The sequence below is a fragment of the Cellulomonas sp. FA1 genome (assembly GCF_000986825.1).
Classification (GTDB): Bacteria; Actinomycetota; Actinomycetes; order Actinomycetales; family Cellulomonadaceae; genus Cellulomonas; species Cellulomonas iranensis.
Map to the genome: position 1 here is coordinate 2533839 of NZ_LBMY01000001.1, position 461373 is coordinate 2995211.

Below are 461373 nucleotides of genomic sequence, written 5' to 3' on the forward strand. Positions count from 1 at the left end.
CCGCGCCCGGCCGCCACGTTCGACGTGTCGAGCATCCCCTGGACGTCGTTCACGGGGTTCACGATCACGGCGACGCCGGGCAGGCACCTCGCGCCGATCTTCACGCTGGGCCGGTACGTCGAGCGCGACGGGCGGGTGCTGCTGCCGCTCGCGGTGCAGGTGCACCACGCGGCGGCCGACGGGTTCCACACGGCGCAGCTCGTGGAGGAGCTGCGGGCGCTGCTCGCCGACCCGTCGTGGGTGGCCGGCTGACCGCGACCCCTATCATCGCTCTATGACGATGAATCGCGGGGTGGCCGATCTCGACAACGCCGCGGACGGCACGCCCGCGCGACGCGACCTGCGCCTCCCGCCTCTCGCGGTGGCCGCGCTGGCCGCGGTCGCCCAGGTGATGCTCGCGCACCGCGGGCGTCGCCCCTCGCCGGGCTCGCTCGTCGCCGCGGGCGTCGTCGCCGCGGGTGCCGCGTGGTGCGCGGCCGACCCGGTCCTGCGGTTCCGCCGCTCCCGCACGACCGTCGACCCCACCGCCCCCGCGGCAGCGTCCGCACTCGTGACCGACGGCGCGAACCGGCTGACCCGCAACCCCATGTACGTCGGGATGCTGCTGGGGCTCGTCGCGCACGCGGTCGCGCGGCGCTCGGCCGTCGCCACGCTGCCCGCCGCGGCGTTCGTCGCGGCGCTGCACCCGCAGATCGCCGCCGAGGAGCGCGCGCTCGGGGAGCGGTTCGGCGACGAGTACGCGCGCTACCGCGCGACGACGCCCCGATGGGTGGACGCACGGTCGGCCGGTGCGGCGTGGCGCGCGCTGCGGGCGCACGCGTGAGCCACGGCCGACCCGGCGCGCCCCGCCGGTTCCCGCCCCCGCGGCAGGCGTTTCGCTCGTCGTAACCCGTTGCGATGATCGCAACGGGTTACGTACGGTGAAAGCATGGAGAAGCGCGACGCGATCGACGACATCATCGACATCGTCCTGCCCGTGCCCGCCCGGGCGCCCGCGGACGCCGACGAGCTGACGCGGGCACCGCTGGAGGCCGTGCGCGAGGAGGTGGTGCGGCAGCGCGAGGTCTTCGAGCGGTACCTGCGCGTCGCCGACGGCGACCGGTCGCCCGCGCGCCAGGACGTGCTGCTCGCCGAGATCGAGCGCGCCCGCACCGAGATGCGCGAGGCCGAGGACCGGCTGCGGATGCTCGTCGCGTACGGCCGCGAGTTCGTGGCGCCGCAGCCCTACCCGCTCAAGACCCTCGCGGCGGCCGCCGGCATGTCGATCTCGGGCACGCGCAGCGCCTACACGTCCGACGAGGTCGCCGCCGTCGCCGAGCGCACCGGCCGCGGGCCCGTCAGGAGCACGACGCTCGACGCGTAGCCGGGCCGGACGAGCGGCTGGCGATTCAGCCCCGGCGCCAGCGCCGCCCGAGGGCACGGCGCGACGGCACGGCAGGATGACGACGTGACCGCCGCACCCGCCCCCGACCACGTCGAGCTCAGCACAGACGACCTGCGGGCCGTGGCCCGGTACGCGGCGGACTGCGCGTCGCAGGTGCTGCCCGCGTTCGAGGCCGCCGTCCCCGACGACCCGCGGCCCCGCGAGGCGCTCGCCGCCGCCCGCGCGTTCGCCGACGGCGCCGCGCGCAGCAACCGGCAGCGCACGGCCGCGGTCGCCGCGCACCGGGCCGCCGCCGCGGTCGACGACGAGGTCGCCCGGCTCGGCGCGCTCGCGTGCGGCGACGCGGCGGCGGCCGCCTACCTGCACCCGATCGCGCGCGCGACGCAGGTCGGCCACATCCTGCGCGCGGCGGCGTGCGTGGCGCGCGTCGCGGAGCTCCGTGCCGTCGCCGCCGGTGACGACGCCGGTCGCGTGGCCGACGAGGCCGTCGTGACGCTCGCGGGGCTCGCGGCACCGCCCGTGCCCGCGGTCCTGCGCCGCTACCCGCCCGCACCCGCCGGGCGGCACCGCCTGGCAGAGCTCACGAGCGCGCTCGACGCCGCGGTCCGCGCGCGCGGCTGACGTGCCGGGGCGGCGACGGTCAGGCGAGCACCTTCGCGACGACCGCCGCCACGCGCCGCGCGCGCGTCTCGGCCGCCTTGGCCCCCTCGACGGCCGTGACGTGCGCCTTGCGCGCGCTGGGAGACAACGCGTCGAACGCGGCACGCGCACCGGGTGCGGCGTCGAGCGCCGCGGCGAGGTCGGCCGGCACCTCGACGACCCGCGGGGCGGTGTCGAGCTCGAGCGTGACCTCGATCGGGTCGCCGCCCGCGAGGCCCGTCTCGCGCCGGTGCGCCGCCGAGAACGGGATCAGGTGGCGCCCGCCCATCACGGCGAGCGTCGAGCGGTACGTGTGCCCGTTCACGGTGACGACGACCGGGGCGCGCCTGCCCGCACCGAGGGCCTCGACGACCGCGGGCGGCACCTCGACGCCCGTGTTGTTGCCGACGAGGAGCAGGGTCGTGGCGAACGTCTGCGTGGCCATGCCCGCATCGTCCCGCCCGGCACGGCCGGGCACCACCGGGACGCGGTGCCGGGCGGACGGGACTGCTGGCACCAGCCTGCGCACCGCGTGTCTGCAGCGTGTTCGGTGTTCGGGGAGCCCCGAACACCGAACACCGCGCCGTCCGCGCCGGAGACCGTCCAGCGCCCGCATACCCTGGCCCGCATGGCCACCATCCGGGACGTCGCGGCCGACGCGGGCGTCGCGCCGAGCACGGTGTCGAACGTGCTGTCGGGACGCAAGCGGTTCCCGGACGCGACGGTGGCGCGCGTGCTCGCGAGCGTCGAGCGGCTGGGCTACCGGCCGTCCCCCGCGGCGCGCGCGCTGGCTCTGGGGCGGACCAACGTGCTGGGGCTGCTCGCGTCGTACCGGCCGGGCTCGCGCGAGGCCGACGTCGACGTGTTCATGCGGTTCGTGCGCGCGGCGATGTACACGGCGCAGCCCCGCGGGTACGACGTGCTGCTCATGGGCCGCGGCGACGACGAGCTCGCGGGCGACGTGCTGGCCGACGCGCTCGTCGTCATGGACGTGCGGCTGCACGACGCGCGGCTGCCGGTGCTCGCGGCGCTGCCGCAGCCGGTCGTGCTCGTCGGGTGGCCGGCGCAGACGCACGGCCTGAGCGCGGTCGACCTGGACTTCGCCGACGCCGCGCGCACGATGCTCGGGCACGTCGCGGACCTCGGGCACCGCGAGGTGGCCGTGCTCGCAGGCCCGGAGGACTCCGCCGACCCGGACGCCGACGAGCTGTCGTTCCGGCACCGGTTCCGCACCGGGTTCGCCCGCGCGTGCGACGAGCGGGGCGTGCGCGGCCGGTTCGGCGCGTGCGCGCGCGGCGACGTCGCCGCGTGGCTCGACGCGACGCTGGCGGACCTGCCCGGGCTGACGGCCGTGCTCGTGCTCGACGTCGCGGCGGTCGACGAGCTCGTGACCGAGCTGCACCGGCGCGGCCGCTCGGTGCCGGGCGACGTCTCGCTGGTCGCGCTCTCCCCCGTCGAGCAGCCCGTGGCCGGGCACCCGGACCTCACGCTCGTCGACCTGCCCGGGCGGGCGATGGTCGCGCGGGCGGTCGAGCGCGCGCTCGACGAGCTCGCGGGCGCCGCCGCCGGGGCCGTCGACCTGCTGCCCGCCGTCCTGCACCCGGGTGCCACGACGGCCGCGCCCGGGCGGGGTCTGCGCGACTGACCCCCTCGACCGGGCGGCGGGGCGCACGACGTGCGGCCGACCACCCCGCCCGCCGGCGCGCACGACCACCCGTGACCGGCCCCTCGATCGACCCGTTGCCTCCACACCCGCGAGCGGGTTAGCGTGCTCGGCGTGGTGAACCGGTTCTCCACAGGAGCGGGACCGGACCCACCGACCGCGGGAGACCCACGTGCAGCACTTCCGGACCGACGGCCGTCGGCTCACCTGGACCGGCGACGGCGAGACGCTCGTCGTCGACCCGTGGGGCGCCGACGCCGTGCGCGTGCGCGCGTCCGTCACGGGCGACGTGCTCGACACCGACTGGGCGCTGCTGCCCGCACCCGACGGCCCGCCGCCCGCGATCGAGGTCGACGGCACCACCGCCCGCCTCGTGCAGGGCCGGTTGACCGTCGAGCTCACCGCCGGGCAGCACCGCGACTGGCAGGTCGGCTACCAGGTCGCGTGGTGCCGCGTGCGGTTCCTCGACGCGGACGGCCGCGTGCTGCTCGAGGAGCACGGCACCGGCGGCGCGCTCAAGCTGCGCGCGCGGGACTTCCGCGCGCACGTCGGCGGCGACCACCGGCTCGTCGCGAGCTTCACGTCCGACCCCGACGAGCACCTCGCCGGCATGGGGCTCTACCAGCAGGACCTCATCGACCTCAAGGGCAGCACGTTCGAGCTCGTCCACCGCAACTCGCAGGCGTCCGTGCCGTTCGTGGTCTCCAGCGCGGGGTACGGGATGCTCTGGCACAACCCGGCCGTGGGGCGCGCGACGTTCGGGCGCAACCGCACCGAGTGGGTCGCCGAGAGCACGCGCCAGCTCGACTACTGGGTCACCGCGGGCGGCACCCCCGCGCAGATCGCGTCCGCGTACGCCGACGCGACCGGGCACGCGCCGATGATGCCCGAGCACGCGCTGGGCCTGTGGCAGAGCAAGCTGCGCTACGCGTCGCAGGACGAGCTGCTCGAGGTCGCGCGCGAGCACCACCGCCGCGACCTGCCCGTCGACGTCGTCGTGGCCGACTTCTTCCACTGGCCGCACATGGGCGACGAGCGGTTCGAGGAGGAGTTCTGGCCGGACCCGGCCGCGATGACCGCCGAGCTGCGCGACCTCGGCACGGAGCTCATGGTCTCGGTGTGGCCGCAGGTGTCGGTCGACTCCGAGAACTTCGCCGACCTGTCGCGCGCCAACCACCTGGTACGCGCCGACCGCGGGCTCGAGGTCCAGATGGCGTTCGGCGGGCCCAGCATGTTCGTCGACGTCACCCACCCGGGCGCCCGCGCGGCGCTGTGGGAGCTGTGCCGGCGCAGCTACCACGAGCACGGCGTGCGGATCTTCTGGCTCGACGAGGCCGAGCCCGAGTACGGGCGCTACGACCTCGACAACTACCGGTTCCACGCGGGCCCGGGCGCGCAGGTGAGCAACGTGTACCCGCAGCTGTTCTCGCGCACGTTCCACGACGGGCTGCGCGCCGCGGGCGAGACCGAGGTCGTCAACCTCGTGCGGTGCGCGTGGGCGGGCAGCCAGCGGTACGGCGCGCTCGTGTGGTCGGGCGACATCGCGTGCTCGTGGGAGGCGCTGCGCCGCCAGGTCGTCGCGGGTGTGCACATGGGCGTCGCGGGCATCCCGTGGTTCACCACCGACATCGGCGGGTTCCACGGCGGCGACGTGCGCGACCCCGCGTTCCACGAGCTGCTGGTGCGCTGGTTCCAGATGAGCACGTTCAGCCCCGTGCTGCGCATGCACGGCGACCGGCAGCCCAGCCGTCCCGTCACCGCGGCCGACGGGTCGTCGCGCATGGCGTCCGGCGCCCCCAACGAGCTGTGGAGCTACGGGCCCGACGTCGAGCGCGTGCTCACCGGCTACCTGCGCGTGCGCGAGGCGCTGCGCCCGTACGTGCGCACCCTTATGCGCGCCGCGCACGAGGACGGCCAGCCGCTGCTGCGCGGCCTGTTCCACGAGTTCCCCGACGACCCGCACGCGTGGCAGGTGACCGACCAGTACCTGTTCGGCCCCGACCTGCTCGTCGCGCCCGTCGTGCACCCCGGCGCGACGTCCCGCACCGTGCACCTGCCCGCGGGCGCGTCGTGGACCGACGTCCGCACGGGCGAGGTGCACGCGGGCGGCACGCGGGTGGACGTCGAGGCGCCGCTGGCCGTGCTGCCGCTGTTCGGCCGCGACGGCGCGGGCGCCGAGCTGCGCGACGCGCTGCGCGCGGCGTCCTGACCCCGGGCCCGGGCCACCGCCGCGCCGGACGCCGACCGACCCCTCGGCCGTCGTCCGGCGCGGGCGCCCCGGCGTGGGGGCGCGGCCCGGGTCCGGGCCCTGTGCCGGGTACGGGTCCGGGCGCACGTACGGGCCCGGTCAGCGGGCGTCAGGGAACCGTCAGGACGCAATCCCGGCGCACCCGCCGCGGAGCACGCTCGTCGCGGTGACCACGGCGGTCGCCCCGCCCCCGCGGCGGTGACCACGAGGAGCACCCGTGGCCGACCTCGTCCTGCTCGTCCTCACCGGCGGCCTGTTCGGGCTGCTCGCCGCGCTCGTGCGCGGGCTCGCGCACCGGGTGGACCGGCCGTGAGCGGCGAGACCGTCGCCGCCCTCGTCGTGGCCGTGGGCCTCGCGGCGTACCTGCTGCGCGCGCTGCTGCACCCGGAGCGACGGTGAGCGCCGCGGTCGCGGCCTGGCTGCAGGTCGGTCTGCTGGTCGCGCTGCTCGCGGCCGTGCACGTGCCGCTCGGCGAGCACCTGGCGCGCACGTTCACCTCGCCCCGGCACCTGCGCGTCGAGCGCGCGCTGTACCGGCTGGGCGGCATCGATCCCGACGCCGACCAGCGGTGGTCGGTGTACGCGCGGTCGGTGCTCGCGTTCTCGCTCGTGTCCGTGGTGCTGCTGTACGGGCTGCTGCGCCTGCAGGCGTGGCTGCCGCTCTCGCTGGGTCGCTTCGGGCTCGCCCCGACGACCGCGTGGGACACCGCGGTCTCGTTCGTCACCAACACGAACTGGCAGTCGTACTCGGGCGAGCAGGCCCTCGGGCACCTCGCGCAGGCCGCCGGGCTCACGGTGCAGAACTTCGTGTCCGCGGCCGTCGGCATGGCCGTCGCGGTCGCGCTCGTGCGGGGGTTCGCGCGGTCGGGCACCGACCGGCTCGGGTCGTTCTGGGTGGACCTCGTGCGCGGCACCGTGCGTGTGCTGCTGCCGCTGGCCGCGGTCGCGGCCGTCGCGCTGCTGCTCGGTGGCGTCGTGCAGACGTTCGCGGGCCCGCAGACCGTCACGACGCTCGACGGCGGCACGCAGACCCTCCTCACGGGGCCGGTCGCGTCGCAGGAGGCGATCAAGCTGCTGGGCACCAACGGCGGCGGCTTCTTCAACGCCAACAGCGCGCACCCGTTCGAGAACCCCGCGCCGTGGACCAACCTGCTCGAGGTCTTCCTGCTGCTCGCGGTCCCGTTCAGCCTGCCGCGCGCGTTCGGCCGCATGGTCGGCGACCTGCGCCAGGGCTGGGCGGTGCTCGCGACGACCGGCGGCCTGTGGGCCGCGACCACGGCCGTGCTGACGTGGGCCGAGACCCGTGGCTACGGCGCCGTGCCCGCGCTGGCCGGGGCCGCGCTCGAGGGCAAGGAGGTGCGGTTCGGGCCCGCGGCGTCCGCGCTGTTCGCGGCCTCGACGACCGCGACGTCCACGGGCGCGGTCAACGCGTCGCACGACTCCCTCACCGCGCTGGGCGGCGGGACCGCGCTGCTCAACATGGTGCTGGGCGAGGTCGCCCCGGGCGGCGTCGGGTCGGGGCTCTACGGCATCCTCGTGCTCGCCGTCCTCACGGTGTTCCTCGCGGGGCTCATGGTGGGCCGCACGCCCGAGTACCTCGGCAAGAAGATCGGGCAGCGCGAGGTCACGCTCGTCGCGCTGTCGGTGCTGACCATGCCCGCGCTCGTGCTGGTGGGCGCCGCGCTCACGGCGGGCGTGCCCGCGCGCGTCGCCGCGTCGGTGCAGGACCCGGGTGCGCACGGCCTCACCGAGATCCTCTACGCGTACGCGTCGGCCGCCAACAACAACGGGTCCGCGTTCGCCGGGTTCGGCGCCGCGACCCCCTACCAGGACGTCACGCTCGGGGTCGTCATGCTGCTCGGCCGGTTCGTGCCGGTCGTGCTCGTGCTCGCGCTCGCCGGCACGCTCGCGCGGCAGCGCCGCGTGCCCGTCACCGCGGGCACGCTGCCCACCCACGGCCCGCTGTTCGCGGGCCTGCTCGCGGTCGTGACCGTCGTCGTCACGGCCCTCACGTTCGTCCCGGCGCTCGCGCTGGGCCCCGTCGCGGAGGCACTCCTGTGACCGCCACACCCGCCACACCCGTCAGCACCGACCCCGCCGGCCCCGCCGCACCCGCGGCCGCCCGCACGTCCGCCGCGCGGACCGGCGGCGCGTTCGGCCCGCGCCAGCTGCTCGCGGCGCTCGGCCCGGCCGCGCGCCGCCTCGACCCGCGCCACCAGGTCCGCACGCCCGTGATGTTCGTCGTGTGGGTCGGCGCGCTGGCCTGCACGGTGCTCGCGGTGCTGCACCCGTCGGCGTTCGCGTGGGCCATCGCGGCGTGGCTGTGGGCGACCGTGCTGTTCGCGAACCTCGCCGAGGCCGTCGCCGAGGGCCGCGGCCGCGCGCAGGCCGACTCGCTGCGCCGCACGCGCAGCACGACGGTCGCGCGGCGGCTGCGCGCCGACGGCACCGAGGAGGAGGTCGCGGGCACCGCGCTGGCCGTGGGCGACCTCGTCGTGGTCGAGGCCGGGCAGACGATCCCGGGCGACGGCGACGTGGTCGAGGGCGTCGCGTCGGTCGACGAGTCGGCCGTCACGGGCGAGTCCGCGCCCGTGATCCGCGAGTCCGGCGGCGACCGGTGCGCCGTCACGGGCGGCACGCGCGTGCTGTCCGACCGCGTGGTCGTGCGCATCACCGCCAAGCCCGGCGAGACGTTCCTCGACCGCATGATCGCGCTGGTCGAGGGCTCGGCCCGGCAGAAGACCCCCAACGAGATCGCGCTCGACCTGCTGCTCGCGGCGCTCACGCTCGTGTTCCTGCTGGCCGTCGTCACGCTGCAGCCCCTGGCCGTGTACTCGGGGCAGCCGCAGCCGCTCGTCGTGCTGGTCGCGCTGCTGGTCTGCCTCATCCCGACGACCATCGGCGCGCTGCTGTCGGCCATCGGCATCGCCGGCATGGACCGGCTCGTGCGCCGCAACGTGCTCGCGCTGTCGGGTCGCGCGGTCGAGGCCGCGGGCGACGTCGACGTGCTGCTGCTCGACAAGACGGGCACCATCACGCTCGGCGACCGGCAGGCCGTCGGGTTCGTGCCCGCCGAGGGCGTCACGGTCGAGGACCTCGCGCGCGCCGCGCAGCTGTCCTCGCTCGCCGACGAGACCCCCGAGGGCCGCTCGGTCGTCGTGCTCGCCAAGGACGCGCACGGCCTGCGCGGCACGGCCGTCGGGGGCGCGACGTTCGTGCCGTTCACGGCGCAGACCCGCATGAGCGGGGTCGACCTGCCGGCCGACGGCGCGACGCCCGCGCGGCGGGTCCGCAAGGGCGCCGCGTCGGCCGTGCTCGCGTGGGTGCGCGAGCACGACGGCAGCCCCGCGGCGGACGTCGCGCGCGCGGTCGACGAGATCGCCGGGTCGGGCGGCACGCCGCTCGTCGTCGCCGAGGCCGTGGCCGGTGCCCCCGCGCGGGCGCTCGGGGTCGTCCACCTCAAGGACGTCGTCAAGCCCGGCATGCGCGCACGCTTCGACGAGCTGCGTCGCATGGGCATCCGCACGGTGATGATCACGGGCGACAACGCGCTCACCGCGCGCGCGATCGGCGAGGAGGCCGGCGTCGACGACGTGCTCGCCGAGGCCACACCGGAGGACAAGCTCGCGCTCATCCGCCGCGAGCAGGCCGAGGGGCGGCTCGTCGCGATGACGGGCGACGGCACCAACGACGCGCCCGCGCTCGCGCAGGCCGACGTGGGCGTCGCGATGAACACCGGCACGTCCGCCGCCAAGGAGGCCGGGAACATGGTCGACCTCGACTCGGACCCGACCAAGCTCATCGAGATCGTCGCGATCGGCAAGCAGCTGCTCATCACGCGCGGCGCGCTCACCACGTTCTCGCTGGCCAACGACGTCGCGAAGTACTTCGCGATCCTCCCGGCCATGTTCGCGGGCCTGTACCCGCAGCTCGACGCGCTCAACGTCATGCGGCTGCACTCGCCGCAGTCCGCGGTGCTCTCGGCCGTCGTGTTCAACGCGCTCGTGATCGTCGCGCTCGTGCCCGTCGCGCTGCGCGGCGTGCGGTACCGGCCCGCCGCGGCCGGGGTGCTGCTGCGCCGCAACCTGCTGGTCTACGGCGTCGGCGGCCTCGTCGCGCCGTTCGTGGGCATCAAGCTGATCGACCTCGTCGTCGCGCTGCTGCCCGGGTTCTGAAGGAGACCGACGTGACCGCGTTCGCCCGGCAGGCCCTCGGCGGCCTGCGCCTGCTCCTGGCCCTCACGCTGCTGCTCGGCGTCGCGTACCCGACGGCCGTGTGGGCCGTGGGCCGCGTCGTGCCCGACCGCGCCGACGGGTCGCCCCTGGTCGTCGACGGGCAGGTGCGCGGCTCGCGCCTGGTCGGCCAGGCGTTCGACGGCCCCGGCTGGTTCCTGCCCCGGCCGTCCGCCGCGGGCGACGGGTACGACGCGCTCGCGTCGGGCGCGTCGAACCTCGGCCCGCAGAACCCCGACCTGCTCGCGACGGTCGAGCGGCGACGCGCCGACGTCGCCGCGCGCGAGGGCGTCTCCCCCGCCGCCGTCCCGGCCGACGCGGTGACGGCGTCCGCGTCGGGGCTCGACCCCGACATCAGCCCCGCGTACGCGGCGCTGCAGGTGCCGCGCGTCGCGCGCGAGCGCGGCCTGCCCGAGCCGCAGGTCCGGGGGCTCGTCGCGGACGCGACGTCCGGTCGCGACCTCGGGTTCCTCGGCGAACCGCGCGTCGACGTCGTCACGTTGAACGCCGCGGTCGCCGCCGCGGCGGGATGATCGGTCCCGTGGACGACGTGCGGCGGGGCCGCCTGCGGGTGTACCTGGGCGCGGCCCCCGGGGTGGGCAAGACGTACGCGATGCTCGACGAGGCGCGCCGCCGGGCCGAGCGCGGCACCGACGTGGTCGTCGCGCTCGTCGAGACGCACGGCCGCGCGGGCACCGCGGCGCTGCTCGACGGCCTCGAGGTGGTGCCGCGCCGCACGGTCGAGCACCGCGGCACCACGCTGACCGACCTCGACGTCGACGCCGTGCTCGCGCGGCACCCCGAGATCGCGCTGGTCGACGAGCTCGCTCACACCAACGCGCCCGGCGGTCGGCACGCCAAGCGGTGGGAGGACGTCGAGGACCTGCTCGCCGCGGGCATCGACGTCGTCACGACCGTCAACGTGCAGCACCTGGAGTCGCTCAACGACGTCGCGCGCGCCATCACGGGCGTCCGCCAGCAGGAGACCGTGCCCGACGCGGTCGTGCGTCGGGCCGACCAGATCGAGCTGGTCGACATGAGCCCCGAGGCGCTGCGGCGCCGCCTCGCGCACGGCAACGTCTACGCCGCCGAGACCGTCGACGCCGCGCTCACGCAGTACTTCCGGGTCGGCAACCTCACGGCGCTGCGCGAGCTCGCGCTGCTGTGGACCGCCGACCGCGTCGACGACGCGCTCGAGGCGTACCGGACCGCGCACGGCATCAGCGACCCGTGGCCCGCGCGCGAGCGCGTCGTCGTCGCCGTCACCGGCGGGCCCGAGACCGAGACGCTGCTGCGGCGCGGCGCGCGGATCGCCGCGCAGTCCGCCGGCGGGCAGCTGCTCGCGGTGCACGTGCTGCGCGGCGACGGCCTGCGCGGCGCGCCGCCCGACGCGCTGGCCCGGCAGCGCCTGCTGGTCGAGCAGCTCGGCGGCACGTGGCACACGGTCGTCGCCGACGACGTCGCGGCCGCCGTCCTGGAGGTCGCGCGCGGCGTCAACGCGAGCCGCATCGTGCTCGGCGTGACGCGGCGCTCGCGGCTCGCGCAGGCGCTGTCGCCCGGGGTCGGCACCGAGGTGATCCGCGACGCCGGGGACATCGACGTGCTGGTCGTGACGCACCCGCACGCGGGCGGCCGGCGGTTCCGGCGCCCGCCGCGCCGCGGCACGCTCACGGGCCGGCGCCGCCTGCTCGGCTGGGGGCTGGCGGTCGCCGGGCCGCCCGCGCTCGCGCTCGCGCTCGACGCCGCGACCACGTGGGACACGCTGTCGATCGCGCTCATGCTGTTCCTCGCGCTCACGGTCGGCGTCGCGCTCGTCGCCGGCCTCGTGCCCGCGCTCGTCGCCGCCGCGCTCGGGGGCGCGCTCAGCAACGTGCTGTTCGCGCCGCCGGTCGGCACGTGGAACATCACCGAGCCGCGCAACGCGCTCGCGATCGTCGTGCTCGTGGCCGTCGCCGTCGGCGTGTCGGCGGTCGTCGACCTCGCGGCGCGCCGCACCGCCGAGGCCGCGCGCGCCCGCGCCGAGGCCGACACGCTCGCCGCCACGGCGGCCGCGTCGCTCGGCGGCGAGGACCCCGCGGGCGCGGCGCTCGAGGCGCTGCGCGAGGCGCTGCGGCTGCGGGACGTCGTGGCGCAGCGCCGGGCGGCCCCCGCCGCGCCGTGGGTGGACGTCGCGACCGCGCACGCACCCGCGGCCGGGGCGGCACCGGGTGCGGCTCTCGACGCGGCACCCGGCGCGGTTCCCCGCGACGGGCCCGACGACGGCCCCACCGAGGTCCCCGTGACCGACGCGCTGCGGCTCGTGCTCACCGGCCGCACGCCGCCGCCGCACGAGGTGCGGCTCGCACGCGCCGTCGGGCTGCAGGTCGAGGCCGTGCTCGAGCGCGACGCGCTGCGCGTCGAGGCCGGCACGGCGCGCGCCGAGCGCGAGCGCGGGGCCATGCGCACCGCGCTGCTCGCGGCCGTGTCGCACGACCTGCGCACGCCGCTCGCCGCGATCAAGGCGTCGGTCTCGGCGCTGCGCTCGCTCGGCGACGCGATCCCCGCCGACGAGCGCACGGCGCTGCTGGGCGACGCCGAGCACAACGCCGACCGGCTGCAGCACCTGGTCGACGACCTGCTCGACATGAGCCGCCTCGACGCGGGCGTGGTCGTGCCGCGGCGCGCGCCCGTCGCGCTCGACGAGGTCGTGCCCGCGGCCCTGGCCGGCGTGCCCGAGGGCGCGGTCGACGTCGACGTCCCCGAGGACCTGCCGCTCGTCACGGTCGACGCCGCGCTGCTCGAGCGTGCGCTCGCCAACGTCGTCGAGAACGCCGTGCGCTACGGCGGCGCGCCCGTGCGCGTGAGCGCGGGACAGGTCGACGACGTCGTCGTCGTGCGCGTCGTCGACCACGGCCCCGGCGTGCCCGACGACCGCAAGGCCGCGATGTTCACGGCGTTCCAGCGCCTCGACGACGCACCCCGCGGGCACGGGCTCGGCCTGGGCCTCGCGGTGGCGCGCGGGTTCGTCACGGCCGACGGCGGCACGCTCGACGCCGAGGACACGCCCGGCGGCGGCCTCACCATGGTCCTGACGATCCCGCTGGACGGAGGTGGCGCGTGACCCGTGTGCTCGTCGTCGAGGACGACCCGGCGCTGGCCCGTGCGCTGGGCGTGAGCCTGCGCGTGCACGGGTACGACGTGCACGCCGTCGCGACCGGCACGGCCGCGCTCGACCTGCTCGCGGGCGACCCGCCCGACCTGGTGCTGCTCGACCTGGGGCTGCCGGACGTCGACGGGCTCGACGTGCTGCGCGCGCTGCGCGTGTGGTCCTCGACGCCCGTCGTCGTGCTGTCGGCGCGGCAGACGTCGGACGACAAGGTCGAGGCGCTCGACGCGGGCGCCGACGACTACGTGACCAAGCCGTTCGCGATGGACGAGCTCATGGCGCGGCTGCGGGCCGCCGTGCGCCGCGCCGTGCCGCAGGCCGGACGCCCGCAGGTGCGGACCGCGGCGTTCACGGTCGACCTCGCGGCGCGGCGCGTGCAGCGCCCCGACGGCACCGACGTGCAGGTCACGCCCACCGAGTGGCACCTGCTGGAGATCCTCGCGCGGAACGTCGGCCGCGTGGTCGACCGCGCCGACCTGCTGCGCGAGCTGCGCGGCCCGTACCTCGACACCGAGAGCCACTACCTGCGCGTGTACGTCGCGCAGCTGCGCCGCAAGCTCGAGCCCGACCCCGCGCACCCGCGGCACCTGCTCACCGAACCCGCGCGGGGGTACCGGCTGGCGCCGTGACGCGGGCCCGGTTCCTCGCGCCCCTGCGCGGGGCTCAGAGGCGCGGGGCTCGGGGGCGCGGGCTCAGGGGCGCGCGGGCTCCGGCTCGGGGTCGGTGCGCGCGAGGCGCCGCGCGAGCATCGCGCACACCACGATCTGCAGCTGGTGGAACACGATCACCGGCAGCGCGACGCTCGCCGCGACCGCGGGCGCGAACAGCACGGCCGCCATCGGCAGCCCCGTCGCGGCGGACTTCTTGGACCCGCACATGAGCAGCGCGATCCGGTCGCCGCGGTCGAGGCCCAGCAGGCCGCCGCCGCGCCACGTGATCGTCAGCATCGCCGCGAGCACCACCGCGCACACCACGAGCAGCACCACGAGCGCACCGGCCGTGAGGTGGTCCCACGCGCCCGACGTCTGCGCCTCGCTCACGGCCGTGAACACGACCAGCAGGATCGTCGTGCGGTCGGTGGTGCGCGTGATCTTGCCGTGCCCGCGCAGCCACGCGCCGATCCACGGCTGCGCGACCTGCCCCGCGACGAACGGCAGCAGCAGCTGCAGCAGGATCCCGGTGATCGCTCCGCTGTCGATGCCGGCGCCCGTCGCTCCCATGAGCACGGCCACGAGGACGGGCGTGATGACGACGCCGAGCACGTTGGAGATCGTCGCGCCCGTGATCGCGCCCGCGACGTTGCCGCGCGCGACCGACGTCAGCAGCACCGAGGACTGCACGGTCGACGGCAGCAGCGCCAGGTACAGCACGCCGCGGCGCAGGTCGGGGTCGAGCACCGCGTCCGGCAGCAGCTGCACGAGCAGCCCCAGCACCGGGAACAGCACGTACGTCGCCGCGAGCATCGAGCCCTGCAGGCGGAACCGCTTGAGCCCGTCGACGACCTCGCGCGTGGGCATGCGCGCGCCGTACAGGAAGAACAGCACGACGATCGCGACCGTGCGCACGACGTCGAGCACCTCGCCGACGGCCTCCGGCACGGGCACCAGCAGCCCGAGCACGAGGACGCCGACGATCATCGCCGTCAGCGGGTCGAGCCACCGGAGCCAGGCGGGCGCCTTCATGCGGCGCGAGGGGGACGGCAGGTGCGGGGGCGGGACGTCACGTCGCCATCCTCGCGCACATGGGACGAACCCTGGGCGGGCGTCCACGTCGTGTCGGGACGGCCGGGCCGGGGCGGCGCCCGCGCCGCGGCCGGGGCGTCCCTCACCACCGACGCAGGCACCCGCTCGGACCCCGGTCCGAGGCGCGGCCCCACCACGGGGGGACGCACGCGACGGGACGGACCACCCCCGGGCCGACGCGACGCCGCAGGTCACGCACCTATCGTCGCCCGCATGACCGCACTCGACCGCCGCACGCTCGCCCCGTTCGCCGCCCTGGCCGCCGCCGCCGCGGCGCTGCTGCTCCTGCCGTTCCCGGGCAGCCTGAGCCCGACCCTGTACCGCGCGGTCGCGTCGGTGACGGCCGGCGTGCCGGGCGTCGACCTGGTGTCGCTGGGCGCGCTCGGGCTGCTGGCTACGGGCGTCGCGCTGGCCGTGGGGCACGCGTGGCGCGCGCACCGCGACCGGCTCCCCGTGACGCTCGCGGCGGCGGGCGGCGTGCCCGTCGCGTACGGCACGAGCGAGGGGCTCAAGCTCGTGCTCACGCAGGAGCGCCCGTGCACGCGGTGGCCGTACGCGGCGCACTGCCCGCCGCCCGGGGACTGGTCGCTGCCGTCCAACCACGCGACGGTCGCGTTCGCGGCCGTCGTCGTGCTCGTGGTCGCGACGCGTGCGGCGTGGGTCGCGTGGTCGTCGGTCGGGCTCGCGGCGGTCGCCGCGGCGGGCCGCGTGATGGAGGGCGTGCACTACCCGCACGACGTCGCGCTGGGCGCCGTCGTCGGCGTGGGCGTCACCGCGCTCGTGGCGTGGGCGGCGGCGGTCGTCGTGCGTCGCCACCGCGGCGGGACCCCCGCCACCGCCTGACGCCACGGGCCACCGGACACGGATCACGGACGAGGTGTGCGGCGTTCCGGCCGCAGGGCAGCCGGAACGCCGCACACGCACGTCCGCTCGAGGGCCCCGTCGGCACGCCGCGCCGGCAGAGCGCCCGGCCCGCGGAGCCCACCCCGGTCGCGAGAGCGCGATCCAGTCACCCCAACCCCAGGTCGCGAGAGCGCGATCCAGTCACCCCCAACCCCCGGTCGCGAGAGTGCGATCCAGTCGCCCACAACCCCAGGTCGCGAGAGCGCGATCCAGTCACCTCACCCACGACGCCCAGGTCGCGGGAGGCAGGGACCCGCGGTCCCCGGACGCACGCGCCCTGCCGCCGCGCCGCCCGGGCGCCGAGCATGGAGCGGTCGCACCGCCCGGTGCGGCCACCCACCGCCGGAGGTCACCGTGCCCCTGCTCGCCGCATCCGACGTCCCCGACCTCACCGGGCGGCTCGCCGTCGTCACGGGCGCCAGCGACGGCATCGGCGTGCACGTCGCCGGGCACCTCGCGCGCGCCGGCGCCGACGTCGTGCTCCCGGTGCGCGACCTCGCCAAGGGCCGTGCCGCCGCCGACCGGCTGCGCGCCGAGGTGCCGCACGCGCGCCTCGACGTGCGACACGCCGACCTCGCGGACCTCGCGTCCGTCGCCGCGTTCGCCGCGACGCTGCTGGCCGACGGCCGTCCGGTCGACGTGCTCGTCAACAACGCGGGCGTCATGGAGCCGCCGACACGGCGCACGACCGCCGACGGGTTCGAGCTGCAGCTCGGCGTCAACCACCTCGCGCACGTCGCGCTCACGTCGCACCTGCTGCCGCTGCTCGCCGCCGCGCGCGGCCGCGTGACGACACAGGTCAGCATCGCCGTCGCGCGGGCCGCCGTGCACTGGGACGACCTGGGCTGGGAGCACGGCTACCACCCCGGGCGCGCGTACGGCTCGTCGAAGCTCGCGCTGGGGCTGTTCGCGGTCGAGCTGCAGCGCCGCAGCGTGGCCGGCGGCTGGGGCGTCACGAGCACGCTGTCCCATCCCGGCGTCTCGCCGACCAACCTGCTCGCGGCGCAGCCCGGGTTCGGGCGCGAGCGCGAGCGGCTCGGGCGGCGCGTCATCGCGGGGCTGTCGCGGCGGGGCTGGGTGGTCGGCACGGTCACGTCGGCAGCGCTGCCCGCGGTCCTTGCCGCGACGGCCCCCGACGCGCGCGGCGGGCACCTGTACGGACCGCGCGGGTTCCAGCACCTCGGCGGGCCGCCCGCCGAGCAGCCGCTGTACCGGCCGCTCACCGACCGCGACGACGCGCGCCGCGTCTGGGACGTCTCCCACCGGCTCACCGGCACGCCCCCCACCCCCTGACCCCGGTCGCGAGAGCGCGATCCAGTCACCCCGCCCCACCCCCACCCCGGTCGCGAGAGCGCGATCCAGTCACGCCAGACGGCACCAGAGGGGGATCGCCGATCCCTTCCCGCCGCCTCATCGACCCCGCACGATGGAGGGATGGACCGCGTGGAGCTCGCCGACTTCCTGCGCCGCCGCCGCGAGGCGCTGCAGCCCGAGGACGTCGGCCTGCCCCGCGGCTCGCGCCGCCGCACCACGGGCCTGCGCCGCGAGGAGGTCGCCGCGCTCAGCGACATGTCCGTCGACTACTACGGACGCCTGGAGCAGTCGCGCGGCCCGCAGCCGTCGCCGCAGATGCTCGGGGCGATCGCGCGGGCCCTGCGCCTGACGCTGCCCGAGCGCGACCACCTGTTCCACCTCGCCGGGCAGAACGCACCCGCGCGCTCGACGGGCGGCGACCACGTGTCGCCCGGCGTGATGCGCGTGCTCGACCGCCTCGCCGACACGCCCGCCCAGGTCATGACGGACCTGGGTGAGACGCTCGTGCAGACCGCGGCGGCGCGCGCGCTGTTCGGCGACGAGACGCAGCACCGCGGACCCATGCGCGCGGTCGTGTACCGCTGGTTCGTCGACCCGGCCGCGCGCGAGGTCTACCCGCCCGAGGAGCACCGCGAGGTCGGCCGCACGTTCGTCGCCGACCTGCGCGCGACGCACGCCGCGCAGGGTCCGCGCTCGCGCGCGGCCGCGCTCGTCGACGCGCTCCTCGCGCGCAGCGCCGAGTTCGCCGCGCTGTGGCAGGAGCACGAGGTGCGTTCGACGTCGTGGCGCGAGAAGCGCCTGTGGCACCCCGACCTCGGCGAGCTCGAGCTGCAGTGCCAGATCCTGCACGACCCCGACCAGGGCCAGGTGCTGCTGGTGCTCACCGCGACGCCCGGCACCGCCAGCCACGACAAGCTGCAGCTGCTCGCGGCGCTGGGGCCGCGGGGTGCGGTCGCCGTCGACTGACGTTCGCGTCGGGGCACGTGGTCGCTGGGGTGCGCGACGGCCGTCGGGGCACGTGGTCGCGGGGTGCGCGACGCCCGTCGGGCACGTGGTCGCGGGGTGCGCGACCGCCGTCGGGCCGGCGCGACGGCGCTCGGGAACCCGGCCGGTCGCAGCGGCGCGCGGTGCCCGTCAGGGCAGGTCGGCGGAGCGTCGCGCGGCGGCCGCGTAGCGCGCGGCGAGCGTCGCGCACGCGTCGGCCAGCGCACGCGGCGCGACGTCCTCGACGTCGGTGTCGAACCGGCCGAGCAGTGCCGCGAGCGCGACCCACGACCACGCGCCGAGCGTGACGCGGCAGCGCCCGTCGCCGAGGTCCTCCACCGTCCCGTCGTCGACGAACGGCGCGACGGCGCGCGCGGGCGCACGCAGCACGGCCGTGCCGGTGCAGGGCCAGCCCGCCGCCCCGCGCGGGGCGGCGGGCGTGCGCGCCGGGGACGCCTCGGCCGGGCCGCCCGGACCCGTGGCGTCCGGCGTCGCACCGGGCGCCGTCCCCCGGAACCGGGCGGCGACGAACGCGCGCACGTCGCCGCCGGGCACCGGGCGGGGCGTGAACCGGCCGCCGGTGTGCGCGCGCAGCCGCAGCCGGTCGACGCGGAACAGACGCCAGTCGTCGCGGTCGAGGTCCCACGCGACGAGGTACCAGCGGCCGCGGGTCGCCACCACGTGGTGCGGCTCGACGCGGCGCGGCGGGCCGGACGGCGCGTCCGGGTCGGCGCCGGGCGCGTCGTGGTCGAACCGCACGACCTCGTGACGGCGGACGGCCGCTGTCAGCAGCGTGAGCGCGTCGGTCGTCGACGGTGTCGGGCTCGCGTCGGGCAGCGGCACGAACCGGACGTCGTCGGCGCGGCGCCGCAGCCGCTCGGGCATGACGCGGCGGATCGTGGCGAGCGCGCGCTCGGCGGCGTCGTCGACGTCGGTGCCGAGCAGCGGTGCGGCTTGCAGCGCGACCGCGACGGCCGTGACCTGGTCGTCGTCGAGCAGCAGGGGCGGCAGCTCGGCGCCCGCGTCGAGCCGGTACCCGCCGTCGGTGCCGCGCGTCGCGTCGATCGCGTACCCGAGGTCCCGCAGCCGCTCGACGTCGCGGCGCACGGTGCGCGCGCTGACGTCGAGCCGCTCGGCGAGCAGCGGCCCGGGCCAGTCGCGGCGCGCCTGCAGCAGCGACAGCAGCCGCAGCAGCCGGGCGGTCGTCGCGGCGGGCGTCGTCATGCCCCCAACCTAGGCGGCCATGCGGACAGGACCTGACCGCAAGGCCTGCGAACGTGCCGTCGTCGGACGGACCGGCACCACACCCCCGGGGAGCACGCATGAGCCTCACGACCACGACCCACCTGAACTTCCGCGGCGACGCGCGCGCCGCGCTCGAGCTGTACCGCGACGTGTTCGGCGGCGAGCTGACCGTCGTCACGCACGCGCAGGCGGGCAGCGACACCGAGCCCCACGAGGCCGACCAGGTCAGCTGGGGTCAGGTCCTGTCCCCCGCCGGCTTCCACGTCATGGCGTACGACGTGCCGTCGCGCCTGCCCCACGACCCGGGCACGATCCCGGTGTTCGTGTCGGTGCGCGGCACCGACGCCGACGAGCTGCGCCGCCACTGGGATCTCCTGGCCGACGGCGCGCAGGTCGCGGTGCCGCTCGCGCCGTCGGCGTGGTCGCCGCTGTACGGCATGCTCACCGACCGCTTCGGCGTGACGTGGGTGCTGGACCTCGAGGTCGCCTGGGCGGGCTGAGTCCGGTCGGTCGCGGGCGGGGCCGACCGGTCCCCGCCCGCGGTCGCGGGGGCGGCTCGCGGTCGTCAGGCCGCTCGCCGGTCATCGGGCCGCCCGCCGTCGTCGGGCCGGTTGGCGGTCGTCGGCCCGCCCGTGGTCGTCGGGCCGGGCGGGTCAGACGGCCGACAGCAGGGCCGCGCGCACGTCGGCGAGCGCGGTCGTCTGCGGAGCGAGGTCAGGCGGCGGGGCATCCGCGGGCGCCGCCACGGTGGCCGCCAGGCCGTCGCGCAGCGCGTCGAGCCCGTCGTCGTACCGCGGGACGAGCGCGCTCACCGTCCGGTGCACGCCGCTGAGCCCCACGCCCGTGGCGACCTGCGGGGCGGGCACGCGTCCGGTGTCGATCGCGACGATCGCGGCGTGCGGCGTGCCGACCAGCGCGAGCACGCGCTCGACGTGCGCCGACGCGTCGTGCGCGAACAGCCGCGCGGCGCGGTCGGCGGGCACCTTGAGCGCGAGGAACGCGGCGCCGGCCGCGAGCACGACGACGAGGATCGCGGCCGCTGCGACGACGATCGGCCGGCGGCCGGCCGACGCGGGCGCCGGGGCGGTCTCGAGGGTCACGGGGTCCTCCTGGTGGACGGGGAGGACGACGACGGGCGTGCCGCTGGGCACCCCCCGTCGTCCGCCCGGCCACGGGAGGGTACCCACGGGTACGCACCGTGACGAAAACGCGCGCGCAGGGCACGACCGAGCGCCGCGCCGGAAGCCCAGGCGGCCCGGACGCGTTGCGACCGACGTCGCACCACCGAGCCCGGGAGCCGCCATGAGCACCGACGACACGCCGTTCACCGACGCCGACCTGACCCTGCTGCGCCGCCCGCTGCACGGCTGGTTCACCACCGCCGACGGCGCGACGCCCCCGCAGCCGCGCCCGGTGTGGTTCGAGCTCGCCGACGACGGCACGATCCGGCTGTTCAGCGCCGCGGACGCCCTCAAGGTCCGTCGGCTGCGCCGCGACCCCCGCGCGTCGCTCGTCGTCGCCGCGCCCGTCGAGGAACGTGAGCACTGGGTGGCCGTCACCGGCCACGTCACGATCCACGACGACGACGCGGCCGCGCACGCGCTCGCCGCCCGCCTCGCCCCGCGCTACTGGGACATGACCGACCCCGTGCGCCAGGCCGACCTCGCCGCGCAGGCCGACGAGCGGCAGGTCCTGCTGGTGCTGCACCCGGAGAGGGTGCGGCGGTACGCGTACTGAGGCGGAGCGGCCTCTCGGAAACGAGAACGACAACGCCCTTGTTCTCGGATATTCCAGGATGCGAGAATATCTGCATCTCTGTTCATGGTTCGGAGGGCGGATGAGCACGCACGTCGACCCCCGATCCGGCGTACCCCCGCACGAGTCCGAGACCCTGCGGTGGATCCCCGCCAGCGGACGACGCGCCGAGATCTCTACGTACGAGGCGAGCATCCCGCCGCACATCGCCGACGTCGTCGTCGAGGTCGGCCGGGAGGCGCTGGAGTCGGCGCGCGCGGCAGCCGTGGAGGTGGGCGTCCTCGAGGCCGCGTACGCCGACCAGGTCGCGACGCTCGAACCGTTCCTGCTGCGCACCGAGGCGATCGCCTCCTCGCGCATCGAAGAGGAGTTGACGACCGTCGACCAGCTCGCCCGCGCCCAGTACGGCATCCGCGCCCCGCGCAGCGCGCGCACCGTCAAGGGCGCGATCGACGGCCTGACGCTCCTGATCGACCGCGCGACGGACGGCATCGAGCTCGGCGACGTCCTCGCGGCGCACCGCCCCCTCATGGCCGACGACCCCGAGGAGAAGTGGGACGCGGGCCGGTTGCGATCCGTCCAGAACTGGATCGGCGGCTCGAACCGCTCACCGCGCGGGGCCCTGCACGTCCCGCCGACACCCGCGCGAGTCCCTGACCTGATGGCGGACCTGATCCGCTTCCTGCGCCGCACCGACCTCGACCCCGTGGTGCACGCGGCCGTCGCGCACGCGCAGTTCGAGTCGATCCACCCCTTCACCGACGGCAACGGGCGCGTCGGCCGCACCCTCGTCAACGCGCTGTGGCGCTACCGCGGCATGACGCGGCGCATGGCCGTGCCCGTCGCGTCGGCGATCGTCGCCGAGCGCGACACGTACTTCCGCCTCGTCAACGACTACCGCACCGGCGAGGTCGAGTCGTTCGTCGCGTTCCTCGCCGACGCGACGACGCGCGCCGCGCGCGAGGCCGCCGTCTCCGCCGCGCGGCTCGCCGCCCTGCCCGCGCAGTGGCGCGAGACCGTGCGCGCACGGTCCGACAGTGCCGCCGTGGCGCTCCTCGACGTCCTGCCGCGACACCCGGTCGTCGACGCCTCCGACGTCGCACGGCTCACCGGCGTCTCGACCGCGCGGGCCTACGCGGCGATCGAGCGACTCGAGGACGCGGGCGTGCTGCGACGCATCACGGAGTCGCGACGCGACATGGCGTGGGCCGCGGGTGACGTGCTGGACGAGGCCGACGTGATGGTGGACCGACTGCGGTTCGGTTGAGGCGGGCCGTCACACCGCCGGCCTCGGCACCTCGACCCAGCCCCACCCCAAGCACCGTGATGTCGAGGTACGTGGGTCACCCCGTGCCATCGGGGTCGCGCAGCGCGCGACTCAGTCCGACTCGCACTTCCCCTGCCGCCAGTACCCCATGAACGCGACGGCCTTGCGGTCGACGCCGCAGTCGCGCACGAGGTGGCGGCGCAGGGTCTTGATGACGCCGGCCTCGCCGGCGAGCCACGCGTAGAGGTGCGCCTCGGCGGTCAGCGCGGTGTGGGTCGCGTAGTCGACCGGGACCTCCCACAGCAGGCCCGCGTCGACGTCGACGTCCTCGAGGTCGAGGTCCGGCGCGGGGGCCTGACCGGGCAGCAGGCGCGCGCACGCGGCCTGCACGGCGGGCACCAGCAGGTCGCCGTGCTCGCGGCCGTCGCGGCCCAGCCAGTGCACGCGCACGCCCTCGGGCGCGCCGAGCTCGAGGCGGTCGTCGGACCACGGCATCTCGACGAGGACCTCGCCGACGGCGTCACGCGGGAGCCGCTCGACGATCCCGGCGATCGCGGGCAGCGCGGTCTCGTCGCCCGCGATGAGCAGGCGGTCGGTGCGCGCGGGCGGCACGAAGTCGACGCCGCCGTGCGGGCCCGCGTGGTCGGCGTTGGGGCCCATGACGACCAGCTCGTCGCCGACCTGCGCGGTCGACGCCCAGCGCGACGCGGGACCGGAGTCGCCGTGCAGGACGACGTCGACGTCGAGCTCGCGCGGGTGGGGGCGCACGCCGCGCGCCGTGTACGTGCGCATCGGGTGACGCTGCTCGGCGGGCAGCGCGCGCCACGTGCCGTACCAGTCGCCCGTGCGGCCCAGGTCCATGAGGTCCGCGTACGACGCGCCCGCCATCGGCAGGAAGAACTTGATGCGCTGGTCGAACCCGTTGTCGGCGAACCGGTCGAGGTCGTCACCCGTGAAGGTCACGCGGAGCAGGCTCGGGCACAGGCGTCGGAGCGCCGCGACCCGCACGTGGAACATGCGGAACGGGGTCGCCGGGGCAGTCGTCTCGACGATGGTCGTCGTGGGCGGCTGAGTCACGAGCTCAGCATAAGGTGAGCCTCACCTCACAGCGCAACCCCCGACCGGGTCACTCGCGGACGTCAGCGCAGACGCCCGCCAGCACCTCGTCCTGCGGCGGCACGGCGGGCACCTGGTGCGGCGTCGGGTCCGGCGTCGGCGTGCCGGGGGGCGACGCGTCCGGCGTCGGCCCACCGGGCGAGGTCTTCCCCTCCCCGTCGGGCGTCGCGCTGCCCGTCGACCCACCCGCCGGCTCACCGGTCGGCGCCGGGCCGGCCGTCGGCGCGGGCGGTGCCAGCGCGGCGGGCGGCGTGTCCGACGCGAGCCGCTGCCAGATCTCGTCGGCGGCGGACGTCCACACCACGCGGTTGCGGTCACTCGGCGCCTGCCGCACGGGCACCTCGGTGAAGACGACCCGCGCCCGGTCCATGCCGCGCAGCGAGTACCCGAACGCCGCCAGGCGCACGGGGTCGGCGAGCTGCGGGTCGGCGCTCAGCGCACCGAGCACGGCCCGCGCGACGCCGTAGAGCTCGTCGGCGTCGCCCAGCACGTCCTTGGCGAGCAGCTCGCGCACCGCCGACTGCACGAACGCCTGCTGACGCGCGATGCGCGTGAGGTCCGAGCCCAGCTCGAGCCCCATGCCCGTGCCGTGCCGCGCGCGCAGGAACCCGATGGCCTGCCGGCCGTCGAGCCGCTGCTCGCCCGCCGGCAGGTGCAGGTCGCCGTACCGGGGGCTCTCGTCGACAGGCTCGGGCAGGCACATGCGCACGCCGCCGAGCGCGTCCACGACGTCGATCACGCCCGTCATGCGCACCACCACGTGGTGCGTGACCGTCACGCCCGTCAGCGCCTGCACGGCGTTGATCGTGCACGCCGCGGCGTGGTCGACGTCCTGCTCGGGCCCGGCGCCGATCGAGAACGCCTCGTTGAACATCGTGGTCCGCGGCTTCGAGCGCCCCCCGCCGGGCAGCACGCACTCCGGCAGCTCGACGAGCGAGTCGCGCGGGATCGACACGACCTCGGCCCACGTCCGGTCGCCCGCGACGTGCACGAGCATCGTCGTGTCCGAGCGCATGCCCTCGGCCTCGCCCGCGAGCGCCGCGTTCTCGGCGTCCCGCAGGTCGGTGCCCATGACGAGGACGTTCATCGCGTCGCCCGCGAACGGGTCGCCCGGGGCCGCGGTCGTGGCGTCGGCGCGCGGCGTCGCGAGGACCAGCCCGGAGACGTCGGACACGTCGATCTGCCCGCGCAGGTCGAGGTAGACGGCCGCGGCGCCCGACGCGAGGAGCGTCAGCACGCCGGTGAGCACGAGCACGGGCACGCGCGCGACGGACGGTCGCAGCGTGCGCGCGTGGCGGGGTCCGACGGGGTCCTGGGTCACACCGTCGACGGTAGGAGTGCTGGTCGTGGGCGCGCCGGGGGTCGTGGAGCGGGTCTGTGAAGGTCCCACGGAGAGGTCCTGGACGTCGGCGCCGCGCCGCCCCACGTGGGGCGGCGCGGCGGAGGCGGACGACGTCAGCTCGCGTCGAACGGGAAGTCCTGCGCCGCGACCTGCCGGAGGCGCCCGTCGGCGCCGGCGAGCACGTACACGTCGCCGTCGTCGTCCCACCAGGTCGTCTGCGCGCCGTCGTCCCGTGCCCCGACGAAGCCGCGGACGGCCTCGCCGCGGTAGCGCACGGTGCCGTGGTCGTCGACCGTGAGGTCGGCGCCGAGCCACGGCTGCAGCCCGAGGTCCACGCCGTCGCCGGGCACCAGGGACGTCGCGTTCTCGCTGGACCAGCCCGCGGGCGCGGGGACCGCCGGGTCGTCGACGAGCTCGCACGCGCGGGCGCCGTCCTCCTCGACGACGCTGCCGGGCACGCACCCGGGCGGGGTCGCGGCGCCGCCCGTGCCGGCCCACACCGGCACGCCGACGCCGACCACGAGCGCGGCCCCGAGCGCCAGCACCCCGATCCCGCGCCGTCGCGGTCGGTCCTCGAACAGGGTCGTGATGCGTCGTGCCACGTCGTGTCCTTCCGTGAGTGCGGGGACCAGCAGGCGCCCCGGGGCGGGCGCCGCCGGGTGCGCGTGGAGCAGGGCGCGCGCGTACCGCACGCGTCCCGCCCGGCCGAGGTGCGCCGTCGCGGCGGCGTCGCACGCGACCTCGGAGCTGCGGACGGCGGCGTCGACCGCGCGCCGGACCACCGGGTTCCACCAGTGCACGGCGCGGACGAGCACGAGCGCGACGCGCTGCGCGGGGTCGCGCCGGCGCAGGTGCGCGACCTCGTGCCGCAGCACGAGGGGCGTGTCCGTGTCGATCACGGGCAGCACGACGCGCGGCGAGCGCAGCCCGAGCACGACGGGCGCGGGGACGGGTGCGACGACGACGCGCGGGGTCGGTCCGCCGACGTCCGCGCCGAGCAGGTCGCGCACGAGCGCCGGGTCGACCTCGACGCCCCAGCGCGCGACGTGGGTCCGCATCGCGTGACGGGCGACGACGGCGCGGACCAGCGCGACGACGGCGCCCGCCGCCCACGCGAGGCCGAGGACCGTGAGGGCGGCGCGCGCGGCGCCCGCCGTGCCGACGCGGTCGAGCAGCGTGCCGGCGCCGGGCACCGCCCACCCGATGCCGGGCAGGCCCGGACCCGACGGCGCGAAGGCGGTGGGCGGCGCGCCGGTCGGGACCGCGGCGGTCGGATCGAGCGGGAACGCGGTCGCGGGCACGTGCCGCGCCGGGCGGAACGGCACGAGCCACGCGACCGCGAGCGCGAACCAGGCACCCGCGAGCACGGTCGGCCGCAGCCGTGCGGACCAGCGTCGGTCGGCGAGCAGGGCCGCGGCGGTGAACGCGGTCATGGCGGCGAGCCAGACGGCGAACGCGGTCACGGCCGGTCCGTGCCGCGCTCGCGCGCGTCGAGCCACGCCTCGAGCTCGCGCCGCTCGGCGTCGTCGACGGGCCGGTCGGCGGCGAAGCTCGCGAGCAGGCTGCGCAGGCTGCCGCGGTGGAACCGCTCCATGAAACGGCCGGTCTCGAACGCGAGGTACTCGTCACGGCCGACCTCGGCGACGTAGTGCAGGTCGCGGCCCGTGCGCGTCGAGCGCACGAAGCCCTTGGCCTGGAGGCGGCCGAGCAGGGTCGCGACGGTCTGGATCTTCCACCCGCGCTCGGCGGGCACCGACTCGACCACCGCGCGGGTGGTGAGCGGTCCGGTGGCGGACCACAGGACGTCCATGACGTCGAGCTCGGCGTCGGGCAGGCGTCGCACGGCACTCTCCTTTCGACAACTGTCGTCAACGTACTACAGGTGTCGTAAGAAGAGGTGGCGTACGCCCGCCCGTCGCGCCGTGCACGCCGGCGCGCGGACCCGTCAGAGCGCCGACGTGCCGAACACGAGCCCCAGCGCGTACGTGGCCGCCGCGGCCCCGAACCCGATCGCGAGCTGCCGCAGCGCACGCTTGAGCGGCGACGCCCCCGACAGCAGCCCCACCACGGACCCCGTCCCCAGCAGCGCGACGCCGACCAGCCCGGCCGACCACAGCACAGCCGTGAACCCCTCGGCCCCCAGCAGGTAGGGCACCACGGGGATCAGCGCACCGGACGCGAAGAAGCAGAAGCTCGCGATCGCGGCGCCCCACGCGGTGCCGATCGACTCGTGCTCGTCCCGCTCGGGGACGGGCACGACGGCCTCGTCCGGTGCGAGCGTGGGCGCGTCCGCACCACCGGGCAGCGTCGTCGACGTGCGCAGCAGCGACCCCGTCACGGCGCGCTGCGCCTCCCAGTGCGCGAGCGACGCCAGCACGACGTCGGCCCGCGCCTGCGCCTCGTCGGCCGCCATGCCGCGCGCACGGTAGACCAGCGACAGCTCGTTCGCGTCGACGTCGAGGTGCGTGAGCGCGGCCGCCGCGTCGGCGTCGGGGCGCGAGGCCTCCAGCAGCTCGCGCTGCGACCGGACCGACACGTACTCCCCCGCGCCCATCGACAGCGCACCCGCGAGCAGCCCCGCGAGACCCGTGAGCAGCACGGTGCCGGTCGAGACGCCGCTCGCCCCGATGCCCAGCACGAGCGCGAGGTTCGACACCAGGCCGTCGTTCGCGCCGAACACCGCGGCACGGAACGTGCCGGAGATCTGCTGCCGCCCCCGGATCGCGAGGCCGCGCACGACCTCCTCGTGGATCTGCTCGTCGGCCGCCATGCGGGGCGTCGCCTCGGCGTCCGAGCCGTACGTCGAGCGGGCCTCGGCGCGCTGCGCGAGCGCGAGCACGAACACCGAGCCGAACCGCCGGGCCAGCCACCCGAGCGCGCGCGTGCGCCACGCACCGCGCGCGGGCGGGCCCACCTGGTCGCCCAGCAGCTCGAGCCAGTGCGCCTCGTGACGCCGCTCGGCCTCCGCGAGCGCGAGCAGGATCTCGCGCTCCTCACCGTCGCGACGGCTCGCGAGGTCACGGTAGACGGCGGCCTCGGCGCGCTCGTCGGCGAGGTTGCGGCGCCACCGGCGCAGCTGGGAACGGGACGCGGGCACGGCTACTCCAGGGCAGGACGGGGGGGTGTCCTGCCGACGGTAGGCGAGCGCGCGCGGTTGCGAGGGCGTGCGACGACGCGCGTGGCACACCCGTCACGAGGGGTTTCGGGCGGCCGAAGACGCGTGGTCCGGACGGCCCGAGCGATGTGGCGACCCAACGCGGTGCTGTGCGGGACCAGCTGCGAGCGCCGGCCGAGGGTCGGCCGGCGTCAGCCGCCGATCCGCCCGGCCAGCGTCCCGACGCCGTCACCGGTGAGCCGCGGCAGCACCGCGGCTCGCCCCGCGAGCGCCAGCACGAGGTCGAGCGTCGTGCCCTCGACGCCGAGACCCGCACCCGAGACGAAGCCGCTGTCCGTCGCGACGAGCAGCAGGCCGCGCGCGCGGGACCGGGAGTCGACCGCGAAGTCCTTGCGCACGTAGCCCTCGGCGACGGCGAGCACGGCGTCGGGGTCGGGCGCCGTCGCGATCCCGAGCGGCTCGCGGACGTCGGCGGCGTGCACGACGACCTCGCCGAGCCAGGCCCACAGGTCGCCCGTGGGGGCCACGCGTGCGTCGACGACCGCGCGGAAGGCCGCGAGCGTGGCGGCCGGGGTGGGGCCGCGGTGCTCGGCGAGGCGCCGCGCGTTGTGCACGTCGGGCCGGAACCGCGCCCCGGCGATGCTGCGCAGCCAGGCCCAGCGACCGGTGGTCGCGGCGGCGGTGAGGTGGGCGACGACGTCCTCGACGGTCCAGTCCGCGCACAGGGTCGGGTGCGCCCACTGCGCGTCGGTGAGGCCCGTGAGGTCGTCGGCCAGGCGGGTGCGCTCGGCGTGGATCGCGGCCCAGAGCTGGTCGGGGGTCTGCAGGGTCACGCTGGCTCCTCGGCCTCGGGGTGGGACCGGGACCCGCGGGCACGGTCGGTCGCTTCGATAACCGTAGCGGACGATCCTGTCGTCGTAGTCAGGGGCGTACGCTGGGCCGGTGGCAGGACGACGGACGTACGGCTCCTACAACGACGGCTGCGCGGCCGCGCACGCGCTCGACGTCGTCGGTGACCGGTGGACGATGATCGTGGTCCGCGAGCTGCTGCTCGGACCCAAGCGGTTCACCCAGCTGCAGCGCGACGTCGTCGGCATCGGCCCCTCGGTGCTCGCGCAACGCCTGCACGAGCTCGAGCAGCACGGGGTCCTCACCCGCGAGCACCTGCCCGCCCCCGCCGACGTCGACGTCTACGCGCTCACCGCCTGGGGGCAGCGGCTCGAAGCCGTCAACACCGCGCTCTCGCAGTGGGCCGTCGGGTCGCCGACGCTGCCGTGGGACGCCGACATGAGCCCCGACACGCTCGTGCTCGCGATGCGCGCGCACGCCCGGCCCGGCCCGCGGCCCGCGGTCGTCGAGCTGCGTCTCACCGACTCACGACGCGACGGCGCGGCACCCGTGACCTACAGCGGGCGGGTCGGGACCGCCGGCACGACCGTCGAGCGCGGCTCGGCCGCGGACGTCGCCCCCGACGCGACCGTCGAGGCGCCGACCCGCGCGCTCAAGGCCGTCGTCATCGGCGGTGCCGCCGTCGACACGGTGACCGACGTCCGCGTCCGCGGGTCCGTCGACGCCGTGCGTGCGCTGCTCGACGCGACCGCGCTGCGCCGCTGAGCCCGTCGGCCCACGGGCCCCTCAGCCGGCCGGCGCCGCCTCGCGCAGCCGCTCCAGCAGCGGGCCCGCGGCCTCGTCGAGGAACCGCTGCTGCAGCGCGTCGCCCACCTGCACGAGCGCGACGTCCGTGAAGCCCGCCTCCCAGAACGCGCTGACCGCCTCGACCACGGCGTCGAGGTCCGGTCCGCACGGGATCGCGTCGGCCACGTCCTCGGGGCGCACGAACTGGCTCGCGGCGTCGAACGCCTCGGTCGTCGGCAGGTCGGCGTTGACCTTCCAGCCGCCGCCGAACCACCGGAACTGCTCGTGCGCCCGCGCGACGGCCTCGTCGCGGTCGGGACCCCAGGAGATGGGGATCTGCCCGATCTTGCGGGACGGACCGAGCGCCTCGAGCGCCTCCAGGCCCGCGCGTGCCTCGTCCCAGCGCCGCACCAGGTCGGCGTCCGGCTCGACCGCGACCAGGTGGTCGGCCAGCGACGAGAACCGCTGCACGGACTGCTCGCCCGACACGGCGACCGCGATCGGCACGGGCACCTCGGGGACGTCCCACAGCTTGGCCGAGTCGACCCGGAAGTGCGCACCCTCGTACGTGACGCGGTCGCCCGTGAGCAGCTGGTGGATGATCTCCAGCGCCTCCTCGAGCATGTCGTGCCGCTCGCCGACCGCGGGCCACCGCTCGCCCACCACGTGCTCGTTGAGGTTCTCCCCCGCGCCCACGCCCAGCGTGAACCGGTTCTCGGAGAGCAGCGCGAGCGTCGCGGCCTTCTGCGCGACGACCGCCGGGTGGTACCGGATGGTCGGGCACGTCACGTACGTCATGAGCTCGAGGCGCTCGGTCGCCTGCGCGACCGCACCCAGCACGCCCCACGCGTACGGCGCGTGGCCCTGCTCGTCGAGCCACGGGAAGTAGTGGTCCGACGACACCGCGAAGTCGAAGCCCAGCCGGTCGGCGTGCTGCGCGTAGCGCACGAGCTCGCGCGGGCCGGACTGCTCGGTCATGAGGGTGTACCCGAATCGCGTCACCTCCCGAGGGTGACCCGACCGCGACGATCCGGCATCCCGAACCCCCACTCCCTCCTCCCCCGCGAGAGCGCAATCCAGTCCCCCTCACCTCCCCCGCGAGAGCGCAATCCAGTCCCCCTCACCTCCCCCGCGAGAGCGCAATCCAGTCCCCAGTCCCCTCGGCGAGAGGCCGATCCCGCCTCACCGACCACTCGTGACGGCGATCCACCCCACCGTCGACGACGACGGGCCGGGACCGGATCGACCTCTCACGCGGGGGGTGGGGCGGGGCGCGGCTAGGGTCGGGGACGACGACGAGGAGGTCCGCGTGCCGCAGCCGGTGACGTTCGGGGTGGTGGGGTCCGGGTGGCGGGCCGAGTTCTTCGTGCGCGTGGCGCGCCTGCTGCCGGACCGGTTCCGGTGCGTGGGCGTCGTGACCCGCACCGCCGAGCGCGGCGCGTGGGTCGAGGCCGCGTGGGGCGTGCCGACGGTCCGCACCATCGAGGAGCTCGTGACGGGTGCGCTGCCCGGTGCGGGCGTCGCGCCCGACCGGCCTGAGCTCGTGGTCACCGCGACGCCGTGGCCCGTGACGCCCGACGCGGTGCGCGAGATCGTCGACGCGGCGGTGCCGGTGCTGGCCGAGACGCCGCCCGCGCCCGACGTCGACGGGCTGCGCGCGCTGTGGGCCGACGTCGGACCCACAGGCCTTGTGCAGGTCGCGGAGCACTCGCCGTTCATGCCGTCCCACCAGGCACGACACGCCGTCGTCGCCGCCGGGACCATCGGCGAGCCGACGCAGGTGCAGGTGTCGTCGACGCACCTGTACCACGCGGCCGGGCTCGCGCGGCACCTGCTGGGCGCCGGCCGCGGGCCCGTGACGGTGCGCGCGCTGGCGTTCACGGCGCCGCTGCTCTCGCCGCTGGAGCGCGACGGGTGGACGAGCAAGGTCGACGCCGAGCCGGCGCGGCAGATCCTGGCGACGCTCGACCTGGGCGACGGCCGGTCCGTGCTCTACGACTTCACCGACAACCAGTGGCACAACCCGCTGCGCACCAACAGGATCGTCGTCCGCGGCTCGCACGGCGAGATCGTCGACGACGCCGTGACCCGTCGCGTCGACGAGCGGACCGTGCTGACGTCGCGCATCGAGCGCCGGCAGGCCGGCATCGAGCAGAACCTGGACGGGTTCGACCTCGAGCATCTGTCGATGGACGGCCGCGTGCTGTACCGCAACCCGTTCGTCGGCGCGCGGCTCGCCGACGACGACCTCGCGGTCGCGCACCTGCTCGACGCGTCGGGCGCGTGGCTGCGCGGCGACGGGCCGCCGCCGTACCCGCTCGCCGACGGCTGCCAGGACCACCTGCTCGGGCTCGCGATCGAGGAGTCCGCCCGCACGGGCCGGGAGGTCCGAACGGCCGCGGAGGCATGGGCGGACGCGGTCTGAGACGTGCGCCGGGAGCGACCCCGTCATCCGTCGCGCCGACGCGTGCACGCACGCGACCGATGACGGGGTCGACCTCGACGACACGAGGTCCCGACCGACGACACGAGGTCCCGACCCGACGAGCCCGTCATCCGTCGCGCCGACGGACGCCTGACGACGACCGATGACGGGGTCGAGGTCCGCGACCTGGGACGTGGATCCGACGAGACCGGGCTGAGGTCACGCATCTCGCCGACGGAGGACGTCAGCCCGGTCTCACGAGCGACCCGTCCCGCCCGGCGGACACCCGAGGGTGACACCGTCATCCGTCGCGCTGCCGGCTTCCCCGGCGCGACGGATCACGGTGACGACGGCACGACGACGCGTCCGGGCCGCCATCCGTCGCGTCGACGCGTGCCCGCACGCGACCGATGACCGGGGCCGACGTCCACCCACCGTGACGCCGATCCGACGAGACCGGGCCGGCGTCGCGCATCGAGGCGATGGACGACGCCGGCCCGGCCTCGCGGACCGACCGTCCCGCCCGGCGGGACAGCCGGGCGGGACGGGGGCGGCCGTCAGGCGGCCGCGGCGGTCCAGGCGGCGCGCAGGCCGTCGATGAGGGGGGTCGTCGGGCGGCCGACGAGGCGGCGCAGCGTGCCGTCGGTGTCCGCGAGGGTGCCCGCGGCGATGTTCTGGTCGAGCGCGACGACGAACCCGGCGGTGCCCTCGTCGAGGCCCGCGGCCAGCAGCCCGGCGCGCTGCTCCTCGGGCGTGACGTCGCGGTAGACGACGTCACGGCCGAGCACCTGCGACGCGGCGGCGGCCAGCTCGTCGTGCGTCCACGCGACGTCACCGGCGAGCTCGTACACCTGACCGTCGTGGCCCTCGCCCGTGACGACCGCGACGATCGCGTCCGCGAAGTCCTGGCGCGACGCCGACGCGACACGACCCTGCCCGACCGACCCGACGATCTCACCCGTCGCGGCGGCCTGCTGCAGGCTCTGCACGTAGTTCTCGGTGTACCAGTTGTTGCGCAGGATCGTCGTGACCAGGCCGGACGCGGCGAGCAGCTCCTCGGTGGCCTTGTGCTCGGGCGCGAGCACCAGCTCGGTCGCGTCGGCGTGCGGAGCGGACGTGTAGACCACGCGACGGACGCCCGCGGCGACGGCGGCGTCGGCGACGGCCTGGTGCTGCGGCACGCGGCGCCCGACCTCGCTGCCCGAGACGAGCACGACCGTGTCGGCACCGGCGAAGGCCGCGGCGAGCGTCTCGGGGCGGTCGTAGTCGACCTCGGCGGCGCGCGCCCCGCGGGCGACGAGGTCGGCGACGCGGTCGGTGCCGCGCGCGCCGGCGACGACGTCGGTGACGCCCGCGGCCAGCAGGCCCTCGACGGCGAGACGGCCCAGGTGGCCGGTGGCCCCGGTGACGACGACGGACATGGTGATCCTCCTCGGTGGGTGCGGCCGGACGACCGCGCGGTGATGCGTTCGCCCGGGTCAACGGTGGTGCTCGCCTAGACTTTCCCACGACGCGGTACCCACCTTCCTGTCGGGTACCTACCCGGAGGTGAGCATGCAGGCAGCAGCGCTGGCGACGGCGACCGACGTGACGGCCACCACACCGGTAGCGACGCCGTTGCAGCAGATGCTCGCCGCGGGCCAGCTGCCCGCCGCGTGCCCGAGCCGCGTCGTGCTCGACCACGTGACGTCGAAGTGGGGCGTGCTCGTGCTCGTCGCGCTCTCGGAGCGCACGCTGCGCTGGGGCGAGCTGCGCCGCGTCGTCGAGGGCGTCAGCGAGAAGATGCTCGCGCAGACGCTGCGCACGCTCGAGGCCGACGGCCTGGTCGAGCGCACCGTGACGGCCACCGTGCCGCCGCGCGTCGACTACGCGCTGTCGCCGCTCGGCGTCGACCTCGCGACGCGGCTGCTGCCGCTCATGTCGTGGATCGTCGACCACGCGGACGCGATCGTCGGCGAGCGCACCGCCTGAGGGCCGCCTGCCGCGGGGTCACGACGCCCCGTCGCGGCCCGCCGACGACGCGGCCCCGCGCGCGAGGCCGGACGCCCGGTCCACCGACCGGTCGGACGCGGCCCCGTCCGCGTCGTCGTCCGACGCCCGCTCCCCCAGCCCGCCCGCGAACAGCTGCCACACCGGCCCGGTGACGAACCACAGCACGAGCACGAGCGTCGCCCGTCCGCCCCATCCGAGCAGCACCTCGCGCTGGTCGGGCGCGTTCGCGATGAGCCACAGCACGCCGAGCACGGCCACGGCGACGGTCCACGCGAGCAGCACGCGCAGCCACAGCCGCCACTCGTGCGCGAGACGCGCGCGGCCGCCCGCCGGGGGCTTGGGCGGGCGCGGGCCGTCGAAGAACCGCCAGGCCACCCACGCGTCGACGCGCTGCACGGTGTACTTCCCGAACCCGACCGTGAACCCGAGGTAGAGCGCCGCGAGCCCGTGCGTCCACGTCGGCTCGGACCCGCGCAGCAGGTCGCCGACGGTCGCGACCAGCAGCACCACCTCGATCGCGGGCTCGCACAGCAGCAGCACGGTCGACAGCCGGCGGCGCCGCAGCACGTACCGCGCGACGATCGCCGCCGCGAGGAACACCCAGAACGCGACCTCGCAGGCCACGACGAGCGCGGCGACGGGGTTCTCGCGGATCCACCCGATGACGTCCATGCGAGCACCGTGGCGCGCACCGGCCCGCGCCCGCGTCCGGCGGACGGACCGTCCTGCGCGCGGGCGCTCCTCCGTTCGGACGAGTGCCCACGGCGGCGCGCGTGCTGGGATGGGCGCATGCTCACCGCCCTGCGTGCCCGCCTCGACACCACGTGGTGGCTCGCGCGCGAGAGCCCGCAGGCCGCGCGGTGGGACTCGGTGGCGCTGCTGCTGGGGGGTCTGCTGCTGCTGACGCTGGACGTCCGCATGGTCGGCAGCGACGTGCCGCTGGTCGACGTGCCGGGCGGCCCGCTGCCGTGGCAGGCGGGTCTGCTGGTCGTCGCGACGACCGTGCTGCTCGGCAAGCGGACGCACCCCGTGGCCGCGCTGGTGGGCGTCACGGTGCTCACGCTGGCCGACGCGGCGATGGGCGGCAGCCTCGGCATGTACCTCGTGCTGTTCGACGCGATCTTCACGGTCGCCGTGCGGGCGTCGGGCCGGCCGCGTGCGGCGGTCCTCGGGACGCTGACGGCGCTGGTCGTGGCGACGCCCGTCGGGGCGGTCGTCGCGGGTCTGGGGACCCAGGACGTCGCGCAGCTCACGCTCGTCGCGCTCGCGCTGCTGCTGCCGCCGTGGTGGTGGGGCACGGACGTGCGGCGTTCGCAGGCCCTCGCGGCCGAGCAGGCGCGCCGCGCGGACGCCGAGCGGGCCCGCGCCGACCTGGCCCGTGAGCACGCCGACGACGTCGCGCGCATCGCCGCCCTGGACCGGGTGCGCGCCGTGCAGGACGAGCGCGCGCGCATGGCCCGTGACCTGCACGACGTGGTCGCGGGCCACCTGTCGGCCGTCGCGATCCACACCGGGGCGGCGCTCAACGCCCCGCCGGACACGGACCGCGACCGCGCCGCGCTGACGGCCGCGCGCACGGGTGCGCTCGACGCGCTGACCGAGATGCGCGCGATGATCCTCGTGCTGCGCGAGGGCGCCGCACCCGACGCGACGACGGCGCCCGCCGGGCTCGCGCGGCTGCCCGACCTGGACCTCGACGTGGTCGGCGACGTGCCGGACGGCCTGCCCGCGGCGGTCGACCACGCGGCGTTCCGCATCGCGCAGGAGGCCGCGACGAACGCGCGCAAGCACGGCGCGGGCCGGGCGACGGTGCGCTGCACGCGCGACGGCGGCACGCTCGGGCTCGTCGTCGAGAACGCCCTGCCGGAGCACGCGCCGGCGCCCGCCGACCCCGCGCTGTCGTCGTCGACGGGCCTGCAGACCATGCGCGAGCGCGCCGCCGCGCTCGGCGGGACCCTCACCGCGGGCCCGGCCGACGACGTGTGGCGCGTGCGCGCGACGTTCCCCCTGACCCCCACCCCGGAGGACCCCCGATGACGCCCGTGCGGGTGCTGCTCGCCGACGACCACGCCGCGATCCGCGCGGGTCTGCGCCTCATGCTCGAGCAGTCGGGCGACGTCGAGGTGGTGGGCGAGGCGTCCGACGGCGACGTCGCGGTGCGGCAGGCCCGCGCGCTGCGCCCCGACGTCGTGCTCATGGACGTGCGCATGCCCGGCACGGACGGCATCACGGCGACCGCGGCGATCGTGGGCGAGCGGCTCGCGGACGTGGTCGCGCTGACGACGTTCGACCTCGACGAGTACGTGCTGGGCATGGTGCGTGCCGGTGCGGCCGGGTTCCTGCTGAAGTCCGTCGGCGCGGCCGAGCTGGTCGACGCCGTGCGGCGGGTCGCGGGCGGCGAGGGCGTGCTCGCCCCCGAGGTGACGCGGCGCCTGCTCGACGCGGTCGCGACGCAGCCCGCCGCAGCACCCGAGCCGACGCCCGGCCCGGACGACGCCCGCCTCGCGACCCTCACGGCCCGCGAGCGCGACGTGCTCGACGGCCTCGGCGACGGGCTGTCGAACGCCGAGATCGCCGAGCGGCTCGTCGTGTCGGAGACGACCGTGAAGTCGCACGTCAGCCACGTGCTCGCGAAGCTCGGGGTGCGCACCCGGCTGCAGGCGGGGGTCCTGGCGCGCGGCGCCCGGGGCTGAGGCGTCCCGGCGGGCTCCCCCGGGTCCGGCGCCGACCCGGGCCGGCGCTCGACGAGCGGGTCGCGCGTCCAGCCGGTAGGAAAGGGGCGCATGGTGCGCGTCGGCTTCCACAACTCCCACGAGCAGGTCCATCCCTCCGCGCTGCTGGCGGCGACGCAGCTCGCGGAGCAGCGCGGCTTCGACGCCGCGATGTGCAGCGACCACTGGGCGCCGTGGTCGGCGCACCAGGGGCACTCCGGGTTCGCGTGGACGTGGCTGGGCTCGGCGCTCGCGACGACGCGGCTGCCGTTCGGCGTGGTCAACGCGCCGGGTCAGCGGTACCACCCGGCGATCGTCGCGCAGGCGGCGGCGACGCTCGCGGCGATGTACCCGGGGCGGTTCTGGGTCGCGCTGGGCTCGGGCGAGAACATGAACGAGCACATCACCGGGGACGGCTGGCTGCCCAAGCCGGTGCGCGACGCGCGGCTGGTCGAGTGCGTCGAGGTGATCCGCGCGCTGCTCGACGGCGAGGAGGTCACGCACGACGGTCTCGTGACGGTCGACCGCGCGAAGCTGTGGACGCTGCCGGACGTGAAGCCGCTGCTCGTCGGCCCGGCGGTCAGCGAGGCGACGGCCGCGAACCACGCGCGCTGGGCCGACGGGCTGGTCACCGTGAACCAGCCGCCCGAGACGCTGCGCCGCGTGCTCGGCGCGTACCGCGACGCGGGCGGCCGCGGCGAGGCGTCGCTGCAGGTGCACGTGTCGTTCGCGCCGAGCGAGGACGAGGCTCTGCGCCTCGCGCGGCAGCAGTGGGCGGGCAACGCGATCGGCCCGCCGGTCGCGTGGGACCTCGACACGCCCGAGGCGTTCGACGCGATCGCCGACAAGGTGAGCGACGACGTGCTGCGCACGTCCGTCCTGGTCGAGCACGACCCGCGGCGACTGGCCGACCGGCTCGTCGAGCTCGCCGAGATCGGATTCGACGCGGTCTACCTGCACCAGGTCGCGACCGACGTCGTGCGGTCCGACGAGAAGCACCCCGACGCGACCGAGGTCCGCACGGCGCCGTCGTCGTCGCTCGAGGCGTTCGTCGACATGGCGGCCGAGCACCTGCTGCCCGCGCTGCAGGCGGTGCGCGCGTGAGGATCCGTGACACCGGCGACCTGTGGTGGAAGTCCGCGGTGATCTACTGCCTCGACGTCGAGACCTACATGGACTGGGACGACGACGGCATCGGCGACCTGCCCGGGCTCGTGCAGCGCATCGACCACCTCGCCGAGCTCGGCGTGACGTGCCTGTGGCTCATGCCGTTCTACCCGACGGCGGACCGCGACGACGGCTACGACATCACCGACTACTACGCGGTCGACCCGCGCCTGGGCGACGGCGGCGACCTCGTCGAGCTGATCCGCACCGCGAACGACCGTGGGATCCGTGTCATCGCGGACCTCGTCGTCAACCACACGTCCGACCGGCACCCGTGGTTCCGTGCCGCACGCCGGTCCGAGGACAGCCCGTACCGCGACTGGTACGTGTGGCGCGAGGACCCGCCGCCGGACACGTCCGACGAGGTCGTCTTCCCCGACAAGGAGGACGGCATCTGGACGTACGACGAGCAGGCGGGCGCCTGGTACCGGCACCGGTTCTACCGCCACCAGCCCGACCTCAACACCGCGAACCCGCAGGTGCGGGACGCGATCGCGAAGGTCGTGGGCTACTGGGCGCAGCTGGGGCTGGACGGGTTCCGCGTCGACGCGGTGCCGTTCTTCCTGGCCGACGCGGCGAACGGCCGGGGCGACGACGTCGACCACCCGCACCAGTTCCTGCAGCAGCTGCGCGCGTTCCTCTCGCGGCGCACGGGCGACTCGATCCTCATGGGCGAGGTCAACCTGCCGTACGACCAGCAGCGGCTGTTCTTCGGCGACCACGACGACGACGGCGAGCACGAGGGCGCCGAGCTGAACCTGCAGTTCGACTTCGTGCTCATGCAGCGCATGTACCTCGCGCTGGCGCGGCAGGACGCGCGCGTGCTGGCCGACGTGCTGGAGTCCCGGCCCGTGATCCCGTCGGACGCGCAGTGGGCGACGTTCGTGCGCAACCACGACGAGCTGACGCTCGACCAGCTGAGCGACGCCGAGCGGCAGGAGGTGTTCGACGCGTTCGGCCCCGACGAGGAGGTGCAGCTCTACGGCCGCGGCCTGCGACGCCGCCTGCCGCCGATGGTGCAGGGCGACCCGCGCCGCGTCCGCATGGTCTACAGCCTGCTGTTCACCCTGCCGGGCACGCCCGTGCTGTTCTACGGCGAGGAGATCGGCATGGGCGAGAACCTCGCCGCCAAGGGCCGGCTCGCGGTGCGGACGCCGATGCAGTGGACGTCGGGGAAGAACGGCGGGTTCTCGGACGCCGCGCCGTCGCGCCTGGCCGGGCCCGTGACCGAGGGCGCGTTCGGGCCCGCGCACGTCAACGTGTCGGACCAGCGCCGCGACCCGGACTCGCTGCTGAACTTCGTGCAGAAGCTCGCGCGGCGCTACCGCGAGAGCCCCGAGCTGGGGTGGACGGGTGCGGTCGAGATCCTCGACCAGCCGCACCGCTCGGTGCTCGCGCACCGCTCGACGTGGCAGGACGCGTCGACCGTCGCGCTGCACAACCTCGGCCCCGAGGCCGTGCGCGTGCCGCTGCACCTGCCCGACACCGACGGCACGTGCCGGCTCATCGACCTCCTGGAGGACGACGAGCACGTGCCGGACGACAAGGGCCGCGTCGAGGTCGAGCTCGACGGGTACGGGTGGCGGTGGCTGCGCGTCGTGCACCCGGACTCGCGCCGCCTGCTCTGAGGCGCGAGGCCGGCCCGACGACGCGTGCGGGGGTGCCGCCGGACGACGGCGGCGCCCCCGCACGGCCGACGGCGGTCGCCCGGCTCGGCGAGCCGCGTCAGCGCACGACCGGCAGGCACACGTCCGTGACCCAGTCCGCGGGGTCGGGGCTCTGCTGCGGCCCCACCCGGTAGACGTTGAACATCGGGCCCGTCTCGAGGCCGCGCTCGGCGACGAACGCGCCGAGCGACGCCATGACGTCGCCGACGCCCGCGTAGTCGCCGCGCAGCGTCGCGACCGCCGCCTCGCGCGCCGGCTCGGTGCGGCACGTCAGCGGCGCGACCGGCTCGAACGGCGCGGCGACCTCGATCCACACCTCGACGTCCACGTCGCTCTCGCGGTGGTCGGGGTCGTGGAACGTGGCGCCGGCCGTCGCGTCGGGCGCCGGGACGGCACCGGCGCGCCCGAGCAGGGGCATGAGCTCCTGCCACAGCAGGCCCTCGTCGGAGTAGCCGGGCAGGACCCGGCGCAGGCCCGCCAGGACGGCGGGCGGGAAGGTGGTGAGCGTGACGTCGTGCATGGTGCGTCCTCCCAGTGCGGTGCTGACACGGTCCAGGGCCGTCAGCTGCGACCGCAGGTCGTCCGCGCGGCGTGCGAGCTCCGCACGCTGCGCGGCGACCGCGGCCTCGACCCCGGCGGGATCACCCGTCGACGCCAGGAGGTCCGCGATGGCCTCGACCCCGAACCCCGCGTCGCGCAGCAGCACCGCCAGGTGGGCGTCGGCGATCTGCTCGGCCCGGTACCAGCGGTGCCCCGTGAACGGGTCCACCGCGGCCGGCTCGAGCACGCCGTGCTCCTGGTAGTACCGCAGCATGCGCACGCTGATCCGGGACAGCGTCGAGAACGCGCCGATCCGCAGCAACCTGCCGTCGTGATCCATGTCGTCACCGCACACCCTCACACCGTGGCAGAGGCAAGCGGCCCCGGGCCGGGACCCGGCGACGCGCGTCCGCGGACGCCCGCCGAGGCGGTCCGCGCGCGTCCCGACCCCGTCCGCCGAAACGATTCGTGGATGGACGTCCTGGGCACCTCCCAGGTCCGTCACGTACCGTGCCTGGGTCGTCGCGCACCTCGCGGCGGCACCCCGCAACCCCCGGAGGACCCCTCGTGCGACGCCCCACCACCGCCCGCACAGCGCTGCGCGCCGCCGCCGCGGTGCTGGCGCTCAGCCTCACCCTCGCCGCGTGCAGCGGTGAGGCGGGCGACGACCCGACGACCCCGGCACCCACCGACGCGGCGGCGACCCCCGCCCCCGACGCGACCGCGACCGCCGAGGACGTCGCCGCGCTCGAGGCCGTGGTCGTCGACGGCGCCGTCGGCGCCGAGCCGACCGTCACGCTGCCCAGCACGCCGTTCACGGTGTCCGCGCCGGTCGCCCGCCTGCTCGACGACGGCACCGGCGAGGAGATCGAGGCGGGCGACATGATCGACCTCGACTCGGTGTGGGTGAAGGGCACCGACGGCACGGTCGACTCCTCGACGTGGAAGAACGGCAAGCCCGAGCAGGTCGTCGTGAGCGACGACGCGCTCGTCGCCGTCATCTCCGACCTGCTGGTCGGCAACAAGGTCGGCACGCGCTTCGCCTTCGCCGTGCCCGCGGGCGACACGACCGCGGTCGCGGTCGGCGAGGTCGTCGGCAAGCGCCCCAGCCGAGCGGTGGGCACGCCCGTCGAGCCGGCCGCGGGCCTGCCCGCCATCACGCTCGACGACACCGGCAAGCCGTCCATCGAGCCCGTCGACGGCGACGCGCCCACCGAGCTCGTGGTGCAGCCCCTCATCGAGGGCGACGGCCCCGCGGTCGAGTCCGGCCAGACCATCACCGTGCAGTACAGCGGCTGGCTGTGGGACGGCTCGCCGTTCGACTCGTCGTGGGACCGCGGCGCGCCCGCGTCGTTCGGGATCGGCGTCCAGCAGGTCATCACCGGCTGGGACGAGGGTCTCGTCGGCCAGAAGGTCGGCAGCCAGGTCCTGCTCGTCGTGCCGCCGGACAAGGCGTACGGCGACGTCGAGCGCGACACGATCCCCGCGGGCTCGACGCTCGTGTTCGTCGTGGACATCCTCGCCGCGGGCTGACCCGCAGCACCCGGCACGGGGCCGGGCCGCCGCTCACCACGAGCGGACGGCCCGGCCCCGTCGTCGTGCACCCCGGTCACCGGGACCCACGTCCTGTCGCCGCACGACGGCCGGTCCTACGCTGACGGGACGACAACCTCCAGCGTGGGAGGGTCCTCATGGACCAGGCAACGACGCCCCGATCCCGCACGGTCGCGCTGCTCGGCGCGTCCGGCTCCGGCAAGACGACGCTCACCGAGGCGCTGCTGCACCGCGCCGGCGCGATCCCCCGCGCGGGCCGCGTCGAGGACGGCAGCACGGTGAGCGACCACGAGCCCGAGGAGATCGCCCGCGGCGTGTCGCTGACGCTCGGCGTGGCGCCCCTGCGCTGGCGCGCCGACGACGGCCACGAGTACGACGTGACGCTGCTCGACACGCCCGGGTCCCTCGACTTCGCGGGCGCCGTCGACGCCGCGCTGTCCGTCGCCGACCTCGCGGTGGTCGTGGTCAGCGCCGTCGACGGCGTGCAGGCGGGCACCCACCTGGCGTGGCGCGCGGCCGGCGAGGCCGGTGTGCCGCGCGTCGTCGTCGTGACCAAGGAGGACAAGGCGCGCGCCGACTTCCACCGCGTGCTGGACGACCTGCGCGCCGCGTTCGGCGACGCGCGGCTCGTGCCGCTCGAGCTGCCGTTCGGCGACGAGGCCGGCTTCACGGGCGTCGCGGACGTGCTGAGCGAGGCCGGCCACGCGTACGACCCGGACGGGCGGCACCACGACGAGGCGCTGCCCGCGGACGTCGCGGACGAGGAGCACCGCCTGCACGAGGAGGTCACCGAGGAGATCGTCGCGCACGACGACGACCAGCTCGAGCGCTACCTCGCGGGCGACGAGCCGACGCCCGCCGAGCTCGGGCGCACGCTCGCGCGCGAGGTCTGCGCGGGGCGGGCCGTGCCCGTGCTGGTCGCGTCGGGCACGACGGGCGTCGGCGTGGACCGCCTCGCCGAGCTGCTGTGCGCGCTGTGCCCCGGCCCCGACGCGCGGACCCGCACGGTCCGCGCCGGCGACACCGAGGTGCCCGTCGCGCCCGACCCCGACGGCCCCGCGCTGCTGCACGCGTTCCGCACCGTCGCCGACCCGTTCGTCGGGCAGGTCACGGTGTTCCGGGTGCTGTCCGGCACGGTGCGACCCGGCGACCGGCTGGTCAACACCACGACGCGCGTCGAGGAGCGCGTGCCGGGACTGTTCCGGCTCCGCGGCAAGGAGCACGAGCCCGTCGACGTGGCGGTCGCCGGGCAGGTGGCCGCGGTCGCGAAGCTCACGGGCACCCCCGCGGGGTCGCTGCTGGCCGCCAGGGGCACGCCCGGCACATTCGTCACCGCACCGCCGCCGCGCGCCCGGCACGCCGGGTACGCGCTCGCGCTCGACCCGGTCACGCAGTCCGACGACGACCGCCTGTCCGCCGCCCTCGCCCGGCTCGTGGCCGAGGACCCGACGCTCGCGGTCGACCGGGTCGGCGGCCGCACCGTGCTGCGCGGCCTCGGCGACACGCACCTGGGCGTCGCGCTCGAACGGCTCGCGCGCGTCTTCGGCGTGCACGTGCGCACGTCCGACGTGCCGGTCGGCTACCGCGAGACGATCGCGCACGAGGCCGCCGCCGAGGGGCGCGTCAAGAAGCAGTCGGGCGGGCACGGGCAGTTCGCGGTCGTGCAGCTGCGCGTGCAGCCGCTGCCGCGCGGCGAGGGCTTCGCGTTCGTCGACTCGGTGGTGGGCGGGGCGATCCCCCGCTCGTACCTGCCGGCCGTCGAGCGTGGCGTGCGCGACGCGATGGCCGCGGGCGGCCCGCACGGGTACCCCGTGGTGGACGTGCGCGTCGAGGTCGTCGACGGCAGGGCGCACGCGGTCGACTCGTCGGACATGGCGTTCCGCACCGCGGCGGCCGCGGGGCTGCGGGACGCGCTCGCGGCGGCGGGCACGGTCGTGCTGGAGCCCGTGTGCCGCGTGCGCCTCACCGTGCCGTCCGCCGCGCAGGGCGACGTCATGAGCGACCTGTCCGCGCGGCGCGGGCGCATCACCGACACCGCGTCGCGCGACGACGGGGACGTCGTCGTCGAGGCGACCGTGCCGGAGGCCGAGCTGACCCGCTACGTGCTGGACCTGCGCTCGCTCACGGGCGGGCGCGGGGACGTCACGGTCGAGCCCGACCACTACGCGCCCTGCCCGGAGCACCTGACGCCGGCCTGAGACGGCCGGGCGGGCAGCTACCCGGCTGCGCCGGTCCCTTCAGCACTGCCTCCGAGCCCCATGTCGCTGCGGCCTCACCTCCAAGGACGAGGGGTAGTTCGCGCCTCGCGCGCCTGCCGCTTTAGTGACTGTCCGCCTGCGAGGCCGGACGGAAAAGCGCTAGTGTCACCGCATGCGGACATTGATTGCGCCGACGGGCATTACTGCCATCATCCTCCTAGTGGGTGGCTGCGCAGATGCGACTACCGCACCAGCCGTCTCGCCCTCGAGCCCGACACCTACAGCGTCTAGCTACGTGATCCGGGGCATTATCAGGACACCTAACGTGCCGCAGATCCGCGGCGGATCTCAGATATTCACGTCGAACGAGTGCGTCGTCGCCAGTGGGTTCACAGATTTTCACGTCGGCGCACAGGTAGACGTGCTGGGTGCCGACGAAACTGTGGTGGCGAGCGGTTCAATCAAGGCCGTCAGGGAAGAGAAGGACAGTTGCGTGTTCAGCTTCTCGGTGGACGAGGTGCCGCCAGGAGAGGGTTTCTATCTGATCAAGACTGGCAACACCTTCCGTGGAACGTACACAATCCCGGAGGAGAAAGTCGGTACGTATGTGAATCTGAGCGTGGGTTGACCCTTGTGTCAGGCGAGCGTCCTTGCAGCGCTCGCCAACCCTGCCTCGCGCGACCACCCACTTCCCGTATCGCTCCCCACGAACCGGGCAAGCGGTGATGGGCTCGTACCGGACATCGACGACCTGACGGCGGCCGTGCGCGAGTTCTCCCGCGAGCGCGACTGGGAGCAGTTCCACGACCCGAAGTCGCTCGTGCTCGTGCTGGTCGGCGAGGTCGGCGAGCGAGCCGAGCTGTTCCAGTGAGTGCCCGCCGACGAGGCGGTCGAGCGGTTCTCGGCACCCGCCCGGCGGGCGCGTGCCGGCGAGGAGATGGCGGACGTGCTGGTGTACCTGCTGCGGCTCGCCGACGTCCTGGGAGTCGACCTGGGTGCCGTCACCAGAGCAGAACTCGCCGACTCGCACTGCCGGTTCCCGGCGGCCGACGTCCGCTGCGTCACCCCGACAAGCCCTGACGGCGCGCCGCCCCGGACGCCGGGCGGGCCGGGTGCGGTTCCCTCCATCGCACCCGGCCCGCGCCGGCCCCGCCTCGCCCGCGCCCGTCAGTCGGGCGTGGCGATCGCGTCGAGCACGCGCAGCCGCGCCGCGCGCGTCCCGGGCCAGACCGCCGCCAGCACGCCGACCGCGATCGCGATGCCGAGCATCGCGGCCAGGCCGCCCCACGGGACGACGAGCCGGTCGAGCCCCTCCTCGGCGAAGACCCGGGGCAGCACCGAGGCCAGCCCCACGCCCACGCCGAGCCCGACGACCGTGCCGAACACGGCGGTCAGCACCGACTCGACGGTGACGACGCCCGCGAGCTGCAGCCGGCCCAGGCCGACGGCCCGCAGGAGGCCGATCTCCCGCGTCCGCTCGATCACGGACAGCGCGAGCGTGTTGACGATGCCGAGCACCGCGATGAGCAGCGAGAGCCCGAGCAGCGCGTACAGGATGACCAGGAGCTGGTCGACCTGGCTCGCCATCTGGTCGACGAACTGGTCGCGGTCCTGGACCGAGACCACCACGTACGGCGCGACCGCGTCGGTCACGGCCGAGCGCAGCTCCGCGGCGCTCACGCCCGCCGCGGCGTCGATGAACACCGTGTCGGTGAGCTGCGACGTGGCCGGGGCGAGCTCGTCGAGCACGCCCGGCGTGACGAGCACGCCCGTGCCGAGCACGCGGGTGTCGATGACCGCGCCGACCGTGAGCGTCCGCTCGGCCGTGGCGCTGCGGATCGTGACCTCGTCGCCGACCCGCCAGTCCTTGCCGAGGACCCGCTCGTTGACGACCGCGTGGGTCGCGTCGAGCGTGGCGGGGTCGCCGTCGACGACCTCGACCTTCACGGTGCCGTCGATGAGCCCCTCCGGGCTCGCGAGCACCGCGCCGACGTCCTTCGGCCCCGGGTCGACGCCCGGCTCCGGCGAGACGGCGGCCGTCGTGAACGTGACGGCGGCCGCGCGGCCCGCCTCGGACAGTCCCTGCACGTCGGCGACGGCCCCCGCGGGGATCGTGCCCGTCGCGGAGCGGAGCACCAGGTCGGCGGTCGTGCTGCTCTCGACCGTCGACACGAGCGACGCCTGCGTGGTGGCCGCGATGACGGACACGCCGCCGACCAGGGCCATGCCGATGACGAGCGCGCCCGCGGTGCTCGCGGTGCGGCGCGGGTTGCGCACGACGTTGCCCTGCGCGAGACGGCCGACGGGCGGCAGCCCCTTGACGAACGGCACCGCGAGCACGCGCACCACGGCGCGCGACATCGAGGGCGCCGCGACGAGCACGCCGATCAGCACCACGCCGGCACCCGCACCGAGCAGGCCCTCGGCGGCACCCGACTCGGGTCGCAGCGCCGCGAACAGCACCGCGGCGGCGCCGAGGGCGACGACGACGCCGCCGACCAGGCCCCGCACGCGCAGCGAGCGCTCCGGGACGGTGACCTCGCCGCGCATGGCCTCGACGGGGGCGACGAGCGCGGCACGCCGGCCGGGGATCGCCGCGGCGACCGCGGAGACGACCGCGCCGATGCCGAGGCACACGGCGACCGTGGTCGCGTCGAGCGGGATGCTGCCGACCAGGTCCATGCCCATCTGCTCGAACACGAGCCGCAGCAGCGAGACCAGGCCCAGACCGCCGGCCACGCCGACCGCCGCACCCACCAGGCCCACGAGCACGGCCTGGCCGACGACCACCGCGAACACCTGCGCGGGCGACGCGCCGACGGCACGCAGGAGCGCGAACTCCCGGACCCGCTGCCGCACCGACATCGTGAACGTGTTGGAGATGAGGTACCCGCCGACGAACAGCGAGATCACCGCGAAGATCATGAGGAACGACGTGACGAACCCGAGCATCTGGTCGATGTCGCCCCGCAGGTCGGCCCGCAGCGTCTCGCCCGCGACCGCCTCGGCGCCGTCCGCGTCGGCACCGAGCGTGCCGTCCGCGAGCGCCGCGTCGAGCCGCTCGACGAGCTGCTGCTCGCTCACGCCGTCCTGCGCGTACACCGAGATCGTCGGCACGAGGCCCTCGGGCGCGTAGGCGGCCTCGGCGACGGCCGGGTCGAGGAACACCAGCGTCGCGCCGGCCATGGGCCCGCCGCCGGCGATCTCGCCGACGACCTCGACGTCCCGGACCTCGCCGGACACGACGACGCGCGTGCTGTCGCCGATCGCGAGACCCGACGACTCGAGCGTCACCTGCTCGAGCGCGACCTCGCCCGCGCCGACGGGCGCGCGGCCCGCGACGACCTCGAACGTGGGGTCGTCGGGGTTCGCGGCGATGCCGAGCGACGGCGCCTGCGTGGACTGCACGGCCGTGCCGTCGGCCCCGACGAGGACGATCGGCCCGGACACGTCGGCGCCCGCGAGACGCACGCCGGGGACGTCGGCGACCGCGTCGGCCAGCCCGATCGCGACGGGGGTGCGGACCTCGCCGACCCCGACGCCGCCCGGTGCGGCACCGCTGGGCGCCTCCTGCGCACCGCGCAGGTACGCGTCGGCGGGGGCGGTCGCGTCGACGATGCCGTGGAACGTGTCGGACATCATGGTGCGCAGCGCGAACGTGCCGGCGACGAACGAGACGCCGAGCGCGACCGCGAGGATCGAGAGCGCGAAGCGCACGGCGTGCGCACGGACCCCGCGCAGGGTCACCCGCAGCATCAGCCGGCCTTCACGGGCGCGGCGGGCCGGCGGGTCAGCGCGCCGAGGCGCTCGAGGACCGTGTCGGGCGTGGGCTCGGTGAGCTCGTCGACGATCCGGCCGTCGGCGAGGAACAGCACGCGGTCGGCGTAGGACGCGGCGGTCGCGTCGTGCGTGACCATGACGATGGACTGGCCGAGCTCGTCGACCGAACGGCGCAGGAACGACAGCACCTCGTGCGCGGACGTCGAGTCGAGGTTGCCCGTGGGCTCGTCGGCGAACACGACGGCCGGGCGCGTGACGAGCGCACGTGCGCACGCGACGCGCTGCTGCTGCCCGCCGGACAGCTCGCCCGGCTTGTGGTGCAGGCGGTCCGCGAGGCCGACGGCCTGCACCACCGCGTCGAGGTGCTCGCGGTCGACGGGGCGGCGCGCGATGTCGAGCGGCAGCGTGATGTTCTCGAGCGCCGTGAGCGTCGGCACGAGGTTGAACGCCTGGAAGACGAAGCCGATGCGGTCGCGGCGCAGGCGCGTGAGGTGCCGCTCGGACATCGCCGACACCTCCTCGCCGTCGACGACGACCGAGCCCGCAGTGGGGCGGTCGAGGCCGGCGAGGCAGTGCATGAGCGTGGACTTGCCCGAGCCGGAGGGGCCCATGGTCGCGGTGAGCTTGCCGCGCTCGACGTCGAGGTCGACGCCCGCGAGGGCGTGCACGGCCGTGGGGCCGGAGCCGTAGGTGCGCACGAGACCGCGGGCGGTGGCGATGGGCGCGCTGCTGCGCGCCGAGGTGTCGGTGAGGGTCACACGAGAATCGTCCCGCCGCGGGACCCCCGCGCGACACCGGGTAAACCCCCGGGCCTGACCCTGAACGCCCCCTGGACGCCCTCAGGGTCACCCCCGGGGACGTATGTCCTGGTCAGCGCGTCGCTATGCCGTATTCGTCGGATGACCTCGCGGGTGCGACGGGGACACCCCCCGCACCGGGGTGGGGTGAGCCAGGGGGTCGGTTCCGGGGGTGCACCGGATGTCCCGACGGCGCCCGCGACGGAAGGCTGGAGGCACGGCGCCGCCGCACGGGCGGACCGCAGAGACGGAGGTCCCGGTGTTCGCGCTGCTACGACGTGTGTGCTCGGTCGCGGGGGCGGTCGCCCTGGGGAGCGTCCTCGGCGTCGTGGCGAACCCGGCGCTCGCGTCGCACCTGGGGCTGCCCGTCGTGGAGACGCTGGTCGGCCGGGGCTGACCCCGGCCGGGCGCGCGCACCGCGGCCGGGGCGGCGGGCGCACGCGCGGCGTCACCGCCCGGCTCCTACGCTGGACGCCATGGCCCGCTACCTCGACGTGCACCCGACCGACCCGCAGCCGCGCTCGATCGCGCAGGTCGTCGCGATGCTGCGCGACGACGCGGTGATCGCCTACCCGACCGACTCGATGTACGCGCTCGGCACGCGCATGGACAACCACGACGGCGCCGAGCGCATCCGCCGCATCCGGCACCTCGACGACCGGCACCACTTCACGCTCGTGTGCTCCGACTTCGCGCAGCTCGGGCAGCTCGTGCACCTCGACAACAGCGCGTTCCGCGCCATCAAGGCCGCGACGCCGGGGCCCTACACGTTCATCCTCCTCGCGACGCCCGAGGTGCCGCGCCGGCTCGCGCACCCCAAGAAGCGCTCGGTGGGCGTGCGCATCCCCGACGACCCGGTCGCGTGCGCGATCCTGCGCGAGCTCGGCGAGCCCCTGCTGTCGTCCTCGCTGCTCATGCCCGGCCACGACTGGCCCATGACCGAGGGCTGGCAGATCAAGGAGGAGCTCGACGACCAGCTCGACGCGGTCGTCGACGGCGGCGAGCGCGCCACCGGCCCCACCACGGTCGTCGACTGGACGTCGGGCGCGCCCGAGGTCGTGCGCGAGGGCGCGGGCGACCCGACGCGTTTCTGACGTGGCCGCCCCCGGCACGGGCTCCCCGGTCCCGACCACGCCCGACGACGTCGTGCGGGCCGCCGCCGCCGCGCCCGACCTCGAGACGCTCGCGGCCGTGTCCACGACCTGCCGCGCGTGCCCGCGGCTCGTCGCGTGGCGCGAGGACCAGGCCGCGCACCCGCCCGCGCGCTACCGCGGCCAGACGTACTGGGCGCGGCCCGCGCCCGGGTTCGGCGACCCGGTGGCGCGCGTCGTCGTGGTGGGCCTGGCCCCCGCCGCGCACGGCGCCAACCGCACCGGCCGCATGTTCACCGGCGACCGCTCCGGGGACTTCCTGTTCGCGGCGATGCACCGCGTCGGCATGGCGTCGCAGCCCACGTCCGTCGCCGTCGACGACGGCCTCACGCTCCACGACGTGCGCGTGACGGCCCCGGTGCGCTGCGCACCGCCCGCCAACGCGCCGACGCCCGCCGAGCGCCGCACCTGCGGCCCCTGGCTCGCGCGCGAGCTCGAGCTCGTCGCGCCGCGCGTCGCGGTCGTCCTCGGCGGGTTCGGGTGGCAGGCGCTCCTCACGACCCTCGCCGAGCAGGGCTGGGCGGTCCCGCGGCCGCGCCCCGTGTTCGGGCACGGCGTCGAGGTCACGCTGCACCACGGCACGCAGGACCGCACGCTCACGCTGCTCGGGTGCTACCACGTCAGCCAGCAGAACACCTTCACCGGGCGTCTGACGCCCGCGATGCTCGACGCCGTGCTCGCCCGAGCCCGTGACCTCGCGGCCGCTCAGCCCAGCAGCACGACCAGCACGCCGTAGCCGTTCGCGAGGACGTGCAGCGCGACCAGCAGCCACGGGTTGCGGTACCGGGACCACAGGTAGCCGGCGACGAGCCCGAACCCGAGCCCTTGCACGACGAGCGCGGCGCCGACCTCGACGACCGGCCCCTGGCCCTGGCGCGTGCCCACGTGGAGCAGCGCGAACGCGAGCGTCGCGACCGCGATGCCGCCCCACCGGCCCAGCAGCGCCTCGAGCCGCGTCTGCAGCCACACGCGGTACAGCAGCTCCTCGCCGACGCCCGCCGTGACGGCGGTCGCGACGGCTGCCGTCACGAGCAGGTCGACCGGCACGTCGTCGTAGCGCGGGTGCGCGACCCACGGCGCGGCCTGCGCGAGCGCCGTCCACCCCAGCACGACGACGGCCGGCGCCCACCACCGCCACGCGCCGCGCGGCCACGCGCGCTCGAGGCCGCCGCGGGTGACCGCCACCACGAGCGCGGGCACCGCGACGACCAGCGCGAGCTTGACCAGGTGGTACTCGGGCCGGTCCCCCACCCCGGCGAGCGCGACCGCCACCGGGAACGCAACCGTGCACGCGAGCAGGCCCGCCGTCCCGAGCAGCACGCGCCGCGCGTCGCGCACGACGGGCGAGAGCACGGGGGCGCGGGGCGGCAGCAGACGCACGAGCGCGACCGCGACGAGCGCGGGCAGCAGCACGTGCGCGTACGGGACCGTCGGGGCACCGGCGTCGGCCGACGCCCGCAGCCCCTGCGGCGCGAGCACGAGCAGCGCACCGAGCGCACCGACCGCGAGCGCGGCCACCGCCGCGGCGAGGGCCGCACCGGTGCGCGGGAGCAGGGGCCGCCCGGCCGTGGGCCGGAGGCCGGCGGGGCCGGGGTGGCCGCCGGGGCCGGAACGGCCGGCGGGGACGGGGAGGTCGGCGGGGGTCGCTCGTGTGTCGCGCACGCCGCGACCGTACGGACGTCCGGTCGCGCACCGCCTCGTGCGAACCGACGGTCCTCGCGCACGCGTCTCCTCCGGACGGACGAGCCGCGCACCGGCACCTCCCCCGGCCCCACCGCGCGGGCGGGTCAGGCGGTGGCGCGCGCGAGGGCGTCGGCGACGGGGGTGTCGCCGCCGACGAGCTCCCACTGGTGGCCGGTCGTCGCGTCGTCGACCAGCACGGCCGCGACCACCGCCGCGACGTCGGCGCGCGGCACCTCGCCGCGCGCGGTGCGGTCCGCGATCGTCACGCGCCCGGTGCCCGGGTCGTCGGTCAGCGCACCGGGCCGCAGGATCGTCCACGCGAGGTCCGTGCCACGCAGCGCCGCGTCGGCGTCGCGCTTGGCGGCCACGTACGCGGCCCACACCTCGCCCGCGTCGTCGCCCACGGGCTCGTCGACGCCCATCGCGGACACCTGCACGAAGCGCCGCACGCCCGCGCGGCGCGCGCCCTCCTGGGACTTCAGCGAGCCCTCCAGGTCGACCGTGCGCTTGCGCTCGACCTGCCCGTCGGCACCCGCACCGGCCGCGAACACCACCGCGTCGGCACCGGCCATGACCTGCGCGAACGCGTCGACGTCGGACGCCTCGAGGTCGAGCAGCGCGGGCTGCGTGCCCAGCGCCGCGAGCTCGTCGGCGTGCTCCTGCCGGCGCACGAGCGGCACGACGACGTCGCCGCGCTCGACCAGCAGCGGCGCCAGCAGGCGCGCGATCTTGCCGTGCCCGCCCACCACGACGACGCGCATCAGGACCGCCCGCCGGTCACGAGGATCCGGTCGCCGGTGACGTAGCTGGACTCCTGCGACGCGAGGAAGACGTACGCGGGCGCGAGCTCGGCGGGCTGGCCCGCTCGGCCCAGCGGCGTGTCGGCGCCGAAGTCCTCGACCTTGTCGGCGTTCATCGTCGCGGGGATGAGCGGCGTCCAGATCGGCCCCGGGCACACGGCGTTGACGCGGATCCCGTCCTCGGCGAGCTGCGCCGCGAGGCCTTTCGTGAAGTTGACGATCGCGGCCTTGGTCGACGCGTAGTCGAGCAGGCCCGGGCTCGGGTCGAACGCCTGGATCGAGGACGTGTTGACGATCGTCGCGCCCGCCGACAGGTGCGGCAGCGCGGCCTGCGTGATCCAAAACATCGCGTACACGTTGGTCTTGAGGACGCGGTCGAGCTGCTCCGTCGTGATGTCTGCGAGACCGCCCGTCTGGGCCATCTGGTAGGCCGCGTTGTTCACGAGCACGTCGAGCCCGCCGAGCTCGTCGACGACCCGCCCGGGCAGCGAGCGCGCGAGCTCCTCGTCACGGATGTCGCCGGGCAGCAGCAGCCCGCGGCGGCCCGCCTGCTCGATCCAGCGCAACGTCTCGCGCGCGTCGTCCTCCTCCTCCGGGAGGTAGGAGATCGCGACGTCGGCGCCCTCGCGCGCGAACGCGATCGCGACCGCGCGGCCGATGCCGGAGTCGCCGCCCGTGATCAGCGCGCGCCGGCCCTCGAGGCGCCCGGAGCCGACGTACGACTCCTCGCCGTGGTCGGGCTCCTTCCGCATGTCGTCGGTGTGCCCGGGGTGCGGGATCTGCTCGGCGGTCTGCGTGTCGGGGTCGGGGTGCTGGGTGGTCGGGTCCTGGGGTGTCGTCTGGTCGGCCATGCTCCATCGTCGGCCGGGCGCCGCGACGAGGCATCTCGGGACCGGGATCCGCCGTCCGCGCCGTCGGTCGCGGACCGCGTGGGTGGTGGCCCGTAGCCTGCCGGTGTGATCCTGCTCGACGACGGCACCCTGGCGTACTCGGCGAGCGACCTGACGGCCGCCGCGGCCTGCGAGCACGCGGTCCTGCGCGGGCTCGACGCGCGGCTCGGCCGCGGTCCGGCCGCCGAGCCCGACGCGGACGCGATGCTCGCGCGCGTGTCCCACCTGGGCGACGAGCACGAGCAGCGTGTGCTGCGCGGCCTGCTCGCCCGGTACGGCCGGTGGGAGCCGGGACGCACCGGCGGTCTGGCACAGGTCCCCGCGACGCGCGACCCGGGGTCCCGCGCGCACCTCGCGGCGGCGCACGCCACGACGCTCGACCGGCTCACGACCGCGGACGTCGTGCACCAGGCGGCGTTCTTCGACGGCAGGTTCGTCGGACGTGCCGACTTCGTGGTCCGGCAGGACGACGGCGCGTGGTCGGTGCGCGACGCCAAGCTCGCGCGCAACGCGCAGCCGACCGCGCTGCTGCAGGTGGCCGCGTACGCGGACCAGCTCGCGGCCGCGGGCCTGCCGGTCGCGCGCGACGTCGAGCTCGTGCTGGGCGACGGCGCCGTCACGCGGCACGCGGTCGCGGACCTCGTGCCCGTGTACCGCGAGCGCCGCGCGCGGCTGCAGCACGTGCTCGACGAGCACCTCGCCGAGGGCGGGCCGGCGGCGTGGGGCGACCCGCGGTACGTCGCGTGCGGGCGCTGCTCGCTGTGCGTCGCGGCGCTCGAGGCGCGGCGCGACGTCATGCTCGTGCACGGCGTGTACGAGCGGCAGTCCGCGGCGCTGCGCGCCGCGGGCGTCGACACGGTCGACGCGCTGGCCGCGACGCCCGACGACCTCGACGTCGACGGCCTGCACCCGGACGTGCTCGCGCGCGTGCGGCTGCAGGCGCGGCTGCAGCTCGAGCAGGAGCGGACCAACCCCGACCCGGCGCACCCGACGACCGTGCCGGCCGTGCTCGACCGGCCCGAGAAGGTCGCCGCGCTGCTGCCGCCCGCCGACCCGGGCGACGTGTTCTTCGACTTCGAGGGCGACCCGCTCTGGTACGACCCGGCGCTCGCGGGCGACCCCGACGCGTGGGGCCTGGAGTACCTGTTCGGCCTCGTCGAGGCGCCGCCCGCGCCCGGGGCCGACGCGCCGTTCGTCGCGTTCTGGGCGCACGACCGCGCGGCCGAGCGGGTCGCGCTGCGGGCGTTCCTCGACTACCTGGCCGAGCGCCGCGCGCGGCACCCCGGCCTGCACGTCTACCACTACGCGCCGTACGAGAAGACCGCGCTGCGGCGGCTCGCGGCCCGGCACGGCGAGGGCGAGGCGGAGGTCGACGCGCTGCTGCGCGAGGGCGTGCTCGTCGACCTGTACGCGGCGGTGAAGGCGGGGGTGCGCACGGGTCAACGGTCGTACTCGTTGAAGAAGCTCGAGCCGCTGTACATGGCCACGGGCCGCGGCGACGGCGTGACGACGGCCGCCGACTCGATCGTCGAGTACGCCGAGGCCGTCGCGGCGCGCGACGCGGGCCGCCTCGACGAGTGGTCCGAGCGTGTGCGGGCCATCGAGGTCTACAACCACTACGACTGCGACTCGACGCTCGGCCTGCGCGACTGGCTGCTCGCGCGCCTGGCCGAGGCGGGCGTCGCGCCGTCGCGTGCGGTCGTGCTCGACGAGCAGGCGGCCGCGCGTGCCGCCGAGCTCGCCGCGCCCGACCCGCTCGAGGACGCGCTGCTCGCCGTCGCGGGGCCCGGCCCGGGCGAGGGCGTGGTGCGCACGCCCGCACGGCAGGCCGTCGCGCTCGTCGGCGCCGCGCTGCGCTACCACCAGCGCGAGGACAAGCCGTACTGGTGGGGCCACTTCGACCGGCTGGGCGCGCACCCGAGCGACTGGACCGAGCGGCGCAACGTGCTGCTCGTGGACCGCCCGGGCGCGGTCGAGGTCGTGCAGGACTGGCACCTGCCCGCGGGCAAGAAGGTCGAGCGGCGCGTGCTGCGGATGGTCGGGCGGCTCGAGCCGGGCAGCGACCTGCGGGCCGGCGCGTCGGCCGTCGGGCTGTACGACCCGCCGTTGCCCGACGGGCTCAAGACGACGGTCGACGGGCCGCGCGGCTGGTGCGACCGCATGACCGTGCTCGACGTCGCCGCCGAGGGCGCGGGCGGCCGCGTGAAGGACGTGCTGCTGGTCGAGGAGACGCGCGCCCGCGGGACCGCGCCGTTCACCGAGGTGCCGATGGCGCTCGCGCCGTCCGGGCCGATCGGGACGGCGCCGCTGCGCGAAGCGATCCGCACGCTGGCCGGGCGCGTGGTCGCGACCGCCGGCGCCGGGCCGGCGACGAGCCCGGTCACGGACCGTGCGACGACGACCGACGGGGACCCGCACGACCCCGTGCTCCCCCAGGGCGCCGTCCTCGACCTCGCCGCCCGGCGCCCGCCGCGCACGCGCTCGGGCGCACCGCTGCCAGTCGCGGCCGACGGCGACCTGGTCGCGACCCTGACGCGCGCGGTGCTCGACCTCGACGACTCGTACCTCGCGGTGCAGGGCCCGCCCGGGACGGGCAAGACGTACACGGGTGCGCGCGTGATCGCCGCGCTCGTCGCGCAGGGGTGGCGCGTGGGCGTCGTCGCGCAGTCGCACGCCGTGGTCGAGAACCTGCTGCGCGGCGTCGCCGGTGCGGGTGTGCCGCGCGACGCGATCGCGAAGAAGGCGCCGGGTGCCTCGGACGCGCGCACGGCCGACCCGGACGCGCCGTGGACGTGGGTGCCCGACGCGGGGTTCGGCACGTTCTGGACTGCGCACCCCGGCGGGGCTGCGGGTGCGGGCGCGGTGCTCGGTGGCACGGCGTGGGACCTCGTCAACGCGACGCGGCTGCCGGACGCGCCGCTCGACCTGCTGGTGGTCGACGAGGCCGGGCAGTTCTCGCTCGCGCACACGTTCGCGGTCGCGGGCGCCGCGCGGAACCTGCTGCTGCTGGGCGACCCGCAGCAGCTCCCGCAGGTCAGCCAGGGCACGCACCCCGAACCCGTGGACCGCAGCGCGCTGGGCTGGCTGACCGACGGGCACGACACGCTGCCCGCGTCGCTCGGCTACTTCCTGCCCGTGACGTACCGCCTGCACCCGGCGCTGTGCGAGGCCGTGTCGACGCTGTCCTACGAGGGCCGCCTGCACGCCGCCCCCGCCGCGGCCGAGCGCTCGCTCGACGGCGTCGCGCCCGGCGTGCACGGCGTGCTGGTCGACCACACCGGCAACGCGGTCGCGTCCCCGGAGGAGGCCGACGCCGTGGTCCGGCTGGTCGCCGACCTCGTCGGGCGCACCTGGCGCGACCCGCGCGCCGCGACCCCCGAGCGCCCGCTCGCGCCGGAGGACGTGCTGGTCGTCGCGGCGTACAACGCGCAGGTATGGACGGTGCGGCGTGCGCTCGACGAGGCCGGGTTCACCGGCACGCGCGTCGGCACGGTCGACCGGTTCCAGGGCCAGGAGGCACCCGTCGCGGTCGTGACGACCGCCGCGTCGTCGCCCGCGCAGGTGCCGCGCGGACTCGACTTCCTGCTCGACCGCAACCGGCTCAACGTCGCCGTGTCCCGCGGGCAGTGGGCCGCGTTCGTGGTGCGGTCCACGCACCTCACCGAGACGCTGCCGCGGCGCCCCGAGTCGCTCGAGCGGCTGGGCGCGTTCGTCGGGCTGACGACACGGTCGGTGGTGGCGCTGCCGGAGAGTGCCGCCGTGCCGCTTTGACGTACGAGACGGCCGCACCCGCGGGACGTTCACGTGCAGCCCGACACGTACGCACGAGAGGCCGTTCGAGCAAGCACGAGGCCGGGGCCTCTAGACAGATTCTCCTTGAGCCAACCGGCGCATCTTCGCGCGAGCACGCGTCAGGCGCGTACCGACCGCGGTCGTCGAGCACCCCAGCCGGCTCGCGGTCTCTGCCGCGGTGAGATCCCTCAGAACCGCGAGCTCGACCACGGCCCTCTCCTTGGCCGTCAGCGGCTTCATCCACCGTTCGAGGGACTCCCGGACTCGCACACCGTCTGCAGGGTCGGGAGCCAGACGCGGAGGCTCACGACTGATCGCTCGGAGCCTCGCCCTCAGTCGCTGATCACGCATCACGGCCTCTCGATGGTGCTGCAGCACGCGCTTGGCGATCCCGTAGACCCAGCCTCGTCGTTCGCCCGCGCCAGATGGAGCGACGTCGCGACGTCTCCATACCACGAGGAAGGTCTCGCTCAGCACGTCTGCCACGAACGAGGCACCACCATGCCGCGCGACGTAGTGCGTGAGCTCGGGGTACATCGACCGGAAGAGCGGGGAGATCCAGTCCTCGGAGGCGCGGTCACCTGGCAGCTCCTCGCTGCCAGCCCGCTGCCTGCAAGGAGCCGACTCCTCGCTCGGCGCCGGACGATCGCCGCCGTCGTGCTCCTCCGAGGGACCGAGAACAGCCGACGACAGCGTCATACCCCGATCTCCCCGACGGGAGCCGACGATCACCGTGGCATCGCGTGACGCACGTCACATGATCCTGTGATGCTGTTGTGCGGGGCCTGAGAGATGTCGGGGGCGACGGGCCACGCAAGCCCCGTCGCCGCCCAACCAGAGGAGCATCATGAGCACGACCCCCCGCACGTACCGCCGGCGCCTCAGCAGCGCCGCCATCAGCACCCTGACGCTCGGGGCGATCGCGTTCGGCGGGCTGGCCGCGGCGACGCCCGCGTCAGCAGCGCCGACCTGCAGCGCCGGCTACGTGTGCTTCTGGACGAAGTCGGACGGGGGCGGCGAGAAGAAGTCGTACTCCTCGGCCGCCAACCACAGCCACAAGACCGCTTCCGTCTACTACAACTACAACTACGACGACATCTCGTTCTGGACGGGGCCGAGCGGGACGGGCGACATCATCACGCACTACAAGCTGTCCGAGCGCGGCTTCCGGAACTGGAGCTCGAGCAACTGGGACCGCTGCCGCTCGCACCGCAACTACTACTGACCGACCGCGACGACGCCCACGGCTCGCCGAGTCGTGGGCGTCGTGTCGCAGATCACGTGGATGCCGGTGATCCTTCCGCCGCGAGCGGGAAGGATGGGCGTGAGCAACAGGTCATGGACGACGGGGGCGGGAAGATCGAGCAAGACGAACGTTTCCGGGCGTTCTTCCGGGCACTCGCTCCCGAAGTCCGGCGGTGGGCGGTGCACGCGGTCGGCCCGCACGTCGCGGACGACGTGGTCACCGAGACGTTCCTCGTCGCCTGGCGACGCTGGGACGACCTGCCGGACGACGCCGACCATCGCCGCGCCTGGGTCTTCGTCGTCGCACGTCACAAGGCGGCGCACCTGCGCGACCGCGGCACGCGGGACTCCGCGCTGCGGACACGACTGGCAGCAGCCCCCCAGGACGACACGGGCGACGTGGCCGACGCCGTCACCACCTCGACCCACGCCCGCGACGTCCTGTCCCGGCTCAGACCAGAGGACCGCGAGGTGCTCCTGCTCGTGGGCGTCGACGGGCTCGGCCCCGCCGACGCCGCGGCGGTCCTCGGGTGCAGCGTGACCGCCATGACCACGCGCCTGTCGCGCGCGCGACGCCGGCTGGAGGACCTCATGTCCCGCACGGAGACGACCGACGACGTCCGGAGCACCCCATGACCGACGACGACACCCGCGCGCTGCGCGACCTCGCCGAGCAGCTGGGCCTGCGGCCCACGCCGCCGCCGGCGCGCGACGAGACCCCCGACCCCGACCCCGCGTGGACCGAACGGATGCTCGCGCGGGTCGAGGGCGCCCGCGCGGCGCCCACCCTGCTCACGAGCCGACGGCGACGGCCGCCGGTCCGCGCGTGGGCAGCCGCCGCGTGCGCCGTCCTGGTGCTGGTGGTCGCCGGCGTCGTCGTCGGGCAGCCGTCGGGTGCTGTCGCCGCACCCCCCGTGCTGACGTTCACGGACGTCCCGCCCGACGGGCTCGGGCCGGAGTCCGGCACCCCCGCCCGAGACGCGCTCCTCGCCATCGCCGCGTCCGCACGCCAGCAGGCTCCCGCCGAGCGACCCGCAGGCGCCACGACCCAGCACGTCCGCACCGAGCAGTGGCGCCTCGAGCTGACCGTCGACACCGAGACGACGCGCAGGACCACTCGCCCCACGTCGAACGACGCCTGGCTGCTGCCCGACGGCCGCACGCGCTACCGCGAGGTCGCGACGGCCCCCGCCTTCTCGCCCGCCGGGCAGATCGTCGGCTCCGACCAGAGCGCCGGCGACCTCCTGCGTGACGAGCTCGGGACGTTCGTCGAGGACCCGCTGGGCGCGCAGCACCTGCCCCGCGACCCGCAGCGGCTGGTCGACCTCTGGCTGGCCGACGACCGCTTCCCGTCCGACCCGCTGCCCACCACCGGGACGACGATCATGGTGCACGACATCGAGCACCTCTTCGACACGTGGGTCGTCGACCCGGACGTCGCGGCGACCGTGTGGGAGGCGCTCGCCGGGCTCCCCGGCGTGCGCGACCTCGGTGAGACGAGCGACCGACTGGGTCGAGGCGGGCACGGCTTCGCCGTCTGGGACGAGCACAGCGGCGAGCTCACCGTCCTCGTGGTCGACCCCGTCGACGGCGCGTTGCTCGGCGTCGAGACGGTGCTGTTCGCGTACCCCGGTCTCGACGAGCCACGACCTCTGGACGAGGCAGAGGTCGGGAGCTTCACGGCCTACGTCTCGGCGGAATGGGTCACCGCCCCATGATGTGACCCACGCCACATCGTCGGGCGGTGATGCCGACCGACGGTCCGGGAGGACGGGGTGACGAGGCGCCTCCCGCGCCCCCGGACCCGAGGCGGCGCCCGATGACCCACCACCCCGCACGCACCCGACGACTCGCCCTGGGTGCGACCGCCGCGGTCGCGCTCGTCACGGGCTGCAGCGGCGGCGGCGACCCCGCGCCGACCCCGACGCTCGACCTCACCGACTCCGCGCTCGTCGCGGGCGCGTACGCCAACCCGCTCGACCCGGTGATGTTCCCCGACCCCACCGAGCTCGCCACCATCACCTCCGCCGCCGAGGCCCTGATCACGACCTGCATGGCGGAGCACGGGTTCACCTACCTGCCCGGCGACGCGTTCCCTCGTCGACGCACCGCGGCGGACGCCCAGTACACCTACTCGGTGACCGACCCCGCGGTGGCCGCGGAGTTCGGGTTCCACCCTGCGAGCTGGGTGGAAGAGGTGCGCTCCGCCTCCGGGTCGCGTCCGTCGCCGGTTCCCGGGTACGACGAGGCGCTGTTCGGCCAGAAGGACAAGACAGAGGTCACCGACGACCAGGGCACCGTCATCGCGACGTACGACCCCGACTCCTGCGTCGGCCGCGCGAAGGACTCCGTGACCCCCGACTGGGCGGCCCAGGAACGGACCTTCACCATCGCCGCCGACATCCTCCTCGACGTCGCGGACCGTGTGCAGCAGGACGACGAGGTCACCGCGGCGATGAAGGACTGGAGCACGTGCATGCGGGACCGCGGCTTCACGTACTCGAGCCCCATGGAGGCCAACGGCGACGAGAGGTTCGGCACCGACCTGCCCACCGCGGAGGAGATCCCGGTCGCCGTGGCGTCGGCGCAGTGCCAGCACGACTCCGGGCTCCTGCGGACCTGGTCGCGCGTCCGCGCCACTCTCACGCAGGCCGCGCTCGACGCGCACCCCGGGATCGTGTCCGAATGGCTCAGCATGCAGCGGTCCGCCGTCGACCGCGCCGGCGAGCGGTGACCGTGTCCGCGCGTCGCGCCGTGGCCACGGGCGCCGCGGTCCTGGGCCTCGTCGCGGCGGGCGTCACGGGCGGCTGGCTCCTGCACTCGCCCGACGAGAGGATCGCCGTGACGGTCCCGCCCACCGTCGTGACGGCGGACGTGCGCTCGGCCACCCTGACGACAAGGTACGACGGGGACGGCACCTTCAGCGCCGGTGGCGTGCTCGCGGTGCACGTGGCACCTCCCTCCGGCATGACGGCCGTCGTGACGGCTTCGCCCCGATCGGCCGGGGACGTCGCCGAGTGGTGCTCCCCGGTGGTCGAGGTCAGCGGGCGCCCCGTGCTGGTGCTGCACGGTGAGATCCCGCTCCACCGCGACCTCACGGTCGGCGACGAAGGCGCAGACGTGCGCCGGTTGCAGAGCGCTCTCCGGGACTGCGGGAAGCGGGTCGCCGTCGACGGGGTCTTCGGGCAAGCGACAGCGGCCGCGCTCACGCAGGTGTACCGACGGGCCGGGTACGCGCCCGTGACGGCGGCCTCGAGCGCCCTTCAGCCCACGGACGCCACCGCCGCAGAACCCACCGCTCCCGACGCCGGCGGTGCCGTGTCGACGGTCGATCACGTGCTGCGCGCGAGCGAGGAGGCCGACCCCGACGGCACGGACGCCGCCGAGCCCGGCGCGGTCGACGACCGACCGCAGCCGCTCACCCCGCCGGCACCGGCAGCCGGACCGACGCCCGCGCCGTCGCCCTCACCGTCGCCCGCGCCCGCGCCCGCGCCGACGGTCGTCGCACCGCGCGGCGAGCTGCTCTTCGTGCCGTCCGCGCCACGCCTCGGGTCGGTCGCCGCGCCCGGGCTCCCACCCGCCGACGTCCCCGTCGCGACCCTGACCCTCGCGGGAGACCGCTTCCGCTTCGTCCTGTCCGCGGCGCAACGAGCCGCCGTGTCCGAGGGCACCCCCGTCGTCGTGAGCCGTGACGGCTGGAGCGAGACCACCACGCTCCCGAGCCTGCCGGACCTCCCCACCGTCGACGAGACGGGGGCGCCGACCTACCCGGTGGAGCTGGTCCTCACCACCGAGGTGCCGTCGGCCTCCTACGGGCAGGCAGGGCGCTTCGACATCACCGTCGGCTCCCCCGACCCGTACGAGCTCGTGGTGCCGGTCTCGGCGGTCTACGACACCCCCGACGGGACCGTCGTGCTGCGCGCGAGCGGCGCGGAAGGCGGCACTCCGCCAGCCCCGGAGAGGGTCGAGGTGCGTGTCGTCGCGTCCGCCGAGGGACACGTGGCCCTCGAGGTCGTCTCGGGTTCGCTGCGCGCCGGGGACCAGGTGGTCGTCGGTGAGCGTTGACACGACGACGCCGGTGCTCGAGCTCCGCGACGCGAGACGCACCTTCGGGTCGGGCCCCGCGGCGGTGCACGCCCTGGGCGGCGTCAGCCTCACCCTGCACGCGGGCCGCTCGCTCGCGGTGACCGGGCGGTCCGGCTCGGGCAAGTCGACGCTGCTCAACGTGCTCGGCCTGCTGGAGACGCTGACGGACGGCCAGTACCTCGTGGCGGGCCAGGACGTCCGGACGCTGGGGACCGCGGCCGTGGACGCGCTCCGCGCCCACACGTTCGGCTTCGTCTTCCAGTCCTTCCACCTCGTGCCCTACCTGACGGTCGCCGAGAACGTCGAGCTGGGGCTCACGTACCAGCGGCACGGCGGTCGGGCACGCCGCGCACACATCGCCGAGCTCCTCGAACGCGTCGGGCTGACGCACCGCCGGAGCTCGACGGTCGCGACGCTCTCGGGCGGCGAGAAGCAGCGCGCAGCCGTCGCGCGTGCGCTGGTCCGCCGGCCCGCGGTCCTGCTGGCGGACGAACCGACCGGCAACCTCGACGACGCGTCCGCGGCCGCGGTCCTCGACCTCTTCGACGGCGTCACGGCCGACGGGGTCGCGCTCGTCATGGTCACCCACGACCTGCAGACGGCCGCCCGGGCGGACGAGCGTCTGACGATGCGCGACGGGAGGGCCCTCGCGTGAGACGGGTCGCGACGCGGGCGGACTGGCGGCTCATCGCGGCCCACGCGGTCGCGGCGACGGCCCGCCGCCCGGGCAAGTCCTTGCTGACCGCGGTGGGGGTCGCCCTCGGGATCGCCGTGTTCCTCGTCACGGTCGGCTGGTCCCAGACGGTCGGCTCGCAGATCAACCAGACGTTCGACGCGCTCGCCGCGACCGAGCTGCGCGTCCGGGACACGCAGGCCGACGTGGCCGTCGACGCCGCGATGCCGGCGGACTTCGAGGAGCGCGTCCGACGGATCCACGGCGTGGTGGCTGCAGGACGTCTGTGGGAGGGCGGCACGCTTCCCGTGCGCGCGTCGGAACCGGCGGCACCCGTCTCCCTCCCCGTGCTGGCGGTCGACCCGGGGGTGTTCACGGCTGCCGGGGTCTCGGTGCGCGCCGGGCGCCTCCCGGACGCGGCGACGGTCTCGACCGGCGAGCCCGTGGTCGTGCTCGGGCCGGGTGCTGCGGCCGCGCTGGGCGTCACGGCCGTCCCGCCGGACGTGTCGATCCGCGTCGGCGACACGGACGCGCTGCTCCTCGGCGTCCTCGGCACGCCGGGGACGGCACAGGAGCTCGACCGCGCCGTGCTGGTGACGACGACGTCGCCCGTCGGACCAGGACGGACCGCACTCCCGCCCCGGCAGATGACGGCGCTCGTCCGGACGGAGCTCGGCGCGGCGGGCGTCGTGGCCCGGGCGCTGCCGGTGGCGGTACGACCCGACGCCCCCGGCAGGATCGGCGTCCTCGTGCCGCCCGAGCCGACGTCGCTGCGGTCGGACGTCCAGTCGTCGCTGAACACCCTCGCGCTCGGGGCCGCCGGTCTCTCGCTGCTCATCGGGGCCGTCGGGATCATGAACGCCATGCTGATGTCCGTGGGACAGCGGTCCGGGGAGATCGGGCTGCGGCGGTCGCTGGGCGCGGCCCGCCGGCACGTGGTCGCGCAGTTCCTGCTGGAGGGTGCGTTGCTCGGCGCGGTGGGGGCGCTGGTCGGCACCGTGGCCGGCGAGGCCGCTCTCGTCGGAGTGGCCGTCGCGCACGGCTGGTCACCCGTGCTCGACCGCGCCCTCGTGGTGGTGGCGCCGTGCGCCGGGGTGCTCATCGGCACGCTCGCGTCGGTCCACCCGGCGTTGCGGGCGGCGGCGATCCATCCGGCCGCGGCGCTCCGCACCTGAGCCCTCGGGCGCGCCCGGCGCGTCGCTCCCCGCGCGGGTCGCGCTCCGGCCACGTAGCGTCGAGACGGCCCGCACCCCGCACCCGGAGGTCGCCCGTGCCCGACCGTCAGCCCGACCGCTCGCCCCGCACCGAGACCGCCCCCGAGCCCGCGCCCGCACCCGATCGCGACTCCGACGACGCCGCCGACCAGCCGCTGGTCCTCGTGCTGCACGGCGCGCGCGGGGACCTGTCGCGCCGCATGGTGCTGCCCGCCGTCGCGACCCTCGCGGCCCGCGGCCTGCTCCCCGACCGCTGGGCGCTGGTCGGCACCGGCCGCCGCCCGCTCGACGCGGGCGAGTTCGAGCAGGTGGTCCGTGACGCGCTCGACGAGTTCGGCGACGACGAGGGCCGCGGCGCGCTCGACGACGTCCTCTCGCACACGGCGTACTGCCGAGACGTCAGCCTGGACGACGACGACCCGGGCGAGCTGCCCGACGAGCTCACGCGCCTGCGCCGCGAGCTCACCGGCGAGGACGAGGGCGACGTCACGGTCGTCCACTACCTCGCGGTGCCGCCCGAGTCGTTCGTGCCGCTCACGCAGGCCCTCGCGCGCCACGACCTCACCGACGGCGTGCGCGTGGTCTACGAGAAGCCGTACGGCACGTCGCGCGACGACTTCCACGAGCTCGACGCCGTGGTGCACGAGGCGCTCGACGAGGAGCAGGTGTTCCGCATCGACCACTTCCTCGGCAAGGAGGCGACGCAGAACCTGCACGTGCTGCGGTTCGCGAACGAGCTGTTCGGGGGCGTGTGGGGGCGCGAGCACGTCGCGCAGGTGCAGATCGACGTGCCCGAGACGCTCGACGTCGCCGACCGCGCCGAGTTCTACGACGCGACGGGCGCGGCGCTCGACATGCTCGTGACGCACCTGTTCCAGGTGGCCGCGCAGGTCGCCATGGAGCCGCCCGCGGGCATGTCCGCCGCGGAGCTCGTCACGGCGCGCGAGGCGGTCGTCAGCGCGTTCCGGCCGCTCGACCCGCACGAGGACGTCGTGCTGGGCCAGTTCGAGGGGTACCGCGACCTCGAGGGCGTCGCCGACGACTCCGACGTCGACACGTTCGTCGCCGCGCGCCTGTGGGTCGACACGGACCGCTGGCACGGCGTGCCGTTCCTGCTGCGCACCGGCAAGCGCCTGGCCGCGTCGGCGCAGCAGGTCACGCTCGTGCTGCGCTCGCCGGGGCGGCTGTTCGGGGAGAAGACGGGGCCCAACCGCGTCGAGATCTCGCTGTCCGGCGCGGGCGAGGTGCGCGTCGTCACGACCGTGAAGCGCCCCGGCCCGGCGCTCGACCTCACGACGGGCACGGCGCGGCTGTCGCTCGACCACGTGCCGGGCGACGCGCTCCCGCCGTACGCGAGCCTGCTGCACGACGTCCTCGTCGGGGACCGCACGCTGTTCACCACGCCCGAGGGGCTCGACGCGGCGTGGCGCGCGTTCGCGCCGCTGCAGGACGACCCGCCGCCCGTCGTACCGTACGAGCCGGGGACCTGGGGCCCCGCCGACGCGCGCCGCCTCGCGGGGCCGACCGGCTGGGTGCTGGGCGAGTGACACCGACCGATCAGAGCCGGGAGGCCACCATGGGCGTCGAGGACGAGTTCGAGCGCGTGCGGACCGCGCTGCGCGCGGAGGAGCAGGCGATGGCGCAGGAGTTCGAGCGCATCGACGCGGAGGCGCGCGCGACGGTCGACGCGAGCGTCGAGCACGTGCGCAGCGAGCTCGCGACGCAGGCGGACCGCATCCGCGAGGCGATCGCGCAGCAGCGCGCCGAGCTCGAGGCGCAGGGGTCGCGGCTGGGCGACGACGTCGCGGCGGGCCCGGGTGCACCCACGGCCGAGCAGGTGGGCGACGAGGACGCGGCGCCGGCCGGCGACGAGGGCGTCGCACCGGTGGGCGACGACGACGTGGTGGTCGTCGAGCAGGACGACGCGCAGGTCGAGCACGTCTCCCCCGCGGGCGACGACGCCGGTCCGACCGTCGGGGACGTCGAGCGCGGCGACTGAGCCCCTCGTGCGCGCGCGACCCGCGCCGCGCGTCAGCGCGGGTCGCGCACCACGATCGCGTGCGACAGCTTGTCGGTGAACGTCTGCCGGCGCTCGTCCCACAGCGGCCACAGGTAGCCGAGGTAGAGCGGCAGGGCGTTGACCACCTGCCCGACGTCACGGACGAAGGCCCACCACGCGCCGACGGGCTGCTCCGTGTCCTCGTGCACCAGGCGGACCCCGACGATGCGCTTGCCCCACGACTGCCCCGTGCGGCCCTGCGCGACGACGCGGGACGCGAACCACAGCACCACCGAGAGCCCGATCCCCGCGAGCGCGACGGTGACGCCCGTCGACGTCGGGACGAACGCGAGCCGCCCGAGGTCGTCCACGCCGAGGGTCGCGGTGGTCCGCGCGTAGAAGCGTCCGACGAGCTGCGGCGTCCCCACGATCATCCCGTCGAGGACCGTCGCGAGCACGCGCCACCCCCAGTGGGCGTAGGCGGGCGGCGCCGCCCACGTCCCCCACCCCGCGGGCAGCGCCGCACCGGCCACGGGCGGGCGGAGGAACCCCGTCGGTACGGGGGCGCCGAGGCCCGGCGCACCGGCGAGACCGCCCGGACCGGCCGCAGGCGCGACGGCCGGCGGCGCGGCGGTCCACGCACCGCCGCCGGGCGCCGGTCCCGGACCGGCGAACCGGGGGTCGCCACCGCCCACGACAGGGGTCCGGCCGTCTCCCGTGACGAGGCCGGGGACGTGCGGGGCCGAGGCCGGGGAGCCGAACCGCACCGACCCGCCCGGCGTGCCCCAGCCGGGGTCGAGGGACCCCTGCTCGCGGCGGCTCGGCTCGAGCCCGGCCGGCAGCTCGCCGGGCGACCACGCCGTGGCACCCGCCGGCGCGCCCGCGAGCCCGCCGGTCGGCGCGACGGGGGCCGCGACCGGCGCGGCCGGCGCCGCAGGAGGCACCGGGCGCGTGTGCTCCGTCCACGCCGCACCGTCGAACCAGCGCTCGACGCCCGACGTCACGCCGTCGTCGTACCACCCCGCCGCGGGGCCCCCTGTGGTCGTCGTCACGTCGGACTGCATCGGCACGTGCGCCGCGCGACGTGAGGACCCGACGCGCCGGACGTCCTGCCGCACACCACCCGAAGCCGCGCCGGGACGGACGGACCGGGGCACACTGGACGGCAGGCGTCGGTCCCCACCGACGCCACGGCACGCGAAGGAGCGACCCATGGGTCTGGACGACCTGGTGAACAAGGCGAAGGGTGCGCTGGCCGGGCGCGAGGAGCAGGCCAAGGACGCGCTCGACAAGGCCGCCGAGGCGGTCAAGGCCCGCACCGACGACGGCACGGACCGCAAGGTCGACGAGGTGGTCGACAAGGCCAAGCGGTACCTCGACGAGCAGAAGCGCGGCTGACGCCGCGGCCCGCGTGCGGGCGGGTCAGTCCAGCGACGCGCCCGCACGCTCGGGCAGCGCGAGGGCGCCGAGCGCGGCGACGACGAACACCGCCGCGAACACCGCGAAGAGCAGCCCCGTGCCACCGGCCGCGCGCAGGTGCGGCACGAGCAGCGGCGCGAGGATCGACGCCGTGCGTCCGATCCCGGCGGCCCACCCGGCCCCGGTGGTGCGCACGCGCGTGGGGTACAGCTCGGGTGTCACGGCGTACAGGGCGCCCCACGCACCGAGGTTGAAGAACGACAGCAGCAGGCCCGCGCCGATGATCTGCGCGTCGCCCGACGCGAGCGCGAACAGCCCGGCGGCGAGCGCCGACCCGGCGAGGAACGTCGCGAGCGTGCTGCGCCGGCCCCACCGCTCGACCAGCACGGCCGCGACCGCGTACCCGGGCAGCTGTCCGAGCGTGATGATCAGCGTGTACTCGAACGACCGCACGAGCGTGTGCCCGTCGGCGGCGAGCAGCGACGGCAGCCAGATGAACGCGCCGTAGTAGGAGAAGTTCACGGCGAACCACACGACCCACAGCGCGACGGTGCGGCGTCGCAGGCCCGGCGCGAACAGCGCGCCGAGGCGCGTGCGCCCGGCGGTCGCGGGGCGTCGGCGGCGGGGGCCCCGGGCGCGGGGACGTCGGCGGCGACGACGTCGGCCGCGGGAAGGGCGGAGGGGACGTCGGCAGCGACGGGTGCCACCGCCTCGTCGCGCACCTGCGCGCCCGTGCGACCGTCGTGCCCGACGGCGCGCGAGCCCTCGAAGTCGGCGACGACCCGCTCCGCCTCGGCGTGACGGCCGCGCGACTGCAGGAACCGCACCGACTCCGGCAGGCCGCGCCGCACCACGACCGCGTACAGCGCGGGCAGCGCACCCAGCGCGAGCGCCCACCGCCAGCCGTCGTCGCCCGACGGCACCACGAGGTACCCGACGAGCGCGGCGAGGATCCAGCCGACCGCCCAGAACGACTCGAGCACGACGACCGCGCGCCCGCGGATCCGCGGCGGCGCGAACTCGCTGACCAGTGTCGACGCGACCGGCAGCTCGGCCCCCAGGCCCAGCCCGACCACGAAACGCAGCGCCATGAGCACCGCGACCCCGCCCGCGAGCGCTGACGCCCCCGTCGCGAGGCCGTACACCAGCAGCGTGAGCGCGAAGACCTGACGACGGCCGATCCGGTCGGCCAGCAGCCCGCCGAGCGCCGCACCGACGGCCATGCCGGCGAACCCGGCGGACGCGACCCACCCGAGGCGGCCGTCGGTCGTGCCCCACACCACGCCGAGCTGCGCGATGACGAACGAGATGAGGCCGACGTCCATCGCGTCGAACGTCCAGCCGACGCCCGAGCCGAGCAGCAGTCGCGTGTGCCGGCGCGTGACGGGCAGGCCGTCGAGCCGCTCGGTGAGCGTGGGCGTCGCCGCCGCGCTGGGGGCGGTGTCGGTCACGGGGACCTCCCGGGGTCGGGTGCCGCGCGGGGTCGCGCGACGGCGGGTGCGACCGGTCGGCCGCACGGCGACGACGTCGGCACCGCTGCGCATCGTCGCCCACGACGGGCCGCGGCGCCAGGGCCGGACTGCTTCTCCGCGGGCGGGAGCAGGCCGTCAGGGGCGCGGCGGGAAGATCCCGGCCAGCGCGATCGCGAAGCGCAGCACGGTGTAGGGCGGCATGTTGTCGTGCGGCTGCCCGCCGCCCGCGTCCGCCACCGCCCCGGGGGCGAGCGCGACCAGCGAGGCCGCCGGGCCGTACAGCGCCTCGCTCGCGCGGCCCCGCCGCGACTGCGCCGGGACCGTGCCGGACGGGTTGTCGCTCGTCCCGACGGCGTCGGCCGCGGGCACCCGGTGGGTGTGCGGCGGCAGCTGCGCGGCGGTCAGCGTGACGGTCTCGGAGCCGAGCACCTGCCCGGCGACGACCGGCGTGAGGTCACCGTCGACGCCCGCACCCACCGGGCTGCGGCCACGCAGGTCGGGGAGCATGAAGGTCGTCGAGCCGTTGCCCCCGTACTGCGTGCCGAGCAGCGCGAACAGGGCCTGGTTCTGCTGGACCGGCAGGATCTGTCCCTCGCAGAACGCCCACCCCCGCGGGGCGAAGTTCCCCGCGAAGAGGCGCACCTCACCCACGTACGGCTCGTACACGTCGCCTCCTCAGGGCCGGCTCGGGTACTCGCCGTACGCCGCGATGACGAACGTCATCCCCGCGTACGGCGGCATGTTGATGTGCGGGGCCGACGACCCGGCCGTGTCGGTCGACGCGCCCGCGACCTGCGGCGACGCGGCGTAGCGGGCGTTCGCCGCGGCGGCGTGCAGCGCACCCCCGGGCGAGCCCGTGCTCGCGGGCGACGCGGTGGCGCGCGCGGTGTGCGCGTGCGGCGGCAGCTGGGAGGCCTGCAGCGCGACCCGCTCGGCGCCCCCGACCGATCCCGCGGGGCGCCCGGGTGCCGGGTGCAGCGGGACCCGGCCGCGCAGGTCGGGCACGCCGAACGTCTGCACGCCGTCGCCGCCGTACGTCAAGCCGAGGATCGTGTAGAGCGCCTGGTTGCCGCTGATCGAGTGCTGCGCGCCGTCGCAGGCCAGCCAGCCGGCGGGCACGCGCGTGCCCGCCATGAGCCGGATCTCGCCGATCGTGGTGTCGCCGTCGTCGGCGCCGTCGGCGGGGTACTCCCCCTCGACGCAGACCGCGAGGTGCAGCCCGAGCACGGGCGACCGGTTCTCGTGCGGCTGCCCCTGCCCGACGCCGTCGAGCGCCTGCGCCGCGAGCCACGTGGTGCCGCCGGTGCGGTACGGCGTGGCGTCGGGCGTGACCGCGGGGACGCGGCCGGCGGGCGCGCCGTCGGTGGCCTGCGCCGCCGACCCGCGGACGACGTGCGCGTGCGCGGGCATCTCGGCGGTCGTGAGCGTGACGGTCTCGGTGCCGCCCGTCTCGCCGAGGGTCCGCGGCGTCAGCCCGACGCCCGTGCCGGTGCCCAGCGGCGTGCGGCCGCGCAGGTCGGGCAGGCGGAAGGTCGTCGCGCCGTCACCGCCCCACGTCGTGCCGAGGACGCTGAACAGCGTCGAGAACTGGGCGACCGCGAGCGTCTGGCCGTGGCACGCCAGCCACCCGGCGGGCACGTAGCTGCCGGCGAACATGCGGACCTCGCCGATGAGCCCGGTCACGCGTGGCCCCCCGTGCGGTCGACGACGGCCTCGAGCGTGCGGGGGTCGGCGCCGACGGGGCCGAGGTACACGTGCAGGTCGCCGTCGGGGTGGCGCAGCGTGCGCGTCGCGGCGGGCAGCGGCGCGTCGGCGGTGAGCACGAGCGCGAACCGCTCGGCGGTCGCGGCGCGCCCCGCGAGGCCGTCGACGGCGTCGAGCACGACGCGCGTGCCCGTGCCGGTGTCCACGAACGTGCTCCCGACCAGCGCCGCCAGGGCGGTGGCGTCGAGCGGCAGCCGCGGCCGTGCGAGCTGGACGCCGACGGCGGCCGCGAGGGCCCCGACGGCGACCACGCCGGCACCCGTCGCGAGCACGGCGCGTCGCGTCACGCCCGGGCGCTCGACCGTCCGATCCGTGAGCACGCGCGAACCACCTCCTGAGACCGCGCCGGAGGCGGGCGGTCCCGGTCCGGTCGCCGCGAGCCTAGGAGTTTCACCCGCCCGCAGGGCCTTTCGGCCCGGGTGAAACTCTGTAGCGTGCGCACCATGCCGCCTGGTCAGAGCGCACTTCCACGTCCGGTTGCTGCCGCTCTGGGGCTCTTCGTCGTCTTCGCGCCGACGCTCGCCGCGGCGCCCGCGCAGGCCGCTCCGGTCGCGCTCGCCGTCGACACCACGGTCGACGCGCCGCTCGTCGCCGGGTGCGACGACGGCGCACCCGGCACGTCGCTGCGCGAGGCGCTGTGCGCCGCCGGCGCGCACGACGCGTCGGTCGTCGCCGTGCCGGCCGGCACCTACGCCCTGACGGCCGGCGCGCTCACGGTCGACCCGGGCCGCGCCGCCGACGTGACGTTGCGCGGCGCGGGCGCGGGCACCACGACGATCGACGCCCGGGGCGTGTCGCGCGTGCTGGACGTCGACGCGTCGCTGACCGGCGGCGTCCGGCTGACGGTCGAGGGCGTGACGCTGACGCGCGGCCTCGGCGGCGAGGCGGGCGGCGGCGCCGTGCTGGCGGGCACGGGTGACCCGGGCGCCGCCGACGCGCTCACGCTGCGCGACTGCGCCGTCACGGACAGCGTCAACGCCCCGCAGGGCACGGCCACGCCGGCCGACGTGGGTGGCGCGGTCTCGATGACGGGCGGCGCGCTGCGCGTCGAGCGCTGCACGTTCGACGGCAACGCCGCGGACGGCGCGAGCGGCGGTGCGATCGGGTACACGGGCGTGGGCGGCGGGGACGACGCCGTCGAGATCGTCGACGCGACCTTCACGGGCAACGCCGTGCGCGGCGCGGGCGCCGCGTCCGACGTCGGCGGTGCGGTGGACGTGCGCTGGGGGTCGCCCACCACGACGATCACCGGCTCGCGGTTCGAGGCGAACACGCTCACGACGGGTGTGCGGCCCGCGCGCGGCTCGGCGGTCCGCGTCGCCGCGGGCACGGCCGAGCTCGTCGGCGTCGCCGTCGTGGGCAACACGGCCACGGGTGCCGCGGGGTCGACGGCCGCCGTCGACCTGGCCGGCGGCACCGTGACGGACTCGCGGTTCGCGGGCAACGTCACCGACGCCGCGGGCACGACGAGCCGGGCCGGGCTCGCGGGCGCCACGAGCGCCGTGCGCTCGTGGTGGGGCTGCGTCGACCCCGCGGGAGCGGGCTGCGACGCGGCCGGCGGCGCCACGACGGCCCCGTGGGCGACGGTCGCGACGACGCTCGACCCGACGGCCGCGGACGCCGGCACGACCGTCACCGCGCGGGTCGCGCTCGCGCTGTCCGACGGCACCGCCCCCGGTGCCGCGCTGCTGCGCGCGGTCGCCGGTGCGCCCGTGACCTGGTCGGGCGCGACGTTCGCGCCGGCCGACGCCGCGCTGGGCGCCGACGGCACGGCGTCCGCACGCTTCGTGGCCACCGCGCCGGGCACGGTCACGTCGACGGTCGACGGTGCGGCGACGACCGCCGAGCTGACCGTGACCGCACCGCCCACGATCACGCAGCAGCCGGTCGACGTCACCGCTCTCGAGGGCGGCGACGCGACGTTCGACGCCGCGGCGAGCGGCGCGCCCGCACCGACGCTGCAGTGGCAGCGCCGCGCGGGGACGACGGGCACCTGGGCGGACGTCCCGGGCGCGACCGGCACGACCCTCGTGCTCACCGGCGTGACGCGCGCCGCCGACGGCACGCAGGTCCGCGTCGTGGCGACCGGGTCCGGGCCCGCCGCGACGAGCACCCCCGCGACGCTGACGGTCACGTGGGGGCCCGAGGCCGTGGTCGGCCCGCAGGACGTCGCCGACCTCGCGGGTGCCGACGTGACGTTCACGGCGTCCGCCGAGGGGTCGCCCGCGCCGACGGTGCAGTGGCAGACCTCGTCGGACGGCACGTCCTGGCAGGACGTGCCCGGCGCGACGGACGCCACCTGGACGCGCACGCTCACGCCCGGCGACCAGGGCCTGCGCGTGCGGGCGGCCGTCACGGGGGCGTCGGGCACCACCACGACCGCGCCCGCGCGCGTCACCGTCGAGGCCGCGCCCGCGATCACCGGGCAGCCCGCCGACGCGACCGTCCGCGAGGGCGACCTGCCGCGCTTCGAGGTCGCCGTCACCGGGACCCCGGCACCCGACGTGCGCTGGCAGACCCGCGCCGCGGGCGCCGCGACGTGGTCCGCGGCCGGGGACGGCCCCGAGCTGGTGCTCGACGAGGCGACCGCCGCGGACGACGGCACGCGCGTGCGGGCCGTCGTGACGAACCCGCGCGGCACCGTGACGAGCGCCGAGGCGACGCTGCACGTGCAGCACGGCCCCGGGTTCACGCAGCAGCCGCAGGCGGTGACCGTCGACGCGGGCGACGACGCGACGTTCACGGCGGCGGCCGCCGGGTTCCCGGCGCCGACGCTGCAGTGGCAGACCTCGACCGACGGCACGTCGTGGGCCTCGGCCCCGGGGGCGACCGGCGGCACCTGGACGCGCACCGTGACGGCGGCCGACGACGGCGTGCGGGTGCGTGCGCTCGCGACCGGGTTCGCGGGCACCGTCGCGTCCGACGCGGTGCTGCTCACGGTGCGCCACGCACCGACGGTCACGGACCCGGCACCGCAGACGGTCGACGCGGGCGACGACGCGTCGTTCACCGTGGCCGTCACCGGCAACCCCGCGCCGGGCGTGCGCTGGGAGCGCCGCGCCGCGGGCGCCTCGACCTGGACCACCGCGGGCACCGGGCCCACGCTCGTGCTCCCGGCCACGACCGCGGCCGAGGACGGCACGCGGGTGCGCGCCGTGGTCACCAACGCGCTCGGCACCGTCACGAGCGCCGCCGCGACGCTCGAGGTCCGGTACGCGCCCGCGTTCGCGACGCAGCCGCAGGACGCGACGGGCCTCGCGGGCGACGTCGTGACGTTCACGGCCGCCGCGACGGGCAACCCGGCACCGGACGTCCGCTGGCAGACGTCCACCGACGGCACGGCCTGGGACGACGTCCCCGACGCGACCGGCCCGTCGTACGCGCGGACCCTCACCGACGCCGACCACGGACTGCTCGTGCGCGCCGTGGCGGGCAACGCGCTCGCGACCGTCGGGTCGGACCCCGCCACGGTGGCCGTCGACGCACCGCCCGTCGTGGTGACGCCGCCCGCCGACGTCACGGTCGACGCGGGCACCGAGGCGACCTTCACGGTCACGGTCGCCGGACGCCCGGCGCCGGCCGTCACGTGGCAGTCCTCGAGCGACGGCACGACGTGGGACGACGTCGCCGGTGCGACCGGCACGACGCTCGTCGTCCCCGGTGACCCCGCCGCCGACGGCACCCGCTACCGGGCCGTCGCGACGTCCTCGCGCGGGTCGGTGACCAGCGCCGACGCGGCGCTGCGCGTGCTCGTCGCCCCCACGGTCAGCGACCCGCTCGACGTCGCGACGGCGCCCGGTGCGCAGGTCGCGTTCACGGTCGAGGTGACGGGCCGCCCGGTGCCGGACGTGACGTGGGAGGCGACGTCCGACGGCACGACGTGGGCGGCCGTCGGCACCGGCACGACGCTGCGCCTCACCCCGACGCTCGCCGACGACGGCCTGCGCGTGCGGGCCGTCGCCACCGCGACGCTCGTCGCGGGACCGGTGTCGGTGACGAGCGCCGAGGCCGAGCTCGTCGTCGCGGCGGCACCCGAGGTCGTCGACGGCCCGGGCCCCGTGACGCGGCTGACCACCGGCGTGCCGGCGACGCTCGCGTGGACGGTGCTGGGCGCCGACGCGACCGCGACGTGGGACGTGTCCCGCGACGGCGGGGCGACGTGGCAGCCGGTGCCGCTCTCGTGGGCCACGTCGGCCCGCCCGGCGGGAGGGGCGTCGGCCCGCCCGGCGGGAGGGGCGGCGGCGCGCGCGGCCGGCCCGGCGGTCCGCACCGAGCACGTGCTGACGCTCACGCCGTCGGTCGCCGACGAGGGCACGCTCGGGCGGCTCACCGTGTCCACCGTGGGCGGGACGGCGACCGCGAGCACCGTGCTCGACGTGGTCGGCGTCGACACGCCGGGCGGCGGCACGCCGGACGGCGGCTCGCCGGGTGGTGGCTCGCCGGGTGGTGGCACGCCGGGCACCGGCACGCCGGGGACGGGAGCCGGCACGGCACCCGTCGGAGCCGGACCGGGGACCGCGGGCACGACGCCGACGGCGTCCGGCCTGCCGCGCACGGGGCTCGCGCCGCTCCCGCTCCTCGCGCTCGCGGCGCTCGTCGCGTCCACCGGGGTGGCCGGGGTCGCGGCCGCGACGCGGCGTCGTCGCGACGCCTGACGGGCGCCGCGACGCCCGGGCGCGCGGTGGGCAGCCGCACGCCGGCCGACGTGCGGGCGTGGCGCCCGAGCGGATGTGCGGGTGTGGCGGGCGGCGGACGTGCGGGTGTGGCGGGCGGACGTGCGGGCGCGGCGGGCGGGGTGACGTGGCACCGGACCGCCCGGGTGCGCGCGGTCAGCCCTCGAGCAGCCGCGCGATGACGCGCGCACCGGCCGCGGGGCCCGCGTAGGGCTCGCCGAGCAGGCGGACCCCGAACGGGGCGACGTTGAGGACGGCGACGACGCCGAGCGTCGTGTCGCGGTCGTGCTCGGTGACGCCGGGGACCACGTCGTGGCCCGCGCGGGCCTCGCGTGCGCGGCGCACGTCGGCGACGTGGGACGCCAGCGCGTCGAACGCGCGCGCGTAGACGACCTCGAGCTCCTCGGACGTGCCGGGGTGGCGCATCGCGTACGCGAGCAGCTCGATCGACAGGAGCAGGCGCGGGTCCTGGGCGCTCGCGGCGAGCGCGGCCTCGAGGGCGGCGACGTCGACGCCGTCGGTCGTGACGCCGGGCAGCCGGTGCTCCCCGGCGCTCTCGGCGTCGAGCACGGACCGCGCGACCGCGAGGAACAGGTCGCGCTTGGACCCGAAGTGCGCGTAGACGGCGCCCTTGGTGTACCCGGCCTCGGTCGCGACGTCGTCGACGGAGGCGCCCTCGAAGCCCTTGGCGGAGAAGACCCGCGCGGCCGCGTCGAGGAGGTCGGCACGCGTGCGGTCGACCTTGCTGCGGCGGCGCGCCTCGCCCTTGCCGGACTTCTTGTCCATCGACTCCGAGACGTCCGCGAGCTCGAGCGCGGCCTCGCGCAGCCCCTGCGCGATGACCTCGCCGACCTCGGGGAGGTGCTGGCGGGCCTGCGTGCCGAGCGCGCGCGTGAGCTGCGCGGCGGCGTCGGCGAGGGCGCGGGAGGCGGCCTTGAGGGTGTCCCGGTCGTCGGCCATGGGACCAGGATACGCAACCCGCATACCGCCGGGTTGATACCACTGAGTATTTGCGCGTACCGTGCGGCACGTACTCATCGGTATGTGAACTGGAGGCGGGGATGGACGGGACGGACGTGCTCACCGTCCGCGGGCTGCGCAAGCGGTACCGGGGACGACGCGGCGTGCAGGCCAACGACGGCATCGACCTCGACGTGGCCGCGGGCCAGGTCGTCGGGCTGCTCGGCCACAACGGCGCGGGCAAGACGACGCTCGTGCACCAGGTCGTCGGCCTCGTCCGGCCCGACGCCGGCACCATCACCGTGCAGGGCGTCGACGCCGTCGCGCACCCCGCCCGCGCCCGCCGGCTCGTGTCCATCCAGGCGCAGGCCAACGTGCCCATCAGCGGCCTCACGCCGCGGCGCGCCATCGAGCTCGTCGGTCGCATCCGCGGCGCCGCGCCCGCCGACATCCGCCGCCGCACCACCGACCTGCTCGACGCGCTCGACCTCGGCCCGTGGGCCGACACACCGTCCGAGAAGGTCTCCGGCGGCATCGCCCGCCTCACCGCGTTCGCCATGACCGCCGTCGTGCCCGGCACGCTCGTCGTGCTCGACGAGCCCACCAACGACGTCGACCCCGTGCGCCGCCGCCTGCTCTGGCAGCAGATCCGCGGGCTCGCCGACTCCGGGCACGGCGTCCTGCTCGTCACGCACAACGTGCGCGAGGCCGAGCGCGTCGTCGACCACCTCGCGATCCTCGACGCCGGCACGGTCATCGCCGCCGACACCCCCGCCGGGCTCACGTCACGCCTCAGCGGCGCGCTCACGCTCGAGGTCGACACCGTCCCCGGCGAGCCCGTGCGCTGGCACGCCGCCGCCCGCGACGTCACCGCCGGGCACCTGCGCGCGACCGCCGCCGTGCCCGCCGACGCGGCCGCCGAGGTCGTCCGCTGGGCGCAGGACGAGGTCGAGGCCGGGCGCCTCGAGCGCTACGCCCTCACCCCCGCGTCCCTCGAGGACGTGTACGTGCAGCTCGTCGGCGAGCCCGCCGACGCCACCACGGAGGTGCCCGCCGCATGACCACGCTCACCGCGTCCCCGGCCACCACGTCGTCGCGCCTCGACGCCGTCCGGCAGACCCTGCTGCTCGTGCAGTGGCAGCTGCGCCGGCAGTCGCAGTACCTGCCGCTCATGGTCGTCGTGCAGGTGTTCATGGCCGTCACGACCGTCGTCGGCTACGGCCTGCTCGTCGGCGACCCCGACCCCGCGACGGCGCTGTTCCTCGCGACCGGCGCCCCGACCATCACGCTCATCACCGTCGGCATCGTCATGACGCCGCAGATGGTGTCGCAGGCCCGCACCGAGGGGTCGCTGGACTGGATGCGCACGCTGCCCGTGCCGCGCACCGCGTTCCTCGTGTCCGACCTGCTGGTGTGGACCCTCATCGCGCTGCCCGGCATGGCGCTCGGCATCCTCGCGGGCGTCCTGCGCTTCGACATCCACCTGTCGATCGCCCCGTGGTTCCTGCCCGCGACCGTCCTGGTGTCGCTCACGTCGGCGGCCGTCGGCTACGGCATGGCGACCGTGCTGCCGCCGCAGCTCGCCAACCTGCTCACGCAGGCGCTCGTGTTCATCGTGCTGCTGTTCTCGCCCGTCTCCTATCCCGCCGAGCGCATGCCCGCGTGGCTGCAGAGCGCGCACGAGTGGCTGCCGATCGAGCCCATGGCGCAGCTCGTGCGCGCAGGCCTCGCGCAGGACACGTTCAGCATGCCCACGCGCTCGCTCGTCGTGCTGCTCGCGTGGGGCGTCGGGTCGGTCGCGGCCGCGTCGGTCGCGCTGCGCCGCCGCGCCTGACCCGCCGCACCCCACCCGCCACGCCTGACCCGCCGCTGCCGCGACGGAGCGAGCACCCTGCCCGCGAGCGGCACGCCCGCGGACGCCCAGCACCCCACCCGCCCCTCCGACGTCGACGGACAGCGGTACGGCTCGACGGACACGGGCGTGCACGTGTCCGTCGAGCCGGGAGCCTGTCCGTCGACGCGCCCGCGGCGGGTGGGTGCGCGGGGCCGGGCCGAGCCGCAGGGCGTGCACGCGGCCCCGGGCACCGGCCGGTCAGGCGTTGCCGGGCAGACCCGGGGTGCGGGAGCCGTCCTTCGGCAGCACGGCCTCCTCGATGACCGGCAGGCCGCTGTTGTCGCCGTCCTCACCGGGGGCGGGAGGCGCCTGCGGCGCGGTGGCCTTCACGGGGTCGGGGACCTCGTCGGGGGTCGGGGTCACGGTGTCGTCGGGAACGGACATCTTCGGCCTCCCTGGCTCGTCGTCGAGTGGTCACCGATCGTGGCACGCGCCGCGGGCGCTGTCCTGGCGAGGACGGACGCGGCAGGTCTCCGGGCGCCGAGGCCGGGGCCGGGGCCGGGCCACCGGGTACCAGGCCGGGGCGGGGCCACCGGGCAGGGGGCACTGGCGTCGCGACCGACCTCGGGCCGCGAGGTAGCCCTGCACGAGCGCGCGCGAGGGCCGCCGACGACACTCCCGCCCCACCCGAGCGGGCGACTGCACCGCTGCGCCGGCTCGGGGAACCGAGCGGGTCGAACGGCCGAGGCGCACGGCCTGCCCCGCCTGGGGCAGCATGGACGGGTCGGCGGGTCGAGCGCCCACGCCCGCACGGCGGGGACGCGGGACGCGCCCACACGCCCACACACCCCGGACGCACCCGTCCGGGCCCACCCCCAGGAGGCTCCTCGTGGACACGCTGCTCGACCGCGCCGCGGGCGCCGTGATCGGCTCGGCGGCGGGCGACGCGCTCGGTGCCGGCTACGAGTTCGGCCCACCGCTGCCCGACGACGCCCCCGTGAGCATGGTCGGCGGCGGCACGTTCGCGTGGGCGCCCGGCGAGTGGACGGACGACACGTCGATGGCCGTCCCGGTGCTGCGCGCGCTCGCCGCGGGCGAGCCGCTCGACGACGACCGCACGCTCGACGGCGTCGTCGACGTGTGGTGCGGGTGGGCGGTCGACGCGAAGGACGTCGGGAACCAGACGCGCGCCGTGCTCGGGGGGCTCGCGCCCCGCACGGCCGCCGCGGCGAGGCGCTCGGCGCGCGCGTTCCACGACACGTACGGGCGGTCGGCCGGCAACGGGTCGCTCATGCGCACCGGACCCGTCGCGCTGGCGTACCTGGGTGACGGCCGCGAGGGCGACCTGGCCCGCGCGGCGCGCGCGGTGTCGGATCTCACGCATGCCGAGGACGACGCCGGGGACGCGTGCGTGCTGTGGTCGCTCGCGGTGCGGCACGCGATCCGGACGGGCGTGGCGGACGTCTGCGTCGGGCTGCCGTGGCTGCCCGCGACGCGACGCGACCCGTGGGCGGCGCGGATCGCCGACGCCGAGGTCAGCCGCCCGCGGGACTTCGAGCGCAACGGGTGGGTCGTCGAGGCGCTGCAGGCCGCGTGGTCGGCGATCACGCACGGCACGACGCTGGTCGACGTGCTCGAGCGGGCCGTGCGCGGCGGCCGCGACACCGACACGGTCGCCGCGATCGCGGGCGCGCTGGTCGGCGCACGCGACGGTGCGTCGGCCGTGCCCGCCGCGTGGCGGGACGTGCTGCACGGGTGGCCGGGCCTGGACGCCGCGGCCCTGACCGACCTCGCCGCGCGCGCGGTCCGCCGCTGACCGCGCCCACCGACAACACCCCGCGACGCACACCGCACACTCGCACCGCGCCCGCGGCCGTGGCCGCGACCCGGCAGGACCCTGCGCCCCGAGCGCGGTACTCACCGACCGAGCGCGGTACTCGTTGGTACCGCGCTCGCGACGTGTCTGCCGCGGTCGGCGTGCTCGTGCCGCACTCGGCGGGACATGCCCGCCCGGCCGGCCCAGACGCAGGACGCACCGGATGCGGAGCGCACCGGACGCGGAGCGCACCGAACGCGCCGAGCGCGGTAGACGTGCGCCGAGCGCGGTACTCGTTGGTACCGCGCTCGGCGCGTCTCTACCGCGGTCGGCGAGCGGGTGCCGGTCGGCGTGCGGGTGCCGCGGCCGGCGAGCGGGGTGCCACGGTGGGCTCGCGAGTGCACGTGAGCGCGCGGGTGCCGCGGTCGGCGCGTGGGTGCGCACTCGCGCCCGGCCGTCGTCGCGCACGCGCTCGGGGAGAGACGCGTGCGCGACGACGGGCGGGGGTCAGATCGCGGCGCCCACCAGGAAGCCGCCGTTGATGGCCTCGCCGACCTTCGCGGGGCTCACGCAGTCACCGACCGTGCGCACGGTGCGGCCGGCCGCGGTCAGCTGCTCGGCCAGCGTCGTCGCGGGCCGCACGCCGAACGCGGTGACGACCGTGTCGGCGTCGACCCGCACGTCGCCCTCGGGGCCGCGCGCGACGACGCCCCCCTCGTCGACCGACAGCACGGTGTGACCGGTGAGCGTGCGGACGCCCGCGGCGGCCAGGTCGCGCAGCAGCGTGATGCGGTTGATGACGATGAGGTCGCGCGCGATCTCGTCGGTCATCTCGACGATCGTGACCTCGCGGCCGGCCTGCGCGAGCTCGAGCGCCAGGTCGGCGCCCGAGAGCCCGCCGCCGGCGACGACGACGCGCCGCCCCAGGTCGGCGCCGAGGTGCGCCTCGATGACGCCCACGACGTTCGGGCCGTCGATGCCGGGGATCGTGCCGGGCACGAGCGGCGTGGAGCCGGTGGCGAGCACGATCTCGTCGGCGCCGGCGAGCTCCGGGGAGTCCGCGGTGATCTCGACGCCGAGGTGCACGGTGACGGGCAGGCGCGCGATCTGCCGCTCCCACCAGCCGATCATCGCGTGCAGCTCCTTCTTGAAGTCCGGCGTCGCGGCCGGGCGCAGCACGCCGCCCAGCGCGGCGTCGCGCTCGTAGACGTCGACGCGGTGGCCGCGCTCGGCGGCGACGCGCGCGGCCTCGAGCCCGGCGGGCCCGCCGCCCACGACGACGACGCGCTTGGGGGTCTCGGCGGGCGTGAGCGCGCGCTCGCGCTCGAACCCGACCTGTGCGTTGACCGAGCAGCCGAGGGGCAGCGCGAAGAACGCGTTGCCGACGCACATCGCGTTGCAGCGGATGCAGGGGCGGATGTCCTCGCGGCGGCCGTCGGCGAGCTTGGCGCACCACTGCGGGTCGGCGATGAGGCCGCGACCGACGCCCGCGACGTCGGCGTGGCCGGCGGCGAGCACCTGCTCGGCGGTGTCGGGGTCGAGGTTGCCGCACGCGACGACGGGGATGTCGACGACCTCCTTGAGGGCCTGCGCGGCGGGGACCATGCAGCCGTCGCCCAGGTAGTACGGCGGGAAGACGTAGTCCATGGCCTCGTACGACCCGTCGTCGGCGAGGATGAAGTCGAGGCCGGCCTCCGCGAGCACGACGGCGATGCGCTGCGACTCCTCGCGCGTGCGGCCGCCGGGGAACTTGTGGTCGACCGACAGGCGGAAGCTCACGGGCAGGCCGGGGGCGGCGGCCTTGACGGCCTGGATGATCTCGACCGCGAACCGGCAGCGGTTCTCGACCGAGCCGCCGTACTGGTCGTCGCGGCGGTTCCACGCCGGGGTGAGGAACTGGTCGATGAGGTAGCCGGTGTGGCCGTGGATGTCGAGCGCGTCGATCCCGGCGGCCTTGGCGCGTGCGGCGGCCTCGCCGAAGCGGCGGACGATCGTCGCGATCTCGTCGACCTCGAGCGGGCGGCACAGCACCTCGGGGTGCGCGTAGTGCGGGTTGTCGGACGCCGAGATCGGCAGGCGCTCGGGGTCGACGACGTTGATGTTGCGGCCGAGACCGGCGGTGAGCTGCAGCGACACGCGCCCGCCGACCGCGTGGATCGACTCCGCGAGCGCGGTGAGGCCGGGGAGCGCGTCGTCGGTGTCGACGCGGCACAGGCCGGGGTTGATCTGCTCGTAGTCCTGCGAGACGGCGGAGATGCCGGTCATGACGAGGCCGACGCCGCCGGCGGCGCGCTCGGTGTAGTAGGCGATCTCCCGCTCGGTGAACAGGCCCTCGTGCGTGCCCATCTCGGTGCCCATGGGGAGCATCACGACGTGGTTGGGCAGCTCGAGCGAGCCGAGCGTGAGAGGGGCGAGCAGGTGGGGGTACGAGGACACGGGGGCCTCCTCCGGCGTCGGGGGCGGTTGACGACGTGTCGATCGTCCGTCGGGTTTTCGGGGCGCCTGCGGGACCGTGGTCCTGAGTACCTACTCGGTAGGTGGGTTCGTCCGGGTGCGGGCGGGGTGAAGCGCGGAGCCACCCGCAGGTGGGAGCGCAGCCACGGCCGGCGGCCGACGATCCGACGCGCGCGGGCCTCAACGCGACGCCGTCACGAGCCGATCCCCTCCACGTGACCCCCGACGACCTGCCCCGCTCCCCCACGGGGCGCGTGCCGCAGTGGGTCGTCGACGAGGCCGCGAACCGGCGGGTGCCGCCGCACGCGTGGGCGCCCGCACCGGGCGCGCCGCCGCCGCCCGGCAGGCGCGCGCGCCGACCGCTCGGCCAGCGGATCCTCACGGTCGTGTCGCTCGCGCTGCTCGGGTGGGTCGTCGTCACCGGACCGCTCCCGGCGCTGCTGCGCTCGGCGGACCTCCCCTGGCTCGACGGCGTGGTCGCCGGGCGCGTGCCCGCACCCGCGCCCGACGTCGTCGCGCTCGCCGACGACATGCACCTCACCGCGCACGGCCGCGACCTGCTGTACCGCGCGCAGCCCGAGCTCCTCGACGCCACAGCGTTCGCGGGGCGCTGCGACCGCCCCGACACGACGGCCGCCGAGGGCGGGGCGGTCGGCTGCTACGTCGGCCCCGACGGCGCCGGCCTGCGGCACGCGGACGGGGCGATCGTCGTCTACCGCCCCGCCGACGCGCGCCTGCACGGGTTCGTCGTCACGACCGCGGCGCACGAGCTGCTGCACGCCGCGTGGGACGACCTCGCAGCCGCCGAGCGCACCGAGGTCACGCCCCTGCTCGAGGCCGTCGTCGCGGGCCTCGACCCCGCCGACCCGCTGCACGAGCAGCTCACCGGGTCCGTCGGGTCCTACCCCGAGAGCCGCCCCACCGAGCTGTTCGCGTACGTCGGCACGCAGGTCTGGCGGCCCGGCGGCCTCGGCCCGCGCGTCGAGGAGCTGTACGCGCGGTACGTCGCCGACCGCGAGGCGCTCGTCGCGGTGCACACCGGGTTCCGGGGCATGCTCGACGCCGTCTCGGCCGAGGTCACGGCCGCGCAGGGTGCGCTCGACGCCCGGGGCCTCACCCAGGTCCTCGACCAGAAGCGGTACGACGCCGACGTCGCGGCGCTCGCGAGCTACCGCGCCGCGCTCGAGCAGCAGGAGACGCAGATCGCCGCGATGGCAGCCCGCGAGCGCGACCGGCTGCTGCTGTCGTGGACGTGGCGCGACGGGACCGTGCTGCCGTCGTCGCCCGCCGAGCAGACCCTCGCCCGCGCGCGCGAGCTGCTCGCGCGCGACGAGGCCGAGCTCGCCGCCCGCGCCGAGACGCTCGCGGCGACGGCCGCGGAGATCGCCGCCGAGGAGACGCGGGTCGCCGCGCTGCGCGCCGACGCCGACGCGCTGTGGGCGCAGCTCGACCCCGCGGGCTGACCGCCGCCCCGCCCTCCGAGGTCGTCCGCCGTCCTCCCTGAGACGTACGCGCCGCACCGGCACGGTTCGGCCCCACGGGCGTCCCGGCGCACCACCCGCTCTTCCTACGGTCGGGGCACCCGAACGAGGAGGAGCCATGATCGAGGCCCACCACCTGACCAAGCGGTACGGACCGCGCACCGCCGTGGACGGCATGACGTTCACCGTCCGCCCCGGGCGGGTCACCGGCTTCCTGGGACCCAACGGGGCCGGGAAGTCCACGACCATGCGCATGGTCGTGGGTCTCGACCGCCCCACGAGCGGCCGCGTCACCGTCAACGGCGCGCCGTACGCGCGGCACCGCGCACCGCTGGGCGAGGTCGGCGTGCTGCTCGACGCGAAGGCGGTCCACCCCGGGCGGTCGGCGCGCGCGCACCTGCGGGCGCTCGCCGCGACGCACGGCATCGGCGACGCGCGCGTCGACGAGGTCGTCGAGCTGGCCGGCCTGGGTGCGGTCGCGCACGTGCGCGCCGGGCGGTTCTCGCTCGGCATGGGCCAGCGGCTCGGGATCGCGGCCGCGCTGCTCGGCGACCCCGCGACGCTCGTCCTCGACGAGCCCGTCAACGGCCTCGACCCCGAGGGCGTGCTGTGGGTGCGGACGCTGCTGCGCGCGCTCGCCGCCGAGGGGCGGACCGTGCTGCTGTCGTCGCACCTCATGAGCGAGATGGCCCTCACGGCGGACCACCTGATCGTCGTCGGCCGCGGGCGGGTCGTCGCCGACGCCCCCGTCGCCGACGTCGTCGCGCAGGCCGGCCCCGCGGCGGTGCGTGTGCGCACGCCCGACGCCGCGCGGCTCGCCGCCGCGCTGGTCCGTGACCCCGCGCTGCGCGTCGTCTCGACCGCGACCGACACGCTCGAGATCAGCGGCACCGACGCGCCCGCGCTCGCCGCCGCGGCCGCCGGCATCGGCGTCGTGCTGCACGAGCTCGCGCCCGTGCAGGCGTCCCTCGAGGACGCGTACCTGCAGCTCACCGGCGGCGAGGTCGAGTACCGCGCCGCAGCCCCCGGCACCACCACGACCTCCGGAGCGTCCCGATGACCGCCACCGCCCTCGCCCGCCCGCGCGTGCACCCCGTGACGTTCGCGCGGCTCGTCCGGTCCGAGCACCTCAAGCTGCGGACGCTGCGCTCGACGTGGTGGGCGCTCGCGCTCGCCGTCGCCGTGCTCCCGCTCATGGCGGTGATGCGCACGACGAGCGTCGCGACGATCGCCGACGAGGCCGACCCGGCGTACCTCGTCGGGCCCGTGTACGTGACGTCGGGCGTCATGCTCGCGCAGCTCGTGCTGTGCGGGCTCGCGGTCGTCGCCGTCACCGCCGAGTACCGCACCGGGCAGGTCCGCTCGACCCTCACCGCCGCGCCCACGCGGCTGCCCGTGCTGGGCGCGCAGCTGCTCGTCGTCGTCGTGACCGCGCTGGTCACGGGCGTGGTGGGCGTGCTCGCCGCGTGGGCCGCCGCCGCGCCGCTGCTGGGCGAGGCGCGCATGGGCGTCGACCTCACGCAGCCCGAGCACCTGCGGATCATGGCCGGCGTGCCGCTGTACCTCGCCGCCGTGGCCGCGTTCGCGTACGGCGTCGGGGCCGCGCTCCGGTCGTCGGCGGCGGGCATCGCGAGCGTGCTCGGCCTGGTGTTCGTCGTCGAGCCCGCGTTCGCCTACCTGCCGTCCGAGGCCCTGCAGCGCCTCGGCGCGTACCTGCCGACGGCCGCCGGGAGCCGGCTGCTGACGTCCGACGTGCTCGGCTCGGTGGTCTCCGGGTCGCGCGACACGACGCTCGGGCCGTGGGCCGGGTACGGCGTGCTGCTCGCGTGGGCCGCGCTCGCGGTCGGCGTCGCCGCCGTGCTGCTGCGCCGCCGGGACGTGTGAGCCGGCCGTGGGTGCGACGACGGGCGAGGCCGCGACGGCGGATGTGCCGCGCGGGTTCGCGACGGGCGCCGGGGTTGGGGAGGATGCCGCCGTGACCAGCCCAAGCCCGTCCGCCCTGACGCGGGCCGGCCGTGCGGCGGTGCGCGTGCTTGCGCCCGTCGGGCGGTTCGTGCGCCGGCCGGTCGTCGTCGACACGCTCGTCGTCGGGACGTTCACGGCGTGGTCGCTGCTGCTGGGGCTCGGCGCCGACTCGATGCTCGACCTCTCGACGTACCTCGGGGCGCGCGTCACCGGCATGCAGGTGCTGTCGTTCGTGCTCACGGTCGCGGGCGCCGTCGCGCTGAGCCGGAGGCGCGCGCACCCCGTGCCGGTCGCGGTCGCGGTCGGCACGCTCACGCTCGTGTCGCTGGTGGGCGCGGGCGCGACGCACGGGTTCGAGCTCGCGGTCGCGGCGGCGCTGGGTCAGGTCGCGGCCGTGCGCCCGGCCCGCACCGCGTGGCTCGTCGCGGCGGGCGTCGTGCTGCCCGTCGTCGTCGTGGCCCGGTACGTGCCGCTCGTCGCCGTGGTCGGCACGCGGCTGCTCGGCGGCGACCCCGACGACGCCGCGGGCTCGGTGCCGCCCGGGCTCGCGGACCTCGTGACGCCGTGGTGGGCGGTCACGGCCGTGCCCGTCGTCGTGCTCGCGCTCGTCGCTGTCGCCGCGGGCGCCGCGCTGCGCACGCACCGGCAGCGGGCCGCCGAGGCCGTCGCCGCGCGCGCCCGGGACGCCGCGCAGCGCGCCCGGCTCACGCGCGCCGCCGAGCGCGCCCGCGTCGCGCGCGAGATGCACGACGTCGTCGCGCACTCCCTCACCGTCATGGTCGCGCTCGGCGGGGGCGCCGCCGCCGCGCTCGATCGCTCCCCCGACCGCGCGCGAGCCGCGCTCGACGAGCTCGTCGAGACGGGCCGTACCGCGCTCGACGACGTCCGGCGCATCCTCGACGTGCTGCACGCCGAGGAGGACCCCGTGCCCGGGCAGGTCGTGGGCGCGGCACCGGTCGGGGGCGCCGAACGGGACGACCACGGCCGGGCGGCGGTCGACGGTGACGGCGTCGGCAGGCGCGGCGCGGTCGGCGACGACGGGCGCCTGGGCGCCCAGGCCGGACCCGACGGCGACGGTCGCGCGCCGATGGCGCCGCAGCCGGGCGCGGACGACCTCGCACGCCTCGTCGAGCGGTTCCGCACCGCCGGACTGCCCGTGCGGACCAGCGGGCTCGCGGTCACGGGCCTCGACGCGCTCGGCGCGACACGACAGCTCGCCGTGTACCGCGTCGTGCAGGAGGCGCTCACCAACACGCTGCGGCACGCACCGGGCAGCCCGCGCGTCGAGGTCGACGTGCGGCGCGACGGCGGCACGCTCGTCGTCGTCGTCACCGACGCCGGGCCGGGCGACGGCGCCGCGCCCGCCGCACCGGGCACGCGCCGGGGCGTCGTCGGCATGACGGAACGGGTCGCCGCGTTCGGCGGCACGGTCGAGGCCGGGCCGCACGGCCCGGGGTGGCGGGTGCGCGCGCGCCTGCCGTGGCACGAGGGAGACGCATGATCCGGGTCCTGCTGGTCGACGACCAGCCGCTCATCCGCATGGGCTTCCGCCTGCTCGTCGAGAGCGCGGACGACCTCGAGGTGGTCGGCGAGGCGCAGGACGGGCAGGCGGCCATCGACCAGACGGCCGCGCTGCGCCCCGACGTCGTGCTCATGGACGTCCGCATGCCCGGCGTCAACGGCATCGACGCGACGCGCGCCGTCGTCGCCGCGCACCCCGACGTGCGCGTGCTGGTGCTCACGACGTTCGACCTCGACGAGTACGCGTTCGGCGCGCTGCGCGCCGGGGCCAGCGGGTTCCTGCTGAAGGACGCCGCGCCCGCCGAGCTCGTCACGGCCGTGCGCACCGTCGCGTCGGGCGACGCGGTGGTCTCTCCGCGCGTCACGCGCCGCATGCTCGAGCTGTTCGCGCCGCACCTGCCGGACGACGACCGCGCCACCCCGCAGGGCGACGGCCCGCACCCGCGGCTCGCGGCGCTCACCGCACGCGAGCTCGAGGTGGTCCGGCTCGTGGCCGAGGGGCTGTCGAACGCCGAGATCGGCGACCGGCTGTTCGTCACCGAGGCCACCGTCAAGACGCACATGGGGCGGCTGCTCGCCAAGCTCGGGCTGCGCGACCGCGTGCAGGTCGTCGTGCTCGCGTACGAGACGGGGCTCGTGCGGGCCGGAGGTGGGGGGTAGCACCCAGGCGGCGCTCGTCGCCGCGCGGGTCCCCTCAAGTCGTCGGCCCGCGACGTCGATGCTCCGGCACCGACGACGCCAGGGGGCACCATGTCGCAGCGCTTCAACCCACCGCCCGGGTGGCCCATCCCGCCGAAGGGCTGGCAGCCGCCGGCCGACTGGTCGCCCGACCCGGCGTGGCCCGCCGCGCCCGACGACTGGGAGCTGTGGGTCGACGTCGAGCCGCGCACCGGGGGTCGGAGGTGGCTGACGCCCGCCGTCGGGGCGGGGGCGCTGGTGCTCGGGCTGATCCTCGGCGGCGTGGGCGCGGCGTCGTCCGCGAGCTCGCAGGCGCAGGAGGACCGCGCGGCCATCGCCGCGCTCACCGGCGAGAAGAGCGACCTCACGCAGGACCGCGACGAGCTCGACGCCGACCTCGCCGAGGCCCGCGACGACCTGACGGCCGCCAAGAAGCAGGTCGCCGACGCCGCCGCCCAGGTCGCCGCCCTCGACCAGCGCACCGCCGACCTCGACGCACGCGAGGCCGCGGTGCGATCGGCGTCGTCGCGGTCGTCGTCGGGATCGTCGGGGTCGTCGTCGGGATCGTCAGGCAGGTCCGCGGCCGCGGCGTCGGGCTCGTCGGGGGGCGGGTCGAGCGCTGCGTCGTCCGGGGGCTCGGTGTACTACAAGAACTGCACCGAGGCCCGGGCCGCGGGCGCCGCACCCGTGCGCGTCGGCGACCCCGGGTACGCGTCGCACCTGGACCGCGACAACGACGGCGTGGGCTGCGAGTAGGGGGGTCGTGCGTTCGGCCGACGGCGGGCGACCCGCCTCGTTGCCACGGGGGTGGCCCGGCGAGCCATCCCAGCCCCTCTCCCTGTTGCACGGATATCTGGAAGATATTACGGTGACATCCGCAACCCCACCCTGAGGAGCCGTCGTGGCGACCGCGACATCACCGACCCGTCTGTTCACGCATGAGCGCGATGCCGACCTGGCGCGCGACGTCCTCGGCACCCTGGAGGGCCCCGAGGGCTACCTCTCTGTCGGGCGCGGCGACACCGCGCAACCGCTACCGCGCGACGTCGGCGTCCTGCTGCAGCAGGTGCTGGAGGCCATCGCGTCCGGTGCGACGGTGACTGTGACCGCCACACCGTCGGAGATCACGACGTCCACCGCCGCGGCCATGCTGGGTGTCTCCCGTCCCACGCTCATGAAGATGATCGCCCGGGGTGACGTCGCGGCGCACAAGGTCGGCACGCACACGCGCCTACGCACGGAGGACGTGCTCGCCGCGAGGAGCGCGCGGCGTCGACGCGAGCGAGCGGCGTTCGCCGCCCTGCTGGAGGCCGAGGGCGACGAGGCGTGAGCGGAGCACTCTGAAGAGGAACCTTCACCCAGAGGACCGTCGGGAGTCGTCGCTAGGGTCCAGGGCATGCAGGGGATCGGGACGACGACCGTCTTCGTCGACGCCAACGTGTGGTTCTCCCGCACGCTGCGCGACTGGCTCGGCATGCTCTACACCACACCTGACGACCCCCCGTTCGTGGCGTGCTGGACCGAGGACGTGCTAGCCGAGCTGATCTATCACCTGCGCAGGGCACACCCCCGATGGGACGGCGCGCGGATCACCCGCATCCGCGACCTCCTGGCGGACACGTTCGAGGCGGGCCGCGTCGACGACTTCACGATCGACGCGGGCTACGGCGGGCCCGACCCTTCGGACGCCCATGTCCACGCCGCCGCAGTGGCGTGCCGCGCCGACGTCCTCCTCACCTGCAACACCCGAGACTTCGTGTGGGACGACAGCGCGTCACCGTACGAGGTGATGCACCCCGACGACTTCCTCGTGCTGGTCGACGACAGCTGCCCGTCGCTCGTCGCCACCGTGGCCGCGCAGATGGCTCGGTACTGGTACGACAGGTTCGGCGAGGCTGACGTGCCCGCCCGGTTGCGCTCTGCTCAGTGTCCGCAGTTCGCCGAGCGCGTCAGGCGCCACCTCATCGCGTCGTTCTGACGTCTGAGCCGGCGGCTCGGCGCCTCACACGGACCCCTTGCCCGGGATGCGCCTCCCGGGCGACGGACAACCCGGCGCGTCGCTTGCCGCACGGTCGACGCAGCTGCTGAGCTCCACGCATGAACGTCCGGCAGCGTGGCGCGGCGGCGCCGGCAGCGTGGGGCTGCTTCACGCGGACGTCGGACACGCTGCTCGACCACACGTACGGCGACGTCCTCGGCACGCGGTACGAGTACGACTCGCACGTCGTCAACCACAGGGCGATCAGCCCGGGTGACCTCGTCGTGCTGCGGGACGGGCAGCTGATCCTCGGGCACGGTGTCGTCGAGGACGTCGTGAGCAGCCCCGGCGTCAAGGTCATGCGGCGCTGCCCCTCCTGCGGCTCGGCCAGCACCACCGCCCGCAAGCGCGCGCTGCCCCGCTACCGCTGCAACGACTGCAAGGCGACGTTCGACGAGCCGCGGATGGCACCGTCCGACGTCACGCGGTACACGGCGACGTACGCAGGCACGTGGACCCCGCTCGACTCGCCGCTCCCCGTGCGAGCCCTCGACACGGTCTACGCCGGGGCCGACCGGCAGAACGCGATCCGCCGGCTCGACCGCACACGCGTGCTCGACATGCTCGCGGCCTACGGCGGGCTCGAAGGCGCCCTGGAAGCGGCCGTGCTGCGGTACGGCACGCCCGTGGCCGGTGGCCACGTCGACGCCGTGGTGCGGCGGCGCGTCGGGCAGCAGCAGTTCCGTGAGCGCCTGCTCGACCGTTACGGCGCCACGTGCGCGGTCACGGGCGCCCAGCCGGAGATGGTGCTGGACGCCGCCCACCTGTACCGCTTCGCGGACCGCCCCGAGCACCTGGACGACGGCGGCCTGCTGCTGCGCGCCGACGTGCACCGGCTGTTCGACCGCCTCGTGCTGACGTTCAACCCCAAGACGTGGACCACGCAGGTCGCGCCGCGGCTGCTCGAACGGCACGAGAGCCTGGCCGCGCTCGACGGCCGGCGGATCTCGGTGCACGCGTCGCGCCTGCCGGACGTCGAGCTGATCGAGGAGCATCACCTCGCGGCTCGGGCGCGGTGGAAGGACCTGGCGCGGGTGTGAAAGTGCGCGAAGGGTATTGCCGGGTCGAGCGGTCTGAGCTCATCGACGCGGGCCTCACCCCTGGCGGAGTTGCACTCATGGGCGCAACGACTGGGCGGGCAGTTGCCACGCCGTCTTCCATCCGCCCACGATGGCTGGTCGCCGGAACCGCGCGGCCTTCCGAGAACTCAGCCCGGTCCCGCGACGTCACCGCTTCCACGCCTCAACCGGGTGACAGGGAGTTCGCCCCTGCCCCCAACTCCATCCGTCACTGATGGTCAGCCTCCAGTCGGCAACCCAGGCGACAGCAATGGGAACGCCTGACAGGAGCCAGCGCGCCTAGGCACGTATGCCGCTCATCCGACTACGTCGACGATCGTGCCCCCGCCCCTGACCTTGACCGTGAATCCGATACGACCGCGTGGCGCGGCCAGTTTGGGGAAAGCCAACGAGAAGAGCGTGGCGACGTCGGCGGCAGGTGCCGGGTCAGGGAGGTCCTCGGGAAGCGACTTCCCGGACGGCCCGTCGGCGGCAAACGTGAGCAGCAGTGCACCACGCGTGGGCGTGTGGAGGCGCACTGCGTCCGGGTACCGGGCCGCGAAGTCGGCCATGCGCGGGTCCGGGTGGTCGGCGGGGACCGTGCCACCCGAGATGATCTTCATGGCCTCACGCTGGCGCGGCGAGCTTCCCGAGAACATCCACTCGCGCTCCGGGCGACGGTTGCGTTCGAGGACTGTCAGAGGCGCCGTCCGGTCGCCGATCCGACGACGCACGACGGACTTGCCCTTGAGCCGCGGCACGAGCACAGCCCAGTCCACGAGGGCCCCCTCGGCGTATGCCTGGTCGAGGAAATGCGTGGTCGGCGCGAAGTCGAACTTTGGGTTCCAGCGGAACTGGTCGAGGACCTCACGTACGAGGTCGGCGGCGACGATTCCGTAGTCGGCCTCGTAAAGCCCGAAAGTCCCGGAGAAGAAGGTTCCGGACTGTGTGACGGCATCCAACAGCGGTTGCACGGCACGGAAGTGTGCCGCGTTCACGTGGGAACTGCGCACCGGCTGCTGGAAGAAGTCCTTGACCGTCCCACCCTCCCCCTTCGAGACGAGCACGGCGTTGTACATCTTGTTTGCTCCGGTGGGCTTGAGGCCGGGGAGCGACTGGAACACCATGGGAGGAACCTGAACGGGCGTGACTCGAGGCCTTCCGGTCTCGTCGACGCCCTGGTAGCCCCTCAGTTCCTCCCGGAAGTCCTCCTCGTCTCGGACGACCGCCTCGAAGGCCCGATAGAGATCGACCTTCGTACCCCGTGGGCCGGGGACTGCGCGGCCGACGAACAGGCGCACGAGGTCGCGGTATCCCTGCCGGTATCCGAACCACCGCCCCATCTGCATGAGGGTGTCCGCAGCCTGGGTGCGCCGTGTGTAGTACGAGGTAGTCAACCCCTCGACCGTGAACCCGCGGCTGAGCTTGGCCCCACCCACGAGGATCTTCCAGACGTCACGACGCTGGAAGTCGAGGTCGGGCTGCGCGTAGTCCGCCTCCTTGTTGCCGTTGACCACGGCGATCGGGGAGGCGCCACGCTCGATCCTGTCGATGGCCTGCCCGATGTAGGGACGCAGCGACCCGAAGTCCTCGGGCACCGGTTGGTCGCCCGCGCGTGCACGACTCACCGGGACGAAGTCGTCGCGCCACAGGTCGTGCAGGCGCCTCTGCCCGGCGGGCTGGCTGTAGGCGCCGCGTCTCCATACAGTGTGGATCTCCTCGGCGAGATCGTCGTGCTTGTCGGTCCGGACGGACTCGTGGACGAGCATCGTGTGATGGCGTGTCGGCACACTGCTTCCCTGAGCGGCCCGCCACAGCTTGATGGCACCGGACAGCACGTAGGAGTCGAGTGCGCGCAGCATCTCTGCGTGCCGTTCCGGGTCGTCGTCGGGCGCCGCATACAAGCCACGGACGAACGCTCTCTCGTTCGAGGTCGCGACCGTCCTCTCGTCGTCCTCGGACAGGTCGAGGTCGTGGAAGTCCCTGCCCCCCATGTACGCGCGCGGCGGCTCGAGGCTGACGATGAAGTCCTTCGGGAAGATGTCCTCGGAGTCGTCGGGGTCGACGAAGACGTTGGCGAACGGTGTGGCTGTGTATCCGACGTACTGGGCACGCTTGAGCACGCCGAGCAGCTTCGCGATCTTCTTGTTGATCTCGGAGCGCTCCTTGTCCTCCGCGCTCGGTGTCTTCTGCTTGCGGGTGTTCACGGATGCCTGGTCGGCCTCGTCGTCGATGATGAGGGTCGGGATCTCACCGAGGTCGGCGTGGATACGTCCGAGGTCGTCCAAGAGCTTGTCGAGCACCGACTTGTTCTTCTTCACGACGGCGATCCGCACGTCGGAGCCGAACAGGTTGTCCGGGTGCCACAGGCGCTTCGCCGGGACGGCGAGCTCGTTCCCGACGCGGAAGTCGAGTGCCGAGAGACCGGCCTGCAGACTGCGGTAGTCCCACGTGGAGCGGGTCAGGCGGCGGATCTCGGGCGCCCCGAGGTCCCCCGGCCGGGCCCCGTGACGCAGGAACTTGCCGTCGACCCAGTCGCGGTCGCGCACGCCCGCGTAGTCGACGTCGGCGAGGAGGTGCTCGTCGTCGCGGGGGATCCCTCCGAGGATGTTCTCCTCCCCGACCAGCTCCATGTCGATGCGGCGCTGGGTCTGGCTGCGCAGGATCTCGATCGTCCCGGTGAGGACGATGACGAGGCGGTAGCCAGCGTCGACGGCCTTCGCGATCACCCCGGTGAAGTTGGCGGTCTTGCCCGACTGCACGTGCCCGACGACCAGCCCACGGGACTGGTACGGGGCTTCACGTGTCGGGTCCGCCAGGCGCCCGACGACCTCCCGCGTCGCCGCGTCGAGACGATCGACCGCGAACGCGTCCATCTTCTGCTCGAGCACACCGCGGTAGGCGTCCCAGTAGAACGTCCGCTCGGCCGCCCGGTCGTCGGTGTACCACGGGTCCCAGTCCGCGTCGACGATGACGGTGGTCTGCGACTCGTGCAGCGGGAAGGCGTCGGTGAGACGTGCGGCGGACGTCTCACCGAGGTCGAGCTCACGCAGCACCGTCCGGCGGCGGTCGAGCGTGCCTGGGAGCGTCGGCAACCCGTCGGCATCCGTGGCCCAGGGCGCCGACTCCAGCGCCTCCCAGCGCGCCAGCTGGATGTGGAAGGCCACCCGCACGGGGTCGTTCGGGTCTCCTCCGAGAAGCACGTCGACGAGACCCGGCTCGTCGAGGACGAGCTCGTCCCGGCGCAGCCGGTGGTTCACCTCGTCGAGCAGGGGCTCGGGCGCGAATCCCTGCATGCCCTTGAGCACGCGGGTCACGGCCGCGGCGTACAGGTCAGCCATCGGTGATCTCCTGGCGGGTGAGGAAGGCGGCCAGCGGCTCTCCCGGGTCTCCGGGCGCGCGTGCCGAGAGGTCGAGGCGGTACTGGAGATCGCTGATGAGTTCCAGGTGCGGCACCACGCCGGACAGGCGAGCAGGGGTGATGGCCGGGAAGTCGTCGTCGACCTCGAAGGCCGCGGGCGTGCTCCGCAGGATGTAGCGGTCGGGATAGAGGTCCGCGTCCTCGTCCCGCCAGCCGACGCCGTGCAGGTGGACCGCGAGACTCTCCCTGTGGGTGTGCGGCACACGTCGTCGCAGGTCGGCGACCAGCTCGGGGAGCCCGAGTCCGCGCGCACCTCCCGCGCGCGTCACCTGGATCGACAGGAGCCACAGCGGACGGCCCGGGGTGGCCTCCATCTGGCGCTCGCCGTGGACGACGTGCACACGACGCTCCGCCGACGTCGTCTTGACCTCGACGTCGAAGTCAGGCAGGCCGAGATCGTGCTGCTCGCCGAGGAGCCCGAGCCACCAGTCGATGACATCGGCGCCGTCGCAGGTCGCGAGCAGGTGCCGCACGACGAGCAGCTCGCCCAGCAGCCCGACCTCCTGGTCCGGTGACAACCTGCGCCGCGACGCGAGCACGGCGCGCATCCGCTCCAGCACGGTCTCCACCGCCGTGGCGAACGTCGCCCCGCCGCGGACGGTGGACACGATCGACACGACCATGCCGTAGGCCTCGTGATGGAGGTCGCGTGCGTCGATCTCCAGCTGGTACCACGGCCCGTCCTCGGTCGAGAGGGTCTCGACCGAGACGCGTCGGTAGCCCGCCACCGCCGGTTCGTGGCCGTCCACCGGGGTCATGAGGCGGTAGCGCTGTGCGGCGGGGTCCAACTCCAGCTCGTACCGCGGGGAGCCGGACAGGACGTGCGTGGTCGGCACGCCCGCTGCCATGTATGTCTCGAGCGACTCGGCGGTCAGGTGGGCGACGTCTGCGTGGCCCTCGGTCATCGCTCGTCCTCCTCGTGGCGCTGTGGCAGCGCGTGACGGCCTGTCGACTGCGCGTGGTTCTCCTGCTCGGACCGGATGGCGGCGAGCATAAGCGCGTTGTAGGCGTGGGCGTAGGCCCGTTCCTTGCGTCCGGCGTAGGAGCCGAGCGCGTGCTCCCCGACGAGCAGGTACAGCAGGGTCTTGACGATCGGAGCGTCGTCGGTGCGTCCGCCCGGCCGCCCCCCGAGGACGGACCGGTAACGGGTGTTGAGCCAGAGCGTGCGGGCGTCGACGTCGACCTCGAAGACCTGGTCGTCCATGAGCAGGCGCCACCGGACGCTGACGGCGTCCTGCCCCTCGTGCAGCTCGGCGTTCTCCCCGATCGCGTCGACGAGCGCGTGTGGGAGCCCACGGTCCGGCTCGGGCAGCCGGAGCGGGCGGGGGTTGCGCCGACGTGCCTCACGTGCGCCGGAGCGAGCAGTGTCGAGATAGTCCCGGAACGAACGCCCGTCCGCCGTCCGCGCCGCCTCGAACGCTGCGGTGAGCGCGGCGTCCAGCACCACGCCGGTCTTCTCGGCGTTGATGACGACGTGCGGCTCAAGCGCCGCGTCGATGTCCAGGGCCACCCGTGCCTGTGCCAGATCACGCGAGGCCGCGGTCAGACCGTTCCAGCTGCCCGCCTGCAGGAGCCGGTCGTGGCGGTAGACGTACAGGCCCTGCGTCTGGGTCGTCCCGGCGCCTCCGAGCACCCATCCCGGGTCGTCCGCGCGCGCCGGCCACACGTGGAGGCGCGCCGATGACGAGACGCCCCCCACGTCGAGAAGGAGGTCGTCCGGGTAGTCCGGGGAGCCGGAGGCCCGATACCCGAAGGGGTCGAGAGGCTCGACGGAGCGCTCGACGCCCCCGAAGTCGGGGTAGTCCTCGTCGACGACGTCGATGCCGACCGTGACGTCACCGCGGGCCAGGATCCGGTGCAGCACGAGACCCAGGTGTCGACGGACGCTCTCGACCTGCGACTCGATCCAGTTGCGCTGCTCGTCGACGTCGGGCGACTGCAGGAACGTCCGCACGTCGCGCCACTCGACCACCGCTCCTGTCTCACGGGAGAAAGTGGTGATCGGCTCGTCGTACCGTGCGCGTGCGTCGGCGGCGGAGAACTCCTCCACCATCGGACCCGAGTCGAGGGTGTCACGCGCGAGCCCACGCCCGACGTGCGGCGCGCCCCACCTCCGCGCCCACACGTACATGCGGTCCGCCTGGCTGAGCGACGCGGCCTTGAGGCCGATGCCGAAGTGGCCGAGCTCGCCCCCCTCGTATTCCCGCCGCCGCGCGTACGCCATGGCGTCGTCGACGGCCGCACTGTCCATCCCCTTGCCGTCGTCGATGACGAGCAGCCCTGTGGTGCGCTCCTCGCGTTGCAGGAACCGGACGAGCACGTGCCGGGCCCCGGCGTCGATGCTGTTGTCGACGAGATCGGCGATCGCCGTCGTCAGCGAGTGGTGCCGCCCGATGGCGGACGTGATGGAAGGGTCGGGGTCGACCCGTCGCGTCTGGACGGGCGCCGGACGCGACGATCGCGTCATGCGTCCTCGAACCGTGATCTGCTCGCACCCAGGACGCGACTGTTCTCGGTCACGGTCCGTACGACGTTCGCATCGAAGCCGTCGGACTTCTCGGCCGTCACGTCGAGCGTCACTTCGAGAACGTCCGGCCCGGCTCCGCGCAGCGCCTCGACGACCTCCCGCGCGATCTGCGCCAGCCGCGCCTCGATCGGGGACGTCGGGTCGAGGTCGAAGCGGCCGGTCCAACGGACGTTCGACCTCGCCGGAGGTGTGGGGTCGGGTCCCGGGCGTGGGCCCGGCCCGGGCGCGGGACCAGGTCCGGGTCCAGGCGGGAGGTCGTCGAGCACCGGGGAGGGAGCTTGCCTCTCGCGGATCCTCTGCTCGGTCGCGAGCTCCGGCCGCACGAGCAGCGTGCTGTCGTCGACCGGCCCGAAGTCGAAGTCCTCCAGCGGAACCGCCAGCCCCGTGTAGTCGCCTGTGTTCGCGTCGACGCCGGTCGCGAGTGCGAAGCCCCGCTCGGCCCAGGCGGGGTCGTGCAGCACGTCGAGCAGTGACTCGACGAGCACGCGCCGGTCCCGCAGACGCGCGAGATAGGGGTACCGGGTGAACCAGTCCCACAGCTCTCCCACGGAGACGTGCCCGGTGTTCCAGCGGGCACGAAGGCTCCCCGAGAGCTCGACCTTCAACGCGGCGGGCGCCAGCTGCGTGGCCAACCCACCGGCACTCACGAGCTTGCGACCGGTCCGCACGGCGAGGGATCGATCGGCCCCGTCACACTTGACCTGGGCGATGGTCATCTCGGCGTCGGGGGCGGGTTGCGTCGCGTGCAGGCCCCACATCCAGGTCGCGAACACCTGGTCGTCGATCGTGCGGTTCGTCTCCTCGGTGCGCTTGCGGGCCTGCTGCGCGTTGCTCTGCGTGAGGTCGAGCGAGACGTCCTCCGCGATCGACCGCCACGCGAGGTGCTGCCGCACCGTGCTCTCCAGGTCCCGCCAGCGCGCGTCGTCTGCCGCGAGGACGACGACGGAGTTCTGCCGCAGACGCGACGCCGTCCCGCGCGTCCGGACGAGGTCGAGAGCGAACGCGGCCGCCGGGCTGTCCTTGTCCTTGCCGTTGTGCCGGTGCTCGGGGCGGAGCACGACGAGCCGGGTGCCCGTCTCGTCGGCGACGTCGGCAGAGGTCTCGGGCGCGACGACCACCCCCGCGAAGTCCGGGGCCGGGCCGCTGGAGGCGCGCCGCAGGCGAGCGACGACCTCACCGTGGACCATGTCCAGGGGGAGGTCGCGGGCCCGTTCCGCCGCGAGCCTGTTGAGCGAGGGCTGGGTGTCGTACCAGTACCGCTCGCCGTCCCGGAACAGGTGGCTCGAGGCGTTGACGAGCGCCTCGAGCGCGGTCCCGAGGTTGCCCACGACGTCCCCGGGCATGGCGACACCGAGCGCGACCCGCTTGCGGTCCACGCCCTTGCGAGCGGCCTCGAGCGTCGGTGCGGAGTCGACGAAGAGCGTGCGCGCCACGCGCAGCGTGGTCCCCCGTCGGCCGAGGAGCGGGCGGTCGGCGTCGATGCGACGGGCGACGGCGTTGTCCCCGTCGATGTCGGACTCCACGATCTCGGCCCAGCGCGGGTCGATGTACTGGACGAGCTCTCCTCGCGCGCCGCCGGTGTCGAGTGGGATCGAGCCGGGCATGATGAGCGGCGACGGGTCGTTGCGCTCCCACAGGTGGTGCACCACCGTGCTCATGAGGCGCAGCACGCCGCGGGTGCGCTGGAACTTCTCGAGCGTCGACCAGTCGGTGTAGAGACGGTCGAGCAGCTCGGGGTGGATGGGGTACGCCGCGCGGATGCGCTCCTCGTACGCGCGGTCGGTCACACCCGAGGGCAGTTCCGGGCCGTGCTGGCGGTAGTACTCCACGAACCGGCGCGCGACGGCGTTGATCGTCACCGAGGCGGCGTTGTCGGGGTCGCGGAACAGCCGGCGCCGGACGATCTCGAAGGACTCGTCAGGCGTGGCCGGCTCCCACGCGTGCGCGACGCGACGCACGACGTGGTTGAGGCGGTCGAGCGCGAGCCGACCGTGTGCGCCGCCGACCTCGAGATCGGAGGCGCTCGAGTCCGCCTGGCCGTCGCGGCCGTCGAGGCGGGCGTCGCTGGCCGGGATGGAGACGAGGAGCAGCGTGCCCGGGACGGCTGCGGCCGCCTGAGTGAGTGCCTGAGCGAACGTGAACTGGGTCTCGAACGACCCGCCGACGAGCTCCTCACGGCCGTGCAGCTGCCGGGCGTACGCCACCCACTCGTCGACCAGCACGACGGCGGGCCCGTAGGCGGCGAACAGATCCCGAAGGATGGCACCGGGGCTGGTGCCGGTCCGGTCGGCGTCGGCGACCTTCGCGTACGCCTCGGCGCCACCGAGCTGCCACGCGAGCTCGCCCCAGAGGGTCCGGACCTCGGTCCCATCCGGCTTGCGGGTCGCCTGCCCGGCCGGGATCTCGTTGCCGACGAGCGCGACGCGGCGCACCTTCAGCCCGGTGGGGTCGACACCGCGGACGAGGTCCTGGACGTCCTGGGGGAAGTCCGTGAGCGGCCGCCCCGACATGAGGTGCCAGACGGCGAGCATGGAGTGGGTCTTGCCGCCGCCGAAGCGGTCCTGCAGGTTGATGATCGCGTTGGCGTTGGGGTCGCCGGTGACCCGGGACGCCGCTCGGACGAGGAGGTCGCGCAGTCCACCCGTCAGGTGGGTGCGTCGGAAGAACTCGATCGGGTCGGCGTACTCGGTCTCGAGGTCGTCCGCGCCCGTCGCGACCCGGTACAGGTCGGCGGCGAACTCCGACGCGGCGAACGTGCCGGCACGCACGTCCGGGTGCGGCTCGAGCACCGTCCGCCATGGCGGCAGTTCGGCGTCTGCCGTGTCGGGCGTGGCCGCGGCAGCCTTGACGGTTCGCCTCGTCTCGTTCTCGTATGCGGCGCGCTGGACGTCGAGGCGCAGCGCCTTGACCCGCTCGGCCTCATCGCGGGAACCGACGGCTCGGAGAAGCCGTTCCATCGTGTCGAGCGCCCGGTACGCGTCGTCGGACGTGAAGGCACCGCGATGCGCCCACGTGTCGCGGACGGCCCGCAGCTCTCCGGCGAGATTCTGCTCGGCCCGCGATAGCTCGTCGGAGAAGGGGAACCCGAGCTCGCCCATACGTTCGGTGAGCACACGGAGCTGGTTCTGCGGGTCCGTGGGCGAGTACGTCCTGCCCGCGGCACCGTTGACGGCGTCCTTGGCCGCGAGCAGGGCGGTCCAGTCATGTCCGGCGGGCACGTAGGGCCGGAGGACCCGGGCGACGAACGGCCCGAGCCCCGCTGCGAGCACGTCGAGCCCACGTCCCACCTGGTCGATGTTGCTGACCGCCATCGTCTACCCCCTGTTCCGGCACCGCGACACGGCAGGACGTCGTACGTCCGTCATCCGTCGAGCCCGAGGTCGAAACCGAGCGCGCCCTGGTCACCCTGTGTCTCGGCACGTCGGGCCGCTTCCGTGAGCGCCGACCACTCGGTACCGACCGCATTGAACAGCCCGGCGTCCTCCGGGTGCTTGTGCTGCGCCAGCTCGTACAGCCGATAGGACAACCGCTGGACCGCGTCGGCGTCGATCCCGCCGCGCCGCGTGACCGCGGCGAGCAGCCGAGCGGCTGCCTCGACCCCGGTCGTGGTCAGCGCGCGCGCGAGGTGGCAGGTCACCTCCCACACCGAGATGCGGTCGTCCGCCTCGGGATTCCACGACGCGGGCAGGTCCGCGGGGCGCCGCAGCGCCACCTGACCCTCGCGCGACACCAGGACACCGCCGCGCCCCATGCCCCCGACCGACGTGTTGACCGCCCGCGCGAGGACGTCCGCCTCGCCGTAGGGCCGGCGGGTCCACCCGTACTGCGCGTACCACGCCAGGCAGAACCGGGTATCGGCGTCGAGGTCACCGTCCTGCTCGGCCAGCACCTCGTCCAACGCCTGGTTTATGAGCTGCAGTGCGGTCCGCACGGTCATCACCGAGCCGTCCGCCTCGACGACCCGCGCGTACCGCGAGAACACGGCCATGCCCGGGCCGATCGTCGCCTGCGCCAGGTCGACCGGCGCGATGGCACCTTGCCGCATCTCCTCGAGGGCCGCCGGAAGCTCGGCCTTGAGAGCGGCGAGGAACCCGCGCCGGTTCGTCGTCTCGGCAGTCACGTGGCGCGGCCGTAGTGCGAGGACGATGGACGACGCTAGGGCGTTCGCGCCGACGCTGATCATCCGTCCCGACCGCTCTGAGCGGACAGGCCAGGTCGCTGTGATGGTCCAACCTGATCGAATCATGCCCTCGAGCATCGTCGACCACCCCGTCGACGCGACGCCTTCCGCCTCGAGTTCCTGCTGCTTGAAGGCGTAGTAGACGGTGATCGGGTAGTCGTCCGTCGCATTCTCGCGGGCGCGGGCGAACACCTGACGGAATCCCTCTTCAAAGAACTCTTTCGCACCCTGCTTGCCATTGTGTCGGTGAGGATTCGCGACAAGCTCCTCAGCCTTAGGCACAAGAATCGTGGCGAGCAGATCGGGATAGACCCTTCGCAAGGCTTTCCGTAGCCAGACATAGAAGTAGTCCGACAGGTCCGAATAGCCAATGTTGTCGTAATAGGGCGGATCGGTTGCGATGAGGACACCGGCATAGTCACGTGCGGCAGCGTCGGCTTGCTGAACCACTCCCGCCGCGCCGGACGGAACCATCGCGCAGGCCTTGGCCGCCCATTCAACCTGACCGATAAAACCGCCTGTCGCGGTCCCAAGCGGGGCCGTTTCGCAATAATCCCAGACCATCGGGATTGCCTGCCGCGCAAACACGCCGCGAGCGAACTCGCCAGTCGATGCCCACGACACCATCGACGACGAGAGATTGGTCATGCCAGAAACAGCAAAAGCCAAATAGGTCGCAACGGCGTCTGCGTACGATTCAGAACCCCCGTCGGCGATGACACGAGAGCGCACTTCATCGACCAAGTCGCTGAGGGCACTGAGGGCGGTCAACTGCCGGGGTGTGAAGAGGTCGACCCACTCGTTGAACCCGTATATTCGGATGGTCTGAGGGTTTGCGGGGCTGAGCCCATGTGGCGGCAATGAGCCGACTGGTGTCGAGTCCGGACGCGCAATGTTCGCGGCTTCCCGATGGGTCTCCGTCGGCGCGAGATATACCCTCTGCCGCTGGCCTTCGGCAACGATCGCCATGAGTTCGCTGCCGAGCCGACCTGCGCGACCTTCCGCTCGCACGTAGGTCAGAGGAACCGGCGATGAGCACGCAATACAGATGGCGAAAGTTCGAGATACCGTTCCGTCGTCACTGCCCGAGGGAGCTTTGGTTGGGTCAGTACCGATCTCGAAACGAACCCGACGCCCGCCGGGCGCTGAATCGTCGTCCACAATCGTGGGCACAACATACGCATTCTTGCCGTTTGTCTTGCGGAGCCACCACGAGCGAACCAGTGGCATCGCGATTCCGCACACGGGATTTGGACACCTCGCAGTCCTGGCCCAGATCCAGGCAACAACGTTTGCATTCTGCAGCACGGGCGCCGAATCCGCGCCGTGAGCGGTTGCGCGGACGCTGGCCACCGGATACAGGTGGCCGATGCGCTCCTGCGCACGATCGCGCATCCACGCTCCGTACCGGCGCACGTCCTCGGCGAGGCCGGTAGCGCGGGGCCAGGCGCCGAGTCGCGAGTCGGCGGCGCCGGGGTACACCGGCGGCTGCCCGGCGAACCTCGGTGGGATCTCGATGAGCGCCTTGTTGATCAGCACCGCGACCGGGTTGAGGTCGCTCGCGTGGGCCTCCAGGCCGAGGCGCTGCGCCTCGAGCGGGATGGTGCCGCCGCCGGCGAAGGGGTCGAGGATCGCGGGCGGCTTCCCGTCGGTGGACCTGAGGATCTCCTCGTGCGCCTCGCGCAGCAGCCCTTCGTCGCCGACGTTCTCCCAGACGACGAGCCGTCGGATGATGTCATGCAGCCGCTCCCGCTCGGCCTTCTGCTCCTCCTCGGTCGGGAACCTGTCCGGGAAGGACGAGGGGTCGTCGACGAGCTGCGCGAACAGCACGGCCCGCGCGGCCGCGAGCGGTCGACGCGCCCACCACAGGTGCAGCGTCGACGGGTGCCCGTGGCGGATCGACTTCTCCCGGGCCGACTCGCGGTTGATGTCCTCCAGAGGCAGGGACACCTCGATGAGCTTGCGGCGCTGCGTCACACCCACGTCCTTCCGTCGGCGCCGTCGCCGTCCGAGACGCCGCCCTGCGCCATCGTAGGGCGGCGCACCGAAGACCGGGGCGACATCCGTCCAGGTCAGGGCACTTCACCCGGTGCGCGCCGGGTGAGCCAGACGGCCATCACCTCGTCGGCTGCCGCCGACATGTCCGCATGTTCCCAGAACCGCAGCACCGACCATCCGAGGGAGGCCAGGTGCGCGTCCGTCTCCCGATCGCGAGCGACGTTGCGCTCGAGCTTCGCCCGCCACCACGGCCCGTTCGAGCGCGGGAGGGTCGCGTGCAGCGGGCACGAGTGCCAGAAGCACCCGTCGACGAACACCGCGATCCGCGCGCGCGTCAGCACGACGTCCGCCCGGCGCCGCGACATCCCGGGGAGCGGATGGTCGACCCGATAGCGCAGCCCCCGAGCGTGCAGCGCCCGGCGTAGTGCGAGCTCAGGCGCCGTATCCCGACGGACCTGGCGCGCCATGCGGGCGGAGACGGCGGGCGTCGTCGTGACGGCGACGTGGGGCCCGGGCGTGACCGACTCCACGTGCACCTCCCTCGGTAGAGTCTCACCAAGCGCGTGGCGGTGACCGACATGTCGGCCGGGCCGGCTATCGTCCTCCGATGTGAGCAACGTGCCCTCCGTCGCGCCCGCGCGCCCCCCGCTCGGTGAGGCTCCCGAGGACGGACGGACAGTCCGAGTGCTCGACCTCTTCTCCGGTGCCGGCGGCCTGACCGCTGGACTCGAGCGGACCGGTCGCTTCACCAGTGTGCAGGCCGTCGAGCTCGACCGTGCGGCGGCTGCCACGTACGCGCAGAACCACACGAGCGCGGACGTCTGGGTCGGTCGCATCCAGGACTGGCTGCGCGACGGGACCGTCCCCGAGGTCGACGTGATCGTCGGCGGTCCGCCGTGCCAAGGGTTCTCCACCCTGGGCAAGCAGGACGCCGAGGACGACCGCAACTTCCTGTGGCGCGAGTACGCGAGCACGATCCTGCGTGCACGTCCGAGCTACTTCGTCGTCGAGAACGTGGCCGCGTTCACGCGTTCACCGCAGTACCTGCAGTTCGTCGAGGAGACCGAGCCTGGTGGCCGACTCCACGAGTACACGTTCGAAGCCCGCGTGCTCAACGCGGCCGACTACGGCTCGTTCCAGGCCCGGCGCCGAGCCGTGCTGATCGGGCACCACCGAGACCTGCCCGCTCCCGCATGGCCGGAACCGACACACGCGAAGAGGCACCGGACCGTGCGCGAGGCCCTCAGCGGCATCCCGCACACGTGGTCAGGCATCGACCTCCCCGGCGACACGCACCACTTCGACGGGCACGACCTTCCGGGCGTCTTCCTCACCCGGGACCTGCACCTCGGACGCAACTACTCGCTGCTGTCGCTCGAGCGATTCGCGCACATCCGGGAGGGCCAGAACCGGTTCAGCCTGCCGTACGAGCTGCAAGCGCCGTGCTGGCGCAAGCACACGAGCGGATCGGGTGACGTGATGGGCCGTTTGTACTGGGATCGCCCCTCCGTGACCGTCCGCACCGAGTTCTTCAAGCCGGAGAAGGGTCGCTATCTTCACCCGGAGGCCGACCGCGCGATCACACACTTCGAGGCCGCGCGCCTGCAAGGATTCCCCGACGACTACAAGTGGGTCGGATCGAAGACGGCGATCGCCCGCCAGATCGGCAACGCGGTCCCGCTCGAGCTGGGAGAGGCGATCGGCAAGTCGCTCATTTATTCCCCCTGAGGGCGAAGGAAGCAAGCGTTTCGCGGGTGAGGGCCGCTGACATCCATCAATCGCGCAGATGCCCCGAGGCTCCGGCACATCCGATTTCTGGCACAGCAGCACCTCCCATCAGGAGAATCGCGCCGCCGCGGAACACACTGCAATCTCGAGATCTGTGGCAGATCTTTGTGCGCGGCGGCGTCCATCGCAGGAAGCGCCACTCAGAGAGGGCTTGATTCAAATTGCGAGCGATAAACCTTGGCCGTGCTGGGACTTCTACAGTGAGAGAGTCTCTTCAACGATCTTTATGATCTGCGCTAGAACAGGGGAATCGTTCGGCACCTCGGCAAGCCTTCTTCGCTGCTCGAACAGGACGTCCGAAGCAGGTGGATACTCCTCCTTCTCAAGACCGAGGGAAACCCGGGCGGCGTCGAGCCAGAACTCTTTTGCAGCCTTTGAAGAATCTCGCTTCCGCTCCCCGATCATTTCTAGCAATAGATTCTCCGGGCAGTCGCCGGGCAGATAGCGAAGGTGAGAGAAACACCAGTCGTTCAGTTGTCTTTCACGACGGGAGTGCTTCTCGGCGTTACTGCCCTCGTCGCTGTCGCGGAGGCGGGTCGCGATCCCGATCTTCTTGAGCTGTGCGCTGACGTCGGGCCCCGAGAGTTCGGTGGACCGCAGGATCTCCTTCTGCGGTCTTTGGTCTCCGTCGAGCACGACCATGCAACGTGCGTCCGCTGCCGCCAGCACCGGCACAGTGAACGAAAGAATGCTGCTTGCCCCACCGGGCATAGGGGAAATACTCAGCGAATCAAGCGCATCTGCCCCCTTAGTTCTGGCTGCACGGAGCAGAATTTCCCGAGCCAGTTCATCCTCGACATACACTGCCGCTTTGTCGATATTCGCACCGATTCTGCTGAATGCTTCGCGGTGCGTTGCGCTTTCGCTCACCAACCGCACCTTTCCACTCTCGGCCAGGTCCAGAACCTTGACCGACTGGGAAGGCAACATCGCCACCAGCGCAGGCGAGTGAGTCGACAGTACGACCTGAAGGCCTTTTTGCAGAGCTGTCCGCGCTATATGGTTGAGGAGCGCTTCTTGTGCCCGCGGATGCAATGACGTCTCCGGTTCGTCGAGCAGCACCAGTGAACGCTCGGCCACCTTGGACAACTGGTGAACCAGCACGATCGCTGCAAATTCTCCACTACCCGCAAAAGCCTCAGAGTACCTGAGGCCACGAGCGCGAATTAGCGCAGTCCTCCCCTCGACGTCGAAAAAATCGTGCGCCACGATCTGAATCGACTCATAGTCTCTTCCGAGGATCCTTGACACCGCTTCTAGTTCTCCACTAGAAAGCTCCTCCACAGGCTCGAGGATTCGGTCACGCCCGTAGAACTCATACGACCCGGAACGCTGCGCGATCGCTTCCGCGAGCCTCCTCGATCGCCTGCGAACCAACGCCTTCTTCTTTTCTATTGAGTTCTCGCGGTGCGCATGGTTGAACAAGAAGTGGATGTCGAAGGCCGGAACCGTGTGGCGGAAGTCAAGATAGAGCACTTCCTTGACCACCGGGTTCCACCGAGTTTTGCTTCGATAACCTTCGTCGACCGGATCCACGGTGTCGGGCATCGGGGGCATGCCGTCACTGATTCGCGGGGCGCGAGTTTCAAAGTAGTCGACCCGCCGATCGGTGCGAGCCACGCGGGTCTTAATCACCTCGGCCATGGCGCCGCTCGGCAACGCGTAACTGTGGATGTATCGCGCCGCCTCCAGCTCTACACTGTCCAGCCCAGTCTCAAACCAATGCTGGCCGAGATCCATGCCGCGGGGGCATCCCTGCAGAGCGCGGAGGATGGTCGTTTTGTTGGTGCCGTTAGGACCAACAAGCGCAGTCAGGGGATGATCGAAGTTGATCGTCAGCCCTGGCTCGAGGTTCTTGAGATTTGGAAACCGGACTTGTCGGATAAAGGGCTCACACTCATTGCTCTCGAGTCGACTGGCCAGGCGTTCCATCATGGACTCATGCTGCCAGACCTGAGTCGTGAGGAGTCGGTACGACACTCCCGCCGACTAACCCTCGCCCGGGGCCCAATAAACTGGGGTCAACCGGGGCGTCTACCTCACGAGGACCGTCGGGACCGTTGCAGGAGCAACGGTTGCCGTGGTCATGAGTCCTGCACGAGTTCCCGAGTCTCCCGAGTCAGTTCGAGCGAAACGGTTCACCCCGCCGTGAAGGCCGACGGCCCGGTGCGCGCCCTCAAAGGCAGGGGAGCAACCGGCTACCGGTCATACCCCTTCCCCACCATCCACACGAGGACGTCGAACACCCGCAGCGCCGAGATGTCCGCCCCGATCCCCGCGCGCTCCCGCAACGCCTCGAGCCGACTGTGCATCCGACGGTCGTCGGCCACGAGCCAGGCGTGCAGGGGGCTCCAGTAGCGGCCCTTCACGACCCCGAGCTCCTCGGCCACGACAGAGTCGAGGATCGGCACCAGGTGCGGTCGCTTGCGCGCGAGCAGCTTGGTCACGCTCGTCTCGCCGAGCCCGCGGATCGACAGGAGCTCGCGGTAGAGGGGCCGCACGGTCCACGCGTCACCGACCTCGTCCGCGGTGAGATCCGCGAGCGCGACGTCCCGCGGGATCTCCCGCAGCAGCGCCTCGAGCCGGTCGCGCCGCGTGACGAGCAGGTCGAGCGCGGCGTCGCCACCGATCTCCACCGCGAGCAGCGAGACCGCGACCAGGTCGTCCGCCGTGAAGGTGTCCGCCACCTCCGGGCGGTCGCCGCCACCGCCCAGCCGCTCGAAGTACGCGCCGCTGAACCGACCCTGCGGTCGCGGCGCGAAGTAGGTCTGCAGGAGGCGGACGGCCTCCCCCTCACAGTCGGGCGCGAGCAGGTCGGTCACTCGGTCACTCACACGCACGTGCGCCTCCGGTCTTCTCGACGGGCATGGATCAGTCCTGCCGGAGTGCTACCGGCTCGCTGGTTCCGCCGCCCAGCGCCGCGTACGGCACGAAATCCACCGCCCGCTGCACCCGGTGCCGCAGCAGCGACGGGGCCATGCGGCGCTCGGCGTCGAGCGGGAGCACACGCACGCGCTCGTCGTCGGACCCGAGCGTGAACACGCCGTCGCCGTCGTCCTCGACACCGGAGACCACGCACGCACCGCGCGGCACGTCGACCAGGAGTGATCCGTCCTCGACGAAGTCCTTCACCACTCCGACGAGCACCCGCGCGCCCCGCACGGCGACGAAACCGTCGCGCGCACCGACCGAGCGGAGCGCGGCACGTGCGACGTCGATGCCGCCGACGTCGGACATGCGCGGGATCGCGACGCCCGCGAGCAGCAGCAGCGCACCGTCGTCGAGACGCCAGCGCAGCTCCTGGAGGAGTCGCTCGCGCTGATCGTCACGAAGGCCCAGGAGGTCGGCGGCCTCCGGCACGGGCGGCTCGACGGCGGGGATCGCGGTCGCGACCGCCTCGGCGAGCTGACGCGCGAGCTCGCGCACGGTGCGCTTGGTGCGCGGGTTGAACCCCTTCCCGGGTGCGGCGTCGATGCGTCGGAGCCGCTGCTGCAGCACGGCGATCTGCTCCGCCGCGCGCTGCCGCCACTCGTCGGTGCGCTCGGCGGCGTCGGCGGCGATCTGCGCGGCGTACGCCGGCGACGTCACCGTGACCGCGGACGCACGCAGCAGCTCGTAGCCCAGCCAGCAGTCGGCCGCGGCGTGCAGGTTCACGACGTCACGGGCGATCTGGCCCGCCTCCTGCTGCAGCGCATCCTGCCTGCTGGCGGCCTTGCCGCGCCCGAGCCCGTCGACCCGCTGCGCGAGCAGCCGCACGGTGCTGCGGCAGTACGCCTCGAGCGCGTGCCCGTCGCCGCGCAGCTCGTCGACCATCGTCGGCGGGACGTGACCGAGCTCGAGCGCCCACCGCGACTCGCGGATCACGCGGTCGATGCGCGTCTCGATCTCCGCCGACCGGACTCGCGGGTCTCGCCGAGCAGCACCTCGACGCGGGCGGCGACCTGCTCGACCGCCTGCTGGATGCGGACGAGCTGGAGTTGCACGGCGGCCAGCGCGACGCTTGTGCCCATCGTGGCTGCCATCGTCGCCATCGACGTGCCCGCGCCCACGGCCGTGAAGGCGGCGTTGCCGACGATCTGGCCGTTCTGGCCGACGACCGTCCCGAGGGCCCAGCCGCCGGAGGTCATCAGTCGGGCTCCGGCGTGCAGCTGTGCGAGGGTGTGCGGGGCGAGCTGCACGACCCCGTGCAGCTGCGCGATGCCCTGCACACCGGACCCGACGGCCGAGGCGGCAGCGCCCGTCATGCCCACAGCAGCGAGCCCGTGCCCCGCCTGCTCGGACGCGGATGGCTGCGCCAGCGCCGCCACCACCGCGCGTGCACGCTCGACGTCCGCGGCGAAGACGGCCACGCGTCCCCCGTCGTCGAGTGGGACCAGTGTCACGTCGGACCGCTGCAGATCGTCGCCCACCCGGCGCCTCCCTCGGCGCGACGACCGTTCGGACCGATGGGCCCCGTCAGACGGACGTCGACACGGGGATGGTGCCACGCACGCACCCTCCACGTTCGGGACTTGGGGGTGATCCCGCGGTCACGGCGCAACAGACGCTTCGACGCCCCCTCACCCCATCCCCGCCCGGTCCACCAGCACCGCGAGCTGCACCCGGCTCCCCACACCGACCTTGTCCATCGCCCGGGCGAGGTGCGTCTTCACGGTCGCCTCCGACACGAACACGCGCCGCGCGATCTCGGCGTTCGACAGTCCTTCCGCGACGGCGTGCGCGATCTCGAGCTCGCGCTCGGTGAGCGTCCGCACCTTCTCCTGGGCGTCGCGCCGCCCGGACGCGGCGGGGTCGGCGCTGACCTGCGTCATCACGGTGCGCGCGGCCCGCGCGGAGAGCCAGCCGTCCCCGGCGGCGACGGCTCGGACGGCGGCGACGATGTCCTCGGGTGAGGAGTCCTTGGCGAGGAAGCCCGCGGCGCCGGCGTGCACGGCGTCGAGGATCGCGCTCTCGGTGTCGAACGACGTCATCGCGACGACGCCGGGCGGGTCGGGCAGCGCGGCGAGGGCCGCGGTCGCGCGGATGCCGTCGACGCGCGGCATGCGCAGGTCCATGAGGACGACGTCGGGGTGGTGCGCGTGCACCGCCGTAACGGCCTCGTCACCGTCGGCGGCCTCGGCGACGACCTCGACGTCGTCGGGCCGCAGGATGGTGCGCAGCAGGCGCCGCACCATCGGGTCGTCGTCCACCACGAGCACCCGGATCATGCGGCGACCGTACCGACCCCGGCGGACACCGTGGGCCGGTCCGCGGGAGGGTCAGGCGCCGGCCGCCCACGGCAGGTGCGCCCGCACGACGTACTCGTCGCGCTCGACGCCCGCGGTCAGCCGCCCGCCGAGCGCCTGCGCGCGTTCGCTCATGCCGACGAGCCCCGCACCGGCCGACGGCGGCACGCGCCCCGCGTCGGCGGGTGCCAGCGCGTTGCGCACGGTGACGTCGACGCCGTCGCCGGGCCGTGCCCGCAGGTCCACGTGCACGCGCGCACCGGGCGCGTGCTTCATCGCGTTGGTCAGCGCCTCCTGCACCACGCGGTACACGGCACGGGTCAGCGCGGGTGGCGCGGCGTCACCGCCGTCGACGAACACTGTCGCCCCGATGTCGACACCGGCGCCCCGGGCGTCGTCCAGCAGGATCGGTAGGTCGGCGAGCCGCGGCGCGGGCCCGGCGTACTGCTCGGCGAGCGTGTCCCCGGCGGTGCGCAGGGTCGTGATGAGGGACCGCATCTCCTCGAGCGCGCGGTGCGCCGACGAGCGCATCGACCGGGCGGCCTCGGGCACGTCGGTGCCGGGGTCGTCGGCGGTGACCTCCAACGCAGCGGCGTGCAGCGAGACGAGCGACAGGTGGTGCGCGACGGTGTCGTGCATCTCGCGCGCGATGAGCTCGCGCTCATCCTGCCGCGTGAGCTCGGTGCGCAGGTGGTCGGCCTGCGTGCGCAGCTGCGCCGAGCGTCGCGCCTCGTCGGCCGCGACCTCTCGGGCCGCACGCGCGGCGGCACCGGACCGGCGCACGAGCCCGGCCGCGACCGCGAGCCCGAGCGCGACGACGCCGAACGCGACGTACCCACCCGCCGGCAGGTAGGACCGCCGGCCCGTGGCCTCGTCGACCACGGACCACATGACGTCGGCACCGTCGCGCGCCCAGTCCCGGGCGAGGGACGCCACGACGGCCGCCCCGGTCGCCACCGTGCACCCCGCCGCCGTGCGCGTGCGCTCCGACGCGAGCACCCACGGCAGCGCGAGCAGCGCCGCGCACCCGCTGACGGGCAGCACCACGGCGACCCCCGCGGCCGCGAGGCAGATCGCCACCGCGTGCTGGCGCCGCCACACGAGGGCCACCGCCGCGGCGACGGCCGCCACCATGCCGAGGACGGCCAGCACGAGCCGCAGCCCGGAGACGCCTTGGACGCCACCCGCGAACGCCGCGTCCGCCATCCCGAAGAACAGCGCGACGACCACGGCGACGACCGTCCCCGCGTGCGCGAGCGCAGGCCGCCACCACGGCACCCCACGCGGGGTCGTCCGGGTCACGGGGGCGTCGGCCATGGTCCGGAGCGTAGAGGCCCGCGCCGACGACGACGTCGGCCGAACGGCTCGATGACGCCGCCGCCCGTCGTCCGTCCGGCTGGGCACGTCGAGCCGGTCGGGCGACCCGCGCGCCACCCCCGCCGCCGAAGGATCGGTGCCGACCGACAGCACCCACCCGAGGAGCCCCGTGATGAGCCAGCCCGTCCCCGACCCGAGCCCTGCCCCGCAGCCCCGCCGTTCGTGGTTCGCGCGGCACAAGATCCTGACGACGCTCGGCGCCGTGGTCGTCGTGGTGGCCGTGGCGAGCGCGCTGGGCGGTGGTGGCGACGACGCTCCGCCGGCGTCGCCCGCCGCGTCGGCCCCGGCCGGCGACGGCCCGCCGGCCGAGGAGAGCCCGGCGAGCACCGCCGCCGGCATCGGGACGCCGGTCCGCGACGGCAAGTTCGAGTTCACGGTCACCGGGGTCGAGCCGGGCGTGACGCGCGTCGGCGACGACATGTTCGGCGAGGACGCGCAGGGGCAGTTCCTGCTGGTCCACGTCACCGTGACCAACATCGGGGACGAGGCGCAGTACTTCGACGGCAGCAGTCAGAAGCTCACGGACACGCTGGGCCGCACGCACTCCGCCGACACGGGCGCTGCGATCTACCTGGGCGACGCGCAGTCGTTCCTCAACCAGATCAACCCGGGCAACAGCGTGCAGGGCACGGTCGTGTTCGACGTCCCGACGGACGCCGCTCCCGCGACCGTCGAGCTGCACGACTCGCCGTTCTCGGGCGGTGTCGAGGTCACGCTGGGCTGAGCGGCGACGGGCGGGAGGGCGCGTCGGCCACGGCGCCGCCCTCCCGCCGCTGGTGCGGCGTCACGGCGCAGGCTCGGGCAGTCCCGGCACCACGACGTACCCCTCGCCCACCGTCCCCAGCACGACCATCCGCTCGCGCTGCGTCCCCCACAGCCACGCGAGGTACGCGCACACGATCGCGTCGACCTCGTCCTCGACGCGCTCCAGCACGACTGCCCGCTCGGCCCCGGCGACCTCGTGGCGGATCGCCGCCCACCGTGCGTCGTCGCCGAGCCCGAGCGTGTCGCCCATGACGTCCTCGACGTGGTCGAGCAGCTGCGCCCACGCGGCCTGCCGCACCGCCAGCGGCCGCCCCTGCTTGGCTTTGTACGGCAGCACGCGCGGCAGCCCGAACAGCACGACCATCGCCGGGTGCGGGTACACCTCGATCGCGACGGACACCCCGGGCACGGGCCGGACGTCGGGGTCGACGCACCAGCCGTGCCGCCGCGCGAGCGTCTCGGCGCGCGGCGGGTCCATGTGCGGACGGCCCCGGTTCGACGGGTGCGCACCGGCGTGGAACCTCCCGAAGTGCCGCGTCACCAGCGCCTCCCCCAGCCGCCGCCCCGTGAGGTTCGGCACGACGAGCGGCGCGTCGACCGCGACGACGACATCCCGCGCCGACGTGTGCCGGTCGAGGACCGCGTCGATCTCGTCGTCCGTGCGCACGGACGACGAGTGCACCAGCCGCCCGGCGCCGTCGAGCACCGCGACGCCCGTGCGGGCCGTCCGTCCCCAGGCGAGGTCGAGGCCGATGTACCTGCGCGGCTCGTCGCGCTCGGTTCCTGCGCTGCTCACCGGGCCAGTGAACACCGCCGCGCCGACACGTGGCCCGGTCGGGCGGGGCCGTCCACAGATCGGCTGAACCCTCACCGCCGCACCCTCGCGAACCGGTACCTTCCCGGCATGCGAATTGTCCGGCGACGCGAGACATTGGCGGTTCTGACGCTGGCGACGCTCTTGACCTTGGCTGGCTGTTCGGGCGAGGGCGGGTCAGCCCCTCGCCCGACAGAGCCGGCCGCGACCTCGGCTTCCCCGACTGCGACGACCAGTTCTCCCGCACCGAGCCCGTCGACGTCACCGACCGCTCCATCTGCACCCGAGACGATGTCGGCCGGCGACCTGGATGGCGCGAAAGCTGCCGCCGAGCACTTCATGGCGCTCTACACCTACGCCCGGGTCTCCGGTGACCCCGCGCAGCTCTCTGCGATGTCGGGGACGGAGTGCTCCACGTGCGCCGCCATCGTGGCGCAGGTCGATTCCGCTGGAGCCAACGGGCACTCCGCCACCGGCTACGAGGTCGAGATCCGTGAAGCGATCGCCACCGAACTGGTGGCTGGTGAGACCTACACGGTCGAGATGAAGGCGACAGAGGGACCCGCGACGGTTCACGACCGTTCCGGCAATGTCGTCGCCGAGAGCGAAGAGACTCGACGCGTTCTGAGGATGGGGCTTCGCTGGTCCGGTCGATGGACGGTCGAGGCCCTGAGCGTCGAGGCGGATGCGTGAGAGCTCTGACCGTGCTCGTCTCGACCGCGGCCCTGGTCGCAGTACTTGCGACATCGGCCGCGAGCCAACCTCCCACGCGCGCCGACGACCTCGGTAGCGCCGGCCAGGCAAGCGGAGACGAGTTCAGGCTCTTTGCCGTGCGCGAAGCGGCGCGCGCATCGCAGGCGAACGAAGCGACGTCACCCGAGCAGCGGCTCGTGGACTACCAGCGCGCCCCGAACTGCCAGAACCCTGACGGCACCTGGATCCGCGGCTCGGGCGACGGCACCTGCCCCCACGGCGAGGGCACCCCCAACGCACCCGTCCTGTGCGCCGGCCCCGGCCAAAGCGTCATCTGGCCCATGTGGCGACGCGAACGCACCACCCCCACCGCCGCCTGGGGCCCCTGGACCCGCCTGGACTTCGGCGGCTGCAGCACCGACCTGCTGCCCACCCTCACCGAAGCCGACTTCCGACGCCTGCCCCTGCCCGCCCCGGCCCTCACGCTCCAACCCGACCGCGGCTGGGTCCTGGTCAACATCGAGACGATCGTCACCACCGACCCCGACCCCGTCACCCTGCGCACCGACCTGCTCGGCCACGCCATCACCGTCGAAGCCACCCCCACCACCTGGACCTACGACTTCGGCGACGGCCACACCCTGACCACCACCAGCCCCGGCCACCCCTATCCCCACCACGACGTCTACCACCAGTACGAACACCCCGGCACCGCCACCATCACCCTCACCGCCACCTGGACCGGCCGCTACCTCATCGACGGCACCACCACCTGGCACACCATCAACGGCACCGCCACCACAACCACCACCAGCACCCCCCTCACCATCGAAGAACGCACCTCCCGCCTCGTCGCCACCCACTGCCACACCCGACCGAAGCCCGCCGACTGCTGACGGAGGCACGGATCACACGCATCCGAGTTGTTCACTGTTACAGTGAACAACTATGGAGGCGAGCCAGCGCAGGGCAACCAACGCACTCGCTCGCGCCCTGCGGGATGCTGTGCCGACTAGCCCGGTCACCATCGACGGCACGACGGTCACCCTGGAGCACCACGACGCACAGCACCTCGTTCCGGTGTGGGCCGGCGAGGGCTACCCCGCCGACGTCGCGCTCGCCCTGCGCACCATCGAGGACGCCGTCGATGCGCACGCGACGCCCGTCGTCGTGGCGCGCCGCCTGTCACCCGGCAGCCGTGCGCTGCTCGCCGAACGCGGCGTCAGCTGGGCGGACGAGGCCGGCGGCATCGACCTCACGGCCGGTCCGGTCCTCATCCGCATCCCGAGCCCGCCCGCCCCGCCGCCTGCTGCGCCCGCACGATTCACCGCCGCGGGAGCCGCCGTCGCCGAGCACCTGCTCCAACGCTGCACGACCGGGGAGACGAGAGTGCCCCCGGTCGACGAGCTCGCCGCGACGGTGCACGTGTCGCGCGGGGCCACCTCGCGAGCCCTGGCGTACCTCGACGCCCAGGGCTGGACGACGGCCATCGGCCCCCGCCGCGGCCCGACCGCGGCACGCGAGGTGAGCGAACGCGGCGCGCTCCTCGACGCCTGGGGCACCTGGTACGCGTCGCGCGCCGACGACGCGGTCGGTGCCCACACCCTGGTCCGTGACGCCGAGACCTGGATCACCGACGTCGTCGCCCGCGCCTGGCCGCCGTCGGCGTGGGCCGTCACCGGGCTCGTCGCGCTCGACGCACGCGCACCCCTGGGGACCACGCCGTCGCCCATCGACCTCTACCTGGACGGCCCCGAGTTCGACGGCTCGATCGACACGCTGCTCGCGGCTGCGGGGATGCGCCGCGCCGAGACCGGCGTCCGGGTGCGCGTGATCCGCGCCGACAGGTACACCCTCCCGCTCGCGCGCGCCGCCGCGACCGCCGACCCCTTCCCGGCCGTCGGCGACGTCCGGCTGTACGGGGACCTGCGACGCCGGGGCGGCGTGCGCACCGAGGAGTACGCGACGCACCTTCGTGAGCAGAGGATCGGGTTCTGATGCGCGACCGTCGTACGCGCACCCTCGCGGAGCGCGCGCTCGCCCGCCTCGTCGCGCACGCCGACGGGCACGCCGAGGAGTTCGTCGTCGTCGGCGGCCTGAACCCGGACCTGCTGGCGCCCGTGCCGGATGCACCCCACCAGGGGACGGCCGACATCGACCTCGTGATCGAGATCGGCGTCGTCTACGACCGCGACGAGCTCGACCTCGGGTGGCTCGAGCGTGCGCTCGACGCGGCGGACTTCCGGCCCACCGGCGACGCTCGGGCGTGGCAGTGGGTGACGAGCGTCGACGGGGTGCCCATCCGGATCGACCTGCTCGTGGACGTGCTCGACCACGTCGGGCAGCAGATCGCGGTCCCCGGCTGCGACCGGATGGCGGTCATGAACGTCGCCGGGCCCGGAGCGGCGCTGGGGTCTCGCGTGATGCGTCCGATCCCGCTGACGGACACCGAGTCGCCGACCGTGGACGCGCCGTTCGCCGACCTCGGCGGCTACCTGCTGGCCAAGGCGGCGGCCGTACTGGGCCGACGGCAGGACAGAGATCCGTACGACCTGGCGTTCGTCCTGCTGCACAACACCGCCGGCGGCCCGGTGGCCGGCGCCCGGGCGGCACTGGCCGCGCTGCCCGCCGGGCGCGACCGCGAGTACCTCGCCGGGTTCCGCGCCGCGCTCACCCAGCTGGCCGACCCCACTGGGCGGCCAGCACAGCTGTACGCCGCGCAGCGCCTCCTCGACGGCGACGACCTGCCACGCGACGTGCTCGCGGCGGACGCCGCAGCCGCTGCCGCGCTCGCGCTGGCCACCGTCGACATGCCCTCCTGACCCATGAATCCTCGCCCTCGACCCGGCCCCGGCCCGTCCACAGATCCGCTGAACCCTCCTCGCCGGACCGCCGCGAACCGGTACCTTCCCGGCATGCGGATGCAGGGGCGAGCGATGCGCGCGGTGCTGACGACGGGGCTGGTCGCGCTGGCGGCCGTCGGGTGCACGGGGTCGCCGACACCCGAGCCCACGACGTCTGCGACTCCCGACGGAAGTGCGCCCCCTTCCCCGAGCGCGACGCCGACATCGGACGCGGCGACGCCTCCCGAGCGGCCCGACGCCATGGCGACGGTCGACGCCGACGGCGCAGCGGCTGCAGCGGGCTACGCGATCGAGGTGCTGAACTTTGCGGCGACGACGGGTGATCGTGCGCCGTGGGATGCGATCAGCTCGCCCACATGCCGCATGTGTGCCAAGTTTGCCGAGGACATCGCCGTCTCGGGCCCCGACCCGAACGGCGTGCTGAGCGTCTCGTCAACCCGGGGCTGGGAGATCACACCGGGCTCCCTGTACGGCGCCGAGCTGGCGATTGAGCAGGCACCAGACGACGCGGCTGGTGGCGGTTCCTTCGTCTTCTCCATGGCCCTCGGCCACGACGGCGACTGGAGCGTCGAAGCCATCGACACGAGCGAACGATGACTCGGTCCGTCCGCCGCCACGCTCTTGCGTCCGCCGCCGCCCTGCTTCTCGTCGCCGTTCTGTGCTCTCCGGCAGCGGCACTCGACATTCGCGGCAACTTCAGCGAGAACGGGCAGTTCGCCGAACTGACGCTTCCCGCGACGGAGAGCGCAGCGACGGCGAACCAGGCGATCCCCTTGGAGCAGCGGCTCGTGGACTACCAACGCGCCCCGAACTGTCAGAACCCCGACGGCACCTGGATCCGCGGCTCGGGCGACGGCACCTGCCCCCACGGCGAGGGCACCCCCAACGCACCCGTCCTGTGCGCCGGCCCCGGCCAAAGCGTCATCTGGCCCATGTGGCGACGCGAACGCACCACCCCCACCAGCCCCTGGAGCCCCTGGACCCGCCTGGACTTCGGCGGCTGCAACACCGACCTGCTGCCCACCCTCACCGAAGCCGACTTCCGACGCCTGCCCCTGCCCGCCCCGGCCCTCACGCTCCAACCCGACCGCGGCTGGGTCCTGGTCAACATCGAGACGATCGTCACCACCGACCCCGACCCCGTCACCCTGCGCACCGACCTGCTCGGCCACGCCATCACCGTCGAAGCCACCCCCACCACCTGGACCTACGACTTCGGCGACGGCCACACCCTGACCACCACCAGCCCCGGCCACCCCTATCCCCACCACGACGTCTACCACCAGTACGAACACCCCGGCACCGCCACCATCACCCTCACCGCCACCTGGACCGGCCGCTACCTCATCGACGGCACCACCACCTGGCACACCATCAACGGCACCGCCACCACAACCACCACCAGCACCCCCCTCACCATCGAAGAACGCACCTCCCGCCTCGTCGCCACCCACTGCCACACCCGACCGAAGCCCGCCGACTGCTGAACACCGCCGCCCCGTTGCCGCCCGGTAGGTGCTCGTCCGCGCGGGCACCGCCCACCTCCGCAACGCGTCTCGAGTGCCGCGTACGGCTCCGACACGAACCGAGCGCGCCCGCGTGGCGCCCAGGTGGCGAGCACACCCCTGCCACCTCACGGGCACCGAGCCGTCCACACCTTCGTTGCGCACCACCGCCGCCCACAGATGCGTCGCACCCCGCCCACGGCGCGGCCCGGGACCGCGAGGCTCGGGACCATGCCGACGCCTCCCCACCGCGCCCGGCGGACCGCCACCGCGGCCGCCCTGCTCACCGCACTCACAGCCATGATGCTCGCGTGCACCGGGCCGTCCCCGTCGCCGGCCGGTGCTGCGCCTTCGGCGGCCCCGGTGACCTCGACGACGACGGCCACGACCACCCCGTCGAGGCCCGCCGCGACCCCGACGTCGGTCGCGGTGAGCGAGGAGCCGGACGTGCAGGCGGCCACCGCTGCGGGTGCCGAGTTCTTCGACGTGTTCGCGACGGCCCTCAATGACGGTGACAGCACCGATCTGCGCCGCTGGGCGGCGCCGGGTTGCGCATGGTGCGAGAGCGTCGCGCAGCAGGTCGACGACCTAGCGCTCGCCGACGACTCCACGGGCACAGGCGCTGCCACGGTCGCCCGTCACAGGTTCGACGCCATCACGGCACGGGGCGGGCGTGAAGCGGCCGGGAAGTACGTCGTCGAGGTCGGTGCTGACCACGTCGTGACGACGATCTGGGAAGAGTCACCAGGGGCGCATCAGCTGCACATCGGGGCGCCGGAACGCCTCGTCCTGGCGCTGGCGCTCACGCAGCGCGACGACGGCTGGCAGGTCGACGGGGTGCGTGTCGTCGAGGGCGGCTGAGCCACCAGGACGCGGCGTCGGCGCGCACCCGGCCCTCCAGCTGCTGATCGAACCCCGCAGATCCTGCTCAACCGGACGCCCCGACGCGCCGATGCAGCGGCATGCCTGCCGACCGTGCACCCTCGGACCGGCACCCCGCATTCGCCGACCGCACCCCGCCGACGGCTCGCGATCCACGGGCGACCCCGACACCGCACTCACGCCGCCGCCGACGCTCGGCCAGCCCCACCCGCGCCGTCACCGCCCTCGCAACCATGCTCGTCGTCGCGTGGATCGGGCTCGGACGTCCCACCACCATGGGCGCTCTGGTCGCTGCGCTCCCCGGGCTGCACGGCACGGCCACGGCACCGGCGGCTGCGCCGGTCGACCCGACCGACCTGACGACTCCACCCGTGGACGTCGAGGGCCCGTTCCGCGTGGTCCGCGTCGTCGACGGCGACACGATCGTCGTCGCGCGGCCCGACGTCGACACGCGCGTGCGGCTCATCGGCATCGACACCCCGGAGTCCGTCGCACCCGACCGGCCCGTGGAGTGCTTCGGGCCCGAGGCGTCGGCGCGCACCAGCGAACTGCTGAACGGGCAGACCGTCACGCTGCGCGGCGACCCGACGCAGGACAGGCTCGACCAGTACGACCGCGAGCTCGACTACGTGTGGCTGCCCGACGGTCGACTCCTCAACCACGTGCTGGTCACCGAGGGGTACGCGGTGGAGCGCACCTACGCCGCGCCGTACGCCTATCAGCAGCACCTGCGCGCCGCTCAGCAGCAGGCGCAGGACGCTGGCGCAGGCCTGTGGTCAGCGGCCACCTGCGGCGGCGCCACCGACTGACAGCCCCGGGCCGGCCTCCGCACCGGGCGCGTGCAGCCCCAGCAGCCGGTGCGCCAGCATGGTCGACCCCGCGATCGCCGCGGGCATGGTCGCGACCGCCCCGCCGGGCACGAGGAAACACAGCTGCGTGGCGGCGCCGAACCCGACGGCGACCTTGCGCTGGGCACGCAGCAGCCGGTTGCGCTCGGCGCGCGACAGGCCGCGGGCGACGAGCGCGCGCGACGTGAGCTCGTGGGCCAGCACCCAACCGGTGAGCAGCACGCCGGCGACCCACCCGGTCACCGTGCCGATCACGGGCACCAGGCCGAGGGCGCCGGCCAGCACCGCGACCACGAGCCCCCGCGCCATGAGGGCGAACCCGTCGACGGCGCCCCGCCAGAAGCCCGTGTCACCGTCGGGCACGGCACCCGTCTCGTCGTGCTCGACGGCTCGCCAGATGCGGTCGTAGAACGGCTCACCGACCGTCAGCGTCAACGCCGTGAACGTCACGACCACCAGCACGACGGCGGCGGCGAGCACCACGGCCTGCGCGACGAGCTCGGCCACGCGCTCCCAGAACGGGGTCCAGTCGTCGGCGAACGGGGTCAACCAGTCGCCGACGCGCCCCAGGTTCAGCACGAGCACGCCGATCGCGACGACCATCACGACGCCGACCAGCGCCGCGGGCACGAGCCCGAGCGCCATCGTCGACGTCCGTCGCCGCCAGAACCCCCACCCGCGCAGCAGCAGCCGGGCACCGTCGAGGAAGTCACTCATGGTGGCGGCAGCGTACGACGCCCCGGACGGCGCGGCCCGACAGGGGCGCAACGCGTCGCCCGCCCTCCCACCGGACCCGCCCACGACCCACCGGGTGACCCCGCCCTCGGTCGCACGACGACCGACGCGAGCACCACCGATGACGGGGTCGCCGGACGCGGCACCGCTCGACGCCGTCCCCGTCGCACGCGGGACAGCTCGTCGCCGTCATCCGTCGCACGCGGGACAGCTCGTCGCCGCCATCCGTCGCACGCGGGACCGCTCGTCACCATCATCCGTCGCGAGCCGGACGCCCGAGACCGTCATCCGTCGCGCGAGTGCACCGCGACGAGCGACCGATGACGGGGTCGGTGAGGTCGCTCGTGCGGAGGCCGCGCCGGTGGCTCATCAGCGCAGCCGGCTCCGTCAGGGCGTCGGCTCGTCACCCGTCGGGTCGGACGGGTAGACGCGCCGGGTGCCGGTGTCCTGCGTGTCTCCGGGCTCGGGATCGCCGTCCGGGCCGTGCGCACCGGGCAGCGGCTGGTTCTCGGGGTCGTCCGTCTCGGGACGCTGGCTCGCCGGGTGGACGGTGTCCTCGCTCATGCCCCCACGCTCACGCCGCGGCCGGCGACACGCCAGCCGACGGGACGAACCCGCCGGTGGCGAGCCAGCCCACCGGGTCCGCCCCCGCTGGACACCCGACCGAGAATGCCCACACGGACAATCGCCCAACAAAGCGTCGAACAATGAACACCGTGAAACGCGGGTGAATTCGCACGGAAACGCGCGTCAGCGCTGATGAGCGGAGCATCATGGCCCCACCGGTGCCGCGACGACGCAGCACCGGGGACGCGGCGCCGCGCGTCGCGTCATCCGGCGATCCAGGGGGCGGATCCGCATGACCACATCGACGACCCGACTGCCAGACGACTTCGCACGACCTCGCGGCACGCGACGCGAGGACGACACGCACCTCGGGGGCGACACCCGACCCGACGGGGACGCCCGACCCGCCGGCGACACGTGCCCCCGGGGCGACACCCGACCCGACACCCGGCCCGGAGAGCGCACCCGTCCCGACGACGGCGCACCGCTCGACCCGGGCGTGCGGCGCTGGCTCGAGGACGCGTACGGCGCGGACCTGGGCGTCGTGCGCGTCCACACGGGCGCCCGGGCGGCGCGCGCCGCGACCGCCGCCGGCGGGGCCGCGGCCTCGCGCGGCACCGACGTCTTCCTGCCCGACACGCTCCGGCCGTTCACGCGCGCGTGGGAGCACGTGCTCGCGCACGAGGTCGCGCACACGCTGCAGGACCCGCACCGGCGGCGGGCGCACGACGAGCACGAGGCCGAGACGTGGACGCGGCTCGCGCTCGCGGGCGGCCGGCTGCCGCACGACGCGACGGTGCGCACGCCGACCGGCCCGGGCAGCTCTCCGCACCCCACCCGGCGCCCCGCCCTGCGGGCCTTCAACGCGTGGGAGCACCGCCTGCTGGGCGACCTGGGGACGGACGCCCTGGTGACGGTCGCGACGCGGGGTCCGGGGTGGCGCGAGGTGGTGGAGCGGCAGGTGCGGTACCTGCTGCTGTGGCAGGGCGGCGCGCACACCGCGACGGCGGCGCAGATCGCGGCGGTGGACCCGTCGTTGACGGTGGTGACGCTGCGCAGCGGGCTGCTGGCGACGCTCGGCGAGCTGAACGCGGTGGGCGGGGACTTCGCGGCGGACCCGACGGCGATCGACGGGCTGCCGGACGGCACGACCGGCGGGTTCCTGCAGCAGGTGCGGCAGGAGAGCGTGAACCGCCTGCTGCACCTGCTGGGCGACCGGCACGTGGTGCAGTTCCAGGGGGCGATCGCGCCGTACGCGGGCGACTCGACGCTCGAGCTGCTGAAGGAGTCGCGCGCGATCGACGAGTTCACGGCGGGCCTGGGGGTGGACCACTACTTCGGGCTGCTGGCGCGCAACGCGTGCCACTTCGCGCCGTTCTCGTGGCACCGGTGGCGGGCGTTCCACGCGCAGGCGCGCGACCTCGCGGAGCAGGCGTTCGCGGCGGGCGACCCGGCGCGCAAGCACGACCTGACCGACCGCGCGTGGGTCGCGCAGGCGTACGCGGACCACTTCGTGGAGGACTCGTTCGCGGCCGGCCACCTGACCAACAAGACGTTGATCATGCAGTGGTTCTCGCGGTGGGCGGCGGACCAGATCGTGCTGCCGGTGCCGGACTGGGACATGGTGCGCCGCGTGACGGCGGACCTGCAGCCGGCGCTGCGGGGCGCGGAGCTGTACGACGCGCTGGCGGACCTCACGTCGCACGACCCGCAGACCGTCGAGGAGCAGCTCGACTACCGGGCGCGGGTCGTCGCGAGCCGCGTCGCGCCGGCGGGCGTGCCGGTGGAGGTCGCGTACCGGCAGTACCTGTCGTTCCTCGACGCGGCCGTGGTGCAGCTGTCGTCGAACGTCGTGCACAACCACTACAACGAGGCGTCGTTGACGGTGACGAGCCTGGACGGCGGCCGGTTCCGCGTCTTCGGCGACGAGAAGCTGCTGGACTTCGGCGACGCGGTCGCGCACCCCTCGGCCGCCGTGCACCTGTCGCAGAGCGCGATCCGCGACCTGCTGGAGCGCGGCACCACCACGACCACGCCCGACGACGTGCTGCGCCGCCTGCCCACCGGCGTCGCGACCCCCGCCGGGGACCGCACGCTCGAGGCGTGGCACGACGACGCGCTGCGGCGCACGGTCGAGCGCGACATGTTCGACTCGCTGTGGTCGCGGCTCAAGGAGTTCGTCACGATCGTCAGCCCGCGCATGGGCCTGATCTCGCGCGACCAGCGCACGTCGGGCCTGGTGACGGCCTGGCAGACGAGCCTGCCGGGCAGCGGGTACACCGACGTGCAGCCGCTGTTCGACGGGACGCGCGCGTTCGCGGCGTCGAACGGTCACGTGTACCGGCTGGACCCGGGCGACGGGCACGTGCTCGCGCACAACTCGCTGCCGGGCCGCGGCAACCACGAGACCCGCGTCGCGTCCGACGGGACGCGCGTCTACGCGGGCATCGACGGGTACGTCGTCGCGATGGAGGCCGACGGCCTGCGCACGCAGTGGCAGGCGTCGCTGCCCGGCTCGGGGTACGCCGTCACGAGCGTGATGGTCGCGCAGGACGGCGCGGTGTACGCGGCGTCGAACGGGCACGTGTACCGCCTCGAGCCGGGCACGGGGCACGTGCTGGCCCACAACCCGCTGCCGGGCCGCGGGCGCGAGGAGGTGCGCCTGACGCTCACGCGCGGCACGCTCGCGGCCGGCACCAACGGGTACGTCGTGGGCCTGGCGCCGGGCGACCTGGCGACGCGCTGGCAGACGAGCCTGCCCGGTGCGGGGTGGGACGTCGTCGACGTCGCGGGAGTCGAGGCGGGCGTGCTCGTCGGGTCCAACGGGCATGTGTACGTGCTGGACCCCGGTGACGGGCGCGTGCTGGCACACAACGGGCTGTCGGGCCTGGGCCACCACCGCGTCGACGTCGCGTCGGCCGGGGACGCCGCGTTCGTCGGGACGGCGGGCCGCACGCTCGGGCTCGCGCTGGCGGGCCTCGGGGAGCGGTGGGGCCGCGACCTGTCGATCGCGACGGGCAAGGTCGTGCGGGTGCTCGCGCAGAACGGCTGGTTGTTCGCCGCCGTCAACGGCTACCTCTACCAGCTCGACCCCGCGACCGGTGCCGTGCTGTACACGAACGACCTGGCCGGGCGCGGGTTCCACGACGTGCAGCTCGCGTCCGACGGCGTCACGGTCTACTGCGGCATCGACGGCTACGTCGTCGGGGTGCGCCCCGACCCGCGCTGACGACGACGCGCCGTGGGGCCGGCCCGGGTGGACCGACCCCACGGCGCCGTGCGCGGGTCGCGCGTCAGGCGCGCCGACGACGCGCCAGCAGCGCACCGGCGCCCGCGGCGAGCAGGCCGCCGGCCAGCAGCGCGAGCGCGAGCGCGTCGGCGCCCGTGGTCGCGAGGCCGCCGCGTGCGGCACCCGGCTGCGCGCCACGACCCGCGCCGCCCTCCGCCCCGCCCGACCCGACGCCGCCCGGCCCGACGCCGCCCGGGCCGTGCCGCCGCCCGGCCCGGCCCCCGCACCGGTCGCCGTGAACGTGACCCGCCGGACCTCGGACTCGACGACCGCACCGTGCGCGTCGGTCACCTCGACGTACCAGCCGTGCGTGCCGTCGGCGGGCGTCCACGCGACCTCGACGAGCCTGCCGCCGTCGAGCGCGGTCGGCGCCGCCGACGCGAACGGCGCCACCGCCGTCGCTCCCCCGTCGATCGGCAGCGCACCCGCCCCGGGACCACCGGCCCCGAGATCGGCCACCCGTGCCGCACCGGCCACGGCCGGCACGCTCACGGCCGCCACCTGCGAGGCCGTGGCGAGCTCGACGCCCGTGCGCACCTCGGCGACGAACGCGTCGCCCCGCAGCTCCTTGGTGCGCGGCGTGATCCCCGCGTCGGCGTAGGTGATCGTGAACTCCTGGTGCTCGGGGTCGAGCGTGGGGTCCTCGGAGTCGTACCGGCCCAGCGACGGCGAGTAGGTGCGGACCAGGATGCGCTGCCCGGCGTTGTCGAAGTGCAGCAGCCGCAGGAACCCCTGACCGCCCTCGGGCAGGCCCTGGTAGTCGAACAGCATCTGCGTGACGACGCGCTCGGCGGTGCCGTCCTGGTCGTCGTCGAACCGGTCGATGCGCGTGTACGCGTCGTGGTAATGCCCGCTCATCACCATGCGCACGTTCGGGTTGGTCGCGACGACCTCGTCCTGGATGCGCTGCGGGATCGGCCCGAGCCCGCCCGTGGTGAGCAGGTACTCGTGCAGGTTGACGATCGCGACGCGGTTCGGGTGCTGCGCGAGCACGTCGTTCATCCACGCGATCTCGGCGTCGCCCGGACCCCAGCCCATCGACACGACGACGAAGTCGACACCGCCCGCGCTGAACAGGTCGTAGTGACCGCGGTTGTCCTGGTGGCTGCCGCCGTACCAGGGGTTGCCCGCGAACCGCCGCTCGCCGAAGTACCTCCCGTACGACGTCCAGTCGAGGTCGAAGTTGCCGACGTCGTGGTTGCCCGCGAGCACGCCGTACGGCAGGCCGGCCTCGTCGAGCATGCGGTAGGCCGCGTCCGCGTTCTCCCACTGGTACTGCTGGTCGTGGTTGTCGACGATGTCGCCGGTGTGGAAGAGGTACTGCAGGTTGAGCGCCTCGCGCCGCTCCAGCAGGTACCGGTGGATCGCGAGCTGGTGGTCGTAGAACTGCTCGTTGTAGTACTGCGTGTCGGACTCCCACGCGAGCGTGAAGTCGTACGCGTCGCGCGGGGTGTCGTCGGGGTGCGCGGGCGTCACGGGCGTCGAGCGGTCCGACAGCACCGGCCCGGCCCAGCCCTCGGAGTGCTGCACCAGGAACCGGACGGTCCCGTCGACCACGTGGTGCGCGGCGGCCACGTCGGCGCGCAGCGTGAACGGCGCGTCCGCCGCGGGGTCGCCGACGTGCCGGTCGACCCGCTGCCACGCACCCGCGGCGGTGTCCCACACGTGCAGCGCGACGGTCGCCCCGGGCTCGGCGGCGCCGTCCCAGGTCGCGACGACGCGCGCGTCGTCACCGGTGCCGGCCGGGACGGCGACGTCGAACACCTGGTAGGGGAACGCGTCGTCGCTGCTCACGGTCGTGTCACGGTCGTCGACGGCGGCGAGCGCGACCCGCTGGTCGGCCGTCAGCACGGTCGCGTCGCCGCGGTCGGCGGCGGCCGCGTCGTGCGTGACGCCCTGCGCGGCGGTGACGCCCACGTCGGCCGTCGTGGCGTGCGACGCCGCGAGGAACCGCACCTGCATCGCGTCGCCCGTCGGGTCGGCGACGCGTGCCGTGAGAGGCACGGCCGCCCCCTCGACGCGTGCGCCGTCGGCGGGCGTGACGAGCTCGACCGTCGGCTCCTCGCGCGGCGTGACGAACCGCTCGGTGCGGGTCGTGACGTTGCCCGCCGCGTCGGTCGCGGTGACCGCGAGCTCGTGCTCGCGCGGCGCGAGCCGCAGCGACGACGTGGTGTGCGGGAGCGTGACGGCATCGCCGTCGAGCGTCGCGGTGACCGCCGCGACGGACGACGTCGCGTCGGTGGCCCGCGCGTCGAGCGTGATGGCGCCCTGCAGGCCCGCGGGGCCCGTCGTGTCGGCGTCGAGCAGCACCTCCACGTCGGGCGCGGTGTTGTCGACGACGACGCGCGCGCTCGCCACGTCGGTGCCGTCGGTGCCCGTGACGACGTGCGTGCCGTCGGCGACGGCGGTCGAGTCCCAGTCGTGGCCGACGGCCGCGAACGCGTCGGACGGCAGCGTGAAGACCGCCGGGTAGTCGTCGGTCTTGCCCGCGGAGTCACCCATCGCGACGGGGCCCCCGGCGTACCCGGCGGGCGTCAGCGTGCGACCGTCGGGCAGCACGAGGCGCGGGTTCAGCAGCGTGAAGTCGTCGTTGTTCTCGTCCGCGTCCTGGCACGGCCACGCCTTGGTGCCGGCCGAGACGAGCAGCGTGAGGTCCTCGCCGGGGCGCGTCGCCGACACGGGGACGGTGGCCGTGACGGTGATCGTGTCGCCGTACGTGCCCTCGTCGAAGATCGTCAGGACCGTGCCGTCGTGGCACGCGTCGCCCGTGGGCGACGGCAGGATCACGCCGTTCTGGAAGTAGTCGTCGGTCGCGGTGACCTCGGCCGCGAAGACCGCGGACCGCTCGAGCCGGCGGTACGTGGGCGTCAGCGCGGCGCCGTCGACCGCGAGCGCGAGGTCCGCGTCCGGGTCGTCGGCGGCGACCGCGAGCGTCGTGGTGCCGCGCAGCAGGTCACCGTCCGCGACTCCCAGCCGCACGGGGTCGGTGCTGGCACCCGCGACGGGCAGCGTCACGGGGTCGGTCGTGACGACGTGCGTGCCGTCCGACGCGACGAACCAGTACGTGACGGCGCGCTTGCCGACCAGGTCGACGGCCTTGAGCGTGCTGGCGTAGCGGCCGGCCGCGTCGGGCGTCAGGTCGACGACGCGCGCGACGTCGTCGCGGTCCGTGCGCACGTGCAGCTCGACGCGCCGCACCTGACGGTCGTCGGCGACGTCGGCCGCGAGCACCAGGTCGGTGGTCGGGTCGACGACGTCGGGCGACGCGTCGCTCACGCGCGGGCCCTGCGCGTCGGGCGTCGCGGTGACGAGCGTCGTCGGCAGCTGGTCGGGCTCGACGGTCCCGGGCGTCGCGGCGCGCGCACCGAGCAGCACCTGGCGCGAGAGGTCGGCCGGGTCGGCCCGGTACGCCAGGCCGCGGTCGACGACGACGTCGCGCGCACCGCCCATGTTGTAGTACCCGCGGCTCACCGTGACGCCGGTGCGCGTGACGACCTCGACGCCGCGCGGGCTGCCGTTGGCCATGCCGCCCGACGCGACCTCGAGGATCTGCCCGGCGGGCACGGACGTGCCCCAGAAGCGGTTGAAGTCGGCGCGGGTGAGGCCCTGGTTGCCGGCGTTCTTGACCCAGAGGACGATCGCGCCGCCGGCCGGCACCACGGCGTCGGCCGGGTCGCCGTGCCAGAGCGCGCTGCTCGTCGTCACGTAGCTCTCGTCCGGGTAGAGGTAGCGGATCGTGTAGTCCGCGAACGACACGGGCGCGTCGGTCACGTTGGTGACCTCGACGTACTCGTAGCCGTCGGACCCGCCGACGTTGGTGCTGTCGACCATGAGCTCGGTGAGCTGCAGGTGGCCGACGAGCGAGTCGGCGGGCGGTGCGGCGGCCTCGCCGGGAGCGGCTGTCGGGGTGGTGGTGGGCGTCGCGGTGGGCCCGGCCGTGGGCGACGCGGTGGGCGTGGGGTCGGGCGTGGGGTCGGGCGTGGCGGTGGGGGTCGGCGTGGGTGTCGGGGCACGGTCCTCGAGCTGCTCGGGTGCGACCGTGCCCGGCGTCGGGGGTGCGAGCGTCGCGAGCACGTCCATGGCCCGCGTCGCGGCGTCGACGGGCGTGCGCAGCTGCACGACCTGGTCGGGGCCGACGCCGCCCGTCGGCACGAACGACCAGCCGACCGTGCTGCCGGCCGGGTCGAGCACGCGGATGCCGCGGTTGCCGCCGTTGGCCATGCCGGCCTGACCGGTCAGGGGCACGACCGGGTACCCGTCGCCCGCGCCGCGCGCGGCCCAGAACGCCCGGAAGTCGTTGACGGTGAACCTCGACGTGTCGACGTTGCCGGCCGCGTACTGCAGCCACAGCACGACCGTGCCGCCCGCGGGGACGACCGTGCCGTCGGGCACGGACAGCGCGACGTCGCGCGTGCGGTCCTCGGAGTCGGCGTACGTGTACGCCAGGCCGTACCCGCCCGCACCCAGCGGCACGGGCGCGGCGGTCGGGTTGTGGACCTCGACGTACTCGAAGTCGTCGTAGCCGGTCGTGTCGGGGGCGATCTCGGTGACCACGAGCGGCCACGCGTCGGCCGGGGCGGCGACGGCGCGGGGGGCGGTGGCGAGCGGGGCGACGACGAGCGTGAGACCGACGGCCAGGGCGGCGAGGGAGCCGACGGCGCGTCGCTGGCGGTGCGCGGGCATGGGTGTCCTGTCTGCGGGGGTGGGGACCCGCCGGACGCTAGGCAGCGCCCTCGAACCGCAGGTGAACGCGCGACGACCCCGGGCGGGCGCCCGGGCGACCATCGGCCCGGGTCGCGCCCTGCACGCCCCAGCCCGTCAGGACGCCGCGGCCCCCGCGCGGGCGCGGCGCCGCGCGGTCACGGCGTAGATCCCGACGACGACGGCGACGAGCCCGGCGGTCGCCGCGAGCTGCGCGCGCGCGGCGGCGTCGGTGAGCATCAGCACGACGACGCCCGCGAGCGCGGCGAGCGTCGCCCACGTCAGCCACGGGTACCCCCACATGCGCAGCGGCAGCCCCGCGGGGCCTGCGGCGGCGGCCAGGCGCGGGCGGAGCCGCAGCTGCGACACCACGACGAACACCCACACGACCAGCAGCGACGCGCCGACGGCGTTGAGCAGGATGCCGAGCAGCGCGTCGGGCAGCAGCCAGTTCAGCGCGACGGCGACGAGTCCGAGCGCGACCGACACGAGCACGGCGACCCACGGCACGTCGCGCCGCGACACGCGCCGCAGCACCGCGGGACCGTCGCCGCGGCCCGCGAGCGAGAACGCCATGCGCGACGTCGCGTAGATGTTCGCGTTGAACGCGGACAGCAGCGCGAGCACGACGACGACCTCCATGAGCCGCGCGGCGCCCGGCAGGCCCGCGAGGTCGAGGACGGCGACGAACGGCCCGTCGGCGAGCTGCGGCGAGTCCCACGGCAGCACGAGGACCATGACGGCGACGGAGCCGACGTAGAACGCGAGGATGCGCCACACGATCGACCGCGTGGCGCGTGCGACGGCGCGCTGCGGGTCGGCGGCCTCGGCCGACGCGATGGTGACGATCTCGATGCCGCCGAACGCGAACAGCACGACGAGCAGCCCGGCCGCGACCCCCGCGACGCCGGTGGGCGCGAACCCGCCGTGGCCCAGCAGGTTCGTGGTGCCGACGGGCGACGTGCCGGGCAGCACGCCGAGCACGAGCAGCACCCCGACCACGAGGAACCCGACGATCGCGGCGACCTTGAGCGCGGCGAACCAGAACTCGAACTCGCCGAACTGCCGCACGCCCGCGAGGTTGACCACGGCGAACACGGCGACGACGACGAGCGCGACGCCCCACTGCGGGACGTCGGGGAACCAGCCGGTGACGATGCGTGCGACGCCCGTGATCTCGGCGCCCAGCACCATGACGATCGTGAACCAGTAGACCCACCCGAGCGTGAACCCGGCCCACCGGCCGAGCGCCTGCTCGGCGTACACCGAGAACGAGCCGGACGCGGGCGACGCGGCGGCCATCTCGGCGAGCATCCGCATGATCATGACGACGAGCACGCCCGCGACGGCGTACGACACGAGGACGGCGGGCCCGGCGGTCGCGATGCCGACGCCGCTGCCGAGGAACAGCCCGGCGCCGATGGCCGAGCCGAGGCCCATCATCGTGAGGTGCCGCGTGCGCAGCCCGTGCCCGAGCGCGCGGTCGGCGGCGGCACCGGGGGCGGGGGCGTCCGCTGCGGCGGGTGCGTCCGCGGCGGCGGGGCCGGCGGCTGACGCGGCAGCGGGGTCGGTGCCGGGCACGCCGGTGCTGCCGGACGGGGAGGGGGTCATCGCGCGGGGCCTTCGGTGGTGCGGTCGGTGCGACCGGCCGGCCGCACCGGCGCCCACGGTAGCCCCGCGGTCAGCGCTCCGCGGCGCGCGCGACCGCCCGGGTCGCGGCGGCGAGCGTGCCCGCGAGCACCAGCAGCAGCGCGACGACCAGCAGCGGCCACCACACGGGGCGGGCCTGCGGCGTGAACCACTCGGCGGGCAGGCCGGAGTACCCCGCGTCGAGCGCGCGGTGGGCGGCCAGCAGCGGGGCGGCGGCGTGCACGGCCCACGCGACGAGCACGACACCGGCAGACACGGCCGCCTGCCGCGCCGTCGTGAACGACAACCCGTGGCCCCGCAGGACCGCGCGCGCCACCGGCAGGGCGGTCAGCAGCAGCGCGGCGACGACGAGCCAGGACACCCACACGCCCACGCCGGCGAGCGCGGCCGTGAGGCCGTCGGGACGGTCGAGCCACAGGTCGACGGCATGGGGCCCGACCGGCTGCACGGGCGACGGGAACCCCTGCCGCGCCGGCGTGTCCCACGCGGAGGTCGGCATCGCGCCGGTGGGCCACACGGGCACGGCGACCATCCACCCCGCCGAGGACCGCACGAGCTCCCGGCCACGCATCGCCGCGACGACGACCGCCCCCAGCGCGCCGAACACCGTCCCGACCGCGACCACGGTCTCGACGACGAGGGCGGGCGGACGCCGGGCACCGGTCGGGGCGGGCAGGTCGAGGACGGCCACGGCAGCTCCTGACGTCGGGGGGCGGTAGTGGTGTCATCGTCACCCGGCATCTCCGTCATGACCGACACCCCGGCGCCTCACCCGTCCGGGTCAGGCCGCGCGTCAGCGCAGCGCGGCCGTCGCGGCGTCGAACTGCACCATCGCGGCGTCGGTGAGCGGCTCGGCGAACATCGCGTGGGCCACGTCGGTGCCGACGGTGACGGCCTCGAGGCCGTCGGCGGCGAGCTCGGGGACCACCGCGGCGTCGCGGACGCTCGCGACCAGCACGCCGGTGCCCGTGCCGGCGAGCGCGCGGGCCATGGTGCGCAGGTCGGCGCGGCCGTCGCGGCCGGCCTCGGTCATGCGGCCCAGGTACGGCGCGATGAGGCGCGCGCCGGCGGCGGCGGCCAGCACGGCCTGGTTGGGGTGGTAGACGACCGTGAGCAGCACGGGCACCCCGGCGGCCGACAGGCGCCGCGTCGCGACGAGCCCCGGCCCGGTGGCGGGCACCTTGACGACGAGCCGGTCGGACAGGTCGCGCAGCGCGTGGCCCTCGCGCTCGATCGCGTCGGCGTCGGCGGCCGTGGTCTGCACGAACACCTCGTCGGCCCCGGAGGCCAGCAGCCAGGACACGAGCGAGGGCACCTCGGACAGCCGCACGCCCGCGCGCTGCAGGATCAGCGGGTTGGTGGTGACGCCGCGGAACAGGCCCGTGGCCAGCAGGGGCGCCAGCGCGTCACGGTCGGCGCTGTCGAGGTACAGGTCCACGTCATTCCTCCACGCCCGCGGCGCGGGCGGTCTCGTCGGGCTGGGGCAGGTCGGCGAGCGCGGCGTACCGCGCGCGGACCTGCGGGTCGAGGGGGGTGCCGGGCTCGACGACGTCGACGACGCGGGGCGTCCACGCGTCGCGGACGTCGCGCACGTCGGCGCCCGCGAGCACGGCGGCGGCCTGCGCGGCGGCGCCGCGCGCGGTGGCCTCGGGCGCGTCGCGGGTCTCCACGGGGGTGTCGAGCGCGTCGGCGAGCACCTGCCGGTACGCGCGCGAGCGCGCCCCGCCGCCGGTGACGACGACGGCCCCGTCGGCGGGTGCGCCCGCGGCACGGATCGCGTCGTGCCCGCGCACGAGGCCCAGCACGACGCCCTCGTACGCGGCGAGCGCGAGCTCCTCGCGCGTGGTGTCGGAGCGCAGGCCGCCGAGCAGGCCGCGCGCGTGCGGGCGGCTGGGGCTGCGCTCGCCGTCGAGGTACGCGGCGAGCACGGCGCGGTCGGCGCGGCGCGGGGCCGCGAGCGCGAGGCGCGTGAGCTCGTCGTGGTCGACGCCGAGCAGGCGCGCGACCGTGTCGGTGACCTTGGCGCTGTTGAGCGTGCAGACCAGCGGCAGCCAGCCGCCGGTCGCGTCGGCGACGCCGTCGACCCAGCCGCTCGCGTCGTGCACGGGCTGCGCGGACGTCGTCATGACGACGCCGGACGTGCCGAGGCTGTAGAGCACCTGCCCGGGCCCGAGGCCGATGCCCAGGGCGCCCGCGTGCTGGTCCCCCGCGCCGGCGCCGACGACGACGTCGGGCCGCAGGCCCAGCTCGGCGGCGGCGGGCGTGACCGCCCACCCGGCGGTGTGCGACGGGCCCAGCACCTCGGGCAGCAGGTCGGTCCACGGCAGGCCGGGGCGCACCCAGCGGTCGAGGTGGTCGACGAGGTACCGCCCGGTGTGCGCGGCGTAGTACCCGGTGCCGGACGCCTCCGACCGGTCCGTGACGGCGCGGCCGGTGAGCCGGTACGTCAGCCAGTCGTGCGGCAGCAGCACGTGCGCCGTGCGGTCCAGCAGGTCGGGCTCGTGCGCGGCGACCCACGCGAGCTTGGTGATCGTGAACGCCGCGGTCGGCACCGAGCCCACCGCGGCCGCCCACCCGGGCAGGCCGAGGTCGGCGACCATCGCGTCGGCCTGCGGGCTCGACGTCGTGTCGTTCCACAGCTTGACGGGCCGCAGCACGCGGTCGTCGCGGTCCAGCAGCACGAGGCCGTGGCACTGCGCGGCGACGCTCACCGCGTCGACGTCGGACGCGCGGAGCCCGGCCGCGCCGAGCGCCGCCGCGAGCGCTCCGCCGAAGGCGTGCCACCAGTCGTCGGGGTGCTGCTCGCTGACCGGCGGCGACGTCGGCGGGTGGGCGCTGCGCCCCGCGCCGAGCAGGCGGCCGTCGTCGGCGTCGCGCAGCTCGACCGTGCAGGACTGCGTCGAGGAGTCGACGCCCGCGACGACCCCCATCAGACCCCCTGGACGCCGGGCACGGCGGGCGCGTCGGGCACGTGCTCGAGCTTGCCGACGGCGCCGGCCGGGTGCGTGAACAGCACCTCGTCCCAGCCGTAGCCGCGGCGCTGCATGAGGACGGCCGCGAGCGCGTCGCCCCACGCCGCGACCGCGAGGGTCGAGCCCATGGCGATGACGCCGCCCGGGTCGACCTCGGGGCCCGCGTCGACGACGACCGTGAGGTCCGCGACCTGCGCGAGCGTGGACGTGGGCGTCGCGGTGAGCGCGATCACCGGCACGCCGCGCTGCTGGACGCGCCGGGACAGGTCGTTGAGCTCGTCCGACTCGCCGCCGCGGGAGATCGTGACGAGCAGGTCGCCGTGCACCACGGCACCCATCGTGCCGTGCAGGGCGTCCATGCCCGGCAGGAAGACGGCCGGCGTGCCGCACACCGACAGCAGGTGCGCCATGCGGCGCGCGACCGCGCCGGACGTGCCCGACCCGGTGACGAACACCTTGCCGGTGCAGCCGCCGACGAGGTCGACCGCCGCGACGAAGGTGTCGTCGAGCTGGTCGGCGACCTCGGTGACCCCGCGCCCCTCGCGGCGCACGAGCTCGCGCGCGGCCTCCAGGGTCGTGGCCCGTCCGTCCATGGTGGTGCTCGCTTCCTCGTGGTGCTGGGTGGGGGTCGGGGCCGCGTCGACGGACGCAGCGGCGGGATCGTCAGCGGGGTCGGCGGGCGCGCTCACGCGGCGGCCCACGCGGCCGTGCGCAGCGCGTGCGGCGTGCGGTGGTCGGGCGGCACCTGCTCACCGGTGCTGCGGCCGTGCGACACGACGACGATGTCGTCGGCGACGTCGCAGATCTCCTCCTCCTCGGAGGACACGAGCACGACCGTGAGGCCGCCCTCGTGGGCCAGCGCCCGCACGATGCGGTGGATCTCGGCCTTGACGCCGAGGTCGACGCCCTTGGTGGGCTCGTCGAGCAGCAGGACCCGCGGGTGCTGCGCGATGGCCCGGGCCAGCAGCACCTTCTGCTGGTTGCCGCCCGAGAGGCTGACGACGGGCCCGTGCCGGTCGCCGCGCACGCGCAGCTCGCCGAGCAGCGCGTCGGCCTCGCGCAGCATGCGCGGCTTGTCGAGCAGGCCCGCGCGCCGGTACCGGCGCAGCACGGGCAGCGCGACGTTCATGGGCGAGTCCAGCGCGGGCACGATGCCGTCGGACTTGCGCTCCTCGGTGAGGTAGACGACCCCGGCGCGCTGGGCGCGGGCGGGCGTCGTCGGCCGGTAGGGCCGGCCGTCGAGCGTGACGGCGCCGGACGTGACGGGGGCGAGCCCGACGAGCGCGCGCAGCACCTCGGTGCGTCCGGCGCCGACCAGGCCGTAGAGCCCGAGCACGCGGCCCGGCTCGGCGGTGAGGCTCACGCCGTGCACGCCGGGTGCCACCAGGTCGCGAACCTCGAGCCGGGGCCCGGTCACGCCCTGCGGCACCCAGCGGTGCACGTCGGCCACGACGGGGGCGGCGGCGGCCGCCCCCGTCGTGCCTGCCTCGGCCGGCACGTCACCGTCAGGGGAGCGGCGACGTGCCTCGTCGGCCTCGGCAGCCTCGTCGCCCGCGATCGCGGCGACCACGTCGTGGCGGCTGACCTCGTCGACGCGCGCGTCGATGCGCACGCGTCCGTCGACCAGCGCGACCACGCGGTTGCACACGGCGTACAGCTCGTCGAGCTTGTGGTCGACGAACACGACGCCCATGCCGCCCGCCGCGAGCGAGCGGACCATCTCGAGCAGCCGCTCGACCTGACCGCCCTCGAGGGAGGTGGTGGGCTCGTCGAGCAGCAGGTAGCGGGCCTTGCGGTGGGTGGCGACGGCGATCTCGAGCATCTGCCGGGTCGCCACGGGGTAGTCCCCCAGGCGCCGGTCGACGTCGACGTCGATGCCGAACTGCTCGACGAGCCGCCGCGCGTCGTCCCGCATGGCCTCGCGGCGCAGCAGGCCGGCGCGCGAGCGCTCGGCGCCCAGGTGCACGTTCTGCGCCACCGTGAGGTTGGGCAGCAGCGCGAGCTCCTGGTAGACGGTCGCGATGCCGGCGCCGATCGCCGCGGCGGGCGAGTCGATCGCGCGGTCCGCGCCGTCGACGACGATCCGCCCGTCCTCGGGCGTGGTGGCGCCGGAGATCACGCGCAGCAGCGTGGACTTCCCGGCGCCGTTGTGACCCACGAGCCCGACGACGTCGCCGGGCCGCACGTCGACCGAGACGCCGTGCAGGACCGGCACTCCGGAGTACCGCTTGACGATGCCGCGGACGCCGAGCCCTGCCGTGCCGTGCGTCCCGGTCGACGTGGTGGTCATGTCAGCCGACCTCGCCCGGGCCGGGGGTCTCGCCGACCGTGAACATCTTCAGCGGCTTGAGGATCTCCTTCTCGGGGGTGCCGCCGTCGACCCACGCGCGGATCTGCTCGACGACGTCGGCGCCGTAGACCGCGGGCTCCTGCGCGACGCAGCCGGGGTACTGCTCGGTGAGCGTGGTCTCGGCGGCGCAGAACCCGTAGACCTTGACCTGGCTGTTGGCTCCGAGCGCCTGCAGCGCACCGTAGGACGCGGGGCCGGTCGACGCGAAGATCACGTTGATGTCGGGGTTGCCGGACAGCATCTCGGTGGTGGCGCGCAGCGAGTCGTCGGGCTTGACGTTGCCGTCGACCTTGGCGACGACCTCGGCGTTCGCGTTCGCCTTGATGGCGTCCTCGAAGCCCTGGTCGCGCATCTGCGTGGGCGTCTCGTCGGGCTCGGTGACGAACCCGATCTTCAGCGCCGCGTCGGCGCCGAGGTCCTGGAGCACCTGCTCGGCGGTCTGCCGGCCGCCCGCGACGTTGTCGGCGCCGAGGTACTGCACGATCGACGCGCCCTGCGACTGCAGCGCGTCGGGGTCGATGCCGACGTTGACGGTGAACACGGGCACGCCCGCGTCGTTCGCGGCCTTGACGATCGCGGCGCCCGGCTCGGACTTGACGGCGTTGAGGGCCAGCGCGCAGGGCTTCTTCTGCAGCATGGACTGCGCCTGCGCGAGCTGGTTCGCGTCGTCGTCGTCGGCGATCTGGACCTCGACCTTGAAGCCGTTCTCGGCGCCCGCGTCCTCGAAGCCCTTCTTCATGGCGACGTAGTACGGGTTGGTGAGGTTGGGCAGCGCGACCGCGACGTAGGGGGTGTCGTCGTCGCAGGACGCGGGGCGCGGGATGCCGCCGGCCTCGGCGGACGAGCCGCTCGTGGCGCCGCCGCCGGACGAGCCGCCGCCGGTGCCGGTGTCGACGGCGCCGCACGCGCCGAGCGCGAGGGTGAGGGCGCACAGGCCGGTGGCCAGCGCAGGGATCCGAAGCTTCATCGCTCTCTCTCCTGGGTGTGGTGGGACGGTCGTGCGGCGCGTCGGGGGACGCCGCGTCGCACGGGACGTGGGTACGTGGGGTGTGGGCCGTGGGTGCGGGTGGTGGGGCGGCTCAGCCGGTGCGTGCGCCGTCGGCGGCGCGCGCGGGCTGCGGTGCGTCGCTCGTGGCGACGGGGTCCGCGGGCGGGGTGGGTCCGCCGCGGTGCAGGACGCGTCCGAGCAGGTCGCTGAGGGACGACTGACGGCGGTAGGTGTCGATGGCGACGCCGCCGAGGATGATGAGGCCGATGACCAGGGGCTGCCAGTAGCTCTGCACGCCGACGACGTTCATGCCGTTGGAGACCGTGCCGATGAGCACGGCGCCGAGCAGCGCGCCGGGCAGCGAGCCGATGCCGCCGAAGAGGCTGACGCCGCCGACGACGGCCGCGGCGATCGAGTAGAACAGCTCGTTGCCCGAGCCGGCCGACGGGTAGCCGACCATGAGGCGCGAGGTCACGATGAGGCCGCCCATGCCGGCGCACAGGCCGGACAGCGCGTAGACGAGCATGGTGACGCGGCCGATCGGGATGCCGGACAGGCGCGAGGTCTCGCGGTTGCCGCCGACGGCGTAGATGTGGACGCCCGTGGGGGTGAGCCGCAGCAGGACCGTGAAGACGATCGCGAAGACGACGACGAGCACGACCGGCATGGGCACGCCGAACAGCGAGCCGCGGCCGATGACCGCGAACATCGGGTCGGCGACGTTGACGGAGCTCGCGCCGGTGAGGATGAGCGGGATGCTCGCGGCGACGCCGAAGGCGGCGAACGTGACGATGAACGGCGGCAGCCTGAGGTAGTGGATGAGCGCGCCGTTGACGGTGCCGACGAGCGCGCCGACGGCGAGCGCCGCGAGGGCCGCGACCCACCAGGGTGCGCCGCTGCGCATCGTGAGCGCCGCGATCATGCCGGTGAGCGCGACGTTCGACCCCGTGGACAGGTCGATGCCGCCCGTGAGGAGCACGAACGCCTGGCCCATCGCGAGGAACGCGATGACCGCTCCGTTGAGCAGCAGCAGGTTCGCGTTGTCGAACGTGCGGAACGTCGGGGACATCAGCCCGAAGATCGCCGCCACCAGCACGATGACGGCGAAGATGCCGAGCTCTTCGGGGATCCGGCGTCGTCTCGCCATCGGTCCTGCCTCCTTGCAGATCGCTCATCTGAGCACCGCTCTATGCTCATCTGCCACCGACAGTACGTCCGGTGCCCGGGCTTGTCCACCGGCCCGAAGGTCACGGTTCAGAAACGTTCGAGCGCGCTACAGTGCTCACATGAGCGACACAGACGTGCGCGGCGCCACCGTCGACGACCGCGCCCTGATGGTCCTGGCCGCCCGCCGCTACTACGTCGACGACGCCTCCAAGGTGCAGATCGCCGACGAGCTCGGCGTCTCCCGCTTCAAGGTCGCGCGTCTGCTCGAGCAGGCACGCGCGACCGGCGTCGTCACCATCACGATCCACGCCGACGGCCTGCAGCACCCCGCGCTCGCCGCACGCGTGCGCGACCACCTCGGCCTCACCGACGTCACGGTGGTCGAGGCCGGCGACGACCCCGACGCCGTGCGCCGGCACGTCGGCGAGGCCGCCGCCGAGATCCTCGGGTCCACGCTGCGCGCGGGCGAGGTGCTCGGCCTCGCGTGGGGCCGCACGCTCACCGCCATGAGCGCCGCCATGCCGCCGCTGCCGCGCGTCGACGTCGTGCAGCTCACCGGCGCCATCGGCACCGACCTCGACGAGTCCCCCGTCGAGGTCGTGCGGCGCGTCGCGCTGCGCTCGGGCGGCACCGCGCGCCCGCTGTTCGCGCCGCTCGTCGTCGACGACCCCCGCACCGCGCAGGCCCTGCGCCGCCAGCCCGACGTCGCCGCCGCCCTGCGCATGTACGACGACGTCACCACGGCCGTCGTGTCCGTCGGCTCGTGGGCCCCGCCGGACTCGCAGCTGCTGCGCACCATCGGCGACGACGAGCGCGACGCGCTGCTCGCCGCGGGCGTGCGCGCCGAGGTCGCGTCGCTCCTCGTCTCCGACGACGGCCACCTCGTCGCACCGCACTTCCAGGACCGCTGCCTGACCATCGGGTTCGAGCAGATGCGCGCGATCCCCCGCATCGTCGCCGCCGCGGGCGGCGCGCAGAAGGCCCTCGCGGTCGCCGCGATCGTCCGCGCCGGGCTGTGCACCGAGCTCGTCACCGACCGCGCGCTCGCCGAGGCGCTGCTCGAGCTGCCGTCCCCCGCGACCGACCGCCCGCGCGCGTGAGCCCGGACGGGGCGGGTGCGGGAGCCTTCGACGTCGCCGCCTCGCTGTGGTCGACGCCGCCCGCCGACCTCGACGCCGAGGCCGCGCGCCTGACCGCCGCGGGGCTGCGCCGCTGGCACTGGGACGTCTCCGACGGCGCGTTCGCCGCACCCGGCGGGTTCGACCCCGCGACCGTCGCGCGCCTGACCGCCGCGACCGGCCTGCCGGGCGAGGCGCACCTCATGGTCACCGACCCGCGCCCCGTGCTCGACGCGTGGGCCGACGTGTGCGGCACGGTGATCGTGCACGCCGAGGCCACCGGCTGGCGCGAGGCGGTCGAGCACGTCCGCGCGCGGGGTGCGCGCGCGGGCGTCGCGCTCTCCCCCGGCACGCCGCTCGACGTGCTCGCCGACCTGCCGCCCGACGTCGTCGTGCTGGTCATGGCGATCACGCCCGGGCAGGCGGGCAGCACGTTCCTGCCCGGCACGCCCGCGCGGCTCGACGCGCTCGCCGGCCGGCACGCGGGCCTCGGCGTCGACGGCGGCGTCACGCTCGACCACGCCCGCGAGTGCGCGCGGCACGGCGCCACCTGGGTCGTCTCCGGCTCCGCGCTGTGCACGGCACCCGACCCGGCCGCGTGGCTCGCGCGCGCACGCACGTCCTGACCCGCACACCCGGCCCGCCCTCCCCGGCCCGCCCCGCGCACTCTGGCCCACGCACCCCGGTCCGCGCACTCTGGACCGCGCACGCCCGACGCCACCATCCCGCGACGGACATCGGTACGGCTTGACGGACACGGGCACGCAGCTGTCCGTCGAGCCGGGACGGTGTCCGTCGGCACGGTATCGAGCGGTTCAGGGTGGGATGGGTCCACGGGAGCCGGGGCCACGGAGCCGGTGCAGGCCAGTGCATGCATCGCGGCATCCGTGCATGCAGAATGCTGCGAGAGGACGTAACCTGGCAGCATGAGCGTCTCCCTGACGGTCCGCGACGTGCCCGACGACGTGCGCGACGAGCTCGCCGCGCGGGCGGCACGCAGCGGCCGCTCGCTGCAGGAGTACCTGCGCGCGACCCTCACGGAGCTCGCGTCGCGGCCGTCCGCGGCCGACGCCCTCGCGACCGCGCGAGGCCGCGCCCGCTCCTACCCCGACCTCACCGCGCAGGACGTGCTGGACGACCTCGACGCCGGCCGACGGTGACCGGCCCGCTCGTCGTCGACGCCTCCGCCGTGCTCGCCGTGCTGCTCGACCCGGGCAGGCGTGGCGAGCAGGCCGCCCGGCACGCGCGCGACGCGCGGCTCGTCGCCCCCGACCTCCTGGGGTACGAGGTGCTGAACGTGCTGCGCCGCCGACGCGCCTCGGGCCACCTGACCACCCGCCAGGCCGACCTCGCGGTCTCCACGTGGGACGAGCTGCCCGTCGAGCTGTGGGCCCTAGCCCCTCTCCAGGACCGCGTGTGGCGGCTCGCCCACAACCTGTCGGCGTACGACGCCGCGTACGTCGCGCTCGCCGAGCACCTCGACGCACCGCTGCTCACCGGCGACCACCGCCTGGCAGCCGCACCCGGCGTCGGCTGCACCGTCGTCACGGTCTGAGCGCGGCCGCGGCCCGGGCCTGCACGCCCGCACGCCCGCACGCCCGCACGCCCCGACCGTGACCTCCCGGCAACACGCGTGACACACCGCGCTCGTACCGTCGCGGGACCGGCCGGGCGGGAGCCCGGGACCGGCGCACGGCACGTGCACGCACGGCTCCGTCCGCACCCGTGGACACGGCGGTCCCGACGCGTCACGCTGGGCCCGGACCCGACCCCTCGGGCCGCACCCGCAGGTCGAGTCAGGGCGCACGTCGCGAGGAGGGCCGCATGTTCGAGCACGTCGACCCCTTCATCGGCACGGACGCGACCGACCTGCCCGAGCCGTCGGGCCTCGCGGCGACGTGGTGGTGGCCCAAGCCGCAGGTCGGCAACACGCACCCGGGCGCGACGTACCCGTTCGGCATGGTCTCGGCGTGCGCGTACTCGGGCGCGTACCCCACCGGGTACGGGCGGTACGACCTGTCGACCGAGGGCCGCCCGCCCGTGCTGCACGACCGGCTCGTGGCCAGCGGGTTCACGCACTTCCAGCAGTCCGGCACGGGTGCGATCCGCAAGTACTACAACTACTTCCGCGTGACCCCCATGCTGTCGCCCCTGGACGACCTCGGGCAGGCGTGGGAGATCGTCGACGAGGTCGCGCAGCCCGGGTACTACGCCGCGACGCTCGCGTCGGGCATCCGCGCCGAGATCACGGTCGGCCCCAAGTCGGCCGTGCACCGGTACACGTTCCCCGCGCACCACGACGCGCGCCTCGTCATCGACTTCTCGCTCGGCGGGCTCGACATCCCGTACGGCCGGACCATCCCGCTGCGCGCGCACCTCGGGTCCGTCGCACCCGGGTGCGCCGAGGGCGAGGTCGTCGTCGAGGGGGCGCCCCTCGCGGTGCGGGTCGAGTGCGACGCCCAGCACTGGCGGCAGATGCTCTGGTACGACCGGCGGCTCATGCCCGGCGGCACGCGCCTCGACTTCGACCGCATCCGCCCCACGACGCTGCGCCCGTTCGGTCTCATGTGGGCCGGGCCGACCGAGCCGGGGCAGGTCGTCGAGCTGCGGTTCGGGTTCTCGCTGCGGGGAGTCGAGCAGGCCGCGCGCACGCTCGAGCACGAGTGCGGACCGGGCCCGTCGTCGTTCGAGCGGCGGCGCGCCACCACGCAGGCCGTGTGGCGCGAGCACCTCGGCAAGGTGCAGGTCGACACGCCGTCGTCGGACCGCGCGACCGTGCTCGGCACCGCGCTCTACCACTCGCTGATCAAGCCGTGCCTCGCGGTCGACGAGTCCCCGTTCTGGCCGACGCCCGGCCCGTTCGCGTTCGACCTGTCGACCATGTGGGACATCTACCGCACGCACCTGCCGCTCATGACGACGCTCGCGCCGGACCGCGCGGTCGAGCTCGCGAACGCGCTGCTGCACATCGCCGAGGAGGAGGGCAACCTGCCCATCGGCTACCGCATGGCGCGCGGCGCGGACCGGTTCAGCCGGCAGGGGTCGGCGCTCGCGCACACGTTCCTCGCGGACCTGTGCGCGCTGGGCCTGCCGGGCGTCGACTGGGACTGGGCCCTGGTGCACATGCACGACGACCTGCGCCGCACGTACGGCGAGGAGTTCCTGCTGCACGGGCGCACGCACCCCATCAGCCACACGCTCGACATCGCGTTCGGGTACTGGTGCTCGGCGGTCGTCGCGGGGCGCGTCGGGGACCTCACGCTCGTCGAGCAGTTCGGGCCGCTCGCGGCGCGGTGGGCCAACGCGTTCGACCCGGCGACGGGCCTGCTGCACGACTCGACGTACTACGAGGGCGGGCGGTGGAACTACTCGTTCCGGCTGCTGCACGACATGGCGTCGCGCATCGGGCTCGCGGGCGGCGACGACGCGTTCGTCGCGATGCTCGACCGGTTCTTCGGCTTCGGCGCCGACCCCGTCAAGCAGCCCGGCCTGCTGCCGGACGTCGACGAGATGGCCGCCGGGTACGCGCTCGACCGGTTCGAGGGCCTCAACAACGAGCCCGACATGGAGGCCCCCTGGGCGTACATGTACGCGGGGCGCCCCGACCGCACGGCGCAGGTCGTGCACGACGTCGTGCACCAGCAGTTCGGCACGGGCCGCGGGGGCCTGCCCGGCAACGACGACTCCGGCGGCCTGTCGTCCTGGTACGTGTGGGCGACGCTCGGGCTGTTCCCCGTCGCGGGGCAGAACCTGTTCCTGCTGAACGCGCCCGCGTGGCGCGAGGCCCGGCTCGACGTGGGCGGGCGCGCGCTGACGATCGAGACGACGGGGTTCGTCGAGCCCGAGCCGGGCGGACCCGTGCAGCACGTGCAGTCGGTGCACCTCGACGGCGTGCCGCTCGACCGGCCGTTCCTCACGGGCGGCGAGCTGCACGCGGGCGGTCAGCTGCTGGTCGGCCTGGGCCCGGAGCCGTCGGGCTGGGGCACGCAGCACCGACCACCCAGCGCGCGGGCGCCGCACGTCGACGTCCCGCTCCCCCGCCTGACCCGCCCCTAGACCCCCCTTCCCTGACCGCGCGAGCGCGATCCAGTCACCGCCACCGCCCGCACCCGACCCCCTCGTCACCGCGAGAGTGCGATCCAGTCCCCCCGCTCGCCCCTTCCATCGTGAGAGGGCGATCCAGTCACCACCTGCGACCCGCCCCGAGAGGACGACGCCGATGACCCCCACCGCCGCCGCCCGGCCCGACCGCCGTCTCGTCATCGTCGTGCGCGCCGACCCGGTGATCTGCGGGCACTCGGGCGAGGCGCGCAACCTCGCCGAGGCCGCGCTGCACCGCGGGTTCGACGAGGTCCGCATCGTCACGTGGCCGATCGACCGGCTGCAGGAGGCGGGCCTGCCGCTCAAGCCGCTCGACGGCGTGCTGCCGTACTCGCCGGGGATCGTCGTCGAGCGACCCGCGCCGGTGGGCGACTACAAGGTCCCCGACGGCCGCTACCTCGCGGGCCTCACCGGGCGCCTGGTCGAGCTGTTCACCGACGGCGTGCCGACCGTCGCGATGTCCCTGTACCTGTCCCCGCACGCCACGGCGATCGCCGACGCCGTCACGGTCGCGCGCCGCACGGGTCTGCCCGTCGACGTCGTCACCGTCGCCGAGGCCGTCGGGTCCGACGTCACGAACGTCGTGCGCGCGTGCGTGCAGGAGGACCGGTTCGGCGCCGCTGCGCACGTGCTCACGCAGTACCTGTCGCACGACGTCGTGCTCGCGGTGTCGCAGTACACCAAGGACCTCGTCGTCACCGAGGCCGCCGCGATCGACGCCCGCCACGGCACCCGGTTCGCCGACGAGTGCCGCGAGCGCGTCGCCGTGTCCTACCCCGCGATCGACGTCGGCACGTACCTCGCACGCGACGAGGACGCGACCGACCGCGCGCTCGCCGCCCGCGGCCTGACGCGCGACGGGTACGTGCTGTTCCTGTCCCGGCTGGCGCACGCCAAGGGCGTCGACGACCTCATCGACGGGTACGCCCGCTCGGGCGCACCGGCGTCGGGGCGTCGCCTGGTCGTCGCGGGCAACGGCCCGCAGGCCGACGAGCTGCGCGCGCACGCCGCCGCCACGCCCGTCGCGGACCTCGTCACGTTCCTCGACGACGTGCCCGACGACGAGAAGGGCCACCTCATGGCCGGCTGCACCGCGTTCGTGCTGCCGTCCAAGCCGCGCCCCGAGTTCGTCGAGACGTTCGGCATCGCGCTGGTCGAGAAGATGCTGTCCGGCGGCGGGCCCGTCATCACCACCGACACGGGCGGCATCGGCGAGGCCGTCGGCGACACCGCCACGATCGTGCCCGTCGACGACCCCGACGCGATCGCCCGCGCGCTCGACGGCGTCCTCGCGATGGACCGCGCCGACCGCGCCGCCGCCGCCGAGCGGGCGCGCGAGTACGCGCTGCAGTTCGACCGCGGGGTCGTGCTCGACAAGATCCTCGACCGGGTGGACGCGGTGCGGGTGGTCGCGACGGTGTGAGAGGGAGGGCCGCGCGAGATGGTCGTGGTCGCGTGAGCGGTGGTGGCGGACGTAGGACGTCCGGGCAGGTCAGCGGGCAGCCCGGGAGGAATGCCCCCGGGCGTGCGCAGGGCGGGACGCGCACCTTCGCCCGTGCCGCGACCCCCTACGCTCACGTGCCGTGACGACGCTCCCCGCCCCCGCCGACACCGCGCCCACCGACCCGCTCGCCGACGACGCCCCCCTGCCCGGGGCCTCCGCACGCCAGGCCGTGCGGCGTCTCACGCGCCGGGCGACGGTCTTCACGGGCCGCGCGAGCCGCAGCGAGGCGTGGTGGGTCGTGCTGCTCAACGCCCTCGTGTGGCTGGGCGCGGGTGCGCTCACCGTGGTCGCCGCGCTCATCGGCGACGCGATCCGCCCGTCGCGGCCCAGCGACCTCGGGCTGTCCCCCGGACCCGTGCTCGGCGTGCTGATCGTCCTCGCCCTGCTGACGCTCTACGTGCTCGTCACGCTCGTGCCGCTCCTCGCGGTCTCGGCGCGCCGCCTGCACGACGCGAACCTGCCCGCCTGGTGGCTGCTGCTCGCCGTGGTCCCCGGGCTGGGTGCGCTCGCACTGCTGGTGCTGCTGGCGCTGCCGAGCAACCCGGCGGGGGCGCGGTTCGACCGTGCCGCGGCCGAACCCGCGGCAGCGGTCTCGACCGCCTGACCCGTCCGCTCCTCGCACCCCCGCCCGCCGACGGACACCGTCACGGCACCACGGACAGGCGCGTACACGTGTCCGTCGAGCCGTGAGTCTGTCCGTCGGCGACGGAAACCGTCAGTCGGGCGGAGGTCAGGTGCAGCGAAAGAGACGAATCCGCACGAGCTCGCCCGTCACCGACCGGTGGGCACGCAGCTCTTCGATGCGTACGCCGCGGTGGGCGACAGATGCGGCTCATCCCCGCTCGCGGGGAGACGACCCGCCCAGGTCCAGCGCCAACCCCCAGCCGTGGGGCTCATCCACGCTCGCGGGGAGACGACCACGCGTGCGCGGCCTCCCGCGTCACCCTGCGGGGCTCATCCCCGCTCGCGGGGAGACGACAGTTCGCTGGCTACCAGGTGTCCCCCAGTGGTGGGCTCATCCCCGCTCGCGGGGAGACGACGCGCTGTGCCGCGGCGACCGCGGCCCGATCCTGGGCTCATCCCCGCTCGAGGGGAGACGACACCCTCTCCGTCCGGATCAACGGGCACGTCCCGGGCTCATCCCCGCTCGCGGGGAGACGACGACCGCGACAACGTCAACGCGCTCGTCGACGCGGGCTCATCCCCGCTCGCGGGGAGACGACAGCGGTGGCGTGGTCGTCGGGTACGGCGGAGAGGGCTCATCCCCGCTCGCGGGGAGACGACTACGAGCAGAACCCCGAGGCGGGCGGCCACCAGGGCTCATCCCCGCTCGCGCGGGGGTGAGCCCCGCCCGCCCGATGCTGTCGGCGCCGAGGACGCCACGCGTCCCTTCCCCGCGTGCGGGGGTGAGCCGTAGAGCGAGATGCGACGCGGGTCGGTCGCGGTGTCCCTTCCCCGCGTGCGGGGGTGAGCCGCTGCGCGCCGGCCTCATCGACGAGATGTCCTTGTCCCTTCCCCGCGTGCGGGGGTGAGCCGCCGATCGTGGTGCGCACCGACGGCACCGTGCGGTCCCTTCCCCGCGTGCGGGGGTGAGCCGGACGCGACGTCCTCGCGCTTCACGCCGAGCTGGTCCCTTCCCCGCGTGCGGGGGTGAGCCCCACCTCGTCGTCCCCGTGGGACAGCCCACGAGGTCCCTTCCCCGCGTGCGGGGGTGAGCCGCGCGCCGAGGCCGGCAGTAACGGCCGCCCCTCGTCCCTTCCCCGCGTGCGGGGGTGAGCCCGTGGACACCGGGGCTCGGGCGACGGCCGCGCGGTCCCTTCCCCGCGTGCGGGGGTGAACCGTGGGTCAGGGCAGGCAGCTCGTGGGGGGCGATGTCCCTTCCTCGCGCGCGGGGGTGAGCCACTTGTGATCGCGTGCTTCGGCTGCAGCCGCCGGTCCCCTCTCCGCTGACGGCGTTGGGCACTACCCACCACGACGGACAGCACGACGGCTCCACGGACAGGTGCGTGCGCATGTCCGTGGAGCCGCGGTGCTGTCCGTCGGTGTCGGGGTGGGTGTCAGGAAGGCGAGGCGGCGCGTGCGTCAGGCGTGCGGCGGCGCCACGAACTGCCACCCGCGCTCGCGCATCAGCGGCACGAAGCGTGCGACGGCCGCGACGGTCTGGCTGCGGTCGCCGCCGCCGTCGTGCAGCAGGATGACGCCGCCGGGGGCGACGGCCTCCATGCGGCGCACGAGCTCGTCGACGCCGGGCGGCACCCAGTCCTCGACGGCGGTGTGCCAGCCCATCGAGCGCATGCCGAGACCGGCGGCGACGTCGACGGTCGCGCCCCAGGACCCGAACGGCGCACGCCAGTACGGCACCGGCGCACCGGGCACGGCGTCGCGGATCGCGTCGAGCGTGCGCGTGAGGTCGGCATGCACGACGTCGGGCGACGCGTCGCCGAGGTCGTCGTGCCGCCACGAGTGGTTGCCCAGCACGTGGCCGTCGGCGGCGATGCGTGCCACCAGGTCCGGGTGCTCGACGACGCGTTCGCCGACCAGGAAGAACACCGCCGGCACGTCCTCGCGGGCCAGCAGGTCCAGCAGGTCGGTGGTGTCGGGCGGGTTCGGGCCGTCGTCGAACGTCAGGACGATCGTGCGCTCGTCGCCGCCGACGACCTCGATGACGCCGTCGGACCGGACGCCGTCCGCCGGCTGATCCCCGGCAGGAGCCCCGTCGGCGGGCGGCCCGTCGAACCCCTGACCGTCGGCCGCCGCCCCGGCCATGCGCCCGGCCCCGCTCACAGCACGCGCGCGAGCTGCTCGAGGGCCGCGAGCGGGTCGGGGCCGCTGGGGAACAGCACGCACGTGGTCGCACCTGCCGCGCCGCGCGCCGCGATGCGCTCGCGCACCTGCTCGACCGACCCCGCGAGGGCCAGCTCGCGCACCCACGCGTCGGGCATGCGGGACGCGAACTCCTCGGGCGAGGCGCTGTCGGCGCGCAGGGCCGCGAGCTCGGCGGCGAACGGCTGCTGCGCGAGGTGCGGCGCCCAGTCGGGCTCGCCGATCCACGCGAGCGCGTGCCGGGCGACGTCGAGCGCGCGCGCCTCGTCGTCGTCGACGCACGCCGCGTCGTAGGTGACGACGCGCGGCGGGGTCGGGGCCGCGACGTGCTCGACGGCGGCGCGCACGTACGCGGGCGGGCACGGCTCGGCGAGCACGACGCCCTCGGCGACGCGCCCCGCGGCGGCCAGCGACTTCGGCCCGCGCACCCCGAGGATCACGTCGGGCACGACCTCGGGCAGCGACGACGGGTCGAGCGCGACGCCGTCGAGCACGACGGGCGCGTCCGGCGCGGTGGTCACGGTCTCGCCGCGCAGCAGCGCCCGCAGCGCGCGCGTGTACGCCTCGAGGAACGTCAGGGGGCGGCCGGGCCACGCGCCGACCTGCCGCATCCAGTCGGGCATGCCGTGCCCGACGCCGATCGTCACGCGCCCGGGGAACAGGCGTGCGAGCGTCGCGGCGTCCATCGCGGCGAACCCGACGTTGCGCGCGGCGGCGGGCAGGATGCCGATGCCGACGTGGATGCGCTCGGTCGCGGCGAGCACGGCCGCGGCCTGCGCGGCACCGCCGCGGAAGCCGAGGTCCTCGACGACCCACAGCTCGTCGAAGCCCAGGGCCTCGGCGCGGCGGGCGTGCTCGAGCACGAGGTGGGCGGGCAGGTCACGGGGCAGCAGCACCCCGATGTGCGGCGTCGTCATGGACCCATCCTGGCGCACCGCTGCCGTCGCGCCGACGTCCCACCTGCCGGCCGTCGCGCCGCGCGAGACCGGGCTCTCGTCGTTCACCGTCGCCATGAGCGACCTCGACCCGGTCTCGCGGAGGGCAGGGTCCGGGGTGCGAGACCCGGCCGACGGACGCAGCCCGGACGCACGGACGGCACCTACGGCACGGACGCCCGGACGTCTCGGCCTCGCAGGCACCACCGCCACACAGACAGCCCGGTCGCACAGACAGCCCGGTCGCACGGGCAACCCGGTCGCACGGCCAGCCCGGCTCCGCCGACAGCACCGTCACGCGCCAGCACCGGGGTGCCCGTCGGCGCGAGCGCGGCGAACGGCCCTGACTCGCGGACAGCACCGTCGGCATCTCACCGGGCGGGCGTCGCGCCCCGTGAGACCGGGCTCACGTCGCTCACGGGTGACATGAGCGACCCCAGCCCGGTCTCGCGGGGGCCCGGTCCGGGGCGTGAGACCCGGCCCGGCCGGCAGCCCCGCCCTCAGCCCAGCGCGGCCGACGTCAGCACGACGCGCTCGGCGCCGTCCTGCGTCGCACGGACCTCGAACGACCCGTCGGCGGCGTCGAACGCGAGCGTCGCGCGCTCGTCGCCCGCGGTCCACGCGAACGTGCCGCGCGACCCGTCGACGTCCCACGTGAACTCGCCCGCGAACGCCGCGTGCGAGGAGCGCAGCCGCAGCCCGGCCAGCTGCGCGGCCACGGCGGGGTGCGTGAGCGCCGCCTCGACCTCGGCGGGCGTGTAGTGGTGGCGGTTGACGTCGCGGCCGACGCCCGTGCGGGCCAGCAGGTCCATGTCGTTGACGCCCGCGAGCAGGCCCACGTAGTAGACCTGCGGAATCCCGGGCACGAACAGCTGCAGCAGCCGTGCGAGCACGTAGCGGCGGTCGTCGCGGGCCAGCGCGTCGTAGAACGTGCAGTTGACCTGGTAGAGGTCGAGGTTGGACGCGGCCGCGCCCGTGGCCTGGCGGGACGTGCCGCCGCTGTTGTCGTGGATGCGCTCGACGAGCGCGTCGATCTTCTCGGGCGCGAGCAGGCCCGGCTCGCCGGGGCGCAGGTCGGACGTGCCGACGTCGACGATGCCGATGCCGTCGTGCGTGTCGAGCACCGTCACCGAGTTCGCCGGGCGGATGCGCAGCCAGCCCGCGAGGGGCTCGAGCTCGCCCGTGGTCAGCGCGTGCAGCACGAGCGGCGGCAGCGCGAAGTCGTAGACCAGGTCGACCTTGCGGGCGATGTCGATCTGCTGCGTGTGGTGCCCGTGCACCTCGACCAGCACCTGCGCGCCGCGCGCGTGCGCCTGCTCGACGATCCGCTCGGTGTACGCGTCGGTCGCGGGCGTCATGAAGCAGTCGGTGCCCGCCTCCTTGCCGGTGTACCCGACCGCGTCGAGCCGCAGCATCGACACGCCGCCGGCGGTGAGCGCGTCGACGACCGACGTCAGGTACTCCCACGCCTGCGGCGTGCGCAGGTCGATGTCGACCTGGTCGGGCGTGAACGTGGTCCACACGAGGCGGCGGCGCCCGCCGAGGGTCATGACCGTGAACGGCAGGCCGGGCCGCGGGCGGTAGATGCGCGCGAGGTCCTCCTCGGTGGCGCCCAGCGGGAACACCGACCCCAGCGTGAGGAACATCGGCGCGTGGGGGGACTCCTCGCCGCGCTCGCGCACGTCGACGAACCGCTCGGAGTCGGCCGACACGTGGTTGACGATGACGTCGGCCATGACTGTGCGGCCGTCGGCGAGCGCACGCACGTCGTCCCACGAGCCGAGCCGCGGGTCGACCTGCGTGTGGTCGCGCGGGTCGAACCCGGCGTCCGCACCGTCGTACGGCGGGTAGAACGGCAGCACGTGGACGCCGCCGAACGCGCCCGCGAGCGGGCCGTCGAGCAGCGCGCGCAGGCCGGGCAGGTCGCCGGCGAGCCGGTCGGCGTAGGTGATCAGCTGGGGGCCGTGGTGGGTCACGGTGCGGGCTCCGTCGTCGTCGGTGACCGGGGTCCGGTCGGGTGGGCCGTCGTGCCCGGCCGGGGGACGGCCGGGCACGACGGGGTCAGGTCAGGTCGGGGGCGGTCACGCGCTCGCGCAGGCGGGCCAGCCACCGGGCGCGGGCCAGGCGCGCGTCGCGCGACACGGGCGCGTCGGGCACGAGCCCGTCGAACCCATGGCAGCCGCCGGGCCACACGTGCAGCTCGGCGTCGCCGCCGTCGGCCCACAGCCGCGCGGCGTACGCGACGCACTCGTCGCGGAACGTCTCGGCGGAGCCGACGTCGACGAACGCGGGCGGCAGGCCGCGAAGGTCCGCCGCCCGCGCCGCCGCCGCGTACGCCGGCACGTCCGGGCCGCCGGCCCGGTCGCCGAGGTACGCCGCCCACGCGGTCGCGTTGGCGGTCCGGTCCCAGGAGCCCACGCCGGCCATCTGGTGCCCGGAGGCGGTCTCGTTGCGGTCGTCGAGCATGGGGCAGGCCAGCAGCTGCCCGGCCAGGGCCGGGCCGCCGCGGTCGCGGACCAGCAGCGCGAGGGCCGCCGCGAGGCCGCCGCCGGCGCTGATGCCCTCGACGACGACGCACGCCGGGTCGAGCCCCAGCACGTCGGCGTCGCCGACGAGCCAGGTGAGCGCCGCGTACGCGTCCTCGACGGCCGCGGGGTACGGGTGCTCGGGCGCGAGCCGGTACTCGACGGACGCGACCGCCCAGCCGGGTGCGACCTGCGCGGCCGCGGCCACGTCGTCCGACACCGTGCCCACCACCAGGCCGCCGCCGTGCAGGTGCAGCAGCACGGGCACCGCGTGGTCGACGGGCGGGCGCAGCAGGGCCACGCGCACCGCGCCGCCGTCGGGGCCCGGCGCCTCGTGCCACGTGAGCTCGAGGCCGGCCTCGGCGGCGACGTCGGCGAGCACGGGCGGCTGCGCGCGCTCGCGCAGCGCCGTGATCTCGTCGGGCCGCAGCGTCGTGACCACGTCGGCCGCGCGCGTCGTGAGCGCGTCGGCGATCGCGGGGTCGAACGGCGGCCGTGCGACGGCGACCTGCGTCATCCCTTCAGCGCTCCCTGCATGAGGGCGGACACGAACTGCCGCTGGAACGCGAGGAACACCAGGAGCGTGGGCGTGAGGATCAGCAGGGACCCCGCGCACAGCAGCGGGATGTCGGTGCCCCACTGGCCCTGGAACGCGCCGAGCGCACCGGCCATGGTCCGCTTGGTCGGGTCGTCGACCAGCACGACCGCGAGCAGGAACTGGTTCCACGTCCACAGGAACATGAGGATCCCGAGGGACGACAGCGCGGGCGTCGACAGCGGCAGGTGGATGCGCGCGAAGAGCTTCCACGTGTTGGCGCCGTCGATGCGCGCGGCCTCCGAGAGGTCCTCGGGCATGTTGACGAAGTGCGCGCGCATCCACATGACGGCGAACGGCATGTACAGGCCGATGAGCGGCAGGATGATGGCCCACCGGGTGTTCAGCAGGCCGACGTCGCGCATCTGGTAGTACAGCGGCACGATCACGGCCTGGAACGGCAGCGTCAGGCCGATGACGAACGTCAGGAAGATGACGCGGTGCCCCGGCGGCCGCAGGTGGCCGAGCGAGAACCCGGCGAGCGTCGCGATGAGCAGCGCGACCGGCACGACGCCGACCTCGATGAGCGCGCTCGACCACAGCAGCGCGCCCATGTTGGCGGCCGTGAACGCGTCGACGAAGTTCGACCAGTACGGGGTCTCGGGCAGGGCGAGCCCCGAGGGGTACGTGCCGGGCTTGTGCAGCGCGGTGATGAACAGGCTGACGAACGGCACGATCGTGACGAGCATCAGGATGATGAGCAGGACGCGGCCGAGCCACGTCTCGCGGCGGGAGACGATCACGGGTCAGTCCTCCCGCGTGAGTCGCTGGATGGGCAGGACCACGGCCAGCACGAGGGCCATGAAGACGACGGCGAGCGCCGAGGCCTGGCCGACCTCGCGGCTGAAGAAGCCGAGGTAGTAGATCTCGAGGCCGGGCACGAGCGTGGAGTTCGCCGGGCCGCCCTGCGTCGAGATGTAGACGATGTCGAACGCGGCGAGCGCGGCGATGATCGTGACGGTCACGCACACGCCGATCTCCTGGCGGACGCTCGGCAGCGTGATCGCGAAGAACTCGCGGACCGCGCCGGCGCCGTCGATGCGCGCAGCCTCGTACAGGGACGGGTCGATCTTCGTCATGCCCGCGAGCAGCAGGAGCATGCACAGGCCGAGCGCGACCCACGCGCCGATGACGCCGACGGCGGGGAGCGCGGTGTCGGTGTCGCCGAGCCAGGCGCGCGTCACCGAGCCGAGGCCGATGCCGCGCAGCAGCTCGTTGACCAGGCCGTCGGACGCGAGCAGCCAGGTCCACATGATGCCGGCCGCGACGAGCGGGATGACCTGCGGCAGGAAGAGCACGGTGCGCGACGCGAGGGCGAGCCGGCTCGCCGCGAACTTGCGGATCGTGGCCGCGGTGAGCAGGCCGAGGATCACGGGCACGAAGCTGAAGTAGATGATCAGCTCGAGCGCGTTGAGGATCGAGCCCAGGGTCTCGGAGCTCTGCGTGAGACGGCGGTAGTTGTCGAGCCCGACCCACGTCGAGGCCGTGACGCCGTTCCACTTGTAGAAGGAGTACTGCACCGTCAGCGCGAGGGGGCGCAGCACGAAGGCCGCGTAGAACGCCGCGGCGGGGACCACGAGGCCGAGGGCGACCCAGCCCCGGCGCAGGCGCCGTGCCCGGAGGGCACGGCGCCTGGCCTCGTGGCTGGTCGACGCCGGGGCGGCGACCTCGCGGCGACCGGTGGTGTCGGTCGTCCGCATCTGCATCATCAGCCGCCGATCTCGCTCTCGTAGTCCTTCTGGACGGCCTCGAGCAGGCCCTTGGCGTCCTGCTCACCCGCGACGAGCTTCTGCAGGTTGGGGGTCCAGCTCTTGGCGTAGATGGCGCCGGTGGCGTTCGCGATGAACTCCATCGAGCCGTTGTCCTTGGCGATCGTCGCGCCGGCGGCGAGCGTCTGGGCGGTCACGGAGTCGCCGTCGACCTCGGGCATGAAGGCGTCCGACGGGCCCATGGGGTGCGAGCCGCCGACCTCGACCGCGATGGTGCGGGCCTCGTCGTTGGTCGCGATCCAGTCGAGGAAGAACGCGGCGCACTGCGGGTGCTCGGCCTTGGCGGAGATCCCGTAGGTGAGGGGCGCGGACATCGCGCCGACCTTGCCGCCGGCCTCGGCGGGCGGCACGAGGAAGAAGCCGACCTTGCCGGGCATCTGGGTGTCGAGGTTCCCGGACTCCCAGTCGCCGTTGAAGATGAACAGGCTCTTGCCGTCGATGAAGCGGCTCATCATCATCGAGTAGTCGAGCGAGTTGACGTCGTCGGCGAAGTAGCCGGCCTCGACCCACTTCTGCAGGTGCTCGGCGGCCTTGAGGTTCGACTCGGTGTCGATGCTCGCGCCGGGCTGCTGGAACGTCCAGGCGTTGATCATGCCCGGGTCGCCGTAGGAGGCCATGAGGCCCTGCAGCGGGAACGCGAGTCCGCCGGTGGCGCCGCCGTTGAACTGCGCCATGGGCGTGATGCCGGCGTCCTTGGCCTTCTGCATCCACTCGTCGAGCTCGGCGAGCGTCTCGGGCGGGGTCGTCATCCCGATCTGGGCGGCGAGCTCCTTGTTGTAGAAGACGCCGGTCATCGAGTAGTTGAGGCCCTGGGCGTACAGGGGGCCGTTGCCGCGGCGGCCGTCGGCGTCGACGCGCATCTGCTCGAGCTGCGAGGCGGGCCACTCGTCCCAGCCGAGCGCCGTGGCGGCGTCGTCGAGGTCGTAGAGCAGGCCGTCCTTGGCGAGCTCGGACACCTGCGGCAGGCGCATGAGGTCCGGCGGGTTGTCGGCGAGGACGCGGGGCGCGTTCTGCGTGAGGACGGCGAACTGGTCCTCGCGCACGTCGAACTTCACGTTCGGGTACTGCTTCGAGAACTCGTCGAAGAGCTTGCCCGCGAGGGGGAAGCCGGTCTCGACGTAGGCGCTGAGGGTGACGTCGTCGGTGCCGCACGTCCAGTCGGCCTTGTCGGTGGAGCCGCCCGCGGTGCTGGCGGGCTCGTCGGACGTGCCGCCGCCGGGTGCCGAGCACGCGGTGACGGTGAGGATGCCTGCGAGGCACAGGGACGCAGCGGCGACGGCGCGCCGCGGGTGAGCTGTCGTACGAGACACCGGTGTCTCCTCCTTGAGGGGCCGGGACCCGGGCGGGGGGTCCGTGCTAAATCGGCTTAGCACCACGATGTTCGCTACCGCTCGCCGCCGGTGTCAAGCCGGCGCGGGTCACGGATCGGTCACGCACGGCCGCGGCGCAGGGGACGAGTCGGACAACTGCCCAGGAGACGCCGCCGGGACCGAGGACGGGCCGCGGCGTCGCGCGGCACCCCTAGGATCCTCGGCAGGACCAGGGCCTGGAGGACGACGTGAGCCGCCGACGCGTGACGCTCGCGGACGTCGCACGCACCGCGGGGGTGTCGTCGACGACCGCCTCTCTCGTGCTGTCCGGCCGCGGCTCCGAGCTGCGCATCTCCCCCGCCGTGCAGGACCGCGTGCGCACCGCGTCGAGCGAGCTCGGCTACCGCCCCAACATCGTCTCGATCGGCCTGCGCAAGGGCACGACGCGCACGCTCGGCCTCGTGTCCGACACGGTCGCGACCGGTCAGATGGCCGGCGACATGATCAAGGGCGCCATCGAGGCCGCGCGCGACCTCGGCTTCATGCTGTTCATCGGCGAGACCGAGGGCGACCCCGCGATCGAGAGCGCGCTCATCGACGCGATGCAGGACCGGCAGGTCGACGGCATCATGCTGACCTCGATGTTCACCCGCACCCGGGCCGTGCCCGAGGCGCTCGAGCGCGTGCCCACCGTGCTGCTCAACACGCTGCCCGCGGCCCCCACCCGGGCCCCCGCGGTCGTGCCCGACGAGGTCGCCGCGGGCCGCGCCGCGGCCCGCCTGCTGCTCGACGCCGGCCACCGCGAGATCCACCTCGTCGGCGCCGGACCGGGCCCCGACGACGTGCCGCCCGACACCGTCGCGGGCGTCGAGCGGCTCACCGGCATCCGCGAGGTGCTGTCGGCCGAGGGCCTGGCGCCCGCGTCGGGGCACCTGTGCGACGACTGGGCGCCGCCGCAGGGCTGGGCCGCGACGCACGAGCTGCTGCGCCGCCACCCCCGGCCGCGCGCCGTCATCTGCTTCAACGATCGGCTCGCGTTCGGCACCTACCAGGCGCTGCAGGAGGCCGGCCTGCGGATCCCCGACGACGTGTCGGTCGTGTCGTTCGACAACTACCCCATGGCCGACTGGCTGCGCCCCGGCGTGTCGTCGTTCGCGATCCCGCACGAGCAGCTCGGGCGGCGCGCGGTCGAGCTGCTGATCGCGCGGATCACGGGCGGCGCCCAGGCGTCTGACGACGCCGTCGACGGCGAGGGCACCGTCCACCGGCTCGCGATGCCGCTGCGCGCGCGGGGCTCCGTGGCGCCGGTCTGACGCCACGGAGCCCCGCGGTCACACCCGGGGCTCAGGCCTCCCGCGACGCGCGCACGCGCCGCCGGACGAGGACCGCGCCGAGGCCCGTCGCGGCCAGCGCGAGCGCGAGCAGGGCCGCGAGCGGCGCCGGGCCGGTCACCGCCAGCGCGCCGGACGCGCCCGGCGCGGCCGTGCCGGCCGTGCCGGAGCCGGCCGTGCCGTCGGTGCCACCGGTGCCGCCGTCCGTGCCGCCGTCGGTCCCGCCCGGCGTGCCGGGCTCGGTCGGGACGTCCGGGTCGCGGTCCTGCGCGAGCAGCCACTGCAGCGTCGCCGGGTCCTCGAGGGTCGGCGCCGCGGCGAGGTGGAAGTCCGGCAGCGCGAACGCGTCGTCGCCGTACTCGGTCCACCGCACGAGCTCCGCGACCCGCGCGGCGTCGAGCCCGCGGTCCTCGTACGCCGCGACGAGCGCCTCGTAGGACGCACGGGCGCGCGCGACGGGCAGCAGGTGGTCGTTCGTGCCGTGCGTGATCCACATCGGCACCTCCCCCGCCGCGATGCGCGCGAACTCGTCCTCGTCGCCCGGGAACCCGCCGGTCAGCAGGCCGCCCGCGAACAGGTCGGGCCGCTCCGAGAACATCTCCCACATGAGCTGCGACCCGTACGACACGGACGTCGCGTAGACCCGGTCGCGGTCGACCGCGTGCTGCGCGAGGAACGCCTCGACCAGCTCGACGGTCTGCGCGCCCTCGACCGCCTTGCCGAGCCGCTCGTTCTGCGGCGCGAGCACGATCACGCCCTCGTCCGTCCCGGTCCAGGACTCCTGGTTCCAGGCGACCGCGAGCATGTCGGACGCGAGCTGCACGCCGACGTTCTGGCCGTCGTAGCCCATGCCGTGGCCCGGCAGCGCGACGACGAGCGGGTACGTGCGCGACGGGTCGTAGCCGTCGGGCAGGCGGTACGCGTACCGCACGTCGCCCGTGCTCGACGCGAACGTGTCGAGCACGAACTGGTCGACCTCGCGGTCGATCGAACCGCCCGTGAGCCGGTGCGCCCGCGTCGGGTCGGCCGCCGCGACGAGCGCGCCGTCCGTGCCCGTCACGTCGCCGAGCTGCGTGACCTGCGTGAGCTGGTCGGGGTTGACGCGCACCGAGCACAGGAACGTCGGGCAGCGCGACACGATGACCGTCCAGCCGCCCACCGGGGAGTCCACGAGGTCGAGCACGACGAAGCGGCCCGGGGCCTCGGGCCGGTCGGCGGTCAGCAGCCGCGCGGGGTCGTCGGTGGTCCAGACCGACGCGACCGCGCGGTCCACGAGGTCCGGCAGCGTCTCGATGCCCGCGAACCGGAAGTTGTACCCCGAGTCCTCGACGCGGAAGTCCGCGGGCGTCAGGCCCGACGCGTCGACGTCGGCGCCGTACTCGATCACGACCTGCGTCACCTGCTGGCCGAACGAGCCGACCTCGGTGACCGCGGTGACGCCCAGCACGGGGCTCGGCGCGGGTGCGCGACGCTGCGCCAGCACCCACTGCAGGATCGCCGGGTCGGCGTACGTCGGCATCGTGGCCGCGTGGTGGTCCGGGACGACGAACGCGTCGTCGGCGTACTCGACGTGCCGCACGGTGTCCGCGGCGGTCGCCTCGTCCATGCCCGCGGCGACGTACGCGGCGCGCAGCCGGTCACGGCTCGTGGTCGAGTTCGCGGCCGGGAGCACGGGGTCGCTCGTCGCGTGCGTGAGCTGCACCGGCACGGGCTGCGCGGCGATCGCGGCGGCCTGCTCCTCGGAGACCGGGAAGCCCGAGACGATGAGCGCGGCGTCGAACAGCGTCGGGTCCTGCGCCATGGCCGCCCACGCGAGGGTCGAGCCCCACGAGAACGTCGCGGCGTAGACGCGGTCGGCGTCGACCGCGTGGTCGGCGACGAAGGACCGGACGAGCGCCGTCATGGCGTCCGCCTCGAGCGGGTTGCCGACGCGCTCGTTCTGCGGCGCGAGGACGATGACGTCCTCGTCGACGCCGGTCCACGCGGGCAGGCCCCACGCGGTGACCATGGCGTCCACGGCGAGGTTCACGCGCGGGTTCTCGCCGTCGTAGCCCGAGCCGTAGCCGTGCAGCGCGACGACCAGCGGGTACGTGCGCGCCGGGTCGTAGCCCGCCGGCAGGCGGTACGAGTACGGCAGCGCGTGGCCCTCGTGGTCGTAGACGTCGGACACGTAGCCGTCGACCACCGGGTCGACGGCCGGCGCGGTGACGCGCACGGGCGTCGGGTCAGCCGTGGTGAGCAGCGTGCCGTCGGCGGCGTGCAGGTCGGCGACCTGCGTGACCTGCGTGCGCAGGTCGGTGTTGATCTTCTCGAAGCACAGGCGCGGGCAGGTCGAGCGGATCACGGTGTTGCCGCCGGGGTCCGTCGGGTCGAGCTCGAGGACGACGTAGCGCCCGGGCGTCGACGTGCCCGCGGGCAGCCGGCCGACGGCGTCGTTGGTGTAGGCGCGCGTGATCGTGCGGGGCGCGAGGTCGTCGAGCTCCTCGAGGCCCGCGCTGAAGCGGAAGTCGTACGTGCTGTCCTCGACCACGAACGCGGCGGGCGTGACGTTGGCCGGGTCGACGGCGGCCGCGTACTCGAGAACGACGGCGGCGACCTTCTGACCCGAGGCGTAGACCTCGGTGACGGGCGTGACGGACACGATGCCGTCGGGCGCGGGCTCGGGGGCGGCCGCGGCGGGTGCCGCGGTGGCGAGGGTCGCCGCCGCGAGCGCGGCGAGCGCCGCGAGCGCGGTGGTCCGCCGGCGGTGGTCAGGGGTGCGGCCCCGGCTGAGGGGTCTCCACATGCGATGTCTCCTTCGACACGGTGCGGCGCCCCCCGAGCAGCCCTCGTCGGCTGCTGCCTTCTCGGTCCACGTCGTTGCTAGACCGATTTAGCACCACGCTAGCCAGTGCGCCCGCTGAGGGTCAACTGTGAGCCGGGGCCTCGACGTCAGGCAGCCGCGCGCCGCGCACGCACGCGCAGCACCCACCAGATCGCGCCGCCGAGCGTCATCCCGAACCCGGCCGCCGAGAGCCCGATCACCACGAACACGCCCAGCACGGTCCCCACGACCGACCCGAAGAACGGCCCGAACGGCTTGTCCGCGGCGATCGCGACCCACGCGTCCGACGCGTCCGCGGGCGGCACCGCGACCGTGTACCGCCCCGACTCGGGCGCCGTGAACGCCCCCACCGTCGCGGCCACGCGCCCACCCGCACCGGTCTGCATGCTCACGCCCGGCGACCCGTCGGCCTCGACCACCGCACCCGACGGCGCCATGAGCAGCACGTCCTCCGCGAGCTCGGGGCGCTCGTCGTCGCGCACCGCGTCACGCGGCACCACGAGGTACACCGCGTACCGCTCGCCCGCCGTGAGCACGACCTCCGTCGCACCGGGCGCGTCGGCCGACGCGAGCACCGCCGCCCCCGGCCGACCGTCGTTCGTCAGCACGTCCGAGCGCACCGCGCCGACGAACCCGCCGATCGTCGCCACGAACGCGACCAGCGCGCCCAGCAGCAGCACCACGCCCACGGCCGTGAGCCACACCGGCCCCGTCACCGACGTGCGCCGCGGGCGCGGCGGCGGTCCGGGCCAGGGGCCCGACGCCGGCTGGTCGGGGGCGGGGTACGGTCCGGGCGCGCTGCTCACCCGCCCGACGCTACCGCCGGTGCGTGCACCGCGGCGCGGTCCGACGGTCCCGACGACGCCGCCGTCAGATCGACGCCACCCACAGCCCGTCGCGTGCCCGCGTCATCGCGACGTACAGCTCGCGCAGCCGGAACTCCCGCCGCTCGCGGTCCACGTCGTCCAGGCCGTCGGGCTTGTCGGTGAACCACGACGCGTACGGGTCCACGACCAGCACCTGCTTGAACTCCAGGCCCTTCGCGCGCTTCACGGTGCCGACCTTGACGCGGTTCACGGGCACGCCGTCGTACTGCTCGAGGTTGACCACCGGGACGCCCGCGCGCCGCAGCGCCTCGGTCGCGTCGTCGACGCCGCGCCGCGACAGCGACAGCACGCCCACGTCGCCGAAGCCGGTGCCGACCTCCGCGACGACCTCCTGCACGCGCTGCACCATGCGGCGCTGCCGGTCCGCCTCCCCCGCGCACCGCACGTACAGCGGCTTGGGGCCCGTGCGCGGCACCTGCGCGGGCCGGTCGCCGCGCGCCGTCGCGCCCTCGATGTCCGCGAACTCGTCGTCGCGCACCAGCATCGACGCGAACTGCAGGATCTCCCGCGTGTTGCGGTAGTTGACGTCGAGCACCGTGCCGCGACCCGCGACCGAGATGCCCGCCTCGGCGAGCGTGAACCCGCCCGGGTAGATGGTCTGCTGACCGTCGCCCACGAGCGTCAGCCCGTCGGTCTCGTCCCCCACCAGGCCGTGCAGCATGCGCAGCATCACGCACGTGAGGTCCTGCGCCTCGTCGACGACGACGGCCGTGTACCGCTCGGCGGGCGGGCGACGCCGCAGCTCGGCCTCCGCGAGCGCGATCTGGTCCGCGAAGTCGTGCACGCCGCGGTCGCGCAGCTCGGCGTCGTACGCCTCGTACAGCTGCCAGACGACGCGCCGCTGCTGCAGCCCGAGCCGGTGCCGGCGGCCCAGCCGCGGCAGGTCCGCGTACTGGTCCCAGCGGGTCAGCCCACGGCCCTTGATGACCGAGGCGACCTCCTCGTGCCAGTAGTCCTGCTCGTGGCGGTCGGTGTCGATGATCGACCCGCCCGCGACCCTGCCCCACGCCGCCGTCCACGCCGCCGCGATCTGCTTGCCGTCGATCCGCACGCGCACGCCCGCCTCGTCGAGGATGCGCTTGGCGGTCTCGTGCACGCCCGCGAACTCGACGCGGTCCACCACGTCGGGCGCCAGCCGCGTGAGCATCTGCCGCAGCACGTCGGGCAGCGTCCGGATGTACGTCGTCACCAGGACCTTGCCCTCGCGGGTGCGCGCCAGGTACGCGGCGCGGTGCAGCCCGACGACCGTCTTGCCGGTGCCCGCGGCGCCGCGGATCCGCGCCGGCCCGTTGTACGAGCGGCGCACGACCTTCGCCTGCGCGGGGTGCAGGAACGTCATCCACTCCTCGACGGGCGCCGCGAGCAGCCCCTGCAGCAGGGTGCGGCGGGCCTCCTCGTCGTCGTGCAGCGGCGCCACCCCCGCGGGGCCGCGCGGCGCGGGCACGTCGAAGGGCTCGCCCGCCGCGTCCTCGGGCACGAGCGCGGGGACGACGACGGGCGCGGCGTCCGGCACGCGCGGCGCCGGGAGCACCGGCTCGGGCAGCGTCGTGCTGACGGGGGCGGGCGCACCGACCTGCCCGAACCAGTCGAGGCACCGCGCGAGCACGCGGTCGACCTGCGCGGGTGCGAGCCGCGCACCGCGGCGCGCGACGAGGCCGAGCACGTCGCGCTCGCCGACGACCCGCACGGGCCCGACGCGCTCGTCGACGCCCTGCCGCCCCGCCAGCACCGCGACGGCGTGCACCTCCCCCGGTGCCAGCCCGATCTCGGCCAGCTCGCCCTCGGTGCGGTACGCGAGGTCCGCGAGCGCCATGAGGTCCTCGGTGACGTCCTCCTGCCCGCGCAGGATCCGGTCGCGGTCGATCGTGACGTCCGCCCACGCCTTGGTATCCACGACGAACACGCCGCCGGGGCCGACGACGACCATGTCGACCTGCGCGCGGCGGCTGCCCGGCCAGCGCCGGTCGGCGAGCAGATGGTGGCCCGCGGCCGCGAGCGGTGCGAGCGCACGCGCGGTGCGCTGCTCGGTCGCGGACGCGACGCCGTAGCGCGACGCGGTCGCGCGCGCCTCGACGGCGGCCTTCTCGTGGGCGGCGGCGAGGGCGAGCTGACGCTGCGCCTCGAGCGCCGCGGAGTCCCCTGCGGGCATGGGTCGGTGTCCTCCGGTGTCACCCGACCTATCGGCCGGCCGCGGGCCGACCATGAGCGCCCGACCGGGCGACGTGCACCACGTCAGCGGGGCGGGCGGCCGTCCGGCTCGGGCGGCTCGGGCGCCGTGGGCAGCGCGGTCCCGGGGGGTGCGACGACCTCGGGCACGCCCCGGCGGGGGCGGTCGCCGAGCTGCGGGACGACGCCCAGCGCGGGCACGAGCAGCAGCGCGGGGACGAAGAACGCGGGCCCGAGGCCGAGGAGCTCCGAGAGCAGGCCGATGACGACGGCGCCCACGAGCGCGCCCGCGTAGTTGAACAGGTTGATGCGCGCGACGACCTCGTCGAGCCGGTCCGGCGCGAGCTCGCCGGCCGCGGAGAACGCGAGCGGCACGAGCGTGCCGGCGCCCACCCCCGCGAGCGCGAACCCCGCGACGGCGGCGACGGGGCTCGGCACGAGCGCCACCACGGCGAGCCCGACGGCGGCCACGACGACGGTCGGCATCGCGACCCGCTCGCGCCCGAACCTGCGGACCAGGGGGTCGCCCGCGAGCCGCGTCACGAGCACCGCGCCCTGGTAGGCGGCGTACCCGAGCGGGGCCACCGACGGCGGGGCGTCGAGCCAGTCGTGCAGGTACACGGTGCTCCAGCTCGAGACCGCCGAGTCGACCACGAACGCGACGGCGACCATCGCGCCGAACAGCCAGATGCCGGCGCGCGGCAGCGGCGCACGCGACGGTGCGCCGCTGCCGGACGCGCCTCGGTCCGACGCGCCGCGGTCGGGCGCGACGCGCCCGGCGGTGGTGCGGACCCCCGCGTCGGTGGTCAGCAGCGCGGGGCGCGCGACCAGCGCGACGGCCGCGGCGACGGCGGCGGCGACCAGCAGCGCGACGACCGCACCCGTCGTCGTGCCGAGGCGGGCGAACCCGGACTGCGCGAGCGCCGCCGCGATGGCCGCCGCGGTGAGGCACGCGAACAGCGTCGACATGAGCGGGCGCCCCACGCGCTGCTGGAGCGCGACGCCCTGCATGTTCCCGGACGCGTCGACCATGCCCAGGCCGAGCGCGAACACCACGAACGCACCGACCAGCGGCGTCACCGACGTCGCGGTGGTGACGAGGGCGAGGCCCGCGGCCTGCGCGAGGAGCCCCACGACGACGGCCGCACGCGACGAGCGGCCGCGCGCGATGCGCTCGGCGGTCACCGACCCGGCCGCGGCGAGCAGCGCGCCGAGCAGCAGCACGATCGCGATGGCGCCGTCGTCGATGCCCGTGCGCGCCTTGAGCCCCGGCAGCGCGGTCACCACCGTCGCGTACCCGAAGCCCTGCGCGACGTACGTCGCCGCCACCGCCACGCGCGTACGCGTGCTCGTCCCGTGCGTCATGCGTTGCCCCTCGTCGCGCGTGCTCGACGGCGTGCCCCCTACGGCGTGCCGAGGGCGACCCTACGTCCGGGAGGTGCCCCGCGGGCAGACCTCGAGCCAACTCCGCCGACCCGCCCGACGGGCGGGACAGGGTCCCGCGTCACACCGGAACCGCTCAGGTCCGGCGGCGCGACGGCCGACGTAGAGGGCATGGGTTCGTCGAGGACCGGCGGCGAGCCGGCGCTGCGTGCCGCGCACGCGCAGGTGGCGCGGATCGTGGGCGCCGTGCCGTCGCGCGTCCGCGACGCCGCACCGGCACCCACCGGCACCTCCCCGACGACCGGCGCGTTCCCCACGACCGCGACGCCCACGGCCGCGCTGCGCGCGCTCGAGCCGTACGGCTGGGCGGCGCTGCACGGCGTGCACCACCCGGGCCGCCCGCTGGGGTCGATCGAGCACGTGGTCGTCGGGCCCGGCGGCGTCGTGGTGGTGGACGTGCGGACGTGGCCGGGCCGTCTGCACCTGCACGACGGCGCGCTCCGGCACGACGGCGAGCCCGTGGCCCTCGACCTCGAGCGCGCGCTCGTCGCGGCGGCCGCGGTGACGGCGCTGCTCGCACCCCAGCACCGCTCGGCGGTGCGGGCGGTGGTCTGCGCGCCCGACCGTCACGTGGGGCCGGTCGTCGACGCGTCCGGCGCGACCGTCGTCGGCGTCGACGACCTCGCGGCGCACCTGCGGGCGCTGCCGCCGCGCCTGACGCCCGCCGAGATGGCGGGGCTCCACCAGCTGCTGGACCTGCACCTGGGCGGTGAGCGCTGCCCCGACCAGCTGACGACGTCCGTGCTCGGCACCGACCGGCGGCGGCGTGCGGTGCGCGTGCGGACCGCCGACCACTCGGCGCAGTCGTCGGTGCTGCCGTCGGCTGCGGGGCGCGCCCCGCGGCGACGGACGAGGTCGGCCGCCACGACCCGCGCGGTCGCACGCGCGGCCGCGGTGTGGTGCCTGCCGCTGACCGTCGCGGTCGCCGTCGCGGTGCGGGCGGGTGCGCTGTGACGGGCCGCCCGCCCCGCGGCGGAACCCCGACCCGCTGACCCGCCGCCCTGCCGCGCCGGGCCGGGCCGCCGGACGCCCCGGTGCCCAGGTGCGCGGGCGCCCAGGTGCGCATCGTCCGTGCGTGGCGTTCCGGCCGCTCAGCAGCCGGAACGCCGCACGGGGTCGCCGGGACCGGGGCCGCCGGGGCGGGTGCGACGGGCGGAGCCGCGGGGCCCGTCAGGAACGGACGCGGTCACGCACCCGGCCGGACCGGTCGCCGCGGCGCCGCACGAGGCGGCGCGGGCGCGGCACGACCGTGTCGACGACGGCCGACCCCTCGTGCGGGCCCTCGAGCGCGATCGGCTCGGGGGTCGCCACGACGTCGGACATCGGCCCGATCGGTGCGAGCGCGAGCCGGCGGTGCCACCGCACGTACACGGGCACGAGCACGACCACGGCACCGATCCACGCGAGCGGGTTGCCCCACACGACGCCGTCGAACCCGTACGCCGCACCGAGCACGACGGCCGCACCGACGCGCATGACGAGCTCGATCACGCCGGTGACGGTGGGCACGAACGTGTGGCCGAGGCCCTGCAGGGCGCCGCGCAGCACGAACAGCACGCCGAGCACGGTGTAGAGCGCGCCCGTGACGTGCAGGAAGTGCGCCGCCATCGTCACGACGCGGTCGGCGCCGTCGCCCACGAACAGCTGGACGAGGTGGCTTCCGGCGGTGATGAGCACGGCACCGAGCACGACCGACGCGACGACCGACATCCACGTGGCCTGCACGACGCCGGTGCGGATGCGGTCGGGCCGCCCGCCGCCGAGGTTCTGCGCGACGAACATCGACACCGCGAGGCCGAGCGAGGACAGCAGCGCGACGGCGAGGCCGTCGACGCGCGCGGCCGTGGTGTACGCGGCGACCGCGTCCGGCCCGAGCTCGTTGAGCCGCACCTGCACGGCGAGCGTGCCGATCGCGATGATCGAGGCCTGGAAGCCCATGGGCAGGCCGAGGCGCAGGTGCTGCGCGAGGTCGTCGCGCGTGACGCGCCAGTCCTCGCGGCGCACGTGCAGCACGGGCACGCGGCGCCACACGTAGAGCAGGCAGAGCGCGACGGACGTGCCCTGCGAGACCACCGTCGCGAGCGCCGCGCCGCCGACCCCCGTGCCGAGCCCGGCGACGAGACCGACGACCAGGCCGATGTTGAGCACGCAGCTGATCGTGAGGAAGACGAGCGGCGTGCGGGAGTCGCCGATGGCACGGACGATCGCCGACAGGAAGTTGAAGGACATCATCGTGCTGGCGCCGAGGAAGCTCACGACCGCGAACGTCGTGGCCTGCGGCAGCAGGCTCTCGGGGGTGCGCAGCAGGCGCAGCGCGGGCTCGGCCAGCAGCGGTGCGGCGACGGTCAGCACGAGCGACACGACGGCGGTGAGCACGGCGCCGGACGCGACCGAGCGGCGCACGGCGGCGTGGTCGCCGGCTCCGAACGCCTGCGCGGTGGGGATCGCGAAGCCCGAGGTCATGCCCCAGGCGAACCCGAGCAGCAGGAACAGCAGGCTGCCGGTCGCGCCGACGGCGGCGAGCGCGTCGACGCCGAGCGTGCGGCCGACGACGATCGCGTCGGCGACCTGGTACATCTGCTGGACGACGTTGCCCACGAGGAGCGGGACGGCGAAGAGGGCGATGACGCGCCAGGGGCTGCCGGCGGTCAGGACCTTGGACATGACGGGACTACTTCCGCGCTGGTGGGGACAGGGCCGGCCGCCACCGAGGGCGGCCGTGGAGGGGCGCGGTGGTCGGTCGTGCCGGTCGCGTCAGCACCTCATCGTATCGATACGATCCCGCGTGGCCAGGGGTTAGACGCGCGATGCGGCACCCGTCCGGGCGTCGTCCCCGGCGGCAGGGCAAGCCCGCGTCACGCGCGCACCAACCGCACCCCCGCCACGCGGGGTGCGCACGCCCGGAACGCCCCGAGGCAGCGCTCCCACGGGCCTCCCGACCGCTGCCGACCCGGTCCCGGCCCGCCCTCGGCTTGACCGACGTGATCTGCGTCGCGATGCGCACCGCGCAACGCGACGGCGACCCGACAGGCGCGGTCGGGCGCGCACCGTCCGCGCTCGGCGTCAGGCGAGCACGACCCCGCCCTCGGGCGTGATCGCGTCGGCGTCGGCGTCGTCGAACCAGCGCCCGCGCTCGCCCAGGTACCGGAACCGGACCGTCGTGCCGGTCGGCACCGTCACCGACACGCTGGCGGTGCCGTTGGACCGCCGCCGCAGCGGGTGCGCGCCGGGCGTCCAGTCGTTGAACGTCCCGACCACGCTCACGGGCCCGTCGAGCTCGGCGGCCGGGAGCGCGAACGTCAGCGTGGAGGTGGCGGTACGGGCGGAGCGGGACTTCTTCAGCACGGGCGGGACCACTTTCCCTCGGGCGGCTCGGGCGGCGACGCGGCGCTGCGCACGCGTGCAGCGTGCCGCACGCGTGTGACCGGCACCGCCCCCGCACGTGACCACCGTGTGACGCCCACCCGTCCGCGCCGACCCGACACCCCCGCCGACACCGACACCGCAGGCGCGGGCGGTGCCTGGGTGGGTGGGGCCAGCGGTGCGTGGGCAGGCGGGGACGGCTGGGACGACCCGTGCGGGGCGAGGGGTCAGCGACCGGCGTCGCGGTCGGCCATGCGGGCCAGCATCGCGTTGTACTCGTCGAGCTCGACGTCCCCGTCGCGGTCGACCTTGCGGTCCCGGCGGCGGGCGGTGCGCTCGTCGTCGCGGGTCCACTGCACGGCGACGACGATCGCGAGCACGACCGTCGGGATCTCGCCGATCCCCCACGCGACCGACCCGCCGATCTGCTGGTCGGCGAGCGCGGACGGCCCCCAGGGGCGCCCCATGAGCCCGAACCAGTCGGCGACCAGCAGCGACTCGCCGCTCACGAGCGCGACGCCGAAGAACGCGTGGAACGCCATGGTCGCGAACAGCAGCAGCAGGCGCAGCGGGTACGGCGGGCGCGTCGGGCCGGGGTCGACGCCCGCGAGCGCGTTGACGAACAGGTACCCGGTGACCGAGAAGTGCACGATCATCGCGAGGTGGCCGACGTGGTCGCGCAGCGCCCACCCGAACAGCCCCGAGTAGTAGAAGAGCACCATCGAGCCGGCGAAGTTCACGGCTGCGACGAGCGGGTTCGCCAGGAACCGGCCCCAGCGGGAGTGCACGAGCGTGAGGATCCACTCGCGCGGGCCGCGCGAGTCGTCGCCGCGCAGCGTGGCCGCGCGCGACGGCAGGGCCCGCAGCGCGAGCGTCACGGGTGCCGACAGCGCGACGAACAGCGGGATCACCATGACGAGCACCATGTGCTGGATCATGTGCGCGCTGAACAGCACGTGACCGTAGACGGCGGGCCCGCCCGACGTGGTCCACGCGAACAGCAGCATGCCGAGCACCCAGGACGCGGTGCGCAGCCACGGCCACGCGTCGCCGCGGCGGCGCAGGCGCACGACCCAGCGCAGGTAGACGACGAGGCCCGCGACGGCGGCCGCGGCGGCGAGCACGTCCCACCGCCACAGCGTGAGCCAGTGCAGCCCGGTCGGCGCGGGCGGCAGCGGGTTGCCGGTGAGCTGGTAGGCGGGCGACGGGTCGGGGGGCGGCGCGTCGGGCACGGGCGGCGCGGTGGAGCCGAGCGCGACGGCGACGCCCGACACGGCGCCCATGACGGCGATCTCGACGAGCACGAGTCGCCAGAACAGCGCCGTGCCGGTGCGCCCGGGGGCCGGGTCCGTGCCGCCCGCGAGGCGCGGCACGGTGACCCTGCGGTGCAGCAGCCCGAGCAGCCCGAGCAGCGCGGTGAGCGCGGCCTTGACGACGAGCAGCACGCCGTACGGGCTCGTGAGGTCGTCGAGGCCCTCGAGCCGCACGACGCTGTTGAGGACCCCGGACACCGCGACCGCGGCGAGGCACCAGCCGGCGATGACGGAGTACCGGCCGACGGCGGCGGACGTGTCGGCGCCGAGCCGCCGGACGAGGATCGCGAGCGCCGCGAGCGCGCCGATCCACACGGCGGCGCCCACCAGGTGCAGCACCATCGCCGACACGGCGAGGTCGTGGCTGACGGCGCCGGCGGCGTGCCCGGTCTGCGCGAGCTGCCACAGCGCGACGAGCGACAGCGCGGCGGTCCACGCCGCCCCGGTCGGGGTCGCGACGACGAGCGCGAGCGCGGTCACGACGGCCGCGATGGTCGTGACGGACAGCAGCGTGCGCCCCAGGTCGAGCTGCGTGACGAACAGCGCGATCTCGTCACCGAACGACGGCGCGGTCGGCTGCGTGCCCGCGACCTGCGCGTACGCGAGCACCACGTGCAGGATCGACAGCACGGTCCACACGCCGGCGGCGACGGCCGCGAGCACGAGGCTGCGCGGGTACGCGTCGCCGACCGCGACGGCCGCACCGCCGCGCGGTGCACGGGCCGCGTCGGCGCGCCGCGGCAGCACGCACACCGCGAGCACGAGCGCACCGACCGTGACGGATGCCGCGAGCTCGCCGAGCGTCTCGACGACCGGCAGCCCCCACCGCACGAGCGGCCCGGGGTCGCGCAGGACGACCGCGGCCGCCGCACCCGTGAACGTGAGTCCCACGAGCACCGCGACGACCGCGGTCGCGGTCAGCGCGCCCAGCGCGCCGTACCTCACGACCGTCGGCTGCGCGTCCACCGGGTCAGCGTAGGCGCGTGCGGGCGCGGGGGCGGCGGCCACGGGGTCGTCCGTCGTCAGGCGCCGGCGCCGGGCCCGGTGCCGGTCGTGCCGTCCCGCTGCGTGCGGCCGCGCGCGACGAACGCGACGACCGCGCCACCGCCCACGACGACGACCGCGAGCAGCACCCAGACCCAGGCGGGGACGCCGCCGTCGTCGTCGACGGGCGCGGAGATCGGCGTCGCCTCGACCGTGGGCTCGGCGGTGTCCTGCGTCGTCATGGTCGGCTCGGGCGAGGCCTCGTCGGTGGCGTCGGGCGTCGGCTGGGCGTCGGGCGTCGGCTCGGCGGGCGCGGCGGGCGCACCGGCGGCGTCGGTCGCGGTGAAGGAGAAGGCGCCGATGATGGGGTGGCCGTCGGCGGAGGTCACGCGCCACATCACGGAGTACGCGCCGGCGGGCCGCTCGGCCGCGAGCGGCTGCACGACCGACGTGTCGACGAGCTGCGCGGGCCCCTCGGACACGATCGTGCCGTCGGCCGCCGTCACGACGATCTCGGTGCCCAGCTCGAGCGCCGCCTGGTCGAACGTCAGCGTGATCGCGTCGGGGGCCGTCGCGACGGTCGAGCCGTCGGCGGGGTCGGACGAGCGCAGCGCGTTGTGCGCGGCCGCCGGGCCGGCGGTGGCCAGCGCGAGCAGCCCGGTCACGACGAGCGCGAGTGCGACGCGTGCGCGGCGCAGGGGCGCGGCGGGGACGAGACGGACGGTGGACGGCGTGTGCGGACGCATGACCTTCCCGGGGTCGGTGGGGGTGGCGCGGACGTCCGCCGGTGCGGCGTCCGGGTCCATCATGACGTGACGACGTGGGCCCGGTCCCCGCCGCGGGGGTGTGACGCGCGTCCCGCGTGCAGCAGCAGCGCGCCCGCGAGCAGCGCGGTGGCCGTGCCCGCCGCGAGCCGCAGCGCGAGCGCACGGCCCGGCACGGGTTCGGCGCCGTCCGCCTCGGGACCGGCCGCAGCGCCGTCCGCGCGCCCGTCGGGACCCGCAGCGGCGTCGGCCTCGCGTCCGTCGGGCACCGCGGTGGCCGCACGCTGCCCCTCGCGTGCCGAGGGCGAGCCGGCGGCCTCCCCCGCGACGACGTCGTCGGGCGCGGCGGCGACGGCCTCGGCGACGTGGTGCGGCGCGTGCTCGTCGGCGGGGTCGGCGCCCGCGGCGGCGAGCGTCGTGGCGTCCAGGCCCGCGGTGGCGAGCGCGGCCAGGTCGTACCCCGCGTCGCGGACGGCCGCGAGGTCGACGCCGGCCGCGGCGAGCGCCGTCACGTCGACGGCCGCGACGGACTGCGCCCACGTGCGCGGCTCGTCCGGGACGGCGGGCGCGGCGGCGGGCGGCGGGACGGGCGCCGTGCCGTGGTGCGCGGCGTGACCGGCCGGGCGGGCGGGCGCGCCGGGCGGTGCGGTGAGCGCGACGAGCACGGGGTGCAGCCCCACGGCGAGCAGCGCGCACCCCGCCACGACGACCGCGCGCGCGGCCGCCCGGCGCGGCGACCGGGCGACGAGCACCGCCGGCACGAGCACGAGCGCGGCGACCGCGAGCAGGGCCGCGGCGTCGGGGACGCGGTGGCCGGTCGCGAGCAGGCCGCCGAGCGCACCCGCGAGGACCGCGCCGACCAGCCCGGCACCGACCACGAGCGGGCGTGCGTCGGCCGGTCCGCGCACCCCGCGGTGCGCGGCGTCGGCCCCGCCGTCGGGGACGACGCCCGGCGGCACCGGGGACGTCGACATGTCGTCGACCGTCGCCCGCGCGTCGTCGTCGGGTCCAGGCCGCGAACCGTTTCAGCAGGTCGCGGGCCCGCCGATCCCGTGCGCGGTCCGGGCGTCAGCCCCAGACGAGCGCCTGCGCGGGGTCGGCCAGCACGGCCGCGACGTCGGCGAGCACGCGGCTGCCGAGCTCGCCGTCGACGAGCCGGTGGTCGAAGCTCAGCGCGAGCTGCGTGACGTGCCGCGGCTTGACCTTGCCCTTGTGCACCCACGGCTGCTGCCGGATCGCGCCGAACGCGAGGATCGCGGCCTCGCCCGGGTTGAGGATCGGCGTGCCGGTGTCGATGCCGAACACCCCGACGTTGGTGATGGTGATGGTGCCGTCGGACATGTCGGTGGGCGACGTGCGGCCCGCCCGCGCGGTCGCGGTGAGCTCGCCGAGGCCGCGCGCGAGGCCCAGCAGGTCGAGGCGGTGCGCGTCCTTGATGTTGGGGACGACGAGCCCGCGGGGCGTGGCCGCGGCGATGCCGAGGTTCACGTAGTGCTTGAAGACGATCTCCTGCGCGGCCTCGTCCCACGACGCGTTGATCTCGGGGTGCCGGTCGACCGCGAGCAGCAGCGCCTTCGCGGCGATCAGCAGGGGCGTGACGCGCACGTCGGCGAACTCGCGGTCGCCGCGCAGCCGCTCGACGAGCTTCATGGTGCGCGTGACGTCGACCGTGTGGAACACCGTGACGTGCGGGGCCGTGAACGCGCTGGCGACCATGGCCTCGGCGGTGCGCTTGCGCACGGACTTCACGGGCACGCGGGTCTGGCGGCCGTCGGGCGTGACGGTGCCGGACGCGAGCCACGGGCGGTCGTCGCCGGGGTACGTCGCGAGGTCGCGGCCCTCGGCGCGCACCGAGTGGGCCAGCACGTCCTCGCGCGTGACGATCCCGCCGGGCCCGGTCGCGGCGACGGCGTCGAGGTCGACGCCCATGTCGCGTGCGAGCTTGCGCACGGGCGGCTTGGCGAGCGCCCGCCCGGTGCCGGTGCGTGCGGGCACCGGGGCGGTGGAGGTGGTGGTGGCGGTGGGACGGCCGGGTGCGGCGGACGCGCGGGGTGCCGCGGGGGTCGCCGCACCCGGCCGGGCGCCCGTCGCCGGGGTCACCGGCGCGGGCGCGTTCGTGGGGGTGGTGCCGGCGGGGCCGGCCGGTGCCGAGGTGGTGCGGGGCCGGCGCGCGCTCGTGCCGTCGGCGACGCCGTACCCGACGAGCACGGCACCGGGCTTCTCGCCCGCCTCGGGCTCGGGGCGGGACGCCTCGACCTCGTCGGCGCCGCCGGGCTCGGCGGACGACCGGTCGGGGTGCGGCTGGTGCGCGCGCACGCCGCCCTGCGTCTCGGCACCGTTGGCCGGGGCGCCGGGCGCGGGGGCGCCGTCGGGGTCGGTGTCGACCTCGATGATCGGCGTCCCGACCTCGACGGTCGTGCCCTCGGTGACGAGCAGCCGCGTGACGACGCCCGTCCACGGGCACGGCAGGTCGACCAGCGACTTCGCGGTCTCGATCTCGACGATCGTCTGGTTGACCTCGACGTGGTCGCCGACGGCGACGTGCCAGGCGACGATCTCGGCCTCGGTGAGGCCCTCGCCGGCGTCGGGCAGGGGGAACTGCTGGTACGTGGGCACGCGGGGGCTCCGGGTGGTCAGAAGGCGAGGGTGCGGTCGACGGCGTCGAGCAGCCGGTCGAGGCTCGGCAGGTAGTCGTGCTCGAGCTTGGCGACGGGGTACGGGGTGTGGAACCCGCCGACGCGCAGCACGGGGGCCTGCAGGTGGTAGAAGCACTCCTCGGTGATGCGGGCCGCGACCTCGGCGCCGGACCCGTAGAGCACGGGCGCCTCGTGCACGACGACGCAGCGGCCGGTGCGGCGCACGGACTCGGCGACGGTCGCGGTGTCGAGCGGCGAGATGGTGCGCAGGTCGACGACCTCGAGGCTCGTGCCCTCGGCCGCGGCGGCGTCGGCGGCCTTGAGGGCGGTCGCGACCGTGGGGCCGTAGGCGACGACCGTGACGTCGGTGCCGGGGCGCACGACGCGCGCGTGGTCGAGGTCGGACGTGCCGCCGTGCGGTGCGGGCAGCGGCGCGTCGAGGTCGACGTCGCCCTTCTCCCAGTACCGGCCCTTGGGCTCGAGGAAGATCACGGGGTCCGGCGAGGCGATGGCCTGCTGGATCATCGTGAACGCGTCGGCCGGGGTCGACGGGGACACGACGCGCAGGCCCGCGGTGTGCGCGAACAGCGCCTCGGGCGACTCGCTGTGGTGCTCGACCGCGCCGATGCCGCCGCCGAACGGGATGCGGATGACGACGGGCAGCGTGAGGCGGCCCTGCGAGCGGTAGTGCATCTTGGCGAGCTGCGTCGTGATCTGGTCGAACGCGGGGAACACGAAGCCGTCGAACTGGATCTCGCACACGGGCCGGTAGCCGCGCAGCGCGAGGCCGATCGCGGTGCCGACGATGCCCGACTCGGCCAGGGGCGTGTCGACGACGCGGTCCTCGCCGAACTCGGCGAACAGGCCGTCGGTCACGCGGAACACGCCGCCGAGGCGGCCGATGTCCTCGCCCATGAGCAGCACGCGCGGGTCGTTGGCGAGCGCGCGCCGCATGCCGAGGTTGAGGGCCTTCGCCATCGGCAGCCGCTGCGTGCCCGTCGGGAACGGCGCAGGTGCCGGCGCCGGGGGCAGGTCGGTGGTGCGGTCGGACGTGACGGTCATCGGTGGCCTCCCGTCTGGTGACCCTCGTGGTCGACGAAGGACTGCTCGTACTGCTCGAACCACGCGCGCTCGGCGTCGACGACGGCGTGGGGCGTGGCGTAGACGTGCTCGAACATCGACGGCCCGGAGGGGCGGCCCATGCCGCGCACGGTCGTGCGCAGGTGCTCGCCGAACGCGTCGGCCTCGCTCGCGAGCTGCGCCTGGAACACCTCGGGGAGCTCGCCCGTGCGGTCGAGGTGCGCGCGCAGCCGCTCGATCGGGTCGCGGCGACGCCAGTGCTCCTCCTGCGCCGACGTGCGGTAGCGCGTCGGGTCGTCGGACGTCGTGTGCGCGCCCATGCGGTAGGTGAACGCCTCGACGAACGTGGGGCCGCCGCCGCTGCGTGCGCGCTCGAGCGCCTGCCGCGTCACGGCGTACGTCGCGAGGACGTCGTTGCCGTCGACGCGGACGGCGGGGACGCCGAACCCGGGTGCGCGGTGCGCGATCGGGACGGTGGCCTGGCGCGTGGTCGGCTCGGAGATCGCGAACTGGTTGTTCTGGCAGAACAGCACGACGGGTGCGCGGTTGACCGACGCGAAGACGAGCGCCTCGCTGACGTCGCCCTGCGCGGTCGCGCCGTCGCCGAAGTACGTGACGACCGCGGCGTCGCGCTCGGCGTCGCCGGTGCCGACGAGCCCGTCGCGCTGCACGCCCATCGCGTAGCCGGTCGCGTGCAGCGTGTGCGAGCCGATGACGAGCGTGAACAGGTGGAAGTTGCGCTCGGCCGGGTCCCAGCCGCCGTGGTCGACGCCGCGGAACAGCCGCAGCAGCTGCGTCATCTCCAGGCCGCGGGCCTGCGCGACGCCGTGCTCGCGGTACGACGGGAAGACGTGGTCCTGCGGGCGCAGCGCGTGCCCGGAGCCGACCTGCGCGGCCTCCTGGCCGAGGGACTGCGCGAACAGCGCGAGCTCGCCCTGACGCTGCAGCGCGGTGGCCTCGACGTCGAACCGGCGGGTCAGCACCATGTCGCGGTACATCGCGCGCAGCCGGTCGGCGTCCAGGTCGGCGGCCCACGCGTCGTACTCGGGGTGCTCGACGCGCTCGCCGGCCGGGGTCAGCAGCTGCACGAGCCCGTCGTCGGTGAGCGGGCCGTCGGCCGCGGGTCCGGTCGGGATCACGCGGGTCTCCTTCGCCTCGGGGTCGAACCTACGTCAGCGTAGGCTACGCCTCCGTAGGTTACGAGGGACCGGGACGGACAACGCTCGTCCGACGCCTTTGTCGGAACCCCACACCGGCCCCCGGCCCCGCCGCGCGGCGCCGCTCAGGAGCGCGGGACGCCCCGCTGCGAGCGCAGCAGGTCGTTCTCGCGCAGCACGGGCCAGCGGCTGTACGCGAACACCAGGAACATCACGAGGTTGAGCACGGGCACGAGCCCGACCAGCACCCACCAGCCCGAGTAGCCGGCCTTCTGGATGATGCGGATGTACGCGACAAGGATGACGAGGTAGCAGGCCGCGACGACCGCGAGGCCCACGCCCGTGGCGAGCCACGCGGTCCACTCGGCGTCGGCGCCCCAGCTGGTCCCCTCGACGGTGGGGACGGGTGTCGGGTCGGTGTCCATGGGCCCCATGGTGCCGCTGACCTCGCTGCGGCGCACCACCTCCGACGGGCGATCCCGCCGCGCCGTGCCTCCGGGGCGCACCATGGAGGGACGCACCACCGCACCTCCGCGGCGGGCGGGACGGAGGAGACGCCATGACGACCCCGGGCCTCACGACCTGGACGGACCCGCGCGACGAGACCGAGGTCGTCGTGCAGCTCGCCGACGGGCGCCTCGCGGGGCGGCGCTTCGCGTCGCGCGCCGAGGCCGAGGCGTGGGCGGGCCCGGGCGAGGAGGTCCTCGAGCTGAACCTCGTGTGCGCGTGCGACCGGTGACCCGCGCGGCAGCCGGAGCCACCTGACGTCAGCGCGGGGCGTGCTCCGCCGCGACCTCGAGGAAGATGTCGGTCGCCTCCTTCTCGCCGACGCTCACGCGCACGCCGTCCCCCGCGAACGGGCGGACGAGCACACCGGCCTGCGCGCAGCGCTCCGCGAACGTCACGGACCGGTCGCCGAGGCCGAGCCACACGAAGTTCGCCTGGCTCTCGGGGACGTCCCAGCCCTGCGCGCGCAGCCCGTCGAGCATCCGCTCGCGCTCGGCGACCACGGCCTCGACGCGCGTGAGCAGCTCGCCCTCGGCGCGCAGCGACGCGAGCGCCGCGAGCTGGGCGACGTGCGAGACCCCGAACGGCGTGGACGCGGTGCGGATGCCGGCGGCGATGCGCGGGCGCGCGACCGCGTAGCCGACGCGCAGGCCCGCGAGCCCGTACGCCTTGGAGAACGTGCGCAGCACGACGACGTTGGGGTGCTCGGCGAGCAGCGCGACCGCGTCGGGCGCCTGCGCGTCGCGCACGAACTCGACGTACGCCTCGTCGAGGACCACGAGCACGTCGCCCGGGACGGCGGCGAGGAAGTCGCGCAGCTCGGCGTCCCGCACGGCCGGGCCGGTGGGGTTGTTGGGGGTGCAGACGAGCACGACGCGCGTGCGGCGCGTGACGGCGGCGGCCATCGCGGGCAGGTCGAGCCGGCCGTCGGCGTGCACGGGGACGCGCACCTGCTGCGCGTGCGCGAGCGTCACGGCGATGGGGTACGCCTCGAACGACCGCCACGGCAGCACCACCTCGTCGCCCGCCTCGCACACGGCCGCGAGCACGTGCCCCAGCACGGCCACCGACCCGGTGCCCGCGACGACCTGCTCAGGCGTCACGCCCAGGCGGTGCGCGACGGCCTCGGTGAGCTCGGTCGCGAACATGTCGGGGTAGCGGTTGACGTCGACCGCGCCGTCCGCGATCGCGGCGACCACCGAGGGCAGCGGCGGGTACGGGTTCTCGTTCGACGACAGCTTGAACGCGGCCGCGCCGACGGCGGCGCGAGCGCCCGGGACGTAGGCGGGGACGTCGGCGATGGCACGGCGGAGGGGGACGCGGCTCACGGGGCCATGGTGCCACCGGGCACGCGCGCGGCGGGTCGGCCGACCAGCGTCCCGCGGCGACCGGGACACCGGAGGGTGCCCCCCGGCTTCCAGGGAGGCCTTCAAGCCACGGAGGACGAGAGTCCTGGCAGCACCGAGGAGGTACCCGGGCGATCCTGGGACCAGGCGATCCGGATGGCGCGCGGGGCGAAGCGTGGCCCGGCGACTCGGGTCGGGGCGTGCCAGCGGATCAGTGTGCAGCTGGGGATCCACCGCGAGACGTTCCCGAACTGGGCGACCCAGGCCGGGGTCGACGCCGGCCCGGGCCCGCGACCCACGACGCACGAACCACGTAGCCCCTGAAGGGCGTGGACCGTGTCGCGCCGCGGGTCATCCGAACGCAATGGATCGGCCAGCGGACGACCGCCCGCCCTCGACACCGAGACCTACAGAGACGCCGCAACGTCGTCGAACGGCCCTTCGCCCCGACCAAGCAGTGGCGAGGACTGACAATCCGCTACGCCAAGGTCGCATCACCTACCGCGCCGCCATCGTCCTGGCCGCCTGCGTCACCAGGTCACAGACGCAGGAGATACGTCCTAGGCACGGGCGAGGAAGATCCAGCGCAGTCCGTCGGCTGCAGTGATCGAGCGTTCGGGCCTCACTTCGCCGACCGACCGGACACGCACGTCCTCACCAACCAGCGCCTCGAGTTCGCTGACAATGTCCTCCATGTCAGTCCGGTCGGCTTCGCTGCACTCCGAGAGCTGGAATCGGAGACTCACCTGCGAGCCGGCGACCTGCACGCCCACTGCCAGAGCGTGCACAGGTATCTGGCCGAGCGTTGCCTGTACCGCCTGGGAAACGATGTAGTTCTCCCAGACCGGCGCTTGCGCTGGGTTGGTGGGCGTAGGGAACCTCATGGCGTCCATCCCGGGTTGTAGGGAACCACACTCGGCGAACTGCCGCCCTTGATGAGAAAGCCGCCCCGCACATCAGCGCGCTCACCGCATCGCTCATGACCCGGACACCCGAGCCTACGTCGAGCGACGACGAGCCGAAGGCGGCACCACCAGGTAGATCCGGCGCTGCTTGAAGCGCTACCTCGCCCGCCAGCTCTACCGGATCCTCAACTCCGTCGAGCCCACCATCAGCCCGCCTTGACGAAGGTAGGAGGCTCCCTAGACCCGCAGCAGAGCGTCGCGCACGTACACGCCTGCGCCAACCCGCACGACGAGCTCGCCGCCGAGATCCTGCGAACGGGACCAGACATGAAACTGAACGCAAGCGCCATCCGCGTGGACGGCGATCTTTGACGCAGCCTCTCGCTCAAGCACGAGGCGCTCCTGGTCGCCGTCGACCCATCTGACACTTGCTGAGGCCGCGATCTCGTCCCACGTGAGAGTCACAGCGCCACCGTCAACCGCCCGTGCCGTCAGCGAAACCACCCCGGATTGCTCAGATGGCTCGATCACGAGGCCAAGATCCCTGAGATCCTCCAGGTGAGGCACCTCAAGCCGTGCGCTCATCGCGAACCCCCCATCGGAACAACCGTTGTCAGCCGCAGGCCGGCATCCGTGACGTGCCAGGTCGACTCGAACTTCAGGAACCGTCCCGGCCCGCCGAAGAGAGTCGCGAACCTGGAACGTACCGTAGTCATTGGAGAACGTCCTCGCGATGTTGCTGCGACTCGCAACGACCTCATCGAGCTACCTCGACAGCAAGGACCGGCCGACCGCGTTGTCATGGACTCGATCCGGGCCGGGCGCTGAGCGTTCTGCGCCGACCGAGCCGCACTGTGGGCATTCGACGAGAACGGATCAGCCAACAACCACGACCCCGCACCCGCGACCGACACCTGCGCCAACGGCGCGCCCACACCCTGACGTGCCCTCGACCGAGGGCTCCCGCCGGCACGCGCCGCATTCTACGCCCTCGACCTGGGCAAGTACGGGCATTCGCTGCGCGACCACCAGACACCCGTCGACGTCGACGACCTGCGCACCTGCGCACCTGCGACGAGGAGATCGGTGCAGCCCTCGACATGGTGCGCTCCGAGCTCGGGCCCGTCGCCCGCGTCATGCTCATGGGGCACTCGACCGGGGGCCTAGTGCTGAGTCGGTGGGTCGCCGCCACAAGGTTCTTCGACGGTTTCGCAGGCGAGCGCGGCAAGCGCAGCTGCCGCGGCCCTGCGGATCTCTGCCCAGCCGGGCGACTCCAGATCGGCGAAGGTCCATCCGAGGCGCCAGCTCACCAGCCTCCTATCGAGCTCCCGGCAAGCAAGAGAAAGCCCGGGATAGGCCTCCCCTAGGCGTGGCGCGAGCGGGCGATAGAGGTCGTCGAACTCAAGGGCAAGTTCGTCGACGAGGTCGCCAACCCCTAATTCTGAGAGATGCTCGACCTGCTCAGAAGCGGGCGCCGCCAGACGATGGAGAGACGTCGCGAGCGGCTGCAGCCATGTTTGGCTCTTCATCGAATAGTTCCCCCCAAGTCTCCGTTGGGTCCAACCAGACGCCGGTGGGGGTCGGGCCGTGATGCCCCCACCTGGGTGCCGAAGAATTTGACGAACGGTAGGACTCCCGGCCTCTGAGTACTGACGGAGAACCCAGCCTTGACCCGCGTGAGATCCGCGCCTTGATCGGACCACCGTTCGCGTAACTCGTGCGATCGAGCTCGAGCTAGGGCCCCTCGACGATCACACGCTCCCCGTGGAGCAGGATCCCCATCGCCCGGCCGCCAGCAGTCTCGACTACGACGCGCCGTTCGTCGACCCACACGAACGAGGCGATGACGTCGGACAGCTCGACCCGGCTCGTCTCGATGCCGTTCACCACGCGCCTCACCGAGGTCTCGCAGACCAGCACCCAGCCATCGAGGTCCCTGACAGCCGTCAGTAGGTCCTCGTCGGTGACCACCTCAACGCGCGGCGTACCCGCGCCGACAACGGGAAGCACGATCACCTCACGCGCCGACCACACGTACGCGCCCGTTGCTCCCGCACCGAAGGACAGCGACCTCCAACCAGGTTGGTCAAAGCGCCAAGCGTCGCCACCCTCACCAGTGATCGTTAGCCGGATCGATCGCGGCGGGTCAGCCTCCGCGAACTGAACACCAAAGACGCGGCGCCCCGACACGAGAGTCATCGGTGCACCAAGGCGCGCCATCACGGCGTCGCAGTGACGAGTCGAGCGGTGCCATCGGCATCGACACCCGAGGCAGTCGTGATGGCCCATGTCTGCCCCGATGGACCCGTCATCGGCCCCCGTACCGAGAATTTTGCTCCACCGCCGGTCATCGGCGCCGAACGGGAAGCAGCCTGGAGGTACGTCACGAGATGACTCCTCAATTCAAGATCAAGCCCGGCCGGGTCGAAACCCATCGAACGACGAAAGACGCCAGCCCTACTCGGGCCTTGGAGCAGAATGTCGAATTTCCAGCCGCGATCGCCACCCTCAACCGCATTCGCAACCAACGACTCATGACGAAACCGATCCATTGGCTCAGGCACAGCGTTCCGGCCGCCCTGACCGAGCTGCGGACCCTGGGGCGGACCCTGACGACGCGAGCTGCCGACGCCCTGGCCTACTTCGACCGACCCGGGACATCGAACGGCCCGACGGAGGCCGTCAACCGCGCCACGAACACCTGTGCGACTCCGTCCTCGGCTTCCGCAGCCTAGCCCACTACATCACCCGATCACTCCTGGAATCGGCGACCTCAGGCCGCGGCTACACCCTCATCGTCGATGAGGCGCTTAAGACGCACTCCCAAATCGTCGGCGAGCAGCGCGGACCCAAGCCAGAGGACGTTCGCAATGCGGGTCATGGCGCGTCAGTCTCCCTTCGGAGGTAGACCCATTCCTCGTCGGCGGAGAGCTCCCGCGCGGTCTCCGGTGGGGCAGCGACTGCCGTGAACGAGATGTCCACGGGAGGCGCGAAGTCTGCGATGACGTACGACCCAACCTCAGCAGCAATCATGCGCTCGTCTTCACCGACCGCCTCGAAAATCAATCGGGCCTCGATCAGCGGGTACTGCAGTCGCATCGCGACTCCACGCAGCGACGGTGTCACCATGCCCCACAGCGCTCGCTGCAGCGACAGGAGGACCTCAACACGGAAGGGAAGTGCTCCGATTGTCACTGCGACCTCCCTGGGATGATGTGAACACTTCCATCGCGCAATAGTGCAGGACTCCCACCAATGTCGGGGTACTGCTCGTCCCGTCTCACGAGATCCACGTCCCGATCGTCTCACCGAAGTCGATCCGCTCCCGCGTGCGTGAACGCCCGCGACGACCCCGCCACATACCCTGGTTTCGCGAGTTCCAGACCTCGGGATCCGTTCTCAGCAGGGAGCAACCAGGTTGAGCTGGTTCACGACGAGCCCGAGCTCGCCCTCGTCGTACGCCTCTGCGACGTGCGCGTCGAACGCAGCAGTCGCCCGCCCGGGGTCACCCACCCACACGGCCGCGCCATCGAGCACGTCACCCAGCCCCGCGCTCGACCTCAGCAGAACACGTCTCACACCCGCGTCGAGAAGAGGGTTCAGGAAGTCACGGATTTGACTCTCCCACCACCATGTTCGCAAGGTCCGGGCACCCGTCAGACACGGGAACGAGATGCGCCGCCTCGATGACGAGTTCGCTTGTCACCAGTGGCACTCGAAGTTGCGCTCGGCCGCCAAAACATAGCAAAAGCGACTCTGCATCCTCCCGCACGTCAGTTACCGTCCGGCCGATCAGCAGACAAAGACGGTCTCGTGAACCCTCTGACGGAAACTGAAACCTCATCCCGTCAATCTCGACGGCTGGCTCGGAAAAGACGCGCAGAATCAGACCGTCCAAGTGGACCTCAACATAGTCCCGTACGAACGCGACGCCGCCGACTTCGGCACCCACGAGGATCGCCAACGCCGTCACCATGGGAGGTGAGCCCACGGATTGCTGTTCGAGACCGTTCGTCCTGTCATCGGGTTGATCGTCTGTCCTGTCTGGTCCATGTACACCACGCGCGGTGCGTGGTGTGCTGCCTGACCCACGATCCTGACTCCACTCGCGTTCGGATGCAGTCCAAAGCCCCCGGAACCCCCAATCTGGTGGACGACGAGGCCTCTGTTGAGCGCCCGCCCCACGGCCGCTCCAACCACTCTCATTAACACGCCTGCGAACTATGCCCCTGAACTTCACTCCTGGCCGGAGGCCTCTGCCGCGGAGATCTCGCGGGCGAACACCGCCACGGCAGCCGGGTCCTCATCAATCAGTGCCGAAAAATGCCGGGGGTCCTCAACCAGCTCCCGATACCCCCAGGTCGCGACCACAGGGTCGGCCCACAAATCCCTGCCCGATGCGCGAACGCCTGGTCCCAGCGAAAAATGCCACCCGACGGGGATCGGCGACTCGACCAATTCGAACATCCCGGCAGGGGCAAACCTTGCCGCTCCGAGGTCATCTCGCACCAAGAAGTAGAAAATCGCCTCAGTGATGCCCATACCAGCGACGCCATACCGCTTGCCAGGCGTCAGCGGGTACGCGCTCTCGAATGCCGCCACCCGGCTTTTCTGGTGATCCGCAAGGCGTGCAGGATCGTTCAGTGCACACGTCGCCATTACTGGATGATTGACCTTCCCGGCTGCACTAGAGTGTATGGATTGAACAAGTTCTTGAACTCGAAATCGTCGACGGCGCCGGTAACAGTGTTGCGAACATAGTGGATATCAATCCCATTAACACGCTGCGACATCTTGACCCATCCGCCAGCAACAGGCCATCGCGGATCCCCCATCGGCTCTCTCATGTTGAGCATCGTGCCACCAGGAGCCGAGCGAACCTCGGTCATCGCGAGCTGCTCAGCAAGATCGCCCGGCACTGTGCGACCCGTCGAACCCAGCCCAAGAGGCCGAGGAGCAGACGCCGGAAGCCCCGGTAAAACACCCCCAGCACCGCTTGGGGGTATCCAGGTTGTGTTCGCATTGGTCTTGTTCCACCACCCGTTCCCGTTGTGCGCACCGGAGATCTCCGGGCTCGGGCCCGGACGCGCGCGACCGACCCACGACGCGCCACCGCCAGCGATCGCGACGGTACCAGCGGCACTGAACGTCGCACCCGTGAACGCCCTCGCAGACTCCGCCACACACCCCTGCTGAGCCAGGTCCCAGCCCCGCGCACCACTGTCCAGCACCCCGTACACCGGGTTGAACTGGTTCACGGCCAGGCCCACACCACCCTGGTCGTAGGCCTCACCCACTCCGCTGATCAGATCGATGGTCGCCGCATCAGGGTTCACCACCCACAACCACGCCGCTGATGCCACATCCCCGACCCCCTGCCACGCACCCCCAGCGGCAGCACCCACATCCGACACCCAGTCGGGCCAGTTGCCCGTCACGTCATGCAGCACCAACGGGTTGCCGAACGCGTACCCGTACCCGTTGACCATGCCCATACCCACCGGCACCGCCACCGGATCAGCCGAGGTGAACCTGCCCCACGACGCCACGTAGTCACGCGCACGCATGTCATACGCACCCACCACACCGTCCAGGTACTGCCCCGCGAACCCCACCCCCTGCCCCACCAGAGCACCCGAGGCCGGCACCACCGGCACCCCGAACGCATCGAAGCGCGCCGACCCCGCCACCACCCCCGACCCCGCAGGCACCGACGCCACCACCGACGAGAACGGATCAGCCAACAACCACGACCCCGCACCCGCGACCGACACCTGCGCCAACGGCGCACCCACCCCCGAGAGCACGTCCGGCAACCACGACACCACCGCACCCCCCGGCGCGGACTGCCCCACCCGCACCGGCACACCCGCAACCGTCGAGTCCCACGCCCACGACGCATCCACCACACCGTCGACGCTGCGCGCCACCCGGTTGCCCTCCCCGTCATGCTCGAACCCGACCACCCGGCCGTCCTCCAGCACCACCGACACCAGCTCGCCCGACAGATCCGACACCCACGACCTGTCACCCGCCGCCGACGACGACGACACCAGCGCCCCCTCAGGCGACCACCCGAACGACGCCACCTGCACAGCACCGACCGACTGCGACACCAGCTGATCCGCCTCGTCATAGACAGAGTCGGTCCGCACCACACCCGCCCACTGGCCGAACCCGCTCCGCACCGTTTCCGACGTGCGGTTGCCCATCTGGTCGTAGGAGAACCACGAGCCCGGCACCAGACCCGCGCACCCACCGGACGACCCGATCGCCGGACTGCACTGCGCAGTGAGCCGCCCCACACCGTCGTACTCGTACGCGGTCCTCGTGACGACCCCGTCCGCCTGCTCGGTCACGAGGGTCGGGTTGCCCCGCACGTCGCGCACCAGGTCGTAGCGCAGCGTCGTGGAGGCCCCCACCGCGTGCTTGACGGTGGACACCTGTCCCGCCAGGTCGTACACGACCTGCGTCCCCGACGACGGCGCACCGGTCATGTTCGTCGCGACGCGGTTGCCTGCCGCGTCGTAGGCGTAGCTCACCGGGGTCAGACCACCGGGCCCCTCCGGGACGACCTCGACGAGCTGACCCACCTGGTTGTACGAGTACGAGACGGACTGCCCCGTGGACCACGCAGCGCCCGCCAGACGTCCCGCCGAGGTGTAGGAGTAGGCCGCCGCGACGGCCCCCGGCCCCGTGCGCTCGGCCGACACCGTGCGGCCCAGCTGGTCGTACCCGTACGTCGTCGCGGACGTCACCGTGCCGCCGGCCGTGCGCGACGCGGTCACGAGCCGACCCGCCGCGCTGTACTCGTACCCGAAGGCGGCCGTGCCGTCGGAGAACGACCGCGCCGTGACCCGCCCGGCCTCGTCGTGGTCGAACGTGATCGTGCCGTCGTCCGGGTCCCCGGTGGTCTGCGTGCCCGACGGACGCACGATCGTCGCCACGTTGCCCGCGGCGTCGTAGGTCGTGCGCGTCACGCGCCCCAGCGGGTCCGTCTGCCCGACCACCCGGCCCACGGCGTCGTACGCGTACCCGGTGGAACGGCCCAGCGGGTCGACCCGCTCGGCGACACGCCCGGCGGCGTCGTAGCCGTACGCCGTCTCGGCCCCGTCCGGCGCCGTGACGGACGTCGGGAGCCCGGTCGCGTCGTACGCGGTCGTGGTGGTGCCGCCGGACGTGTCGACCGTCGCGACCGGCCGGCCGGCCGCGTCGTACGTCGTGCTCGACGTGCGACCGAGAGGGTCGGTCGTCGCGACGGGCCGGCCGTCCGCGTCGTACTGCACCGACGTGGTGTACGACGCGGGGCTGGCACCCGGGACGTTGCCCCGGGCCTCGACGGTGGCCGTGCGGCGTCCGTCTGCGTCGTACGTGAACGTCGTCCGGTCCTCCCAGTACCCCGGCACGTAGTGGTCGGACGAGCGGTACCGGCTCTGCTCGACGAGCTGCGCCCCACGGTCCGACGCACGTGCAGCGCAGCACTCGTCCTCGCGCTCGTGGGAGGCGCTGTCGTCGCGGGCGTACCGGGGTGGCGCGACCTGATGACGGCGACCCGCACCCGCGCCGAGGTCATGGCGTCGGCCGAGAACCTGCTGGACTCGGGTCTCGTGCGTGGCTGCCCGGGTCAGGTCACCGTCCGCAGCCCCGCCGTGGCGGCCGTGACCGCGCTCCGTCTCGACCGGCCGCTGCGGGACGTCCGGGTCGGCTCGCGTGCCGACGACGGGGTGCTTCTCCAGCCCTTGACCCTGGCAGCCGCGGAGCTGGCGGGATACGGGCCGCTCACCCCGCTCGCTGCACAGGCCACCTTCCCCGCCGACGCACCACCGCGTCTCCAGGACACGCACTGGGCCGTCTACAGCAGCTGCCGACCATGACTCAGCACACGGGTCGCCGTGCGGTCCGGCTCCGCGGCTGACGGCGACGTCGGGGGCGTCCTGCCGCGCGCGGTCGACCGCGCGGCGACGCCGACGAGGCACCTCGGGGAGACCGCGCGCCGGCGGGCCCTGCAGGCGTCGCGGTCCGCACTTCGGTCGTCACCGTGCACTGCGGGTGTCCCGGCGTCCGACGAGGGCCCTCCTCGACACGCCTGCCCACGACGAGCGCCCCGGTGGCAGGATCTAGTCATGGGATTCGTCGCGCGCGTGCTGGTGAACGGGGTCGCCATCTGGCTGGCGACCGTCCTGCTGTCCGGTCTGGAGATCGTCGGCGGGCAGACCACCGCGGAGAAGGTCGGCATCATCCTGCTGATCGCCCTCGTGTTCGGGCTGGTCAACGCGATCGTCAAGCCGATCGTCGCCGTGCTGTCCATCCCGCTGTACATCCTCACGCTGGGGCTGTTCACGCTGGTGGTGAACGCGCTCATGCTCATGCTGACCGCGTGGATCACGGAGCAGACGTCGTGGGGCCTGCGGATCGACAACTTCGGCACGGCCGTGATCGGGGCGCTCATCGTCTCGGTCGTGAGCTTCGTGCTCTCGGGGCTCACGGGTTCGAAGCGCTGACCTGCGCCGGCCCCGGCCGGCGCAGGAACCCCTCGGGCACCGGGACGATCGGCCGCGCCCCGAACCAGTCCTCGAAGCCCTCGGGGGGCGGGACGCGCCGGTCCGGCGTCGGCGCGGGGGTCGGCGTGGCACCGGGTGCCGGCTCTTCCCGGACGGGTGCCGGCTCGCACACCTCCAGCGGGTCCGTCGTCACGGTGTACTGACGCGTCGTCGCGGCGACGGACCCACCGTCGTCGCCGAGCACGTCGCGCAGCGCGGCGCGGACGGGGTCGTCGGTCGGCAGGTCGCCGATCTCCTCGTCGACCATCGCGGCCGTGCCGACGTAGCCGCTGACCGCGTGCGCCTCGCTGAACGACGGCGCGGGCGGACCGCCCGTGGCGGCGAGGTCCCGCACGACCGACAGCGTGCCCGGGCCGCCGCGCTCGCCGACGATCCCGTCGAGCAGCGTGACCGCGTCCTCGCGGTGCCGGACCGCGACGACCGCGACGCCGGGCGGCGCGACGACCGGCACGTCGGGCGAGCCCGCCGTCACGACGAGCCGGACCGCGTACCTGCTCGCGGCCGCGGCCGCGACGGTCGTCGCGACCATGCCGCCCTGGCTGTGCCCGACGAGCGCGACCGGCTCGTCGGCGCCGATCCCCGCCGCGGCCATCGCGTCGAGCACCGCGCCCGTCATGACGTCGGGGACGCCGCCCTCCAGCGCGAGGTTGGTGCCGTTGTCGGTGGGCACGTCGCTCGCGAGGCCCGCGGCGCGCGTTCCGGGGATCGCAACGACCCACGAGACGGACCCGTCGGGCCTCTCGAGCCGCTGCACGGTGACGGTCGCGAGGGGCGTGCCGGGCTCACCGGTCTCGGTGTCCTCGTCGTAGGTCCGCGCGACCAGGTCGACCATGCCCGCGAGACCGTCGGGCGCCGGGAGGTCCGGCGGGTCCGCGCGCGGCACCAGCCGCACGTCCCGCGAGGGCAGCAGGCCAGCGACGTGCGCCGTGAAGCGCCGCACCGGGTCCAGGTGCCGCGGACCGGCGCCCACGAGCGTGCCGAGTGCGCCACCGAGCAGCTGCAGCACGAGGCCCGCGCGGCCGTCGGCCACGATCCGCTGCGGCGTCCCGGCGAGGCGGGCCGCGAAGTCCACGCGACCCCGCGGCGCGACGGTCCCCCACGGGTCGCGGAGCAGGCTCCGCGCCTCGGCCAGCAGCACGTCGCCGAGCGCGGTGGCGATCGCGACGCCGCCGAGCATGCCCGCGCCCGGCACTCCTGCGGCCGACCCGAACGCCCCGATGAACCCGCGCCAGTGCGCCTGCGCGCCGGTCTCCGCGAGGCTGTACGCGTGCGCGGCGTCGACCGTGCGTGACGCGAGCTCCCGCACGTCGTGCGCGAGCGCGGCCGGCCCGTGCAGGGCACGGCGCAGCGTCGCGAGCGCGTCGTGCAGCGCCTGCACCTCGGGCACCGGGGACGCGAGCACCGGCGACCGGACGACCGTCGCGCCCAGCCGCAGGTCGGCGGCGTGCAGCCCGTCGGCGGCGGCCCGCAGGTCGCGCGCGGACGCCAGGAGCTCGGCGGCGTCGACGAGCACGCGCCCGTCCCGGACGATGATCAGCGACCTGCCCTCGCGCACGGCCCCGCTCACCGCCCGACCAGCGCGCTCGCGAGGCCCGCGGGCCGCCCCGGGACGCACTGCGTCTCGGCACGGCGCGCGACCTCCAGCACCCCGTCCGCGGCGTCGAGGGCCTCGTCGCAGCGTCGCAGCGCCGTGAGGAGGTCGCCGCGGCGGCGGTCCGCCGCGTCCGCGGCCGTGCCCGTCCACGTGACTGCGCGCGAGCGCAGCACGGCTGCCCGCGCGGACGCGACCTGCGCCCTGACGTCCGCGAGCGCGGACCCGATGACCGACGACGACATGCGCAGGACGCTAGGGTCGCGGCCGCGCCGCCAGGCCGGTGCTCGCGGGACCTGGGGAGCGCCGGCCCACGAGTCCGCCTGGGGTCACGTCGCCGCTCCCGCGGGACGACCTCGTCCGGGCGCCGGCCGGCGGGCTACGGCTGCGCGCGCCACCACGGGCGCTCGGGCCGCGCGAGCGCGAGCGACGTGAGCACCAGCACCACCACGAGCCCCGCGACGCGCCACCCGCTGCCGCCGCCCGACCCGGCGACCGCGCCCGCGACCAGCGCGAGCGCCTGCGCACCCGCCTGCGCGGCGAGGGCCGCACGCAGGTCGGTGCGCAGCACCGCGACCTCGACGCGCGTGCGCCACCCCGTGAGCGCGACGACCGGCGCCAGGCGCAGCACCACGTGGACCAGCAGCACGAGACCCGCCAGCACGAGCGGCGGCGCGGGGTCGTGCACCACGAGCCACGCCCCCAGCAGGAGCAGCAGCACGGCGGCCGACGGCAGCCGCGGCACCACGGCGGGCGCGACGCCCACCGCGAGCAGCACGACCAGCCCGCCGGTACCGGGAGAGGGACCGGGCGCGCCCTGCGCGACCAGCACCGCCCCCGCACCCGCGAGCGCGAGCACGAGCCGCAGCGCGGCGGCGGGCACGGTCGACCCCGTGCGCACCTCGACCTCGGGCGGCCCGCCGCGGACGCGCGGCGTGCGCGCGCCGGCGCCGAGCCGGTCCAGCACCCAGGCGCCGACACCCTCGGTGCGCAGCAGCCCGCTCACCCCGGCACCCCCGCACCGGCGCGGCGTTGCCCGCGGCGCGCGAGCACGCGCAGCGCGACGGCCGCGTCGTCGCGCCACGTCACGAGCTCGACGCCCTGGTCCGCGAGCTCAGCCATCCGGTCGGTGCGCGTGAGGGTCGCGATGCGCAGCGCGAGCCGCTCGCGGTCGTACAGACCGGACGTGCGCAGCCGCGGCAGCACGTCGACGCCGACGACGCGGTGCCCGGCGGCCCGCCAGCGGGCCGCGACGCGCGCCGACTCGTCGTCGAGGAACGTCGAGAACACGACGACGAGCGCACCGGACGGCAGCCGCGGCGGGCGCAGCCGCTCGGCGGGCGCCCCCTCGGGCGCGGTGAGCGCGAGCGCGTGGCGGATCCGGTCGAGCTGCCGCCGCCCGCCACCCGGCGCCACGGGCCTGCGGCGCACGCCCAGGTCGTCGAGCCCCACGCGGTCGCCGCGGTCGAGGTAGGCGCGTGCGACGGCCGCGGCGGCCTGCCGCGCGCGGTCGAGGGACGTCGCGTCCTGCGGGTGCGGCGCGAGCGAGCCGCGCCACGTGCGGGGGTCGGGCCCGACGTCGTCGCGCGAGTCGACGACGAGCACGACGACCGCCTCGGCGAGCGCGTGCTCGCGCCGGACGTACAGCTCGCGCAGGTCGGGCGAGCGCCGTGCCGTGACGCGCCAGTCGATGCGGCGCAGCCGGTCGCCGGGCGCCCACGGGTGCACGTCGCGCAGGTCGCCGCCCTCGCCGGGGCGGCGCGACGGGTGCGGTCCCGTGAGGCCGCGCAGGCGCGGCGGCAGCGGCACCTCCAGCAGGGGTGCGGTCGCGGGCAGCACGGTCGTGCGGCGCGTGACGCGTGGGGTCGGCTCGGCGAGCGACGCGCCGTCCGGGCCCGCACCCTGCACGTCGGCCGACGCGACCTCCTGCGGGCCCGTGCGGACCGTGCGGGCGACGACCGGCAGCCGCCGCGTGCCGTCGACGCGCACCAGCACGTCGGCGCCGTCGCGGCCCTCGCGCCCCACCGCGACGGTCGCCCACGGGCCCGGGCCCTCGACGCGCAGCGTCGCGCGCAGCCGGCCCGCCGTGCCGTCGGCGTCGTCGTCGGTCACGCCCGGTCCCTCGAACGTGGCCGTCACGGCGCCCTGAGGGCGGGCCGCGAGCGCCCGCGCCGCGAGCACGAGCGGCGCGACGGCGAGCACCGCGACGTCGGGCCGGGCCAGCAGCACGCCGAGCAGCAGCAGGAGCAGCGCGGCCGCCGACGCGCACGTCGTCGCGAGCGTGGGCGTCCACGGGCCCTGCGGCACGACGACGGGCGCGGCGTCGTCGTCGCGCCAGGTCGGGGGCCGCGCGGGCGGCCGCTCGGGCAGGCTCACGCGCGGCGCGCCGTCGTCGGCCCGGGGACCTGCGCGAGCACCTCCCGCACGACCGCCTCGGGCGCGAGCCCGGCCGCCCACGCCTGCGGCGACAGCGACAGACGGTGCGCGAGCGCGGGCACGGCGACGGCCTTGACGTCCTCGGGGGTCACGTAGTCGCGGCCGTCGAGCACCGCGAGCGCCCGTGCCACCAGCACGAGCGCCTGCGAGCCGCGCGGCGACGCCCCGACCTCGACGGCCGCGTGCGCGCGCGTGCCCGCGGCCAGGTCGACCGCGTAGGCGAGCACGTCGGGGTCGACCGTCACGGCCTCGACGCCCGCCTGCATGGCCAGCAGCGTCGCGACGTCGACCACCTGGCCGACGGGCGCGGCCTCGCGGCGCCGCTCGAGGCGCCGCGCGAGCACGTCGACCTCGGCGTCCCGGTCCGGGTACCCGACGGCCAGGCGCACCATGAACCGGTCGAGCTGCGCCTCGGGCAGGGGGTACGTGCCCTCGTACTCGACGGGGTTGGACGTCGCGACGACGTGGAACGGCGCGGGCAGCGCGTGCGTCGTGCCGTCGACGCTGACCTGCCGCTCGGCCATCGCCTCGAGCAGCGCCGACTGCGTCTTGGGGGCCGTGCGGTTGATCTCGTCGGCCAGCAGCAGGCCCGTGAACACCGGGCCGGGGCGGAACGTGAACTCCGACGTCGCGGGGTCGAACACGCTGGACCCGGTGACGTCGGACGGCAGCAGGTCGGGCGTGCACTGCACGCGGCGGAAGTCCAGGCCGAGCGCGGTGGCCAGGCTGCGGGCCGCGAGGGTCTTGCCGAGGCCAGGGACGTCCTCGAACAGCACGTGCCCGCCCGCGAGCAGCGCCGCGAGCGCGATGCGCAGCGGCTCGGCCATGCCGACGACGGCCGTCGCGACCTCGTCGAGGACGGCGCGGCCGGAACGCGCCACGTCAGGCACGGGCAGCGCGGCGGGGGTCACGGCGGGGGTCTCGGTCATCGTCGGCTCCTCGCGGCGGGCGGGTGGGGGTCGGTGCCGGGCGCGGACGCGCCCGGGGCGGGTGCGCGCTGCGCACCGAGGTCCTCGAGGACCTTCAGGGTGTGGGCCAGGTCGGCCACGGACGGCCGGGGGTGCTGCACCTGCGTGAGCGTGGTGCGGGCCCGCGCACCGATCAGCGCGAGCACGGCGTCGGCGTCGGCCGGGTCGGACAGGTCCAGTCCGTGCCGCGCGAGCCGCCGCGCCCCGGCCTCGCGCAGGCGGCGCAGCGCGCGCTCCCCCGCGCGGCCGTCGCGGCTCTGCATGGTCCACGCGGTCTCGGCGATCTCGCCGCGCGCACCGTCGCTGCGCTGCGCCGTGCCGCGCGCCCCGCGGGGCTCGACGCGGGCGTCGAGCCGCTGCAGCACCGCGACGGCCGCGGCCACCGCGAGCCCGACGACGCCCGCCGGGACCGGGTGCGAGCCGAGCGCCCACGTGAGCAGCGCGACGCCCAGTCCGACGACCGCGGGTCGCAGGATCGCGCCGCGTGCGTCCGCGAGCGCGTCACGGAGGCGGGTGGCTGCGCGGCTCATGTCGACGTCCCGTCGTCGGGCGCGCCGGGGCGCGCGTCACCCGGTGCACCGTCGGCCGACCCGTCGCCGCCGGACCCGCCCGCGCCGCCCGGCCGTCCGGCGCCGTCGCCCCGCAGGACGAGCCCCTGCGCGACCGTCTCGAGCAGGTCCCGTGCGCGTGGCACGTCGTCGGACGTCACGGGGTGCGAGCCGAAGCGCGCCGCGAGGTACAGGCCCAGCAGCGCGCGCGTCGCGGCCGGGTCGGCGCGCGTCGCGCCGAGCACCGCGACCGCGAACTCGCTCGCGGTCTGCGCGCGGTCCCGCTCGACGCCGGTGCGCGCGGCGGCCGTCTCGACCGCGACCCACGCCGCGACCACGGCGTCACCGGGCGGCACGTCCTCCTCGAGCGCACGCGTCGCCGTCGCGACGCCCTCGCGGAGCGCCGCGACGCCCGACTCGGTGAGCTCCCCCGTCTCGCCGTCGCCGAGCGGCTCGTCGTCCTCGTCGTCGCGGCGGTCGAACCGCCAGCCGCGCGCGAGCTGCCGCCCCACCAGCACCAGCACCGTGACCACCGCGAGCAGCGCGACCGCCTGCACGGCGCGCAGCAGCCACGGCAGCCACGCGGGCGGCTCGGGCGTCTCCTGCGTGCCGTCCGCGAGCTCGGGCGCCTCCGTGACCTCGGGCGGCGGGGGCGGCGTGAACGTCGCGACCGGCACGTCCACGCGGCGCGCCTGCAGGTCGAGCGGGCCGGACAGCGCCGCACCCAGCACCCCGACGACCACGAGCAGCGCGGCCAGCGCCGTGACCACGCTCGCGCGGCGGGTGGGCACGGGCAGGACCTCCGGACGACGACGGCGGGGCGGACGTGCCGGTCAGGCTAGCGTCCTGCACCGACGCGGGGGTGGCGCCGCGGCCGGTTGCTAGCCTCGCCCGGTGATGCGGTGGGCCCGGTGAGCGACGTCCTGGACGCGCTGCGTCGTCACCCCGACGTCGAGGCGGAGAACCTGCACGCGGTCGACGCGACCGACCGGCTGCTGCTCGACGAGGCCGCGCCGCTGCTCGTGGGCGCACCCGCCGGGAGCGTCGTGGTGATCGGCGACCGGTACGGCGCGCTGACCCTGGGCGCGGTCGCCCGGCACGGGGTCACCGGCGTGCGCGTGCACCAGGACCGGCTGACGGGTGAGCGTGCGCTGCACGCCAACGCCGAACGCCTGGGGCTGGGCGGCTTCACGTCGCACGGGCTGACGCCGGACCTCGTGGCGGGGGCGCGGGTCGTGCTGCTGCAGCTGCCGCGCGCGCTCGACGCGCTCGACGAAGTCGCCGCGCTCGTCGCCGAGCACGCGGACCCCGACGTCGTGGTCGTGGCGGGCGGGCGCGTCAAGCACATGACGACGGCCATGAACGACGTCCTCGCGCGGCACCTGGGCCGGGTCGAGGCGCGGCTCGCACGGCAGAAGTCCCGCGCGCTCGTCGCGTCGTCGCCGCGCCCCGCCGCCGAGCGGCCCGCGCGCCGCTGGCCCGAGCGCGCCGAGCACCCCGACCTCGGCCTGGTCGTCTGCGCGCACGGGGGCGCGTTCGCGGGCACGGGCGTCGACATCGGCACGCGCGCGCTGCTGCGGCACCTCGACGCGGTGCCGACGACCACCGGGACGGCCGTCGACCTCGGCTGCGGCACGGGCGTGCTGGCCGTCGCGCTCGCCCGCCTGCGCCCCGGGCTCGACGTCGTCGCGACCGACGAGTCCGCGGCTGCCGTCGCATCCGCCCGCGCCACGGTCGACGCGAACGACGTCGCCGACCGCGTGCGGGTCACGCGCGCCGCCGGCGCCGACGACCTGCCCGACGCGAGCGTCGACCTCGTCCTGCTCAACCCGCCGTTCCACGTCGGCGCGACCATCGCCCCGCAGGTCGCCCACGACCTGTTCGCGCAGGCCGCGCGCGTGCTGCGCCCCGGCGGCGAGCTGTGGGCCGTGTGGAACTCCCACCTGCGGTACCGGCCCGTGCTCGAACGTGTCGTCGGGCCGACACGGCAGGTCGGGCGGGACCCGAAGTTCACCGTGACGGCGTCGGTGCGGCGCTGAGGTCAGGTGTCCGCTGCTGTCGACCGACAGCGTCCGGGCGGCAGACGCCCGCGCGCCGACTCTGGGCTCGCACGGGCGAGGCGTTCACCGCGAGGCCTCCTGGCCAGGCGTTATGGGGTGGTCGCGGATTAAGGCCCGCTCGGTCGGTCGCCGCACCAGCCGCCGATGCGCGCTCTCTCGATCCTCGGGAGCCCCTCGATCACGCTGATGTGCTCGAACTGCGCATTGCTGACGATCCGCACGTCCTGCAGCCGCTCCAGACGGCTCAGCGGCCGCAGGTCCACGGGCGCGCCCTGCGGCGCCGAGGGGTCGGGCGACAGCACCAGGATCTCCAACCCGGCAAGACGCTCCAGCCCTGCCAGCGAGCCGAGCGGTGCATCCATCACGACGAGCTCCCGCAGCCGCAGGGGCGGGTCGTCGCACCGGAAGTCGAAGGACGTCGAGACACCTCGTCTCAACTCGAGCCGCAGGTACTCGAGCTCCCGCATACCGGACACGGGGGCCATCGAGGGTTCGGCCACACGGTCGAGGAGGAGGTGACGCAGGCGTGTCATCTGACTCAGGGAGCCCCCGAGCTGGCCGGCACTCGCCGACAGCTCACGCACCTCGGTCAGCGTGGAGACGTCGATCGGCTGCCGCAGGCGCACCCTCGCATCGACATCTAGCCGTTCGACGTGCTCGAGCGCCCCGGCGGGTAGCGGAGGGACGATCCCCCGAGACCACACGAGCAGGACCACGGGCTGCAGATCCTCCAACCAGGCGAGCGAGGGAGCCCGCGGATCCCAGCACCTGCTGGTGATCTCCACCCCCCCGACGCCCTTCTTGCGCAGCGCAGCGATCGTCGACGGCGCCGGAGGCTCGTCAAACTCCACCAAACGCACCTCGCGCCCGCCCGCGATGCGTGCCGTAGAGAGCTTCACCATGTCATCTTCCCCTTGGGCCGATCTCCATGCGTCGGTTGAGAAGTTGCGCCTTGATCGACTTCCCGCGGGACCGGATCACAAAGTCTTCGAGCCGACGCTGGTAGCGCAAAGTCGGCGCACGGAAGGTCTGGATGCATCCGCGAAAAGTCCCACCCCCCTCAATCGCGAGAGTTCATCCCGATAGCAACTGTACGATGCTTGGATAAATCCTCCATCTTCAGTTTCACCCAAGCGGCGGTCTAGGTACGAAGAGCGGTACTCCTCCTGCGCGCCAGTCAGGTACTCTACGTTTCTTTTCACGATGTACAGCTCAGGCGGGTGGAATAAGTCGAAATCCGAAGAAACCGCATCAAGCGAAGGTGCTCGCACGTCGATTCGCGAGCTACTTCTGAGCGTAAAAGCGACTCGAGGAACGCCGCCCCGGGACTCTAAACACAGGGGCCAACACTCAGCGATCACCGACACCCCGAACGAGAGCGAGAAATAGCCCCCTCTGATGGATTGAAGATCTCGTCGAAGTGCGTCGAAGAAAAGCAGCCGGCGCCGCACCACTCCCCTTCGCTTATTTCTACCAACCAGGTCGCGATCGCCTCTTTCACGGCAGCCTCCAACCAAACGACTTCAGCCATATTCTCTGCGCACGCGTGACAATGGCTCGACCATGCTTCCAGGTTCCATCGATGTTGAGTGCAGCAGGTCTGCGCGGCGTTTTGATGTAAGCACGAATCTGCTCACCCTTGACCTTGCCCCTGTCGATTCTGATGATCCCTCTGGGTGCCTTACCTCGCTGGAACGCGGCGTTCATCTGGTTGACAGGGCAAGACGGGCCAGTGTTGTGGACCAGCTGGTCGGCCTGCGCAGGATCAGCCGTGACGTAGTAGGTGTGCTCACCCGCGACGTGCAGGTTGTGGACGGTCTGGTCCTGGAACCACCCCAGGTCCGTGGTATGCACGAGCGTACGCACGGCGCCGTCCGACGCGAGCGTCGTGTCGCCGACGACCAGTTCCCCGGCCGCGACCCACTCGGCGTCGCGCACCCAGTAGGGGTGGTTGTCGGTCGCGACGACAGCCTCGACGTCGCCGTCGAACCGCAGCGCCACGAGGTGCTTGTCCCCCGTCGACGTCAACGGGGTGATGACCACCTCGGCCGACGTCTGACCCGTCTCCGGATCACCTGCCAGGACCATGTCAACGACCTGCAGGTCCTCGATCGGCGTCAACGACCCGTCGGACATCCGTCCCAACGTGCCCGGGACGAACGAGCAGGCACGACCCGCGACCCGCTTGACCGTGGCGACGACCCGGTTCGCTCGCTGTCCCAGCTCGGCCGACACGGACGTCGCCTTGAAGGCGGCCCGGACCCCCCAGGCCCGCACCCACGAGCGAGGCGGCCGCCGTGACGCCCATCTCCAGGGCCTTGCCCTTGTTGCCGTTCGCCGCGTACGCGACCGCCGTTCCACATCGGCGCGGCCATCGCTCCGCAGGTCGCCCACGACCTGTTCGCTCAGGCCGTCCGCGTGCAGCGCCCCGGCGGCCAGCAGCGGGCCGCGTGGAACTCCCACCTGCGCTACCTGCCCCTGCTCGGATGCACCGTCAGGCCGACACGACAGGCCGGGCGGACCCGAAGTTCGACCAACTCGACCCCGGCGATGCTTCTGGCATCACCTCGTCACAGGCAGGGGAGACGCGTCCTAACGGTCGAAGAACCGCCACCTCGTTGCGATGGGCATTCGCCGGAAACGCACCCGACGCATCTTCGAAGAGGGTGCGGCGCATTCCGTAAAACTACTCAACGCCTCCGGAGAGGAGCCTCCGAAGCATGCTCTTTATAGTCGAGGTCAGTGTGTATTCCACACCGTCGACACTCACGATCCTCGTGGGCGCCACTCGCCCCCCGCTCGCCCGTGCGCCGTTGAGCACGTAGGAGACGGCAACTCGGTAATAGGCGCGCAGGATTTCGCGGACATCATCGTCACTCAAGTCCTCCTCGAACTGATTGTGCGAGAAGTTTCCGTCGATCTCAACAAAGAAGAACCTATCACCGGGGGTAACAACTCTCGCAGCGCGCCGAGGCTCGGTCGACGACACCTCAAGGACCACTGCGCCGCGCTCGACGCCTAGCGAGTGCTCGAGCGCCGCTTCCTCGACGGAAACCAGGTGCTCCAGTGTCTCTATTACGTCACTTTGCTTCATTTTTTCCAGCCCCCAAGGCCCCAGTTGCGACCGGTCGGATTCCACGTTACCCCCAGTCGCGTCCGTTCGATATGAATATGCACCGGCTGAATTCGCTGACGCCAGGCCGGCATTTTGTTCCAGTGTCTTCGCTGAGCCCCGAGAGACACTCGAAATGGGCCCCCTTGATACTGGGGCCCTATGCGGACAATGTTATTCTTCTTGATCTTCGCCCATGCCGCAGTGGCTACCTTCTTTACGGCCTCACGAAGCGCGCTCGTTGGCCCGGGTGTGCATGCGGCGTTATGCACAAGATACTCGTCATCCCCGCCGGTAGTCACGAAGTACGTGTGTGCACCGGACGTGTGCAGGTTGAACACGGTCGTGTCCGCCACGTCGCCCAGGTCGTCGACGCGCGCGACGGGGTGGAGACGACCGTCGCGTCCCACCGCCTCGTCACCGACGGCGAGGTCGACGGCGTCGACCCAGCCCTCGCCGTCGACCCAGAACGGGTGGTTCGCCGTCGATAGGACCGCGTCGTCCTGCCCCGCGAAGCCCACCCTGATCAGGTGCTTCACCCCTGCGGACCAGATGGGCGCGATGACGACCTCGTGCGTGACCTCGCCGGTGAGCGGGTCACGGGCCAGGACCTCGTCACCCGTCGTCAACGACTCGATCGGCGCCGTGCTGCCGTCGGCGAGGCGGACCAACGTGCCCGCCACGAAGCTGTTGCACACCTTCGCCGCTGCACCCGCCACCTTGGCCGCGCGCCCCGCCCGGACAGCCGTGGACACCGCCTTGACCGCAGCACCCGCACCCACGAGCGCGGCCGCCGCCGTGACGCCCATCTCCAGGGCCTTGCCCTTGTTGCCGTTCGCCGCGTACGCGACCGCCGACACCGCGGCCGATGCCGCACCGATCGGCCCGGGGATCATCGAGGCGATCTCCCCGACGGCCGCCACGACACCCAGCACCTTGCCCCAGGCGATGGTCCCGCCCAGGTCCGTGCAGTTCACCGGGTCGGCGTTGCAGTAGTCGTACGCGCCGGCCGACCCACCCGGCACCGGGTCGACCTGCAGGAACCGGCCGATCGCCGGGTGGTACAGCCGCACCCCCATCAGCAGCACACCCGCCGGCGTGTCCGCCGACCGCTGCGCCGCGCCCAACCACCCGTACCGCGCCGGCGGTGCGTTCGTGGTGGCCGCGCCGCTCATCGGCACCGGGTTCCCGAACTCGTCGAACGACGACAACCGCAACGCCGACCACGACGCCGCCGACGCACCGTCGTCCACCGGCAGGGTCCCGACCACGTCGCCGTGCAGGTCCACGATCTGCAGCACCCGCCCACCGGCGGCACCGGTCTGCACGGCGACCTGCCCGTCGGCGCCCTCGACCCACCGGGTCACCTCGTCGGGGCGGGTCGCGTCCTCCACGATCCAGCCCGGCTCGTCGCCATCACCGTCGTAGTGCACGACCTGCTCGGTCGAGGCAGCCCACTGGTCGTTCACCCACGCCCACGTGCGCTGCGTCGAGAACCGCTGCAGCGGGTCCAGCGTCCACTGCGCCTTCTCGACGCCCGGCACCTCCTGCGTCGCCACCAGGTCGTTGACGAAGTACCCGGTCGTCGCCACGCCGGCGCCGTCGGCCGTCGGCATCGCGGTGGTCCGGCCGAACGCGTCGTACGCCCACGCCTGACCGTTGCCACCCGACGTCGACACCAGCCGGTCCGCCGAGTCGTACGTCGACGTCGTGGTGGTGGCACCGGTGGCCCCGGGGCAGGCCGCCCCCGCCGCCGCGGTGGCCGTCGAGAACGACGTGCGGTTCGAGTGCGCGTCGTAGCCGTACCGGCGCGACGTGCACGGTGCACCCACCGCGCCGACGTCGTCCACCGACGCCAGGCGCGCGTACCGGTCGTAGCCGTACGTCCGCTCACCCGTGGTCGACGTGTGGCGCACCCACTGGCCCCGGTGGTTCTCGATCACCGAGTCCTGCCAGATCACCGCGCCGTCGGAGTCACGCGTGTACGTCCGGGACACGGGCACCCGCGCCGCGTCGTACCCGAAGGTCATGGTCACGCCGCCCGGCAGCGTCTGGCGTTCCAGCTGGCCGTCCGGCCCCCACGTGGGCACCACGGCACCACCGACCGAGTCGGTGATCCGCGTGACGTACCCGCGCGGGTCGGCCGTCCGGTCGTACTCGTACCCGCGGGTCGTGCCGATCGAGTCGGTGACCTTCACGGGCTGGCCGTACCGGTCGTACTGCGTCGCGGTCCAGCCGCCCTGCGCGTCGGTGTACTTCACGAGCCGTCCGAGCGCGTCGTACTCCTTGGCGACCGCAGCCGTCGGCGTGCCCGCGGCGTCGACCGTCGCCTGGGCCACGACGTCGCCGGTCTGCGCGTCGTACGTCGTGGTCGTCCGGGCCACCGCCGTACCCGCGCCGGCGCCGCCCGAGATCTCGACCGACGTGACCCGGTCGGCCGCGTCGACGACCGTCCGGGTCTGCCGCGTCTGGCCGTTGGCGGCCTCGGTCGTGAGGGTCGCGGTGCCGAAGCGGTTGTACTCGGTGACCCGCTTCTCGGTGAGCTGGCCCGGCATGCGCGTCCCGTCGTGCCCCGTGACGGCACCCGCGTAGCGCGTGACGCACGGCTGCCCCGCCCACTCCGGCCGGTTGCGGCACGCGGCGTCGGCCGCCGAGCCGTCGGCGGTGTACAGCACGGAACGCACCGTGCCGGCGTCGGCTCCGGACGAGCCCGGCTTCGAGGAAGAGAGCACCCGCCCGCGCACGTCGTAGACCGTCGTCGCACGCAGCGGCGCAGGGCCCTCGGCGTCGACCGTGACGCTCGTCGGCTGCTTGTGCACCCAGCCCGACGTCGGCCCCGTGACCGCCGCACCCGGCTCCAGCGGGTCGTACCCGTAGGTGGTCAGGGCGCCGTCGAGGAAGTCCGCCGTGCGCACGTCGGCACCCAGGGCGACCGTGCCCGACCGCTCACGCGTCGTGAGCTGCGACGCGACGACCGTCACGGGGCGACCCTCGTCGTAGCCGTACCTTGTCGCCGCGTGCGCGGTGACCGTCGCGTTCGGGTCGTTGCCGACCGCGAGCCGCTGGGCGGGACCACGGGTCGCGTGCACCGCCAGGTCGTCCGGCGTGTAGTACGTCCGGGAGTCCAGGACCTGCGCGATCGTCGCCGACGACCCCGTGATCCCCCACGAGCCGAGCTGCGACGACTCGGGCAGCTTCCCGAGCGCGATCAGCCGGTTGGTCGCGTCGAGCGTCCTGACCACGCGCCCCTTGCCGTCGTACTCGGTCGTGTCGACGAAGCCCTCGACCGGGGCTCCCGCACCGGCCGGCGAGGCCGTGTTCACCTCGTTGCCCGAGGCGTTGAGGTAGTGCACCGTCGCGGCACGGTAGCCGTCACGCCCCGGGACGGACGCCGTCGCCGTCGTCACCGTCGGCGGCTCCTGCGGCGGGAACACCGCCGTCGCGTCCGTGGGGCCGTCCTGCTGCGCCCACGTCGCCAGCGCGGCCGGCCCCAGGTCGTACGGCCCCCCGGCGCCGCGCGTCAGCGGCACGCCGTAGACCACGGTCGTCGTGTTGTCCGGACCGGCCTCGGTCCGCGACCCCGGCACGAGGCTCTCGCGCGTCGCCGTGAGCAGCCGGCCGCCGCCCGCGTCGACCCAGTCGCCGGCGCCCGTGCGCTGCGCACCGCCCGGGCCGTAGGTGTACCGGTAGGGCTTCTCGCCGGGCGCCCCCACCGAGGCGAGTCGTCCGGTCGCGTCGTACGTGTACGTCGTGACGAGCGCGGGAGCGATGCGCGGGTCGGACACCTGACGCAGCCGCCCCAGCGAGTCGTAGGCGTAGGCGGCGATCGCCGTGCGCGTGCTGGCCTTGCCCGGCTCCGCGGACCAGAGGTACGCCGCACGCACCTGGTTCGCGACGTCGCCGAACGTCGCGCCCACCGCGGTCGTCGCCGTCGCGTACTCCAGCTCCACGACCTTGCAGCCGGCGGCCGGCACGGCGGCCTCGCAGCCCGACACCCCGGGCTCGCGCGGCGCGATGATGCGCTCCAGCCGGCCCGGGCCCGTCGCCGACGTCGCGTAGACGTACCGCGCCTCGGTCTCCGCGACCGCGCTGGACGACTGCGCGATCGCGTAGTCGCCCGACGACCCCGGGCGCGTGAACAGGCTGAACGTCCCGTCGATCTCGGTGAGACGCCAGCCGTTGCCCTCGGGGCGCAGCGTGAGGGTCTCGGCGCCCGGCTCGGGGAACCACTTCTGACCGTCGCCGGACGTGAACCAGATCTCGCCACCACCGGTCAGGTGGACCGCCGCGACGTCGTCGTAGGGGCGCGACACGTGCGTGTACGCCGTGCCGGACCACTCGTCGGCGGTCCCGAGCGCCCACTCCTTGCCGAACGGCGACCACGTCTCCCGGATCGAGACGTCGTCGAAGTAGACCGGCTTGGCCGTCGACGTGAAGCCGTTGTAGAGCCGCGCGAACGCCTCCGTCGCCGTCGGCGGGATCGTGACGTCGACGCTGACCCGCTCCCACTGGTCCCGCTTGGTCGGCATCGGGGTGCGCGCGCCGACGAGCGGCGGGTTGCTGTACGTGCCGTCCGCGTTGCGCCAGAAGACGTTGATGCCCAGGCCACGGGGGTTGTCGGGCGTGAGCCCGGTGGCCGCGGGGACGTACACCCACGTCGAGACGCGGTACGTGCGTCCCGCCTGCAGTCCGAGCTTGTTCGAGGAGAACGGGCCGGTGTCCGCGTACAGGGAGGCGTACGAGTCGGCGTTGCCCTTCGAGGTCACCTTGAACGACGACGTGCCGGCGTGGAACCGCGTCGTGTCGACCGCGACCGCCGCGGTGTGCTGACCGATGTCGGTCACCGCCCGCGCCTCGCGCATCGTCTCCGGGAGCCGGTCGCCGTGCAGCTGCACACCCGCACGGGACTCGCGCGAGGACGCGGTGCGCACCACCGACAGCCCGAACTCGTCGACGTCGGTGACGGACAGCGTGTGGTCGCCCGTGAGCAGGTTGACGCTGCCCGGGCCGACGTCGGCCGACGCCGCACCGTCGGCGTCGGGGTCGACCGTGAGGGTCACCCACTGCGTCTCCTGCGGAGCGGTCCCGGCGGCTGACGCCGACACCAGCGCGCGGACCTGCACCGGCCCGCCCTCGTGCCCCAGCGTCGCGCCGACGTCCCACGTCGTGTACGCGTCACCGGTGGGGAGCACCTGCCACGGCGTGGTCCACACCCGGCCGTCCGACGTGCTGAGGTCACCGACCGGCACCGCGGCGCGCGTCGTCGAGTCCGGGCCCCGGCGCCACTCGTAGCTGACGTAGGCGTAGCCGTCCGCCGCCTGCACGCGGATCGGCACGCGCCGCACGACCCGCGCCCCCTCCTCGGGTGCCACCACCCCGGCCAGCCCGACGTTGAAGGCGTACTTGCGCACCGGGGACGCGTTCCCCGCCCGGTCGACCGCCCTGACCTGCAGGACGTGCCGCCCGGCGGTCGCGGGCGTGACGGTGAGCGACTGGGCGGTGCCCCCGACCGCGGCCACCTTCTGGTTCGGGTCGGGCGCCTTGTCGAGCGCCCACTGGTACTCGACGATCGAGGCGTCGGCCGCGGACGGTGCCAGACGGAACACGCCCGCGGTGCCCGGTGCGCGCCGCCACCTGTTGTCGTCGGGGTAGTCGGTGGAGGTCACGAGCGGCGCGGTGGGTGCCGTCGTGTCCACGCCGAACGTGAACCTGGCGGACGGCGCGCTCTCGTGCTTCCAGTCGCTGCCGCCGACCATGAAGAAGTACGTCTCCTGGTCGACGAGAGTCCCGGCGGGCACGTCCTTGTAGGCCTGCGCGCCCGAGGTCACGAAGCCCGAGTTGCGGCCGTTGCCCCACCCCCACACGTGCGTGCCGGCGCCGCGGAAGAGGTAGAAGTTCGCGTCGACGTTCTCGCCGTCGGGGTCGCTGACCGTCGCGGAGAGCCGCGGGGTGAGCGTGTTCGTCCAGTAGACGCCGTTGTACGCGGTCGCGTTGCGGGGCGACACGTTGAGCCCCGTCGGCACGTTCGGCGTCGAGTTGTACGTGACCCACACCGACGGGATGTACGCACCGTTGTTCGCCTGGTAGACGCGCTTCCAGCCGTAGTTGTCGCGCTCGTTCTCGGCCTTGATGCCGACGTACCCCTCCTGGCCGCCGCCCGCGGCCCAGTCGCGGGCCATCGACGTGATGTCGGCGTTGATCCAGCCGTCGTCGCACGACGCCGAGTAGCCCCGCGTCTCGGACGACGTGGAGTAGTGGCCGCCCCAGCCTGGCTGGTTGTTCCACGTCGACCCCGGGCCCGCCGCGTACGTGGACCACACCTGCCAGTTGCGGGGCTGGCAGGACCACGAGTGGAACGCGAACAGCTCGAGCCGCGCGGCCAGGACGTTCCGTCCCGCGATGTGGCCGGTCGGGAAGTGGATGAACGAGCGGGCGACGTGCGCGCCGCCGTCGTACGTCCCGATCGACATGTCGGCATGGCCCGAGCGGTCGTTCGAGTAGCCGGACAGGACGTACGTGTCGAAGCCCCAGTTGAAGTTCACGTCCGGGTCCACGACGACGGGGAACTGCGTCGCGGGGTCCTGCAGGAAGGCGTCCTGCGGCGCGAGCGCGACCTCGAGCGCACCGTCCGCGGCCGGCTCGACCTCCCGCTCCACCTCGACCGTCCCCGCGGCGGGCGGCTCGACGCCGTCCCCGACGACCGGGACGGACGGCACGTCCGCACCGGGGTCGAGGCGCGCGGTCGACGAGCCGGCCGGCTCGTGGTCGGGCGTCATGACCCACGCCGGCATCGGCGACAGCACGGGCGCGTCCGCCTGCTCCGCCGGCCTGTCCTCCGTCACGGGGTAGGCGCGGTCCTGGTCGGCCTCGGCGTCCCACATCAGCGGCACGGCAGACGTCGCCAGGACGTCCTCGCCGCGGACCACCTGCAGGCCGCCGTCGTCCGCCGCCGTGACCCGCGCGTCCCCGCTCGCCGTGACCGTCAGCGGCAGGTCGGGACGCGTGCCCGGCTCCGGACGCTCGTCGATGACGAAGAACTGCTCGAAGCCCGTGCTGGTGGCCTCGAGGACGAGGTCGACGCCCGGGCGGACGTCGGCGTAGACGGCGCGACGCCCCTGCAGCTCGGGCTCCGGGAGGGGGCCCTCCCAGCGGACCGCCGTGCGGGTCCCCGTCGCGGGGTCCGTCATGGCGACGAGGTCCACGCCGTCGGCGGCGTCGGACGCTCCCGCGAAGGTCAGGTCGCCGCTCTGCGCGACCGGGGCCACGGCACCGTCCTCGCCGCGCTCGAGCGTGAGGTCGACCGCCGCCCAGTCCGCCTCCTGCGTCCCGTCGCCGCCGGTGCGGACCCACACCGGGCCGGAACCGTGGCCCGCGGCTCGCGTGCCGTCCGGGAGCACGAAGACCGAGCCGTACTCGGTGCGCTCGGCGAGGACCTCCACGGGGGCGTCCTCGAGCCGCGCGACCGCCGCGGCGGTGGCGGCGTCCGGGGCGGTCAGCGGCCCCGACGGCTCCGACGCCGCCGCGGGCGCGGGCCCGGGTGACGCCGGCTCCGGCGGCTGCGCCGCGACAGGAGCCGCTCCGGAGACGACGAACACCGCGGCGACGGCGAACGCGGTCGCCGGGACGTGGGCCGTCCAGGACTCGGGCACGCCGAACGAGGCCAGCAGACCGGCCATGCGCACATCTCTTCCACGCACACCGGTCGCCCTCGCCGGGCCCCGGCCCCCGTCGCGAACGCCTCGCGACCAGCCGCGACGTCGCGGCTGGCGGGAACGTAGCGGCACCCCGGGGGACCGCGGGCGGGAACGGGAGGACGACGTCGCGCGCGTCATCCGAACGGCCCAACGCAGCGCGCGGCGCGGGCGGTCGGCGCGGGGCACCGGCGCCTCTGGGACACTGGCGCCATGCCGCTCGACGACGCCCCCGCGCCCCGCGTCCCCCTCGCCGACGTCACGCCGGCCATCGCCCTCGGCCCGCTCGACGGCCGCTACCGGCCGACGGTCGCGCCGCTGGTCGACCACCTGTCGGAGGCCGCGCTGAACCGCGCGCGCGTCGAGGTCGAGGTCGAGTGGGTCATCCACCTGACGTCGCACGCCGTGGTGCCGGGCGCCCCCGAGCTCGCGCCCGACGAGCAGCAGTACCTGCGGGACGTCGTCGCGACGTTCGGCGCCGCGGAGGTCGCCGAGCTCGCGGAGATCGAGCGCACGACGGTCCACGACGTCAAGGCCGTCGAGTACTTCCTCAAGCGGCGGATCGCCGAGGCGCCCGACGCGCTGCGGGCCGACACCGTGCTGCCGCAGGTCAACGAGCTCGTGCACTTCGCGCTGACCAGCGAGGACGTCAACAACCTGTCGTACGCGCTCATGGTGCGCGGCGCGGTGCGCGAGGTCTGGTTCCCGGCCGCGGTCGCGCTGACGGACGAGGTCGCGGCGCTCGCCGTCGAGCACGCCGAGGTGCCGATGCTCGCGCTCACGCACGGCCAGCCGGCGACGCCGACGACGCTCGGCAAGGAGATCGCGGTGCTCGCGCACCGCCTGCGCCGCCAGCTGCGCCGCATCGAGGGCGACGAGTACCTGGGCAAGCTCAACGGCGCGACCGGCACGTACGGCGCGCACCTCGCGGCCGTGCCGGACGCCGACTGGCAGGTCGTGTCGCGCACGTTCGTCGAGCACCTGGGCCTGACGTGGAACCCGCTGACCACGCAGATCGAGTCGCACGACTGGCAGGCCGAGCTGTACTCCGACGTCGCGCGCTTCAACCGGGTGCTGCACAACCTCGCGACCGACGTGTGGACGTACATCAGCCGGGGCGTGTTCACGCAGATCCCCGTCGCGGGGGCCACGGGCTCGTCGACGATGCCGCACAAGGTCAACCCGATCCGGTTCGAGAACGCCGAGGCGAACCTCGAGATCTCGTCGGCGCTGCTCGACACGCTGGCCTCGACGCTCGTCACGAGCCGCCTGCAGCGCGACCTCACGGACTCCACGACGCAGCGCAACATCGGCCCGGCGTTCGGGCACTCGCTGCTCGCGATCGACAACGTGCGCCGCGGCCTGCGGGCGCTCGCGGTGGACCGCGCGCTGCTCGAGCGCGAGCTCGACGCGAACTGGGAGGTGCTGGGCGAGGCCGTGCAGTCGGCCATGCGCGCGGCGTCGGTCGCGGGGGTCCCCGGCATGGAGAACCCGTACGAGCGCCTCAAGGAGCTGACGCGCGGCCACCGCCTCACGGCGCAGGACATGCGGGACTTCGTGGACGGTCTCGGGCTGCCCGCGGACGTCACCGAGCGGCTGCGTGTCATGTCCCCCGCGGCGTACACCGGGATGGCGGCACGACTCGTCGCCCACCTGGGGTAGCCGGGCCGCCCGGTCTGTCCGGTTCGGGGTCGGATCGTCCCTCGTCTGCGTCACCCGTTCGGATCATTTCTCACCTGTCAGTGGGAGCGATCCCCGTCGAGGCGCTTCGACACCTGGACATCCGCCCGGGATGGGCGCCAGAATCGTCGCCGTCGTCGGAATCCTCCCCTTCATCCGATCCGGCAAGGAAGCCCTCCCGTGACTCTCATGCAGAAGGCGATCACCCCGTCGCTGACGCAGGCGCACCTCACGCAGGGCCACGACCGCATCGCCGGTTACGTGGTCCGCGCGGAGGACGTGGCGTTCGCGACGACCCCGGCCCAGCTCTTCGAGGTGCACGGTCTCGGCTACCCCGGGTCGCCGTTCAGCCCGTACGACCGGTCCATCGACATCCTGCGGTTCGAGTCGTCGCCCCAGCTGCAGTACCGCGACGTCCCGGGCTACATCGTCCCGCTGTGGTGGCTGCGCCACTCGCGCATCCCCCCGGGCGCGGAGCTGATCCGCGTCCACGACGACGGCACGTCGACGCTGCTCGCGCGGTACGGCGACGTCGGCACGGGGTGGACCGTCACGCAGCTCGGCGCACCCCGCCCGTCGCTCGCGTCGCTGTCGCGGTGCGTCGGCCCGGTCGCCAAGTGGCACGGCGCGTACCTCGAGGCCGACGTGGTCGACGGCGGGCACACGGTCGTGCTGGCGCTCGCCAACCCGCCGCTCGCCGAGACGGGGTTCCACCAGTCGCCGTCGGGCCGGTGGTACCGCCGGGTCGCGCGCGAGGACGTCACCGAGCTGTTCGAGCTCGACCTGACGGCCCGGTGGAACGGCCTGTCGGTCCGGGTGGTCGACCAGTGGCAGGACGCGCAGCGGTACGTCGTCGCGCGGATCTCGCACCTGGGCGACGACATCGAGCGCGCGGAGCGGCTGCACCTCGAGCGCGTCGAGGCCGGCGTGTACGAGGCGATCGTCTACGCAGCCGAGCTCACCGACATCCAGACCAACCAGGTCGTCCCGCACACGTGGGCACCCGGGCCGGCGGCGCAGCAGCGACACTGGGCTCACTCGTGACCTCGCGAACGCGTGAGAACTGGTCCGCGAAACCCCGGACACGGGGCACCTCGCTCCACTAGCATCCACGACATACCGGCACGAACCCGTGCGGCGCTGTGCCCAGCGCCCCGGTCACGGTCAGCGCGACGCCGCCTGACCCCACAGACCGCACCGGGCCTGGTCCTCCCCCCCGACCAGGCCCGGTGCGCTTTTTGCACGCAGCCGGGCTGGCGCCCGCGGCGCCGCACGACGTCACGCAGCCGCACGACGCGGAACGCGGTGACGCGCGGCACGACCGCACGACGCGCGCGCTGACGCTCGTGCGCGAGCGTCAGCCGCGGGTCGGCACGACCGCGGGGACCTCGATGGCGGCCAGCTCGGCCAGGGCACGCGCGTAACCCGCGGCGTCGCCCGCCCGCGCCGCGGCCCGCGCCGCGACCGTGGGCCCGTGCAGCTGCGCGCGCGCCCGGCGCCGCAGCGAGCGGGCGTGCGCGTCGTCCGGGCTCGCGTCCGGCAGCGCGTCGAGGGCCGCCTCGAGCCCGCCGAGCACGCGCGTGCGCTCCGCGACGACCGCCGGGTCCCACTCGCGGACGCGCCGGTCCGCCTCGAAGTCGTCGGCGGCCCGCTCGACGACGTCGCGCGCGTGCTGCAACGCCGCGTGCTCGGCCGGAGCGTGCTCCGCGACGGACTGCAACGACACCAGCGCGACGCCCGGCAGGGTCCGCACGTCGGGGTCGACGTCGTGCCGCAGCGCCAGGTCGACCACGGTCAGCGGCCGCTGCGCGGTGCGCCGCACCGCGGCGAGCGCCTCGACCCCCAGCACGGCACCCGCCGCGCCCGAGCACGCGACCACCAGGTCCGCCTGCGCGACCTCCGCCAGCAGGTCGGCACCCGCCGGCAGCGCCGTGACGCCGCGCTGCGCCGCGAACTGCCCGGCACGGCCGCTGGGCGAGAACACGCGCACGTCGCGCACGCCGCGCGCCTTGAGCGCCGCGAGGCTCGCGCCCGCGTACGAGCCGGTGCCGATGAGCACGCACCGCACGGCCTGCCAGTCGGCCCCGTCCGGCGCCTCCGCCGTCGCCTCGGGCGTCCCCGACCCGTCCGGGGCGGGCGCGGCCACGGCCTGCGCGGCGACGCGCGGCAGCGTCCGCGCCGCCAGGTCGAGCGCGACACCCACCACGGACCGCCCCGTCGACCCGAGGCCGGTCGCGGCCTCGACCGCGCGCGACGCACGCGACGCCGCCTGGAACAGAGCCTCGAGCGTCGACGTCGTCGTGCCGTCACGACGTGCCGTGGTGAGCGCGCGCCGCACCTGCCCGGCGATCTCCCGCTCCCCCACGACCATCGACTCGAGCCCCGACGCGACCGCGAACAGGTGCTCGCTCGCGTCGCCGCCGACCAGGGGGCGCAGGTGCTCGACCACGGCGTCGGGCGCGTAGCCCGAGCGCGCGGCCACGGCCTGCGCGACGGCGCGGCGGGCGCGCGGCGTGTGCGCGGTGTCGTCGACGTCCAGGTACAGCTCGAACCGGTTGCACGTCGCGAGCACGACGGCACCGGTCACGGCGGGGGTCGCGGCGACCACCTCCCGGCCGACTGCCTGGACGTCGGACTGCAGACGCTCGAGGACGGCGAGGTCGAGGTCGTGGTGGCTCGCGACGAGGGACAGGAGCACCACGGGGCCCGATTCAATCATCCCGGGAAAAGTCCGGCACAATCGACGGCGTGAGTCTTGCCCCACACCATCCCCTCGTCGACGGCCGCACCACGGATTCCGCGCTCGTGCGCGCCTATTCCGGGACGCGTCCGGAACGGCTGCCGGTGTGGTTCATGCGCCAGGCCGGCCGGTCGCTGCCGGAGTACCGCGAGTCCCGCGCGGGCGTCGCGATGCTCGACGCGTGCCTCGACCCGGACCTGGCTGCCGAGATCACGCTGCAGCCCGTGCGCCGCCACGGCGTCGACGCCGCCGTGTTCTTCTCGGACATCGTCGTGCCGCTCAAGCTCGTGGGCGTCGACGTCGAGATCGTGCCCGGCACCGGCCCCGTCATGGGCTCGCCCGTGCGCACGCTCGACGACGTCGAGCGGCTGCGCGACCTGGGCCCGCTCGACGCCGCACGCCTCGCGCCCGTCGCCGAGGGCGTGGCCCGCACGGTCGCGGCGCTCGGCGGCACGCCGCTGGTCGGCTTCGCGGGCGCGCCGTTCACGCTCGCCGCGTACCTCGTCGAGGGTGGTCCGTCGCGCGACCACCTCGCCGCACGGCGCCTCATGCACGCCGACCCCGCGGCCTGGTCGGCGCTCATGGCGTGGGCCGCCGAGATGTCGGGCGCGTTCCTCGAGGCGCAGGTGCTCGCCGGCGCGAGCGCGGGGCAGCTCTTCGACTCGTGGGCCGGCGCGCTGTCGCTCGCGGACTACGCCGCGCACTGCGCGCCCGCGTCGGCGCAGGTGCTGGCGCGGGTCCGCGCCCTGGGCGTGCGCACGGTGCACTTCGGCGTCGCGACGGGCGAGCTGCTGGTCGCGATGCGCGACGCGGGAGCCGACGTCATGGGCGTCGACTACCGCGTGCCGCTCGACGAGGCGTCGCGCCGCCTGGGCGGCGGGACGCCGCTGCAGGGCAACGTCGACCCCGCGCTGCTCGCGGCGCCGTGGGACGTGCTCGAGGCGCACGTGCGCGACGTCGTGCGGCGCGGGCGGTCCGCTCCCGGGCACGTCGTGAACCTGGGGCACGGCGTGCCGCCCGAGACGGACCCGACGGTCCTGACGCGCCTGGTCGAGCTGGTCCACGCGCTGTGACCGACGCCGCCGCCACCGCGCCCGGGGCTGACGCGGCGCCGCCCGAGGCCGGGTCCGCGCCCGCCTGGGAGGCGGTCGTGGTCGGGGCCGGCGTCGCGGGGCTGGTGGCGGCGCGCGAGCTCGTGCACGCGGGCCTGCGCACGCTCGTGATCGACGAGCGGGACGCACCCGGCGGGGTCGTGCGGGCGCACGAGGTCGCGGGGCTGACGCTCGACGCGGGCGCCGAGTCGTACGCGACGCGGAACGGCTCGGTGGCGGCGCTGCTGGCCGGGCTGGGCCTCGCGGACGACGTCGTCGCACCGCAGCCGCGCGGCGCGTGGGTGCACCTGACCAGCGGCGACGGCCCGCTGCCGCGCACGGGGCTGCTCGGCGTCCCCGCGCACCCGTGGGCGCCCGACGTGCGGCGCACGCTCGGCACGCCGGGTGCGCTGCGAGCCCTGCTCGACCTCGTGCTGCCGGCACGCGTGGGGGCGCGCGAGACGACCCTCGGCGGCCTGGTGCGCGCGCGCATGGGTGCCGCGGTGGTCGACCGGCTCGTGCACCCGGTGGTGGGTGGCGTGCACGCGGCCGACCCCGACGACCTCGCGGTCGACACCGCCGCGCCCGGGCTGCGCGAGGCGGCCGCGGCGGAGCGCGGGTCGCTCGCGCGCGGCGTGCGACGGCTGCGCGCGGCCGCCCCGGCGGGCACCGCTGTCGAGGGCGTCGCGGGCGGTCTGCACCGGCTGGTGGACGCGCTCGTCGCGGACGTCACCGCGCACGGCGGCGTGGTCCTGACCCGCACGAGCGCGGCGTCGGTCGAGCGCGCGGAGGACGGCACGCTCGTCGTCGGCACGCAGGACCGGCACAAGCCGCCGCGCCCGGCGCGCGAGCTGCGCACGGCGCGACTGGTGGTCGCCTCGCCGGGTGCGGCACGCCTGCTCGACGGGCTGGACGGCGCGTCCCTGGGCGACGTGCGGCTCGACGCCGGCGCGCCCGTGACGCTCGTGACGCTCGTGCTCGACGCGCCCGTGCTCGACGCGGCGCCGCGCGGCACGGGCGTGCTGGTGGGGCCGGGGGTCGACGACGTCCGCGCGAAGGCGCTCACGCACGCGACGGCCAAGTGGGGCTGGGCCGCGGAGTCGGCGGGCCCGGGTCGGCACGTCGTGCGGCTGTCGTACGGGCGCGCGGCCGGGGCGGGCGCCGACCCCTGCGCCGACCACGACGCGAGCGCCGCCCCGGCGGACCTGCCGACGGGCGACGCGCTGGTCGACCTCGCGCTGCGGGACGCGTCGACCCTGCTGGGCGTGCGTGTCGACCGCGGCGCGCTCGCCGGGTCGGCGGTGGTGCGGTGGACGCAGTCGCTGCCGCGCCCGAGCACCGCGCACCGGGAGGCCGTGGCGGCGGTCCGGGCGGCGGTCGCGGACCTGCCGGGGGTCGCGGTGTGCGGCGCCTGGGCGGCCGGCAACGGCTTGGCGTCGGTCGTGCCGGACGCGCGGGCGGCCGCGCGCTCGCTGGTGGCGGGCGACGCACCCGCCTGACGCCGGGCGGTCGCGGACGCATTTCCGCCAGGGATCTGACGACCTGTCAGAAATACTCACAGGAATGTCGTGCGTCACATTCTGTCGCCGCCCGTCGGGTGGACCTGACGCATTGTCAGAACGATCCGGCAGACACATTTCGCGGCCACCTGGACCTTCGCCCCTGTTTCGACATCCGCGCACCCGCGGACGACACTGGACACATGCCCCAGGACGTCCGGATCGGCACGCGCGCGAGCGCCCTGGCCCTCACGCAGACGGGCCACGTGGCCGACGCGCTCGCCGCGCTCGGCGACCTCGCGGTCGAGACCGTGCGCGTGCGCACCGAGGGCGACCGCACCCGCGCGTCGCTCGCAAGCCTGGGCGGCACGGGCGTGTTCGTGACCGCGCTGCGCGACGCGCTGCTCGACGGCCGCTGCGACGTCGCGGTCCACTCGCTCAAGGACCTGCCGACGGGCCCGGCCGACGGTCTCGTGATCGCCGCGGTGCCCGAGCGCGCCGACGCACGCGACGCGCTGTGCGCGCGCGACGGGCTCACGCTCGCGACGCTGCCCGCCGGTGCCCGCGTCGGCACGGGCTCGCCGCGGCGGGCCGCCCAGCTGCGCGCGCTGCGCCCCGACCTCGACGTCGTCGACATCCGCGGCAACGTCGGCACCCGCCTGGGCCGCGTGCGCGGGCTCGACCCGACCACCGTCGCCACCGGCGACCACGGAGCGGCACCGCACCCGGGCGTCGGCACCGACGCGCCGCGCGGCGACCTCGACGCGGTCGTGCTGGCCGCCGCGGGGCTCGGCCGCCTCGGGCGGCTCGACGCCGTGACCGAGTGGTTCGACCCCGCCGTGCTGGCCCCGGCCCCCGGGCAGGGCGCCCTCGCGGTCGAGGTGCGCATCGCCGACGCGAAGGCGGCCACGCCGCTCGCGGACGCGCTGCGCGCGCTCGACCACGCCCCGACCCGCCGCGCGGTCGTCGCCGAGCGCGCCGTGCTCGCCCGCCTCGAGGCCGGGTGCGCCGCCCCGATCGGCGCGTGGGGGCGGCTCGACGACGCGACGGGCGAGCTCGTGCTCGACGCGGTCGTCGCAGCGGTCGACGGCGCACGCGTGCTGCGGCTGAGCGCCCGGGGTCCGGGCGACGACGACGCCGCGGCCGACCGCCTGGGCCGCCGGCTCGCCGAGGACCTGCTCGACGCGGGCGCGGCCGACCTCGCACCTCTCGGACCGGTGCGATGACGCCCGGCGCCGCCGGACCGTTCGACGGGTCCACGTCCGACGCCGCACCGCGCCACCTCGCGACACCCGACGGGACCACGTCCGACGCCGCCGCGCCCGACAGCACCACGCCCGAGGCCGCGACCCCCGACGGCACGACGTCCGAGCGGCCCGCGAGCGCACGCCCCCCCTCGCCGACGCTCGCGGGGTGGCGCGTGCTGGTGCCGCAGCCTCCGCTCGAGGCGGGCACGGGACCGGGCCGCACGAGCCCGGCGGCGGTCGCCCTGGCGACGGCCGGAGCCGAGCCGCTCGTCGTGCCGCTCGTCCGCACGCTGCCCGTCGACGACCTCACGCCGCTCGACGACGCGCTGCTCGCGCTCGGCGCGGGCTGGTACGGGTGGCTCGCCGTCACGAGCCAGGCGGCGGTCGCCGTGCTCGGCGAGCGCGCCGCGGCGCACGACGACGGTCTGGCGGCGGTCGTCGCACGCGCGGGCGTGCGCGTCGCGGCCGTCGGCCCGGGCACGGCGCGCGCGCTCGAGGCCCTGGGCGTGCCCGTCGACGTCGTCCCGCCCGTGCGCTCGACGGCCGTCGACCTCGTCGCGGCGCTCGTCGCGCTGCCGGACCCGGGCGCCTCCCACGTCGACCCCGCGACCGGTCGCTCGGCCGTCACCGTCGACGCGACCGATGACGGGTTCGCGGCGGTGGGCGACCGGCGGCGCGGGGGGACGGCGGACGCGGGCGACGAGGACCGGGGACCGGCCGGTGGGGCGGACGTGCGCGAGCTGCGCCCGGCCGCGCGGCGGACCGACGACGTCGTGGCCCGGCGCGTGCTGTTCCCCCGCGGCGACCTCGCCGCGCCGACGTTCGCCGACGGGCTCACGGAGGCCGGCTGGCACGTCGACGACCTCGTCGTCTACCGCACGGTGCCCGCCGGCCCGCCCGACGCCACGGTCGCGCGGGCGTGGCGCACCGGCGACGTGCACGCCGCGCTGCTCACGTCGGCCAGCACCGTGCGCGCTCTGCTCGACCACCTCGGGCCCCCGCCGCCCGCGACGCTCGTCGTCGTCATCGGCCCCAGCACCGAGGCCGAGGCCCGGCGCCTGGGGCTGCGCGTCGACGCGGTCGCGGCGCGGCAGACCCTCGCCGGGCTCGTCGCGGCGCTCACCGACGTCGTGACCCGCACCGGCGCGACGCCCGGCTCCCCCGCCCCGTCCGCACCCCCCACCCCCGCGGAGGACCCCGCATGACCACCCCCTCACCCGGCCGGCTGCGCCCGCGCCGCCTGCGCCGCACACCCGCCCTGCGCCGCCTCGCCGCCCAGACGCGCCTGCACCCGGCCGACCTCGTGCTGCCGGTGTTCGTGCGCGAGGGCCTCGACGCGCCCCGCCCGCTCGGCTCGATGCCGGGCGTGCTGCAGCACACGCGCGACTCGCTGCGGCAGGAGGCCGCGCGCGCGGTCGAGGCCGGGCTCGGCGGGATCATGCTGTTCGGCGTGCCGGCGCACCGCGACGCGACGGGCACGCGCGCGACCGACCCCGACGGGATCCTCAACGTCGCGGTGGCCGACGTGGTCGCGGAGGTCGGCGACGACCTCGTGGTGCAGGCCGACCTGTGCCTCGACGAGTTCACCGACCACGGGCACTGCGGCGTCCTGACCCCGAGCGGCGCGGTCGACAACGACGCGACGCTCGAGCGGTACGCGGCGATGGCGGTCGCGCAGGCCGAGGCGGGCGCCCACCTGGTCGGGCTCAGCGGCATGATGGACGGCCAGACGGGTGTCGTCCGGGACGCGCTCGACGCGGCCGGCCACACCGACGTCGCGGTGCTCGCGTACGCCGCGAAGTACGCGTCGGCGTTCTACGGGCCGTTCCGCGAGGCGGTCGAGTCGCAGCTCGACGGCGACCGCCGCAGCTACCAGATGGACCCGGCGAACCGCCGCGAGGCGGCGCGCGAGGTCGCGATCGACGTGGCCGAGGGCGCGGACGTCGTCATGGTGAAGCCCGCGATGTCGTACCTCGACGTGCTGGCCGACGTGGCCGCGACGTCACCGGTGCCCGTGTGGGCGTACCAGGTGTCGGGCGAGTACGCGATGATCGAGGCCGCGGCCGCGCAGGGGTGGATCACCCGCAGGGGTGCCATCACCGAGTCGGTGCTCAGCATCCGCCGCGCGGGCGCCGATGCGATCCTGACCTACTGGGCGACGGAGCTGGCCGGGTGGCTGGCGGAGGAGCGGTGATGACGCAGGTGGACGACGTCGCGGGTGCAGCCGGCCCCGTGGACGGCCCGGCGTGGACGGGCAGCAGCACCGCGGCGTTCGAGCACGCGACGTCCGTCATCCCGGGCGGCGTGAACTCCCCCGTGCGGGCGTACGGCTCGGTGGGCGGCACGCCCCGGTTCCTCGCGTCGGCGGCGGGCGCGCACGTGACCGACGTCGACGGACGCACGTACGTCGACCTCGTCGGGTCGTGGGGCCCGGCGCTGCTGGGCCACGCGCACCCGGAGGTCGTCGACGCCGTGCAGCGCGCGGCCGCGCGGGGCCTGGGCTTCGGCGCGCCGACGACGACCGAGGTCGAGCTGGTCGACGAGGTGCGCGCACGCGTGCCCGCCGCCGAGCGGGTGCGTCTGGTGTCGACGGGCACCGAGGCGACCATGACGGCGCTGCGGCTGGCGCGCGCGTGGACGGGCCGCGACAAGGTCGTGAAGTTCGCGGGCTGCTACCACGGGCACGTCGACGCGCTGCTCGCGCAGGCGGGGTCGGGCGTCGCGACGCTCGCGCTTCCCGGGTCCGCGGGCGTCACGGCGGCCGTCGCGGCCGAGACGATCGTCGTGCCGTACAACGACCTGGACGCGCTGCGCACGGCGTTCGCCGAGCACGGCGGCTCGATCGCCGCGGTCATCACCGAGGCGGCGCCCGCCAACATGGGCGTCGTCCCGCCGCTGCCCGGGTTCAACCGCGAGCTGCGGCGCCTGACGTCGGAGCACGGCGCGCTGCTCGTGCAGGACGAGGTGCTCACGGGCTTCCGCGTGGGCCCGGCCGGGTGGTGGGGCCTCGAGGGCGCCGCCGAGCAGTGGGCGCCCGACCTGCTGACGTTCGGCAAGGTGATCGGCGGCGGGCTGCCCGTCGCCGCGGTCGGCGGGCGCGCCGACGTCATGGACCAGCTCGCGCCGCTCGGGCCCGTGTACCAGGCGGGCACGCTGTCGGGGAACCCGGTCGCGACGGCCGCGGGGCTGGCGACGCTCCGGCTCGCGGACGACGACGTGTACGCGCGCGTCGACGCGGCGGCCGCGCGGCTGCGGCGCGAGGTCTCGGGCGCGCTCGCGCAGGCCGGCGTGCCGCACGCGATCCAGTGGGCGGGCAGCCTGTTCAGCATCGTGTTCGGCGAGCGCGCCGCCGCCGAGGGCGCGCGCGACTACGCGGGCGTGCAGGCGTCCGAGCACTGGCGGTACGCGCCGTTCTTCCACGCGCTGCTCGACGCGGGCGTGCTCGCGCCGCCGTCGGCGTTCGAGGCGTGGTTCCTGTCCGCGGCGCACGACGACGAGGTGCTGGACCGCGTGGTCGAGGCGCTGCCGGGTGCGGCGCGCGCCGCCGCGGAGGCCACGCGTCCCGAGTGACGCGGACGCGGGCGGCCCGGGATCCGGGCCGCCCGCGCGCGGGTGGCAGGGCCGGCCCGGCTCCGGACAGGTGCGCCGGGCCGGCCCTCCACCGTTCGAGGGTGCCGCGTCAGGCGCGCGGCGCGACCGGAGAGGCCGACTCCGCGTCGACGGCCTGCGAGGCGTGCGACGACGTGCCGGGCGCGTCCGCGTCCTCCGCCGGCCCGTGGGCCGTCGTCGCGGCGCCGCGCCCGGCTGCGAGGTCGAGGCGGTAGGCGCGGACCGACCACGTCACGGCCGCGACCCACACGAGCGCGATGGCCGCGAGCACGAGCCCCTCGGTGGGGGTGTCACCGACGCCGACCCAGTCGGAGCGCAGCAGCGTGCGGGTGTTGGTGAGCACGATGACGCCGCCGACCGCCGAGCCGAGCACGCGGCCGGGGACCTTGCGCACGAGCCACGCGGCGAAGGGCGCCGCGATCAGCCCGCCGACGAGCAGCGCGGCGACCCACGTGAAGTCGATGCCCTGCGAGCCGAGCGAGAACAGGAAGCCGAGGCTCGCGGCGAGCGCGACGAGGAACTCGGACGTGTCGATCGAGCCGACGACCTTGCGGGGCTCGAGCCGCCCGGACGCGAGCAGCGCGGGCGTGCCGACGGGGCCCCAGCCGCCACCGCCCGTGGCGTCGACGAACCCGGCGAACACGCCGAGCGGCGCGAGGAACCGCTTGCGAAGCGGCAGGTGCTGGCGGTCGGTGCGCAGGCCCTTGAGCGTGAACCGCACGAGCAGGTAGACGCCGAGCGCGAGCAGCAGCAGGGACATCACGGGCTTGGCGGCGTCGGTCGAGAGGTTCGACAGGAACGTCGCGCCGGCGAACGCGCCGACGGCGCCGGGGACGCCGATGCGCAGGACGACCTTCCAGTCGACGTTGCCGAACCGCCAGTGCGAGACGCCGGACGCGAGCGTCGTGCCGATCTCGGCGAGGTGCACGGTGGCGGAGGCGGCGGCCGGGTTGGTGCCGATCGCGAGCAGGAGCGTCGTCGAGGTGACGCCGTAGGCCATGCCGAGGCTGCCGTCGACGAGCTGTGCGGCGAGGCCGACGAGGGCCAGGAGGATCAAGGAGGGCAAGGGGACCACCTCGGGGCGGCCGGCGGGGAGGCCGGGAGCGGGTGACGCGCACGGGCGGTTGTCCGTACCTCGATGATAATTCCGACCTGGTTAGCGGGATTTCAAGGATCGGTCGCATCCTGAGACGCCGTCTCGTGAGCGGACGGCGCGGCGGCACGGCGCGGGGCGTAGGGTCGTCCGCCGTGACGACCGCGGGAGTGATCAGGGTCAGCGCCGTGGTGCTGCGGGACGCGACGGGCGCGGTGCTGACGGTGCGCAAGCGCGGCACGTCGCGGTTCATGCTCCCCGGGGGCAAGCCCGAGACCGGCGAGACGCCCGCGCAGACCGCGGTGCGCGAGGTGCAGGAGGAGGTCGGCCTCACGCTGCGCGTCGAGACGCTGCGCCCGCTCGGCGTCCTGCGTGCCGCCGCGGCGAACGAGGACGGCTTCGAGGTCGAGGCCGACGTCTTCGAGCACGCGCTCGACGCGCCCGTCGCGGTCGGCGCCGAGATCGCCGAGCTGCGCTGGCTCGACCCCGACGCCCCGCTGCCGCCCGACCTCGCGCCGCTGCTGCGCGACCGGGTGCTGCCCCTGCTGCAGGCCTCGCCCCGACCCTGACGACGTCGGGCGCCCGGCCCGGGGTTGCCGCGCGACCGACGGGGGTCGCCGCGCCACCGTCAGCGGTTGGCCGCGCCTCGTCGGAGGTCGCCGCGCCACCGTGACGGGGCGGGCGCGCCCGTCAGGGGTTGAGCCAGGCGTCCTCGCGCGCGGCCTGCCGGACCACGAGCTCGGGCAGCTCGCGCTGCACGACGTCGGCGAGCGTGACGCCCTCGAGCACGTCGCGCACGGACGCCCGCAGCGCGACCCAGACGTCGAGCAGCGCCGTGGCCGATCCCTCGTAGGTGAGCCCGGGCGGGCGCACGTCGCGCACGGTGACGAGCGGGCCGTCGACGGCCCGGATGACCTCGGCGAGCGTGATCTCGTCGGCGCCGCGCGCGAGCCGGTACCCGCCCGCGCGGCCGCGGACGCTCGTGACGACGCCGGCCCGGCGCAGGTCCCCGAGGATCCGCTCGAGGAAGCTCGTGGGGATGCCCTGCCCCTCGGCGAGCACCTCGCTCGAGACCGAGTCGTCCGCCGGCCTGCTGGCCAGCTCGGCGCACGCCCGCACCGCATAGTCCGCCTTCGCCGAGACACGCATGGGGTCGATCATCCCTGAGCGGGGCGTCCGCCGGGCGCGAACACCCTGGCGCAGATACCCCCCAGGGGTATGATTGACGCATGTCCACCGAGACGGCACCCGTCACGCACGACACCCCCGACGCCGACGCGTCCGCGGTCGCAGCCCCCGCGGACGCCGCCGTGCACGACCACGTGCACGACCACGCGACGCACGGGTACTCGCCCGCCAAGGCCGAGTACCTGCGCCGCCTGCGCCGCATCGAGGGCCAGGTCCGCGGCATCGCCCGGATGGTCGACGAGGACGTCTACTGCATCGACGTCCTCACGCAGGTCGCCGCCGTCACCAAGGCGCTGCAGGCCGTGAGCATCGGCCTCGTCGAGGACCACCTCGGCCACTGCGTCGTCGACGCGGCGCGGCAGTCCCCCGAGGCGGGCGCCGAGAAGGTCCGCGAGGCCTCCGCCGCGATCGCGCGCCTCGTGCGCAGCTGACCCACCCCCGCACCTCGCGGCCGACCCGCCCCGGGTCCCCGCGACACGTCCCGCGGCACGGCTCCCCACCCGGGGCCGCGCCACCCACCCGCCGTCCGCGTCGCCCCGGCCGCCCCCGCCCGCTCGCGCAGGCCCCCGCCGCACCGGACACCCGCACCGAAGGAGCACCACCATGGCCACCACCACGTTCCGCGTCGACGGCATGACCTGCGGCAACTGCGTCAAGCACGTCACCGAGGAGCTCACCGCGCTGCCCGGCGTCACCGACGTCACCGTCGAGCTCGTGACCGGCGGGGCCTCCCCCGTCACCGTCACGTCCGACGCACCGCTCGACGACGCCGCGGTCGCGGCCGCCGTCGAGGAGGCCGGCTACGCCGTCACGCCCGCGCGGTCGCTGCTGTGAGCGCGCCGCGGACCGCCCCCGACGGGGTGGGGGCCGCGGGGATCGACCTCGCGGTCGAGGGCATGACCTGCGCGTCCTGCGTCGCGCGCGTCGAGAAGCGGCTCAACCGCGTGCCCGGCGCGACCGCGACGGTGAACCTCGCGCTCGAGACCGCGCACGTCGAGATCACCCCGACCGACGACGCCCCCGCGCCGACCGTCGACGACCTCGTGGCCGCCGTGCGCGCCGCCGGGTACGACGCGCACCCGGTCCCCGCGCCCGGCGCGGTGCACCACGGCGCCGCGGCGGACCACGCGGCCGCGCACGACGCAGCCGGCGACCACGGCGCGCACGACGAGATCGAGCACGCGCTGTCGGGCATGCAGCACGCCGGCATGGAGCACGACGCCGACGACGACACATCCGCCCCCGTCGACGCGCGCGGCGCCGACCTGCGCCGCCGCCTGCGGGTCGCGGCCGTGCTCACCATCCCCGTGGTCGTGCTGAGCATGGTCCCGGCGACGCAGTTCCGCGGCTGGCAGTGGCTCGTCGCGGCGCTCGCGCTGCCGGTCGCGACGTGGGCGGCGTGGCCGTTCCACCGCGCGGCCGTGCGCGCGGCGCGGCATGGGTCGTCGACCATGGACACGCTCGTGTCGATCGGCGTGGTCGCCGCGACCGCGTGGTCGCTGTGGGCGCTGCTGCTGGGCGGTGCGGGCGAGCTCGGCATGCGCATGACGCCGACGCTTTTCCCGGCCGCGGGTGCGGGCCACGGCACCGCGATGCCCGAGCTGTACTTCGAGGTCGCGGCCGTGGTCGTGACGTTCCTGCTCACCGGCCGGTACGCCGAGCACCGCTCGCGCCGGCGCGCGGGCGACGCGCTGCGCGCGCTGCTGGACCTCGGCGCCAAGGACGTCGCGGTGCTGGTCGACGGGCCCACGGGCCGCGTCGAGCGGCGCGTGCCGGTGGACCGGCTCGCGGTGGGTGACGAGTTCGCGGTGCGCCCGGGCGAGAAGGTCGCGACCGACGGCGTCGTGGTGACAGGGACGAGCGCGGTCGACACGTCGCTGCTCACGGGTGAGCCCGTGCCGGTCGACGTCGGCCCCGGCGACGAGGTCACGGGCGCGACCGTCAACACGTCCGGGCACCTCGTGGTCCGCGCGACGCGCGTCGGCTCCGAGACGCGCCTGGCGCAGATCGGCCGGCTCGTGGCGCGCGCGCAGACCGGCAAGGCGCCCGTGCAGCGGCTCGCCGACCGGATCTCGGCGGTGTTCGTGCCGGTCGTGCTCGTGATCGCTGTCGGCACGCTCATGGTGTGGCTCGCGACCGGCGGCGGCGTGCAGGCCGCGTTCACGGCGGCCGTCGCGGTGCTGATCATCGCGTGCCCGTGCGCGCTGGGGCTCGCGACGCCGACGGCGCTGCTGGTCGGCACCGGGCGTGGTGCGCAGCTCGGGATCCTCATCAAGGGCCCCGAGATCCTCGAGGAGACGCGGCGCGTCGACACGATCGTGCTCGACAAGACCGGCACGGTCACGGCCGGGCGCATGGCCCTGGTCGACGTCGTGCCCGCCGCGGGCGAGGACGCCGACGAGGTGCGGCGCCTGGCCGCCGCGGTCGAGCGGCTCGCCGAGCACCCGATCGCCCGCGCGATCGCGGAGGCCGGACCGGAACTGGATCGCCCTCTCGCGACAGAGCGATCGGGCATCCCCGCCGAGAGCGCAGGACTGGATCACCCTCTCGCGACAAGGCGATCGGGCATCCCCGCCGAGAGCGCAGGACTGGATCACCCTCTCGCGACAGAGCGATCCGGCAACCCCGCCGAGAGCGCCGGACTGGATCGCACTCTCGCGACAGAGCGATCGAGCATCGGGGTCGGGGCGGACGGGGTCGCGGTCGGCGCCGACGAGGTGCGCGAGTTCCGCGCCGACGCGGGCCGCGGCGTGAGCGGCGTGGTGCGCACGGCGCACAGCGGCGTCGCGCTCGCACGGCGCGTGCTCGTGGGCCGGCGCGGCTGGCTCGAGGAGCAGGGCGTGCGCACCGACGACGTCGCGGCGGCGGTCGACGCGGCCGAGGCCGACGGCGCGACCGCGGTGGTCGCGGCGTGGGACGGCCGGGCGCGCGGCGTGCTGGTGCTGCGCGACCCGGTGAAGCCGACGTCGACCGACGCGGTGCGCGAGCTGCGCGCGCTGGGCCTGCGCCCCGTGCTGCTCACGGGCGACAACCGGGGCGCCGCGCTCGCGACGGCCCGCGCGGTCGGGATCGCCGACGCGGACGTCGTCGCCCAGGTCATGCCGGACGAGAAGGTCGCGGCGGTCGAGCGGCTGCAGGCCGGCGGTGCACGTGTCGCGATGGTCGGCGACGGCGTGAACGACGCGGCGGCGCTCGCGACGGCGGACCTGGGGCTGGCCATGGGAACGGGCACGGACGTCGCGATCGAGGCGGCCGACCTCACGCTCGTGCGCGGCGACCTGGCGTCCGCGCCGCAGGCGATCCGGCTGTCGCGGCGCACGCTGCGGGTGATCCGGCAGAACCTGTTCTGGGCGTTCGCGTACAACGTCGCGGCGATCCCGCTCGCGGCGCTCGGCCTGCTCAACCCGATGATCGCGGGTGCCGCGATGGCGTTCTCGTCGGTGCTGGTGGTGTCGAACTCGCTGCGGCTGCGGCGCTTCGCGTGACGTCCGCGGCGTGACGTCCCGCGTGACGGACGCGGCGTGACGGACACGGGCCCCCGGCGGTGGTGACACCGCCGGGGGCCTCGTCCTATCATCGTTCTATGACGATGACATCTGCTGAGGACGATGAGGGCGTCTGGAGCACCGACGCCGGCCTCACCGCCCCGACGGCCGCGCTGTTCCGCGCCCTGGGCGAGCCCGCACGCCTCACGCTGCTGCGCCACCTGTTCACGGGCGAGCACCAGGTCCGCGAGCTCACCGACCACCTCGGACTCGCGCAGAGCACCGTCAGCGCGCACCTCGCGTGCCTGCGCGACTGCGGGCTCGTCACCGTCCGGCAGCGCGGGCGCGCGTCGATCTACGCGATCGCCGACCCCGCGCGCCTCGCCGGGCTGATCGCCGCGGCGGAGTCGCTGCTCGACGCGGGCCCGCACCCCGACGAGTGCGCGCACCTCGCGGGGGCCGACCGGTGAGCCACGGCCACGACCACGCGCACGGCGGCACCGACCACCGCGGGCGCCTCGCCGTCGCGTTCGGCCTCACCGCGACCGTGCTGGTCGCGCAGGCCGTCGGCGCGTACCTCACCGGCAGCCTCGCGCTGCTGGTCGACACCGCGCACATGCTCACCGACACCGCGGGCCTGCTCATGGCGCTCGTCGCGGCGCAGCTCACGCGACGCCCGGCGACCGCGCGACGCACGTGGGGGTACCGCCGCGCCGAGGTGCTCGCGGCGCTCGCGCAGTCGGCGGTGCTGCTCGCGGTCGGCGTGTACGTGCTGGTCGAGGGCGTGCGTCGCCTCACCGCGCCGCCCGAGGTGCCGTCGACCGAGCTCGTGGTGTTCGGCGTGATCGGCCTCGTGGCCAACGTCGTGTCGCTCGCCGTCCTCGCGGGCGGACGCTCGTCGGGCTTCAACATGCGCGCGGCGTTCCTCGAGGTGCTCAACGACGCGCTGGGCTCGGTCGGCGTCATCGTCGCCGCGATCGTCATCGCGACGACGGGCTGGCAGCAGGCCGACGCGGTCGCGGGCCTGCTCATCGGCGTGCTCATCGTGCCGCGCGCCGCGCGGCTGCTGCGCGAGACGGCGTCGGTGCTGCTCGAGTCCACCCCGCCGGGCCTCGACCTCGACGACGTGCGCGCGCACCTGCTGGAGGTCGAGCACGTGCTCGACGTCCACGACCTGCACGCGTCGCTCGTCGCGACGGGCCTGCCGGTGGTCACGGCGCACGTGGTGGTCGACGACTCGTGCTTCGGCGACGGGCACGGCCCACGGATCCTCGACCAGCTGCAGGAGTGCCTGGCGACGCACTTCGAGGTGTCGGTGGCGCACTCGACGTTCCAGATCGAGCCCGCGTCGCACCGGACGCACGAGTTCCTCGGCCACGCCTGACGGCCGGACGGGTGACGGGCGGAGGTCCCGAGCCGGGCACCGTGGCGCACTGCTAAAGTGATATCACTTTGATAGCGCGCCACGGCGCCCGTCCCCCGGAGGTCCCCATGCCCGACACCGCCCCGCCGCAGGAGTCCGTCGGAGGCGACCCCAGCGGCCGCCCCGTCGGCCACGCCGGCGCCCGCGTCGACGTCGCCGAGCGGTCCGCGTGGTCCACCGGCGCCGGCGGGGCCGTCATCGGGCTGCTGTTCGTGCTCGTCGCCGTCGCCGGCGCGATCCTGCTGTTCATGGAGGCCGAGGCGAGCGGCACCGACGCGCTCGGGTTCCTCGGCGTCGTGTGCGTCGGCGCCGCGATCCTGCTGCTCAGCGGGCTGGCGGTCATCAGCCCCGGGCAGACGCGCGTCGTGCAGCTCTTCGGCCGCTACGTCGGCACCGTGCGCCGCACGGGGCTCGTCCTCACCGTGCCGCTCACGACGCGCAAGAACGTCTCGGTGCGCGTGCGCAACTTCGAGACCAACGAGCTCAAGGTCAACGACGCCGACGGCAACCCCATCAACATCGCCGCGATCGTCGTGTGGCAGGTCGCCGACACCGCCACCGCGACCTTCGCGGTCGAGGACTACGCCGACTTCGTGCGCGTGCAGTCCGAGTCGGCGCTGCGCCACGTCGCGATGTCCCACCCGTACGACCACGCCGACGACGGCGAGACCTCGCTGCGCGGCGCGACCGACGTCATCTCCGCCGAGATCGCCGCCGAGGTCGCCGCCCGCGTCGTCATCGCCGGCATCGAGGTCATCGAGGCGCGCATCTCCAACCTCGCGTACGCCCCCGAGATCGCGCAGGCCATGCTGCAGCGTCAGCAGGCCGGCGCGATCATCGCGGCCCGCGAGCGCATCGTCGAGGGCGCGGTGTCGATGGTCGAGGGCGCGCTGGGCCGGCTCGAGGCCGACGGCATCGTGCAGCTCGACGACGAGCGCCGCGCCGCGATGGTGTCGAACCTGCTGGTCGTGCTGTGCGGCGAGTCCCGCGCGACACCCGTCGTGAACGCCGGGAGCCTGTACGCGTGACCGGCGACGAGCGCACGGGCGCGGCGGGCGGGGGCGCGGACGACGCGGCCACGCCCGCCGCGCCCGCACGCGCCCGCCGCGAGCGCAAGCAGGTGCTGCTGCGCCTCGACCCCGCGGTGCACGACGCGGTCGCGCGGTGGGCCGCCGACGACCTGCGCAGCGTCAACGCGCAGATCGACCTGCTGCTGCGCCGTGCCCTCACCGACGCGGGGCGCATGCCCCACGCGGCGTCCGACCCCCCACGCCGCGGCCGCCCGCCCCGTACCCCCTGACCGACACCGGCGGACCGACACCGGCGGACCGACACCGCCGAGTGCGCCACATCGCGACCGAGTGCGGGTGTTGCTTCACCCGCACTCGACGGCGATCTGGCGCACTCGGCGGCGTGGGGCCACGCCGCGGGCGTCAGCGGAAGCGGCGGCCCTCGTCGCGGCGGACCGCGACGACCGCGAGCACCGCGAGCAGCACGGTCCAGCCGAGCAGCACCGGCACCGCGAGCGTGCTCGCCTCGACGCCGGACGTCACCTGCACGACGAGGTCGCGCGCGGCCCGCGACGGCAGCGCCTGCGACAGCGCGTCGAGCCAGCGTGGGAAGACCTCGGGCGGCATGAACAGGCCACCGGCGAACGCGAGCGGGAACAGCGTGCACTGGACCACGGCGAGTGCGGCCTTGCTGGACAGCGCGTACCCGATCGCCATGCCGAGCAGCGTGAACGGCACCGCGACGGCCGCGACCATGACGACCGCGCCGAGCGCCTGCAGCGGCGTGAGCGTCGCAGCCGTGAACACCGCGCCGACGACGACGAGCGGCACGAGCGCGAGGTAGCACCACACGAGCCCGTTGAGCACGCGCCCGGCGAGCCGCGGCCCGGGCCGCGCGGGCAGCGCGCGCACGAACGTGTCGAAGGGCTGCGCACGGTCCTCGGCGACGCCCGTGCCGTGCGTGAACAGGCACGACGACATGACGGCGAACGTCGCGAGCTGTGCGACGGCGGCGGTCGAGATCGCCGGGTCGGACGTGATCGAGTCCTGCGGGATCACGAAGAACAGCAGCGCGAGCGTCGGGAACAGGAGGTTGCCGATGACGGCGATCGGCACGCGCACGGTCTCGAGGAACTGGTACCGCGCGTGCAGCCACGCGAGCGACGCCCACGAGCGCAGCGCGGGCGGGGCGGTGCGGGACGCGACGGGTGCGGTGGTCGTGCTCATCGGGCCACCTCCGTGGCGGTCGGGTCGGTCGCGGCGGCGGACGCCGGGGCGGGGGTCGCGGCGGCAGGCGACGCGCCGTGCTCCGCGGGCGACGTGAGGGACAGGAACGCCTCCTCGAGCGACGCGCCGCGCACCTCGAGGTCCCGGAACGGCACTGCGCGCTCGACGAGGGTGCGCACGCACGCGTCGGCGTCGGCCGCGACGAGGGTCGCGCGCACGCCGCCGCGCGGGTCGGGCGCCTCGGTGACGTCGTGCACGCCGGGCAGCCCGGTGAGCGCGGCTCCGGCCGGTCCGGGCAGCGTGAGGCTGACGCGGCGGACGGAGACGAGGTCGAGCACGCGCGCGAGCGTGTCGTCGGCGACGACCCGCCCTCCGCCGACCACGACGACGCGCTGCGCGAGCGCCTCGATCTCCTCGAGGTAGTGGCTCGTGACGATGACGGTCGCGCCGTCGGCGTGGTAGTCGCGCAGCGCCTGCCACAGCACGTGCCGCGCCTCGACGTCGAGGCCCGTGGTGGGCTCGTCGAGCAGCACGAGCCGCGGTCGGCCGACGAGCGAGAGCCCGACCGCGAGGCGGCGCTTCTGCCCGCCGGACAGCGCACCGGTCTGCCGGTCGGCGAGGTCCTCGAGCGCGAACCGCGCGAGCACCTCCGCGCGGGGCATGGGGTCGGTGAAGTGCCCGGCGACGAAGTCGACGACCTCGCGCACCTTGAGCGTGTCGGGCAGCCCTGTCTCCTGCGGCGTGGTGCCGAGCGACGTGCGGGACGCGGGGTCGCGGGGGTCGCCGCCGAAGAGGCGCACGGTGCCCGCGTCGGGGGTGCGCAGTCCCGCGAGCAGCGAGAGCAGCGTCGTCTTGCCGGCGCCGTTGGGGCCGAGCAGGCCGACGATCTCGCCGTGGTCGACGCGCAGGCTGACGTCGTCGAGCGCCGTCACGTCGCCGAAGCGGCGGGTCACGCGGTCGACGAGGACGGGCGGCGGGGCGGTGTCGGTGGTCATCACTGTGCTCCCTTGAGCAGCTCGGTGAGGGTCTGCGTGTAGCGCTCGAACGCGGTGCGCCCGGCGGGGGTGAGCTCGACGTAGGTGGCGGGCGTGCGCCCGACGTGCGTCTTGGTCTGGGCGACGTACCCGGCGTCCTCGAGGCGCCGCAGGTGCGTGGACAGGTTGCCGGCGGTCATGTCGAGGAGCTTCTGCAGGCGCGGGAAGGCGATGCGGTCGCCGCGGTCGAGCGCCGCGAGGGTCGCGACGACGCGCAGCCGTGAGGCCGAGTGGATGACGGGGTCGAGGTCGGCGTCGGTCACGGGTAGCTCCGGCGACGGACCGCGACGACCGCCGCGCCCAGGAGCATGCCGCCGCCGCCGGCGCCGGCCATCACGAGGTACCCGGCGGGCATCCCGACGACGCTCGCGGCAGCGCCGGTGACGACGAGCCAGGCGCCGAGCGCGTAGAACGGCCCGACGCGCCACAGCGTGCCGCCGGCCATGTAGAGCAGGCCGACGACGAGGCACGCGACGCCGTTGGCGACGACCGCGACGACCTGGGGCGGTGCGCCGGCGTTGACGACGCCGGCGACGATCGCGCTCTGCGCGGCGAAGCCGAGGAACCAGGACCAGCCGTACATGGCGCCGACGGTGCGGCTGGTGCCGCGCACGCCGCGCGAGCGCCGCACGAGGTGGACGACGGTGACGACCATGGCGGTGGCCATGAGGAGGCCGAACACGCCGCCGGCGGGGCCAGACGTGGTGCCGGTGGGCGAGCCGCTCGCGGACCACCACTGGACGAGGTAGCCGACGACCCACGCGGCGCCCCAGACGCCGAAGAGCACGCGCTCGTCGACCTCGGAGTCGCGGACGCGGCGCTCCTGCGCGGCGACGATGTCGAGCCCCGCGCGGGGGTCGAGGGGGGCGTCGTCGTCCGCGGGGACGGGCGGGACGGTCACGGTGGGCTCCGATCAGTTTGCGTTGCAAAGCACTTTGCTCGCACGGACCCACGCACGTCAAGTCGAGCGCGCACCCGGGACCGGGGTGCGCACCACCGTCGAGGCTCGTCACTCCCAGCGGACGCCCAGCGCACCCCCAGACCCGCCCCGTACGCTGCCGTCGTGCACAGCGACGACGAGCGGGCCCCCGACGCGACGCCGACGACATCCCCGGGCACCGCGACCGGCACGCCCACCGGCACCCCGGCGGGCACGACGACCAGCGAGGTCACCGCGCCCCGCACGCAGCCCGGCCCGCACCCCCGCACGGACGTCCGTGCCGGCGCGCCCGCACCCGGCGAGCGCGCCGTCCGCCGCCGCCTGACCGCCGAGATCTGGATCGTCCTGGGCCTGTCGCTGGGCAAGTCCGCCGTCTACGCGGTCGTGTCGCTCGTCGCCAAGCTGACCGCAGGCCCGCCGCTCGCGCAGCAGACCGCGACGCTCAACGCGAGCCAGTCGCCGCGGCCCTACCTCGACCTCACGTACCAGCTGCTGTCCATCGTGTTCGTGCTTGTCCCGGTCGCGCTCGCCCTCTACCTGCTGTCGGCGAACGGCCGGTCCGCGACCCGGCGCATCGGCCTCGACGGGCGTCGTCCGCTGCGCGACCTGGGCATCGGCATGGCGCTGGCCGCCGTCATCGGCATCCCGGGCCTGGGGCTCTACGCGGCCGGACGCGCGCTGGGGGTCACGGTCGACGTGCAGGCGGCGGCCCTGAACGCCGCGTGGTGGACCGTGCCGGTGCTGATCCTGGCCGCGCTGCAGAACGCGCTGCTCGAGGAGGTCATCGTCGTCGGCTACCTCGTGGAGCGGCTGCGCGAGCTGCGCTGGGGCACGCCGGCGATCATCGCGGCGAGCGCGCTGCTGCGCGGGTCGTACCACCTGTACCAGGGGTGGGGGCCGTTCGTCGGCAACGTCGTCATGGGCGTCGTGTTCGCCGAGTACTACCGCCGACGACGCCGCGTCATGCCGCTGGTCGTGGCGCACACCGCGCTCGACGTCGCCGCGTTCGTGGGCTACACGCTGCTGCCCGACTCGTGGCTCGCCGTCGTCGGCGTCGGCTGACGCCCCTGCACGGCGGCCGTCAGGCCGCGGCCGAGTCCCGCCCGAGCTCGCGCACGACCGACCGCACGGCGAACCCGCTGACGACGTTGAGCGCGCCGCCCGCGAACGCGAACAGCCCCAGCACGACGCCGAACAGCGCGAGGGACACCTGCGGCCGGGCGACGAGCAGGACCGCGAACAGCGTGCACACGAGCCCGAACGCGAGCGGCCAGTGCCACCCGGCGTCACGCGCCCGCGAGAGGGCGACGGCCGCGATGATCGAGATCACGCCGAGCACCAGCAGCCAGGCGGCGAGCAGGAAGAACAGCACGCGCGCGGTGGGCCCGGGCCACAGCACCACGACGACGCCGACGGCGAGCCCGGCGAGGCCTTCGACGACCCACCAGGTCCACCCCGGCACGCCGCGGTTCGCGACGCCCTGCACGACCGCGACGACGCCGTCGACGACCGCGAAGATGCCGAACAGCCAGACGATGGCCGCGACCGAGGCGGACGGCTGCGCGAGCAGCAGCAGGCCGAGCAGGAGCAGCAGCACGCCGCGCAGCACCGGCAGCCACCAGAGGGTGCGCAGCGTGCGGGTGACCTCGGCGGTGACGTCGTCGACCATGGTGTCCTCCTCGCGGGGCCCGGCCCCGGGGAGGTGGCGCGACCGGCTCGCGACGGCACCCCTGCGCCGACCGTAGCGCGGCGCGGGCGGAGCGGCGCGGGGAGGGCGGAGCGGCGGGCGGTGCGGCGACGGACGGTGCGCTCAGGCCTCGCGACGGCGCCCGCCGTACTTGCGGTGCACGGCCTGCTTGCTGACGCCGAGCATCGCGGCGATCGCGACCCACGACGCGCCGGCGGTGCGCGCACGGCGGACGGCGACGGCCTCGCGTCGTTCGACCTCGCGGCGCAGGCCGGCCAGCGCGCCGAGCGCACGCAGCGGGTCGTCGTCCTCGGCGTGGCTCACCAGGACGGACATGTCGACCTCCTCGGTCACGGGTCTCCTCCGGGCGGACGGGGCAGCGCTGTCAACACATGTTGACCACCGTCGACCCGGATGTCAACACATGTTGACCCTCCGGGTGGACGCGACGCCGCACGACACCGTCCGCAAGGTGGAGGCCCGGGCCAGGCCCGCTGCCTAGACTCGCCAGCATGCCGAGCACGCCGACGCCCGCACCTGACGGTGCCGTCGGCCCGACCACCCCGGACGCGGCCACCCCGCCGACCACGCCGCCCGCGGACACCACGCCGACGGCGGCCGTCCGCGCCGTGCGCCCCACCGTCGACGTCCAGGACGTCCGGACGCCCCGCGTGCACCACCCGAGCTCGCTGCTCGGCGCCGCGCTCGCGACCGTCGGCGCCGCGCTCGTGGTCGTGCTCTCCACCTACGCCCAGAACACGACGACCGGCGTCGCCGAGGACGTGCGGGGCTTCGCCGACCTGCTGCGCAACGTGCTGTTCGTGCCCGTCAACGTGCTCGTCGGGTTCACGACCGTCGTCGTGCCGATCGCCGTGCTCACCGAGCTCGCGATCCGCCGGCTCGGGCGCCAGCTGCTGCAGTCCGTGCTCGCCGCGGTCGGCGCCATGCTGCTCGTGTCCGCGCTCTACTGGACGTTCCACACGTTCGGCTCGCAGACCCTCGTGCAGGGCCTGTCGGTGCGGCTGCGCGGCGAGTGGACCCTCACGATCCCCGAGTACTCGGCCATGCTCACGGCGCTGCTCACGGTCGCCGGCCCCCGCACGCGGCGCCGCACCGTGCGCTGGTCCTGGAACCTGCTGTGGGTCGCCACCGGCGTCGTGCTCATCACCGCGGGCGCGTCGCTGCCGGGCATCGCGGTCGCGCTCCTCGTGGGCCGCGTCGCCGGTCTCGGCGTGCAGTACCTCGGCGGGGTCGACCCCGAGCGCGCGTACGGCGCCGCCCTGCTGGCCGGCATCCGGCGCGCCGGCGTCGAGCCCGCGACCGTCGTGCGCGTGCCCGACCCCGCGCTCGAGGCCGACCGCGACGACGCCACCGTGGCCGCCGTGGCCGCGCTGCCCCCCGCCACGCCGGCGCGACGCGCGCTCGCCCGCGCGTCGGCGGACCGGCTCTACCACGTCACCACGACCGACGGACGCGACCTCGACCTGCTCGTGTTCGACGGCGACCGCCAGGTGGTCGGCATGCTCACGCGGCTGTGGCGGAGCCTGCGCCTGCGCGGCATCGAGGGCCGGTCGGCGCTCTCCCTGCGGCAGGCCACCGAACGCGCCGCGCTGCTCTCCTACGCCGCGACCGCCGCCGGGGTGCGCACACCTCCGCTGCTCAGCGTGTCCGAGGCCGAGGACTCGATGTTCCTGCTGCAGACGGGCACCGACGACGCCGTCCCGCTGTCCGAGCTCGACGGCGACGACGTCGACGACGACGTGCTGCGCGAGATCTGGGCGCAGCTGCGGCTCGCCCACAAGGCCGGCATCGCGCACCGCGCGCTGACCTCCGAGATCATCCTGGTGCAGCGCACGTCCCACCGCCCGCGCGTGTGGATCACCGCGTGGGAGCAGGGCGACGTCGCCGCCAACGAGCTCGCGCGTCGCCTCGACACCACGCAGCTCGTCGCGCTGCTCGCGCTGCGCGTCGGTGCGACGCGCGCGCTCGCGTCCGCCGCCGCGGCGCTGCCCGCCGCCGAGACCGAGTCGATCGGCCCGCTGCTGCAGACCGTCACGCTGCCGCGCCACACGCGCGAGGAGATGCGCGCGCACAAGGAGGTGCTGGCCGAGCTGCGCTCCGCGCTCGTCGCGCGCCTGCCCGAGGCCGACGTGCAGCCGCAGCAGCTCGTCCGGTTCGGTGCACGCACCATCCTCACGATCCTGCTCACGGTCGTCGCGATCTTCGTCGTCCTCACGACCATCAACATCCGCGACATCGGGCCCGTGCTCGCCGAGAGCGACTGGCGGTTCTCGGTGCTCGCGTTCGCGCTCGGGCTGCTCACGCTCGTCGGCGCCGCGCTCGCGTTCGTCGCGTTCTCACCCGTGAAGCTGTCGGTCTGGCGCGCGACCCTCGTGCAGACCGCCGCGACGTTCGTCGCGCTCGCCGCCCCCGCGGGCATCGGCCCCGCGGCGCTCAACCTGCGCATGCTCACGCGCCGCGGCGTCAGCGGGACCCTCGCGGGAGCGACCGTCGCGCTCGTGCAGGTCAGCCAGTTCATCACGACGCTGCTGCTGCTCCTCGTGCTCACCGTGACGTCGGGCCTGCACTCCCCCACGTCGTTCTCGGTGCCGCCCGCCGCGCTCGTCGCGCTCGGCGTCGTCGCCGCGGGCGTCGGCATCGCGCTGCTCTTCCCCGGCATCCGCACGTGGGTGCAGCGCACCGTCGGCCCGACCGTGCGCCAGACCCTCCCGCGGCTCATCGAGGTGCTCGGCCAGCCGTGGCGGCTCGTGCTCGCGGTCGGCGGCAACGTGCTCATGACCATGGGCTACGTGCTCGCGTTCGACGCGTGCCTCGCGGCGCTCGGCCAGCAGGCGTCGCTCGTGCAGGTCGCGCTCGTGTACCTCACGGGCAACACCGCCGGGTCGATCGTCCCCACGCCCGGCGGCGTCGGCGCGGTCGACTTCGCGCTCCTCACGGGCCTGTCGACCATCGCGAACATCAACCCCGGCGTCGCGACGACCATCGCGCTGCTGTTCCGCGTGCTCACCTACTGGCTGCGCATCCCGCTCGGGTGGATCGCGATGCGACACCTGCAGCGCACCGGCGAGCTCTGAGCCGCGCGGGCGCCGGGCCGACGCCCGGCCCGTCGGTTCGCGCCGGGCGGGGCGACGGGCACGGCACCCGCCACGGACGACGCGACCCCCGCACCGGCGGGGCCGGTACGGGGGTCGCGGTGAGTCGTGCGGCGGCCGGTCAGGCCGCGAGCTCGTCCCGCTGCAGCGGGATGGTCGACACCGTGGCCTGAAGGCGAGCCGCGATGGCGGCCCAGCGGGCGACGGGAAGGGTGCGAGCCTCGTGCGGCTCTGCGGCGGATCCGCGCTGGTCCATGGGAGGAACCTCTCGTTCGGTAGCCCGGCTGACCGCGTGGGTCCCGTGGCTTTGCGTCCCCTCCTCGCGGAGGGTTTGCCGTTTCGCTGACAAGTCCGACATTAGACCGCTCACACGCTCGAGCGGTAGTGATCCCAGTCACGCGTCCAGGAGAACGCCCGATTTCACCCGCGCGGCCGGTATCCCGCCGTGCCGAGGGCCCCGCGGCGGGCCCGGTCGGGGCTACCTGGACGGCCGTCCGGGTGACGTCCCGGCCGACAGCGTCGCCCGTCGCGCCGACACCCCCACGGCCGTCGCAGCCCCCGGTGCGCCCGGACGCACGACGCCCCCGCGCACCGCAGCGGTGCACGGGGGCGTCCCGAACGGGAGCGGCGCGGGACGACCGCGCCGCGCGTGGGTCAGCGGAACGCGTCCTTGACGTCGTCGCCGGCCTGCTTGATGTTCGCCGAGGTCTGCTGACCCTTGCCCTCGGCCTCGAGACGCTCGTCGTCCGTCAGCTTGCCCCAGGCCTCCTTGGCCTTGCCCGAGGCCTCCTCGGCAGCGTGCTTGATCTTGTCGTCGGCACCCATCGCGGTCTCCCTTCGTCGGTACGACGTCGACGCTAAGCGCCGTCGGGCGACCCCGCATCCGCAGCGTCGCCGGGTCCCGCGTCCGGACCGGCGTCGGGCCCCGCGGCCTCGTCCCGCAGCCGCGGCTCGGTGCGCCGACCCGGCGCGAACCCGGCCTTGTCGGCGTAGAACGCGCGGATGACGTCCATGTCCGCCCGCACGTCACCCGTGAGCTCGAGCGTCGGCCCGAGCCCCGTGGTCATGGTCGTGCGGTCGACGTAGCCGAGCGTCACCGGCAGCCCCGTCGCGCGCGCGATGCGGTAGAAGCCCGACTTCCAGCCCGAGCCCGACCGCGTGCCCTCGGGCGTCACGACCAGGTAGAAGCGCTCGCCCGCGCGCATCCGCGCCACGAGGTCGTCGACCAGACCCGCCGGGTCGCGACGGTCCACCGGGATGCCGCCCAGCGCCCGCATCAGCGGCCCCGCGGGACCCCGGAACAGCGTGTGCTTGCCGAGCCACCGGAACGGCAGGCCCGCCTCCCACGCGATCGCGAGCATCAGCACGAAGTCCCAGTTGGACGTGTGCGGCGCCCCGATGAGGATGCCCGACCCGTCGCGCGGCACACGCTCGGTGCGCAACGTCCAGCGGCTCACGCGCCAGAACAGGCCCGCGACGGCCGCGCGCACGCTCACGCGGCCGCACCCGGCGGCAGGTCGAGGTCCCGGCACAGCAGCAGCAGCGTCATGTCGTCCTTCGAGTCCGGGTCCTGGCACTGCGCCATGACGTCGTCGATGTCCACCGGCACGGTCGGGTCCGGCCGGTCGAACGCCGCGACCAGCCGCTCGATGCCGTCCACCAGCGCGGTCGAGCGCGAGTCGACCAGGCCGTCGCTGTACAGCACCAGCCCCCCGCCGGGCTCGACGTGCAGGTGCGCGACCCGCGGGGCGCCCGAGCCGATGCCCACCGGGCGGTCCACCGGCGCGTCCAGCAGCACCGCACCGCCGGCCGCGTCGAGCAGCAGCGGCCGCGGGTGCCCCGCCGCGCCCACGCAGGCCTCGCCCGTCGCGGGATCCACCGTCACGACGACCACCGTCGCCATGTCGTCCGGCATCGTGCGGCGCGCGAGCGCGTCGACGTCCCGCAGCGCGTCCTGCACCTCGGCACCGCGCAGCAGGTACGCGCGCAGCGCGTTGCGCAGCTGCCCCATGGCCGCGGCCGCCCCCAGGCCGTGCCCCACGACGTCACCCACGACCGCGGCGAGCCGGCCGTCGGGCAGCTCGAGCGCGTCGTACCAGTCGCCGCCGACGCGCCCGCCCGCCGCCGGGGCGTACCGCGCGTGCATCTGCCAGCCCGGCACGCGCGGCATGTCCCGCGGCAGCAGCGACAGCTGCACGGCGTGCGCCGCGGCCATCTGCCAGCGGTTCCGCAGGATGATCACCTCGAGCAGCCGGCTGCGCAGGTCGGCCGCGGCGCGCACGTGCGCAGGGGCCCACGGCTCCGACCGGCCGCGCACGACCTCGCGCCAGCGGTCGAACGACTTGCGCGGGCTCAGCCGCACGTGGTCGCCCTCCCGGCGTGCGATCGCCTTGTTCTGCGGGTCGCCGCCCCAGTAGATGTCGCGCACGTGCTCGTGCCGCAGCCACACCACCACCTGCTCGTCCGGCAGGCGCAGCGCCAGCAGCCCCGCGACGTCGGGCAGCACCGCCGCGAGCTCCGGGTCCGAGTCGGCCAGGGCCGTGCGCGTCGTCACCGCGTCCGGGCGCGCGAGCACCCAGGCGCGCAGCGCGTCGACGTCGAGGTCGCGCGCGACGTCGCCCGCCGTCGCCGACTGACCGTCCGCGACGACGACGAGGCCGTGCGCCGGCACGACCGACAGCAGCCCCGGGTCGTCGCCCGTGAGGGCCTGCGCGAGCGCCCGGTCGTGGTCCCGCGCGACCGGCAGCACCTGCGCGATCGCCGCCTGCGCCTCGAGCTCGCGCTCGAGCTCGCGGTCGTGCGCGCGCGCCACGAGACGCAGCGACAGCACCGACCCGAGGAACTCCGCCGCCGCGCGCGTGCCGAACGGCACCGGGTGCGGGCCCGCGTAGTGGTGGCACGCGACGAGGCCCCACAGCCGACCGTCGTGCAGCAGCGAGATCGACATCGACGCGTGCACGCCCATGTTCGTCAGGTACTCCAGGTGCACGGGCGACACGCTGCGCAGCACCGACAGCGTGAGGTCCAGCGGCTCCCCGGAGCCCGCGTCGAACGGCGGCACGATCGGCACCGGCGCGTACGCGACGTCGGGGATCGTGCGGATCCAGTTGGTCTCGTACAGCGCGCGGGCCTGCGGCGGGATGTCCGACGCCGGGTAGTGCAGCCCCAGGAACGCGTTGAGGTCGGCCCGACGCGCCTCGGCGACGACCTCGCCGTTGTGGTCGGCGTCGAAGCGGTACACCATGACGCGGTCGAACCCCGTCAGGGCCCGGACCTCCTGCGCCGCGGCGTCGTACAGGTCCTCGAGCGTCGCGGCGTGGTTGAACCGCTCGAGCGCGCCGCGGACCGCCTGGTACGTGTTCGGGAACGAGAAGGGCCGGGGACCGTCCGCGACCTCGAGCTCCACCGCGAGGAGCGTGCGGCCCCCAGGGTCAGGCGGTGCAGCACCGCGTCCGCCGGGACCGGACCCGCAGGACCCGCGACCCGCACGTGCACGGGGTTGCGCACCCGCAGGTCGTCCCCCGCGGCCAGGTGCGCCGCGAGCACGTCCGCGGCCTCGGCCCCGAGCACGTCGGCCAGCGGCCGGCCCAGCGCCTCCGTCGCCGCAACGCCCGTGAGGTCGACGACGTTCGCGGACACGTGCCGCACCCGCAGGTCCGGCTCCGACACCGCGAGCAGCACGCCGTGCGGCTGCACCGACCCGGGGATGCGGATCGGCTCGTCCGCGCACGTGTCGAGGTCGACGACGGGCAGACCGGTCACCGTGTCGCCGACGTCCCCGAGCGGACCGGGCCCGGTGGGCGGCGCGCCGGCGTGGTCGGTCATGCTCGCTCCGTCCCCACGGCCGCGCGGCGCGCCCGTCCCGTCGCAGAACGGTAATCCATGCCGACGCCGGCGACGCGACGACCCGAGGTGCCTCACGGTCACCAGCCGCACGACCGGCGCGACCGGTGCAGCCCACGCGCGGGACGGCCCTGCACCGGGCCGGGACGGTCAGGCGTCGAACGGCGCGTCGAGCCAGCAGGCCGACGGCGGGACCAGCGTCTCGAGCTCCGCGAACAGGTCGTCCGGCAGCGGGACGGCGGCCGTCGCGAGCGTCTGCGCGACCCGCTCGGGCCGCGACATCCCCACGATCGTCGCGGCGAACCGCTCGTCGCGCAGCGAGAACTGCAGCGCCGCCGTGCCGAGGTCCGTGCCGTGCGCGGCGCACACGTCGCGCATGCGCCCCACCGCCGCCAGCACGGGGCCGGGAGCCGGGCGGTAGCCGTACGTCGTCGGACCGCCGCGCTGGTGCGCCAGGATCCCGCCGCCGTACACGGCCGCGTTGAGCACGCCCATGCCGCGCGACCGCGCCTCCGCGACGAGCGCACCCGCGGACCGGTCCACGAGCGTCCAGCGGTTGTGCACCAGCAGCACGTCGAAGACCCCGAGCGCGAGGTAGCGCGCCATCTCCTGCACGCGCCCGCCCGCGAGCCCGATCGCCCCGACCACCCCCTGCTCGCGCAGCTCGACGAGCGCCTCGACGGCACCGCCCGGGCCCGTCAGGTCGTCGAACTCGTGGAACTCCGGGTCGTGCAGGTGCACGAGCGGCAGGTGGTCCATGCCGAGCCGGGCGCGCGACTCGTCGACCGACCGGCGCACGCGCTCGCCCGAGTAGTCCGCACCGTCGGGGTCGACCTTGGTCGCGACGACCACGCCGTCCGGCACGCCGCCCGCCGCCGTCAGCGCCGCACCCACGCGGCGCTCGCTCTCGCCGCCCGAGTAGCCGTTCGACGTGTCGACGAACCGCACGTCCGAGTGCAGCGCCGCCCGCACGGTGCTGATGCCCCGCTCGGGCGACACCTCCTGCCCGAACAGGTCCGGCATGCTGCCCAGCGGTCCCCCGCCCAGCGCCACCGCGCTGACGGTCAGGCCCGTGCCGGGCAGCGGGCGCATCCACCCCGGAGCACCCGGGACGTGGCGTGCGGTCATCGTGGTCCCTCCCCCGGGCGCCGCCGACCCCGACGGCGCGACGTGCGACAGCGGCCGGCTCAGCCCGCCAGGAACGCGCGCATCAGCGGGCCCGCCGTCGTCGAACCGTAGTCGCCCTCGCCGACGAACACCGCGACCGCGAGGTCACCCTGGACGGCGATCATCCACGCGTGGTTGCGCAGGTCGTCGTCCTGCCCGAACTGCGCCGTGCCCGTCTTGGCGATCACGGGCTCGCCCGGCACGTCCGCCAGGAGCCCCGCGCCGCCCTCCGTGACGACGGCCCGCATCATGTCGCGCAGCGCGGCCGCCTCGTCGGCCGTCAGCGGGGTCGCGTCCGGCAGCTCGGGCGCGTCGGCGGACGCCGTGGTCGCCTCGGGCGACGGCGTCGTCCCCTCCGCGGGCGTCACGAGCCGCGGGACGACCGTGCGTCCCGCGCCCACGGACGCCGCGACCGTCGCCATGCCGAGCGGCGACGCGAGCACCTGGCCCTGGCCGATCACCGACGCCGCGTGCGCGGTGCCGTCCGCCTCGTCGGGGACCGTGCCGAGGAACGCCGGGAAGCCGAGCGCCGCCGCCGGCTCGAGGCCGAGCGACCGCGCGGCCGCCAGCAGGCCTGCCTGGTCCGCGAGGTCCCGCTGGCCGATGAACGCCGTGTTGCACGAGTTCGCGAACGCCGTGCGGAACGGCACGTCACCCGTCGCGGACGCCGGGTAGCCCGGGAAGTTCTGGAACGTGCGGCCGTCCACCGTGACGGTCGGGGGGCACGTCACCGTGGAGTCGGGCGTGAGACCCCCGCGCAGGTACGCGAGCGCGCTGACCACCTTGAACGTCGAGCCCGGCGCGTACTGGCCGACCGTCGCCGTCGACAGGCCCTCGCTGCCCGGACCGCTCGCGGCGGCCAGCACGTCGCCCGTCGACGGCCGCACCGCCACGATCGCCGACGCCGACGCGACGTCCGCGAGCACCGACTCCGCGCGCTGCTGCAGGTCCAGGTCCAGGCTCGTGCGCAGCGGCTCGCCCGCGACCGGGTCGACCTGCAGCAGCACGCGCTGCGCACCCGACTCCTGCGCGACGGCGGCGACCTGCACGCCCGGCGTCCCCCGCAGCTGCGCGTCGTACTGCCGCTGCAGACCCGACAGCCCGACGGTGTCACCCGCGACGACGGCACCGTCGGAGCTCTCGACGATCTCGGCCGTCGCGTCCCCGACCGTGCCGAGGATCGCGCGCGCGAACGTCCGCGTCGGGGCGAGCGGGACCTCGTCGGCGACGACGTTGACGCCCGGCAGCGCCGCGAGCGCCGCGACGTCGTACGACGGGTCGGTGTCCCGCACCACGATCGCCTCGACGAACGCCTTGGGGCCCGCCGACGCGACGCGGGACGCGTACGCGTCGGCATCGATGTCGAGCGCGGCCGCCAGACCGCGTGCGGCGGCGTCGAGCTCGCCCTCCGCGACCCGCGTCTTGTCGACGCCGACGCGGTGGACCGTGCGCGGCTCGACGATCATCGCGTCGCCCTGCCCCAGCACCGGGCCGCGCTCGGCGGCCGTGCGGCGCACGGTCAGGCGCTCGCCGTCGGTGAGGTCGGGTGCGAGGAGCGGCAGCGCCCAGCGCACGCGCCACGGCTGCGCGTCGTCGTCCTCGTCGCGCACGAGCTGCGCGGTCGCGGCGTACGTCCAGTCCTCGTCCGTCCACGGCACGTCCCACGCGACGTCGAGCCGCGCGGTCGCGCTCTGCTCGTCGTCGGCCAGCGTGACGTCGCCGACGTCCACGGTCGCGGTCGCGTCGCCGAGACCCTCGACGACCGCGGCGCGGGTCTCGGCCAGCGCCGCCGGCGCGGGCGCGTCCGCCGCGAGCGGCACGTCGCCGAAGTCGCCCGACGCGAGCGCGGCGGCGAGCGCCTCCGCGGCCGGTCGGGCGTCGGGCGTCCCGGGCGCGCACGCCGCCACCGTCGACGCGAGGAGGGCGACGACCGCCGCACCGCACCACCGCGCCGTCCGCACCCTCGCGGTCCTGGTCCCTGCTCGCACCGTCGTCCGACCTCCCGTCCGTGACCCGCACGCCCCGGCCCGGGGGTTCTCCCGCGCGCCGAGCACGACGCCGTGCCGCGTGCGCAGGGGTCGGACCGAGCCTGGCACCTCCGGGCGCCCGCGACGAGGACTTTCGGAGTGATCTTCACGCCACCTCCTCACGCGGGCGCTCCCGGCCCGACGCCGTGACCTCGCACGACGCGCACGGTCGTCCACCCTGTGACCCTGGGTGTCCACGGGCGGGCCTCCTGTTGCACCTGGACGCACGTCCGGTGAAGCATGCGTGCATGGACGCAGGGGGACGCCCGGAGGGCTCGCGCACGACCGATCCGCCCGACACGGTCGGGCCGCTCCAGGAGCGCCACCGGGAGCAGGCCGCGGCGGTGCTGGCCGCCGCGCTCGCCGACGACCCGGGCTTCACGCACCTGCTGCCGGTGCGCGCCCGCCGCGAGCGCGAGCTGCGCGAGGTGTACCGGCTCACGCTGGCGGACGGGCTGCGGCACGGGCGGGTCCTCACGACCACGCGCGGCGACGAGGTCACGGGCGTGCTCGCGCTCTACGCGCCGGGCGCGTACCCGATGACGGTCGGTCGCTGGGTGCGGCAGGCGGGCCGCGTGCTGCGGATCGCCGCCCACGCGCGCGAGCACTCCCTCGGGATCATCCGGTTCGGGGACCTCACCGCGAAGGGCGTGCGGACCGACGCCTGGTACGTCGAGGCGTTCGGCGTCCGGCCGGACCTGCAGCGCGCCGGCCGTGGGAGCGCGCTCATGCGGACGTTCCTCGCGGACCTCGACGCGGCGGGGCTGCCGTCGTACCTCGAGACGACCAAGGAGGAGAACGTCGGCTACTACGTCGCGCGCGGGTACGTCGACCAGCACGAGCCGGTGCCGCTGGCGCCCGGTGGCCCGTTCATCTACCCGATGAGCCGGCCGGCGCGCCCGACCGGCTGACGCGCGCCGCCCCGCGGAGGGCGTGACGCGTGACGCGTGACGCTCCCTGCTCGCGCCGACCCGCGCGAGGTGCGCGGCGTGCCACGCCCCGCGGCGGTCAGGGCACGGGCGGCCCCTGCCGGATCCGTGCGAGCAGCGCGTCGGGGGTCGCCGTCGCGGGGTCCCACAGCGCGTCGACGAACCACGTGGCGCCGGCCTCGGCGAGCGCGGCGACACGCTCGCGCGCGGCGCCGCGGTCGGCGGGCAGCTCGCCGTGCAGCACCACCTCGTACGGGCCCGCGTCGGCGGGGCGGTGCTCGCGCAGCCACGCGACGACGTCGGCGACGTCCTGCGGGTCGAGCTCGTCCATGGCGCGCTCGCCGCGGTGCTGCACGACGACGCCGTCGAACCGGGCGGCGCGCCGCATCGAGCGCTCGGCGGGGAACGCGCCGACGACCCACAGCGGGATGCGCGCGCGGCCGTCGGGGCGCGTGACGGGCGTCGGCACCAGGCGCATGCCCTGCACGGTCAGGTGGTGCCCGTCGACGTCGAACGGCTGCCCCGCGAACGACCGGTCGAGCACGTCGAGCGCGTCGTCGAACCGTTCGGCACGCTCGCGCAGCGTCGTCGCCTCGCCGCTCACGGCGGCCACCGCACCGTCGGTCGGCACGCCGAACCCGACGGGCAGCACGAGCCGCCCGCCCGACAGGTGGTCGACCGTGACGGCCTGCTTGGCGAAGACCCACGGCCGCCGGCGCGGCAGCGCGAACACCAGCGCGCCGAGCGTCACGCGGTGCGTGCGGACCGCGGCCGCGGCCAGCACCGCCCACGGGTCCCACACCTCCATGCCGTCGAGGTCGACGCCGTCCCACGTGAAGTACCCGTCCCACCCGGCGGCCTCGGCCTCGACCGCCATGTCGACCACCTGCTGTGCCGTGCCGAACGTGCCCACGCACCCGAGCCGCATCGTCCACCCCGTCCGTCCGCGACGGGCACCCGGCCGGCCCGTGCTCGCCGCTCGACGCTAGCTCCCACCACCGACACCCCGGACGGTCGCCGCCCCGCCGCCCCGCGACGAGACGCACCCCCGCCCGCCGGGCCCTGGTCACCGGCGACGCAACCGCGTTGACCACTGGTCACAACGGGCCACTGCCCGGCGACGCCCACCGCCCGAGTCGACCACTGGTCAGATCGGCGATCGCCCGACCGACCACTGGTCACTACGGGCCACCGCCGACCACGCCCCACCACCCGAAACGACCACTGGTCAGATCGGCAACCGCCCGACCGACCACTGGTCACTACGGGCCACCGCCGACCACGCCCCACCACCCGAAACGACCACTGGTCAGATCGGCAACCGCCGACCGACCACTGGTCACAACGGGCCACCGCCGACCACGCCCCACCACCCGAAACGACCACTGGTCAGATCGGCAACCGCCCGACCGACCACTGGTCACAACGGGCCACCGCCGACCACGCCCCACCACCCGAAACGACCACTGGTCAGATCGGCGACCGGCGTACCGGCCACTGGTCAGGGCAGCGGACCGACCTGCCGCGTGGCAGGGCCGAGGTGCCGGCGGTCGCGCGCCCGGCGAGGATGGGGCGATGGACCCGGCGACCGAGACCCGCACGGCACGCCCCCGCACGCCCCGCCCCCGCACCGCCCGGCCCGGCCCGGCGTCGCACCCCGCGGAGTCGCCGTTCGCGCCCCGCCCCCGGAGGACCCGGGCGTGAGCGCACCGACGGACGTCGTGGTGGTCGGCTCGGGGCCCAACGGGCTCGCGGCAGCGGTGACGTGCGCCCGCGCGGGCCTGTCGGTGACCGTGCTGGAGGCGCAGCCGACGGTCGGCGGCGGCGCCCGCACGCTCGACCTGGGCCTGGCCGACGGCGTCGTGCACGACCTGTGCTCGGCGGTGCACCCGATGGCGTGGGCGTCGCCGTTCCTGCGCGCGTTCGACCTGCCCGCGCGGGGCGTCGAGCTGCTCACGCCCGAGGTGTCGTACGCGCAGCCGCTGCCCGGCGGGCGCGCGGGTGTCGCGTTCCACGACCTCGACCGCACGGTCGACGGCCTCGGCGTGGACGGGCCCGCGTGGCGCTCGCTCGTGGGGCGGCTCGCGGAGCACGCGGACGTCGTGGTGTCGCTCGCGATGGGTGACCGGCGCAGCGTGCCGACGGGGCTGCTGCCGCGCGGTGTGCCGACCGCGCTGCGGTACGCGCTGGGCATGGCCGAGCAGGGCACGCCCGCGTGGTCGGCGCGGTTCCGCGGGACCGTGGCGCCCGCGCTGCTCACGGGTGTCGCGGCGCACGCGATCACGCGGCTGCCGTCCGTGCCGGCGGCCGGCGCGGGACTCATGCTCGCGGCGCTCGCGCACGCCGGCCGCGGGTGGCCCCTGCCGCGCGGCGGCTCGGGCGCGATCGTCGCGGCGCTCGTCGCCGACCTCGAGGCGCACGGCGGCTCCGTGGTCACGGACCACCGCGTCGAGAGCCTCGACGACCTGCCGCCCGCGCGGGCCGTGCTGCTCGACACCGACGCACGCCAGGCGCGGCGCATCGCGGGCGACCGGCTGGCGCCGCGCACGCGCCGTGCGCTGGACCGGTTCCGCTTCGGCGCGGGCGTCGCCAAGGTCGACCTCGTGCTGGCGGGCCCCGTGCCGTGGGAGCACCCGGACGTGCGGCGCGCCGGCACGGTGCACCTCGGGGGCACGCGCGCGCAGGTGGCGGCCGCCGAGGCCGCGGTCGCCGCGGGCCGGCACGCGGCGCACCCGACGGTGCTCGTGAGCGAGCCGTCGGTGGTCGACCCGGGCCGCACGGTCGGGGGTCTGCGGCCGCTGTGGGCGTACGCGCACGTCCCGGCGGGCTCGGACGTCGACGTCACGGACGCGGTGGTCGCGCAGGTCGAGCGGTACGCGCCCGGCTTCCGGGACGTCGTGGTGGCGGCGCGCTGCGTGCCGGCCGCCCGGCTGCCGCACCACGACGCGAACTACGTGGGCGGCGACATCTCGGCCGGTGCGATGGACCTGCGGCAGACCCTCGGGCGGCCGACGTTCGCGCTCGACCCGTACCGGCTGGCCGAGGGGGTGTACCTGTGCTCGGCCTCGGCGCCTCCGGGACCGGGGGTGCACGGCATGGGCGGCTGGTTCGCGGCGCGACGGGTTCTGCGGCAGGTCTTCGACGTGCGCGAGCTGCCGTCCCTCGCGCCCGGCCCGGGCGAGCGCCGACGCTGACCGGGCGGGCGCGGTCGCGCGCCACCCGACCGGGTCGACCTGGACGTGCGTCCGACTGGCTGCACGCCGCGCCGCCGCTTCAGTGGTGAGATCGCGCGCGGACGCCTACCGTGGCCGGGTGCCCCGGAGCCGGGGCCGTCGACGCGAACGCGGGAGAGGTCATGGGACGGGGGTGCGCGACATGAGCGACGCGCTCGAGCCGAGCCCGCCGACCCTCGCGCCGAGCCCCGTCGACGCCCCGTCGACCGCGAGCCCCGTGCCCCCGGCAGCGCTCCCACCGGACGACCCGACGACGGCCGGCGAGCGCGGTCACACGCTGCCCGCGGCACGCCCGCACGACGCGTTCGTGCCCGTGCGGCGCTGGGTCGTCGACAGCCCCGCGGGTCTGCGGGCGCTGCGCGCCGAGCTGCGCGAGCAGCTGTCCGCGTCGACGTCGGGCCGCGCCGTCCGGCCGGCCCGCGTCGCGGAGACCGCGGTGCTCGTGACGTCGGAGCTCGCGACGAACGCGCTGACGCACGGCCGCCCGCCCGCGCACGTGCGCCTCGCGCTCGACGGGCACCTGGTGCTCGTCGTGGTCAGCGACGACGACGCCGCGCACGCACCGTTCCTCGCCGAGGGCCGCGCGCCCGGCGAGGGCGGGTTCGGCCTGCAGATCGCGCGACGGCTCGCGCACGAGGTCGGCTGGTGGGTCGACGACGCGGGCAAGCACGTGTGGGCCACGTTCGACGTCGACGCGACGTCCTGACGTCCGGGACGCCCGCCCCGCGGCGCGCGTCGATGCCCGATGATCGGGGCATGACCACGAACGACGGCCGGCTCCGTCTGCGCGGCACGACCCTCGGGTCCGGCGTGCCGAAGGTCTGCGTGCCGGTCGTCGCGGCGACGCCCGGCGCGGCGGTCGCGGACGTGCGCGCGCTGCCCACGGGGGTGGCCGACGTCGTCGAGCTGCGCCTCGACCACCTCGTCGGCGCGGCCGGCGACCCGGCCGTGGCACGCCACGCGGTGCGGGCGGTGCGGGCGGCGCTGCCGCCGGACGTGCCGCTGCTCGCGACGTTCCGCTCGGCGCGCGAGGGCGGCGCGCAGCCGGCCGACGACGACGCGTACGCGGCCGTCGTGCGCGCGGCGCTCGCGGCCGACGGCGCGGACGCGGTGGACGTCGAGCTCGCGGCGCGCGACGCGGCCGCGCTGGTCGCCGACGCGCACGGCGCGGGTCTCGCGGTGGTGGTGTCGCAGCACGACTTCGCGACGACGCCGCCCGCGGACGACCTCGTCGCGACGCTCCGCCGGCAGCGCGACCTGGGCGCGGACGTCTGCAAGGTCGCGGTCACGCCGCACGACGCCGACGACGTGCTGACGCTGCTCACGGCCACGCGCGCGTTCTTCCGGGACACGGACCGACCCGTCGTGACGATCGCGATGGGTGGGCTCGGGGTCGTGACGCGGGTCGCGGGCGAGGTGTTCGGGTCGGCCATGACGTTCGGCACGGTGGGCGCCGCGAGCGCACCCGGGCAGGTGGACGCGGTCCGGCTGCGGGCCGCGATGGGTCTGCTGCACGACGCGCTCTGACGCGCGTGCGCCCCGGCGCGTCGGACGCGTCTCAGGCGGCGGGCGCCGGGCCGTCGTCGAGCTCGGGGTGCAGGATCCCGAAGAACCGCGCCAGGACGGCACCCTCGGGGCGCAGCGACGGGTCCTCGTCGCGGCCGCGGAGCTCGGCGGCGAGCTCGGTGAGCCGCTCGGCGATCGCCTCGAGCTCGTCGGTCGTCGCCCAGAACCGGCTCGTGGCGACCCGGGTCGCGCGCACGCGCTCGGGGGCGGTCGACCGCGGGTCGCCCAGGTACTCGACCGCGCGCGCGGCCTCGCGCTGCACGACGAGCGACGCGACGGTCGCGACGCCGCGCACGGACTCGGCGTCGTCCGGGTCGGGGCGCATGTGGCGCGTGCGGTGCGCGGGGCGCCAGGGCTTCTCGCGGCCGCGCGGCTCGGCGCGCTCGACGTAGCCCGCCTTCTCGAGGCTGCGCAGGTGGAACGAGCAGTTGGCGACGGTCTGGCCGGTGCGCTCGGCGATCTCGCTCGCGGTGGCCTCGCGCAGGTCGTCGAGCAGGTCGAGGATCTCGACGCGCAGCGGGTGCGCGAGCGCGCGCAGCACCGCGGGGTCGGACGTGCGCAGGCCGGCCGACGCCGTGGCGGGTGGGTCGTCGGGCGGGGTGGCGGTCACGGGTGCTCCCTCGGCTCGGTCGGGTGCGGTGGCGACGGGTGTCAGCAGGGGCGGGCGAGGAGCTGCGCCTCGACGAGGAGCCGGTCGCGCCGGTAGCTCTCGACGTCGGTGGCGCGGTCGGCGGGCCCGCGGCGGGGGTCACGCGCGGGACGGGCGGGGCTGCGGTCGGTGCGGTGCACGGGTCCTCCTGGTGTCGGTGGACACCAGGCTACGTGTGCAACATCCGTTGCGCAACGGTTCTTTCGCAAGTGGTGTTGCGTGACGGTCAGGCCTCCGTCGCCCGCCGTCGGTCGGCCACGCGCGCCGCGGCCCGCGCCTTCTCGACGTCGCCCCGCCCGGCCGGGTCGCCGCCGGGCCCCTCCCCCGGGTCGTGCAGCATGTGCGACTGCACGAGCTCGTGCCGCTGCACGTACGTGTTGGCGACCGCCTGGATCGTCGCCGCGATCGGCAGCCCCAGGAACGCGCCCAACGGCCCGAACACCGCCCCGAAGGCCAGCACCACCACGAACGACACCGCCGGGTTCATCTCCAGCGCACGCGCCGACACCTTGGGCGCCAGCCACAGGTTCTCGACCTGCTGGTACCCGATGACGAACGCCAGCACCCCGAGCGCCTGCGGCACGCCCTGCGACGTCAGCGCGACCGCGACCGGCAGCGCACCGCCCAGGTACGTGCCGATCGTCGGCACGAACTGCGACACGATCCCGGTGAACAGCGCGAGCGGCAGCGAGTACGGCGTGCCCAGGACCACGAGGAAGACGAACGTGGCGGCCGTCGCGATCGCCGCGAGCACGATGCGCGTGTTGATGAAGTCCGAGACCTTGACCTGCGTGACCTCCCACAGCCGCAGCACGTCCTGCTGCCGGTTCGGCGTGAGCCAGCGGCAGATCGACGCCCGGAACCGCGGCCCGGCCGCCAGCAGGTAGTACGTCACGAGCAGGATCGTCAGCGACGCGAACACCCCGCCCAGCAGGGTCGAGCCCACCAGCAGCGCACCCGACGCGACCTCGCCGCCCCACTGCTCGGCCGCCTGCTCGACCAGCTGGTCGATGTCCGGCAGCTCCCGGCCGAACCGCTCCGACGCCATCGTCTGCGCCGACGCGTACAGGTCGGGGACGTTGCCGACCAGCTGCACGAGCTGCTGCACGAACAGGTTGCCGAACAGCGCGAACACCACCACGACCAGCACGAGGCCGCCCAGCAGCGCGACGGCCGCCGCGGCGCCCCGCTTCCACCGGTGCCGCACCAGCCACACGACGATCGGCTCGAGCGCGAGCGCGACGAAGAACGCGATCAGCAGGTTCACCAGCAGGCTCTGCAACGAGCCGATCGCGCGCCACGCGAAGATCCCCACGAACACGGCCACGACGCCCATCGCGAGGGCCTGGCCCCACCAGCGGGGCGGGCGGCGCGCGTCGTGCTGCAGCGGGCGCGTGCCCTCGTCGCCCGGCGCCGCGGGCGCGCCGAACACCGGCGCGGGGGCGGCGGCGGGAGCCGCGTCGGACGTCTCCGGCGCGGCGGCGTCCGGGGCGGGCGTGGGGTCGGTCGTCACGGTGCGTCCTTCGCGGTGCGGGGCGGCGGTGGGGCGATCGGACACACACTAGGGCGCGGTGCCCGCATGGCCACCGCGAAAGGGCTGGTCACGGCGGCGCGCCGCCGCCATGATCGGCGCGTGACCCCGGCAGCGCGCGACCCACGCCCCGCCCACGGTCCCGACCGGCGCCCCGACCGGCGCCCCGACCGGCACGGCCAGGTGCGCACGGGACGACCCGCGAGGACCGCCGCGTGAGCGCCGACGTCGGCTCGGCGGTCGGCGCCGGGCTGCTCGCCGGCTGGGGCATCGCGCTGCCCGTCGGCGCCGTCGGCGTGCTGCTCGTCCTGCTGGGCGCGCGTCACGGGCGCCGCGTCGGCTGCGCGGGCGGGCTCGGCGCCGCGGTCGTCGACGGCGTGTACGCGACCCTCGCGGTGCTGCTCGGGTCGGTGCTCGCGCCCGTCCTCGTCCGCGCGGCGGACCCGGTGCGGTGGGTGTCGGCGGCCGTCCTCGTCGTGGTCGCCGTGCTGCTGCTGCGCCCGGCCGCCCGCCCGGCGCCCGTGCCCGCCGTCGCGACGCAGGCCGGCGACGCGGCGCCGGTCGACGTCGCACCCGGGCCCGACGTGCCGCCCGCGTACGCCGCGGTCGGCGACGCACCGGGCGGCATGACGCCGCGGCGCGCGTTCCTGCTGGTCCTCGCCGCGACGGCCGTGAACCCGGCGACGGTCGTGTACTTCGTCGCCCTGACGTCGGGCTCGGCCGCGACGACGCTCACCTCCGCCGGCCCGCGCGTGGCGTTCGTGGTCGCCGCGTTCGCGGCCTCGGCGTCGTGGCAGCTGCTGCTCGGCAGCGCGGGCGCGTGGGCGGGCACGCGCCTCACCGGTCCGCGCGGCCGCCGCTGGACGGCGGTCGTCGGGGCGGTCGTCGTCCTCGCGCTGGCCGTCCGGACGGCGGTGGGCGCGTGACGCGACGTCAGTAGAGCGTGACGCGCACCGCCGTGACCAGCACGCTCGCGGTCACCTCGGTGTTCGGGCCGAGGACCCCGCCCCACGACGTCGTGACGCTCGTCTGCGGGTGGCGGTACCACGCCTGCGCGGTGCGGCTGCCGGTCCGCCACCTGACGCGGCTCGGCCACGAGCCCGTGACGGTGCCCGCCGGCCCGCGGAACCCGTAGTCGGTGAGCGGCGCGCTGCCCGACACGAGGCACGCGTCGCCCGCGCCGCACGCGCCGCTGACCGTGACGAACGGCGTGACCGTGGGCACGACCCGCTCGGTCACCGACACGACGCCGCCCGTGTCGACGTCGACCTCGACGTCCTTGGGCGTGGCGCTCAGCAGGAAGGCCGCGAGGGCCTCGGCGGTCTCGATCGGCTCGGTGGTCGTGACGGTCACGCCGTCCACCTCGGTGGTCACGAGACCGTCGGCCGGCACGGCGCCGGCGGCCGGGACCGGCAGCGCGAGCGCCACCGCCACGACGACGGCACCCAGCACGAGACGACGCATGACGCACCCCTCCGAGGACCCCGACCCCCGGGGCGCCGGGGGTCACCACCACGCTAGGCCGGGTCACGACGCCCGACGCGGCGAAGGTCCGTCGACAGCCCGCGGGACGGGCGGACCCGGGCACGGGGGCGGCGTCAGGCCGGCGGGTGCAGCACGTCCGCGAGGTGCGTGAGGTGCTCGCGGACGGCGACGGCGCCGCGCACCTGGACGTCGGCGAGGTACGCGGTGTGCTCGGCGACGAGCCCGGCGACGTCGTAGCGGGGCCGTGCGTGCAGCAGCAGCAGCGCGACCTCGGCGCCCAGCGACGCGTACGCGTCGGTCAGGCGGGGCGACCCGGCCGCGGCGACGAGCGCGAGGTGCACGGCCGCGTGCGCGCCCTGCACGGCCGCCCAGTCGGCGGGGTCGGTGCCGGCGAGCTCGGCGACGGCCGCGCGTGCCGGCGCCAGCACGTGGTCGGGCCACGGCGCGCGGTGCCGGGCGGCCACCAGGTGCACCGCCTCGCACTCCAGCGCCGCGCGCAGGTGCTGCAACGACCTGACCTCGTCGTCGTCGAGGCGTGCGACGCGCACGCCGCGGTACTCCTGCGCGGTGACGAGCCGCTCGGCGGCGAGCGCCGCGAGCGCGGTGCGCACGGTGTGCCGCGAGACGCCGTGCTCGGCCGCGAGCGCCTCCTCGCGCAGGGGCGCACCGGGGGCGAGCGCGCCGCTGAGCACCTGGGCCCGCAGCGCGGCCGTGAGCGCGCGGGCGGCGGTGGGGCCGGTGGCGGTCGACCGGGTGCGCGGCGTCGCGGCGTCGTGCACGGACGGCCGCGCGGTCACGCGGGCACCTCGACGGGTCGGCGCGCGCGGGCGCCGAGCGCGAGCACGCCGAGCCCCGCGGCGAGCACGACGAGCCCGAGCGCGCCGACGGGCGGGATCCGCTCCCCCAGCACCGCGAGCCCGAGGACGGTGGCGGTGAGCGGTTCGGCGAGCGTGAGCGTCGCGGCGGTGGGGGCGCCGAGCCGCGCGAGCCCGTACCCGAACAGCACGTACGCGAGCGTCGTCGTGACGAGCCCGAGCCACAGCACGGTGGCGACGCCCGCGGGTGACGCGAGGCCGGCGGCGCCGCGCACCGCGAGGACGACGACGGCGGCGGCACCGGCCACGCCGAACAGCACGCCCATGCTCGTGGTGGACGACCAGCCGGCGTCGATCAGCGCGGCGCCCGCGAGCGTGTAGAGCGCGTACGCGGCGCCTGCTCCGAGCGAGGCGAGCACGCCGAGCGCGTCGACCCCGCCGGTCGGCCCGCCGCCGGGAGCGAGGCCGAGCACGGCCACGCCGGTGGTGGCCAGGGCCGTGGCGAGCAGCCAGGAGGTCGGGGGGCGGCGGCGGCGCACGGCCCACGCGAGCAGGCCCGTGACGACGGGCGCGGAGCCGAGCGCGACGACGGTGCCGACGGCGACGCCGTTGCGCGTCGTGCCGGCGAAGAACGCGGGCTGGTAGGCCAGCACGCCGAGCGCGCCGAGGGCGACGGCCCCGGCCGCGCGCCGCCGGCCCCCGGCGCCCGCGGTGCGGGGTGGCCGCCCGCCGCCCGCGGTGCGTGGTGCCGTCGCGCGCGGCGCGGCGCGGCGCGCGACGACGGCCGCGACGGCCGCGAGCGCGAGGCCGCCGACGGCGATGCGGGCGGTGCCGAGCACGAGGGGGTCGGTGGTGGGGCCGAGCGCCTGCGCGGTGCCGGTGGTGCCGAAGCAGACGGCGGCGAGGAGGACGGCGAGGACGGCGCGCACCCGCGGATTGTTACACAATCGCTGGAATGGTGTCGCGGCGACGACGCGGCCCCCGGTAGCGTCGCCGCGCATGACCCCCGACGCACACCTGCGCCAGGTGGCCGACGACGCGATCGCGTCCGCCACGACCGACCCCGACGACGACACCGACGCCCTCGCCGGCGTCGTCGCCCGCGTGACCCGCACCGCCCCGGGCGCACCGCCCGACCCCGCGACGTCCGAGGTGCTGCTCGACGCCGCGTGGGGCGCCGCCGACCGGCGGACCCGCGCACCCCTGACGCCCGCGCACCGCGTGGCCATGGCATCGGGGTCGAAGGGCCTCACCGCGCTCGCGACCCTCGCGCTCGTCGCCGACGGCACGCTGGCCCTCACCACCACCGCGCGGTCGCTGCTCGGCGACGACCTCCCGCTCGTCGCCGACGACGTCACGGTCGAGCACCTGCTCGCCCACCGCTCCGGCATCGGCGACTACCTCGACGACGACGCCGACCTCACCGAGCACCTCATGCCCGTGCCCGTGCACCGGCTCGTCGACCCCGAGGACTACCTGCCGATCCTCGACGGCCACCCGACGCTGTTCCCCGCGGGCAGCGACTTCGCGTACTGCAACGGCGGGTTCGTGCTGCTCGCGCTGCTCGCGCAGCGCGCCTCGGGCGTGCCGTTCCACACGCTCGTGCGCACGCGCGTGCTCGAGCCCGCGGGCACGGCGTCGACCGGCTACCCGCGGTCCGACGCGCTGCCCGCCGACGCGGCGACCGGGTACGTGCTGGTCGACGGCGAGTGGCGCAGCAACGTGCACCACCTGCCCGTCGTGGGCGGCGGCGACGGCGGCGCGTACACCACGACGGCCGACGTCGAGCGGCTGTGGGGCGCGCTGCTGTCCGGGCGGATCGTGCCCGCGGACCTCGTCGCCCGGATGCGGGAGGTGCGCAGCGACACCGAGGACGGCCGCTACGGGCTGGGCCTGTGGCTGCCCGAGCCGGACGGTGCGGTCTCGCTCGAGGGTCAGGACACGGGCGTGTCGTTCTGGTCGCAGCACGACCCGACGACGGGCCTGACGATCACGGTGGCCGGCACGACGGCCGACGCGGCCTGGCCGGTCGCCCGCGCGCTGCGGGAGGCGCTGGACGCCTGACCGTCCGGCCGACGCCGTCCGCGGGTGGAGCGCCCGCGGGATACTCGTGCGACCGCGTCGAGAGGACCCCCATGACCACGCTGCGCTCGATCCTGCTGTTCGTGGCCGCCGCCGGGCTCGAGATCGGCGGGGCGTGGCTCGTGTGGCAGGGGCTGCGCGAGCACAAGGGCTGGGTATGGGTCGGTGCGGGCGTCATCGCTCTGGGGCTGTACGGCGCCGTGGCGACGCTGCAGCCCGACGCGCACTTCGGGCGGATCCTCGCGGCGTACGGCGGCGTGTTCGTGGCCGGGTCGCTCGCGTGGGGCATGGTGGTCGACGGCTTCCGGCCCGACCGGTGGGACGTCGCGGGGGCGCTCGTGTGCCTGGTCGGCGTCGCGCTCATCATGTACGGGCCGCGCGCGGCCGCCTGACCCGGCGCCGGGCGCCCGGCGCGGGGCCGGGCGCCCGGCGCGGGGCCGCCGCCCCGGCACGCGCGCGACCTGCGGCGTCGTGACGTTTGTGCGTGCGGGCGGCCGTGCACCAGGCTGGGCCCGACGGTCCGGGACGCACCGGCCGCGCGACGGCGGGAGCGGACATGGGCAAGCCCAGGCGGGTCGGGATCCTCACCGCGGGCGGCGACAGCCCCGGCCTCAACGCGGCGATCCGCGGGTTCGGCAAGACCGCCATCGCGCACTACGGCATGGAGCTGTTCGGGTTCCGCGACGGCGTCACGGGCCTGGTCGAGAACCGGTACGTCGAGCTCGACGGCAAGGCGCTGTCGGGGATCCTCACGGTCGGCGGCACGATCCTCGGCACGAGCCGCGACAAGGTGCACCGGTACGTCGTGGACGGCGAGCCGCAGGACATGGTGCCGCGCGTCGTCGAGAACTACCGCGCGCTCGGCCTGGACGCGCTCATCATGCTCGGCGGCGGCGGGACCGCGAAGAACGCGATGCGCCTGGTCGACGCGGGGCTCAACGTCGTGCACCTGCCGAAGACGATCGACAACGACATCGCCGAGACCGACACGACGTTCGGGTTCGCGACCGCCACCGAGATCGCCACCGAGGCGGTGGACCGCGTGCACTCGACCGCGCACAGCCACCACCGGATCATCCTCACCGAGATCATGGGGCACCGGGCGGGCTGGCTGACGCTCGCGGCGGGCATCGCGGGCGGCGCCGACATCATCCTCATCCCCGAGATCCCCTACACGATCGAGTCGGTCGCGGAGACGATCAAGCAGCGCACCGCGCGCGGCTCGTCGTTCTCCGTCGTCGCCGTCGCGGAGGGCGCGCGCGACGTCGACGACACCGCCGACTACGAGGCGGCGCAGCTGCTCGTGAAGTCCGCGAAGACCCCCGAGGCGCGGCGCGCCGCGAAGACGCACCTCAAGCACGTCGAGGACGCGCAGCGCGAGCACTCGTTCAAGCTGGCCCGCGAGCTCGAGGCCGCGACGGGCCTGGAGTCGCGCGTGACGATCCTCGGGTACGTGCAGCGCGGCGGGGCGCCGTGCGCCGCCGACCGGCTGCTCGCGACGCGCCTCGGGGCGGCCGCGGCCGACCTGGTGCAGCGCGGCGAGTTCGGCGTCATGGTCGCGGCGCGCGGCGACGAGGCCGTGCCCGTGCCGCTCGCGGACGTCGCGGGCAAGGTCAAGCTCGTGCCCACCGACCACGCGTGGATCGCCGCCGCGCGGCAGGTGGGCACGGGCCTGGGCGACTGAGCGTCAGCCCGCGAGCTCGGCCACGAGCCGCTCGGCCACCGCGCGCGCGGCCGCGACCGCGGACTCGTCCGCGTCGATCGCGGGGAACCCCTGCGGCAGGCCCGCGAGGACCTCGTGCAGCAGCGCGCGCCGCCGGGGTGCGCGCTGCGGCACGGGCAGGGTCTGCAGCGCGGCCGCGAGCCGGTCCAGCAGCGCGGCGGGCAGCAGCGCGTCCCAGCGGTCGCGCTCGGCACCGCGCCCCCACGTGGTCGCCGCGCGCGGCACGTCACGCAGCGCCGCGGTCGCCGCGGCGTCGACCTGCCCGTCGACGACCGCCACGCCGTAGTCGCGGCGCGCGGCCTCGACCGACACGAGCCCCGACACGACGTCCGCCAGCACGGCCGCGACGTCCCGCTCGAACGGGTCGCCGTAGCCGCCCGCGCCGGCCGTGCGCAGCACCACGCGGTCGCCGGGCGCGAGGGGCACCGTGTCGACCACGACGAGCCGCCGCTCGTCGGGGCGCCCGGGGTTCACCAGCAGCTCGGTGGCCGCGCCCGCGCCGCCGCCCGCGTAGCCCCACGGCCGGAACCGCGTGCGCTCCAGGCCGCGCGCCAGGAGCGACCCGTGCTCGAGCGCCTCGATCTCGAGCTCGAGGCCGCAGCCGCCGCGCCACCGCCCGGGACCCGCCGAGTCGGGGCGCACGTGGTAGCGCAGGACGCGCACGCCGACCGTGGCCTCGACCACCTCGACCGGGTTGTTGGCGAGGTTGGAGATGCCGCTGTCGCGCCCGTCGACGCCGTCGGCGCCCGCACGCCCGCCGGTGCCGCCGACCATCGGCTCGACGACCTGCACGGTCCCGCCCGCGGCCGACGCGAACACCACGGGCACGACCAGGCCGCTGGACGCCGCGGGCAGCACGTCGGGTGCGGCCTGCACGAGCGCACCGGACACGACGTCGTTGACGCGGGACACGGTCGCGTGGCGCACGCCCACCGCGGCGGGCTCGCGCGCGTTGAGCAGCGTGCCGTCGGGCGCGTGCAGGTCGACGACGTCCATGAGCCCGCCGTTGAGCGGCACGTCGGGGTCGAGCGTGCCGACGAGGGCGAACACCCGCGTGAGGACCCACGAGTGCGCGCGCCCCTGCGTGACCATGTTGAGCGCGGCCTCGACCTGCGGGTCGGTGCCGGTGAAGTCGAGGTGCACGTGCCCGCCGCGCACGGTCGCCCGGAGCGCGACCCGCAGCGGCAGGTCGCTCACGGCGTCGTTGTCGAGGTAGTCGTCGAAGACGTACTCGCCGTCGGCGAGGCGGGACAGCGCGCGCCGGGCCCGCGCGGCCGTCTGCTCGCGCGCGTGCGCACCGATCTGCGCGAGCCCGTCCCCCGGGTGCGCGGCGACGAGGTCCGCGACGCGCGTGCGGCCGCGGTCGAGCGCCGCGAGCATCGCGTGCAGGTCGCCGTCGTTCTGCTCGGGCGTGCGGGAGTTGGCGCGCAGGAACGCGTCGACGGCGGGCACGACGCGGCCGCCCGCGACGTACTTCACGGGCGGGATGCGCAGCCCCTCGGCGTGCACGGTGTCGTTGCGCACGCTCACCGACGACGGCACGCGCCCCCCGATGTCGGACACGTGGATGAACGTCCAGCCGTACCCGACGACCTCGTCGCCGTCGAAGTACGGCGCGATCGCGTGCACGTCCGGCAGGTGCGTGGACAGCGCCCCCGAGGTGTACGGGTCGTTGGTGAGCACGACGTCGCCGGGCGCGAGACCCTCGCGCTCGGCGACCGTGCGCACCGCGTGGGACACGTCGAGCCCGAGGAACCCGGAGACGCCGATGCCCTGCGGGTAGGCGACGAACCGGCCCGACGTGTCGGCGATCGCGCACGCGAAGTCCGCGGTCTCGCGCACGTACAGGCTGCGGCTCGCGCGCTGCAGCGTGAGCGACATCTCCTCGGTCGCGGCGACCAGACGCGTCTGGCCGAGCTCGCGCTCAAGCACCGTGAGCACTGCGGTCCCCTCCCTGCGTGGTGGCCGTGCGGGTGAGCACGAGGTCGGCGGCGCCGTCCAGCGTGACCGTCCAGCCGGGCGGCACGACGACGCTCGTGTCGCCCTTCTCGACGACCGCCGGGCCGGGCACGGCGTCGGTCGTGCCGTCGGGCGCGGGGGCGAGCACGGCGGCGTCGTGCCAGCGGCCGTCGACCCGCAGCCGCCGGTGCGCGACCGTCCGCAGGCCGTCGCGGCCGCCGGTGCGCACGACCGGCGCCTGCGCGCCGCGCACGGCCACGCGGACGGCCTCGACGACGACCGGCACGCTCGGGTCGGCGAAGCCGTGGTAGCGCGTGTGCGCCTGCGCGAACAGGTCGGCGACGTCCTCGGCGCGCAGCGGCGGGAGCCCGGCGCGCACGTCCGGCGTGCCGACGTGCGCGACGTCGACGGTGAGCGTGGTCGGCTGCGCGTCGTAGCGGGCGTCGACCGCGACCGTGAGCTCGCCCTCCGTGCCGACGCCCTGCTCCTGCAGCCAGTCCACCGCGGTCGCGGCGAGCGCGCGCGCGACCGCGTCGACCTCGCGCGTGCCGGCGTCGTCGGCGCGCGCGTGGACCGAGCGCACGAGGTCGCGCCGCACGGGTGCGAGCGCCGCGCCCAGCGCGCAGAACGTCGCGGCCGCGGCGGGCACGACGACCCGCCGGACCCCGAGCTCGTGCGCGAGCAGCGCGGTGTGCGTGCCGCCCGCACCGCCGAACGCCACGAACGTGAACGCGTCCGGGACCTCGCCGTGGCGCGCGAGCACGGTGCGGACCCGGGTGGACATGCCGGCGGTCGCGGTGCGCAGCACGGCGTCGGTGACGCCCGTCGCGTCGTCCGTGCCGGGGTCCGCGAGCGCGGCGCCGAGCGCGTCGAGCGCAGCGGTCGCGGCGGCCGCGTCGAGCCGCATGCGGCCCTGCAGGAACGCGCCGTCGGCGATCGCGCCGGCGTGCACGTACGCGTCGGTGAGCGCGGGGTGCTGCCCGCCCTGGCCGTACGCGACGGGCCCGGGCACGGCGCCGACGCTGCGGGGGCCGACGCGCAGCGCGACGACCGCGCCCGACCCGTCGGCCCACGCGACGGACCCGCCGCCGGCCCCGATCGCCTCGACGTCGACCACGGGCATCGTGAGCGGGTGGTCGCCGATCGACGTCGTCGTGGTCACCGCGGGGTGCCCGGACCGCACGACGCCGATGTCGCTGCTGGTGCCGCCCATGTCGAGGGTCACGACGTCACGGTCGGGCCACAGCAGCCCGGCGGCCGACACGCCCGCGGCGGGGCCGGACAGCACGGTGGTGACGGGGCGCTCGAGCGCGGCGGCGAGCGACACCGAACCGCCGTTGGACGTCGAGATGAACAGGGGGGCGGTGAGGCCGAGCTGCGCGACCCGGTCGCGCAGCGACGTGAGGTACGCGGTCATGAGCGGCCGGACCTGCGCGTCGAGGACCGCGAGGACCGTGCGCTCGTACTCGCCGGACTCGGGCCACAGCGCGCCCGCGGACGTGACGGGCACCCCGAGGTCGGCGGTGAGCCGCGCGGCGAGGGCGGCCTCGGCGGCGGGTGCCGCGTACCCGCCCACCAGGCAGACCGCGACCGCCGCGGCGGTCGTCGCCGCGAGCGCGTCCCGGGCCGCGGCGTACGCGGGCTCGTCCAGCGTCGCGACCGGGGTGCCGTCGGCGCCGAAGCGCAGGTCGACCTCGACGACGCGGTCGCGCGGCACGAGCGGTGCGGGCGGCGCCGCGTGCAGGTCGAACGAGCGGGGCAGCCGCGCGCGGCCGATCTGCACGAGGTCGCGGTGCCCGCGGGACGTGAGCACCGCGACGCGCGCGCCGCGGCGCTGCAGGATCGCGTTGAGCCCGATGGTCGTGCCGTGGGTGACCGACGCGACGTCCGCGAAGGCCACGCCGCGCTCGGCGAGGCCGCGCAGCCCCTCCTCGACCGCGGCGGCCGGGTCGTGGGGCGTGCTGGCGACCTTGTGCGCGACGAGGCGGGACAGGTCGTGGCCGGTGCGGTGCGTGGGCACGGCGACGAGGTCGGTGAACGTGCCGCCGACGTCGACGCCGACGCGCCACCGGGGTGCTGCGGTCATGGTGGGGTCCTAGAGGAAGCGGGAGATGCGCAGGGTGCGGTCGAGGACCGCGATCACCGCGACGGCGGCGACGAGCATGAGCGTGGAGATCGCGGCGACCGACGGCTCCATCTGCACCTGCACGGCGGAGTAGACGCGCACGGGGACGGTCACGGTGCGGGCGCCGGACACGAACACCGACACCGCGACCTCGCCGAGCGAGATGACGGCGGCGAGGAACGCGCCCGCGACGATCCCGGGCCGCAGCAGCGGCACGGTGACCGTGAGGAACGCGCGCAGCGGGGACGCGCCGAGGTCCTGCGCGGCGCGCACGAGGCGCGCGTCGAGCGCGGCGGCGCTCACGGCCACGACCCGCACGCAGAACGGGAACGTGACGACGACGTGCGCGAGCACGAGCCCCACGGCGGAGCCGACGAGGCCCGCGACCTGCAGCTGGTGCAGCAGCGCGAGCCCGAGCATCACGGACGGCACCATGATCGGCGACACGAACAGCAGCGAGAGCGCACGCCGGCCGCGGAAGTCCCCCCCGCCGACCGCGTACCCGCCGAGGGTCCCCAGCAGCACGACCACGGGCACGACGACGAGCAGGAGCCGCGCCGAGACCGCGAGCGACGACACCCACGCGGGGTTGCCGAGGACCTCGCCGTACCACCGCAGCGAGAAGCCCTCGGGCGGGAACCGGAAACTGTTCTGCGCCGCGAACGAGCTGACGACGACGACCACGAGCGGCAGCAGCAGGAACGCGCACACCAGGGCGACGGGGACCGCGGCCGCGACGCGGCCGGCCGTGCGCCGGTGCGTGCGCGACCGGTCAGCCACGGGTCCCCCGCTCGGCGAGGCGACCGACGGCGGTGACGACCGCGCACACGACGAGCGTCACGAGCAGCAGCACGAAGCTCAGCGCGGCCGCGCGGGGCTGGTTGAACGTCACCATCGCCTCGCTCTGCACGCGCAGGCCCGCGAGCGGCTGGTTCGCCCCGCCGACGAGCAGCGGGGTCACGTAGATCCCCATGGTGAGCGAGAAGACGATGACGGCGCCCGCGACCAGGCCGGGCGCGGACAGCGGCAGCACGACCCGCCGGAAGGTCTGCGCGGCGGACGCGCCGAGGTCGGCCGACGCGCGCAGCACGGCGTCGTCGATGGCCCCGAGCGACGCCGTCAGGGCGATGACCGCGAACGGCAGCAGCACGTGGACGACCGCGAGGAACACGGTCCACGGCGAGCGCAGCAGCGGCAGCGACGCGTCGGTGAGGCCGAGCGCCTGCAGCGTGCGGTTCACGGGCCCCTCGCCGGCCATGACGATGCGCCAGCCGAAGGACCGCACGACCTCGGACGCGAGCAGCGGCGAGAGCGTCACCGTGAACACGAGGGTCTTGCGCCACCCGTGCGCGGCGCGCGCGAGGTACCACGCGACCGGGTACGCCAGGACGAGGCAGGTCACGCTGACGCGCACCGCGAGCGACAGGCTCTCCAGCAGCGAGCGGTACAGGTAGGGCGTGGTGAGCACCTCGCGGTACTGCCGCAGGCTGAACCCGGGCAGCGCGAAGTTGAACGCGTCGGTGGGTCGCAGCGACAGCACCAGGAGGCCCGCGAGCGGCAGCAGGAACGCGACGAGCACGAACACGGTCGGGAGCACGGCGGGCACGACGCCCGGGCGCACGCGGGGCCGCCGCCGTGCGCGGGGCGCCGCCGCGACCGCGCTCACGCGGCGCCGTCCTCGTCGGCGAGCGGCACGACGGCTCCGGGCTCCCAGTGCAGCGCGACCGACGTCCCGACGGGGTGCGGCGCGGTGTCGGCGGGGGGCGAGACCAGCAGCGTCCGCCCGTCCGCCGTGCGCACGCGGTAGTCGTACCGCTCGCCGCCGAAGCCGACGGACACGACCGTGACGACCGAGCCCTCCGGGTCGGTGCCGGTCACGGCCCGCAGCCGCAGCACCTCGGGCCGCAGCGCGACGCGCGCCGGCGCGGGCGCGGCGACGTCGTAGGGGCGCCCCAGCACCCGGGCCTCGCCGCCGGGCCCGGTCCGCACGTCGAGGACGTTCGCCGCGCCCACGAAGTCCGCGACGAACGCGGTGCGCGGGCGCCGGTACAGGTCCTCGGGGGTGCCGACCTGCTCGAGCCGGCCGCCCGCGAGCAGCACGACCCGGTCGGACGTCGCGAGCGCCTCCGACTGGTCGTGCGTGACGAACACCATGGTGGTGCCGACCTGCTGCTGCAGCTCGCGCAGCTCGTGCCGCATGTACCGGCGCAGCTTGGCGTCGAGGTTCGACAGCGGCTCGTCGAGCAGCAGCACGCGCGGGCGGGTGACCAGCGAGCGAGCGATCGCGACGCGCTGCTGCTGCCCGCCGGACAGCTGCCGGGGGTACCGGCCGGCGAAGTCCTCGAGGCCGACGAGCGCGAGCGCCTCGGCGACGCGCGCGTCGCGCTCGGCGCGCGGGGCCTTGCGGGCGCGCAGCCCGTACTCGAGGTTCCGGCGCACGGTCAGGTGCGGGAACAGCGCGTAGCTCTGGAAGACCATGCCGGTCTCGCGGCGGTGCGGCGGGACGTGCGTGACGTCCTCGCCGTCGATGTGCACCGTGCCGGCCATGGGCTCGACGAAGCCCGCGAGCGCGGACAGCAGCGTGGACTTCCCGCACCCGGAGGGTCCGAGCACGGAGACGAACTCGCCCGGCTCGACGGTGAGCTCGTCCAGCGCGAGGACGAGCTCACCGTGGTAGCCGAGCCGCAGGTCACGGACCTCGACGCGTCCCGACGTCATCAGCCGAAGATCTCCTGCCAGCGCGCCTGCAGGTCGGCCAGCTGCGGCGTGATCGCCTCGTAGTCGACCCACACGAAGTCGTCGTACGCGCCGGGGCCGCTGGTGATCTGCTCGGCGAACTTCTCGGGGTAGACGTTGGTGTCGTTCGACGCCGCGTACCAGGTGCCCTCGGAGAAGACCGGCTGGTGCTCGGGCGACGCGAGGTAGTCGAGGAACGCGTACGCGAGGTCCTCGTGCGTGGTGCCCTCGGTGACGAAGAACGAGGTCAGCGCGCCGACCGAGCCCGACGCGGGGTACGCGTAGCCGATGGGCAGGCCCTGGTTCTGCTGGACGAACGCGCGGCCGTCCCAGTGCGCGGAGATCCACGCGTCGCCGTTGGCGAGCGCCGTCTCGACGGACGTGCCGTCCGCCGGGAACGCGGACGCGCAGTCGGCGAGGTCCTGGAGCCGGTCGAACGCGGCGTCGACGTCGGCCGGGTCGGTGAGGGAGCCGCCGGCCTCGTTGACGAGACCGGCGAGGAACTCGACGCCCGTGTTGAAGGTGAGCGGCGAGACGCCGACGTGGCCGCACAGCTCGGGCCGGAACACGTCCGACCAGTCGGTGGGCGGGTCGGTGACGAGGTCGGTGCGGTAGGCCAGGCCGGTCGACCCGACGGTGAGCGGCAGCCCGTACTGCACGTCGCCGACGTTGCTCTGCGCGACGAGCGTCGTGTTGAGGTCGGCCCAGTCGGCGACGCGGTCGGTGTCGAGGGGCTGCACGACGCGCGCGGCGACGGCGCTCGGGATGACGTTCGGCGTGAACGCGACGAGGTCGTAGGCGGGCTCGCCGCCGGACGACGAGCGCAGCGCGGTGAGCCACTCGGCGGGACCGCCGGGGACCAGCTCGACGGTCGCGCCGGTGGCCTCCTCGAACGGCTCGACGAACGCCTTGGTGAACGACTCGCCCCACGAGCCGGCGTACGCGGCGACGGTGAGGGTCTGGCCGGACAGGTCGCCGTCGGCGGTCGCGTCGCCGGACGTGCCGGTGCCGCCGTCGGTCGAGGCGCCGCAGGCGGTGAGGGTGAGGGCGGCGACGGACAGCACGGTGCCGGTGCGCAGCGCGGTGCGGGGGGTGACGCGGACGGTGGTGCGGGGGGACATGGCGCAGTGCTCCTGGGGGTGGGTCGACGGGTCAGCGGGGCGCGACGGACGGACATCGGTCCGTCCAGCGCAGCTGCTCCTCGAGGTCCCGGCCGACCTGCAGCAGCAGGCCGTCGCTGCGCTGGCGCCCGACCAGCTGGACGCCGAGCGGCAGCCCGTCGTCGTCGACGTGCGTCGGCAGCGACAGCGCGGGCGAGCCGATGACGCTGGGCACGGTCGTGAAGGCGAGCGTGCGCTCGTAGACCGTGCAGGTGCGCGACGTCGGGCCCCCGGCGGCGAGGAGCTCGGCGCGGACCTCGCCGACCGCGGGGACGCGCGTCGCGGTCGTGGGGGTCACGAGCAGGTCGAGGTCGTCGAACAGGTCCGCGACGATCTGCCGCGCGAGCTCCTGGAAGCGCAGGACCTCGCGCACGTAGGTGGTCGCGTCGATCCCGGCGGCGTGCGCGAGGTGCCGCTGCACGTGCGCGGGCAGCAGCTCGGGCCGCGGCGGCGGGTCGAGCGCGAGCCACGTCGGGATGATCGTGCGCGGGTAGATGTCCATGACCTCGGCGGTCGCCGCGCTCGGGCGGACGTCGACGACGTCGTGGCCCGCGGCCCGCAGCCGGTCCGCGACGCCGCGCGCGGCCGCGGCGCACGCGGGGTCGACGTCGATCGCGGGGTCGAACGCCTCGGTGAGCAGGCCGACGCGGAGCGCGGGCGTGGGGCGCTCGAGCGCGGCGACGAGGTCGGGCGCGGGCCCGCCGCGCAGCGTCCACGCGTGCCGGTCGTCGCGCGCGAGGTGCGTGTGGACGTAGGCGCTGTCGCGCACGGTCCGCGTGATGGCGCCCTCGACCGCACCGCCGGCCCAGCCCTGCACGCGCGTGGGCAGCAGGCCGCGGGACGGCTTGAGGCCGACGACGCCGCAGAACGCGGCGGGCACGCGGATCGAGCCGCCGCCGTCGCTCGCGAGCGAGACGGGCACGATCCCGGCCGCGACGGACGCCGCGGAGCCGCCGCTGGACCCGCCGGGCGACCGGTCGAGGTCCCACGGGTTGCGGGTCACGCCCCAGCGGTCGCTCTCGCCCGACGTGGTCATGCCGAGCTCGGGCGCGGCGGCGCGCCCGACCTGCACGAGGCCCGCGTCGACGGCGGCGTCGACGAGCAGCGCCGAGCGGGGTGCGGGGTCGTCGTCGTACGCGAGCGACGCACGGCCCTGGGGCTGACCGGCGACGGCGAAGAGGTCCTTGACCGTCATCGGCACGCCCGCGAGCGGGGGGACGTCGCGGCCGTCGGCGACGAGCGCGTCGAGGCGGGCGGCGCGCGCGAGCGCGGCGTCGTCGTCGCGCCAGACGACGCTGCGGACGTCCTGGTCGAGCCGGTCGATCGCGTCGAGCGCGCGCTCGACGACCGCCACGGCGCTCAGGGCGCCCGAGCGCACGCGCTCGGCGATCCCCGTCACCGAGTTATCTAGCGGATGATTTCCCGACACATTTGGTGAAGATAGTGGAGACCTGGTCGGGCGTCCATCGGCCTCGCGCGACTCTCACCTGCTGAGATCGCCCCGGGCCGCAGCGGCACGAGCGCCACGGGGTCGCGAGCCCGTGCGCACGGACGGCCTCGCACGCGGCACCGGGGTACCGCTATGTTCTCGGATGTTATGGCCCAGGGACCGACGCGCCAGGGGGCGCCACGCGAGGACGTCACCGACCTCCTGCTCACCGACGTGCAGGGGCTGCCGCCGCGCGCGCTCACCGAGCTGCTCGTCAGCCGCATCACCGACGGCTCGCTGCCGCCGGGCACCCGGCTGCCCACCATCAAGGACCTCGCCGCCGCGAGCGGCGCGAGCACGTCCTCGATCGCCGCCGTGTGGGCGCGCCTCGTCGAGAAGGGCCTCGTGCGCACGCGCCGCCGCGGCGGCACCGTCGTCGTCGGCGCCGACGCGTGGCCGCAGGCCGCCGCCCCCCGCGAGTTCGACGGCTGGGCGTCCGTCGACCTCACGAGCGCGCACCCCGCCGCCGAGGACCTGCCCGACCTGCGCCGCGCGTTCGAGCTCAGCCTCGCCGAGCCCCGCACCCACTCGCTCGCGCGCGAGCACATCACCGACCTGCTGCGCACCGCCGTCGAGGGCGAGTGGCCGTTCCCCGCGCAGGAGTGGAGCACCGTCTCCGGCTCGGGCGAGGCCGCGCTGCTGACCTGCGAGGCCGCGACCCCGCCCGGCGGGACCGTCGCCGTGCAGGAGCCCACGACCCCGGGCACCGTCGCCAACCTGCGCTCGCTCGGCTACCGCGTCGTGCCCGTGACGTCGGACGAGCGCGGGCCCGAGCCCGGCTCGCTCGCGGCCGCGCTCACCGCCGGCGCGACGACCTTCCTGCTGCAGCCCGAGGGCACGCTCACGGTCGACAGCGTGCTCGACCCGCACCGCGCCGCCGAGCTCGCGGACGTCCTGCGCACCCGGGCGCCGCACGCCTGGGTCGTCGAGGAGGACGTCCTCGGCACGCTGCACCCCGGCGGCACCCACACGCTCGGCACGCTCCTGCCCGACCGGGTCGTCCGGCTCGCGTCGTACTGCCGCGCGTTCGGCCTCGACCTGCGCACCACCGTCGTCGGCGGCGCGCGCGAGCTCGTCGAGCGCACCCGCCTGCTGCGCAGCCACGGGATCCTCGCGCAGAGCCGCATCCTGCAGAACGCGCTCGCGCACATGCTGCTCGACCCCGCCGCGCGCGCGTTCGCCGACGCGGCGGCCCGCGACTACCTCACGACCGCGCAGAACCTCGTCGCCGCGCTCGCGGACCTCGGCACCGACGCCGTCGTGTCCCCCGGCGGCCTGCTGGTCTGGCTGCCCGCGCACGACGAGGCGCAGGCCCTCGCCGAGCTCTCCGGCCACGGCATCACGCTCGTCGCGTCGGGCCGGACGTTCGTCGGCGCACCCGCGCGGCCCCTGCTGCGGGTCGCGAGCCCGCAGCTGCCCGCCGACGCGCACCTCGCCGAGCTCGCGCGGCTGCTGGCCGACGCCGCACGCTCCCAGGTCGCGGCCACGTGACCCCCGCCGAGCGCGTCCGCGCGACCCTCGCGGGCGAGCGCCCCGACCGCCCCGCCGTGACCGTGTGGCGGCACTGGCCCGGCGCCGACCAGGACGCCGCCGCGCACGTCGACGCCGAGGTCCGGCACCGCGACGCGCTGGACCTCGACGTCCTCAAGCTCACGCCGTCCGCGGCCTACCTCGCCGAGGGCTGGGGCGCCCGGACCGTCGACCGCGGGGACCCCCTGGGCGTCCGCGACTACCTGCACCGGCCCGTGAGCGAGCCCGCGCACTGGCACGCGCTGCCCGAGCTCGTGCCGGCCGACGTCGCCAGCCTCGCGCGCGAGATCACGACCGTGCGCCTCGCGCGCGCACGCGTCGGCCCCGACGTGCCCGTGCTCCCGACCGTGTTCAGCCCGCTGTCCGTCGCCCGGTACCTCGCGGGCGAGGACGTGCTGCTGACCCACCTGCGCGACGACCGCGCGGCCGTCGTCGCGGGCCTCGCGACCATCACGCGGACGCTCGTCGCGCTCGTCGAGGCGCTCGTCGACGCCGGGGCCGACGGCGTCTACCTCTCGCTGTTCCCCGCCTCGCACCGCCTGGTCGACGCCGGCACGTACCGCGAGGTCGCGCTCGACGGCGACCGGCAGGTCCTCGAGGCCGCCGCCGCGACCTGGCTGCGCGTCGTGCACTTCCACCTCCCCGAGCCGCTGCTCGAGGTCGCGCCCGCGCTGCCCGCCGAGCTCGTCAGCTGGGAGCACACCGGACCCGGCCCCGCGCTGGCCGAGGGCATGCGCCTGACGGGACGCCCGGTCCTCGGCGGCGTCGACCAGGTCGGCGTGCTGCGCGACGGCACGCCGGCGGACGTCCGCGCGGCCGTCCGCGCGGCGTGGGCGGCGACCGGCGGACGCCTGGTCGTGGCACCGGCCTGCTCGTACCCGCTCGCCGTGCCGCCCGCCCACCTGCGCGCGCTCGTCGAGGAGACCCGGGCCCTCGGGGGCTAGGGTCACGCCACGGGAGGTGGTGTCGTGGGCTGGGTCGAGCACGCGATCTGGTGGCACGTGTACCCGCTGGGTGCGGTCGGGGCGCCGGTGCGCGAACCCGACGTCGCCCCCGAACCGCACCGCCTCGACCGGCTGCTCCCCTGGCTCGACCACGTCGTCGCGCTCGGTGCCAACGGCCTGCTGCTGGGGCCGGTGTTCGCGTCGTCGACGCACGGCTACGACACGACGGACCACTACCGCGTCGACCCGCGTCTGGGCACCGACGAGGACCTCGACCGGCTCGTCGAGCAGGCCCACGCGCGCGGGCTGCGCGTCGTGCTCGACGGCGTGTTCCACCACGTCGGTGCCGAGCACCCGGTCGTCGCGCAGGTTCTCGCCGAGGGCCGCGACGGCCCGCGGGCGGGGTTCCTGCGCGTCGACTGGGACCACCCCGACGGCCCCCGCACGGCGGACTTCGAGGGGCACCGCGCGCTCGTCGCGCTGAACCACGACGACCCGGCGGTGGCCGCGTACGTCTCCGACGTCATGACGCACTGGCTGGACCGCGGCGTGGACGGCTGGCGGCTCGACGCCGCGTACGCGGTGCCGCCCGCGTTCTGGGCGCGCGTGCTGCCGGCGGTGCGCGAGCGGCACCCCGACGCGTGGGTGGTCGGCGAGGTCATCCACGGCGACTACGCGGGGGTCGTGGCGGCGTCCGGCATGGACTCCGTGACGCAGTACGAGCTGTGGAAGGCCGTCTGGAGCAGCCTGCTCGACCGCAACTTCTGGGAGCTCGACCACGCGCTCGGGCGGCACACGACGCTCCTCGAGGCGTTCGTGCCGCAGACGTTCGTCGGCAACCACGACGTCACGCGGATCGCGACGCAGGTCGGCCCCGAGGCGGCCGTGCTCGCGCTCGTCGTGCTCATGACCGTGGGCGGCGTGCCGTCGCTGTACTACGGCGACGAGCTCGGCTGGGCGGGGCTGAAGGAGGAGCGCGAGGGCGGCGACGACGCGATCCGGCCCGCGCTGCCCTCCACGCCCGCCGACGTCGACGCGCACGCCCGCGACGTGCTGGCCGTGCACCGCGAGCTCGTCGCGCTGCGCCGCCGGCACGCGTGGCTGCACACCGCGCGGACCGCGGCCGACGAGCTGTCGAACACGCGGTACCGGTACGCCGCGACGTCGGCCGACGGCGCGCACCGCCTGCACGTCGAGCTCGACGTCACCGACGCGCCGCACGCGACGGTGCGGGACGCCGACGGCACGGTGCTGTTCGCGCGCTGAGCGCGAGCTCCGCCCGGTCGCGCGGCGCACCGACGTCAGACGCGGACGACGACCTTGCCGCGCACGTGCCCGCCGGCCACGAGGTCGTGCGCCGCGGCGGCGTCCGCGAGGTCGAAGACCTGAGCGACGTCGACCTTCACGGCGCCGTCCTCGATGAGCGCGGTGAGCGCGTCCAGGTCGGCCGTGCTGGGCCGCACCCACACGTAGTGGCCGCCGAGCTCGGTGCGCGCGTCGGCCGAGACGATCGACGCGACCGTGCCGCCGTCGGCGAGCACCGCGCGCGTGGTGGCGACGAGGTCGTCGCTGCCGTAGTCGAGCACGACGTCGACGCCCTGCGGCGCGAGCGCGCGCACGCGGTCGACCAGGCCGTCGCCGTACGTCACGGGCTCGGCGCCCAGCGCGCGCAGGTGGTCGTGGTTGCGCTCCGACGCCGTGCCGATGACGCGCACGCCCCGGGCCCGCAGGATCTGCACCGCGAACTGCCCGACCCCGCCGGCCGCCGCGTGCACGAGCGCCGTCTGCCCCGCGACGACGCCGGCGCGCTCGATCGTCTGGAAGGCCGTGAGCCCGGCCAGCGGCACGGCCGACGCCTCCTCGAAGCTCAGCGACGCGGGCTTGCGCGCGAGCGTCCGCACAGGTGCGGCCACGTACTCGGCGAACGTGCCGCCGTGCAGCCAGTCGCGGCGCACGTACCCGTAGACCTCGTCACCCACGGACAGCTCCGGGGTGTCGAGGCCGACGCGCTCGACGACGCCCGCGACGTCCCAGCCCGGCACGGCCGGGAACTGGATGTCCATGATCGGGTCGAGGTACCCCTGGCGGACCTTGAAGTCGACGGGGTTCACGGACGCGGCGCGCACCCGCACGAGCACGCTGTCGGGGCCGACCTTCGGCTCCGGGAGGTCGGTGAGCTGCAGGACGTCGGAGCCGCCGAAGCGGTCGTAGGTGATGGCACGCATACCGAGGGCAACCACACCCCGGGGCCGTCGTGTTCCCGCTCCCCGCGCGCCGTCAGGGCGACGTGGGCCACTCGCGCGCGAGCACCGCGTACCGGTAGGCGTCGTGCCACACGGGCGTGCCGTCGGGCGCCGTGCGGAACGTCGCCGCCTCGACCAGGTGCGCCTCGCGCCGCATGTTGAGGCGCTCCAGCAGCCGCCACGACCTCTCGTTGCGCGGGTCGCAGCCCGCGACGACCCGGTGGGCGCCCGCCGCGAACGTCCGGTCGACGAGCGCGCGCGCCGCCTCGGTCGCGTACCCGCGGCCGCCGTGCGCGGGGTGGAAGACGAAGCCGAGCTCCCACGTGAGCGGCTGTGGGGCCGGAGCGAGGTACACGTGCCCCACGAGCACGTCGCCGTGCCAGACCGCGACGAACCGCGGGTCGTCGGCCCGCTCGGCGGCCTGCCGGTCGCACGCCGCACGGTCCTGCGGGCCGTAGGGCTCGAACCGCACGACGTCGGGGTCGCCGAGGTACGCGTGCAGCGCCGCACCGTCGTCGGGGCGGAAGTCGCGCAGGGTCAGGCGCTCGGTCGTGATCGGGTCCACCCCGGCAGCGTCCCGTCCACCGCACCGGCCGACGCAGGACGTCCGTCCCCACCACCACCCCGCCGCAGCCCCCACCCCGCCCCCGCACCCCCGCACCGCCGACGGACAGCCGCACGGACGACGGACGGCGGCACGCGGGTGTCCGTCGCGCCGTGCCGCTGCCCGTCGAGGAGGGCCGGGCGAGGTGGGGCTCGGCGCGGGGGTCACGCGAGCAGGTCGAGGACGAGGGTCGTCGCGATGGTCGCCATCACCGCAGCGATCACGGCGTCGAGGACGCGCCACGCGGCGGGGCGCGCGAACACGGGGCGCAGCAGCGCGGCGCCGTACCCGAGCGCGGTGAACCAGACGACGCTCCCGACGCACGCACCGGCGGCGAACCACCACCGGGCGTCCCCGTGCCCGGCGGCCACGGACCCGAGCAGCACCACGGTGTCGAGGTACACGTGCGGGTTGAGCCACGTGAGCGCGAGCGTCGTCGCGACGACCGCGCCGAGCCGCACGCGCCCGCCCGGCCGCGCGCCGGTGGCCGCCGTCCCGGTCCCGCCGTCACCACCCCGTTTGCGCGCGACCCGGCCGTCACCGGTCGCGGCCGGGAGCGCCGCGCCCCCGTCGACCGCCGCTTCGGCCGTCGGGTCACCGGCCCCCGCCCCGACGGCGACGAGCGGGGCACCACCGGGTGCCGCACCGGCCGCGACCGGCACCGGCTCGACCACGAGCGTCTCGCCGCCCCGCACCGCGCGCCGGGCCGCGAGCGCGCCGTAGGTGAGCAGCACCCCGGCGCCCAGCACGCTCATGACGACCGTGAGCGTGCGGCTGGCGGCGATGGTGCCGCCGACGCCCGCGGTGCCGACGACGATCAGCACGACGTCCGACGCGGCGCACACCGCGACGACAGCGCCGACGTGCTCGCGGCGCAGCCCCTGGCGCAGCACGTGCGCGTTCTGCGCGCCGATGGCGACGATGAGCGCGAGGCCGAACCCGAGGCCGGCGAGGGCGGACGTCCACATGCAGACGACGCTAGGCACCGCTCGACCACCAGTACAGCGAATGTTCGGCACGGACCATTAGCGTGGCTGCATGGCCGACTGGGACCTGGGGCAGCTGCGCGCGCTCGCCGCCGCGGCGGACCTCGGCACGTTCGACGCCGCCGCCCGCGCGCTGCACGTGACGCCGTCGGCGGTCAGCCAGCGCATCAAGGCGCTCGAGCAGCGGGCCGGCGCGGTGCTGCTGCGCCGCGACCGGCCGGTGCGCCCGACGGCCGCCGGCGAGCCGCTCGTGCGCCTCGCGCGCCAGCTCGACACCCTCACGGCCGACGCGACGCGCCACCTCGCGGGCGACGCGACGGCTCCGCACGTGACGCTCGCCGTCAACGGCGACTCGCTGGCCACGTGGGCGCTGCCCGCGCTCGCGCCGCTGGCCGGGAGCATCGCGCTGCGGCTGGTCCGCGAGGACCAGGAGCGGTCGGCCGACCTGCTGCGCGACGGCTCCGTGATGGGCGCGGTCACGTCGCAGGCCGTCGCGGTGCAGGGGTGCACGGTCGAGCCGCTGGGCGTCATGCGCTACCGGCCGATGGCAGCACCCGCGTTCGTCGACCGCTGGTTCCCCGACGGCCCGCGCGCGGCCGCGCTCGCCGTGGCCCCGGTGGTCGTGTTCGACGCCGCCGACCGCCTGCAGGACCGCTGGCTGCGCCGGCACCGCGTGGACCCCGCGCGCCCGCCGCGCCACCTCGTGCCTGCGTCGGCAGACTTCGCCGCCGCGGTCCGGCTCGGCTTCGGCTGGGGCATGCTCCCGGCGCAGCAGTCCGACGCCGACGAGCGCGCCGGCCGCCTGGTCCCGCTGACCGACGACGCGGTGGACGTGCCGCTGCACTGGCAGCAGTGGTCGCTGCGCACGGCGGCGCTCGACGCCGTCGCGGACGCGCTGCGGGCCGGGGCCCGGACCGCGCTGGCCCCTCCCGGCTGACCGCCCGACCACCCGGCCGCGCATGTCGACGTCCCCCGGCCGTCGACGGGCTCTCGTCGGCGAGGACCCGCTGCAGCCCTGACGCCGCCGCCCGAGCGTCGGTCCGCGGCGGGACGGCGTCGGCGGTACCGTGCCGCGATGACGACCGACGGGACGCCGCCCCGGGGCACGACCGGCCTCGACACCGCCCGGTACCGGTTCACCACCGACCGCGCCGACGTCGACCGGGCCGCGGTGCACCGCTGGCTGTCCGAGCGCTCCTACTGGGCCCGCGGCCGCACCCGCGCGACGCAGGACGCCGCGATCGACGGATCGCTCTGCTTCGGCGTCGTCGAGCAGGCGTCGGGGCAGCAGGTCGCGTTCGCGCGCGTCGTCACGGACGGCGCGACGTTCGCGTGGCTGTGCGACGTGTTCGTCGACGAGGAGCACCGCGGCGGCGGGGTCGGCGTCGCCCTGGTCGCGGGCACCGTCGCGCACCTGGAGGCCCTGGGTCTGCCGCGGGTCGTCCTGGCCACGGCCGACGCGCACCGGCTGTACGAGCGGTTCGGGTTCGCGCCCGTCGAGCCGGGTCGGTACCTCGCGCGGCTGCGCGACCCCGCGGCGCCCACGGCCGCCGGGCCTGGGGGCGCCGCCGGCACCTGAGCGGGACGCGCGTCGGCGGCGTCCGCGCCGAGCCGGGCCCGACGAGCCCGGGTCAGAGCAGGAGGGCACCACCCGCGAGCAGGCCCGGCGCGACCGCGAGCGCACCCATCCGCAAGCCCCGACCGGCCGCGCACGCCGCGACGAACGGGACGCACCGCATCCGCGACGTGCCCGCACACAGCGTGACGGCCAGCAGCGGCGGCAGACCGACGGCACCGCTCAGCACGACGACGAGCGGCGCCGCCGGACGGCCCATCGCCTCGGTCGTCCAGCGGTGCACGGGCCGGGCCCACGCGGCCGTCCGTGCCGCGAGGGGCGCCCACCACCCGCCCGGCGCGCGGACGGGCCCGTGCCCGGTCGCCGCGCGCACCCGGCGCACCCACGCCCACCCCGGCGCCGCGCGGACCGACGCGAGCACGGCCACCTTGCCGAGCGTCTGCCCGACGACGACGGCCGCGGCGACGAGCAGCGCGACGCCCGGCGGCTGCGCGAGAGCGACGCCCACGACGTACGCCTCCGCGGCGAACACCGGCGCGAACGACCCGACCAGACTCATGAGCAGCCCCGTCACGACGAGCCCGACCACGAGCCCCGTCATCAGTCGTCCCGGCGCGCGCCCGGCCGCACCAGCCCCGCCTCGTAGGCCGCGATGACGAGCTGCACGCGGTCGCGGCAGCCGAGCTTGCGCAGCGCCTCCGACACGTGGGACTTCACGGTCGGCTCGGTGATGAACAGCTCGGCACCGACCTCGGCGTTCGACAGCCCGCGCGCGACGGCCGCGACGACCTCGGTCTCGCGCGGCGTCAGCACCGCCAGCGACCGCGCGTCACCGCGCGCGGCGAAGTCCTCGACGAGCCGCCGGGTGACGCTCGCACCGAGCAGCATCGAGCCGTCGGCCACCGCGCGCACGGCCTCGACGAGCCGCGAGGCCGGCACGTCCTTGAGCAGGAACCCCGACGCGCCGGCGCGCAGCGCGTCGAACACGTACTCGTCGAGGTCGAACGTCGTGAGGACGAGCACGCGCGTGCCGGGGTGCGCGGCGGCGATCGCGCGCGTCGCCTCGATGCCGTCCATCACGGGCATGCGCACGTCGACCACCGCGACGTCGGGGCGCTGCGCGGCGACGACGTCGAGCAGCACGGCCCCGTCGCCCGCGTCCCCGACGACGTCCACGTCGGGCGCGGCCGCGAGGATCGCCGCGAAGCCGGCCCGGACCACGGCCTGGTCGTCGGCCACGACCACGCGGATCACGGCGCCACCGCCACGGGCAGGCGGACGTCCACGACGAACCGCGACGCGGTCGCGTCGGCGCGCAGCTCGCCGCCCAGCGCGTCGACGCGTTCGCGCATGCCGACGAGCCCGCGACCGGGGCGCACGGGCTCCGCCGGTCCGGTCAGCGGCTGCGACACGCGCAGTCCCACCTCGCCGGCGCGCTGCACGAGCTCGACGTCGACCGGCGCGCCGGGCGCGTGGCGGCGCGCGTTGGTCAGCGCCTCCTGCAGCGCCCGGAACAGCACGTACCCCGCGGCGTCCGGCACGTGCGACCACTCCCCCACGACCCGCACGTCCTGACCCGCGGCGCGCGCGTCCGCGACCAGCCCGTCGACGTCGTGCGCGGTGGGCTGCGGACGACGCGCGACGGACGCGTCGTCGTCGGTGCGGCGCAGCACGTTGAGGGCCTCGCGCAGCTCGCCGAGCGCCTCGCGCGCGTCGCGCGCGACGTCGGCGAGCACGGCGCGCGCGTCGGCGTCGAGGTCGGGGTACTGGTACGGCGCGCTCTCGGCGCGCACCGCGATGAGCGACACGTGGTGCGCGACGACGTCGTGCAGGTCGCGCGCCATGCGGGCCCGCTCGCGCGCGAGGGCGTCGGTGGTGAGCGCGCGCTCCTCCTGCTGCTGCGCGAGCGCCTCGCGCCGGCGGGTCCGCTGCCGGGCGCCGAACGCGAGCGCGACGAGCACGGCGCCCGTGACCCACACGACGTACAGCGCGAACGTCAGCCACCGGAAGGGCGGGCCGCTCCCGGACGTGACGGCACCGATCGGCGTGAACCCCACGAGGTTGCCGCCGCAGTACACGGCCGCCAGGCCCAGCGCGGCCGCGTACGGCGGCAGCGCCGCGCGCCACGTGCGCAGCGCCGCGACCAGCGCGACGCCGACCAGCGCGAGGTACCAGCCGACCATGAACCACCCGGTCCACGGCAGGAACGCGAACGGTGCGGCGGCCACGACGGTCGCGAGCACGGGCCGCCACACCGCGAGGACCACCGCGGCGACGACCACCACCCCCGCGACGCCGGCGACGGCTCGCGCGTCCGTCCCCGGCGTCAGGTCCACGACCCCCGACCACGAGTACCCCATGATCGGCGTGGCCAGCTGGAAGGCCGCGACCAGCACGGCGAGCACGACGGCGGTGCCGAGGCGTTGCCGGTCCGCGCGCACGCGGGGTGCCGCGGCGGTCGGGGCCGAGGCGAGCTGGGTCGACGGGACGGGCATGCCCCGATCCTCGCGGGCCGCCCACCGGACCTTCCACCGCCCTGGGACGGAGACGACCCGCGACGACCGGTGGAGCGGACGTCCGCCGGGGCTCCACCGGACAGGCTCCGCCCGGCGCCGGTCAGCCCGGCGCACCGCCCGTGGGCAGGAACTCCGGCCGCGGGCCGCCCGCGAAGCACCGGCACGCGCCGTCGGGGTGGTGCAGCGGCGTGCCGGGACGTGCCGCGCAGGGCACCGCGCCCGCGCAGGGCCCGGCCGCACGGTCGTCGGCGGGTCGTGCCGCCCGCGCGACGGCGTGCTCGCCGGTCGGTGCGTGCTGCGTCGTCGTGTCGTCCTGGTCGTCGGGCCGAGGGCCCGCGGCCGGCCGCGCGCCCGTGCGCGGCTCGTCGTCGCGCGGGGCGCGCGGGGTCGGGACCCACGGTCGCAGCGTCGTCGTCATCGTGGTCCTCCCCCCGTCCCGTGGTGACCGCCCGTCGACGCACGGGCGGCGTGGACGCCTGCGACGGTACCCGGCGCTGCGGGCGCTCCCCCGGGACATCGGCACCGTGCGCGGGGATCTGAGCACCACCGGTTCCGTGAGTGAGCACCGAGGGCTAGCGTCCGGAGCACGGGTGGGCACCCGCCCACCGACGGGTCGAGGGGGACGGTCATGGCGCACGGCGACATCACGCACGTCGACATCCCGGTCGCGGACACCGCGGCCGCGACGCGGTTCTACGAGGGGCTGTTCGGCTGGCAGATCCGGGAGATCCCGGGCTTCGAGGGCTACCCGATGTGGTCGGCGCCGAACGGCGTGAGCGGCGGCGGGCTCGCGCCCCGCTCGGAGGGTTTCACGCAGCCGCGCAGCTACGTCGAGGTCGACTCGATCGACGACGCGCTGGCGCGCGTCGCCGACCTGGGCGGTCGGGTGCTGCACGGCAAGGAGCCGATCGACGCGACGAGCTGGTGGGCGGTCGTCGCCGACGCGGACGGCAACCACGTGGGGCTGTTCGAGGGCCGCACGGGCGGCGAGGGCTGAGCATCACGGGCGACGCACCCGGCCGGCCCGCCGCTGCGAGCGCGCCGGCGGGGTGCGGCGGTCAGCCGCGCAGCGGCAGCACGAGCCGCGTGACGTTCGCCGCGGGGTCGCCGCCGGGCTCGGGGTCGGTGACGTACTCCTCCCAGAAGTCGCCGCGCCCGTCGACGCCGAGCGCGACCCGGTCGTCCTCGACGCGCGCCCACGCGTCGGGCAGCGCGTCGTACGGGCCGGTGTGCGTGAGCACGAGCGCGTCACCGCCGGGCAGCTCGACGACCGTCACGTCGCCCGACGTCGCCCCCGGTGCGGCGCCCTCGACCGCGAACCCCGCCGCCAGGTCGACCGTGCCGGTCGGCATGCCGTGGTACCAGCCGACCGCCGGGCCGACGATCGTCCACCCCTCGCGCTCAACGGCCTGCGCGACCTGCCGGTAGGCGGCGTCGTAGAAGGCGGGCAGCCCGGCCGTCGGCACGGTGCCGCGCACGGCGGCGAGCGTGACGGTCGGGAGGGTGGTGCGGGTGCTGTCCATCGGGGCCTCTCCTCGCAGGTCCGGCGCCCGGTGCGGGCGGCGGTGGCGGTACCGACCGTGCGGGGCGCCCGGACTCACCGGCCACCGTCCCAGGGGACCGTCCCGCCGACCGCCGCGCGGGTGTCGTCCGGCGTCCGTACCGTGGGTGCGTGAGTCTCGCCGCCCCCGTCCGCCAGTGGCGCGCCCGCGCCGGCAGCGCGCTGTTCCTGCGCGTCGCCGGGCCGCACGGGCACCGGTCCCGCGAGCGCATCCACCACCGCGAGGGGCCGCGCTGGTTCGGGCCGGACGCGGCGGTGCGCGTCGTGCACGGGGACGCGTCGATGTTCGTCGGCGGGATCCGGTCGCTGCTGCTGCAGTCGCTGCACCCGGCCGCGATGGCGGGCGTCGCGGGGCACTCGGCGTTCCGCGAGGACCCGTGGGGGCGGCTCGCGCAGACCAGCACGTTCCTCGCGACGACCGTGTTCGGCACGGCCGACGACGCGCAGGCCGCGATCGACGCGGTCCGCACCATCCACGCGCGCGTGCGCGGCGTGAGCCCCGAGGGCATCCCGTACGCGGCCGACGACCCGGACCTGCTGCGCTGGGTGCACGTCGCGGAGATCGAGTCGTTCCTCGACGCGCACACCCGGTACGGGCAGCACCCGCTCAGCGCAGCACGGGCGGACGAGTACGTCGCGCAGACCGCACGGATCGGCCGCGCGCTGGGCGCCGTCGACGTGCCGGAGACGGTCGCCGACCTGCGCGCGGCGCTCGAGGGCTACCGGCCCGTGCTGCGCGCGACGCCCGCGGCGCTCGACGCCGCGACGTTCCTGCTGCGCGAGCCGCCCGTGCCGTGGACGCTGCGGCCGGGGTACACGGCCCTCACGGCGGCGGCCGTCGAGTCGCTGCCCGCGTGGGCGGCCGACGGCCTGGGCCTGCGCCGCCGCGGCCGCGTCGGCTCGGCGCTCGCGCGCGGCGGCGGGCACGTCGCGACCCGCACGGTCCGCTGGCTGCTCGCGGGCCAGCCCGAGGGCTGACCGCTCCCGTCCGGCACGAGGCGGTCCTGATGCGAGCGGCGACCGCTCGCTAGCGTGGTCGCCCGTGACCACCGCCCGCGACGCGCTCCTCGTGAGGGTCGCGGCCGCGGTCCCGGACCCGGTCGCGCTCGGCCGGCCGGTGCGGCTCGGGGTCGACGGGATCGACGGCTCGGGCAAGACGACGTTCGCCGACGAGCTCGCCGCCGTGCTGGGGGCCGCGGGCCGTGAGGTCGTGCGGGTGTCGGTCGACGACTTCCACCGGCTGACGGCCGAGCGGTACGCGCGCGGCGTCGCCTCACCCGAGGGCGCGTTCCACGACTCCTACGACGACGCCCGGTTCCGCACCGACGTCCTCGACCCGTTCGGCCCGGGAGGCAGCCGCGCCTACCGCGCCGCGGGCTACGACCGCGCGAGGGACGCCCGGTGGCACGCACCCGTCCGGCACGCCGGCAAGCACGCGGTGCTGCTGGTCGACGGGATCTACCTGCACCGCGACGAGCTCGTCGACGCGTGGGACCTGTCGGTGTACCTGCGCGTCCCCGTGCCCGTCGCGCTCGCACGCATGGCCGTGCGTGACGGGTTCGTGCCCGACCCGGCCGACCCCCGGCACCAGCGGTTCCTGGCGGGTCAGCGGCTCTACCACGCGACCTGCGACCCGCAGCGGCGCGCGACGCTCGTCGTCGACAACGCCGACCTCGCGGCCCCGGTGCTGGTCACCGACCCCACGACGGCGTGAAGGGTTGCTGCCGGGAGACGGCAGCAACCCTTCACGACCCGTGCGTCGACGGTCAGCCCAGCGTCACACGGCGCGCGGCCAACCAGCCCGCGAGGCGGTCCGGGCGGTCGGTGATGATCTCGTCGACCCCCACCTCGACCGCCGCGGCCCAGTGCGCGGGCTCGTCGAGCGTCCACACCGCGACCCGCAGGTCGGCGGCGTGCAGCCGGTCGACCAGGTCGGGGTGCTGCAGCAGCAGCAGCCCGTGCGGGTTGGCCATCGTGACGTCGAGCGCTGCGCACGTGTCGAGCAGGTCGTCGCCGACCTCCGCGAGCAGCAGCCCGCGGCGCAGCCCCGGGTCGGCCACGCGCAGGGCCTCGACCGTGCCGGGCCAGAAGCTCTGCACGACCGTGCGGTCCGCGAGCCCCGCGTCCCGCAGCGGCCCCGTGACGCGGGCCACCTCGTCGGCCGTCCACTCGCCCTTGACCTCGCACAGCAGGTCGAGCGACGGGTGCCGGTCGAGCAGCTCGACCACCTCGGCGAGCAGCGGGACCCGCTGCCCGGCGTACGCGGGTGCGAACCACGCACCGGCGTCGAGCTCACGGACGGCCGCGAGCGGCGTGTCCTTGAGCCAGCCCGTGCCGGAGGTCGTCGCGTCGAGCGTGTCGTCGTGGATCACCACGACGTGCCCGTCGGACGTCAGCTGCACGTCGAGCTCGATCGAGTCGGCGCCCGCGCGGGCGGCCGCCTCGAACGCGGCGAGCGTGTTCTGCGGTGCGACGGCCGAGTTGCCCCGGTGCGCGACGACCCTGGTCACAGGTACGGCTCCACGTTCTCACGGTAGGCGGTGTCGAGCTTGGGCGCGATCGACGACCACGCCTTCTGCGGGTCCTCGCCGCGCAGCACGATCTGCTCGATGCCCTCGGTGAGGACCTGGTCGGCACCCGGCACGAACACCCGGATCCAGTCCTGCGAGCGCGCCTTGTCGGCGAGCTGGTCGACCGCGGTGCGGAACTGCGGCGTGGACGCGTACACGGCCTTCATCGCGTCGGACTCGACCGCCGACGTGCGGACCGGCATGTACCCGGTGTTCTGCGAGAAGTACGCGGTCTGGTCGGTGTCGGTGAGGAACTGCAGGAACATCGCGGCCGCGAGCTGCTGCTCGGGCGACTTCGCCTTCGGGATCGCCAGGCCCGTGCCGCCCGTCGGGGTGCCGCCGCCCTGCGGGCCGTCGGGCAGGTACGCCGTGCCGACGTCGAACGTGGCCGCGTCGAGGATGCCCTTGAGCGAGCCCGTCGACCCGATGGTCGCCGCGACGACGCCGGACGAGAAGTCGACGGCCGAGTCCTCGGAGACCGTCGCGTAGGCCTCGTCGCCGTGGAAGAGGTCCTGGAGGAACGCGCCGCCCGCGACCGCCTCGGGCGTGTCGAGCGTCGTCGTCCACTCGTCGGAGTACTGCCCGCCCTGGCCCCAGATCATGTTCTCGAACCACCACGCGGCCCACGACGGGCCGGTCGACAGGCCGAGCGGCTTCGAGTCCGCCGGCACCTGGCCGGCGAGCTTCGTCGACCACTCCTGCATCTCCGCCCACGTCTCGGGTCCGCGGTCGGGCAGGCCCGCGGCCGCCCACTTCTCCTTGTTGTAGTAGAAGAGCGGCGTCGAGCGCGCGTACGGCGCGGCCCAGTGCTGGCCGTCGTACTCGTAGTCGCCGTACAGCGCGGGCACGAAGTCGTCGGCGTCGGCGTCCAGGTGCTCGAACACGTCGTCGAGCGGCATGATCTGGTCGTTCAGGTGGTACCGGAACCACCAGACGTCGGACGAGATGACGAGGTCCGGCAGCTCGGACGTCTGCGACGCCGCCTGGAACCGCTGCGCGACCTCGTCGTAGTTGGCGCCCGCCGTGACGAGCGTGACCTTGATCTCGGGGTGCTCGGCCTCGAAGCGCTTGATCAGCTCCTCCTCGACCGGCTTCGACGCGCCCGGGTGGTTGCTCCACCACGTGATCTCGGACGCGGGGGTCACGGTCGACCAGTCGACGGCGTCGGTCGCGGCGGGCTCCGCGGCCTGGCCGGTGGCGATCGTCGGGGTGGTGCAGGCCGTCAGGCCCAGGGCGCCGACGGCGGCCAGGGCGAGCGCCGCGAGGCCGCGGCGGGTCGGGGCGGCACGGTGGGACACGGGGTCTCCTCGGTGTCGGGGGCGCACGCCACCGGTCGGTGGGCGTGCCGGGGGCCGGGTCCGCGGGGGCGGGTCCGGTGGTCGGGTGGGTGGTGCGGCGCGGGCGGGCCGCGGCGGTGCGGGTCAGCCGGTGACGGCGCCCGCCGTGAGGCCGGCCACGAGCCGGCGCTGCAGGACGAGGAACACGGCCAGCACGGGCAGCGTCACGACCGTCGTCGCGGCCAGCAGGACCCCCCAGTTCGTCATGCCGTCGACGTTCTGCAGCAGCGTCAGGCCCACGGGCAGGGTCATCTTGCGGGGGTCGTCGACCACGAGGAACGGCCACAGGTAGTCGTTCCACTCGGTGACGACCGCGACGAGCCCCACGGCCGCGACGGTCGGCAGCGACATCGGCACGACGAACCGCCACAGCCGCCGCCAGTGCCCGGCGCCGTCGAGCTGCGCGGCCTCGAGCACCGAGGTCGGCAGCGACAGGAAGTGCTGGCGGAACAGGAACGTGCCGAACGCGCTGGCCAGGCCCGGCACGAGGATCCCCTGGTAGGTGTTGAGCCACCCCAGGCTCGCGACGAACGTGTAGTTGGGGATGATCGTGATCTGCGGCGGGATCATGAGCGCCGCGAGCACGACCACGAACACGGTCCGCCGGAACGGCACGTCGAGGAACACCAGCGCGTACGCGCAGCACAGGCCGAGCACGACCTTGAGGCCAGCGCCCGCGACCGTGAGGCCGACGCTGTTGGCGAAGAGCGTGCCGAGCGGGACGGTCTGCGCGGCCTGCGCGTAGTTGCCCAGGTCGAGGCCCTGCGGGAGCCACTGCAGCGGCACCGCGTACAGCTCGTCGGGGCGCTTGAGGCTCGCGAGCAGCATCCACAGCAGCGGTGCGCCGAGCACGAGGGTCGCGACGACGAGCGTCGTGACGCCGGCCGCGTCGAGCGCGAGCGCGCGGGGCGGACGGCGGCGCCGACGCGCCGCAGGAGCCGGCGCGTCCGGTGCGGCGGGCGGCGGGGACGCCGGGGCGGGGGTGGACGGGCGGGCGACCGCGGGCGCGCTCATGCGTAGTGCACCTTCCGCTCGACGAACCGCAGCTGCACGGCCGTCACGGCCAGCAGCAGCAGGAAGAGGATCGTCGCGCCGGCCGACGCGTAGCCCGCACGGCCGTTGACGAAGCCCTCGACGTAGATCTGGTACATCAGCGTGGTCGTCGAGCCGAGCGGGCCGCCCTGCGTCATCGACCGGATGATGTCGAACGACTGCAGCGACGCGAGCAGCATCGTCACGAGCAGGAAGAACGTGGTGGGCGCGAGCAGCGGCAGCACGATCGAGCGCAGCGTCCGCGCGGGGCTCGCGCCGTCGAGCGCGGCGGCGTCGCGCAGGTCCTGAGGCACGGCCTGCAGGCCCGCGAGGTAGATGAGCGCGACGTACCCGAGGTGCTTCCACAGGTAGACGACCACGACCATGACGAGCGGCCAGGGCTCGGCCGTGTACCACTGCGGCGACGTGGCGCCGAACCAGCCGAGCACGGTGGACATGAGCCCGTAGCGCGGGTCGAAGATGAACAGCCACAGGATGCCGACCGCGTACCCGGACAGCACGTAGGGCGCGAACGCGACCGTGCGGGCCAGGCCGCGGCCGGGCAGGCGGCGGTCGAGCAGCAGCGCGAGCGCGAGGCCGAGGACGAGCGCCCCGCCGACGGTCGTCAGGGTGAACACGGCCGTGGTCGTCAGGACCCGGGCCGTCGAGTCGGCCGTGAACCACTCGACGTAGTTGCCGGGGCCGACGAACCGCGCGACGGGCGACCCGAGGTTCCACTGCATGGTCGACAGGTAGAGGCTCTCGAGCAGCGGCTTGTAGACGAACAGCGCCAGCAGCGCGACGTTCGGGCCCGCGAGCAGCGCGAACCAGCCGAGCGCGCGGCGGCGGCGTGCGCGGGCGGCGGCGCCGGGCCGCGCGGCGGCGGGCCGTGACGGGCGCGCGGCCGGTGGCGCGGCGGACGGGCCCGCGCCGGGCGGCGGGGCGAGGACGGCGGTCATGGTGCTCCGGGCGGTCGGGGCGCGTCCGGGGGGACGTCGGCGCGGCGGCGACGACGGTGGTCCGTCGTCGTCGGCCCCGGGGTGGGGCCGGACCGTGCTCGAAACTAGGCCGCCCGGTCCGGGCGAATCGCCCACGCGCGGCACCGTTGCCGGACCGTTCGGCGAGTGTTCACGCAGGTCACCGCCCCGCCACCCGCCGTCCCCCACCTGCCGCCCGGACGTTCACCCCGCGTCCGCCACCCGTTCCCCACCCACCGCCGCCACCCGCCACGCTCCGGACGCCGAACGCGGACCTCTGCCGGTCATGGAGCTGCAGAACCGGCAGAACTCCGCGTTCAGCGGTGCGCGGTCGACTCCCGGGGGACGCATGCCGAACGCGGACTCCTGCCGGTCGTGGAGCTCGAGAACCGGTGGAAGCCCGCGTTCGGCGGCCTGACGTCCGAGGGGGCGGGTGTCAGGCGAGCGTGAGCGTGAGCGTCACGTAGGAGTGCGCGGGCACCTCGACCTCGAGGCCGCGCGCGTGCGGGCGGGCGCCCTCGAACGCCGTCGGCGCGACCGCGTCGGGCTGGTCGGGCGTGTTGTGCGCGTGCAGCGTCCCCGCGGTGAGCACGCGGCCCGCCACGTCGGTGACCTCACGCCCGCGCAGGTCGAGCACGAGCGTCGTCGGGGTCTCGGCGTCCATGTTCGACAGGGACACGAGCGCCGTGCCGTCCTTGGTCGACGCGGACACCGACAGGGTCGCCAGCGCGGAGCCGTCGACCGTGCGCGTGGGCAGGTCGCCCTTGAACCGGACGTCGAGCGAGCCGGCGTCGTGGTGGCCCGTGTTCATCTCGAACACGTGGTACGTCGGCGTGAGCACGAGCGCGCCCGAGTCGGGGTCGGTGAGGATCATCGCCTGCAGCACGTTGACGGTCTGCGCGATGTTCGCCATCGAGATGCGGCGCGCGTACCGGTGGAACGTGTCGAAGTGCGTCGACGCGACGAGCGCGTCGCGCAGCGTGTTCTGCTGGTACAGGAACCCCGGGTTGGTGCCCTCCTCGACGTTCCACCACGTGCCCCACTCGTCGACGACGAGGCCGATGCGCGCATCGGGGTCGTAGGCGTCCATGACGTTGGCGTGCCCGCGCACGAGCTCCTCGATGCGGCGCGCGCGCTTCATCGTGAGGTACCACTCGTCGGTCGTGAACGACGTCGCGGCGCCCTTGTCGGCCCAGTCGCCGCTCATCGTGTAGTAGTGCATCGACACGTGCTGGAAGAAGCCGCGCGGGTCGCAGCCGCAGCCCAGCTTGGCCGAGACCTTCATGAGCGCCTCGGTCCACGCGTAGTCGTCGGCGTTGGCGCCCGCGGCGATCTTGTCGACCGTGTGGCCGCCGTGGTTGCGGATGTACGTCGCGTACTGGCGCGCGAGGTCGGTGTAGTGCTCGGCGGACATGTTGCCGCCGCAGCCCCACGGCTCGTTGCCGATGCCGAAGAACGGCACCTTCCACGGCTCGTCGCGCCCGTTCGCGCGGCGCAGGGACGACATGGGCGAGTCGTCGCCGCGCGTGAGGTACTCGACCCACTCGCTCATCTCGCGCACGGTGCCCGAGCCGACGTTGCCGTTGACGTACGGCTCGGCGCCGAGCAGCTCGCACAGGTCCATGAACTCGTGGGTGCCGAAGGAGTTGTCCTCGACGACGTCGCCCCAGTGGCTGTTGACCATGCGCGGCCGCTGGTCGCGCGGGCCGATGCCGTCGCGCCAGTGGTAGTCGTCCGCGAAGCACCCGCCGGGCCAGCGCAGGTTGGGGATCGAGATCGCGCGCAGCGCGTCGACGACGTCCGAGCGGATGCCGCGGACGTTCGGGATCGGCGAGTCCTCGCCGACCCAGAAGCCGCCGTAGATGCAGCGGCCCAGGTGCTCGGCGAAGTGGCCGTAGACGTGGCGGCTGATCGTGGCGCCGGGCAGGTCGAGGTCGATGACGGCGGTCAGCTGGTCGGACACGGGGCTCCTCGGGTGGTCGGTGCGGTGCGCCGACGCGCGTGCCGCCCGGCCCTCGGGTCCGGTTTATCGATACACGCCGTCGTGCAGGGTCGAATATGCTCGGTCGCGCGCCGCGAGTCAAGGAGCGGCGCGCCGCCCGACGACGCGAGGAGGGGTCCATGCGACCCGCTGGCGCCCCGACGCTCAAGGACGTCGCGCGCGCCGCCGGCGTCTCGGTCATGACCGTCTCGAACGTCGTCAACGACCGGCCGCGCGTCGGGCCCGAGACCCGCGCCCGCGTGCTCGACGCCATCGCGGACCTCGGCTACGAGGTCAACCTCACCGCGCGTCGCCTGCGCGCCGGCCGCTCCGGCACGGTCGCGTTCGTCGTGCCGCGCGTCGACCACCCGTACTTCGGACAGCTCGGCGCACAGCTCACCACCGCGCTGCGTGCGAGCGACCGGCACCTCGTCATCGAGCAGACCAACGCCAGCAAGGAGGGCGAGCTCGGCGCGCTGTCCCAGGCCCGGCTCCAGATGTACGACGGCGTGCTGCTGTCCGTCGTCGGCCTCGCGCCGGACGACGTCGACCGCCTGCAGACCCAGCTCCCCCTGGTGCTGCTGGGCGAGCGCCCCATGCCACCGCGGTTCGACCACGTCATGCTCGGCAACGTCGACGGCGCACGCCTCGCCACGGCGCACCTGCTCGCGCGCGGTGCGCGGCGCGTCGCGATCGTCGGCGGCACGCTCGACGACGACCCCGGCGTCTCCGGCTCCCGCACCCAGGGCTGGCGCGAGGCCCACGCCGCGGCCGGCGTCCCCGTCGACGAGCGGCTCGTGCTGCCCGCGCCCTGGCTCGAGGCCGCGCAGGGGCGGCAGGCCGTCGACGACGCGCTCGCACGCGGGCTCGACCTCGACGGCGTCTTCGCCGTCACCGACCAGGTCGCGATCGGCGCGATGGCCGCGCTGCAGGACCACGGCCGCACGATCCCCGGCGACGTGCAGGTCGTCGGGTTCGACGCGCTCGCGCTCGGCGAGCACGTGTGGCCCGGGCTGACGACCGTCGACCCGCACCACGAGCTGCTCGTCGAGCACGCCGTGCGCCTGCTCGACCTGCGCACCGCGGGCGAGGACGCGCCGCCCGAGCAGATCGTGCTGCCCGTGAGCCTGCTGGAGCGCGGCACGACCCGCTGACGGACGACGGCCCCGGGTCCGGTGGCCGGACCCGGGGCGCGCGCCGCGCCGTCAGCCGATGCGCACGCGGTTGTTCGTGTACTCCGCGCCGGTCGTGATCCTGGCGAGCAGACCCGCGACCGTGCCGCCGCTCCACATGTACGTCGACCAGGTCTGCTGGCCCGCGCTGTCGACCGCCCGGCCCAACGTCTGGCGGTAGCTCTGGTCGATGACCCGGTTCACGTGCTCAGGCGAGTAGACGACCCCGTGGGCGACGGCCAGCGCCCCGTCGGTCCCCACCCTCCCCGCCCAGGAGCTGAGCTCAGCGGCGCTCGGGCTGCGGCCGAGCAGGTCGCGGAACAGCGCCGTGACGTAGCCCGTCGCCGTCCCGCCGGCACGCGCGTAGTACTCCGCGGACCCGACGATCCCCTTCTCGACCACGAACACGTCGCTGCCCTGGTTGAGCGCGTTCACCCACCCCTGCAGGCCGCTGCTGTCCGCGTTGCGCCCCAGGAAGAGCTGGTACTTCTGGTTCACCACGCGGTTGCGCCACTCCTGCGAGTTCACGATCCCCTCGACCACCTGCTGGAGCGACGCGCCCGACCGCCGCGCCGACGTCCACACGACCAGCTCGCGGTACGACGCCTCGCGCCCGAGCAGGTCCCGGTACAACGACGCGACGAACGCGGGTTCGAAGCCAGGCTGCCCGGGCTTGACGAGGGGCATCGGGGGCGGCGGGGTCCCGGGCTGCGTCACCGGCGGCGGGTCGAGCGTCGGGGTGATCGAGAGCGGGTTCGTGCACGACACCCGGAGCTTCTCGACCGGCAGCGGGCCCGTGTACGTCCGGACCTGGCCCACCGCACCGTGCCACCCGCGCGCGGGGGCGGCGAGGGTCCCGCCCCGGCCGACCTGCAGCGGACCCGCGGCGGTCCACGCCGTCGGAGCCGCGACCGGCGCGGCCGACACCGGACGCGGGGTGAGGGCGTCGTCGGGCGTGCCGTACTCGCACACGGCGAGCTCGAGCGTCCCCGTCCCCGCGTTGCGCATCCCGGTGAGCTGGACCCACGACCCGGGGCGCGCCGGGACGGCGGACCGCACGACGACGGGGCTCGCCGACGCCACGTCGCTCCCGGTCGCCCAGAGCGCCCAGCAGTGCCCACCGGTGCCGGCCGGGCACGCCGCGTCGACGCGGTGGCCGAGCTCGAACCCGCTGGTCTGGGCGCCCGACTGGCTGACGGCCGTGTAGGTGCCGCCGACGTCGTCGAGCCGGACGGTCGCCATCACCGCGTACGAGCCGTCGGACCGCACCACGGGCCCGGCCGTCCGCGCGACGTCGGTGAGGGCGTCGAACTGGAGCGCCCGGTCGTCCGGGTAGTCGTACATCGCACCGAGACCGGCCGTCCGGGTGGTCGACGAGGACACCGCGAGCGGCTGGGCGGCCCCGTTGACGTTCGCCGCCACGGAGCCGGCCGCCTCGTCGAGCTGCCACGCGTCGCTCAGCGCCGGGAACCCGACGGTGAACCGGTACACGCGCGCCGGGCTCACGTTGCCGGCTCGGTCGATCGACTCGACCGTGAGCGTCTGGCTGCCGACCTCGGTGGGCACGAAGCGCACCGTCGCCGCGCCCTCGGGCACGGTGCGCTGCGGCTGGCCGAGGAACGTGTAGCGGTAGTACTCGACGTCGGACGAGCCGCCGTTCGTGAACGTGAAGCGCCCCTCCACGCCGAGTCCGCCTGCCGCGACCGGGCTCTCGGGGTACACGACGAGCCCCGTGCCGGCGACGCCGGTGACGCCCGGGACGACCGGTGCGGTGGTGTCCACCGTCAGCTCGCACGACACGGTCGGCCCGGACCGCTGCCCGTCGTCGCCGCGGATGCTCCACCGGTAGCTGCGACCGTCGGCCAGGACCCCGGCGGGCACCTGCACCGCGTGCTCGGCGCCTGAGCCCTGCCCGGGCAGCACCGCCGGTCCCCAGACCCGACCGCCGGTGCCGAGGTCGATGACCTCGACGTACCCGGCGACGTTGCCGCCGTCGGGGTCGGCCAGCACGGCGCGCAGCGTCGGACGCAGGCTGCGGACGTACGGGCGCCCGGCGCCGACGGTGCAGGTCGTGTCGGGGTCGGTGGTGCGCACGTTCGTCGGAGCGGTCGGCGCGCGGTTGTAGGTGATCGAGAAGGACGCGTCCCAGGCGTACCGCTTCCAGGACGCCATCGAGCCCTCGTCGGCCGCGAGGCCGAACGACGCCAGAGAGGTGTTCGCCGCAGCCACGGCGCGCGCCTGGGCGGTCGCGTCGAACTCGATGCGGCGCGGCTCCCGGCCCGCGCCGCACCCGCTGCGGTGGGTGATCGTCTGCGTCTGGAGAGCGTCCCACTGCGGGCCGCCGGGGTACGGCGTGCTCTGGTCGAAGTCCGCGACGGCGTACAGGGTCACGGGCATGGGCGTGCAGGAGTAGGAGTGCGTGCCCGTCACGGCGAACACGGCGCTCTGCACGTCGTCGGGCTCGAGCGCACCCAGGCCCGCCAGGCCGGCGAACTGGTACAGCACGCGACTCTTGAACGTGTGCGAGCACGTCGTGGTCGCACCCCGGTCGCACAGGCCCACGCCCTCGTCACCGGCGAAGTTGTACGCGTTCCCGATCACCGTGCGCACCGCCGTGCGCTGGTTCAGCGACCCCGACATGCCCGGGTCGATGAACACCGGCCACGTGGTCGCCGGGTCGCTCAGCAGGTCGGCGTCCGGCACCACCGTCACCGCGTCGCCGCGGAGCTCGGACGCCATGACCTCGACGGCGGCGCCCGGGGGCGGTGCCAGCGTCGGGTCGACGTCGTGGGCACCCGCGCCGAACGCGCCCGGCGGCGTCGTCCCACGGGCGGTGCCGTCGGCGTGTCCCGAGTCCCACATCGTCGGTGCGGGACTGGTGAGAACGGCGCCGCCCGCGGCGTCGGCCACCGCGAACCCGCCGTCCTGCTCCTCCAGCCGCACCCCGTCCGACGTGACCACGTCGAACGTCAGCTCCGCCAACGCCGGGTTCGACGCCGCCTGCGGAGACTCCACCCGCAGCACCTGCGAGAACCCCGTCGCGTCCTCGTTCACCGACACGACCAGGTCCACACCCGGCAGCACCGCCGGGTACGTCACCTGAGCACCCTCGACCACCGGCTCGGTCAACTCGAACGGCGCATCGAACACCACCTCGTGCCCGTCACGCTCCACCCGCACCAACGGCATCCCGTCCGACCCGTCCGAGAACACCATCGGCACCACCGGCGACACCACCTGCACACCACCATCGGCGACGACGAGCCCGGGATCCACCGGCTCCCACACACCCGACACATCCGTGCGCACCGCCGCCATCGACGAGTCCAACCGCACCGAACCATCCGGCAGCACGAACGTGCTCGACCACGCCGTACGCGCGTCGAGCACCTCCACCTCGACGTCACACGCACCAGCCAGCACCGCCGCCTCACCCGCAGTGCCCGCCTCACCCACACACACCGGATCGGCGACGACGGCGCCACCCGGGACGGCGCCCGCCGGCACCGCCGGCGCCACCCCCACCACCGCCAGCGCGACCACCAGCATCGCGCCGCGCACTCGAGCACCACGCACCCGTCCGCGCGGAGGTCGCAGCTCCGCCACGCGTGGTTCTCGTCCCGCGCGCACGGCGGTCATCGGACCATCACCTGCTTCCCGGCCATGCCGTCGTTGTTGATGGTCTGCCACGCGCTCGTGCCGCTGTACGACACCTTCCACTCGCCCTGCGGGCTGACGAAGAACACGTCGTCCTTGCCGTCACCGTCCAGGTCCGCGAGCTGGAAGTCCTGCGTGCCGTACGCGCCGCCGCTGTTGTTGACGACCTTCCAGGGGCCACGGCCGCCGTACGACACCCGCCAGGCCCCGTCGCCGCTGTTGGCCCAGAAGATGTCGCCCTTGCCGTCGCCGTCGAGGTCACCGACCTTGACGTTGCCGCCCGCGTTCGCGTCGCCGCCGTACACGACCCACGCACTCGTGCCGCCGTGGGAGACGAGGAACCGGCCGTCGGGGTGGGCGAAGAACACGTCGTCCTTGCCGTCGCCGTTCATGTCGACGAGCTGGAAGGACTCGGTGCCGAAGCCACCGCCGTTGTTGATGACGTTCCAGCCCGTCCTGCCGCCGTACGACACGCGCCACGTGCCCGTGCCGGCATGTGCCCAGAAGACGTCGTCCTTGCCGTCACCGTCGAGGTCGCCGAGCTTGACGTTGCCGGCGGTGTTGGCGTCGGCGCCGTACAGCTGCCAGCCCGTGATGCCGCCGGAGGAGACGAGCCACCGACCGTCGGGGTGGGCGAGGAACACGTCGTCCTTGCCGTCACCGTCGAGGTCCCCGAACCGGTACCAGCTCGCGGGAAGGTTGCCGGGCGCCCCGATGGCCGTCCAGGCGGACCGCCCGTCGTACGACACGCGCCACCTGCCGTCGGCGGGGCTGACCCAGAACACGTCGGCCTTGCCGTTGCCGTCGATGTCGATGCCGCTGGCGTTGCGCGCCTTCGGCGGCGCGGGCGGGGCCGGGTCGAGCACGGGTCGGATCGAGTCGGGGTTGGTGCACGCGACCCGCAGCTGCTCGATGGCGACCACGCCCGTGTACGTCCGGACCTGCGAGACGGCGCCTACCCACGGGTTGCCCGCGGCGCCACCGGCCTTGCCGCGCCCGACCTGGAAGCCACCCGCGGCGAGCCACGACCCACCCGCAGGGACAGCCGCACCCTGCGTGACCTGCAGGGTCCCGATCTCGTCGGTCCCGAGCACGCACACGCTCAGCTGCACCGTCCCGGAGCTCGCGTCGCGGACGCCGGTGAGCTGCACCCACTCCGAGGCCCGGACGGGCACCGACGACACCGCGACGGCACGGGTGGCCGTGCTCGCGTCGGACCGGGGCACGCTGAACGACCAGCACGGCGACGGCGCCTGGCCGCAGCCGGTCGTGGACAGCCCGAGCTCGAACCCGGACACCGCCGACCCGTCCTGGCTCACGGCCGTCGCCGTGGCGCCGACCTCGTCGGCACGGACCATGGCCATGACCGAGTAGGAGCCGTCGGTGCGCACGACTGGGCGCGTCGTCCCGGCGGTGTCACCAGGCGCGTCGAAGACGAGCGCCCTGTCGCCGGGCAGGCCCGCGAGCGACGTGAGCGGACCGTCCTCACGTGCGACCCCGGTCGACACGGCGAGGGGTGCGGCCACGTTCGCGACGTTGGCAGCCGTGGTCCCGGATGCTTCGTCGAGCTGCCACGCGTCGCTGATGCCGGCGAAGGCGACGGTGAACCGGAACGTCGCCGTCGGACCGGTGTTGCCCGCGCGGTCGATCGCCCGGGCGGACAGGGTCTGCGAGCCCACCTGCGTCGGCGTCACGGGCACCTGCGGCGTGTCGGCCGGGGCCGAGCCGGTGGGGCCGCCCGTCAGCCAGTACTCGTAGCGGTCGACGTCGCCCGCGCCGGGCGCACCGAACCGGAACAGACCCGGCTGCCCGGTGCCACCCGCGGTGGTGTCGGCCGCGTACGTCGCCTGCAGGCCCGGGACCGCGGTGATGCTGGGCGCGGGTGGGGGCGTCGTGTCGACCGTGAACTCGCACGACGTGATGGGCCCGGAGCGACCCTGCGGGTCGAGGCCCGCGACGAGCCAGCGGTACTGACCGCCGTCGTGGAGCAGGCCCGCCGGCACCTGGATCGCGTGCTCGGCGCCGCTGCCCTGCGCGGGGACGGGGCCCGGGTCCCACACCACGACGTTGGTGTTGAGGGCGCTGACGATCGCGAAGTCCGCGTGGACGTTGCCGCCGTCGGGGTCGTGGACCACGGCCCGCAGCACCGGGGTGGTGCTGCGGATGTAGGGGCGCCCGGCACCGACGACGCACCCGGTGTCAGGCCCTGTGGTGCGCGCGTTCACGGGCGCCAGGGGTGCGCGGTTGTACGTGATCGAGAAGGACGCGTCCCAGGCGTACCGCTTCCAGGACGCCATCGAGCCTTCGTCGGCCGCGAGGCCGAACGACGCGAGCGAGGTGTTCGCCGCGGCCACGGCGCGCGCCTGGGCGGTCGCGTCGAACTCGATGCGGCGCGGCTCCCGGCCCGCGCCACACCCGCTGCGGTGGGTGATCGTCTGCGTCTGCAGCGGCTGCCAGTACCCGCCGCCCGGGTAGGAGGTGCTCTGGTCGAAGTCCGACACCGCGTAGAGGGTCACCGGCATCGGGGTGCACGAGTAGGAGTGCGTGCCGGTCACCGCGAAGACGGCGCTCTGCACGTCGTCGGGCTCGAGCGCACCCAGGCCCGCCAGGCCGGCGAACTGGTACAGCACGCGGCTCTTGAACGTGTGCGAGCACGTCGTGGTCGCGCCCCGGTCGCACAGGCCCACGCCCTCGTCACCGGCGAAGTTGTACGCGTTGCCGATGACCGTGCGCACCGCCGTGCGCTGGTTCAGCGACCCCGACATGCCCGGGTCGATGAACACCGGCCACGTGGTCGCCGGGTCGCTCAGCAGGTCCGCGTCCGGCGTGATCGTCACGGCGTCGTCGCCGATCTCGGCGTCCATCGCGACGGCCGCCGCACCCGGTGCAGGCGCGAGCGCCGGGTCGACTTCCCGACCCCCGGCGCCCGGGCCGTGGCGCAGGAACGTGCGACCGGTGGCCGACGCCGCGGGCGTGCTCGAGTCCCACATGACCGGCTCCGGGCTGCTGAACACGACCTCGCCCGTGTCGTCGGTGACGGCGAACCCACCCGACGGCTGCGCCTCCAGCTCGACCCCGTCCGACGTGACCACGTCGAACGTCAGCTCCGCCAACGCCGGGTTCGACGCCGCCTGCGGAGACTCCACCCGCAGCACCTGCGAGAACCCCGTCGCGTCCTCGTTCACCGACACGACCAGATCCACACCCGGCAGCACCGCCGGATACGTCACCCGAGCACCCTCCACCACCGGCTCGGTCAACTCGAACGGCGCATCGAACACCACCTCGTGCCCGTCACGCTCCACCCGCACCAACGGCATCCCGTCCGACCCGTCCGAGAACACCATCGGCACCACCGGCGACACCACCTGCAGACCGTCGCCAGTCACCACCAACGACGGATCCACCGGCTCCCACACACCCGACACATCCGTGCGCACCGCCGCCATCGAGGAGTCCAACCGCACCGAACCATCCGGCAGCACGAACGTGCTCGACCACGCCGTGCGCTCCCCCACCACCTCCACCGGCACGTCACACGCCGCCGCCAGCACCGCCGCCTCACCCGCGGTGCCCGCCTCATCCACACACACCGAACCCGTCGACGCGGCCGGCGTCGCCCCCGCGCCGGCGGCACCAGCGGGCGCCGCCAGCGCCACCCCCACCACCGCCAGCGCGACCACCAGCACCGCACCGCACACCCGACAACCAGGAACCTGCACTGCTACCACGCCCCGCCCCTCGTCCCTCATCCACGGCGCCGGCCCTCGCGCGGCTCCCGTCCCTGCTCGCCGTACCACCGCGACGCCCCTGCGGGCGGGCGTCGGCCACGCGGTCCCGACGCCTCGGGGCGGGCGCCCCCGACCCGTGGCCGGGGGCGCCCACCGCTACCGGACGACCACCTGCCGGGGAGCGTTCCCCGCGGTGTTGATGTGGTCCCAGGCGGTGACCCCGCCGTAGGAGACGAGCCAGCGGCCGTCGCTGTAGCCGAGGAACACGTCGTCCTTGCCGTCACCGTTCAGGTCGGCGAGCTGGAACCACTCGGTGCCGAGCGACCCGCCGTTGTTGATGACCTGCCAGGCGCTGGTGCCACCCCACGACACCCGCCAGTTGCCGTCGACGGGGTTCGCCCAGAAGACGTCGGCCTTGCCGTCGCCGTTGAGGTCGCCGAGCTTGACGTTCCGCCCGGCCTCGACAGCGCCTGCGAGCGGCTGGAACAGGGTCTGGCCGCCGTAGGAGACGAGCCACTGGCCGTCGGAGCGGACGTGGAACACGTCGTCCTTGCCGTCGCCGTTGAGGTCGGCGAGCTGGAACATCCCGGTCCCGAGCGCACCGGCGTTGTTGATGATCTGCCACCCGGTGGTGCCGCCCCACGAGACGCGCCAGTTGCCGTCCACGGCCCACGCCCAGAACACGTCGTCCTTGCCGTCGCCGTTCAGGTCGCCCAGGATCACGTCCCCGGCGGCGTTGGGGTCGCCGTTGATCTGCTGCCAGCCCGTGGTTCCGCCGTACGAGACGAGCCACCGGCCGTCGGGGTGAGCGAGGAACACGTCGTCCTTGCCGTCACCGTTCAGGTCACCGAAGCGGTACCAGCTCGCGGGCAGCACACCGGCGCCGTTGATCGCGGTCCAGGCGCTCCGCCCGTCGAAGGACACGCGCCACCTGCCGTCGGTGGGGCTGGCCCAGAAGACGTCGGCCTTGCCGTTGCCATCGATGTCGATGCCGCTGGCCTTGCGCGCCTTCGGCGACACGGGCGGGGCGGGGTCGAGCGACGGGTTGATCGCGCCGGGGTTGCGGCACGAGACGCGCATCTGCTCGATCGAGACGACCCCGGTGTAGGTGCGCACCTGCGAGACCGCACCGGTCCACGGGTTGCCGGCGGCGCCTGCGACCTTGCCGCGGCCGACCTGGAAGCCACCCGACGCGAGCCACGAGGTCCCGGCGGGCACGGCGTCACCCTGGTACGGGACCATCTCGCCGGGCTCGTCGCCGTTGCCCATGACGCACACCGCGAGCTGCACGGTCCCCGCCGAGGCGTTGCGCACGCCGGTGAGCTGGGCCCACTGCCCGGGCACCACCGGGACCGTGGACACCGCGACCGCGCGCGTCGCCGCGCCCCCGTCGCCGGACGGGACCCCGAACGCCCAGCACGGTGACACCCCGGGGGCGCAGCCCGTGCTGGACACGCCCAGCTCGAACCCGGACACGACCGTCCCGTCCTGGCTGACGGCGGTCGCCGTCGGGCCGACCTGGTCGGCACGGACCGTGGCCATCACCGAGTACGAGCCGTCGGTGCGCACCACGGGTGCGGACGTCCCGGCCGTGTCACCGGGCGCGTCGAACACCAGCGCCCGGTCACCCGGGTCGCCACCGAGCTCGGTGACCACGCCGTCGGTGCGCGTGACCCCTGCCGACACCGTCAGCGGGGAGGCCACGTTCGCGACGTTGGCTGCGACGGCACCCGACGCCTCGTCGAGCTGCCACGCGTCGCTGATGCCCGCGAAGGCCACCGTGAACCTGAACGTCTGGACCGGGCTGGTGTTGCCGGCGTGGTCGACGGCCTGGACCGCGAGCGTCTGCGTGCCCACCTGCGTCGGTGTGATCACGATCTGCGGCGTGTCCGCCGGCGCGGACTGGTTGAGCGCCTGGCTGTTGAGCGAGAAGAGGTAGTAGGAGACGTCGGTCGCCCCGGCCGCCGCGAAGCGGAACAGACCGGGTTGGCCGATGCCGCCGCGGACCGCGTTCTCGGCGTACGTCGCCTGTTGGCCGGCCACGGCCGTGACGGTGGGGGTCGGCGGTGGTGTGGTGTCGACCGTGAACTCGCAGGCCACGGTGGGGCCGGAGCGGCCCTGCGGGTCGATGCCGACGACGAGCCAGCGGTACTGGCCGCCGTTGGCGAGGATGCCGGGCGGCACCTGGATCGCGTGCTCGGCGCCGTTGCCCTGCGCGGGCAGCGCGCCCGGGTCCCAGACCACCTGCGCGGGGTTCGCCGCGCTGACGACGGCGAAGTCCGCGTGGACGTTGCCGCCGTCGGGGTCGTGGACCACAGCCCGCAGCACCGGGGTGGTGCTGCGGATGTACGGGCGCCCGGCGCCGACGACGCACCCGGTGTCGGGCACGGTGGTGCGCGCCGAGGACGGCGCGTACGGCGCGCGGTTGTAGGTGACGGAGAACGAGGCGTCCCAGGCGTACCGCTTCCACGAGGCCATCGAGCCCTCGTCGGCGGCGATGCCGAAGGACGCGAGCGAGGTGTTCGCCGCCGCGACGGCGCGGGCCTGCGCGGTCGCGTCGAACTCGATGCGCCGCGGCTGAAGACCTGCGGCGCAACCCTGACGGTGCGCGATGGTCTGGGTCTGCAGCGGCTGCCAGTACCCGCCGCCCGGGTAGGACGTGCTCTGGTCGAAGTCGGACACCGCGTAGAGGGTCACGGGCATGGGGGTGCACGAGTACGAGTGCGTGCCGGTCACGGCGAAGACGGCGCTCTGCACGTCGGCCGGGTCCAGCTCACCCAGGCCGGCGAGCCCGGCGAACTGGTAGAGCAGCCGGCTCTTGAACGTGTGCGAGCACGTGTCGGACGTCGCCTTGTTGCACAGGCCCACGCCCTCGGTGTCCGGGAAGTTGTACGCGTTGCCGATGACCGTGCGCACGGCCGTGCGCTGGTTCAGCGACCCCGACATGCCCGGGTCGATGAACACCGGCCACGTGGTCGCCGGATCGCTCAGCAGGTCCGCGTCCGGCGTGATCGTCACGGCGTCGTCGCCGATCTCGGAGCCCATCGCGACGGCCTCGACGCCCGGCGCGGGCGCGACGCTCGGATCGCCGATCGCACCACCCACCGCGCCCGTGCTCGCCGACGCCCCGCGTGCCGCACGCCCGTCGCCGGGGGTGCTGGAGTCCCACATGACCGGCACCGGACTGGTGAGCACCACCTGCCCGTCACCGTCGGTCACCGCGAACCCACCCGAGGGCTCCGCCCGCAGCTCCACGCCCTCCGACGTGACGACGTCGAACGTCAGCTCCGCCAACGCCGGGTTCGACGCCGCCTGCGCCGACTCCACCCGCAGCACCTGCGAGAACCCCGTCGCGTCCCCGTTCACCGACACGACCAGATCCACACCCGGCAGCACCGCCGGATACGTCACCTGCGCACCCTCGACCACCGGCTCGGTCAACTCGAACGGCGCATCGAACACCACCTCGTGCCCGTCACGCTCCACCCGCGCCAACGGCACCCCGTCCGACCCGTCCGAGAACACCATCGGCACCACCGGCGACGCCACCTGCACACCGTTGTCGGCGACGACGAGCGCGGGATCCACCGGCTCCCACTCACCCGACACATCCGTGCGCACCGCACCGATCGAGGAGTCCAACCGCACCGAACCATCCGGCAACGCAAACGTGCTCGACCACGCCGTGCGCTCGGCCACCACCTCCACCGGCACGTCACACGCAGCGGCCAGCACCGCCGCCTCACCCACCGACGCCGCCCCCGCGGGCGGCGCTATGGGACAAGCGTCGTCCGTTCCAAGAAGAAGCCCCAATGGTTCTGATGCAGCTGGCGCACCCACCCCCATCACAAGGATGACAACTCCGAGGGCACCCGCATGGCCGACAAAGCGCCGATTCCAGACCATCATAGCCCTCCACCTCAGACCTTCCAGAAAGCCTCAGCAAGAATCCGAGTCAAGATTCACACGTCTTTTCAGATCCAAACGAATCAAGGGCGCACCATCGGGCGCAAATACACAATCGTGGGTGCCAGAGTCGCAAAACGACCACGAACTCAAGTCCAGTCGAGACTAAATCTCTCGATACAGCTTCAAACGCTCCCAGTACCCCTTGGCCTCCGCGTTTCTCACAGCTGCAGGATAGTTGGAGTCGAACCACAGAATGGTTGCATGAAGAAACTGCAATATCCGGTCATGCAGTTCGCCCGCCTCGGCTCGTGCGGCATTCTCAACAAACGAGCAAGTGACTTCCAAAGCCCCCCCGGTGCGGTGAAACAGGGCCCATTCGACGCCGTCGGGGTACGACATCATATCCCACTCAGAATCGGCCCTAATTCCTTGCAAAAGGCAATCGAGATTGAGGCTCCACTCGACCAGCCCGCGCCAACCCTTGCGCCACGGGGGTGTGCCGAAGTCAACTTCCCCGATTCTCAGGATGGCAGTCCCCATGAATGCGCCCTGATAGATGTCCGTGTCCCAAGCGGTCGCCAGATCGATTCGATCCTCCTTGCGATATCCAAGCTTAGGGTGCTCTTGAATATTGAATCCTACGAATACGGCGCCTACTTTATGGGCCACATGCTGCCCAGATGCCCACGAGGTGTCATCCACACCATTACCCGCCCCTCACCGTTTGCGCCTGCGCCGGCCCAGTTCAAAATGTGCTGGTGTTCTCCTCCTGCGCTTCGAATGCCCGTCATGTTTGAAGGGTGGAGCCGGTCCAGCAGGCCCGCGAACAGATCATCCGTGGTGAGATCGTCCGCAAATTTCGACCCTACCGACTCTGGATTGACGTGACCCCCTGAGACATGTGCTTCGATTCGCGTCCGAACTTGAGCAAAGTCGACGTCCTCGCCCTGGCAGTTGTGCACCAGCACCGGCGTCTCGCCGACGTAGTACGTGTGCAGGTCGGCGACCTCGAAGTTGTAGGCCGTGAGGTCGGCCGAGTACACGGACGCGGTGGCGATGGTCATCGCGACACCGGCCGCGAGGACCTTCTGGCCCGCCTTCAGGTCCACCGCGTCGACGAACGTGCGCTTGACCGCGTCCCAGATCGGGTGCTTGTCGGTCGCGTCGATCACGGTGCCGTCGGCGAGGGTGAGCTTGACCATCGTGTGGTCGCCCGAGTGCCGGATCAGGTTGACCACGGGGCGGTACCCCGTCAGGCCCGTCTTCGGGTCGGTCGCCATCACCAGGTCGCCCACCTGGACGTCCTTGATCGGTTTCTTGGCCCCGTTCGCCATCAGGACGGGCGTGGACGCGGTGAAACTGTTTCGCAGTGCGCAAGAAGTCGCGGACGAACTGGGCGAGCTCTCGGTGGCTGGCTTAGCCGAGGATGCACCCGACGGCTTTGCCGGGGCGTTCGCGGCCGGCTTCGCCGAGGGCGGCGCCGCGTTGGGCTTGGCCCCGGACGGCTTGAGGTTCGCCGCGCGGTTCGAGATCGCGCTCACGGGCCGGTTGACCGCCCCGCGGATCGCACTGCCCGCCGAGGTCACGGCGCGCTGCACCCCGGGGATCTTCATGACGACCCGGCCCGCGACGCCGCTGACCGCGGCCGTCAGGCCGCCGATCGCGGTGTCTTGCGCCAACGACCGCCACGAGAACTTCTGCGTCTTCTGGACCTTCGTCTTCCACAGGTTCGTGGAGGCGGAGCCCGCGGCACCACCCAGCGCGAGGCACGCGGCGCTGCCCGCGCCGGCGGTCACCGCGAGGCACCCCGCCGTGACGACGGTGCCGACGGCGAACCCGACGATCTCGGCCTGGTACTTCTTGACGAACCCGCCCACGGCGGACGCGCCCTTGCCGACGGCGTTCCTGACGGACTTCCAGGCGCTGCCCCACGAGAGCATGCCCGTCGGGTCCCAGAAGGTCATCGGGTTGTTGTCGGCGTACGTGTAGGCGGCCCACTGCTGGGGCTTGCCCAGGTCCATGACGGGGTCGACCGAGATGAACCGGCCGAGGGCCGCGTCGTAGTACCGCGCGCCGACCTGCGTCAGGCCGGTCGTGTCGGTCGGCTTGTTGAGGAACCCGCGGTCGCCCGGCCAGGCCGCCACGTCACCGCGCGCGTTGCCGTACGGGTCGGTGCGGCGCACCGTCACGGCGTGCGACACGTTCGCGATCGCGAGGCTCGCGGTCTGGTGCGGGTCGCTCACGAGGCTCGTGACGTCCGAGTTGCTCGGCCCGGTGCGCACCGCGACGGTGCTGCCGCCGAACTCGTAGTAGCGCACCGCCGTGACCGTGCCCGTGGACACCGTGAGGTTGAGCTCCTGACCACCCGGCAGGTAGACGGTCGTGACGCCGCCCTGGCGCCGCACCAGCCGGTCGCCCTCGGCGGTGTACACGTACGTGCCGGCCGCGGTCGAGCCGGACTCGCTGACCTGCTTGAGCCGCCCGTCGGCGTCCCACGAGAGGCTCTGCGCGGGCTTGCCCGCACGGTTGCGGGTGATGGTGTTGCCCGCCGCGTCGTAGCCGTACGTGCTGGTCGTCGTGCCGGTGGGGCCCGTCGCGGTGACCGCGGTCACCGCGTGCGGACGCGGCTGGCCCGCCGCCGGGTACGTGTACGCGTACGTCGTGGTGCCCACGGACGTGCGCTGCACCTCGCTCGTGCGGTTGCCCGCGACGTCGAACCCGTACTCGCGCCAGTACGGCGCGGGCCCCCGAGCCCCGCCACGCTCGGGGCCGCCGTGCAGCTCGCGCTGCTCGGGGTCCACGCGTGCGTGAGGCGCTGCAGCCCGTCGTACCGGTAGCACTGCGCGTCGACCGGCTTGCCGGTCGGCCGGTCCACCACCGACGTGGGGTTGCCCGCGGCGTCGTACGAGTACGTGATGTCCTGGTCGTAGCCGGACACGCCCTCGCGCTGCGTCCACGTCTTCGACAGGCGTCGCGTGCCCGTCTCGTACGTGTAGTTGACGAAGTCGACGTACGTGTTGCCCGCGGAGTACCGCAGCAGCTCGCCGTACGCGTCGTACAGCGAACCGGACACGTACGCGCCGTTGAGCCCGCTGCCGGCCATCCACTCGGGGACCGACAGCGCGTCGAAGTACGTCGTGACCTTCTCGGACTTGAGGTTGCCCGCGGCGGGCAGCGTCACCGACGAGCGCTGACCGTCGAGCGCGTACTCGTACGACGTGGTGTACGTGCCGGCGAGCTTGCCCTCGGCGGCCGGGATCGTCACCGACTGCCCGACGGGGCGGTAGGCGTCGTCGTACCCGGTGACCGCGGTCGTGTACGCGGAGCCCGACACGTGCCGGGTCGAGGACGTCAGCTGGCCCTTGGCGAGCGTGTCGTACACCCAGGAGGCCTGCAGCTCACCGGTCGCCGTGCCGAGCCGCTGCTCGAGCGGACGGCCCAGCAGGTCGCGGACCACGACGGACGTGACGCCGCGCGCGTCGGTCGTCGAGACCACCTGGTCGGCCGCGTCGTACGTCGTGCTCGACGCGCCCTTGTCGGGGTCGTTCGTGGCGACCTGCCGGCCGCGCACGTCGTAGGTGTAGGTCCAGCGGTTGCCCGCGCCGTCCGTGACGGCCGTCCGGCGGCCCGCCCGGTCGTACTCGTAGGTCGCGGTCACGTGGTCGCCGGTCGGCGCGTCGCCCGTGTACTGCCACAGCTCCACGAGCTGCCCGCGCGCGTCCGAGATCGACGTCTCCGGCATGCCGCCGGTGGGCGGGTCGACGCTCACGCGGTCGCCGCCGTACGTCGTGGTCGTGCGCCACCGCTCCTGCTCGCCGACGTCGAAGATCTCGGCCGTCGTGCGGCCCGCGCCGTCGTACAGGTACCGGGTGCGCGCCGGCACGGCCGACGTCGCGCGCACCAGCGTCGCGCTCGGTGCACCCGTCGTGAACCACTGCCCGTTCTCGTACGCCACCAGGCCTCGGCTGTCGTAGCCGGTGTCGGTGACCAGGCGCCCCGGGTTGTCGCGGGACGTCGACACCGACTGCGTCTGCCGCGGGCGCAGCATGCCGTCGTACAGCTCGACGGTCTTCTGGTAGTCGCCCTTGGCGGTGAGAGTCTGCGTCGTCACCGAGCTCGGGCCCGTCGCCGAGACGGTGTACGCGAACGTCATGTTCGCGGTCGTCGAGGCCTGCGGGCGACCGGGCAGCCACACCGCGGTGGTCCGCCCCAGCGCGTCGACGGTCGCGCTCGTGACCTTGCCGTTGGCGTCGGTCTGCCGGGTCGGCGTGCCCCACGCGGGGTGCACGACGGTCGTCGTCGTCATCGCCGTGCGCGGCCCCGAGCCGTCCGGGTCCGGCGTGGTCTGCGCGACGCCCGTCACCGGGCCGCCCGTCGCGGGCGTGTACGCGATCGTCGACCGGGCCCCCAGGGCGTCCGTCGTGCTGACGGCGCGGCCGTGCACGTCGTGCGTCGTGGTCTCGTCCGTCGTGTACGTCGGCGTGGAGCCGTTCCAGCCCGACAGGCTCTGCGACGACGTCACCAGGCCGCGGGTCGGCGCGACACCGACCGCCTGGCCGTCGTACGCGACCCGCTTGTCGCTGATGACGTCGGCCGGCCGCGCGGGCGTCGCACCGCACCCGACGCCGACGACCTCGGTGCGCGACGTGGTCGCCACGATGTGCTTCGCGGTGTTCCGCACGTACTCGATGCGGGTGCAGCGGTCGTCCCCCGGGACCGACACGTCGCCCTGGTCGTCGACCTGCGTGGCGACCCCGTACGTCGGGTCGTACGTCGTGACGACGCGCGTCGTGCGGCTGCCGCCCGGCAGCGCGGGTGCGGCCGTGCGCTCCTCGACGGTGCCGACGCCGATGTACGTCGCCCTGCTGCCGTCGGCACCCGTCGCGGTGGGGGCCGACACCCACGGCACGTTGCGCGTGCCCGACAGCTCGGCGCCGCCGGGGCCGTCGAACACGACCTCCTCGCGCACGAACCCGTTGAGCCGGTCGACGTCGGCGATCCCGTCGACGGCCACGCTGCGCGTGCCGCCGCCCGGCAGCCGGTCGCCGTCCATGCCGCGGAAGTAGCGCGTGCGGGTCATGGAGCGCTGCGCGGTGGCCGCACCGGTCGTCACGTCGACGGTCTCGTAGCCGCGGAACTCGTTCCACGTGCGCTCGGACTCGGGGACGAACGGGTTGTCGTCGAACCGCCACGCGGCGTCGCCGTGGTACGTGTACGCCGTCTGCACCGACAGGCTCGCGTCGTCGTTCGGGTTCTCGACGACCGAGCTCACGAGGTACTTGTGGAAGTACTCGACGATCGGGCCGCCCTCACCCACGGGCTGCCAGCGCACGGGGAAGCAGCGGCGGGTGTTCGACTCCGGCGACGCCGGCAGGTTCCCGACGGTGCAGTCCTGCGGCGTGTAGTTCAGCGAGACGCGGGCCCCGGTCTCGGTCTCGATCGCGTTGATGCGGAACCGGTTCATGGGCGGCCCGGCGTCGCCGAGCGTGTCGACGCGGTTCGCCATCTGCGTGCCCGCGAACTTCACGTCGGGGAGCGTGATGGCCGTGCCGACCATGCCCTTGTGCCCGATCCGGTCGAGCCACATCGCCTTGTCGGTCGAGTCGCCCGGGTCGGGGAACGTGTGCGTGAGCGTCCACGAGTCGACCGCCTGGTACGACGTCCCCGAGCGGACCTTGGTCGTGACGCCCGTCAGCCGCTTGCGCGAGAAGAACACGGGCGACGTCACGGACGGGCACGACGTGGTCGACGTGCACACGAGGTCCGCCGGCACGTCGGGCCACGCGCTGGCCTGGGCCGGCGCGATCGCGCCCGGGTCGCACGCCACGCCGGAGGTCGGCAGGCAGCGCTCGGAGACGGTGAAGTCGACGCGCATGGGCGCCGGCGTCGACGCCTCGGTGCCCGCGACCTGGCCGTACTCGATCGACACGGGGTAGCCCCCGCGGACGTACGTCGACACGGCCTCGCCGAGGTTGCGGCCGTAGCCGTTCGTCTCGGTCGCGTACGTCGTGGTCAGCGAGTTGCCGGACGTGTCGACGACGTACTCGAGGTTCCAGCGCCAGGTCTGCATGCACCACGACGCCGCGTAGGTCGGCGAGTAGCACGGGTCACCGGGGTGGTTGCCGTACACGGGCACGGACCACGCCGAGTTGGTCTTCGTGGTGTCGGTCGCCGAGCGCTGCCCGCGACCGAAGACGTACTGGGTGCCGTCGGTCGTCGTGACCTTCCAGTACTCGCCGTCGTTGTCGTCGTTGAAGCCGCCCGTGAGGCGCTCGACGCGCGTGCCGTCGTCCTCCTTGAGGCGCCACGTGCCCGTGGCGGCGTCCTTGACGAGCTCGCTCGAGTGGCCGGAGAGCGACAACGTCGCGTTGTCGCTCATCCAGCACAGGTCGCCGGTCACCCGGTCCTTGTTGTTCGCGGCGCCGCCGCGGTCCTGCGCGCAGGACTGGTAGCGCCGCTCGACGAACCCGGTCGCGAGGTCCCAGCCCTCACCGATCCAGGACGACTGGTTGTTGGTCGAGGCGACCTTGCCGTCGACCGCGCTCGACGAGTACGAGAGCGCGAGCTCGGGCTCCGGGCCGCCCAGCGCCGGCGGGACCCGCAGCGGGTACGCCCAGCTGAACGTGCCGGTCTGCCCGGACACCTGCCACGACGACGACGGCGAGAGGGACGTCGCCTGGAACGACCCGGCGCCGCCCGCGGGGGCGGCGGCGAGGGCCATGACGCGCGCGGAGGACGCGGGGACGACGGCCGTGACGGTGGACGCCGCGAGGTCGTTGCGGGACTCCAGAGGGGTCTGCTCGCGGCACTCGGCGCGGTCGGGCGTGGTGAGCGCGCAGTCGGGCAGGCTCACGACCCGCAGGCGCGACGCCCACGCGCCGCCGTAGGCGCGCGCGAACGTGCCGTAGTCGACCTCGACCTCGAGCGGCGCCTCGGCGAGCGCCGCGGCGGCCTCGGGCGTCGTGCCCGCGTCCGCCGGGGGCGCGTCGGGGGTCGGCGCGTCCGTGGGCGCCGGCGCAGCGGGCGTCGGGTCGGACGTGGGGGTCGGGGTCGTCGTCGGGGCACCCGTGGGGGTGCCGGACGTGGACGGCGCCGGGCTCGGGGTCTCCGCGTCCGGCCGGGGCGAGCTCGTGGGGGCGGCCGCGATCCGGCGGGCCGCGGGGGCGAACGACGCGTTCTCGACGCGCGCCGTGCCCGACGCGGTGCCGGCGGACGGTGCGGCGTCCTGCGACGCGGCGGGCCCGTCCGGTGCCTCGGGGTCGACGGGCGTGCCGACGCGCAGCAGCACCCCCTGGACGCCCGCCGCGGACGCGACGCGCTGGTCGAGGACGTCGACGGCGACCTCGGCCGTCGCGGCGGGGGCCTCGGCGCCCGGGGCGAGCCCCACGCGCACGACGGGCGAGCCCGCGTCGGCGCCCTCGCTGGGCGCGTCGGCCGCGCCCTCGGCGGCGACGGCCTCGGTGCCCGACCACGCGGCGGGCAGCCGCGGCGGCTCGGGGGCGGTGCTGGGCAGGGCGCGCTGCATCGCCCGCAGCGGCGCGCGCACCTCGCGCGCACCGAGCGGACGCGTGGCGTCGTCCCGGTCGGGGGCGATCTTCTCGGCGCGTGCCCGCAGGGTCGTGGCGTCGGGCCGGTCCTCGGCGCGCGCCTCGGGCGGACGGACCGCCAGCCCCAGGGTCAGCAGGAGCGCCAGGACGACGGCTCCCACCACCGAACGCCGTCCGGCCACCTGCATCGACGCGTACGAACGCAGCCCGTCACGGCCCACGTGTGCCCCCTGGTTCAACGGGCTGTGGGTGCCCGACTGCCGCACAACGTAGCGGCACTGTCATGGCCGCGAACAGGACGTGTGACCAGCAAAGATGTGCGGGGGCTGTGATTCACCTGTATGGCCGTACGCGCAGCAGGTCGCCGGTCGCGCGTCAAGGGGCCTCAGGTCCGGGTGCGGCGCCTGCGCGGGACGTGCGTGACGTCGAATCGCTTCACCCGCTGCGGTGCCGCGCCGGGCGGCGTACCAAGGCGGGTGTCCGCCGTCGAAACCGAAGGAGAGCCCGTGCGACCCTCGCGCGCCACCCTGACCGCCACCGCCCTCGCCGCGTGCCTGACGCTGCTGCCCGGTGCCGCGGCCGTCCCGGGCGCGGCACCGCCCACGCCCGCCCTCGCCGACACCGTCCGCACCGCCGGTCGCGTGCTCCCCGTCGGCGGCACGTGGCAGCACGCGTGGCCCGGCGTGTACTTCGAGGGGCGGTTCCGCGGCACGGGCGTCGGCATCGTGCTCGACGACGCGACGGGCGACTACGACGTCCAGGTCGACGGCCGCACGGTCGAGACGCTCGTGGCCCCCGGCGCGACGACGCACGTGGTCGACGGCCTGCCCGCGGGCGAGCACGACGTGCGCGTCGTCAAGCGCAGCGAGGCCCCGTGGGCGACCAGCACGTTCGGCGGGTTCGTGCCGCACGACGGCAGCGTCGTGCTGCCCGCGCCCGCACCGCGCGACCTGCAGATCGAGTACGTCGGCGACTCGTACACCGTGGGGTACGGCAACACGTCGACCAGCCGCACCTGCACGGGCGACCAGGTCACGCGCACGACCGACGCGGACCTCAGCTTCGGCGCCCTGACGGCGCGCGCTCTGGGCGCGGACTACCAGCTCAACGCCTTCTCGGGACGAGGCATGGTGCGCAACTACGCCGGCTCCGACGCGGGCACGAGCTACCGCACGTACTACGACCGCGTGCTGCCGTTCGTCCCCGGCACCGCCGGCGGGCCGGCCGCCGGGTGGGACCCCGACGCGGTCGTCATCGGCCTGGGCATCAACGACTTCTCGACCGCGCTCGGCGCGGGCGAGGCCTGGGCGACGCCCGCCGCGCTGCGCGAGGCGTGGGTCGCGGCGTACCACGGGTTCCTCGACGACCTGCGCGACCGCTACGGCGACGACACCTGGCTCGTCGTCTCCGCGACGTCCGTGCACACCGGCACCGACCTGAAGGACCTCGCGCAGCGCGTCGTCGACGAGCGGCGCGCGGCCGGCGACGACCGCGTCGCGTCCTGGTACTACGGCAGCGAGGGCCTCGACTACGGCGGCTGCGACTGGCACCCGTCGGTGCACGACCACCGGGTGATCGCGGCGCAGCTCACCGACCTGCTCGAGGGCCTGGGGCTCGGCGGCGGGCCGACGCCGTCCCCGACCCCGACGGTCTCCCCCACCCCGACGCCGTCCCCCACCCCGACGCCGACCGTGTCCCCGACGCCCACGCCGAGCCCCACGAGCACGTCCGCGGACGCGTGCCGCGCGACGCTCACGGTCGGCAGCACGTGGCCCGGCGGCTACCAGGCGACGGTCGACGTCACGGCCGGGACGTCACCGCTCACGCGCTGGACGACGACGTTCACGCTTCCGGGTGACGGCGCGATGACGCAGTCGTGGTCGGCAGCGGTCACGACGACGGGCTCGACGGTCACCGCGACGAACGCGGCCTGGAACGGCTCCCTCGCGGCGGGCGCGACGACCGCCTTCGGGTTCATCGGCTCGGGCACGCCACCGACGTCCGGCCCGGTCCCCTGCTCGACGTGACCCGGTCACGACGGGTGTGAGGGGTCGCCGCCGCGGGACGACGGCGACCCCTCACACCCCCGCGCACCCGCGGCGCGGGGGCGGCGGCACGAGGCCGGCAGGTCAGAGCCCGACCGTCACCGCCCCGGTCGACCCGTCGGCGTACGTGACGTCGAGCTCGACGCCCTGCGCGTTGGCGTCCCGCAGCTCGTCGCCCGGGAACCACAGCACGAACCGGCCGTCGCGCACGCTCGCGTCGACGTCCCCGACGCCCGCGGTCCGCAGCCGCACGCCCGTGACCTCGTCACCGACGCTCCCGGCGACGAGCGACAGGTCGCCGGCCGACGTCGAGCCCGTGCCCAGGTCGGTCACGACGACCCCGCGCGCGGACGGCGCCGGGACGGCGGCGACGCCCGCCGAGCCGAACATCGAGTCGAACAGCCCCGCGGACCCGTCGTCGACGCAGAGCCCGCCGAACCCGCCGTCACCCGCGAGCACGACCGTGGTCCAGGTGCCGCGCTGCTCCGCGACCGCGACCGACGCGCCCGCGAGCGCGTCGGCGTCGGCGGGGGCGATCGACCGGGCGAGCGCGTCACGGCACGCCTCTCCGGCGTCGGCGCGCTGCACGACGGTCGCCTCGGTGGGGGTCGCGGTCCACGTCGCGTACGCGGCGTCGCCGCCGCCCACGAGCGACGGCACCACCACGGCGCCCGCGGCGAGGGCGGCCACGGCGCCGGCGGCGAGCGCGAGCCGCCGCGCGCGGGGCCGGGCGGTGCGGACGTCGGGCCGGGCGTCCGGGTCGGTCTGCACGATGCGCTGCATCGCGGCGCGGGCGCGCGGCGAGCGGGGGTCGACGTGCGGGTCGGCGACGTCGAGCGTGCGCAGCAGGGTGTCGGTGTCGGTGCGGTTCACGGTGCGGGGGTCCTCTCGCGCGGCGTCGTCGCGGGCGACGACGCGGGCAGGTGGTCGAGGTGGGCGCGCAGCGCACGGCGCGCGCGGGACAGCCGCAGGCGGTACGCCACGGCCGAGATGCCGAGCACGCGCGCGGCCCGGGGTGCGTCGAGGCCGTCGAGGACGGTCAGCGCGAGCGTCTCCTGGTGCGTCGCGGACAGCCGCTGCCACGCACGCCCCAGGTCGACGCGGTGCGCGACCAGGTCGGCGTCCTCGTCGGTGACGAGCGGCGGCCCGACCTGCGCGACGCGCACGGCGAGCGCGATGCGTCGCTCGTCGCCGCGGCGGTGGTTGAGCATGACGTGGCGGGCGATGCCGAACAGCCACGCGCGGGCGTCATCGGGGTCGGCGGGCAGCTCGTCGAGGCGCCGCCACGCGACGAGGAACGCGTCGGCCGCGACGTCCTCGGCGTGCGTGCCGGCACGGCGCTGCGCGAACCGGACGACGTCGCCGTAGGCGCGTGCGTAGAGGTCGACGAACACGGGGGCTCGGGGGTGGCTCATGCTGCGTTCCTGTCCGGCAGGGGCGCGGGTGTGTCGCCGTGGTTCCAGCATGCCCGGCGCACCGTCACCCACCCGGCTTCACGGCCCCCGCGCGCGGGACCCGCGGTCGGCGCCTAGCGTGACGGGGACCCGTCCTCCCGGCCCCGGAGCGTGCCCCATGAGCCCAGCCCGACGGCACGACGTCGTGGTGGTCGGCGGCGGCAACGCCGGCATCTCGCTGGCCGCGAAGCTGCTGCGCGACGGGTGCCGTGACGTGGCCGTCGTCGAGCCGAAGGCCGTGCACCACTACCGGCCGCTGCTGTCGTACGTCGCGGGCGGCGCCGCGACGCTCGACGACCTCACCCGGCCGCAGGAGCGGGCGATGCCGCGCGGAGTCCACCGCTACGCGGACCGCGCCACGGCCGTCGACGTCGACGCCGCCGAGGTCGTGCTGGCGGGCGGCACGCGGCTCGCGTACCGCGACGTCGCCGTGTGCCCCGGGTCCGAGGTGGACCACGACGCGATGCCCGGGCTGCGGGAGGCGTTCGCGACGCCGCACGCCGCGACGAGCTACCTGGTCGACCATGCGCCGCGCACGTGGCGCATGCTGTCCGGCCTGACCTCGGGGCGGGCCGTGTTCGTCGTGTCCGACCGGCACGTGCCGTGCGCGCCCGTGGGCCTCAAGCCGCTGTTCCTCGCGGCGGACCACTGGCGCCGCACGGGCGTGCTCGACGACGTCGAGATCGACCTGCTGCTCGAGGGCCCGCGGCTCGCGGGCCTCGCGCGAGCCGACCACGAGCTGCGCGCGGCGGCCCGGCGCTACGGCGTACGGGTGCGCACCGGCACCACCGTGACGCGCGTCGACGGCCAGGGGCGCACGCTCGAGGTCGCGTCGCCCGACGGCCCGCGCACGCTCGGCTACGACGCCCTGTACGTCGCGCCGCCGCACCGCGCACCGGCGTGGGTGGCCGCGAGCGGGCTGGCCGGCGCGGGGTCCGACGGGTTCGTCGACGTCGACCCCGAGACGCTGCGGCACCGCGTGCACCCCCGCGTGTGGGCGTTGGGCGACGTCGCGACCGTCGGCACGTCGCCGTCCGGCGGGGCGCTGCGCAAGCAGGTGCCGGTGGTCTCGCACAACATCGCGGCGCAGCGCGCGGGAGCACCGGTCCGCCGGTACGACGGGTACACGGTCGCACCCGTGACGACGTCGCGCACGCGGCTGCTGCTCGCGGAGCACGACCGCGACGGCCGCGCCGAGCCGACCGTGCCGTTCCCCGACCTCACGCGCCCGCGCCGGGCCCTGTACCTGTTCGACCGGCACGTCGAGCCGCTCGTCTACTGGCACCGCCTGCTGCGGGGCAAGGTCTCCTGACGCGCACGTCCCGCACGGGCCCGGACGGCGTGAGGGGGCGTCGCCGACGCGCGGCGACGCCCCCTCACGGACGTGGTGGTGGTGCGGGTCAGGCGAACGCCTCGGGCAGCGCGGCGCGCACCTTGGCCGGCGTGTCCTCCCAGCCCTCGACGGCCACGCACGGGACGCCGGTCGAGATCACGGGGTAGTCGTTGCCACCCTCGTCGAGCCGGTCGCCGAAGAACACGGCCTGCGCCGGCTCGAGACCCAGGCGCGCGAGCAGCCGGTTGACGCCGTACGCCTTGTCGATGCCCTTGCGGGTGATGTCGACGGACGTCGAGCCGCCCGAGCGGACCTCGAGGTCGGGGAGCTGCTCGGCGACGGCCGCCCGCAGCTTCTCCTTCTTGGCGCCGTCGGGGTCCCACGCGGCCTTGGCGTCGACGGGGGCCTCCTGGCCGAGCGCCGAGAACGTCACCTGGCTGCCGCGCAGCTCGATGCGGTCGCCCCAGGTGTGCTCCTCCCACAGGCCGAGCTCGCGCGCGGACTCCTCGACGGCGCGCGCGGCGCGCTGCGACTCGTCGTCGGTCAGCGGCTCGCTGTAGACCTCGGACCACTCGCCGCCGTCGTGCACGAGGTAGCGCGTGCCGCACGTCGGCAGCACGTGCAGCCGCGCGAGGGCCGCGGTGTCGTCGATCGACGACAGCAGCTGGGAGTCGAACTGCTCGAAGCGGCCGCCCGAGATGATGCCGACCTGCGCGACGCGCGTGAGCGCGACGATCATGTCGACGATCTCGGGGTGCACCTTGCTCTTCGACGGCGCGAGGGTGTCGTCGAGGTCGAACAGCGCGAGCTCGTAGGTCATGGCTCCTCCGTGGGGCGGGCGGTGGCACACGCCCCCGGGCCGCGGCGCGGCCGCCCGGGACGGCGCACGGCGCACGCGGTGGACGTGAGGCCGGCGCCGGCCTCGCGACCGCCTACGGTACCCGCTGGCCCTCGACGGCGAGGGCCGCTCGCGGACCGGGAGCGTCAGACCTCGCCCGCCGCCAGCGGCCGGTCCATGCCGACGACGCCCAGCTCGACGCGCGCGATCCCGTCGAGCGGCAGCGCCGACGACGCACCCAGGCCCGACGCCTCGCGCTCACCCGTGCTGGTCCAGGTGGCGACGACGGTCCGCTCGCCGTCGTCGCCGACGAGCACCATCTCGTAGACGCCGACGGGCAGCTCGGCGGCCTCGTACGCGCACGACCAGTCGAGGCGCGTGCCCCAGCCCGCGGGGACGAGCGTGAGGTCGGCCGTGACGCCCGAGCCGGCGACGGGCGTGAGCGCGACCGTGCGCGCGTCGGCGGCGACGGCCGCGGGTCGGGGGGCGGTCGCCGACGTCACGGCCGACCCCGCGACCCCACCCAGCACGACCAGCGCCGCTGCCGCACCCACGAGCGCGAGCCGACGGCGGGCCCGGCGGTGCCGGGCCACGGCCGCGAGGCGCGCGAGCGGCACGACCCGCGCACCGGTGCCGTCGTCGTCCACGGCCGGCGACCCGTCGTCGTCCGTGGCGGACGACGCCTCGGCCCCGGGGACGGCGGGCGCCCCGGCCGGCTCGCCGGGCAGCGCGAGCGCGACGTCCGGCGGCACCATCGCGAGCAGCCCGGGCACGCCGGCGAGCTCGCCGACGGCCGCGCGGCACTGCGCGCACCCGGCGAGGTGCGCCTCGAAGTCGCGCCGCTCCGCGGGCGCGAGGGCGCCCAGCACGTACGCGGCGTCCCACTCCCGGTACGGGTCGGCGGTCATGACGTCACTCCCCTCTCCTGCAGCGCCAGCCGCAGCGCGCGCAGCCCGTAGTGCAGCCGCGACTTCACGGTGCCGGGCGGCACGCCGTGCTCGGCGGCGAGCTCGGCGACCGACCGGCCGCCGTAGTACGCGCCGACGACGACCGCGCGGTGGTCGTCGGACAGCGCACCGAGCGCGTCGGCGACGAGCCACCGGTCGAGCGCCTCCTGCGTGCCGTCGGCCGTCGGGGCGTCCGGCACGGCGTCGGTGGGCAGCTCGCGCCGCCGGGCGGCCGACCGCGCGTCGTCGACCACGAGGTTGCGGGCGACCGTGAACAGCCAGGCCCGCACCGACGGCTCGGGCCGGGTCAGCACGTCGGGGTGCCGCCACGCGCGCAGGAGCGTCTCCTGCACGACGTCCTGCGCGCGCGCGGCGTCGGTGAGGCGCGCGACGTACCGGTGCAGCGCGTCGGCGTGCGCGTCGTGCACGGCGCGCAGCAGCTCGTCGGCGTCCGGCGTCACGTCACCCCTCCCCTCGTCGGTCGTGCCCGCTGACGGGTGGGCCGTCAGGACTGCGCGAGGCGCAGGTCGAACTCCACGGCGCCGGTCTTCTCGACCGTCACGAAGCCCAGGTCGGGCGCCTCGACGCCGAAGTCCGCGAACGTGATCGGCACCGAGCCGACCACCTGCACGGTGTCACCGCTGGCCGCGACCTGCGCGTCGACGGTCACCTGCTTCTTCTCGCCGCGGATCGTGAGGTCGCCCGTGAGCGTCGCGGACGTGACGCCGTCGCCCAGCGCGACCGGCTCGGTGAGCGTGAACGTCGCGGTCGGGAAGGTCCCGGTCTGCAGCGCGGTGTCGCGGAAGTAGGAGTCGCGCGGCGGCTCGTCGGTCGCGATGCTCGCCATGTCGACGTCGACCTCCGCGGCCGTGAGGCTGCCGTCGGCGACCGTGACGGTGCCGGTGACCTTCTCGGTGCGGCCCGTGACGGTGACGTCCTTGCCCTGCAGCACCTCGTCGACCCGGTAGCCCGCGAACGAGCCCGCGCCGACGGTCCACGTGCCGTCCGTCGGGGTCACGGGGTCGGCGGCCGCGCTCGCGGCGATCGTCGGCGCCGCGTCGGCGTTGCCGTTGACCCAGTCCGCGTACAGCGTGGGCCCGACCGCGAGCGCGACGCCCCCGAGCACCACGACCCCGACGCCCACGCCGGCCAGCACCTTCGTCCGCTTCTGCATGTCCCTCGCCTCTCTCGCCCCCGCGGCCCGTCCGGCCCCTCCACCCCTACGACGAGACGGCGGGCCGGTCGGTTCAACGGGTGCGCGAACTCGTCCCGGCGCGAGGCGGTGACGCGGTCAGCCGGCCGACGGCACCGGCCGCTGCATCAGCACGACCGCGAACCCGGGCCGGTCCGTCTCGGCGACGGCCTCGAAGCCCCACGACCGGTAGACGTCGTCGAGGTGCGGGTTGGACGCGCGGTGGTCGAGCCGCAGCCAGGGCACGCCCGCGTCACGCGCTCGGCCGTGCGCCCACTCGACGAGCGCACGCCCCAGCCCGGTGCCGCTCGCGCGCCGCGCGACCATCAGCCCGTGCAGGTACAGCGCGGGCGTGTCGTCCTCACCCCAGAAGTCGGGGTCGGTGTCGAGCACGCGCAGCGTGCCGCGCACGCCGTCGGCGTCGCGCACGACCCACCACTCGCCGCGCGCCACCTGGGCGGCGACGCGGTCGGCGGGCAGCGAGCCGACGGGCCACTGGTCGATGGCGCGGTCCGCCATCCAGTCCTCGAGGGTCCGGCGCAGCGCGTGGATCGCGGGTGCGTCGGCGGGGGCGGCGGGCTCGGGTCGCAGGTCCACGACCTCCGACCCTAAGCCCGTTGCCGCCCGCGCGGCGGTGCGCTCAGCCGCAGGTGTCGCAGACGCCCGTGGCGGGCAGGGTCATGAAGCACGAGGGGCACACGGGGGCGGGCTTCTCCTCCGGCGCGGTCGCGCGGCGGGTCGTCGTCGCGGCGGCGGCGCGCGGTGCGCGGGGAGCCCGCGGGGCCTTGGGGGCGGCGGCCCGGGTCGAGGTGCGCGCCGCGGGGGCGCCGCCCGGCTGGGTCACCTCGAACCCGCGCTTGCGCAGGATCCCCGCCGCGATCGCGAGCGCGCCGGCGATGTCGTCGGCCGTCGCGATGCGCCCGGTCGCGAACCGGTGCGCGACGCCGACGACCGCGGGCAGGTCGTACGAGCGACCCTCGTGCTGGATGCTCCACGCACCCTGCGGGGCGAAGCCGTAGACGGCGAGGAAGGAGTCCTCACCGCGCTGGTCGTACTCCTCGATCGCCTGGAGGACGTGCTGACGGGACAGGGAGGAGAGGGTCGCCACGAGGTCCAAGGGTACGTCGGGCGCCGCACGCCACCCCCGCCCGGGGGCCCGGTGTGACGACCGTCGCGCCCGCGGGCGGCGGGGCTACCACCGTCCGCGGGCGCGGGGACGTCAGATGGTCCGGGGTGCCCGGGCGAGGTTGGCGACGAGCTCGTCGCGGTCCTGCCGCACGACGTACGCGGGCCGGTCGCGCTCGACGCGCCACGACTCGCTCAGCGGCGACACGTCGACCGCGTCGAAGCCGAGCGCGTCGTACAGCGCGACGACGTGCTCGACGGCCTCGGGGTGGTCGCTCGACGTCGCGAGCGCGCGCCGCTGCGGCGACCCGGCGGGGAAGCCGTCGGTCGTGATGTCGGCGGCCATGATGTGGTTGAACGCCTTGACGACCTTCGACGTCGGCAGGTGCTCCTGGAGCATGCCGGACACCGTGGTCTCGCCGCGGTCGAGGGCCTCGATGCGGCCGTCGCGCTCCCAGTAGTAGTTGTTGGTGTCGAGCACGATCTTGCCGGCGAGCGGCTCGACGGGGATCGTCGGGATCGCCTGCAGCGGCACGGTGACGACCGCGACCTCGGCGGCCTCGGCGGCCTCCTGCGCGGTGCCGGCGCGGGCGCGCGGCCCGAGCTCGGCGACGAGCTCCGTGAGGGTCTGCGGCCCCCGGGAGTTCGCGATGACGACGTCGTGACCCTGGCCGATGACGGCGCGGGCGACCTGGCTGCCGATGTGTCCGGCCCCGATGATTCCGTAGGTGGTCATTGACGCCACAACCGACCGGGCGGCGGACGTGTTCCTCCGACCGGATCTACAACGTTGCAGAAGACACCTGACGACGGCTACGGTCGCTGCAGACCTACAACGTTGGAGAAGCCGTGACGCACATCCCGAACCCGATCGTCCTGCAGCGCGCCGACCCGTGCGTCCTGCGCCACGACGGGCAGTACTACTTCACCGGCTCCCACCCCGCCTACGACCGCGTGGTGCTGCGACGCGCCGAGCGGCTGGCGGACCTGCAGGCCGCCGACGAGGTGACGATCTGGGAGCGTCACGCCGACGGGCCGCAGTCGCACCTGATCTGGGCGCCCGAGCTCCACCGCGTCGGCGACGCCTGGTACGTCTACTACGCCGCCGCGCCCGACGCGGGCGTCCGCGCCGACGCCCCCGGCGCCGCCGAGACGTTCAACCACCGCGTCTACGTGCTCGAGAACCGCAGCGCCGACCCGTTCGCGCCCACGTGGGTCGAGCGCGGGCAGGTCGACACCGGCTGGGAGTCGTTCGCGCTCGACGCGACGTCGTTCGTGCTCGACGGCACGCAGTACCTGGTCTGGGCGCAGCAGGACGTCACGATCCGCGGCAACTCCAACCTCTACATCGCCCCCATGGCGAACCCCTGGACGCTCGCCGGCCCGGCCGTGCTGCTCACGCGCCCCGAGCACGACTGGGAGACCGCCGGGTTCTGGGTCAACGAAGGTCCGTCGGTCCTGGTCCGCGAGGGCCGCGTGCTGCTCACGTACTCGGGCGCCGCGACCGGCCCCGAGTACGCGATGGGTCTGCTCACCGCCTCGACCGACGCCGACCTGCTCGACCCCGCGTCGTGGACCAAGAGCCCCGACCCCGTGTTCGTCAGCCACCCCGACCACGGCCAGTACGGCCCCGGCCACAACTCGTTCACGACGACCCCCGACGGCGACGTCGTGCTCGTCTACCACGCCCGCACGTACACCCGGATCGAGGGCGACCCGCTGTGGGACCCCAACCGTCACGCGCGCGCCCAGGTCCTGCCGTTCGACGCCGACGGCACCCCCGTGTGGGGCGTGCCCGTCCCCGACGACCGCCCCGTGCCCACGACGACCGACGTGCTCCCGCCCTCCGGGCTGCCGACGGCCGGCGACGACGCGTCCCCCGCCTCCTCGGTCGACGCGCTCGCGGACGCGAGCGCCTAGGAGCGCGCGGGTCAGGTTCGGGCCACGCGCGTGCTCACGAACACCGTCGTCGTCATGCGTCGAGGGTGGCACGCGGCGTCGCCGGTCGCGCCCCGACCCCACGGACGCACGGACCTGTGAGAGGGTCCCCCTGTGAGCTCCGGGGTGCCCGACGCGCTGCGCGCCTTCCTGTCGCTCTCGTGGCGCTGGCCGCTGCGCACGTGGCTGACGTACGTCGCCCTCACGATCGTCCCCGCGCTGACCCCGTGGCAGTCGACGCCGTCCAGCCCGGGCGTTGCCGACCAGGGATACCTCCTCATGACGCTGGCCGCCTGGCTGGTCGTCATGGTCCCCGCGTTCGTCGTGATCGGACTCGCCTGGGCGGCGGCGGTCTGCCTCGCGCTCCGCGTCTCCCGCGGCGGCAGGCGCGCGAGCGCCGTCACCTCGGGGGTCGTCTGCGTCGCGGTCGTCGTGGTCGGGTCTCTCGTCCTGTCCGACCCGCGGCCCGTGGACCTGGCGGCGTACGCGGCCGCGGGCGTCGTGCTCGGTGCCGCCGCTGCGTGGCTCACGTGGCGCGACACCGCGCGGATCGGACCGGTCGGCGACTGGGTCGACCGGCTGACCGCCGCACGGTCGCGGCGAGAGCCGGCGCCGGACGCGCGGGGCTGAACCCGGTGCACGACGCACGACGACGGCGGGCGCCCTCCCCCGGTCGCCCGCCGTCGTCCGTCGCGCCCCCCGGACGCCCGCCGTCAGGCCGGCGTCACCGACGCGACCGCCCACGCAGGCAGCTCGAGGTCGATGTCGAGCACGCCGTCGGCGTCGACGACCAGCTCGGTGCGCCACAGGTCGTCGGCCACCGCGCGCAGCCGCGCCGTCTGCTCGCGCGTGAGGTTGAGCGGCTCGCCCATCGCGTGCCACGCCTCGGCGACGTTGCCGTGCTCCCAGTCGACGCGCTCGACCGCGTACCGCGCGCCGGGCACCAGGCCGTCGACGGTGTGCCGCACGCGCCGCGCGGGGCCGACCTCGGCGAGCGCACGCGTCTCGGCGTACGAGTCGGCCGAGCCGACGGGACGGCGGCCCATGTCGGCCGGGTAGTTGAACAGCACGGCCGCGACGTCACCGGTCGTCGAGTCCCGCGTGACCACGCCGTGGTCGGTGTCGAGCAGCAGCGTGTCCCCCAGGCGCGCGAGCATCGCGAACGCGTGGAACGTCGGCTTGTGCAGACCCTGCTCGTTGACCAGGCCGAACCCGCCGTGGAACGGCCCGAGGCCCGCGCCGCCCTCCTCGAAGACGTCCGTGAACGTCCAGTACGCGAGCGAGTCCGTGAGGTCCGCGCTGCGCAGGAACGCACGCGTCACGTACGTCGCGGCGAACAGCGTGTCGTGCATGCGGTCCCGGCTCGACGGCGACGTCGACCACTCGGTGATGTGCAGCTCGGCGTCCGGGTACGGGCTCGCGGCGATGATCTTCTGCATCGTCGTGAGGTCGTCGGGCGTCGCGTCGACGTGCCGGCGGATGTGCCGCACCTCGCCGTTCGCGCCGAACGCGAAGTCCGTCGGGTACAGGTGCGTCGTGAGGAAGTCGACCGGCAGGTCGCGCTCGGCGCACCACGCGATGAACTCCTCGATCCACACGGGCTGCCAGTCGAGCGCGTCGACGTCGGCGGCCGCGGCGGTGCCGTGCGTGCGCGTCGGGTCCTCGACCTCGCCCCTGTAGCGGTCGTCGGGGACGAACACGCTGGTCGACGGCCCGCCGACCAGCAGCCGGTCGTCGACCGAGCGCACCGCGCGCACGGTCGCCTCGTACAGCTCGAAGTACTGCGTGCGCGTGCCGGTCCAGAAGTGCGGCACGAGGTTCGGCTCGTTCCACACCTCGAAGCGCCACTGCCGCACCTCGTCGACGCCGTAGCGGTCGACCCAGTGCTGCACGGTCGCGCGCACGAGCTCGGCCCACGCGCCCATGTCGTTGGGCGGGCTGCAGTGCGCCTTCCACCAGAACAGCGTCTCGGTCTGCGTCGCGAGCGCGCGCGGCATGAACCCCAGCTCGACGAACGGCCGCGCGCCGACGTCGAGGATGAAGTCGACGACCTTGTCGACGTAGCTGAACGTGATCACCGGCTCGGGCAGCACGTTGTCGGGGCCGAAGCCGCCGCCGTACGTCGCGCGGTACACGAACATGTCGTCGTGGAAGATGCCGTGGAACCGCACGGTGCGGGCCCCGAGCACCTCGACGGCCTCGCGGAAGTGCGCCTGCCAGTCGGCGCGCAGCGCCTCGTTGGCGCGGCCCGCGCCGAGGCACGCGTTCCACACGTGGCGCAGCGGGCGCTCCTGCGGGGTCGCGCCGTCGACGCGGTGGCGGGCGGGGGTCGGCGTGAGGTCGGTCATGCGGGGATCTCTCCTCGGGCGGGTGGTCCGGCGGGCGGTGCGGGTGGCGCGGGCGCGTCGGCGCCCCGGCGCCGGGCCGTCATCCCTTGACGGCGCCGAGCGCGAGGCCCGACTGCCAGTACCGCTGCAGCGACACGAAGGCGAGGATGAGCGGCACGATCGTCAGCAGCGACGACGTGATGACGAGATTCTGCAGCAGCTCGCCGTTGCCCGCGGTCGACGCGAGCTTGTTCCACTGGTTGATGCCGATGGTCAGCGGGTACCACGCGGGGTCCTTGAGCATGATCAAGGGCAGGAAGTAGTTGTTCCAGATCGACACGACCGAGAACAGCAGCACCGTGACGGTCGCGGGCCCGAGCAGGGGCACGCCGATCCGCCAGAACGTCCGGAACGGCCCGGCGCCGTCGATCTCGGCGGCCTCGAGCAGCCCGCCCGGCACGGCCTCGGCCGCGAACACCCACATGAGGTACAGCCCGAACGGGTTGAGGAACGACGGCAGCAGCACGGCCCACGGCGTGTTGGTCAGCCCGAGCTGCGCGAACAGCAGGAACTGCGGGATCGCGAGCGCGATGCCCGGCACCGAGATCGACCCGAGCACGACGAACAGGAACGCGCGCTTGCCCGTGAACCGCAGCTTGGCCAGCGAGTACCCGCCGAGCGCGGCGAGCGCGGTCGACACCGACGCCCCGACCACCACGTAGAGCAGGGTGTTGAGCAGCCAGCGGACGAAGATCCCGCCGTTGTACGTGAACACCTGCCCGATGTTGTCGAGCAGCGCGAACGAGTGCCCCGGCGCCAGGCCCGGGGTCGTGACGAAGTCCGGCTGGGTCTTGGTCGCGTTGACGACGAGCCAGACGAGCGGGAGCAGGCAGTAGAGCGCGAACAGCGCGGTGACGAGCGTGAGCGTGAGGCTCTTGCGCGGGTTCGCGATGGTGTGCAGCGGCCGGTTGCGGGGCCGCGGCGGTGCGGTCGTGGTCATGGTCATCCCCGGGTCACTGGTCGAGGGCACGCTTCATGCCCCGGATCTGGACGGCGTACGCGATGGCGATCGTGAAGGCCGCCATGACGAGCGCGAGCGCCGCGGCGTAGCCCTGCTGCGAGCCCGTGAACGCGAGGTGGTACGCGTAGAGGTTCGGCGTGTAGTGCGTCGTGATGCCGCTGTTCGCGACGAGCGACGGCAGGATCTGCGGCTCGTTGAAGATCTGGAACGTGCCGATGATCGAGAAGATCACCGTGACGACCAGGGCGCCGCGCATCGCGGGGAGCTTGATCGCCTGGATCACGCGCCACTGGCCGGCGCCGTCGATCGCGGCGGCCTCGTACAGCTCGTGCGGCACGGCGCGCAGCACGCTGTAGAAGATCAGCATGTTGTAGCCCGTGAACGCCCACGTCACCATGACGCCGATCGAGATGAGCGTCGTGCCGGGCTGGAACGGGTTGAGCGACCAGCCGAGCCAGTCGTTGAGGTCCCGCACCAGGCCGTAGCGGATGCCGAGCATGAAGCCCCACATGAGCGTCGCGACGATCGCCGGCACGGCGTACGGCAGGAAGATCGACACGCGCAGCGTGCGCTCGCCGCGCAGCCGCCGCGAGTCCAGCGCGAGGGCGAGCGCCATCGCGAGCGTGAGCATGACCGGCACCTGCACGGCCGTGAACAGCACGACGCGCCCGGCGCCGTCCCAGAACAGCTCGTCGCCCATGAGCTTGGCGTAGTTGCCGAGCCCGGCGAACGTGCGGCCGCCGACCAGGCGGTCCTGGAACAGGCTCAGGTACGCGGCGTACCCGATGGGGACGAGGAAGACGACCGCGAACAGCGCGCCGAACGGCGCGACGAACGCCCAGCCGACCTGCCGTCCGCGGCGGCGCCGGCGTCGCGGGGCGGGCAGGTCCTCCGCCGCGGCGGGCGGGACCTGCGGTGCGCGCACGGTGGCGCTCATGTGCTGCTCCTCCCGGGTGGGCCGGGCGTCGCGGGGACGGGCCCTCGCGACGCCCGACGGCGGCTCAGTCGACCTCGAAGCCCTGCTCGTTGCCGTACTCGACCATCCGCTTCTTCCACGTCTCGAGGACGTCGGCGAGCGTGCCCTGGCCCGAGCTGTACAGCGGCGAGGCGATGTCCTCGTAGATGGACCGCGCCCACTCGAAGAACGGCGGGTACTGCCACCCGGTCGCGGTGGTGGCGGCGACGTCGGCGAGCACCTCGCCGGTGCGCTGCCCGCCGAAGTACGGGTTCTCGGTCGCGCGGAACTCGTCGCTCTCGAGCACGCGCGTGCTGGGCACGAACGCACCGGCCTCGACGCGCGGGTCGAGCCCGTCGCCGTGGGTCACGTACTCGAGGAACGCGTAGGCCGTCGCCTTGTTGCCCGCGGCGTCGGGGATGCCGAACGCGGACCCGCCGTTCTCGGCGCCGACCTGCTGGCCGGCCTCCCACTGCGGCATGGGCGCGACGCGGTAGGCGCCGGCGGCGTCGGGCGCGCGCTCGGGCAGCGTGGAGGTGAGCCAGCCGCCCATGTTCTGCGACGCGAGCGAGCCGTCGTTGAGCGCGCGGTTCCAGTCGTCGGACCACGCGGCGATCTCGGTGTTGACGAGGTCCTCGTCGATCATCTTCTGCCAGAACGCGACGGCCTTGGCGGTGCCCTCGTCGGTGAAGTCGATCGAGACCGTCGTGCCGTCGACCTGGAACGGCCGGCCGCCGGCCTGCCAGATGAGCGACAGCAGGAAGAACAGGTCGTTCGAGTCCTGCGCGATGTAGTGGTCGGGGCCGAGCGCGCGGATCGCCTTCGCGGCCTCGTAGTACTCGTCCCAGGTGGCGGGCGCCTGCGTGATGCCGGCCTGCGCGAAGACGTCCTGGTTCCAGAACATCACGGCGGGGCCGAAGTCGGACGGCAGCGCGTAGACGCCGTCGTCGACGCTCACGTGGTTCCACGCGGAGGCGACGAAGTCGTCCTCGAGCTCGTCGGCGCCGAACGGCGTGAGGTCGGCGAGCTTGCCGGGGATCGCGAAGTACGGGATCGCGAAGTACTCCATCATCACGAGGTCGGGCACGCCCGAGCCCGCCTGGATCGCGTTGTCGAGGGCCTGGTACTGGTCGAACGACGAGCCCGCGTTGACGACGTCGACCTCGACGCCGGGGTGCGCGTCCTCGAAGCCGTCGACCGCGCGCTCGATCGTGCCGTCCCAGCTCCAGACGGTGATCTTGCCGCCGACCTCGCCGTCGGCCGCGTCGTCGGGCGTGCCGCCGCCGGTCGAGCAGGCCGCGAGCGCCGCGGCGGCCACGAGGGCGACGGGCGCGAGCCTCGCCTTGGTGCGGAGCCGCATGGGGTCCTCCTCCACTCTCGTCGTCGAGAGACGTTCGATCGAAACAATTTCGCAAACGTTTTGGTGCGCGGCGACCGTACAGCGGCGTCACGACGCGGGTCAAGGGGAACCCTCGCCGCGTGATGCTCCGGGATTGCGGCGCAGCGGCCACGACCGATAGGGTCGAAACAATTTCGCAGGAGGCGGGCATGGCGGGCAGAGCACCCCGGGGACGCATCACCCTCGACGACGTCGCGGCACGCGCCGGCGTCTCCAAGGGCACCGTCTCCAAGACCCTCAACGGCCGCAGCGACGTCGCCGAGGACACCCGGCGGCGCGTCCAGGAGGCCGTCGCCGCGCTCGGCTACCGGCCCAGCACCGAACCACCCGCCCCCACCCGGTCGGGCTCGCTCGCCGCCGTGCTCGACAACCTCGAGTCGCCCTACATCTCGCACGTCCTGCAGGGCGTGCTCGCCGCCGCCGACGCCGCGGGCACCGACCTGCTCGTGCGCGTCGCGCCCGAGCGCCCGGCCCGCGAGACCCCCGACGTCGCGCGGGCCTGGGTGCGCGCCCAGGTCGCCGCGGGCGTCGTCGGCGTCGTCGGCCTCACGCTCGGCGGCGCGCACGCGCTGCTGGCCGCCGCCGCCGAGGCCGACCTGCCGTTCGTCATGGTCGACCCCGTCGGCGTCCGCGACGACTCGGTCGTGAGCATCGGCGCCACCAACTGGGAGGGCGGCCGCACCGCCACCGCGCACCTGCTGGGCCTCGGGCACCGGCGCATCGCGTGGGTCGGCGGCCCCGCCGCGTCGGCCGCGTCGCGCGAGCGGTTCCACGGCTACGCCGCGGCGCTCGACCAGGCGGGTGTCGAGGTGGACCGCAGCCTCGTGCACGAGGTCCCGTTCACGGTCGACGCCGGGTACCGCTGCGGGCTCGAGCTGCTCGCCGCCGCGCAGCCACCGACGGGGGTCGTGTGCGGCGACGACGAGATCGCGGTCGGCGTGCTCGCCGCCGCCCGCGAGCGCGGCGTGCCCGTGCCCGCGCGGCTCAGCGTCGTCGGGTTCGACGACACCCCGCAGGCCACCTGGACCACCCCGCAGCTCACGACCGTGCACCAGCCGCTCACCGGCATGGGCCGCATGGCCGTCGAGACCGTGCTCGCGCTGGCCGCGGGCACGCAGCCCGCGTCACGTCAGGTGCAGCTCGTCACGACCCTCGTCGAGCGGGGGTCCACCGGCCCCACGGGCGGATGAGCGCGGCCCGACCCCGCGTCAGCGGTGGACGATCGGCTCGTCCGCCGCGAGGTCGACCAGCAGGTTCTCGTCGTCGCCCACCCACAGCCCGCCCAGGCGGTGCAGCTCGAGGTACCAGGGCGACGCGGTGCGGTTGCCCATGCCGAACGGGTCCATGAACGTGCCGCCCAGGTGCGTGAAGGAGAACCGCTCGAAGCAGTCGTCGACCTTGACGTACCCGTCGTCGCCGTCCTCCGGCCAGTCCACGGGCACGCGCCCCGCGTTCGGGTCGTCGCGCTCGACGAGGAACAGGTCGCCGAACAGCCCGAACCGCTCGCGCGCGGGCGGGTCGACGTGCTCGGTCTCGTCCACCACGGGGTTGAGGCGCGGCCGCGCCGTGCGCGGGCCCGTGAGCTCGTCGCGCGTGAGCAGCACGACCGCGTAGAAGCAGCCCGTGTCCTGGTCGCACAGCACGTGCGCGTGCTCGTGCGGCCGCGACCCCGCGACGTCCTGCCAGAACGGGTCGGTGGGCGCCGGGTCCGCGAGCGCCTCCGTGACGAACGCGGGCGCGGGGAGGAACCCCGTCTCGTCGACCCACTCGAACACCGACACGGCCACCAGGTCGGGGCTGCGGCGGCGGTACTCGGGGGGCAGCTCGAGCGTCGCGCAGTGGATCATCGGCTGGCGCGTGCGCGGCGACCGGGGCCACGTGGCGGGGTCGATCGCGGGCCCCTCGGGCCCTGCCCAGCCGGCCGGCACGGGCGCGGGCCCGTCGGGGCGGTGGGCGTGGGCGCGGTCCGCGCCCACGACGACGTCGTACGCACGGGCTCCCTGCACGCCCGCCATGCTGACACGCGCGTCACCTCCCCGCGCGCCGCCGTCACCCGTCGTCGCACGGAACCACCCGCGACTTCACTCGAACGCACGCGTCTCATCCCTGCGACGTACCCCGCGCGTGCATGTCCCGACCACGGGCGGATCCGGCGGCGTCACGGCCGCACCTAGCCTCGACGAGGCGGCGCGGTGCCGTCGTCGACGAGAGGGGGTGGGCGCGGCCGTGTGGTTCGACACGCTGTTCCAGCAGACGCCGAACGCGCCCGCCGGCCTCGCCGTCACGGTGCTGGTCGTCGCGGCGGCGACCCTGCCCCTCGCGCGCCGGCTGCGCGTACCGCCGCTCGACGTGGCGGCCTGGCTCACGGCGCTCGGCGTCGTGCTGTCGCTCACGCTCAGCCCGCGCCCGGCCACGGCCGGCACGGCACCCGTGTGCGCGCTCGACTCGTGGTCGCCGCTCGGCGTGGGCGACCTGCTGGTGTTCGACCAGCGCGCCGCGAACGTGGTCCTGCTCGTGCCGCTCGCGCTGCTGTCGGGCCTCGTGCGGGACCGCCGGCTCGCGCGTGCGGCCCTCCTGACGACCGCGGCGCTGCCGCTGCTGATCGAGGCCGTGCAGTACGCCGCCCCCGCGCTCGGCCGCGTGTGCGACTCCGCCGACCTGGTCGACAACCTCACGGGCGTCGCCGTCGGTGCCGCCGTCGGCCTGCTGGTGCGGGCGGGGCGCGCGTCGGGCCGGTGGGCGACCGCAGCCGCACCCGGGGTCGACGCGTGGCCGGTGGAGCCCGCCGCGCAGCCGTCGCCCGCCGGGCGCTGAGCACCCGCCGCCCGACGTGCCGCGCCGCCGCAGCCGTGCGACGGTGGGCGCGTGAAGCGCATCCTCACCGTCGTCGTCCTGCTCGCCCTCGTCTGGCTCCTGCTGTCGGTCCTCGGGGCCGTCGTCAAGGGCCTGCTCTGGCTCTCGGGCGTCGGGCTCGTGCTGCTCGCGCTCACGGTCGCGTACGGGTGGTGGAAGCTGCGCGGACCGTCGTCGCGCGGCGGGTCGACGGTCTGACCGCGTCAGACCGTCCGAGCCCGCGGCTGCCGGCCCCCGGCGGGGCGGTCAGCCGCCGTACGGCAGCACGGGACGCCCCGGCACGTCGACGCGCACGCGGAACAGCGCGCCGGCCGCGGGCTCGGGGTCGTCCAGGTTCTCGCGCGACGTCGTGACGTACAGGTCGCGCAGGTCGGGGCCGCCGAGCGTGCACGCGGTCGTGAGGCGCACGGGCACCTCGACCTCGGCGAGCACGTCGCCGCGCGGCGAGAAGCACCGGACCAGGCCGTCGCCGTTGAGCGCGACCCAGACGTTGCCGGCGGCGTCGACCGTGAGGCCGTCGGGGCTCGCGTCGCCGTGGTCGACGAACGTGCGCCGGCGCGTCAGGCGCCCGTCGACGACGTCGAACACGTCGGTGCGGCCCGTGGGGGTGTCGTCGTAGTAGGCGAGCGTGCCGTCGGGCGAGACGTCGACGCCGTTGGAGATCGTCACGTCGTCGAGCACGACCTCGACGTCGCCGTCGGGTGCGATCCGGTAGAGCGTCGCACCGCCGGGGGCCGCGTCGTAGGGCATCGAGCCCGCGTACAGCACACCCGCGGCGTCGCAGCCGCCCTCGTTCATGCGCACGCCCGGGTCGGACCACAGCTCCGGCAGCGGCGTCGGCAGCGCGTCGGGGGCGTCGGCCAGGCCGATCCCGCGCGCGAGCCCCACGACGTACCCGCCGCGCGTGCGCGGCCGCACGAACGCGGCGATCTCGCCGACGTGCAGCCGGTCCACCGTGCCGTCGTCGCGCAGCGTCAGCAGGTCGCCCGCGAGCAGGTCGACGAACCGCAGGCCGCCCCAGGTCGGCGACCAGCACGGGCCCTCGCCGTGGTAGGCGACGGCGTCGGTGACCTGCTCGGCTCGCAGCACGGTGCTCCTGGGGTGGGTCGGGCGGGGTGCGGGGTCGGGCGGTGGTGCGTCCCGAGCCTGGTGCCGGCGCGGGCGGCACGCACGCCGGGCCACGCTACCGGGGGCCGTGCGGCCCGCGCCGTGCGCGCCGGCCCGGCGGTCGCGTGCGGCGTTGCGGCCGTCAGGAGGCCGCGACGCCGCACGCCTCCCGGACCGGGCCCGCGTCGACAACTATCGACGGCTCCCGGGGCGGCGTCACCGGTGCGCCACCGGCTGCGCGCCGCGCGCGGGCGCCACGTCGCGCCGTCCGGGCGCCCGGTGGACGCCCCTCCCCCTCGCACGATCGGGCGAAAGTTGCGGATCTGTAGCGTTTATGTTCGTTGACGCCCTTCCTCCCGGGTCGGACAGTGAGTCCCCCTGCCGGCCGGTTCAGTGCTGATCCCGCGGCCGGCCGACCAAGGAGGAACGATGACCAAGCTCCGACGTGGGAGCGGGCGCGGCGCACGTGCTGCCGCCGCCGTCGCCGTCCTGACGCTCGTGGTGACCGGCGTCGCCGCCGGCAGCGCGCAGGCGGCGGGCTCGACGCTCCAGGCGGCCGCCGCCGAGAGCGGGCGCTACTTCGGCACCGCGATCGCGGCGCAACGCCTCAACGACTCGACGTACTCGACCATCGCGAACCGCGAGTTCAACATGATCACCGCCGAGAACGAGATGAAGATGGACGCGACGGAGCCGTCGCAGAACCAGTTCAACTACACGAACGGCGACCGGATCCTCAACTGGGCGCTGCAGAACGGCAAGCAGGTGCGCGGGCACGCGCTCGCGTGGCACTCGCAGCAGCCCGGCTGGATGCAGAACATGTCCGGCACGGCGCTGCGCAACGCGATGCTCAACCACGTCACGCAGGTCGCGACGCACTACAAGGGCAAGATCTACGCGTGGGACGTCGTCAACGAGGCGTTCGCCGACGGCTCGTCGGGCGCGCGCCGCGACTCGAACCTGCAGCGCACCGGCAACGACTGGATCGAGGCCGCGTTCCGCGCCGCACGCGCGGCCGACCCGGGCGCCAAGCTCTGCTACAACGACTACAACACCGACGACTGGACGCACGCCAAGACGCAGGCCGTCTACACCATGGTCCGCGACTTCAAGGCCCGCGGCGTCCCGATCGACTGCGTGGGCTTCCAGTCGCACTTCAACCCGCAGAGCCCCGTGCCGAACAACTACCAGACGACGCTCTCGAGCTTCGCGGCGCTCGGCGTGGACGTGCAGATCACCGAGCTCGACATCGAGGGCTCGGGCTCGGCGCAGGCCGAGAACTACCGCAAGGTCGTGCAGGCGTGCCTCAACGTGTCGCGCTGCACGGGCATCACGGTGTGGGGCGTGCGTGACACCGACTCGTGGCGCGCGAGCGGCACGCCGCTGCTGTTCGACGGCTCGGGCAACAAGAAGGCCGCCTACACGACCACGCTCAACACGCTGAACGCGGGCGGCACGGGCACGCCCACGCCGACCCCCACGCCCACCACGACCCCGACGCCCACCCCGACGCCGACGGTCACCCCCACGCCCACGCCGACCCCGACGCAGAACCCGGGCGGGGCGTGCTCCGCGGCGCTGACCATCGCGAACTCGTGGGGCGGCGGCTACCAGGCCACCGTCACCGTGACGGCCGGGTCCGCGGGCCTCACCGGGTGGCGCGTGACGCTGCCGTCCGGCGTGAGCTCGAACAACGTGTGGAATGGCGTGCTGTCCGGCGGCGTCGTGAGCAACGCGCCGTACAACGGCACGGTCGCCGCGGGCCAGTCGACGACCTTCGGGTTCATCGGCAACGGCAACGCCCCCGCGGCGGGTGCGCTGAGCTGCGCCTGACCGCACCCTCCTGACCGGGCGGGCACGACCCGGCCGGTGACCACGACGGCGTCGCACCCCCGCGGGTGCGGCGCCGTCGTCGTGCCCGCGGGGGCGCGCCTCCACCGTCGTCGGCCCCCGCACCTACGATCGACCGCGTGCCGCTCCGTCCCCCGCTCCCGGCGCGCCACGGCCTGGCCCCCGCGCACCTGTGCACGCCGCCGCCGCGGCGCGGGACGCCCGACGCGTGGCCGACCATGGGCGCGTGGCTGCGCGACCGGCTGCCGGAGCACGTCGACGTCGCGGGCATGCTCGCGGCCGGCGAGTTCGTCGACGCCGACGGGCGCGCGGTCCGCGACGACGAGCCGTTCGTGGCGGCGCGGCACGTGTGGTTCCACCGCGTGCTGCGCGACGAGCCCGTGGTGCCCGGCACGGTCCACGTGGTGCACCGCGACGAGCGGCTCGTGGTCGTCGACAAGCCGCCGTTCCTCGCGTCGATCCCCCGGGGCCGGCACATCGTGCAGAGCGTCGTCGTGCGCCTGCGCGCCGAGCTGGGCCTGCCCGAGCTGTCGCCGCTGCACCGGCTCGACCGCGGGACGTCGGGGCTCCTGCTGCTCGCGACCGAGCAGCGCTGGCGCGCGCCGTACCAGACGGCGTTCGAGCGGCGCGCGGTCGACAAGACGTACCGCGCGCTCGCACCGCTGCGGCCCGACCTCGCGCTGCCCGTCGTCGTGCGGAACCACATCCGCAAGGTGCGGGGCACCGTGCAGGCCGAGGTGGTGCCGGGCGCGCCCGTCAACGCCGAGACGACGGTCGAGCTCGAGCGCGAGCACGACGGCCTCGGGGTCTACCGCCTGCACCCCCGCACGGGCCGCACGCACCAGCTGCGCCTGCACCTGGCCGGGCTCGGGATCCCGATCGTCGGGGACCCCCTGTACCCCGTCGAGCGCGACGTGGACCTCGACGACTTCCGCCACCCGCTGCAGCTGCTGGCCGCCGAGCTCGCGTTCGACGACCCGGTCGACGGGCGGCGGCGCGAGTTCCGCAGCGTGCGCGACGTCCCGCTGACGGGCGACGTGCCGGACACGGACCCCCCGGGCGACGTGACGGCCCGGGCGGCTACTTGACGGGCAGCTCGATCGTCTCGTCGCCCACGTGGATGACGAGCGGCTCGACCGTGCTCGTCTTCGTCCCGAACACCGTGGTGTGCGGCACGAGGTCCATCGTGCAGGGGCGGTCCGGCGGGATCTCGCGCAGGTCGATGCGCACCGCGTTCGGCTCGTCGGGCAGCACGTGCAGGCGCTCCCCCACGGGCGGGCACGTCGAGCTGCCCCACAGCACCACGGCGAAGTTCACGCCGTCCTCCAGGTACGTGGCCGCCGCCTGCCCGGGCTCGACCTCGAGCTCCTGCTCGACGAAGCGCACGTCCTGCACGTCGCCCTGCTCGTTCTCGAGCGCACCCTCGACCTCGCCGGGCTCCTGGTCGCCGTCGTCCTCGAGGCCGCCGGCCGTCGCCTCGCGCGTCTCGAGCACGCGCACCACGGGCACGCCCGCGTAGTCGGTGATCGCGGCGTTCGACGCGCACCCCGTGAGGGCCGCCGCCGCGCCCACCAGCAGCGCCGCCGCACCCACCCCGCGCGCCGTCGCGCGTCCCGTCCGTCGTCGCACCGCGACCACCCCCTGCCGCTCCGCGGCGGTCGCCCCGTGCCGGGCGCGACCCGCCCTCCTGCCCCCGCCAGGCTAGGGCGAGGCGCGTGCCCGGGCGACCCGGCCGCGGCGCCCGCCCGGCCCGCGCGACGCGGTTGCCCGCCCAGGAGGCCCGGGAGAGGGTGAGGTGCATGGATCCCGTGCTCTGGTTCGTCTGGGTCGCCCTGCTCGCCGTCGTCGTCGGGGGCACCGCGACGGTCGTCGACACCGTCCTGAAGCACCGCCGCCGGGTCGCCGAGATCCGGGCGGACGTCGCACGACGGGACGTGCACGACCGGCTCGACGCGGTCGACGCGCGGATCGAGCGGCTCGAGAGGGCGTCGGACGCCGCACCCCGCTGACGTGCGTCGGGGGCCCGGGCGACGGCGCGCGCGTCAGGGCCGGACGGCCACCCGCGCGGGCGGCGCCGGGACGGTGCGGGCCCTGCGGATGACCGTCACGACCCCGGCCACGACCAGCACGAAGCCCCCGAGCTCGAGCGGGGGCGGCAGGCGGCCCTCCCACGCGAACACGTACGCCAGGCCGGCGCAGACCTGCACCACCGCGAGCTGCCCCGCCAGCGAGATCGGCGTCAGGGCCGACGACCGGCTCCACAGCACGGTGCCGAACCACGACACCACCACGCCCAGCAGCAGGCTCGCGAGCACGAGCGGACCCACCTGGTCCGCGGCGTCCACGCGGACCGCACCGCTCGCGAGCACGAGCGGCGTCGCGACGAGCGACAGCCCGAACGTGCAGACGCCCATCATGGTCGACCACGTGGTCGAGGAGACGTGCGGGTGCTCGCGCAGGAACTGGGCGTTGCGCACCGCGTACGACGTCCACAGCGCGAGCGCGCCGACGGCGGCCGCGATCCCCAGCGCCCAGTCGGCGCCCGACCTCCCCTGCACGACGCTCTGCCAGTCGAGCTCGACGACGTACACGAGCGTCAGGCCGCACACGATGAGCGCCAGCGGCAGCACCAGGCGCGCGAACGGCAGCTCACGGCGCACCCAGTTCCCGGTGAGCGCGATCGAGACGGGCAGCAGGCCGATGATGACCGTCGCGATCGGGGCGCCCGCCCACCGGATCGCCTGCACCAGCAGCGCGTAGTACCCCAGGTGCCCGGTCACCGAGAACACCGCCGCGGTGCGCCACGCGTGCGCCCCGACGCCCGCGAGGGCCGTGCGCCACGTCACCGCGAGCAGCACCACCGACACCGCCCCGAAGCACAGGTAGCGCCCCAGGGCGAGCGCCAGCGACGGCACGCCGGGCAGCACGACGGGCACCAGGAACGCGAGCCCCCACACGAGGTTCGCGCCCACGCCGCACAGCACCCCGACCCACGGCCCCGCGGACCTCGTCGTCACGCGTCCCCCTCCGTCGCGCCCGCCGCGCCGTCCGCGCGGCGGCGCCGCACCGCCGTCGCCGCCATGGTCCCGCACCCCCGGTCACGCACGCACGGCCGCCAGCATCGCGGCGCGCAGCACGTCGAGCCCTTCCGCGAGCTCGTCGTCGGTCGTGGTGAGCGCCGGCAGGAGCTTGACGACCTCGTCCCGGGAGCCGGCCGTCTCCACCAGCAGGCCCCGCGCGAACGCCTCGTCCGCGACCGCGCGCGCGAGCCGCGGGTCCGCGAAGCCCACGCCCCACACCAGGCCGCGGCCCCGGACGTCCACGACGTGCGGCGCGTGCTCGCGCGCGAGCGCGCCCAGGTGCTCACGCATCAGCAGCTCGCGCACCCTCGTCTGCTTCTCGAGCATGTCGTCCGCCCAGAACTCCTCGAGCGCGGCCCGGCCCGTGACGAAGGCCGGGTTGTGGCCGCGGAACGTCCCGTTGTGCTCGCCGGGCTGCCAGACGTCGAGCTCCGACCGGAAGAGCGTCAGCGCCATGGGCAGGCCGTAGCCGCTGATGGACTTCGACAGGCACACGATGTCGGGGACGACGCCCGCACCCTCGAAGCTGAAGAACGGACCGGTGCGGCCGCAGCCCATCTGGATGTCGTCCACGATCAGCAGGATCCCGCGGCTGCGGCACAGGTCGGCGAGGTCGGCGAGCCACGTGAAGCGCGCGGGGTTGACACCGCCCTCGCCCTGCACGGTCTCGACGATCACCGCCGCGGGCAGGTCCATCCCGCTGCTGCTGTCGTCGAGCATCGTCCGCAGGAGCGTCAGGCCGCACACCTCGCCGCCCGCGAACCCGTCGTACGGCAGCCGCCACGTCGCGCCCAGCGGCACGCCCGCGCCTGCGCGCTTGCCCGCGTTGCCGGTGACCGCGAGCGCGCCCAGGGACATGCCGTGGAACGCGCCCGTGAACGCGACCACGGTCTGCCGCCCGGTGACCTTGCGCGCGAGCTTGAGCGCCGCCTCGACGCTGTTCGTGCCGGTCGGGCCGGGGAACTGCACGCGGTAGTCGAGGTGCCGGGGCCGCAGCACGCGGGCGTCGAGCTCGGCGAGGAACGCGCTGCGCGCGCTCGTGAACATGTCGAGGCTGTGCGTCACGCCGTCGCCCTCGAGGTAGTCGAGCAGCGCGCGCTTGAGGACCGGGTGGTTGTGCCCGTAGTTCAGGGCGCTCGCACCGGTGAAGAAGTCGAGGTAGGCGCGGCCCCGGTCGTCGTGCAGGCGGCTGCCGCGCCCGCTGACGAAGACGACGGGCCAGCTGCGGCTGTAGGTGCGGACCTCGGACTCGATCGTGCTGGCTGCTGCGCTCACGGTGCTCCCCCTGGATGCTCGGTGCGGTGCGGTGCGGGACGGATGCGGTGCGGTGCGGTGCGGGACGGTCAGACGGCGCGCAGGGCGGGTGCCGCGCACGCGGTGGCGGTGACGAGCAGGACGACGACCGCACCGCCGGCCCAGCGGGCGGCGCGACCGCCGTCGCGGGCCGCCGCGGCGGCGGCGAGCGCGTAGGCCACGGTCGCGGCCGCGGCGGGACCCAGCAGGAGCAGGGGCACGGCCCCGTCACGGTCCCCGAGGACGACGAGCACGCCCGAGAGCGCCGCGACCGCCACCACCAGGCCGCGCGCGGGTCCGCGGCCTGCCGCCGGGACCGCGCGCACGCGCGCCGCGATCGACGCCGCGGTCCGCAGGTTCGTGACGACGTAGGACGTGAGGACGAGCGCCGACGCCGCGGCCACCGCCGCGTGCACCGACGGCAGGTCGGCGCCGGTGCCGGCCAGCGGCCGGGTGCGCCCGACGGCGGCGAGCGCGAGGTACACGGCTCCGACGGCGACCGCGGCCACGACGACGCCCCGCGCCGTGTCGCGGGCCGGGGGTCCGGCCGGTCCTCCCGCGCGCGTCACGCCCTCCCACCCGATCCCGGCGAACAGCAGCGCCGCGCCCGCGAGCCACAGCGCACCCGCCCCGGTGACGCCGTCGGGCGCGAACGCGCCGCCCGCACCGGGGTCGGGCCACCCGATCGCACCCCACGCCGCGGCGAGGGCGCCGGCGACCCACGGGCGGACCCGCAGCAGCGCGAGCGGGACCCGCACGGGGCTCGCCGCGACGGCGGCCGCAGCGGCGAGCAGCGCGAGCGGCGCCACCGCCGGGAACGGACCCGAGCTCACCGGGACGGCGGCACGGACCCCGACGACCGCGAACCACACGATCGCAGCCTGGCCCGCCGCGAAGGCGACCGCGTAGGTGACGTCGACGCACCGGCGGGCGCCCTCCCCCCACGTCGCGCCGACCACCGCGGAGACCGGCAGCGGACGCCGGCCGGTGCGCGCCGCGTGCACGCCGAGCAGCACGCCCACGGTGCCGCCCAGCAGCACGTGGCCCGCCCAGAGCAGCAGGTCGGCACCGCCGGCGAGGGTCGCGACCACCGGCGGCACCACGAGCACGCCCGCCCCGAGGACCCCGCCGACGACGTGCCGGGCGACCGTCCGCACGTCGTCGCCGGACGCACGCGTGCGCGCGGGCGCGCTCTCGTGCGGCGGTGCACCGGGGGCGCCGACGGCGCGACGGGCTCCCACTAGGCCAGCCGCTTCCACAGGTTCTCGGAGATCGCCCTGGCCCGCAGCGACAGCAGGCTGAACGACCCGGCGTCGCCGATGCCGTGCGTGGACTCGCACAGCCCGTTGAGGAACACGGGCGGCGTCGCGGGGTCGGTCGTCCGCACCTCGTAGTGCGGCTCCACCTCGAGGTAGCCGTCCGCGTCGAACCGGAAGGCGTCCGCGACGTCGCGCACCAGGGCGGGCACCCGCTCCTGGTGCGGACCGGGCCCGAGGTCGCGGAACCCGGTCGCCAGGACCACGACGTCGGTCCGCAGCTCCTCGACCTCACCCGTGTTGAGCTCCTCGACGCGGAGCACGACGCCGTCGTCGTGCGCCTCGACCGCACGCACCTGGCGGCTGCCGCGCACGAACACCCGCTGCTCGCCGTCCAGGCGCTGCTCGTGGACGAGCCGGTACAGCTCGCGCAGCACGTCGCCGTCGGCCGACGAGTAGTTCGTCAGGCGCATGAACGCGTCGATCTCACGCTTGCGGGCGCGCGGCGCGCGGTAGTAGTACTCCGTGAACTCCGGGAAGTACCCCTCCTCGCTGAAGGGGCTCGTGTCCTTCTGGCGCAGGGTCAGCGACCGGACGAGCGTGGTGACCTGCGCGTGCGGGTAGCGGCGCGCGACGTCGAGCGTCAGCTCGACCGCGCTCTGGCTGCCGCCCACGACGGTCACCGACCGCGGCGCGGCGGCCGTGCCCCCGTCGGCGACGAGCTCCTCGACCCGGCGCAGCGCCGGCAGGTAGTCGGTCAGGTGGAACACGCGCGGCGACCGCACGCCGTCGAACGGCTCGGGGACGTAGGGCGTGCGACCCGTGCCCACCACGAGGGAGCGCGCGAGCAGCTCGTCGCCGCGCGACGTGGTCACGCGGTAGCACGGCTCACCACCCGGGTCCTGCGCGCGCGCCACCGCGACGACCCGCACGCCGTAGTCGACGGTCGCGGGGACCTGCTCGGCCACCCAGCTCACGTACCGGGCGTACTCCTTGCGCAGCGGGAACTCCTGCGGGACGTTGAGGTGCTCCAGCAGGCGCCCGTTCTCGAACAGGTAGTTGACGAACGTGTACCGGCTGCGCGGGTTGCGCAGCGACACGAGGTCCCGCACGGGGTGGTTCTGGATGTCCGAGCCGTCGAGCATCATGGCCGCCTGCCACGACGGCGAGGGCCGCGCCTCGAGGTAGCGGACGTCGAGGTCGTACGCCTCCTCCTCGAGGGCGACGGCGAGGGCGATGTTGGCAGGGCCGTAGCCGATGCCGATCACGTCGTGAAGGTGAGCCACGGTTCTCCCTGGGTCGAGGTGGTGACGGGTGCCGCGGCCGCCGGGGCGGCCCCTCGGCGGAGCGGTCCGGCGCCGTGCCCGGCGAGCACGGCGTCGGCGATGCGGCGTCCCGCCTCGGGCGCGACCTTGACGCCGCCGCCGTCCCAGCCGCGGACGGCGTGCACGCGTGGCACGCCCGTGGCCGACAGGAGCGCGACCGGTGCGTCGGCGGCGGTGGCCACGACGTAGGCGTCGGCCGACCGCACGGTCGTCGTGACGTGGGCGGTGGGGAGCCAGGGCAGGTGCGCGGTGAGCGCCGCGAACGTGGCGCGCGCGTGGTCGGGATCGGGCGGCGCGTCCACCGCGGAGTCCCACACGACGTGCGGCATCCCGATGAGCGTGCGCCCCGGGCCGTACGGCCGGGCGTAGACGCCGGTCCGCAGGTCGAGCAGCGTCGCGTGGTCGGGCCCCGGCGGCCGGCCGTCGACGACGCTCACCTGGATCGACCGGGCGCGGACGGGCGCGGCCGTGCGGACGCCCTCGACCGACCGCGGCCCCCACGGCCCGACGGCGAGCACGACGTCCCGCGCGAGGACGTGGCCGCCGTCGGTGCGCACGCGCGCACGGTCGCCGACGTCCTCGACGCCGACGACGCGCACGCCCCGACGGACCCGCGCGCCCGCCGCCACCGCGCGGCGCAGCCACAGCGTCGTGACCTCGACGGGGTCCACCCACCCCGCGTCGGGCTCGACGAGCGCGACCCCGCCCGCCAGCCGCAGGCCCGCGACCTCGTCGCGGCCCGACACGACGTGCGCCGCCGCGCCGGACCGCTCCCGCAGCTGCGGCACGGCCGCGCGCAGCGCGCCCTCGTGGGCCGGGTCGACGACGGTCACGGCGCCGACCGGCCGCAGGGGCGACGCGCCGCCCGGCCAGCGCGCGGGGTCGCGGTACGCCGCGAGGCTCGCGGCCGCCAGCTCGGCGGTCGCGGGGTCGGGGTCGTACGCGCGCACCATGCCCCCGGACCTGCCCGTGGCACCGGCCGCGACGACCGTCGAGCGGTCGAGCACCACGACGTCCGCGCCCCGCTCGGCCGCGTGCGCCGCCACCGCCGCGCCGACGATCCCCGCCCCGACGACCACGAGGTCGACGGCGGCGGCCGCCGCGTGCCCGCTCATGCGGGCGAGCCCACGGGCACGGCGTCGGGGACGGGCACGGCGGCGTCGACCACCGGCGCGTCGTCGAGCACCGGGGCGGGCGCGCTGCACCGGGTGCCGGACGGCAGGAAGGTCCAGCCGGTCTCGCGCGTCGGCTCGCCCGCGAGGCCCAGCCAGTCCCACACGCGCTGCGCCGTCACGGGCGCGACGGGCCACGCGAGCGCCGCCACCACCTTCGCCGCGAGGTACTCCAGCGCCAGGCTCGTGCGCGACTCCTCGGCCAGGGCCGCGACGTCGCGCGCGAGGACCTCGGTGGCGCGGAACTCGACGCAGCGCGCGACGACCGACTCCAGCAGCCGGACGTAGCCGCGCGCGCTGAACGACGCGGGCAGCAGCAGGCCGTCGAGCTGCTGCGTCGCGAGGTCGAGGAACCGGTACAGCTCGCGGTGCGCGTCCGTCCACGCCCCCGTGCCGGGGACGACGCCCGACGGGCCGACGTCGGCGAAGCCGCGCAGCCAGTCGCGCAGCGCACGGTGCAGCGGGTCGTCGGCGAGCCGCGCCGCGCGGTCCTCGTCGATCCGCGTGACGCGCCCCTCGGGCGCGTCCCGCAGGAGAGCGACGCGCACCGCGTCGGCCCCGGCGTCGCGCAGCGCGTCGTCCGCCCACACGGCGTGCCCGCGGCTCGTCGAGAACTTCTCGTCGCCGAGGTGCAGGAACTGGTTGGTGACGAACGCGGTCGGCAGGTGGTCGCCCAGACCCGCCGCGAACGCGAGCGCCGGCAGCAGGACCGCGTAGTAGTAGCTGTTGTCGTAGCCGAGCAGCAGCACGCGCTCGGCCTCGCCGCCCGCCTCGACCTCCGAGCGCGCGGCCTCCAGGTACGTCAGGGCGAGGTCGACCCACGGGTCGACGACCTGACCGTCGCCGAGCGGCACGCCCCAGTCGCTCGTGCGCGTCAGCCGGTACGGCTCCAGCCCCTCGTCGAGGAGCCGCTCGACGAGGCGTGCGAGGTCGGGCGACGCGTGCACGGTGCGCAGGTAGCGCCGCAGCTCGTCGCCGTGCGCCGCGAGGTCGATCCACAGCCCGCGCTCGACGCGCGACGTCGCGGGCGCCCCGCACCCGACGCAGCGCACGTCCCGCAGGTCGCGCGCCTCGCCCGGGCGCCCGCACGCCTCGCAGATCTCCCCGTCGCTCGACGCGTCGCAGTGCGCGCAGCGGCCGCGGGCGAACGCCTGGTGCAGCGACGTGCCGCACGCGTCGCACGCGGCGGTGGGCCGCTCCTGGACCGTGACCGACGGCGACGCCGCGACCCGGTCCAGCAGCGCGCGCGTGCGGTCGTGGTGCCCGGGGTCGGTCAGCGGCCGCGTGAGACGGTCGACGCCGACCTCCGCCCGCGCGAGCGTCGCGACGACGGCGTCGCCGGCCTCGCGCGCGACGTCCGCCGGCGCGGCGCCCCGCCGGCGCGCGGCGGTCGCGACGTACGACTGGTGGTCGTCGGTGCCGGTGACGAGACGCGCGTCGCGGCCCTGGCTCCGCAGGGCGCGCACGAGCACGTCGGCACGGACGTACGGTCCCGCGAGGTGCCCCAGGTGGAGCCCGCCGTTGGGCGTGGGCGGCGGGCAGAACACGAGCGTCCGGTCAGCGGCGCGCGTCGCCGGGGGGCGCTGGGCGAGCGCGTCGACCGCGCTCGGGATGTGCTCCCAGTAGACGGAGACGAGGTCGAACGGCTCGTCGCCGTCGTTGCGGATCTCGTGGGCGTGGAACGGCGGGATGAGCACCGTGCCGCCGGGCGCCAGCTCGGTGACCTCGTCCCCCACCAGGACGGTCGCACGCCCCGCGAGCACGAGGAACATCTCCCCGTCCTGGTGCGCGTGCCGCTTGGACACCGTGCGGGGCGGCACGCTGCCGAAGACGGAGCCGAAGGGGACGCCAGGCACGTCCTCGGCCGACAGCAGGGGCTGCAGGTGCATCTCGTAGGACCAGCTCATGGCCGATCGGTCGAACGCGCGGGTGAACACTCGGCTCGCTCCTTGGGAGGTGGGACGGGAGGTGCGGCGTCAGGCGCCGGTGCTGCGGCTCTCGGCGAGGCCGCGGACCCGCACGGGCGTGCCGTCGGCGGCGAACGCGGTGCGCAGCGTGAACGCGGACGGCGTGGGCCCGTGCTCGTGGAGGTGCTCGAGGCGGGCGCACGCGTCGGCCCACGTCGGGATCTCGTCGTCGCCGACCCACCACACGGCGTAGGTCGGCCACTCGGGCTTGAGGAACCACGCGTGCCGCTGCGCGAGGGCGGTGCGGTGCGTGCCGGAGTACACGAACGCGAAGACGGACTCGAGGTCGGTCCACAGCGACAGCGTCGACGCACGGCTGTCGGTGTCGTCGGTGCGCCCCCCGGTGTAGAAGCGCGGCACCTCGAACCGACCCCACTCCCCCCAGTCGCGCGAGAAGTTGGTCAGGTGGCTCTGGTCGGGGCTCTCCTTGGCGCGGGCGACGAAGCCCGGGCTGCCCTCGGCCTGCGCGAACGTCGGCGGCGTCAGGTCGTCGAACCCCTGCACCACGGGGTCGCCGTAGGGCCTCTTCAGGATCGCGAACGTCGTGAAGGCGACACGGGGCATCGGCCTCTCTCCTTCGGCGTCGGGGACGGTGGCAGGTGGTCGGTCCGGGCGTCGGTCCGGGCGTCGGACCTGCGGGGAAACCCCCGCGGGCTCGTCACGCGGGCGTCGCCGCGGGGCGGCGCCGCGCGGACAGCACGGCGCGCATGAACGCGGCCTGGAACTCGGCGGGGGCGGTCATGCGACCCGTGAGCCGCAGGTAGTCGGCGCTCAGGCCCGGGTCGGCGCACACGGTCCCGAAGGTCCGTCGCTCCGACTCCTCGCCCCGGCCGACCAGCGAGTCCGCGCAGATCCCGTCGACGTGCGGCACGATCTGCGCGTCGTGCCGCGACGCGTACAGCGCGAGCCCCGCCGCGACGTCGTCCGGGTCCCACGACCGGCCCGCGAGCGCACTCGCCAGCAGGTCGGCGGACAGCAGGGAGAACCCGCAGCCCGTCCCGCTCATCGCGTCGAGCGACACGACCGCGTCGCCCACGAACGGCACGCCGTCCACGACGGGACGGCGCACCTGGTTGGGGTAGTCGGTGTAGCCCAGCACCGGCGAGTCGAGCGTCGCGTGCGTCATGTCGGGGGCGGCGTCGAGCGCGGCGAAGTACCGCACGAGCTCACCGCCGTGACCGTCCCCGCGCCATCCCTGCACGCGCGACGGGTGCGAGAACAGCACGAGCTCGGTGCGACCGCCGACCAGCGGGTACACGCAGGCGAGGTCGCCGTCCTTCCGGACGAAGACCGACCGGTCCTGGTCGGGCGCCGGGATCCCCCGGAAGTACCCGAACACCGCCGCCCGCTCGTTGGGCCGGACCACCGCGTCGTTGCCGAGCAGGCCGGCGACGCGCGACCGGCGACCGTCCGCCGCCACGACGAGGCGAGCGCGCGCCCGCCGCGGGCCCGCGGCGTCCCGGAGCTCGACCGACCACCCCTCGTCGTCACGCACCAGGCCCTCGAGCGCGGTGCCGTCGAGGAACCGGGCACCGACCTCGTGCGCGCGGCGCCGCAGCGCCGGGTCGAGCACGCGCCGCTCGACGTTCAGCGCGTACGAGTCCGGCCGGGCCGGGTCGTAGCCCGGCCCCGGAGAGTCGACGACGCCGCCGACCGTGACGAAGACCGCCTTCGTCGGCACGGCGTGCGGCCGCCCCCGCAGCTCCGACAGGCCCAGCGTGTCGAGCAGCGGCACGGCGTGCGGCTGCAGGAAGTGCGTGCAGAGCTGCTTGTAGTGGCCGTCGTCGAGCGACCGCTTGTCGACCACGACGACGTCGTGGCCCGCCGCGGCGAGCCGGATCGCGGTCGCGCAGCCGGCGAGGCTCCCGCCCACGACGAGGACGTCGCACACGACGTCCCGCGGGCCGGTCACCGCCCCCACCTCCGGGCACGGCGACGGTGCCCGCACGCACGCGGACCGCTCCGGCGCGGGCGGTCGGCGGGGCTCATCCCTCGCACCCGCACGACGAGGAGTGGCTCGCGTCGACGCGGCACGCGACGGACGAGCCCTCGGTCGGGTGGCCGTCGCGCTTCCACCAGTCGAGACCGCCGATGAGCTCACGGACGCGGAACCCGGCGGTCGAGAGCTTGAGGGCCGCCTTGGTGGACGCGTTGCAGCCGATGCCGTCGCAGTACGCGACGTACAGCGGCTCGCGCGAGAGGTCGGCCAGCGAGTCGGCGGACATCGAGCGGTGCGGGATGCTGACGGCGCCGCGGATGTGCTCGGCCTCGTACGCGGCGGCGCTCCGCCCGTCGACGACGACCACGTCCTGGCCGTCCTCGAGGGCCTGCGCGAGGTCGAAGGAGTCCATCTCGTAGGCGAGCTTGGCGCTGTAGTGCGCCTGCTGGTCGCGCAGCTCGTCGGTCGTCGTGGCGGTGCTGGTGGTCACGGTGTCGTCTCCCTGGTGGAATCGTGCGGCGAGGGCGTAGAGGTCGGCGAGGGTGCTGGGCGTGACGAGCGAGTCGGAGTGCTCGAACATGTCGACCCCGGCGTCGTCGAGCAGGCTGACGATGACGCTGATGGTCAGGAGCGAGTCGAGCCCGAGCTCGCTCAGGGCGGTGCTCTCGGGGACGGCCGCGACGTCGACGGGGCGGCCGAGGGCCGCCTCGAGGTAGCCGGCGACCTTGTCCCTCACGGTGTCGTGCAGTGCGGTGGTCATGTCGTCCTCCCAGGTGTCGTGCCCCCGTCCCCCGCGGGGGTCCGGAGCGTGCGGGTGAGTCCGGTCGCGATCGACCGGACCGCGTCGCGAGCGGCCGGCAGCCGCGGCGCGTAGAGGCAGAAGTCGTGCGGCAGCGCGGGGAACACCTGGTGCTCGACGGCGACGCCGCGCGCGCGCAGCCCGTCGACCCACGCGTGCCCCTCGTCGCGCAGCACGTCGCACCCGGCGGTCACGACCAGCGGCGAGCCCAGCCGCGCGAGGTCGGCGTCGGTGAGGTGCATCGGGTCCAGGTCGCGCTCGGCGAGCGCCGGGCGCAGCAGTCCGCGGAACAGGCGCATCCGGTCGCGGTCGAGGAAGTACCCCTCGCCGAACTCGTCGTACGAGCCGCGCTCGCCGTGCAGGTCGAGCACGGGGTAGAGCAGCCCGACGCGCTCGAAGGCGCCCGGGCACACGCGCAGGGCCAGGTGGAGCCCCAGCAGCCCGCCGACGCTGTCGCCCAGCAGGAGCAGACGACGCGGCGCGAGCGCGTGGCAGCGCTCCCGCACGCGCCGCGCGAGGTCGTCCACCGACTCCCCGACCGCGTGCTCGGGGGCCTTCGCGTAGTCGAAGCACTCGACCGGCGCCCCGACCTCGTCCGCGAGGACCTGCAGGAACGGCGCGAAGACCGCGGTCGAGTAGTAGACCATCCCCCCGCCGTGCAGGTAGACCACCCGCACGTCGTCCCGGGCCCCGGCGGCGCCCGACGGCCGCACGACGAGCGAGCCGGCCGACGTGCGCTCGCCCCGCACCTCGGCGCCCGCCGGTCCCGCGCCGAACCGTGCGACCCACCGCTCGGCCACCCGCCGGTCCTCGACCAGCGGCCGGTCGGGGCGGACGGGGCCGACCATGAGCGCCCGCGCGACCGCGAGGCGGGCGAAGTCGGCGTCGAGCGCCGCCACGGCCCCCTCACGCACGGACCGCTCCGTCCGCCACGGGCGCTGCGTCCGCCGCGCCCAGCAGGAACCGGGTCCGGGCGGTCCCCGCGGCGGCGTCCGCGAGGCGTCGCACGAGGTCCTTCTCGTCGGTCTTGCCGGTCGACGCGACCGCGAGCGACGGCGACCAGCCCAGCAGCGTGGGGCGCATGTACGTGGGCAGCAGCTCGTCGAGGCGCGCCTCGACGACGTCGAGCACGTCCGGGTCGGGCGCCACGACGAGCAGCGCGATGACGTCGTGCCCGTCGCGCGGCACCACGGCGACGGCCGCGCGCTCGACCGCGGGGCAGCTGAGCGCGGTCTCGCGGATCTCGCCGAGGTGGATCCGGCGGCCGGCGAGCTTCACCTCGTCGTCGTCGCGGCCGCGGAACACGAGCTGGCCGTCGTCGTCGTAGCTGCACAGGTCGCCGGTCCGGTAGTAGCGGACGCCGTCGACCACGACCACGCGGCGCGCGGTCTCGTCGGGCTGGTCGACGTACCCGCGCATCACCTGGGGGCCGCCCACCCAGAGCTCCCCGACCTCGCCCGGGCCGACCGGTGCGCCCGCGTCGTCGACGAGCCGGACCTCGACGCCCCTGAGCGGCGCGCCGATCGGGTAGGAGCCCACCCGGTCGGGATCGACGTCGCGGACCTCGTAGGCGAGGCACACGATGGTCGCCTCGGTGGGCCCGTAGACGTTCAGCACGCGCGTGCCGGGCAGGCGCGTCTTCCACAAGTTGATGACCTTCGGGTCGCACACCTCCGCCCCCGTCATGACCATCTCGAGGTCCGGGAACGTCTCGCGCGTCACCTGGCGCCCGTCCTGCGTGATGATCGTGAGCAGGGTCGACACCGCGATGAGGTGCGTGATGCGCTGCCGGCGGATCGCGCCGCGCAGCATCGGACCGGCGGGCACGCCCCGGAACTGGTGGACGTACGCGCCGAGCGAGAGCGGCAGCAGCGTGTCCTCGACGGACACGTCGAAGTGGAACGGCGACAGGCTGAGCACGCGCGACGCCGGCGTGAACCGCAGCACCTCGTTGTGCGCCGCGAAGTACGCCGTGAGGTTCGCGACCGTGACGTCCACGCCCTTGGGCTCGCCGGTCGAGCCCGACGTGAAGATCACGTAGGCGCTGTCGTCGGGCCGGTGGGGCACCGTGCGCCAGGTGCGCGCGGGGCCGTCGAGCAGCGCGTCGAGCGCACGACGACCCGTCCACGGGACGTCGTCGACGAGGGCCGGACGGTCGTCGAGCGCGACGACGGCGCGTGCGGCGAGGCGCGCGAGCATCCGACGCAGCCGCTCGGGCGGTGCCGTGCCGTCCAGCGGCACGTAGACGGCGCCGCACTTCCACGCGGCGACGGCGACCACCGGCACGAGCGCGCTCTTCTCCGTCAGCACCACGACCCGGTCCCCCGCGCGCACACCTCCCGCCGCCCGGCGCCGCGCGAGCGTCTGGGCCCGCTCCTCGAACGCACCGAAGGTGAGGCTCACGGTGCCGTCGTCCACGGCCGTGCGGGTGGGCCAACGCGCCGCCGCCACCCGCACCAGGTCGCCGAGCGGCGGGGCCGTGCACGCGCGGTCGTCCGCGTCCACCGACCACGGGGCCAGCGGCTCCTGCAGCTCGCTCGTCGTCACCGTGCCTCACGCCCCTCGACCTCGTAGGTGAACCGCTGCTTGGCGCGCGACCGGGCGCCGAGGTGCTCGTAGAACCCGATGCCCGTGGCGTTGTCCACCGGCGTCTGCCACTCCAGCCACCCGCACCCCTGCTCGTGCGCGAACGCGACGAGCCGGTCGAAGAACATGCGCCCGAACCCGCGCCCGCGGTGCTCGGCCCGCAGGTACAGGCAGTCCAGGTACGCGAACCGCCGGGCGCTCCACGTGGCGAAGTCGGTCGTCGCCGTCATGAACCCGCACATCCGGTCCCCGTCGAGCGCGGCCCACGCGTGCAGCGCCGGCACGTCCGCGTCCAGCGCGGCCCGCCAGCGGTCCACCTGACCGTCCTCGCGGAACTCGGCCCGCTCGTACGCGGCGTGCTCGCGGCACAGCTCCAGCAGCTCGTCGAGCCGGTCCGTCGGCAGCGGCACGACCGCGAGCGCGCCGCTCACACCCACCCCTCGAACGTCGTCGCGAGGTAGTCGTCGAGCGTCTCGCGGTCCAGCCGGCCCCGCAGCATCACGGTCGTGACCCAGGCGTCCCGCTCGAACGCGACGACCTCGAGCTCCCACACGCACGCGACCAGCTGGCGCTGCTCGAGCGGCACGAGCGTCGTGCGGCCCTCGGCGTCCACCTCGACGCCCCGCACCCAGTGCTTGAGCATGTCGGCGTCGTACCACTGGCTGACCAGCAGGTAGTCCCGCTCCATGCCCGCGTGCAGGATGAGGAAGCCGGCCTCGTGGTCGCCCGGCCCCGCGGGGCCCTCGAGCACCGTGGCCGCCTGCTCCTCGAGCCACGCGGGGCTCGGCAGGCGGTCGCGCTCGGCGGGACGGGCGAACATCGCGTACGCCTTGAGCACGCGTCCGTGGACGCGCACCGGTGGGAGCGTCCGCACGAGGCGCGGCGCGTAGGCGAGCGGGTTCACCGCCGCCTCCGGGCGACGCGGTCGACGCGGTCGTGCGCGGCGGCCCTCACGGTGCGACCGCCTCGACCACGACGGACTCCATCTCGCGCAGCAGCGCCTCGACGCGCGTCTCGGGCACGAGCGCCGTGTCCGCCATGAGGTACAGCACGCACGCGCCGTCCGCGTCGTCGACGCCGACGAAGCACGTGGCGTCCTGCCGGTCCCACGAGCCGACGTGCCGCACGCGCGTGCCGTCGCGCAGCGCCCGGACCGCGTCCACGTCGGGGTACGCGTGGACGTCCACGCCCCAGTCCCGCCCGATCCGCATGTCGTTGAAGAAGCAGCCGAGGTCGAGGTCCGCGTCGCGCGCACGCTCCTGCGCGACGAGCTCGTCCCGCGCGCGCGGGTCGTACTGCGCGTGGCGGTACGCGTTGAGACCCGACGCGAAGGCGCGGCGCGCCGTCGTGGCGAACCCGCCCGGCGCGTCGGCCCCCGAGACGTCGATCGCGAACAGCGCGTTCTCGGCGAGCGGCGCCACGAGGCTGCGGCTGCGCTCGTCGAGGCGGTTGCTGGCGATCAGCTGGAGGACCACGCGGTCCTGCCCGACGAGCCGCCCGAGGACGACCGAGGCCGCCGCGAGCAGGACCGTGCCGGTGCTCACGGCGCAGCGGGTCGAGACGAGGGTCGCCGCGACGGCGAGCGCACGCGACTCGAGCGCGAGGCGGACGAAGCGCCCCGGCGCGGGTGCGGGGTCGGCCGGCGGGAACAACGGACGGGGCGCGGCCGCGAGGGTCCGGCGCCAGTACGCGAGCGCGGCCTCTCCGCGCGCGGCACCGGCCTCGCCGGCCTCGTGCGCGGCCTGGTCGAGGGGCTGCCAGGTCGGTGCGTCGGCGACCTCGCCGGCCAGGAGCCGCCGCAGGTCCTGCGCCACCAGGTCGGCGGCCCACCCGTCGACCGCGAGGTGGGAGGCCGCGACCACGACGTGCGTGGCACGCCCGTGGTCGCGCAGCACCCCCACGCTCAGGGGCAGCTCGACGTCGTGACAGAACGTGTGGCCGGCGAGCTCGGACGCGAACGCGCGGGCGGCGGCCGTGTCGGCCGCACCGTCCGCGTCGGCGACGTGCACCGTGAGCTCGCCCTGCGGGCGGACGTGCTGCGTCCAGCCCTCCGGCGTCTCGTGGAACAGGCTGCGGAGCCCTTCGTGCCGCACGAGCAGGCGCTGGACGGCGCCGAGGACCGTGCCCTCGTCGACCCCGGCGGGGACGTCGACCACCCGCACGAGGTTGAAGTACGAGGCGTCGTCACCGAGCCAGCGGATCGACGAGTAGATGGAGGCCTGGCCCCAGGTCATCGCACCCGTGCGCTCGCCGGCGCCCGTGAACGTGACGCTGCGGGTCGAGCGGCGCTCGGCCGTCGAGGTCAGCTCCATCGTCCACCGCCCGCGGCCTCGTGCGGCCGGGCGCCGGCGTCCGACGCGCCACCTCGGCGCGGGGCACGCGACGCGAACCCCGGGCACGACGAGCATTTCTCTTCTTCACGCACCATCACGCAATTCCCCCTGACACGGCGACCCCCTGTGTCGCAAAAATGACGCTAGCAGGAGCACGATCGCCGTTGTCAACAGTGCTGGCACTCTTCTTTGACACGATTGTTCGGGCGATAAAAATGGCGCGCCGAAGCCCGCCCTCACCGAAGGAAAAGGGCGGGCCCGAGCGTCGCGGGCGGCCGCGAGGCGCCGTCAGCGCGCGTACGCGCGCGCCTGGAGCCCCCACAGGTCCGCGTAGCGCCCGCCCGCGACCAGGAGCTGGCCGTGGGTGCCCTGCTCGACCACCCGACCGCCCTCGAGGACGACGATGTGGTCGGCGAGCTGCACGGTCGACAGCCGGTGCGTGACGAACACGGTGACGCCGCCGACGGTGGCCGCGACCTCGCGGGCCGTCTCCTGGTACGCGTCGACGAGCCGCTGCTCCGCGAGCGCGTCGAGCGCCGACCCGGGCTCGTCCAGGACCAGCAGGAGCGGGTCCGGACGCATGAGCGTCCGCGCGAACCCGACCGCCTGCCACTGCCCGCCGGACAGGTCACGCCCGTCCGCGTAGCCCGTGCCGAGCACGCCGTCGAGCCCGACCTGCTCCCCCAGGCCGTCGGCGCGCGCACGGTCGAGCGCGGCCCCGACCGCCTCGTGCGCGAACCCGGCCGGCAGGTGGCCGATGCCCACGCTCTCGCGCAGCCCGAGCTCGACGCGAGCGAAGTCCTGGTGCAACGCGGCGGTGCGCTCGCGCCAGGCGTCGGGCGCGACCTCCGCGAGGTCGGTGCCGCCCACGAGGATCCGCCCACCGGTGGGCGGGTAGAGGCCCGTCAGCAGCTTGAGCAGCGTGCTCTTGCCCGCACCGTTCTCGCCGACGACGGCGACGGAGGTACCTCCCGGCAGGTCGAGGTCGATGCCGCGCAGGGTGTCCTCGTCGGCACCCGGGTAGCGGAAGCGCAGCCCCTCGAGCCGCAGGCCGCGGTCGGTCGCGGCGGCGGGCGGCAGGCCCGCCGTGGGCAGGGCCTCCGCCGTCTGCTCGGCCTCCAGCGCCGCGAAGCGCCGCAGGCCCGCAGCGGCGCGGTGCACGGTGCCGAGCAGCTCGATGCCCGTCGCCATCTGGGTCGCGAGCTGCGTCGCGAGCACCACCGTCAGCACGACGTCGCCGGCGCTGGCACGCCCCTGCCGCACGAGCTCGAACGCCCACACGACGGCCCCCACGTAGGCGACGCCGAACGCGAGCTGTCCGAGCCCTCGTCGCAGCGCGTACCGCCGGTCCGCACGGGCCATGGCGGACCGGTAGCCGCCGAGCAGGTCCCGCTGCCGCCGCAGCAGGTAGTCGCCACCGCCCGAGAGCCGGATCTCCTTCTGCGACCCGGGGCTCGTGGCCAGTCGGCGCAGGTGCCGCACGCCGCGGGTGGTCGTCGACTGCGCCTCGCGGGTCTCCTGGAACTGCGTCTCCGCGCGCCGCCCCGCGACGACGGGCACCACGGCGGCGGCGATGAGCAGCAGGAACCACGGCGAGAGCGTCACGAGCACCGCGGCGGTCAGCAGCACCTGCACGGCCGTCGCACCGAGCTGCAGGCCCGACTGGACGGTCTCCCGCATCTGCAGCACGTCCTGCCGGAGCAGGTCGACGCGGTCGGCGTGCGCGGGGTCGTCGCTGCGGTCGAGGTGGGCGGATCCGTTGACGAGGCGCACGAGGTCGCGGTTGAGACGCTCCTCGGTGAGCTCCGCGAGCTCGAAGTAGTAGAGGTGCGCGAAGTGCGCGAGCATCAGCTCGCCCGCGAGCGCGACGGCGAGCGTGACACCCCACGCGGTGGCGCTGCGCGGGGCGCCCGCGTCGACGCCGTCGACCACGCCGCCGGCCGCGAGGCCGACGACGGGCGTCGCGACCGCGCCCAGCAGCAGCAGCGTCGCGCCCGTGGCGAAGCGGCGCCGGTCGAGCGCCCACGCGATCGCGAAGAGCCGACGCAGGCAGAACAGCACGTCCCTCACAGCGTGGCCCCCTTGAGGTCGGGGACGTGCGGGGCGCCGTCGTCGGCGAACCGCCGCGCCTGCACGTCGAACATCTGCGCGTACACGCCGCCCGCGGCGACCAGCTCGTCGTGCGTGCCGGCCTCGGTGATGCCGCCGCCGTCGAGGACGACGATGCGGTCCGCGTTGCGGACGGTCGAGAACCGGTGCGAGATGACCAGGCTGGTCACGCCGCGCGTGAGCTCGAGGAACGTGTCGTAGAACTCCGCCTCGCCCCGCGCGTCGAGCTGCGACGTGGGCTCGTCGAGGACGAGCACCGACGCCCCGTGGCGGACGGCGAACAGCGCCCGCGCGAGCGCGATGCGCTGCCACTGCCCGCCGGACAGCTCACGACCGCCCTCGACGGCGCGCGTCAGGGGCGAGTCGAGCCCCAGCGGCAGCTCGTCGAGCAGGCCCCCGAGCCCGACCTGCGCGAGCGCGGCGACGACGCCCTCGTCGTCGTCCCGGTGTGAGATCGCTCCCATCGCGACGTTGTCGCGGAGGTCGAGCTCGTAGCGCAGGAAGTCCTGGAACGTCACGGCGAAGTGCCGCTGCCAGCTGCGCGGCTCGAACGTCGCCAGGTCGACGCCGTCGACCGTGACCGACCCGCCGTCGGGCGCGTAGATCCCGGCGAGGACCTTGACGAGCGTGGACTTCCCGGCGCCGTTGACGCCGATGAGGGCCGTCGAGGTGCCGACGGGGAGGGTGAGGTCGACCCCGTCGAGCACGGGCCGGCCCGGCCGGTAGGAGAACGTGACGCCGGAGAACGTGACGTCGCGCGCGGGGGCGGGCGCCTCGACCCGGTCGGCGGTCGCGCCCGCCTGCTCGCGGATGGTCGCCTCGAGCTCCTGCAGAGCCGTGTACGCGGCCCTCCCGTAGACCAGCTTGATGTCCGACTCGGGGAACATGACGCCGAAGCGGGCGCACAGCACCACGGCCTGGACCGCGACGCTGACCGCCACGAGCCGCGACGCGCCGTCGGTGCCGCCGTCGACGACGAGGAGCAGCGCGACCGCCGAGCCCAGCAGGGCCGCGATCGCGTGCCCGACGAACGGCGCGCCGTACACGCGGCGGCGCCACGTCCACAGCGGCTCCAGCCAGCTCCGGGTCTCCGTCGCGAACCGGTCCTGCAACCAGCCGACGAGCCCCAGGGTGCGGATCTCCTTGGCCGCGCGCGTGCTGGTCGCGAGCTCGCGCACGTACGCGACGCGGCGACGGGCCGGCTGGAAGGACTCCCACAGCGCGCCCCAGCGGTGGAACGCCTCGGCCTGCCCCTGACGGGCGACGAGGGCCGCGACGGCGCCCGCGAGCGCCGCCCAGGGACCCGCCGCCCAGCCGAGCAGCACGACGGCACCACCGAGCTGCACGTAGCGCGCGGTGAGCGCGAGCCCGCCCTCGAGCGCGGTCCCAGGCGTCCAGGTCCACTGCTCGAAGGCCTCGTCGACCTGCGTGAGGCGGTCGGCCACGTCGGGCCGCTCGAGGCCGGCCAGCGTCGCCTCGTCGAGGGTGAAGCGCGTGAGGCGCTCGATGCACGCGGCGTCGACGCGGCGCGCGATCTCGCGCGACAGCACGAGCTGGAGCGGGGCCAGCACCTGCTGCAGCAGGAAGGCGGCGATGGCGACCCAGAGCGCGGGCGGCAGCGCGCCCGAGACGACCTGGGGCAGCGCGAGCGCGGTGCCGACGAGGAAGACCACGGGTGCGACGCCCGCCACGACGTGCACGGCGAGCGTGCCGGCCACGAGCCCGGCGCCGGCGTACGGCACGAGCTCGAGCATCTGACGTGCGGCCGCGCGGCGGCGGTGCACCCGCTCGCGCACCAGATCCGGCAGGCGCCCCGCTCCCCCATGCGTCACGATCGGTGATCCTGGCAGCGTCCACAGGGGCGGCGTCAACCATCTTTCGTCCTCGTCTCGAATGTCGAGCACCGGCGGAAAGACGACCACGGGCCGCGAGTCAAGGCCTGACTCACCCTCGGGCGGTCGTCGTTGACAACCGCGCGCCCCGACCCGTCGCCGTGCGCCGCGCACGACATTCCTGCTCAGGAGCCGATACGACCCTCCCGGCGCACGACGAGCAGCGGCCGCATTTCCTCGCCGCCGCGTCGGGAGTCGCCGCCCTGCGGAGAAAACGGACGCACGTCCAGCGCGCCGCCCGCGTTCCCGGACGACGCCACGCGTGCCGCGTCGTCCCGGTGGGCCCGGCGACCGGACGCCCGTGCCCCGGCGCCCGGCCGCACCGGCGTCAGAACGCCGCGGCCCCGAGGACGAGCACCGTGCCGCACGCGAGCGCGGCCCCGCCGAGCCGCAGCACGCGGAACCACGCCCGGCGGCGGGGCCGCCACCCGGGCACGCTCCCCCACCGCAGCACGGCACCGGCGGCGCCGACGGCCGCGAGCGCGACGGCCGCGACCCACAGCAGCACCGGCACCCCCGCCCAGCCGACGAACGTCCGCGACAGCACGAACAGCGTGAGCAGCCCGACGCTCTCGGCGACCGCACCCGTGCGGTCCTTCAGACGCAGGCGCTCGGGCCCCCAGGCCCGGGCGCCGTACAGCGCGGCGAACGCGACGAGCGCGAGGGCGACGGTCAGGGAGGTCGTGGCGGTCATCGGTCGTATCCGTTCTCGACGAGGCCCACGGCGACGTCGGGCAGCTGGGAGGCGGTGTTCGACAGCACGACGGCACCGCGGCCGCCCGCGCGGTCGAGGGCCAGGTAGGACGCGAAGCCGCCGGTCTGGCCGTTGTGGAGCGTGAGCGTCGGGGCGTCGTCCTGCTCGAGCACGAGCCACGCGTACGCGACGGCACCGAGCTCGCCCTCCAGGTGCGGGTCCATCGCCGCGGCGCCGGGGGCGGTGCCGTCGAGCAGCGCGCGCACGTACCGGGCCATGTCGCCGACCGTCGAGCGGATGCCGCCCGCGGGCGCGAACGCCGCGAGCGACCACGGCTGCTGCGCGACACCGGACGCGGACCACCCGCTGGTCGGGTCGTCGAGGTCGGCGTCCTCCAGCACGACCCGGGTGCGCGTCATGCCCAACGGGTCGAGCATCCGGTCCTGCAGCAGGTCGACGTACGTGGTGCCGGCGACGCGCGCGAGGGCGTGCCCCAGCAGCGACATGCCGAGGTTCGAGTACACGTAGCGCCCGGGCGAGACGAGCTCCTGCCGTCCGGCCATCGCCAGCAGCTCGTCGAGCGACGCCTCGTAGGGGTCGCGGTTGGTCGTGACGGCGACGTACAGCGACGGCAGCATCTCGACGGGCGCACCGGGCAGGCCCGACGTGTGGTTCGACAGCGTCTCGAGGGTCACGCCCCCGGCGGGCGTGCCGGCCAGCTCGGTCAGGACGCCGCCGAGGGTCTGGTCGGGCGTCACCTCGCCGCGCTCGACCGCGACCTGCAGGAGGTTGCCCGTGAACGTCTTGGTGAGCGAGCCGATCTCGAACTCGGTGGTGTCGTCCGCGCCGAAGCCGGTCGTGACGGTGCCGTCGGGGCCGTCCGCGAGGTCGACGTAGGCGAGGGCGACGCGGTCGAGGGCGCCCTGGTCGCGGGCCGTCCGCTCGACCGCGCGCGCCAGTGCGGCGTCGCCGCTCGTGTGCGGCTGCAGGTGCGGGGACGGCGGGAGGGTCGTGAGGCCGACGGTCAGCACGGCGGCCGCCGTCACCGCCGCGACCACCCGCGGGAGCGTCGTGTTCCTGGTCATGCACCCATCCCAGCGGCGGGCGCGCGGCGCCAGAAGTGCCGTGATGTCACCGGCGACCGTGACATCTGTCCCGGTTGCTACGCTCCGCGACGTGAGCCGACCTCGGCCGCCGGGGGCACCGGTGACGCCCGACCTGCGGGCCGTGCGCGGTCTGACGGCCGCGTCGTTGGGCGTCGCCGTCGTGGTCGCGGGGCTCATGCCGCTGCTGCTCGCGGTCGACGCCCCGGTGGACGCCCGCTCGATCACCCTGGTGGTCACGACGGTGCTGTGCCTCGTGCTGGCGTTCGCGGCGATCGGCGGGACGGTCGAGGTCGCGGCGGGCGACGCGCCGTCGCGCACGCTCGTGACGACCGTGGTGCTCACGGTCGTGCTGGCCTGCGCGACGTGGGGCGTCGCGCTCGTCCCGCCGTTCGCGGGGTGGGGGTGGGCGTTCCTCGTCGCGTACGCGGGCGGTGCGGCGGCGTGCGTCGTGCACGGGCGACGTCGGCTCGCCGTGCTGATCGGCACGTGCGTGGTGATCGGTCTCGGCGGGGTGCTGTCGGAGGCCGCGTCGCGGGACGCCCCGGCGGCGGGGCAGGTCGACGGCGCGCTGGGGACCGCGATCGTCGTCAGCGTCGTCGCGCTGTTCGTCGTGATGCCGCTGAGCATCGTGTGGGTCCTGCAGGTCGTCGTCCGGCTCGACGACGCGCGACGCCTCGCCGACGAGCTCGCGGTGGCCCGCGAGCGCCTGCGGTTCGCGACCGACCTGCACGACGTGCAGGGGCACCACCTGCACGTCATCGCGCTCAAGAGCGAGCTGGCCGAGCGGCTGCTCCCCGACCGCCCGGCCGACGCCGCGCGCGAGCTCGCCGACATCCGGGAGGCGGCGCGCACCGCCATCGAGGACACCCGCGCGGTCGTGCACGGGTACCGGACCGTCACCGTCGACGCCGAGGTGCGCAACGCGGCGGCGGTGCTCGGCTCGGCGGGCATCCGCTGCGCGACGCACGTCGACGCACCCGGCCTGCCCGCGGACGTCGGCGGCGTGCTGGCCGTGGCCGTCCGCGAGGCCGCGACCAACGTGCTGCGGCACAGCGCGGCGCACGAGGCCACGATCGTGCTCGTGCAGGACCAGGGCGGCGGGTACCGCCTGACCGTGACCAACGACCGCCCGGACCCCGCGGGCGAGCCCGGCACGGGGCTCGTGGGGCTGCGGGAACGGCTCGCGACGCAGCGCGGCACGGTCGAGACGCACCGCGACGACGACGCGTTCACGCTCGTGGTGACGGTGCCGCCGCGGCCCGTCGGCCGGCCGGCGCGACGCACGGCGGGTGCGTCGTGATCCGCGTCCTGCTCGCCGACGACGAGGAGCTGCTGCGCGGCGCCCTCACGGCGCTGCTGGGGCTCGAGCCGGACATCGAGGTCGTCGCCGACGTCGCCGACGGCGAGGCCGCGCTCGCCGAGGTCGTGGCCCTGGCGCCGGACGTCGCGCTGCTCGACCTCGAGATGCCCGGGCTCGACGGCATCGAGGTCGCGGACCGGCTGCGGCGGCGCGTGGCCACGCCCGTCGTGATCGTGACGCGGCACGCGCGGCCCGGTGCGCTCAGGCGGGCCCTGGCCGCCGGGGTGCGCGGGTTCGTGCCCAAGTCGACGCCGGCCGCGGAGCTCGCGCGCATCATCCGGCTCGTGGCCGCCGGCCAGCGGTACGTCGACGCGCAGCTCGCGGCCGCGGCGCTCACCGAGGCGGAGAGCCCGCTGACGCCTCGCGAGGTCGACGTGCTGCGGCTGATCCGCGCGGGCCTGCCGTCCAAGAAGATCGCGCGCGAGCTGGGACTCGCGCCCGGCACCGTGCGCAACCACACGTCGTCCGCGATCGCGAAGCTGCACGCGGACTCGGGGCACACCGCGGCGGCCGTCGCGTGGGACCGGGGCTGGATCTGACCCGAGGCCCGAGGCCCGACGCCGCGGCGGCCCGCAGGGCCGGGGTGGGACGATCGCGTCATGGCACGCGCAGGCACGCAGGACGTCACCGGGCAGACCCTCGACGGCGGCAACGTCAACGCGGTCGTGCGGGTCGGTGACACCGTCCGACGCTCGGCCGGACCGTGGACGCCGACCGTGCACGCGCTGCTCGCGTGGGTGCGGGCGCACGGCGTCACGTGCGTCCCCGCGCCGCTCGGCGTGGACGACGCGGGCCGCGAGGTCCTGGGCTGGGTGCCCGGCGACGTCGTCGGGTGGCCCGCACCGGCGTGGCTGTGGGACGCCCGCACCCGCGCGCAGGCGGGCGCGACGCTGCGCGCCGTGCACGACGCGACGGTCGGGTTCGACCTCGCGGGCGCCGTCTGGCGCTCCCCCGCGCACACCCCCGCCGAGGTGGTGTGCCTCAACGACGTCGCGCCGTACAACATGGTGTTCGACGGCACCGAGTTGATCGGCCTGATCGACGTCGACATGGCCTCCCCCGGCCCGCGCGCGTGGGACCTCGCGTACCTCGCGTACCGGCTGTGCGGCTGGTGCGAGGACACCCCCGCGCCCGACGACGCCACGCCCGCCGAGCGCCTCACGGACCTGCTCGCCGCCTACGGCACGGACGCCGCCCCGACGGTCGACGCCGTGCTGGGGACGATGGTGGTGCGGCTGCACGACCTCGCGGACTGGACGGACGCGCACGCGCGCGCCACCGGGCGCCCGCAGCTGCTGGAGCACGCCGCGATGTACCGGCGCGACGCGGAGCGGGTGGCGGCGGGTCGCGCGTGACGTGCGACCGGGCGCGGGTGTCGACGGGCGGGGCCAGGTGAGCGAGGCCTGGCAGGTCGCGCTCGGCGTGCTGGCCGGTCTGCTGGTCGCGTGGCTCGCGCTGGTCGTGGCGCTGCTCGTCGGCCGGCCCGGCGGTCGCACGCTCACCGAGGCGCTGCGGCTCCTGCCCGACCTGCTGCGGCTCGTCGCGCGCCTGGCCCGGGACAGGACGCTGCCGCGGTCCCTCCGTGTCCGCCTGGGCCTGCTCGTCGCCTACCTGGCGTTCCCGCTCGACCTCATCCCCGACGTCGTGCCCGTCCTGGGCTACGCCGACGACGTCATCGTCGTCGTGTGGGTCCTGCGCAGCGTGCTGCGCGTGGCCGGCGAGGGCCCGATCCGCGCCCACTGGCCGGGGACGTCCGAGGGCTGCGAGGCGGTGCTCAGGATCGCCCGGTCACGTCGGCGTGGCGACGGGGCGAGCGCGCCGGCCGGCTCGGGCCCCTGACCTCGGAGCCGAGCTGCGCGGCGGTGGCCCCTGGGGACCACCGCCGCGTGCCGGACGTGGGTCGGACTACTGCACCGCCACGAAGGTGTCGTTCGACGCGATGTCGGGCGAGACGGCGAGGACACCGGACTGCCACTCGGCGGGCACCTCGAGCAGCTGGTCCCCCGTCACGGTCCCGCCCCCGTACACCGTCGAGAGCGAGTCGAACGGGTTCTCGGAGATGAACACCGTGGATCCGTCGAGGCCGTCGATCGTCGTGCCGTCCGCCGTGACGAGCTTGACGGTCGCCCAGGACGTGGCGCCCTGGGGGTCGTCACCGTTGTACGTGGCCGTCAGGTTGACCGCGATCAGCGCCGAGCCCGGGGCGGCCGTCTGCCCCAGGGAGTCGGCCTCGACCGGGGTCACCGAGCTGATCGTCACCGTCCAGTCACCACCCGTGACGGCCGAGCCGAGCGGGGCGGGGTTGTCGCGGGACGTCCCGAGCTCGGCGGGCGCAGCCTCGTCCGCGTCGTCGTCGGCGGCGGGGGCGGTGTCGTCCGTCGTCGCCGCAGGAGTCTCGACGGTGGTGCCGGTCGCCTCGTTCAGCGCGTCGTCGACCGCACTGACGAACGCGACGTTGACGACGATCCCGACGACCACGGCGAGCGCCCCGAGCACGAGGCCGGCGATGGCGAGACCCTTCCCCGAGCCCGTCGTCCTGCTCTTCACCAGCCCCACGACCGCCAGGACCGCTCCCACGACGCCCAGGACGATGCCGCCGATGTTGATCACCGGGATGAAGGACCCGAGGAAGCCGAGCAGCGCGACCACGAAGCCGGCGGTCGCGAGGCCGTTCCCTGCCTTGGGGGCGACCGGCTGCGGGCTCGGCGGCGGCGGAGGCGGTGCGTAGGTGTCGGACATGAGGGCTCCCCTGTGCATGCTGGTGTCTGGTGGCCGGAGAGCTCGCTCCCCGAGTGAAGCGGTCGTCGCCCGAGCGGGCGCGACGCCGTCCACCCCGCTGGATCGGACACGCCCGCGCCGGGCTTGAGGGGTCCGAGGTCCCGGGATCGCCCGGGAGGACGGCACACGCCCGGCCGGACCGCCGTCAGCGGGAGCGACGCACGACGAGGGCGACGAGCTCCGGGCTGCAGCCCAGCGCGTCCGCGATCGCGGAGTAGCTCCACCGCGCGGGGTCGTCGGCGCGGAGCTGGAGCACGAGGCGGTCGCGCTCCTGGCGGTACCGCGCGGCGACCTCGTCCGCCTCGGCGGCCTTGCGGTGGAGCTCGCGGGCGCGGGCGGCCCGGGGGTCCGAGGTGCCCCGACGGGGCGTCTGCCGGGGTGCCTCCGCCGGTGCGGGTGCTGGTCGTGCTCCTGGGGACGAGTCGGGTGCCGACCGTGCGCCCGCGGACCGCGCCGGCGCCGGTCGGGCCGGGACGGACCGCGGGGCGGCCCCGTGATCGGGACCGCCCCCGGCCGGCACGTCGGGCCCGCGTGAGCCCCTAGAGGCCACGCGCGAACTCCGTGATCAGCGAGGGCACCGCGCCGTCGAAGCCGACGACGTCCAGCATCCCCGCGTCGGACGGGTCGGCGATCGAGAAGCCCGTCGCCGTCATGCCGACGACCACGAGCCGCGCGTCGATCCCCGACCGCCGCCGGTACTCGGCGAGCGCCTGGTGCGGGTGCACGTCGCCGGCCCAGGTCTCGTTGTCCGTGTAGACCACGAACGTGTCGACCTCGGCGCCCTGCTCGGTCGCCCACACCATCGGCAGCGCGCAGTCCGTGCCGGAGAACGGCATCGCGTCGACCACGCGCAGGGCGTCGTCGAGCCGCTGCCGCGGCGAGATCGCGAGCGGCCGCAGCGCGCTGCCGTGCCACCCGCCGCCCTGGCCCGTCGTGAAGCCGACGGCGGTGGCCGCCGGCTCGGTCGCGAGCTGCACCAGGGCCAGCGCGGCCGACGCCTCGCGTGCCGTGATCGGCATGCCCGAGATCGTGTCGCCCATCGAGCCCGAGACGTCGACCGCGAGCAGCGTGCGCTTCCCGGAGGGCTCGACGGCACCGAACGCCGCGGAGAACGCGGCGTCGAGGGCGTCCGTCACCTTCCGGGTCGGCGTCCACTCGCCCGCACCACGGGCCGACCGACCGGAGGCATACGTCCGCTGCGCCACGAGCACGCTGACCGGGTGGACGCGCGCCGACCGCAGCCGGTCGGGGTCGACCAGCTGGGCGACGACCTCGTCGGTCCGGCCGCCGAGGTCCGGGAGCACGCCGAGCCGCGTGAGCCGGGGCAGCTGACGCATCAGCGCCGTCTGCGGCACGCCGACGTCGAGCAGCGCGTCCCAGACCGCGACCTCGCCCAGCGCCGCGTCGGGGAGCATCTCCCACGACAGCCGGTGCCGCCGGACCAGGTCGACCCACGTCGCGGTGTCCGTGGCGGCCTGCGCCGCCACGAAGCCCTCCACGAGCGTGGGCGTCGCGTCACCGACCGCACCACGGACGATCCAGTCGAACGTCGCCCGCAGCTCCGGCGAGGCCGTCGTCGGGTGCGCCAGGCGCAGCAGGTCACGGTGCGACCAGCCCTCACGCTGGCGGTACTTGACCGCCTGGTACGCGAGCGCGTCGGCGTCCTTGGACGTGTACCAGCCAGCGACCGCGCGGCGCAGACCCCTACCCCAGCCGCGGAACTGCTCGACGTAGCCCGCGAACAGGAACAGGTGCGTCCCGGTCCGGGCCACGGCCGGCAGCGCCGCGAGCGCGAGCGGTGCCGACTCCGGCACCGACGCGGCGTACGCCAGGGCGAACAGCGCGGGGTTCTGGCGCGGGGCGGCGCCACGCACGGACACGTCGACGATGGTGCTGACCAGCGTCTCGGGGTCCTCGTGGGCCATCCGCCCGACGACCTCGGCGTTCTCCCGCGCCAGCTCGCGCGGTGCGGCGTAGTAGGTGCCGCCGTCCACGCCGAGGGTCAGGAAGCGCCGCAGCCGGGCGACGTCGTCGAGCACGAACGCGTAGCCACCGGCGGCGTTCTGCTCCTGGCGGGTGTCGGCGCGCTCGCTCTGCGGCGTGCGCTGCAGCCCGAGCGTGCGCAGCACGTCCATCGGTCATGTCCTCTCGGTCGGTCGCCGAGGCGGTGGCGGGCGTGTCGTGCGCACCGGGTGGATCCCCGGCGAACCGGGGTGCCCCCCTCACGAGGGCGTCCACGGGGAGAGAGAGAACCGATGCGCTCCGGCCCGCCACCGCCCCGACGTGGGTGGAGCGGGCGTGCGGTCGTGGCTCCGGTACGGCGGCTGACGCCGCCGGGCAGCACCCCGAGGGGTCGGGACTCGAACCCGCACTGCCATCACCAGGTAACCGAAGACACCTCGGCCCGCTCCGGGGAGGCTCGGGTGGGCGTGTGATGACGCCGGAGTCCTGCTCTACCGTCTGAGCTACGTCATCAGAGATGACGGCGGGACTCGAACCCGCGACCTGGCCATCCACAGTGGTAACCGACGGTCGCCGGCCCACCCGAGTCTTTCCGTGTGCTGTTGTCGTCGAGGACTGTAGGGGTCTACACACCGGGACCAGAAGGGATTATTCGGGGGCGCCACCCGGCCGGGTGACCGTGCCACGGCGCACCGAGCCCAGGCCGACGTGGGATGGCCGACGGCGCGCCGCCGCCCCGTCGGGGACGGCACGCCGTTCGCTGCTTGGGCCGACGCACCAGGGCGTGTCCACCGACGTCGCTGTCGAGATGCGGGACAGATTCAACGGCTGCAGGCGGGCTACTTTGACCGACCGGCCCGCTGGGCATGGTGTCGTTCAATCCTCGATTACGCCGTCAGGCGTGTGGTTTGGCCGTCGCAGCTGCCGTCTTCGCAGTGCTCGTCCTCGTAGTGTGCGGCGTCTCCCCGCGGACCAGCTGGGACAAGGGAGTGCAGCATGCGTCCTGATCGCGGCGAGGACGATCCCGGCTATGGAGTGCTCCGACTCAGCCCGGTGACGTCCCCGGTGGTGGTGTAGTTCCTCGGACCTGAGCGTCGCGACCTCGACGTAGAAGGCCATCGTGCGATGGTCAGCGAGACCGGACTAGGTAAATCACGGAAGGACACATCGCACGATGGCTATGGATCAGTCTGCCCTGCTCGCGCTGCCCGATGAATTCTACGGCTCTCGCGCGCGAGGTCGGCGTCGACCGCGACTCGCTGGCCCCGACGGGCCCCGGCGGGCTGTGTTCAGCGGCGGATGTACCCTGCCTAAGCCTGACAAAACCCCGGGAGGCCGGTGAGATGAAGGCGCTCCAGGCGAAGTGGAGATATCGCGACGTCCTCCGGCTGCACGAGGAGCTCGAGCCTGCTGGACACGTCCTGCGTGTACAGCAGGCCTACTTCCAGATCGACGACTGACGACGGTTGGCCAGCGCCGGTGTCCAGATCACCCGCCCTCGGGGCGTGCTCAGACCCTCAGCACACCTATGTCCGCAGGGCCCTACCCTCACTGCGGCGCGCGGCCACATGTTCCGCGGTGCTGACGGCATGATCGAGTCATGTCGCGCGTGGAGTGGACCCGGCTCGTCGGCGAGGACGTCGAAGCGGTCGTCTCGACGCTGCTGTGTCTGGAGTACCCCGACGCCGTCCGGATGCGCACGGCTGGAAGCTCTGGCGCCTCGCCGACCAGCGCGTACGCCGGCGAACTGGCGAGCCCGGTGCCTCGCACGAGCGCTTGCAAGTGCATCGAGTTCGCCGACACTTCGCCTCCCGCCCGGCCTCGACGCCACCCCCGCTCGTGCGGCGGGCTACCGGACTGGGCGGCGCTCGGCCTGCGTAGCGACCGTCGCCGTTCGGTCTTTGTCGGTGCCGTGTAGGAGAATCGGCCGGTGTCGAGCGACGACCTGCCACTTACTCACGAGTGGCTGTCGCGCGTCGAGAGTGAGCCCATCCCCGAGGCGTGGGTCCCGGGAGCGACGAAGGGTGAGCGACGAAGCCTTCGAGGGCTAGGGCAGCTCGCGGGAGCCCTGCTCGATGACGAGGACCGGAGCGATCTGCCGTCTGATGTGCAGGAGTGGATGACGGGCAACGATGGCGTGCCCGCCGATGCCGTCGCCGAGCTCAGCGCGGCACTGAAGAAGGAGCCCGACGCGGTTCTTGCCGGGCTCTACGCGGGGCTCGTGCGAAGCAGCAACCGACGGAGACTCGGCACGTTCTTCTCGGCCGAGCGTGAAGTGCACGCGATGCTCGCGCGATGGACTATGACGCAGCCGCCTCCCGCGCACATCGTTGACGTGGGTGCGGGCGTCGGCATCTTCACGGCGGCCGCCGCAAAGCGATGGCAGGGAGCCGCCGTACATGCTGTCGACGTCAACCCCGTGACGCTCGGCCTACTGGCCGTCCGGCTCTCCGCCGGATCCGACGGAGATCACGCGCCAGGAAGCGACCGTGTCCGGCTCATTCGCCAAGACTTCGTGCAGTGGATCGAGCAGGAGTGGCCACAGCTCAGTGGCCCGAAGCTGATCCTTGGGAACCCCCCTTACACCCGCGCCAACCTGCTCACGTCTGCCGAGCGAGACTCACTGCTCGACGCGACCGACGGCATGCTCAATCGACAGGCGAACTTGTCGGCGGTAATGACTGCGGTATCGATCGCGCGGCTCGGGCCTGACGACGGACTCTGTCTGTTGCTTCCCGCGCAATGGCTCGAAGCGCGATACGCCGAGACGCTCCGCGCGCGCCTCTGGGCGATGCGAGAGCGGCGCGTCGAGCTTGGACTCTTCGAGTCAGGACTCTTTCGTGAAGCGCAGGTCGACGCCGTTATGCTCATAGTCGGCCGGGAAGGCCGCCGGCCCGGATTCTTTGTTGGTTCGGAGCCGTTCGAGGACTGGCGTGAGCTAGACCGCTCCGGTGAAGCACCGGAGAATTGGCGTCGAGAGTTGGAGGGACACACCGCCGATCCCGAAGCGAGCGACGATGCCGTCCCGCTCAGCACGCTGGCGACGGTGCGCCGAGGGACGGCCACCGGTGCGAACGACTTCTTCACGCTAGTCGACGAGGACGCGGAGCCGATCAAGAAGCACTGTGTGCGCCTGCTCCGCCATCCAGGCGGTGTAGGCGACGTCCTGGACGAGGCGACTTTCGACGCTTCGCTCAAGGGGAGCCGTCGATGGCTTCTGCTAGCCACCGAGAGCGCCGTCGAGTCCGATCCGGTGCTTCGTGACCTTATCGAGTCCGGGAAGTCGCAGGGCTACGCCGACCGGCTCCTCTGCAGGAGACGCACCGCGGGCTGGTACGACCTGCACCACGATCTCGTGCGCCCCGACGTCATCATCGGCTCGATGTCGAAGGGCTCGTTCGCCGTAATCGAGAACGCGTGCTGTGCGGCGATCACCAACAACATGTACGGACTGACTTGGTACCCGCTGGTCGAGCAGCCGGTCCGAACTCGGGTTCTGAATTGGCTGCGTGCGAGCGGGCAGGCGGCGATCACGGCAGGCGCTCGTCACCAGGGTGACAACCTGCGCAAGATCGAGCCTCGAGCGTTGGCCGCGATCGAAGTGCCCCTCAGCGTGATTAACGGGACAGTCAGACAGGCGGCGGCAGACCCGGCAAGAGCGCGCTGAGCGGAAGTTTCACCGCGCATTCCGTCCATCGACCGTTGTGGTCTTGGGGTAGGTACGGAGCCAAGGTCGCTGCTCGACACCAGCCGAGAAGCGCGAGCTCTCCGCCGACGCCTCCAGTGCAGCCAACGAGCGACCACTGTGTCGAAAGCCGTCGACCCGTGTCGTACTCATGTCGGCTGAGGAAGAACGGAAAGATGCCACCGCCGGTTGACGCCGCCGTCTTGACCTCGAGTAGCCGCGCCTCGGACGCGACCTTGGGTGCCGCAACGTCATAGCCGTACGAGTCGCTGACGAGACTGACGCGCTGGACGTGCACGGCGAGGTCGTGGCGCTGCAGCGCTCGTAGTTCAGCGACGCACGCCTCGACCACAAACTCCTCGCCGCGGGCACCTGACTCCGCCCGCGCGTGAGCGGAAGCTGCGCGGGCGGCCGAGGCGAGCAGACGACGGAGTCCCACCTCAGCTTCAGGATCGGTCAGCGACACGACAGCTCTGAGGGCTGGGACAGGCGTTCCCTCCTGCACGAGTTCTGCCGCAGCCAGCAACGACTCGGCACGACGAAGGTCGTCAAGTGAATGCTCACCCTGCGTAGCCGCCGCAACAAACGCCGCCTCGAGGTCCGATCGGCCGGTGGGGTTCGGATCGAGCAGGCGAGCGACACGCAGCGCGGCACGCACCTGGTGCGCGGTCCAGGGGGTCACGAGCCGCGGTCCGCCTCGGCCCGGCCACCGCTTCGGAGATGATCTAGCACTTCGACCAGGTCGCGGGCGTCGTCAAGGAGGAGCCCTGGGTCCTCGTCGTCCGGCAGCGCCATTTGCGCGAGGCCAGGGTCGGCGAGCATTGCTGCAAGGGCGCGCGTCTTCTCCTCGACTCGTCGACCGACTCGCTCATCGATCGTGCCCCGGCTGACGAGGAGCGTGACCCGGGTCTCGTCGTCTTGCTCCAGGCCCAGCCGATGGATTCGGTCCAGCGACTGGAGGTACTGCCCGGCGTTGAACGTCCGCTCGACGTAGATCGCGTCGTGGCACACCCTGTGCAGGCTGATGCCCTCGGACATCGCTGCCGGGTTGGCGAGCAGAACCATGCACGCAGGGTCGTTCCGGAAGCGCTCAACCTCCCCCTCACGCGTCCTCACGCCCGTCTCAGAGCCGTCAGCACTCGGGATCGCTCCGTAGACGAGCGCCGGCTGCAGCGCGGCCAGTTGCTGCTCCAGGTCGAGCAGGTTGTCGGGGAAGTTCGACCACAGCAGAGTCTTTCGTCCGAGCTCGGCGTTCTGGAGCACGAGTCGGCACGCCGCCGCGATCTTTGCTGGCATCTCGTGCTCTGAGTAAGACTCGACGAGCGCCGCGAGCCGGGACCCGGCGGGAATCGCGATCGCCGGATACGTGTAGGCCCGCGCGCCCTCGCCGGTCGTCCGCAGCAGTCGAGGGCTACTCGCGGCCTGTAGCAGATGCATGGCCACGTCGCCCATGCGGCCGAGTGCCGCAGCGTCGCGAGCATCCAGGTCGAACATCCCTGCGTACCGCCTAAGCATCGCGGCGTAGATGTCAGCTTGGAGCGGTCCCATGTCGACGGGCAGTACGCGAAGCTGAACGGGGGGCAGGTCGAGTTGTGACTTTGTTGTCCGTACGAAGAGCGGATGGATGGCCTCGTTCACCTGCGACATCGCCGTCGAAGTCGGACGGGCGCGGAGGGCGGCCGAGGGGAGTCGACTCGAAGCGCGCTTGTCCGGCCACACGACATCGAGCAGCGCGACCAGGTCCCGCGGATGATTCGGTGCGGGCGTGCCCGTCAAAATATCTCTGCGGGAGGCGAGCGGTGCGAGGTGTCCGATCGCCCGTCCCCACTCACCTGCCGGTCCGCGCTTGGATCGGTGGGCTTCGTCGACGACCAGGTGCACCCTGTCGCGAAGCATGACGGACGTCAGGAGTGGGACGGCCGAGGCGAGGCGTTGGTAGTTGACGAGGATCACGTCTGCGTCCGCCACACGGCCCTGTCGATACCGCGTGACAGTAAGCGGGGGTTCCAGAACGGCGGCCGCGTCCTCTTCCCATGCGTCAAACGCTGAGAGCGGCGCGACGACGATCATCCGACCGACGTCACCACGTGCCCGCAGCAGTGCGTGCAGCGACAGCGTGACCGTCGTCTTGCCGGCGCCTGGCACGGAGAAGTTGGCCCCGTGCCTAAGTGTCAGGAGGCGTGCTAGGTCCCGCAGCTGGAACGGCCGAAGCTTGCGCATGACGTGAGGATCAGCCGTTGCGAGCAGGGCAGGGTCGAGGCTCTCAGGCGCTGCCGTCTCCCCGAACGCCGCCCGGAGGGCCTGCTCGTCTGCGTTGGCTGATCTGAGCAGGTCCTGGACGTCCGCATCGGCCTCGAACGTAAGTCGATGCGCACTGAGAATGCCCTGGAGGACCCGGCGCGATTGGAAGAATGCGTCAGGCAACACTGGCAGCGGATCGCCGTAGGTCGCTCGTTGCTCCGAGAGTCGAGCGGCAATCTCGGACCAAGCTGCTGGCGGGACGCCGACGCCCTCCAGCATGATCCGGACAGGCGAGCGCGCGAGAGTGGCCCTGACCGTCGGCATCGGTCAGCTCACGGCCGCGTCGTCGTCGACACCTGCCGTCGAGAGGATGAGCTCCAACGTCTCTGTCGCCTGCTCGGCGGCGGCGGCGAGCGCCTGGCGATAGGGCTCGAACTCGGCGAGGTCGATCACGTCTTCGAGCGCGTCGAGCGCATCACTCAGGTACTGCTGTGCCTTCGCCAGCGACGCGGTCGGACGATTGAGGGCGTTGGCGTCCGTCTGCCTCCGCTTGAGGGTTGCCAGCGACCCCTTCACTGCGGCCTCCACGGACTCGAGTACGTCGGACGCGGAGAGCGTCGATCCACCCGGAAGCTCAACCGACCCACCGTCGGAGAGCGACGCCGCCAAGGTCACGTTCATCAGCTGCCGAACAGTCTGCTCGTCACCACTTTTCGGATCGCCCAGATCCTCGCCGAGCAAGTCGAGACCTGGCAACGTGTCGGCGCCCTCAGGCGCGGCCAGCTCGACGGTGACGGCCGACGCAAGAGCGGAACCAGCCGCACCGCTCTCGGCCAGGACGCCGACCGCGAGCTCCTCGATCCAGGCTCCCTGCGCAGGCCGCAGCTTATGGACCGAGTCGAGGCCCACTGCCACCGCCGTCAGCCACCGCATGATGTGCGCGTCGCCGGCCCCACGGCCCGACTCGCTGTCGATCCGGTCAACCTCCTTGAGCAGTTCCAGCCAGTTCTGAGTCTGGTCTCGCTCGGAGACGAAGTACGAAAGAGGAAGGGGAGGGCTGGGAAGCATCCGCGTGCGCTCCATGAGCAGCAAGACGCGGCGCAACGCCCTGACGCGCGACGGACCGCCGGTGACCCGCAGACTCTTTGCGATCTGGGCGTCGGACATCTGCGCGCCCTCGTGAAGCTTCTCGATCATCATGAGCTCGCTGACGAGGTTGTACTCGTCCTTGTACTCGCGCTGTTTCTGGAGCACGCTCTCCAGCTGCAACTCCTCGCTCGTCGTGATGTCGACGGGGAGCACCGCCACCTTGATGGTGGTGTGCGCAGGGAGTCGACCTTCATCCACCAACTCACGAAGGAGCACGCAGCGCGTGTTGGCGTTCACCAACTTGCCCTTGCGAGTGATGACGCCGGGGGTGTCCTGCCCTTCGTCGACGAGGCTCTCCTTGAGAGCCTCCACCTGGCGATGCGAGGCCCGGACGAGGTCAGACACGATCGTCTGGGCGCGCCGCGAGAACGGGTCTCGCTCAACGAGCTCACGGTCCGGGTGGTCGGCTAGGCGTGGCGCGATCCGGAAGCTATCCGGGTTGAGAACGGGAACATTAAGCGGAAGCTCGACGACCTCCAGCACCGCACCACCGCGGATCGGTGGGCTGAGTGTTGGCCTCACCCCGGGCGGGCCACCGTGGTAGGCGGTGAGTGCGGCGGTGATCTGCTGCACGCGTGATGCGTCGGTCATGGCTCTTGGACTCCCCTCTCTGCGACCTACCGGAACACTACCGGGGAGCACTGACGCGAGCCCGTAGGTCAGCGGGTTAAGCCGCTGATCGCGAACGGCTTCGGGCTTGGCAGCTGGCGCGCCGGCAGAAGCGGACGACGCACATTCACCCGAACGGGCCTCTCAAGATTCGGGCTGCGAAGCGGCCCCGACGCGCGGTCGTTCCCGAAGTGGATTGCAAAGGACTATAAGCGGCCCCGCGCACCCCGGAGGCGACCGGTCGTCAGGGGCCCCTGGTGTGAACCTTCACGTCGCCCTGGCCGGAGGTCGACAGCACCTCGAACGCCTCGCTCAGCAGTCTGGGCGGGAACGTGACGACGACGGGGTTGTGTCGGACGAACGCCCCGACGACGTCGAGCGCGTCGTCGCGGGTCATCGGGACCTCGTCGGCGGTATCCACGGCTATGCACGCTTCGCGAGCGCGTACATGAGCGCCTGCTGCTGGCCGTCGCGGAGCCTTCTCCGCTCCGCATCCTGTGATGCCGACTACCACCAACACACCGACAGCGAACACCGGCCCCAGACGCATGTCATGCTCTTCCGCTCCGAAATAGTTTCCGAGCGTGCATCGGCATCCAGCGGCCGCCAAGTGAGCGACGGCACCGAGTAAAGCTGACGATGACACCCACCGCAGTCGTCCAGGGTCAGCGGTTCGAGGCAGCGGCTGACGCCGAGGCGGGGGCGCAGTCACGCTGCTACATCAGTCCCACAACGTCCCGACAGTTGGGCTACAAGTTCGCCCTGAGGCACCCACGAAATCGCTCATGGCGGGCGTGGGCGTAGTCAGACTATCGATGCCATTTAGTCAATGAATCCTGCATCTCGAAAGTCGCGGACCTCGGCCTCAGCAGCACCTACATCTGCATGTCCACGAACCGCGAGTAATGCCCCTGGAACGCGACGGTGATGGTGTCGGTGGGGCCGTTACGGTGCTTGGCGACGATGAGGTCAGCTTCCCCCGCTCGCGGTGATTCCTTTTCGTACGCATCCTCACGGTGCAAAAGAATGACCATGTCAGCATCTTGCTCGATGCTGCCACTTTCGCGAAGGTCGCTCATCGCGGGCCGCTTGTCCGTCCGCTGCTCAGGCCCACGGTTCAGCTGCGAGATCGCGATGACGGGGACCTCGAGCTCCTTGGCGAGCAGCTTGAGCGCACGCGAGAACTCCGAGACCTCCTGCTGACGGGACTCGACGCGCTTGCCCGACGTCATGAGCTGGAGGTAGTCGATGACGACGAGCTTGAGGTCGTGGCGCTGCTTGAGACGCCGGCACTTGGCGCGGATCTCCATGAGCGACATGTTCGGCGAGTCGTCGATGAACAGCGGCGCCTCGCTGATGCGGCCCATCGTCGCGGCGATCTTCGCCCAGTCCTCCTCGCCCATCTGCCCGGTGCGCAGCTTCTGCAGGTGCACGCGCGCCTCGGCGGACAGCAGACGCATCGTGATCTCGTTGCGGCTCATCTCGAGCGAGAACACGACGGCGGCCATGTCGTGCTTGATCGCGGCCGACCGGACGATGTCGATGCCGACGGTGGAGTTGTGCGTCGGGATCATCGCCTCGCCGGCGAGGTAGAGGTGAGACGCATGCGAGATCTGGACGCAGCGCACGGGCACCGGCGCGATCGGCTCGACGGAGACGACGAACCTCTGCCGCAGCCGCTCGGTGGACCGGCGCCGCCGCTCCTTGTGGACCAGCTTCTTGCGCTCCAGCGCGAACACGTCGTCATCGGTGGTGAAGGTGATCGTGAAGCAGGTCGACGACGCGGCGGAACGGCCGCGGACCTGCTTCAGCGACCACCCCGTGCGGTACCCGAGCGAGTGCACGAGCTCGCGCACGTCCCGCGCCAGACGCGCGTCGGTGACAGCGAACTGCACGGACCCCGTGGGGTTCACCGTGCCGTCCGTGTCGAGCAGGCCGGCGAGCAGCTCACGACGCTGCGCCTCGCTCGCCCGCAGGTACTCGGCGGGGATGTGCTTGTTCGACAGGACGCCGATCGTGCGCAACCGACCCTGGACGGTCCCCAGCCGGTCGTGGCAGCCCTGGCAGCGCAGCAGCCCACTCGTCGGGACGCCGCAGTCCGGGCACGTCGGTACCGGCACGGGGCCGGAGAGCGTCTTGACCTTGCCGCCGCACGAACGGCCGCAGGTCCGCACCTGCGAGCGCGCCGGGACGAACGTGGTTCCGCAGACCTCGCAGGCCCGCGGCACGACCTCCTGGTGGGGGATCCGCACCGTGTAGAGGTCGGCCTGACCCTCGTGGTGCGCCGCGCGGACCTCGAAGCCGCGCCCTTCGAGCCGCATGGCGATCTCGGGGTCCGCGCTCGTGAATCGGGCGGACGCGCTGTGCCCGTCGCCCAGCCACACGCCCAGCAGGTACGGGTCGACCAGCAGGTCGCGATCCGGCAGGGACAGCGGTGCAGCCGTGGCGACCGAGTGGTTCGCACGGGCGTCGGCCGTGGCGCACCGCACCGTCGCCGCGAGCTCCTCGGTGGTCCGCACGGCACCGTCGGCGCCGATGCGCCGCTCGGCTCTGGTCCGCGTGACCCACTGGTGCTGCGCGTCGGCGACGATCATCGAGCCGTCGTCGAACGTCACGCGGTAGCAGGGCCGGTCGACCATGACGTCGGTCGCGGCGACGACGCGCGTGATCGTCCCGTCGGCGGCGATCAGCTGGTCGCCGACCTGCACCTGGCCCATCGTCGTCCACCCGGTCGGCGTGGGGAGCGGCGTGTCGAGCGCGAGCGCCTTGCCGATGGCCGGACGGGCCGCGATGACGATCATCTGGCCGGGGTGCAGGCCGTTCGTCAGGCGGTCCAGGTCGGAGAACCCGGTCGGTACGCCGATCATGCCCTCGCCGCGGTGCCCCGCGGCCTCGATCTCGTCGACCGTGCCGCCGATGATCTCCGACAGCGGCAGGTAGTCCTCGGACGCGCGACGCTCGGTGACGGCGTAGACCTCGGCCTGCGCGTTGTTGACGAGCTCGTCGACGTCGCCGCCGTCGGTCGCGTACCCGAGCTGCACGATGCGCGTGCCCGCCTCGACGAGCTTGCGCAGGATCGACCGCTCGCGCACGATCCGCGCGTAGAAGCCCGCGTTCGCCGCCGTGGGGACCGACGCGATGAGCGTGTGCAGGTACGCCGCGCCGCCGATGCGCGCGATGTCGCCGCGCTTCGTCAGCTCGTCCGACACCGTGATGGCGTCGGCGGGCTCGCCGCGGCCGTACAGGTCGATGATCGCGTCGTAGATCGCCTCGTGCGCGGGGCGGTAGAAGTCCGTGCCACGCACCTGCTCGATGACGTCGGCGATCGCGTCCTTGCTGATCATCATGCCGCCGAGCACCGACCGCTCGGCGTCGAGGTCCTGCGGCGGCGTGCGGTCGAACCCGCCGCCGCCCCGGTTCCCGCTGTCCGGCGGCGCGCCGTACTCGAGGTCCTCGATGGTCAACCCGTCACCCACTCCAGCTCGCCCGCACCCGACGGACACCTGTCCTACCGGGACCCACCGACAGTCCCCGCGGACGCGCCCCGCACGGCGGGCGACGCAGCCGGTACCGGACCTGTCCTCGCGAGGTTAGGCCCCGGCCGTCGGGGACCCAAACGGGTGTGTGCACAGACCGGTGGACAGCCTGTGGACAGTCCCTTCACGCCTGTGTGCACAGGCTGGGGACACACCTGTGGACAGAGCGGGTGAGAGCTCCGTCCACCCGCCGCGACCGGCGCATACGCTGTGCACGTGCTGTGGAGCGACAACTCTTCGACCCACGTTCACCAGGTGGACGCCTGAGCCGCCCCGTGGACGCCCACGACGACCCCTCGACCCCCGCGCCGCGCCCGCCCGGCGTCGACCGGCAGATCCTCGCGCTCGCCGTCCCCGCCCTCGGCGCCCTCGTCGCGGAGCCGCTGTTCGTGCTCGTCGACTCGGCGATGGTCGGCCACCTCGGCACCGACGCGCTCGCCGGGCTCGCGCTCGCGTCGACCGTCCTCGTGACCGTCATCGGCCTGTGCGTCTTCCTCGCGTACGCCACGACCGCCGCGGTCGCCCGGCGCCTCGGAGCGGGCGACCGGCAGGGTGCGCTGCAGACCGGCGTCGACGGCATGTGGCTCGCGCTCGGCCTCGGGGTCCTGCTCGCCGGGCTCGCGTGGGTCACCGCGCCGTGGGTGCTCGCGGCGCTCGGCGCGCGCGGCGAGGTCGCCGTGCAGGCCGTCACGTACCTGCGGTGGTCCGTCCCCGGCCTGCCGGGCATGCTGCTCGTCCTCGCGGCCACGGGCGCGCTGCGCGGCCTGCAGGACACCCGCACACCCCTCGTCGTCGCCGCGTCCGGCGCCGTCGCCAACGCCGCGCTCAACGCGACGCTCATCTACGGCGCCGGGCTCGGGATCGCCGGGTCGGGCCTCGGCACCGCGATCGCGCAGCTCGGCATGGGCGTGTGGCTCGTCGTCGTCGTGGTGCGCGGCGCGCGCGGCTCCGGGGCACGGCTCACGCCCGCCGCCGGCGGGATCTGGGCCAACGCGCGCGCCGGCGTCCCGCTGCTGGTGCGCACCGCGACGCTGCGTCTCGCCATCCTGCTGACCGTGTGGACCGCCACCGGGCTCGGCGCCGCCGCGCTGGCCGGGCACCAGGTGGTCAACGCCGTGTGGGGCCTGACGGCGTTCGCGCTCGACGCGCTCGCCATCGCCGCGCAGGCGCTCGTGGGGCACGCGCTCGGTGCGCGCGACGTCGCCCGCACGCGCGCCCTGCTGCGGCGCACGCTGCAGTGGGGCGTCGGCGCCGGGGCTGTGCTCGGCGTGCTCGGCGGCGCGCTCGCTCCGCTGTACGTGCGGGTCTTCTCCCCCGACCCCGACGTGCAGCGCGCCGCCGTCGTCGGGCTCGTGGTCGCAGCCGTCGCGCTGCCCATGGCCGGCTGGGTGTTCGTGCTCGACGGCGTGCTCATCGGCGCCGGCGACGGCCCGTTCCTCGCGTGGGCGGGTGTCGCGACGCTCGTCGCCTACGTGCCCGCCGCCCTCGCGGTGCACGCGTGGGCGCCGCCCGGCGCGGCCGGGCTCGCGTGGCTGTGGGTCGCGTTCGCGGTGGTCTTCATGGCCGCCCGCGCGATCAGCACGGGGCTGCGCGCACGCGGCACCCGGTGGATGGTCGTCGGCGCCTGAGCGTCCGCCCCGGGGCGACCTCAGTCGCCTCCGCCACCGCCGTCGCCACCGTCACCGCCGGCCCCCGCGCCCGCATCGCCCGGTCCCCCGTCGTGCGCCGCATCGTGCGCCGCGTCGTCGCCGCTCTCCCGGGTGCCGTCAGCACCTGCCGCGGCGCCGCCGGCGGCGTCCTCACGCTTCTCGTCCCCGCCCGGGGACGAGAACCAGCCCGTCGACATGGCCATGAAGACGATGCCGATCGTGAAGAACGCGATGCCGCCGCCGTCGGAGTCGCCCGCCATCTGCGTGATCCCGAGGACGAAGAACGTCACCCCGATCGCGAGGAACGCCCCGTTCTGCGCGCGCTTCGACGACGTCCCGCCGCCCTTCCGCGGCGTGTCGCTCACCGGTCGTCCTGACCCGTGACGCTCCCCGTGACCTGCACCGCGCGCGAGCGGCGCACGTACGTGCCCAGGTAGCCCGCGGCCACCGCAGTCAGCACGACGCCCACCGCCAGGAACGTGAGCCCGAGCACCGTGCGACCCAGCGCCGTGAACACCGCGCCGAGGGCGAGCAGCGGCGCACCCACCGCGAACATCGTCCCGCCGACGGCGGCCTGCTGCGTCGGGGCCGCCGTGGTCGTGGCCTGCGCGTCCGTGGTGCGCTTCTGCGTGCTCATGTCGTGCCTCCTGGTTCGTCCTGACCTCTGCGACGAGCCTAGGCAGCACGGTGGTCGCGTCCCACCGTCCCGCGACCGATCCTCCCGCTCCGTCCGGAGGCGGAGACGACGGCGCACGCACCGCGGGCCCTGCGCCTGGCGGACGAGGTGCGGGACGAACGGACGCCCCCGGCGCCGACGCCGGACACGACGAGGCCCCGCACCGCCGGAGCGGTACGGGGCCTCGCGAGCTCGCGTGGGAGCAGGTCAGGCGGCGACGACCTTGACGGTCACCTTGGCCGAGACCTCGGGGTGCAGACGAACCTGCACCGCGTACTCGCCGAGCGTCTTGATCGCCTGGGCGACCTCGATCTTGCGCTTGTCGACCGACGGGCCGCCGACGGCCTTGATCGCCTCGGCGATCTCGGCCGTGGTGACGGCACCGAACAGACGGCCCGACTCGCCGGCCTTGGCCGACACCGTGACGGCGTTCGCCTGGAGCGAGTCGCGCACGGCCTTCGCGTCGTCGAGCGTCGCGATCTCGCGCGCCTTGCGGGCACGACGGATCGCCGAGACGTCCTTCTCGGCACCCTTGGTCCACGGCGTGGCCAGGTTGCGCGGGACGAGGTAGTTACGGGCGTACCCGTCCTTCACCTCGACGACGTCGCCGGGGGCACCGAGACCGGTGACCTCGTGGGTCAGGATGATCTTCGCCATGGGTCAGTCCTTTCTCAGCGGGCCGACGACGAGTACGGCAGGAGGGCCATCTCGCGGGCGTTCTTCACCGCACGGGCGATCTGGCGCTGCTCCTGGACGGAGACGCCGGTCACGCGACGCGCGCGGATCTTGCCGCGGTCGGAGATGAACTTGCGGAGCAGAGCCGTGTCCTTGTAGTCGACCGTCTCGATCTTGGCGGCCTTGAGGGGGTTCTGCTTCTTCTTGGGCTTGCGGACGACGGGCTTGGCCATCGTGGTGCTCCTTGTCTGTGGAGCCCCGAGCGTTGCCGTGCTCGGGGATGAGAATCAGGTGTGCGAGGCGCCGATCAGAACGGGGGCTCGTCGGAGTAGCCGCCGCCGGACCCGCCCGCGGGCGTCGCCCACGGGTCGTCGGTCTGGCCGCCGCCACCGGAGGACTGGCCACCGCCGCTGAAGCCGCCGCCACCGCCGTAGCTGCCACCGCCGCCGCCACCGCCGAAGCCGCCACCGCCGGACCGCTGGGTCTTGGTGACCTTCGCGGTCGCGTACCGCAGCGACGGGCCGACCTCGTCGACCTGCAGCTCGTACACGGTGCGCTTCTCGCCCTCGCGGGTCTCGTACGAGCGCTGCACGAGGCGGCCCTGCACGATGACGCGGGTGCCCTTGGTGAGGGACTCGGCGACGGACTCGGCCGCCTCCCGCCAGATCGAGCACCGGAGGAACAGCGTCTCGCCGTCCTTCCACTCGTTGGACTGGCGGTCGAACGTGCGGGGCGTGGACGCGACGGTGAAGTTCGCGACCGCGGCGCCCGACGGGGTGAAGCGCAGCTCCGGGTCCCCGGTCAGGTTCCCGATCACCGTGATGGTGGTCTCGCCGGCCATGACGGCCTCCTCGCTCGTTCGTACGGTTCGGCTGCGGCGTGGTGCCGCGGGTGCTGGCGCCCGACGCTAGCGACGGGCACCCACACGGGCAGGATCACGCCTCGCGGCGCAGGACCTTCGTGCGCAGGACGACCTCGTTGAGGCCGAGCTGACGGTCCAGCTCCTTGGCGGTCGCGGGCTCCGCGGTGAAGTCGACGACGGCGTAGATGCCCTCGGCCTTCTTCTTGATGTCGTACGCGAGGCGACGACGGCCCCAGACGTCCACCTTGTCGACCGTGCCACCGTCGGTCTTGACGACCGACAGGTACTTGTCGAGCGACGGGGCGACGGTGCGCTCCTCGATCTCGGGGTCGAGGATGATCATGATCTCGTACTGACGCAGGCTCATACCCACCTCCTCTGGTCTTCGCGGTCACGGTCGGTCCGTGACAGGAGGGTTCTCGTGCGTCTCGCCGTGACGCACCACCGACGAGGCGTCAGGGGTGCAGGCACGACGAACCGTCCGCGAGGGACGGCGATCGCCCAGACTACCCGCTCACGACCCCGCGACCGAATCCCCCGACCGAGCGGTCGGGCGGTCGGGTCGGCCGCGGCGCGGCGGCGTCAGGGACGTTGCGTGGGCAGCGGCACCGCACCGGCCTGGCCGCCACCGCCCCCGGCACCGCCGCCGTCACCCGGCGGCGGCTCCTCGGTCGGCGCGGGTGGCGGCTGCGTCGGTGCGGGGGTCGGCGACGGGGACGGGGCTCCCGACGACACGATGAGCGTGACGGTGGCGCCCGAGTCGACCGTCGACCCCTCACCGGGTTCGGCGCGGATGACGCGCCCCGCGGGGACGGACGCCGACTGCTCGGAGCGCACGCTCGCCACGAGCCCCGCACCCTGCAGCACGCCCGTGGCGTCGGCCTCGGTGCGACCCACGAGGCCGCCGGGCACCTGCACCTGGGCAGGCTCCTCGGGCTCCTCGGGCGGCGCCTCGGTCGGCTCCTCGGTCGCGGTGGCGGTCGGCGTCGGCCTGCCGCCCACGTTCGCGCGCGGCGGGAAGTTCTCGACCTGGGCGAACCTGGGGTTCGCGAAGACCTTGCCCATGTAGTCGGCCCACAGCACGGCGGGGTACGACGACCCGGTGATCTGGCTGTAGTCGCCCCAGGCCTCGATCGAGTCGAGTCCGCGGCCGTCCTGCGCCTGCTGGGACAGCGCGACCGCCGTCGCGAGCTGCGGGACGTAGCCGATGAACCACGCCGACTTGTTGTCGGTCGAGGTACCCGTCTTGCCCGCGATCGGGCGGCCGAGGCGCGCGATCTGCGCCTTGCCCGAGCCCTGCTCGACGACCTGGGTCATCGCGTAGGTGGCGTCCGCCATGACGTCCGCCGCGAAGACCGGCCGGCCGGCCGTGTCGGGCTGCCAGGCGACGGTCCCGTCGTTGTTCTCGACGACCTGGAGGATGTGCGGCGTCCGCTGCACGCCCTGCGCCGCGAACGTCGCGTACGCGCCCGTCATGTCGAGCGGGTGGACGAGGTCGGAGCCCAGGACGTTCGAGGGCACGCTCGTCAGCGGCGTCGTGATGCCCGCCTCGGTGGCGACGCGCGCGGTGTTCTCGGGGCCGACCTTGATGTTGAGCGCCGCGTACACGGTGTTCACCGAGTCCGCGGTCGCCTTGACCAGGTCGATCTGGCCGAAGCTCTGACCGTTGCCGCGGCCGAAGTTGCGGACGTCCTTGGTACCGCCCTCCCACTCGGGGAAGCGCTGCGGCGAGTTGCCGTCGAACCTCGTCGACAGGCCGATGCCCTCCTGCAGCCCGGCGACCAGCGCGAACGGCTTGAACGTCGACCCGGCCTGGACCTTGTCGAACGTCGCGGTGTTCTTCTGGTCCGCGAGGTAGTCGGGGCCGCCGTAGAGCGCGACGATACCGCCCGTGGCGGGGTCGACCGAGACGACCGAGACACGCAGCCGCTCGTTGGGCACGGCGCCGTCCGAGAGCGCGCCGGAGCGCAGCCCCTCGGCCGACTCGACCGCGGCCTGCTGCACCGACTGGTCGACCGTCGTGACGATCTTCAGGCCCTTGGTGCGCAGCTCGCCCGAGGTCCACAGGTTGGTCGCGAGCAGCTCGTTCTCGACCATCTCGAGCAGGTACCCGTTCGGGCCGCGGTACGTCTCGGACTTGACGTACTCGATCGTCGTCGGGAAGACCTGCGCGGCGCGGTCGCTCGCGCTGAGCCAGCCGGAGTCGACCATCGAGTCGAGGACGATGCCCCAGCGCTGCTGCGACTTCTCCGGGCTCACGGCCGGGTCCCAGTTGTTGGGCGACGGGATCAGCGCCGCGAGCAGGGCCGCCTCGGAGACCGACATCTCGGCCGCGGGCTTGCCGAAGTACGACTTGGACGCCGCCTCGATCCCGTAGGAGTCACGACCGAAGTAGATCGTGTTGAGGTAGCGGCCCATGATCTGTTCCTTGGACTCGCTCTGGGACAGCTTGACGGCGAGGATCGCCTCCTTCGCCTTGCCCCAGTAGTCCTTGGTGGTGTTCTGGTAGTACCGCTCGACGTACTGCTGGGTCAGCGTCGACCCGCCCTGCGTCGGCTTGCCCTGGACGTTGTTGATGAAGGCGCGGGCCATGCCGGTGATCGACACGCCCCGGTTGGTGAAGAACGTCTTGTCCTCGCCGGCCGCGACCGCCTGGCCGACGTACTCGGGCAGCGTCGAGTACTCGACGATCTCGCGCTTCTGCTTCGCGAACGTCCCCATGACCTCGCCCGGCTGACCGGGCTCGGCCCCCGCGAAGTACACGGTGGTGGTCTGGAACTGGACCTCGGCGAGCGCGTCTGGCGGGTTGATGAACGCGAACGCCGCCGCACCGGCACCGAGCAGCAGGAAGATCCCGCCGATGAACGTGCCGAGGACGACCCGCCACGACGGGAGCCAGCGACGCACGCCACGGTGCTCGCGGCGGGGGTAGTTCCAGAACTTCCGCTTCTCCGGCGGGGTCGCCCGGGTCGACGCGCGACGCGTGCCGCGGGGTGCGCGCGTGGGCGCCGCACGGCGTGTGCTGCCTGCCAACGGGGGACCTCTCGTGCCGACGACGGTGCTGGCGGACGCTCCGCCGCGGCCCGCGTGGGGGCGCGTCGGTGGGGGCGCTGCCGACGTCAGTATGGACGACCGACTTGGGCGGTGGCTCGCGCAGGGCGCCCGGGACGTCCCGTTCTGGGCGGGACTTCACACGATCGGCACCCCGTCGCGACGCGATCCGGCGCGGCCGCGCACACGGTGGGGCGGGCGCCCTGTTGTCGTCGGGCACGCGCGCGACATATTCTCCGGATGTATCGAGTTGATACATCGAGATCGGGCGACCGCCCGGTCCCGGTCCCCGACGGCACGAGGAGGCCAGGTGCGCGGACGTTCCGACGTGCTCGAGCCGGCGATCCTCGGGCTGCTCGCCGGGTCGCCCATGCACGGGTACGAGCTGCGCAAGCGCCTCAACCTCGTGCTCGGCTCGTTCCGTGCGCTGTCGTACGGCTCGCTGTACCCGTGCCTCAAGGGGCTCGTGGACCGCGGGCTGATCGCCGGCACGGACTCGCCCGGCGACCGCACGGTCGCCAGCAAGCGCGCACGGATCGTGTACGAGCTGACCGCCGACGGCAAGGAGCACCTGCAGCAGGTGCTCTCGACGTCCGGGCCGGCGGCCTGGGAGGACGAGAACTTCGACGTGCGCTTCGCGTTCTTCGGCCAGACGGACGCCGAGACGCGGCTGCGCATCCTCGAAGGTCGCCGTTCCCGGCTGACCGAGCGGCTCGAGACGTTCCGTCAGTCGTTCGCCCGGACCCGCGAGCGCATGGACGAGTACACGCTCGAGCTCCAGCGCCACGGCCTCGAGCAGGTCGAGCGCGAGGTCCGCTGGCTGGACGACCTCATCGACAACGAGCGCGGCGTCCGTCGCGCTCGCCCCGAGGGCGGTGGCCGACCGGCCGCCGCTGCAGACGACGCCGAGGGCTCATCCGAGGCGCGAATCGAGAAGGAGCGAGGATGACCTCCATCCGCGTCGCCATCGTCGGCGTCGGCAACTGCGCCGCGTCGCTTGTCCAGGGCGTGCACTACTACCGGGACGCCGACCCGGCGGGCAAGGTCCCCGGCCTCATGCACGTCCAGTTCGGCGACTACCACGTGCGCGACCTCGAGTTCGTCGCCGCGTTCGACGTGGACGCCAAGAAGGTCGGCTTCGACCTGTCGGAGGCGATCTTCAACTCCGAGAACAACACCATCAAGATCTCCGACGTCCCGCCGCTGGGCGTCACGGTGCAGCGCGGCCTCACGCTCGACGGCCTGGGCAAGTACTACTCCCAGACCATCGAGGAGTCGGACGCCGAGCCGGTCGACGTCGTGCAGACCCTCAAGGACCAGCAGGTCGACGTGCTCGTCTGCTACCTGCCCGTCGGGTCGGAGGCCGCCGCGAAGTTCTACGCGCAGTGCGCCATCGACGCGGGCGTCGCGTTCGTCAACGCGCTGCCCGTCTTCATCGCGTCGGACCCCGAGTGGGCCGCCAAGTTCGAGGCCGCCGGTGTCCCGATCGTCGGCGACGACATCAAGTCGCAGGTCGGTGCGACCATCACGCACCGCGTGCTCGCGCGCCTCTTCGAGGACCGCGGCGTCATCCTGGACCGCACGTACCAGCTGAACGTCGGCGGCAACATGGACTTCAAGAACATGCTCGAGCGCGAGCGTCTGGAGTCGAAGAAGATCTCGAAGACGCAGGCCGTCACGTCGAACCTCGAGGACGGCCCGCTGTCCGGCAAGAAGGACGACCGCAACGTCCACATCGGCCCGTCGGACTACGTCGCGTGGCTCGACGACCGCAAGTGGGCGTACGTGCGCCTCGAGGGCCGCGCGTTCGGCGAGGTGCCCCTGAACCTCGAGTACAAGCTCGAGGTGTGGGACTCCCCCAACTCGGCGGGCATCATCATCGACGCCGTCCGCGCCGCGAAGATCGCGAAGGACCGCGGCGTCGGCGGCCCGATCCTGTCGGCGTCGACGTACTTCATGAAGTCCCCGCCGGTGCAGATGGAGGACACGAAGGGCCGGGCGCAGCTCGAGGCGTTCATCCGCGGCGAGGTCGAGCGCTGAGCCGGAGCGCAGCGGAGGGTGCCGGCCCGGCGCGCAGCGTCAGGCCGGTGCCCGCAGAGCGCAGGCTCAGCGCGACCACGGGGTCGAGCGCTGAGCCGGAGCGCAGCGGAGGGTGCCGGCCCGGCGCGCGGCGTCAGGCCTGATCCGAGACACGAGGTGTGCGGGTAGCCGTCGTCCAGCGGCGGCGACCCGCACACCTTTGTCGTGTCGTCCACAGACTCGCGCGGGTCGCCGGTGGTGGCACGTGGTCACGTCGCCCTGCGCGATCGCGTCCCCGCTCGCCGCGGCGCTGAGCCGCCGCGGACGGCGTGGTGCACCGCGCAGGTGCGGCGTGACGCGTCGAGCGTGCGGGGTCGCCGTCGCGTGACGACGGCAACCCCGCACGCTCGCGGCAGGCTCAGGGCGCGGCGCGCTCGACGAGGCCGCGCACGCCCGGGTCGGGTGCGCCCTCGACGGCGCGGGCGACGAGCCGCGTCGCCCCGGTGGCCGGGTCGACCGTCCACCACGTGAACCCGCCCGCGGCCTCGTAGCAGAGCCCGTTGGTGCGGAGCAGCACGCCGTCCCCGCCGGGTTCCACGCTGCAGATCTGCTGGTCGGCGCCGACGTCGGCCGCGAGAGGCGACACGGACGCGCCCTCCCACACGTACGCACCGTCGTAGCAGACGTCGAAGCACGCCCCCGAGCCGGAGAGCAGCGGAAGCGACGTCGCGACGAGACCACCCGACGCCAGCGGGTGCCCGATCCAGGGCGCGACACCGTCCCCGGTGAGCTGCTGCAACGGCTGGGGCGCACCTCCGGCGGCGTCGAGGCGCACCACCTGACCCCGACGGTGGTCGAGGTACTGCAGGTCGCGCTCGCCCTCCCCGCCGGGCGGGACGGGGTCGGCGCAGGTCGCGAGGAGCCCGTCGGCGTCGAGCCATCCCGCCACGCTGCACGTCTGCCCCGCGGGGACGTCGAGGTCGACGCCGGCACCGGTCGCCAGGTCGACCACATGCACGGCGGGACCGAAGCCCGGCGCTGCGACGGATCGGCGCCCGTCGGGGCTGAGCCACGCGCTCTGGCCGCTCGATCCCACGGCGACCTCGCGCGCGCGCCCGGTGGGCGGGACGACGTGCAGCGTCGTCGACTCGTCGGACGTCGTCATCCAGACCTCGTCGTCACCGGACGCGCCCACCCACGACGCCTCCGGCGGTACACGGTCGTCGGCCGTGACCCGGCCGGTCAGCAGATCGACCGTGACGACGCGGGAAGGCCCGTCGTCGCCCCAGCGCACGGCCCGCAGCACGCCGGCGTCGGACCAGCGGCTGAGGTGGAGCCCTGCGTCGACGTCGACCAGGTGGTAGAGCTCGCCGGTGGGGGCGCTGAGGGCGAGGGTCGTGGCGTCGGCCCCGTCCGCGGCGGACGGCGCGGCGTAGGCGACGACGAACCATCCCGGTCCGGTGCGGTCGAGGATCCCCTCGGGCGCCTCGTACATGGGAGGCAGTCCGAGCAGCGACACCGGCACGAGCGGTGCCGGTGGGTCGGCCGTCGGTGCGGCGTCCCCGCTCGGCGAGGGCGTCGGCGACGGCGTCGCCGTGGACGTCGGCGTCGGGGTGTGGGCGGGCTGCGGGGCGGGCGCCCGGTGCAGGCCGAACCACCCGGCCACCCCCAGGAGCCCGGCCGCCGCCGCGGCGACCGCGGCGTACGACACGGCGCGTCCGCGCCGGGCGCGCGCCACGCGGGCGTGCAGGTCCGCGAGGGTCGCGGCGTCCGGCCGGGTGCCCTCCTCGTGCTGCTCCTGACGACGCAGCGCGGCGTCGAGCCGCGCGCTCAGGTCACCGCTCACGGCGCACCTCCGGGGTGTCGCGGGTCGAGTCGACGAGCGTGACGGGCAGCCGCTCGCCGCCCGTGGTGGTCGTGCCCAGCGCCGCGTCGAGCGTCGCGACCGCGTCGGACACGTAGCGCTTGACCGCGCCCTCGCTGATGCCGAGCAGGCGGGCGGTGTCCCGCACGGACAGGTCGTCCAGGTGCCGCAGCACGACGCAGGCGCGCTGCTGCGGCGGCAGCGCCGCGAGCGCGGCGGCCACGTCGGCGTCCAGCAGGTCCGACCGCAGCTCGGTGCTGACCGCCTCGCGGCCCGCGAGCCGCGCGACCGCGGCCCGCTCGCGGCCCCGCCGGCGCGCACGGTCCACGAACCGTGACGCGACGGCGCGGCGCACGTACGCCTCGGCCTGCGGCACCGACCCGAACGACGCGCGCGCCGAGAACGTCGAGACCAGCGCGTCGTGCAGGACGTCCTGCGCCTCGTGCCGGTCCCCCGTCAGCACCGTCGCGTACGCGACGAGCCCGCCGTACCGCTCCGCCACGAGCCGGTCGAGCATCGCTGCCCCGTCCCGGCTCACGTCGTCCTCACCATCGTCGCCGCCCTCGCATCGGTCCCGGACCATCCTGTCGCCACCACAACGACGCAGGTCCGCGCCAGGTTGTGCGGCACGTCGGGGGTGACGTGCGTCGGCCCGGCGGGCGCGGTCGGTGGCGGCACGTAGCCTGAGGCGGTGCAGGTGATCTCCGACCTTCGGGCGCTGTGGCCGCTGACCGGCTTCCGGCGCCTGTTCGCCGTGCGGCTGGTGAGCCAGTCGTCCGACGGCATGTTCCAGGTCGGGCTGGCCACGCTGTTCTTCTTCTCGCCCGAGAACGCGTCGACCGCCACGGGTGTCGCCGCCGCGTTCGCGGTGCTCCTGCTGCCGTTCACGATCGTGGGGCCGTGGGCCGGCGTGCTGCTGGACCGGTGGCGCCGCCGCCAGGTGCTGCTGTACGGCAACCTCGTGCGGGTCGCGCTGACCGCGACGATCGCGGTGGTCATGCTCACGCAGGGCGTGGGACCGCTGGTGTACGTGCTCGCGCTCGTGACGCTGTCGGTGAACCGGTTCCTGCTCGCGGCGCTGTCGGCGTCGCTGCCGAAGGTCGTCGACGGGCCCCTGCTGCTCACCGCCAACTCGCTGACGCCGACGCTGGGGGCGGCGTCGGCGGGCGTGGGGGCGCTCGTGGGCTTCGTGCTGGGTCTGCTGCTGCCGGACGGCCGCCTGCGGGACGCGGTCTCGCTGCTCGTGGCGGCCGCGGTGATGGCGTGCGCGTCGGCGCTCGCGGCCCGTCTCGGCCCCGACCAGCTCGGGCCGGACGAGCGCGCCGCCACCTCCGAGATGAAGGCGGCGCTCGCGAGCCTCGCGCACGGCCTGGTGGCGGGCGCGCGGTACCTGGTCGCTCGCCGGACCCCGGGGTACGCGCTCGGCGTCATGGCGCTGCACCGGTTCTGCTACGGCGCGGTCTTCATCGCGAGCATCCTCATCTCGCGCAACCTGCTGTCCGACCCGGCCGACGCCGGCGCAGGCCTGCGCACGTTCGGCACGGTCCTGGCCGCGAGCGCCGTCGGGTTCGCCCTCGCGGTCGTGCTGACGCCGCTGCTGGTCCCCCGCGTGGGCGCGCACGTGTGGATCGTCGCGTGCATGCTGCTCGCCGTGGTCAGCCAGCTCGTGCTCGTCGTGACGGTCGCGCGTGCCGCGGTGCTCGCGACGGCCGTGGCGCTGGGGCTCGCGGCGCAGGGCGCGAAGATCGCGGTCGACACGATCGTGCAGCGCGACACCGCCGACGCGTACCGGGGCCGGGCGTTCTCGCTGTACGACGTCCTGTACAACGCGGCGTTCGTCGGGGCGGCGGCGCTCGCCGCGGTCGCGCTGCCCGACACCGGCTGGTCGCGCGCCGTGTTCGCGGTGATCGCGGGCGTGTACCTGGTGGGGGCGCTCGTGTTCGCCGCGGGCCCGCGCGAGCCCGTGGACGTGCCGGCGGCGCCTGCGACGGTCCGTACGTGAGCGTGCAGACGCCCGGCGCCGACGCGACCGACGACCGCACCGACGGCAGCACGCTCGACGGCGTCGCACGCCCCATCGCGGGCGGCTGGCCGTTGGACGGCGCGCTCGCGCGGCTCGTGCTGGAGGCGGGTCCGCACGCCATGACCGTGTCCGACCCGAACCTGCCCGACGACCCGGTGGTGTGGTGCAACACCGCGTTCACCGCGCTCACAGGGTACGCCGCGGACGAGGTCGTGGGGCGCAACTGCCGGTTCCTGCAGTGCGACACCACGGACCCCGCGGCCGTCGACCGGGTCCGCGCCGCGCTGGCCGCGGGCGAGGACCTGCGCGAGACGCTGCTCAACGCGCGCAAGGACGGGTCGCAGTTCTGGAACCAGCTCGCGGTCGCGCACGTGCGCGACGCGGACGGGCACGTGATGTACCGCGTGGGCGTCCAGGTGGACGTCACCGCCGAGACGGTCGGCGACGCGGCGCGCACGCTCGAGCTGACGCTCATGCACCGCACCGCCGACCGGCTCGAGCTGCTCGCGACGGTCGGCGACGAGCTGTCCCGGCACCTCGACTACGACGCCGCCGTGGCCGCGCTCGCCGACACCGTCGTGCCGCGCATGGCGACGTGGGGCTTCGTCGCGATGGTGTCGGAGGGTGGCCGGTTCGAGCGCGTGCACGTCGCCGCGACCGACCCGGCGCGGCGGGCAGCCGCGCACGCGCTGGGCTCGCAGGGCACGTCGTGGCTGCTGCGCTCGCCGCGCGTCGCGGAGACGCTCGCGGCGGACGCGACGCACGTGCCGGTCACGCTGCCGGTCGACGTCGCGTCCCTGCCGGGCCGCACCACGCCCGACGAGCTGCGGCTGCTGCACGAGCTGGGCCTGGGCAGCGCGATGCTCGTGCCGGTCACGGGGCGCGGGCGCGTCCTGGGGGTGCTGTGCCTCGTGCACGAGGACGTCGACGGGTTCGACCGCGAGGCGGTCGTGACCGCCGCGCACCTGGGCCGCCGCGCGGGCGTGCTGCTGGAGAACGTGCGGCTCTACCTGGCCGAGCGCGACGCGGCCCTCACGCTGCAGCACTCGCTGCTGCCCGTGCTGGGCGACGTGGGCGGGCTCGACGTCGCGGCGTCGTACCTGCCGTCGGGGCGGCGGGCCGAGGTCGGCGGCGACTGGTTCGACGCGTACGTGCTCCCCGACGGCAGCACGAGCCTCACGGTCGGCGACGTCGTGGGCCACGACCTGCGGGCCGCGGCGTCGATGGGGCAGCTGCGCACGCTGCTGCGCACCGCGGTGTGGCGCGGCGACAGCCCGGGTGCGGCGTTGCGCCGGCTCGACGGCCTGGTGGGCGCGCTCGACCTCGGGGACGTCGCGACGTGCGTGCTGCTGCGGTGGCGCCGCACGCGCGACGGCGCCCACGTCACGTGGTCCTCGGCCGGGCACCCGCCGGGCCTGGTGCGGCTGCCGGACGGCACGGTCGAGCGGCTCGACGGTGGCCGACGCACCCCGGTCGGCCTGCCCTCGCCGCAGTCGCGCACCGCGCCCGAGGCGTCGCGCGAGCTGCCCCGCGGGTCCGTCGTGGTGCTCTACTCGGACGGGCTCGTCGAGCGCCGCGACCGTGGGCTGCGCGAGGGCATCGAGGCGCTCGAGGCGCACCTCGCGACCCTGCCGCCGGACGCCGACGCGACCACGGTCCGCGACGCGCTCGTCGCCGACGTGGTCGACGGCGGGCAGGAGGACGACGTGTGCGTGCTGGTGGTGCGGGTCGACTGACCCCCGCGGTGACCCGCGGGCCGCGTCCGGCGCGCGGCCGCCGAGCTCAGGAGGAGCGCTGCTCCCACCACGCGAGCAGCACCTCGCGCGCGCGCTCCTCCCCCAGCGGGCCGTGCTCCAGGCGCTGGTCCAGCAGGTAGCGGTACGCCTCGCCGACGTCGCGGCCGGGGCGGATGCCGAGCACGTCCATGATCTGCGTGCCGTCGAGGTCGGGGCGGATCGCCGCGAGCTCCTCGGCCTCCCGCAGCGTCGCGATCCGGTCCTCCAGCGAGTCGTACGCGGCCTTGAGGCGCGCGGCCTTGCGCTGGTTGCGGGTCGTCGAGTCCGAGCGCGTCAGCCGGTGCAGCCGCTCGAGCAGCGAGCCCGCGTCGGTCACGTAGCGGCGCACCGCGGAGTCGGTCCACTCGCCGTCGCCGTAGCCGTGGAACCGCAGGTGCAGCTCGGTGAGCCGCGCGACGTCCTGCACGGTCTGCTTGTCGAAGCGCAGGGCCTTGAGCCGCTTGGCGGCCATCTTGGCGCCGACGACCTCGTGGTGGTGGAAGCTCACACCCCCGCCGTCCTCGAACCGTCGCGTGCGCGGCTTGCCGATGTCGTGCAGCAGCGCGGCCAGACGCAGCACGAGGTCGGGACCGGGCACGGCGCCGTCCGGCCCGGTCTCGAGCGCGATCGCCTTCTCCAGCACCATGAGCGAGTGCTGGTACACGTCCTTGTGGCGGTGGTGCTCGTCGATCTCGAGGCGCAGCGCCGGGAGTTCGGGCAGCACGTGGTCCGCCAGGCCCGTGTCGACGAGCACCTCGAGGCCCGCACGCGGGTGCGGCGCGAGCAGCAGCTTCGTCAGCTCGTCGCGCACGCGCTCGGCGGACACGATCGAGATGCGGGAGGCCATGTCGACGATCGCCGCGCGCGCGTCGTCGTCGAGCCGGAAGCCGAGCTGCGCGACGAACCGCGCCGCGCGCATCATGCGCAACGGGTCGTCGTCGAACGACCGGCGCGGGTCGATGGGCGTGCGGAGCACGCGACGCGCGAGGTCGCCCAGGCCGTCGAACGGGTCGACGAACTGCAGGTCGGGCACGCGCACGGCCATCGCGTTGACCGTGAAGTCGCGCCGCGACAGGTCGCCCTCGAGGGTGTCGCCGAACGCGACGAGCGGCTTGCGCGACGTCGGGTCGTACGCGTCGGTCCGGTACGTCGTGACCTCGACGACGACGTCCTGCGACCCCGCGCCGTGCCGGCCGGCGAACCGGCGCGCGCCGATCGTGCCGAACTCGCGCCCGATGTCCCAGTGCGCGTCGCCCCACGCCGCGAGGAGCGGCTCCGCCTCGTCCGGCGTCGCGGACGTGGTCAGGTCGAGGTCGTGGCTGGGTCGGCCGAGGAACGCGTCGCGCACGGGGCCGCCGACGAGCGCGAGCTCGTACCCGGCCGCGCGGAACCGCGTCCCCAGGTCGAGCGCGTCGGGCGCCATCGCGGCGAGGGACTCCAGGGCGCGGCGGCGCAGCTGCTGCACGGCGGCGGCGTCGGGCTGGTCGGGGGCGTCGGGCACCGGACAAGCCTGCCAGAGGTCACGCGTGGCACGTCCGCGGGTGTGCTGCGCATGACGTGCCGATGACTCTCACGTGATCTCCACGTGACCGCACGTCGTGACCGTGCGTGGTGCGGTGATGCCGAGTCGTTACAGTGTCGGCATGTCCACCGCCGCCCACCCGCCCCGCCCCGGGCGTGTGCCGGCCCCGCCCGGCGGGCACGCGCTGCGCATCGACCCCGCGCGCACCACGCCCCGTCAGGCGCCCGCGACGCTGCCCGTGGTCGACGAGACGTCCGCCGGCGGGCTCGTCGTCACCCGGCAGGGCGAGCACTACGCCGCGGCGGTGATCGCACGGCGCAACCGCGCCGGGCGCCTCGAGTGGTGCCTGCCCAAGGGGCACCTCGAGGGCGACGAGACGCCCGAGGAGGCAGCGGTCCGCGAGATCGCCGAGGAGACGGGCATCACCGGGCGCGTGCTGCGCCGCCTCGGCGTCATCGACTACTGGTTCTCGGGCGACGAGCACCGCGTGCACAAGGTCGTGCACCACTTCCTGCTCGGGGCGCTGCACGGCGACCTCACGGTCGAGAACGACCCCGACGGGGAGGCCGAGGACGTCGAGTGGGTGCGCGTGGTCGACCTGTCCGGCCGGCTCGCCTACCCGAACGAGCGACGCCTGGCAGGCATGGCCCTCAGCGTCCTCACCGACGGATGAGCGCTGCCCGCCGAGCCGTGCCCACGCTGCTCGCCACGCTCCTGGTGCTGCTCGCGCTCGTGACCCCGGCCGCGGCGTCGGCGACCCCGGCTCCCTCACCGACGACGAGCCGGGGCGCGAGCACCCCCGCCGCCGACCTCGACCCGGTCCGCGTGCAGATCACGCAGGTCACGCCGAACGTGCTGCGCCCCGGCGACGACCTGGTCGTGCAGGCCCGCCTGACCAACACGACCGACGAGGAGATCGCGAACCTCCGTGCGCGTGTGCGCCTCGAACGCATCCGCCCGGGGTCGCGGGCCGACCTCGCGACGTGGCTCGAGCCGAGCACGGCCGACGCCCGCGCCCGCGTCGGCACGGTGGTCGCGACGGTCGCCCTCGAGGAGCCGCTCGCCCCCGGCGCGTCGGCGGACGTCGAGGCCCGGGTGCCCGCGGACGGCGTCGGGCTGCTGGACCGCCCCGACACGTGGGGGCCGCGCGGGCTCGCCGTCGAGGCGACCGGCGGGCGCAGCGCACGGCTCGGCCTGCAGCGCACGTTCGCGCTCTGGGCGACCGAGGGTGACGTCGCCCAGGCGCGGCTGTCGGTGCTCGCACCCGTGGTCGGCCCGGCGCCCGTGCCCGCGGGCGTCGACGTGACGGCGCCGGGGCCCGCCCTCGACGAGCTCGTGCGCAGCGGCGGCAGGCTCGCGGCCGTGCTCGACCTCACGCGCCGCCACCCCGACGTCGCGCTCGCGGTCGACCCGGCGCTGCTCACCGCCGCGCGTGCCGAGTCCGGCCCCGTCGCGACGTGGGCCGACGCGCTCGTGGCCGCGAGCAGCGGCCGCGACGTCGTCGCGCTGCCGTGGTCGGACCCCGACCTCGTCGCCCTCGCGCACGCCGACCAGCCCGACCTGCTGACGGCGGCGGTGGACGCGTCCGCGCGCGCGGCCGCGACGGACGTCACCGACGGCAGCCCGTTCGCCGCGCGCACCGACGTGCTGTGGGCGCCCGGCCCGACCACCGACCGCGCGACCGTCGACCTCGCCGCGGCGGCCGGGGCGTCGACGCTCGTGCTCGCCCCGGGCGACCTCACGACCGACGTCGACGCCGCCGGCGCGCGCACGGTGCTGCCCACCGACGACGGCACCGTCACCGGGCTCGTGCCGGACGCGACGCTCACGACGCTGCTGGTCGACCCGACGTCGCTCGACCCGGCGGCGACCCGCGCGACCGTCGTGCAGCGCGTCCTCGCCGAGCTCGCGGTGCTCGCGCGCGCGTCGACCGACGGGCCGCAGCACGTGCTCGTCGCACTGCCCCGCACGGCGACGCCCGACGTCGCGCTGGTCGACGCCGCGCTGACCGCGGTCCAGGGTGCGCCGTGGTCGCGCTCGGCGCCCCTGACCGCGCTGCTGGGCGCCACCGACGCGGCCGCGCCGCGCGACACGCTCCCGGCGCAGACCGACGTCCCCGCGGCGCTCGCGCCCGCGCAGGTCACGCGGCTGGCCGACGCGCGGTCCGCGACCGTCGCGTTCGCCAGCGTCACCGACGACCCCGCGACGGTCCTGCGCGGCGTCGACGCCGAGGTGCTGGCACCGCTCGCGACCGCGTGGCGCGCCGACCCCGACGCCCGCGCCCGGCTCGTCGACGCGGTCGTGGCGGACGTGGACGCCCGCCGCACCGGCCTCACGCTCGCCCCCACGAGCACGCAGAACCTCATCAGCGCCGACAGCGAGGTCCGGTTCTCGGTCCGCAACGAGCTGCCCGCCGCGGCGTCGGTCCGCGTGCAGGTCACGCCGCGCAAGGCGTGCCTCGACGTCGACCCGAGCGACGTCGTGGTCGTCCCGGCGGGCAGCGACGAGGTCGTGCCCGTCGCCGTGCACGCGATCGCCAACTGCGAGGTCGTCGTCGAGGCCGTGCTCACCGGCGCCGACGGCACCGCCCTGGCCGCACCCGTGACGTTCGTGGTGCGTGCTTCGCCGACCATCGAGTCGGTCGGCACGCTCGTCGTCGGCGCGCTGCTCGCGGTCGGGCTCGTGCTGGGCGTCGTGCGGACCGTCCGCCGCGGCCAGAGCGCGCGGCGCGGCGCGCACCGCGTCGAGGGCGAGGAGGGCACGCGCCCGCTGCCGGTGCTGGGCGGCGCCCCGGAGGAGGACCAGTGACCGCGACGCCCCCGCCCCGCGACCCCGCGACGCCGGGCGACCCGGGGGACGTCCCGGACGAGGCGCTCGCCCGGGACGCCGACGCGACCCCGGGTGACACGACCCCGCCCGGCACGGCACGACCCGAGGCGCGGGCGGGCACCGAGCCGCGCGGGGGCGTGCGCCGCGGCGCCGCGGTCATGGCGAGCGGCACGGCGGCGTCCCGCGCGCTGGGGCTCGTGCGCAACATGGTGCTCGTCGCCGCGATCGGCGCCACCGGGCAGTCCGCCGACGCGTTCGCGGTCGCGAACAAGCTGCCCAACGTGCTGTACATGCTGCTCGCGGGCGGGGTGCTGAACGCCGTCCTCGTGCCGCAGGTCGTGCGCGCCTTCAAGCGGGACGCCGGGCAGGAGTACGTCGACCGCCTCCTCAGCCTGGGCTTCGCCGTGCTGGGTGGCGCCACGGTCGTGCTCACGCTCGCGGCTCCGCTGCTGGCGTGGCTGTACGCGGGACGCGGCACGAGCGGGCAGGTCGAGCTCGCGACGACGTTCGCGTACTGGTGCATCCCGCAGCTCTTCTTCTACGGCGTCTACGCGCTCCTCGGCCAGGTCCTCAACGCGCGCGGCTCGTTCGGTCCCTACATGTGGGCGCCGGTCGCCAACAACGTCGTCTCGATCGCCGGCTTCGGGCTCTTCATCGCGCTCGTCGGACCCGTCGGGGTCCCGCACACGTGGACGGGCGGGCAGGTCGCGCTGATCGCGGGCTCGGCGACGCTCGGCATCGTGGTGCAGGCGCTCGTGCTGGTCCCGGCGATGCGACGCGCAGGGGTCGGGTACCGCTGGCGCTGGGGTCTGCGCGGCTCGGGCCTGGGCCGGGCCGGGAAGGTCGCCACGTGGACCTTCGTCGGCCTGCTGATCGGCCAGATCGGCTACGTCGTCGTCTCCAACGTCGCGGCAGCGGCACCCGCGGCCGCGCACGACCTCCAGGTCGCGGGCAACATGGCGTACGACAACGCCTTCATCATCTTCATGCTGCCGCACTCGCTCGTGACGGTCTCGCTGCTCACGGCGCTGTTCACACGGCTGTCGGCCCGCGCCCACGACGGCGACGTCGCGGGCGTGCGCTCCGACCTGTCGACCGGCCTGCGGGTCGTCGGGATCTTCACGCTGCTCGCCGGGGCCGGGCTGACGGTGCTGGCGCGCCCCGTCGTCCAGGTGATCCTGCCCTCGCAGCCCGAGGCCGCCGTCAGCGCCGTCGCGGGCGTCGTCGTCACCATGGCCCTCGGCCTGCCCGCGTTCGGCGCGTGGTCCATGTGCCAGCGGGTGTACTACGCGTACGAGGACGCCAGGGGCATGGTGCCGGTGCAGCTCGCGATGGCCGCGCTCGTCGTCGCCGGGACGCTGCTCGGCACGGTGGTCCTCCCCCCGTCGTGGTGGGTCGCCGGCGCCGGGCTCGCGATGAGCGCGTCCTACCTGCTCGGCACGGTGCTGGCGCTGCGCGCCCTGCGCCCGCGCCTCGGCGGTGACGTCGACGCCGCACGCGTCGTCCAGACGCACGCCCGCGCCGCGCTGGCGGTGCTCGCGGCGGCCGCCGTGGGCGTCGCCGTGCTGCTCGTCGTGCAGGTCGTCGGCCCGGGCGGCGTCGTCGGCGCCCTGGTGCAGTGCGCGGTCGTCGGGACGGTGATGGTGCTGGTGTACGTCGGCGGGCTGAAGCTGCTGCGCGTGCGCGAGCTGGACCAGCTCGTGGGGCCGCTCGTCCGGCGCCTGCGGGGGCGGCGCTGACGGCGGGCCGTCTAGCATGCTCACGGGACGCGCGACCGCGCGTCCCGCCGACGTACGTCTCGGAGGTGGCACGGTGACGGAGCAGGTCGGGCCGGGCACGGTGCTCGCGGGGCGCTACCGGGTGGTCGACCCGCTGCCGTCGGACCTCGAGGGCGTGTCCGTGTGGCAGGCCACCGACCAGATCCTCGACCGACCCGTCCGTGTCCGCGTCCTGCGCTCGGGCGCTGTCACGCCCGCTCTCGACGCCGCGCGCCGCGCCGCGCTCGTGACGGACGCGCGCCTCGTGCGCGTCCTCGACGTCGGCACCCACGAGGGCGTCGGCTACGTCGTGTCCGAGCAGATCACCGGGGCGTCGCTCGCGCAGCTCGTGGAGCGCGGCGCGCTCACCCCGGACCAGGCGCGTGCCGTCGTCGGCGAGGCCGCCGCCGCGCTCGAGGTCGCGCGGCGTCGCGGTGTGCACCACCTCGCGCTGCGCCCGTCCGTCGTCCACGTGTCCTCCGACGGACGCGTCGTGGTCTCGGGGCTCGCGATCGACGCCGCGCTGCTGGGCATCGCGCCGACCGACGCGCGCGAGACCAGCCGGCGCGACGCCGTCGACCTGGTGCGCCTGCTGTACACGGGCCTCACCGGTCGGTGGCCGGCGGCCGACGACGACGCCGTGTCGCCGCGCGTCCCGGCCGCACCCGTCCTCGACGGGACGGTCGTGCCGCCCGCCGAGCTCGAGGCGGGCGTGCCCAACGACCTCGACACGCTGTGCTCGGTGACCCTCGGCCCGCACGAGGACGGCCCGCACTCGCCGGGCGACCTGGTGCACGAGCTCGAGCCGTGGGGCGAGATCCGCATCGGGCGGTCGGTCGACGACCGCGACGACGCGGGCGCGGGCGGCGCCGTCGCCGCGGCGGCCGCGGCCACCGCGCCCGAGGTGCCCGCCGAGCCGGTGCGCGTGGCACGGCAGTCCGTGCGCTCGGCCTTCGACGAGCTCCCGCAGGGCGTCTCGCGCCCGGGCACGCCCCCGCCGGCGGCGCCGACGCGGTCGAGCGCGATCCCCCCGGCGCGCACGTCCGCGCAGCCGACCGCGGCGGCCGCCGCGGCGCCGACGCTCCCCGCGTCCCTCCCGCCCGTGCACCAGGCCCCCGCGGCCCCCGCGCAGGAACCGGGCTGGGACGGCGGCCTGGGCTTCACCGAGGACCCGTTCGCGTTCGTCGAGGAGGACGAGGCGCCGCGACGCCGGTTCGACCCGACCGCGCTCGTGCTCGTGGTCGTCGGCGTGGCCGTGCTTGTCGGGCTCGTCGTCGCCGCACGCGCGCTGTTCGTCCAGCCGGACCGCGGCGAGGCCGGCGCGGGGACGCAGACCGAGGCGCCGCCCACCCCCGGCGAGGACCCCTCCGACGGCGGGGCCGCCCCGGAGGAGCCGCCCGCGGCCGAGGAGCCCGCCGCCGGCCCGCCGCCCGCGATCGCCGGCATCCGCACGCTCGACCCGACCAACCCCGAGGGCGAGCGCGTCGAGAACACCGAGCGCGCGATCGACGGCGACCCGTCGACGTTCTGGTTCTCCTACACGTACAACCGCCCCGACTTCGGCGGTCTGAAGGAGGGCATCGGCATCGAGGTCCGCCTCGCCGAGGAGACCACCGTCAGCGGCGTGACCCTCGCCGTGAACGGCACCGGCGGCGGCGTGGAGGTCCGGTCGACCACCGGGGACGCCCCCACGCAGGGCGACGTCCTCGCGTCCGGGACGCTCGGCCCCACCACCGACCTGACGTTTGCCGAACCGGTCCGCACGGGCTCGCTCGTGCTGTGGTTCACCGAGCTGCCCACCAACGCGGCCGGCCAGTTCCGCCTCGAGATCACCGAGATCACCGTCTCCTGACCGGGTCCGCGCCCGGGCCGCCCCCGGTGCGGACACGCGGCGCGACGGGAACAACCGCGCCCTACGATCGGTTGCACGAGCCGCCACCAGGGCCGCCCAGCGGCCCCGTCGCCCGCCCGCGACGCCGACCGACACAGCGAGGCACCCCGTGACCGAACCCGCCGCCCAGCCCACCTCCGACGTGCGCGACCTCGTCATCGTGGGGTCCGGCCCGGCCGGGTACACCGCCGCGATCTACGCCGCGCGCGCCGGCCTGGCGCCCGTCGTCGTCGCCGGCTCCGTGACCGCGGGCGGCGCCCTCATGAACACCACCGAGGTCGAGAACTTCCCCGGCTTCCCCGACGGGATCCAGGGCCCCGAGCTCATGGACTCGATGCAGAAGCAGGCCGAGAAGTTCGGCGCCGAGGTGCTGTGGGACGACGCGACGTCGCTCGACCTCACCGGTGACGTGAAGGTCGTGACCACGGGCGGCGGCGAGGTGTTCCGGGCCCGCGCGGTGATCCTCGCGACCGGCTCCGCGTACCGCGAGCTCGGCCTGCCCGACGAGAAGCGGCTGTCCGGCCGCGGCGTGTCGTGGTGCGCGACGTGCGACGGCTTCTTCTTCCGCGACCAGGACATCCTGGTCGTCGGCGGCGGCGACTCCGCGGTCGAGGAGGCGACGTTCCTCACCCGCTTCGGCAAGAGCGTGACGATGGTGCACCGCCGCGACGAGCTGCGGGCGTCGAAGATCATGGCCGACCGCGCGTTCGCGGACCCGAAGATCTCGTTCGCGTGGAACTCCGAGGTCGCCGCGATCCACGGCGACGAGAAGGTCACCGGCGTGACGCTGCGCGACACCGTGACCGGCGAGGAGCGCGAGGTCGGCGCCGGCGGCCTGTTCGTCGCGATCGGCCACGTGCCGCGCACGGACCTGCTGCTCGGCCAGGTCGAGCTCGACGAGAACGGCTACGTGCAGGTCGAGGGCCGGTCGACGCGCACCAACCTCACGGGCGTGTTCGCGTGCGGCGACGTCGTCGACCACACGTACCGGCAGGCCATCACGGCCGCGGGCTCGGGCTGCGCCGCCGCGCTCGACGCGCAGCACTACCTCGCCGGCCTGACGCGCGTCGCGGACCCGATGGTGCCGGGCTCGGCGCTCGTGCCCGAGGACGAGGTCGCGCGATGAGCACGACCGACGTCACCGACCTCACCTTCGAGCAGGAGGTGCTGCGCAGCGACCTGCCCGTCGTCGTCGACTTCTGGGCGACGTGGTGCGGCCCGTGCCGCATGGTGTCCCCCGTGCTCGACGAGCTGTCGGAGGAGTACGCGGGCCGCGTCAAGGTCGTCAAGGTCGACACCGACGCGAACCCCGGGCTGCGTGACGACTACAAGATCCAGTCGATCCCGTACATCGCGTTCTTCGCCGGCGGCGAGCTCAGCCACGCGGTGATCGGCGCCAAGCCGAAGGCGACGCTCAAGCAGTCGTTCGAGGAGCTGCTCGAGGCCGCCACCGAGGCCTGACGACGCGGAGGGACCGGGTCGCCCGCCGGACGGGTGCCCGGGACCTCCGGGCCGGCGTGCCACACTCGGTCGATGACCACCGTGCCCCAGCCCGACCGCAGGACGTCGGGCCACCCCACGTCCGCGGCCGCCGCCGGCACCCGTCTCGACCCCTGGCTCGGCGCGTACGCCGAGCGCACGGGCGGCATGCGGGCCTCCGAGATCCGTGCGCTGTTCTCCGTCGCCAACCGCCCCGAGGTCGTCTCGCTCGCCGGCGGCATGCCCTACCTCGCGCGGCTGCCGCTGGACCAGATCAGCGACATCGCGGCGCGCGTCGTGGCCGAGCGCGGGCTCGTCGCCCTGCAGTACGGCTCCGGCCAGGGCGACGAGACGCTGCGCGAGCAGATCCTCGAGGTCATGCGTCTGCAGGCCATCGAGGCGCACCCCGACGACGTGGTCGTCACGACCGGGTCCCAGCAGGCGCTCGACCTCGTGACCCGCGTGTTCGTCGACCCCGGCGACGTCGTGGTCGCGGAGGCGCCGTCGTACGTCGGCGCGCTCGGCGTCTTCCGCGCCTACCAGGCGGACGTCGTGCACGTGCCGATCGACGAGCACGGCCTGGTGCCCGCGGCGCTCGACGAGACGCTCACAGCGCTCGCCGCGGCCGGACGACGCGTCAAGCTGCTGTACACGGTGCCGAACTTCCACAACCCGGCCGGTGTCTCGATGTCCACCGAGCGACGCCCGCGGGTCCTCGAGATCGCGCGTCGCCACGGCGTCCTGGTGGTCGAGGACGACCCGTACGGCCTGCTCGGGTTCGAGGGCGAGCCGCGCCCGGCACTGCGGTCGCTGGACGACGAGGGCGTGCTGTACCTCGGGTCGTTCTCCAAGACCTTCGCCCCGGGGTACCGGGTCGGGTGGGTGGTCGCACCGCACGCCGTGCGCGAGAAGCTCGTGCTCGCCAGCGAGTCGGCGATCCTCTCCCCGTCCAACGCGTCGCAGCTCACGGTGTCGACCTACCTGTCGACGTGCGACTGGCGGTCGCAGATCAAGGACTACCGCGAGATGTACCGCGAGCGGCGCGACGCGATGGTCGGCGCCCTGGCGGACCTCATGCCCACGGCGTCCTGGACCGTGCCCGAGGGCGGCTTCTACACGTGGGTGCGGCTCCCCGAGGGGCTCGACGCCCGCGAGATGCTGCCGCGCGCGGTCACGGCGCTGGTGGCGTACGTGCCGGGGACGGCGTTCTTCTTCGACGGTCGCGGCGCCGACCACATGCGCCTGTCGTTCTGCTACCCGACGCCCGAGCGGATCCGCGAGGGCGTGCGTCGGCTCGCCGGGGTCGTCACGGCCGAGCGGGACCTGGTCGAGCTGTTCGGGGCGTCCGGGACCGTGCCGCGCGACGCGGTGCAGTCTCCCGGGCCGGACGTCGTCTGACGTGGGCGCCACGGAGGGGCGGACGCCCCCTGACGCCGACGCGCCCACGGTCGCCGTCCTCGCGGGCGGGCTGTCGCACGAGCGCGACGTGTCGCTGCGCTCGGGCCGGCGCGTCGCCGAGGCGCTGCGCTCCACCGGCCTCGAGGTCACGGTGCACGACGTCGACCCCGACCTCGTCCCGGCACTCTCGCAGCTCCGCCCCGACGTGGTGTGGCCGTTGCTGCACGGCGCCGGCGGCGAGGACGGCTCGGTGCGTGACGTCGTCCGGATGCTCGGTCTGCGCGTGCTCGGGTCCGACGCGCGCGCGAGCCGCGTCGCGTGGAGCAAGCCCGTCGCGAAGACCGTGCTCGCACGCGCGGGGGTGGCGACGCCCGAGCACGTCACGCTCCCCCAGTCGCTGTTCCGCGAGCTCGGCGCGGCGCAGGTGCTCGACCTCGTGGTCGGGCAGCTCGGGCTGCCGCTCGTGGTGAAGCCGTCCCGCGGCGGGTCGGCGCTCGGCGTCACGCTGGTGACGACGCGCGACGCCCTGCCGGGGGCCATGGTCGAGTGCTTCTCCTACACGGACACGGCGCTCGTCGAACGGGCCGTCACGGGCACCGAGGTCGCCGTGAGCGTCCTCGACACGGGCGACGGGCCGTTCGCGCTGCCCGCCGTGGAGGTCGTCACGGACGGTCCCTACGACTACGACGCGCGTTACAGCCCGGGGCGCACCGAGTACTTCGCTCCCGCCAGACTCGACGCCGCCACGGCGGCGGACGTCGCGGAGGTCGCCGTGCGGGCGCACCGCGCCCTCGGCCTGCGCGACGTGTCACGGACCGATCTGGTGGTCGACGCGGCCGGCGTGCCGTGGTTCCTCGAGGTCAACGTCGCGCCCGGCATGACCGAGACGTCGCTCCTCCCGCAGGCCGCCGAGGCGGCCGGGCACGACCTGGGACGCCTGTACCGCGCGCTCGTGGACGCCGTCGCACGCCGCTGACCTGCGAAGACGCAAGTCGTACACACGGTTGCCACGTCGATGTACGTTGCCGTCGACGACCGGCACGGGCGCGACCGCACCCGGTGCGCGCAGCCGAGTCGACCCTCTCGTCGCCTCGGCGCTCAGGCGGCGCCGGGTCGACGACGACGGCCGGGCGCCTGACGCCCGTCGAGCACGGTCGGCACCTCGCCGGCACGGGAGCCCGGTCAGGGCCGCAGGACGCCCGGGTCGTCGGGAGCGAGGGCCGTCAGGATGCGGTTGAGGTCCTGCACCGACGCGAACTCGACGGTGAGCTTGCCACGCGACTTGCCGAGGTCGACCTTCACGCGCGTCTCGAAACGGTCCGACAGCCGAGCGGCCAGGTCGTCCAACGCCTCGTTCCGGACGCCGGCACGCGGCCGCGGACGTCGCGTCGGCGCGGTCTCGTCCCCACCCAGCGCGACGATCTCCTCGACCGCGCGCACCGAGAGCCCCTCCGACACGATCCGCTGTGCGAGACGCTCGATGGCCGCACCGTCCGCCAGACCCAGGAGCGCCCGCGCGTGCCCCGCCGACAGGACGCCCGCCGCGACGCGGCGCTGCACCAGCGGCGGCAGCTTCAGCAGCCGCAACGTGTTGGAGATCTGCGGACGCGACCGGTGGATCCGCGTCGCGAGCTCCTCGTGCGTGCAGCCGAAGTCGTCGAGGAGCTGCTGGTAGGCGGCCGCCTCCTCGAGCGGGTTGAGCTGGGCGCGGTGCAGGTTCTCCAGGAGGGCGTCGCGCAGCAGGTCGCCGTCCTCGGTCTCCCGCACGATCGCCGGGATCGTGGTGAGGCCCGCCTCCTGCGTCGCGCGCCAGCGCCGCTCCCCCATGATCAGCTCGTAGCCGTCGCCCACAGCACGCACGACGACCGGCTGCAGGACGCCGATCTCACGGATGGACCCCACGAGCTCGGCCAACGCGTCCTCGTCGAAGACCACGCGCGGCTGTCGAGGGTTGGGCCGGATCGACGTGACGGGGAGCTCCGCGAACCGCGCCCCGGGGACCGGGACCAGGCCGTCCGTGTCGACCGACGCGGTCGCGCCCCCCGCGACGACGTCGGTGGCTGCCGACGCGTCACCCGCATCGACGTGCGCGGCTGCCACCGCGTCGACGGTGTCCGCGGTGGGGGCGCCGGCCGCGGACGTGGACGGGTCCTCGACGGCCGGGTCGACCGTGCTCGCGGCCGACGCGGCCCGCTCGTCCTTGCGCGTGTCGGGGAAGAACACGTCGACGGGACGGTCCCCGGTGCTGCGCGGGGTCTCCAGACCCGTGGGGATCAAGGCCCCTAGTCCGCGGCCGAGGCCGCGACGCTTCTCGCTCACTGGTCCTCCTGGGCGGGCGTGGCCGGCACGGGCACGCCGTCGGTACGGGTGGTGGCCTGCACGGCCCGCTCCGCGAGCTCGCGGGCCGCCTCGAGGTACGCGAGCGCGCCCGACGAGCTGCCGTCGTACGTGATGACGGTCTGGCCGTAGCTCGGCGCCTCGGAGATCCGGACGGACCGCGGCACCGTCGTGCGCAGCGTCTGCTCCGGGAAGTGCGTCCGCACCTCCTCGGCGACCTGCTGCGCGAGGTTGGTGCGCGCGTCGTACATCGTGAGGAGGATCGTCGAGACGGCGAGCCGCGGGTTCAGGTGCGCCTGGATGAGGTCGATGGTCTTGAGCAGCTGCGACAGGCCCTCGAGTGCGTAGTACTCGCACTGGATCGGGATCAGGACCTCGCGTGCCACGACGAACGCGTTGACCGTCAGCAGGCCGAGGCTCGGGGGGCAGTCGACGAAGACGTAGTCGATCCGCTCGTGGCCGTTGTCGGTGCGCCACGTCAGGTAGTTGTCGAGCGCGGTCCGTAGCCGGGTCTCACGGGCCACCATGGAGACGAGCTCGATCTCGGCCCCGGAGAGGTCGATCGTGGCCGGCAGGCACCACAGGCCCGGGACGTCGGGGCTCTGCTGGACCGCCTCGTGCATGGGCGCGCCGTCGACGAGCACCTCGTAGATCGACGGCGTCCCCGCGCGGTGCTCGATGCCGAGCGCGGTCGACGCGTTCCCCTGCGGGTCGTTGTCGAGGACCAGGACCTGCAGGCCCGCCTGCGCGAGCGCGGCCGCGAGGTTGACGGTCGTCGTCGTCTTGCCGACGCCGCCCTTCTGGTTGGCGACCGTGATGACCCGCGTCCGCGGCGGTCGGGGGAACTTCCGTCCACGCAGCTCGATCCTGCGGCGGGCGTCGAGCTGCAGCTCGGCGAGCAGCGGCGTGTCGTCCGACGCGCGCGGCAGGCTGTCGACGATCGCGGCGCGACGGGCCTCCTCCGGGTCGCCCGCGGGGCTCGGCGCACCGGTCGCGCTCTCGGTCCCGGGGGCGGGGTCCTGCTGGTCGTCCACGGGTCCTCTTTCGTCCTCACGCGCCGTACGGGCGGTGTTCGTGCTGGTCAGAGCGGTGTCAGCGAGCGTCGCACGCACCTGGTCGAGCGCACGCGGCTCAGCAGGGCGCTCCCCCGAAGGTGCGGACGACGTGTCACCAGCGCCCTCCGCCACGTCGTCCGACGGGTCGGGGTGCCGCGCACCGCCGTCCGCGTCGTCAGGTGACCCGTCCGGGGTCGTGCCGGCCGGCTCCTCAGTCTCCCACGCGTACACCGCTCCCAGCTGCGTCACCGAGACGGGGCGCGGACGGGCGCCACGACGCGGGCGTGCATCCTCAGTCGTCGCGGCGTCGTCCGGCGCGGTGGGTGCGGGGGCCTCCCCTTCGACCGCCAGGGTCGACGTGGTTCCACGTGAAACGACGTCGTGCGGTGGGACGTGAGTGGCGCCTTCGGGGCCCGGGTCGACGCCCTCGTCCGCGGCCTCGCCGTGCGTCGCGGTCTCCGTCGCGGCACCAGCGCCGTCCTGGACCTCGGCTTGGGTGCTGTCGTCCACGCCCGGAGGCGCTTCCGTGTCGCGGCCGTGCGTGTGGACTCCAGCGGCCGCATCGGTCTCGGTGTCCGGCCCCGCGCTCCAACGGGGCACGCCGCCGGCGGTCGGTGCAGACGTGGTCGACGGTCCGGGCACGTGGTCCCCGTCGGCTCCGCCGTCCTGCTCGGCCTGGGCCTCGTCGACGGCGACGGAGCTCCCGACCGACGGGCCGCGGGAAAGGTCGGCGGTCGCCGGCCACTGCGGGCTCGTCGCCCCGGCCACGGCTCCACGGGACGACCACGCCGGGGTGACCGGCGCCTCGGACGGCGTCGCGCCCGCGGCGGGACGGTGATCGGGAGGGCTTCCGGGCTGCCACTCGTCGGCCGGCGGCACGCCCGGCACGGGGACGTCGGTCGCCGGCGTCGTAGCCGCCGCGCGAGCCGCCGCCGCCTTCTCTTCGCGGCGCTTCTTCCTACCGAACACCTCGCACCCTCCTCACCGCGGTCACGACGCGTGTCGGTTCGGTCCCGGGGATGGTCACGGCCTCGTGCACGCGACCGTCGACCAGCCCGACCGCTCGCATCGCCTTCGCGGCTGCCGCGAGCTCGTCCTCGGCGCGGGCGCCCTTCATCGCGACCACCGTCCCGCCGTCGCGGACGAGCGGGGCGGTCCACCGGTAGAGCTTGTCCAGCGCGGCGACGGCACGCGCGGTCACGGCGTCGGCCTCGATCGCACCGTCGAGCTCCTGCGCCCGCGCACGTCTGACCTCGACGTTCGGGAGCGCGCAGCGCGTGACCACGTCGTTCAGCCACGCGACCCGCCGTTCCATGGGCTCGACGAGCACCACCTCGGCGTCGGGGAGCATGGCCGCCGCGACGATCCCGGGCAGACCGGCCCCGGATCCCACGTCCACGACCACACCGGTCTGCGGGAGGTACGGCACCACGGCTGCCGAGTTGAGCAGGTGCCGCTCCCACAACCGCGGGATCTCTCGTGGGCCGATGAGCCCGCGCAGCTCACCCTCCTCGACCAGGTAGTCCCGGAAGGTGCGGACCGCCACCCACGCGTCGGCGAAGAACTCGGGCAGCCGCGGGTCACCGTCCCACGGGTCAGGCTCGTTCGCTGCGAGATCCGGTGACTGGTCCTGCACCCGGTGGCTCCTGTTCCACGTGAAACGAGCGGTCGACTCGACGGTGGCACGGCCCGTTCGTCGCGCCCCTACGCTACCCCGCCGCATGACGCCGGACCGGGAGGCCCGCGCCTACGGTCGCTTGCGCGATCTCCCGATGCGTGCGCGTGCCCGAGCGACAGCCGGACGCTCGGCATCGCCGTGCCGGACCCTCCGGATGGCGACGGGACACGGCGGCGCACGAGCGACAGGGTGTGCTCGACCGGTACCCGGCAAACCAGCACCGGGCACCAGGCACCCAGCACCCAGCTTGCATGACGTGCCGCATCGGTCGAACGGACGGTGCGAGAACGGCTGGAAGGCTGACGCGGAGGCGGTCCTCGGGGCGGCTGGTGCAGCGATCGGGCTCGCGGCCACGCGGTCGCTCGTGTCGACACCGTCCGATCCTCGCGCGGTGTGCACGATCCGCCGCGGTCGGGTGCCGAAGTGCGCCCCCCGTCCGCGCCCGCTCGGTGGGAAGCTCCTCGGCGCCCCCACCAGGTGCCGCTGACACATTGACGCGCAGCCTGGCGCGGCACGTGCGCGCAGACCCGGACACCTCGCGCTGACCCGCCGCCTCTGGTGGCGGGTCACGCTGAGGTGCCACGCGAACGTGTCCACCGCTCGAGCCCAGCACGAGGCCCATCACGGCAACGGACGCCGGAGCACGCCGGCTGACGATGCGCCGCAGGACGTCGTCCTCGGTCCACCACGCCAGCCGCGGCCTCGCTGCAGAGACGAGCGCGCTCCACCATCGTTCCCCGCGGTGGGCGCGCCCTCGACCGCGCCGGTGCGCTCCTGCGTCGGCAAGGCTCGATTGCCGTCAGCGGAGGCGCTGGTCGACACTGCGGAGATGGGGTCGCGTCGGGCCACTCCTGCACATGTGAGTCACCCAACCATCGACGGCCGTTCCATCGCGCGGCTCACGGGCGCGCTGGGCCACACGTCTGACAACGGCCACTGGGATCCGTGGCCGTCGCACGTCCCACACAAGCTGAACGACCGAGTCCGGGTCGAGCCCCCGCGCCCGCTGCAGTCCGAGTGGACACGGTGAGCAGCTCCCTGCGCTCCGGCTCCACGACGGTCTCTCCGACGCTTCCGCAGACGCTCAGCTGGCGCCACCGCCCCGGCTGCCTTCGAGCCAGCACCTCAAGGTGCAGGCACCCGCCGCGGCGTGCATGCACCGGTGGGCGACTCGTCGTCCAGAGGAGGGCTGTTGACTCCCCCGTCACCCCACAGCGAAGACGGGCATCGCTTTGTCGACCCGACAACGATCTTCCGCCCGCGCTCGCGCTGAACCTTTGCGCTCACGCTCAACCTCTGCGCAAACGCTCACGCTCAACCTCTGCGCAAACGCTCACGCTCACGCGCACGGCGAGGCTCACCACTGGTCGCCGCGCCGGACGGCCTTCCAGTGGACAGGGCGCGTCCGCCGAGCCGGCGTGCCCCTCGTGGGTCGGTCCCCGATCTCGACAGTCCACCTCGGAGGGAGTCCCCCACGTCCGCCGCGCGCACCACGCCACCACAAGCGGCGGGTGCCACACCGGCTGCGTCCTCCTCATGTGGCGCGCCGTAGCGGGTTGCTCCCCAGGCGTCGCATCGAGGACTCCCGCGGGCCCGGGGTCGCGGACGTTCGCGCCGGAGCACTGCGCACCTCACGACCGCCGTTGCCGCGCGAGGCCTGCATCGCCACTCCCCCTGACCTCCCGCACGCCGTCGGGCGGGCGGCCCTCGTTCCCGACAGCCGGGTACTCATGGAACGGTCGATCGCACGCAGCGGTGCCCGACATGAAGGAGCGCCCCGCGCCCTCAGGATCTGTCCGCGCCAAGCAGTCCGCCAGTTCCACGTGAGACGCCGCGTGGCACGCGGTGTTGGCGAAGACCCATCGAGCCACCAAGAGGGCTCCCCTCCATGTCGCGGTTGCACGTCAGACCCCTGACGTGGCATTTCTCCATCTGTTCCACGTGAAACCGTGAGCGGGGTCCTCCCGAGCGGGGTGCCACGTGCAGACGGAACAAGGGCTCTCTGATTCGTCTCCGCGCAGAGACGAGCCTCGCCCCGTGCGGCGTGGTCCGACGCGACGCGACGCCCAGCAGAAGACCGCAGCCGAGCGGGACGTCTCTGCGCGGCCAGCCTTGCGCACGACGGTGCCAGCGCCGCGGCCACTTCGATGTGGGGGCGTCGCGGTGCTCGTGGCGCAGTCGTCGCGTCAGAGCTCACGCCAGAACGATTGCGTCGCAGTACGAGGTGAGCGTCGACGCTCGCGACTCGAGGATCCGGCTCGCACTCAGCTCACCGACCGGTCGAGACCTCGCCGCTCGCCACAGCCTCCCTGCTTGCTCGCGCCCTTCACCGCGCGTGAGGATCCCCGTGAGGGCTCGCGGTCTAGTGTCACCGGCGGGGCCACCTCAGCGGATTCCACGATGGAGCACCCACTTGCGCCTTGGCCGGTAGGTGACGGTCGAGCTGCATACGCCGATGTGGCCGTCCACGTCAGGCAAGAGCTCACCCCTCCCCGTCACGCACCCCGGTCGCGCCGCGCTCCGGGTCACACCAGAAGGAGCCGCGGCGACGCGTGCGTGCCAGCGCGACGTGCCCGCGCCGCTCATCCTTGGCCACCGCCGAACACGGCCAGTCGTGGCCGCCTCGCACCTGACGCTCCTCGCCTGGCGCGGCAGGGTCTCCGGTCACGGCAGAAGGTCTCAACATCTCGCCGGACTGCAAGGACCGAGAAGCGTCCGCCTCCGTTCCACGTGAAACCGGCCGGCGGACGGCGCACACGGCACCCCGTCCTTGCGTCCACCTCGCCGGGCGCTCGGCACGCCGCCAACGGCCGCCGACCGCGCATGGCGATGAGCACCACCTCCTCACGACTCTCCGCGCCGTCCACGCGCGCGGCACCGCGGCGCTCGCGTAGCGTCGGCGAGCTCAGTGCGTCGTCGGCGAGCTCAGCAACCCGTCGGTGAGCTCAGCATCTCGTCGGTGAGCTCAGCATCTCGTCGGTGAGCTCAGGATCTCGGACCGCATCGTCGACGGGGGATGGGTCGAGCGCCGTCGCCCTCACCCGCGAGCCGCAGCCCGGCCAAGCTCACTGACCCACGGCCCCACGCACAGCGGCGCGAGGAATCACCGCCCCGACACCCCCGCCGCGCGACCTCGGCGTTGTGAGCAACACCCACGGATGAACACCGCGCGCGTGCTGTCGTGCGCCTCGCGCCTCAGTTCACCAACCCATGACCGGCGACTGACAGCGCCGCGGCCGACCCCACGGACCACGATGTCTGAGCTCACGACGGTGAGCCCGAGCCGCTGGACCAGCGCGAGCCGCGCGCACTCGTGCGGCAACACCGCACACGGTTCTACCGTCGACCGTCAACCGCCGCCGGCCCCGTTCCACGTGAAACACGCGGGCGCCCCGCGCCGCCGAGGGCGCGCAGCGACCACCGTCCCGCCGCCCGACGCAGCCGACGCAGCCGACGCAGCCGACGCAGCCGACGCAGCCGACGCAGCCGACGCAGCACGTAACCACTCCCCCCGACAGGCCGCGACTCGTCGAGGAGCGGCGCCGCCGCCGGCCGGGCAGGCATCGATCACGCCGTCCGCACGAGACGCGCGACGTCCCACCGCCCCCGTCGACCGATCCGGTCCGGCTCGCCCCTTCATCGGGCCCGCAACCGGCCAGACGGCCACGCCGTGTCAACCGCCCGCGGGCAGCTGACTCGCGCAGCTCGGAACGCCGGGTGCCTTCGAGCAGGGTGCCCGCCATCGTCGCGACGATGCCTGTACCGACGAGCTCTCGGTGGTTCTTCAGCAATCCGCACCAGGCGCACAGCACCCGGCGCGTGCGACTCTCGACCGCCCCCACCGGAAGACACGTCCCCAACAGGTCGGGTCGCGACGCGTCCCGCCGCATTGAGCGCTCAATTCGGGCCTCGGCGGCGCTCCAGGAGCGTCGTTCAGAGCGTTCGACGGCTCGTCAGGCCACCATCCTCCGCTCCGGATCGCCAGGAGGATCGTTCCTGGAGAACTTACGGGGCGCTCAAACGCCCTGTTCCACGTGAAACAGGGCCCGAAAGCGACCCATTGCTCGTCGAACGCGGGACTTCCACCCGCGCGACACACCCATGCCGCCACCTCGCCGACCGACGAACGCCGCCCGACGGGCGCCGCGCAGAGGCGGAGCAGAACGACCTCGACGATCGAGACGCCGGGACGAACGCGCTCAGTACGCACCTTCGACCCGGTGTCCGATCCACGGCGTCGGTCTCCACTCTCACGCCAGCGAGGCAAGCCCCGGACCGCTGCCGTCGCGGTCGGCTCCGGCGTGGCGAGCGTCGACCTGAGCGTGCCGGCGACCTGTGGACAAGACACGTCTCCACTCAGCACCCGACCGCACCCACCACCGACCCGCGGTCACTACCGAGACGAGCGAGGCGCGGCGCGAGCGTCCGGCAGCGCTCCCCGATCCGCAGCACCGAGACGACGCTCGTCGCCAGACACCGACGCACCACCCCACGCGGGTCGCCGCATCCGCCGAGCCGTTCCCCACCATCAGCGGCCGTGCGCACGACCCCGAGCCCGACCTAGCGATAGCTCTCCCCCGAGCGCGTGCACGACTGCGGTCGTCGACGGGTTGCCCGTCTGCCTCTGAGGCCGGGCCGAGCAGCTCGACTCGCCTCGACGGCTCGACCTCCTCCGAGATCGACCACTCGCCGAACCGACCGACGGCCCTCACGCCATCCCTCGGGACGTGCCCGCCCCCCCGATCACCCGGGGCAGTGGCTAGCCGTTCGCCCCCGTGGGCGACACCGCCAGCGCAGGGAGCGCACCGGCACGGTCCACCCGGTCACGCGCGAACCGAGGAAGACCTCACCCTCGCCGGTAGTACCTCTCGACACCCATGGCCCGTCCGCCCCTGAGACCCCCCGCAGGCGCAGCATCACCCGACCACCCAGGGTGCGCCGCAATGATGCCGCAGCACACCGCGACGACGGCGTCGCGCGGAGACCGGCACATTCCGGACACCGCGCCGTTCCTGGAGGCCGATCCTGCGGGCCACGGGCCGCGCCCGCGAGGCGCTCTACGCTCCAAAACGCCAGGAGAATCGTTCCTGGCGAAGCCAAAGGGCCGCCGCGGCCACGTCACGGAGCCCCAGTTCGCCAGGAGCCAATCTCCCGCGCACGATCACGCGCCTCGGACACACCTCCCGACGCCGTCCCCCGGTCCGAGGAATGGTCGACGACCACCGCCGTCGACTCGTGGAGACGACGCAGGGCGGGTAGCTCGCGCCACCCGCCCTGCGTGCACCGTCGTCCCGGGGTCAGCTCACGCCGGCTTGACGACCACCCGGCGGTCCGGCTCGACGCCGACGGAGTCGCTCACGAGGCCGGCCTCGGCCACCGCGTCGTGCACGACCTTCCGCTCGAACGGGTTCATCGCGGAGAGCGTGACCGCCTCGCCGTCTGCCTTGACTTGGTCGATGGCGGTGCGGGCGATCGCGACGAGCTCGGTCCGCCGCTGCGCACGGAACCCGGCGATGTCGAGCATCAGCCGGCTGCGCTCGCCCGTCTTCGTCTGGACGGCGAGGCGCGTGAGCTCCTGCAACGCGTCGAGCACCTCCCCCTCGGCGCCGACGAGACGGCGGAGCGCTGCCGCGTCCGAGCCGTCCTCGGCCACAATCTCCACGGCAGCCCGCCCGTGGTCGACGTCGATGTCGATGTCACCGTCGAGGTCCGCGATGTCGAGGAACTCCTCGAGGTAGTCGGCGGCGATCTCGCCCTCCTCCTCGAGGCGCTTCACGACGTCGGCGTCGGCGGCCGTGTCCGGCTCGGTCGTACCCATGTCTTCTCCGTTCAGAGGTGTCGCACCGTCGTCGGCCCTGCGGGGGCCGTCGTCGCGGTGGTGGTCAGTGGCGGGGGCCGTCGGGCGTCGAGCCGCCGGAGGGCGGACCCTTGCGCTTCTTCTTCGGAGCGGGCGTGGTCGGTTCGCTCGGAGCAGCGGGCGCGTCCTCGACCGTGCCAGCGGCGTCGGATGCGTCGTCCGCGCCGACCCCCGTCTGCTGCGGCCGCACCTTGGCGCGGTCCTTGCGCTTCGGCTGCTGACGCTGACCGCGGGGCTTCTCGTCGATGACGGCGGTCGCGGTCGAGGTCTGCTCGATCGTCTCGCCGCGGGCGGCGGCCTTCCTGGCCTGCCGCTCCTTGAGCGCCTTCTCCGCCTGCGAACCCGGTGCCGGCATGCGGCGGATCGTGTAGAACTGCTGCCCCATCGACCACAGGTTGGTGGTGGTCCAGTAGATGAGGACACCGATCGGGAAGTTCACGCCCGAGACGGCGAAGATGAACGGCAGGACGTACAGCAGGATCTTCTGCTGCTGCGCCATCGGGCCCGTGAGCGCAGCCGGCGGCATGTTCTTCATGGTGAGCTGCCGCTGCGTGGTGAACGTCGTCACCGACATCGCGACGATGAGGACGATGGTGACGACGCGGATGTGCCAGTTGCCGTCCCACTGCATGAAGGTGCCGGACAGCGGTGCGCCCCAGATGGTGGCCTGCTCGGCCTGGCCGGCCAGCTCGCGGGTGAGGGGGCCGATCGACTCGGCGCGCGCGTACGTGCCGGACGCCAGGCTCGGGAGCTCGTAGAGCACCCGGAACAGGGCGAAGAAGATCGGCGACTGCAGGAGGATGGGCAGGCAGGACGCGAACGGGTTCGTGCCGTGCTTGCGGTAGAGCTCCATCATCTCGCGGCTCATCGCCTCGCGGGACGCGGGGTCTGTCTTGCCCTTGTACTTCTTCTGCAGGGCCTGCATCTCGGGCTGCACGAGCTGCATGCCACGGGACGCCTTGATCTGCTTGAAGAAGAGCGGGATCAGCAGGATCCGCATGACGATCACGAGTCCGACGATGGACAGCGCCCAGGCGGCGCCGCTCGCGGGGTCGAGGCCGATCCAGGTCAGCAGGTCGTGGAAGCGGACCATGATCCACGCGACCGCGACCATGAGCGGGAACAGCAGGCCGTCCATCCAAGGCATGAGGCGGTGCTCCTCGAGAGCGTCAGTGAGCGGCGGGGGCCGCGTCGAAGGCGTGGTGGTGCCGCGACGGTGGAACGTCGTCGACCCCACCGGGGTTCCAGGGGTGGCACCGCAGGAGTCGCCGCGCGGCGAGCCACGTGCCGCGGACGGCACCGTGACGCTGCACGGCGATGACCGCGTACTGCGAGCACGACGGGTAGAACCTGCAGGTCGGAGGCGTGATCGGCGAGATCACGCGTTGGTACACCCAGAGCAGGCCGAGAAGTACACGAGCGGGCAGAGAGCTCACCACGGCCCAGACGCGCGTCACGACGTCACCCGGTGCTCGGCGCGCCGCGCCGCGCGCCGCTCGGCGCCGTCGATCGCGCCGTCCAGGTCGCGGCCCAGCTGCGCGGAGGAGGCTCCCGCGGCGTCGGGCTGCGCGCGGACGACGACCCGCGTGCCGCTCCCCCAGCGGCCGAGGCGGCTCGCCAGCAGGGCGCGCAGCCGCCGCCGGACCCGGTTCCGGGTCACGGCGTTCCCCACGGCCTTGGAGACGACGAGACCGACCACCGGCGGGCCGGGGTCGGTCGTCGTCGTGAGGTGCACGACGAGGGTGTCGCGTCCCCCGCGCGCGCCGCGACGCACCGTCTGCTGGAAGTCGGCAGAGCGGCGCATCCGGTGCGCTGCAGGGAGCACCGGGGGTGGCGTCAGGCCGAGAGCTCGGCGCGCCCCTTGCGGCGGCGCGCCGCGAGGATGGCGCGGCCGGCACGCGTGCGCATGCGCAGACGGAAGCCGTGGGTCTTGGCCCGGCGCCGGTTGTTCGGCTGGAAGGTGCGCTTGGTCACGACGTTCTCCACACGTTCTCGTCACGGTCGTACGGAGTCGCACGACCAGGTCCTGGTGCCGTGTCCACCGCTCCAGGGATCGCACGCAAGGACACGTGCGAAGGCGTCAGGGCGCGCCGGACGGAGCCGTCGGAAGGCTGGGCCACGCTACGCCGCGGCAGGCGCGTGGGTCAAATGCGCCAGCGTACGCCGCACGGCGGGTGGCACCCACGGTGGCACCGCGACGCACCGTCGGACGCCTTACCCCAGGTCAGCAGGTTCTCGGTGGACCCGCCGCGGCGTGTCGCGGGTCTCACCCGCCGGTGCGCTTCTGCGGGTGCCGGCCGACCACTAGAGTCGGACATCGTCGTGCCGCCCGGCGCGTGCGCCTCGAGGGTGCGGACGACGCCGTCGCCGGCCCTGTGGACGACGGGCGGGCAGGACCCCCGACGACGGGTCACGGTCCCGCACCGCTGCCACTCACAGGTGTGGACAACTATGTGGACGACGGTCCACCGTGCCAGACTCGCCGGGCCCCGCAGGACCGATCACTGAGGTAGGACGTTGTCACAGGACGAAGAACCGGCCCGCGTGTGGGGACACGTCGTCGCGAGCCTCGAGGCGAGCCCCGACATCACGCCCCGTCAGCTGGCCTTCGTCCGGCTCGCCCACCCGCTGGGCGTGCTCGACGGCACGATGCTCCTCGCCGTCGGCAACGACCTCACCAAGGAGTACCTCGAGACGCGCGTCCGCGCCGAGGTCACGCAGGCGCTCGGCGAGGCGCTCGGCCGTGAGGCGCGGTTCGCCGTGACGGTCGACCCCGAGGTGGCCGGCGACGTCCCGCCCGCGCTGCGCGTGGTGCCCCCGGCGCCCGCCGCGACCGGCGCCCCCGCCTACGACGACGAGCCCGACGCGCGCCCCGACCTCGCCCTGGTGACCGCCCACCCCGCCTTCGGCACCCGCGACGAGCGCGCCGAGAGCGCCGACGACGCGCCGGTCGAGCACGCCGTCCGCGACGAGCCCGCCGACCCCCGTCCCGTGCTGCGCGCGGTCGACGGCACGAGCGTGGTCACGTCCCCGCGGCGCGCGATGTCCGAGCCGGCACGCCTGAACCCGAAGTACCTCTTCGAGACGTTCGTCATCGGGTCGTCCAACCGGTTCGCGCACGCCGCGGCCGTCGCGGTGGCCGAGGCCCCGGCCAAGGCGTACAACCCGCTGTTCATCTACGGCGACTCGGGCCTCGGCAAGACGCACCTGCTGCACGCGATCGGCCACTACGCGCAGAACCTGTACCCGACGGTGCGGGTGCGCTACGTGAACTCCGAGGAGTTCACGAACGACTTCATCAACTCCATCAGCGAGGGCAAGGCGGGCGCGTTCCAGCGTCGGTACCGCGAGGTCGACGTCCTGCTGATCGACGACATCCAGTTCCTGCAGGGCAAGGAACAGACGATGGAGGAGTTCTTCCACACGTTCAACACGCTGCACAACGCGAACAAGCAGGTCGTGATCACGTCCGACCTGCCGCCCAAGCAGCTCAACGGCTTCGAGGACCGGATGCGGTCGCGGTTCGAGTGGGGCCTCATCACGGACGTGCAGCCGCCGGACCTCGAGACCCGGATCGCGATCCTCCGCAAGAAGGCCGCCAGCGAGCGGCTGCAGGCGCCCGACGACGTGCTGGAGTACATCGCGTCGAAGATCTCGACGAACATCCGTGAGCTCGAGGGCGCGCTCATCCGGGTCACGGCGTTCGCGAACCTCAACCGTCAGCAGGTCGACGTGTCGCTCGCGGAGATCGTCCTCAAGGACCTCATCACCGACGACCAGACGCAGGAGATCACCGCCACCACGGTGATCGGGCAGACGGCCGCGTACTTCGGTCTGAGCATCGACGACCTGTGCGGGTCGAGCCGGTCGCGCGTGCTCGTCACGGCGCGTCAGATCGCGATGTACCTGTGCCGCGAGCTGACGGACCTGTCGCTGCCGAAGATCGGGCAGGCGTTCGGCGGTCGGGACCACACGACGGTCATGCACGCGAACCGCAAGATCCGCGAGCTCATGGCCGAGCGGCGGTCGATCTACAACCAGGTCACCGAGCTCACCAACCGGATCAAGCAGCAGCACCGCGGCTGAGCGGCTCCCCGGGACCTCACCCCGAGACGCCGGGATGTCGCGTTGGTCCGTTCCCGTCCACCGGGCGACCCCGGTTGTCCACAGGTTTGCCCACGGGTTGGGGACACGTGTGAAACGGCTCACCCGACGCGAGAAGCCGGACCTCCTGGCGCGGGGCACGGCGCACGCACCGGCGCCGACACCGTGCTGACCTGGGCAGACGCCGCCTCGGCCCGGCAGCACCCGCGCGTCGACGGATGTCGCCGGCGACCGAGGCGCCCCTACGACGGTGAGAGGCCTCTCATACCAAACCGGGGCGAACGCCCCAGGGTTGTCCCCAACCCGGGGGCGAGGGACGCGTAGGACGAATGTTCACACCTGTGCACAGACCTGTGGACGGCGGTGGACGACACGCGCCGGCGATGTGGACGGGACCCGTCCTGTCGGTGGACGGCGGTGGAACGTCCCGCGGGCGTCCACCGCCGTCCACCGACGACCCGACGCCCGACCACACCGCCCCGCACAGCCCGAGACCGGCCGTGACCTGCTCGGCGACCCGTCGTCCACACCACCCACAGCCCCGACGACGACGACGACCCATCTCCCAGGAAGGGATCCACACACCGACGTGTGGGTGCTGCGGCGAGCGGGCGGGGCACGGCCCCGCGATGAGGCCCCGACGGTGTACCGGCCGTCGGAGGTGTCGCGTAGTCTTCGGCTCAGCCCCGCCAACGCCCGGATCGCACGCGTCCACGACGACGCGCGCCCCTTCCCCGGGCAGGACGACGAGAAGGTGATGCATGAGGTTCCGCGTCGATCGTGACGTTCTCGCCGACGCCGTCACGTGGACCGCACGCAGCCTGCCGACCCGGCCGCCCGTGCCCGTCCTCGCGGGCGTCCGCATCGAGGCCGACGCCACGGGCACGATCCAGCTGTCGAGCTTCGACTACGAGGTCTCGGCACGCGCGCAGCTGCCCGCCGACGTGAGCGAGCCCGGGACTGTGCTCGTCTCGGGGCGCCTGCTCGCGGAGATCTCGCGCGCCCTGCCGGCCAAGCCCGTCGACGTCGTGCTGGACGGCACCAAGGTGCAGGTCACGTGCGGTGCGAGCCGCTTCACGCTCCTGACGATGCCGGTCGAGGACTACCCGAACCTCCCCGCGATGCCGCCCGTGACCGGCACGGTCGACGGCGACGAGCTGACCCACGCGGTCGCGCAGGTGTCGGTCGCCGCGAGCCGTGACGACACGCTCCCCCTGCTCACGGGCGTGCGCGTCGAGATCGAGGGCGAGCGCGTCACGCTGCTGGCGACCGACCGCTACCGGCTGGCGCTGCGCGAGATGACGTGGAAGCCCGCGAGCCCCGACGTCGAGGCCGTGGCCCTCGTGCGGGCGCGCACGCTCTCCGACGCGGCGAAGTCGCTCGGCGGCTCGGGCTCCGTCGAGGTGTCGCTGTCGAGCGGCGGCGGCGTCGACCTCATCGGCTTCGAGGCCGGGGGCCGCCAGACCACGAGCCTGCTCGTGGACGGCGACTACCCGCCCGTGCGGCGGCTGTTCCCCGACGAGACGCCGATCCATGCGATCGTCAACCGCCAGGCGCTCGCGGAGGCCGCGAAGCGCGTCGCGCTCGTCGCCGAGCGCAACACCCCGATCCGGCTGACGTTCAGCGAGGGTCAGGTCGTGCTGGACGCGGGTCAGGGCGACGACGCGCAGGCGTCCGAGGCGCTCGAGGCGACGCTCGTCGGCGACGACATCTCGGTCGCGTTCAACCCGCACTTCCTCGCCGACGGGCTCGGTGCGCTCGACACGACGTTCGTGCGGATGTCGTTCACGCACCCGAACAAGCCCGTGGAGTTCACGGGCCAGGAGTCGCTCGAGAGCGACGACCGCAAGGACTACCGCTACCTGCTGGTGCCGATCCGCTTCGCGAGCTGACGCCGCTCGCGCGGACGGGCCGCGGGTGCGGCACAGTGGCCGGGGTGCCACGTCGAGCGACGTGGCCCGCGTCGAGAGGGGCGAGGCATGCACATCGGTCTGGTCGGGCTGGGCAAGATGGGCGCGAACATGCGCGCGCGCATCCGCGAGGCCGGCATCGAGGTCACGGGGTTCGACCGCAACCCCGACGTGACGGACGTCCCGTCGCTCGAGGCCCTTGCCGCGGCGCTGCCCGCGGGCGAGCGCGTCGTGTGGGTGATGGTCCCCTCGGGGCCGATCACCGACGCCGTCATCCAGGACCTCGCGGGCCTGCTCACGGCCGGTGACCTGGTCATCGACGGCGGCAACTCGTACTACCAGGACGACGCGGCGCACGCCGCGACGCTCGCCGAGCACGGCATCGGCTTCATCGACGCGGGCGTCTCGGGCGGCATCTGGGGCCTGGAGAACGGCTACGGGCTCATGGTCGGCGGCGACGCCGCCGACGTCGAGCGTGCGATGCCCGTCTTCGACGCGCTGCGCCCCGAGGGTGAGCGCGGCGACGGCTTCGTGCACGCCGGCCCGGTCGGTGCGGGGCACTACGCGAAGATGGTCCACAACGGCATCGAGTACGGCCTCATGCAGGCGTACGCCGAGGGCTACGAGCTGCTCGCGGCGAAGGACCTCATCACCGACGTCCCCGCGACCATGCGCGCGTGGACCAAGGGCACCGTCGTGCGGTCGTGGCTGCTGGACCTCCTCGTGCAGGCGCTGCACGAGGACCCGCGGTTCGCGGCGATCGACGACTGGGTCGAGGACTCGGGCGAGGGCCGCTGGACCGTCGACGAGGCCATCGACCTGGCGGTGCCGGCCCCGGTCATCGCGGCGTCGCTGTTCGCGCGGTTCTCGTCGCGGCAGGGCGAGTCGCCGGCCATGAAGGCCGTCGCCGCGCTGCGCCAGCAGTTCGGCGGGCACGCGGTGCGCGCGGCCGGCGCGGACACCGTGACGCCGTCGGCACCACCCACGTCGGAGGCCTGACCGGCGTGTACGTCGCGCACCTGTCCCTCACCGACTTCCGGTCGTACCCGCAGGTCGAGCTGCCGCTTGACCCGGGCATCACCGCGCTCGTCGGACCCAACGGGCAGGGCAAGACGAACCTCGTCGAGGCGATCGGGTACGTCGCGACGCTCGGCAGCCACCGCGTCCCCTCGGACGCGGCGCTCGTGCGTGCCGGCACGTCGCGGGCGGTCGTGCGCGCGAAGGTCGTCCGCGAGGAGCGCGCGACGCTCGTCGAGGTCGAGGTCACGCCGGGCAAGGCCAACCGCGCGCGGGTCAACGGCGGCTCGCCGGGCCGCGCGCGGGACGTGCTGGGCATCCTGCGCACGGTGCTGTTCGCCCCCGAGGACCTCGCGCTCGTCAAGGGCGACCCAGACGGCCGCCGACGGTTCCTCGACGAGCTGCTGGTGCAGCTCACGCCGCGCATCGCGGGGGTCCTGGGCGACTACGACCGGGTCCTCAAGCAGCGGTCGGCGCTGCTGAAGTCGGCCGCGGCGGCGTCGCGCGCGCGCACGGGCGCGGACCTGCGCACGCTCGACGTGTGGGACGCGAAGCTCGCGGCGACGGGTGCGCAGGTCGTCGTCGCGCGGCAGGCCCTCGTCGCGGCGCTGCGCCCTCGCGCGGCCGACGCGTACCGGCAGGTCAGCGCGGGACAGGGCGAGCTCGGGATCACGTACCGGGCGTCGCTCGACACGGCCCTGGGCGGAACCGACGACGACCCCGCGCTGCCGGCGGCCGCCGACGCGGCGACCGTCGAGGGGCTGCTGCTCGAGGCGATGGGCCGGTTGCGCACCAAGGAGATCGAGCGGGGCGTGTGCCTGGTCGGCCCGCACCGCGACGACCTGGCGCTCACGCTCGGCGCTCTGCCGGCCAAGGGGTACGCGAGCCACGGCGAGTCGTGGTCGGTCGCGCTCGCGCTGCGCCTCGCGTCGTACGAGCTGCTGACGCACGGCGTCGACGACGCCGGTGCGTGGGCCGCGGACTGGGGCCCGGACGGCGAGCCCGTGCTGATCCTCGACGACGTGTTCGCCGAGCTCGACACGCGTCGGCGCGAGCGGCTGGCCGAGCTGGTCGCGGGTGCGCGGCAGGTGCTGGTGACGGCCGCGGTGCCGCAGGACGTGCCCGAGCCGTTGGCGGGCGCACGCGTGGACGTGCTCGGCGGCGAGGTCGCCCGTGTCCTCTGAGGGCGGCGCGGCTCGCGCGCGCCGCTCCCCCGGGACGAGCGCCGACGACGCCCCGCGTGCCGGGACGTCGCGGTCCCGCGCGGTCGCACGTCCGGCGCGCGGGCCCGCACCGGACGGCGTCGCGCCGGTGGCGGCTGCCGGCGACGACGACGCGCTGCTGCCGGCGCCCACGGCGGTGCCCGACGGCGTGCCCGTGGCCGAGCTCGTCGACCTGACGCCGCCCGAGCAGGTGGCTCGGGCCGCGCTGGCCCGGGCGAAGGCCGCCGCTCGCGCGCGCGGGTTGCGACCGGGCGTGACGCCGTCGCGTCCCGTGAGCAGCGGGTCGGCGCCCGGGCCGCGGGACCCGCAGCCGCTCGCGATCTCGGCGGGGCTGCTGGCGCGGGACCTCGGCTGGGAGCCGGGCCTCGTCGTGGGCGACCTCGTGCACCGGTGGGCGCAGATCGTCGGTCCGCAGGTCGCGGACCACTGCGAGTACGTCTCGTTCGCGGCGGGGCTGCTGACGGTGCGGGCGTCGTCGACCGCGTGGGCCGCGAACCTGCGGCTGCTGGCACCGGCGATGCTCGCGCGGTTCGACGAGGCGCTCGGTCCGGGCGTCGTGGTGCAGGTGGACGTGCTCGGTCCGGTGGGTCACGGGTTCGGGCGGGGTCCGCGGCGGGTCGCCGGGCGCGGTCCGCGTGACACCTACGGCTGACCGCGCGCCGCGGCGACCGTGACACCCCTGGTGCCTCCTGCCCGGGAACGGGCGCCCGGGAGGTAGACTGGACGGGTCAACAGAGCCGCCTGCCTGCCCTCGTGAGACGAGAACTCCGCCGCCGTGGGGTGATCCGGACTCCCGACGGCTCGCAGCCGCTCACGACGCGCCTGGCGCGTACCGAGCTCTCGAGGAGAACCGCTGCCCGTGGCCGACCAGAGCACCCCTCTCGACCCGCAGGACACGAACGACGAGGGGCAGGGCAGCACCCCCGCGCCCGCGCGCCCGAGCGGCGGCGACTACGACGCCAGCGCGATCACCGTCCTCGAGGGCCTCGAGGCCGTCCGCAAGCGCCCCGGCATGTACATCGGCTCGACCGGTGCGCGCGGTCTGCACCACCTCGTGTACGAGGTCGTCGACAACTCGGTCGACGAGGCCCTGGCCGGCTACTGCGACACGATCGAGGTGACGCTGCTCGCCGACGGCGGCGTGCGCGTCACCGACAACGGCCGTGGCATCCCGGTCGCGATCCACCCGACCGAGGGGCGTCCCACGGTCGAGGTCGTCATGACGATCCTGCACGCGGGCGGCAAGTTCGGCGGCAGCGGGTACGCGGTGTCCGGCGGTCTGCACGGCGTCGGCATCTCGGTCGTCAACGCGCTGTCGACGCGCGTGCGCACGGTCGTCAAGCGCGACGGTGCGACGTGGACCATGGACTTCGCCGACGGCGGCAAGCCGGTGGGCGAGCTCCAGCGGGGCGCCGCGACCGACGAGACCGGCACGTCGCAGACGTTCTGGGCCGACCCGTCGATCTTCGAGACCGTCGACTACGACTTCGAGACGCTGCGCGCGCGCTTCCAGCAGATGGCGTTCCTCAACAAGGGCCTGCGCATCACGCTCGTCGACGAGCGCCCCCAGCACACCGACACCGACGACGAGATCGCCGGCGAGAGCTCGCCGGCCGGCGAGGGCGCCGCGCCGCGCACGGTGTCCTACCGCTACGACGGCGGCCTGGTCGACTACGTCAAGCACCTCAACTCGGCCAAGAAGGTCGAGGTCGTCCACCCGGACGTCATCGACTTCGAGGCCGAGGACACGGTCCGCAAGATCTCGGTGGAGATCGCGCTGCAGTGGACCACCGCGTACTCCGAGTCGGTGCACACGTACGCCAACACGATCTCGACGACCGAGGGCGGCACGCACGAGGAGGGCTTCCGCGCGGCGATGACCTCGCTCATCAACCGCTACGCGCGCGAGAAGAACATCCTCAAGGAGAAGGAGGAGAACCTCACGGGCGACGACATCCGCGAGGGGCTCACCGCCGTCATCTCCGTCAAGCTCGGCGAGCCGCAGTTCGAGGGCCAGACCAAGACGAAGCTCGGCAACACCGAGGCCAAGCGGTTCGTGCAGTCGGTCGTCAACGACCAGCTCGGCGCGTGGCTCGACGCGCACCCGTCGGAGGCGAAGGACGTCATCCGCAAGTCGATCCAGGCGGCGGCGGCGCGGCTCGCGGCCCGCAAGGCCCGCGAGGCGACGCGCCGCAAGGGCCTGCTCGACTCGCACTCGATGCCCGGCAAGCTCAAGGACTGCCAGTCCAACCGGCCGGAGGAGTGCGAGGTCTTCATCGTCGAGGGCGACTCGGCCGGCGGCTCGGCGGTGCGCGGCCGCAACCCGCGGACGCAGGCGATCATGCCGATCCGCGGGAAGATCCTCAACGTCGAGCGTGCGCGCCTCGACAAGGCGCTGAGCAACCAGGAGGTGCAGGCGCTCATCACGGCGTTCGGCACCGGCATCGGCGAGGACTTCGACGTCTCGAAGCTGCGGTACCACAAGATCGTGCTCATGGCCGACGCCGACGTCGACGGCCAGCACATCCGCACGCTGCTGCTCACGCTGCTGTTCCGGTACATGCCCGAGCTCATCACGGCCGGGCACGTGTACATGGCGCAGCCGCCGCTGTACCGCATCAAGTGGACCAACGCGGACCACGACTACGTCTACTCGGACCGCGAGCGGGACGCGTTCGTCACCGAGGGCCGCGCGAACGGCAAGCGGCTGCCCAAGGAGAACGCGATCCAGCGGTACAAGGGTCTGGGCGAGATGGACTACTCGGAGCTCTGGGAGACGACCATGTCGCCCGAGCACCGCACGCTGCTGCAGGTGACGCTCGACGAGGCCGCGGCCGCGGACGAGATCTTCTCGGTGCTCATGGGCGAGGACGTCGAGGCGCGACGCTCGTTCATCCAGCGCAACGCCAAGGACGTCCGCTTCCTCGACATCTGACGCGGGCGCCGGTGACCCCGGCCCGCCCGCCCCCGACCTCGCGCCGACGACTGGAGTGACCCGCACGTGACCGAGACCCCCGGCGACATCGAGCACGGCCGCATCGAGCAGGTCGACCTGCAGCTCGAGATGCAGCGCTCGTACCTGGACTACGCGATGGCCGTGATCGTCGGCCGTGCGCTGCCGGACGTGCGTGACGGCCTCAAGCCCGTGCACCGCCGCGTCCTGTACGCGATGTACGACGGCGGCTACCGGCCCGACCGGCAGTTCTCGAAGTGCAGCCGCGTGGTCGGCGACGTCATGGGCAAGTACCACCCGCACGGCGACACGGCGATCTACGACGCGCTGGTCCGCCTCGTGCAGGACTGGTCGATGCGGTACCCGCTGGTCGCGGGCCAGGGCAACTTCGGCTCCCCGGGCGACGACCCGGCCGCAGCGCCGCGGTACACCGAGTGCAAGATGGCGCCGCTGGCCATGGAGATGGTCCGCGACATCGACGAGGACGCGGTCGACTTCCAGGACAACTACGACGGGCACACGCAGGAGCCCACGGTCCTGCCGTCGCGGTTCCCGAACCTGCTGGTCAACGGCTCCGCCGGCATCGCCGTCGGCATGGCGACGAACATCCCGCCGCACAACCTGCGCGAGGTCGCGGCGGGCGTGCAGTGGCACCTGGAGAACCCGGAGGCCACCAAGGAGGAGCTGCTCGAGGCGCTCATGCAGCGCATCAAGGGCCCCGACTTCCCGACCGCCGCGACGATCCTGGGCCGGCGCGGCATCGAGGACGCGTACCGCACGGGCCGCGGCTCGATCACGATGCGCGCGGTCGTCGAGGTCGAGGAGATCCAGGGCCGGCAGTGCCTCGTGGTCACCGAGCTGCCGTACCAGGTGAACCCGGACACGCTCGCGAAGAAGATCGCGGACCTGGTCCGCGAGGGCCGCGTGCAGGGCATCGCCGACATCCGCGACGAGACGTCGGGACGCACGGGCCAGCGCCTGGTGATCGTGCTCAAGCGCGACGCGGTCGCGAAGGTCGTGCTCAACAACCTGTACAAGCACACCCAGCTGCAGGACACGTTCGGCGCGAACATGCTCGCGCTGGTCGATGGCGTGCCGCGCACGCTGAGCCTCGACGCGTTCGTGCGACACTGGACGTCGCACCAGATCGACGTCATCCAGCGCCGCACGCGGTACCGCCTGGCGCAGGCCGAGGCGCGCATCCACATCTACCGCGGGTACCTCAAGGCGCTCGACGCGCTCGACGAGGTCATCGCGCTGATCCGCCGCTCCCCCGACGCCGAGGTCGCGCGCACGGGCCTCATGGAGCTCCTCGGCATCGACGAGGAGCAGGCGCAGGCGATCCTCAACCTGCAGCTGCGCCGCCTGGCCGCGCTGCAGCGCCAGGAGATCCTCGAGGAGCACGCCAAGCTGCAGGCGATCATCACCGAGCTCAACGAGATCCTCGGCTCGCCCGAGCGGCAGCGCACGATCGTGTCGGAGGAGCTCGCGACGATCGTCGACAAGTACGGCGACGAGCGGCGCACGCACATCCTGCCGTTCGACGGCGAGGTCTCGATCGAGGACCTCATCGCCGAGGAGGACGTGGTCGTCACGATCACGCGCGGCGGCTACGCCAAGCGCACGCGCGTCGACGCGTACCGTGCGCAGCGTCGCGGCGGCAAGGGCGTGCGCGGCGCGCAGCTGCGCGAGGACGACATCGTCGACCACTTCTTCGTCACGACGACGCACCACTGGCTGCTGTTCTTCACGAACCTCGGCCGCGTGTACCGCGCGAAGGCGTACGAGCTGCCCGAGGGCGGCCGCGACGCCAAGGGTCAGCACGTCGCGAACCTGCTGGCGTTCCAGCCGGGCGAGAAGATCGCGCAGGTCCTGGACCTGCGCGACTACGAGCAGGCCGAGCACCTGGTGCTCGCGACGCGCCGTGGCCTGGTGAAGAAGACGCGCCTGACGGAGTACGACTCGAACCGCACGGGCGGCGTCATCGCGATCAACCTGCGCGAGGACGACGAGGGCCGGGCCGACGAGCTGGTCTCGGCGCGGCTGGTCGACCCCGACCAGGACGTCATCCTGGTGTCACGGCTCGGCCAGTCGGTGCGCTTCACGGCGTCCGACGAGGCGCTGCGGCCCATGGGTCGTGCGACGAGCGGCGTCACGGGCATGAAGTTCCGCGGCGACGACGACCTGCTCGCGATGGACGTCGTGCGCGAGGACGCGTTCCTGTTCACCGTCACCGAGGGCGGCATCGCCAAGCGCACCGCGCTGACGGTCGAGAACTACCGCCAGCAGGGCCGCGGCGGTCTCGGCATCAAGGTCGCGAACCTGCCCGAGGCGAACGGCGAGCTCGTGGGCGCCCTGGTCACCGACGCCGACGACGAGGTGCTCGTCATCATGGAGCGCGGCAAGATCGTGCGGTCCTCGACCTCCGAGGTCAACGCCACGGGACGCAACACCCAGGGCGTGATCTTCGCCAAGCCGGACGCCGGCGACCGCATCATCGCGGTGGCCCGGAACACCGAGCGTCACCTCGCGGACGATGGCGGTACCGTGGACGAGAACGTCAGCGACACCCACACATCCGACGTACCGGACCCGGAGGGGTCGGTGCCCGACAGCGGTGACCGGCCCTCGGAGGACGCATGAGCGACACGCCCCCCTCGATCCCGCCGCGCAAGCGGCCCACGACGCCCGTGACCGCCGGTGGCGGCCGCCCCTCGGCGTCGGGCGGGGCCCGGTCCGCGCAGCAGGAGAAGGGTGAGGGCGGCGCCACGTCGACCGCCGGGCGCACGTCCGCCGGCACCGCGTCGGGCGGGGCCGCGGCGAAGCCCGCAGAGCGGTCCACGGGCACGAAGGCTCCCGCCCCGGCGTCGGAGAAGGCCACGGGCGCGTCGTCCGAGAAGGTCGCCCGCACCACGTCGTCCGCGAAGGCCCCCGAGGCGCCGGCCGAGAGGGACGTCCCGACCGCGCCCGAGGTGCCTGCACCGCGGACGGACGGCGAGGCCGGAGCCGGTGCCGACCAGCCCTCTCCCCTGGTGACGGCGGTCGACGCGACGACCGTGTGGTTCAAGAAGGCCGCCGGAGCCACGGGTTCCGGGCTCTCCAGGGCGTACGCTCAGCTGACCCGACCCCGCACCGAGGATGCCGACATGACCACGACACCGTCGAAGGCGGGTCCGTCGACCGCTGAGCGCCCCGCGCCGCGGTCCACCGCGCCCGTCACCGGGGCCACCGCCCGTCCGGCGACCGGACGCGTCCCGTCGGTGGGGGGCGGCGGTCCGCGCCGCGTGCGCCTCGCGGTCTCGCGCGTCGACCCGTGGTCGGTCATGAAGCTCGCGTTCCTGCTGTCGGTCGCGGTCGGCATCATGATCGTCGTCGCGGCGGTCGTGGTGTGGTTCACGCTCGACGGGCTGCACGTGTTCGCGACGATCGACGACCTGGTCAAGCAGGTGGTCGGCAGCGGCACGGACCTGACGATCATGGACTACGTGTCGTTCGAGAAGACGGTGTCGGCGGCGACCCTCGTGGCCGTCATCGACGTCTTCCTGCTGACGGCGCTCGCGACGATCGGCGCGTTCCTCTACAACATCGTGGCGGCGCTGGTCGGCGGCGTGCACGTGACCATGACGGACGAGTGACCCGTCCACTCCCCCGACGGGCCGATCGGCTCCCGACCGCCGGTTTGGGCGCGGCGGCCCGCCTGGGGTAGTCTCGACCGTCGCCCCCACCGGTGCGTTTCCCTCGCGGGAACGACGTCGACGGGTGGCGTGACGGGCCTATAGCTCAGACGGTTAGAGCGCTTCCCTGATAAGGAAGAGGTCACAGGTTCAAGTCCTGTTAGGCCCACCCTGCACCGCATGCCGCGCGCCCCGCGGACCGACCGGAAGCACCCGAGACGGGGGACCCGATGAAGAAGCTCCTGCTCCTGGCCGCGGTCGCGGCCGTCGGCTACGTCGCCTGGCAGAAGTACGCGCAGGACCGCGACGAGCGCGACCTGTGGGCCGAGGTCACCGACACCTTCGAGTGACCGGTCGGCTCGACCGGGGGCCATGGCGCAATTGGTAGCGCACCTGCTTTGCAAGCAGGGGGTTAGGGGTTCGAGTCCCCTTGGCTCCACGTACGTCCACGCGAGACGCTCCGCCCGACGGCGGGGCGTCTCGCGTCGTTCCGGGGCGTGCGCGGTCGTCGGGCCGACTTGACCTGGAGTGCGCTCCAGGCAGCAGGGTGCCGGGCATGGAGACGATCACGCTCGGACGGCAGGGGCCGGCGGTGCCCCCGCTCGCGGTGGGCACGCTGCCCTTCGGCACCACCCTCGACACCCCCACCTCGCACCGGATCCTCGACGCGGCGCTGGACGCCGGTGCGACGTTCCTGGACACCGCGAACAACTACGCCTTCTGGGTCGACGGAGCCACGGGTGACGAGTCCGAGAGCACACTGGGCGGGTGGTTCGCCGCCCGGCGGGGTGCCCGCGACCGCGTAACGCTCGCCTCGAAGATCGGCGCTCGCCCGCGCCCGGGCGGCCGGAGCTTCGAGGATGCGCTGGGGCTGGGGGCCGCGGCCGTGCGCGCGCAGGTCGACGCGAGCCTGGCGCGCCTGCGCACCGATCGTCTGGACGTGCTCTACGCGCACGTCGACGACACCTCGGTGCCGCTCGAGGAGACGGTGGGGGCGTTGCAGGCCGAGGTGCGACGCGGGACGGCCCGCGTCATCGGCTGCTCGAACCTGACGGCCCCGCGGCTCGCGGCGGCGCTGGCGGCGGCGGGTGACGGCCCGGCCTACGCGGTGCTCCAGCAGCGCTTCACGTACCTCACGCCGGTGCCGGGCGCGGACCTGCTGCCGCAGGTCGTGCTCGACGACGCCGTCAGGGGCGTCGCCGACGACGCGGACCTCACGCTGATCGGCTACTCGCCGCTGCTCCACGGCGCGTACACGCGACCTGACAAGGAGCTGCCGGAGCCCTACCGGCACCGGGGCACCGCGACGCAGCTCGCGGCGCTGGCCGACGCGGCGGCCGTCACAGGCCTGGACGCGGGGCAGGTGGTGCTCGCGTGGATGACGTCGCTCCCCCGGCCGGTGCTGCCGGTCGTGGGCGTGTCGAGCCCGGAGCAGCTCGCGTCCGCGGTGCACGCCGTGAGCGCGGGTCTGCCCGCGGAGGTGGTGGCGGCGCTGGACGCGGCACGTACGGTGGGCCCGTGAGCGACGGCTACCCGATCGGTGAGGTCGCGCGGCGGCTGGGCCTGAGCGTCGACGCGCTGCGCTACTACGAGCGTGCGGGCGTGCTGCCGCAGGCGGAGCGGGACGCCGGCGGGCGGCGGCGGTACTCCGAGCACGACCTGCACCTGCTGGAGGTGCTGCTGCACCTGCGGGACACCGGGATGCCGCTGGCGGAGATCGCGACGTTCACGCAGCTGGTCGGGCAGGACCCCGCGGGCGTCCCGGAGCGGCTCGCGCTGCTCCGGGCGCACCGGGAGGTCCTGACGGCCCGTATCGCGGCGCTGACGCGGTCGCTGGCCGTGATCGACGGCAAGATCGCGGACTACGACGCGCGGCTCACGGCCGCAGCCGGCGCGACAGCAGGACGCTGAGCGTCGCCAGGGCCCCGGTCGCGACGAACACGGCGACGAGCGCGGTCCGCAGGGCGGGCACCGAGGTGCCGGCGTGCGCGAGGGCGGCGCCGCCCACCCCGGCGACGAGGGCCGTGGCGAGGGTCTGCGCGAGCTGCAGCGAGCTGCTGACGAGGCCCTGCTGCGTGACCGGCGCCTGCCCGAGGGTCTCGGTCGTCGAGGCGTTGAACGCCACGCCCATGCCGAGGCCGGCGACCGCCCACCCGAGCACGGCGCACCACGCGGGAACGGCGTCCGTGAGGATCGTCAGCGCGATCGCGGCCGTGCCGACGAGCAGGACCGCCGACCCGACGGCGACGCCACGTCCGCGCGCGGTCGGACGCGCGACGTCCCAGCGCGCCTGCAGGAACGACCCCGCGACCCAGGTCAGCGCGCCCGCGGACAGCCCGAGGCCGGCCGCCGTCGCGCTCTGCCCGCGCAGCTCCTGCAGGCCGAGGGGCAGGAACGCCTCGCTGCCGAAGTACGCGCCGCTGAGCAGCGCGCGGACGACGATCCCGGCGGCGACGCCGCGCCGTGCGGCGAGCGTGCCGGCGGGCGTCACGCGCCGCAGCGCGGGCACCGCGGCGACGACGCCGACGACCGCGAGCACGACGAGCAGGCGCACGTCCTGCAGCAGCAGCGCGTGCAGCAGCAGCGCCGTGCCGACGGTGAGCTGGACGGAGCTCATGAGGGGGCCGCGCCACCAGGGGACGGCCGCCGGTGCCGGTGCGTCGGCGCCGGTCGCGTGGGGCAGGCGCCGCAGCGCGGGGAGCGTGAGGGCGGCCGCGACGGCGACGACGGGCAGCATCATGCCGAACACCCAGCGCCACCCGACGCCGTCGGCGAGCAGGCCCGCGGCGAAGGGCCCGACGAGCGACGGGACGGTCCACGCCGAGGACAGCAGCGCGAACATCCGCGCGCGCAGGGCCTCCGGGTAGGCCAGGCCGATCACGGTGTACGCCATGGCCATGACCGCGCCGACGCCGAGCCCCTGCAGGACGCGGCCGACGAGGAAGAGCGGCCAGGACCCCGCGACGCCCGCGACGACGCACCCGGCGAGGAAGACGACCATGCCGAGGGTCATCGGACCGGCGGGTCCGCGGCGGTCGGCGGCGCGGCCGGCGAGGACGGTGCCGACGACGTTCGCCAGCATGAGCGCGGACAGCCCCCACCCGTAGGCACCGAGCCCGTCGAGGTCGCGGGCGATCACGGGCAGCACGGTCGCGACGCCGAGCGACTCGAACGCGACCATGCCGACCGACAGCAGCACGCCGAGGGTCAGCGCCCGGTACCGCGGGCCCAGCACGCCGGTCTCGTCGTCGGTGGGCGTCACCGGGTCCCGCTGCACGTCCGTCACTGCGTCCTCCTTTTACGTTCCGTATCAAAACGAAACATATATTAGGATGACACCATGCCCTCGCCGGAGAACACCAGCAGGCCCGCGCCCGCGCGAGGGCGGCCGCGCGACCCGCGGATCGACGCCGCGGTGCAGGCCGCAGCGCTGGAGGTCCTCGAGGAGCGCGGCTACGCCGGCTTCACCCTCGACGAGGTCGCGCACCGCGCGGGCACCAGCACGCCCGCGGTGCGGCGCCGCTGGCGCTCCCGCCAGCACCTCGTGGTCGACACGCTCCTCGACCGCATCGGGCCCGCCCCCACCCCCGACACGGGGTGCACGCACTGCGACCTGATCGCCGGCATCGGCACGCTCAGCCCCGCGTTCGGCGCCGGCCTCGGGCGTCGCGTGCTCCCCGCGCTCGTCGCCGACCTCGCGGACGACCCCGAGCTCGAGGCCGCGTTCTTCGGGCGGCTCTTCCACCCCCGCCGCGCCTCGACGGCCGAGGCGCTGCGCCGCGGCGTCGAGCGCGGCGACATCGTGCCCGACGCCGACGTCGACCTCCTGCTCGACATGCTCGGCGCGACCGCCTACTACCGGCTCCTGTTCGGCCACCTGCCCGTCACGCCGTCGCTCGCCGAGGACGTCGTCCACGTCGTCATGGCCGGGGTCGCCACGGACTCCTGGCGGTCCCGGCACGCGCACGAGCGCTGACCGCGGTCGACGGCGCGACGAAGGACCAGCGCCGACCGCGCCGGGTCGCGGCCGGCCGACCGGGTGGTCCGGCCGTCAGCGGACGGGGAAGGTCGCCCAGATGTTCTTGGTCGAGTCCGTGGTGTACCACCCGACCTCGAGCGACAGCTGCCGCGCGAGGTGCAGCCCGAGCCCGCCCGCGCCCGTGATGCGCGCGCCCGCGTACACGGGGACCGACTCGGGGTCGTGGTCGGCGACGTCGAGCAGCCAGCTGTCGTCACGCCGCGAGAGCTGCACGATCGTCGGCGGCAGCCCGTGCGTGAGCGCGTTCGCCGCGAGCTCGGTCGCGATGAGCACGAGCTTCTTGGGCGTGCCGGCCAGGTCCTGCAGGCCGCCCGCCTCCCCGTCGGCGATCGTGCTGGCGAGCTCGTGCCGCAGGTTGCGCAGCTGAGCGGTCGTCTCGAGGGACCACCGCCGCACGGGCGCGAAGCCCTCCGGGGGGTGGCTCAGCGGCAGCCCCGCATCCGCCTCCGGCACCTCGAACACCGCTCCGCCGTCCGACACACGCCCCTCCTCGACATGGTGAGAGGACGAGCCTCACAGGGCGCGGGCGATCCCGCACCCGGAAGCGCGTCCGGCGCCCGCCGAGATCGTCCGCACCGGGTCGGAGCGGTCCGACGGTCGAGACGCGCGTCACCGCGCGACGTCGCGCCGCCAGCGTGCGTCGTCGCGACACCATCGTCGCCCCGGCGTACAGATCGTGACGTCATCGGTGTACCAGTAGGTCGCGTCGGGGTCCCACCCGGCCAGCACGGTCGCGGTCCCGTCCCCCACGGACAGCGCGCGGCCGGCGGCGGCGGCCCACGCCAGGACCGTGACGTGCACGCCGTCGTACGCGTCGGCGATCGCACGGTGGTCCGGCACGAGCCACCGTCCCGAGCGCCCCGTGGCCTCGTACCAGTCGCGCTGCCGGGACGCCGTCACCTCGAGCGGGTGGTCGGCGACCAGGGCGGCGACGTCCTCCGGCACGGTGAGCTCGAGCACGCGCGCGCCGGCCGGGACGTCGACGGCGTACGCGGTCACCGCGTCCCAGCCGTCCCCGTCCTCGACGAGGTCGAAGCCCGGTGCCGTGCCGTCCGGAAGGCGCCGGGTCGTCCGGGTCAGGCCGGCGAACGCCGGCGTGCTCCACCACGACCCGCTCACCGGCCGGCGACGTCCGCCGGCCGCCCGTTCCTCCGCGACCACCCGCGCACGCCAGGCGTCGAGCGCGTCGAGCACGCCCTCGCCGCGGGCGGGTGCGGCGTCGTCGTACGCCGTGAGGACCTGCGCCGCGGTCGTGCAGGGCTGCGACCACCACGCCGCGGACGGTGCAGCGAGCACAGCGCGGGCGACGGGCTCGAGCGCCGCCACGACGCGGGGGTCGGCCAGCACGGCGTCCTGCTCGTCCGGGGGCTGCCAGTACCGTGCGCCGGCGACGGCGAGGTCGAGAGCGCGTGACACGTCCGCGGGCGTCGGCGCGACGTCGCCCGCGGACCTCAGGGCGTCGACGACGTGGCGCGTCCCGGCGGGATCGGCCGCCGCGGCGCGGACGGCCGCCCGGGCTGCGGGCACGGCGTCGGCCACGACCTCCCAGCACACCGTCCGGCCCCGCGGACCGGCGAGCAGCAGGTCGACGGTCGCGGCGTCAGCCGTGCGCACCCGCGCGCGCCCGGGTCAGGACGTCGACGAGGACGTCGTCGGCGTAGACCGGCTGCGGCTGGTCGGTGACGCGGCCCTCGTCGAGCGTCGACCAGTGCCAGTGCGGGTGCACGGCGGCGGTCGTCGCGTCGTCGTCGAGGCGCAGGTCGAGGACGACCGCGTAGCGGTACCCGAAGCGGCGCTGGATGGCCTGCGCTACGCCCAGGTCGGCCGAGCCGGGCGCGGCGGTCGCGGCGTCCGCGGTGAGCTCCACGAGCAGCAGGTTGTGCTCGGGTCCCAGCCTGCCCCGGTGGTGGACGATCAGGTGCGGCGCGCGGTGCGTCGGACCGTCGAGGCGCACGGACTCCTCGAGGACCATGCCCGACCGGTCGTAGTCCGCGTCGACGTCCCAGGTCTTCTCGATCGTGCCGCGCAGGTTCCACCCGAGGTGGAACGACACGGTGCGTTCGGTGGGGCGGCTCGTGCCGGCGGACGGCGCGAACATCGTCCACTCGTCGACGAGCGTCGCGGTGAGGGCGATCCGCACCCGGGCCTGGAGGTCGGCGAGCTGCATGCGGGGACGGTACCCCCGCGGGGCCGTGGCGCACAGGGACTTCGGTCGACGGATCGTCTTGCGAAGGTGAGGCGATCACCACACGTGGGGCGAGCGACGGCAAAGTGCCCAGCGTGGGGCGTCGCCCGACCGGGGCACCCCCGGCTTCAGGGCGCGAGCCCGAGCTGGTCGAGGACGGGGTCGAGGCCCTCGATCCGGACGTCGAGACGCAAGGCGTCCGGCCGTGCGTCCCACACGTCGCGGTCGAGCGCGAACTGCCGGCTGTCCACGGCGGCGCCGTCGCGGGCCGTCCGGACCACGCCGTTGTCGCGGTAGCCGATCTTGCGGCTCACACCCGTCGACCCCGGGTTGTCGACGAACGCCGAGCTCGTGGCGCGCTCGGCGCCGAGGCCCTCGAACAGCAGGTGCAGGATCAGCAGGCGCATGCGCGTGCCGACGCCGCCGTGCTGGTGCCGCAGGCCCAGCCACGAGCCCGTCTCGGCCGTCCGCGTGATGCGGAAGTCCTTGCCGTACATGCCCTGCAGGCCCAGCGGCTCGCCGTCGCGCAGCACCGCGAGCTCGATCGCCCAGTCGGCCGGCGTCGTCCGCTGCCGCAGGCCCCACTGGTACGTCATGACGCTGCGCGCGACCTGCACGGGCGTGCCGCGCGTCCACGGCACGACGAACGGCATCTCGTCCTCGCGGTGCACGCCCTGCGCCGCCAGGCGCGCGAGGTCGAGCATGGTGCGGTCGTCGGGTGCGCGCAGCTCGAGGTCGTCGGACACCACCCGCAGCCCCGTGAGCGGCCAGATCTCGACGTCGGTGAGGGGAGCGGGGGTGTCGACCATGACCGCAGCGTCCTCGCGCGCGGCGTCGCCGGTCAACCGCGAATCGCCGCGCGCGGGTCGTGCACGGGTCGTGCGCGACGCGGCCGACCAGGGCGCCGCCCGTGCCGGGCGGCGCCCTCGTCCGGCGTCCGGCCACCCCCGTGCCGGACGCCGCACCGGGGGCGGCGGACGCGGACCGCGCGCTCCCCGGGGGGTGGTGCGGTCCCGGTCCGGCGACGACGAGGTCGAACCGGGCCGGGACCCGCTCGTCAGCCCGTCGTGCAGGCCGTGCCGTTGACGGCGAACGCCGTCGGTGCGGGGTTCTGGCCGGTGTGCGAGCCGTTGAAACCGAGGTCGACGGACGCGCCCGGTGCGAGCGTGGCGTTCCACGCCGCACCCGTCGCGGTGACCTTCGTGCCGGTCTGCGACCAGGTCGCGCTCCAGCCCTGCGTGAGCTGCTGGCCCGGAGCCAGGTCGAACGTCAGCGACCAGGTGAGGGGAGCGGCGCCGGTGTTCCGCAGGCGGACCGAGGCCGTGAAGCCCGTGCTCCACGAGCTCGCGGCGTAGGTGACGGCGCACGTCGCAGGACCGGACGTCGGCGTGGGTGTCGGCGTCGCCGTGGGCGTGGGTGTCGGCGTCGGTGTCGGTGTGACGGTGGGCGTCGGGGTCACCGTCGGCGTCGGCGTCGGGGTCGCGGTGGGTGTCGGGGTGGGTGTCGGCGTCGCGGTGGGTGTCGGCGTCGGGCCGCCCGGCTCCGTGCCCCACACCAGCACGCCCTTGTCGTACAGCGTGATCGCGCGCGTCTTCACCGGGTCGCCCGTCGCGGGCAGCCCGACGAACGACGGGTCGTTCGTCGCGTCCCAGCCCGCCGCGCCCGTGACGCGGAACTGGATCTCGCGGCGGTGCTGCGACTGCCCCCCGGGGTGGATGTCCTGGCCCACGCAGCTGAGCTCGGCGTAGTAGAGGGCGCCGCCCGCAGGGACGACCTTCGCGGGCGTCGTGCCGCACTCGCTGTAGTTGGTGGTCACCGCGAGGCTCGAGGCCGGGACGCCGGCGTCGAGCGTGAACCAGTACCTGACCGTGGCGTTCTTCAGGGACCTGGCGGGGAACGCCGAGCGGTTGCGGACGATCGCCTTGACCTCGGTGAACGTGCCGCCGGCCGGCTGGTTGAGCTTGGCCTCGACGAACAGCTCGTCCTGGTCGGGCGTCTCGGCGACCGGGAACCCGGCGAGCGGCGTGCCGCCGTACTGCGCCGTGAGGTAGGCCAGGGCGCTCGTGAAGCCCGCGTTGTAGTCGGTCGCGACCTCGTTGGCGACGTAGTCGTCGCGGCTGTCGGTGTAGGCGTCGTTCGCGGACCCGGGGCCGCCGACGAGCGCGCCGTACAGCACGTGCCGCGTCTCGACCGGCACCTTGCTGGAGTCCTGCCACGACCCGTGCGCGGTGCGGTGGTGCGGGTTCTGCGGCGGGTTGGCGCCGAACCCGACGACGTACGACGACTTGCGCGGGTTGTCGCCGAGCGCGTACCCGATCTGCCGCACGCCGAAGTCGTGGTACCGCGCCTTGCGCGTCGGGTCGGTGAGCCAGTCGCTGTACACGAGCGCGACGAACGACGTGTTGGCGGCGTACCGCAGCGCACCCCACGAGTCGAGCACGGCCAGGCCGCCGGGGGAGTAGGTGATCCGCTCGCCGTTGTAGCCCGACGTCCAGTAGTCGAGCCAGCGGTTCGCGTCGTCGACGTACTTCTGTTTGCCCGTCTCCATCGCGAGCAGCGCGTACGCCGCGTAGGACTTGTCGTCCCAGGCGACCGTCCACTTGTACGACTTGAGGTTCGTCTGGTTCTGGTTGCTGAGCTTGTCGTACTCGGCCTCGGCCTTCGCGAGGTACATCGGGTCACCCGTGGCCTTGTACAACCAGTACGCGCCCCACACCAGCTCGTCCTGGTAGCCCGACCACGACTTGTAGAACGCCTGAGCGTCCGTGACGCAGTCCGAGTAGTTCCCGCGGTAGGTGTCGGCGAACGTGTACAGCTGCTTCGCGTGCGTCAGGAGCGTCGCCGAGTACGCCGGGTCGGCCGTCTTGAAGACGATCGACGCGGACGCCATGGCGGCGGCCGTCTCGCCGGCGGCGTCCGACCCCGGGCACGTCGCGCTGATCTTGTACGCCGGGCGCGGCATCGTCATGACCTCCGCGGGGCCCCACCACTTGTGGTCGTCGTCGCCCTTGCCGACCTGGACGTACAGCTCGTTCGGGGCCGTGTGCGCCTTGACGAGGTAGTCGTTGACCCAGCGCAGGTTGTCGCGCAGCTCGTCGAGCTGGCCGGCCTGCGTGTAGCCCTCGGGGCTCTCGATGGCGCCCCAGGCGAGCATCGTCGCCGAGAACGCCATCGGCAGCCCGAACTTCACGTGGTCGCCCGCGTCGTACCAGCCGCCCGTGAGGTCCTTGCCGACGTCCTTGCCGTCGTCGAGGCCGGAGTCGCCGCGCCAGGACACGGAGAAGTCGTCGGGCAGGTCGCCCGAGCGCTGCGCCTGGTAGAAGAACATCGACTTCTGCAGCGCCTCGGCGTAGTTGTGCGCGGGTGCCGCCTGGGCGGTCTGGAGTGGCACGAGCGTGCCGGCCGCGATCGCGGCCGCGGCGGCGCCCGCCCACAGCGCGCGACGCGGGCGGGGGGAGGTGAGGCGAGACATCGGCGTCCCTTCGCGACGGGGAGGAGCGCGGGTGGAGCGCTCCCACGCCCCGTGACCGGGGTGCGACGGCGTCGTCGCACCGCGGTGGGGGCGTACGGCGATCGTCGTGAGGAGCCTGGCGGGGGTCAACGACCGAACCGTTTAGGGCCTGACGCACCGCGGCCCCGGACCGACGGACGGTCCGGGGCCGCGGGACGGCGTGCGACGTCAGGCGCTGGGGGTGTCGCCCTCGTCCGGCGTCTTCGGCGCCGTGCGTCGCGTCGCCTTGCGCGCGGTCTCCTGCGCGGCGTCCTTCGCCTCCTTGGCCTTCTCGCCGACCTCCTCGGCCGCGTGCGACACGGCCTCGGCGGCCTTGCGGCTCGCCTCGCGGCCCTTCGCGACCGCCGAGCCGGCGGCTTCGCCCACGGCGTCCGCCGCGTCGCCGACGGCGTCCTGCAGGTCGCCCGCGGCCGCGTTGGCACGTGCCTTGAGCGAGTCGCCGCCGAGCGAGTCGGCCGGCTCCCACGGCTCGGCCCACGGGTCCGTCGTCGAGCGCGACCGCAGCCACGCGAACGCCGCGGCGCCCGCACCCGCCACGAGCGCGACGGTCCAGAACACCTTGGCGCCCGAACGGCCCTTCTCGGCCTTGGCCGCCTCCTTGGCCGCCTTCTTCGCGGCCTTCGCGACCTTCTTCGAGTGCTTGCCGGCCTGCGTCGCGGCGACGTCCGCCGCGTGCTCGACCTGAGCCCCCGCGCGCACCGCGGCGTCGTTCACGGCCGCGACGAGCTTCGGGATCAGCTCCTCGACGAGCTTGTCGTGCGCGGTGTCGATCGCCGGCGTCGCCTTCTTGGCGGCCTTCTCGACCTGGGGCGCGGCGGTCTTCACGCTCTCCTTGTAGAGGTGCTCGACGCGCGGCGTCAGCCAGTCCACGAACGCCTCGATGCGCGGGGTCGTCCACTCCTTCGCCTGACCGGCGGCGTCGGACGCCCGGTGGGCCGCGTCCTTCGCTCCGTCGGCGAGCGTCGCGCCGAGGTCGGCCGCGTGCCCCTTGAGTCGTTCGGTGTCGACGTCGATCTTCGGACGATGGGTCATCTGCCACTCCCGGACTGGTCTCGGCTGGTCCCGACGCTGTGACCTCCCACTCTGCCACCGACCGCGCGCGTGCGCCCGGTGCAGCGGGGTGGTTCGCCGGGGGCGAAGTGCGGCGCACGCCCGGGCGCGGCGTCGGCAGCGGGTGCCAGACTGGCCCCATGTTCGCGACCATCCACACGTCCGCCGGTGACATCCGGGTCGAGCTGTACGAGAACCACGCGCCGCGCACCGTCGAGAACTTCGTCGGGCTCGCGACGGGCACGATCGAGTGGACGGACCCGTCCACCGGCGCCCCGCGCACCGACGCGCTCTACGACGGCGTGATCTTCCACCGCGTGATCCCCGACTTCATGATCCAGGGCGGCGACCCGCTCGGCAGCGGCCGCGGCGGCCCCGGTTACCAGTTCGACGACGAGATCCACCCCGAGCTGACGTTCTCGGAGCCCTACCTGCTCGCCATGGCGAACGCGGGCAAGCGCCTCGACCCCGTGACCGGCAAGGTCGGCGGCACCAACGGCTCGCAGTTCTTCATCTCGGTCGCCGCGACCCCGTGGCTCAACGGCAAGCACACGATCTTCGGCAAGGTCGCCGACGACGCGAGCCGCCAGGTCGTCGACGCGATCGCGACGACGCCGACGCGCCCGGGCGACCGCCCCGTGCAGGACGTGACGATCACGTCGATCACGGTGGAGGACTGAGATCAGCGGTCCCCACGTGCCGGGCGGCCCCGTGCCGGGGCCGCCCGCCGTCCCCGGTGACGGCGGCGCCGGGGCCCCCGTGTGCCCCCGCCACCCCGACCGCGTGTCCTACGTGCGGTGCCAGCGCTGCGGCCGGCCCGCGTGCCCCGAGTGCCAGCGTCCCGCGGCCGTCGGCGTGCACTGCGTGGACTGCGTCGCCGAGGCCGCGCGCACGTCGCGCGAGGGCCGCACGGTGTTCGGCGGTCGCGTGCGCGGCGGCCGGCCCGTCGTCACGCTGACGTTCATCGGCCTGTGCGTCGTCTCGTACCTGCTGCAGCTGACCGTGCCCGGCTGGACGATGCGGTGGGTGTTCAGCCCCAGCATCGGCGAGGTCGAGCCGTGGCGCTTCCTCACCGCCGCGTTCCTGCACTCGCAGGGCCAGGTCTTCCACATCCTGTTCAACATGATCGCGCTGTGGATGGTCGGCCCCTACCTCGAGCAGGCGCTGGGCCGCGCCCGCTTCGCGACCCTCTACCTGCTGAGCGCCGTCGGCGGCTCGGTCGGCGCCGTCGTGCTCGCCCCGGTCGTCGGGGGGTGGAACGTGGGCCTGGTGGGCGCGTCGGGCGCGGTGTTCGGGTTGTTCGGCGCCGTGCTGGTCGTCATGCGCCGCCTGGGTCGGGACGCCGGGCCGATCATCGGGATCCTCGTGCTCAACGGGGTCCTCGGCTTCGTGCTGCCCGGGATCGCGTGGCAGGCCCACCTGGGGGGTCTGGTCGTGGGCGCGGCGCTCGGTGCCGCCTTCGCGTACGTCCCGCGCGAGCGGCGCGCGCTGGTCGGGTGGGCCGCCCCCGCGGTCGTCGCGGCGGTCCTGCTCGGGGCGACGCTGGCGGTCTACTCGGCGTACCCGATCTGGGCGCGGCTGTGACCGCCCCCAGGGTTGCTCACAGCTGTGGAATTACACGCGTGTAGTTATCCACAGCTCTGTGCACCGCCTGGGGACGACCAACGGCGGCGGATGTGGACGAGGCTGTGCGCACCGGGGTGCGCACAGCCTCGTCACGTGCGGGGACGCCCTGCGGACGTCGGGGCCGTCAGCGCCAGCGGGAGAACATCCCGAAGCCGACGATGATGATCGCGAACCCGATGCCCAGGTTCCACTGGCCGATCCCCGGCACGGGGTACGCGGCACCCGGCGACAGGTAGGTCACGACCAGCCAGACCAGCCCGAGGATCATGAGGCCCAGCGCGACCGGCAGGAACCACCGGGGCAGCGGCGCGGGGGCCGACGCCTTCGTGGGGGGCGGCGTGTACGCCGCCTTCTTGCGCGACTTCGACTCGGGCACGGGGTGGCTCCTGTCTGCGACGGTGCGGTGAGCAGGCGGCGCGTCGACGCCACGGGCACGGTCGGCGCCCGACGACGGCCGGGTGCCGGGACGTCGTCGACCTGCGGACCGGTGTCGGCATGGCGCCGAACGTGACCTAGCGTAGTGCCGTCGCCCCGCCGCCCGTGCGCGGGGTACGGCGGAGGGAGCCGGGCGTGACGCACGACGCGCACAGCGACGCGCAGGACACCGCGCGCACGATCGCGGCCCCGCCACGCGCCCGCGTCGCCGGGATGCGTCGCGGCGCCGTCGCCGTCGGCCTCGTCCTCGGCCTCTCCGGGCTGCTCTTCACCGTCAACGCGCGTGCCGCCGACGCGGGCGACGGGCGCCACCCGCAGAACCTCGCCGAGCTCACGCAGCAGCAGGCCGCGAACGTGGAGCGGCTGTCGGTCGAGGTCGACACGCTCCGCGCGCAGGTGCAGTCGCTCACGGCCGAGCAGGACGCGCTCGCGGGGCGCCCCGGGGCCCAGCCGCTCCCGGCGCAGCAGGTCGAGGGCGGTTCCGCGCCCGTGACGGGCCGTGGTCTCGTGATCCAGCTCGACGACGCACCGGCCGACACGCGCCGGGACGACGTCCGGGCCGACCTGCTGGTGGTCCACCAGGAGGACATCCAGACCGTCATGAACGCGCTGTGGGCCGGCGGCGCCGAGGCCATGGGCCTCATGGACCAGCGTGTGGTGGCGACGACGGGCGTGCAGTGCCAGGGCAACGTCCTGCGGCTGCACGGGCGCATGTACTCGCCGCCGTTCGTCGTCACCGCCGTGGGCGACCCCGACCGGCTGCGCGCCGCGCTCGAGGACGACCCCGCCGTCCGCACCTACGTCCGGCAGTCCGGCGAGCTCGGGCTCGGCTGGCACGTCGAGAGCAAGGACCGCCTCGAGCTGCCGGCCTACTCCGGTGCGACCGAGCTGAACTGGGCGCAGGTCCCCGACGACGTCGACGTCCTGCCCGGGGACGACACGACGCCCCCCGCGACGGCCCGTGCCGCGCGCACGCCCGGGGACGGTGCCCGGTGACGGCCGCGACGACGCCCGGCCGCGCCGCGGCGCACGCCCGGCCGCCGCGCACGCGTCGCGGTGGCGGCGTGGTGTACGGCGTGATCGGTGTGCTCGGCGAGCTGCTCATCACCGTCGGCGTGCTGCTCCTCGGGTTCCTCGTGTGGCAGCTGTGGTGGACGGACGTCGAGGGTGACGCCGCGCAGGCGCAGATCGTGCGCGACCTCGGGTACGTGGCGCCCACGCCGACGGCCTCGCAGGACGACGGCGTCGCCGACCCCAGCACCGAGGACCCCCCGGTCCTCGCGGAGCCGGAGCACGCCGTCTCGTTCGCCACGCTGACCGTGCCGCGCTGGGAGGGCGAGCCCGCGCGGCCCATCAGCCAGGGCACCGACCGTCCCACCGTGCTCGACGTGCTCGGCATCGGGCACTACGAGGGCACCGCGATGCCCGGCGGCGTCGGCAACTTCGCGCTCGCGGGGCACCGCGTCACGTTCGGCAAGCCGTTCAACCGCATCGAGGAGCTCCAGGTCGGCGACCCGCTCGTGGTCTGGACCCCGGACGCGTGGTACGTGTACCGCGTGACCTCCTCCGAGGTCGTCATGCCCGCCGACGTGCGCGTGATCGAACCCGTGCCCAACGAGCCGGGTGTCGAGCCCACCGAGCGCTACATCACGCTCACGACCTGCCACCCGATGTTCTCCGCGCGCGAGCGGTACATCGTGCACGGCGTGCTCGACTACTGGGCGCCGACGTCGAGCGGCACCCCCGCGGAGCTGCTCGGATGACCCGGGCGCCGGGCGGGCGGCCGCGGACCACCACGGGAGGCTCATGATGTACGGATGGCTCTGGCGGCACCTGCCGGGACCGGCCGTCGTGCGGCTGCTGATCGCCCTGCTGCTCGCGGCAGGCGTGCTGGCCGCGTGCTTCCTGTGGGTCTACCCGGCCGTCGCGCCGTACATGCCCTTCAACGAGACCACGGTGGGTGAGGGATGACGCGGATCCTCGTCGTCGACAACTACGACTCGTTCGTCTACACGATCGTCGGCTACCTCGACCAGCTCGGGGCGACCACCGAGGTCGTGCGGAACGACGCGGTGCCCCCGGCGGCCGAGCGCGCCGGGTACGACGGGGTGCTGGTCTCCCCGGGGCCGGGCGCGCCGTCCGACGCCGGCCAGAGCCTCCAGGTGATCCGCGACTGCGCGACGTCGGGCACCCCCATGCTCGGCGTGTGCCTGGGGCACCAGGCGCTCGGCGAGGTGTTCGGCGGCACGGTCACGCACGCGCCCGAGCTGATGCACGGCAAGACCAGCCCCGTCGAGCACGACGGGCAGGGAGTCCTCGCGGGCCTGCCGTCGCCGTTCACCGCGACGCGCTACCACTCGCTCGCGGTCGTGGACGGCACGTTCTCCGAGGAGCTGGTCGTGACCGCGCGCACCAACGGCATCGTCATGGGGCTCCAGCACCGCGACCTGCCGCTGCACGGCGTGCAGTTCCACCCCGAGTCCGTGCTCACCGAGGGTGGGCACCGCCTGCTCGCGAACTGGCTGCAGGTCTGCGGCTCCGGCGACGCGGTCGAGCGGTCCGCGGGGCTGCACCCGCTCGTGCGGCTCTAGGCAGCGACGGACGACGCCCCCGGCCGGTTCCGGTCGGGGGCGTCGTCGTGCGCGTGCGGCGTCAGTCCGTCGGCGTCGGCGAGGGGGTGGGCTGGTTGCCGCCACCACCACCGCCCTGCTGCGGGCCGCGTGACACCCGGAGCGTCACGCGCTGCTCCTTCGCCACCTCGGTGCCGCCGTTCGGGTCGGAGGACACGACGGTCCCCGCGGGTTCGTCGGACGCGACGTCCTCCCGCGTGACGTTCGTCAGCCCGGCGGCGTTGAGCGCCTGCACCGCGGCGTCGTACGTCATCCCGCGCAGGTTGCTCGGGACGGTCGCGGTCGACGCCGGCACGGCGACCCCCAGGTTCACGACCGTGCCCTGCGGGATGATGTCGCCCTCCGCGCGGGACTGCTGCACGACCGTGCCCTCGGGCTGGTCGGACTCGACCTCGCTGGTGTTGACCCGCAGGCCCAGGTCGCCGAGCGTCTGGGTCGCGACCTCGGCGTTCTGCCCGGTGACGTTCGGGACCACCACGTTGCCCGACGCGAGGTAGAGCACGACGACCGAACCCGACGAGACGGGGGTGTCCGCCGCCGGGTCGGTCTTGGTGACACGGTCCTTCGGCTGCGTCGGCACGTCCTCGCGCTGCCGGGTGGGGTCGACGGTCAGGCCGGCCTTCTCGATCTCGGCGACGGCCTGCGCCTCGGTCATCCCTGACACGTCGGGCACGGTGACCTCGGCCGGTCCGGTGGAGATGTAGACGGTGACCGTCGTCTCCTTGTCGACCTTCGTCTTCGCCGCGGGGTCCGTGCGGGTCGCCTGCCCGGACGGGTACTGGTCGCTGGCCTCCTGCGCCGGCTGCGGCGTGAGGTCGGCGTCGCGGATCGTCTGCAGCGCCTGCTCCTGCGACATGCCGGCGACGTCGGGGACCTCGACCGTGGTCTCCGGGGGCGGCGACGAGTTGGCGATGATCGCCCAGACGATCCCGCCGACCGCGAGCAGCGCGACCGCGGCCAGCACCCAGATCAGCCAGGGACGCTTCTTCTCCTCGTCCTCCTGCCCGTCCTGGTCCTGCGGGGTGGCCACGAGGCCGGTGGGCCCCCAGGGCGCGCCGCCGGTGGCGGGCGGCATGGCCTGCGTCGCCGCGACCGGCGGCGTCATGACCTGCGTGGCGTCGGCCGCCGGGACGGCGGCCATCGCGGCGCCGACGGCGGGTGCGCCGACGTGCCCGCCTCGCAGCACCGCGTCGAGGTCCGCACGGAACTCCGCGGCCGACGAGTAGCGCGCGTCGCGCTCCTTGGCGAGGGCCTTGAGCGTGATGCGGTCGAGCGTCTCGGGGACGTCGCTCGCGATCGAGCTCGGCACGGGCGGGTTCTCCCGCACGTGCTGGTAGGCGACGGCCACGGGCGAGTCGCCGACGAACGGCGGCCGTCCCGTGAGCAGCTCGAACAGCAGGCACCCGGTGGAGTACAGGTCGGAGCGCGCGTCGACCTGCTCGCCGCGCGCCTGCTCGGGCGAGAGGTACTGCGCGGTGCCGATCACGGCCTGCGTCTGCGTCATGGTCGCCGCGGAGTCCGCGACGGCGCGGGCGATGCCGAAGTCCATGACCTTGACGGCACCGGTGGGCGTGATCATGACGTTCGCGGGCTTGATGTCGCGGTGCACGATGCCCGCGTGGTGCGAGTACTCGAGCGCCGACAGCACGCCCGCCGTGATCTCGACGGCCTCGTCGATCGGCACGGCGTGGCCGTCGCGCAGGATGTCGCGGACCGTGTGCCCCTCGACGTACTCCATGACGATGAACGGGACGTGCGCGACCGTGCCGGTGGGCTCGGTGAAGACGTCCTCGCCGGTGTCGTACACCGCGACGATCGCCGGGTGGTTGAGCGCGGCCGCCGACTGCGCCTCCCGCCGGAAGCGGTTCTGGAACGACGGGTCGCGTGCGAGGTCGGAGCGCAGGATCTTGATCGCGACCGTGCGTCCCAGGCGGTTGTCGTGCCCGATGTGCACCTCGGCCATGCCGCCGCGGCCGATGAGCTCACCGACCTCGTACCGGCCGGCAAGGATGCGGGATCCGTCGTCCACCACTAGGCGTCCTTCACTTCCGTCGATCGCGGGTCGTGGGCCGCTGCCCGAGTCCCGTCTGCCGGGCCGGCCGCGCCGTCCCCGTGCTGCACTGCGGCGATCATCCCACCCGGTCCGCCGCCACGAGGGTACTGGTCCGTCGTCGTGGACCAGGCGGGCTCGGCGGGCGCGGCGCCGAGCAGCCGGTCGGCCAGCGCCGCGCCGAGCAGCGCGACCAGCACGAGGACGAGCACGACCAGCGGCAGGCGCAGACGACGCACCCACGCGAGCACGCCGTCGAGCGGACGGGCGGCGGGAGCCTCGTGGCGGCTGCGTCGCCGTCGGTCGTCGGGGCGGCGGCGCGTGCGCCGCGGTCCCGGCGGGACGGTGCGTAGGACGGCGGCGCCGACGACGCGCCGCCCGCATGCGTGCGCTCGGGGGCCGCGGAGGACGACCGTGCGCTCGTGCGGTGCTCGTCGCGGGCGCGCGTCGGCTTGCTGACCAGCACGGCGACGCCCGAGGGCGGCGTGCGGGGCACGAGCTGGTCGAGCAGCGCCGCGAGCTCCTCGCCCGACGCGGGTCGCTCGGACGGCTCCTTCGACAGCAGTCGCAGCACGAGCGCCGCGAGCTTGCGGTCGACGGCCGCGGGCAGCGGCGGCACCGGGTCGTTGACGTGCGCGACCGCGATGTCGACCGCGGTCGGGCCCGTGAAGGGACGCTTGCCCGCCAGCGCCTCGTAGGCGACGACGCCGAGCGAGTACAGGTCGGACAGGGGTGTGGCGGGGCGTCCGACGGCCTGCTCGGGGGACAGGTACTGCGCCGTGCCCATGACCATGCCGGTCGCGGTCATCGTCTTCTGGTTGGAGGCCAGCGAGACGCCGAAGTCGGTGATCTTCACCTTGCCCGAGCGGGCGAGCAGGATGTTGCCGGGCTTCACGTCGCGGTGCACGACGCCCGCGAGGTGAGCGGCGTGCAGCCCGCGGGCGGTCTGCGCCAGCACGGGCAGCAGGCGCTGCGGCGCCAGCACGGGCTCGCGCTCGAGCAGGTCGGACAGCGGCTCGCCGACGACGAGCTCCATCACGAGGTACGCCGAGCCGTCCTGCTCGCCGTAGTCGAACAGCGCCGCGATGTGCGGGTGGTGCAGGGACGCGGAGTTGCGGGCCTCGGTGCGGAAGCGCTCGAGGAACCCGGCGTCGCCGGCGAACTCGGCGCGCAGCACCTTGACGGCGACCGCGCGGGCGAGCGCGTCGTCGTTCGCCTCCCAGACCTCGCCCATGCCGCCGACGGCGATGCGGCGCAGCAGCCGGTAGCGGCCACCGCCGAGCGCGACACCCGGTGCGGTCCTCATGAGCCCAGCACCGCCTCGATGACGGCCTTCGCGACGGGCGCGGCGACGCCGCCGCCGGTCGCCTCGTTGCCGAGCGAACCGCCGTTCTCGACGATCACCGCGACGGCCACGCGGGGCGCGTCGGCGGGGGCGAAGGCCGTGAACCACGCGTGCGGCGGCTGGCCCTCGAGGGTCTGCGCGGTGCCGGTCTTGCCGGCGACCTGCACGCCGGGGATCTGCGCGGCGCGTCCCGTGCCGGAGTCGACGACGCCGACCATCATCCGCGTGAGCTCGTCGGCGGTCCCGGCGGAGACCGCCTGGGAGTACTCCTCGGGCTCGTTCTGCGACACGACCGTGAGGTCGGCCGAGCGGACCGTGTCGACGAGGTACGGCTTCATGAGCCGCCCGTCGTTGGCGATGGCCGACGCGACCATCGCCATCTGCAGCGGCGACGCCTGCACGTCGCGCTGCCCGATGGCCGTCTGCGCGAGGGCCGGCGGGTCGAGGTCGGTGGGGAACACCGAGCGCGTGACCCGCAGCGGCACCTCCAGGTCCGGGTCGTCGAAGCCGAAGCGTGCCGACTGCTCGCGCAGCGCGTCCTCGCCGAGCGTCACGCCGAGCTCGGCGAACGCCGTGTTGCACGAGATCCGCAGCGCGTCCGCGAGCGAGACCTGGTCGCCCCCGCAGCTGCCGCCGCCGAAGTTCGTGATGGCCCGCGACGTCTGCGGCGGCGTGTACTCGACCGGGGACGGCACGGTCGTGTCCGCCGTGTAGGAGCCCGACTCGAGCGCGGCCGCCGCCGTGACCAGCTTGAACGTCGAGCCGGGCGCGTAGCGCTCCTGGGTCGCGTTCGACCGCAGCGGGTTGCCGGGCTCGCCCTCGAGCGCGCGGTACGCGGCGGCCGCCTCGCTCGTGGAGTGCACGGCCAGCGCGTTGGGGTCGAACCCGGGGGTCGAGACGAGCGCGAGGATCCGGCCGGTGGTCGGCTCGATCGCGACGACGGCGCCGTCCTGGTCGCCGAGCGCCGCGCGCGCGGCCTGCTGCGCGGCGGGCAGGATCGTCGTCTCGACCGCGGCGCCCTCGGGACGGCGGCCCGTCAGCAGGTCGCGGATGCGGCTGAAGAACAGCTGGTCGGACCTGCCCGTGAGCTGCGGGTTCTCGGCCTCCTCGAGCTGGGTGCGGCCGTTCGCGATCGAGTAGAAGCCCGTCACCGCCGAGTACAGGTCGCCGTCGGCGTAGGTGCGCTGGTAGCCGAACGGGTCGTCGACGGGCACCGAGGACGCGATCGCGACGCCGCCGGCCACGATCGGGCCGCGCGCGTTGCCGTGCTCGCGGTACAGCCCGCGCACGTTGCGGTTGTCGGTGTTCAGCGACTCCGCCTGGAAGAACTGCACCCAGGTGGCGGCGCCCATGAGCGCCACGAACATGACGAGCGTGAGGGTCGCGAGGCGGCGCAGCGGGGTGTTCACCGCGGGTCACCTCCCAGTCGCTCGGTCGGGTTGTCGTCGGGGTCGGGGCCCTCGTGGGCGTCAGTGGTGCGCCCCGGTCCGGACGTGCGCACCGGGGCGGTGCCGGTCGGTGCGGCGGGCGTCCCGCCGGCGGGCGTCCCGGTGCGCCCCGTGCTGCGCCGACCGCCCACCGGGCGTGCGTCGCCGATCGGCGGGAGCGGCACGCCCACGTCGGGCGTCGCGATCGTCCGCACCGCGGGGACGGGTCGTCGCGCCTCGTCGGAGATGCGCAGCAGCAGCGCCGCGATCATCCAGTTGGCCACGAGCGACGAGCCGCCGTAGGCGAGGAACGGCGTGGTGAGGCCCGTCAGCGGGATCAGACGGGTCACGCCGCCGACGACGACGAAGAGCTGCACCGCGACGACGAACGACAGGCCGCCCGCGAGGAGCTTGCCGAAGCCGTCGCGCACGCCGATCGCGATGCGCAGGCCGCGCTCGACGAGCACGGTGTACAGCAGGAGGATCGCCACGAGCCCGGTGAGCCCGAGCTCCTCGCCGAGCGCCGCGACGATGAAGTCGGAGTACGCGAACGGCACGAGGTCAGGCCGTCCCTGGCCCAGGCCGGTGCCGAACAGCCCGCCGTTGGCCATGCCGAACAGGCCGTACACGAGCTGGCCGGAGCCGCCGTACTGGCGGCTGAACACGTCGTTGTCGAGCGCGTGCAGCCAGACGTCGAAGCGCGCCGCGACGTGGCTGAACGTGGCGGCCGCGACGGCCGCGCCGCCGGCGAACAGCGTGAGGCCGATGACGATCCACGACGTGCGCTCGGTCGCGAGGTACAGCACCGCGACGAACAGGCCGAAGAACAGCAGCGACGTCCCGAGGTCACGCTGCAGCACGAGCACCGCGAGCGAGGCCGCCCACACCACGAGGATCGGCCCGAGGTCCCGCGCACGCGGCAGCTGCAGGCCCAGGACCCGCTTGCCGGCCAGCGCGAGCGTGTCGCGGTGCGTCACGAGGTACCCGGCGAAGAACACCGCGAGGGCGATCTTCGCGAACTCGGCGGGCTGCATGCCGACGGGCCCGACGCGCACCCAGATGCGCGCGCCGTTGATGGTCTGGCCGAGACCGGGCACGAGCGGCAGCAGGATGAGCACGAGACCGACGACCATGGCCGTGTACGTGTAGCGGCGCAGCGTGCGGTGGTCGCGCAGCACCAGCAGCACGACGATCGCGAGCACCACGGAGACGGCGGTCCAGGCGAGCTGCCGGTCGGCGATGTTCGCGTCGGCGCGCCCGCGTGCCGCGTAGGCGATCGAGATGCGGTAGATCATCGCCAGGCCGATGCCGTTGAGGGCGACCACCACGGGCAGGATCACGGGGTCGGCGTAGGGCGCGCGGATGCGCAGCACGACGTGCACGGCGAACGCGAGCACGGTCGTCCCGACCGCGTACGTCATGGCGTGCGGCGGCACGGAGCCGGTCGCGCCGAGACCGGCCAGCACGTAGCCGGCGATGCCGATGACCAGGGCGGGGACGAGCAGGAGCAGCTCGGTCCCGCGACCGGGACGGACCCGGTGGGGCTGGACGCTGGCCATCACAGCGCCGCGGCGGCGGGTCCGGGGCCCGTGGTCGGGGCCGCCGCGGTCGCGTCGCCCGCGGCGTCGTCGTCGTCGGCGGCCGGCTCCGGGTCGGCGGGCGGCGGCACGACCGGCTCGGTCGGCATCGGGTCGAGCGTCGCCCCGGGCGTCGACGACAACGTGGGCGTGGGGACCGGCGTGGGCGTGGGCTCCGCGTCGTCGGCGAGCATCGCGACGAGGCGGCGCGCCTCGTCGAGCGATCCCGCGGAGATCGTCTGCTCGACGCGCTCGCGCAGGTAGGCCGGCAGGTCGTCGACCTGCACGTCCGAGGCCTCGACGAGCTCGGCGAGGTCGACCGGCCCGATGCTCTGCGGGATCCCGCGGTAGACCGCGACCGTGCCCTGCGACTCGGCGACGAAGTACTGCGTCTGCGTCCAGGCGTACCCGCCGACGAGGGCCGCGACGAGCGCGAGACCCGCGACGACCCACGCGACGACCAGGCCGCGGCGGCGCGGCGGCGGTGCGAGCGGCTCGTCGTCGTCCTCGGGCGCGGCCTCGACCGTGGCAGGCAGGGCCGGGCCGTCGTCGCCGTCCGTGCCGTCGTCGGCGGGTGCCGACCGGGCGCTGCGGGACAGCCGTGCGGCGCGTGCCGCGGGCCCGTCCGCGGCGGCTGACGGCCGGTTGCGGCTCACGGCCGCGGCACCGACGACCGCGCTCGCGGTCGACGGCATCGCGCCGTCGGGCAGGTCGTCGAGCTCGACGACGTCCGCGAGCACCACGGTCACGTTGTCGGGCCCGCCGGCGCGCAGCGCGAGCTGCACGAGGCGGTCGGCGCACGCGTCGAGGTCGGGGACGTCCGCGAGCGTCTCGGCGATGGTCTCGGCCGAGACGTAGCCCGACAGGCCGTCGGAGCACAGCAGCCACCGGTCGCCGGGGCGGGCCTCGCGCACGGACAGGTCGGCGGTGACGTCGGCGTCGAAGTCGCCGAGCACGCGCATCACGACCGAGCGCTGCGGGTGGTGCTCGGCCTCCTCGGGCGTGATGCGCCCGGTGTCGACGAGGTGCTGCACGAACGTGTGGTCCGTGGTGACCTGCGTGAGCGTGCCGTCGCGGAACAGGTACCCGCGCGAGTCGCCCAGGTGCACCATCGCGAGCTTGTTGCCGGCCCGCAGGATCGCGGTGACGGTCGTGCCCATGCCGGCGAGGTCGGGCTCGGCGTCGCTGCGCGCGATGATCTCCGACCGTGCGTCGTCGAGCGCGGTCTCGAGCTGGTCGAGCGCGTCGTCGGGGCCGTGGGACTCGCCGTCGAGCGGCGCGAGCGCCGCGACGGCGACGGACGACGCGACGTCACCGCCCGCGTGCCCTCCCATGCCGTCGGCGACCACCAGCAGGTGGGGTCCGGCGTAGGCGGAGTCCTGGTTGTCGGACCGGACGAGGCCGACGTCGGAGCGCGCGGCGTAGCGGAGGGCGACCGTCACGCGGCTACCTCTGGAGCTCGAGCAGGCTCTGGCCGATCCGCACCGCGGTACCGGTGGGGACGGGCGTGGGCTGCTCGACCTTCTGCTCGCCGACGAACGTGCCGTTGGTGGACCCGAGGTCCTCGACGAACCACTGGTCGCCCTGCGGGAAGATCCGCGCGTGGCGGGACGACGAGTAGTCGTCGTCGAGCACGAGCGTGCAGCTGGGGGCGCGGCCGATCACGACGGCCGACGAGCCGAGCGGGAGCGTCGTGCCGCGCAGCGGGCCCTCGGTGACGACGAGCCGCGTCGGGCCGCCGCCGCTGCGGGAGCGCCGCGGTGCGCGGGGGGACTCGCCGGCCGGGGCCGGGGCCTCGGCGGCAGGTGCCGGCTTGGGGGCCGGGCGGCGGCGGTCGATGATGCGCGTGCCGTACAGGTCGCGGCGCAGCACGGTGATCGCGGACAGCACGAGCAGCCAGATCAGCGCGAGGTAGCCCAGCCGCAGCAGGGTGACGGTCAGCTCACTCATGCGGGGGCATCACTCGTCCACGTCGCCGTCGCCGCCGGTCCAGAACAGGATCCGGGTGCGGCCGATGGTCAGGGTGTTGCCGTCGAGCAGCGTCGCGGCGGGCACCTGGTGCCCCTCGACGAACACGCCGTTGGTCGAGCCGAGGTCGCTCGCGACCACGCCGTCCGGCGTCACCCGGATCTCCAGGTGACGGCGCGAGACGCCGGGGTCGTCGACGATGATGTCGGCCTCCGAGCCACGGCCGATGACCGTGACGGGGCCCGTGAGGATGTACCGCTGGCCGTCGATGTCGATGAGCGGGTGCCGCGGGCTGGGGGCTGCCGACGTCGCGGGGGCCACGGCGCCGCGCACGGTCGCGCTGTGGACGGCGAACCGTCCGGCGTCCTGCTCGGTGTCCTCGCTGAACGACACGGTGACGGGGCCGACGAACGCGTAGTGCTGGCTGGCCGCGTGGTCGGTGACGTTGGCGGCGAGCTCCTCGGCCAGCGCCTCGGCGCCCCACGCCTCGACCTGGTCGTAGTCGGCGGTGGACAGCTCGATCGTGAACTCGTTCGGCACCACGGTGCGGTCGCGTCCCACGACGGCGGCGCGGTCGTCGAGCTCGCGGCGCAGGGCGTCGGCCAGCTCGATGGGCTTGACCTCGCTGCGGAAGGCGCGCGCGAACGCGTTGTTGACGACGCGCTCGACGCCGTTCTCGAACTTGTCGAGGAACCCCACGTCCACCTCCCTCCCCGCCGTGCGCGGACCGGGCGGCCCGTGCAGCGTGCTCAGCGGCCCGGCGGGCGTGAAGCCACGACGGTCCGCGTCGATGGTATCCGTGCAGGGCCCTGGACGGGTGCCCGGGGTGCCGGAGGCCTGGTCGCGCCGCCGCGTGTCGGCGCGACGCACCGGGCGACTGGTCGCATATGTGCCTACTTGCGTGCCCGATGGGTCCCTCCGTGACCAGTTCTCTCGCGTGCGCGCGCGAGAGAACTGGGGTGCGTGGGCGCGCGTGAGGTGGCGGGTCCGGGGCCGGTTCGTCGGTGGGGGCTGCTGCGTGCTAGCGTTCTCCAGCGCGCGCGAGTGGCGGAACGGCAGACGCGCTGGCTTCAGGTGCCAGTGTCCGAAAGGGCGTGCGGGTTCAAATCCCGCCTCGCGCACAGAGACAGGACCCCCGGTCGGAGCACATCCGGCCGGGGGTTCTTGCATGTCCGGGCACTCTGCCTTGGTGAGTGCGGTCGTCACCGAGGCGGACGCCGTCCGTGGCGCCCGCGTGCGGTCGGAAGACGCGGCTCAGCTCAGGACGTCCTTGACGCTCAGGTCACCCTTCGCCCCTGGGTACTGGGAGAAGTCGATGGCCCACATCCCGTCGGTGGTGATCGACCATGCCCCGTTGTCCAGCGCCCAGTGCCACCAGCGGACCCGCTCGACCGTCGTCATGGAGGCCGACTCTTCCAGGCCGCCGTCCGGGGTCCACGCCGTCGTGGTGGATGCCGGTGTGCGGCAGTCGAACACCAGCGGGTGCTGGTAGCCGAGGAACGGGACGAACTCTCGGCGGTAGATGATGGCGGCGAGTTCGTCGTCGTCAGCCGCGCCCCAGTCGATGGCGTTCTGCGCGCAGGTGCGGGCGTACTCGAGGGCGTCTCGAAGCGGCGGGAACTCCCGGTACGGAGCCAGCGACTGCGCGCCGGTGTCCTCGCCGTCGTGCCAGGCCCATATCGCGCGGGCGTCCTCAGGGAGGGTCAGGTCGTACTGGGCGCTCAGGGCGTCGATCTGGTCCGGAGACAGCCCGGGGCGGAGCTGGCTGACTCCTCGCGCACCGAGGTCACGCAGGCGCTGCGCCCACTGCTCCAGCACGTGCGTGACCTCGGTTGCCGACATGGTCATCTCCTCACGGGTTGCAGATCTGCAAGGTGGGCACGTGCGTGGTGGCAGGCGGGATGGGGATGGCGTAGAAGGGATCACCGTTCTGCACGCCGCAGCTGCTGAGGAACGAGCTATACCTGACACCCTGCTGTTGGTTCTGTTCGCCGTCGATGACCTTCAGGCTCGGCGCCGGGGTGGCCAGGCCGCCTCCCTGCTCGGTAGCGAAGAACGGGTACTCGTCGCACTGCAGGAGACCGTTGGTTCCTACCGACGCCGCGCACCGGGGGTCTCCGATGTACCAATCCCGCAGGCTGGGGTTCAACGCGCGTGGGCGGTAGTTGAGCTCGACCCAGCCGGGGTTCTGCGCGATCGCCTCGAGGTCGTGGTTGGAGGCCTCGGGGACGTCGGCCTGCCCCGACATGAAGATCGGCTTGCTCTGGCAGTCCTTGTACGGGTTCGTCGAGACGAGCGCGGCGGACAGCACGGCAAGGCACTGCTGGGTTGCGACCCGCGACCACTCCGGCTGCAGGTCGTTCAGCGTCGCGACGCGCTGGACGAGCCGGTCGTACTTCCACACACCGTTCGGCAGGCTCGCCGGCGGTGCCATCGGCCCGGTCGGTCGCGGGTCGGGGCTGTCGACCCAATCCGGGGCTGTCGCCGGAGCCGTGCCGTCACCGAGGGTGTAGACGGCGACAACTGCCAAGACGCCGGGAGTGATCTTCGACATCGCTGCCAGGACCGAGCGCATCGTGGCCCCCGCTGCCTGCGCCGCCGCGAGGCACCCCAGGGTGTGGGGCTTGGTCGTGCTCACGGAGGGTGCGGGGGCCACATTCCCGATGACGCACACCTCGTCGACGGTGACCCCCGCTGCGACGAGCGCGTACGCGAGAGCGTCGAGGTCGACGTTCGCTCCGAGATCGTGGATCGTCAGTCCGGGTTGGCCTACCTGCACCGGGGGTTGCGGGGCGGTTGCGGTGACCGATCCAGGCTGTGCTCCGTTGACCGGGAGAGCCGAGGTGTAGGTGAACTCGGTGCCGCCGGGGCGGACGTCTTGGGCGGTGGCGCGCCAGGAGCTCCCGTCACCTTCGACGTAGATGTTGACGTTGGTGTACGCGCCGACCGACCACCCCCATCCGCTGAGCTCGGACGCGGTCGCCCCGGTGAACTTGTCGTCGCCGTCGAACATCGACCACGACTGCATCGCCGTGACGAGGTTGCGCAGGCTCGACTGCGTGACCGGGTCGTAGATCGACGCAGCGTTGGCCGGCGTGGCGGTCATGCCTGCACCCAGAAGGAGTGCGGCCAGTACGGCGAATCCGGAACGGCGTAGTCGCGTGCGTGGTCGGCCCCCTGACCGAGGGCGTGGATGTGCCGCGACGGAACGCGCCCCCAGAAAGACATCCCGTCGACTTCCCTGCTGATCTTGCCAGGGTTCGGTGAGTCTCCAGAAGAAGATTCACCCTTGTGGATCAACTTTCTTCGGGGGGATCGCCAGAACTTCGACTCGAGCGAGTCGGACTGTGACCGGGGCATCGTCGACATCACGTCCCGGCGAGGCAGTGCTCGAGAAGGAACGTGTCGCGCGCGAGATTTGTCAAGCCAGGGTGACGGAATGCCCCTGGGCGCGCCGCCACGGGATGCACACCCGAGCATCATGTCGTCGGTCACGACTCCTGCCCGAGCGGACGAGGTGCTCACCATCGTCTCGTCGTATCCTGGAGGCTGATCAGGGGCAGTTCGCCGTGTGTGGGGTGGGGCGCACGGGACCCCGACGTCCCCGGAGACTGCCTTGTCGTCCCAGATCGTCGCGCCCTCGAGCGCGCCCACCCGCACGCCCGGCCCCGCGCCGCAGCCCTCGCTGATCGCCGTCGGCGGGCTGCCGTTCCTCGTCACGGCGCTGCTCGGCCGCCTGCCGGCCTCGATGATCCAGCTCGGCCTGCTGATGATCGTCGCGTCGTCCGGCCTCGGTGTCGGCCTCGGTGGTGTCACCGTCGCGGTCGTCGGCGTCGGCACCGCGATCGGGGCGCCGGTCGTCGGGCGGGCCGTCGACCGCTGGGGGCCGCTGCCCGTGGTCGTCGTCGCCACGCTCGTGCAGGTCGGCGCGCTCCTCGGGGTGCTCGCGGCGACCACCGGGTCGACGTGGACGCTGCTGGCGTGCGCGGGAGTCGTCGGTGCGGCGAACCCGCAGGTCGGGTCCGTCGCCCGCTCGCGGTGGTCGCTCGTGGCGCGCCGCAGCGGGCAGGAGCGGGTGCTGGGCCGCGCGATGGGCTACGAGGTCGCGGCCGACGAGATCGGGTTCGTCGTCGGACCCGTCGTCGCGGGGCTGCTCGTCGCGCTGCTCGGGCCCGTGACCGCGCTGTGGGTCCTCGTCGCGGCGGCCGTCGTCGGGCAGGGCGCCTTCGCGGCGTTCCTGCGCACCGAGCGGGACGCCTGGCCGCGGCACGCCACGCGAGTCGTGACCGACCGACCCGCGCGCCTGCCCCTGGGTGCGCTCGTGCTGCCGATGCTCGTCGCCGGCAGCGTCGGCATCGCGTTCGGATCCACGCAGACCGGCCTCACCGCCGTCAACGCCGCCCGCGGCACCGAGGAGCTCACCGGCCTGATCTACGCCTGCTCCGGCGTCGGCAGCGCGATCGCGAGCGTCGTGGTGTCCCGGCTCCGGGGGGCGAGCGTCGCCACGCGCGTCGTCGCCGGCGGCGCCGCGCTGCTCACCGGCGCCGTCGGGCTCACGACCGGCCCCGGCCCGTGGGCCGCCGCGGCCTGCGCGGTTGTGCTCGGCGTCGGCGCGGGCACGCTGCTGGTCAGCGGGTACGCGCGCGCCGAGCAGGTCGCACCCGCCGGGCGCGTCGCGTCGACCATGGCGCTGCTGGCCACGTCGCTCGTGCTCGGGGTCTCGGCCGGTGCGGCGGCCGCCGGCGCGCTCGCGGGCACCCCGGCGCTCGCGTTCTGGCCGACGGTCGCGGCCGGCGTGCTGGGGATCGTCGCGGGAGTCGGCCTGCGTGCTCGACGGCTCGACGTGCCCAAGGTCTGACGTCGAACCGAGCCCGCGGCCCGACGCCGTGCGGCATGCTCGCACCCATGGCGACGACGCGACCCCCGTCCGGCAGGCCCGGTGCAGCGGCACGTTGGCCGGGCGCCGCGACCCTCGTCGTCGCGGTCGGCGTGCTGCTGCTCGGCGGGTGGGCGTGGTTCGCGCTGCACTGGGCGACCCCGACGGAAGACCTGTGCCCCGCGATCTACCCGGCGCCCCCCGGGTGCGAGCCGGAACGCGTCGGCGTGGCGTGGACCTGGAGCGGTGTGATCGTCGCGGGCGTCGTCGTGGCCGCGCTGCTCGCGCGCCGCAGTGCCCGCCCACGGGCCGCGACCGTCGCTGGTGCCGCCGCCGCGCTGCTCACGCTGACGCTCGTCGCCGCCGCGGTGCTGCGCGGGGCACCGGCGTAGCGGGACCGCTCGTCACACGCCCGGCCGTCGGTACCGTCACGACGCCCTGCTCGTCGGCGAACTCGACGCGAGCGCCGACGTCCGCGCCGGCGTGCTGCGGGTCGCGGCGCTGCACCTCGACGTCGACCTCGCCGCGGCCGATCGCGTCGACGTCGAGCGCGAGATCACCGACCTCGCGACGTGGCTCACGCTGGACCTCGTCGACCAGCGGAGACGGGCCGGGAGGTCGCACGTCGCACGCCGACGGCCGCCGGTCCGGGAGGACCGACGGCCGTCGTCACGCCGGGGAGCGCCCCGGGGCGCCCCTCAGGAGCAGGCCGCCCCGTTGACGGTGAAGCCCGTCGGTGCGGCGTTGGTGCCGCTGTACGAGCCGTTGAAGCCCAGGCTCGTCGACCCGCCCGGTGCGAGCGCGCCGTTCCAGGCCGCGTTGGTCGCGGTGACCGTGGCGCCCGTCTGGCTCCAGGTCGCGCTCCAGCCCTGCGTGACCTGCTGGTTGCCGGGGAACGTGAACCCGAGCCGCCACGACGTCCACGGGGTCGAGCCCGTGTTGGTCACGGTCACGGCCGCGGTGAAGCCCGAGCCCCACGAGCTCGCGGAGTAGGTGACCTGGCAGGACGCCGACGGGGTCGGGGTGGGGGTGGGTGTCACAGTCGGCGTCGGCGTGACCGTGGGGGTCGGGGTGGGCGTCGGCGTCGGGGAGACGGTCGGCGTGGGCGTGGGCGTCGGCGTCGGCTCGGGCGTCGTGCCGCCCGCCTGCTCGGCGGCCCAGGTGCTCAGCCACACCAGCGCCGAGTTCCAGTTGATCGCCACCTCGTTCACCGAGTACGCCTCGATGTGGTCGACGTAGCACTTCTGCGGCGCGCAGCCCGCGAGCTGCGCGGCCGCGAGCGGGTCCTGCAGCTCGCTGTTGGGCCCGCCGGCGAGCGACCCCGGGGGAGCCGTGGGCAGCGACGCGTCGGCCTGGTGCGCCCAGAACCGGTGGTGCACGTTGCGCACCGGGTTCTCGCCGTAGCCCGCGATGTACGACTGGTTGAGCGGGTTGCGGCCCTGCAGGTAGTCCAGCGCGCCGTACACGGCGGTGCGGTACTTCGTCTGGCCCGTGAAGTCGTACGCGAGGGCCAGCGCGTTCGCGTTGTTCACGACCTGGCCGTTCGAGCCCCAGTAGTACACGGTGCCCGCGTTGTTGGGCGCGGGGTACGCCTGGTTCGCGAGCCGGCCCAGCGTCGCGTCGGCGAACGAGACGATCGCGGCGCGCGTCGCGGCCACGTCGGCCGCGGGCAGGTCGGTCGGGACGAGCGTGAGCGTCGTGTCGCCCAGCCCGCCGGTCCAGCCCCAGTCGTAGCCGCGCTCCGCGAAGCTCGTGCCCCGGTAGAACGGCGAGCCCGTGACGTCGGCGCGGTACGCGGCCTCGCCCGTGGTCGCGAACAGCTCGGCGGCCGCCCAGTAGAACTCGTCGGTCACCGACGGGTCGCCGTAGGCGCCGCCGCCCGTGCCGTCGGCGTCGGACGCGATGCGGTTCGGGTTCGCCTTGGCCGCGGCGTACGCGGTGCGCGCGGCGGACAGCGCCCGCGCGGAGAACGCCGCGTCGTACGGCGCCCACAGGCGCGACGCCTGCGCCGCGACGGCCGCCATGTTGAGCGTGGCCGCCGTGCTGACGGGCGCGAGGATGCGCCGCTGCGCGTCCTGCGCCGGGATCGTCGGGATGCCCGTCCAGTTCTCGTCGTGCATCTTGTGGTGCACCATGCCGGCGTCGGTGCGGCCCGCGGGGACCTGCATGCGCAGCAGGAACTCGACCTCCCACCGTGCCTCGTCGAGCACGTCCGGGACCCCGTTGGTGCGCTCCGGGATCGCGGCCTTGCCGTCGCCCAGCGCCGCGCGGTCCGCACCCGCGACGTGCAGCGTGCGCTCGTACGTGTTCTGCAGCTGCCACGTCGCGATGCCGCCGTTGACGACGTACTTGCCGTGGTCGCCCGCGTCGTACCAGCCGCCGCGCACGTCCAGGCTGTACCCGCACGACTGCCGGCACGGCACGCTCGTGTCGCCCTGGTTGGGGGCCACGCCCAGGTGCCCGGCGGCGCGTGCGTACGTGCTGCCGACGTACTGCGCCTCGATCGCGATGCCCGAGCGCTGGTGGTAGAAGAACGCGAGCGAGTCGGACCGCAGCTTCCTCACCGGGTCGGCCGAGATGTCGAACGGGTGGCTGGTGGCGCCGCCCGCCGACAGCACGTAGCCGGTGCCGGCGGTGTCGTACGACGAGAAGTCGATGAGGTGCGTGCGGTCGCCCGACAACGCGTCGGCGCCCTTGACCGTCGACGTGCCCTGCGCGACGGTGCGCCCGGACGCGTCCTTCAGGGTCCACGCGACGGGCGTGGTCGACGTGCTCACGAGCGTCGCGACCTTGGCGACGCCGGGCACGTACGCGACCTGGTTGACCTTGACGGGCGTGCCGGGGTCGGGTGCGGCGACGGCCGCGGGGGCGGTGACGCCCGCGACCGTGAGCGCGGTGGCGACCGCGAGGCCCGCGGCCCAGGCGCGGCGCCGCGCGCGCCGTCGGGTGATCGGTGACATGGCTGTCCTCTGGTGGCGACGACGGGTGACGTGCGCGCCGCGGGCCACCCCGACGCTGGGGTCCGGCCGTGGCGGGAGCGCTTCGACCACGGTAGGTGGGGGAGTGCGCCGCGCCCGGGGGTCGGTGGCGTCGGAATCGATTAAGCCGCGCGCAGGTGCCGGGACCGGGTCGCCCCCGCCGCCAGGCGCACCGCCGTCTAGCCTGAGCGCGTCCCTGACCAGCGCCGACGGCGCCGCACCGACCGCGAGGAGACCCCGATGACCCAGGCGCGGGCCCTCGTCGAGGTGGCCGACGGCGTCCACGTCGCGGTGTCGTCCGTCTACGCGACCACCACGACCGTCGTCGAGCGCGACGGCCGCTGCCTGGTCGTCGACCCCGCGGTCACGGCGCGTGAGGTCGTGGCGCTCGACGCCGCGACCCGGCAGCGCGACGCCGACCCCGAGCTCGCCGCGCACCTGGCCGCGCACCCGCAGGACGCTCCGGCCGCGATCACCACGCGCGCACCCGCACCGTTCCCGCGGGCCGACGAGGACGCCGACGGCTGGCACCGCCTGGACTGGGACGGTCCGCACGTGCGGGTCCTCACGCACGACGCCCACAGCGCGGGCCACACCGCGCTCGCGGTCGTCGACGCGGGCGTGCTCGTCGCGGGGGACATGCTCTCCGACGTCGAGGTGCCGCTCGTCGACACCGACCGCGCGGCACCCGTCGAGCACCACCTCGCCGTGCTCGACCGCGTCGAGGCCGGCGTCCGGCGCTACGGCGCGCACCGCGTGGTGCCCGGTCACGGGGGCGTCGGCGGCGCCGGGTCCACGCTCGCGCGCGTCGCGGCGGACCGCGCGTACCTCACCGGGCCCGACGGTCCCCGCGACGACGACCCGCGGCTCGGCCCCGGCACCCCCGCCTGGCTGCGCGCCGCGCACCGGGAGCAGCGGGCCGCGCTCGTCACCTCACGGACGACGGACGGCTGACGGCTCGCACGACGCTCGCCGCGCGCCCCGTGCGCGTGCTCCCTACCCTGGCCGCATGGCGTGCCGCATCAGCGAGCTGGTCCTCGAGGCGTCCGACCACGAGCGTCTCGCGGCGTTCTGGTCCCAGGTCCTCGGCTACGTCGAGCTGGGGCGGGAGGACGACGACAGCATCGAGATCGGGCCGGCGGATGCCGGGTTCGGCGGGCCGCAGCCCACGATCATCGTCAGCCCGGTCGCGCAGCCGCGGCCGGGGAAGCTGCGGCTGCACGTCGACGTGAGCCCCACCGACCGCGACCAGGCCGCCGAGCTCGAGCGGCTGCTCGCGCTCGGTGCCCGACCGGTCGACGTGGGGCAGGGCCCCGACGCGACGTGGCACGTGCTCGCCGACCCCGAGGGCAACGAGTTCTGCCTGCTGCGGCGGCGCCTCGACCCGGTCTGACGGCTACGCGTCCCCGGGCGCGACGGTCCCGTCCGCGAGGACCGACACCTCGTCGTCGTCGACCACGACGAACCCGCCGGTCACCGTGACCTCGACGGGATCACCCGTGGCCGGCCGCACCCGCACGACGCCCGCGGCCAGCACGGCCGCGACGGGCTCGTGCCGCGGCAGGATGCCCAGCGACCCGGACACCGACGGCACGGTGACGCCGCGCGCGTGCCCCGACCAGCGCACGCCGTCCGGCGCGACCACCTGCACGGTGAGCAGGCCCGCGGCGCGGTGCTGCGGGGTCGGGGACGGCGAAGCGGCGACGGACACGGGACTCCTCGGTGCTGCAGGGGGCGGAGCCTTCGGAGTCTGCCCCGCGTCCCGGGCCCCGACCTCGTCCTTCGGTCCCAGACGACGCCTGCCGGGGGGTGGGACGCGTCACGTCACCGCCGGAACAGGCCCGCCCACAGGAAGTCCTCGCCGAACGTGTCACCCGACGTCACCGTGCGCATGCGTCGCAGCTCGACCTCGGTGAGCCCGGCCAGCGAGCTCCGCAGCTCGTCGGCGGTGTACGCGAGCCCGCCGCCGAGGCCGCCCGCGCGGTACAGGTCGAGGTCGTCGGCCTCGGTGCCGCCGCGGCCGTCGTGCCCCGCGGCGAAGCAGGCGACGGCCAGGTGCCCGCCGGGCGCCAGCGTCCGCTCGAGCAGCGCGCGGTACGACACGCGGCGGTGCGGCGGCAGGTGGTGGAAGCAGCCGGAGTCCACCACCAGGTCGTAGGGCCGGTCCGTCCGCCACGTGAGGACGTCGGTGCGCACGAACCGCACGTCGACCCCCGCCGCGGTGGCGCGCTCGCGGCCCCAGGTCACGGCCGTCTCCGACAGGTCGAGCGCGTCGACCGTGCAGCCCTGCTGCGCGAGCCACACCGCGTTGCGGCCCGGTCCGCACCCGAGCTCCAGCACGCGCGTGCCGGGCCCGAGCGGCAGGCGCCCGTCGGCGTGCCACGCGACGAGGGACTCGTCGGGGACCGCCCGGAAGAACGGGACCGGGCGGTGCCGGTCGGCGTAGAACCGGTCCCAGAAGTCGGTGCCGCCGCGCTCGGACCACCGGTCGGCGCGCTCGTCGAACAGCTGGTCGAGCAGCGCGAGGACGTCGTCGACCGTCTGGATCGAGCGGCCGCGGCCGACGGTTCCGGGCATGGCGTGCACCTGCGCTTCCGCGACGACGACGGGGGGTGCGGCGACGCTACCGGTTCGCCCGGAAGGGCCACGGGACCTCGGTCTCGTGACGCGTGACGACCCGCGGTGCGGTGGTGGGCGCCGGCCGGGCCGACACAAAGCGTTCGGGTCCCGACGTGCCCGCCCGGCAGGATGGGGGCATGAGTGCGACCCTGCAGGTCCGTGGCGTCGCCGCGGCGTTCGGCGACCGCGAGCTGTTCTCGGGCCTGGACCTGGTGGTCGCGCCGGGGGACGTCGTGGGGCTCGTCGGGCCCAACGGCGCGGGCAAGACGACGCTGCTGCGGATCCTGGCCGGGCAGCGCGCGCCCGAGGCGGGGTCGGTGCAGCTCTCGCCCGCGACCGCGCAGGTCGGGTACCTCGTGCAGGAGGTCGAGCGGCGCGACGACGAGTCCGTGCGGACGTTCCTCGAGCGGCGCACGGGCGTCGCCGCCGCACAGGCCGCGATGGACGCCGCCGCCGACGCGCTCGCGGCCGACGCGCCCGGTGCGGCCGACGCGTTCACCGACGCGCTCGAGCGCTGGACGTCGCTGGGCGGCGCCGACCTCGACGCGCGGCTCGGTGTCGTCGCCGACGACCTGGGCCTCGCGGTCGACCTCGACCTGCCGATGACCGCGCTGTCCGGCGGGCAGGCCGCGCGCGTCGGCCTCGCGGCGCTGCTGCTGTCGCGGTTCGACCTGTACCTGCTCGACGAGCCGACCAACGACCTCGACGCCGACGGCCTCGACCGGCTGGAGGAGTTCGTGGAGCGCGCGCAGGCGCCGATCGTGGTGGTCAGCCACGACCGCGAGTTCCTGGCCCGCACGGTCACGACGGTCGTCGAGATCGACCGGTCCCTGCAGCGCGTCGCCACCTACGGCGGCTCGTACGACGCGTACCTCGAGGAGCGCTCGACGGCCCGCCGTCACGCGCGCGAGGCGTACGAGGACTACGCCGCGCGGCGCGACCAGCTCGCCGCGCGGGCCCGCACGCAGCGCGCGTGGATGGAGAAGGGCGTGCGCAACGCGCGCCGCAAGGCCACCGACGGCGACAAGCACGTCAAGCACCACCGCGGCGAGGTGGCCGAGAAGCAGGCCGCGAAGGCCCGCCAGACCGACCGCCTGATCGAGCGGCTCGAGGTCGTCGACGAGCCGCGCAAGGAGTGGCAGCTGCGCATGACGATCGCGACGGCTCCGCGCTCGGGCGAGGTCGTCGCCACCGCGCGCGGCGCGGTCGTGCGTCGCGGGGACTTCACGCTCGGGCCGGTCGACCTGCAGCTCGACCGGCAGGACCGCGTCGCCGTGACCGGGCCCAACGGGTCGGGCAAGTCGACGCTGCTCGGCCTGCTGCTGGGGCGGCTGACGCCGGACGAGGGCGCGGCGTCGCTCGGGTCGGGCGTGCTGGTCGGCGAGGTCGACCAGGCCCGCGCGGTGTTCGAGGGCGACGAGCCCGTCGGTGACGCGTTCGCACGCGAGGTCCCCGACTGGCCGACCGCCGACGTGCGCACGCTGCTCGCGAAGTTCGGGCTCACGGGGCACCAGGTGGGGCGGCCCGCGTCGTCGCTGTCGCCGGGCGAGCGCACGCGCGCCGCGCTCGCGCTGCTGCAGGCTCGTGGCGTCAACCTGCTCGTCCTCGACGAGCCGACCAACCACCTGGACCTGCCCGCGATCGAGCAGCTCGAGCAGGCCCTGGAGTCGTTCGACGGCACGGTCCTGCTGGTCACGCACGACCGACGCATGCTCGACACCGTGCGGCTGACCCGCCGCTGGCACGTCGAGGACGGCGTCGTGACCGAGGTCCGGCCGGACTGACCGCGGGCGTCAGGCGGGTGCGCGCACGTCCCCGTCGACGTACTGCCAGCCGTCCGGGCCGCGGCGGAACCGGCTGACCTCGCGCATCGACCCGCGCCCGCCTGGCGAGCGCCAGAACGCCTCGAACTCGACCGTGCCCGTCGTGTCGAAGACGCCGCCGCCGGCGGTCGCGAGCACGTCGAGCCGGTACCAGCGCACGTCGTCGTCGAGGTCGAGGTGCGCCGGGCGCGTGGCCGCGTGCCACGTGCGGCGCAGGTACGCCGCGTCACCGACGGCGAACGCGCTGAACCGCGACCGCATGAGCTGCTCGGCGGTGCCGGCCGTGCGGTCGCCCGCGTGCAGGGGGCCGCAGCACTCGTCGAACGGCAGGCCGCTGGAGCAGGGGCACCGGGTCATCGCCCCAGCATCGCAGGGTGACGCCGTCGCCCGTGGTCCCCGGCCGGACAGCACCGGGGGAACCCAACGGGCGGGTCCGCCCGTTGGGAGGGGCGAGACCGCCGGGAGCACGTCACCGGTGGACCCGCCGAGGACCCAGGGAGCCCCCGCATGAGCCCGACGCCCGCCCGCCTGCTCGCCGCGACCGTGGGGGGTGCCGCGACCACGGCCTACTACGCGACGCCCGACGTGATCCGCTCGCGCACGGCGCGCGGCTGGGCCAAGGCGGCGCTGCTGCTCGTCGCCACGGCGGCCACGCTGCCCGACGCGCGCGCCACGTGGCAGCACAAGCGCACCGCCGAGCCGACGCCGCTCACGTCGCTGACCTGGCAGGACGCCGCCGACGAGGTCGAGGCCCCCGGCGACGACGCGCCCGCCCTGACGTTCCGCTCGCTGCCCGCCAGCAAGCAGGCCGTGATCGCGGGCGTCGGGGCCGCCGTCATGGCGGGCAGCGTGTGGGCGACCGTGGCGACCGAGCGGTGGCTGTACCGCCGCGCCGAGACGCGTCGCGTCGCGGGTGCCCGCTGGGCGCACACCCGCACGGGACTCGTGATGGGCGGGGTCGCGGCCGCGCTCGCGCTGATCCCGGACCCGCCGGAGGGCTCGGACGCGCCGACGGGCGACGCGACCCGCTGACGACCGGGCCGACCCGGCCGCTCGCGCGACGCGTCAGCCGTGCTCGGTCGGCTCCGGGTCGTCGGGCGACGGGGGTGGCGGGACCGGCTCGCGCGGGTCGGGCTCGTCGTTCGTCGGGAGGTCGTCGAAGTTCGGCGCGTCCGGCACGGCGCCGGGGTCGGGGATCGGGCTGCTCATGGCACCTCCAGGTGGGTGCTGCCGACGCTAGCCCGGGCTGCTCGCCGTCGCCGGTCGAGGGCCGCAGACGCCGTCAGACCGTCTCGGGTCGCTTCCTGCGCGCGAACCGCGCAGGCGTTCCGGGCCCGTCCCACACCTGCACGGCACCCCAGACCGACGCCGCGATCGGCACGGCCAGCACGGCACCCGTGATGCCCGCGAGCACGGTGCCCGCGGTCAGCGCGACGAGGATGACCAGGGGGTGCAGCTGCAGCGAGCGGGCCATGACGACGGGCTGCAGCAGGTTGCCCTCGAGCTGGTTGACCGCCACGACCACGGCGACGACGACGAGCGCCTGCACGGGCCCGAGCGCCACGAGCGCGACCAGCGCGGCCAGGGCGCCCGCGAGGGTCGCCCCGACCAGCGGGATGAACGCGAGCAGGAACACGAGCACCGACAGCGGGAGCACGAGCGGCACCCCGACGACCGCGAGGCCGATGCCGATGCCCACGGCGTCGACCGCCGCGACGATCGCGGTGCCGCGCACGTACCCGCCGAGCGTCTGCACGGTCCGGGTGCCGACCCGCCGCCCGCGCTCGTAGCGCTCGCCCTCGAACGGCCGCAGCAGGAACTCCCAGATGCGCGGGCCGTCCTTGAGGAAGAAGAACAGCACGACGACCATGAGGAAGAACCCGGTGACGAAGTTCGCGGTCGCCGACAGCCCGGCCAGGGCGCCCGCGCCGACGGCGTCGGACGCGAGCAGCCCCTGCAGCGCGTCCTGCGCCTCGCGGACCTGCGCGTCGGTGATCTCGAACGGCAGCCCGGACACCAGCGTCTGGAGCTCGGCGACGCCGTCGACCGCGGAGTCGGCGAGCTCGTCCCACTGCGCGACGACCGCGCGGACGACCGCCCACACGACGAGCGTGAGCACGCCGACGAGCGCCAGGAGCGACACCCAGGTCGCGAGCATCGAGGGTGCGCCGCGGCGGCGCAGCCACGACACGAGCGGGCTGATCGCGGCGGCGAGCACGAGCGCGACGAGCACGGGGATGACGATGAGCGTGAGCCGCGTGATCGCGAGGACCGCGACCGCGACGACGGCGACGACCGCGAGCACCTGCAGCGCGCGGGTGCCGGCGCGGCCGAACCCGTCGGCCCACAGCGCGCCGGCGCCGCGGGCCGGTGGCGCCGGGGGAGCCGGTGGCGCTGCCGGGGGTCGGGGGCGGCCGTCTCGCGGCGTCGTCCGAACAGGCCCATGCGCGTCTCCCGTCGTCGCGGTGCCGGGTGGCACGTGCGCTCGAGGCTACGGTCAGCGGGCGCGGGCGGCGCGGCGACCCGCCTGGTCAGGCGGGTGAGAGCGGGCGGTCAGGCCGCGAGGCCCAGGGCGGCGTCGAGCGAGCGGGCTGCCGCGTCGGGGTCGACGCGCACGACGAGCAGCGCGGCGACGACGAGCGCGGTGCACGCCTCGGCGAGGCGTGCACGCTCGTCGTCCGGCAGGGCGGGGTGCGCGGCGTCGACGCCGCGGCCGATGCCGCCGCGCAGCTCGTCGCGGTAGGCGGCGATGGTCGCGCGCACGTCGGCGTCGTGGGCGACGGGCGCGCCGGACGCGTTGAGCAGCAGGCAGCCGTGCGCGGCGGCCGCCGAGCCGGTGGCGGTGAGCGCGTCGCGCAGGCCGCGCAGGTAGCGCGCCAGCGCGTCGGGGGCGACGGGGTCGGCGGTGAGCACGCGCAGGCGGGGGCGCACGACGTCGGCGAGGTAGCTCGCGACGGCGGCGTCGAAGAGGCCGCGCTTGCTGCCGAACGCGTGGTAGATGCTCGACCGGCTCAGGCCGGTCGCGGCCTCGAGCGCGGGCAGCGACGCGTCCTCGTAGCCGTGGGCCCAGAAAACGTCGCGCGCGGCGCGCACCGCGGCGGCGGCGTCGAACGTCGGTGCGCGTCCCATGGCGACCTCCCACTTTCTGTATCGGTCGATCCAGTATAGGTTGTGGAACGTCCGGTACAGAATCGGTCGGCCGTGCCGACCGGAAGGGGAAGGTCGTCATGGTCGTCCTGGGTCTCGTGCTCGCAGGGCTCGCCGCGCTGCTGCACGTCTACATCTTCTGGCTCGAGTCCGTCGCGTGGACCACGCCCCGCGCCCGCGCGACCTTCGGCACCACCGAGGACGAGGCGCGCGCCACCCGCGCGATGGCCTACAACCAGGGCTTCTACAACCTCTTCCTCGCGATCGCCGTCGTCGTCGGCATCGTGCTCATCGCCGCCGGGTCGACGGGCGCGGGCGCCACCGCCGCGCTCGTCGGCACGGGCTCGATGCTCGCCGCCGCGCTCGTGCTGCTGCTCTCCGACCGCACCAAGGCGTCCGCCGCGATCAAGCAGGGCACGGTCCCGCTGCTCGCCGTCGTCGCGCTCGTGATCGGGCTGCTCGCGGGCTGAGGGCTCAGCCCAGCACCCGCAGCGAGCCCGAGGTCTCGCCCTGCTGGTCGTCGACCACGACGACCAGCAGCCCACCCGTCGTGGTGACCCAGCCGTGCTCCGGCAACGGTGACCGCCACCGCTCGTCCCCGTCGGCCACGTCCAGCGCGACGAGCTCCCCGCCGTCGCCGCGATCGTCGAGCCGGACCAGCAGCACGACCCGGCCGTCCGACAACGGGGACGTCGGCACCAGGTCCGGCGGCGAGCGCCACAGCGTCCGCCCCGTCGCGGCGTCGACGGTCACGACGCGGTCGGACGCGAACAGGTGCACACGCCCCCGCAGCACGATCGCCGCGTGCACGTCGCGGTCCAGGTCCGCCGTCCACCGTTCCTCGCCGGACCGCACGTCCCACGCGCGGACGGTGTCGCCGGACGTGAGCACCAGGCCCGGCGCGCTGCCGTCGTCCGCCCACCGAGGGACGCCGCCGCCCTGCACCGTCAGCTCGCGCTCGGCGGTCACCAGCGTGGTGACGCCGTTCACGACCGACACCGCCGCGCGGTTCGCACGGTCCGTCCACCACGAGACGTGGAACGCGCCCGACGCGTCGGGCTCCACGGACGGGCGGTACCGGCGCAGCTCCACGCCGTCGGACGAGACCAGCGTGATCACCTGCCCGTCGTGCACCGCCGCCGTCGACGCGTCGAGCGCCTGGGCGTCCGCGCGGCCGACCAGCGAAGAGATCTCGCCGTCGTCCGCCGGCCCGGGCAGATCGAGCCGCCACCGTGCGGCACCTGTCAACGGGTCGAGCCCCGTGACCCGCACCGCGCTCTCGAGCGGGGTGACCACCACCGCGGTTCCCGCGACCATCGCGAACGCCGTCGGCGCCTCCTCGAGCGCGACGTCCCCGACCACCTCACCCGAGCGGACGTCCACGGTCCACAGGTGCGCCGCCCCGTCCGTCCCGGTGGTCGGCGGACCCGGCTGCCGCCAGCGTCCCGTCCGCAGGCAGCTCAGTCGTCCCGAGCCGTCGGGTGCGGCCTGGCACGTCACGGGCTCGGGCCGCGCCCCGGGCGGGCTGCCACCCGTCCCGCCCGCGAGGACCCGCCGCCAGAGGGTGTCGCCGGTCGCGCTGTCCATGCCCTCCAGCGCCACGCCACCCGGAGCCTCGCGCTCGCTCACGAGCACACGGCCCTCGGGTGTCATGACGTCGACCGACGACCCCGGGTCGGCGCGCTCCCACCGCACCCCCACCCCGGGGTCCAACGGGTCGAGCAGTCCCTCGACGCCCCTGAGGTCGGCGAGCGCCGAGCGCTCCCGGAGGTCGACCACCACCTGCGCAGCGGTGAGCGCGAGCACGACGACGCCGACGACGCCGACGGCCCACCACCGACGGTGTCGCGCGGCCCGCGGAGCGGGCGCGGGCGGGGCGACATCGCCGTCCGGGCGGTCGTCCCCGTCGTCGTGCAGCTCGACGTCCAGCCGTCCCCCGTGGCGCGCACCTCGCGGCGCGTCCGGACCGGTCACCGGGAGCCCGAGCCCAGCACGGTCGCCGGCCCGTCGTCGGGGCCGTCGCCGGCCGTCGCCACCAGCAGGCCCGCCACCGCCGCGACGTCCTGCACGCCCGCGGGCAGCGGTGCGCGCCGCACCACGGCGCCGTCCGAGCGGTCCAGCACGAGCACCTCGCGGCGCCCGTCCGCGAGCGGACGCAGACCCATCGCCACGAGGTGGGCGCCGTCGGTGACGACCGGACCCTCGCGCACCTGGTCGGAACGCCACACGTCGGCGCCCGTGCGGGCGTCGAGCGCGACCATGCCGCCACCCGTCCCCGAGTAGACGCGCCCCCCGAGCACGGTCAGGCCGGAGGCCGCGCCCGAGTCGCGCGACCACAGCTCGTCGCCCGCGGCGTCGAGGGCCGTCAGCTGCGTCCCGTCGGGCAACGTGAGGAGCAGCCCCGGCACGCTGCCGTCGTCGAGAGCCAGCTCGACGACGGCCCCGTCGACCAGCTGCTCGCCGTCGGCGCGGACCACCGTGGTCGGGGTGCTCACGTCCGGTCGCGTGTAGTCGCGCAGCAGGACGGCGTCGTCCCCGTGCGGCAGCGCGAGCACGTTCTCGCCGAACGGCAGCGTGCGGACCGCCGCCCCGGCGTGGTCGAGCACCGTGAGCTGGTCGCCCGCGCCCGCGAGGACGTGGTCGTCCAGGCGCGCGAGGAACGTGCGCGCACCGGCGGTCGAGGACGGCAACGACGCGTCCCACGCCGCGGCGCCGTCGGTCGTGAACGCGTCCACGCGCAGCGCGCCGTCGACGGGCGTGCTCGTGACCACCAGGTCGTCGACCAGCTCGAAGGCGTCGGGAGCGGGGTCCGTGTCGCTCGTGGTGCGCTCGGCCAGGACCGTCCCGTCGTCCGCGTCGAGCACGACCAGGCGCGACCGCGCCGACACCGGCGCGGGGGCGGCGTCCTCGTCGGCGCCGAGCGTCGAGACGGTCTCCACGACCAGGCAGGCGACGACGTCCCCGAGCTCGCAGCGGCCCAGCTGCAGGTCGAGCACAGTGCCGGCCGGTGGCGTCGTCGTCGCGTCGAGCAGCGGTACCTGCCAGCGGACCTCGCCCGTCGTCACGTCGCGCGCGACGGCCGCCGGTCCGCGGGGCCCGGGCTCCGCGGCGACGAGCGCGCCACCCGCCGTGGTGCCCGCCAGGTCGGTCGTCGTGACGCCGTCGGGAAGGGTCCAGAGCGCCTCGGGTGGGCCGTCCAGCAGAGGCACCGCGCCCGGGAGCCGCGCGACCGCGTCGAGACGCGCGCGCTCGCGGGCGTCGACGACGACCTGACCGACGACCGCGCCCGCCACCCCGAGGGTGACGACGAGGGCCAGCACGGCGGCCAGGCGTCGGGGGCGTCGCGGACGCCACCCTCGACCGCTCGCGCCCGTGGTCGTCTGCGCGACCGGGGCCTCGGCCGCGGCCTCGACGACCTCGACGTCCTTCCGTGACGCGTTCCCCATCGCCGCAGGCTAACGAGGCAGCGCCCCGCCGCAGGCGGGTTCGGGGCCCAGGATCAGCCGTCCCCGGCCAGCACGTGGTACGTGGTCGGCCCGTCGTCGGGTGACTCGACCGCGAGCAGGAGCCGCGCCTGCACCATGACCAGATCGGTGCCCACCGGGAGCGGAGCCCGCCACGCGACGGTCCCGTCGTCGCGGCGCAGCGCGACCAGCTCGGGGCCGATGGCGTCGGAGGTCGTGGGATCCGCGAGGCCGAGGAGCAGCCGCCCGTCCGTCACGACGTCCCCCGAGCCCAGCGCGTCCGACCGCCACAGCTCGCGCCCCGTACGGGCGTCGAGCGTGACCAGCAGACCGGGGCCGGCCATGTGCACGCGCCCGTCGAGCACGGTCGTCGAGGTCCGGCTGTCCCGGAACCACGACGCGACGCCGTCGAGGTCCCACGTCCACGACCGCTCGCCGTCGCCGTTCCACGCCTGCAGGGTGCCCGTGTCCACGAGCGTCAGGACAAGGCCCGGCACGCTGCCGTCGTCCGTGGCCGGGACCAGGGTGCCGTCGAGGTCGACGTCGGAGTCGGCGGTGACGAGTCGGACGCCGGAGGGCGTGGGCATCGCGCCCTGGAGCGCGCCCACGTGGGCCTCCCACGACGGGACGATCACCACCCGCCCCGTCGTGGTCTGCTGCGCCGACTCCGTGGGAGCCAGCGGTGCCACTTGGAGGTCCGCGCCGTCGGGCCCGACGACGTGCACCGACTGCGGGGTGAGGAGCGCC

General features: G+C 74.7%; 392 protein-coding genes, 3 tRNA genes, 4 pseudogenes, 1 CRISPR repeat array and 1 riboswitch (2 of these 401 running past the window's edge). Of the genes and pseudogenes, 173 read left to right on the forward strand and 226 right to left on the reverse strand.

Features of this window, described 5'->3' with window-relative positions; all coding sequences use genetic code 11:
• The 4 genes from GY42_RS11415 to GY42_RS11430 form a co-directional block, all read left to right on the forward strand.
• Positions 1-252: the final stretch of a CatA-like O-acetyltransferase gene (locus tag GY42_RS11415; RefSeq protein WP_046529411.1), read on the forward strand. The gene continues 402 nt to the left of window position 1, outside the view; the window shows 252 of its 654 coding nt (coding positions 403-654); its start codon lies beyond the left edge, outside the window; its stop codon occupies positions 250-252.
• 22 nt (positions 253-274) lie between these two features.
• Entirely contained in the window at positions 275-823 is a 549-nt protein-coding gene (locus GY42_RS11420) for a methyltransferase family protein (RefSeq protein ID WP_201775269.1), read from the forward strand.
• A gap of 105 nt (positions 824-928) precedes the next feature.
• Entirely contained in the window at positions 929-1363 is a 435-nt protein-coding gene (locus GY42_RS11425) for a hypothetical protein (RefSeq protein ID WP_046529412.1), read from the forward strand.
• An 84-nt stretch (positions 1364-1447) separates the two neighbouring features.
• On the forward strand, positions 1448-2005 hold the full coding sequence (locus tag GY42_RS11430) for a putative immunity protein (RefSeq protein ID WP_046529413.1): 558 nt from the start codon (positions 1448-1450) through the stop codon (positions 2003-2005).
• Between the two features lie 19 nt (positions 2006-2024).
• Here the strand turns inward: GY42_RS11430 and GY42_RS11435 are convergent, their stop codons facing one another.
• Positions 2025-2468, reverse strand: a complete 444-nt coding sequence (locus tag GY42_RS11435) for a YdeI/OmpD-associated family protein (RefSeq protein ID WP_046529414.1) — start codon at positions 2466-2468, stop codon at positions 2025-2027.
• Between the two features lie 183 nt (positions 2469-2651).
• On the opposite strand from GY42_RS11435, the gene GY42_RS11440 reads away from it, so the two are divergent.
• The 8 genes from GY42_RS11440 to GY42_RS11470 all read left to right on the forward strand — a co-directional run bounded on the left by GY42_RS11440 (position 2652) and on the right by GY42_RS11470 (position 13939).
• Positions 2652-3668 (forward strand): LacI family DNA-binding transcriptional regulator, encoded by a 1017-nt coding sequence (locus GY42_RS11440; RefSeq protein ID WP_046529415.1) that lies wholly within the window; start codon positions 2652-2654, stop codon positions 3666-3668.
• A gap of 190 nt (positions 3669-3858) precedes the next feature.
• Positions 3859-5895 carry a glycoside hydrolase family 31 protein gene (locus tag GY42_RS11445; protein WP_046529416.1) on the forward strand — a complete coding sequence of 679 codons (2037 nt, stop codon included), beginning with the start codon at positions 3859-3861 and terminating at the stop codon, positions 5893-5895.
• A gap of 348 nt (positions 5896-6243) precedes the next feature.
• Positions 6244-6333, forward strand: a complete 90-nt coding sequence (kdpF, locus tag GY42_RS19420) for a K(+)-transporting ATPase subunit F (protein ID WP_160309413.1) — start codon at positions 6244-6246, stop codon at positions 6331-6333.
• Positions 6330-7994: a potassium-transporting ATPase subunit KdpA gene (gene kdpA, locus GY42_RS11450; protein WP_046529417.1), complete on the forward strand. Its 1665-nt coding sequence runs from the start codon at positions 6330-6332 to the stop codon at positions 7992-7994. Before kdpF ends, kdpA begins: the two co-directional genes overlap by 4 nt.
• A complete protein-coding gene (gene kdpB / locus GY42_RS11455) occupies positions 7991-10108 on the forward strand; it encodes a potassium-transporting ATPase subunit KdpB (RefSeq protein WP_046529418.1) in 2118 nt (705 codons plus the stop codon). The genes kdpA and kdpB overlap by 4 nt, the downstream gene beginning before the upstream one ends.
• A gap of 11 nt (positions 10109-10119) precedes the next feature.
• Complete coding sequence (gene kdpC, locus GY42_RS11460; RefSeq protein ID WP_046529419.1) at positions 10120-10698, forward strand: potassium-transporting ATPase subunit KdpC; 579 nt, start codon at positions 10120-10122, stop codon at positions 10696-10698.
• Positions 10699-10706: 8 nt separating this feature from the next.
• Positions 10707-13265, forward strand: coding sequence for a sensor histidine kinase (locus tag GY42_RS11465; protein WP_330217849.1), 2559 nt, complete (start codon positions 10707-10709; stop codon positions 13263-13265).
• Entirely contained in the window at positions 13262-13939 is a 678-nt protein-coding gene (locus tag GY42_RS11470; protein ID WP_046529420.1) for a response regulator, read from the forward strand. Before GY42_RS11465 ends, GY42_RS11470 begins: the two co-directional genes overlap by 4 nt.
• A 63-nt stretch (positions 13940-14002) precedes the next feature.
• On the opposite strand, the gene GY42_RS11475 is transcribed toward GY42_RS11470, so the two are convergent.
• Complete coding sequence (locus tag GY42_RS11475) at positions 14003-14992, reverse strand: bile acid:sodium symporter family protein (protein ID WP_046529421.1); 990 nt, start codon at positions 14990-14992, stop codon at positions 14003-14005.
• Between the two features lie 273 nt (positions 14993-15265).
• Between GY42_RS11475 and GY42_RS11480 the strand changes: the two genes are divergently transcribed.
• The 3 genes from GY42_RS11480 (at position 15266) to GY42_RS11490 (ending at position 18235) form a co-directional block, all read left to right on the forward strand.
• Complete coding sequence (locus GY42_RS11480) at positions 15266-15895, forward strand: phosphatase PAP2 family protein (RefSeq protein ID WP_046529422.1); 630 nt, start codon at positions 15266-15268, stop codon at positions 15893-15895.
• Positions 15896-16309: 414 nt separating this feature from the next.
• Complete coding sequence (locus GY42_RS11485; RefSeq protein WP_152667283.1) at positions 16310-17248, forward strand: SDR family oxidoreductase; 939 nt, start codon at positions 16310-16312, stop codon at positions 17246-17248.
• A gap of 141 nt (positions 17249-17389) precedes the next feature.
• A complete protein-coding gene (locus GY42_RS11490; protein ID WP_046529423.1) occupies positions 17390-18235 on the forward strand; it encodes a helix-turn-helix transcriptional regulator in 846 nt (281 codons plus the stop codon).
• 168 nt (positions 18236-18403) lie between these two features.
• Here GY42_RS11490 and GY42_RS11495 read toward each other — a convergent pair whose 3' ends face one another.
• Positions 18404-19477, reverse strand: a complete 1074-nt coding sequence (locus GY42_RS11495) for a helix-turn-helix transcriptional regulator (protein ID WP_046529424.1) — start codon at positions 19475-19477, stop codon at positions 18404-18406.
• A 98-nt stretch (positions 19478-19575) separates the two neighbouring features.
• On the opposite strand from GY42_RS11495, the gene GY42_RS11500 reads away from it, so the two are divergent.
• On the forward strand, positions 19576-19998 hold the full coding sequence (locus GY42_RS11500; protein WP_046529425.1) for a VOC family protein: 423 nt from the start codon (positions 19576-19578) through the stop codon (positions 19996-19998).
• A 153-nt stretch (positions 19999-20151) separates the two neighbouring features.
• Here GY42_RS11500 and GY42_RS11505 read toward each other — a convergent pair whose 3' ends face one another.
• Complete coding sequence (locus GY42_RS11505; RefSeq protein WP_152667284.1) at positions 20152-20598, reverse strand: hypothetical protein; 447 nt, start codon at positions 20596-20598, stop codon at positions 20152-20154.
• A 202-nt stretch (positions 20599-20800) separates the two neighbouring features.
• On the opposite strand from GY42_RS11505, the gene GY42_RS11510 reads away from it, so the two are divergent.
• A complete protein-coding gene (locus GY42_RS11510; RefSeq protein WP_046529427.1) occupies positions 20801-21235 on the forward strand; it encodes a pyridoxamine 5'-phosphate oxidase family protein in 435 nt (144 codons plus the stop codon).
• A gap of 100 nt (positions 21236-21335) precedes the next feature.
• A complete protein-coding gene (locus GY42_RS11515; RefSeq protein ID WP_052748345.1) occupies positions 21336-22520 on the forward strand; it encodes a Fic family protein in 1185 nt (394 codons plus the stop codon).
• A 111-nt stretch (positions 22521-22631) separates the two neighbouring features.
• Here GY42_RS11515 and GY42_RS11520 read toward each other — a convergent pair whose 3' ends face one another.
• From GY42_RS11520 to GY42_RS11545, 6 genes are all read right to left on the reverse strand, one after another.
• Entirely contained in the window at positions 22632-23597 is a 966-nt protein-coding gene (locus GY42_RS11520; protein WP_082131498.1) for a siderophore-interacting protein, read from the reverse strand.
• 49 nt (positions 23598-23646) lie between these two features.
• Positions 23647-24957, reverse strand: coding sequence for an LCP family protein (locus tag GY42_RS11525; protein ID WP_052748346.1), 1311 nt, complete (start codon positions 24955-24957; stop codon positions 23647-23649).
• 134 nt (positions 24958-25091) lie between these two features.
• Complete coding sequence (locus GY42_RS11530) at positions 25092-26441, reverse strand: M56 family metallopeptidase (protein WP_152667285.1); 1350 nt, start codon at positions 26439-26441, stop codon at positions 25092-25094.
• Positions 26438-26821, reverse strand: a complete 384-nt coding sequence (locus tag GY42_RS11535; RefSeq protein WP_046529430.1) for a BlaI/MecI/CopY family transcriptional regulator — start codon at positions 26819-26821, stop codon at positions 26438-26440. The genes GY42_RS11530 and GY42_RS11535 overlap by 4 nt, the downstream gene beginning before the upstream one ends.
• A 102-nt stretch (positions 26822-26923) precedes the next feature.
• Positions 26924-28075 (reverse strand): VIT1/CCC1 transporter family protein, encoded by a 1152-nt coding sequence (locus tag GY42_RS11540; RefSeq protein WP_046529431.1) that lies wholly within the window; start codon positions 28073-28075, stop codon positions 26924-26926.
• 209 nt (positions 28076-28284) lie between these two features.
• Positions 28285-28926 (reverse strand): maleylpyruvate isomerase family mycothiol-dependent enzyme, encoded by a 642-nt coding sequence (locus GY42_RS11545; RefSeq protein WP_046529432.1) that lies wholly within the window; start codon positions 28924-28926, stop codon positions 28285-28287.
• Positions 28927-29035: 109 nt separating this feature from the next.
• On the opposite strand from GY42_RS11545, the gene GY42_RS11550 reads away from it, so the two are divergent.
• Positions 29036-29707 carry a winged helix-turn-helix transcriptional regulator gene (locus GY42_RS11550; RefSeq protein ID WP_046529433.1) on the forward strand — a complete coding sequence of 224 codons (672 nt, stop codon included), beginning with the start codon at positions 29036-29038 and terminating at the stop codon, positions 29705-29707.
• A gap of 21 nt (positions 29708-29728) precedes the next feature.
• Here the strand turns inward: GY42_RS11550 and GY42_RS11555 are convergent, their stop codons facing one another.
• Positions 29729-30730 (reverse strand): TIGR03557 family F420-dependent LLM class oxidoreductase, encoded by a 1002-nt coding sequence (locus GY42_RS11555; RefSeq protein ID WP_046529434.1) that lies wholly within the window; start codon positions 30728-30730, stop codon positions 29729-29731.
• Positions 30731-31037: 307 nt separating this feature from the next.
• Here GY42_RS11555 and GY42_RS11560 point away from each other — a divergent pair, with 307 nt between their 5' ends.
• Positions 31038-32153, forward strand: coding sequence for a Gfo/Idh/MocA family protein (locus GY42_RS11560; protein ID WP_046529435.1), 1116 nt, complete (start codon positions 31038-31040; stop codon positions 32151-32153).
• 557 nt (positions 32154-32710) lie between these two features.
• Here the strand turns inward: GY42_RS11560 and GY42_RS11565 are convergent.
• Positions 32711-33574, reverse strand: a complete 864-nt coding sequence (locus GY42_RS11565; RefSeq protein WP_046529436.1) for an SDR family oxidoreductase — start codon at positions 33572-33574, stop codon at positions 32711-32713.
• Between the two features lie 205 nt (positions 33575-33779).
• Between GY42_RS11565 and GY42_RS11570 the strand changes: the two genes are divergently transcribed.
• Positions 33780-34124 carry a winged helix-turn-helix transcriptional regulator gene (locus GY42_RS11570; RefSeq protein ID WP_046530895.1) on the forward strand — a complete coding sequence of 115 codons (345 nt, stop codon included), beginning with the start codon at positions 33780-33782 and terminating at the stop codon, positions 34122-34124.
• Positions 34125-34142: 18 nt separating this feature from the next.
• On the opposite strand, the gene GY42_RS11575 is transcribed toward GY42_RS11570, so the two are convergent.
• On the reverse strand, positions 34143-34817 hold the full coding sequence (locus tag GY42_RS11575) for a hypothetical protein (RefSeq protein WP_082131500.1): 675 nt from the start codon (positions 34815-34817) through the stop codon (positions 34143-34145).
• A 117-nt stretch (positions 34818-34934) separates the two neighbouring features.
• Here GY42_RS11575 and GY42_RS11580 point away from each other — a divergent pair, with 117 nt between their 5' ends.
• The 4 genes from GY42_RS11580 (at position 34935) to GY42_RS11595 (ending at position 39651) form a co-directional block, all read left to right on the forward strand.
• Positions 34935-36182: a sensor histidine kinase gene (locus GY42_RS11580; RefSeq protein ID WP_052748347.1), complete on the forward strand. Its 1248-nt coding sequence runs from the start codon at positions 34935-34937 to the stop codon at positions 36180-36182.
• Complete coding sequence (locus tag GY42_RS11585) at positions 36179-36838, forward strand: response regulator (protein ID WP_046529437.1); 660 nt, start codon at positions 36179-36181, stop codon at positions 36836-36838. Before GY42_RS11580 ends, GY42_RS11585 begins: the two co-directional genes overlap by 4 nt.
• Positions 36839-36928: 90 nt before the next feature.
• A complete protein-coding gene (locus GY42_RS11590) occupies positions 36929-37960 on the forward strand; it encodes a TIGR03885 family FMN-dependent LLM class oxidoreductase (protein WP_046529438.1) in 1032 nt (343 codons plus the stop codon).
• Positions 37957-39651: an alpha-amylase family protein gene (locus GY42_RS11595; RefSeq protein WP_046529439.1), complete on the forward strand. Its 1695-nt coding sequence runs from the start codon at positions 37957-37959 to the stop codon at positions 39649-39651. Before GY42_RS11590 ends, GY42_RS11595 begins: the two co-directional genes overlap by 4 nt.
• A gap of 97 nt (positions 39652-39748) precedes the next feature.
• Here the strand turns inward: GY42_RS11595 and GY42_RS11600 are convergent, their stop codons facing one another.
• Positions 39749-40570: a MerR family transcriptional regulator gene (locus tag GY42_RS11600; protein ID WP_082131501.1), complete on the reverse strand. Its 822-nt coding sequence runs from the start codon at positions 40568-40570 to the stop codon at positions 39749-39751.
• 227 nt (positions 40571-40797) lie between these two features.
• Between GY42_RS11600 and GY42_RS11605 the strand changes: the two genes are divergently transcribed.
• The 3 genes from GY42_RS11605 (at position 40798) to GY42_RS19055 (ending at position 44610) form a co-directional block, all read left to right on the forward strand.
• Positions 40798-41763: an FKBP-type peptidyl-prolyl cis-trans isomerase gene (locus GY42_RS11605; protein ID WP_046529440.1), complete on the forward strand. Its 966-nt coding sequence runs from the start codon at positions 40798-40800 to the stop codon at positions 41761-41763.
• A 158-nt stretch (positions 41764-41921) separates the two neighbouring features.
• Positions 41922-43982, forward strand: a complete 2061-nt coding sequence (locus GY42_RS11610) for an elongation factor G (RefSeq protein ID WP_046529441.1) — start codon at positions 41922-41924, stop codon at positions 43980-43982.
• 325 nt (positions 43983-44307) lie between these two features.
• The gene (locus GY42_RS19055) at positions 44308-44610 is read left to right on the forward strand and encodes a hypothetical protein (RefSeq protein ID WP_152667286.1); all 303 of its coding nucleotides are present in this window, start codon (positions 44308-44310) and stop codon (positions 44608-44610) included.
• 539 nt (positions 44611-45149) lie between these two features.
• On the opposite strand, the gene GY42_RS11620 is transcribed toward GY42_RS19055, so the two are convergent.
• On the reverse strand, positions 45150-47738 hold the full coding sequence (locus GY42_RS11620; protein WP_046529442.1) for an ABC transporter permease: 2589 nt from the start codon (positions 47736-47738) through the stop codon (positions 45150-45152).
• Positions 47738-48520, reverse strand: coding sequence for an ABC transporter ATP-binding protein (locus GY42_RS11625; RefSeq protein WP_046529443.1), 783 nt, complete (start codon positions 48518-48520; stop codon positions 47738-47740). The genes GY42_RS11620 and GY42_RS11625 overlap by 1 nt, the downstream gene beginning before the upstream one ends.
• Before the next feature lie 298 nt (positions 48521-48818).
• Here GY42_RS11625 and GY42_RS19425 point away from each other — a divergent pair, with 298 nt between their 5' ends.
• The 3 genes from GY42_RS19425 to GY42_RS11635 all read left to right on the forward strand — a co-directional run bounded on the left by GY42_RS19425 (position 48819) and on the right by GY42_RS11635 (position 50446).
• Positions 48819-48956 carry a DUF4179 domain-containing protein gene (locus GY42_RS19425; RefSeq protein WP_134851446.1) on the forward strand — a complete coding sequence of 46 codons (138 nt, stop codon included), beginning with the start codon at positions 48819-48821 and terminating at the stop codon, positions 48954-48956.
• Between the two features lie 79 nt (positions 48957-49035).
• Positions 49036-49653: an L-threonylcarbamoyladenylate synthase gene (locus GY42_RS11630; RefSeq protein WP_046529444.1), complete on the forward strand. Its 618-nt coding sequence runs from the start codon at positions 49036-49038 to the stop codon at positions 49651-49653.
• 1 nt (position 49654) lies between these two features.
• Positions 49655-50446: a uracil-DNA glycosylase gene (locus GY42_RS11635; RefSeq protein ID WP_082131502.1), complete on the forward strand. Its 792-nt coding sequence runs from the start codon at positions 49655-49657 to the stop codon at positions 50444-50446.
• On the opposite strand, the gene GY42_RS11640 is transcribed toward GY42_RS11635, so the two are convergent.
• The 3 genes from GY42_RS11640 to GY42_RS11650 form a co-directional block, all read right to left on the reverse strand.
• Positions 50416-51372, reverse strand: a complete 957-nt coding sequence (locus tag GY42_RS11640; RefSeq protein ID WP_052748348.1) for a CPBP family intramembrane glutamic endopeptidase — start codon at positions 51370-51372, stop codon at positions 50416-50418. The two genes, GY42_RS11635 and GY42_RS11640, sit on opposite strands and share 31 nt — an antisense overlap.
• A gap of 125 nt (positions 51373-51497) precedes the next feature.
• On the reverse strand, positions 51498-52154 hold the full coding sequence (locus GY42_RS11645; RefSeq protein WP_046529445.1) for an NAD(P)H-binding protein: 657 nt from the start codon (positions 52152-52154) through the stop codon (positions 51498-51500).
• On the reverse strand, positions 52154-53044 hold the full coding sequence (locus tag GY42_RS11650) for an SDR family oxidoreductase (RefSeq protein ID WP_046529446.1): 891 nt from the start codon (positions 53042-53044) through the stop codon (positions 52154-52156). Before GY42_RS11650 ends, GY42_RS11645 begins: the two co-directional genes overlap by 1 nt.
• A gap of 105 nt (positions 53045-53149) precedes the next feature.
• Between GY42_RS11650 and GY42_RS11655 the strand changes: the two genes are divergently transcribed.
• Entirely contained in the window at positions 53150-56854 is a 3705-nt protein-coding gene (locus tag GY42_RS11655; RefSeq protein WP_046529447.1) for a TM0106 family RecB-like putative nuclease, read from the forward strand.
• Positions 56855-56944: 90 nt separating this feature from the next.
• On the opposite strand, the gene GY42_RS11660 is transcribed toward GY42_RS11655, so the two are convergent.
• Positions 56945-57574, reverse strand: coding sequence for an RNA polymerase sigma factor (locus GY42_RS11660; RefSeq protein WP_052748349.1), 630 nt, complete (start codon positions 57572-57574; stop codon positions 56945-56947).
• Between the two features lie 148 nt (positions 57575-57722).
• On the opposite strand from GY42_RS11660, the gene GY42_RS19430 reads away from it, so the two are divergent.
• The 9 genes from GY42_RS19430 to GY42_RS11705 all read left to right on the forward strand — a co-directional run bounded on the left by GY42_RS19430 (position 57723) and on the right by GY42_RS11705 (position 66092).
• Entirely contained in the window at positions 57723-58100 is a 378-nt protein-coding gene (locus GY42_RS19430; RefSeq protein WP_046529448.1) for a hypothetical protein, read from the forward strand.
• A 113-nt stretch (positions 58101-58213) separates the two neighbouring features.
• Complete coding sequence (locus GY42_RS19435; protein ID WP_046529449.1) at positions 58214-58756, forward strand: RNA polymerase sigma factor; 543 nt, start codon at positions 58214-58216, stop codon at positions 58754-58756.
• Positions 58753-59838, forward strand: a complete 1086-nt coding sequence (locus GY42_RS19065) for a CU044_5270 family protein (protein ID WP_046529450.1) — start codon at positions 58753-58755, stop codon at positions 59836-59838. The genes GY42_RS19435 and GY42_RS19065 overlap by 4 nt, the downstream gene beginning before the upstream one ends.
• 101 nt (positions 59839-59939) lie before the next feature.
• Complete coding sequence (locus GY42_RS11680) at positions 59940-60854, forward strand: hypothetical protein (protein ID WP_046529451.1); 915 nt, start codon at positions 59940-59942, stop codon at positions 60852-60854.
• A 2-nt stretch (positions 60855-60856) separates the two neighbouring features.
• On the forward strand, positions 60857-62185 hold the full coding sequence (locus GY42_RS11685; protein ID WP_152667288.1) for a hypothetical protein: 1329 nt from the start codon (positions 60857-60859) through the stop codon (positions 62183-62185).
• A complete protein-coding gene (locus tag GY42_RS11690; protein ID WP_201775271.1) occupies positions 62175-62861 on the forward strand; it encodes an ABC transporter ATP-binding protein in 687 nt (228 codons plus the stop codon). Before GY42_RS11685 ends, GY42_RS11690 begins: the two co-directional genes overlap by 11 nt.
• Positions 62858-64054 carry an ABC transporter permease gene (locus GY42_RS11695; RefSeq protein WP_046529454.1) on the forward strand — a complete coding sequence of 399 codons (1197 nt, stop codon included), beginning with the start codon at positions 62858-62860 and terminating at the stop codon, positions 64052-64054. Before GY42_RS11690 ends, GY42_RS11695 begins: the two co-directional genes overlap by 4 nt.
• A gap of 95 nt (positions 64055-64149) precedes the next feature.
• Positions 64150-65640: a glucose-6-phosphate dehydrogenase gene (locus tag GY42_RS11700; protein ID WP_236686777.1), complete on the forward strand. Its 1491-nt coding sequence runs from the start codon at positions 64150-64152 to the stop codon at positions 65638-65640.
• A 29-nt stretch (positions 65641-65669) separates the two neighbouring features.
• Entirely contained in the window at positions 65670-66092 is a 423-nt protein-coding gene (locus tag GY42_RS11705) for a hypothetical protein (protein ID WP_046529455.1), read from the forward strand.
• A gap of 32 nt (positions 66093-66124) precedes the next feature.
• On the opposite strand, the gene GY42_RS11710 is transcribed toward GY42_RS11705, so the two are convergent.
• Positions 66125-67144 (reverse strand): RDD family protein, encoded by a 1020-nt coding sequence (locus GY42_RS11710; protein WP_160309414.1) that lies wholly within the window; start codon positions 67142-67144, stop codon positions 66125-66127.
• Between the two features lie 160 nt (positions 67145-67304).
• Here GY42_RS11710 and GY42_RS11715 point away from each other — a divergent pair, with 160 nt between their 5' ends.
• A complete protein-coding gene (locus GY42_RS11715) occupies positions 67305-67490 on the forward strand; it encodes an antitoxin (RefSeq protein ID WP_046529457.1) in 186 nt (61 codons plus the stop codon).
• 24 nt (positions 67491-67514) lie between these two features.
• Here GY42_RS11715 and GY42_RS19830 read toward each other — a convergent pair.
• The 4 genes and pseudogenes from GY42_RS19830 to GY42_RS19440 form a co-directional block, all read right to left on the reverse strand.
• Positions 67515-69055, reverse strand: a pseudogene (locus GY42_RS19830) (MFS transporter).
• A gap of 63 nt (positions 69056-69118) precedes the next feature.
• The gene (locus tag GY42_RS11730) at positions 69119-69649 is read right to left on the reverse strand and encodes a phage tail protein (RefSeq protein WP_046529458.1); all 531 of its coding nucleotides are present in this window, start codon (positions 69647-69649) and stop codon (positions 69119-69121) included.
• Between the two features lie 9 nt (positions 69650-69658).
• Positions 69659-70666, reverse strand: coding sequence for a phage tail protein (locus GY42_RS19675; protein ID WP_052748352.1), 1008 nt, complete (start codon positions 70664-70666; stop codon positions 69659-69661).
• The gene (locus GY42_RS19440) at positions 70663-71067 is read right to left on the reverse strand and encodes a DUF6916 family protein (protein WP_046529459.1); all 405 of its coding nucleotides are present in this window, start codon (positions 71065-71067) and stop codon (positions 70663-70665) included. The genes GY42_RS19675 and GY42_RS19440 overlap by 4 nt, the downstream gene beginning before the upstream one ends.
• A gap of 123 nt (positions 71068-71190) precedes the next feature.
• Between GY42_RS19440 and GY42_RS11750 the strand changes: the two genes are divergently transcribed.
• A complete protein-coding gene (locus GY42_RS11750; RefSeq protein WP_052748353.1) occupies positions 71191-75402 on the forward strand; it encodes a beta strand repeat-containing protein in 4212 nt (1403 codons plus the stop codon).
• 174 nt (positions 75403-75576) lie between these two features.
• Here GY42_RS11750 and GY42_RS19680 read toward each other — a convergent pair whose 3' ends face one another.
• A complete protein-coding gene (locus GY42_RS19680) occupies positions 75577-76380 on the reverse strand; it encodes a TetR/AcrR family transcriptional regulator (protein WP_052748354.1) in 804 nt (267 codons plus the stop codon).
• A gap of 101 nt (positions 76381-76481) precedes the next feature.
• On the opposite strand from GY42_RS19680, the gene GY42_RS11760 reads away from it, so the two are divergent.
• Entirely contained in the window at positions 76482-77441 is a 960-nt protein-coding gene (locus GY42_RS11760) for an ABC transporter ATP-binding protein (protein ID WP_046529462.1), read from the forward strand.
• Positions 77438-78214: an ABC transporter permease gene (locus GY42_RS11765; protein WP_046529463.1), complete on the forward strand. Its 777-nt coding sequence runs from the start codon at positions 77438-77440 to the stop codon at positions 78212-78214. Before GY42_RS11760 ends, GY42_RS11765 begins: the two co-directional genes overlap by 4 nt.
• Before the next feature lie 258 nt (positions 78215-78472).
• On the opposite strand, the gene GY42_RS11770 is transcribed toward GY42_RS11765, so the two are convergent.
• On the reverse strand, positions 78473-78658 hold the full coding sequence (locus tag GY42_RS11770; RefSeq protein ID WP_046529464.1) for a hypothetical protein: 186 nt from the start codon (positions 78656-78658) through the stop codon (positions 78473-78475).
• 445 nt (positions 78659-79103) lie between these two features.
• Between GY42_RS11770 and GY42_RS11775 the strand changes: the two genes are divergently transcribed.
• On the forward strand, positions 79104-80030 hold the full coding sequence (locus tag GY42_RS11775; RefSeq protein ID WP_046529465.1) for an ADP-ribosylglycohydrolase family protein: 927 nt from the start codon (positions 79104-79106) through the stop codon (positions 80028-80030).
• A gap of 507 nt (positions 80031-80537) precedes the next feature.
• On the opposite strand, the gene GY42_RS11780 is transcribed toward GY42_RS11775, so the two are convergent.
• Positions 80538-82466, reverse strand: a complete 1929-nt coding sequence (locus GY42_RS11780) for an oxidoreductase (RefSeq protein ID WP_046529466.1) — start codon at positions 82464-82466, stop codon at positions 80538-80540.
• A gap of 233 nt (positions 82467-82699) precedes the next feature.
• On the opposite strand from GY42_RS11780, the gene GY42_RS11785 reads away from it, so the two are divergent.
• The 9 genes from GY42_RS11785 (at position 82700) to GY42_RS11825 (ending at position 91207) form a co-directional block, all read left to right on the forward strand.
• Positions 82700-83947 carry a hypothetical protein gene (locus tag GY42_RS11785; protein WP_046529467.1) on the forward strand — a complete coding sequence of 416 codons (1248 nt, stop codon included), beginning with the start codon at positions 82700-82702 and terminating at the stop codon, positions 83945-83947.
• Between the two features lie 136 nt (positions 83948-84083).
• Complete coding sequence (locus GY42_RS11790; protein WP_046529468.1) at positions 84084-85025, forward strand: ATP-binding cassette domain-containing protein; 942 nt, start codon at positions 84084-84086, stop codon at positions 85023-85025.
• Positions 85022-85849, forward strand: coding sequence for an ABC transporter permease (locus GY42_RS11795; protein ID WP_046529469.1), 828 nt, complete (start codon positions 85022-85024; stop codon positions 85847-85849). Before GY42_RS11790 ends, GY42_RS11795 begins: the two co-directional genes overlap by 4 nt.
• 91 nt (positions 85850-85940) lie before the next feature.
• Entirely contained in the window at positions 85941-87431 is a 1491-nt protein-coding gene (locus tag GY42_RS11800; protein ID WP_152667290.1) for a sensor histidine kinase, read from the forward strand.
• Positions 87428-88111 (forward strand): response regulator, encoded by a 684-nt coding sequence (locus GY42_RS11805; RefSeq protein ID WP_046529470.1) that lies wholly within the window; start codon positions 87428-87430, stop codon positions 88109-88111. Before GY42_RS11800 ends, GY42_RS11805 begins: the two co-directional genes overlap by 4 nt.
• A gap of 90 nt (positions 88112-88201) precedes the next feature.
• Positions 88202-88885, forward strand: coding sequence for an excalibur calcium-binding domain-containing protein (locus tag GY42_RS19835; protein ID WP_236686778.1), 684 nt, complete (start codon positions 88202-88204; stop codon positions 88883-88885).
• Positions 88886-89030: 145 nt separating this feature from the next.
• Positions 89031-89459, forward strand: coding sequence for a helix-turn-helix domain-containing protein (locus GY42_RS19840; RefSeq protein WP_052748356.1), 429 nt, complete (start codon positions 89031-89033; stop codon positions 89457-89459).
• A gap of 66 nt (positions 89460-89525) precedes the next feature.
• Positions 89526-90107 (forward strand): PIN domain-containing protein, encoded by a 582-nt coding sequence (locus tag GY42_RS11820; RefSeq protein WP_046529471.1) that lies wholly within the window; start codon positions 89526-89528, stop codon positions 90105-90107.
• A 119-nt stretch (positions 90108-90226) separates the two neighbouring features.
• The gene (locus GY42_RS11825; RefSeq protein WP_052748357.1) at positions 90227-91207 is read left to right on the forward strand and encodes an HNH endonuclease; all 981 of its coding nucleotides are present in this window, start codon (positions 90227-90229) and stop codon (positions 91205-91207) included.
• A gap of 335 nt (positions 91208-91542) precedes the next feature.
• On the opposite strand, the gene GY42_RS11830 is transcribed toward GY42_RS11825, so the two are convergent.
• The 6 genes from GY42_RS11830 to GY42_RS11855 form a co-directional block, all read right to left on the reverse strand.
• Entirely contained in the window at positions 91543-94566 is a 3024-nt protein-coding gene (locus tag GY42_RS11830; RefSeq protein WP_046529472.1) for a Z1 domain-containing protein, read from the reverse strand.
• On the reverse strand, positions 94559-95551 hold the full coding sequence (locus GY42_RS11835) for a PD-(D/E)XK motif protein (RefSeq protein WP_046529473.1): 993 nt from the start codon (positions 95549-95551) through the stop codon (positions 94559-94561). The genes GY42_RS11830 and GY42_RS11835 overlap by 8 nt, the downstream gene beginning before the upstream one ends.
• The gene (locus GY42_RS11840) at positions 95548-97113 is read right to left on the reverse strand and encodes an ATP-binding protein (RefSeq protein ID WP_046529474.1); all 1566 of its coding nucleotides are present in this window, start codon (positions 97111-97113) and stop codon (positions 95548-95550) included. Before GY42_RS11840 ends, GY42_RS11835 begins: the two co-directional genes overlap by 4 nt.
• Positions 97110-100484 carry a Swt1 family HEPN domain-containing protein gene (locus GY42_RS11845; RefSeq protein ID WP_046529475.1) on the reverse strand — a complete coding sequence of 1125 codons (3375 nt, stop codon included), beginning with the start codon at positions 100482-100484 and terminating at the stop codon, positions 97110-97112. Before GY42_RS11845 ends, GY42_RS11840 begins: the two co-directional genes overlap by 4 nt.
• Positions 100485-100534: 50 nt before the next feature.
• The gene (locus GY42_RS11850; protein ID WP_046529476.1) at positions 100535-103330 is read right to left on the reverse strand and encodes a DUF1156 domain-containing protein; all 2796 of its coding nucleotides are present in this window, start codon (positions 103328-103330) and stop codon (positions 100535-100537) included.
• Between the two features lie 95 nt (positions 103331-103425).
• Entirely contained in the window at positions 103426-103881 is a 456-nt protein-coding gene (locus GY42_RS11855; protein WP_330217850.1) for a very short patch repair endonuclease, read from the reverse strand.
• 154 nt (positions 103882-104035) lie between these two features.
• On the opposite strand from GY42_RS11855, the gene GY42_RS11860 reads away from it, so the two are divergent.
• On the forward strand, positions 104036-105079 hold the full coding sequence (locus GY42_RS11860) for a DNA cytosine methyltransferase (RefSeq protein ID WP_082131508.1): 1044 nt from the start codon (positions 104036-104038) through the stop codon (positions 105077-105079).
• A gap of 255 nt (positions 105080-105334) precedes the next feature.
• Here the strand turns inward: GY42_RS11860 and GY42_RS11865 are convergent, their stop codons facing one another.
• The 6 genes from GY42_RS11865 to GY42_RS11890 all read right to left on the reverse strand — a co-directional run bounded on the left by GY42_RS11865 (position 105335) and on the right by GY42_RS11890 (position 111681).
• Positions 105335-107074 (reverse strand): ATP-dependent nuclease, encoded by a 1740-nt coding sequence (locus GY42_RS11865; protein WP_152667291.1) that lies wholly within the window; start codon positions 107072-107074, stop codon positions 105335-105337.
• Between the two features lie 263 nt (positions 107075-107337).
• Entirely contained in the window at positions 107338-107961 is a 624-nt protein-coding gene (locus GY42_RS11870) for a DUF6308 family protein (RefSeq protein ID WP_082131510.1), read from the reverse strand.
• A 49-nt stretch (positions 107962-108010) separates the two neighbouring features.
• On the reverse strand, positions 108011-109003 hold the full coding sequence (locus tag GY42_RS11875) for a hypothetical protein (RefSeq protein WP_046529479.1): 993 nt from the start codon (positions 109001-109003) through the stop codon (positions 108011-108013).
• Positions 109000-109548 carry a hypothetical protein gene (locus GY42_RS11880; RefSeq protein WP_046529480.1) on the reverse strand — a complete coding sequence of 183 codons (549 nt, stop codon included), beginning with the start codon at positions 109546-109548 and terminating at the stop codon, positions 109000-109002. The genes GY42_RS11875 and GY42_RS11880 overlap by 4 nt, the downstream gene beginning before the upstream one ends.
• A 150-nt stretch (positions 109549-109698) precedes the next feature.
• Entirely contained in the window at positions 109699-110346 is a 648-nt protein-coding gene (locus GY42_RS11885) for a response regulator (protein ID WP_046529481.1), read from the reverse strand.
• A gap of 51 nt (positions 110347-110397) precedes the next feature.
• Entirely contained in the window at positions 110398-111681 is a 1284-nt protein-coding gene (locus tag GY42_RS11890) for a sensor histidine kinase (RefSeq protein ID WP_052748358.1), read from the reverse strand.
• Positions 111682-111853: 172 nt separating this feature from the next.
• Between GY42_RS11890 and GY42_RS11895 the strand changes: the two genes are divergently transcribed.
• On the forward strand, positions 111854-112465 hold the full coding sequence (locus GY42_RS11895) for a DUF4352 domain-containing protein (protein ID WP_046529482.1): 612 nt from the start codon (positions 111854-111856) through the stop codon (positions 112463-112465).
• A 60-nt stretch (positions 112466-112525) separates the two neighbouring features.
• On the opposite strand, the gene GY42_RS11900 is transcribed toward GY42_RS11895, so the two are convergent.
• Positions 112526-113302: a DUF429 domain-containing protein gene (locus tag GY42_RS11900; protein ID WP_046529483.1), complete on the reverse strand. Its 777-nt coding sequence runs from the start codon at positions 113300-113302 to the stop codon at positions 112526-112528.
• 108 nt (positions 113303-113410) lie between these two features.
• On the opposite strand from GY42_RS11900, the gene GY42_RS11905 reads away from it, so the two are divergent.
• From GY42_RS11905 to GY42_RS11945, 8 genes are all read left to right on the forward strand, one after another.
• Complete coding sequence (locus tag GY42_RS11905; protein WP_046529484.1) at positions 113411-114013, forward strand: DUF6318 family protein; 603 nt, start codon at positions 113411-113413, stop codon at positions 114011-114013.
• An 11-nt stretch (positions 114014-114024) separates the two neighbouring features.
• On the forward strand, positions 114025-114909 hold the full coding sequence (locus tag GY42_RS11910) for a PKD domain-containing protein (RefSeq protein WP_236686779.1): 885 nt from the start codon (positions 114025-114027) through the stop codon (positions 114907-114909).
• Between the two features lie 109 nt (positions 114910-115018).
• Positions 115019-116011 (forward strand): hypothetical protein, encoded by a 993-nt coding sequence (locus tag GY42_RS11915; protein WP_152667292.1) that lies wholly within the window; start codon positions 115019-115021, stop codon positions 116009-116011.
• Positions 116011-116835, forward strand: coding sequence for a hypothetical protein (locus GY42_RS11920; RefSeq protein WP_046529486.1), 825 nt, complete (start codon positions 116011-116013; stop codon positions 116833-116835). The genes GY42_RS11915 and GY42_RS11920 overlap by 1 nt, the downstream gene beginning before the upstream one ends.
• Positions 116836-116928: 93 nt before the next feature.
• On the forward strand, positions 116929-117474 hold the full coding sequence (locus tag GY42_RS11925) for a DUF6318 family protein (RefSeq protein ID WP_046529487.1): 546 nt from the start codon (positions 116929-116931) through the stop codon (positions 117472-117474).
• Entirely contained in the window at positions 117471-118364 is an 894-nt protein-coding gene (locus GY42_RS11930) for a hypothetical protein (protein ID WP_152667293.1), read from the forward strand. The genes GY42_RS11925 and GY42_RS11930 overlap by 4 nt, the downstream gene beginning before the upstream one ends.
• 249 nt (positions 118365-118613) lie before the next feature.
• Positions 118614-119243: a hypothetical protein gene (locus GY42_RS11940; RefSeq protein ID WP_152667294.1), complete on the forward strand. Its 630-nt coding sequence runs from the start codon at positions 118614-118616 to the stop codon at positions 119241-119243.
• Between the two features lie 254 nt (positions 119244-119497).
• Positions 119498-120073 carry a thermonuclease family protein gene (locus GY42_RS11945; RefSeq protein ID WP_052748360.1) on the forward strand — a complete coding sequence of 192 codons (576 nt, stop codon included), beginning with the start codon at positions 119498-119500 and terminating at the stop codon, positions 120071-120073.
• Here GY42_RS11945 and GY42_RS11950 read toward each other — a convergent pair.
• Both GY42_RS11950 and GY42_RS19445 read right to left on the reverse strand, forming a co-directional pair.
• Positions 120041-120829, reverse strand: a complete 789-nt coding sequence (locus tag GY42_RS11950; protein WP_046529490.1) for an EI24 domain-containing protein — start codon at positions 120827-120829, stop codon at positions 120041-120043. The two genes, GY42_RS11945 and GY42_RS11950, sit on opposite strands and share 33 nt — an antisense overlap.
• 405 nt (positions 120830-121234) lie before the next feature.
• Positions 121235-121411, reverse strand: coding sequence for a hypothetical protein (locus tag GY42_RS19445; RefSeq protein WP_160309415.1), 177 nt, complete (start codon positions 121409-121411; stop codon positions 121235-121237).
• A gap of 295 nt (positions 121412-121706) precedes the next feature.
• On the opposite strand from GY42_RS19445, the gene GY42_RS20215 reads away from it, so the two are divergent.
• Entirely contained in the window at positions 121707-124643 is a 2937-nt protein-coding gene (locus GY42_RS20215) for an eCIS core domain-containing protein (protein WP_082131513.1), read from the forward strand.
• 909 nt (positions 124644-125552) lie between these two features.
• On the opposite strand, the pseudogene GY42_RS20220 reads toward GY42_RS20215, so the two are convergent.
• The 9 genes and pseudogenes from GY42_RS20220 to GY42_RS12050 all read right to left on the reverse strand — a co-directional run.
• Positions 125553-129488 (reverse strand): annotated as a pseudogene (locus GY42_RS20220) (metallophosphoesterase); the annotation flags it as partial.
• A 33-nt stretch (positions 129489-129521) separates the two neighbouring features.
• Positions 129522-131015: an amino acid permease gene (locus tag GY42_RS12015; RefSeq protein ID WP_082131514.1), complete on the reverse strand. Its 1494-nt coding sequence runs from the start codon at positions 131013-131015 to the stop codon at positions 129522-129524.
• Between the two features lie 70 nt (positions 131016-131085).
• Positions 131086-131745 carry a hypothetical protein gene (locus tag GY42_RS12020; RefSeq protein WP_046529503.1) on the reverse strand — a complete coding sequence of 220 codons (660 nt, stop codon included), beginning with the start codon at positions 131743-131745 and terminating at the stop codon, positions 131086-131088.
• 102 nt (positions 131746-131847) lie between these two features.
• Complete coding sequence (locus tag GY42_RS12025) at positions 131848-132492, reverse strand: transaldolase family protein (RefSeq protein WP_046529504.1); 645 nt, start codon at positions 132490-132492, stop codon at positions 131848-131850.
• A gap of 1 nt (position 132493) precedes the next feature.
• Positions 132494-133984: a xylulokinase gene (gene xylB, locus GY42_RS12030; protein WP_046529505.1), complete on the reverse strand. Its 1491-nt coding sequence runs from the start codon at positions 133982-133984 to the stop codon at positions 132494-132496.
• Positions 133984-134619, reverse strand: coding sequence for a KpsF/GutQ family sugar-phosphate isomerase (locus GY42_RS12035; protein WP_046530918.1), 636 nt, complete (start codon positions 134617-134619; stop codon positions 133984-133986). The genes xylB and GY42_RS12035 overlap by 1 nt, the downstream gene beginning before the upstream one ends.
• Before the next feature lie 92 nt (positions 134620-134711).
• The gene (locus tag GY42_RS12040; RefSeq protein WP_046529506.1) at positions 134712-136316 is read right to left on the reverse strand and encodes a sugar ABC transporter ATP-binding protein; all 1605 of its coding nucleotides are present in this window, start codon (positions 136314-136316) and stop codon (positions 134712-134714) included.
• Between the two features lies 1 nt (position 136317).
• Positions 136318-137343 (reverse strand): substrate-binding domain-containing protein, encoded by a 1026-nt coding sequence (locus GY42_RS12045; RefSeq protein WP_046529507.1) that lies wholly within the window; start codon positions 137341-137343, stop codon positions 136318-136320.
• A gap of 112 nt (positions 137344-137455) precedes the next feature.
• Positions 137456-138511, reverse strand: a complete 1056-nt coding sequence (locus tag GY42_RS12050; RefSeq protein ID WP_082131515.1) for an ABC transporter permease — start codon at positions 138509-138511, stop codon at positions 137456-137458.
• Between the two features lie 139 nt (positions 138512-138650).
• Between GY42_RS12050 and GY42_RS12055 the strand changes: the two genes are divergently transcribed.
• The 7 genes from GY42_RS12055 (at position 138651) to GY42_RS12085 (ending at position 145858) form a co-directional block, all read left to right on the forward strand.
• Positions 138651-139631: a sugar-binding transcriptional regulator gene (locus GY42_RS12055; protein ID WP_046529508.1), complete on the forward strand. Its 981-nt coding sequence runs from the start codon at positions 138651-138653 to the stop codon at positions 139629-139631.
• On the forward strand, positions 139628-140275 hold the full coding sequence (locus GY42_RS12060; protein WP_046529509.1) for a ribulose-phosphate 3-epimerase: 648 nt from the start codon (positions 139628-139630) through the stop codon (positions 140273-140275). Before GY42_RS12055 ends, GY42_RS12060 begins: the two co-directional genes overlap by 4 nt.
• Positions 140276-140575: 300 nt before the next feature.
• The gene (locus GY42_RS12065; protein ID WP_046529510.1) at positions 140576-140809 is read left to right on the forward strand and encodes a FitA-like ribbon-helix-helix domain-containing protein; all 234 of its coding nucleotides are present in this window, start codon (positions 140576-140578) and stop codon (positions 140807-140809) included.
• Positions 140806-141204, forward strand: a complete 399-nt coding sequence (locus tag GY42_RS12070) for a type II toxin-antitoxin system VapC family toxin (RefSeq protein ID WP_046529511.1) — start codon at positions 140806-140808, stop codon at positions 141202-141204. The genes GY42_RS12065 and GY42_RS12070 overlap by 4 nt, the downstream gene beginning before the upstream one ends.
• A gap of 269 nt (positions 141205-141473) precedes the next feature.
• Positions 141474-143705: a glycoside hydrolase domain-containing protein gene (locus GY42_RS12075; protein ID WP_046529512.1), complete on the forward strand. Its 2232-nt coding sequence runs from the start codon at positions 141474-141476 to the stop codon at positions 143703-143705.
• Positions 143706-143868: 163 nt separating this feature from the next.
• Complete coding sequence (locus tag GY42_RS12080; RefSeq protein ID WP_046529513.1) at positions 143869-145173, forward strand: glycosyltransferase; 1305 nt, start codon at positions 143869-143871, stop codon at positions 145171-145173.
• 160 nt (positions 145174-145333) lie between these two features.
• On the forward strand, positions 145334-145858 hold the full coding sequence (locus GY42_RS12085) for a DUF805 domain-containing protein (protein ID WP_046529514.1): 525 nt from the start codon (positions 145334-145336) through the stop codon (positions 145856-145858).
• Positions 145859-146639: 781 nt separating this feature from the next.
• A CRISPR array of direct repeats spans positions 146640-147156; the repeat unit is 29 nt; unit sequence GTCCCTTCCCCGCGTGCGGGGGTGAGCCG.
• Between the two features lie 180 nt (positions 147157-147336).
• Here the strand turns inward: GY42_RS12085 and GY42_RS12090 are convergent.
• The 7 genes from GY42_RS12090 to GY42_RS12120 form a co-directional block, all read right to left on the reverse strand.
• A complete protein-coding gene (locus GY42_RS12090; RefSeq protein WP_236686782.1) occupies positions 147337-148038 on the reverse strand; it encodes a polysaccharide deacetylase family protein in 702 nt (233 codons plus the stop codon).
• On the reverse strand, positions 148035-148994 hold the full coding sequence (locus tag GY42_RS12095; protein ID WP_046530921.1) for an LLM class flavin-dependent oxidoreductase: 960 nt from the start codon (positions 148992-148994) through the stop codon (positions 148035-148037). The genes GY42_RS12090 and GY42_RS12095 overlap by 4 nt, the downstream gene beginning before the upstream one ends.
• A 518-nt stretch (positions 148995-149512) precedes the next feature.
• Entirely contained in the window at positions 149513-150988 is a 1476-nt protein-coding gene (gene gtfA, locus GY42_RS12100) for a sucrose phosphorylase (protein WP_046530922.1), read from the reverse strand.
• Between the two features lie 85 nt (positions 150989-151073).
• Positions 151074-152054: an alpha/beta hydrolase gene (locus GY42_RS12105; RefSeq protein WP_046529515.1), complete on the reverse strand. Its 981-nt coding sequence runs from the start codon at positions 152052-152054 to the stop codon at positions 151074-151076.
• On the reverse strand, positions 152051-152875 hold the full coding sequence (locus tag GY42_RS12110) for a carbohydrate ABC transporter permease (RefSeq protein WP_046529516.1): 825 nt from the start codon (positions 152873-152875) through the stop codon (positions 152051-152053). Before GY42_RS12110 ends, GY42_RS12105 begins: the two co-directional genes overlap by 4 nt.
• A gap of 3 nt (positions 152876-152878) precedes the next feature.
• Entirely contained in the window at positions 152879-153841 is a 963-nt protein-coding gene (locus tag GY42_RS12115; protein ID WP_046529517.1) for a carbohydrate ABC transporter permease, read from the reverse strand.
• Positions 153841-155211: an ABC transporter substrate-binding protein gene (locus GY42_RS12120; protein ID WP_046529518.1), complete on the reverse strand. Its 1371-nt coding sequence runs from the start codon at positions 155209-155211 to the stop codon at positions 153841-153843. Before GY42_RS12120 ends, GY42_RS12115 begins: the two co-directional genes overlap by 1 nt.
• A 248-nt stretch (positions 155212-155459) precedes the next feature.
• Here GY42_RS12120 and GY42_RS12125 point away from each other — a divergent pair, with 248 nt between their 5' ends.
• Entirely contained in the window at positions 155460-156524 is a 1065-nt protein-coding gene (locus GY42_RS12125) for a LacI family DNA-binding transcriptional regulator (RefSeq protein WP_226238201.1), read from the forward strand.
• A 31-nt stretch (positions 156525-156555) separates the two neighbouring features.
• Here the strand turns inward: GY42_RS12125 and GY42_RS18290 are convergent, their stop codons facing one another.
• The 4 genes from GY42_RS18290 to GY42_RS12145 form a co-directional block, all read right to left on the reverse strand.
• A complete protein-coding gene (locus GY42_RS18290) occupies positions 156556-159327 on the reverse strand; it encodes a PHB depolymerase family esterase (protein ID WP_052748363.1) in 2772 nt (923 codons plus the stop codon).
• Between the two features lie 146 nt (positions 159328-159473).
• A complete protein-coding gene (locus tag GY42_RS12135; protein WP_046529520.1) occupies positions 159474-160172 on the reverse strand; it encodes a hypothetical protein in 699 nt (232 codons plus the stop codon).
• Between the two features lie 64 nt (positions 160173-160236).
• Entirely contained in the window at positions 160237-162402 is a 2166-nt protein-coding gene (locus tag GY42_RS12140) for a UvrD-helicase domain-containing protein (protein ID WP_046529521.1), read from the reverse strand.
• A gap of 83 nt (positions 162403-162485) precedes the next feature.
• Positions 162486-163784, reverse strand: a complete 1299-nt coding sequence (locus tag GY42_RS12145) for an MFS transporter (RefSeq protein WP_046529522.1) — start codon at positions 163782-163784, stop codon at positions 162486-162488.
• Positions 163785-163973: 189 nt separating this feature from the next.
• Here GY42_RS12145 and GY42_RS18295 point away from each other — a divergent pair, with 189 nt between their 5' ends.
• On the forward strand, positions 163974-164816 hold the full coding sequence (locus tag GY42_RS18295) for an NERD domain-containing protein (protein WP_052748365.1): 843 nt from the start codon (positions 163974-163976) through the stop codon (positions 164814-164816).
• Positions 164817-165032: 216 nt separating this feature from the next.
• Here the strand turns inward: GY42_RS18295 and GY42_RS12155 are convergent, their stop codons facing one another.
• The 9 genes from GY42_RS12155 to GY42_RS12195 all read right to left on the reverse strand — a co-directional run bounded on the left by GY42_RS12155 (position 165033) and on the right by GY42_RS12195 (position 175584).
• On the reverse strand, positions 165033-166526 hold the full coding sequence (locus tag GY42_RS12155) for an MATE family efflux transporter (protein ID WP_046529523.1): 1494 nt from the start codon (positions 166524-166526) through the stop codon (positions 165033-165035).
• Between the two features lie 399 nt (positions 166527-166925).
• Positions 166926-167207 (reverse strand): isoamylase early set domain-containing protein, encoded by a 282-nt coding sequence (locus GY42_RS12160; RefSeq protein WP_046530925.1) that lies wholly within the window; start codon positions 167205-167207, stop codon positions 166926-166928.
• 245 nt (positions 167208-167452) lie between these two features.
• Positions 167453-169504: a cytochrome c oxidase assembly protein gene (locus GY42_RS12165; RefSeq protein WP_046530926.1), complete on the reverse strand. Its 2052-nt coding sequence runs from the start codon at positions 169502-169504 to the stop codon at positions 167453-167455.
• Positions 169505-169560: 56 nt separating this feature from the next.
• Positions 169561-170331, reverse strand: coding sequence for a copper resistance CopC family protein (locus tag GY42_RS12170; protein WP_082131518.1), 771 nt, complete (start codon positions 170329-170331; stop codon positions 169561-169563).
• A complete protein-coding gene (locus tag GY42_RS12175; RefSeq protein ID WP_046529524.1) occupies positions 170328-171260 on the reverse strand; it encodes a hypothetical protein in 933 nt (310 codons plus the stop codon). Before GY42_RS12175 ends, GY42_RS12170 begins: the two co-directional genes overlap by 4 nt.
• A gap of 94 nt (positions 171261-171354) precedes the next feature.
• Positions 171355-172902 (reverse strand): dihydrolipoamide acetyltransferase family protein, encoded by a 1548-nt coding sequence (locus GY42_RS12180; RefSeq protein WP_046529525.1) that lies wholly within the window; start codon positions 172900-172902, stop codon positions 171355-171357.
• A gap of 17 nt (positions 172903-172919) precedes the next feature.
• Positions 172920-173984, reverse strand: coding sequence for an alpha-ketoacid dehydrogenase subunit beta (locus GY42_RS12185; protein ID WP_046529526.1), 1065 nt, complete (start codon positions 173982-173984; stop codon positions 172920-172922).
• Positions 173981-175141: a pyruvate dehydrogenase (acetyl-transferring) E1 component subunit alpha gene (gene pdhA / locus GY42_RS12190; RefSeq protein WP_046529527.1), complete on the reverse strand. Its 1161-nt coding sequence runs from the start codon at positions 175139-175141 to the stop codon at positions 173981-173983. Before pdhA ends, GY42_RS12185 begins: the two co-directional genes overlap by 4 nt.
• A 143-nt stretch (positions 175142-175284) precedes the next feature.
• On the reverse strand, positions 175285-175584 hold the full coding sequence (locus tag GY42_RS12195; RefSeq protein ID WP_201775274.1) for a hypothetical protein: 300 nt from the start codon (positions 175582-175584) through the stop codon (positions 175285-175287).
• Positions 175585-175718: 134 nt separating this feature from the next.
• Here GY42_RS12195 and GY42_RS12200 point away from each other — a divergent pair, with 134 nt between their 5' ends.
• Positions 175719-175898 (forward strand): hypothetical protein, encoded by a 180-nt coding sequence (locus GY42_RS12200; protein ID WP_046529528.1) that lies wholly within the window; start codon positions 175719-175721, stop codon positions 175896-175898.
• 28 nt (positions 175899-175926) lie between these two features.
• On the opposite strand, the gene hisC is transcribed toward GY42_RS12200, so the two are convergent.
• Both hisC and GY42_RS12210 read right to left on the reverse strand, forming a co-directional pair.
• Positions 175927-176994: a histidinol-phosphate transaminase gene (gene hisC / locus GY42_RS12205; protein WP_046529529.1), complete on the reverse strand. Its 1068-nt coding sequence runs from the start codon at positions 176992-176994 to the stop codon at positions 175927-175929.
• 578 nt (positions 176995-177572) lie between these two features.
• The gene (locus tag GY42_RS12210; protein ID WP_152667298.1) at positions 177573-177896 is read right to left on the reverse strand and encodes a hypothetical protein; all 324 of its coding nucleotides are present in this window, start codon (positions 177894-177896) and stop codon (positions 177573-177575) included.
• Positions 177897-177981: 85 nt separating this feature from the next.
• Between GY42_RS12210 and GY42_RS20225 the strand changes: the two are divergent.
• Positions 177982-178137 (forward strand): annotated as a pseudogene (locus tag GY42_RS20225) (IS110 family transposase); the annotation flags it as partial.
• Between the two features lie 943 nt (positions 178138-179080).
• Here GY42_RS20225 and GY42_RS19105 read toward each other — a convergent pair.
• Positions 179081-179446, reverse strand: a complete 366-nt coding sequence (locus GY42_RS19105; RefSeq protein WP_152667300.1) for a hypothetical protein — start codon at positions 179444-179446, stop codon at positions 179081-179083.
• Between the two features lie 205 nt (positions 179447-179651).
• A complete protein-coding gene (locus tag GY42_RS19110; protein WP_152667301.1) occupies positions 179652-180116 on the reverse strand; it encodes a hypothetical protein in 465 nt (154 codons plus the stop codon).
• Positions 180117-180481: 365 nt separating this feature from the next.
• On the opposite strand from GY42_RS19110, the pseudogene GY42_RS18725 reads away from it, so the two are divergent.
• A pseudogene (locus GY42_RS18725) lies at positions 180482-180722 on the forward strand (transposase); the annotation flags it as partial.
• Positions 180723-180794: 72 nt separating this feature from the next.
• Here GY42_RS18725 and GY42_RS12225 read toward each other — a convergent pair.
• From GY42_RS12225 to GY42_RS18730, 5 genes are all read right to left on the reverse strand, one after another.
• Positions 180795-181112: a hypothetical protein gene (locus GY42_RS12225; RefSeq protein WP_046529533.1), complete on the reverse strand. Its 318-nt coding sequence runs from the start codon at positions 181110-181112 to the stop codon at positions 180795-180797.
• Positions 181113-181316: 204 nt separating this feature from the next.
• The gene (locus GY42_RS19460; protein ID WP_160309416.1) at positions 181317-181454 is read right to left on the reverse strand and encodes a hypothetical protein; all 138 of its coding nucleotides are present in this window, start codon (positions 181452-181454) and stop codon (positions 181317-181319) included.
• 70 nt (positions 181455-181524) lie between these two features.
• The gene (locus GY42_RS12235) at positions 181525-181881 is read right to left on the reverse strand and encodes a hypothetical protein (protein ID WP_152667302.1); all 357 of its coding nucleotides are present in this window, start codon (positions 181879-181881) and stop codon (positions 181525-181527) included.
• 272 nt (positions 181882-182153) lie between these two features.
• The gene (locus GY42_RS12240) at positions 182154-182519 is read right to left on the reverse strand and encodes a hypothetical protein (RefSeq protein WP_046529535.1); all 366 of its coding nucleotides are present in this window, start codon (positions 182517-182519) and stop codon (positions 182154-182156) included.
• Between the two features lie 56 nt (positions 182520-182575).
• Positions 182576-185203, reverse strand: coding sequence for an RHS repeat-associated core domain-containing protein (locus tag GY42_RS18730; RefSeq protein ID WP_152667303.1), 2628 nt, complete (start codon positions 185201-185203; stop codon positions 182576-182578).
• Positions 185204-185458: 255 nt separating this feature from the next.
• Here GY42_RS18730 and GY42_RS19115 point away from each other — a divergent pair, with 255 nt between their 5' ends.
• Both GY42_RS19115 and GY42_RS12265 read left to right on the forward strand, forming a co-directional pair.
• Positions 185459-185791: a hypothetical protein gene (locus GY42_RS19115; RefSeq protein ID WP_152667304.1), complete on the forward strand. Its 333-nt coding sequence runs from the start codon at positions 185459-185461 to the stop codon at positions 185789-185791.
• Positions 185792-186040: 249 nt separating this feature from the next.
• The gene (locus tag GY42_RS12265; protein ID WP_046529540.1) at positions 186041-186418 is read left to right on the forward strand and encodes a phage holin family protein; all 378 of its coding nucleotides are present in this window, start codon (positions 186041-186043) and stop codon (positions 186416-186418) included.
• Here GY42_RS12265 and GY42_RS19465 read toward each other — a convergent pair.
• The 7 genes from GY42_RS19465 to GY42_RS12300 form a co-directional block, all read right to left on the reverse strand.
• A complete protein-coding gene (locus GY42_RS19465) occupies positions 186399-188045 on the reverse strand; it encodes a hypothetical protein (RefSeq protein ID WP_046529541.1) in 1647 nt (548 codons plus the stop codon). The two genes, GY42_RS12265 and GY42_RS19465, sit on opposite strands and share 20 nt — an antisense overlap.
• A complete protein-coding gene (locus GY42_RS12275; protein ID WP_046529542.1) occupies positions 188042-188314 on the reverse strand; it encodes a hypothetical protein in 273 nt (90 codons plus the stop codon). The genes GY42_RS19465 and GY42_RS12275 overlap by 4 nt, the downstream gene beginning before the upstream one ends.
• Before the next feature lie 134 nt (positions 188315-188448).
• A complete protein-coding gene (locus GY42_RS12280; RefSeq protein ID WP_046529543.1) occupies positions 188449-189075 on the reverse strand; it encodes a hypothetical protein in 627 nt (208 codons plus the stop codon).
• On the reverse strand, positions 189072-190445 hold the full coding sequence (locus GY42_RS12285; RefSeq protein WP_052748368.1) for a DUF58 domain-containing protein: 1374 nt from the start codon (positions 190443-190445) through the stop codon (positions 189072-189074). The genes GY42_RS12280 and GY42_RS12285 overlap by 4 nt, the downstream gene beginning before the upstream one ends.
• Complete coding sequence (locus GY42_RS12290; protein WP_046529544.1) at positions 190442-191434, reverse strand: AAA family ATPase; 993 nt, start codon at positions 191432-191434, stop codon at positions 190442-190444. Before GY42_RS12290 ends, GY42_RS12285 begins: the two co-directional genes overlap by 4 nt.
• Positions 191431-192003 carry a hypothetical protein gene (locus tag GY42_RS12295; protein WP_046529545.1) on the reverse strand — a complete coding sequence of 191 codons (573 nt, stop codon included), beginning with the start codon at positions 192001-192003 and terminating at the stop codon, positions 191431-191433. Before GY42_RS12295 ends, GY42_RS12290 begins: the two co-directional genes overlap by 4 nt.
• Positions 192000-192812: a DUF4129 domain-containing protein gene (locus GY42_RS12300; protein ID WP_046529546.1), complete on the reverse strand. Its 813-nt coding sequence runs from the start codon at positions 192810-192812 to the stop codon at positions 192000-192002. Before GY42_RS12300 ends, GY42_RS12295 begins: the two co-directional genes overlap by 4 nt.
• 120 nt (positions 192813-192932) lie before the next feature.
• On the opposite strand from GY42_RS12300, the gene GY42_RS12305 reads away from it, so the two are divergent.
• Positions 192933-194060, forward strand: coding sequence for a class I SAM-dependent methyltransferase (locus GY42_RS12305; protein WP_082131521.1), 1128 nt, complete (start codon positions 192933-192935; stop codon positions 194058-194060).
• A 128-nt stretch (positions 194061-194188) separates the two neighbouring features.
• Here GY42_RS12305 and GY42_RS12310 read toward each other — a convergent pair whose 3' ends face one another.
• On the reverse strand, positions 194189-194983 hold the full coding sequence (locus tag GY42_RS12310) for a hypothetical protein (RefSeq protein ID WP_046529548.1): 795 nt from the start codon (positions 194981-194983) through the stop codon (positions 194189-194191).
• A gap of 595 nt (positions 194984-195578) precedes the next feature.
• Complete coding sequence (locus GY42_RS12315; RefSeq protein WP_152667305.1) at positions 195579-196316, reverse strand: polymorphic toxin-type HINT domain-containing protein; 738 nt, start codon at positions 196314-196316, stop codon at positions 195579-195581.
• A 126-nt stretch (positions 196317-196442) separates the two neighbouring features.
• On the opposite strand from GY42_RS12315, the gene GY42_RS18740 reads away from it, so the two are divergent.
• Positions 196443-196814 carry a hypothetical protein gene (locus tag GY42_RS18740; protein ID WP_082131522.1) on the forward strand — a complete coding sequence of 124 codons (372 nt, stop codon included), beginning with the start codon at positions 196443-196445 and terminating at the stop codon, positions 196812-196814.
• On the opposite strand, the gene GY42_RS19120 is transcribed toward GY42_RS18740, so the two are convergent.
• Both GY42_RS19120 and GY42_RS20040 read right to left on the reverse strand, forming a co-directional pair.
• Positions 196768-197175 carry a hypothetical protein gene (locus GY42_RS19120; RefSeq protein ID WP_046529550.1) on the reverse strand — a complete coding sequence of 136 codons (408 nt, stop codon included), beginning with the start codon at positions 197173-197175 and terminating at the stop codon, positions 196768-196770. The two genes, GY42_RS18740 and GY42_RS19120, sit on opposite strands and share 47 nt — an antisense overlap.
• On the reverse strand, positions 197172-204869 hold the full coding sequence (locus GY42_RS20040) for a DNRLRE domain-containing protein (RefSeq protein WP_052748369.1): 7698 nt from the start codon (positions 204867-204869) through the stop codon (positions 197172-197174). The genes GY42_RS19120 and GY42_RS20040 overlap by 4 nt, the downstream gene beginning before the upstream one ends.
• 228 nt (positions 204870-205097) lie before the next feature.
• Here GY42_RS20040 and purB point away from each other — a divergent pair, with 228 nt between their 5' ends.
• Positions 205098-206546 (forward strand): adenylosuccinate lyase, encoded by a 1449-nt coding sequence (purB, locus tag GY42_RS12330; RefSeq protein ID WP_046529551.1) that lies wholly within the window; start codon positions 205098-205100, stop codon positions 206544-206546.
• Positions 206547-206753: 207 nt separating this feature from the next.
• Entirely contained in the window at positions 206754-207608 is an 855-nt protein-coding gene (locus tag GY42_RS12335; RefSeq protein WP_233421109.1) for a hypothetical protein, read from the forward strand.
• A gap of 313 nt (positions 207609-207921) precedes the next feature.
• Here GY42_RS12335 and GY42_RS12345 read toward each other — a convergent pair whose 3' ends face one another.
• Positions 207922-209265 (reverse strand): glutamyl-tRNA reductase, encoded by a 1344-nt coding sequence (locus GY42_RS12345; protein WP_046529554.1) that lies wholly within the window; start codon positions 209263-209265, stop codon positions 207922-207924.
• A gap of 47 nt (positions 209266-209312) precedes the next feature.
• On the opposite strand from GY42_RS12345, the gene hemE reads away from it, so the two are divergent.
• From hemE to hemL, 6 genes are all read left to right on the forward strand, one after another.
• A complete protein-coding gene (hemE, locus tag GY42_RS12350) occupies positions 209313-210377 on the forward strand; it encodes a uroporphyrinogen decarboxylase (RefSeq protein WP_046529555.1) in 1065 nt (354 codons plus the stop codon).
• Entirely contained in the window at positions 210374-211894 is a 1521-nt protein-coding gene (locus GY42_RS12355; RefSeq protein WP_236686783.1) for a protoporphyrinogen/coproporphyrinogen oxidase, read from the forward strand. Before hemE ends, GY42_RS12355 begins: the two co-directional genes overlap by 4 nt.
• 203 nt (positions 211895-212097) lie before the next feature.
• Complete coding sequence (hemC, locus tag GY42_RS12360) at positions 212098-213120, forward strand: hydroxymethylbilane synthase (protein WP_046529556.1); 1023 nt, start codon at positions 212098-212100, stop codon at positions 213118-213120.
• Positions 213117-214346, forward strand: a complete 1230-nt coding sequence (locus GY42_RS12365) for a uroporphyrinogen-III synthase (protein WP_046529557.1) — start codon at positions 213117-213119, stop codon at positions 214344-214346. The genes hemC and GY42_RS12365 overlap by 4 nt, the downstream gene beginning before the upstream one ends.
• Positions 214343-215335: a porphobilinogen synthase gene (hemB, locus tag GY42_RS12370; protein ID WP_046529558.1), complete on the forward strand. Its 993-nt coding sequence runs from the start codon at positions 214343-214345 to the stop codon at positions 215333-215335. The genes GY42_RS12365 and hemB overlap by 4 nt, the downstream gene beginning before the upstream one ends.
• Entirely contained in the window at positions 215335-216711 is a 1377-nt protein-coding gene (gene hemL, locus GY42_RS12375; protein WP_046529559.1) for a glutamate-1-semialdehyde 2,1-aminomutase, read from the forward strand. Before hemB ends, hemL begins: the two co-directional genes overlap by 1 nt.
• A 109-nt stretch (positions 216712-216820) precedes the next feature.
• Here hemL and GY42_RS12380 read toward each other — a convergent pair whose 3' ends face one another.
• On the reverse strand, positions 216821-217816 hold the full coding sequence (locus GY42_RS12380; RefSeq protein ID WP_046529560.1) for a sulfite exporter TauE/SafE family protein: 996 nt from the start codon (positions 217814-217816) through the stop codon (positions 216821-216823).
• A 182-nt stretch (positions 217817-217998) separates the two neighbouring features.
• Between GY42_RS12380 and GY42_RS12385 the strand changes: the two genes are divergently transcribed.
• On the forward strand, positions 217999-218412 hold the full coding sequence (locus GY42_RS12385) for an NUDIX hydrolase (RefSeq protein WP_046529561.1): 414 nt from the start codon (positions 217999-218001) through the stop codon (positions 218410-218412).
• Positions 218413-218533: 121 nt separating this feature from the next.
• On the opposite strand, the gene GY42_RS12390 is transcribed toward GY42_RS12385, so the two are convergent.
• Positions 218534-218992 (reverse strand): RrF2 family transcriptional regulator, encoded by a 459-nt coding sequence (locus GY42_RS12390; protein WP_046530933.1) that lies wholly within the window; start codon positions 218990-218992, stop codon positions 218534-218536.
• Between the two features lie 80 nt (positions 218993-219072).
• Between GY42_RS12390 and GY42_RS12395 the strand changes: the two genes are divergently transcribed.
• The 7 genes from GY42_RS12395 to GY42_RS12425 all read left to right on the forward strand — a co-directional run bounded on the left by GY42_RS12395 (position 219073) and on the right by GY42_RS12425 (position 225239).
• On the forward strand, positions 219073-219462 hold the full coding sequence (locus GY42_RS12395) for a metal-sensitive transcriptional regulator (RefSeq protein WP_082131523.1): 390 nt from the start codon (positions 219073-219075) through the stop codon (positions 219460-219462).
• A 172-nt stretch (positions 219463-219634) separates the two neighbouring features.
• Positions 219635-219865 (forward strand): heavy-metal-associated domain-containing protein, encoded by a 231-nt coding sequence (locus GY42_RS12400; protein WP_046529562.1) that lies wholly within the window; start codon positions 219635-219637, stop codon positions 219863-219865.
• Between the two features lie 62 nt (positions 219866-219927).
• A complete protein-coding gene (locus GY42_RS12405; RefSeq protein ID WP_082131742.1) occupies positions 219928-222516 on the forward strand; it encodes a heavy metal translocating P-type ATPase in 2589 nt (862 codons plus the stop codon).
• A gap of 98 nt (positions 222517-222614) precedes the next feature.
• The gene (locus GY42_RS12410; RefSeq protein WP_046529564.1) at positions 222615-222986 is read left to right on the forward strand and encodes an ArsR/SmtB family transcription factor; all 372 of its coding nucleotides are present in this window, start codon (positions 222615-222617) and stop codon (positions 222984-222986) included.
• Positions 222983-223900, forward strand: a complete 918-nt coding sequence (locus GY42_RS12415; protein WP_046529565.1) for a cation diffusion facilitator family transporter — start codon at positions 222983-222985, stop codon at positions 223898-223900. The genes GY42_RS12410 and GY42_RS12415 overlap by 4 nt, the downstream gene beginning before the upstream one ends.
• A 107-nt stretch (positions 223901-224007) precedes the next feature.
• Positions 224008-224967 carry an SPFH domain-containing protein gene (locus GY42_RS12420; RefSeq protein ID WP_046529566.1) on the forward strand — a complete coding sequence of 320 codons (960 nt, stop codon included), beginning with the start codon at positions 224008-224010 and terminating at the stop codon, positions 224965-224967.
• The gene (locus GY42_RS12425; RefSeq protein WP_046529567.1) at positions 224964-225239 is read left to right on the forward strand and encodes a hypothetical protein; all 276 of its coding nucleotides are present in this window, start codon (positions 224964-224966) and stop codon (positions 225237-225239) included. Before GY42_RS12420 ends, GY42_RS12425 begins: the two co-directional genes overlap by 4 nt.
• A 133-nt stretch (positions 225240-225372) precedes the next feature.
• On the opposite strand, the gene GY42_RS12430 is transcribed toward GY42_RS12425, so the two are convergent.
• Genes GY42_RS12430 through GY42_RS12445 form a run of 4 tightly spaced genes read right to left on the reverse strand, consistent with a single transcriptional unit; the run spans position 225373 to position 228111 of the window.
• Positions 225373-226176 (reverse strand): ABC transporter permease, encoded by an 804-nt coding sequence (locus tag GY42_RS12430; protein ID WP_046529568.1) that lies wholly within the window; start codon positions 226174-226176, stop codon positions 225373-225375.
• Entirely contained in the window at positions 226173-227171 is a 999-nt protein-coding gene (locus GY42_RS12435) for an ABC transporter ATP-binding protein (RefSeq protein ID WP_046529569.1), read from the reverse strand. Before GY42_RS12435 ends, GY42_RS12430 begins: the two co-directional genes overlap by 4 nt.
• Complete coding sequence (locus GY42_RS12440) at positions 227171-227473, reverse strand: transcriptional regulator (protein ID WP_046529570.1); 303 nt, start codon at positions 227471-227473, stop codon at positions 227171-227173. The genes GY42_RS12435 and GY42_RS12440 overlap by 1 nt, the downstream gene beginning before the upstream one ends.
• Entirely contained in the window at positions 227470-228111 is a 642-nt protein-coding gene (locus GY42_RS12445) for a hypothetical protein (protein ID WP_046529571.1), read from the reverse strand. The genes GY42_RS12440 and GY42_RS12445 overlap by 4 nt, the downstream gene beginning before the upstream one ends.
• A gap of 360 nt (positions 228112-228471) precedes the next feature.
• Between GY42_RS12445 and GY42_RS12450 the strand changes: the two genes are divergently transcribed.
• Positions 228472-229212 carry a CPBP family intramembrane glutamic endopeptidase gene (locus GY42_RS12450; protein WP_046530935.1) on the forward strand — a complete coding sequence of 247 codons (741 nt, stop codon included), beginning with the start codon at positions 228472-228474 and terminating at the stop codon, positions 229210-229212.
• Positions 229213-229231: 19 nt separating this feature from the next.
• Here the strand turns inward: GY42_RS12450 and GY42_RS12455 are convergent, their stop codons facing one another.
• Together GY42_RS12455 and GY42_RS12460 are read right to left on the reverse strand one after the other, a co-directional pair.
• Entirely contained in the window at positions 229232-229819 is a 588-nt protein-coding gene (locus GY42_RS12455; RefSeq protein WP_046529572.1) for an HdeD family acid-resistance protein, read from the reverse strand.
• Between the two features lie 141 nt (positions 229820-229960).
• Entirely contained in the window at positions 229961-230173 is a 213-nt protein-coding gene (locus GY42_RS12460) for a hypothetical protein (protein WP_046530936.1), read from the reverse strand.
• A 176-nt stretch (positions 230174-230349) separates the two neighbouring features.
• Between GY42_RS12460 and GY42_RS12465 the strand changes: the two genes are divergently transcribed.
• Positions 230350-232932, forward strand: a complete 2583-nt coding sequence (locus tag GY42_RS12465) for a lysylphosphatidylglycerol synthase transmembrane domain-containing protein (protein WP_046529573.1) — start codon at positions 230350-230352, stop codon at positions 232930-232932.
• A gap of 289 nt (positions 232933-233221) precedes the next feature.
• A riboswitch (cyclic di-GMP riboswitch) is annotated at positions 233222-233296 on the reverse strand.
• Between the two features lie 308 nt (positions 233297-233604).
• On the opposite strand, the gene GY42_RS12470 is transcribed toward GY42_RS12465, so the two are convergent.
• From GY42_RS12470 to GY42_RS12490, 6 genes are all read right to left on the reverse strand, one after another.
• Positions 233605-233775, reverse strand: a complete 171-nt coding sequence (locus GY42_RS12470; RefSeq protein ID WP_046529574.1) for a CsbD family protein — start codon at positions 233773-233775, stop codon at positions 233605-233607.
• 32 nt (positions 233776-233807) lie between these two features.
• Positions 233808-234446, reverse strand: coding sequence for a 1-acyl-sn-glycerol-3-phosphate acyltransferase (locus GY42_RS12475; RefSeq protein ID WP_046529575.1), 639 nt, complete (start codon positions 234444-234446; stop codon positions 233808-233810).
• Positions 234443-236248 (reverse strand): GAF domain-containing SpoIIE family protein phosphatase, encoded by a 1806-nt coding sequence (locus GY42_RS12480; protein WP_236686876.1) that lies wholly within the window; start codon positions 236246-236248, stop codon positions 234443-234445. Before GY42_RS12480 ends, GY42_RS12475 begins: the two co-directional genes overlap by 4 nt.
• Entirely contained in the window at positions 236212-236775 is a 564-nt protein-coding gene (locus tag GY42_RS19865; protein WP_236686784.1) for a PAS domain-containing protein, read from the reverse strand. The genes GY42_RS12480 and GY42_RS19865 overlap by 37 nt, the downstream gene beginning before the upstream one ends.
• A gap of 168 nt (positions 236776-236943) precedes the next feature.
• Positions 236944-237921 (reverse strand): aldo/keto reductase, encoded by a 978-nt coding sequence (locus GY42_RS12485; protein WP_046529576.1) that lies wholly within the window; start codon positions 237919-237921, stop codon positions 236944-236946.
• 59 nt (positions 237922-237980) lie between these two features.
• Complete coding sequence (locus tag GY42_RS12490) at positions 237981-239921, reverse strand: penicillin-binding transpeptidase domain-containing protein (protein ID WP_046529577.1); 1941 nt, start codon at positions 239919-239921, stop codon at positions 237981-237983.
• Between the two features lie 314 nt (positions 239922-240235).
• Here GY42_RS12490 and GY42_RS12495 point away from each other — a divergent pair, with 314 nt between their 5' ends.
• On the forward strand, positions 240236-240898 hold the full coding sequence (locus GY42_RS12495; protein ID WP_046529578.1) for a GNAT family N-acetyltransferase: 663 nt from the start codon (positions 240236-240238) through the stop codon (positions 240896-240898).
• A 97-nt stretch (positions 240899-240995) separates the two neighbouring features.
• Here the strand turns inward: GY42_RS12495 and GY42_RS12500 are convergent, their stop codons facing one another.
• A complete protein-coding gene (locus GY42_RS12500) occupies positions 240996-241844 on the reverse strand; it encodes an LLM class flavin-dependent oxidoreductase (protein WP_046529579.1) in 849 nt (282 codons plus the stop codon).
• A gap of 772 nt (positions 241845-242616) precedes the next feature.
• On the opposite strand from GY42_RS12500, the gene GY42_RS12505 reads away from it, so the two are divergent.
• From GY42_RS12505 to aroD, 3 genes are all read left to right on the forward strand, one after another.
• On the forward strand, positions 242617-244110 hold the full coding sequence (locus GY42_RS12505) for a phytoene desaturase family protein (protein WP_046529580.1): 1494 nt from the start codon (positions 242617-242619) through the stop codon (positions 244108-244110).
• Positions 244111-244291: 181 nt separating this feature from the next.
• Positions 244292-244855: an ATP-binding protein gene (locus GY42_RS19125; RefSeq protein ID WP_152667307.1), complete on the forward strand. Its 564-nt coding sequence runs from the start codon at positions 244292-244294 to the stop codon at positions 244853-244855.
• 50 nt (positions 244856-244905) lie between these two features.
• Positions 244906-245676, forward strand: a complete 771-nt coding sequence (gene aroD / locus GY42_RS12515) for a type I 3-dehydroquinate dehydratase (RefSeq protein WP_046529581.1) — start codon at positions 244906-244908, stop codon at positions 245674-245676.
• Between the two features lie 31 nt (positions 245677-245707).
• Here the strand turns inward: aroD and GY42_RS18305 are convergent, their stop codons facing one another.
• From GY42_RS18305 to GY42_RS12525, 3 genes are all read right to left on the reverse strand, one after another.
• Positions 245708-246325, reverse strand: a complete 618-nt coding sequence (locus tag GY42_RS18305; protein WP_052748372.1) for an ArsR/SmtB family transcription factor — start codon at positions 246323-246325, stop codon at positions 245708-245710.
• 41 nt (positions 246326-246366) lie between these two features.
• Entirely contained in the window at positions 246367-246504 is a 138-nt protein-coding gene (locus GY42_RS19470; RefSeq protein WP_160309417.1) for a hypothetical protein, read from the reverse strand.
• Between the two features lie 86 nt (positions 246505-246590).
• A complete protein-coding gene (locus tag GY42_RS12525) occupies positions 246591-247877 on the reverse strand; it encodes an AI-2E family transporter (RefSeq protein WP_082131526.1) in 1287 nt (428 codons plus the stop codon).
• Between the two features lie 233 nt (positions 247878-248110).
• Here GY42_RS12525 and GY42_RS12530 point away from each other — a divergent pair, with 233 nt between their 5' ends.
• A complete protein-coding gene (locus GY42_RS12530) occupies positions 248111-248821 on the forward strand; it encodes a LysE family transporter (RefSeq protein ID WP_046529582.1) in 711 nt (236 codons plus the stop codon).
• A 7-nt stretch (positions 248822-248828) separates the two neighbouring features.
• Here GY42_RS12530 and GY42_RS12535 read toward each other — a convergent pair whose 3' ends face one another.
• The 3 genes from GY42_RS12535 to GY42_RS12545 all read right to left on the reverse strand — a co-directional run bounded on the left by GY42_RS12535 (position 248829) and on the right by GY42_RS12545 (position 251124).
• The gene (locus GY42_RS12535; RefSeq protein WP_152667308.1) at positions 248829-249359 is read right to left on the reverse strand and encodes a hypothetical protein; all 531 of its coding nucleotides are present in this window, start codon (positions 249357-249359) and stop codon (positions 248829-248831) included.
• A gap of 134 nt (positions 249360-249493) precedes the next feature.
• Positions 249494-250177: a GntR family transcriptional regulator gene (locus GY42_RS12540; RefSeq protein WP_152667309.1), complete on the reverse strand. Its 684-nt coding sequence runs from the start codon at positions 250175-250177 to the stop codon at positions 249494-249496.
• On the reverse strand, positions 250174-251124 hold the full coding sequence (locus GY42_RS12545) for a DMT family transporter (protein ID WP_046529584.1): 951 nt from the start codon (positions 251122-251124) through the stop codon (positions 250174-250176). The genes GY42_RS12540 and GY42_RS12545 overlap by 4 nt, the downstream gene beginning before the upstream one ends.
• Before the next feature lie 70 nt (positions 251125-251194).
• Here GY42_RS12545 and GY42_RS12550 point away from each other — a divergent pair, with 70 nt between their 5' ends.
• The 3 genes from GY42_RS12550 (at position 251195) to GY42_RS12560 (ending at position 253961) form a co-directional block, all read left to right on the forward strand.
• Positions 251195-252259 carry a serine hydrolase domain-containing protein gene (locus GY42_RS12550; RefSeq protein ID WP_082131528.1) on the forward strand — a complete coding sequence of 355 codons (1065 nt, stop codon included), beginning with the start codon at positions 251195-251197 and terminating at the stop codon, positions 252257-252259.
• Positions 252260-252330: 71 nt separating this feature from the next.
• Positions 252331-252669 carry a YnfA family protein gene (locus tag GY42_RS12555; RefSeq protein ID WP_046529585.1) on the forward strand — a complete coding sequence of 113 codons (339 nt, stop codon included), beginning with the start codon at positions 252331-252333 and terminating at the stop codon, positions 252667-252669.
• Between the two features lie 164 nt (positions 252670-252833).
• The gene (locus GY42_RS12560; protein WP_087510517.1) at positions 252834-253961 is read left to right on the forward strand and encodes a 6-phosphofructokinase; all 1128 of its coding nucleotides are present in this window, start codon (positions 252834-252836) and stop codon (positions 253959-253961) included.
• A 3-nt stretch (positions 253962-253964) separates the two neighbouring features.
• Here GY42_RS12560 and GY42_RS12565 read toward each other — a convergent pair whose 3' ends face one another.
• From GY42_RS12565 to GY42_RS12595, 7 genes are read right to left on the reverse strand one after another with little or no spacing between them, the layout of a single operon-like run.
• Entirely contained in the window at positions 253965-255941 is a 1977-nt protein-coding gene (locus GY42_RS12565) for a hydantoinase B/oxoprolinase family protein (protein WP_046529587.1), read from the reverse strand.
• Entirely contained in the window at positions 255925-258045 is a 2121-nt protein-coding gene (locus tag GY42_RS12570) for a hydantoinase/oxoprolinase family protein (protein ID WP_046529588.1), read from the reverse strand. Before GY42_RS12570 ends, GY42_RS12565 begins: the two co-directional genes overlap by 17 nt.
• A 9-nt stretch (positions 258046-258054) precedes the next feature.
• The gene (locus tag GY42_RS12575; protein ID WP_046529589.1) at positions 258055-258864 is read right to left on the reverse strand and encodes an ABC transporter permease; all 810 of its coding nucleotides are present in this window, start codon (positions 258862-258864) and stop codon (positions 258055-258057) included.
• Positions 258857-259750, reverse strand: coding sequence for an ABC transporter permease (locus tag GY42_RS12580; protein ID WP_201775275.1), 894 nt, complete (start codon positions 259748-259750; stop codon positions 258857-258859). The genes GY42_RS12575 and GY42_RS12580 overlap by 8 nt, the downstream gene beginning before the upstream one ends.
• Positions 259747-260802: an ABC transporter ATP-binding protein gene (locus tag GY42_RS12585; protein WP_046529590.1), complete on the reverse strand. Its 1056-nt coding sequence runs from the start codon at positions 260800-260802 to the stop codon at positions 259747-259749. The genes GY42_RS12580 and GY42_RS12585 overlap by 4 nt, the downstream gene beginning before the upstream one ends.
• Positions 260802-261941, reverse strand: a complete 1140-nt coding sequence (locus GY42_RS12590; RefSeq protein WP_052748373.1) for an ABC transporter substrate-binding protein — start codon at positions 261939-261941, stop codon at positions 260802-260804. Before GY42_RS12590 ends, GY42_RS12585 begins: the two co-directional genes overlap by 1 nt.
• A gap of 31 nt (positions 261942-261972) precedes the next feature.
• Positions 261973-263409 carry an amidase gene (locus GY42_RS12595; RefSeq protein ID WP_046529591.1) on the reverse strand — a complete coding sequence of 479 codons (1437 nt, stop codon included), beginning with the start codon at positions 263407-263409 and terminating at the stop codon, positions 261973-261975.
• 168 nt (positions 263410-263577) lie between these two features.
• Here GY42_RS12595 and GY42_RS12600 point away from each other — a divergent pair, with 168 nt between their 5' ends.
• From GY42_RS12600 to GY42_RS12610, 3 genes are read left to right on the forward strand one after another with little or no spacing between them, the layout of a single operon-like run.
• Positions 263578-264960, forward strand: a complete 1383-nt coding sequence (locus GY42_RS12600; RefSeq protein WP_052748375.1) for an aminotransferase class I/II-fold pyridoxal phosphate-dependent enzyme — start codon at positions 263578-263580, stop codon at positions 264958-264960.
• Positions 264957-265943 carry a uroporphyrinogen decarboxylase family protein gene (locus GY42_RS19130; protein WP_046529592.1) on the forward strand — a complete coding sequence of 329 codons (987 nt, stop codon included), beginning with the start codon at positions 264957-264959 and terminating at the stop codon, positions 265941-265943. The genes GY42_RS12600 and GY42_RS19130 overlap by 4 nt, the downstream gene beginning before the upstream one ends.
• A 24-nt stretch (positions 265944-265967) precedes the next feature.
• The gene (locus GY42_RS12610; RefSeq protein WP_046529593.1) at positions 265968-267209 is read left to right on the forward strand and encodes an alpha-amylase family protein; all 1242 of its coding nucleotides are present in this window, start codon (positions 265968-265970) and stop codon (positions 267207-267209) included.
• A gap of 35 nt (positions 267210-267244) precedes the next feature.
• Here the strand turns inward: GY42_RS12610 and GY42_RS12615 are convergent, their stop codons facing one another.
• The 3 genes from GY42_RS12615 to GY42_RS12625 form a co-directional block, all read right to left on the reverse strand.
• A complete protein-coding gene (locus GY42_RS12615) occupies positions 267245-268168 on the reverse strand; it encodes an NADP-dependent oxidoreductase (RefSeq protein ID WP_046529594.1) in 924 nt (307 codons plus the stop codon).
• Positions 268169-268220: 52 nt separating this feature from the next.
• Positions 268221-268751, reverse strand: a complete 531-nt coding sequence (locus GY42_RS12620; protein WP_236686785.1) for a GNAT family N-acetyltransferase — start codon at positions 268749-268751, stop codon at positions 268221-268223.
• A 203-nt stretch (positions 268752-268954) separates the two neighbouring features.
• Positions 268955-269758, reverse strand: coding sequence for a LysE/ArgO family amino acid transporter (locus GY42_RS12625; protein ID WP_046529595.1), 804 nt, complete (start codon positions 269756-269758; stop codon positions 268955-268957).
• 70 nt (positions 269759-269828) lie between these two features.
• Between GY42_RS12625 and GY42_RS12630 the strand changes: the two genes are divergently transcribed.
• Together GY42_RS12630 and GY42_RS12635 are read left to right on the forward strand one after the other, a co-directional pair.
• Positions 269829-270713 carry an ArgP/LysG family DNA-binding transcriptional regulator gene (locus GY42_RS12630; RefSeq protein WP_046529596.1) on the forward strand — a complete coding sequence of 295 codons (885 nt, stop codon included), beginning with the start codon at positions 269829-269831 and terminating at the stop codon, positions 270711-270713.
• A gap of 138 nt (positions 270714-270851) precedes the next feature.
• Positions 270852-271355, forward strand: a complete 504-nt coding sequence (locus tag GY42_RS12635) for a GNAT family N-acetyltransferase (RefSeq protein ID WP_046529597.1) — start codon at positions 270852-270854, stop codon at positions 271353-271355.
• A gap of 52 nt (positions 271356-271407) precedes the next feature.
• Here GY42_RS12635 and GY42_RS18310 read toward each other — a convergent pair whose 3' ends face one another.
• The 4 genes from GY42_RS18310 to GY42_RS12655 form a co-directional block, all read right to left on the reverse strand.
• On the reverse strand, positions 271408-271953 hold the full coding sequence (locus tag GY42_RS18310; protein WP_052748376.1) for a hypothetical protein: 546 nt from the start codon (positions 271951-271953) through the stop codon (positions 271408-271410).
• Positions 271953-272606 (reverse strand): response regulator, encoded by a 654-nt coding sequence (locus tag GY42_RS12645; protein WP_046529598.1) that lies wholly within the window; start codon positions 272604-272606, stop codon positions 271953-271955. Before GY42_RS12645 ends, GY42_RS18310 begins: the two co-directional genes overlap by 1 nt.
• Positions 272603-273847 (reverse strand): sensor histidine kinase, encoded by a 1245-nt coding sequence (locus tag GY42_RS18315; protein WP_052748377.1) that lies wholly within the window; start codon positions 273845-273847, stop codon positions 272603-272605. Before GY42_RS18315 ends, GY42_RS12645 begins: the two co-directional genes overlap by 4 nt.
• 121 nt (positions 273848-273968) lie before the next feature.
• On the reverse strand, positions 273969-274286 hold the full coding sequence (locus GY42_RS12655; RefSeq protein WP_046529599.1) for a hypothetical protein: 318 nt from the start codon (positions 274284-274286) through the stop codon (positions 273969-273971).
• 210 nt (positions 274287-274496) lie between these two features.
• On the opposite strand from GY42_RS12655, the gene GY42_RS12660 reads away from it, so the two are divergent.
• On the forward strand, positions 274497-274865 hold the full coding sequence (locus tag GY42_RS12660; RefSeq protein WP_046529600.1) for a VOC family protein: 369 nt from the start codon (positions 274497-274499) through the stop codon (positions 274863-274865).
• Positions 274866-274926: 61 nt separating this feature from the next.
• Here GY42_RS12660 and GY42_RS12665 read toward each other — a convergent pair whose 3' ends face one another.
• Positions 274927-275391 (reverse strand): GyrI-like domain-containing protein, encoded by a 465-nt coding sequence (locus GY42_RS12665; protein ID WP_046529601.1) that lies wholly within the window; start codon positions 275389-275391, stop codon positions 274927-274929.
• Positions 275392-275540: 149 nt separating this feature from the next.
• Here GY42_RS12665 and GY42_RS12670 point away from each other — a divergent pair, with 149 nt between their 5' ends.
• Together GY42_RS12670 and GY42_RS12675 are read left to right on the forward strand one after the other, a co-directional pair.
• Entirely contained in the window at positions 275541-276407 is an 867-nt protein-coding gene (locus GY42_RS12670; protein WP_046529602.1) for an oxygenase MpaB family protein, read from the forward strand.
• A gap of 64 nt (positions 276408-276471) precedes the next feature.
• The gene (locus GY42_RS12675; protein ID WP_046529603.1) at positions 276472-277143 is read left to right on the forward strand and encodes a hypothetical protein; all 672 of its coding nucleotides are present in this window, start codon (positions 276472-276474) and stop codon (positions 277141-277143) included.
• Between the two features lie 52 nt (positions 277144-277195).
• On the opposite strand, the gene GY42_RS12680 is transcribed toward GY42_RS12675, so the two are convergent.
• The 5 genes from GY42_RS12680 to GY42_RS12700 all read right to left on the reverse strand — a co-directional run bounded on the left by GY42_RS12680 (position 277196) and on the right by GY42_RS12700 (position 283308).
• Positions 277196-277939, reverse strand: coding sequence for a glycerophosphodiester phosphodiesterase (locus GY42_RS12680; RefSeq protein ID WP_046529604.1), 744 nt, complete (start codon positions 277937-277939; stop codon positions 277196-277198).
• Positions 277936-279297: an ABC transporter substrate-binding protein gene (locus GY42_RS12685; protein WP_046529605.1), complete on the reverse strand. Its 1362-nt coding sequence runs from the start codon at positions 279295-279297 to the stop codon at positions 277936-277938. The genes GY42_RS12680 and GY42_RS12685 overlap by 4 nt, the downstream gene beginning before the upstream one ends.
• 123 nt (positions 279298-279420) lie before the next feature.
• On the reverse strand, positions 279421-280350 hold the full coding sequence (locus GY42_RS12690; RefSeq protein ID WP_046529606.1) for a carbohydrate ABC transporter permease: 930 nt from the start codon (positions 280348-280350) through the stop codon (positions 279421-279423).
• Positions 280347-281327 (reverse strand): carbohydrate ABC transporter permease, encoded by a 981-nt coding sequence (locus GY42_RS12695; protein WP_046529607.1) that lies wholly within the window; start codon positions 281325-281327, stop codon positions 280347-280349. Before GY42_RS12695 ends, GY42_RS12690 begins: the two co-directional genes overlap by 4 nt.
• Positions 281328-281781: 454 nt before the next feature.
• On the reverse strand, positions 281782-283308 hold the full coding sequence (locus GY42_RS12700; protein WP_046529608.1) for an alpha-N-arabinofuranosidase: 1527 nt from the start codon (positions 283306-283308) through the stop codon (positions 281782-281784).
• Between the two features lie 158 nt (positions 283309-283466).
• Here GY42_RS12700 and GY42_RS12705 point away from each other — a divergent pair, with 158 nt between their 5' ends.
• Entirely contained in the window at positions 283467-284480 is a 1014-nt protein-coding gene (locus GY42_RS12705) for a LacI family DNA-binding transcriptional regulator (RefSeq protein ID WP_046529609.1), read from the forward strand.
• 51 nt (positions 284481-284531) lie between these two features.
• Here the strand turns inward: GY42_RS12705 and GY42_RS12710 are convergent, their stop codons facing one another.
• From GY42_RS12710 to GY42_RS12725, 6 genes are all read right to left on the reverse strand, one after another.
• The gene (locus tag GY42_RS12710) at positions 284532-287888 is read right to left on the reverse strand and encodes a DUF4214 domain-containing protein (RefSeq protein ID WP_152667310.1); all 3357 of its coding nucleotides are present in this window, start codon (positions 287886-287888) and stop codon (positions 284532-284534) included.
• A 245-nt stretch (positions 287889-288133) separates the two neighbouring features.
• The gene (locus tag GY42_RS12715) at positions 288134-291385 is read right to left on the reverse strand and encodes an FG-GAP-like repeat-containing protein (protein ID WP_152667311.1); all 3252 of its coding nucleotides are present in this window, start codon (positions 291383-291385) and stop codon (positions 288134-288136) included.
• A gap of 657 nt (positions 291386-292042) precedes the next feature.
• Positions 292043-295474 (reverse strand): FG-GAP-like repeat-containing protein, encoded by a 3432-nt coding sequence (locus tag GY42_RS12720; protein ID WP_046529612.1) that lies wholly within the window; start codon positions 295472-295474, stop codon positions 292043-292045.
• 483 nt (positions 295475-295957) lie between these two features.
• Entirely contained in the window at positions 295958-296497 is a 540-nt protein-coding gene (locus GY42_RS19140) for a hypothetical protein (protein WP_152667313.1), read from the reverse strand.
• Positions 296449-298482, reverse strand: a complete 2034-nt coding sequence (locus GY42_RS19615) for a polymorphic toxin-type HINT domain-containing protein (RefSeq protein ID WP_330217863.1) — start codon at positions 298480-298482, stop codon at positions 296449-296451. Before GY42_RS19615 ends, GY42_RS19140 begins: the two co-directional genes overlap by 49 nt.
• Positions 298404-303503: a SpvB/TcaC N-terminal domain-containing protein gene (locus GY42_RS12725; RefSeq protein WP_152667314.1), complete on the reverse strand. Its 5100-nt coding sequence runs from the start codon at positions 303501-303503 to the stop codon at positions 298404-298406. Before GY42_RS12725 ends, GY42_RS19615 begins: the two co-directional genes overlap by 79 nt.
• A gap of 345 nt (positions 303504-303848) precedes the next feature.
• Between GY42_RS12725 and GY42_RS12730 the strand changes: the two genes are divergently transcribed.
• The gene (locus GY42_RS12730; RefSeq protein ID WP_046529613.1) at positions 303849-305369 is read left to right on the forward strand and encodes a cellulose binding domain-containing protein; all 1521 of its coding nucleotides are present in this window, start codon (positions 303849-303851) and stop codon (positions 305367-305369) included.
• A gap of 102 nt (positions 305370-305471) precedes the next feature.
• On the opposite strand, the gene GY42_RS12735 is transcribed toward GY42_RS12730, so the two are convergent.
• Positions 305472-306260 carry a hypothetical protein gene (locus GY42_RS12735; RefSeq protein ID WP_046529614.1) on the reverse strand — a complete coding sequence of 263 codons (789 nt, stop codon included), beginning with the start codon at positions 306258-306260 and terminating at the stop codon, positions 305472-305474.
• Complete coding sequence (locus GY42_RS12740; RefSeq protein WP_046529615.1) at positions 306257-306802, reverse strand: RNA polymerase sigma factor; 546 nt, start codon at positions 306800-306802, stop codon at positions 306257-306259. The genes GY42_RS12735 and GY42_RS12740 overlap by 4 nt, the downstream gene beginning before the upstream one ends.
• A 157-nt stretch (positions 306803-306959) precedes the next feature.
• Here GY42_RS12740 and GY42_RS12745 point away from each other — a divergent pair, with 157 nt between their 5' ends.
• Entirely contained in the window at positions 306960-308153 is a 1194-nt protein-coding gene (locus GY42_RS12745) for an NAD(P)/FAD-dependent oxidoreductase (protein ID WP_046529616.1), read from the forward strand.
• An 88-nt stretch (positions 308154-308241) separates the two neighbouring features.
• Here the strand turns inward: GY42_RS12745 and GY42_RS12750 are convergent, their stop codons facing one another.
• The 7 genes from GY42_RS12750 to GY42_RS12780 form a co-directional block, all read right to left on the reverse strand.
• Positions 308242-308994, reverse strand: coding sequence for an HAD-IIB family hydrolase (locus GY42_RS12750; RefSeq protein ID WP_046529617.1), 753 nt, complete (start codon positions 308992-308994; stop codon positions 308242-308244).
• Positions 308995-309158: 164 nt separating this feature from the next.
• A complete protein-coding gene (locus GY42_RS19695) occupies positions 309159-309920 on the reverse strand; it encodes an anti-sigma factor family protein (protein WP_052748379.1) in 762 nt (253 codons plus the stop codon).
• Entirely contained in the window at positions 309917-310420 is a 504-nt protein-coding gene (locus GY42_RS12760) for a sigma-70 family RNA polymerase sigma factor (RefSeq protein WP_046529618.1), read from the reverse strand. The genes GY42_RS19695 and GY42_RS12760 overlap by 4 nt, the downstream gene beginning before the upstream one ends.
• Before the next feature lie 44 nt (positions 310421-310464).
• Positions 310465-311133, reverse strand: a complete 669-nt coding sequence (locus GY42_RS12765) for a YceI family protein (RefSeq protein ID WP_046529619.1) — start codon at positions 311131-311133, stop codon at positions 310465-310467.
• A gap of 117 nt (positions 311134-311250) precedes the next feature.
• Positions 311251-311748 (reverse strand): GNAT family N-acetyltransferase, encoded by a 498-nt coding sequence (locus GY42_RS12770; RefSeq protein WP_046529620.1) that lies wholly within the window; start codon positions 311746-311748, stop codon positions 311251-311253.
• 43 nt (positions 311749-311791) lie between these two features.
• Positions 311792-312259 (reverse strand): hypothetical protein, encoded by a 468-nt coding sequence (locus GY42_RS12775; protein ID WP_046530949.1) that lies wholly within the window; start codon positions 312257-312259, stop codon positions 311792-311794.
• 111 nt (positions 312260-312370) lie between these two features.
• A complete protein-coding gene (locus GY42_RS12780; RefSeq protein ID WP_152667315.1) occupies positions 312371-313072 on the reverse strand; it encodes an NADPH-dependent F420 reductase in 702 nt (233 codons plus the stop codon).
• Positions 313073-313125: 53 nt separating this feature from the next.
• On the opposite strand from GY42_RS12780, the gene GY42_RS12785 reads away from it, so the two are divergent.
• Positions 313126-314196, forward strand: a complete 1071-nt coding sequence (locus tag GY42_RS12785) for a glycoside hydrolase family 43 protein (RefSeq protein ID WP_046529622.1) — start codon at positions 313126-313128, stop codon at positions 314194-314196.
• Positions 314197-314328: 132 nt separating this feature from the next.
• Positions 314329-314844: a hypothetical protein gene (locus tag GY42_RS12790; protein WP_152667316.1), complete on the forward strand. Its 516-nt coding sequence runs from the start codon at positions 314329-314331 to the stop codon at positions 314842-314844.
• Positions 314845-314927: 83 nt separating this feature from the next.
• Here the strand turns inward: GY42_RS12790 and GY42_RS12795 are convergent, their stop codons facing one another.
• From GY42_RS12795 to GY42_RS12810, 4 genes are all read right to left on the reverse strand, one after another.
• On the reverse strand, positions 314928-316562 hold the full coding sequence (locus tag GY42_RS12795) for a GH39 family glycosyl hydrolase (protein WP_046529624.1): 1635 nt from the start codon (positions 316560-316562) through the stop codon (positions 314928-314930).
• A gap of 79 nt (positions 316563-316641) precedes the next feature.
• Positions 316642-317541 carry a carbohydrate ABC transporter permease gene (locus tag GY42_RS12800; protein ID WP_046530950.1) on the reverse strand — a complete coding sequence of 300 codons (900 nt, stop codon included), beginning with the start codon at positions 317539-317541 and terminating at the stop codon, positions 316642-316644.
• A gap of 13 nt (positions 317542-317554) precedes the next feature.
• Entirely contained in the window at positions 317555-318499 is a 945-nt protein-coding gene (locus GY42_RS12805) for a carbohydrate ABC transporter permease (protein ID WP_046529625.1), read from the reverse strand.
• A 64-nt stretch (positions 318500-318563) separates the two neighbouring features.
• A complete protein-coding gene (locus tag GY42_RS12810; RefSeq protein ID WP_046530951.1) occupies positions 318564-319877 on the reverse strand; it encodes an ABC transporter substrate-binding protein in 1314 nt (437 codons plus the stop codon).
• Between the two features lie 188 nt (positions 319878-320065).
• On the opposite strand from GY42_RS12810, the gene GY42_RS12815 reads away from it, so the two are divergent.
• Positions 320066-321106 carry a LacI family DNA-binding transcriptional regulator gene (locus GY42_RS12815; RefSeq protein ID WP_046529626.1) on the forward strand — a complete coding sequence of 347 codons (1041 nt, stop codon included), beginning with the start codon at positions 320066-320068 and terminating at the stop codon, positions 321104-321106.
• Between the two features lie 18 nt (positions 321107-321124).
• On the opposite strand, the gene GY42_RS12820 is transcribed toward GY42_RS12815, so the two are convergent.
• Positions 321125-321922, reverse strand: coding sequence for a hypothetical protein (locus GY42_RS12820; RefSeq protein ID WP_152667317.1), 798 nt, complete (start codon positions 321920-321922; stop codon positions 321125-321127).
• A gap of 208 nt (positions 321923-322130) precedes the next feature.
• Here GY42_RS12820 and GY42_RS12825 point away from each other — a divergent pair, with 208 nt between their 5' ends.
• Together GY42_RS12825 and GY42_RS12830 are read left to right on the forward strand one after the other, a co-directional pair.
• Positions 322131-322730, forward strand: a complete 600-nt coding sequence (locus GY42_RS12825) for a VanZ family protein (RefSeq protein ID WP_046529628.1) — start codon at positions 322131-322133, stop codon at positions 322728-322730.
• A gap of 51 nt (positions 322731-322781) precedes the next feature.
• Entirely contained in the window at positions 322782-322967 is a 186-nt protein-coding gene (locus tag GY42_RS12830) for a hypothetical protein (protein WP_046529629.1), read from the forward strand.
• A 48-nt stretch (positions 322968-323015) separates the two neighbouring features.
• Here GY42_RS12830 and GY42_RS12835 read toward each other — a convergent pair whose 3' ends face one another.
• Positions 323016-323858, reverse strand: a complete 843-nt coding sequence (locus GY42_RS12835) for an SMP-30/gluconolactonase/LRE family protein (RefSeq protein ID WP_175578563.1) — start codon at positions 323856-323858, stop codon at positions 323016-323018.
• Positions 323859-324305: 447 nt separating this feature from the next.
• Here GY42_RS12835 and GY42_RS12840 point away from each other — a divergent pair, with 447 nt between their 5' ends.
• The gene (locus GY42_RS12840; RefSeq protein ID WP_046529630.1) at positions 324306-325709 is read left to right on the forward strand and encodes an endo-1,4-beta-xylanase; all 1404 of its coding nucleotides are present in this window, start codon (positions 324306-324308) and stop codon (positions 325707-325709) included.
• Positions 325710-325846: 137 nt separating this feature from the next.
• The gene (locus GY42_RS12845; RefSeq protein ID WP_046529631.1) at positions 325847-326815 is read left to right on the forward strand and encodes a pseudouridine synthase; all 969 of its coding nucleotides are present in this window, start codon (positions 325847-325849) and stop codon (positions 326813-326815) included.
• Here GY42_RS12845 and GY42_RS12850 read toward each other — a convergent pair.
• Positions 326808-327356 (reverse strand): hypothetical protein, encoded by a 549-nt coding sequence (locus GY42_RS12850; protein WP_152667318.1) that lies wholly within the window; start codon positions 327354-327356, stop codon positions 326808-326810. The genes GY42_RS12845 and GY42_RS12850 overlap by 8 nt on opposite strands.
• 170 nt (positions 327357-327526) lie before the next feature.
• Here GY42_RS12850 and GY42_RS12855 point away from each other — a divergent pair, with 170 nt between their 5' ends.
• On the forward strand, positions 327527-327736 hold the full coding sequence (locus tag GY42_RS12855) for a hypothetical protein (RefSeq protein ID WP_152667319.1): 210 nt from the start codon (positions 327527-327529) through the stop codon (positions 327734-327736).
• 33 nt (positions 327737-327769) lie between these two features.
• Here the strand turns inward: GY42_RS12855 and GY42_RS12860 are convergent, their stop codons facing one another.
• The 18 genes from GY42_RS12860 to GY42_RS19145 form a co-directional block, all read right to left on the reverse strand.
• On the reverse strand, positions 327770-328744 hold the full coding sequence (locus GY42_RS12860) for a DMT family transporter (RefSeq protein ID WP_046529634.1): 975 nt from the start codon (positions 328742-328744) through the stop codon (positions 327770-327772).
• Between the two features lie 81 nt (positions 328745-328825).
• Complete coding sequence (gene ectB, locus GY42_RS12865; RefSeq protein ID WP_046529635.1) at positions 328826-330082, reverse strand: diaminobutyrate--2-oxoglutarate transaminase; 1257 nt, start codon at positions 330080-330082, stop codon at positions 328826-328828.
• A 68-nt stretch (positions 330083-330150) separates the two neighbouring features.
• Complete coding sequence (locus tag GY42_RS12870) at positions 330151-331341, reverse strand: hypothetical protein (RefSeq protein WP_052748380.1); 1191 nt, start codon at positions 331339-331341, stop codon at positions 330151-330153.
• Positions 331341-332642: a lysine N(6)-hydroxylase/L-ornithine N(5)-oxygenase family protein gene (locus GY42_RS12875; RefSeq protein ID WP_046529636.1), complete on the reverse strand. Its 1302-nt coding sequence runs from the start codon at positions 332640-332642 to the stop codon at positions 331341-331343. Before GY42_RS12875 ends, GY42_RS12870 begins: the two co-directional genes overlap by 1 nt.
• Positions 332621-333796: an NAD(P)/FAD-dependent oxidoreductase gene (locus GY42_RS12880; RefSeq protein WP_082131537.1), complete on the reverse strand. Its 1176-nt coding sequence runs from the start codon at positions 333794-333796 to the stop codon at positions 332621-332623. The genes GY42_RS12875 and GY42_RS12880 overlap by 22 nt, the downstream gene beginning before the upstream one ends.
• The gene (locus GY42_RS12885) at positions 333793-335760 is read right to left on the reverse strand and encodes a class I tRNA ligase family protein (protein ID WP_201775276.1); all 1968 of its coding nucleotides are present in this window, start codon (positions 335758-335760) and stop codon (positions 333793-333795) included. The genes GY42_RS12880 and GY42_RS12885 overlap by 4 nt, the downstream gene beginning before the upstream one ends.
• A gap of 69 nt (positions 335761-335829) precedes the next feature.
• Complete coding sequence (locus GY42_RS12890) at positions 335830-336384, reverse strand: DUF3291 domain-containing protein (RefSeq protein WP_046529638.1); 555 nt, start codon at positions 336382-336384, stop codon at positions 335830-335832.
• A 94-nt stretch (positions 336385-336478) separates the two neighbouring features.
• Positions 336479-337732 carry an NAD(P)/FAD-dependent oxidoreductase gene (locus GY42_RS12895; protein WP_046529639.1) on the reverse strand — a complete coding sequence of 418 codons (1254 nt, stop codon included), beginning with the start codon at positions 337730-337732 and terminating at the stop codon, positions 336479-336481.
• Positions 337733-337805: 73 nt separating this feature from the next.
• Positions 337806-338519, reverse strand: coding sequence for a rhodanese-like domain-containing protein (locus GY42_RS18765; protein ID WP_082131538.1), 714 nt, complete (start codon positions 338517-338519; stop codon positions 337806-337808).
• Positions 338516-339472: an alpha/beta hydrolase fold domain-containing protein gene (locus GY42_RS12905; RefSeq protein ID WP_201775277.1), complete on the reverse strand. Its 957-nt coding sequence runs from the start codon at positions 339470-339472 to the stop codon at positions 338516-338518. Before GY42_RS12905 ends, GY42_RS18765 begins: the two co-directional genes overlap by 4 nt.
• Entirely contained in the window at positions 339465-341105 is a 1641-nt protein-coding gene (locus GY42_RS12910) for an amino acid adenylation domain-containing protein (protein WP_046529640.1), read from the reverse strand. The genes GY42_RS12905 and GY42_RS12910 overlap by 8 nt, the downstream gene beginning before the upstream one ends.
• Positions 341102-341575: a GNAT family N-acetyltransferase gene (locus GY42_RS12915; RefSeq protein WP_046529641.1), complete on the reverse strand. Its 474-nt coding sequence runs from the start codon at positions 341573-341575 to the stop codon at positions 341102-341104. Before GY42_RS12915 ends, GY42_RS12910 begins: the two co-directional genes overlap by 4 nt.
• Positions 341572-342048: a hypothetical protein gene (locus tag GY42_RS12920; RefSeq protein ID WP_046529642.1), complete on the reverse strand. Its 477-nt coding sequence runs from the start codon at positions 342046-342048 to the stop codon at positions 341572-341574. Before GY42_RS12920 ends, GY42_RS12915 begins: the two co-directional genes overlap by 4 nt.
• Positions 342049-342094: 46 nt before the next feature.
• Positions 342095-343456, reverse strand: a complete 1362-nt coding sequence (locus tag GY42_RS12925; RefSeq protein ID WP_046529643.1) for a condensation domain-containing protein — start codon at positions 343454-343456, stop codon at positions 342095-342097.
• Between the two features lie 309 nt (positions 343457-343765).
• Positions 343766-345547: an ABC transporter ATP-binding protein gene (locus GY42_RS12930; protein ID WP_046529644.1), complete on the reverse strand. Its 1782-nt coding sequence runs from the start codon at positions 345545-345547 to the stop codon at positions 343766-343768.
• Complete coding sequence (locus GY42_RS12935; protein ID WP_152667320.1) at positions 345544-347418, reverse strand: ABC transporter ATP-binding protein; 1875 nt, start codon at positions 347416-347418, stop codon at positions 345544-345546. Before GY42_RS12935 ends, GY42_RS12930 begins: the two co-directional genes overlap by 4 nt.
• A 388-nt stretch (positions 347419-347806) precedes the next feature.
• Complete coding sequence (locus tag GY42_RS12940) at positions 347807-348172, reverse strand: hypothetical protein (protein ID WP_046529645.1); 366 nt, start codon at positions 348170-348172, stop codon at positions 347807-347809.
• Positions 348169-349257 carry a serine hydrolase domain-containing protein gene (locus GY42_RS19145; RefSeq protein ID WP_046529646.1) on the reverse strand — a complete coding sequence of 363 codons (1089 nt, stop codon included), beginning with the start codon at positions 349255-349257 and terminating at the stop codon, positions 348169-348171. The genes GY42_RS12940 and GY42_RS19145 overlap by 4 nt, the downstream gene beginning before the upstream one ends.
• A 91-nt stretch (positions 349258-349348) precedes the next feature.
• On the opposite strand from GY42_RS19145, the gene GY42_RS12950 reads away from it, so the two are divergent.
• The 4 genes from GY42_RS12950 to GY42_RS12965 are packed head-to-tail and all read left to right on the forward strand — an operon-like array spanning position 349349 to position 352477.
• Positions 349349-350578, forward strand: a complete 1230-nt coding sequence (locus GY42_RS12950; protein WP_160309419.1) for a sensor histidine kinase — start codon at positions 349349-349351, stop codon at positions 350576-350578.
• Positions 350575-351177: a response regulator transcription factor gene (locus tag GY42_RS12955; RefSeq protein ID WP_046529647.1), complete on the forward strand. Its 603-nt coding sequence runs from the start codon at positions 350575-350577 to the stop codon at positions 351175-351177. The genes GY42_RS12950 and GY42_RS12955 overlap by 4 nt, the downstream gene beginning before the upstream one ends.
• 60 nt (positions 351178-351237) lie before the next feature.
• A complete protein-coding gene (locus tag GY42_RS12960) occupies positions 351238-351993 on the forward strand; it encodes a phosphotransferase (protein ID WP_046529648.1) in 756 nt (251 codons plus the stop codon).
• A gap of 37 nt (positions 351994-352030) precedes the next feature.
• The gene (locus GY42_RS12965) at positions 352031-352477 is read left to right on the forward strand and encodes a YkvA family protein (RefSeq protein ID WP_046530959.1); all 447 of its coding nucleotides are present in this window, start codon (positions 352031-352033) and stop codon (positions 352475-352477) included.
• Positions 352478-352543: 66 nt separating this feature from the next.
• Here GY42_RS12965 and GY42_RS12970 read toward each other — a convergent pair whose 3' ends face one another.
• On the reverse strand, positions 352544-353377 hold the full coding sequence (locus GY42_RS12970; RefSeq protein WP_052748385.1) for a hypothetical protein: 834 nt from the start codon (positions 353375-353377) through the stop codon (positions 352544-352546).
• 578 nt (positions 353378-353955) lie between these two features.
• Positions 353956-355551: a TROVE domain-containing protein gene (locus GY42_RS12980; RefSeq protein WP_046529649.1), complete on the reverse strand. Its 1596-nt coding sequence runs from the start codon at positions 355549-355551 to the stop codon at positions 353956-353958.
• A 1757-nt stretch (positions 355552-357308) separates the two neighbouring features.
• Between GY42_RS12980 and GY42_RS12995 the strand changes: the two genes are divergently transcribed.
• Positions 357309-359045: a methyltransferase gene (locus tag GY42_RS12995; protein ID WP_046529652.1), complete on the forward strand. Its 1737-nt coding sequence runs from the start codon at positions 357309-357311 to the stop codon at positions 359043-359045.
• Here GY42_RS12995 and GY42_RS18775 read toward each other — a convergent pair.
• From GY42_RS18775 to dnaB, 5 genes are all read right to left on the reverse strand, one after another.
• A complete protein-coding gene (locus GY42_RS18775; protein ID WP_082131542.1) occupies positions 359008-359745 on the reverse strand; it encodes a DUF3883 domain-containing protein in 738 nt (245 codons plus the stop codon). The two genes, GY42_RS12995 and GY42_RS18775, sit on opposite strands and share 38 nt — an antisense overlap.
• A complete protein-coding gene (locus tag GY42_RS13000; protein ID WP_052748386.1) occupies positions 359742-361628 on the reverse strand; it encodes a DEAD/DEAH box helicase in 1887 nt (628 codons plus the stop codon). Before GY42_RS13000 ends, GY42_RS18775 begins: the two co-directional genes overlap by 4 nt.
• A gap of 3 nt (positions 361629-361631) precedes the next feature.
• On the reverse strand, positions 361632-363026 hold the full coding sequence (locus tag GY42_RS13005; RefSeq protein WP_152667321.1) for a hypothetical protein: 1395 nt from the start codon (positions 363024-363026) through the stop codon (positions 361632-361634).
• Positions 363027-363306: 280 nt separating this feature from the next.
• Positions 363307-363459, reverse strand: a complete 153-nt coding sequence (locus GY42_RS19475; RefSeq protein WP_160309420.1) for a hypothetical protein — start codon at positions 363457-363459, stop codon at positions 363307-363309.
• Between the two features lie 478 nt (positions 363460-363937).
• Entirely contained in the window at positions 363938-366526 is a 2589-nt protein-coding gene (dnaB, locus tag GY42_RS13010) for a replicative DNA helicase (RefSeq protein ID WP_082131745.1), read from the reverse strand.
• A gap of 347 nt (positions 366527-366873) precedes the next feature.
• Between dnaB and GY42_RS13015 the strand changes: the two genes are divergently transcribed.
• Positions 366874-368226, forward strand: a complete 1353-nt coding sequence (locus tag GY42_RS13015; protein ID WP_046529654.1) for an MATE family efflux transporter — start codon at positions 366874-366876, stop codon at positions 368224-368226.
• Positions 368227-368246: 20 nt separating this feature from the next.
• Here GY42_RS13015 and GY42_RS13020 read toward each other — a convergent pair whose 3' ends face one another.
• The 7 genes from GY42_RS13020 to GY42_RS13050 all read right to left on the reverse strand — a co-directional run bounded on the left by GY42_RS13020 (position 368247) and on the right by GY42_RS13050 (position 373493).
• Entirely contained in the window at positions 368247-368612 is a 366-nt protein-coding gene (locus GY42_RS13020) for a hypothetical protein (protein ID WP_046529655.1), read from the reverse strand.
• Positions 368609-368884 (reverse strand): hypothetical protein, encoded by a 276-nt coding sequence (locus GY42_RS13025; RefSeq protein ID WP_046529656.1) that lies wholly within the window; start codon positions 368882-368884, stop codon positions 368609-368611. Before GY42_RS13025 ends, GY42_RS13020 begins: the two co-directional genes overlap by 4 nt.
• A gap of 246 nt (positions 368885-369130) precedes the next feature.
• Entirely contained in the window at positions 369131-369580 is a 450-nt protein-coding gene (rplI, locus tag GY42_RS13030) for a 50S ribosomal protein L9 (protein ID WP_046529657.1), read from the reverse strand.
• 14 nt (positions 369581-369594) lie between these two features.
• On the reverse strand, positions 369595-369831 hold the full coding sequence (rpsR, locus tag GY42_RS13035) for a 30S ribosomal protein S18 (RefSeq protein ID WP_013118893.1): 237 nt from the start codon (positions 369829-369831) through the stop codon (positions 369595-369597).
• A 74-nt stretch (positions 369832-369905) separates the two neighbouring features.
• Complete coding sequence (locus GY42_RS13040; protein WP_046529658.1) at positions 369906-370439, reverse strand: single-stranded DNA-binding protein; 534 nt, start codon at positions 370437-370439, stop codon at positions 369906-369908.
• A gap of 94 nt (positions 370440-370533) precedes the next feature.
• Positions 370534-370827, reverse strand: a complete 294-nt coding sequence (gene rpsF / locus GY42_RS13045; RefSeq protein WP_046529659.1) for a 30S ribosomal protein S6 — start codon at positions 370825-370827, stop codon at positions 370534-370536.
• A gap of 215 nt (positions 370828-371042) precedes the next feature.
• The gene (locus GY42_RS13050) at positions 371043-373493 is read right to left on the reverse strand and encodes a transglycosylase domain-containing protein (RefSeq protein ID WP_046529660.1); all 2451 of its coding nucleotides are present in this window, start codon (positions 373491-373493) and stop codon (positions 371043-371045) included.
• Positions 373494-373821: 328 nt separating this feature from the next.
• Between GY42_RS13050 and GY42_RS13055 the strand changes: the two genes are divergently transcribed.
• Complete coding sequence (locus tag GY42_RS13055) at positions 373822-374460, forward strand: PadR family transcriptional regulator (protein ID WP_046529661.1); 639 nt, start codon at positions 373822-373824, stop codon at positions 374458-374460.
• A complete protein-coding gene (locus GY42_RS13060) occupies positions 374457-375551 on the forward strand; it encodes an inositol-3-phosphate synthase (protein ID WP_046529662.1) in 1095 nt (364 codons plus the stop codon). The genes GY42_RS13055 and GY42_RS13060 overlap by 4 nt, the downstream gene beginning before the upstream one ends.
• A gap of 397 nt (positions 375552-375948) precedes the next feature.
• On the opposite strand, the gene GY42_RS13065 is transcribed toward GY42_RS13060, so the two are convergent.
• Both GY42_RS13065 and GY42_RS13070 read right to left on the reverse strand, forming a co-directional pair.
• A complete protein-coding gene (locus GY42_RS13065; protein WP_046529663.1) occupies positions 375949-377376 on the reverse strand; it encodes a hypothetical protein in 1428 nt (475 codons plus the stop codon).
• Entirely contained in the window at positions 377366-377932 is a 567-nt protein-coding gene (locus GY42_RS13070; protein ID WP_046529664.1) for a sigma-70 family RNA polymerase sigma factor, read from the reverse strand. The genes GY42_RS13065 and GY42_RS13070 overlap by 11 nt, the downstream gene beginning before the upstream one ends.
• Before the next feature lie 153 nt (positions 377933-378085).
• Here GY42_RS13070 and GY42_RS13075 point away from each other — a divergent pair, with 153 nt between their 5' ends.
• Together GY42_RS13075 and GY42_RS13080 are read left to right on the forward strand one after the other, a co-directional pair.
• Positions 378086-379396, forward strand: coding sequence for an MFS transporter (locus GY42_RS13075; RefSeq protein WP_046529665.1), 1311 nt, complete (start codon positions 378086-378088; stop codon positions 379394-379396).
• The gene (locus GY42_RS13080; protein ID WP_236686786.1) at positions 379393-381153 is read left to right on the forward strand and encodes a SpoIIE family protein phosphatase; all 1761 of its coding nucleotides are present in this window, start codon (positions 379393-379395) and stop codon (positions 381151-381153) included. Before GY42_RS13075 ends, GY42_RS13080 begins: the two co-directional genes overlap by 4 nt.
• Before the next feature lie 46 nt (positions 381154-381199).
• Here the strand turns inward: GY42_RS13080 and GY42_RS13085 are convergent, their stop codons facing one another.
• Entirely contained in the window at positions 381200-382693 is a 1494-nt protein-coding gene (locus GY42_RS13085) for a CCA tRNA nucleotidyltransferase (protein WP_046529666.1), read from the reverse strand.
• Positions 382694-382835: 142 nt separating this feature from the next.
• Here GY42_RS13085 and GY42_RS13090 point away from each other — a divergent pair, with 142 nt between their 5' ends.
• The 8 genes from GY42_RS13090 to GY42_RS13125 all read left to right on the forward strand — a co-directional run bounded on the left by GY42_RS13090 (position 382836) and on the right by GY42_RS13125 (position 393044).
• On the forward strand, positions 382836-383387 hold the full coding sequence (locus GY42_RS13090) for an NUDIX hydrolase (RefSeq protein ID WP_082131543.1): 552 nt from the start codon (positions 382836-382838) through the stop codon (positions 383385-383387).
• Positions 383384-385522, forward strand: a complete 2139-nt coding sequence (locus tag GY42_RS13095) for a DUF6049 family protein (protein WP_152667322.1) — start codon at positions 383384-383386, stop codon at positions 385520-385522. The genes GY42_RS13090 and GY42_RS13095 overlap by 4 nt, the downstream gene beginning before the upstream one ends.
• Positions 385519-387282, forward strand: a complete 1764-nt coding sequence (gene murJ, locus GY42_RS13100) for a murein biosynthesis integral membrane protein MurJ (protein WP_052748387.1) — start codon at positions 385519-385521, stop codon at positions 387280-387282. The genes GY42_RS13095 and murJ overlap by 4 nt, the downstream gene beginning before the upstream one ends.
• Before the next feature lie 73 nt (positions 387283-387355).
• Positions 387356-389152, forward strand: coding sequence for a protein kinase family protein (locus GY42_RS13105; RefSeq protein ID WP_046529668.1), 1797 nt, complete (start codon positions 387356-387358; stop codon positions 389150-389152).
• A gap of 148 nt (positions 389153-389300) precedes the next feature.
• The gene (gene trxB, locus GY42_RS13110) at positions 389301-390317 is read left to right on the forward strand and encodes a thioredoxin-disulfide reductase (protein WP_046529669.1); all 1017 of its coding nucleotides are present in this window, start codon (positions 389301-389303) and stop codon (positions 390315-390317) included.
• Positions 390314-390652, forward strand: a complete 339-nt coding sequence (gene trxA / locus GY42_RS13115) for a thioredoxin (RefSeq protein ID WP_046529670.1) — start codon at positions 390314-390316, stop codon at positions 390650-390652. The genes trxB and trxA overlap by 4 nt, the downstream gene beginning before the upstream one ends.
• Positions 390653-390724: 72 nt before the next feature.
• Positions 390725-392068 (forward strand): aminotransferase-like domain-containing protein, encoded by a 1344-nt coding sequence (locus GY42_RS13120; RefSeq protein ID WP_046529671.1) that lies wholly within the window; start codon positions 390725-390727, stop codon positions 392066-392068.
• A gap of 1 nt (position 392069) precedes the next feature.
• Positions 392070-393044 (forward strand): D-alanine--D-alanine ligase family protein, encoded by a 975-nt coding sequence (locus GY42_RS13125; protein WP_046529672.1) that lies wholly within the window; start codon positions 392070-392072, stop codon positions 393042-393044.
• 206 nt (positions 393045-393250) lie between these two features.
• Here GY42_RS13125 and GY42_RS13130 read toward each other — a convergent pair whose 3' ends face one another.
• The 8 genes from GY42_RS13130 to rpmH form a co-directional block, all read right to left on the reverse strand.
• A complete protein-coding gene (locus tag GY42_RS13130; protein ID WP_046529673.1) occupies positions 393251-394387 on the reverse strand; it encodes a ParB/RepB/Spo0J family partition protein in 1137 nt (378 codons plus the stop codon).
• The gene (locus tag GY42_RS13135; RefSeq protein WP_046529674.1) at positions 394384-395439 is read right to left on the reverse strand and encodes a ParA family protein; all 1056 of its coding nucleotides are present in this window, start codon (positions 395437-395439) and stop codon (positions 394384-394386) included. The genes GY42_RS13130 and GY42_RS13135 overlap by 4 nt, the downstream gene beginning before the upstream one ends.
• Positions 395440-396418: 979 nt before the next feature.
• On the reverse strand, positions 396419-397096 hold the full coding sequence (gene rsmG / locus GY42_RS13140; RefSeq protein ID WP_046529675.1) for a 16S rRNA (guanine(527)-N(7))-methyltransferase RsmG: 678 nt from the start codon (positions 397094-397096) through the stop codon (positions 396419-396421).
• A gap of 5344 nt (positions 397097-402440) precedes the next feature.
• Complete coding sequence (locus GY42_RS13145; RefSeq protein ID WP_046529676.1) at positions 402441-402956, reverse strand: Jag family protein; 516 nt, start codon at positions 402954-402956, stop codon at positions 402441-402443.
• A gap of 64 nt (positions 402957-403020) precedes the next feature.
• Positions 403021-404142 carry a membrane protein insertase YidC gene (gene yidC / locus GY42_RS13150; protein WP_046529677.1) on the reverse strand — a complete coding sequence of 374 codons (1122 nt, stop codon included), beginning with the start codon at positions 404140-404142 and terminating at the stop codon, positions 403021-403023.
• Positions 404143-404164: 22 nt separating this feature from the next.
• Entirely contained in the window at positions 404165-404452 is a 288-nt protein-coding gene (gene yidD / locus GY42_RS13155) for a membrane protein insertion efficiency factor YidD (protein ID WP_046529678.1), read from the reverse strand.
• Entirely contained in the window at positions 404449-404820 is a 372-nt protein-coding gene (gene rnpA, locus GY42_RS13160; protein WP_046529679.1) for a ribonuclease P protein component, read from the reverse strand. The genes yidD and rnpA overlap by 4 nt, the downstream gene beginning before the upstream one ends.
• Before the next feature lie 11 nt (positions 404821-404831).
• The gene (gene rpmH / locus GY42_RS13165) at positions 404832-404969 is read right to left on the reverse strand and encodes a 50S ribosomal protein L34 (protein WP_043601468.1); all 138 of its coding nucleotides are present in this window, start codon (positions 404967-404969) and stop codon (positions 404832-404834) included.
• Between the two features lie 543 nt (positions 404970-405512).
• On the opposite strand from rpmH, the gene dnaA reads away from it, so the two are divergent.
• From dnaA to GY42_RS13225, 13 genes are all read left to right on the forward strand, one after another.
• Entirely contained in the window at positions 405513-407081 is a 1569-nt protein-coding gene (gene dnaA, locus GY42_RS13170; RefSeq protein ID WP_046529680.1) for a chromosomal replication initiator protein DnaA, read from the forward strand.
• A gap of 779 nt (positions 407082-407860) precedes the next feature.
• Positions 407861-408991, forward strand: coding sequence for a DNA polymerase III subunit beta (gene dnaN / locus GY42_RS13175; RefSeq protein WP_046529681.1), 1131 nt, complete (start codon positions 407861-407863; stop codon positions 408989-408991).
• An 87-nt stretch (positions 408992-409078) separates the two neighbouring features.
• Positions 409079-410008 carry a phosphogluconate dehydrogenase (NAD(+)-dependent, decarboxylating) gene (gene gnd, locus GY42_RS13180; protein WP_046529682.1) on the forward strand — a complete coding sequence of 310 codons (930 nt, stop codon included), beginning with the start codon at positions 409079-409081 and terminating at the stop codon, positions 410006-410008.
• A gap of 5 nt (positions 410009-410013) precedes the next feature.
• A complete protein-coding gene (gene recF, locus GY42_RS13185; RefSeq protein WP_046529683.1) occupies positions 410014-411210 on the forward strand; it encodes a DNA replication/repair protein RecF in 1197 nt (398 codons plus the stop codon).
• 127 nt (positions 411211-411337) lie between these two features.
• On the forward strand, positions 411338-411901 hold the full coding sequence (locus GY42_RS13190; RefSeq protein WP_236686787.1) for a DUF721 domain-containing protein: 564 nt from the start codon (positions 411338-411340) through the stop codon (positions 411899-411901).
• Between the two features lie 207 nt (positions 411902-412108).
• The gene (gene gyrB, locus GY42_RS13195) at positions 412109-414184 is read left to right on the forward strand and encodes a DNA topoisomerase (ATP-hydrolyzing) subunit B (protein ID WP_046529684.1); all 2076 of its coding nucleotides are present in this window, start codon (positions 412109-412111) and stop codon (positions 414182-414184) included.
• Between the two features lie 66 nt (positions 414185-414250).
• On the forward strand, positions 414251-416845 hold the full coding sequence (gyrA, locus tag GY42_RS13200) for a DNA gyrase subunit A (RefSeq protein WP_046529685.1): 2595 nt from the start codon (positions 414251-414253) through the stop codon (positions 416843-416845).
• Complete coding sequence (locus tag GY42_RS13205; protein ID WP_046529686.1) at positions 416842-417837, forward strand: DUF3566 domain-containing protein; 996 nt, start codon at positions 416842-416844, stop codon at positions 417835-417837. The genes gyrA and GY42_RS13205 overlap by 4 nt, the downstream gene beginning before the upstream one ends.
• Before the next feature lie 134 nt (positions 417838-417971).
• Positions 417972-418045: transfer RNA gene (locus GY42_RS13210), tRNA-Ile, on the forward strand.
• Between the two features lie 61 nt (positions 418046-418106).
• A complete protein-coding gene (locus GY42_RS19870; protein WP_213319957.1) occupies positions 418107-418226 on the forward strand; it encodes a DLW-39 family protein in 120 nt (39 codons plus the stop codon).
• 16 nt (positions 418227-418242) lie between these two features.
• Positions 418243-418315, forward strand: a tRNA-Ala gene (locus GY42_RS13215).
• A gap of 117 nt (positions 418316-418432) precedes the next feature.
• Entirely contained in the window at positions 418433-419398 is a 966-nt protein-coding gene (locus tag GY42_RS13220; RefSeq protein WP_046529687.1) for an aldo/keto reductase, read from the forward strand.
• Positions 419395-419787: a MerR family transcriptional regulator gene (locus GY42_RS13225; RefSeq protein ID WP_046529688.1), complete on the forward strand. Its 393-nt coding sequence runs from the start codon at positions 419395-419397 to the stop codon at positions 419785-419787. Before GY42_RS13220 ends, GY42_RS13225 begins: the two co-directional genes overlap by 4 nt.
• Here the strand turns inward: GY42_RS13225 and GY42_RS13230 are convergent.
• Positions 419753-421162, reverse strand: coding sequence for an MFS transporter (locus GY42_RS13230; protein ID WP_201775278.1), 1410 nt, complete (start codon positions 421160-421162; stop codon positions 419753-419755). The two genes, GY42_RS13225 and GY42_RS13230, sit on opposite strands and share 35 nt — an antisense overlap.
• A gap of 54 nt (positions 421163-421216) precedes the next feature.
• Between GY42_RS13230 and GY42_RS13235 the strand changes: the two genes are divergently transcribed.
• Positions 421217-421852: a TetR/AcrR family transcriptional regulator gene (locus GY42_RS13235; protein WP_046529689.1), complete on the forward strand. Its 636-nt coding sequence runs from the start codon at positions 421217-421219 to the stop codon at positions 421850-421852.
• Positions 421853-421927: 75 nt separating this feature from the next.
• Here GY42_RS13235 and GY42_RS13240 read toward each other — a convergent pair whose 3' ends face one another.
• The 6 genes from GY42_RS13240 to GY42_RS13265 all read right to left on the reverse strand — a co-directional run bounded on the left by GY42_RS13240 (position 421928) and on the right by GY42_RS13265 (position 428643).
• Positions 421928-422395, reverse strand: a complete 468-nt coding sequence (locus GY42_RS13240; RefSeq protein WP_201775279.1) for an ATP-binding protein — start codon at positions 422393-422395, stop codon at positions 421928-421930.
• Positions 422396-422524: 129 nt separating this feature from the next.
• On the reverse strand, positions 422525-423529 hold the full coding sequence (locus GY42_RS13245; protein ID WP_052748388.1) for a hypothetical protein: 1005 nt from the start codon (positions 423527-423529) through the stop codon (positions 422525-422527).
• On the reverse strand, positions 423516-424082 hold the full coding sequence (locus GY42_RS13250; RefSeq protein ID WP_046529690.1) for a hypothetical protein: 567 nt from the start codon (positions 424080-424082) through the stop codon (positions 423516-423518). The genes GY42_RS13245 and GY42_RS13250 overlap by 14 nt, the downstream gene beginning before the upstream one ends.
• 146 nt (positions 424083-424228) lie before the next feature.
• A complete protein-coding gene (locus tag GY42_RS13255; protein ID WP_046530971.1) occupies positions 424229-424909 on the reverse strand; it encodes a GNAT family N-acetyltransferase in 681 nt (226 codons plus the stop codon).
• Positions 424910-425157: 248 nt separating this feature from the next.
• Positions 425158-427572, reverse strand: a complete 2415-nt coding sequence (locus GY42_RS13260) for a glycoside hydrolase family 9 protein (RefSeq protein ID WP_046529691.1) — start codon at positions 427570-427572, stop codon at positions 425158-425160.
• 207 nt (positions 427573-427779) lie between these two features.
• The gene (locus GY42_RS13265; protein WP_046529692.1) at positions 427780-428643 is read right to left on the reverse strand and encodes a hypothetical protein; all 864 of its coding nucleotides are present in this window, start codon (positions 428641-428643) and stop codon (positions 427780-427782) included.
• 158 nt (positions 428644-428801) lie between these two features.
• Here GY42_RS13265 and GY42_RS13270 point away from each other — a divergent pair, with 158 nt between their 5' ends.
• Positions 428802-429341 carry a peptidylprolyl isomerase gene (locus GY42_RS13270; RefSeq protein WP_046529693.1) on the forward strand — a complete coding sequence of 180 codons (540 nt, stop codon included), beginning with the start codon at positions 428802-428804 and terminating at the stop codon, positions 429339-429341.
• A 31-nt stretch (positions 429342-429372) separates the two neighbouring features.
• Positions 429373-430245: a rhomboid family intramembrane serine protease gene (locus GY42_RS13275; protein ID WP_046530972.1), complete on the forward strand. Its 873-nt coding sequence runs from the start codon at positions 429373-429375 to the stop codon at positions 430243-430245.
• 166 nt (positions 430246-430411) lie between these two features.
• On the opposite strand, the gene GY42_RS13280 is transcribed toward GY42_RS13275, so the two are convergent.
• Positions 430412-430663, reverse strand: a complete 252-nt coding sequence (locus GY42_RS13280) for a cell division protein CrgA (RefSeq protein ID WP_046529694.1) — start codon at positions 430661-430663, stop codon at positions 430412-430414.
• Between the two features lie 194 nt (positions 430664-430857).
• Between GY42_RS13280 and GY42_RS13285 the strand changes: the two genes are divergently transcribed.
• Genes GY42_RS13285 through GY42_RS13300 form a run of 4 tightly spaced genes read left to right on the forward strand, consistent with a single transcriptional unit; the run spans position 430858 to position 433313 of the window.
• A complete protein-coding gene (locus tag GY42_RS13285) occupies positions 430858-431718 on the forward strand; it encodes a DUF881 domain-containing protein (protein ID WP_236686789.1) in 861 nt (286 codons plus the stop codon).
• Positions 431715-432485: a class E sortase gene (locus GY42_RS13290; RefSeq protein WP_046529695.1), complete on the forward strand. Its 771-nt coding sequence runs from the start codon at positions 431715-431717 to the stop codon at positions 432483-432485. Before GY42_RS13285 ends, GY42_RS13290 begins: the two co-directional genes overlap by 4 nt.
• 43 nt (positions 432486-432528) lie before the next feature.
• Entirely contained in the window at positions 432529-432693 is a 165-nt protein-coding gene (locus GY42_RS19480; protein ID WP_160309421.1) for a hypothetical protein, read from the forward strand.
• Complete coding sequence (locus tag GY42_RS13300) at positions 432690-433313, forward strand: aminodeoxychorismate/anthranilate synthase component II (protein WP_046529696.1); 624 nt, start codon at positions 432690-432692, stop codon at positions 433311-433313. The genes GY42_RS19480 and GY42_RS13300 overlap by 4 nt, the downstream gene beginning before the upstream one ends.
• 61 nt (positions 433314-433374) lie before the next feature.
• Here the strand turns inward: GY42_RS13300 and pknB are convergent, their stop codons facing one another.
• The 7 genes from pknB to GY42_RS19485 all read right to left on the reverse strand — a co-directional run bounded on the left by pknB (position 433375) and on the right by GY42_RS19485 (position 442418).
• Entirely contained in the window at positions 433375-435384 is a 2010-nt protein-coding gene (pknB, locus tag GY42_RS13305) for a Stk1 family PASTA domain-containing Ser/Thr kinase (protein ID WP_046529697.1), read from the reverse strand.
• A 97-nt stretch (positions 435385-435481) separates the two neighbouring features.
• On the reverse strand, positions 435482-436708 hold the full coding sequence (locus GY42_RS13310; protein WP_052748389.1) for a serine/threonine-protein kinase: 1227 nt from the start codon (positions 436706-436708) through the stop codon (positions 435482-435484).
• A complete protein-coding gene (locus tag GY42_RS13315; protein ID WP_046529698.1) occupies positions 436705-438156 on the reverse strand; it encodes a peptidoglycan D,D-transpeptidase FtsI family protein in 1452 nt (483 codons plus the stop codon). The genes GY42_RS13310 and GY42_RS13315 overlap by 4 nt, the downstream gene beginning before the upstream one ends.
• On the reverse strand, positions 438153-439733 hold the full coding sequence (locus tag GY42_RS13320; protein WP_046529699.1) for an FtsW/RodA/SpoVE family cell cycle protein: 1581 nt from the start codon (positions 439731-439733) through the stop codon (positions 438153-438155). The genes GY42_RS13315 and GY42_RS13320 overlap by 4 nt, the downstream gene beginning before the upstream one ends.
• Positions 439733-441193 carry a Stp1/IreP family PP2C-type Ser/Thr phosphatase gene (locus GY42_RS13325; protein WP_082131546.1) on the reverse strand — a complete coding sequence of 487 codons (1461 nt, stop codon included), beginning with the start codon at positions 441191-441193 and terminating at the stop codon, positions 439733-439735. Before GY42_RS13325 ends, GY42_RS13320 begins: the two co-directional genes overlap by 1 nt.
• Before the next feature lie 4 nt (positions 441194-441197).
• Complete coding sequence (locus tag GY42_RS13330) at positions 441198-441701, reverse strand: FHA domain-containing protein FhaB/FipA (RefSeq protein ID WP_046529700.1); 504 nt, start codon at positions 441699-441701, stop codon at positions 441198-441200.
• Between the two features lie 9 nt (positions 441702-441710).
• Positions 441711-442418, reverse strand: coding sequence for an FhaA domain-containing protein (locus GY42_RS19485; RefSeq protein WP_046529701.1), 708 nt, complete (start codon positions 442416-442418; stop codon positions 441711-441713).
• Between the two features lie 339 nt (positions 442419-442757).
• Here GY42_RS19485 and GY42_RS13340 point away from each other — a divergent pair.
• A tRNA-Leu gene (locus tag GY42_RS13340) sits at positions 442758-442840 on the forward strand.
• A 133-nt stretch (positions 442841-442973) separates the two neighbouring features.
• Here the strand turns inward: GY42_RS13340 and GY42_RS13345 are convergent.
• Both GY42_RS13345 and GY42_RS13350 read right to left on the reverse strand, forming a co-directional pair.
• Positions 442974-443561 carry an SMI1/KNR4 family protein gene (locus GY42_RS13345; protein WP_152667325.1) on the reverse strand — a complete coding sequence of 196 codons (588 nt, stop codon included), beginning with the start codon at positions 443559-443561 and terminating at the stop codon, positions 442974-442976.
• A gap of 10 nt (positions 443562-443571) precedes the next feature.
• The gene (locus GY42_RS13350) at positions 443572-444825 is read right to left on the reverse strand and encodes a NucA/NucB deoxyribonuclease domain-containing protein (RefSeq protein WP_046529703.1); all 1254 of its coding nucleotides are present in this window, start codon (positions 444823-444825) and stop codon (positions 443572-443574) included.
• Positions 444826-445335: 510 nt separating this feature from the next.
• On the opposite strand from GY42_RS13350, the gene GY42_RS13355 reads away from it, so the two are divergent.
• On the forward strand, positions 445336-446577 hold the full coding sequence (locus tag GY42_RS13355; protein WP_236686791.1) for an MFS transporter: 1242 nt from the start codon (positions 445336-445338) through the stop codon (positions 446575-446577).
• 47 nt (positions 446578-446624) lie between these two features.
• On the forward strand, positions 446625-446987 hold the full coding sequence (locus GY42_RS13360) for a hypothetical protein (RefSeq protein WP_152667326.1): 363 nt from the start codon (positions 446625-446627) through the stop codon (positions 446985-446987).
• 306 nt (positions 446988-447293) lie between these two features.
• Here GY42_RS13360 and GY42_RS13370 read toward each other — a convergent pair whose 3' ends face one another.
• Entirely contained in the window at positions 447294-449555 is a 2262-nt protein-coding gene (locus GY42_RS13370) for a glycoside hydrolase family 9 protein (RefSeq protein WP_046529706.1), read from the reverse strand.
• A gap of 258 nt (positions 449556-449813) precedes the next feature.
• Here GY42_RS13370 and GY42_RS18320 point away from each other — a divergent pair, with 258 nt between their 5' ends.
• Entirely contained in the window at positions 449814-450527 is a 714-nt protein-coding gene (locus GY42_RS18320) for a hypothetical protein (protein ID WP_052748390.1), read from the forward strand.
• Between the two features lie 55 nt (positions 450528-450582).
• The gene (locus tag GY42_RS13380) at positions 450583-450966 is read left to right on the forward strand and encodes a VOC family protein (RefSeq protein ID WP_046529707.1); all 384 of its coding nucleotides are present in this window, start codon (positions 450583-450585) and stop codon (positions 450964-450966) included.
• Between the two features lie 3 nt (positions 450967-450969).
• On the opposite strand, the gene atpC is transcribed toward GY42_RS13380, so the two are convergent.
• Together atpC and GY42_RS13390 are read right to left on the reverse strand one after the other, a co-directional pair.
• Positions 450970-451284, reverse strand: a complete 315-nt coding sequence (atpC, locus tag GY42_RS13385; RefSeq protein ID WP_082131548.1) for an ATP synthase F1 subunit epsilon — start codon at positions 451282-451284, stop codon at positions 450970-450972.
• 113 nt (positions 451285-451397) lie between these two features.
• A complete protein-coding gene (locus GY42_RS13390) occupies positions 451398-452150 on the reverse strand; it encodes a class I SAM-dependent methyltransferase (RefSeq protein WP_046529708.1) in 753 nt (250 codons plus the stop codon).
• A 179-nt stretch (positions 452151-452329) separates the two neighbouring features.
• On the opposite strand from GY42_RS13390, the gene GY42_RS13395 reads away from it, so the two are divergent.
• Positions 452330-453976, forward strand: a complete 1647-nt coding sequence (locus tag GY42_RS13395; protein ID WP_046529709.1) for an ABC-F family ATP-binding cassette domain-containing protein — start codon at positions 452330-452332, stop codon at positions 453974-453976.
• 9 nt (positions 453977-453985) lie between these two features.
• On the opposite strand, the gene GY42_RS13400 is transcribed toward GY42_RS13395, so the two are convergent.
• Positions 453986-454372, reverse strand: a complete 387-nt coding sequence (locus tag GY42_RS13400) for a YchJ family protein (protein ID WP_052748391.1) — start codon at positions 454370-454372, stop codon at positions 453986-453988.
• Positions 454373-454522: 150 nt separating this feature from the next.
• Here GY42_RS13400 and GY42_RS13405 point away from each other — a divergent pair, with 150 nt between their 5' ends.
• Positions 454523-455047, forward strand: a complete 525-nt coding sequence (locus GY42_RS13405; protein ID WP_046529710.1) for a hypothetical protein — start codon at positions 454523-454525, stop codon at positions 455045-455047.
• A gap of 33 nt (positions 455048-455080) precedes the next feature.
• Here GY42_RS13405 and GY42_RS19490 read toward each other — a convergent pair whose 3' ends face one another.
• The 3 genes from GY42_RS19490 to GY42_RS13415 all read right to left on the reverse strand — a co-directional run bounded on the left by GY42_RS19490 (position 455081) and on the right by GY42_RS13415 (position 457144).
• Positions 455081-455224: a hypothetical protein gene (locus GY42_RS19490; protein ID WP_160309422.1), complete on the reverse strand. Its 144-nt coding sequence runs from the start codon at positions 455222-455224 to the stop codon at positions 455081-455083.
• Between the two features lie 73 nt (positions 455225-455297).
• The gene (locus tag GY42_RS13410) at positions 455298-456494 is read right to left on the reverse strand and encodes an AI-2E family transporter (protein ID WP_082131549.1); all 1197 of its coding nucleotides are present in this window, start codon (positions 456492-456494) and stop codon (positions 455298-455300) included.
• Between the two features lie 74 nt (positions 456495-456568).
• Positions 456569-457144 carry a TetR/AcrR family transcriptional regulator gene (locus tag GY42_RS13415; RefSeq protein ID WP_046529711.1) on the reverse strand — a complete coding sequence of 192 codons (576 nt, stop codon included), beginning with the start codon at positions 457142-457144 and terminating at the stop codon, positions 456569-456571.
• 98 nt (positions 457145-457242) lie between these two features.
• On the opposite strand from GY42_RS13415, the gene GY42_RS13420 reads away from it, so the two are divergent.
• Positions 457243-457632, forward strand: a complete 390-nt coding sequence (locus tag GY42_RS13420; RefSeq protein WP_046529712.1) for a DUF1304 domain-containing protein — start codon at positions 457243-457245, stop codon at positions 457630-457632.
• Positions 457633-457636: 4 nt separating this feature from the next.
• Here the strand turns inward: GY42_RS13420 and GY42_RS13425 are convergent, their stop codons facing one another.
• From GY42_RS13425 to GY42_RS13435, 3 genes are all read right to left on the reverse strand, one after another.
• The gene (locus tag GY42_RS13425) at positions 457637-458968 is read right to left on the reverse strand and encodes an outer membrane protein assembly factor BamB family protein (RefSeq protein ID WP_152667327.1); all 1332 of its coding nucleotides are present in this window, start codon (positions 458966-458968) and stop codon (positions 457637-457639) included.
• A gap of 164 nt (positions 458969-459132) precedes the next feature.
• Positions 459133-460608, reverse strand: coding sequence for an outer membrane protein assembly factor BamB family protein (locus GY42_RS13430; protein WP_046529714.1), 1476 nt, complete (start codon positions 460606-460608; stop codon positions 459133-459135).
• 53 nt (positions 460609-460661) lie between these two features.
• A protein-coding gene (locus GY42_RS13435; protein WP_152667328.1) for an outer membrane protein assembly factor BamB family protein crosses the window boundary here: on the reverse strand, positions 460662-461373 show its end. Its footprint extends 857 nt past the window's final position; the window shows 712 of its 1569 coding nt (coding positions 858-1569); the start codon falls outside the window, past its right edge; it ends in the stop codon at positions 460662-460664.

Coding starts and splice junctions, on each gene's coding strand:
- GY42_RS11420 (WP_201775269.1), top strand. CDS start 275: ATGACGATGAATCGCGGGGTGGCCGATCTCGACAACGCCGCGGACGGC.
- GY42_RS11425 (WP_046529412.1), top strand. CDS start 929: ATGGAGAAGCGCGACGCGATCGACGACATCATCGACATCGTCCTGCCC.
- GY42_RS11435 (WP_046529414.1), bottom strand. CDS start 2,468: ATGGCCACGCAGACGTTCGCCACGACCCTGCTCCTCGTCGGCAACAAC.
- GY42_RS11440 (WP_046529415.1), top strand. CDS start 2,652: ATGGCCACCATCCGGGACGTCGCGGCCGACGCGGGCGTCGCGCCGAGC.
- GY42_RS11475 (WP_046529421.1), bottom strand. CDS start 14,992: ATGAAGGCGCCCGCCTGGCTCCGGTGGCTCGACCCGCTGACGGCGATG.
- GY42_RS11480 (WP_046529422.1), top strand. CDS start 15,266: ATGACCGCACTCGACCGCCGCACGCTCGCCCCGTTCGCCGCCCTGGCC.
- GY42_RS11490 (WP_046529423.1), top strand. CDS start 17,390: ATGGACCGCGTGGAGCTCGCCGACTTCCTGCGCCGCCGCCGCGAGGCG.
- GY42_RS11495 (WP_046529424.1), bottom strand. CDS start 19,477: ATGACGACGCCCGCCGCGACGACCGCCCGGCTGCTGCGGCTGCTGTCG.
- GY42_RS11500 (WP_046529425.1), top strand. CDS start 19,576: ATGAGCCTCACGACCACGACCCACCTGAACTTCCGCGGCGACGCGCGC.
- GY42_RS11510 (WP_046529427.1), top strand. CDS start 20,801: ATGAGCACCGACGACACGCCGTTCACCGACGCCGACCTGACCCTGCTG.
- GY42_RS11515 (WP_052748345.1), top strand. CDS start 21,336: ATGAGCACGCACGTCGACCCCCGATCCGGCGTACCCCCGCACGAGTCC.
- GY42_RS11565 (WP_046529436.1), bottom strand. CDS start 33,574: ATGTCCGTCGTCGTCACCGGGGCCACCGGCCACCTGGGCCGTCTCGCC.
- GY42_RS11570 (WP_046530895.1), top strand. CDS start 33,780: ATGCTCGCCGCGGGCCAGCTGCCCGCCGCGTGCCCGAGCCGCGTCGTG.
- GY42_RS11575 (WP_082131500.1), bottom strand. CDS start 34,817: ATGGACGTCATCGGGTGGATCCGCGAGAACCCCGTCGCCGCGCTCGTC.
- GY42_RS11580 (WP_052748347.1), top strand. CDS start 34,935: ATGCTCACCGCCCTGCGTGCCCGCCTCGACACCACGTGGTGGCTCGCG.
- GY42_RS11585 (WP_046529437.1), top strand. CDS start 36,179: ATGACGCCCGTGCGGGTGCTGCTCGCCGACGACCACGCCGCGATCCGC.
- GY42_RS11590 (WP_046529438.1), top strand. CDS start 36,929: ATGGTGCGCGTCGGCTTCCACAACTCCCACGAGCAGGTCCATCCCTCC.
- GY42_RS11600 (WP_082131501.1), bottom strand. CDS start 40,570: ATGGATCACGACGGCAGGTTGCTGCGGATCGGCGCGTTCTCGACGCTG.
- GY42_RS11610 (WP_046529441.1), top strand. CDS start 41,922: ATGGACCAGGCAACGACGCCCCGATCCCGCACGGTCGCGCTGCTCGGC.
- GY42_RS11620 (WP_046529442.1), bottom strand. CDS start 47,738: ATGCTGCGGGTGACCCTGCGCGGGGTCCGTGCGCACGCCGTGCGCTTC.
- GY42_RS11630 (WP_046529444.1), top strand. CDS start 49,036: ATGGCCCGCTACCTCGACGTGCACCCGACCGACCCGCAGCCGCGCTCG.
- GY42_RS11645 (WP_046529445.1), bottom strand. CDS start 52,154: ATGCGCGTCGTCGTGGTGGGCGGGCACGGCAAGATCGCGCGCCTGCTG.
- GY42_RS11650 (WP_046529446.1), bottom strand. CDS start 53,044: ATGGCCGACCAGACGACACCCCAGGACCCGACCACCCAGCACCCCGAC.
- GY42_RS11660 (WP_052748349.1), bottom strand. CDS start 57,574: ATGACGCTGTCGTCGGCTGTTCTCGGTCCCTCGGAGGAGCACGACGGC.
- GY42_RS19430 (WP_046529448.1), top strand. CDS start 57,723: ATGAGCACGACCCCCCGCACGTACCGCCGGCGCCTCAGCAGCGCCGCC.
- GY42_RS19435 (WP_046529449.1), top strand. CDS start 58,214: ATGGACGACGGGGGCGGGAAGATCGAGCAAGACGAACGTTTCCGGGCG.
- GY42_RS19065 (WP_046529450.1), top strand. CDS start 58,753: ATGACCGACGACGACACCCGCGCGCTGCGCGACCTCGCCGAGCAGCTG.
- GY42_RS11680 (WP_046529451.1), top strand. CDS start 59,940: ATGACCCACCACCCCGCACGCACCCGACGACTCGCCCTGGGTGCGACC.
- GY42_RS11705 (WP_046529455.1), top strand. CDS start 65,670: ATGGGCGTCGAGGACGAGTTCGAGCGCGTGCGGACCGCGCTGCGCGCG.
- GY42_RS11715 (WP_046529457.1), top strand. CDS start 67,305: ATGGGTCTGGACGACCTGGTGAACAAGGCGAAGGGTGCGCTGGCCGGG.
- GY42_RS11750 (WP_052748353.1), top strand. CDS start 71,191: ATGCCGCCTGGTCAGAGCGCACTTCCACGTCCGGTTGCTGCCGCTCTG.
- GY42_RS19680 (WP_052748354.1), bottom strand. CDS start 76,380: ATGGCCGACGACCGGGACACCCTCAAGGCCGCCTCCCGCGCCCTCGCC.
- GY42_RS11760 (WP_046529462.1), top strand. CDS start 76,482: ATGGACGGGACGGACGTGCTCACCGTCCGCGGGCTGCGCAAGCGGTAC.
- GY42_RS11765 (WP_046529463.1), top strand. CDS start 77,438: ATGACCACGCTCACCGCGTCCCCGGCCACCACGTCGTCGCGCCTCGAC.
- GY42_RS11770 (WP_046529464.1), bottom strand. CDS start 78,658: ATGTCCGTTCCCGACGACACCGTGACCCCGACCCCCGACGAGGTCCCC.
- GY42_RS11790 (WP_046529468.1), top strand. CDS start 84,084: ATGATCGAGGCCCACCACCTGACCAAGCGGTACGGACCGCGCACCGCC.
- GY42_RS11795 (WP_046529469.1), top strand. CDS start 85,022: ATGACCGCCACCGCCCTCGCCCGCCCGCGCGTGCACCCCGTGACGTTC.
- GY42_RS11805 (WP_046529470.1), top strand. CDS start 87,428: ATGATCCGGGTCCTGCTGGTCGACGACCAGCCGCTCATCCGCATGGGC.
- GY42_RS19835 (WP_236686778.1), top strand. CDS start 88,202: ATGTCGCAGCGCTTCAACCCACCGCCCGGGTGGCCCATCCCGCCGAAG.
- GY42_RS11820 (WP_046529471.1), top strand. CDS start 89,526: ATGCAGGGGATCGGGACGACGACCGTCTTCGTCGACGCCAACGTGTGG.
- GY42_RS11825 (WP_052748357.1), top strand. CDS start 90,227: ATGAACGTCCGGCAGCGTGGCGCGGCGGCGCCGGCAGCGTGGGGCTGC.
- GY42_RS11830 (WP_046529472.1), bottom strand. CDS start 94,566: ATGGCTGACCTGTACGCCGCGGCCGTGACCCGCGTGCTCAAGGGCATG.
- GY42_RS11835 (WP_046529473.1), bottom strand. CDS start 95,551: ATGACCGAGGGCCACGCAGACGTCGCCCACCTGACCGCCGAGTCGCTC.
- GY42_RS11840 (WP_046529474.1), bottom strand. CDS start 97,113: ATGACGCGATCGTCGCGTCCGGCGCCCGTCCAGACGCGACGGGTCGAC.
- GY42_RS11845 (WP_046529475.1), bottom strand. CDS start 100,484: ATGGCGGTCAGCAACATCGACCAGGTGGGACGTGGGCTCGACGTGCTC.
- GY42_RS11865 (WP_152667291.1), bottom strand. CDS start 107,074: ATGATGGAACGCCTGGCCAGTCGACTCGAGAGCAATGAGTGTGAGCCC.
- GY42_RS11885 (WP_046529481.1), bottom strand. CDS start 110,346: ATGATCCGGGTGCTCGTGGTGGACGACGACCCGATGGTGCGGCGCCTG.
- GY42_RS11890 (WP_052748358.1), bottom strand. CDS start 111,681: ATGGCCGACGCCCCCGTGACCCGGACGACCCCGCGTGGGGTGCCGTGG.
- GY42_RS11895 (WP_046529482.1), top strand. CDS start 111,854: ATGAGCCAGCCCGTCCCCGACCCGAGCCCTGCCCCGCAGCCCCGCCGT.
- GY42_RS11905 (WP_046529484.1), top strand. CDS start 113,411: ATGCGAATTGTCCGGCGACGCGAGACATTGGCGGTTCTGACGCTGGCG.
- GY42_RS11920 (WP_046529486.1), top strand. CDS start 116,011: ATGCGCGACCGTCGTACGCGCACCCTCGCGGAGCGCGCGCTCGCCCGC.
- GY42_RS11925 (WP_046529487.1), top strand. CDS start 116,929: ATGCGGATGCAGGGGCGAGCGATGCGCGCGGTGCTGACGACGGGGCTG.
- GY42_RS11930 (WP_152667293.1), top strand. CDS start 117,471: ATGACTCGGTCCGTCCGCCGCCACGCTCTTGCGTCCGCCGCCGCCCTG.
- GY42_RS11940 (WP_152667294.1), top strand. CDS start 118,614: ATGCCGACGCCTCCCCACCGCGCCCGGCGGACCGCCACCGCGGCCGCC.
- GY42_RS11945 (WP_052748360.1), top strand. CDS start 119,498: ATGCTCGTCGTCGCGTGGATCGGGCTCGGACGTCCCACCACCATGGGC.
- GY42_RS11950 (WP_046529490.1), bottom strand. CDS start 120,829: ATGAGTGACTTCCTCGACGGTGCCCGGCTGCTGCTGCGCGGGTGGGGG.
- GY42_RS19445 (WP_160309415.1), bottom strand. CDS start 121,411: ATGAGCGAGGACACCGTCCACCCGGCGAGCCAGCGTCCCGAGACGGAC.
- GY42_RS20215 (WP_082131513.1), top strand. CDS start 121,707: ATGACCACATCGACGACCCGACTGCCAGACGACTTCGCACGACCTCGC.
- GY42_RS12015 (WP_082131514.1), bottom strand. CDS start 131,015: ATGACCCCCTCCCCGTCCGGCAGCACCGGCGTGCCCGGCACCGACCCC.
- xylB (WP_046529505.1), bottom strand. CDS start 133,984: ATGGGGGTCGTCGCGGGCGTCGACTCCTCGACGCAGTCCTGCACGGTC.
- GY42_RS12035 (WP_046530918.1), bottom strand. CDS start 134,619: ATGGACGGACGGGCCACGACCCTGGAGGCCGCGCGCGAGCTCGTGCGC.
- GY42_RS12040 (WP_046529506.1), bottom strand. CDS start 136,316: ATGACCACCACGTCGACCGGGACGCACGGCACGGCAGGGCTCGGCGTC.
- GY42_RS12045 (WP_046529507.1), bottom strand. CDS start 137,343: ATGAAGCTTCGGATCCCTGCGCTGGCCACCGGCCTGTGCGCCCTCACC.
- GY42_RS12050 (WP_082131515.1), bottom strand. CDS start 138,511: ATGGCGAGACGACGCCGGATCCCCGAAGAGCTCGGCATCTTCGCCGTC.
- GY42_RS12055 (WP_046529508.1), top strand. CDS start 138,651: ATGAGCGACACAGACGTGCGCGGCGCCACCGTCGACGACCGCGCCCTG.
- GY42_RS12065 (WP_046529510.1), top strand. CDS start 140,576: ATGAGCGTCTCCCTGACGGTCCGCGACGTGCCCGACGACGTGCGCGAC.
- GY42_RS12075 (WP_046529512.1), top strand. CDS start 141,474: ATGTTCGAGCACGTCGACCCCTTCATCGGCACGGACGCGACCGACCTG.
- GY42_RS12080 (WP_046529513.1), top strand. CDS start 143,869: ATGACCCCCACCGCCGCCGCCCGGCCCGACCGCCGTCTCGTCATCGTC.
- GY42_RS12095 (WP_046530921.1), bottom strand. CDS start 148,994: ATGACGACGCCGCACATCGGGGTGCTGCTGCCCCGTGACCTGCCCGCC.
- GY42_RS12105 (WP_046529515.1), bottom strand. CDS start 152,054: ATGACGCAGGTCGCCGTCGCACGGCCGCCGTTCGACCCCGCGATCGCC.
- GY42_RS12115 (WP_046529517.1), bottom strand. CDS start 153,841: ATGATGCAGATGCGGACGACCGACACCACCGGTCGCCGCGAGGTCGCC.
- GY42_RS18290 (WP_052748363.1), bottom strand. CDS start 159,327: ATGTGGAGACCCCTCAGCCGGGGCCGCACCCCTGACCACCGCCGGCGG.
- GY42_RS12140 (WP_046529521.1), bottom strand. CDS start 162,402: ATGCCCGCAGGGGACTCCGCGGCGCTCGAGGCGCAGCGTCAGCTCGCC.
- GY42_RS12145 (WP_046529522.1), bottom strand. CDS start 163,784: ATGACGCACGGGACGAGCACGCGTACGCGCGTGGCGGTGGCGGCGACG.
- GY42_RS18295 (WP_052748365.1), top strand. CDS start 163,974: ATGGGTTCGTCGAGGACCGGCGGCGAGCCGGCGCTGCGTGCCGCGCAC.
- GY42_RS12155 (WP_046529523.1), bottom strand. CDS start 166,526: ATGTCCAAGGTCCTGACCGCCGGCAGCCCCTGGCGCGTCATCGCCCTC.
- GY42_RS12170 (WP_082131518.1), bottom strand. CDS start 170,331: ATGATGGACCCGGACGCCGCACCGGCGGACGTCCGCGCCACCCCCACC.
- GY42_RS12175 (WP_046529524.1), bottom strand. CDS start 171,260: ATGTCGACGTCCCCGGTGCCGCCGGGCGTCGTCCCCGACGGCGGGGCC.
- GY42_RS12185 (WP_046529526.1), bottom strand. CDS start 173,984: ATGACCGTCACGTCCGACCGCACCACCGACCTGCCCCCGGCGCCGGCA.
- GY42_RS12195 (WP_201775274.1), bottom strand. CDS start 175,584: ATGGACACCGACCCGACACCCGTCCCCACCGTCGAGGGGACCAGCTGG.
- GY42_RS12200 (WP_046529528.1), top strand. CDS start 175,719: ATGACGACCCCGGGCCTCACGACCTGGACGGACCCGCGCGACGAGACC.
- GY42_RS12210 (WP_152667298.1), bottom strand. CDS start 177,896: ATGAGGTTCCCTACGCCCACCAACCCAGCGCAAGCGCCGGTCTGGGAG.
- GY42_RS19105 (WP_152667300.1), bottom strand. CDS start 179,446: ATGAAGAGCCAAACATGGCTGCAGCCGCTCGCGACGTCTCTCCATCGT.
- GY42_RS19110 (WP_152667301.1), bottom strand. CDS start 180,116: ATGACTCTCGTGTCGGGGCGCCGCGTCTTTGGTGTTCAGTTCGCGGAG.
- GY42_RS19115 (WP_152667304.1), top strand. CDS start 185,459: ATGACGGCGACCCGCACCCGCGCCGAGGTCATGGCGTCGGCCGAGAAC.
- GY42_RS12265 (WP_046529540.1), top strand. CDS start 186,041: ATGGGATTCGTCGCGCGCGTGCTGGTGAACGGGGTCGCCATCTGGCTG.
- GY42_RS12275 (WP_046529542.1), bottom strand. CDS start 188,314: ATGTCGTCGTCGGTCATCGGGTCCGCGCTCGCGGACGTCAGGGCGCAG.
- GY42_RS12290 (WP_046529544.1), bottom strand. CDS start 191,434: ATGACCGAGACCCCCGCCGTGACCCCCGCCGCGCTGCCCGTGCCTGAC.
- GY42_RS12295 (WP_046529545.1), bottom strand. CDS start 192,003: ATGAGCCGCGCAGCCACCCGCCTCCGTGACGCGCTCGCGGACGCACGC.
- GY42_RS12310 (WP_046529548.1), bottom strand. CDS start 194,983: ATGGTGAAGCTCTCTACGGCACGCATCGCGGGCGGGCGCGAGGTGCGT.
- GY42_RS19120 (WP_046529550.1), bottom strand. CDS start 197,175: ATGAAGCAAAGTGACGTAATAGAGACACTGGAGCACCTGGTTTCCGTC.
- GY42_RS20040 (WP_052748369.1), bottom strand. CDS start 204,869: ATGGCCGGTCTGCTGGCCTCGTTCGGCGTGCCCGAGTCCTGGACGGCC.
- purB (WP_046529551.1), top strand. CDS start 205,098: ATGCCGCTCGACGACGCCCCCGCGCCCCGCGTCCCCCTCGCCGACGTC.
- GY42_RS12335 (WP_233421109.1), top strand. CDS start 206,754: ATGCAGAAGGCGATCACCCCGTCGCTGACGCAGGCGCACCTCACGCAG.
- hemC (WP_046529556.1), top strand. CDS start 212,098: ATGCCCCAGGACGTCCGGATCGGCACGCGCGCGAGCGCCCTGGCCCTC.
- GY42_RS12365 (WP_046529557.1), top strand. CDS start 213,117: ATGACGCCCGGCGCCGCCGGACCGTTCGACGGGTCCACGTCCGACGCC.
- hemB (WP_046529558.1), top strand. CDS start 214,343: ATGACCACCCCCTCACCCGGCCGGCTGCGCCCGCGCCGCCTGCGCCGC.
- hemL (WP_046529559.1), top strand. CDS start 215,335: ATGACGCAGGTGGACGACGTCGCGGGTGCAGCCGGCCCCGTGGACGGC.
- GY42_RS12390 (WP_046530933.1), bottom strand. CDS start 218,992: ATGCGTGTCTCGGCGAAGGCGGACTATGCGGTGCGGGCGTGCGCCGAG.
- GY42_RS12395 (WP_082131523.1), top strand. CDS start 219,073: ATGTCCACCGAGACGGCACCCGTCACGCACGACACCCCCGACGCCGAC.
- GY42_RS12400 (WP_046529562.1), top strand. CDS start 219,635: ATGGCCACCACCACGTTCCGCGTCGACGGCATGACCTGCGGCAACTGC.
- GY42_RS12405 (WP_082131742.1), top strand. CDS start 219,928: ATGACCTGCGCGTCCTGCGTCGCGCGCGTCGAGAAGCGGCTCAACCGC.
- GY42_RS12410 (WP_046529564.1), top strand. CDS start 222,615: ATGACGATGACATCTGCTGAGGACGATGAGGGCGTCTGGAGCACCGAC.
- GY42_RS12420 (WP_046529566.1), top strand. CDS start 224,008: ATGCCCGACACCGCCCCGCCGCAGGAGTCCGTCGGAGGCGACCCCAGC.
- GY42_RS12430 (WP_046529568.1), bottom strand. CDS start 226,176: ATGAGCACGACCACCGCACCCGTCGCGTCCCGCACCGCCCCGCCCGCG.
- GY42_RS12435 (WP_046529569.1), bottom strand. CDS start 227,171: ATGACCACCGACACCGCCCCGCCGCCCGTCCTCGTCGACCGCGTGACC.
- GY42_RS12455 (WP_046529572.1), bottom strand. CDS start 229,819: ATGGTCGACGACGTCACCGCCGAGGTCACCCGCACGCTGCGCACCCTC.
- GY42_RS12460 (WP_046530936.1), bottom strand. CDS start 230,173: ATGTCCGTCCTGGTGAGCCACGCCGAGGACGACGACCCGCTGCGTGCG.
- GY42_RS12465 (WP_046529573.1), top strand. CDS start 230,350: ATGCCGAGCACGCCGACGCCCGCACCTGACGGTGCCGTCGGCCCGACC.
- GY42_RS12470 (WP_046529574.1), bottom strand. CDS start 233,775: ATGGGTGCCGACGACAAGATCAAGCACGCTGCCGAGGAGGCCTCGGGC.
- GY42_RS19865 (WP_236686784.1), bottom strand. CDS start 236,775: ATGACCGACCACGCCGGCGCGCCGCCCACCGGGCCCGGTCCGCTCGGG.
- GY42_RS12485 (WP_046529576.1), bottom strand. CDS start 237,921: ATGACCGCACGCCACGTCCCGGGTGCTCCGGGGTGGATGCGCCCGCTG.
- GY42_RS12495 (WP_046529578.1), top strand. CDS start 240,236: ATGGACGCAGGGGGACGCCCGGAGGGCTCGCGCACGACCGATCCGCCC.
- GY42_RS12500 (WP_046529579.1), bottom strand. CDS start 241,844: ATGCGGCTCGGGTGCGTGGGCACGTTCGGCACGGCACAGCAGGTGGTC.
- GY42_RS19125 (WP_152667307.1), top strand. CDS start 244,292: ATGAGCGACGCGCTCGAGCCGAGCCCGCCGACCCTCGCGCCGAGCCCC.
- aroD (WP_046529581.1), top strand. CDS start 244,906: ATGACCACGAACGACGGCCGGCTCCGTCTGCGCGGCACGACCCTCGGG.
- GY42_RS12535 (WP_152667308.1), bottom strand. CDS start 249,359: ATGCGTCGTCTCGTGCTGGGTGCCGTCGTCGTGGCGGTGGCGCTCGCG.
- GY42_RS12550 (WP_082131528.1), top strand. CDS start 251,195: ATGACCCCCGACGCACACCTGCGCCAGGTGGCCGACGACGCGATCGCG.
- GY42_RS12555 (WP_046529585.1), top strand. CDS start 252,331: ATGACCACGCTGCGCTCGATCCTGCTGTTCGTGGCCGCCGCCGGGCTC.
- GY42_RS12560 (WP_087510517.1), top strand. CDS start 252,834: ATGGGCAAGCCCAGGCGGGTCGGGATCCTCACCGCGGGCGGCGACAGC.
- GY42_RS12570 (WP_046529588.1), bottom strand. CDS start 258,045: ATGACCGCAGCACCCCGGTGGCGCGTCGGCGTCGACGTCGGCGGCACG.
- GY42_RS12585 (WP_046529590.1), bottom strand. CDS start 260,802: ATGACGTCGGGACGCGTCGAGGTCCGTGACCTGCGGCTCGGCTACCAC.
- GY42_RS12590 (WP_052748373.1), bottom strand. CDS start 261,941: ATGTCCCCCCGCACCACCGTCCGCGTCACCCCCCGCACCGCGCTGCGC.
- GY42_RS12600 (WP_052748375.1), top strand. CDS start 263,578: ATGGCCCAGGGACCGACGCGCCAGGGGGCGCCACGCGAGGACGTCACC.
- GY42_RS12615 (WP_046529594.1), bottom strand. CDS start 268,168: ATGCGTGCCATCACCTACGACCGCTTCGGCGGCTCCGACGTCCTGCAG.
- GY42_RS12625 (WP_046529595.1), bottom strand. CDS start 269,758: ATGTGGACGTCCGCCCTCGCCGGCCTCGGGTTCGGCCTCGCGCTCATC.
- GY42_RS12630 (WP_046529596.1), top strand. CDS start 269,829: ATGGCCGACTGGGACCTGGGGCAGCTGCGCGCGCTCGCCGCCGCGGCG.
- GY42_RS12635 (WP_046529597.1), top strand. CDS start 270,852: ATGACGACCGACGGGACGCCGCCCCGGGGCACGACCGGCCTCGACACC.
- GY42_RS18310 (WP_052748376.1), bottom strand. CDS start 271,953: ATGACGGGGCTCGTGGTCGGGCTCGTCGTGACGGGGCTGCTCATGAGT.
- GY42_RS18315 (WP_052748377.1), bottom strand. CDS start 273,847: ATGCCCGTCCCGTCGACCCAGCTCGCCTCGGCCCCGACCGCCGCGGCA.
- GY42_RS12655 (WP_046529599.1), bottom strand. CDS start 274,286: ATGACGACGACGCTGCGACCGTGGGTCCCGACCCCGCGCGCCCCGCGC.
- GY42_RS12660 (WP_046529600.1), top strand. CDS start 274,497: ATGGCGCACGGCGACATCACGCACGTCGACATCCCGGTCGCGGACACC.
- GY42_RS12665 (WP_046529601.1), bottom strand. CDS start 275,391: ATGGACAGCACCCGCACCACCCTCCCGACCGTCACGCTCGCCGCCGTG.
- GY42_RS12690 (WP_046529606.1), bottom strand. CDS start 280,350: ATGAGCGCGCCCGCGGTCGCCCGCCCGTCCACCCCCGCCCCGGCGTCC.
- GY42_RS12695 (WP_046529607.1), bottom strand. CDS start 281,327: ATGACCGCCGTCCTCGCCCCGCCGCCCGGCGCGGGCCCGTCCGCCGCG.
- GY42_RS12705 (WP_046529609.1), top strand. CDS start 283,467: ATGCGACCCGCTGGCGCCCCGACGCTCAAGGACGTCGCGCGCGCCGCC.
- GY42_RS12740 (WP_046529615.1), bottom strand. CDS start 306,802: ATGAGCCACCCCCGAGCCCCCGTGTTCGTCGACCTCTACGCACGCGCC.
- GY42_RS12745 (WP_046529616.1), top strand. CDS start 306,960: ATGAGCCCAGCCCGACGGCACGACGTCGTGGTGGTCGGCGGCGGCAAC.
- GY42_RS12750 (WP_046529617.1), bottom strand. CDS start 308,994: ATGACCTACGAGCTCGCGCTGTTCGACCTCGACGACACCCTCGCGCCG.
- GY42_RS19695 (WP_052748379.1), bottom strand. CDS start 309,920: ATGACCGCCGACCCGTACCGGGAGTGGGACGCCGCGTACGTGCTGGGC.
- GY42_RS12765 (WP_046529619.1), bottom strand. CDS start 311,133: ATGCAGAAGCGGACGAAGGTGCTGGCCGGCGTGGGCGTCGGGGTCGTG.
- GY42_RS12795 (WP_046529624.1), bottom strand. CDS start 316,562: ATGACCGACCTCACGCCGACCCCCGCCCGCCACCGCGTCGACGGCGCG.
- GY42_RS12800 (WP_046530950.1), bottom strand. CDS start 317,541: ATGACCACGACCGCACCGCCGCGGCCCCGCAACCGGCCGCTGCACACC.
- GY42_RS12805 (WP_046529625.1), bottom strand. CDS start 318,499: ATGAGCGCCACCGTGCGCGCACCGCAGGTCCCGCCCGCCGCGGCGGAG.
- GY42_RS12810 (WP_046530951.1), bottom strand. CDS start 319,877: ATGCGGCTCCGCACCAAGGCGAGGCTCGCGCCCGTCGCCCTCGTGGCC.
- GY42_RS12815 (WP_046529626.1), top strand. CDS start 320,066: ATGGCGGGCAGAGCACCCCGGGGACGCATCACCCTCGACGACGTCGCG.
- GY42_RS12840 (WP_046529630.1), top strand. CDS start 324,306: ATGACCAAGCTCCGACGTGGGAGCGGGCGCGGCGCACGTGCTGCCGCC.
- GY42_RS12855 (WP_152667319.1), top strand. CDS start 327,527: ATGGATCCCGTGCTCTGGTTCGTCTGGGTCGCCCTGCTCGCCGTCGTC.
- GY42_RS12880 (WP_082131537.1), bottom strand. CDS start 333,796: ATGAGCGGGCACGCGGCGGCCGCCGCCGTCGACCTCGTGGTCGTCGGG.
- GY42_RS12885 (WP_201775276.1), bottom strand. CDS start 335,760: ATGAGCTGGTCCTACGAGATGCACCTGCAGCCCCTGCTGTCGGCCGAG.
- GY42_RS12890 (WP_046529638.1), bottom strand. CDS start 336,384: ATGCCCCGTGTCGCCTTCACGACGTTCGCGATCCTGAAGAGGCCCTAC.
- GY42_RS18765 (WP_082131538.1), bottom strand. CDS start 338,519: ATGACCACCGCACTGCACGACACCGTGAGGGACAAGGTCGCCGGCTAC.
- GY42_RS12925 (WP_046529643.1), bottom strand. CDS start 343,456: ATGGAGCTGACCTCGACGGCCGAGCGCCGCTCGACCCGCAGCGTCACG.
- GY42_RS12940 (WP_046529645.1), bottom strand. CDS start 348,172: ATGACCGCCACGACCTCCCTGACCGTCGCCCTCGCGCTCGTCGCGTTC.
- GY42_RS19145 (WP_046529646.1), bottom strand. CDS start 349,257: ATGACCAGGAACACGACGCTCCCGCGGGTGGTCGCGGCGGTGACGGCG.
- GY42_RS12960 (WP_046529648.1), top strand. CDS start 351,238: ATGGCACGCGCAGGCACGCAGGACGTCACCGGGCAGACCCTCGACGGC.
- GY42_RS12970 (WP_052748385.1), bottom strand. CDS start 353,377: ATGTCCGACACCTACGCACCGCCTCCGCCGCCGCCGAGCCCGCAGCCG.
- GY42_RS12980 (WP_046529649.1), bottom strand. CDS start 355,551: ATGGACGTGCTGCGCACGCTCGGGCTGCAGCGCACGCCGCAGAGCGAG.
- GY42_RS13000 (WP_052748386.1), bottom strand. CDS start 361,628: ATGCCGACGGTCAGGGCCACTCTCGCGCGCTCGCCTGTCCGGATCATG.
- GY42_RS19475 (WP_160309420.1), bottom strand. CDS start 363,459: ATGACCCGCGACGACGCGCTCGACGTCGTCGGGGCGTTCGTCCGACAC.
- GY42_RS13025 (WP_046529656.1), bottom strand. CDS start 368,884: ATGAGCACGCAGAAGCGCACCACGGACGCGCAGGCCACGACCACGGCG.
- rplI (WP_046529657.1), bottom strand. CDS start 369,580: ATGGCGAAGATCATCCTGACCCACGAGGTCACCGGTCTCGGTGCCCCC.
- rpsR (WP_013118893.1), bottom strand. CDS start 369,831: ATGGCCAAGCCCGTCGTCCGCAAGCCCAAGAAGAAGCAGAACCCCCTC.
- GY42_RS13040 (WP_046529658.1), bottom strand. CDS start 370,439: ATGGCCGGCGAGACCACCATCACGGTGATCGGGAACCTGACCGGGGAC.
- rpsF (WP_046529659.1), bottom strand. CDS start 370,827: ATGAGCCTGCGTCAGTACGAGATCATGATCATCCTCGACCCCGAGATC.
- GY42_RS13060 (WP_046529662.1), top strand. CDS start 374,457: ATGACCTCCATCCGCGTCGCCATCGTCGGCGTCGGCAACTGCGCCGCG.
- GY42_RS13090 (WP_082131543.1), top strand. CDS start 382,836: ATGTCCACCGCCGCCCACCCGCCCCGCCCCGGGCGTGTGCCGGCCCCG.
- GY42_RS13095 (WP_152667322.1), top strand. CDS start 383,384: ATGAGCGCTGCCCGCCGAGCCGTGCCCACGCTGCTCGCCACGCTCCTG.
- trxA (WP_046529670.1), top strand. CDS start 390,314: ATGAGCACGACCGACGTCACCGACCTCACCTTCGAGCAGGAGGTGCTG.
- GY42_RS13120 (WP_046529671.1), top strand. CDS start 390,725: ATGACCACCGTGCCCCAGCCCGACCGCAGGACGTCGGGCCACCCCACG.
- GY42_RS13145 (WP_046529676.1), bottom strand. CDS start 402,956: ATGGGTACGACCGAGCCGGACACGGCCGCCGACGCCGACGTCGTGAAG.
- yidC (WP_046529677.1), bottom strand. CDS start 404,142: ATGCCTTGGATGGACGGCCTGCTGTTCCCGCTCATGGTCGCGGTCGCG.
- dnaN (WP_046529681.1), top strand. CDS start 407,861: ATGAGGTTCCGCGTCGATCGTGACGTTCTCGCCGACGCCGTCACGTGG.
- gnd (WP_046529682.1), top strand. CDS start 409,079: ATGCACATCGGTCTGGTCGGGCTGGGCAAGATGGGCGCGAACATGCGC.
- GY42_RS13205 (WP_046529686.1), top strand. CDS start 416,842: ATGAGCGACACGCCCCCCTCGATCCCGCCGCGCAAGCGGCCCACGACG.
- GY42_RS19870 (WP_213319957.1), top strand. CDS start 418,107: ATGAAGAAGCTCCTGCTCCTGGCCGCGGTCGCGGCCGTCGGCTACGTC.
- GY42_RS13220 (WP_046529687.1), top strand. CDS start 418,433: ATGGAGACGATCACGCTCGGACGGCAGGGGCCGGCGGTGCCCCCGCTC.
- GY42_RS13235 (WP_046529689.1), top strand. CDS start 421,217: ATGCCCTCGCCGGAGAACACCAGCAGGCCCGCGCCCGCGCGAGGGCGG.
- GY42_RS13250 (WP_046529690.1), bottom strand. CDS start 424,082: ATGCAGCTCGCCGACCTCCAGGCCCGGGTGCGGATCGCCCTCACCGCG.
- GY42_RS13255 (WP_046530971.1), bottom strand. CDS start 424,909: ATGGTCGACACCCCCGCTCCCCTCACCGACGTCGAGATCTGGCCGCTC.
- GY42_RS13260 (WP_046529691.1), bottom strand. CDS start 427,572: ATGTCTCGCCTCACCTCCCCCCGCCCGCGTCGCGCGCTGTGGGCGGGC.
- GY42_RS13265 (WP_046529692.1), bottom strand. CDS start 428,643: ATGACCCATCGTCCGAAGATCGACGTCGACACCGAACGACTCAAGGGG.
- GY42_RS13270 (WP_046529693.1), top strand. CDS start 428,802: ATGTTCGCGACCATCCACACGTCCGCCGGTGACATCCGGGTCGAGCTG.
- GY42_RS19480 (WP_160309421.1), top strand. CDS start 432,529: ATGATGTACGGATGGCTCTGGCGGCACCTGCCGGGACCGGCCGTCGTG.
- GY42_RS13300 (WP_046529696.1), top strand. CDS start 432,690: ATGACGCGGATCCTCGTCGTCGACAACTACGACTCGTTCGTCTACACG.
- GY42_RS13310 (WP_052748389.1), bottom strand. CDS start 436,708: ATGAGGACCGCACCGGGTGTCGCGCTCGGCGGTGGCCGCTACCGGCTG.
- GY42_RS13320 (WP_046529699.1), bottom strand. CDS start 439,733: ATGGCCAGCGTCCAGCCCCACCGGGTCCGTCCCGGTCGCGGGACCGAG.
- GY42_RS13330 (WP_046529700.1), bottom strand. CDS start 441,701: ATGAGTGAGCTGACCGTCACCCTGCTGCGGCTGGGCTACCTCGCGCTG.
- GY42_RS13345 (WP_152667325.1), bottom strand. CDS start 443,561: ATGTCGGCAACCGAGGTCACGCACGTGCTGGAGCAGTGGGCGCAGCGC.
- GY42_RS13350 (WP_046529703.1), bottom strand. CDS start 444,825: ATGACCGCCACGCCGGCCAACGCTGCGTCGATCTACGACCCGGTCACG.
- GY42_RS13360 (WP_152667326.1), top strand. CDS start 446,625: ATGGCGACGACGCGACCCCCGTCCGGCAGGCCCGGTGCAGCGGCACGT.
- GY42_RS13370 (WP_046529706.1), bottom strand. CDS start 449,555: ATGTCACCGATCACCCGACGGCGCGCGCGGCGCCGCGCCTGGGCCGCG.
- GY42_RS18320 (WP_052748390.1), top strand. CDS start 449,814: ATGACCCAGGCGCGGGCCCTCGTCGAGGTGGCCGACGGCGTCCACGTC.
- GY42_RS13380 (WP_046529707.1), top strand. CDS start 450,583: ATGGCGTGCCGCATCAGCGAGCTGGTCCTCGAGGCGTCCGACCACGAG.
- GY42_RS13390 (WP_046529708.1), bottom strand. CDS start 452,150: ATGCCCGGAACCGTCGGCCGCGGCCGCTCGATCCAGACGGTCGACGAC.
- GY42_RS13395 (WP_046529709.1), top strand. CDS start 452,330: ATGAGTGCGACCCTGCAGGTCCGTGGCGTCGCCGCGGCGTTCGGCGAC.
- GY42_RS13400 (WP_052748391.1), bottom strand. CDS start 454,372: ATGACCCGGTGCCCCTGCTCCAGCGGCCTGCCGTTCGACGAGTGCTGC.
- GY42_RS13405 (WP_046529710.1), top strand. CDS start 454,523: ATGAGCCCGACGCCCGCCCGCCTGCTCGCCGCGACCGTGGGGGGTGCC.
- GY42_RS19490 (WP_160309422.1), bottom strand. CDS start 455,224: ATGAGCAGCCCGATCCCCGACCCCGGCGCCGTGCCGGACGCGCCGAAC.
- GY42_RS13415 (WP_046529711.1), bottom strand. CDS start 457,144: ATGGGACGCGCACCGACGTTCGACGCCGCCGCCGCGGTGCGCGCCGCG.
- GY42_RS13420 (WP_046529712.1), top strand. CDS start 457,243: ATGGTCGTCCTGGGTCTCGTGCTCGCAGGGCTCGCCGCGCTGCTGCAC.
- GY42_RS13430 (WP_046529714.1), bottom strand. CDS start 460,608: ATGGGGAACGCGTCACGGAAGGACGTCGAGGTCGTCGAGGCCGCGGCC.